The sequence below is a fragment of the Curtobacterium sp. PhB25 genome (genome assembly GCF_004365375.1).
Classification (GTDB): Bacteria; Actinomycetota; Actinomycetes; order Actinomycetales; family Microbacteriaceae; genus Curtobacterium.
Genome location: NZ_SODR01000001.1, coordinates 1 through 461,373 on the forward strand (window position 1 = coordinate 1; position 461,373 = coordinate 461,373).

Below are 461,373 nucleotides of genomic sequence, written 5' to 3' on the forward strand. Positions count from 1 at the left end.
CGGTCACATTCCGAACCCGGAAGCTAAGCCTCTCAGCGCCGATGGTACTGCAAGGGGGACCTTGTGGGAGAGTAGGACGCCGCCGGACTTAACGTAGTAACACCAGGGAACCCCTGACCAGCACTGGTCAGGGGTTTTCTGCGTTTCCGGGCTGAGCCGTAGGATCAGCCGACGACGGAGGAACGATGACCGAAGCCTGGCCGGCACTGCCCGAGGGTTCCCGCTTGGCACTGCGGGAGATCCTCATCCACGGCACGCTCTCGCGGGCGGAGATCGCACGGTCGCTCGGGCTGTCGCGAGCGAGTTTGACCCGGGCGATGCGCATCCTCGTGGCCCACCGGCTCGTGGTCGAGGTCGGTACCGACGTGCGTGGGGCCACCGGTCGGCCGTCGGAGCTGCTGCAGTCGAGTTCGGGGCAGTGGGAGTTCCTCGGCGTCAAGCTCACCCGGGAGCGCCTGTACGCCGCGGTGACCGACCTGGGCGGACGCGTGCTCGCCTTGCACGAGGAGACGGTGCCGTCGACCCTGCCGGAGGACCTGGCCGACCAGATCAGCACCGTGCACGAGCGCCTCCGTGCCGTGCACCCTGCGATCTGTGCCGTCGGGGTCTCCCTGCCCGGTGACGTGCTCGTCCGGGGCGGAGAAGCCGTCGTGGCATCGTCGCCGTTCCTCGGGTGGACCGACGTCCCGTTCGCCCGGATGGTCCGGGAGCGAACGGGGCTCGCAGCCTTCACGGCGAACGACGTCCACGCCCTGACCGTCAAGGAGCACTGGTTCGGTGCCGGTGCCGGCCGCGGGTCCATGGCCCTGGTCACGGTTGGTGAGGGGCTCGGCCTCGGACTCATCGTGAACGGACAGGTCTCCACCGGCGAGCACGGGCGGCTCGGTCGGATCGGGCACCTTCCGGTCCTCGGTGGTGGGCCCGACTGCGGCATCGGGCACGCGGGGTGTGCCTCGAGCTACCTGCCGAGTCCGGTGATCGTGCGGAACGCCGGGCGCGAGGGATCGTCGTACGAGCAGGTCGTCGAGCTCGCGCGGAACGGTGACGAGCAGGCCGTGGCGGCGTTCGAGGACGCCGGACGAGCACTCGGCGTCGTCCTGGCCACTGCGGTGCACATCGCCGACCCTGCCGCGATCGTCCTGACCGGCGACGGGCTGCCGGTGTACGACCTGGCACGGACCACGGTGGACGAGTCGCTCCGTGCGGCCCTGGCGCCGTACCGGCAGCCGGTGACCGTCGAGGTGCAGCCCTTCGAGTTCTCGGAGTGGGCGCGAGCGGGGGCGGTCCTCGCGATCCGGCAGCTGCTCGAGACCTGATGCGGCACCACTGACAGCGCGTTAGTTACACACGTTGACAAACACTGCCGGAGACGGGAGGCTGGTGCGGTCCACCCATCGAAGGAGATGCCGTGACCGCTGCCCCCACCGTCCCGTGGCCGACCGACGGCCTGTCGTTCGGCGGCGACTACAGCCCTGAACAGTGGCCGCGCTCGGTCTGGCTCGAGGACGTCCGCCTGATGCGCGAGGCCGGGGTGAACCTGGTCACGATCGGGGTCTTCTCGTGGGCGCTGCTCGAGCGGTCACCGGGGGAGTACACCTTCGACTGGCTCGACGACGTCATCGCCCTGCTGCACGACAACGGCATCGCCGTGGACCTCGCGACGCCGACCGCCGCTCCGCCGAACTGGCTGCTGACCGCCCACCCCGACGTGCTGCCGGTGGACGCCACGGAGCGTCGTGAGCGCCCGGGTGGACGCCTCGGGTGGTGTGCGGCGTCGACGGTCTTCCGCGAGCACGCCCTGCGGATCGTCGGCGCCCTGGCCGAACGGTACGGTCACCACCCCGCGGTGCGGCTGTGGCACGTGAGCAACGAGCTCGGTGGCGGGAACGGCCGCTGCTACTGCGAGGAGTCGGCATCGGACTTCCGGCGCTGGCTCGCCGACCGGTACGGGGACGTCGACACTGCGAACGCCGCGTGGGGAACGGCCTTCTGGGGGCACACCTACACGTCCTTCGACGAGGTCTCGCCCCCACGTGGCGTCGGCGGCGCACCGAACCCCGGCCTCTTGCTGGACTTCGAGCGGTACTCGTCCGACGCCCTGCTCCGGCACTTCGACGCCGAGAAGGCCGTCATCGAGCAGTACTCGGACGTCCCCGTCACGACGAACTTCATGGTCGGTGCGGGGTCGCAGGTCGTCGACTACGCCGCGTGGGCGAAGCACGTCGCGATCCCGGCGAACGACCACTACACGCTCGTCGACGACCCGCACCGTGAGCAGGACCTCGCCCTCGCGGCCGATCGGATGCGCGGCATCACCGCCGGCCGCACCCCGTGGTTGCTCATGGAGCACTCGACGGGCGGCCCGAGCTGGCAGCAGCGCAATCGGGCGAAGGAACCGGGCGAGATCCTGCGCAACTCGCTCGTGCACGTCGCCCGCGGGTCCGACGGCGCACTGTTCTTCCAGTGGCGGGCCTCCACCGCGGGGGCCGAGCAGTTCCACTCCGCGATGGTCCCGCACGCCGGCACCCGCACCCGGATCTGGCGCGAGGTGATCGCGCTCGGCCGGGCACTCCGCGACCTCGCCCCCGTGCAGGGCAGTCGCGTCGAACCGGCCCGGGTCGCGATCGTCGTCGACGAGCCGTCCGGCTGGGCACTGCAGTCCGGACTGAAGCCGCACCGAGCGCTGCGGTACTCGCGGGAACTCCGAGCCTGGTACGCCGCGTTCCACGACCGGCAGGTGCTCACCGACGTCGTGCCCTCGGACGCCGACCTCGACGGCTACGACGTGGTGGTCGTCCCCACGATGCTCGTCGTCGACGACGCCACCGCCGCACGGATCGCCGCGGTGGTCGACCGCGGCGCGACCCTCATCGTCACCTACCTGTCCGGCGTCGCCGACGAGACCGCCCGCATCCGCGCCGGCGGCTACCCGGGCGCCTTCCGGCAGGTGCTCGGTGCCTGGAGCGAGGAGTTCACCCCGCTGCAGCGTGACGAGACCCGCACGCTCGACGACGGCGGCACCGTCACCGACTGGGCCGAGGCCGTCGTGGTCGACGACGCCGACGTCGTGCTCCGGTACACGGACGGACCGCTCGCGGACCGCGCAGCGGTCACCCGCCGCGCCGTCGGCGGCGGCGCCTGGTACGTGTCCGCGATGCTGCCTGCCCAGAGCACCCAGCGGCTCGTGGACCGGGTCATCGAGGAGCGCGCGCTCCCGCGGACGGTCACCGCGCCTCCCGGCCTGGAGGCGGTGCGCCGCGTCCACGACGACGGTTCCGTGTTCCTGTTCCTCGTCAACCACCGCGCGGACGACGTGACGGTCGTCGCGTCCGGTACGGACCTGCTCGACGGCTCCGGCCACGGGCCGGAGACCGTCGTGCCCGCCGGTCGCGTCCGCGTCCTGCGCGAGGAGCGTGCGTCGTGACCGTCGTGGACCGCGACCCGGCGCCGGCGCGCGCGCTCGACGGACGGCAGGTGCAGGTCCTGCGCGGCGGCGGGGTGTCGCTCGTGCTGGCGACCGCCGACGACGGGCTGCCCGAGGTGCTGCACTGGGGCCGCGACGTCGGACCCGTGACGGACGGCGACGGCGCCGAACTGCTGCTCGCGCTCGGACGGCCGCTCGGACCGAGCGCCCTCGATGCAGCCTGGCCACTGACCGTGCTGCCGACCGAACGCGACGGGTGGGAGGGACGACCCGCGATCGCCGGGCACGTCGACGGGCTGCCGCTCGTGCCGCGGTGGCGCGACGTCGAAGTGACCACGGAGCCCGGCGTGCTGGTCGTGACCGCGGTGTCCGACGAACTGCTGCTGCGGAGTGCCTTCCGGCTCGACGCCGCGGGGGTGCTGCGCGTCGGGCACACCGTGACGAACGGCGCCACCGTGCCCGTGCACCTGCAGGCACTCGAGGCGACGCTGCCCGTGGGCGAACGGGTCGGCGAGGTGCTCGACCTGGCCGGACGCTGGACCCGGGAGCGCACCCCGCAGCGCCGGACCCTGACCTCCGGCAGCCATGCGCGGGAGAGCCGCCGCGGTCGCACCGGCCACGACGCCCCGACGCTGCTCGTGCTCGGGACACCGGGGTTCTCGGATGCTTCCGGTGAGGTCTGGGCCGTACACCTGGCCTGGAGCGCCGACTCGGTGCACCGGTACGACCTGCTCGCCGAGGCGCGACCGCTGCTCGGTGCCGGGGAGCTCCTGCGCGCCGGCGAGGTCGTCCTCGGGCAGGGGGAGTCCTTCGCCGCGCCCGACGCCGTCTTCGTCTGGAGCGACGCCGGGCTCGACGGCCTGTCCGACCGGCTGCACGACTCGCTCCGCAGCCGCCCCGGCCACCCGAAGCGCCCCCGGCCGGTGGTGCTCAACACGTGGGAGGCTGTCTACTACCGGCAGGGCCTCGCGCCCCTGGTCGCCCTGGCCGAGACCGCCGCGGACATCGGCGTCGAACGGTTCGTGCTCGACGACGGCTGGTTCCTCGGGCGCCGCTCGGACTCGACGTCGCTGGGGGACTGGCGCGTCGACCCGACGGTGTGGCCGGACGGCCTCGGGCCGCTCGTCGACCGGGTCCGCGGACTCGGCATGGAGTTCGGGCTGTGGTTCGAACCCGAGATGGTGAGCCCGGTGTCCGAGCTCGCGGCTGCGCACCCCGAGTGGCTGCTGCAGCGCCCCGAGGACCACGTCCGCACCTGGCGGAACCAGTACGTGCTCGACATGGCGAACCCGCTCGCGCGGGCGTACGTGCTCGAGGCGATGTCCGCCGTGATCGGGGCGCACCACGTCGACTTCGTGAAGTGGGACCAGAACCGCGACATCGTGCACGCGGTCCACGCCGGACGTGCCGGCATCGACGCACACACCCGCGGGGTCTGGACACTGATGGACGCCCTGCGCGCCCGGCACCCGTGGCTCGAGATCGAGGCGTGCGCGAGCGGCGGCGCCCGGGTGGACCTCGGCGTGCTGGAGCGCACCGACCGGGTGTGGCCGTCGGACTCGAACGACGCGTTCGAACGCCTGCCGATCCAGCGGTGGACCGAGGCACTGCTGCCGCTCGAGTTGATCGGCTCGCACGTCGGCCCCGAGGTCTCGCACACCACCGGGCGGCACCTCGACCTGGACTTCCGGATGGCGGTGTCGCTGTTCGGGTCCGCTGGCATCGAGACCGACGTCACCCGGCTGTCCCCGACGGAGCTCGACCGGCTGCGGGCGTGGACGGCGTTGTACAAGCGGGAACGCGGGCTGCTGCACACCGGGCGCCTGCGGCACCTGGAGCTCGGCGACCCCGGGCTCGTGGCGACCTCGGTCGTGGCCGTCGACCGGTCGCGGGCACTGGTGCGGGTCGCACGGACCGAGACCGGGCCGCAGTCGCTGCCGGTGCCGTTGCGGATGCGGGGACTCGACCGGGCGCGGCGCTACCGGCTCGCCCCCGTCACGGGGCTGCGGGTGCCGCACGGGCTCGACATGGTGCCGCCGGTGTGGCTCGTGCGCGGGTACCTGGAGCTGTCGGGTGCGGTGCTCGAGGACGTCGGGGCGCGGCTGCCGCTGCTGGCCCCCGCGACCGCGATCGTGTTCGAGCTGCACGCCCTCGACTGACGCGACCCTGCCTGCCGCCGACGGCCTGCCTGCCGCCGACGGCCTGCCTGCCGCCGACGGCCTGCCGGCCGCCGACGGCCGGCTGGCGTCGGCCGTGGTCGGGCAGGCGCGGCCGGCGAGCGGGCGGAACATCCCGGTTCGTGGCGTGCGCACGCGGGTGTTTCGCCCGCTCGGCGGGACGGCGCGGCCGTACTGGTGCGCTGACGGTTCTGGTTCGCGATCTCGCAGGATCGTGAACCAGAACCGTCACGCCGCTGGCGGAACCCGTCCCCGCCCGGGCGCGGCCCGCGTCAGGGGAGGAGCGAGCCCGCGTGGCGGAGGACGAGCGGGCCGACGAGCGCCTCGGGGTCGATGCCCGGCGCACCCGTCACCGTGAAGGTCACCGACTCGCCGGCCAGCAGGGACACCAGTCCGTCGTCGACCCGAGCGGCCGGGTCCACACGGTCCGGGAACAGCGAGACGTCCCGCGCGTAGGACGTCGCCGTCACCGTGACGACCGCCCCGTCGTCCGTCGCCGTGACCGACGCGGACAGCGGCGAGCGGGCGAGCACCTGGTCGACGACCTCGGCGAAGTCGAACACCGTGCGGGTTCCGGCTCCGGTGACGACGAGCACCTCGGACCCGGCGTCCCCGGGCACGGCGAGCGAGGCCGGCAGCGTGACCCGGTCGGCATCGGCGGGTGCGGCGGCGAGCGAGAACGACGACGAGTCGAGCACCGTGCCGTCGAACGCGACGCGGGAGACCGTGACCTCGTCGGCGACCGGCGCCCCGGACGCGTTCACGAGCACGACGTCGAGCCCACTGCCGCCAGACGGCTGCACGGTGAGCAACACCGGTTGGTAGGCCTGCCGCACCGCGTACCAGACGGGCTTCCGGATGCCCGCGTGGTCGACGAGCGCCCAGGACACCACGGGCCAGTCGTCGTTGAGCTGCCAGACGATCATCCCGGTGTTGTCGGGCGTGCGGGACCGGAACCACTGCATGCCGAAGCGGATCGCGTGCGCCTGGTTGAGCTGCGACGCCCAGTGCCAGTCCTCGATGCTCGCCGGCGTCGGCAGGTGCCCGCGCATGCCGTCGGCGAGCTTCCGGTTGCCCTGGTCGGCCTTCTGGTGCACGAGCATCTCGTGGCCGTCGGGGTCGAGCGGCTCGTCGTGCACCACCGCGGTGAGGGTCGACCAGGCGGGCGGCCCCTGGAACCCGAACTCCGCCACGAACCGCGGGTTCCAGCCGGCGTAGGCCCGGTAGTCGAGCCGGTTCCAGACGTCCCAGATGTGCACGCTGCCGTTCCGCTCGTCGTTCGGCGACAGGTACTCGTCGAACGAGAACGGGCTGCCCGGCGTGTACGGACGGGTCGGGTCGAGCTCGGCGACGATCGCGGGCAGGAGCGAGCGGTAGTAGCCGTTGCCCCAGGTCCGGCCGACGAGCGACGGCCGCCAGCCCCATTCGGCGTACGCGACGAGGTTCTCGTTGTTGCCGTTCCACACCACGAGCGACGGGTGCGGGCTGAGCCGGGTGACGGCTTCGCGGACCTCGGGCTCGACCTCATCGGCGAGCCAGGGCTCCTCGGCGTAGGCGGCGCAGGCGAACAGGAAGTCCTGCCAGACGAGCACGCCGAGCTCGTCACACCGGTCGTACAGGTCGTCGGACTCGTAGATCCCGCCGCCCCAGATGCGGAGCAGGTTGACGTTCGCCTCGATCGCGTCGTCGATCCGGTCGGCGTAGCGCTCGGGCGTCATCTCGGTCAGGTACGCGTGGTCGGGGATCCAGTTCGCGCCCCGCACGATCACGGGCCGGTCGTTCACCCGGAGCAGGAACGGGGCTCCACCGGCGTCGGCGGCGGTGTCGAGCGTCACGGTGCGGAACCCGACGCGGCCGGTCCAGACGTCGTCGCCGACCTCGACCCGGACGTCGTACAACGGCTGGTCGCCCTCGCCGCGCGGCCACCAGACGGCGACGTCGGGGACCTCGAGCCGCACGACGGCGGAGCCGTCGACGACGGCGCGCACGCTGGTGACGGACGTCGCGCCCGGCGCGGACGGGCGGCCGGGAGGCACGGTGCCGGACCCGACGGGCGTCGCCGCCGCCTCGGTGCCGCTCGCGCCGGGGGCGGACGTGCTCTGCTCGGCCAGGGCGGCGCCGTGGCCGTCGGCCCCGCCGAGGGTGACGTGCGGGGTCAGGGTGACCCGCGCCTCCAGGCCGGGCCGACCGGACACCCCTGCGACCGGAGCCGACCCGATGTGCTGGGAGAAGGCCCCGGTGGAACCTGCGGACTCGACGTCGACGTGCGCGGTGAGCACGCCGGTGGTGCCGTCGACGTCGACCAGGGGGCGGACGGCCGCGATGCGGGCGCCGCTCCACGACTCGATCCCGATCGACTTCCAGATGCCGCTCGTGGCGACGTCGATGCCCCAGTCCCAGCCGAAGTTCGACGCGTTCTTGCGGAGTGCGTTGTACGGGTGGTGGTTGACGTGGGGGAGTTCGCCGCCGTGCAGGGCGGACAGTCGCTCGGCCGCGGGGACCGGGGCGTCGAAGGTGATCACGAGCTCGTTCGTGCCGGGGCGCAGCAAGTGCCCGACGGGGAACCGGTACGCGCGGTGCTGGTTCGCGGTGGTGGCGACGACGATGCCGTTCAGTTCGATCGTCGCGAGGGTGTCGAGTCCGTCGGCGACGAGGTCGTGGCGGGCGTGCGTGGTCGGGCCCGTGCCGGTCTCGCCCGACCACGCGAAGGTGCGGCGGTACCGCCACACCGTGTCGCCGATCCACTGGGTCGCGGCCTCGTTGTCGCCGTCGAACGGGTCGGGGATCCGGCCCGCCCGCAGCAGGTCGGTGTGCACGCAGCCGGGGACGATCGCGGCGACCGGCTCCCGGTGCGCATCGGCCTGTGCCGGGCCGTGCACCGCCTCGACCGTCCACGTGCCGTCCAGGGTGGTCCGCTCCATTGCGTCTCCTCAATCGTGACGGGGCCGTGACCCGACCCCTTGACCGCCTTAGTTTACGCGTGTAACAATCACGCTCACAACGTGGATCCTGCGACGACGCAGACCGAGAGGACAACGATGTTCAACCCAACCCGTTCACGGCTCGCCATCGGCGCCGCCGTCCTCCTCGCCGCCGGCCTCGCGCTGAGCGGCTGCAGCGCGAGCGGCAACGCCAGCACGAAGGACGACGCCGCCTCGACCCTGGTCGCCTACACCGGACAGTCCGGCGACTACCAGATCAACTTCAACCCGTGGTCACCGTCGAACATCGGCGGCGTCGGCACGATCTACGAGTCGCTGTTCTTCATCACCAACGTCAACACGAACGACCCGAAGCCGCTGCTCGGCAAGTCGTACGAGTGGAACACCGACGGCACGCAGCTCACCATCACGCTGCGCGACGGGGCCACCTGGAGCGACGGTGAGCCCTTCACCTCGAAGGACGTCGTGTTCACGCTCGACATGCTCAAGAAGCAGAAGGCCCTGAACTCGATCGGCTACGACGGCTCCGCGAAGGCCGACGGCGACGACAAGGTGGTCGTCTCGTTCGACAAGCCGTCGTTCGTGCTCGGCCCGAACCTGCTCGGCAAGACCTGGATCGTGCCCGAGCACCTGTGGAAGGACATCGACCCGACCACCGACGTCGTCCGCGAGCCCGTCGGCACCGGTCCGTACACGCTCGGCACCTTCAAGGCGCAGGCCTTCACCCTCGAGGCGAACAAGAAGTACTGGGACGGCGCCCCGGCCGTGAAGACCATCCGCTACCTGTCGCTCTCCGGCAACACCGCCGGCGCCGACGCGCTCAAGCAGGGCTCGATCGACTGGCAGACCGGCCCGGTGCCGAACATGGACGACATCGCCGGCAACTACAACGGCTACGACGGCATCACCGTCGGCCAGAACCAGATGGCGCTGCTCACCTGCGCGAACACCGACCTCGGCTGCACCGGCCCGCAGACCGACCCGGCCGTCCGGCACGCCATCGCCGACGCGATCAACCGCAAGCAGCTCAACTCGCTGGCGTTCGAGAACACCGCGAGCGAGATCTCGCCGACCTTCGCGCTCACCACGACGCAGAAGGACACCATCTCGAAGGACATCGAGCCGGCCGTGATGCCGGAGACCGCCGACAAGGCTGCCGCCGCGTCGTCGCTCGAGGGCGCCGGGTGGAAGAAGGGCTCGGACGGCATCTACGCCAAGGACGGCAAGAAGCTGTCCCTGACCGTCGAGGTCGTCACCGGCTGGACCGACTACATCACCGCGATCGACACGATGACCCAGCAGCTCAAGGCCGCGGGCATCGAGCTCAAGGCGCAGCAGTCGTCGTGGAACGAGTGGACCGACAAGAAGACCAAGGGCAACTTCGAGCTCGCGATCGACTCGCTCGGCCAGGGCCCGACGGCGAACCCGTACTACCTGTACAACAACTACTTCACGACGGCGAACACCGCGAAGGTCGGTGCAGCAGCCCCGATGAACATCTCGCGGTACAGCAACCCCGACGTCGACAAGGCCATCGCGAAGCTCGCCACGATCAACCCCGAGGACACCGCCGCCACGCAGCCGGAACTCGACACGATCCAGCAGCACATCGTCGAGGACCTGCCGTACATCCCGGTGATGACCGGCGGCACGACGAGTGAGTTCCACGCGGCGAAGTTCACCGGCTGGCCGACGAAGGACGACCTCTACGCCTTCCCGGCCGTCTGGGCGAGCCCGGACAACGCCGAGATCTTCAAGGCGCTGAAGCCGGCGAAGGGCTGACCCCGATGGGATCGCGACCGAGGAGCACTCGACGATGACCTACTTCCTGCGCAAGATCGGCTTCTACATCGTCGCGCTGTGGGCGGCACTGACGCTGAACTTCATCATCCCGCGGCTGCTGCCCGGGAACCCGGTGGACATCCTGCTCGCCAAGCTCCAGCAGCGCGGCGGGCAGGTGACCCCGGCGACACGGCAGGCGTACGAGCTGCTCCTCGGTGGCGATTCCTCGGAGCCGCTGATCTCCCAGTACGGCCACTACCTGGTCAACGTGTTCCGCGGTGACCTCGGGGTGTCCGTGAGCTACTTCCCGGCCCCCGTCACCGAGGTCATCGCGAGCTCGCTGCCGTGGACCATCGCCCTGGTCGGCATCGCCACCATCCTGGCCGCCATCATCGGCGTCGGCCTCGGCGCCTTCGTCGGCTGGCGTCCGGGCACCTGGCTCGACTCGTTCGTGCCGGCCACCACCCTGCTCGCCGCGGTGCCGTACTTCTGGCTCGCGCTGATCCTGGTGTACTTCTTCGCCACCGGCATCCACCTGTTCCCGGCACAGGGCGGCTACGACGTGATCCTCACACCGGGGTTCAACTGGGACTTCATCGCATCCGCGATCCAGTACGGGGTGCTGCCGGCCGTGACGATCGTGCTCGCATCGCTGGGCGGCTGGCTGCTCGGCATGCGCAACATGATGGTGTCGACGCTGTCCGAGGACTACATCACCACCGCCCAGGCCAAGGGGCTGTCCGACGGCAAGATCCTGCGGAACTACGCCGCCCGGAACGCCGTGCTGCCCTCCGTCGCCGGGTTCGCGATCTCCCTCGGGTTCATCGTGTCCGGCTCCGTCGTCACCGAGCAGGTGTTCTCGTACCCGGGCATCGGGTCGAAGCTGCTGTCCGCGGTGACCAACAACGACTACGCGCTCATGCAGGGGATCTTCCTGTTCATCACCCTGGCGGTCCTCGGCGCGAACCTCGTCGTCGACCTGCTGTACGGGCTCATCGACCCGCGGACGCGGGCGCGGAGCTAGGGAGGACACGCCATGACCAACATCCAGCAGGACACCGAACCCACCATCGGCGCACTCGCCGAGGAAGCCGACGCCGGGTCGACGCGGAGCATCGCCACGGCCCGCTCGACACGACCGAAGGGCGGCATCCGCCGATTCCTGCCGACCCTGACCCCGTGGCTCATCACGGGCATCGCTCTCGTCGCCGGCGTCACGCTGTTCGGCGTCGTCGGACCGCTGCTCGTCGGCGACCCGACCACCATCCGCGACTCCGGACTGCAGGGACCGAGCGGCGAGAACCTGCTCGGGACCACCCAGACCGGGCAGGACGTGCTCGCCCAGCTCGCCTACGCCACCCGCGGCAGCCTGCAGATCGGCCTGATCGTCGGCGTCCTCGCCACGGTGCTGTCCGCGTTCTTCGGGATCCTCGGCGCCTACCTGGGCGGGATCATGGACGAGGCGTTCTCGCTGTTCTCGAACGTGTTCCTCGTGATCCCCGGCCTGCCGCTCGTCATCGTCATCTCGGGGCTGGTCCCGCGCGAGGCCCGCGGGCTCTGGACCATCGCCGTCGTCCTCGCGATCACCTCGTGGGCCGGGTCCGCCCGGGTCCTGCGGGCGCAGACGATGTCGATCCGCAACCGCGACTACGTCTCCGCCGCCCGTGTCGCCGGCGAACGACCCTGGCGGGTCATCGCCGTCGAGATCCTGCCGAACCTGTTGCCCGTCCTGGCGTCGCAGTTCGTGTTCGCGGTGATCGCCGCGATCCTCGGGGAAGCGGGGTTGTCGTTCCTCGGCCTCGGGGCGTCGAACTCGTCGACGCTCGGCACCATGCTCTTCTACGCCCAGAACGGCTTCGCGCTGGCGAACGGCGCCTGGTGGTGGTTCGTGCCGCCCGGCCTGCTCATCGCCCTGCTCGGCATGGGCCTGTCCCTGGTGAACTTCTCGATCGACGAGGTCATCAACCCGCGACTCGCGAACGTACGTGCCCAGCGGCGGCGCGAACGTCGCGCCAAGCGGGCCGCCCGCGCCTCGCGTTCCGCGCGCACCACGAAGGAGTTCGTCCGATGAGTGCCGAAGCCGTGCTGACGATCGACCACCTCGACGTCGTCTACGAGACCGAACACCCCGTGCACGCCGTCAAGGACGTGTCGCTCACCCTGGCGCCCGGCGAGATCCTCGGGCTCGCGGGGGAGTCCGGCTGCGGCAAGACGACCCTGGCCTACGCCATCACCCGGTTGCACCGACCGCCGGCGAAGGTCGCCTCGGGCAGCATCACGTTCCACGACCGGGACGGCACCGACATCGACCTGCTCGGGCTGCCGCACGAACAGCTGCGGGCCGTGCGCTGGTCGAAGCTGTCGATGGTGTTCCAGGGCGCGATGAACGCCCTCAACCCGGTCACCACCATCCGGGCGCAGCTCGACGACGCCCTGAAGGAACACCGGCGCGACCTGTCCCGCAAGGAGCGGCGCGCGATCGCCGAGGACGCCCTGAGCCGCGTCGGCGTCGACCCGTCCCGCATCACCGCGTACCCGCACGAGCTGTCCGGCGGCATGCGGCAGCGCGTGATGATCGCGATGGCCATGCTGCTCGAACCGCAGATCATGATCATGGACGAGCCCACCACCGCACTCGACGTCGTGGTGCAGCGCGAGATCCTGCGCGAGATCGTCCGCCTGCGCGACGAGCTCGGGTTCGCCGTCGTGTTCATCACGCACGACCTGCCGCTGCTGCTCGAGATCAGCGACCGGATCGCGATCATGCTGCGCGGCGAGGTCGTCGAGTGCGACCGGGCCTCGGTCATCCAGCACGACCCGAAGCACCCGTACACGCAGAAGCTGCTGCAGTCGTTCCCGAGCCTGTCGGGGGAGCGCGGCGCGTTCATCCGCTCCGGCGTCGACGACCACGCGGCAGCCGTCCACGAGGAGATCCGATGACCAGCGTGACCGTCAGCCACCTCGGCAAGGACTTCCACACCCGCAAGGGCCTGAAGCGCACCACCCTGCACGCCGTCGACGACGTGTCGTTCGAGCTGCTGCCCGGGAAGACCGTGGCGTTGGTGGGCGAGTCCGGCTCGGGCAAGTCCACCATCGCCCGGATGCTCGCCAAGCTCGAGAGCACCACCCGCGGCTCGATCGACGTGCGGCTCGAGGACGGCACACCCGTCGTCGGCAGCATGTACCGCCGGCACGTGCAGATGGTGTTCCAGGACCCCTTCGCGTCGCTCAACCCGTTCCACTCGATCGAGCACCACATCGCCCGGCCGCTCCAGCTGCACCACCGAGCCCGGGGTGCCGACGAGACCGCCGAGAAGGTGCGCGAACTGCTCGGCCGCGTCAACCTCGACGAGGACTTCGCGAGCCGCCGCCCGCACGAGCTCTCCGGCGGGCAACGGCAGCGCGTCGCGATCGCCCGTGCACTCGCCCCCGGAGCCCAGGTGCTCATCGCCGACGAACCGGTGTCGATGCTCGACGTGTCGATCCGGCTCAGCGTGCTCAACCTGATGGGCCGCCTGCAGCGCGAGGACCACCTCGCCGTGCTCTACATCACGCACGACCTGGCGACCGCCCGCCACTTCTCCGACGAGATCCTGGTGCTCTACCGCGGCCGGGTCGTCGAACGCGGGCCCTCCGACGCCGTCATCCTCGACCCGCAGCACGACTACACCCGGCTGCTCGCCGAGGCGGCCCCCGACCCGGAGCGCACCGACCGCAAGGTGACCTCGGGCAGCGCGCTCGACCGCTCGAAGATCGACAACACCACCTGCTACGACCACGGTGTCGGGGCGTGGGTGTCGAGCGAGCCGGCACCGGTCGGCGCACGGTGAGCGGAGCCTTCGCCGACTGGGTCACGCCCGGGTTCTCGGCACGCTTCCGGATCGGCGACGACCAGCCGGCCGCCCTCGTGTCGTTCGCGGCGAGCGGTGGAGCGCGCGCCGACGGGGCGCTCCTCGATGGGCCGGCGGACCCGCAGCCCCTGGTGGAGCTGACGACGATCGGACACGGGCGGTTCCCGGGCGGGTTCCGGCACGTGGACTCCACGATCGGGGCGCGACTGCGACCCGTCTCCTGGCGTGGGTCCGATGACGCGACCGATCCGTGGTTCCGGATCGTGCAGGCGGACGTGGCCACGGGCCTCCAGGTCGAGTCGGTGTTCCGGGCGCGCGCCGGCGTCGCGGGCTTCCAGACGTGGACCGAGGTGTCCGCCGACGACGGTGAGCACGTCGTGGACTTCGTCTCGTCGTTCGCGACCGGGGCGTTCCTGACCGACTCCGGGGTCGGCGTCGACGACCTGGCCCTCGTGCACGCGGACAACGACTGGGCCGCCGAGAGCCGGTGGCGGACCGATCCGCTGCGGTCGATCGGACTCGCGGCGATCGACCGCGAGGCGCAGCACCACCCGCCCCGCAGCCGCGCCGTCGTGCAGAACCGTGGGTCGTGGTCGACCGGCGAGGCGCTGCCGATCGGCGTGCTGACGCCTGCTGCGTCCGCTGGTGCTGCGCCCTACGCGCTCGTCTGGCAGGTCGAGCACAACGGGCCGTGGCTGTACGAGCTCGGCGAGACCCGACGGCACGCGTACGTGCTGCTGAGCGGGCCGACCGGCCAGGAGCACCAGTGGACGGCGGTCGTGGCCCCGGGGCAGCCGTTCGTGTCCGTGCCGGTGTCGGTGGGGATCGCCGGCTCGGTCGGTGGGGCGTTCGAGGTGCTCACGGCGCAGCGTCGGGCGTTCCGGCACGTGCGCGAGGCCGATCGCGCCCTGCCGCTCGTGTTCAACGACTACATGAACACGCTCATGGGGGACCCGACCACCGAGAAGCTGCTGCCGTTGATCGACGCCGCTGCCGACGCCGGAGCGGACCTGTTCTGCATCGACGCCGGCTGGTACGCCGAGGGGCACTGGTGGGACACCGTCGGGGCGTGGGAGGAGGCCGCGTCGCGGTTCCCGACCGGGCTCGGGTTCGTCATCGACCACATCCGGTCGCGGGGGATGCAGGCCGGGCTCTGGCTCGAGCCCGAGGTCATCGGCATCCACTCGCCGCTGGCGATCTCCCTGCCGGAGGACGCCTTCGTGCACCACCACGGCGTGCGGGTCGCCGAGCACGGACGGCACCTGCTCGACCTCCGGTCACCGGCCGCGCGGGCGCACCTGGACTCCGTCGTCGATCGACTGGTCGGGTCGCTCGGGGTCAGCTTCTTCAAGATGGACTACAACACGATGACGGGGCCGTGGGACGGCTCGGTCTCGGCTGGCAGGGCGCTGCTCGACTGGCTCGACGACGTGCAGGCCCGGTACCCGTCGCTGCTCATCGAGAACTGCGCCTCGGGAGCGATGCGCGCCGACTCCGCGATGCTGTCCCGGTTGCACATGCAGTCGACCTCGGACCAGCAGGACCCGGTGCTGTCGGCGTCGATCGCGGCTGCTGCCCCCGCCGCGATGCTGCCCGAGCAGGCCGGGAACTGGGCCTACCCGGCGCCGTCGATGTCGCCCGACCTGTTCGACCTGTCGCTCGTGAACGGGGTGCTCGGGCGGATGTACCTGTCGGGCTACCTCAATTCGATGAGCACATCGCAGCGGGCGGTCGTGCGTTCTGCGATCGAGGCACACCGGACAGTGCTCGAGGTCATCGAGTCGTCGGTGCCGGAGTGGCCGCTCGGGCTGCCGGCATGGGAGGACCCGTGGCTCGCGCTCGGCTTGCGCGCTGTGTCGGGCGATCTGTACTTGTCGGTGTGGTCGCTGCCCGGTGCGTCGGGATCGGTGTCGTTGCCGCTGCCGGACTTCGCCGGGCAGGCGGTCGTCGTCGAGCCGCTGTTCCCGACGGCGCTCGGGTCGTGGTCCGTGGCGTGGGACGCTGCCTCGGGTTCGCTCGAGGTCGCCAACGGCGGGGCGACCCCCACAGCGCGGGTGCTCCGCGTCCGACCGGAGGGGGCGGACGCGGAGCACTGAGCGGGGCGCGCGTCGCGATGGCAGGGCGCGCGTCGGAGCGGACGGGAGGCACGGTGCAGGCAGGCGCCGCGCCTCCCGTCCCGTCGGTGGTCGCGTCCACGGCACGGGGGACGCGGGTTCGTGTCCGGCCGGTGACGGTTCTGGTTCAGGATCCTCGGGGATCGTCAACCAGAACCGTCAGCAGCGGTGCAGGAAGGCCCCCGGTCAGGCGCGGGTCTCGCGATCGGCGTCGGCTTCGGTTTCGGCGTCGGCGTCGGCTTCTGAGTCGTCGTCGGGGCGGCGCGGGGCGCGGAGCCGCAGGGTCGCACCGAGGCCGATGACCAGGAAGCCGGCGGCCGAGAACGCGGCGGCGCGGGTGCCGTCGGAGAACGCCTCGGCGGCGTCGGCGCGGGTCTGCCCCTCGAGGCCGGCGATCGCTCCGCCCGAGGACTGCACCACGGTGTCGGCGATCTGCTCGGACTGGGCGGTCGAGACGCCGGCGTCCTGCAGGCGGTGCTCCAGGATGCTGCCCGTCGAGGTGAACAGCACCGTCCCGAGGACCGCGATGCCGAGCGCTGAACCGATCTGGCGCGCGGTGCTCTGGGCACCCGAGGCCTCGCCGCTGCGCTCCACGGGGACGTCCTGCAGCACGACGCCGGTGAGCTGCGCCGTCGCGAGTCCGACGCCGAAGCCGTAGACGAACAGGCACGGGACGATCGCCCACCACGGGGTCGCCGAGGTCACGACGAACCCGATCGCGGCGACCCCGACGATCTCGGCGCCGATGCCCATCCGCACGATCGGCAGCGCCCCGATCCGCTGTCCGACCGTGGCCGCGAACCCGCTCGCGACGAACGACCCGATCGCCAGGGCCAACAGCACGAAGCCGGTCTGCAGCGCCGAGTAGCCGAGGACGTTCTGCAGCCAGAGGGGCAGCGACAGGATGATGCCGAACTCGCCGAGCGACACGATGAGCGCCGCGATCGAGCCGTTCCGGAACGAGCCGATGCCGAACAGGTCGAGGGCGATGAGCGTCGACCGGCCCGCACGCTGCCGGCGCCGGGAGCGGACGACGAAGGCCACCCCGGCAGCGATCGCGATCACGAACGCGACGGGGATCGGCGAGACCGGGCCGTCCCACGACCACGAGCCGATCGTGAACGGTGTCGACGACGGAGTCCACCAGCCGTAGGCGCGGCCCTCGATCAGCCCGAAGACCAGCGCAGCGCTCGCGATCACGGACAGCAGGGCGCCGACGAGGTCGATGCGGCCGGTGTGCTCGGCGTCGCGCGACTCCCGCACGGCGACCGCGAGGCCGGCCAGGATGACCGCCACGATCGGGACGTTGATGCCGAAGGCCCACCGCCACGAGAAGTCCGTCGTCAACCAGCCGCCGAGCAGCGGACCGACCGCCACCATCCCGCCGATCGTGGAGCCCCACACCGCGAAGGCGATGCCGCGCTCCCGGCCGGTGAACGTCGCGTTGAGGATCGACAGCGTGGTGGGCAGAACCATCGCGCCACCGACACCCTGCAGCACGCGGGACGCCACGAGCAGTTCGCCCGTCGGGGACAGCGCCGCCAGGACCGACGCCACCGCGAACAGGATCACGCCGATGGTCAGCAGGCGCCGGCGACCGAAGCGGTCGGCGACGGCACCGAAGACGAGCAGCAGCGCGGCGAAGACCAGCGTGTAGCTCTCCTGCACCCACTGCACGAGCGTCGAGCCGATGTCGAGGTCAGCGACGATGCTCGGGATCGCCACGTTCACGATCGTGGAGTCGACGATGATGAGCGCGACCGCCAGGCTGATCACGACCAGACCGATCCACCGGCGGCGATCCGGGGTGGTGGTGGGAGCTGCGGCTGCGGCGCTCATGTGCGTGTCCTCTCAGATGATCAGCATGCTGACTACCTGACGGTACACCCGCTCCCGATGACCGGCGCACCGGGGGATCAGGGGAGCAGGCGGAGCTCCATCGCGCGGGTCACGGCACGGGTGCGGTCGTTGACGCCGAGCTTCTCGAACACGTGCCCGAGGTGCGTCTTCACCGTCGTCTCGCTGAGGAACAGGGCGCGGCCGATCGCCGGGTTCGAGTTGCCCTGGGCGACGAGCTGCAGGACCTCGAGTTCGCGCGGGGTCAACGACGGGCCAGCAGCCACGGCCGACGAACCCGTTGCTCGTCGGACCAGCGCAGCGGCAGCCGAAGGGGCCAGTGCCGTCTCGCCCCGCGCCGTCGCCCGCACCCCGGCGAGGATCTCGGACTCCGGGGCCGCCTTGAGCAGGTAGCCGGTGGCCCCGGCCTCGATCGCCGCGAGGATCTGGTCGTCGGACTCGTACGTCGTCAGGATCAGGACGCGGACGCCCGGCTCGGCCGCGAGGATCTCCGCCGTCGCCGCATCGCCGTCGAGCTCCGGCATCCGGAGGTCCATCAGCACGACGTCGGGGCGCTCGGCCAGCACGACGGACACCGCTGCTCGGCCGTCGCTGGCCTGGCCCACCACGTCGATGTCGTCGGCGTCCTGCAACAGCGCGACGATGCCCGAGCGGACGATGGGGTGGTCGTCGGCGACCACGACGCGGATCACCGGCTCACCTCCGCCACGGGGTGGCGAACGGCGGACGGGAGGCCCGGTGCGGCTCCGGTGGGCAGGGTTGCTTCGACGACGGTGCCCCGGCCCAGGGCGCTCGTGATCGTGCAGGTACCGCCAGCGAGGGCGAGGCGCTCCCGCAACCCGCGCAGACCGTGCCCGGCGGTGGGCTGCTCGGGGTCGAACCCGGTGCCGTCGTCGGTGATCCGCAGCACGGTCTGCCCGGCGTCGGAGAGCAGAAGGACCCGCGCCGAGGCTGAGCCGGCGTGCGCGCGGACGTTCGAGAGGGCCTCTTGCGCGACCCGGAGCAGGACCACCTGCGCATCGCGGTCCAGCACGCAGTCGGAGGCGTCGACCGTGACCAGCGTCCCCGTTTCGCGGGTGTGCCGTTCGGCGAGGCGGTGGAGGGCACCGGCGAGGCTGTCGCGGGTCATGCCTGCGGCTCCGGCTGCGACGAGGGTGCGGGATTCCTCGAGGGCGGCGCGGGCGGACTCCTCGAGGACGGTGAGTCGTTCTTCCAGCGCATCGGAGCGGTCGTTCGCCAGGTCGCCGCGAGCCCGTTCGGTGAGCATGACGATCCCGGCGAGGTTCTGCGCGACGGTGTCGTGGATCTCGCGGGCCAGGCGCTCCCGTTCGCTCGCGATGCCCGCCGTGCGGTTCGCGTCGGCGAGGGACTGCTGGGTGGCGCGGAGCTCCTCGACGAGCTGGCGGCGCTCCTCGGACAGACCGGCGACGCTCGAGATCCACACGCCCATCGCGCAGGCACCGATCACGCTGATGCCCTCGATGAGCAGGGTGCTGACCAGGGCGTCCGGGCCGCTCGACAGCTGCAGGCCGATGCCGCTCGCGAGCCCGACGGCGACGGACAACAGGACCGCGGTGCGGACGCGCTCCGTCTGCACCCACACGAGCGGGAACACGATGCACTGCACGAACGCGGTGCTCGGGACGACGGCCGGCAGCACCAGGGCGGCGACGACGACGAGCGGCAGGAACGCGGCGGCGGCTCGGGGGCTGTCGTAGCCGCGGTGCCCGTACCCGATGTACGCCACGACGAGGACCACCACCGCCAGGTAGGCCGGCCAGCGGGTCGACCACGGGGACCAGCCGAGCGCGGTGATCACAGCGGTGAGGAGCATCGTGCCCGCGAAGAAGACGTGCAACCACCGGTTGCGCACCCACGTCTCACCGCTCATGACGACAGCATCCCACCTGCCCGGCGCCATCAGGAGTCCTTGCGGTTCCAGCGGAAGGTGAGGGCGCAGGCCACCGTGCCCCCGACCAGCCACGCGACCAACACGAGCGTTCCGAGGGCGAGGTGCCACGCGCCTCCCGGCTCGGCGGACGCGAACGCGTCGGGCAGGAAGACGGACCGCATGCCGGACGCCATCCAGCGCAGGGGGAAGACGGAGGCGACGTTCTGCAGCCAGTCGGGCAGCTGGGTGAAGGGCAGGTAGACGCCCGAGATGAACTGCAGCACCAGGACGATGGGGACGATCGTGGCGGTGGCGCGGCGGCCCTCGCGGGGGAGCGCCGAGATCGCGATGCCGAGGACGCAGCTGGTGGCGATGCCGAGGACCATCACGCCCGCGAAGACACCCCAGTTGCTCGCGTCGGTCGGCAGGTCGACGCCGAACACCAGGCTCGCGATCCCGAGCAGCAGCGCCGTCTGCACGATGGTCGTGACGAGCACCATGCCGATCTTGCCGACGAAGTAGCTCAGCACCGGCAGCGGTGTGCCGCCGAGGCGCTTCAGCGTGCCGTCGCTGCGTTCGGTCGCGATGTCGACGCCGAGGGACTGGGTGCCGGAGAGCAGGATGCCCGTCGCGACCAGGCCCGGCAGGTAGTAGGTGGCGTAGTCGACGCTGATCGTTCGCCCGCTGCTGGCGACGGCGCGGATCTGGTCGGCGTCCGCGAAGGCCACCGAGAACAGCGCCAGCATGATGATGGGGAAGAGGAACGTGAAGAAGACCGCGTCCGGGGCGCGGAAGTAGGAGCGGATCTCGTACGAGATGCGGCTGGTCGCAGTGGTCACTTCTGGCCCACCATTCCGAGGTAGACGTCCTCGAGGGACGGGCGGATGACTTCGAGGTCGTGCATGGCCGTGGTGCTGCTGCGGACGAGCGCGGTCGGGTCGCTCGTCCGCTCGTCGTGCAGGTCGCCGGCGTCGTCGCGCCAGCGGACTCGTGGTGTGCGGGCTGCGGCGCCGCCGATCTCGTCGATCGGGGCGATGTCGAGCAGCTTCCCGTCGGCGATCACCGCTGCCCGGTCGGCGAGCTGCGCGGCCTCGTCGAGGTAGTGCGTGGTGAGCAGGATCGTCGTGCCCTCGGACTGCACCTGGCGCAGGAGGTCCCAGAACTGCCGGCGGGCCTCGGGATCGAAGCCCGTGGTCGGTTCGTCGAGGAACAGCACCTCGGGGCGGCCGATGATGCCGAGGGCGACGTCGACGCGGCGGCGCTGGCCTCCGGACAGTCGGGCGATGCGGGTGTTGCGCTGGTCGGTCAACCCGACGGCTGCGAGGAGTTCCTCGGTGCTGCGGTGCTTCGGGTAGAGCGTCGCGAAGTGGTTCAGCTGCTCGGCGACGGTGACGTTCGGGGACTCGGCGCTGGTCTGCAGGACGATGCCGATGCGTGCGTTGTGGCTGCGGCTCGCGCGTGCGGGGTCGTGGCCGAGGACGCGGACCTCGCCGGCGGTGCGGGAGCGGTACCCCTCGAGGATCTCGACCGTCGTGGACTTGCCGGCGCCGTTCGGGCCGAGGAGGGCGAAGGTCTCGCCGGGCTGGATGGTGAAGCTGACGTCGTCGACGGCGACCTTGCCGGTGGCGTACTGCTTGCTGAGGTGCTGGACCTCGATGGCGGGGGACTCGGGCATGGGTCCAGCCTGGCCGGTGGGGCGCCGCGGGGGATCGGTGGGGGCGGTGGTGCTGCATCCTCCGATCGGGGGATGGTGCGGGAAGGACGCGAGCATGTCGTATTCGAGATATCCGGAACTTCAGATTCTGGCGTCGCTCTGCTTGGCTCGGTGCGGGGTCGACGCGGCCCTCCCGTTCCCCCAGCAGAAAGGCCCTTCCATGAAGCGCTTCGGAAAGCTCTCGGCCGTCATCGCGGCTGCAACGCTGTGCGGTGTCCTCGGCGCCGGTGTCGCACAGGCTGCTCCGGATGACGCAACCGCCAGTGGCGGCAGCGCGTCCGCCGACGACCTCGGTACCGACGCCACGACCGTCGTCGGCGGCGGCACGTGGTCGTACGGCGTGATCGGCCACCAGGTCGTGTCCGCCTACGACAACCGTCGGTACACCCACAGCACCTCGGTCAAGTCCTCCGGCGTGACCAAGTCGTCCGGACGGATCGCGAAGGGCAAGATCGCCGGCGCGAGCCGCCCGAAAGCACTGTGGGGCAACCAGGCCTTCTGGGCGATCTACTGATCCGGAACTTCGCGGCCGCCACCGTCCTCGCGGTGGCGGCCGTACCGCTCCTGCTCGTCGGCCTGATCGTGTTCGTGGTCGGGAGTGGTGAGGCGAGCGGGTACCTCACCGGCCGGACGACGATCGACATGGTCGACTTACCGCTCGGTCCGACCAAGCAGGAGCACATCCAGCAGCTCACGGAACTGGCCGAGGACCACGACGTATCGCTCGCCCTCGTCGTGCCGGATCGTTCCGGCGCGCCGGACACCGTCACCGCGTACTCGTTCGCCGGCTCCGTCGCCGCCCCGGTGTTCTGGGGGAACGTCGTCGACCGGCCGGCGAGCGACATCGGTGACGCCGTCATCGTCTGGTCGTACGCGGTCGACGGATCGGCCGTGCAAGTCGGTGCCTTCCTCGACGCGTTGCGCACTGCGGGGTTCGAGTTCGTCGACGCGACCCCGACGGTCCGCGTACTGGCACCAGCGGTGATCGGGCAGCCCGGCATCCTGGCGATCGTGGCGTGCATCGCGCTCGGAGTCGTCATCGCCGTGGTCGCGGAGTCGGACCGGCGGGACAGCCGACAGCGGCTCCGGGGACTCGCCGGATGGTCACCGAAACGCATCGCCGCTCGTGAAGCCCTCGAGACAGCGGGGCTGTTCGTCGTCTGTTCCCTGGTGGTGTGCGGGGCGCTCGCCGTCTACTTGCTCGTCCGCGCGGCATCGCCGACGATCTGGTCGTTCAGCGTCGGGCTCGCCGGACTGATGCTCCCCGCCGCCTTCGTCGGTGTCGTCGGACTCCACGTCGTCTGCTCCGTCGTCCGCCGCCGCAGGTGGACGAGCCTCGCGGCCCCGGTCTGGCGCCCGGCCGTCGTGGCACTGTGCGGTGTCGCACTCGTCAGCATCCTGACCGTGAGCACCAGTGTCCTCGTCGAGCAGGGGCGGACGGCCTCCGAGCTCGAGCGATCGCTGCGTTCCGAGGCCGCCGACGGCGACGACGTGGTCCTGGGGGTCGGGATGGCCTCCATCGCCGACGAGGACGCGTTCGGGCGCGTTGCGCTGGCTGCCCTCGCCACCGGCACCGCCGAGCTGGCGCAGACGACGTTCATGCAGGACGCGCTGCTGGTCGCCGGAGACCGGGCGGAGCAGCTGGTCGGGGACGACCGTGACGGTGTCACCGTGCTGGTCCCCGAGTCGGTGGCGACCGACATCGACGCGATCGCCGACGGCGTGCGGGAGAGCTTCGACGACGGCTGGGAGGTGGACGACGACCAAGCGCCCCGAGTCGTCCCGATCCACACCGAGGTCGTCGGATCGACCGCACCGATCGTCGCCGCCGCTGACCGCTGGATCGATTGGGTGCTGCCACGCACCACCACCGGCGCGGACGTGCCCGTCATCGTGGTGACCGACGTGCGGGACCTGCCGCCGAACCGACTCGGCACCGCGACCCGGAACGGCGAGGTCCGGTTCGCCGACCGGACCGCGCTCGTCCGGCAACTCACGGACGCTGACCTGCTCGACGTCGTCACGCAGATCAACCGAGTCGGTGCCGTGCTCGAACGAGCGCTCGCAGCCGTCCGGACATCCCGCGCCGTCATCCTCGCCGCTTCGGCCGGGACGGTGCTCGCGATCCTGTTCGCTGCCGCCACCCTGATCGCCGATCACCGGACGCGGCATCGACGAGCAGCACGGCTGCGATTCCTGGTCGGCCGGCATCCCGCGGTGCAGCACGCGCGGTTCGTGCTCGTCGCGAGCGGCATCGCCACCGGGACCACCGCCGTGACCGTACTCGTCGGCGACGACGGCACCGGTGCCGGCAGAGGCGCCTTGCTCGCTGCCAGCACGGCCGGGGCAGTCGGCGTGCTCACCGCAGTCGCGCTGTCCGTCCTGCTCGCCGCCACACACCACCGAAAGAGGCCACGCCGATGACCGAGCACCAGCGACTCAGCATCGAGGGGATCGGCTACGACATCGCCGGGCGGACGCTCTGGAACGACATCACGTTCCAGCTCGGCGCCGGACAGGCCCTTGCCCTGCGCGGACCGTCCGGACAGGGGAAGAGCACGATGCTCCGCTGCCTCGCCGGGTTGGAACGACCGCCGCGGGGTCGGGTCGTCGTCGACGGCACTGACCTGCACACGGCGAGCGAGGGGGAGCGGCGTGGACTGCGCCGAGACACCATCGGCCTCGTCGTGCAGGACCACGCCGTCGTGCCGGAGTGGACCGTTGCCCAGAACCTGCGGGTGCTGCGGCCCCGTGGCGTCACCCGGGCGGCACTCAGCGATCGGATCGACGAGGCGCTGCTGATCGTCGGGCTCGGTGGTCGGCGGGATGCTCGTGCTGGGACGATGAGCGGCGGCGAACAGCAGCGAGTGGCCGTCGCACGAGTGCTGGCGCAGCGGCCACGACTCGTCCTCGCCGACGAGCCCACCGCGTCGCTCGACACCGAGAGCGCGGCGCGCGTCCGCAGCGGTCTCGACGCGCTGCGTGCATCGGGCAGCGCTGTCGTCGTGGCGACCCACGACCCGGCGCTCATCGCGTGGGCCGGTGCAGAACGGTCACTCATCCGGCTGGGGAGCGACCATGGACGTCCGTGAGACCACGCTGCAAGCTGCGGTGGGCGCGCACCTGGCGGGGACCCACATCCGCAGGACACACCGGGTCCTGCAGGGGAGTGGCACCGTGGCGCCGGGGTTGCGCTGGCCGGACGCCTCGGACGGCCGCGATCCCCGGGCCGACCTCGAGGCCGAGGGCCGCGCGTTCTCGGCGGGCGGTGGTGTTCTCGTGCCGGAGCGCTGACGGTTCTGGTTCGCGATCGTCGGGGATCGTGAACCGGAACCGTCAACGTCTCAGTACTCGGGGCGGATCCAGTCCGTCGGCTGCACGAAGCGAGCGCGGGGCAGGACCTCGTCCGGCTCGGCGGTCCGCACGCTCGTGATGATCGTGTCCTCGCCGTACTCCGACAAGCGGCGGGCGATGCCGTCGCCCTCGTCGATCACCATCGTCGTGCGGGTCGCCGGATCCCCGCGGTGCTCGAACGTCACCAGGATCGAGTGCTCGCCGATGTGCTCGACCAGGATCGGGTGGAAGCTCTCGGGGCCGCGACCCCACCGGAGCATCAGGTCGGGCACGGCCATCCGGACGACGGGAGCGGAGACCATGCTCCGGGCGAACGACACCTCGTGCGGACCGTCGTCGGGGTCGTGCAGCACGCCGTCCCGGTAGGAGACCGGCTTGGCGCGCTGACGGACGAGCGTCCAGGTCTGCGCGGGCTCGTCGATGTCGACGCGGAACTGCGAGTGCTTCTGCCGGGGCTCCTGGTGGATGCCCTCGAGGACGTACCGCGCGGGTCGGCGGAGCGCGGCGAGCTCCTCGGCGATCGCGGGGCCGTCGGGCCGGGTGAGGAGTTCGTCGAAACGCACGCTGTCAGCATGGCGCACCACGCGCAGTGGACGTCACCCGTGACGGACTGGAGGCCCGTGGCGGGCTGGCACGGTGCCTCCCGTCCGATGGTGGGTCGCGTCAGGTTGCGTCAAGCAACGTGCGCGTAGACCGGGAGGATGCAGGTCGTCGGAGTCGAACAGTTCGGAGGGCCGGAGGCCCTCGCCGTCCACGAGGTGCCGGAGCCGCACGCCGGTGCGGGGTCCGTGCGGATCCGGGTGCAGGCGTTCGCCGTGAACCCGACCGACACGGGGGTGCGTGCCGGGCAGCGGGACAGCTCGCAGGCCTCGCCGCCGTACGTGCCGGGGATGGACGCAGCCGGGGTCATCGACGAGGTCGGGCCCGACGTCACCGGGTGGGAAGTCGGCGACGAGGTCATGGCGATCGCGCTGCCGCTCAGCACGCACGGTGGGGCGTACGTGCAGGCGCTCGTGGCGCCGGTGGGGTCGTTCACGCGGGTGCCGCGCGGGACGTCGCTGCTCGCTGCCTCGACCGTGCCGATGAACGGGCTGACCGCGTTGCAGATCCTGTCGCTCGCCGGGCTGTCGCGTGGGGACAGGCTCGCCGTGACCGGGGCTGCCGGGTTGCTCGGGAACTACGTGGTGCAGCTCGCCGTCGCCGCTGGGCTGACCGTGATCGCGGATGCTGCTCCGGCGGACGAGGCGCTGGTCCGGTCGCTCGGACCGGACCACATCGTGCCTCGCGGTGATGGGTTCGCTGCCGCGGTGCGCGAGCTCGTGCCGGACGGTGTCGATGCGCTCGCCGATGCTGCGGTGCAGCGGTCCTCGGTCGTGGATGCGGTTCGCGACGGCGGAGTGTTCTTCGATGTGCGTGGGTGGCAGGGCGACGGGGCTCGGGGGATCGAGTTCGTGCAGGTGATGGTGTTCTCGGAGTACCGGTCGTTCGACAAGCTCGAGCAGCTGCGGCATGCGGTCGAAGGGGGAACGGTGGTGCCGCGGGTGGCGGAGGTGCTGCTGGCTGCGCGGGCTGGGGAGGCGCATGAGCGGTTGGAGGCTGGGGGGACGCGGGGACGGTTCGTGTTGACGTGGTGAGTTGACGACGGTGTGAGGGACGGGAGGCGCGGTGCCGGTTGGTGCTGCGTCTCTTGTGGATCACGCCACGCGTTCGCCCGCCGTCATGCGAAGTCCGCGACGTCTCCCTCGCCGCATCGCGACTGGACCTCCACCGACACCCGTCGAGGGCTTGCGTTCACCGAGATCGACTCGACCGCCTTGCCGGTGGTGGCAGCTGACCAGAGCGGCCGACCATCGTCGATCGTGTCCCGCCGGATGGTCACGTCGTAGTCGACCTGCTTCCACGTCTTCTCGACCTTGCGGATGAGCGACTCTGGGTCGTGAGTGCCGGGACGCTCCTGGTCCCATGAGAACGTGACGCCTGCTTTGCTCTCCGCAGTCGAGCACTCTGACGATGCTGGCTTGTCCGAGAGGGGTGTCCATTCGCCACCAGCGGCATGGATGGTCTGTTGGACCAGAGCGACCATGTCGTCTCGTGCATCTGATGCTGATCCTCCACCGCGATCGCTCTGAGTGCGCCCGACCAGGGATGCGATCGTGATCAATGTCGTGATGAGGAGGAGTGTTCGTGCGAGGGCGGGGTCAGGGCGCGTCACCCGTCCAGTCTCTCGATCCCGCCAGGTCCTCCGCCACTCGTCTCTCAACCGACAGCGACGCCCTTGCGCCGGTTGCACGGTCCGCAAAGGACCTGGAGGTTCTCCGGCTCGCTGCTTCCACCGCGCGACACCGGGATGACGTGATCGAACTGCAGCTCGGAGTTCGAGCCGCAGGTGCCGCACCGTCCGCCGTCGCGAGCCCAGACGAGTTGCTTCACGTCACTCGGGATTGCGCCGCGGCGGTACTCGACGGGCTGCAAAGGGCTGTTCGCGATGGTGTGCGCCCGAGCGATAGTTGATGCCTGCCGCCGATCTCGTGTCTCGAGGAGCGCGAAGACCTGCTCCGGCAGCAGGTTGTCGTTGTCCCAGAACCAACGGCTCCGGAACCACCAGTACTGGCGTTCCTTCACGCGGCCGATCTTGATCGGCGCGCGATCAGATGAAGCGAAGGCCTCGCTGAGCTCGTCCTTCCGGAGGTTTGCGCCCACGTAGTAGGTCGAACGTCCGACGGTCAGTTCGACCCGGCCCCTGCGCGTGAACAAGTTCACGCGGTGTCTCATCGACACGTTCTCGGCTCTGCGTAGCACTGAGTGTTCCGCTCACATCGTGGCTGTTTTCGGCGTCCATCTTCGCGTGACGCGACCAGTCCGGCCAGCACCCATTCGGGTGGGAGCCGCGTTTCCGCGCCCTCGTCGCTCGTCTGCGTGACGCCAACTGCCTGCTACCGTGCCGACATGACGGATGAGGGGTTGCGCGTGGAAATTCGCGCGTTCGTTGAAGAGCGAGACTGGGCGCAGTTCCACTCACCGGACAACCTGGCGAAGAGCATCTCGATCGAGGCCGGGGAGCTGCTCGAGTGTTTCCAGTGGGCCCCGGATGCCGACGTCGATCGAGTCCGTTCGGAACTCGCGGACGTCCTGACCTACTGCCATCTCCTCGCCGATCGACTCGGCTTCGATCCCGCGGAGATCATCCGCGAGAAGCTCGCCGTCACCCGGGACAAGTACCCGGTCGACCAGGCCCGAGGACGAAGCACGAAGTATGACCAGCTTTGACATCGCGCAGCTCCCGTTCAACGAGCCACACCTGCGGCTGTGGCGCGAAGAGGATCCTCGGTTCCTGAACTGGCCGGTCGTCTACATCCTCGACGACGGCAAGCGTGTGTACGTCGGCGAGACGCTCAACACGGCTTCCCGCATGCGGCAGCACCTCGACTCCGCGGAACGTCGGTCGTTGAAGGCAGTGCGCCTTGTGCTCGACAGCACCTTCAACAAGTCGGTGTGTCTGGACCTGGAGTCGCAACTCATCGGCCTGTTCGCTGGGGACGACAAGTACACGGTCCTCAACAGCAACAAGGGCGTCGTGGACGCGGACTACTACGACCGCGCGCGGTACCGAGAGACCTTCGAGGAGATCTTCGAAGCGCTGCGCAAGCAGAAGCTCTTCACACGCAGCATCGCCGAGATCGAGAACAGCGAGCTGTTCAAGCTCTCGCCGTTCAAAGCGCTCAACCGTGATCAGGCCGTCGTGATGGAGGACATCCTCGAGGGGCTGTTCGACGACTTGCTGGCCGGCTCCGGCAGCACCATCGTCGTGCAGGGCGACCCGGGCACGGGCAAGACGATCGTCGCCGTCTACTTGCTCAAGCTGCTCCGGGACATCGCGAACGGCGTCGGGGTCGACGAGGTGGACGGTGACTCGATGTTCTCGGACTACTTCACCGAGGACAACCGTGACCTGCTGGCTGGCTTTCGTGTCGGTCTCGTCGTGCCGCAGCAGGCACTCCGCTCCTCTTTGAAGAGGGTGTTCCGCAAGACCCCTGGCCTCGAGAAGACGATGGTGCTCACTCCCTTCGAAGTCGGGAGGAGCACTGAGAAGTGGGACCTGCTGGTCGTTGACGAGTCGCACCGACTGAACCACCGCGCGAACCAGGCATCGGGACTGCAGAACAAGAGCTTCGGCGAGATCAATCAGCAGCTCTTCGGTGCCGACGCTGATCACTTCACGCAGGTCGACTGGATTCGCGACCGGAGCACACACCAGATCTTCCTGATCGACTCGGAACAGAGTGTCCGACCTGCGGACCTACCGCAGGAACTGCAGAAGGACCTCGTGAACGCGGCGAGGCAGCATGACCGTCACTACCGGCTCTTCACGCAGATGCGCGTCCAGGGCGGAGCCGACTACGTGTCCTACGTGCGCGCGATCATGAGGGGGGAGTCGCCAGAACCGAGGACCTTCGGCGACTACGAGTTCCGCATGTTCGACGATCTGGGTGAGATGCACGATGCCATCCGGGCACGCGATGAGGAAGTGGGTCTCTCACGGCTCGTCGCTGGCTACGCCTGGAAGTGGAAGAGCAAGCACGACAAGAGCGCCATCGACATCGAGATCGACGGTCGCGAGTTCCAGTGGAACCAGACACAGACTGACTGGATCACCTCACCGGGTGCCGTCGACCAAGTCGGCTCGATCCACACTGTGCAGGGGTACGACCTGAACTACGTAGGGGTCATCATCGGCCCTGACATGCGCTTCGACCCGGTCTCGAAGGAGATGGTGTTCGACCGGTCGAACTACTTCGACAAGAAAGGCATGGAGAACAATCCGCGGCTCGGGATCTCGTACTCAGACAGCGATCTCCAACGTTTCGTGAGCAACATCTACTCGGTGCTTCTCACGCGCGGTGTCCGAGGAACGTACGTCTACGTGGCCGACACAGCGTTGCGCCGTCGCCTCGCGCAGTTTCTCTGAGCGCTCTGCAACGACATGGGTTCTGGCTTCGAGGAGAAGCCACTCCGTGGGACTCGAGTGACGTGTTTGCCCCGTTCGCCGACTTGGCGATGTTGTTGCGGCTCGATGGTCCGCGCTGAGCGGAAGACCACAGAGACCGCATCGAGGGCCGCGGAGGACTTGGCTCTTCGGAATTCCGTTCGTTAGCCTCTCACCTGTTAGGAAAACGGGCGATGGGGCAAGCGTGCGGATCTTCTGGGTCAACCAAGGGCAGACGTTCGAAGAAGAGCTGAAGGCAAGTATGCTCTGGGCGCCGAAACGTTCGCGTCCGAGAACGGGTCAGAGCACGGGAACTGCTCGCGCACATTGGGATCGCTTGCTCGACGCTGACGAGGGTGACGTGGTCATCCACTACTCCCGCAAGGCGATCCGCGGTTGGAGCACGGTTGTCCGGCCGGCGTTTGACGGGCCGCCACCGTTCGACCACTCGAGTACGCCATGGTCAGTTGACGGACGTCTGCTCCAAGTGAGCATCCGGGAACTGGAGCTTCCCATCGTCCTCACCGACATCCCACACGAGCTACGGACCGAGCGGGACGTCACGAGCTGGCCGTTCTCGAGAGATGGCGCGGTCAAGCAGGTGTACCTGTCGGAGGTGACGGGCTCTCTCGCGAACTGGTTGTTGGATGAGGTCGGGCTGCGGGTCGACGCAGCGCAGCTGACCTCCTGGCCGGAGCTCGATGAAGCGGGAACCACTGTCGACTACCGCGGGGACCGACAGGTCGTGGTTCAAGTCCGCGGCGAGCAGACTCGCTTGCGGAGGTACTTGTTCGGGGCCGATGTCGTGGCTCCCTGCGCCCTCTGTGGCCGTGACCTTCCTGTTGCGATGCTCGTGACTGCGCACATCAAACGACGCGCCGAGACGACGAACGCCGAACGACACCGCACAGACACGGTGATGGCCGCTTGCCGGCTGGGGTGCGACTCGATGTTCGAGCTCGGCTACGTGGTGGTCGGGCGGAGCGGAGTGATCGAGCGCGGTCCTCGGAGGACTCCGATGAGCGCGGACCTAGGCCTCGCCGTGGAAGCGATAGTCGGCCGGACCTGCGCTGCTTGGAGTGAGACCACGGAGCGGTACTTCGCCCATCATCGCCGTTGGCAGAAGGCTGAGAGCCGACGTTACGGGCTTGACTGACCTGGACGCAGAGCGGCGACCGCTTTCAGGTCAGGTAGCGCCCAGTGCAAGCCATTCAAGTGTTCGGGGCTCGTCCACCGCATTTCGTCGTGGTCGGTACTCCGTAGCGGTTCGTCGCCGATCAGCGCCGTGCGGTAGCAAGCGAGGTCGATCAGCAAGTCCCCGACAGCTGTCGTGTCCCGAGTGATCAAGTCACCTATCTCTCCCTCGATGGCGAGCTCCTCACGGAGCTCTCGTCTGAGGGCATCTCGGGCACCCTCGCCCTTCTCGACCTTGCCGCCGGGGAACTCCCACATCCCTGCCGACGCGCGGCCCACGGCGCGCCTGCAAACGAGGATCTTCCCGTCTGCTCGTGTCAGAACTGCCGCGACGACTTCGATGGTCTGCTGCACCGTTCCGTTGTACACGGGCGACGTCGGTTGATGATCGAGCTCCATCGCTCGAGCTCGTGTTCCACGCGATCTGCGGATCGAGAGACGTCGTCGTGCTCCCAGGCTCTGATGACTCGCCAGCCCTCGGCGACCAAGATCGCTTCGTTCTGCGCATCGCGCTGACGGTTGGCCAGCAGCTTCCGGCGCCAAAGGTCGGCATTGGCCTTCGGGAGGTGGGCGTGCTCCTCGCAGTAGTGCCAGAAGCAGCCATCGATGAACACCGCGACCTTGGCGCGAGGGAAGACGAGGTCAGGCCGTACCCGACAACGCGCGCTCACCCGCCGGTCGACGAAAAAGCGCCGCCCACGTCGGTGCAGTTCGCGGCGAACAGCCAACTCGGGCGCCGTGTCGCGACGACCGAATCGGGCCATGTGTCGTCGCCGCGCGTCATCCGCTTCCCAGTGCTCCATTGCCGGAATCTTGGTCGAAGGTCGGCGCCTCGTGGGATGGGCGCGAGGATCAGCGGAATCGGGGTCAGCCGAGGACGATTGTGAGGGACTGGTCTCTCAACGCCGCCAAGGGCACGGTGAGTGCTCCGAGGACGGCGACACGATCGTCAGCAGGCAGGTCCCGCAACGTGATCGCGACCTCGCCGCAGTACCTCCCCGCCGAAGTCAACTGCACGGTGACCGCCCCTGCGGGTCTCGGCTGCCCACCGACCGCGGGCAGCGGCAACCCGGCGAACCGCTCCCGCGAATGCTCCAGCCGGATCATGGCCTCAGCCGCATCAGGCCGGTTCCGATCGGGGACCGCCAGCGCCTCTATGACCACCGGGTGGACACCCGGCGCCGCAACACCGTCGAGCACGACGACGTCATCCCGGACGAACGACCCCAACCGCTCCCACGAGTGATCAGTCAGCGCCGGATCCCCGACGTACACATCTGCAACGCCCACATCGACGAGTTCGAACGCCTGGAACAACGGCGGCATGGTCCGGTGCTCCTCGACGGTCGGCAGCCCCTCGCCGAGCGGCCCACGCCGCACGGAGTCGCCGGCGATGAACGCGCCGACCCGCCAGCCGAACTGCCGAGCAACGGCGACCGACGACGCCACTGACGAAAGCGCCAGCCCGGTCCACTCCCGCGGGTAGAAGTTGTGGATCAGCTCGACGTCCAGGTCAGCGAACGGCGCCAGGTCGGCGGCCCGCAGCGTGCTCGCGTTGAGGGCGATCGGCAAGACGGCAGCGATCGAGAGGATCTCAGGGACCGAGAACCCGAAATCGATCCGCGCCCGGGCCACTCCGATCGACCGCAGGAAGTCCCACGGCGAATCCCCGAGCAACCGAGCGGTGTTCGGGGAGACATCGGCGACGACGGACAGCCCCGAGGACGCAGCAGCCGACACGATCGCGGTCGCAGCGGCTCGGGCACCCGAAGGGGAGTCCTCCGGGATGTGCAGCGAGGTGAACGCGAGCGTCGCACCCGCGGCCGCGGCGGCCGCGAACGTCGGACCAGCCAGTGGACCATGCGCCAGGTACGCGCTCGCGCCCAACCGCATCAGCGTGCAGCTCCCACGGAGTCAGCGGGCGTGACCTGCACGTCGAGCGGCGCATCAGGAGCGGCGGGGTCGCCGGACGGTGCGGACGACTGCGCCTCGAGGTCGGCTCGCACCGAGTCGGACACCCCGAACAGCAGCGTTGCCACGAACCCGACGACGTACGCCACGATGAGCCCCGACCCGTACCCGAGCAGCGCCCATCCGTAGCCGGACGAACCGTTCAGCAGCGGGAGCAGGGACAGGTCCGAGGCGCCGATGGCGATCGCCCCGACAGAGTGCCCGAGCTGGTCGAACAGCCCGACGACACCGCCGCCGAACGCACCACCGATGCACGCGGTGATGAACGGCCGACCGAGAGGCAGCGTCACGCCGTAGATCAGGGGCTCACCGACACCGAGGAGCCCAGCCGGAAGTGCACCACGGATCGTGCGGGAGAGCGCCTCGTTGCGACGGAAGCGCATCCAGAGCGCGAGCGCCGCACCGATCTGGCCGGCCCCACCCATCGCGAGGACGGGCAGCAACACGGTCCACCCGGTCTGGTCGATCAGGGTGGTGTGGATCGGCGTGAGGGCCTGGTGCATGCCGGTCATGACGAGCGGCAGGAAGAAGCCTCCGAGGACGAAGCCGGCGAAGGCCCCACCGTTGGCGAGGAGCCAGGTGGCGGCGGTGCCGATCGCGACGGAGACGACTCCGGCGACGGACATCAGGATCCCGAGGGTGATCGACCCAGCGACGAGGACGGTCACGGTCGGGACGACGATGAGCGCGATGACGTCCGGCGTGACTCGACGCATGAACCGCTCGACGTAGGCGGCGAGGATGCCGCCGGCCAGCGCACCGAGCACGCCGCCCTGCCCAGGAGCCAGGGTCTCGCCGAACACGGTCACGTTCGCGACACCGGCCGCGACGATGATGCCGCCGACAGCGCCACCGAGGATGGGCGTGCCGCCGAACTCCTTCGCGGCGTTCATCCCGACGAACACGGCGAGCAAGGACAGGAAGCCGGACGAGAGCACGCCGAGGAACGGCGTCACCCCGGGCACCCATCCCAGGTTCGTCAGGATGCCGTTGATCCCGGCGATCAGACCGCAGGCGATCAGTGCGGGGATGAGCGGGATGAAGATCGCGGAGATCTTCCGGATCGCACGCATCGTGCGGCCGTCGGAGCGGGACCGCGCGGAGGCCTTGATCGACGCGCCGCGAGCGGCGAGCTCCTCGGGTGATGCACCCGACGCGGCAGCGGCACTGGACGCACCAGCCCCACCAGCCGCAGCCGCCGGGGCGGACGCGCGCAGGGCCTCCAGGGCGACGGCCACACGGTCGACGAGACCCGGGCCGAGCACGATCTGCAGGTTCGAGCCGGCCGCGATGGCGGCCATGACGCCGTCGGTGGCCTGAAGCGCCGGCAGGTCGACAGAGGAAGGAGAAGCCACCTCGACCCGGAGCCGGGTCATGCAGTTCTCGACGTCGGCGATGTTCGCGGAGCCACCGACGGAGTTGAGGATCTGCTGGGCGAGTTGCTGTGCATCGGGCATTGCTGTGCTCCTCGGGGGAAGGAATCGAGCGGAAGGAAAGCGGAGGAAGGGGAACGGGGTCTACAGCACGGCGCGCAGGGAACCGGAAGCAGCGACGAGGCGCTCACGGGCCGAAGCAGCCGAGACACCGGTCAGGATCACGGCGATGGCGGTCTTCACCTCGCCGTTCGAGACGTTGAGCGCAGCCTGGACCTCGGCGGAAGGCGCGCCGGTGACGTCCTGCACGAGCGAGAACGCCCGCGCGATGAGCTTCGCGTTGGTGGCCCGCACGTCGACCATGCGGTTGCCGTACGTCTTGTGGCTGCGCACCATCGCGAGCGTGGTGAGCATGTTCAGCACGAGCTTCTGCGCCGTGCCCGCCTTCAGGCGGGTCGAGCCGGCGATGAACTCGGGGCCGACGACGACGTCGATGGCGATGTCCGCCTCCCGCCCCGCGGCCGAGTCGGGGTTGCACGCGACGGAGACCGACAGGGCGGACCGGCGCCGGGCCTCCAGGATGGCTGCGATCACGTAGGGCGTCCTGCCGGACGCGCTGATCCCGACGACCACGTCGTCGGCCGTCAGGCCGAGCGCGTCGAGGTCGCGGACGGCGGCTGCTTCGTCGTCCTCCGCGCCCTCGACGGCGGTGGTCAGGGCGACGTCGCCGCCGGCGATGAGCCCCACCACCTGGCTCGGGTCGGTGCCGAAGGTGGGTGGGCACTCGCTGGCGTCGAGGACGCCGAGCCGGCCCGGCGTGCCGGCGCCGACGTAGACGAGTCTGCCGCCGCGCGCGAACGCTGCGGCGATCGAGTCTGCCGCCAGGGCGATGGCCGGGAGGCACGGTTCCAGTGCCGCAGGCACGCTGCGGTCGCCGGCGTTCATGCGCTGGGCAGCTTCCAGCGTGGAGATCGTGTCGATGTCGTCCAGCGAGTGGTCGGTCGCCTCGGTGGTGAGGGCCGCGAGCTCGCCGCGGAGGGCGTCGTGGGTGTCGTGCTTCGTGGTCATGGTGGTGCTCAGTTCCGGTGGTGGGTGCGGACGGCGTCGCGGCTGCGGGCGAGGAGCGGCTGGGACCGCTCGTCGGTGCGCTGCGCGACGACGATGAACAGGGCGTCGACGATGGCGAGTTGGCTCATGCGGCTGCCCATGGCGGCGGGGCGGAGGGCGCTCTCGGCACCGGCGACGCCGAGCAGGACGTGGTGGGCCGTGGTGGCGAGCGGGGCGTTGGCGTGGCCGGTGATGGCGACGATCGTCGAGCGCTGGGCTGCGGCGGCGTGGGCGACCTCGAGGGTCTCGGTGGTGGAGCCCGAGTGGCTGACGAGCACCAGGACGTCGTGCTCACCGATGACGCTCGCGAGGGTCAGGGCGTTGTGCGGGTCGTCGGCGATCGAGCTCACGATGCCGATGCGTTCGAGCTTGAGGTGCAGGTCCCGCGCGACGATGCCGCTCGCACCGACGCCGTACAGGACGACGCGGCGGGCGCTGGCGAGTTTTCGTGCTGATTCGTCGAGTGCGTGCGGGTCGAGCGCGGCGCGGGTGTCGGCCATCACGGCGCGGACGTCCTCGGTGACCTTCGCGATGACGGTGGCGACGTCGTCGTCGACGGCGACCCCGGCGTGGATCTCGGTGTGCTCGCGCTCGTGGATACCGCGCTCGACCGCCCGGGTCATGCTGCGCTGCAGGCCGGCGAAGTTCGCGAAGCCGAGGTGCTGGGCGAAGCGGGAGACGGTGGCGGGGGAGACGCCCGCGCGGCCGGCGAGCTCGGCGGCGTTCGTGGTGGCTGCGGCGGCCGGGTCCTCGAGGACGGCGTCGGCGATGGCGCGCATGCTCGACGGCATCGTGGCCGACTGGGTGCGGACGAGGGCGAAGGCGTCGGCGCGCTCGACTCGGTCGGCTCGCTCGGTGATCGTCATCCCGCTATGAAAGCGTCTTTCGTGCGCGAGCGCCAGGGGTGAAAGTAAATTGCGTGTTACGGGTGGTTGGGTGGCTGCGCGGCGGGGGCTCGCGCGTTCAGTGAGCAGAAAAGGTTGAGTCGTCGCGGCGGACTCGACGTTTTCTGCTCACTCGATGAGCGGCGGACGCGAACCTGGGCGGTCGTGCGCGTCACGCTTGCGGGGCCGGGGATGCCTCGATGGTCGCCGCCCGCAGGTACCGCCGCGACCGACGTACTGCTCGCAGCAGGATCGGCGTCATGATCAGTGCGGTGATGAGCAGTGCTGCGCAGAGGAACCGGGGGAACGCCGAGCCGGAGACGTCCTCGTCAGCGAGCATCGGGAACTGGGCGCCAGCGATGCCGAGGTAGAGCAGGAGGAACTGCGCGAGGGCGAGCGGCTGGTAGGTGGAGAGCAGCCGTGCATGCTCGCGTGCCCGGAGGGCGAGGTCGGACTCGGGTGGCTGGATCGGGCTGCCGGTCTTGATCGCTTGCGTCACCATGCGCTTGCCCGCAGGGGAGAGCCCCGCCGTGGTGGCCTGCATCGCGGTCGACATCCCGATGGTCGTGGCGAGGATCGAGAAGGTACCGGTCAGACCTCCGACGGATGCGCCGAAGCCGACGACGGTGAGGACTGCGACGGCACCCGACTCGGTCGTGGCCAGCGACCAGCCGATGACGGCGCCGACGACGGCTCCGATCAGTGCGAGCAGGGTCGTCCGTCGCCAGGCGCGGCGTGCTGTCAGTTCGAGTTCCCCCATGCCTCCACCCTACGAGCGGATCGCCGTGTACCGCGTCGCCGGCTTCCCCGGCCCGTCCGCGCGCTTCGTGTCCGTCGCGACCAGCTTCGGCAGCATGGCTCGCCGGAACGAGTCCGGCAGGAGGCGCTCGCCGAGGACCGCCTCGTGCAGCTGCCGCAACTCCGACATCGTGAACGGTTCGTCGAGCAGCCCGTGCGGATCCGGGGCAGCGCTGTAGACGGACCGGAGCCGAGCGACCGCGAACTCGAGGATGTCGTCGTGCCCGTGCACCATCCCGCGCGCCTCGAAAACCGGCGTGAGTCGCACCTCGGGCTCGTCCAGGTCCAGAGCATGAGCCGGCACCACGTCGAGGTGCGCCACCGACAGCACCCACCCACGGTCGTCCCGCGCCGGATCGTCGAACACGTGCAGCTGCTCCGGCGCGAGCCCCGTCACGCCCGCCTTCGTGGAGAGTGACCGCAAGACGGCCGAAGCCAGCCGCTCACCCTCGTGCACGAACGTCCCCGGGAGTCGCCAGTCGCCCTCGGTGGCATCGCGGACCTGCACGACGGACAGTGGTCCGCCCGCGGGGACGGTCAGCACCGCGGTGTCCACGGCGACGGAGGGTCGCGGGTAGTCCGTCAGGCGTCGGCCGCTCGCGTCGCGGTACTCGTCGGTCATGCCGGTGAGTTTACGCACGCTTGCGCAAACGTGACGAGTGGTGCAGGATCGGTTTTACGCAATCTCGCGCAAACCCGATCTGGAGGTCCACATGACCACCCCGCAGATCCACGACCGAGCAGTCGGTGCCGTCCTCGGTTCCGCTGCCGGCGACGCCCTCGGCGCCGGGTACGAGTTCCGACCGGCAGTGCCCGAGCCGACCCCGATCACGATGACCGGCGGCGGCTCCTTCGGCTGGGCGCCGGGGGAGTGGACCGACGACACGAGCATGGCCGTTCCGATCCTCCGCACGGTCGCCCGCGGCGGCGATCCGGCTTCGGAGCCAGCCCTCGACGGCCTGGTGGCCGCCTGGGCAGCGTGGTCGGTCAACGCGCCCGACGTCGGCATCCAGACGCGCAACGTGTTGACCGGTCTGGAGGCGCGGATCGCCTCCGTCGCGCGGGCTTCGGCCCGGCAGGAGCACGAGTACAAGGGCCGCTCCGCCGGCAACGGGTCGCTCATGCGGACCGCACCGTTGGTGCTCGCCTACCTGCGCGGTGACGTCGGCGAAGAGGAACGGCTCGCAGCGGCGGCTCGCGCGATCAGCGACCTGACGCACTACGAGTCCGACGCGGGGGACGCGTGCGTGCTCTGGTGCGTGGCGATCCGGCACGCGGTGCTGACCGGCGAGCTCGACGTCCTGCGTGGCGTCGACCTGCTCGACCTCGACCGGCGCCGAGTGTGGGTGGACCGGATCGTCACGGCCGAGCACTCACAGCCGGTGGACTTCACGGAGTCGAACGGGTGGGTGGTGTCCGCGCTGCAGGCCGCCTACGCCGCGGTGCGCCGGAGTTCCTCGCTCGAGGACGCCCTGGTCCGCGCAGTCCGCACCGGCAACGACACCGACACGGTTGCTGCGATCGCCGGCGGGCTCGCAGGTGCGCTGTACGGGGCGTCGTCGTTGCCGGCTCAGTGGCGGGAGCTACTGCACGGCTGGCCGAACCTGCGCGCCGACGACCTCGTCGCGCTCAGTGAGCAGGCGCTCGCCGTCTGACCGGACCGGCGTCGGAGGCTGCCGTGGGGGGAGCCTCCGCCGTCGGGCTGGTCGTTCTCGTGGGGCCGGCCCACCGCTCTGGAGGCGACCACATCGGCAGCGCGGGTGGCGGGGCGGAGGTGAGCCGGGCCTCCCGGTCGACCGCCGTCAGGCGATGCCGCGTCGCGGACGGAACACGCCCGCACGGACCAACCACACGTAGAGCAAGCAGCCGATGCAGACGTCGAACACGGCGTTGAGGAACGCGGCGATCAGGGCGACCGCGGCGCCGATGGGGGCTGCGTACGGCACGCCGAGCAGGGCGAGGAGCAGCGCCACGGCGGTGACGAACAGGCCGACCTGCTGGGCGAAGGTCGGGGGTTCAGGAGCCTCGAGCTCGGCGGGCGGGGCGAGCCTCGGCCGGACGAAGCGACGGAAGAGCGCGCCGTAGGGGTGGCGGCGGATGCCGGCGATGCCGCCGATCGCGAAGAGCACCACGATGACCGCGAGCAGGACGATGCCGACGACCCATGTTGCGGGGATCAGCGTCAGGACGATCGTCAGGGCGAGCAGGACCGTGGTGATCGCGGCGCCGAAGCGTGGGGAGCGGGGGTCGATGCCTGCTGCGGCAGGGGCGGTGGTCATCGGGACTCCTGTGGGCCGGTGAGGACGGTGTCGAGGGCTGCGGCGAGCTCCGGTGGGCGGGGTGGCCCTCCGAAGCGGGTGCGGACGGCGTGGGAGCCGTCGACGAGCAGGACCGTGGGGGTCTGCAGGACGTTGAAGCGCGTGGCGAGGTGCGGGTGCTCGGCGAGGTCGATCTCGAGCCGGGTCACGCCGGGGTGCTGCGCTGCGAGGCTGTCGAGCTGGCGGGCCGTCGCCGGGCAGCGGGCGCAGGTCGGCGTGGAGAACTGGACGAGGGTGGCGCGGGTGCCGAAGGCGGTCGGGGGAGCGATGTCGGCGACCCTGCTGTCGGGGCTGGCTGGCGTGTTGCGCGCGCGGCCGGTCTGGGGGACCGCTCGGCCCGTCCTCGTGCGCAGGAGCAGGCCGATCACGGTGGCGAGTGCGAGGACTCCCGCCAGGACGGCGACGGCCACGATGACGGTCATGCCGTGACGGTACGTCGTTCTCGTGCGTCCGGGGGTGAACGTGACCGAACGTGACGGTCTCGGTGGGGTCGGACGATCGTGGAGGGGCTCGCGTCCGGAGGTCCGACCGGCCGACCGGCCGGCCGGTCGACGGCGCCTAGAATAGGCATACCATTCAAGGGAGCGCGACCGGGACCAACGCCTGGACCGCCGCCAAGGGCGGCGCGCGGCGGTCGCCGGACGCGGTGGACCGGTGACGTGACGCGGGCGGACTCGCGTGTCGTCAGAGCGCGGCGCGCGCCCGGTCGATCCGCTCGATGAACGCTCGAACGCCCCAGATGACGAAGGTCAAGCGTTGCCCGTCCTGCAGCACGACCTGCATCTGCCGCGAGACGTTGCGTGAGGTGTCGTGGAGCTCCGCGATGGAGTCGAGCGGGATGCCGAAGGTCGGCCGGACGAAGTTGAACGGGTGCGCGCTGAACCAGAGGACCGCGGGGGTCAGGGTGAGTCGGCCTCCCGCGGCTTCGTGGCGGCGCATGCCGAACGGGCCGGGTGCTGCGATCGACCGGACCAGGCCGGCCTCCGCCGCCGCTTCGTCGATGACGAAGTTCGCGTTCTTGCGTGCCAGTACGGTCTCCGCGTCCCCCAGGCCCATGCGCTGACCGTGCCGTGCTCAGACGCGGCGGAGCAGCCGAGCGACCGTGCCCTGCAGCACGAGGAGCAGGGCCCAGAGCAGGCCGATGCTCGGGAACACCACCGACAGGACCAGAGCGAGCGACAGCAGCCCGGCGGCGATGAGCCCCCGCGCCGAGTCGCCCAGCGGCGTGGAGAGCAACTCGGGGTTCCGCCGGAGCACGAGTTCGATGCCGGTGAGCGCCAGGCTCGTCACGACCATGCTGCCGAGGTACAGCGCATGGGCCACACGGTCGTCGTTCTCGCCGCTGTTGAGCAGGTTCGCGGCGAAGGGCAGGAACACGATGCTGATGAGCCACACGAAGTTCAGCTGCATGACCCGGGCGTTGTAGGAGCGGACATGCTCGAACACCTGGTGGTGCAGGATCCAGAACCGCGAGATCAACCAGAACGTGATGAGGAACTCGAGCAGGGCGGGCCAGTGCTCCCGGAGGAGGTCGCCCGCGCCCTCGCCGTCGCGCAGGTCACTGGCGATGTCGACCAGCGGCAGGATCAGGAGCGTGATCGCGATGGCGACCGTGGCGTCCGAGAAGTTGACGAGTCGGTCGAGGCCGCGGTCCGTTCGAGCGTGCTCGGTCATGGCCCGAGTGTAGGAGCGCTTAGGGTCGCGGGTGTGAGCGACGACGTGACTCCTGGCCGGTACCGCCACTTCAAGGGCAACGACTACGAGGTGCTGCTCGTCGCCCGTGACGTCGAGACCGAGGAACCGGTGGTCGTCTACCAGGCGCTGTACGGCGAGCGGGGGCACTGGGTCCGGACGCTCGCGGACTTCACGGCGCACGTGACCCGCGACGGGTACGACGGGCCGCGGTTCGTGGCGGTCGCCGACTGATCGCGCACGGCGCCGGTGTCGGCGGGCGGCCCTAGGCTCGCAGGGCACCAGAGAGACGGGGGAACGCATGCAGATCGGCGTCGATGGGCACGTGCTGCTCAGCCCGAGTGACCTCAGCACGTGGTCGGCCTGCGAATGGGCGTTCCTGCGCCGACTCGACGTCAAGCTCGGTCGCGGGAAACCCCTGCCGGAGTCGCACGACGACATGCTCGAGCGCACCGCCCGCTTGGGGGACCAGCACGAGCTCGACTACCTCGACATCCTCAAGGACACGCGGAACGTCGTCGAGTTCGACCGCCCCGCCCCGCCGGACTACGCACGCGCCGCAGCCGAAGCGCGACAGGCCTTCGCCGACGGCGCCGACGTCCTGTACCAGCCGACGTTCCACGCGGCACCCACGGCGGACGGCCCGGGCTTCATCGGCTTCGCGGACTTCATCATCCGCAACGACCAGGGCGAGTACGAGGTCTACGACACCAAGCTCGCCCGGCACGCCAAGATCAGCGCCCTGCTGCAGCTCGCCGCCTACGCCGAGCAGATGAAGGCACACGCCATCCCCACCGGGGCGCAGGTGCACCTGGTGCTCGGCGACCGGACGACGACCACGCACGACCTCGCCGACATCGCGCCGGTGTACCGCACGCAGCGCGCCGAACTGCAGCGCGTGATCGCCGAACGGATCGCTGCCGACGCCGAACTGCAGTGGGGCGACCCGCGGTACTCCAGCTGCGGCCGCTGCGACGTCTGCTCGACCCAGGTGGCCGAGCACCGCGACCTCGTCCTCGTCGCCGGCATGCGCCTGGACCAGCGGGCGAAGCTCATCAAGCACGAGGTGCGGACGATCGACGACCTGGCGGTCCGTACCCGGGCAGTGCCGGGCTTGTCCCGCGCGACGCAGGATCGGCTGGTGCGCCAGGCGAGCCTCCAGATCGAGACGGAGACCGCCCGACGGAACGGCGCCGACGGGCCGGACCAGCCCGCGAAGCCGCGCTTCGAGGTCCTCGATGCCCGCGCGCTCGATGCGATCCCGGCACCCGACGCCGGCGACGTCTTCTTCGACTTCGAAGGCGACCCGCTGCACACCGAGGACGGCGTGCACTGGGGCCTCGACTACCTGTTCGGATTGGTCGACGACCGCGCGGAGTTCACCGCGTTCTGGGCGCACACGATCCGCGACGAGCGAGTTGCGCTGGAGCAGTTCCTCGCGTTCATCGAGGCTCGGCGGCAGCAGTACCCGGGCATGCACATCTACCACTACGCCGCCTACGAGCGGACGCACCTGCTGTCGCTCGCCGCCCGGCACGGGGTCGGTGAAGAGGCCGTCGACGACATGCTGCGCGCCGGCGTCCTGGTCGACCTGTACCCGATCGTCCGCAAGGCGCTGGTCGTCGGCAGCCACAGCTACTCGATCAAGAAGCTCGAGCCGCTGTACATGGGCGATGACCTGCGCGAGAGCGACGTCACGAACGCCGCTGACAGCATCACCGCCTACGTCGACGCGATCGAGGAACTCCGCAACGGCGACCCCGCCGCCGGCCAGCACATGCTCGACGAGGTCGCCGACTACAACGCCTACGACTGCCGCTCGACCCTGCGCCTGCGCGATTGGCTCCGGTCGCTGCGCACCGACGACCCGGACGCAGCGGATCCGGCACTCGAACTCGAGGTCCCGCCGATCCCCGTCGAGCGCGAGCCGAACCCGGTGTACGTCGCACTCGCGTCACACCTGGAGGACGTCGACGCCCTCGACCGCACGCCCGACGAGACCGCGCTGGCGCTCGCCGCAGCCGCGATCGACTACCACCGGCGCGAGGCGAAGACCTTCTGGCAGGACCACTTCGACCGCCTGCGCAACCCGGTCGACGACTGGGCCGACACCCGCGACGTCCTCGTCGTGGAGCGCGCGTCCGTCGAGCGGGACTGGGACACGCTGCCGCGTGCCCGCTCGCAGTCGCGAGAACTCCGGTTGTCGGGGACGCTCGCGCCCGGTTCGCGGCTCCGGCCTGGAGGCACGCCCCACCTCGTCTACGACGACCCGCTTCCGCCGTCGGTCGTGTCTCCGGGCCCCGGGTCGAAGGGCGCGTCATCCCGCGCCGTGATCGTGGACGTGTGGGACAACGGCGACGCCGTCGAGGTGCTCGTGAAGGAGGGGCTGCCCGTCGGAGCGGAGCCGCACCACGAGTTCCCGGTCGCGCTCGCACCGTCGGCACCGCCCCGCGCGAAGCCGCAGCCCGAGGCGATCGCCGAGTGGGGGCAGCAGGTCCTCGACGAGCTGCCCTCGATGGTGTCGGACCCGGCCTTCGACCTGCTGCGCCGGGTGCCGCCGCGCGGAGCGATCGTGCCCGTGCAGGGTGACGACGCGGTGTCCGCCGTGGTGGCGACGCTGCTCGGCCTCGACCACTCGTACTTGGCGATCCAGGGGCCTCCCGGCACGGGCAAGACCTACGTCGGGTCGAACGTCGTCGCACGGCTCGTCCGCGAGTACGGCTGGCGGGTCGGCGTCGTCGGGCAGTCCCATGCGACGTCGGAGAACTTCCTGTCCTCGGTCGTGAACGCCGGTGTCCCCGCGGACCGGGTCGTGAAGGTGCCGAAGTCCGGTGCGACCGAGGACGAACTCGACGCCGCCGCGTGGACGCCCGTGAAGAACGGTGCTGCCGTCGCCGCATTCCTGTCCTCGTGCGAGGCCTCCAGCACCGGCGGCGTCGTCGGCGGGACCGCGTGGACGTTCGCGAACGCGTCGACGATCGAGCGCCGCTCCCTCGACCTGCTCGTCGTCGACGAAGCCGGGCAGTTCTCCCTCGCGCCGACCATCGCGTCCTCGATCGCCGCGACCCGACTCCTGCTGTTGGGGGACCCGCAGCAGCTCCCGCAGGTCTCGCAGGGCTCGCACCCGGAGCCCGTCGACGAGTCCGCGCTGGGCTGGCTGGCGGACGGCGAGCACGTCCTGCCGCCGGAGTTCGGCTACTTCCTGGCCCGCACTCGTCGGATGGAGCCGGCGCTCACCGAGTCCGTCTCGGCGCTGTCCTACGACGGGCAGCTCGCGTCGATGGTTTCCGGTCGGCACCTCGACGGCATCGACGCGGGCGTGCACCCCGTGCCGGTCGTGCACGCGGGCAACACGACCTCGTCACCGGAGGAAGCCGCCCGCGTGGTGGCCCTCGTCGGCGATGTCGTCGGGCGGACCTGGACCGACGGCTCGGACGCTCGCGCCCTGACCGACGAGGACGTCATCGTCGTCGCCCCGTACAACGCGCAGGGTGCCCTGATCCGTCAGGAGCTCGACCGTGCAGGCTTCACCGGTACCCAGGTCGGCACGGTCGACCTGTTCCAGGGCCGCGAGGCCGTCGTGTCGATCGTGTCCCTGGCAGCGTCGAGTGCAGCGGACATCCCGCGCGGGCTGGACTTCCTGCTCATGCCGAACCGGCTGAACGTGGCGATCTCGCGGGCGAAGTGGGCGGCGTACCTCGTGCACTCGCCGGCGCTGACCACGGGGCTCCCGCCCTCGATCGCCGGCCTGTCGCTGCTGTCCCGCTTCATCGAGCTCGTCCAGCCCGCTCGCTGACGACCGCCCCGGCCGCGCCGGCCGCTCCGCCGCCGCTCGGTGGCGGAGCCCGGCGTGCTGCCAGGCGAGTGACGGTCCTGGTTCAGGAAGTCCGGCGATCGTGAACCAGAACCGTCAGCGTGCCAGAGCGCCGAGCCGCACCGCCGCGGCCGTGACGCCAGAACGAGGGCTGGTCCCGACACCTGTCGTCCTGGGACGGTGGACACATGGGGGAGAACACCGCTGTCGCCGACCACCGCCCGACTCCGAGGGGCGGGGCCGCGCTGACGCTCCGTGCACGGAAGCCCGGGTACGCGGTCATGCAGGAGTGCCTGGCCATCCAGGCTGAGGGGCCGGCGCGAACCGGCTGGCAGCGCTTCTGGGGGCACGACCCGCTTCGCGACGAAGCCCGCTCGTGGTTCAAGGGCGCTGTGGGAGAACGGCAGGTCGCTGCCCAGCTCGATGCGCTCGGCCCCGAGTTCACGGTGCTGCACGCGGTACCGGTCGGGAAGAGCACGACGGACATCGACCACGTCGTCGTCGGACCCACCGGCGTGTTCTCGATCAACACCAAGAACCATTCGGGGCAGAAGGTGTGGATCGGCGGACGGATGCTGACCGTGAACGGGCAGCGGACACCGCACGTGCACCGCGCCCTCGCCGAGGGGGAACGAGCGACTCGCCTGTTGTCCGCCGCAGCCGGCGGACCGGTCCCGGTCCAGCCGATCCTGGTCATCGCAGCGGGAACGCTGCAGTTCGGGAAGACCGCACCGGCCGTCGTGACGGTCGAGCCCCGTCAGATCGGCGCCTGGATCAGGGATCTGCCGCGAGTCCACTCCGACGAAGCCGTCCGGTTCCTGTCGATGCTGGCCGAGGAACGTGGGACCTGGCATGTCGAGGCTGTCGTGGTGAACGACACCCTTCGCCACGTCCAGCGATTCGAACGGCTCGAGCGGGAGATCGGCCAGGCGGCGCGGCGGAAGCGGATGATGCGCCGCGCCGTCGCGGTCGCCGTACTTGCAGTCCCGGCAGGAGCGTTGCTGGGCTACTGGTGGGCGATCGCCGGAGCCGCTTTGACCGCGAGCAGCTGAGCAGCGGCCGACCTGCCCGGCGTACTCGACTGGTACGACCGTTCGAGTCAGCCGTCGCTGGTCGGGACGCCACCCTGCATCTGCACCCGCATCTGGGCGAGGACGTCGGCGTGCAGGAAGTTCGCCGCCTCGGCACTCGTCGGGTCGACCACGATGCCGAACTCCTCGGGCAGCGCGGTCACGAGCTCGGACATCGGAACCGGACGCCCCTCGGCGTCGGGCAGGCCAGCGGCGAGTTCGGCGGGGTCGGTGAAGACGGGCACGAACGGCTTGTCACGGATCATGACGTGCGCGACGCTGCCGGCCTCCGGAGTACCCGATGGCTTCCACGGCACCCACGCCGCGCTGCGCAGGAAGCCCGCCGGCGAGGCGGCCATCCGGCGGCGGAGTTCGGCGGCCGCGGTGGGCGGGGCCTTGTCGACGCCTCGGCCGAAGGCGGATCCGTTCGTCTCGTCGTTGCTCACGCCAACCATGCTGTCATGCTGGACGGACACGCCGGGGCTGAGCCGGGCCTCCAGGTCGTCACCCGGCGCACGAGGAGGTGCGCCGGGCGTCGGACCGGTGCGGCTCAGTACGCGGCCGACTGCCCGCCGTCGATCGGGACGACCGTCGCGTTGACGTAGGACGCGTCGTCGGACAGCAGGAACGCGACGACGGCGGCGATCTCGGGGGCTTCGCCGTAGCGCTTCGTCGGGTTGACCTGGATGAACTCCTCGGCGGCCTTGCGGGGGTTCTCCGCGTCGAGCTGCTTCATCGAGTTCTCGACCATCGGCGTCCAGATGGCGCCGGGGGCGATGGCGTTGATGCGGATGCCGTAGCGGCCGTACTCGACGGCGGAGTTGCGGGTCAGGCCGACGACGCCGTGCTTGGCGGCGGCGTACCCGGACTGGTTGCCGATGCCGCGGATGCCGCCGACGCTCGCGGTGTTCACGACCATGCCGGAGCCCTGCTCGCGCATGACCTTGAGCACCTTCTCGAGCCCGAGGAACACGCCACGCAGGTTGATCGACACGACCTTGTCGAACTCGGCGGCGGTGAACGACTCGGTGGGGTTCTGCTTGCCCTCGATACCGGCGTTGTTGAAGAAGCCGTCGATGCGGCCGAAGCGCTCGGTGGTGGCTGCCACGTAGGCGTCGACCTGGGCCTCGTCGGAGACGTCGGCGACGGTGGTCAGGACCTGGGCGTCGGGGGCGGCCTCGAGGACGGCGGCCTTCGAGGCCTCGAGTCCCTGCTCGGAGACGTCGACGAGGGAGAGCGCAGCGCCCTCGGCGGCCAGACGGACGGCGGTGGCGCGACCGAGGCCGGAGCCGCCGCCGGTGATGAGGACGACGCGGTCGGCGAAGCGGGATGTGCTGGTGCTGGTTTCGGGCATGGGGAGGCCTCCTGAGGTCTTCGACGATGAATTCCCTTTAGGCTACACCTGTCGTTTTGCAGGGTGTGCTGGCGACCTCAGCTCGTGATGACCGTGGTCGTCGTCGCGGTGGTCGCCGCCATGATGACGATCATCGCCGCGGCCTGGATCTCCTCGAGCACGGCCTTCACCGCGGGGCTCGCCCAGGTGCCCGAGGTGATCTCCTTCACCAGGCCCTTGTCGACCGCGCCGAACTGCTTGCGGAGCGTGTTCGTCGCGTCGAGCAGCCCGATGACCGCAGCGGAGAACGGTGTCGGGGCCGCCCGCCGAGCCAGGACGTCCGCGATGCCTGATCGCAGCAGTGCCTCCGGGGCTCCGTCGCGCTCCGGGTGCTTCGTGGTGGGGAAGAGCCCGAGCACCTTGCCCTGCTCTACGCTGATGATCCCTCGCTCGACGAGTCCGGCGAAGACGTCGTCGCGGAGCCGCTGCTTCCCGAGCCGGCTCACCCACCACTTCGCCTTGCGCGGCGATCCGGACGCCGCGATCGAGCCGATGACACCGTCGAGCACCGGGTCGCCCGTGGCGGCGCCGCCGACGACGGTGACCAGGCCGTTCTGCAGCGAGACGGCACCGCGGAGCGCGAGGTCGGCGAGGACCGCTCCCGCGAGACCGGTGTCCAGCGTCTGCCCGTCGAGGGACTTGCGGCCGTCGGGTTCGACCTGGAGGAGCGCGAACGCCTGCGGAACTGTGAGTTGCTCAGCCATGTCCGCAGCCTGCCACGCGGGGCGGAGGTGCGCCGGGCCTCCAGGTCGACACTCAGCGGCGGCAGACCGCCCGACGTCAGCAGGCGTTCAGCACCCGCTCCATCGCATCGCGCTCGGCCGGTGCGACCCACAGGCGGTACTCGGCCTTCACGGACACCTGGTGCTCGATGTAGGTGCAGCGGAAGGCCTTGTTCGCGGGCAGCCAGGTCGCGGCGTCGCCCGAGCGCTTCTGCGAGTTCGACCGGCCGTCGACGGCGAACAGGTTCGACGGGTCGTTCGCCAGGGCCTCACGCTCCGACTGGCTGAGCTGCTGGGCACCGGTGCGCCAGGCGTTCTCGAGCGCGACGACGTGGTCGATCTGCACGAGGGTCGAGGTCGTGTTGCCGCGCACGAAGTCGATCGTCGCGCCGGTGTACGGCGAGACGAGCGTGCCGGTCACCACCTTGCACGGCCCCTGGCGCACGATGCCGCTGAGGTCGCGCGCGAGCACGTCGTTCCGGGTGTCGCAGCCGTTGTGGTCGACGTCGATCCACGCGCTGCCGAACTCGCCGGTGCGGTCGTACCCGGTGCTGGCGGCCTTGCCCTTGACGGGCAGCGTGGCGAGGAGCGCGCGGGCGTCCGCAGCGTCGGTGCCGGTCGACGTGCTGACGGTCGGATCCGTCGGATCCGTCGGACCCGTCGGACTGGAGGCCCGGCTCGGCTCCGGTGCGTCGCGCTCGGTGCCGACCGTGGCCGTGGCGACCGCCGTTGGCCCGGCGGCGGCGTCGGCGTCCGGTCCGAGGACGCCGGTGGCGTCGAGGGCGTAGCCACCGACCGCGAGGGCCAGGACGACGAGGACGGAGGTGAGGCTGATGCGGGTGCGGCGGCGTCGGCGGGACGTCATGGGTGCGTGGAACTCCTGGTGGTGCGGCGGTGCAGCGGTGCGGTGGTGCAGTGGTGCGGTGGGGCCGGCCGGGGTGGCCTCGACGATCATGGCGGAGACCTCGGACATGGCCGTGGACCGCCACGCTCTGAACCGATGCGCGACCACGGCGTAGACAGGTCCGCATGACCGATTACGCGAATCCGTCCGTGTCCGTCACCGGTGGGTCGATGCCGCTCCTGGGCTTCGGCACCTGGCAGATCCCCGACGGCGAGGCCCCCGCCGCCGTCGGCGAAGCACTGGCGGCCGGGTACCGCCACATCGACACCGCCACCGGCTACAGCAACCAGCGCGGCGTCGGCAAGGCCCTCGCCGAGTCCGGACTCGCCCGCGACGACGTGTTCGTGACGACGAAGTTGCCGCCGGACAACGCCGAACGGGTGCGCGAGACCATCGAGGAGAGCCTCGACCAGCTCGGCCTCGACCACCTGGACCTCTGGCTCGTGCACTGGCCGCCGAACGGCGAAGCCCGCCCGGACGTGTGGGAGCAGGTCCTCCAGGCGCAGGCCGACGGACTGACCCGAGCCGTGGGTGTGAGCAACTACTCACTCGACCAGATCGACGAGCTCGTCACCGCGACCGGCACCACCCCCGCCGTGAACCAGATCAAGTGGAGCCCGGTCGAGTACGACCAGACGATCGCCGACGGGTTGGCCGAGCGCGGGGTCGTGCTCGAGGGCTACAGCCCGTTCAAGGCGAGCAACCTGCAGGACCCGACGCTGCTCGACATCGCCACCGCGCACGACGCCGACAGCGCCCAGGTCATCGTCGCGTGGCACGTCGCGCACGGCTTCGTCGTCATCCCGAAGTCGTCGAACCCGGAGCGCATCCGGTCGAACGCCGCCGGTGCCCGCATCGAGCTGTCGGCGGACGAGGTTACGGCGATCGACGCGCTCGCACGCTGACGCGCCCGCCCGCCCGCCGACGCTCGCGCCCGCTGACACCCGCGCCCGCGCCCGCGCTCGCCTGACGCGCAACCGCGCACCGCGCGTCAGGCGAGCAGCGAGCGGATGTCGTCGGCGGTCAGGTCGTCGGCGAACAGGGCGTCGTCGTCGATCATCGTGGCGAACAGCTCGGCCTTGCGCGCGGCGAGTGCGAGGACCTTCTCCTCGATGGTGTCCTCGGCGATGAAGCGCTGCACGCTCACCGACCGGGTCTGCCCGATGCGGTGGGTGCGGTCGACGGCCTGCGACTCGGCGGCGGGGTTCCACCACGGGTCGAGCACGAACACGGTGTCGGCCTCGGTCAGGGTGAGTCCGAAGCCGCCGGCCTTCAGCGAGATGAGGAACGCGGGCGCGGTGCCCTGCCGGAAGCGCTCGATGACCTCGGGGCGCTTGCGGGTCGAGCCGTCGAGGTACTCGTAGCCGACCCCCCGTTCGTCGAGGGCATCGGACACCATCCGCAGGAACGACGTGAACTGGCTGAACACCAGGGCGCGTCGGCCCTCGGCGGCGAGCTGCTCGAGCTCGTCGAGCAGCAGGTCGAGCTTGGCGGACGGGATCGGCGTCGACGGCGACAGGGGCGAGTCCGACCCGTTCGAGACCAACGCTGGCGACAGCGCGAGCATCCGCAGCAGCGTCAGCGACCGGAACACGACCATCCGGTTCTTCGACAGGTCGTCGATCAGGTCGAGGACCTTCAGTCGCTCGCGGTTGAGCGTGCGGTCGTACAGCTCGCGGTGCGCGGGGTCGAGCGTGACCCGAACGACCTGTTCCTGCTTCGGCGGCAGGTCGGCGGCGACGGCCTGCTTCGTCCGGCGGAGCATGAGCGGCCGGATCCGACGCCGGAGCTTCGCGGTGAGCTGCTGGCGTGCTTCGCCCCGGAGCTCGGGGGAGGCGAGCGGCTTCACGTAGTCGTCGCCGAACCGGGTCCAGGTGGACAGCAACCCGGGCGCGACGATGTGGAACAGCGCCCACAGGTCGGTCAGCCCGTTCTCGAGTGGGGTGCCGGTGATCGCGAACTTCACCGGTGCCTGCAGCTCGGACGCCACCCGGTGGGTCTGCGACTGCGGGTTCTTCACGAACTGCGCCTCGTCGAGCACGAGCGCCGACCACGGCAGGTCGGTCCACGCCTGCGAGTCGAGCCGGAGCAGCGCGTACGAGGTGACGACGACGTCCGCCTGCGAGGCCGTGCGGGCGACGAGCCCGGGGTCCTTCAGCGACGTCGAGGTGACGGCCGCCACTCGCAGTGACGGCGTGAACTTCGCCGCCTCGGCCACCCAGTTGCCGACGACCGAGGTCGGCGCGACGACGAGGAACGGTGGCCCGTCGGGTTCGGCGGCACGGCGCGCGGCGACCATCGCGAGCACCTGCAGGGTCTTGCCGAGGCCCATGTCATCGGCGAGCACCCCGCCGATGCCGTGCGCCGCCAGGAACGACAGCCACGCGTACCCGGCGTGCTGGTACGGCCGCAGTTCGGCGTGCACGGTGTCCGGCACCGGGACGTCACCCGGGGGAGTCGCCCCCATCAACCCCGCGGTGATCGCCTGCCAGCGCTCGTCGTGCGAGGTCTCGTCGGCGAGCAGGTCGAACTCGGTCCACAGCCCGGCCTGCAGCGGCGTCACCTGGATCGGCTGGTCGGGCTCCCACTCGTCGAGGTCGCGGGCCTCGTCGATGAGTTCCTTGAGCCGGTCGAACGCGGGATCCGCGAGCGACAAGTAGGAGTTGTCGACGAGCTTCAGCCGCCGCTGCCGACCGGCCAGGGCGGTGAGCAGCGGGGTGAACGGGATCTGCTTGCCGTTCACGCTCACGATGATGCCGAGGTCGAACCAGTCGTGCTTGTCCGACGGCATCGTCGTGACGCGGATGTGCGGCCGCCCGCTCAACCGCTCGTAGTCGAGGCGCTCACCCTGCACCACCGTGCGGACGCCGAGCGCCGGCAACTCGGGCAGGAACTCGTTCGCGAACACGGCGACGTCGGCCCCGTCGATGGTGCCGTCCTGGAACCAGTCCAGTCCGCCACCGGGTCCGGCAGGGCGGACGGGAGGCTCGCCAGACGTCGCGTCGTCGGCTCGCGCTGTCGACGTGGCGGGTTCCAGGGCCGCGGGCACGTCGGCGTCGGCGGTCGCCGCCTCGGTGCCGGCTCGGTCGTCGGTGCTGGCTGAGTCGTCGGTGCTGGCTGGATCGTCCGCGGCGCGGAGCCCGGTCAGGTCGGGGAGCGGCCCGTGCAGCGACACCGGGTCCTTGCGGCCGTCGACGTGCCAGCGCCAGTGCAGGTGCACCCGGTCGTCGGTGCGGGGTGCCCTTGCGGGCTCGAACGTCGCCGTCAGCACGAGTTCGGGCGGGGTGCGCTCGGGCAGCTCGACCGAGCCGTCGGAGCTGACGAGCCCGAGGGCACCGCGCAGCCGGGGCGACCAGTCGGCCAGGAACTCGTCGACCTCGGCCGTCGGCACCGTGATGCGGGTGCCCTCGAGGAGCATGCGCCGTTGGTCGTCCGGCACGGGCGCCGGGGTCGGTGCGAGCCCGACCGTGAACTCCGGGCTCTCGCGGAACACGTACACACCGTGGTCGCCGACCATCCGCGCCGCACCGGGGACGACCGGGCGGCCGTCGAGCACCGCGCTCGCGCCGATCACCACGGCGTCGTCGTGCCGGGCGACACCGGGCCGAGAGACATCGAGCAGCACCTGGGCCTGCTCGCCGAGGACCACCCCGCCCTCGCGCTTGCCGGTCACGAAGGCGATGTCGAGCCCCGACGCCTGCCGGAGCAACGGCCACAGCAGCGGGCTGCGGAAGTCGTCGAGGTGCAGCCAGTCGCTCTCGCCGGGCAACCCCGCCAGCTGACCCGCACGGTGCAGGGCCGCGAGCTGCATGAACCACCCGTGCTGCTCGGCGCCGAGGCCCAGGCGGTTCTGCGAGTAGGGGAGCGTGCCCCAGGTGAGCTGCCCGCGCACCCAGTTGCCGGCGTCGCTGCGGGTCACCGGCCGGACCCCGAGCCGGACCGTGCGGGACGGCGCCGGCAGGGCTCGGCCGGCGGCCCGGGCGCGGGCCGCGAGGGCGGCGGGGACCGCGTCGCGCAACTCGAACTGCAGACCCATCCGGGTGCCCTGCGGGGTGACCGCCTGCTCGTCGTCACCGGCGAGGCGGGCGAGGTCGTGCCTCCAGTCCGAGGGCGGCGGAGCCGGCGCTTCCGGACGCGGGCCGGCGTTGGCGGCCAGGGCACGCGCGTTGATGGTGAGCAGTGCGGCGGCGACGTGCTTGCAGTCGCCGCCGAGGGGGCAGCTGCACGTGCTGCGGACCGGGCGGATGAAGTCGCCGCGCGCCACGGTCATGTCGATGCGGCACTCGTAGGGGTCGTCAGCGGTGCCCGTGACGGTCGCCGTGACGGTGCCGTCGTCGGCGTTCCAGACGGCATCGTCGACCAGGCCGGCACGGACGACGTCGCGCGCGCGACCGAAGGTCTGCGGCCCGACGAAACGGATGACGTCGACGGCGTCGATCATCGGGGCTGCTGGCACGGGTCAATCGTGCCAGGTGCCACCGACGCGCGGAGCCGCCGACCCGAACGGCACACATCGAGCAGGGCTACCGTCTGCGTGGACGGGCGACGACTGCTCGCCGCTCTCCACTCGATTGGACACGCTCATGCCGGACCGCTTGCGGTGGGTGCACGACTCCGCAGACCACTGGAACGTGTGGCTCGGCTCCGAGGTCGTCTGCGACGTCACCCGGACGGACCAGTTCACGGTGGACTCGCCGGACCACTCGATCAACGGGGCGCACTCCTCGCTCGAGAGCGCTGCGGCGCAGGTGCAGGGCTGGGTGCGCTGGAGCGGACGCTAACCCGCCCGCCCGCTCGCTACGGCTTCGTCGCGTCGGTCGGCTCGCCGGCCGCCAGCTTGCTGTGCTTCCGCGAGTAGCCGAAGTACACGCCCAGGCCGATCGCGAACCAGACCGCGAACCGCACCCACGTCTCCCACTGCAGGAACGTCACGAGCCACAGCGACGCGATGACGCCGATGATCGGGATGACGGGCATGAACGGCAGCCGGAACTGACGGTCGAGGTCGGGCTGGCGGTAGCGGAGCACGATCACCGCGGAGCAGACCACCACGAACGCGAGCAGGATCCCGATGTTCGTGAGTTCGGCGACGACGCCGATCGGCAGGACGCCCGCCAGGATCGCCGATGCGATGCCGAGGATCCACGTGACGCGGGTCGGGACGTGGCGCTTCGGGTCGGTCTTCGAGAACCACTTCGGCATCAGGCCGTCACGGCTCATCGAGAACCAGACGCGGCTGGCGCCGAGCATGAACGTGACGAGCACCGTGACGATGCCGACGATCGCGCCGATCGCGATGACGTTCGCGACACCGCCGAGGCCGACCGACGCGAACGCCGACGAGAAGCCCGAGGCCGGGTCGATGTCCGTGTACTTCTGCATCCCGGTCAGCACCAGGGTCGCCAGCACGTACAGGACCATCGAGATGCCGAGCGACAGCAGGATCGCCTTCGGCATGTGCTTGCGGGCATCGACGGACTCCTCGGCCGCGGTGGACATGGCGTCGTAGCCGAACACCGCGAAGAACACCGTCGCGGCACCGGTCATCACACCGCCGAAGCCGAACGGGAAGTACGGGGAGTAGTTCGCGCTGTTGATGTGGAACACGCCGAGCACGACGATGAGCACGACGAGCGCGACCTTGATGCCGACGGCGACGAACTCGAACCGGGCAGCACTGCGGATGCCGCGGGTGAGCACGAACGCGGTGACCAGGCACAGGATGATCGCGAAGACGTCGATCACGTGGCCGTCGCCGGTGCCGGGCGCGCCGAGCATCCAGGCGGGCAGGTCGATGCCGAACTGGCCGACCAGGAACCCGACGTAGCCGGAGATGCCGATCGCGACCACCGCCACGATCGCGGTGTACTCGAGCAGCAGGTCCCACCCGATGAACCACCCGACGATCTCGCCGAGGACCGCGTAGCCGTACGTGTACGCACTGCCGGCCTTCGGGATGAGGCCGGCGAACTCGGCGTACGACAACGCTGCGGCGGCACTCGCGACGCCGGCGACCAGGAAGCTGATGAGGACCGCGGGACCGGCGACGCCGTTCGCCACGGTGCCGGCGAGGGTGAAGATCCCCGCGCCGATGATGCCGCCGATGCCGATCGCGGTGAGCTGCCAGAGGCCGAGGTGCCGTTTCAGGCCACCCTCGGCTCCGGTGTCGTCATCGATCGTCTCGATGGGCTTCCGTCGGAAGAGCGTGCGTGTCGTCGTCGTCACCCGCCCATGGTGCACCTTGCGGCGGCGCAGTGCACCCCATCCGCCAGCCGGACCGCAGCCGTTCGGCGTAGACACGATCCCATGCGCCATCCCACACGGATCGAACCCGGCCCCGGACAGGAATCGGTCTGGGACTACCCCCGCCCGCCCGCCGTCGAGCCCGTCACCGCCCGCGTCGTCGTCCGGTTCGGCGGCACCGTCGTGGCCGACACCACCGACGCCGTGCGGGTCCTCGAGACCTCGCACCCGCCGGTGTACTACCTGCCGATGGCCGACCTCGACCTCCGCCCCGCCCAGGGGTCGAGCATGTGCGAGTTCAAGGGCCGGGCGCGGTACTTCGACGTGGTCGGCGGGGACGGCACCGTCGCGAGCCGCGCCGCGTGGAACTACCCGACACCCGAGCCGGGGTACGAGTCGCTCCAGGACCGCGTCGCGATCTACCCGTCGGCGATGGACTCGTGCGAGGTCGGCGGCGAAGTCGTGCAGTCGCAGGACGGCGACTTCTACGGCGGCTGGATCACGTCGGACGTCGTCGGGCCCTTCAAGGGGGCCCCGGGCACGCTCGGCTGGTGACCCGCGTCAGCGGTTTGCGTAGGGCGACCAGAACGGCGGTGGGAACGCCCCGGCGGTCGCGATGACGAGCAGCTGCCAGACGATCATGGCCAGCCCGGCCGCGCCGATCACGATGCCGATCCACGCCCACACCTGCACCGCCCGGCGACGGCGACCGGCGATGACGATCGCCCGCCAGCCGCTCAGCACGCAGACGACGCCGAACGCCGCACCCAGCAGGACGTGCCGGACCATGCCCTGCGCCGGCACGATGATGCCGAGGTAGAACGCGACCGGGCCGAGCAGCACGGCGAAGGTCGCCGGGGCTGCTGGCGGTTCGTGGTCCCGAGAGGGTGCTCCCATACGTCTGAATGTACCGAGCCGGTCGGGTTCCGTACACGTGCGAGCACCGTCGCCCGGGAGCAGGCACGATGGACACATGCATTCCTTCCTCCGCGTCCTGCTCGGCCTGGCGCTCGTGTTCGCCGGCACGAGTCACCTCACCTTCGCGCGCAAGGAGTTCACGGCCCAGGTTCCGGAGTTCGTGCCGCTCTCCGAGGACGCCACCGTGCTGGCCTCGGGTGTTGCCGAGATCACCCTCGGTTCGGCGCTCGTGCTCGCGCCGAAGCCGGCCCGGCGCTTCGTCGGTTCCGTCGCTGCACTGTTCTTCACGGTGATCTTCCCCGGCAACTTGTCGCAGTGGGTCAACCGCCGCGACGCGTTCGGCCTGGACACCGACGAGAAGCGCGTCGCGCGCCTCTTCGGGCAGCCGCTGCTCATCGCCGCGGCCCTCTGGTCCACGCGCGGCCGGCGGTCCTGATGGACGCGCCCGCCCGGTCGTCCGGTCCGGCCGACGCCGGTTCGGCTCCCGGGTCCGGGCCGGAGTCGGTTCCGGGTCAGGAGTCGGTTCCGGGGGCGCGTCTCGATCCGCTCGGGTCGGCTCCGGCACGGTTCGGACGGGAGGCCCGCCACCCCCTGGCAGGCCGCCGCCGCGTCGCGGACATGGTCGCCTCCATCGCCCTGCTCGTGGTGCTCACGCTCGAAGCGTTGGCAGCGGGGTGGGGCATCAAGCTCATGTCGTTGGCGTTCGTGTCGTGCGCTGCCCCGGGGAACACCTGCAACGTGGGGCTCGGTGACTCGGTCGTGACGGTCGGGCCGATCCTGATCGCGCTGGTGCTGGTCGCCTCGATCGTGGTGTGCATCCTGCGGCTGGTGCGGCGTCGGCTGGCATGGCCGGTCGTGCTCGTCGGGATGGCCGCCGTCGTCGCGGTGTTCTTCGCGGCGCTGCTCCTCATCGAGAGCTCGGTGACGCACGGCATCTGAGGGGCGCTGCCGTCCCGAGGTTCCGAAATCTCGGCATGTCGGCGCCCTGTTCGTCGAGGTCTGGAACCTCGGGGATCAGCGTGCGGCACGTCGTGGAACCTCGCCGAGCCGGTCGGGTTCGGACTGGAGGCCCGTCCAGCGTCGTTCTCGCGCTGGTCGAACCCGTGCACCGCGACGACCGCGGGGGCGTCGGGATCGCCGAAGTCGGACGGCTGCGGCCTCAAGGTCGTCCTCCACAGGTGGCTGCGGCGGCGAGGTTGTCCACAGATGCACACGGCTGCCGTCGGTGGGCGGGCCGGGTTCGCGACGCTGGAGTCATGCCTGACACCGACACCCTCGACCGCCTGATCCGAACCCCTGTCCGTACCGACGACGACGTCGTCCAACTCGTCGCCGCCCTGGTCGACCGCCCGGTGCGCCGGCAGTGCTGGGTGGTGTTCCTCGACGAGCTCGGGATGTCGATCCCGTTCCTGCTGCCCATCGCGGACCTGCCCTACCAACCGGACGAGCACGTCAGCGACTTCGCGTCGTTGATCTCCGAGATCGTGGGGCAGCTCGGTGCGGTCGACGTCGTCCTCGCGTGGGAGCGGCCCGGTGTCGACCGAGTGCACCCGGTCGACTGGGAGTGGGTCGATGCATGCGCCTGCGCCCTCGACGAGCACGCGATCCGGCTGCGCGCGCAGGTCATCGTCCACGACGGCGGGGCCGCGATGGTCGAACTCGACGAGCACGACCAGGATCAGGACGTCGCGTGACCGGCGGGCCCGGCGGTCTCGTGCCCGGTCAGCCCTGTGGCGCGGTGTCCGGCACGGTCTCGCCCGTCAGGCCCTCGACGACGGCCTTCGCCGCCGGCCAGGACTTCGCGTAGTGCTCGGGGTCCGAGTTGATCTGCACCGCGTGCGCCATCTGCGTCGGCGTCATCGTCTTCCAACCGGGGACCTTGACGAGCTTCGCGTAGAACATCGACGCCGCCGTGTACGGGTCCATCCGCTGCTCGTACGTGCCCCAGGCGCCGTTGTCGCGCTGCTGGAACAGTCCGCGGCTGTCCGGCCCCGCGGCGTCGCCGTGGTCCAGGTTCACCAGACTCGACTCGCCGATCGCCGTCATGACCCCGACGGCCTGGGTGTGCGGTCCGATGCCGACTGCCTTCGCAGCCTGGATCACGGACGCGGCGTTCACCAGGCGGTCCTGGCAGAAGCCCGCGATGGGGCCGGCGGGGACGACCATGCCGCCGACGGTCTTCGAGGCGACCTTCGGGCACGTGGGGGTGGCGTCGGCGGCGCTGGACTTCGCGATGCCGGCGATCGAGTTGACCGCGATCACGATGAGCACCACGACCCCGATACCGACGACCACGATGCCGGCGCCGAACACCGACGCGAGCGTGATGCCGACACGGCGCATGACGGGACCTCTCGACGGACGGGGCGGGGCAGGCGGAGCACGACGAGCGTACGGGCGCCGCCTGGGAACCGCACCCGCCCGATCGGGGGCCGCTGTGACGCACTGACGGTCCTGGTGCGCCGAACACGGGGTTCGTGCACCAGGACCGTCAGCGCCGACGTCAGCGTCGGCGTCGGCGCGACCTGCTCCGACCCCATCCGCCGGCGGACAGGGAGATGAGCGCGATGGCGGCGATGACGATCGTCCAGATGACGGCGGTCGCGTCCATCAGACGTCGCGGTGGTCGTGCGGCGGGTGCTGCACCTTCGTCGGTTCGGTCACCAGGCCGGTCGGGGCCTTCTCGGGCTGCTTGCGACCGTGCGTGAACCAGGTCAGGATCCACAGCAGCACACCCAGGGCCAGTAGTGCACCGGCGATCTGGTACTGCTGCGGGTCACGGCCGGACGAGAACGGCAGCACGAGCCACAGACACGTGATGATGCCGATGACGGGGATGATCACGCCGGCTCGGAAGTGCTTGTGGTCGACCTTGTCGCGGCGGAGCACGAGCACCGTCAGGTTCACGACGGCGAACACGGTGAGCAGCAGGAGCGAGGTCGTGCCACCGAGGACCACCACGATCGGGGAGTCCGGGTCGAGCGAGACCCAGCCGATGAGCAGCAGGGAGATCGCGGTGGTGAAGACGATCGCGTTCGACGGGGTGCGACGAGCGGGGGAGATGCGGGCCAGGAAGCCCGGCAGCACGCCCTGCTTGCTCATGCCGTAGAGCAGTCGCGACGCCATCATCATGTTGATCAGGGCGGTGTTGGCCACGGCGAACATCGAGATGAACGGCAGCAGGTCGGCGATCGGGAAGTCCGGTGCGGCGGTCTGCACGACGGTCACGAGCGGGGTCTCGTTGCCGGCGAGCTCACCGATCGGCACGACGGCCACGGCGCAGATCGACACGAGCGTGTAGATCACGGCCGTGATGCCGAGGCCGGTGAGCATCACCTTCGGGAAGATGCGCGAGGGGTCCTTGGTCTCCTCGGCCATGTTCACCGAGTCCTCGAAGCCGACCATGGCGAAGAACGCCAGCGACGTCGCCGTGGAGATCGACATGAGCAGGGTCTTGTCCTCCGGGGTCTCGAACATCACCACCCGTGAGAAGTCCGCGTTGCCACCCGCGATCGCCCAGAAGCCGATCAGGATCACCATGACGAGACCGGACAGCTCGACCAGGGTGAGGACCACGTTCGTCTTCACGCTCTCACTGACACCGCGGAAGTTGATCGCCATCACCGCGAGCATGAAGCCCATGGCGATGAGCATCACGACGGCGTTCGGCAACTCGAGGCCGAACCCGACACCGAGGTTGGCGGCGAACGCCCGCGACGCCGTCGACGCCGAGGTGATGCCGGAACACATCACGATGAAGGTCACGATGAAGGTGATGAAGTGGACGCCGAAGGCCTTGTGCACGTAGAGCGCAGCGCCCGCGGTCTGCGGGTACTTCGTCACGAGTTCGAGGTACGAGAACGCTGTCAGCAGGGCGACCGCGAAGGCGATGAGGAAGGGGAGCCACGCTGCTCCTCCGACCTCTGCCGCGACCTGACCGGTGAGCGCGTAGACACCCGTTCCCAGGATGTCGCCGACGATGAACAGCAGCAGGAGCTTGGGACCGATGACCCTGCGGAGCTCGGGCTGCTCCTGCTGTGGTCGGTCCGTCTTGGTGGTGGCCATGCGTCACCCTTGCGCGCGAGACGCCTTGCTGTCTAGTCCCACAGGAAGGTTTCTCGCGATCGCAACACGGTCGCTCGGCGACGGATACTCTCCGGGCCATGGACCACGAGTCGAACACCACCGAAGAGCCCGTCGAGTTCGCCGACTTCAACGCGAAGCTGCTGGTGCTCGACGTCCTCTGCTACGACCTCGACGTCCTCGACCCCTACGACCCGGAGGCCGCCGACGAGACGGACGAGGACCTCGACGTCGACGGCCAGGACGACCGGGCCCGTGAGTACTACGACGACCTGGAACTCCTGCCGTCGCACCTGTCGCTCGTCACGGAGCTCACCGTCGACACCGAGCTCGAGGTACTCCAGGACGTGCACCCCGGGTGGGAGGGCTCCGACGACCGCTTCGACCCGCAGAACTGGGACGACGTCCTCGACCTGCCGGCCCTCCGCACCGTGTACGCAGCTGCACCGCTGCCCGCCCACGTCGCCGAGGCCCTGGCCGCGAAGGGCGTCGAGGTCCGCTCAGCCTGACCGGAGGGACCGGCACGGGGAACTACAGCGAGCGGTCCAACGCTCGCAGCTGCTCGGTGAACTGCTTCGCGCCGCCCTGCGCGGGATGCCGGACGGCGATCGCCTCGATGCCGGCCAGTGCGAGCGCACCCTGGGCCTTCCGCCCCACCGCGACCACCCGGACCCGGTCGACGCCACCGAGTGCCTCGAGCAGCGCGAGGGCGACGGGCGCTCCCGACCGCACCTCGGCCGGACGGGGCGTGCGGTTCGTCAGCCGGTCCGGCGCGACGAACGGGTGGTGCGGGAAGATCGCCCACGCCACGGGGAGCGGCCCGGCCCAGTCGGACAGTGCCGCCTGCACCACGCGCGATGATGCCTCCCACGGAGCGGTCGGCTCCGGCGGCACCAGGTAGTCGGCGCCGAACCGGTCCGTCTCGAGCTCGCGCACGCTCGTGAACGGGATGCCCGTGTTCGTCATGCCCCGCCACCCGGGCGCCTCGGCCACGAGCAGGGTGTCCGCCGCTGGCCCGAACTGCTCCAGGTACCGCTGCAGGTTCGACCGCCGCAACCGCCCCTCGGCCGAACCGAGGTCGTAGAGCGCCTCGGCGTCCGCCTCCACGGGCACGGCGTCGAGCGCCGCCCAGAACCCCGAGGCGTCGAAACGGCTCACGAGCGGCCGAGCACCCGGCGGTACACGTCCTCGAGCCCCGAAGCCGATCGTTCCCAGCTCAGACGCTCCGCGTGCTCGCGCCCGGCCGAGGACAGCGCGGCCGCGTACCCGGAGTCGGTCAGGATCCGCTCGATCTCGGCAGCCCACACCGACGGCTCACGGGACTCGAGCACGACACCCGTCTCACCGTCGACCACGGCCTCACGCAGCCCACCGGCAGCCGCGGCCACGACCGGCACCCCGGACGCCGAGCCCTCCAGCGCCACGAGGCCGTACGTCTCGGAGTGCGACGGCACCAGCACGGCTGCCGCGCCACGGAACAGGAACGCCAGGTCGGCACGCGACTGCGGCCCGATGAAGGTGACGCGGTCGGCGATGCCACGCGCGGCGGCGAGCCGACGCAGTTCGTCCACGTAGTCACCCGCCTCGCTCGAAGCATCCCCGGCGATGACCAGGGTGGGACGGGCCTCCTGGCTGATGCCCGCGATCGCCTCGATGGCCAGGTCGAGCCCCTTCAACGGCTGCACGCGAGCCGCCGCGACGACGTAGGGCGTGGCAGCCCGGCGCGCACCGGCGGCCGCCGGACGGAAGACCGACCCGTCGACCCCGGGCGGCACGATCCAGATGCGTGAGTCGGCACCGCCGAGCCGCGTCCGGACCGTCGACGCCTCGGCTTCGGACACCACGACGACCGCATCGGACTCACGCGCCAGCTGTTGCTCGCCCGTGATGCGCCCGGCGGACTCGGGCCGCTCACCCTCGGACAGCGGCGTCTCGGGGTCGGCGGCGATCGAGTGGAACGACTGCACGTGGGGGATGCCACGCTGACGGGCGACCGGCAGGGCAGCGGCACCGGAGAACCAGTGGTGCGAGTGCAGGACGTCGAACGGCCCGAGCTGCTCGAGCTCGTGGCGGAACGGCTCGATGAACGCGTCGTGCTCGCCCTTCGGCACCGGCTCCGCCGGACCCGCCGACAGGAACCGCAGGCACACACCCGGCACGAGCGACACCGAGTCCGGCTGCGTCGGCGCCGAACGCCGCGTGATGATGTCGACGTGGTGGCCACGATCGGCCAGCGCCTCGGCCTGGTGCCGGACGACGACGTTCATGCCGCCGACCTCGCCCGAGCCGGGTTCGTCTCCGGGGGAGGTGTGCAGCGACACCAGCCCGATGTGCAGGGGTTCGCTCGTCGTGCTCACCGGTCAACCCTAGCCGCGCGTGCCGCGCTGCGACGGGCGCGCGGGCGCCACGACGACGGGCCGGCGGCCCGCCTCGTCGACCGGGTCGGACGGGAGACCCACATCGCCTCCCAGGATCTGCACGCGCTGGTCGCCGTGACGCTCCCAGAACGCCGCCGTCCAGGCGCACAGGGCGCCGTCGAGCAGATCCTCGCGGTGTTTGTGCGTCGGGCCGTGGAGCACTGACGGGTCGGCGAGGCTCGCCGTCAGCGGATGCGAGTCGAGCTGCAACGGCGGGTCGAGCGGGGTCTCACGCAGGCGCCGGACGAGCTCGTCGAAGGCCTCGGCGCGGCGTGCCCGGGCCTCGGCTGCCGGCACCCTGAGGTCCAGGCGCTTGTACCGGGGCCGCTCGACGTCGTACCCGAGCTCCTCCACGCCGACCAGGGTCGTGTACGGGTAGCACTCGAACATCGCCGGCCCGGTCCTGGCGTGCATCGACGCCGTATCGGACACGTACCGGACGCCGAGTGCGGTGAGCCGGTCGAGCAGGCGGGAGCCGGCGCTCGCCGCGGAGGCCTGGTTCGTCGGGTTCGCCGCCACCTTCCACCGGCCGTAGCGCTGCCCGACCTGCCGTTCGGATTCGCGGATGCCGGTCGGGTTCGTCACGACGAGCGAGGCGTCGACGGCGATGAGCGACCGCGGCCCGAGGTGTTCCGCGATCCAGGTCGTGACGTCGTCGACCCCGCGGGCCCATCCGGCGTCGGTGATCGTGCCGTCGGCCTCCATCGCGACCAGCCCGGTCTCGTTGGGGGCGCGGCTCGCGGTGCCGAGTCCCCACGCCAGGTCCACTCCGAGGTACGCACTCACCCGTCCATCGTGCACCGAGTACCTTCCGCTGCATGGCGAGCGAAGCGACGACGGTGCGGGTGCCCGGTCCGGACGGGGACCGCGAGGTCCGGATCAGCAGCCCCTCCCGCGTGCTCTGGCCGGACGCCGGGATCACGAAGCTCGACCTCGCCGAGTACCTGGTGACGGTGGGCGACGCCTTCGTCCGCGCGAACGGCGACCGACCGATCTCGCTGCAGCGGTTCCCCGGCGGCGTCGACGGCGAGCAGTTCTTCTCGAAGAACCCGCCCAAGGGTGCCCCCGACTACGTGCGATCGGTCACGGTGACGTACCCGAGCGGCCGGAAGCACCCGCAGCTCGTCATCGACGAGCCGGCCGTCGCGGTGTGGGCCGCGCAGATGAACACCGTGGTCTTCCACCCGTGGGCCTCGCGCGCCGAGGACAGCGACCACCCGGACCAGCTCCGCATCGACCTCGACCCGCAGCCCGGCACGGACTTCTCGGACACGGTGCCCGTGGCGCAGGAACTCCGGAAGGTCCTGGACGAAGCGGGTCTGACGGCGTGGATCAAGACGAGCGGCAACCGCGGTCTGCACGTCTTCGCGCCGATCGCCCCCGAGTACGAGTTCCTCGATGTCCGGCACGCCGTGATCGCCGCCGCCCGGGAACTCGAACGGCGGATGCCCGACCGGGTCACGACGGCGTGGTGGAAGGAGGAGCGCGGCCAGCGGGTCTTCGTCGACTTCAACCAGGCGAACCGTGACCGCACGATGGCCGGTGCCTACAGCCCGCGGGCACTGGCGCACGCCTCGGTGTCGACGCCGATCACGTGGGACGAGCTGCCGACGGCGGACCCGACGGCGTTCACGATCCGGACCCTCCCCGAGCGCCTGGCGACGATCGGCGACCCGTGGCAGGCGATGCACGACGAGCCGGCGAGCATCGCGCCGCTGCTGGCGTGGTGGGAGCGCGACCTGGAGAACGGCGAGGGTGAACTGCCCTTCCCGCCGGACTTCCCGAAGATGCCCGGCGAACCGCCGCGCGTGCAACCGTCCCGAGCGAAGAAGTCCTGACCCGAACCAGCGCGGACCGTCAGACGGCGGGCAGCGTGTCCGTCGAGCGGTCGGGGTCGTCGACGCGGGACGTCTGCATCGGCAGTCCGACGCTCGCCGTGTGCAGGCGGGTCAGTCGCGACCAGGTGCCTCGGTGGGCGTCACTGATGCCGTCGACGATCACGAGCCCAGGCCGATCGTGACGAGTGCGAGCGCGGTGGCGGTCACGCCGGCGATGGCGCTGATGACCGCACTGAGCTGCAGGGTGCGCTGGCGGCGTGCCTCGCGCACCTCGGTGAAGGGGTTCCGCTGCGAGTGGCGGACAAGCGTGCTGGTGCTCATGTCGATCCGCTTTCGGTCCTGGGGCTCCCGGGATGGGTGCCTCGTGCTGCTGGTCTCCATCGTGGCAGCGTTTCGCTAGTTCGGCTAACTACTTTCCTGCGATCACCGGCAAGACGACGAAAAACGGACAACCACGCGTCAGGACAGGACATCCCGCAGGTCGTACGCCGACGGCACCTCGAGCTGGTCGAACCCGCACGACTCCGCGTCGCGGTCCGGACGCCACCGTTCGAACTGCACCGTGTGCCGGAACCGGTCGCCCTCCATCTGGTCGTAGCGGACCTCGAGCACGACCTCCGGCGCCAGCCGGACGAACGACGTGTCGCGACCCGACGAGAAACGCGACCGTTCCCCGTCACCGGTGACGGGCCTCCCGTCCGCATCGCGGAGCACGACCGGCTCGAGCTCGTCGACCAGGGCGAGCCGGCGCTTGTCGGAGAAGGCGGAGACGCCGCCGACCTGGCGGAGCTCCCCGTCGTCGCCGTACAGCCCGACGAGCAGCGACCCGACGCCCGAGCCGCTCTTGTGCACGCGGTACCCGATCGCGACGACGTCGGCCGTCCGGTGGTGCTTGATCTTGAGCATGGTCCGCTTGCCCGGTTCGTACGGCTTGGCCCGGCGCTTGGCGACCACACCGTCGAGTCCGGCGCCCTCGAAGGTGGTGAGCCACTCGCGTGCCTGGTCGACGTCGAGTGTGGTGCGCGTGACGAACAGCGGGTCGGACATGCCGCTCGCGAGCTGTTCCAGCCGCTCGCGTCGTTCGTCGAACGGCAGGTCGACCAGCTCGTCACCGTCCGCTGCGAGCAGGTCGAACGCGACGAACTGCGCGGGCGTCTCGGCGCTGAGCTTCGCGATCCGCGAGGCCGCCGGGTGGATGCGCTGGGACAGCGCCTCCCAGTCGAGGCGCTCGGCTCCGGGCTCGCCCGAGCGCAGGATCACCTCGCCGTCGAGCACCACCGGGTGGTCACGGCCGCCGAACTGCGCGCGGAAGGCCTCGACGAGTTCGGGGAAGTAGCGCGTGAGCGGCTTCGCCCCGCGGCTGCCGATCTCGACGTCGTCGCCGTCGATCGTCACGATGCCGCGGAAGCCGTCCCACTTCGGTTCGTACCGCAGGCCACCGGTCACGCTGTCGGGTTCCGGGACGTCGGCGACGGCCTTGGCCAGCATCGGTGCGATCTCCATGCGTCGTGTCTACTCGGGCGCGGGTGGGGCTTGCGTGGGCGGGGTTTGCGCTTGGTGAGCAGGAATGGTCGGGTCCGGCGCGACGACTCGACCATTTCTGCTCACGAAGTGCGGCCGGGAGGCCCGGAGAGCGCTGGGCAGGTCGGCTCGCGTCAGTAGTGTGGTGCGGGTGACGACCGTGCCCCCGTCGGCAGCGCCGGCTCCGGAACCGATCAGCCCCGTGCAGGCCGCCGCGCTCCGCGACGGCGTCCTGCCGCCCGTCGAGCAGGTCCGGCCGGGGGTCTGGACCTTCGCGGTGCCGTTCCGGTTCGGGGTGCCCGACGCGACCCTGGTCTACGTGGTGGAGGGGTCGGACGGGTCCCTCGCGCTGATCGACCCCGGGTGGTCGTCCGACGGCGGGCTCGACGAGGTCCGCGCCGCACTGTCGGCGATCGGCCGGTCGCTCGACGACGTGTCCCTCGTCGCCGTGACGCACCTGCACGCCGACCACCTCGGTGCTGCCGCCGCGGTCCGCCGAGCGACCGGTGCGCGGGTCGCGATGCACGGGCTCGAGGTCGACGCGCTGGAGCGGGAGCGCACCGACGCGGTGCGGAACGACGCCGACATCGCCACGTGGGGCCTGCCGCCCGAGCTGCACGACGGCGTCGTCGCGGCCTGGGGAAGCGGGCGACGGATCGGACTCGGTCGGAGCGAGGCGCCCTACGCCGACCTGCTGCTGGCCGACGGCGACGTGCTGCCGATCCCGGGGCGCACCATCCGGACGCTCTGGACGCCCGGGCACACCGCCGGGCACGTGTGCTTCGTCGACGAGGCAGACGGGCTGCTGTTCACCGGGGACCACGTGCTGCCGCGGATCAACTCCGGGATCGGCCTCGGTGGTCGGACCGCCACGAACCCGCTCGGCGACTACCTGGCGTCGCTCAGCCGACTCGACGTGTACGCCGGGCTCGAGGTCTGCCCGGGCCACGAGTACCGGTTCGCCGACGTCGTCGCCCGCGCGCAGACGTTGGCTCGACACCGCGAGGAGCGGTCGCGGCACGTCGCCGAAGCACTCGACCTGCTCGACCGGCCCACGCTGTTCGAGGTCGCCGCACGCGTGCCGTTCAGCGGCGGGATCGAGTCGATGACCGGGTTCCTGCTCGCGAGCGCGCTGACGCAGACGGCGTTCCACGCCGAGCTGCTCGGCCGGTCCGGCGAGATCCGTCCCGCCTGACCGCTCGCGTCCTGACCTCAGCCGAGCGTGGTGGCCAGGCGCTCGATCGTCGTCTTCGCGTCGGCGAGCTCGGCGGACGCGTGCTCGGCGAGCGGGGCGAGGTCGGGCAGCCGGTCGGCCAGGGTCGCACTGACCGTGATCGGGTAGAGCTTCATGCCGAGCGCTGTGCCGAGGATGAGGTGCAGGACCGGCGAGCCGTGGTCCCAGTCCTCGGTCGGGGTGCCGGCGTCGTAGGTCGCACCGCGGCTGACCACGGTCACGACCGGACGGCCGGCCAGGGGCTGCACGTCGCCCGCCAGGACCCCGGGGATGTGGATGCGGTCGATCCAGGCCTTGAGCGTCGACGGCACCGTGTAGTTGTACAGCGGGGACCCGACGACCACGACGTCGGCGGCGAGGAGTTCGTCGATGACCTCCTGGCGCAGGGCCTCGGCCTCGGGAGCGACGGACTCGTTCGCGGTGCGGTCCGCTGCCGCCCAGTGCAGCGCCGAGGTCTCGAGGTGCGGGAGCTGGTCGACGTGCAGGTCGCGGCGGACCACCGTGTACTCCGGTCCGCGTGCGCGCCAGGCATCGGCGAACGCGGCGGTCAGCGCGCGCGAACGGGAGTGGGAGAGGTCGGCCGAGGAGTCGATGTGCAGCAGCGTGGGCATGGTGCCCACGCTACCGACGGTGGGACGGAAACGGCCCCGCCGCCCCGGGGAGGGGACAGGCGGGGCCGAGCCGGGCCTCCCGTCCGTCACGCGGGCACGCGACGGACGGGAGACGACGGGGGACCGTCAGCGCTGGTCGTACATCAGCGCTGGTCGTCCGTCAGCGCTGGTCGTCCGTCAGCGCTGTGCGCGGCGACGGCGCAGGGTGCGGGCACCGATCAGGCCGGCACCGGCGACGAGCAGGCCGAGGGCCCAGGGCAGGGCGCCGGTGGCGTCCGAACCCGTGTAGGCGAGCTGGCCGCCACGGTTCGTCGGGGTGACCGGTGCGGCCGCGGGGACCGGGGTGGTCGGAGTCGACACACCGGGGACGGTCGGGACGGCGGTCGGCTGGACGTCCACCGCGAACGAGGTGGTGAACGCATCAGCGGAGACCGTCAGGTTGTGCGTCGATGCGTGCGGGAACGTCACGCTGACGATGCCGAACTCACCGAAGTCGGGGTCCGGCGCGATGACGTCGCTGGCCACGTCCGAGGTGACGGTCGGGACCACGACGGGCCCGTCCTCGTCATCAACGATCGAATTGCCGTAGCGGTCGACGAGACCACCCTCGATGACGAGCGTGCCACCCTGCTTGATGGTCGGCCGGCCGCCGTCGGTGATCGAGCCGGTGAACCCCTCGTCGTCGGACTCGAACGCCAGCGTGGTGATGCTGCCGTCCGGCGCGATGATCCAGGTCGTCTGCTCTCCGTCGTCGTCGAGCAGGTTCGTGCGGTCGGTCGTGTAGACCTCGATGCCGAGCGGCGCTGCGGCCTCGACGGTCAGGTCGACGTACTGCGTGACGGTCTCGGTGCCGCTCGTCGCGGTGACCGCGAAGGTCCAGTCCCAGGCGTCGGTCGAGACGCCGCTGAGCTCACCGGTGGAGGCGTCGAACGTGATGCCGTCCGGGAGCTGCTCGTCGGGCTCCGGGACGTACTCGTCACCGTTCTCGTCGTAGTACGTGGTGTCCTCGAGCTCGTCCTCGTCGAACCACGCGAGCGCGTACGTCGGCTCCGGGAAGCCCTGCGCGCGGAAGGTGTGCGAGAACGCGTCACCGGCCGTGGTGCTCAGCTCGAGCGGGTGGTCAGCGTCGGCGCCGGCCTTCGTCGGCTTGCCGTCCTCGCCGAGGAAGGCGGGGGTCTGGCTGACGGGCGCGGTCGCGTCGGACGTCACCGAGGTCGTCTCGGTCGCGCCGGGCAGCGTGCCGGTCACCGTGACGGTGATCGTCTTGCGCACGTCGGTGGGGTCGATGCGGTAGGTCGCGGTCTTCGACAGGACGTTGCGGTCCTGGTCAGCCCACACGTACTTGTACGAGGAGTCCTCGTCGAAGCCGGTGACGACGGCGCTCAGGAGGGTGCCGACCTTGGCCGCACCGTCGATGGTGACGGTCGCGTCGGCGGCCTTCGTGGTGACGTCCGGGGTCGGCGTCGCGGTCGGAGCCGGGGCCTCGGCGGCCGGAGCCGTCGTCGCGGGAGCCGTCGGCTCGTCGGCCGGGGTGGTCGCGTCGTCGCCCGGGGTGGGGGCCGGGGCCTCCTCGGCGGGTGCCGGGGCCGGGGTCTCCGTGGTCTCGTCCGCGGGGACCGACGGCTCGTCGGTCGGTGCGGGCGTCTCCGTCGCGACGGGGGCCGTGGTCTCGTTCGAGGAGACGGGCTGCGTCGAGTCGGTCGGCTCGACGGCGCTGGCGGCGGTCGCCGACATGATGCCGAGACCGGTGGTCAGACCGACGAGTGCGACGGTGGTGCCGACGGCGCAAGCGCGACGAACGGCGGAGGTGCTGCGATGCACGGGTTCCCCCCATGTTCAGGTCCGGCTGGGTGGCCGGATCGTAAGAATCTGCCGAGAGTTTCGGCCTGCTCGGATCGTAGTGCGGCTGCGTGGCCGTTCAGGCGTCGGTGACCGGAATGTGACCATGGTTGGGGGTCCGTGCGGAAACCCGCGTCGGACGGGAGGCCCGTGGCGGATCCGCCACGGGCCTCCCGTCCGTCATCCGGTGCGGTCCACCGCGTCAGGCGCGTCAGGCAGATCAGTCGCCGACGGCCGCCGCGGCACGTTCGAGGGCGGCGCGCAGCGCACGGACCGCGGGCGAGGACGCCCCGGCGGCGCGCACGACGGTGAAGATCGTCCGGCGGGGCTGCTCGGGCAGTTCGAGCAACCGGCAAGTCGTCGTGCGTCCGGTCCACATCAGGTCCGGCATCAGGCTGACCGCGTTGCCGGACTCGACCAGTCGGATCTGGGTCTGCAGGTCGGCGGTCTCGTAGCGGACGTCCGGCTCGAAGCCCCAGCGTCGGCACACCTGCTCCGCGAAGTGTCGCGACGCCGTCCCGCGGGGTTCCATCACCCACGGCAGGGCCTCGGCGTCCTCGAGGCTCGAGACCGGTAACAGCGCCGTGTCGAGCGGCGGCAGCGCCAGGCGGACCGCATCGGTGGTCAGGTCCGAGCGGTCGAGCCCGGACAGGTGCGGGGCGGCGTGCGCCGGGTACTGCTCGGCGATGACCATGTCGAAGTCCCGCGCCCACGTCTCGTTCAGGGCGGTCTCCGGCTCGCGCTGCACCATCTCGACCCGGACGTCGGGGTGCTCGGTGGCCATCTCGTGCAGGGCGTTGGGCATCAGCGCGAGGGCGGCGGACTGGAACACGGCGACGCGCACCCGCCCCTGGACCGACGGCAGGGTGTCCTCGACCTGCGCCTGGGCCTGCTCGAGCACGTCCTGCACGTGGCCGGCGGCGGCGACGAGCACCTCGGCCTGCGGGGTGAGCTGCAACCGTCGACCCGCCTTGCGGAGGAGCTGCACCCCTGCCTCGCGTTCCAGGGCGCTGAGCTGCTGCGAGACCGCCGACGGCGTGAAGTTCATGGCCTCGGCGACGGCCGCGATGGTGCCGCGGATCGACAGCTCGCGGAGCAGGACCAGGCGGCGGACGTCGAGCATGGTCTGACGGTACCGGGGTTGCTGTAGATTCGGTAGTGCAACTGAACGGTACCCATCAGGAACGGTCGCTTCCGCTACCGTATCCCGGGCCTCCACACTGATCCCATGACGACCCTGCAGGAGCACCCCGCCACCGACCACGACGCGCTGGCGGACCAGTCCGTCGCACTCGTCCGACAGTGGCTGGCCGAGGCCGAGTCGTTCCCGGTCGACGGCTCCGCCAAGCAGCTCGCCGGGGTGCTCGCCGACCCCGCAGGTCTGGACTTCGCCGTCGGCTTCGTGGACGGCGTCGTCCGCCCGGAAGACCTCGCCGTCGCCGCGCGCAAGCTCCGGCAGATCGCGCCCGGTGCCCCCGGGTTCCTGCCCGCAGCGATGCGCGGACTCGTGCGCCTCGGTGGCGGCATGGCACCGGTGCTTCCGGGCGTCGTCGTGCCCATCGCTCGCCGGGTGCTGCGGGGCATGGTCGGCCACCTCATCGTCGACGCGACCGACTCGAAGCTCGGGCCCGCCATCGCCAAGATCAAGCGGGACGGCGTCCGGCTCAACGTGAACCTGCTCGGCGAGGCCGTGCTGGGCGAGCGCGAGGCCGCGCGCCGGCTCGAGGGCACGCACAAGCTCCTGGCACGCGACGACGTCGACTACGTGTCGATCAAGGTCTCGTCGACCGTGCACCCGCACTCGCCGTGGGCGTTCGACCACGCCGTCGACGACATCGTCGAGCAGCTCCGCCCGCTGTTCGAGCGCGCCGCGGCCTCGACCCCGGCGAAGTTCATCAACCTCGACATGGAGGAGTACAAGGACCTCGACCTGACGATCGCGGTCTTCACCAAGCTCCTCGACGAGCCGGCGTTCCTCGGGCTCGAAGCCGGGATCGTGCTGCAGGCGTACCTGCCCGACGCGCTCGCCGCGATGGAGCAGCTGCAGGAGTGGTCCGCCGCCCGCCGCGCCCGAGGTGGTGCCGGCATCAAGGTCCGCCTGGTCAAGGGCGCGAACCTGCCGATGGAGCAGGTCGAGGCATCGGTGCACGGCTGGCCGCTCGCCACCTGGCACACCAAGCAGGACTCCGACACCAACTACAAGCGCGTGCTCGACTGGGCGCTCACCCCGTCGCGCATCGAGAACGTCCGCGTCGGTGTCGCCGGGCACAACCTGTTCGACGTCGCGCACGCCTGGCTGCTCGCCGGCGAACGGGGCGTTCGGGACGGCATCGAGTTCGAGATGCTGCTCGGCATGGCGCAGGGCCAGGCGTCGGCAGTGAAGAACACGGTCGGTTCCCTCCTGCTCTACACGCCGGTCGTCCACCCCGGAGAGTTCGACGTCGCGATCGCGTACCTGATCCGCCGCCTCGAAGAAGGCGCCTCGCAGGACAACTTCATGTCCGCGGTCTTCTCGCTGGTGTCGTCGCCGCCGCTGTTCGCCCGCGAAGAAGAACGCTTCCGCGCCTCGCTCGTGCCGCTCGCCACACCCGAGGGCCTCGCCGCTCCCGCGTCCCACCGCGTCGCCGACCGCTACGCGGCCGTTGGGCGCCCCGGACCCGGCCGGTTCGAGAACACGCCGGACAGCGACCCGTCGGTCGCGTCGGTGCGCCAGTGGGGTTCGGCCATCACGGACCGGATCGCGTCGTCGACGCTCGGCGTCCGCGCCGTCCAGGAGGCCCGGGTCGACTCCGCCGCGTCGCTCGACTCGGCGCTCGCTCGCGTCCAGGCCGCCGGTGCGGTCTGGGGGACCTGGTCCGGTGCCGCTCGTGGCGCGGTGCTGCACGCCGTCGGCGACGCACTCGAGGCGAACCGCGCAGCACTCATCGAGGTCATGGCCGCCGAGACCGGCAAGACCATCGACCAGGCCGACCCCGAGGTGTCCGAGGCGATCGACTTCGCACACTTCTACGGTTCGCTCGCGTCGCAGCTCGACGACCTCGACGGTGCGACCTTCACCCCGGCCACGCTGACCCTCGTCGCGCCGCCGTGGAACTTCCCGGTCGCGATCCCCGCCGGCTCGACCCTGGCCGCACTCGCTGCCGGGTCCGCCGTCGTCCTCAAGCCGGCGCCGCCCGCCGAGCGCTCCGGAGCCGTCCTCGCCTCGATCATCGAGACCGCGCTCGACGCCCACGGGGCCCCGGCCGACGTGCTCGCGTTCCTGCAGGTGTCCGAGAACGAGCTCGGCCAGCAGCTCATCGCCTCGCCGATGGTCGACCAGGTGATCCTCACCGGTGCCTACGAGACCGCCGAGCTGTTCCGCTCGTTCCGCCCGGACCTGCCGCTGCTCGCCGAGACCTCGGGCAAGAACGCCGTGATCGTCACCCCGTCGTCGGACCTCGACCTCGCGGTGAAGGACGTCGTCGCCTCGGCCTTCGGGCACGCCGGCCAGAAGTGCTCGGCCGCGTCGCTCGTGGTGATGGTCGGTTCGGTCGCGAAGTCGAAGCGCTTCCGCAACCAGCTCCTCGACGCTGTGTCCTCACTCACCGTCGGCTCGCCGACCGACCCCACCACCCAGATGGGTCCGATCATCGAGCCGGCCTCGGGCAAGCTGCTCGCCGGCCTGACGACGCTCGGTGCGGGGGAGACCTGGGCCGTCGAGCCGAAGCAGCTCGACGAGACCGGCAAGCTCTGGAGCCCGGGTGTCCGCCAGGGCGTCCGCCGCGGCTCGGAGTTCCACCGCACCGAGTACTTCGGTCCGATCCTCGGCATGATGACCGCCGACACCCTCGACGAAGCGATCGACATCGTCAACGAGGTCGACTACGGCCTGACCTCGGGCCTGCACTCGCTCGACCCGGCCGAGATCGGCACCTGGCTCGGGCGGATCCAGGCGGGCAACCTCTACGTCAACCGCGGCATCACGGGCGCCATCGTCCGCCGACAGCCGTTCGGTGGCTGGAAGAAGTCGGCTGTCGGTGCGGGCACGAAGGCCGGTGGGCTGAACTACCTGCTCGGGCTCGGGTCGTGGGCGCCTGCTCTGTCGACTGCTGCGTCCGTTCCTTCTGCTCCGGTCAGCGCCTTCGTTCGTGCGACCGGGGTCACCTCGCCGGTGCTCGACCGGTCGCTGGCGTCGGACGAGCAGGCCTGGTCGACGCTGTTCGGCACCGCGACCGACGTCTCGGCCCTGAGCGCCGAGCGGAACATCGCGCGGTACCTGCCGTTCCCGTCGGTGCAGGTGCGCCTGGCTTCTGGTGACGAGGAAGCTGTTCCTGACCTCGTCCGCGTCGTCGCGGCTGCGCTCCGCGCCGGCACGGCGGTCGACGTCTCGACGGCCGCCGCGCTGCCGACACCCGTCGCATCGGCGCTCCGCTCGCTGCCCATCGTCCGGTCCGTCTCGCAGTCGGTCTCCGACGAGTCCTTCGCGTCCTCGATCGCGGCGGGGCCATCGACCCGTGTCCGGCTCATCGGCGGCGACACCTCGGCGCTGTACTCGGCGATCGGCGGGCGTCCCGACGTCGCGGTGTACGGCGGCCCGGTGACCGAGGCCGGTCGGCTCGAGATCCTGCCGTTCGTCCGCGAGCAGGCGGTCTCGATCACGGCGCACCGCTTCGGCACGCCGAACCACCTGACCGACTCGCTCATCTAGGTAGGATCCGAACATGACAGCCATCGGATCGGAATCGGTCGAGTTGCCTGGAGAGGCGGAGGATTCCGAGCTTCTCGACGACCTCGACCTCGCAGAACTCGAAGAAGCAAGTCGGGACGCCTTCAAGGTTGCATATTCAGGGCAGGACTTTGATGTCGAGGGGCTCGTACGGCGTCTAAACCGAGGCGACATGCTTGTTCCTCAGTTTGGTCACGCGGACGACCGTATAGAGTCGGCGGGCTTTCAACGAAATTTTGTTTGGTCAAAGCCTCAAATGGATAGGTTTGTTGAATCCCTGCTCCTTGGATATCCGATCCCGAGTATTCTGCTCATCAAGCAGCCCGACAACCGCTATCTCATCCTTGACGGCCAACAGCGACTCCGGACATTGCAGCGATTCTACGAGGGGCAGCATCGCGACAGGCCATTTGTCCTCACGAATGTTGCCGACGAGTTTCGTGGATTATCCTACGCGACCTTGAGTGAGAGTCAGCGACGCGCAATCGACAATACCTATATCCAGGCAACTATTGTCGGCACGGACGGCTCGCTCGAGTCGCAAGAAGCTGTTTATCAAATCTTCGAGCGACTGAACTCGGGGGGTACGCAGTTGACGTCGCACGAGATTCGCGTGGCGCTTTATGCGGGCCCGCTGATCGACTTGATGCACGGACTGAATCAAGACAAGAATTGGCGTGCAATTTACGGTGACCCTTCCCCCAGGCTCCGTGATCAGGAACTAGTGCTGAGGATTATTGCGCTCTACTGCGATGAACTGCGCTACATGCGTCCTTTGAAGCGCTTCCTCAATCAGTTCGCTGCCGAGAATCGAGACGCGACGTCCGAAAAAGTACTCGAAGCAGCGGAACTTTTCAAGCGCGCGTCCGATCTCATCGCGAAAGGGCCGGGCTCAGAGGTGACGCGCCGCAAGTCCCGACAAATCAACGTCGCTCAAACTGAGGCAGTGTTCGTCGGGATGATGCGAGAGTTGCGCAAGCGTCCCCTCATGAAGCGGCAGGTAACAATGGCGGTGGATAAGCTACGCAACAATGCGGACCTTGATGGTGTCATGACTAGTGGTACCTCGCGCGAGGAAGCGGTCGCTGCTCGCCTGCGAGGTTCGGCCAGCGCCTTTTCCGAGGTCTGATGGCCTGGCACGGTGCCTGGCCTCCGCATGAGGTCCAGCTCAGTGAAAGCAGGCTCGCTGGCCTGATGAAAACGGTTAGCGACTATCGGGACGACTCCGGGGATGACGTGAGCGCCGCGCTGGCACGCTTTCTCACCGTACGAGCGTGTGGTCACGTGGAATTCTGTTTCGACGAGTGTCTCTCGCAGTATGCGTACGAGAAGGCTCATCCCTTCGTCGCGTCGTATGTCCGCGCTGGGTTGTTCCGAGGTCGCAACCCGCGCCCCGAGGACTTGGTCGAACGGCTTCGTAAAATCCACCCAACTTGGGGTACGAGCTTCGCTGAATACTTGAACGAGGAGGATAACCGGAGGAGGCGAGAGCTGGGTTTACTCGTGGACAGGAGGAACAGCATCTCGCATGGTCAGAATGAAGGGTTAGGCGTACGAAAAGCTCTTGACTTGGCGCAGATAGCGCTCGACATGGGCTTTTGGTTCGCGCAGACGATGGACCCGCGGAGCAGCGGCACAAGTTGACGTCTTCCCAACGCCGTGCAGCGCGCTAGCCGCAATCCTGCCGGCTCGGGCTAAATCGACACCAATGCGCTCTTGATCAGACAAACTAGACGCGTCGATGTGCCTCTACCGCCGTCCAAGGTCGGACTACTTTACTGCCGTCTAGCCAGGATTTTGGATTCACCGGACTTTTTCTGAAGTGGATTACCTGCAGTGAGGTTCAGATAGCAGCGAAGTCTGGCCTATCATTTTGCTGAATTAGCTCACGGGGTCCAGTTCGTCATCGTCTGACGCGCCAGAGGAGTCCGCCCAAAGCTCGGCCGTGAAAAGGTGGCGATTCAATTGTCGCTTAGTTCTCGGACCAACAATGCTGCCAAGTAGCTCTCGCATGAGGTCGTCGTGGGGAGTGCTCGTCGCGGCCGTGATGGAGTCTCGCAAATCGCCCGTTTCCAGGGCTCCGCGGTCCTTCACTGCGGTGAGAGAGCGCCGCAAGGATTCGTTATCTTCTGATGCCTGCTCAAGGGACGTGAACCGGCGACTCTGTTGGCCCGTGCGGAGAGCGCGTCGCACACTGCCCGCAAGTTCTTCAATCGCTTCGAGAACTTGCTTATTGCTTTCGGTCACCGGATCGGTGCTCGCTTCTACGGCATGGAAGCGCCCTGCTGATGTGAGAGGCGTCTCAAGCTTGGCCGGATTGGTCATGGCGTACGCCGCGTACTTCTTCAGTAGCTCTTGAGCCGACTCGAGCTCATCGGGGTCGTTGAGGTCATATCTCACGACTCGCATATCTTTGACGTCGAATGGAACCTTGTCCGTAGAGCGCTGAAGATGCACGGTTGGGACGTTGAAACCATGCGCAATGGCCAGCTCGTAAAATACATTTGCGTTCAACCCAGACATGTCAGCAACTATCAAGTCCGCACCTTGAATCGATGAGATGATGCGCGGCGTGATCGCACCGGGGTTTTCATCCGCGTCGCCACGCGAGACCTCAAAGTCCGAGTCCAGCGCCTTCTTGATGAGATGCTTTAGCGCTTGATCAGCCTGACGTCTTGCGTCCGAACCGGGTTCGCCGATTGGAGATATGACGAAGCAGGTCTTTGACACGATGAGCCTTTCGGAGGCGGAGCTGTGAGCAGTTATCGGATACTAGCAAGCTCGTCGCGATCGGCGCGCGTCGCCGGCCCTGCAAAGCGCACGGTGAACGCCCCGGACGCCCAACCACCTGACCGGCGAGCTCATCGGACCGGATCGCGGCGCTGGCGTTCGGGTCCACCGTCGCTTGCACAACCAAAGTACCCCCGAACTGCGGAGAACCGTGGTTCGGAGGCACTTTGGTTGTGCGACGTGCGGAACGCCGTGCACCGGGCTGTCCGGTCGCCGCACGCTGTCGGGCTGCACCGAGGCGGCAGGGGTTGCCTCGGGTGCGCGTCGCAACCACGGCGCGCACCCGACGGCCCTGCGTCGGGTCGAACCCGGAGGAGCTCCACCATGACCGAACCGTTCGCACGCCCGACAGCCCTCGCCCACGTCCGCGTCACCGTGACCGACATCCACCGCAGCAAGGCGTTCTACCAGCAGCTGCTCGGCACCGACCCGGCGATCGACTTCAGCGACCAGGTCGACGAGCCCGGCGTGCGCGAGGACCGTGAGCGCTTCTACGGCGGCTCCGTGTTCCGACTCGGCGACCAGGTCTTCGGTCTCCGCCCGGTCGCTCCGGCGGGGCAGACGTTCGACCCGGACACCGTCGGGCTCGACCACGTGAGCTTCGTCGTGGGGTCGGTCGACGAGCTGCACCAGGCGGCTGCACGTCTCGACGCCGCGGGGGTCGAGCACGGCGAGGTGACCGACCTCGGCGACGCCGGCATGGTGATCCTGTCCGTGCAGGACCCCGACGACATCAACCTCGAGCTCGCTGCCCTCAAGTCCTGAGCAGTCCTGAGCAGTCCTGAGCAGTCCTCGGGCCGCGGGCTAGCATGGGGTGACGAAAGGGGACGTCATGCGTTTCATTCAAGCCATCGGCCGGGGGATCGGCTTCGTGTTGTCGACGGCGGCGAAGGTGCTCGGGACTCTGAACGGCGCAAAGCCCGCGGGTGACAACCTCGCTGTGCGGCTGAACCAGCCCCTTCGCGACGACTACCGCCCCTGACCGGGCGTCGTGCGCGCGCTCAATCGGCGACTGCGGGCTCCTGGGCGACCATCGTGCCGGTCACGAGCGCGCGCAGCGACTCCGGCAGGGGGATCGGTCGGCGGGCACCCTCGCGGTCGATGATGACGTGCACGAACTCACCGGTGGCGAGCAGTGCGCCGTCGGACTGCCGGAACAGGCCGAACTCCCACGACAGGCTCGTGTTGCCGAGGTGCTTGGACCGCATCCCGACCTCGATGACGTCCGGCCACACGGCGGACTCGACGAAACGGCAGCTCGACGACACCAGCACCGCGATCCACTCCGACGCGAAGGGGTCGAGGCCCGCTTCCTCGCGGAACCAGTACGTCGACGCGTTGTCCATCGCCGAGTAGTAGATCGTGTTGTTGACGTGCCCGAACATGTCGTTGTCGTTCCAGCGCGTGGGGTAGAGGCGGCGGAACGGGTACTCGTCGATGGTCATCGGTCTCCGATCGGAGGTGCGGGTGTGGCGTGATCGGCGGCGGGGCGCAGCACGTACTCGAACGCGGCGCGTGCCCGGACGGGGTCGGGGGCCTCACCGGAGATGAACTCAGCGTAGGTGAACGACTCTGAGATCCGGACGAGCAGCCGGGCGAGCTCTTCGGCGGACAGCGGGGCCGGATCGAACTCGCCGGACGACTGCTCCTCGACCACGAGCGCGGTGACCCGCTCGACGAACCGGCTCTGGACGTCGCTCTCCGAGGTGGTCAGCAGGCGCATCGCCCGCGCGGGCTCGCGGGTCAGGAAGGCGCGGAAGTAGGTGGCCTCGATGAGGTCGGCGGTGAACCGGTCGAGCACGTCGACGATGCGCGCCGCTCCGGAGGACCCGATCGTGTCGGCAGCGCGGGACGCCCGATCGAGCGTGGGGACTGCGAGGGACCACAGGATCTCGGACAGCAACCGGTCACGGTTGCCCACCCACCGGAACAGCGACGTGCGGTCCACGCCGAGTGCGGCAGCCAACGCGCCCATGTCGATCCGCGAGCCGTCGATGAACGTGTGGCGGGCCTCCCGGAAGGCGCGCAGCGCAGAATCCGATGTGTACACGCGGTCCTCCCTTGCAACGTTTTCGAGATTGATGCATCGTTGGTTCCATGTCAACGCTGACGCCCACGACGGGCCTCCTCGAATCGGACTTCTACGGCTTCCAACAGCAGCTGACCGAGCCGGAGCGCGCGTCGATCGGGCGACTCCGCGAGTACCTCGAGCGCGATGTCGCGCCCATCGCCGACGGGTACTGGGCACGTGCCGAGTTCCCGATGCAGGTGATCGCCCCGCTCGCCGAGCTCGGGATGTACGGGCCGGGGATCCCGCTCGTGCGCCAGTTCGAGAACTCGGCCGTGTACCGCGGGTGGGCTGCGCTCGAACTCGGACGCGTCGACGCCAGCGTCGCGACGTTCATCGGCGTGCAGTCGGGTCTGGCGATGAACTCGATCGCCGTCGCCGGCAGCGAAGAACAGCAGCGCGAGTGGCTGCCGCGCATGGCGGCAGGCGAGCTCATCGGTGCGTTCGGCCTGACCGAACCGCTGTCCGGCAGCGACTCCGCCCGTGGCCTGCGCACCACCGCCCGCCGCGACGGCGACACGTGGGTGCTCGACGGTGAGAAGCGCTGGATCGGCAACGCCACCTTCGCCGACGTCGTCGTCATCTGGGCGAAGGACGTCGCGGACGAACAGGTGAAGGGCTTCCTGGTCACCACGGACACCCCCGGCTTCACCGCCACGAAGATCGAGGACAAGATCGCGCTGCGGGGGGTGCAGAACGCCGACATCGTCATGCAGGGGGTGCGGGTGCCGGAATCGCGTCGGCTCCAGCGCGCCGACTCGTTCCGGTCGACGGCCGAGGTGCTCCGCCTGACCCGCACCGAGGTGGCCTGGCAGGCGGTCGGCATCGCGGTCGGCGCCTACGACGCAGCGCTCGCGTACGCCCGCGAGCGGATCCAGTTCGGTAAGCCCATCGCCGCGCACCAGCTCGTGCAGGACCTGCTCGTGAAGTCGCTGTCGAACATCACGGCCTCGATCGCGCTCTGCACGCAGGCCTCGGCCATGCAGGACGCCGGCATCGGGGGCGACGAGCACTCCGCCCTGGCGAAGGCGTTCGCGACCGCGAAGATGCGCGAGACCGTCGGCTGGTGCCGCGAGGTGCAGGGCGGCAACGGCATCGTGCTCGACAAGGGTGTCGCCCGGTTCTTCGCGGACGCCGAGGCGATCTACTCGTACGAGGGCACGCGCGAGGTGAACACGCTCATCGTCGGTCGGGCGATCACCGGGCAGGCCGCGTTCGTCTAGCAGCCCGCCCGGATCGGGTCGGTCGGGTCGATCGGGTGGATTCGACCCCGAACGACGTTCTCGATGTCGTGCGACGTCGATCGTGACGTTCCGGGTCGACCATCACGCCCGCGCTACCCGAGCAGCTCCGGCCGCTCCCACTCCTCGCCGAGCACGTGCTGCCCGAGGAACGCGATCACCGTCTCGTACCAGACCCCGGCGTGCTGTGGCGAGAGCACCCAGTGGTTCTCGTCCGGGAAGTACAGGAACCGGTGCGGCATCGTGCCGTCGTCGGCCGCGTGGTGCTCGGCGAGCTCGGACCACAGTCGCAGCCCCTCGCCGATCGGCACCCGGTAGTCCTTGTCGCCGTGGACCACGAGCATCGGTGACGTGATGTCCGCCACGAACCGGTGCGGGTCGTTGGCCTCGATGCCGGCGGCGTCGAAGATCGACGACCAGTACTGCGACGAGTCCGTGGTGCCGTTGAACTGGTCGAGCGCCCACAGGCTCGCGTGCGTGACGATCGCGCGGAAGCGGTCGGTGTGCCCGGCGACCCAGTTCGCCATGTAGCCGCCGAACGAGCCGCCCATCGCCCCCGTACGGGTCTCGTCGACGTCCGCTCGGGCCTCGACCGCGTCCGTGATCGCCAGCAGGTCGGTGTACGGCGCCTGCCCCCACGCGTTCCACCCGCGGTTGACGAAGTCGAGTCCGTAGCCGGTCGACAGTGCCGGGTCCGGCAGCAGCACGGCGTACCCGCGCGCCGCCAGGAGCATCGGGTTCCACCGCCACGACCACTGGTTCCACGAGTTGAGCGGTCCGCCGTGGATCCAGAGCAGCAGCGGGTGCGGCCCGTCACCGTCCGGCACGACCAGCCAGCCGCGCACGCGCGCGCCGTCGGCCGCGGTCGTCTCGACCTCTTCCAGGTGCGCGGGGACCTCGGGCAGTGGCGCGGGCGTCGCGAGCGGGGTCACCTCGCCGTCCGTCGCGATCCGCACGGGGTGCAGTGGTGCCGCCCAGGAGGCCCGGAGTACCACGACCGCGCCCGTCGCCTCCGCCACGCGCAGGCTCGAGTACGCCCAGTCGTCGTGGGTCAGCTGTTCGACGGCCGCGCCGTCGAGCGGGATGCGGAACACGGGTGCCCGGCCGTCCTGGTCGGCCACGGCGAGCAGCGCCCGGTCGCCGTGCTCGAACACGAGCTCGCTCGGCCAGCGGTCCCAGTCGTTGGCGATGCGGCGCGGGTCCGACCCGTCGATGCCGGCGGTCCAGACCTCTTGCTGGTTCGCACCGGCGGGGGTGGAGTGCACCGTCCGGACCCAGGCGATCGTGCGACCGTCGTGGCTCAGCGCGGGCATCTCGTGGTCGACGTCGGCGTCGTCGAACAGCACCGTGCGGTGGCCGCTGGTGCAGTCGATCGTGACGAGCGTCGACCGGTCCCCACGGGCCTCCCGGACACCCACGGCTGCCAACAGGACGGAACCGTCGGGCGTGAATGCCCCGGCGACGTGGTCCAGCGACCGGCCGGGAGCCGGCGTGCGGTCGGTGAGGCGGGGGAGCGCGGCGGCGTCCTCGGCGTGGTCTTCGGTGAGGCCTTCGGCCAGGTCGAGCGTGAGGACGTGGGTCTGGTCCGGGCCGAGGTCGTGGTCCCAGTACCGGACCGGGTACGTCTCGTGCAGGATCGCGCGGACCTTCTTGTCCGTGCGGGCCTTCCGGAGCTGGGCGTCGGCGTCGACCACGGTGGCCGGGTCGGTACCGGCGCCGGGCAGCAGGTCGGCGGTGAGCGCGACGGTGTCGGCGGCCGCAGCGGTCGCCAGGACGCCGCCGACCCCGCCGGTGAGCCGTGTGAGGGGGTGGGCTTCACCGCCGGCCGCCGGGAGGACCCAGAGCTGGGCGGCGTCGACGTCGGTGGCATCGGCGTCGGGGCGGGCGGAGACGAAGAGCAGGTCGCCGGTGCGGGTGAAGGCGATGCCGCCCTCGCCCTTGGCAGAACGGGTGAGGCGGACCGCGGTACCGGCTGCGGCGCTGCCCGCTGCGTCGGCATCGGCGTTCGTTTCGGTGTCGTTGCCGGCGGGCACCTGCCAGATCGAGCGCCGGTACCCGGTGCGGTCCGGGTCGAGCGCACTGACCGTCAGGGCGACGCGCTCACCGTCCGGGCTGATAGCGATCCCGTCGACCCGGGGGAGCGCGATGTACTGGTCGAGGTCGGAGAACGGCGTCGTCATGCGACCACGCTCACCAGGTCATCGGCCCAGAAGGCGGCGATCTGCTCGGCGACCGCCGTGCCCTGGGCGCGGCCGGCTTCGGCCGAGGGTGCCTGGGTGGCCAGCGAGAGCGAGTTCGTGCCGAAGGCTTCCTGCGCGGTGCTGTCCGCCACGACGACCTCGACCGAGCTGCCGCCGGCGCGGAGCGACTCGACCGCGACGTCGAGCCACGGGCCGACCGGCGACGGACCCTCGGGACCGCAGGCGATGACGAGGACACGCTCGTGTCCGGCGGCGGCGTCGGCGTTCGTGCCGGAGCGGACCCCGCCGTCGACGTACGGTCGGCCCTCGATGCCGACGGGCGACCACACGAAGGGTACGGAGCAGCTCGCGGCGACCGCACGGGGGAGCGAGACGCCGTCGGCCGCGGTCAGCAGTCGGAACGTGCCGTCGGTGGCGTCGACCGCGGTGATCGCGAGCGGCTTCGCCGGCCAGTCGGTGGACGGCAGGGTCTCGGTGAAGGTCGCCACGCGTTCGTCGTCGGGCTGTCCGTCGGTGACCTCCTGGGCGGCGAGGCCGAGGCGGGCGCGGGCGTCCTGCTCACCGGTCGCGCCCTCGAGTGCGGCACCGATCCGCTGCTGGACGGCGTCGGTGTCGATGGCCGGCGGCTCGACGTAGGTCGTCGGTGCGGGGGTGTGCTGCTGGTCGTACGCCTGCTGCACCGCGCCGTTCCGGACGAAGGCGCCGACGACGCTGCCGGCGCTCGTGCCGACGACCAGGTCTGCGGCGTCGAGGTCGACGCCGGCGTCCTGCAGGGCGGTGAGGACGCCGACCTCCCAGGCGATGCCGGCGACACCTCCGCCACCCAGGACGAGGGCTCTGGATCCGGGAACTGGCGTGCTGGCATCGGTCATGGGTCTTGCTTACCAGGTGCGTGCGACGGGCCGGTGGAGGCCGACAGATCCTGTGGAGAACCGACCTGTGGACAACTCCGTCTGCGTCGGTGGCGTGACCTAGCGTCGTGGTCATGGGGCAACAGCGTTCAGGACGGGTCGGCACGGTCGGGTGGCCGATCGTGGTGGCGGCCGCGCCCACTGCGGCGTTCCAGCTGCCGAACCTGTTCGTCACACCGGCTTTGCGACTGTCGCTCGTCGTGTTCGGGCTCGTCGTGCTGGCCGGTGCCGTGGTGGTGCAGGTGGTCCGGACCCGACGCAGCGACGCTGCGCGGGCGGTGGCCGAGGAGAACGCGACCGGGGCCGAACTCGAACAGTCGACGGCGGTCCGGTACGCGTTCGGCCAGATCGCCACCCGGCTCGTCCGGTTCACCGAACTGCCCCGTTCCGAGCGCCACGGCGAACTCTCCGTCGTCGCCGACCGGGTCGCCGTGGCCCTGGCGTTCTACCTGCTGCCGAAGGTGCCCGACGTCCGGGCAAACGTGTACCAGCTGTCCACCGATCTGCGTGCGCTCGAGCCGATCGGTCACGGGGGTGCCGGCGACACCGCCGGGGTCTTCCGCGCGGGCACGCCCTACGGCGACCGCAACCTCGAGTGGGTGCTGGTCGGGGGATCACCCCGGATCGTCGGCGACCGCTCGGCCGACGTCGACGTGGACCAGGACGTGCCGGGCTTCGAACCGCGCTACTCGTCGTACGTCTCGGTGGTGATCCGGTCCGACCAGTACTCGTTCGGCATGCTCACCGTCGACTCCCCGGTCCCCGACGCCTTCACCGAACTCGACGCCAAGAACATCGCGATGATGGCGTCGTTCATGGCCGTGGCGTTCTCGTTGACCTACTCGTTCCCCGAGCGCGACCGCAATCCAAGGAAAGGCCCGTGATGCTCACACGCTCTGTCGGACGCTCGACGTACGATGCCCTCATGACGACCGTGAACCCTGCTCCGCCGTCGTTCGGGCGTGCCCGGATCTCATCGCCGAACTGGAACGACACCACCACCGACGCCGACTACGAAGACCTCGACGTCATCGCCGCCAACATCGAGCGCGAGCGCGAAGCAGCCCGGATCCGGGTCGCCGCAGCCATCGCCGCGCGCCTGGGTCGCTGACCCTTCCCGCATCGTCCACCACGAACGGCTCCCACGGGTGTGGGAGCCGTTCGTCGTCTGGGCATCGGGGCTACTGCGCCTGGGGCACGTCGATCAGCACCTTGCCGACGGTGTCCTGCTCGACGGCGTCGTGCGCGTCCGCGGTGCGGGCGAGGTCGAAGCGGGTGAGCGGCAGTCCCGCGTCCGCGCCGACCGGCAGCACGCCGTCGTGCAGCGCCTCGGTGACGTCCTCGGCTGCTGCGGCCAGGGCCTCGTCGCCGATCGTGTAGAGCAGCAGGAACTGGTAGCGCGCGTTCACGCTCATGTTCGGGCGGATCGGCAGCGTGGCCTCGTCGCCGCCGTTGTTCGCGTAGATCGACACGACGCCGTGGTTCGCGAGGACGTCGGCGACCAGTTCGGCGTTCTGGGGGATCGACACCTCGACGACGATGTCGACACCGTCGGGCGCGATCTCGCGGATGCGGGCCGCGGCGTCGTCCTGCCGGTAGTTCACGACGTGGTGGGCACCCGCCGCGGTGGCGAGAGCGGCCTTGTCGTCCGAGCTGATCGTCGTGATCACCGTCGCGCCGGCCCAACGGGCGAGCTGGATGGCCGCGTGCCCCACCGCTCCGGCACCACCGGCGACGAGCACCGTGACGCCGTCGAGCGCACCGGGCCCCAGTCGTGCGGGGCCGTCCTCGTGCGTCGTGAGGGCGCGGTGCGCGGTCATCGCCGGGACACCGAGCGAAGCACCGACGTCGAAGCTCGTCTCGTCGGGCAGGCGGACCGCTCGGCTCTCCGGCACGACGGTGTACTCCTGTGCGGTGCCGGTCGGGCGCGAGGCGGCGGCCATGAAGAGCCACACGCGGTCACCGACGGCGAGGTCCTCGACACCCGGGCCGACCGCGTCGACGACACCGGCGCCGTCCTGGTTCGGGGTGACCTCGGGGAAGGGCAGGCCGTCGCCGTAGGTACCGCCGGCCCGGGCCTTCCAGTCCGTCGGGTTCACGCCGGAGACGACGACGCGGACGCGGACCTCGCCGGCGCCGGGTTCGGGGACGTCCCGCTCGACGAGTTCGAGGACGCTGCTGTCACCGGGCTTCGTGTAGACGATCGATCGCATGTCCCCAGGCAACCACTCGCCGCCGTCGGGGATTCCGAGTGTGGGCATGGCGGCACTTCGTGAGCACAAATGGTCGGGTGCGTTCGGCGGACCCGACCATTTCTGCTCACGAAGCGCCCCCGCCCGCCCGCCCGCGCCACGTCAGCGCGCGTCGTACTCCACGCGCGACACCGCGACGTCGTCCATGTGCGACGTCGCCCACGCCTCGAGCGGCTCGAGCACCCGGCGGAGCGACCGCCCGCGATCGGTGAGTTCGTACTCCACGTGCGGCGGGATCTCGGGGAACACCGTGCGGGTGACGAGTCCGTCCCGCTCGAGTGCCCGGAGGGTCTGCGTGAGCATCTTCTGCGACACGCCCTGCACCCGGTTCGCGATCGCCGAGTACCGTTGCGGCCCGTCGGCGAGGGTGCCGATCGTCAGGACACTCCACCGGTCGCCGATGCGGTCGAGCAGCTGCCGGCTGGGGCAGTCCGCCGCGTAGGGGTTGTACTCGAGTGCTGACATCTGGCCTGGCCTCCGTGACGAACGAGCTCCGCTACGCACCGTGAGGTGCCTACTTACTCAAAGAGAGTAACTCTTGTACGGTGAGCAGCACCAGCCCCACGAAAGGAACAGCATGACCAGCATCGTCGTCTTCGGAGGCACCGGCTACGCCGGCTCCGCCATCACCCGCGAAGCCCTCTCCCGTGGCATCGCCGTCACCGCCGTCGCGCGCGACACGAGCAAGCTCGACGCCGCCGAGGGCCTGACCCTGGCGCAGGGCGATGCCTTCGACGCCGACTTCGTGGCCGAGGTCGCGAAGGACGCCGACGTCATCGTCGTCGCCCTGCACGCGGTCCAGTCGGACGGCAGTGAGCTCAAGGATAAGTTCCAGCACTTCGTCGACGCTGCGGCCAACGCCGGTGCGCGTCTCGGCATCGTCGGCGGCGCCGGTTCGCTGCTCGTCGCCGACGGTGGACCGCGCCTGTTCGACTCGGCCGAGTTCCCGGACGCGTTCAAGGGCGAGGCGAAGAGCCACGCGCAGATCCTCGACGCGCTCCGTGCCTCGGACACCGACGTCGACTGGTTCTACGTCAGCCCGGCCGCCGGTTACGGCAGCTACAACCCGGGCGAGCGTCGTGGCACCTACCGCACGACCGACGAGGTCCTGCTGACCGACGCCGAGGGCAACTCGGACATCTCCGGCGACGACTTCGGCCTGGCCTTCGTCGACGAGATCGCGAACCCGGCGCACCACCAGGCCCGTTTCGGCGTGGCTTACTGAGGCAACCGCTCACCGGACGGGAGGCGCGTGGCGGGGCCGCCCTGTGCCTCCCGTCCGTCCCGGACCGCGTCCGTGCCCTGTTGCAGGCATTGCGCCCCTGTGTGTCGGGGCGCGACGCCCGCAACGGGGCGCAACGCGTTGGCGCGCGCCGGACGGGAGGCTCGTGGCGATACCGCCACGGGCCTCCCGTCCGCCGAACCCTTCCGCCCCGCTCAGTGGGCGACGATGGCCGGCAGCGGCACGTGGTGGCGCATGCGCACCGCGAGGTGAAGGCCTCCGCGGCGGGCGAGCACGAGCGCGATCACGGCGGCGGCCGCGGCGGGCACCCCACCGGCGACCATCATCCCGACGTGCGCCCCGAAGTGGTCGACGACCTGGCCCATGAGCGGCCCACCGATCGCCTGACCCCCGAGCAGCACGAGCACGTAGAGCGACATCACCCGGCCGCGGATCGCCACGTTCGACGACAGCTGCACGAGCGAGTTCGACGCGGTCTGGAACAGCAGCTGCGACATCCCGACGGCGACGAGCGCCACGGTGAACGGCGCGATCACGGGGATCGACCCCGAGACGACGAGCAGCACCCCGGTCCAGAACACCCCGCCGACGATGGTCCGGAGCCGCACGACCGCCCGACGTGTGGAGAGCAGGGCGCCGACGAGCGCACCGATCGCCACGGCCGAGTTGAACACGCCGTACCCGGCGGCGCCGACGTCGTACACCTGTGACGCGAAGGCCGACAGCAGCACGGGCATCGTCAGCGCGAACACCGAGAAGAACGCCACGAGGATCACCGGCACGATGATCGTCGGCTTGTTCACGGCGTAGCGGAGCCCCTCGATCAGCTGCCCCTTGCCGCGGGGCGCCGGGGGCGTGCGGTGCAGCTCCGAGACCTTCAGGAACCCGAGCGTCACGACGACGGCGACGCAGGCGATCGCGTTCACGCCGAACGACCACCCGGCCCCGACGGCGACGAGCAGCGCGCCGGACAGCGCCGGGCCGATCATGCCGCCGAGCTGGAACACCGACGAGTTCACGCTGATCGCGTTGCGGAGGTGCTGGTGTCCGACGATCTCGGTGACGAACACCTGGCGGGCCGGGTTGTCGATCACGGTGACCATGCCGACCAGGAACGCGATCACCCAGATGTGCCAGGCCTCCACCACACCGGCGAGCGTCAGCACGGCGAGCAGCGCGGACAGCACCGCGAAGGCACCCTGCGTGATCATCATCAGCGCGCGCTTCGAGAACCGGTCGACGAGCACGCCGCCGAGCAGCCCGAACAGCAGCATCGGCGCGAACTGGCAGGCGACGGTGATGCCGACCTGCGCGACCGAGCCGGTCAGCTGCAGGACGAGCCAGTCCTGGGCGATGCGCTGCATCCACCCGGCGGTCATCGCGACGAGGTTGGTGGCCGTGAACAGCCGGAAGTTCGGCACGGACAGGGCGATGAGGGTGTGCCGCCAGGGCGGGCGGGTGGCCTGGATCGGGAGTGGTTCGGTGGGCGGGGGGAGGGTCGTCGATGACGCACTCACGGTGAGGGGTTCTCCGGACGTCGTTGCGGATCTGGTACCCCAACGAAACTACGTGGCCGCGGGCCATTCGACACCCCTATGGTGGCTATCAATCCATTGCGATGTCGAATGACCGAGCGAACGACCGCGCGAACGACCGCGCGACACTCGCACGAACGAACGAGGTGCCCGTGCTCGATCCGGTCCTGCTGCAGACCTTCCTGGCCGTCGCCGAGACGCAGAGCTTCACGCAGGCCGGAGCCCGCCTCGGCATCAGCCAGCCCACCGTCTCCCAGCACGTCCGGCGGCTCGAGACCGCGGTGTCCCGCACCCTCGTCGCCCGCGACACCCGTGGCGTCACCCTCACCGACAACGGCGACGCGATGGCCGGCTTCGCCCGGACGATCCTCGCGGCGCACGCCACCGCGGACGCGTACTTCTCGGGGTCGGCGACCCGTGGGCGCCTCCGGTTCGGTGCGGCCGACGACCTCGCGATCACGCAGTTGCCGCGCATCCTCCGGGACTTCCGGCGGCTGCACCCGCAGGTGAACCTCGAGCTGACGGTGAACCAGTCGTCACCGCTCCTGCGCCGGGTGCACGCCGGGCAGCTCGACCTGGTGTTCATCAAGCAGACCGCGGGGGAGTCCGCCGAGGGGACCCGGGTCGCGACCGACCAGATGGTGTGGATGGCGCAGGACGGCATCGCGGTCGAACGCGACGAGCCCGTGCCGCTCATCGCGTACCAGGCGCCGAGCATCAGCCGGCAGATGGCGATCGACGCCCTCGAGGCCGCGGGCCGCACCTGGCGGATCACCTGCAACACCCGCGACGTCAACGGCGTGCTGGCGGCGGTGCGAGCGGGGATCGGCGTGGCGGTGTTCCCGCACTCGCTCATCCCGGCGGACCTGGTGAAGGTGTCGCAGCGGCTCGGGCTGCCGGACCTGCCGGCGGTCGACTACGTCCTCATCGCCAACCCGACGGTGCAGCGCGAGCCGATCGACGCCCTGACGAACGCGATCCTGTCGCGCGGGGTCGTCCGCGCGGTCTGACCGCGCCAGCCGAGGGGGCCGAACCGGAGACCGAGCCTGCTACGGCGCGAGGGTCGGGGTCGTCCCGGTCCCGGTCAGGTCGGGCAGCGTCACCCCGGCGAGCGGCAGCAGCGCCGACGCGACGGCCCACAGCAGCACGAGCGTGCCGACGCCGCCGAGCACGGCGCCGAGCAGCGCGACCGGCCGCTGCCAGGTCGCCGCACGGTCGCGGAGCGTCACGAGCGACACCACCAGCGCGAGGAGTCCGAGCACGACGCCGACACCGTGCACGGTCGCCGGCGCGGTGAACCACCACGCCGCGAGTCCGAGTGTCGCGATGCCCGCCACGGCGCCCAGGACCGCCCCGGGCGTCGCACCGAGTGCACGGCGCGGCTCCGGCTGGGCGGCTGCGGCCACGGGCTGGTCGAGCAGTTCGGTCGGGAGGCCCGGCTCGGCCCCGACGGACGCGCTCGCCTCCGCCACGGGTGCGGTCGTGGGCACGGTGGCGTTCGTGGGCACGGTGGCGTTCGTGGGCACGGTGGCGTTCGTGGCCGCGGGTGCAGCCGCGGACACCGGCGCCTGCAGGACCGCGTCGAAGGAGCGCACGTGGGCGGACGCCGGGGTCGGTGCCGGGGTCACGGCGGTGGCGGCGGCCTGCTGGTGGGCGAAGCGGCGGGGCGTGCGGAAGCCGATCGGACCGACGGGTTCGGGCTCGGTGCCCTCGACGACGACGTGCTCCAGGCCGGGCACGGAGAACCGGGGCTGTCCGGCGGAGGGCACGGGCGACGGTGCGGGGGCCGGTGCGGTGCGGGGAGCGGCGTCGATCGGTGAGACCGGGGCGGGTGCGGAGGCCACGGCGGCGGTGTCGAACGGCACGGTGTGCACGGTCGGTGAGGTCGGGGCGAGTGGCAGGAGGTCCTGCTGCGGCGGGTAGTCGGGGACCGTGACGTCGTCCTCGACCAGGGTCGCGATGGACGCGGGCTCCGGCGTCGGCACTGCCGTCGGGTCGAGCGTGGCCGTCGGCTGCGGGGCGGAGCCGACCACGGTGGTGGGAGCCGGCGCACCGTGGGCGGCGCGCGACGTGGCGGCGGTGGGACGGGCCTCCTGGCCGGAGCTCGCTGCGGAGTCGGACGCGACCCGCCCGGCGGACGCGGCCGGTTCGACGACCGGTGCGGTCACCCAGGACGGGACGGGACGGCGCGGCCGTTCCGAATCCTGCATGCGATGCGACGCCACTGCGGTGCTCCCTTCGTCGACTGATCCATCGTCAGTTCTAGCGGCAACGGTCGCGGATGTCGCAGCCCCAGTTCCGGGGTCGCCGGTACGTTCGGGGCATGACCGGAATCGAACACCGTCCACTGGGTCCTTCGGGGCTCGTCGTCTCCACCGTCGGCCTCGGCTGCAACAACTTCGGGCGGCCGGGGACCGCCTCCGAGTCGCAGGAGGGCACCGACGCCGTCGTGCGGGCGGCACTCGACGCCGGGGTCACGCTCTTCGACACGGCGGACATCTACGGCGGCCGGCCCGGCATGTCCGAGGAGATGCTCGGCCGGTCGATCGCTGGGCGGCGTGACGAGATCGTGCTCGCGACGAAGTTCGGCATGGACATGCAGGGCGCGAACGGCCCGGACTGGGGTGTGCGCGGGTCGCGGCGGTACGTCCGGTTGGCCGTCGAGTCGTCGCTCCGTCGCCTCGGCACGGACTGGATCGACCTGTACCAGATGCACCGTCCCGACGACGTGACCCCGATCGAGGAGACGCTGTCGGTCCTCGACGACCTGGTGCGCGAGGGCAAGATCCGCTACATCGGGCACTCGAACTTCGCGGGGTGGCAGATCGCCGAGGCCGAGCTGACCGCGTCGATCGCCGGCACCACGGCGTTCGTGTCCGCGCAGAACGAGTACAGCCCGCTCGCCCGTGCCGCCGAGGCCGAGGTGCTGCCGGCCGTCCGCGCCTACGCCCTCGGGTTCCTGCCGTTCTTCCCGCTGTACAACGGGCTGCTGACCGGCAAGTACACGAAGGCCGGGGGTCCGGCCGACGGGCGCCTGTCGACGTCGAAGCCGCAGTTGCTCGAGGACGCCCCGTGGGGCGTCCTCGACGACTACCAGCGCTTCTGCGACCACCGCGGTGTCACGATGCTGCAGGCGACGTTCGCGTGGTTGCTCGCGCAGCCGGGGCTGTCCAGCGTCATCGCAGGGGCGACGAAGCCGGAGCAGATCACGCAGAACGTCGAGGCCGGCACCACGTGGGAGCCGAGCGAGGACGACATCGCCGACATGACGGTGATCTTCGACCGGGCGTAGGCGGGCGGCCGCGGCCCGCCGCCCGCGGGGGCCGAGTCTCGGCGTGAGCGACAGTTCTCGCGGCTGTCGGCCCGAGGACTGTCGCCCAGCGCGAGTCTCGCGGCGGCGGGGCCGAGACTCGGGGCGTCAGCGGGTGGCGGCGGAGAGTGCTTCGCGCAGCTGGTCGGCGGTCAGACGCGGGCCGTAGCCGGGGGTGTCCCGCTGGATGCGCCAGCCCTCGGCGAGGGGTCCGGCGTCGACGACGTCGAAGCCGAACTCGTCGATGAGGTCCGCGGTCACCTGCTTCGCCTCGGCATCGTCGCCCGCGACCACGAGGGCACGGCGTTCGGGCGTGCCGGTCGGGGTGGCGTGGCCGGTCAGGTCCGCGGCACCGATGTGGTTGAACGCCTTGACGACCCGGGCCCCGGGCAGGTGGTCCTGCAGCAGCACGGCCGTCGTCGTCGACTCGTCGTCGAGCGCGGCGATGTGCCCGTCGCGCTCCCAGTAGTAGTTGTTCGTGTCGATGACGACCTTGCCGACGAGCGGCTCCGCCGGGATCGTCTCGATTGCGGCGAGCGGCACCGTCACGACGACGACCTCGCCCGCGACGGCGGCCTCGTCACGGGTGGCCGCGCGGGCCTGGTCGCCGAGTTCGGCCACGAGGTCGGCCAGGGTCTCGGGGCCGCGGGAGTTCGCGATCACGACCTGGTGGCCGTGCTGTACCGCGAGCCGTGCCAGTTGGGATCCGATGTTGCCTGCGCCGATGATGCCGATCGTTGTCATGGTGTCCATCCAACGCTCGGCGGCCACGAGCATTCCCGGTGGGGCACGTGCGCCCCGGGCGGAGCATGATGGCGGCATGGACCACGAGTTCCGCGACGAGATCGACCAGGACCGCTACGCGATGTACGTCGGCGGCGAGCTCGTGAGCGTGCTCGACTACCGCGAGAACGGCGACGCGATCGCGTTCCCGCACACGTACACGGTGCCGAAGCACCGCGGGCACGGCTACGCGGCCGAGCTCGTCGAGTACGCGGTCGCCGACGTCGAGACGAACTCGACGAAGCGGGTCGTGCCGATGTGCTGGTTCGTCGGCAAGTGGTTCGACGAGCACCCCGAGAAGTCAGACCTGCTCATCCGCAGTGCCGCGGACTGAGCCGACGCGAGAAGAGCGCCCCATGCCCACCATCACCCCCTTCCTCTGGTACGACGACCAAGCCGAGCAGGCCGCCCGGTACTACGTCGACCTGTTCCCCGGTAGTTCGGTCGACAGCGTGGCGAAGACCCCGGACGGCGCGACCCTGGTCGTCGAGTTCACGTTGCTCGGGCAGCCGTACCGGGCGATGAACGGCGGCCCCGGACACCCGCACACCGATGCCGTCTCGTTCCAGGTCGACGTCGACACGCAGGACGAACTCGACCGCATCTGGGACGCCCTGCTCGCCGACGGCGGGAAGCCGAGCATGTGCGGCTGGTTGTTCGACCGCTGGGGTGTCGCGTGGCAGGTGACCCCGTCGATGATGGGTGAGCTCATGACCGGGTCGGGCGACCCCGAGGCGAACGCCCGTGTCTTCCAGGCGATGATGACGATGCAGAAGCTCGACATCCCCGCGCTCCGTGCCGCAGCTGCAGGTCACTGAGCCCGAATCTCGCGTACCGACCGGTATGGTGTCGGCACAGAAGACCGCCGGCCGGCGCCGGCACCGAAAGGCTGGAGCCACGATGGACCACCCGAGCTCCGGGATCCGGAACAGCGAGATCGGCCGGGCGTACACCGAGCTCGCCCGGATCACCCGACGTGCGAGCATCCGTGCCCGCGGGTCCGACCAGGCACTGAGCGTGGTCGACCAGTCCCTCGTCGACTTCGTGGTGCAGCACCCCGGCTGCATGGCCATCGACATCGCCCGGTACCTGCGCCTGAACCGCTCGACGATCTCGCGGCAGCTGTCCGGGCTCCTCGCCACGAAGCTGATCGAGACGACCGACGGCGGCACCGGCAACGCGAAGCCCCTCGTGGCGACGGACGCCGGTCGCACCGCGCTCGAACGCTCCGTGCAGCTGCACCGGGATGCGCTGGAGGAACGGCTCGCCGGCTGGTCCGACGACGACATCGCCCTGCTCGCCGGACTGCTCGAACGGCTCGGCGCCTCGGACGAGGCCGGACTGCCGATGCCCGGACGATCCTCGACGTGACCACGTCGTTCGTCCTGCTCTCCGACACGCACCTGCCGAAGCGGGCGAAGGACCTGCCCGCGGCGCTCTGGTCCGATGTCGACGCCGCCGACCTGGTGGTGCACGCGGGGGACTGGGTCGACCTCGCCACCCTCGACGCCGTGCAGGCCCGATCCCGCCGGTTCGAGGGCGTGCGCGGCAACAACGACGGCCCCGAGTTCGACGACCGGCTGCCGCTCATCGCGCACTTCGCGGTCGAGGACCTGCGGTTCGCGCTCGTGCACGAGACCGGTGCCGCGACGGGCCGGGAGCGCCGGGCGGCCGCCGAGTACCCGGACGCCGACGTGCTCGTCTTCGGGCACTCGCACATCCCGTGGGACACCGTCGCACCGTCCGGGCTGCGGCTGCTCAACCCCGGATCGCCGACCGATCGCCGTCGGCAGCCGGACTTCACGTGGATGCGCGGGACGGTGACCGGCGCCGACCTGGCCGTCGAGCTGGTGCGCCTGCCGCCGCCGGCCCGCTGAGGCCACGCGACCTGGCCCGTTCGCGAAAGCGACAGATCCCCGCGGAACATCGGCGGACATCTGTCGCTTTCGCGGGAGGGTCGGCGCCCGTCAGCGCGGAAGTGTCGCTTCCGCGGCACTGACCGCGGCGCCGGCATCCGCGGGGATCGCGGGAGCGGCGCCAGCAGCCCCCGCCCCCGGAACCACCAGCGGCATCGCGAAGAACGCCAGCTCCCACTCGGTCGAGCGGCGGAACGCGCGCGCCATCCGCCCCCGCTCCGACGGGGTCGCGGCCGCCGCCATCTCCTCGACCAGACGGGTCGCCTCGGCACTCGACGCTGCGAAGCCCGGGTCGCCGTAGGCCGTGATCCAGTCGGCGAACGGATGGCCGTCCGGCGCCGCGCCGAGCTGCGCCCCCACCCACGCGTAGACCCGGAAGCAGGGGAGCACCGCCGCGGTGAGCACGGCCGCCGACCCGGAGTCCGCTGCCTGTTGCAGGTGTGCGAGGTACCCGGCGCACGTCGGGTGGACGGGGTCGTCGGCGTGGGTGCCGGCGAGGCGTCGGTGGTGCAGGTCGCGGGCCTCGGCGGCGCACCCCTCGGACGCCGCCGTCCAGAAGGCGGCAGCCGCAGGACCACGACCAGCGCCAGCGGCCGCAGCGCCGGGAGCCGCAGCGCCGGCAGCCGCAGCGCCGGCACCAGCGCCCGCAGCGCCGCCAGCGCTCGCCGCCAACGCCGCCAGGTGCTGCTCGTAGGCCCGCAGGTAGTGCACGTCCTGCGCGAGGTACCCGGCGAACACGTCCGCGTCGAGCGTCCCGTCGCGCAGCCCGACCAGGAACCCGCACTCGATCGTGGCCTGCAGCACGGAGTCGACGTCGGACCACCACACGTCGGTGAAGGGGACCACGGGCAGCAACGCGCGCACCACGGCGCCGTGGTCGATGGGCCCGTTGCCGGACCCGACCTCCAGGGCATCGGCTCCCCGCAGCGCTGCCGTCAGCCAGGGCTTCGCCACCCCGACCGCGAGTTCCCAGTCCCCGTGCCGCGCAGCGAGCGTCGCGATCGCACTCGACAGGGAGCACCCGGTGCCGTGCGTGTTGGCCGTCGCGACGCGGGGACCGGTGAACCGCCGAGTAGACCCCGACGGCGACACGAGCACGTCGTCGGAGGTCGGCCCCTCGTCGTGCCCGCCCTTCGCCAGCACGAGCACGTCCCACGTCGACGCCACGAGCCGCGCAGCGTCGAGCGTCGACAACGACGCAGGCGCCGCACCAGCCGCAGAACCAGCGGCACCAGCACGAGCACCACCAGCCCCAGCCCCGGCCAGCTCCGCCAACACCTGCAACTCGGCCCGGTTCGGCGTCACCAGGTCAGCCAGCCCGAACAGCGCCCCCATCGCCGCGGCGGCGTCCTCGTCGAGCAACCGGTCACCACTCGTCGCCACCATCACCGGGTCCACGACGACCACGGGCGGCCGGTGCTCCCGCAACCAGTCCGTCACGACGCGGACGACCGGTGCTGTGCCGAGCATCCCGATCTTCACGGCATCGATCGTGACGTCGTCCGACACCGCGTCGAGCTGTTCCCGCAGGAACGCGATGTCCGGCACGTGCACCGACCGCACCCCGTGCGTGTTCTGCGCGACGAGGGCGGTGACCACGCCCATGCCGTACCCGTCGTGCGCCGCGATCGCCTTGAGGTCGGCCTGCAACCCAGCACCGCCCGTCGGATCGGTCCCGGCGATGGCCAGGACGCGCGGGACGCTCACGACCAGGCCCCGGCCGGGAGGCCCGGATCACCCTGACCGGGTCCCCTCGCCTCCGCCCCGTGGCCGGGTCCAGAGCTCCACGCGGCCACGTACGCGGCCGCTGCGGACCCGGGATCGGCCGCGGCGCAGATGCCCGACACGATCGCGACCCCGGCTGCGCCCGCTGCCCGGAGCGGCGCGACGTCGTCGAGGGTCACCCCGCCGATCGCCACGCACGGCACGTCCGTCGCCGCCGCGAGCCGGGCGAAGCCGTCGTGCCCGAGCGCCGGCGGGTGGTCGGCCTTCGTCGCGGTGGGGTGCACGACCCCGACGCCGAGCAGGTCCACGGTGCCGCGGGGCAGGCGGGCGACGACCGCCAGGTGCTCCGGGGTGTTCGCGGTCAACCCGACGTGCGCGTCCGGCCCGAGCAGGGCACGAGCAGCGGTCACCGGCACGTCCGACTGGCCGAGGTGCACCCCGGCGACCCGGTGTCCCGCGTGCCGAGCGGCGAGGGCGACGTCGAGCCGGTCGTCGACCACCACGGCGGCGCGGTCGCCCACGGCATCGGCCACGGCAGCGCTCAAGGCCAGCAGGTCGCGCGCCGAGGCGTCCTTGTCCCGCACCTGCACGATCCGGACCCCGGCGTGCACCGCGGCGCGCACCACCCCGAGCACACCGACACCGTGCCGGTCGGCCAGGGCGCCGTCGGTGACCAGGTACACGCCGAAGTCCTCCGGCAGCCCGCTCATGCCGGCACCACCAGGGACGCAGGCTCGGCCTCGACCGTGATCCGGGCCTCGCGGACGACGTCCTCCGGGGTGAGCGACGCCAACCGGTCCAGGAACAGCGGCTGGAAGGTGCCGGGGCCGCCGGCCTCGCGGGCGGCGAGCTCCGCGGCGATCGTGTGCACCGCGGTCGCCGCGACGGCGGCCACACCGGCGTCGTCGGGCGCGACCGACGTGAACGCGGCGACGACTGCACCGAGGGCGCACCCGCCCCCGGTGATCCGCGTCAACAGCTCGGTGCCGTTCGCGACCCGGACCACACCGGTGCCCGGCGCGACCAGCAGGTCGACGGGACCCGACACGGCCACCGCGGCCACGAGCCTCCCGGCCGCCTGACCGGACACGGCGTCGACCGCAGCCGCACGGGCGTCCTCGGTGCCCACCGTGCTGTCGACACCGCGGCCACCGGCCGACGTGCCGAGCAGGGCGAGGACCTCGGAGGCGTTGCCGCGCAGCACCGTCGGGTGCAGCGCGAGCAGGTCGCGGGCCAGGGCGGTGCGCACCGGCAACGAGCCGACCGCGACGGGGTCGAGCACCCAGGGGGTACCGGTGTCGCGGGCGGCGTGCGCGGCCTCGAGCGCCGCGACCCGGGGTTCGGCGTGCGGGGTGCCGGTGTTCACCAGCAGAGCGTCGGCGACCCGGGCGAACGGTCCCGCCTCGGTCGCCACGTCGACCATCGCGGGCGAGGCCCCGAGGGCGAGCAGCACGTTCGCGGTGACGTTCTGCACCACGGTGTTCGTGATGCACTGCACCAACGGGCTCCGGGCCCGGACGGCCTCGAGCAGTTCGGCGGTTCGGTGGGCCCAGGCAGGGGAGGGCGCAGCGGTTTCCATGGACGATCCCTTCGCGAGTACGAGCTCGAGCAGGTTCGACGGGTGTGATCTCAGCCGCTGGTTGCGGCACCCCGTGTCTCGATCGACACCGTACACGAGCAGCCGTGCCCTGCCACGGCCCGTCGTCTCCGGCGTCGTCGTCTCCGGCCCCGTCGTCTCCGGTCACATGCCCTGCACCGTGTGACAGGGTTGGTGTGTGCCAGACTCCACGCCTCCCGGACCGCCACCGGGCCCCCGCGACCCCGGCGACGCCTGGGCGGTCGGTCCCGACGGCACCAAGGCCTGGGGACTCTTCGGCGCCGCAGGCCTGCTCGTCGACGACGGCGCCGGACGCGTGCTCCTGCAGCACCGCGTCGAGTGGAGCCACCACGGCGGCACGTGGGGCATCCCCGGGGGCGCACGCCACCAGGGCGAGGAGGCCGTCACCGGTGCGCTCCGCGAGTCCGCCGAGGAAGCCGGTGTGCCCCACGACGGCGTCGACCTGCGCCACACGGCACTCCTCGACCTCGGGTTCTGGACCTACACGACCGTGGTGGGGCGTGCCGCTCGGCCGTTCGAACCGGTGATCGCGGACCGCGAGAGCCTCGCCCTGTCCTGGATCCCCGTCGACGAGGTCGACGACCTGCCGCTCCACCCCGGGTTCGGGAGGTCGTGGCCGGCGCTCCGCGCGTCCCTCACCACCACCCCGCACGTCGTCGTCGACGCGGCGAACGTCGTCGGCAGCGTGCCCGACGGCTGGTGGAAGGACCGGGCGGGAGCCGCTGCACGCCTGCTGTCGTCGGTGACGGCGCTCGCCGAGTCCGGGGTGACCGCCGACGTGCTGGCGCTGCCGTTCGCCCGCTGGTGGCCGCGGTGGACCGTGGTGCTCGAGGGCGAGGCCCGGGGTGCTTCCGGGTCGTCGGACGGCGCACTGCCCCGTGCACTCGACGTCGTCGCAGCGCCGGGTTCGGGGGACGACGCCATCGTGGACGCCGCTCGTGCCGCGGTCGAGGCCGGCGACGGTCCCGTCGTGGTCGTCACGGCTGATCGCGAGCTCCGTGCCCGCGTCGAGGCGCTCGGTGCCGTGGTGCACGGGCCGTCCTGGCTGCGCGACCAGTTCTAGCGGCGGTACGCCGTCGGCGCACGGTGCGAGGTCGTTCGGCGCACGGTGCATGGCGTCCGGCGTCCGGCGTCCGGCGCACGGTGCGAGGTCGTTCGTTCGGTGCTGGCTTGATCGCTCCGTGCGCCGCATCAACCTCGCACCGAGCGGCCGGTGTCGCACGGACTGACGCACCGCGCACGGTGCGGCGCGCCCCCGTGCCCCCGCACGCCCGCCCACGTGCCCCCGCGCCCCCGCGCCCCTACGCCGTCGGCAGGTACCGCCGCGACGACACGAGCACCGCGCCCCACGACACAACGCCGAGTCCGACGATCACCCAGAGGACGACCGGCAGCGCCACCACGTTCGCGATCGCCGCGATCACGGCCGGCGCCAGGAACCCCGCGTACGCCGCCGCGTAGAACACCCCGGTGAGTCCGGCCAGGTCGCGGGACCCGGCGATCCGCTGCACCTCGAGCAGCGACGACACCAGGGCGAGCCCGATCCCGACGCCGATGACGACGTTCGCGACGAGTCCGACCACGACGGACTGCAGCTCGATCGCGACGACGACCACGGCGATGCCGGCCGTCATGCACGCGAGGGCCGTCGTGAGCCCGCGGGCCGAGGTCAGCGAGTGCACGCGCCGCGCGAGGGGTTGGACCGCACTGGACACCCCGAGGGCGACGACGGTCGCGGCGGTGGCGAACAGCAGGCCCCACGCGCCGGTGGCTCCGGTGAGCCGGGTCGGCAGGTAGCCGTACCCGATCGCCGCCGAGCCGAAGATCCACGGGGCGGTGACGAGCACCACCCGGGTGAACCGTCGGTGCCCGGCGCTCGGCACCCGCAGCTGGCGCCACCACGGACCGGGGACCCCGCCGGAGCGGTTGGTCTCGGGGGTGCGCCAGACGACGACGGCGAAGGGCAGCGCGACGACGATGTGGACCAGGAAGGGCAGCACCTCGGGGATCGGGCCCCACTGTGCGATGAGCCCGGCCACCAGCGCGCCGGAGGCCGAACCGAGCGTGAACGCCAGCGAGGCCCGGCGGGCACCGGACCCGGCGTCGGCGGCGGGGTCGAAGCGTCCCTGCGACAGCTCCTTCACCCAGCTGTTGCCGACGGCCATCGCGATGCCGACGGTGATGCCGGAGAACAGTCGTCCGGCTGCCAGGAACCCGGGGCCGAGCGGTCCGAGTGCGAGCAGTCCGCTGCCGACGACGGCGGACACGATGGCGGCGAGCATGAGGGGCTTGCGGCCGTGCCGGTCGGACAGCGACCCGGCGACGAGCAGCGCCGGCGCGAGCCCGAGCACGTAGACGCCCAGGAAGACGTTGACGACGACCGACGAGTAGTGCTCGCGGCCCTCGTACATGAGCAGCAGGGGCGAGAACTGGTTGCCGCCCCACGAGCAGACGAACACCGCGCCCCACACCGCGACCCAGGGCATCACGCGCGCCGAGGGGACGGACAGCGAGCCGGTGGTGGGGATGCTCCCCGTCGCGCTCACAGGGCACCCCGGTGCGAGGCGACGTGGTCGTGCAGGACCTCGGCGTAGCGGGCCGCGTCGCCTGCTGCCAGGGCTGCCGCGAGGGCTCGGTGGTCGTCGAGCGAGGCCTGCAGCTGCGACGGCTGCACCCGCATCAGCTGGTGTCGGAGCCGGTTCTGCCGGTCACGGAGCGTCTGTGCGAAGCGCACCGCGATCGCGTTCCGCGACGCGCCGATCACCGCACCGTGGAACGCCGCGTCGACCTCGATGAACCGGTCGACGTCGCCCGTCGCGACCGCCTGCTCCTGCTCCGCCAGCATGGCCTGGAGGCCCGGGGTGACGTCCGCCACGCGGCCGTCGGTCACGACGCGGGTCGCCGCCGTGGCCTCGATCGCCTCGCGCATCTCCAGTACGTCCGCCGCCTCGTTCGGGGACATCGGGCGCACCACCGCACCCTTGCGGGACTCCAGGGTGAGCAGGTCCTCGGCGGCCAGGCGCAGGAAGGCCTCGTGCACGGGGGTGCGGGACACCCCGATCTCCTGGCACAGGGCGTTCTCGCTGATCGCGGTCCCACCGGGGAGGTCGCCGCGGATGATCGCCCGCTTGACGTGGTCGTACGCGCGGTCGGATGCGCCCTGGGTCGTCGTGTGCTGCTCCACGGTGAACGATCGTACGCCCTTGCATGCAACGCTGCATGCCGTCACGTGACGTGTTGTTCACACCACCGGGTCACACGCGGCGGCGCACGTCGATACGCTGGCCGGACGTCAACGGAGACGCACACACAGGAGGTTCCCCATGGAGCGGATCACCAGGGCCGACGACCGAGTCCACCGCCCGGCCGGACCGTGGACACCGACCGTCCACCGGCTGCTCGCACACCTGCACGAACAGGGGTTCGTCGCGGCACCGGAACCGATCGAGCACGGCGACACCCTCGAGACGGTGTCGTTCGTCCCCGGGGTCGCCGGGGAGTACCCGTGGACCGAGGACGTCGCGAGCGAAGCCGCCCTCGTCACGAGCGCACGACTGCTCCGGCACTTCCACGACGCCGCGACCACGTTCCCGCGTGACGGGGCACGCGACTGCTGGTCACAGGCCGAACGCACCCCCGTCGAGACGATCGTGCACGGCGACTTCGCCCCGTACAACTGCGTCTACGACGGCATCCAGGCCGTGGGGCTCATCGACTTCGACACCGCACACCCCGGCCCCCGGGTCTGGGACGTCGCGAGTGCCGTGTACCGGTTCGCCCCGTTCACCACCGGCGCCGTCGAGGGCATGACCGCCCCGGACCTCGACGACCGGCTCGCCCGCGCAGCCGAGTTCTGCCGCGCCTACGACCTCGACGACCGCTCCCGCAGCGTCCTCGCCGAGACGATGGCCGCGTCCCTCGTCGCGATGGTCACCACCATGGAGACCGAGGCCGCCGCCGGCAACCCGAAGTTCGTCAGCGACCTGGCGCACGGGCACGCCGACCTGTACCGGGCCGACGTCGCCTACATCGAACAGCACGCCGACGCCATCGCCGCCGCCGTCGCGTGACCCCGACCCCTGCGCAGCTCCGCACGCTGCGGCTCGCCGCGCAGGGGATCGCCCTCCCCGGCCTCAGCCCCACCGGTGCGGTCGAACGCATGGTCGCCGTGCAGGGGCAGGACCTCGGCCAGGTCCTCTGGGCCATCGGGGTCCGCACACCCGGAGCCACCCGTGACGACGTCCGCGCCGCCTTCGACCGCGGCGAGCTCGTCCGCTCCTGGCCGATGCGGGGCACCCTGCACGCCATGCGACCCGACGACCTCCGGCTCCTGCTCTCCCTGACCGCCGAACGGACCCTGCGCAGCATCGCCCGACGCGCCACCGAACTCGGCATCGACCAGCCCCTGCTCGACCGAGCACGGGACACCACCGTCGCCGCACTGTCCGGCGGCCGCGCCCTCGTCCGCGACGAACTCTTCGACGAGTACCGCGCCGCCGGCATCGACCCCACCGCCGGCCGCGGCTACCACCTGCTGCTGCAGCTCTCGCAAGAAGGACTCGTCGCCTGGGGGCCCACCGCCCGCGTCGGCCAGGGACTCGTGCTCCTCGACGAGTGGGCACCGGCGCTCGCCGAGGTCCCCGACCGCGACGAAGCACTCCGCCGGGTCCTGCTCGGGTACCTGCGCGGCCGGGGCCCCGCCACCGAGGCCGACGCCGCCAGCTGGACGAAGCTCCCGCTCGGCGACCTCCGCCGTGCCCGAGCCGCCGCCGGCGCCGCCGTCGAGGACCTCGGCGACGGACTCCTCGCGCTCGCCGACCGACCCACCACCGGCGGCACACCCACCGGCCACCTGCTGCCCGGGTTCGACGAGTACCTGCTCGGGTACGCCGACCGCTCCGCCCAGCTCGACCCCGCACACGCCGACCGGGTCGTCCCGGGGGCCAACGGGATGTTCCTGCCGATGGCCGTCGTCCGCGGGCGGGTCGTCGGCACCTGGAAGCGGACCGAGCGCGCCAGCGGGGTGGCCGTCACCGTCACACCCTTCGCGGCACTCGACGTCGCCTCGGTGCGCGCGCTCGAGGCGGCCGCCGCCCGGTACGCGCGGTTCCTCGACGCGCCAGTCGCGTTCGGGGTGGTGGAGGCGACCAGCCGCTGACCGCAGCCGGTGGGGTCGAGTCCATCCGTTCCTCCAGGCCGTCCCCAGCAACCACGCGGCGGACTCGTACCCTGCCTCGGGTAATGTCGCAGGGCCATGACCGACAGCCCGGCCGACGCCACCCCGTACGAAGTCCTCGGCGTCCCCGCGACCGCCGACGACGACGCGCTCCGCCGCGCCTACCGGCGCGCCGCCCGCGAATCCCACCCCGACCTCGGCGGCGACGCCCAGCACTTCCGCCGCGTCCAGCTCGCCTGGGAACGCATCGGCACGCCCGCAGCACGCCGCGCCTACGACGCCGGCTCTCGCGGCTCGTTCAGCAGCAGCGGCGCCGGCCCGTTCAGCACGTCCGGTGCGTCCGGTTCGTCGACCGGGAGGCCCGACACCGGTCGCGACGCCTACGCACCCCCTTCAGCCCGTCGCGACACCCGCCCCCGCGCCCGGTCCCACGGACACCCCGGCGGACGCTCCCGCGAGGTCTTCCTGCAGGCAGAACGCGAATGGGTCGGACTCGGCGACCCCATCGAGGACCCCTACGACCCCACCCTCATCCGTTCCGCGCCCCGGCACATCCGACGGCTCCTCGGCGAAGCGCTCGCCGAAGAGGCCACCGCCTCGATCGTCTCGGACATGGGCATCGGCGTCACCGTCTGGCACGACCTCGACGCCGGGGCCGAGGGCAAGCTCGACCACGCCGTCCTGACCCCGAGCGGGCTCTGGGCCGTCGAGTCGATCGACTGGGGAGCCCCCGTCCGGGTCGAGCACGGCGACATCGTCGGGGAGACCCTGGCGCCCGGCGAGCGTCCGGTGAAGGAACTCGTCCGCGCCGCCCGTGCCGTGCAGAAGCAGACCCGGGTGCGGTTCACCGGCCGGCTGCTCGTCGTGCCGGACTCCGCGGTCGAGGTCGACGTGCAGCTCGTCGGCTCCCCGAAGAAGCCGACTGCCCTGGTCGTCCGCCGCAGTGCGCTCGGGCAGGTGCTGAACGGCGTGTGGTCCCCGCCCGGATCGGTCGACGTGTTCGAGATCCGCGACCGACTGCAGCAGACCGTCCGCTTCGTCTAGTGACGGGCGTCAGTAGCCGCGGAGCTTCTCGAGGTCGCGGCGCTCCCGCTTGCTCGGACGCCCGGCACCGCGGTCGCGCATCGGCACGAACCCCGCCTCTTCCTTGGACAGCCGCGGCGGGGTCTTGTCCTCGAAGTGCTTCGCGGCCTCGGGGGCGCTCGTCCGCTTCAGGATGATGCCCGTGACGACGACGATCCGGTCGAAGCCGTTCTGCCGCACCCGGACCTCGTCGCCGGGGCCGATCGGCTGCGCGGGCTTCGCGCGCTCCCCGTTCACCCGGACGTGCCCGGCCTTGCACGCGGCGGTCGCAGCGGAGCGGGTCTTGGTGATCCGCACCGCCCAGATCCAGCTGTCCACGCGAGCCTTGGCCATCCCCTCACTCTAGGCGGCCCCTACGCTGGGCGGGTGAGCACCGGGGAACAGGCAGCGATCGCGCGGGCCCGTGCGCTCGGCGTGCTGCACGATGCCGTGATCGGGGACCGGCTCGTGGTCCGGGCGCACCACGGCGACGGCGCACAGGACGCCCTCGGGGACCTCGTCGCCCGCACCCCCGACACCGTGACGATCGCCACCCGCCGCGGCCCGGTCGACGTCCGGCTCGACGACGTCGTCGCCGCGAAGCCCGTCCCACCGCCCCCACCCCCGCGCGCGCCCCGCCGCTGACGCGCGCGAGTGGCGGCTCGGTGCGAGGTTGTCCGCCCGGTGCGAGGTTGTTGCGCGGCACGGAGTGGTCAACTTCGCACCACGCGCAGCGCACGCCACGCGCAGCGCCCCCGCCGCTGACGCGCGCGCACGGCGAGCCGCACCCCTCCGCAGCCCGCACCCGACGTAGCCTCGTGCCATGGCAGTCCCCGTCCCGCTCGGCACCGAGGACCGCACCGCCCGCCTCACCCTCCGCCGCCCCGACCAGTGGCGCCGCGAGGACTCTGCCCAGGCGGACCTGCGCGTCACCGGCGACGACATCGTCCTCACCGTCCGATCCCGACCCAGCGACCGCGCGATCGGCGACGAGAACACGGGGCTCCTCGCGAGACTGCCCGGTTCCGTCGAAGGGCTGCTGCTCGTCGGGTGCGACACCTGGACCGCCGCCGGGGCTCCCGCGCGCCTGGTCGAGTACGTCCGTCCCGACGAACACGGCGACGTCGCGGGTGCGCACCTGCTGTTCGTCACCGGGCGGCACCGCGTCGACCTGACGATCGAACGCCCCCTGGCACGACTGCTCGAGACCGACGAGCTCGTGTTCGCGGTCCTCGAGAGCGTCCGCGCCACCGAGCCGTCCCCGGTCCGCCCCGAGCGCGACCTCGAGCCGCTGCCCACCCCGGCGCCCGGCCCAGAGCTCGACGGCCCCCGCCTGAGCGCCGACGCGGTCGGCACGCTCAAGAGCCTCGCCGGACGCCGGTGGAACCCGACGCTCCTCCGCACCGCGGCGGGCCGCGAACTCATCGAAGCGGGCCTCGTCGGCCGACTCGGCACGCTGCCGGAGTCGACCCAGACCCTGCTCGAGCCGTGGCAGGGCGATGCCCAGCCGGTCACGCTGGAACAGCACCTGCCAGATGGTGGCGAGTCGCGCCTCCAGGCCTGGTCGCAGACCGTCGTGGACGGGACCGCCGAGGCGGGCGCGGTGGTCGCGTCCGTCACGCCGGACCGCGCGGTCGCGCTGACGGCCGGGAGGCTCGGCATCGGCCCGACGTGGACCTTCCCGTTCCGCACGGGGTCGCTCCCAGGGCATCTGCTCGGCCGCCGGCTGGCCGGCGGCTCCGACGCACCGGACCTGCCGGAGGCCCTCGTCGAGGCGGACCCGCGGCTCGCACGCTTCTGGGCGGCGCCGTGGACGGTGTCGTACCTGCGTCGACCGGGCAAGCCGAAGCCCGTGACGATCGTGCGTGCCGAGGGGATCGGCTTCGCCCGTGTGGGCAAGACGGAAGCCGGGGAGACCGTCTTCCAGACGGACTCCCCGGCGAACGTGTACCGGTCGGTGGTGCGGGCGCTGCTGCCTTCCGCTTAGGCGGCCGGGCCGGCGGTCAGGGTGACGGTGACGGTCTTGGCGGCGCCGGTGCTGTCGGTGTAGCCGACCACGACCTTGTCGCCGACGGAGTGCGACTGCACGGCCGCGGTGAGCTCGTCCGAGGTCGTGACCGTCTTGCCGCCGAGGCTCGTGATCGTGTCGCCCTCGGCCAGGCCGGCGCTCGCGGCACCGGAACCCTCGACCGTGCCGGCGACGGCGACGCCGCCCGTGGCGCTCGCGGTGCTGCTGACCTGGACCCCGAGGAACGCGGGCAGGCCGATGGTGATCGTGCTCGAGGACTCGCCGGCCAGGATCTTCTCGGCGATCGCCTTCGCGGTGGTGATCGGGATGGCGTAGCCGGTGACGTCCGCGGTGCCCGAGGACGCTGCGGTCGCCATGCCGACGACCTCGCCCTCGCTGTCGACGACGGGGCCGCCGGAGTCGCCGGAGACGATGTTCGCCGCGATCTCGATCAGACCGGACAGCGACTCGGTCCCGGTGCCGGACTCGCTCTGCACCTGGATGTCCTGGTCGGTGGCCGTGACGGTGCCCTCGGCGGCGACGAGGTTGCCCGTGCCCTCGGCGTTGCCGACGTCGGTGACGGTGTCACCGGTGCTCGGCTCGCCGTCGTCGTCGAGCGTGACGGTGGACAGGCCGGAGGCGTCCTCGAGCTTCAGGACGGCGACGTCGTTCGTGGCGTCGGTACCGACCACGTCCGCCTTGTACTCCTTGCCGGTGGTCTCGTCGGTGACGGTGATGCTCGTGGCGCCCTGGATGACGTGGTTGTTCGTCAGGACCGTGCCGTTCGAGCTGAGGATCATGCCGGTGCCGGCCGCCTGCGAGGACTCGTCGTAGTTCAGGACGGTGTTGATCGTCACGACGCCCTTCTTCTGGGCGGCGGTCGCTGCGGTGGCGGCGGACTCGGTGCTCGTGCCGGTGCTGCCGTCGGTGCCGTTGCCCGTGGTGCCGCTGCCGTCGGTGCCGCTGCCGGTTCCGCTGCCGTCTCCGGGGACGGTGAAGCCGTTCGTGCCGTCGCTGCTGCCCGTGCCGCTGCCGGTGTCGGGCAGCGTCGTGGTGCCCTGCGACTGGCTCGACGTCGTGGTCGTGCTCTGCGAGGACAGGCCGAGGGCCGTGCCGCCGGCGGCGCCGACGATCGCGAGGGCCGCGATGCCGGAGCCGATCATCAGCCCGAGGCGACGCGGGCGCTTCGTGCTCGCTCCCGGGTGGTTCGCCGTCGCCGCGGTGTGCGCCCAGGCGTGGTGGGTGCCGGTGAGCGCCGGGCTGCCGATCAGGTACGGGCCGCGGCCGTCGGGGGAGTAGGCGTAGGGGCCGGAGCCGTCCGGGCCGTACAGGTACGGCCCGGAGCCGTCGAAGGCGTAGGCCGGACGGAGGGTGGCGGGGTCGGCGTGGGGTGCCTCCCAGCTCATCCCGTACGCCTGCTGCTGCCGCTGCTGCTGCGTGCCGTCGGTCCGGGCGGTGCCCTGCTCGTCGTGCTCGCGGTCGGCGTCGGCGGCGGGGTTCGGGGTCTCGTTCATCGGTGCTCTCCGGTCGTCCCTCGACGACCCGGGCGGGTGTCGATGGAGACCAGTACAGGCGGCGATCCAATGACGAGCCTATGAACGGACCCAGCGACTGCTCCGGGCTTGCTCGGGGGACGCCGAGTGGCCTGCCGGTTCGGTCGCCCGGGTGTCCATTAGGGTTGCCTTACTTCCCATGCGCTCCTCCACGTCCGCGCCACCGGCGCCCGCCTCCGTCTCCCGTCTGGTCGGGGCGACCGTGCTGGCCGTCGTCGTCCTCGCCGTGGCGTGCGCGCTGTCGATCGCCTACGGATCCCGGCCGATCCCGCTCCACACCGTGCTCGACACCGTCCTGCACCCGGGGCGGAACGACGAGATCGGGCTGATCGTGCTCGGCAACCGTGTCCCGCGCACCGTCGTCGGGCTCCTCGCGGGTGCCGCCCTCGGTGTCGCCGGCGCGGTGATGCAGGGCGTGACCCGCAACCCGCTCGCCGACCCGAGCGTCCTCGGCATCAACTCCGGGGCGGCCCTCGCCGTGGTCGCCGGCATCGCGCTCTTCGGGGTGAGCGGCACGGCCGCCTACCTGCCGTTCGCCTTCCTCGGTGCTGCCCTGGCCGCACTGCTCGTCTACGGGATCGCCGCCGTCGCCCGGCGCGGACTGTCGCCGGTCGGCCTCGCGCTGTCCGGTGCCGTGGTCGCCGCCGCGCTGTCGTCGATCACGACGGCGGTGCTCGTCACGAACGCGAGCCTGCTCGACCAGCTGCGGTTCTGGCAGGTGGGTGCCCTCGCCGGCAAGGACCTCGGCACCGCCGGCATCATCACGGCGCCGGTGCTGATCGGTCTCGCGATCGCGTTCGGCCTGGGCCGCTCGCTCAACACGCTCGCCCTCGGCGACGAGCTCGCGGCGTCGCTCGGGCAACGCGTCGTGCTCGTCCGGGCCGTCGGCGGACTCGTGACCGTGCTGCTCGCCGGCTCGGCCGTGGCCGCAGCGGGGCCGATCGCCTTCGTCGGGCTCGCCGTCCCGCACGCCGTCCGTCGGCTGAGCGGCCCCGACCACCGGTGGACCATCCTGCTGTCCGCGATCGTCGCGCCGGCGCTGCTGCTGGTGGCCGACGTCATCGGTCGCGTCGTGGCGTACCCGGGGGAGCTGCAGGTCGGCATCGTCACGGCCCTCATCGGTGCGCCGGTGTTCATCGCGCTCGTGCGGTCGAGGGCGGTGCGGGGCCTGTGAGTGGTGTGCGCCGGTCGGTCGGTGTCCGGCATGAGCTCGTGGTCCTGGCGGTCGTCGTCGTCGTGCTCGTCGCGCTGGTGCTCATCGGACTCGGGGTCGGCTCGATCCCGCTCACCCCGGCGCAGGTGGTCGGCGCGCTGTTCGGTCAGGGCGACCGCATCTCGGACTTCGTCATCGGACAGCTGCGCGGCCCCCGGGTGCTCGGTGCGATCCTGGTCGGCGCCAGCCTGGGGGTCGCGGGCGCCATCGTGCAGAGCGTCGTCCGCAACCCGATCGCGAGCCCGGACGTCATCGGCATCACCTCGGGTGCCAGTGCTGCGGGTCTCACCGCGATCGTGCTGTTCGGGGCGTCCGGCGGCACCCTGTTCTCGGTCGTGCTCGTCGGCGCGGTCGTGGTGTCGATCGTGATCGCCGGACTGGCCTGGCGGCGAGGGATCACCGGCAACCGGGTCGTGCTCGTCGGGATCGGCGTCTCGGCGATCTGCCTGAGCATCACGGGGTGGATGCTCACCAGCGGCACCGTCACCCAGGCCGGCACCGCGCTGCTGTGGTTGTCCGGCAGTCTGAACGCCGTGGACCGGAACCTGGTCGGCGTGCTCGGTGTCGCGTTCGTCGTGCTGTTCCTGCTGGCCCTGCTGCAGTCGTCGCGCCTGACCGTCCTGACGCTCGGCGACGAGGTCTCGGCGGCCCTCGGACTCCGGCCGGACCGCGCGAAGGTGCTGCTGCTCCTCACCGCCGTGTGCCTGACCGCCGCTGCGGTCGCCACGGCGGGGCCGGTGTCGTTCGTCGCACTGATGGCGGCGCCGATCGCCCGTCGGCTCGTCGGCGGCGGCCGCGTCGCCCTCGGGCCGGCCGCCGCGGTGGGAGCGGCGATCACCCTCGGCAGCGACCTCATCGCCCAGTTCGCGATCCCCGGCAACGCCCTGCCCGTCGGCGTCGTGACGGGTGTCGTCGGCGCCCCGTACCTGCTCTGGTTGCTCGCGCGCGGTCGCTGAACCCGGACCGCGCGTTCGCGCACCGCGGACGATCCTCCACAGGCCCAGTTCGGGGCTGCCGCTGGAGCCCTCCTTTCCGATACGCTGGTGGGCCAAGAGGAGGAGGTCCACCGATGCCAGATCCAGTGGTCCCGCAGCCGGACGGTCAGAAGACCCCGGAGCAGCGGCTGGTCGACACCACGTTGACCTTCAGCATGGACATGGGCGCGGCGCTCACCGCCGAGTCCGGTGTCTCAGCGGAAGAGCGCGAGGCGGTCAACGCCCTGCCGTCCGGATCGGCGCTGCTCGTCGTGCGCCGCGGTCCGAACGTGGGTGCGCGGTTCCTCCTCGACTCCGACGTCACGACGGCCGGTCGACACCCCGACGCCGACATCTTCCTCGACGACGTCACGGTGTCGCGCAAGCACGCGCAGTTCCTGCGACACGGCACGGCGTTCACCGTCAAGGACAACGGTTCGCTCAACGGCACGTACTTCGACGGTGACCGCATCGACGAAGCACCGCTCACCGACGGGGCAGAGGTCCAGGTCGGCAAGTTCCGTCTGACGTTCTACGCGTCCCGGGTCGACCTGGCGCGCCTGGCGAACGCGTAGTGGCCGCACGGTCCGCTGCGGCCCGGGCGGGGTCAGCGGCACCGGACCTGCTCACGATCGGGCAGGTCCTCGCTCGCCTCAAGCCCGAGTTCGCGGACCTGTCGAGTTCCAAGCTGCGCTTCCTCGAAGAGCGCGAGCTCGTCACGCCGATCCGCACGGCCAGCGGGTACCGCAAGTTCTCGGCGGCCGACGTCGACCGCCTCCGGGTGATCCTCGGTCTGCAGCGCGACCACTACCTGCCGCTCAAGGTCATCAAGGACTACCTCGCCGACCTCGACGCCGGGCGCGAGCCCGTGCTGCCGGGCGGTGGGGACGCCCCACGTCCCTCGATCCTCGGGCGCGAGCGTCGGTACACCCGTGACGAAACGGCCCGAGCGGCCGGCGCGTCCCCGATGCTCCTGGCCGACGCGGTCTCCGCATCACTGCTGCCCGCCACCGAGACCTACGGCGAGGACAGCGTGTCCGTCCTCAAGGCACTCGTCGAGCTGCAGCGGACCGGCATCGAGCCGCGGCACCTGCGCACGCTCCGCAGCACCGCCGAGCGCGAGGTCGGACTCATCGAATCCGCGCTCATGCCCGTGTCCCGCCGGGGCGATGCGACGTCACGGGCGAAGGCCACGGAACTCGCACGCGAGATCGCCGTCCAGCTCGAGGTCATCCGCTCGAGCCTCATCCGCGCGGCGATCGGTCGTCTCGACGCATGATCCGTTCCGGTGCTCCGCGGGGGCTTGTGCGTCAGTGGGTGGGGCGTATCCTCGACACGCCGGACGCGCCGAGTCGGATTTCCCGCGCGGGAGCGGTCGGAGTCGCTACCGTTGACCTCGGAACAACTCTCAACCCGTCGTTGAACCTTCGGGTGGGAGCTCGATCGTCGTGGAAGGCAAGCGCATGAGTGGGAACGACACCCCAGGCACCGAGTCGGACACGACGCGGTACGACCTCGGGCTGCTCTTCACCGACGGCCTCCCCGAGCACGACGAGCAGAACGGCTACCGCGGCACCGTCGCCGCACGTGCAGCCGGCATCTCGTACCGACAGCTCGACTACTGGGCACGCACCGAACTCGTGCAGCCCACCATCCGCGGCGCTGCCGGCTCCGGGTCGCAGCGCCTGTACGGGTTCCGCGACATCCTCGTGCTCAAGCTCGTGAAGCGCCTGCTCGACACCGGCATCTCGCTGCAGCAGATCCGCACCGCCGTGAACCAGCTCCGCGAGTCGGGCGTGTCCGACCTCGCCCAGACCACGCTGATGTCCGACGGAGCCTCGGTCTACCTGTGCACCTCGGACGACGAGGTCATCGACCTGGTGTCCCGCGGTCAGGGTGTCTTCGGCATCGCGGTCGGCAAGGTCCTGCGCGAGGTCGAGACCTCCCTGGTCGAGCTCGACGCCTCTGCGGCGGCCGACCCGTCCGACGAGCTCGCCGCGCGCCGCGCTTCCCGCGCTTCCTGACCAGGTTCTCGCGGTTCTCGTCCCGCGGATCGTCCCGAGTGGTCACGCGCCGTCGTGTGCGCGTCGCCGAGTGGTCACGAACCGTCGTCCGCGCGGCCGTCGGCCGACAATTGGTGACCGCTCGGCGGACGTGAGCGGGATGTTGTGACCGCTGGGCGAGCCGGGGCCGGGCGTGTCTGCCGGGGCAGAGACGGGCCTCCTGGCAGTCGGCGCGTGGTCACGAACCGTCGTGTGCGCGTCGTCGAGTGGTCACGAACCGTCGTCCGCGCGGCGGTAGGCCGACAGTTGGTGACCGCTCGGCGGACGTGAGCAGCGCGTCGCGCCCGCGCGGCAGCGACTACGCGCCTACTGCACCCGAACCGTCGGCGTAGGGCCCGATCTTGCCGGTCCGCATGATGCGCTCGAGCAGCTGGTCGAAGTTCTTCGCCATCTCCTGCGCAGACTCTCCGGGCCACACGTGCAGCGGCTTCGCGGCACCCTGCGCCTGCTGCAGCGAGGTGCGCTCGGGCAGCTGCGGCGACAGGACGAGCGGCCCGAACATGTCGCGGAGTTCCTTGATGCGGAACTGGTGCTCGAGCGACTGGACACGGGCACGGTTCACGATGATGCCGAGCGGCTGCAGGCGGGGGGAGAGACCGCGGCGGATCTCCTCGATGGCACGGAGCGCGCGGTCGGCGGCGGCGACGGAGAACAGGCCGGGCTCGGTGACGACCGTGACGCGGTCGGACGCTGCCCACGCGGTACGCGTGAGGGCGTTCAGCGACGGCGCGCAGTCGATGAGCACGAGCTCGTAGTCCTGCTCGACGTTGGCCAGGGCCTCTTCGAGCTTCCAGATGTCGCGGATGGAGGGGTGCGGCCCGTCGAAGTTGATCGCCGAGGGCGACCCGACCATGACGTCGATCTTGCCCTGCGAGCCCTTCGTCCACCCGGAGGGGGCGATCGCTTGACGGACGATCTTCTCCTTCGGGTTCTCGAGGACGTCGGCCACGTTGAGGTGTCCGGCGATGTTGATGTCGAGGCCGGTGGAGACGTCGGACTGCGGGTCGAGATCCACCACCAGCGTGCGCAGTCCCTTGGCGAAGGCGGCCGAAGTCAGGCCGAGCGTCACCGTCGTCTTGCCGACACCGCCCTTGAGGGAGCTCACGCTGAGTACATGCACGATCAGCAACGTTACCGCCACTAGGGTTGTCTCACCTCAACCCGGGCTGAAAGGGACGTCGTGTTCAGCAAGATCCTCGTGGCGAACCGTGGTGAGATCGCCATCCGCGCATTCCGTGCCGCGTACGAACTGGGGGCGCGCACCGTCGCCGTCTACCCCTACGAAGACCGGAACTCCCTGCACCGCCTGAAGGCCGACGAGGCCTACCTGATCGGTGAGCGTGGCCACCCGGTCCGGGCGTACCTGGACGTCTCCGAGATCATCCGCGTGGCGCGCGAGTCGGGCGCCGACGCGATCTACCCGGGGTACGGCTTCCTGTCCGAGAACCCGGAGCTCGCCGCCGCGGCCGCCGCAGCCGGGATCACCTTCATCGGTCCGGGCGAACACGTGCTCGAGATGGCCGGCAACAAGGTGACCGCGAAGGAGCACGCGATCGCGGCCGGCGTCCCGGTCCTCGCGAGCACGCCGGCGAGTCGCGACATCGAGGAGCTCATCGCCGGCTCCGACGCCATCGGGTTCCCGGTGTTCGCCAAGGCCGTCGCCGGCGGTGGCGGCCGTGGCATGCGCCGGGTCGAGACCAAGCCCGAACTCCGTGCAGCGCTCGAAGCAGCGATGCGCGAGGCCGACAGTGCGTTCGGCGACCCGACCATGTTCCTCGAGCAGGCGGTGATCCGGCCGCGGCACATCGAGGTGCAGATCCTCGCCGACGCGACGGGTACCGAAGCGGGGACGATCCACCTGTTCGAGCGGGACTGCTCCGTGCAGCGCCGCAACCAGAAGGTCGTCGAGATCGCCCCGGCGCCGAACCTCGACCCCGCCATCGCCCGGGCGCTGCACCGCGACGCGGTCGCCTTCGCCCGCTCGATCGGCTACGTGAACGCCGGCACCGTCGAGTTCCTGCTCGACACCGAGGGCGAGCGCGAGGGTCAGCACGTCTTCATCGAGATGAACCCGCGCATCCAGGTCGAGCACACCGTCACCGAAGAGGTCACCGACGTCGACCTGGTGCAGTCGCAGATGCGGATCGCCTCGGGCGAGTCGCTCGCCGACCTCGGCCTGTCGCAGGACACCGTCTCCGTGCACGGGGCCGCGCTGCAGACCCGCATCACGACCGAGGACCCCACGCAGGGCTTCCGGCCGGACACCGGCCGCATCACCACGTACCGCAGCCCCGGTGGCGCTGGCGTGCGCCTGGACGGCGGTACGGTCGCCACCGGTGCGCAGATCAGCCCGCACTTCGACTCGATGCTCGCCAAGATGACGTGCCGCGGACGCGACTTCCCGACGGCCGTCGCCCGTGCGAAGCGGGCCCTCGCCGAGTTCCGCATCCGCGGCGTCAGCACGAACATCCCGTTCCTGCAGGCCGTGCTCGAGGACCCGGACTTCGCCCGCGGCGACGTCTCGACGAAGTTCATCGAGGAGCGTCCGCAGCTGTTCAGCGGCCACGTGTCGAAGGACCGCGGCACCAAGGTCCTGAACTGGCTGGCCGACGTCACGGTGAACAAGCCGAACGGTGACCGGTCGCCGCTGGTCACCGACCCGAGCGCCAAGCTCCCCGCCCTCGACCTCAGCGCCCCGGTGCCCGAGGGTCAGCGCGACGTGCTGCTGGCGCAGGGTCCGGCCGAGTGGGCGAAGGCACTCCGCGCCCAGACCCGGCTCGCCGTGACGGAGACGACGATGCGCGACGCGCACCAGTCGCTGCTCGCCACCCGTGTCCGCACGAAGGACCTCGTCGCCGTCGCACCGTACGTCGCGCGGCTCACGCCGCAGCTGCTGAGCGTCGAGGCCTGGGGCGGAGCGACGTACGACGTCGCCCTCCGGTTCCTCGGCGAGGACCCGTGGGAGCGCCTGGCCTCGCTGCGCGAGGCGATGCCGAACATCCCGATCCAGATGCTGTTACGCGGCCGCAACACGGTCGGGTACACCCCGTACCCGACCGAGGTGACGGACGCGTTCGTCGCCGAGGCCGCCGCCACGGGCGTCGACGTCTTCCGCGTGTTTGACGCGCTCAACGACGTCAGCCAGTTGCGACCGGCCCTGGAGGCAGTGCTCGCGACCGGCACGGCCGTCGCCGAAGCGGCGCTCTGCTACACCGCCGACCTCCTCGATCCTGCCGAGGACCTGTACACGTTGGACTACTACCTCCGCCTTGCGGAGCAGATGGTCGAGGCCGGCGCGCACGTCATCGGCATCAAGGACATGGCCGGCCTGCTCCGCGCCGGCGCCGCCGAGAAGCTCGTCGGCGCGCTGCGCGAGCGCTTCGACCAGCCCGTGCACGTGCACACGCACGACACCGCCGGTGGGCAGCTCGCGACGCTCCTCGCCGCCGCGCGTGCCGGTGCGGACGCGGTGGACGTCGCCTCGGCGCCGATGGCCGGCACGACGAGCCAGCCGAGCATGTCCGCGCTGGTCGCCGCCCTGGCCCACACGGAGCGCGACACCGGACTGTCCCTCGACGCGGTCGGCGACCTCGAGCCCTACTGGGAGGCGGTCCGTCGGGCCTACGCCCCGTTCGAGTCCGGGCTGCCCGGTCCGACGGGTCGGGTCTACAAGCACGAGATCCCCGGTGGTCAGCTGTCGAACCTCCGCCAGCAGGCGATCGCGCTCGGCCTGGGCGACCGGTTCGAGCAGGTCGAGGACTGGTACGCCGAGGCGAACCGGATCCTCGGACGCCCGACGAAGGTCACGCCGTCGTCGAAGGTGGTCGGTGACCTCGCGCTGCAGCTCGCCGCGGTGAACGCCGACCCGGCCGACTTCGAGCAGAACCCGGACAAGTACGACATCCCGGACTCCGTCGTCGGGTTCATGGCCGGCGAGCTCGGTGACCTGCCGGGTGGCTGGCCGGAGCCGTTCCGGACGAAGGTCCTGGCGGGGCGCGACGTCCGCCTCGAGATCACCCCGGTGCCGGACGCCGAGCGCGCGCACCTCGACGCCGCGGGGCCCGAGCGCCAGCAGGCGTTGAACCGGTTGCTGTTCCCGCAGCCCACGGCCCAGTTCGAGCGGGTGCGCGAGCAGTACGGCGACCTGTCCGTGGTACCGACCGTCGACTACCTGTACGGGCTGCGCCCCGGGCAGGAGCACGTCGTGCCGCTCGGCAAGGGCGTCAACCTGTTCGTCGGGCTCGAGGCGATCGGCGAGGTCGACGACAAGGGCATCCGCACGGTCATGGCCACGATGAACGGGCAGCTCCGCCCGGTCTCGGTTCGCGACCGGTCGATCGAGGTCGAGACGAAGGTCGCCGAGCAGGCCGACAAGTCCGACCCGAAGCACGTCGCTGCGCCGTTCTCCGGTGTGGTGACGCTCAAGGTCGCCGTCGGTGACGTCGTCGAGGCCGGAGCGGCCGTGGCGAGCATCGAGGCGATGAAGATGGAAGCGGCCATCACGGCGCCCGTGGCGGGCACCGTCGGCCGTCTCGCGATCCCGGCGACCCAGCAGGTGGACGCCGGCGACCTCCTGGTGGTGCTGCAGTAAATTGACCGTCCGTCCCATCCGCCTGTTCGGCGACCCCGTCCTCCGTTCGCCTGCGGACCCGATCGCTCCGGCGGCACTCGGGTCGAGCGGGGTCCGCGACCTCGTGCAGGACCTGATCGACACCGTCAAGGAGCCCGGCCGCGCCGGTGTGGCCGCGCCGCAGATCGGTGTCGGACTCCGCGCGTTCTCGTACAACGTCGACGGCGAGGTCGGCTACGTCCTGAACCCCGAGGTCGTCGAGGTCTCGGGGGAGCCCGAGCTCATGGAGGAAGGGTGCCTGTCCGTCCCGGGGCTCGGCTACCCGACCCGACGGCACCCGTACGCCAAGGTCCGTGGCGTCGACGTCGACGGCGCCGAGGTGGTGCTCGAGGGCACCGGGCTGATGGCCGAGGCGCTGCAGCACGAGGTCGACCACCTGGACGGCACCGTCTACGTGATGACGCTCGAACCAGAGGTCCGACGGCAGGCGCTGCGGGACATCCGGGCGCAGGAGTGGTTCCACTGATCCGCAGGTCATGAGCACCTGCTCATGACACCCCCACGGGGGATTGTCGCTTTGTCCTGACGAAGAGGTACCGTATCCGCGTCGGCCTCCCACCGACGACCATCCCATCCCCCCAGGACTCCCGCATGACCAGTCAGACTGACGAGCTCAGCTCGCACCGCACCCGCACCAACCGTCGTCCGGCCGACACCACGGTCGCCACCGGTTCGACCGCCGTCCTCGACGCCCCCGCGACGGAGCAGTCGCCGGAGGCCTGAGCCCCGCGCGCACCTGCACGCCGCGCGCACGCACCCCGCGCGCACCTGGCGGAATCGGGCGTACCTGGTCGGAAGAAACGACCCGGTACGCCCGAAACGCCCCGGTACGCCGAGACGGCGGAGCGCTACCCGCGGCGCGCGCGACGCTCCTCGATGACGGGCGTCGCGGTCGTCTGCACCTTCGACCCCGAGTAGATGTGGTCGATGTCGGCCGCGAAGTCGTGCAGGATGACCGACCGCTTGATCGTCAGCTTCGGCGTCAGGTGTCCGGAGCCCTCCGTCAGCTCGGTGTCCAGGATCGTGAACGACCGGACCGACTCGGCTCGTGAGACCCGGCCGTTCGCGGTGTCGATCGCCTCTTGCACGGCGGTGAGCACGCGTTCGTCGTACGCGGCCTCGTGCGCGGAGAGCGCCGGGGTGATCCCGCGGCTCTCGCACCACCCCGGGAGCATCTCGCGGTCGAGCGTGACGAGGGCGGCGATGAAGGGTTTGCCCTCGCCGACGACCACGACCTGCCCGATGAGCGGGTGTTCGCGGACGCCGTCCTCGAGCGGTGCCGGTGCGACGTTCTTGCCGCTCGCGGTGACGATGAGTTCCTTGGCGCGTCCGGTCACCGTCAGGATGCCGTCGTCGTCGAGCCGCCCGAGGTCGCCCGTCCGGAACCAGCCGTCGTCGGTGAACGCCCGCTCGGTGGCCTCGTCGTTCCGCCAGTAGCGGTCGAACACGTCGACGCCGCGGATCAGGATCTCCTGGTCGTCGGCGATCCGGATCTCGACCCCGGGGAGTGCCGGGCCGACCGTCCCGATGCGCAGGTCCGCCGCACGGTTCACGGTGGCGGGCGCAGTCGTCTCGGTGAGCCCGTAGCCCTCGAGGATGAGCACTCCGATCGACCGGAAGAAGTGCGACAGCCGCGGCGAGAGCGGCGCCGAACCACTGACCGCGTACTCGGTGCGGCCACCGAGGGCGTTCCGGAGCTTCGCGTAGACGAGCTTGTCGAACAGCTTGAACTTCAGGCCGAGCAGGAGCGGGACCCGACCGGCGGCCAAGGCCTCGGAGTGGGCGACCGCGGTGTCCGCAGCGGCCCGGAAGATCTTCCCCTTGCCGCCGAGGTCGGCCTTCTGCTCGGAGGCGTTGTAGATCTTCTCGAACACCCGGGGGACCGCCAGCAGGAAGGACGGCTTGAACGACGACACGGCCTGCATGAGGTCCTTCGTGTCCGGCTCGTGGCCGACCAGTACCCCGGCGGACACGGACATCGCCGCGATGAAGCGGGCGAACACGTGGGCCATCGGGATGAAGAGCAGGGTCGAGGCGCCGTCCGCGACGACCTCGGGCATCGCGACACTGGCGTTCTCGACCGTCGCGGTGAAGTTGTCGTGCCGCAGGACGCACCCCTTCGGGCGTCCGGTCGAACCGGAGGTGTAGATGATCGTCGCGTCGTCGTGGCCGTGCACCGACGCCGTCCGCGCGTCGAGTTCGTCGTCCGTGACGTCCTCGCCGAGCCGGGTCAGGTCGTCGAGCCCGCCGCCGTCGATCGTCCAGTGCTGCCCGAGGTGCGGCAGGTCCGGGGCGATCGAGGCGACCCGACGCGCGTGCTCCTCCTGCTCGACGACGATCGCGACGGCCTCGGAGTCGGAGAGGATCCACCGGACCTGGTCGGGAGAACTCGTCTCGTAGACGGGGACGGAGACCAGTCCTGCCGTCCACACCGCGAAGTCGACGAGGGTCCACTCCAGGCGGGTGCGGGACAGGATCGCGACGTGGGCGCCGGGCTCGAGGCCGGCGGCGACGAAGCCCTTCGCGATGCCGCGGACCCGTGCGAGCACCTCGCCGGCGGTGATCGTCGTCCACGTGTCGCCGTGGCGCTGGGCCAGGATCGGACGCGACGGCGTCAGCCGGGCGCGGTCGCCGAGCAGCCGCGCTGCGGAGCCGTGGTCAGGAGCGACGGGGCCGCTCGTCCGACGCGAGGCGTGCCTCCCGGTCGGGACCTGACTGGCGCGTTCGGGTCGCTGATCGTTCACGGTGACTCCCTTGTCTGCCGGTTCGATTCGAGGGCGCCTCATCCTGCGAGGCGACGCAGCCAGCATAGGACGCGTCACCGGGCGTTCCGTGTGTTCGCGGTGAACCGGTAGGCTCTTGGACCGTGCACGCCATCGGAATCGACATCGGGGGCACCAAGATCGCGGGAGCGGTCGTGACGGAACTCGGCGAGATCATCGCCGAGGACCGCGTGGCCACCAACGCTGCGGACCCGAACGCCATGCTCGACGACGTCGTCTCGATGGTCGAGCGACTCAGCTCAGGACACGAGGTCGGCGCGGTCGGCGTCGCGGCCCCGGGCTTCATCGACGCCTCGCAGTCGATCGTCTACTACACGCCGAACATCCGGTGGCGGAACGAGCCCCTGCGCCAGAAGCTGCAGCAGCGCCTCGGCGACCTGCACATCACGGTCGACAACGACGCCAACGCCGCCGGGTGGGCCGAGTTCCGCTTCGGCGCCGGCCGGCTCGTCTCCGACATGACGATGCTCACCATCGGCACCGGTGTGGGCGGCGCCATCGTGACCGAGGATCGCCTGTTCCGCGGTGGGTTCGGAACCGGCGGCGAGATCGGCCACCTGCGCATCGTGCCGAACGGCCTGCCGTGCGGCTGCGGCGCGCGTGGCTGCATCGAGCAGTACGGTTCCGGCCGTGCCCTGCAGCGGATGGCGAACGACGTCGCCGACGCCGGCGGCATCGGCTCCGCGCTGGCCGACGCGCGCGAAGCCAACGGCGGCGAGCTCGACGGACACATCGTGGGCGACCTGATCCTGGCCGACGACCCGGGTGCCCTCGCGGCGCTCCGTCGCCTCGGCCGTCACCTCGGTGAGGCCTGCGCCTCGCTGTCCGCGGTGCTCGACCCACAGCTGTTCGTGTTCGGCGGCGGGGTCGCCAGCGCGGGGGACCGGCTGCTCGACCCGATCAAGCAGGCGTACCTCAACAACCTGCCGGCGCGTGGCTACCACCCCGAGCCGGACTTCGTGATCGCCGAGCTGGTGAACGACGCCGGAGTCGTCGGCGCCGCCGACCTGGCCCGCATCCACGCCCGCACGGCGTAACCGCGTACCGGCCCGCACGGCGTAGGGTCGCTCAGGCCCACCCCACCACCTGGAGTCGTCGATGACCTACTGGCTGCTGAAGAACTTCCTGCTCGGCCCGCTCATCCTCACCCTGTTCCGCCCGTGGGTGGTCGGCCGTGAGAACGTCCCCGCCAAGGGCCCGGTCATCTTCGCGTCCAACCACATTTCGTTCATCGACTCGGTGATCCTGCCGGCCGTGCTCGATCGGCGGCTGTCCTTCCTGGCGAAGAGCGACTACTTCACCGGGCGGGGGCTCAAGGGCTGGGCGACGAAGACGTTCTTCAACGCCATCGGCCAGCTGCCGATCGACCGCTCCGGCGGCAAGGCGTCCGAGGCCTCGCTCCGCACCGGCCTGCAGGTCCTGGCGCGCGGCGAGCAGCTCGGCATCTACCCGGAGGGAACCCGCAGCCCCGACGGCAAGCTCTACCGCGGTCGCACCGGCATCGCGCGGATGATCCTCGAGGGCCGGGTGCTCGTCGTCCCCGTCGCCATGGTCGGCACGCGTGAGGTGCAGCAGATCGGGCAGCGCTTCCCGAAGATCAAGCGCGTCGGCGTGGTGTTCGGCAAGCCGCTCGACTTCTCGCGCTTCCAGGGATTCGAGACCGACCGGTTCATCCTGCGCAGCGTCACCGACGAGGTCATGCACGAGCTCGCGGGGCTGAGCCGTCAGGAGTACGTCGACGTCTACGCGACGAGCGTCAAGGAACGCGCGAGCTCCGCACGCGAGGCAGTCATGCGGGAACGGAAGTCGTCGCCCGCACGTTAGGCTCTGATGGTCCCGGCACTCCGCCAGGACGCCCGTTCTGCCGCCTTCCGGCGGGCCAGGCGGGCCGCCCGCACAGAACACCGAGGTAACGCCCTTGTTCGAGTCGACCGACTTCGTCGCCCTGCAGGATCCGGACGTCATCGAGGGCCTCGACTATTGGCGCACCCTCCCCATCAAGCAGCAGCCCACGTGGCCCGACGCCGCGGCGGCCGAGGCCGCCTCGGCCGAGATCGCCACGCTGCCGCCCCTCGTCTTCGCGGGCGAGGTCGACAAGCTCCGCGAGCGGCTCGCCGCCGCCGCACAGGGCAAGGCGTTCCTGCTGCAGGGCGGTGACTGCGCCGAGACCTTCGCCGGCGCGACCGCCGACTCCATCCGCGACCGCGTCAAGACGATCCTGCAGATGGCCGTCGTCCTGACCTACGGTGCGTCGATGCCCGTCATCAAGATGGGCCGCATGGCCGGGCAGTTCGCCAAGCCGCGCTCGAGCGACTTCGAGACCCGCGGCGACGTCACGCTGCCCGCCTACCGCGGCGACATCGTGAACGGCTACGACTTCACGCCGGAGAGCCGGACGGCCGACCCGCGCCGCCTGGTGCAGGGGTACCACACGGCCGCGTCGACGCTGAACCTCGTCCGCGCCTTCACGCAGGGTGGCTTCGCCGACCTGCGCCAGGTGCACTCGTGGAACAAGGGCTTCGCGTCGAACCCGGCGAACGCCCGCTACGAGCACCTCGCCAAGGAGATCGACCGCGCGATCCGCTTCATGGACGCCTGCGGTGCCGACTTCGAGGCACTGAAGCACGTCGAGTTCTACGCGTCGCACGAGGGTCTGCTCATGGACTACGAACGCCCGATGACCCGCATCGACTCGCGGTCCGGTCTGGCCTACGACACCTCCGGCCACTTCATCTGGATCGGGGAGCGCACGCGTGACCTCGACGGTGCCCATGTGGACTTCCTGTCGCGGGTGCGGAACCCGATCGGCGTGAAGCTCGGCCCGACCACGAGCGTCGACGACATGAAGGCCCTGGTCGACAAGCTCGACCCGAACCGCGAGCCCGGCCGCCTGACGTTCATCACGCGCATGGGTGCCGGCAAGATCCGCGACGAGCTGCCCAAGCTGCTCGAGGCGATCAAGGGCATGGACGCCAACCCGCTGTGGGTCACCGACCCGATGCACGGCAACGGCCTGACCACGCCCACGGGCTACAAGACCCGTCGGTTCGACGACGTCGTGGACGAGGTCCTCGGCTTCTTCGAGGCGCACCGCCAGGTCGGTACGTACCCGGGTGGCATGCACGTCGAGCTCACCGGTGACGACGTCACGGAGTGCCTCGGCGGGTCGGAGCACATCGACGAGGCCACCCTCGCCACCCGCTACGAGTCGCTGTGCGACCCGCGGCTGAACCACATGCAGTCGCTCGAGCTCGCGTTCCTCGTGGCCGAGGAGCTCGGCGCGCACCCGCACGTGCGCGCGTAGCGCGCAGCGGTCGGGTCAGTCCCGCCAGAGCGACAGAACCCCGCGAACCGTTCGCGGGGTTCTGTCGCTTCCGCGTGCCGGACGGGAGGCCCGTGGCGGCCCTGCCCCGCGCCTCCCGTCCGCCGTGCCGGTTGCGTCCACCCCGCGCCCCGCGACGCGTTTCCCGCGCCGGTCCGCCAAAGCGACAGTGTGCCGCCGATGTTCGGCGGCACACTGTCGCTTTCGCGGGACCTTCGGCGGGACCGTGCGGACAGGTGTCGCTTCGGCGGACCGGACCGGACCGGCCGGGCTGCCCGACCGCCTACTGGTCGTAGGAGAGCGTGACCGTGTCGCCGCGGTACACCGTGGCTCCGGCACCCGGGTCGGTGCCGGTCACCGGCAGCGACGACTTCCAGTCGTAGAACCCGCACAGGATGTTCGTGCAGTCGGGCACGGAGACCTTGAGCCCGAGGCCCTCGAGGGTCGCGGTGGCCTCGTTGATGGTCGAGCCGACGACGCCGTCCTCGGGCAGGGTGATCGGCGTCGGGCCCTTCGACACGACGACGTCGATCGCGGTGCCGCGCACGGCGGGGGAGTCCTGCACCTCGGCGGAGACGATCTGCCCGGAGGGGACGTCCTCGCTGAACTCCTCGGTGCGGGCTCCGAGGATGAGGCCGACCGCGTCGAGCTCCGCGGAGGCCTGGTCGACGGTCTTGCCCACGACGTCCGGCACGGCGCCGAGGGACACCGTGAGCGTGACCGGGCCGGTCTCGCCGTAGGCCTTGACCGACGTCAGGTCGAGCGCTTTGCCGCCGGACGCGCGGCCGGTCGCCGCGATGACGGTGTCCTTCGCGGCGTCGGCCGAGAACTCGTACCGGTTGTCCTGCAGCTCGAAGTCGTCGTCGAGCGCGGCGGTGACGGTGGAGATCGGCTGCCCGACGATCGTCGGCAGCGCGATCATCTTCGGCCCGTTCGACACGACGAGCTGCACCGAGGTGCCCTTCTGCACCTCGCGCTTCGCGGCCGGCTTGGTGATGGACACCTGTCCCTTCGCGACGACGGCGTCGAACCGGGTTCCGGTCTTCGACGCCGCGTGCAGGCCCTGGGCTTCGAGCAGCTGCCGGGCCTGCGAGACCGACTTGCCCGTCACTTCGGGGATGCGCACGTTGCCGCCCGGCCCCGGCCCGAAGTACCAGCCGAAGCCCGCGCCGATGAGCAGGAGCACGACGAAGACCGACAGCGCGATCCAGCCGCGCTTGCGACGCTTCGCGGAGAGGTCGGCCAGGCGCTGTCCCGCGGGCGAGAGCACCCCGGGCTGCGCGCCCGTGCGGCGCGGGCCCGGACCGGTGTTGCGGTTCCGGGTCGTGGGACGCCCGCGGTCGGGGCTGTCGATGATCGCCGTGGCATCGGTGGCCGCCGGTGCGTCGGCGGCAGCAGCACGGGCACCAGCGGCAGCAGCACCGACACCGGCAGCGGTCCCGCGGCCGGACGGCAGGATGGCGGTCGCGTTCTCGGGCCGCAGCACGGCGGTCCGGTACTGGCCCGTGGCACGCTGCTGGTTGCCCGCCATGTGGTCGAGCATCTCGCGGGCATCGCGCGGGCGGTCCTCGGGGTCGCGGGCGGTCGACCAGGCGACGAGTTCGTCGAGCTCGGGCGGGACGCCGGACACCGCGGCACTCGGGACGGGCACCGTGTCGTTCGCGTGCTGGTAGGCGATCTGCATCGGCTGCTCGCCCTTGTAGGGCTGCTCGCCGGTGAGCATCTCGTAGAGCATGATGCCGAGCGCGTAGATGTCGCTGCGCGAGTCGGCGGCGCCACGGGTGACGAGCTCGGGGGAGAGGTACGCGATCGTGCCGAGCAGGGCGGCCCCGGTCGCGGTGTTCGCCGTCGTCGCCCGGGCCAGGCCGAAGTCGCCGAGCTTGATGCGGCCGTCGTCGGCGAGCAGGACGTTCTCGGGCTTCAGGTCGCGGTGCACGATGCCGGCGCGGTGGGCCGAGGCGAGACCAGCCAGCACGGCCCGCAGGATGTCGGTCGCCTGCTCGGGCGTCAGGGCGTGGTGCTCCTGCAGCAGGTCCCGCAGCGTGATGCCCGGGATGTACTCCATGACGATGTACGCGGTGTCGTCCTCGGCGCCCTGGTCGTAGACGCCGACCAGGTTCGGGTGGGACAGCCGCGCGGCGGACCGCGCCTCTTGGATGAAGCGCTCACGGAAGGCCTGGTCGTCGGCCAGGTGCCCGTGCATGATCTTGATCGCGACGCGTCGCTCGAGGCGGACGTCGGTCGCGAGGTACACGGTCGCCATGCCCCCGCGCGCGATGCGGGAGCGGACGCGGTACCGCTGATCGATCATGCGACCGATCATCGGATCCGTGGCGGCGTTGGTGGTCATCGGCGGCATTCTACGAATCGAGACTGCACGACACCGCACCGGCGCACCGGTCGTGACCCAATCTCGATCTTCCGGATGAGACTCAGAGGGTCGCCAGCCAGCCCTGGGCCGCGCTCGCCCAGTTGGCGTAGGCCTTGGGGTAGGCGGAGAGCTGCACGGCCTGGGCGGCGTCGGTGATGCTCATCGACGACCACCCGGGCACGTCGAGCAGCCCGCGGGTCTTGCCGACGTTCGGGTTGCTGCGACCGCCGAAGAACAGCTTCGTCGCGTACGCGGGGTCCTGCAGCTTCGCCGCGCTGCCCCAGCCCTGGCTCGGCCGCTGCTGGAACAGGCCGACCGAGTCGCGGTCGCCGTGGGGCAGGTTGCGCAGGCTCGACTCCTGCATCGCGGCGGCCAGCGCCACCACGATGCCGCGGTCGGACACCCCGAGGGAGCGGCCGACGGCGACGATGGTGGCCGCGTTCTGGCGCTGCTCGGCACTCAGTCCGACGGCGGCGCTCACCGCGGCACGCGACGGCGCCGCGGCGGTCGTCGCAGCAGTGCTCGACGACGGGATGACGAGGGTCTTGCCCGCGTAGATCGTGCTCGTGTAGGTCAGGCCGTTCGCCGACAGCAGCGAGGCGACGGAGACGTGGTGGGACGCAGCGATCGAGCCGATCGTGTCGCCCGAGGAGATCTTCACACTCGACTTCGACGAACCCGACGAGCCCGACGACCCCGACGACGCTGCGGCCGTGGACACCGAGCCGCCTCCGGACGAGCCGTGCGGCACCCGGAGCGTCTGACCGGGGTAGATCACGCTGCGCTGCGAGAGCTTGTTGGCGCTGAGGAGCGCCGTGGTCGACACGCCGACCCGCGACGCGATGCCGGACACGGTGTCGCCCGACTTCACGTGGTAGCTCGAGGTGCTCGACCCCGACCCGGACCCGGACGTCGATCCGGCGCTCGTGGTCGTGCGCGCCGTGGTCACCGCGGGCGTCGACGCCAGGTGCAGCGTCTGCCCGGGGTGGATGATCGTGTTCCAGCCGAGGCCGTTCCGCACCAGGACCTCCTGCGCCGACAGGCCGAACCGGGCGGCGATGCCCGAGACCGTGTCGCCCTGACGGACGGTGTAGGTCGTGGGGGCGGCTGCCTTCGTCGTCGCGGCGACCGTCGTGACGACGGTCTGCGACGGACGTGCGACCGCGGTGCCGAAGACCGGACGGTTGCCGACGTTGCGGTCCTGGTCGACGTGACGCTTGTGGTTCGAGTCCGCGTCGTCGTGTCGCGGTTCGGCGTGGGCGACCGGGCCGGTCAAGCCGGCGGTCACCGCGATCGTGCCCGCGAGGACGATGGGCATGGTCGCGAACCGGGCGGATCGTGCGCGCCGGGCGGCTTCGTCTGCAGCGTTGTCCACGGTTTCTCCTGATCTCGACTGTCCCGTGCGCGTGCATGCGCGCACTCACAGGTGGCACAACGCTGGCATGGTGTGATTCCCAAGTCAACCAGAGAGCCGGATGTGGTGCGTGTGACGAATGTGACGAACGTTGCGTACTCACTCGGGGCCCCGCTCTGGCACCATGGGCGTGTGAGTGCTGCACCCGTCGACGACCTCTCCCTCTCCGAGCGCTGGCTGACCGTCCCCGAACTGGTGGACCTGTTCAGCACCAGCCCCGGCCGGATCCACCGCCTGTTCGAGGAGAAGACCCTGCTGGCGGCCCGCGTCGGTGGTGTCCTGCGTGTGCCGAGCGAGTTCCTCGAGGACCGCGAGCCCATGCCCGAGCTGCGCGGCACCCTGACCGTGCTCAGCGACAACGGCTTCACCGACGACGAAGCCGTCCGCTGGATGCTCACGGTCGACGACTCGATGGGCGTCTCGCCCATCGCGGCGCTGCGCGCCGGTCGCAAGGCCGAGGTGCGTCGCGTGGCCCAGTCGCTGCTCTAGACGCGTTCCGGACGGACGGGAGGCCCGGTGCCAGCTGGCACCGGGCCTCCCGTCTGTCCTGGGGGTGCGTCTACGACGACCGGCGGCTGACCGTGTCGGCCAGCGACGCGAGCTGCTCCCGTGCCGACGGCGTCAGCGGCGACGCGTCGAGCGCCGCCTTCGCACGCTGCACGTGCCGGTCGATGGAACGCTCGACCGCGGCGACCGCACCGGACTCGGTGAGGGTGGCCCGGAGCATCTGCACCTGCTCCTCGTCGAGGTCGGGGTCGCCGAGGAGCTCGTCGAGCAGCTGCCGCGGGCCACTGGCCAGCGCCTTGCGGGCCGAGGCGATGAGCACGGTCCGCTTGCCCTCGCGCAGGTCGTCGCCGGCGGGCTTGCCGGTGACCTCGGGGTCGCCGAACACGCCGAGCATGTCGTCGCGCAGCTGGTAGGCGACGCCGAGGGGGAGCCCGAAGGCGCGGAGGCCCTCGAGCTGCGAGTCGCTCGCGCCGGCCACCAGCGCGCCGATGACGAGCGGTGCCTCGATCGAGTACTTCGCGGACTTGAAGACGATGACGCGCTGGGCGCGGAGCAGGTGCTCGGACTCGTCGATGACGGGCCAGGCGGTCTCTTCGTGCACGTCGAGGTACTGGCCCGCGGTGACGTCGAGGCGCATCGCGTGGAACTCCTGGCGCACGATGCGGGCGCGCACCGGGTCGAGGAGCGCGAGGCCCTCGTCGAACACCGAGTCGCTGAGGGACAGCAGCAGGTCGCCGAGCAGCAGCGCCGAGTTCGTGCCGTACTGCCCGCGGTCGCCGACGAAGCCGGACTCCTGGTGGAGGGACTCGAACCGGCGGTGTGCTGCGGGACGCCCACGGCGGGTGTCCGAGCGGTCCATGATGTCGTCGTGCACCAGGGCCGCTGCGTGGAAGACCTCGAGCGCTGCGGCGACCGTGACGATCGCCTCGGCCGTGGTCTGACGGGAGCCCTCCGCCAGCGGGTCGAACGAGCCCGAACGGCCCGCCACCGACTGCCATCCCCAGTAGCAGAACAGCGCCCGGAAGCGCTTGCCGCCGGACAGCAGATCTCGGGCGTACAGGTCGAACGGGGCGAGATCGGGGCTGATCGCGAGGAGCCGTTCACGCTGCTCGTCGAGTGCCCGGTCGATACGCGCCGATACGAGGTCCACTAATCGCGTACTCTCAGCCACAGTCCCTACCCTAGTGGAGCGGTTGGGACATAGAATCGGTCCACTCAACCGAGTGTTTTCCAGCCCGGTTGTTCAACCCCGCGTCGATCCCAGGAACAGAGGGAACCAAGATGCCGCTCTCGGAACAGGAGCAGCGCCTTCTCGAAGAGATGGAGCGCAGCCTCTACCAGAACGATTCCGATTTCGTGGCGCGTGTCACACGTCGACAGGGTCGTCCGACGTACACAGCCATCACGCTCGGAGTGCTCGGTGCACTCGCCGGCGTCGCGATCGTGATCGTCGGTCTCGTGATCAAGGCCCCGCTGCTGGGCATCCTCGGCTTCGTCGTGATGCTCGCCGGTGTGCTCTTCGCGTTGCGCCCGGGCATGCGTGCCCCGAAGGCGAAGCCCGCTCGGCCGGGTGCTCCGGCGTCCGGTGGTTCGGCTCGTCCGGCCAACGGCGGCGGCGGTGGCGGCGGGTCCTTCATGGACCGAATGAACGACCGCTGGGACAAGCGGAACGACCAGGGGCAGTAGCAGCCCTCCAGACTCCTCCCTCGTGACGGGGCCGGCCTTCGGGTCGGCCCCGTTTCGCGTTCCCGGGGCGGGCAGGATCGGGCGGGGCAGGTTCGTGTGCGCGCGAGTGGTCACGACATGCCGCGCGGTGGTTGCCCGGGGGCCACGAACTGTCGGATGTGGTCCGCGCGAGCGACGCTTCGTGACCACTCGGCGTCGCGGCGGCAGCGCGTCGTGACCGTGCGCTGACCGGCGGCCGGCCGTGGTGGAGCCGACCGTGAGCCTCGCCGCGCCACGGGACGCTCCACTGGCTGCGAAAGTCCTCCACTTTCCTCCACGGCCGCCACACCCGCCCAGATCCCCGGCACGACGGGCATCCGCCACCGCTGTCCGGGCTTCGGTGCTGCCGAAACGGCCCCAAAAGGGGTGCCACGGGGCGAAAAGGGAGCGGAATCCTGGCCGAGGGGAGGGCAGTGGAGTAAAGTGGGGCTTGCAACGGTCCGGTGGAGCGGAGGGGAGGCCCGACGTGCTGCTCGGTACTCATGCCCCGAAGCTCGACGAGAAGGGTCGCGTGATCCTCCCCGCCAAGTTCCGGGACGAACTGTCCGGGGGACTCGTGATGACCCGCGGCCAGGAACGCTGCGTCGTGGTCTTCAGCGCCCGGACGTTCGAGGAACTCCACGAACGCATCCGGACCGCACCGATGACGTCGAAGCGCACCAGGGACTACATGCGCCTGTTCCTCTCGGGGGCCAGCGCTGAACAGCCCGACAAGCAGAACCGCGTGACGATCCCGCAGAACCTCCGTGAGTACGCGGGGCTCGAACGGGACCTGACGGTCATCGGCAGCGGTGACCGTGCCGAGATCTGGTCGACCACCGCGTGGGAGGCCTACTACGCCGAAGCCGAAGAGGCGTTCGCCGACAATGACGAGGAGGTGATCCCGGGGATCTTCTGATCCGTGGATCGGGACTCCCAGCCGTGAAGCCCTGACATCACTTCCCCGATGTCAGGTCGCATGGATGGGGATCCGGACCCGCGGCCCGGAAGACGAGGGGCTGCACATGGCCGACAACGACAACGGGACACCACACTTCCCGCACACGCCGGTGATGCTCGAGCGCATCGTCGACCTGTTCACGCCGACGCTCGAGGGACCGGGCAAGGTCGTCGTCGACGCCACGCTCGGCATGGGCGGACACTCCGAGGGGCTGCTCGAGCGGTTCCCGGACCTGACGCTGATCGGTCTCGACCGTGACACCGACGCCCTCGGCATCGCGGGGGAGCGCCTGGCCCGCTTCGGCGACCGCGTCCGCCTGGTGCACACCGTGTACGACGGCATCGTCGACGCGATCGAGGGCGAGGGCTTCCGTCAGGTCGACGGCGTGCTGTTCGACCTCGGGGTCAGCTCGCTGCAGCTCGACCGGGCCGAGCGCGGCTTCGCGTACAGCCAGGACGCCCCGCTCGACATGCGCATGGACCGGACCGAGGGGCAAACCGCCGCCGACGTCCTGGCCACCTACGACGAGGGCGAACTGCGCCGCATCTTCCAGCGCTACGGCGAGGAGAAGCTCGCCGGCCGCTACGCCCGGGCCATCGTCGACCGCCGCGCGAGCGTGCCGTTCGAGATGTCGGGCGACCTGGTGCAGGTGCTCCACGACGCGACCCCGGTCGCGATCCAGCGCCAGGGCCACCCCGCGAAACGCGTGTTCCAGGCGCTCCGCATCGAGGTGAACGCCGAACTCAGCGTCCTCGAACGCGCGATCCCGGCGGCGCTCGACGCCATCGCGGTCGGCGGTCGCATCGTCGTGGAGTCGTACCAGTCGCTCGAGGACCGCATCGTCAAGCGGGCACTGGTGGCGCGCACGAAGTCGAGCGCCCCTGCTGGGCTGCCGGTCGAGCTCCCCGAGCACGCCCCCACCTTCTCCCTGATCGTCAAGGGCGCCGAGCTGGCCGACGAGGCCGAGCGCGCCGCCAACCCCCGAGCAACACCCGTGCGCCTGCGCGCGGCCGAGCGGATCCGGAAGTGACATGAGCACGAACCTCGCACTCGTCGACCCCGCCGTCGTCCCGTCCCGCGCCCCGCGCCCGGACCGCCAGAGCCGACCGGAGCTCGTCGAGGTCACACCGACCGCGGCCCAGCGCCGTGCGCGGCCCCGCATCGGCTACGCCGTCACCGCGGTCGTCGCGCTCGGCATCCTGCTGCTCGCCCAGCTCGGCATCAGCATGGTGCTCAGCCAGGGGGCCTACACGCTGAGCGCCCTCGGCACGGAGCAGACGAACCTCTCCCGCACGCAGCAGTCGCTCTCCGAGGAACTCCGGGTGCTCGACTCGCCGCAGAACCTGGCCCGCAACGCGCAGTCGCTCGGGATGATCGCCAACTCCACGCCGGTGTACCTCGACCCCAAGACGGGCCGGGTGTACGGCACGCCGACGCCCGCGGTCGCCGACCCGGCCACGGCGAGCACGGAGAACCAGGTGCCGAACTCCCTGCTGAACGACGTCCCCCTCGCCGCGAAGCAGGGCGACACATCGACGAGCAAGGAGACGGGCTCGACCACCGGCAGCGCCAGCACCGCCGGCAGCGCCGACGCGAAGGCCGATGACGCCGCCGACAGCGCGACGAGCAGCACGGCCGGCAGCGCCGCGTCTGAGAAGACGAGCGGCGCCAGCGCGTCGGACGGGGGTTCCTCGAAGTCCTCCGTAGAGTCCGACGCGAACCAGCTCCAGGCGCCCTCCACCCGGTGACCTGCGGGTCTGAACCACCCTCAGCACCATCCGGGAAGGACCGCACCGCGTGACGAAGACGATCCGCAACCGCCGACTGCGCTACAGCATCGTGATGATCGCCGTGATCGCCCTGGTGGGTGTCTTCGTGGTCCGCCTCGTCGACATCCAGGTCGTGCAGGCCTCGGCCCTCAACGAGCAGTCGACCCAGAAGCGCAGCATCCCGGTGACGATCTACGGCACCCGCGGGTCGATCGTCGACCGCAACGGCACGGAACTCGCCGACAGCGTCACCCGGTACAACATCACCACCGCCCCGCGCCTGGTCAAGAAGTTCAAGGGCAAGCTCGGCGGGACCCGGGTCAAGGACATCAGCGTGTCGACGGCGCTCACCGCCCTGGCGAAGGCCTCGGGTGGCGACGTCGCGACCATGCGGAAGAACATCGCCGCGAACCCGAAGTCGGACTTCGCCTACCTGGTCAAGGGCCTCGACGTGAAGCACTACGAGGCGGTCACCGACCTCGGCATCCCCTGGATCTACAAGGAGCAGCAGGCGTCGCGGGTCTACCCGACGGGTGCGACCACGGGCAACGTCACCGGCTTCATGGGCACCGACGGCGCACAGGCCGGCCTGGAGTACGCCTACAACAAGTGCCTCGCGGGCACGAACGGCTCGGAGACGTACGAGCGCGGTGAGGACGGCGTCCAGCTGCCGGGCAGCACCGTGACGAAGAAGCAGGCCAAGGACGGCGGCACGCTCGTCACGACGATCGACAGCGACCTGCAGTACATGGCGTTGCAGACCATCGCCTCTGCCTCGAAGACCCTGCAGGCCGAGTCCGCGACGGCCACGGTCACGAACGTCAAGACGGGTGAGCTGCTCGCGGTCGCCGACTACCCCACCGTCGACCCGAACGACGTGGACGCCACCACCGACAAGGGGGCATACGGTTCCCGGGCGCTCACAGCGAGCTACGAGCCCGGATCGACGATCAAGGCCGCCATCGCCGCGGCCCTGATCGACCAGGGCAAGTCGAGTCCCACCGACCAGGCGGTCGTGCCCTACTCGCGCACCTTCCCCTGGGGTGGCACGATCCACGACTCCGAGTTCCACGAGACCGAGAACCTGACGCTGACCGGCATCCTGCAGAACTCGTCGAACGTCGGCATCACCGAGCTCGGGTCGCGCCTCACCGCGCAGCAGCGGTACGACTACATGCAGAAGTTCGGACTGTTCGAGCCGGAGTCGGCGATCGACTACCCGGGCCAGCCGTCGATGGACTACGGCTCGAGCCCGAACTGGGACCAGCAGACGAACATCAACTCGATGTTCGGCCAGGGCATCTCGACGACCGCGGTCCAGGTCGCCAGCGTGTTCCAGACCATCGCGAACGACGGTGTCCGGATCCCGCTGCACTTCGTCAAGGGCTGCACCACCTCGGACGGCAAGACGATCGACGCGCCCGACGTGCAGAAGCAGCGCGTCGTGTCCGCCGACGCTGCGACCCAGGTCACCGACATGCTCCAGAGCGTGGTCACGGGCGGCACGCTCGTGGGCATGAAGCCGATCTCGGGCTACAACATCGCCGCGAAGACCGGTACCGCCGAGGTGGCCGAGGGCTCGAAGGGCTACGGCGGTCAGCGCATCACCTCGGTGGCCGGAATGGCACCCGCCGAAGACCCCCAGTATGTTGTCACGGTGACGTTCACGAAGCCGCAGACCAACAAGTGGTCGAGCGGAGCGGCTCCGGCGTTCCGCACACTCATGTCCCAGGTGCTCGAGAAGTACCGAGTAGCCCCCTCCGCGTCCGAGGCGAAGCTCTACCCGTCCACGTGGTGAGGAAGAAGGAACACTTGTCCGCACGGATCCCCCCGGTCCTCCGGCCCGAACACCCGACCCCGAGGGCGGTCGCCGAGCTCGCGAACGCGTTCGGCCTCCGCGTCGTCGGTTCCCTCGACACCGTCGAGACGACCGGTGTCACGCTGAGCGCCGCCGAGGTGCAGCCGGGTGACGTCTTCGTCGGCGTGCACGGTGCGAACCGGCACGGCGCGGAGTTCTCCACCGAGGCCGCCGAGCGCGGTGCCGTCGCCGTCCTGACCGACGACGCGGGCGTGGAGAGCGCACGAGCGGCCGGTCTGCCGGTCCTCGTCGTCGACGACCCCCGTGCAGCCCTGGGCGACGTGTCCGCCTGGGTCTACCGCACCCACCCGGACGAGGCCACCGACCTGCCGCAGCTGTTCGCCGTCACCGGCACGAACGGCAAGACGAGCACGTCGTACATCCTCGAGGGGATCCTCAAGCAGCTCGGCCTGGTCACCGGCCTGAGCTCGACCGCCGAGCGCCACATCGGCACGCTCAGCGTGACGAGCCGTCTCACCACGCCCGAGGCCAGCGAGATGCACGCGCTCCTCGCCCGGATGCGCGAGAGCGAGGTGCGCGCGGTCGCCGTCGAGGTGAGCGCGCAGGCCCTCAGCCGTCACCGGGTCGACGGCATCGTCTTCGACGTCGCGGCCTTCACGAACCTGTCGCACGACCACCTCGACGACTACGCCGACATGGAGGAGTACTACCAGGCGAAGCTCCCGCTGTTCCAGCCCGAGCACGCCCGTCGCGGCGTCGTCTCGCTGGACACCGACTGGGGCCACCGCGTGGTGCAGGACTCCCGCATCCCGGTCACGACGATCACGGTGCACCCGGACGTCGAGGCCGAGTGGCACGTCGACATCGTCGAGGCGCACGCCGCGTACACCGAGTTCCGCCTGACCGGTCCCGAGGGCCGCGAGCTCACCACCCGTGTGCCCTTGATCGGCTGGCACATGGCCGCGAACGCCGCACTGGCGATCGTGATGCTGGTCGAGGGCGGTTTCGAGCTCGGTGCCATCGCGCACGCGCTCGACAGCAACCACCGCCGCTACCCGGACGAAGACGACCGCGACGAGCACGAGGCCCGAAGCGACCGCGACGGCGCCGTGCGCCGCGTGTCCGCCATCGAGTGCTACCTGCCCGGCCGGACCGAGCGTGTCTCGGGCGAGCACGGCCCGAGCGTCTACGTCGACTTCGGCCACAGCGCCGACGCGTTCGAGAACACCCTCGCGGCCGTCCGGCAGTTCACGTCCGGCAAAGTCCTCATGCTGTTCGGCGCCGACGGCGACCGCGACACCACGAAGCGCGGCGACATGGCCCGCGTCGCGGCGGCCGGCAGCGACATCCTCGTCGTCACCGACCACCACCCCCGCTTCGAGGACGCCGCGTCGATCCGGAAGACCCTGGTCGACGCCGCGCGCGAGGCGTTCCCGGACCACGAGCTGCACGAGGTGAGCCCGCCCGAGGCCGCCATCCGCTTGGCCGTCGGTCTGCTCGGTGAGGGCGACTCGATCCTCTGGGCCGGCCCGGGCCACCAGGACTACCGCGACATCGCCGGTGTCCGCACCCCCTACTCGGCACGCGACGAGGCCCGTCAGGCCCTGCGCGAAGCCGGTTGGGAGCCGAACTCCGGTCCGGCCGAGGACCTCCGATGATCGCGCTCACCCTCGCCGAGATCGCCACCGCGGTCGGCGGCGAGCTGATCGGTGGTGCCCAGGCGACCGACGTCGCCGAGCCCGGCGACCTGGTGGTGGAGGGCTCGGTCGAGACCGACTCGCGCCTGGTCCGCCCCGGCAGTGTCTTCTTCGCCCTGCCCGGCGAGGTCACGGACGGGCGCCGCTTCGTGCCCGCCGCGACCGAGGCCGGTGCCGCGCTGGTCATCACTCCCGAGCGCGTCGAGACCACCGCGCCGCAGATCGTCGTCGCGGACGGCTACGCAGCCCTCGCCGCGCTCGCGCACGAGGTCGTCACCCGGGTCCGGATGGCATCCGCCGACCGCGTCGACGCCGAGGGGCGTCCGGCACCGCTCAAGGTCGTCGGCATCACCGGCTCGAACGGCAAGACGAGCACGAAGAACATGCTCCGGACGATCCTCGAGCAGCACGGCGAGACCGTCGCGCCCCAGGGGTCCTTCAACAACCACGTCGGGGCACCGATCTCGATGCTCCGGGTCAAGTACGAAACCCGGTTCCTGGTCGTCGAGATGGGGGCCAGCGGCGTCGGCCACATCGCGGCGCTCGTCCGCATCGCCGAGCCGGACGTCGGTGTCGTGCTCAAGGTGGGTCTCGCGCACGCTGGCGAGTTCGGCGGCATCGAGGCGACGCAGCGCGCGAAGTCCGAGATGGTCACCGACCTGCCTGCCTCCGCGACCGCACTGCTCAACGTCGACGACGACCGGGTCGCGTCGATGCGCGACCTGACGGCCGCCCAGGTGGTCGGCTTCGGCACGTCGGCGGGTGCCGACTACCGCATCACCGGCATCGAGACGGACCGCAGCGGCACCCGCTTCACCCTCACCGCGCCTCCCGTCCGCCAGGAAGGTGACCGTTCGGCGGACGGGACCCAGCCTGGAGGCCCGGATCACGTGGACGTGCGCCTCGCGATCCTGGGTGAGCACCACGCGATGAACGCGGCCGCCGCCCTGACGGTCGCCCACCGCTGGGGCGTCCCGCTCGCCGACGGCGCCGCGGCGCTCGCGTCGATGACGCGCGCCGAGCGCTGGCGCATGGAGCTGCTGCAGGGCGGCCCCGAGGGTGTCACCGTGATCAACGACGCCTACAACGCGTCGCCGGACTCGACCGCAGCGGCGCTGCGGACCCTGGCGCAGATCGTGCGCCCGGGGGAGCGGACCGTCGCCGTGCTCGGCGAGATGGCCGAGCTCGGCGAGTTCTCGACCGAGGAGCACGACCGCATCGGTCGGCTCGTCGTCCGTCTCGGCATCGGTCAGCTCGTGGTCGTCGGCCGCGGCGCGATGCCCATCCACCAGGCAGCCACCCTCGAGGGATCGTGGGACGGCGAATCGGTGTTCATCGAGGACGTCGACGACGCCGTCCGGTCACTCCAGGACATGCTCCGCCCCGGCGACGTGGTCCTGGTCAAGTCCTCGAAGTCGGCCGAACTGCGATTCCTCGGCGACCGCCTCGGAGGTGTCACCGAATGATCGCGCTCCTCATCGCCGGCGCTACGTCGCTGGTGTTCACGTTGCTGCTCACCCCGTTCTTCATCAAGCTGTTCCACCGTCTCGGGTGGGGGCAGTTCATCCGTGACGACGGTCCGCAGTCGCACCACACCAAGCGCGGCACCGCGACGATGGGCGGCATCGTCCTCATCATCGGCGCCGTGATCGGGTACTTCGTCGGCCACCTGGTCGGACGTGACTCGATCACCCTGTCCGGCCTGCTCGTGCTGTTCCTCATGGTGGGGCTGGGCTTCGTCGGGTTCATCGACGACTTCCTCAAGGTCCGGCGCCAGCGGAGCCTCGGGCTCGGCGGGTGGGCCAAGGTCCTCGGCCAGGTCATCGTCGGCGTCATCTTCGCCACGGTCGCCCTGGTCGTGCCGACGTCGAACGGCAAGCCCCCGGCGTCGACCATGATCTCGGCGATCCGTGACATCCCGTGGCTCGACTTCATGGCGCTCGGCACGGTCATCGGCACCGTGCTGTTCCTGGCCTGGATCGTGCTGCTCACGGTGTCGACGTCGAACGGCGTCAACGTCGCGGACGGGCTCGACGGTCTCGCGACCGGCTCGAGCATCCTGGCGATCGGCTCGTACGTCATCATCGGCTTCTGGCAGTCCAACCAGATCTGCGGCGGCGCCCGTCTCGACTCGAACACCGCACACGCCTGCTACACGGTGTCGAACCCGCTCGACCTCGCCGTGGTCGCGGCCGCGGTCTGCGGTGGGCTCATCGGGTTCCTCTGGTACAACACCTCGCCGGCGCAGATCTTCCTCGGCGACACCGGTTCGCTCGGCCTCGGCGGCGCGCTGGCGGGTCTCGCGATCCTCAGCCGCACCGAGCTCCTGCTCATCCTGATCGGTGGCCTGTTCTTCATCGTCACCGGCTCGGTCATCCTGCAGCGGGCGTACTTCAAGATCACCCACGGCAAGCGGATCTTCCGGATGAGTCCGCTGCACCACCACTTCGAGCTGAAGGGGTGGGCCGAGGTGACGGTCGTCGTCCGGTTCTGGATCATCGCGGGGCTCTTCGTCGCCGCGGGGGTCGGCCTCTTCTACCTCGAATGGATCGCACGCGTTGGTTGACCCGGTGTCCTCGTCCTCCCGCCTCCAGTCCCTCGACAGCTGGTACTCCGAAGGGTGGAAGGGCCTGAACGTCGCCGTGCTCGGGCTCGGCGCGACCGGGTTCTCGGTCGCCGACACCCTGGTCGAGCTCGGCGGTGCGGTCACGGTGTACTCGTCCGACGCGCCGTCGGACAGCGTCGACCTGCTCGACGTCATCGGTGCGCGCTTCGTGCAGACGCCGCTCGACACCGTGCCGGCCGCGCTGCAGGAGCAGGCACCGGACGTCGTCATCGTGTCGCCCGGCCTGCCGCCGCACAACGCGACCGTTCAGTGGTCCGTCCAGAACAGCACGGTCTGGGGCGACATCGAGCTCGCCTGGCGCGTGCGCGACAAGGTCGTGCGCGGTCCGGTCGCGGCACCGTGGATCACGATCACGGGCACGAACGGCAAGACCACCACGACGCAGCTCACGACCGCGATGTACGAGGCCGGCGGCCTGCGTGCCGTGGCCTGCGGCAACATCGGCGTGCCGGTGCTCGACGTCGTCCGCGACCCGGACGGCTACGACGTGCTCGTCGTCGAGCTCTCCAGCCACCAGCTGCACTACATGGCGACCTCAGGCGACGGCGCGGTCGTGCCGCTCGCGAGCGCCTGCCTGAACATCGCCGACGACCACCTCGAGTGGCACGGCTCCGCCGCGGCGTACCGCGCCGCGAAGGCCAAGGTCTACGAGCGCACCGTGATGGCGTGCGTCTACAACACCGCCGACGACGTCACGCGCGACATGGTGCAGGACGCCGACGTCGTCGAGGGCTGCCGTGCCGTCGGCTTCACGCCGGGGGTGCCCGCGCCGGGGGACGTCGGCATCGTCGAGGACGTCCTGTGCGACCGCGCCTTCAACGACGACCGTCGGAACAGCGCGCTCGAGCTGTCGACTCTCGCCGACCTCGAGGTCGCCGGGCTCGCCAGCCCGCACATGACGATGAACGTCCTGGCCGCCGCGGCCCTCGCCCGTGCCGGCACCGTCCAGCCGAGTGCGATCCAGTCCGCCGTCCGGGCCTTCCGCGCCGACCACCACCGCACGGAGCTCGTGGCCGAGTCGGCCGGCGTCGCGTGGGTGGACGACTCGAAGGCCACGAACCCGCACGCCGCCACCGCCTCGCTCGCCTCGTTCGACACCGTGGTGTGGATCGTCGGCGGCCTGTTCAAGGGCGTCGACGTCGACGGGCTCGTCGCACGCTTCGGCCCCGAGGTCCGTGCCGTCGTCGTGATCGGCACCGACCGGACCCCCGTCCTGGAGGCATTCGCGCGACACGCGTCCGGGGTGCCGGTGCTCCAGGTGGAGACGACGGACACTGATCAGGTCATGCCCGAGGCGGTCCGGCATGCCGCATCGGTCGCGAGGCCGGGCGACACGGTCCTCCTCGCCCCGGCGGCTGCGTCGTTCGACCAGTTCGGCTCCTACGCCGACCGGGGGCGTCGTTTCGCGGCGGCGGTCCACGAGCACCTGGGAGGCAACGCCGATGGCGACGACGGATCTTCCGAACAGTCGTAGCACGCCGGCGACGGGCAACCCGCGTCGCACGAACGGCGCACTCGTCGCCGTCAAGAACGTCTTCGTCGCCGAGTCCAGCACCTTCTACACGATCCTCGGCGTCACGCTCTTCCTGGTCGTCTTCGGCGTCGTAATGGTCCTGTCGTCGTCGAGCGTCGAGCAGTACGCCGCGACGCACGACTTCTTCGGCGCAGCGTCCCGCCAGGGTCTGTACGCGGTCCTCGGCATCCCGCTCATGCTCGTCGCGAGCCGAATCCCGACACGGCTGTGGCGGAAGTGGGCGATGCGGTTGCTCGGTGCCGCCCTCGTCCTGCAGCTGCTCGTGTACACACCGCTCGGCATCGACGTCCAGGGCAACCGGAACTGGATCGGCATCGGCTCGTTCACCGCGCAGCCGTCCGAGGTCGTCAAGCTCGGCCTGGTGCTCGGCATCGGCGCGATCATGTACGTCAAGCGCGACAAGCTCGACGACTGGAAAGAGGTGTTCATCCCGATCGGGATCGCCTCGCTCCTGTCGCTCGGCCTCGTGATCCTCGGTGGCGACCAGGGCACCGCGATGATCATGCTCATCCTGGTCCTCGGCGCGCTCTACGTCGGCGGGGCCCGCGCCCGCCACCTGCTCGTCGGCCTGGCGGCGATGGCGGTCATGCTGCCGTTCGTCACGATGGCGTCGTCGTCCCGTCAGGTGCGCATCAGCGCCTGGCTGTCCGGCTGCACCGACTCCAACCAGTACGCCGACCTGTGCTGGCAGCCCGTGCACGGCATGTGGGCGCTGGCGTCCGGTGGCGTGTTCGGCGTCGGACTCGGCAACTCCAAGGCGAAGTGGTCGTGGCTGCCCGAGGCGGACAACGACTACATCTTCGCGATCATCGGCGAGGAACTCGGCCTGATCGGCGCCGTCGTCGTGCTCGCACTGTTCGTCGTGCTCGCCGTCGGCATGATCAAGATCATCCGGCAGTCCCGCGACCCGTTCGTGAAGACCGTCACGGGCGGCATCCTGGCGTGGATCATCGGCCAGGCGCTCGTGAACATCGCCGTGGTGCTCGGCCTGCTGCCGGTCCTCGGCGTCCCACTGCCGCTGATCTCGGCCGGCGGGTCCGCGCTCATCATGACCCTGGTGGCGATCGGCGTCGTGCTGTCGTTCGCCCGAGACCTGCCCGGGAAGAACGACCCGCGCACCACGAACCCGCCCCTCGACAGCACCACCACGAACGGACGACTCCGGTGAGCAAGTACCTCTTCGCCGGCGGGGGCACCGCCGGACACGTCAACCCCCTGCTCGCGGTCGCTGACCGGCTGACCGAGCGCGAGCCGGATGCCGAGGTCCTCGTCCTGGGCACCGCCGAGGGCCTCGAGTCCCGCCTGGTGCCGATGCGCGGCTACGAGCTCCTGACGATCCCGCGCCTGCCGTTCCCCCGGAAGCTGAACGGCGCGGCCCTGCACTTCCCCCAGCGCTTCGCCGCGGCCGTCAAGCGCACCGAGCAGATCATCCGCGAGCGCGAGGTCGAGGTCGTCCTCGGCGTCGGCGGCTACGCGGCGGCACCGGCGTACATCGCGGCCCGGCGCACCGGCACCCCGATCGTCGTGCACGAGCAGAACGCGAAGCCGGGGTTGGCGAACCGCCTCGCCGCGTTCCTCACCGAGCACGTCGGCCTGACCTTCTCGAACACCCGACTGCGGCACGGCCGGGTCGTCGGCATGCCGCTCCGGCGCGAGATCGAGTCGCTCGACCGCCGTGCCAGTCGTGCCGAGGCCCTCGCCGAGTTCGGGCTCGACCCGGCTCGCCCGGTGCTCCTCGTCACGGGTGGTTCCTCGGGCGCCCGAAGCATCAACCGCACGATCAACAAGTCCGCGGCGACCATCTTGGGTGCCGGCTGGCAGGTCCTGCACGTCGTCGGCGCCGCGTCGGACATCGGTCCGAGCGACCTCGACGGCTACCACGTGCTCGCCTACTGCGACCGGATGGACCTGGCGTACGCGGCGAGCGACTTCGTCGTGTCCCGCTCCGGCGCCGGCATGGTCTGCGAACTCACCGCGGTCGGGCTGCCGAGCGTGCTCGTGCCGTACCCTGTCGGCAACGGCGAGCAGCGGCACAACGCGAAGGACGTCGTCGACGCCGGGGGAGCCGTGCTCGTGGCGGACGGGGAATTCGACCCCGACTGGGTGACGTTCCAGCTCCTGACGATCCTGCAGGACCGGGCCCGCATCGCGGACATGACGGTCCGGGCGGGCAGCGTCGGACACCGCGACGGCGCGGACCGGATGACCGACCTCGTCCTGGACGCAGCACGAGGCACCGCACGAGGCAACGGCGCCGCCAGCACCACGGAGGAACCATGACCATCAAGCCGGACCTGACGCAGCCGATCCCGGAGGACCTCGGCACCGTGCACTTCGTCGGCATCGGCGGCGCCGGCATGAGCGGCATCGCCCGGATGTTCCTCGCTGCCGGTCACCGCGTGACGGGCAGCGACTCCCGCGAGACCGAGACGACGGGCATCATGCGCGACCTCGGCGCCGCGGTGCACATCGGCCACGACGCCGCGAACGTCGGTGACGCGGACACGATCGTCGTCACGAGCGCGCTGTGGCCGGACAACCCCGAACTGCTCGAGGCGCAGCGCCGCGGCCTGCCGGTGCTGCACCGGTCCCAGGCCCTCGCCGCCCTCATCGCCGAGCACCGCCTCGTCGCGGTCGCCGGCGCGCACGGCAAGACCACCTCGACCGGCATGATCGTCACCGCGATGGTCGAGCTCGGCCTCGACCCGAGCTTCGTCAACGGCGGCGTCATCCAGTCGCTCGGCACGAGCTCGGCACCGGGCTCGAGCGACCTGTTCGTGGTCGAGGCCGACGAGTCCGACGGTTCGTTCCTGCTCTACGACGTCGCCGTGGCCCTGATCACGAACGTCGACGCCGACCACCTCGACCACTACGGCAGCGAGGAGGCCTTCACCGAGGCGTTCGTCGAGTTCGCTGCGAAGGCGAGCGAGCGCGTCGTCATCTCGAGCGACGATGCCGGCGCGAAGACCGTCACAGCGGGCATCCGCGCGCGTGCCGACGCCCCCGAGGTCGTCACCTTCGGCGAGGCCGTCGACGCCGACGTGCGCATCGAGCGGATCATCGAGTCCGCGGGCGTCGAGGTCGCGTTCCGCGCCGGTGGCGAGGCACACCACCTGACCCTGCGCGTGCCGGGCCGGCACAACGCGATCAACGCCGTCGGCGCCTTCGCGGTCCTGACCGGTCTGGGCGTGAGCGCCGCCGACGCGATCCGCGGGCTCGAGGCCTTCGGCGGCACCCAGCGCCGCTTCGAACTGCACGGTGTCGAGCGCGGGGTGTCGGTCTACGACGACTACGCGCACCACCCGACCGAGGTCGCCGCGGCGCTCAAGGCCGCCCGCAACGTCGTCGGCGACGGCCGCATCATCGCCATCCACCAGCCCCACCTGTACTCGCGCACCCGTCTCATGGCCGGTGACTTCGCGCGGGTCTACGAGGAGCTCGCCGACCACACGGTCGTCCTCGACGTCTACGGCGCGCGCGAGGACCCGGAGCCCGGGGTCACCGGTGCCCTGGTGCAGGAACGCTTCGCCGACCAGTCCCGCGTGGAGTTCCTGCCGGACTGGGACGAGGCCGCCGCCCGTGCCGCCGCGGTCGCCCGCGACGGCGACATCATCATGACGCTCAGCTGCGGTGACGTGTACCGGATCATCCCGCAGGTGCTGGGAGCGTTGGGCCGGTGAGGCGACCCGAGGGGTTCGACGAGGGGGACGCCCGCAGGGACGCCCCGGTCGAGGGCGCCGACGCGCCCCGGCAGCGTCGTGGCCCCTCGATGCCGCGGCTCCCGTTCCGCGGGCGCACACCCGACGACCGGGAGGCCCGTCCCGCGTCCGACGCGTCGGCTGCGGTCGACGAGGCCCCGGCCGTCACTCCCGCACCCGGTTCCTCCGGATCGCGCCCCCCAGCGGTCGGTGCGCCCCCGAGCACCGGGGCGCGACGGCCGTACGCGGGCGCGGAACCGACCACCGATGCCGCAGACTCGACGCGCGACCGCGTCGGCGCCCTCGCGGGCGCGGCCGGCCGCCGCGTCGGCGCCGGCTTCGGCGCCGTCGCCGACCGCCTGCGCGAGTACACACCGGACGAGGAGCACCGCGACCCGCGCCCCGACGCGGGCAACGCGCCCCGAGGAGACGGGGCGCGACGACCGTCCGGGGGCGCGGCGGGCAGTGCACGCGAGCACGACGCGACCGTGACCGACGTGCTCGACGCTGGGAGTGCCTCCCGGCCGGTCCAGCACGACGACGCACCCATCGGTGCCGGCGTCCGCGCTGCCGAGACCGCGCGTGAGGCGCGCATCGCGAAGCGTCGCCGTCGCCTGCTCGAGCGGGCCGAGGTGCGGCGGTTCACCCGGCGCAGTCGCCACCGTCGCGCCGCGTGGATCACCGCGGCCGGCATCGTGCTCGTGCTCGGCGTCTCGATCCTGGTGGCGGTGTTCTCGCCGCTGATGGCCCTGCAGACGATCGAGGTCAAGGGCACCAACCGCGTCGACGAGACCGCGCTGCGGCAGGCCCTGTCCGACCAGATCGGCACCCCGCTCGCGCGGCTCGACTTCGACGAGATCAAGCAGGACATCGCCGGCTTCCCGCTCATCGAGAGCTACGTGACCGAAGAGGCCCCGCCGCACACCCTCGTCGTGACGGTGACCGAGCGCACGCCCGTCGTGGCCGTGAAGTCCGGCAGCTCGTTCGACCTCGTCGACCCGGCCGGCATCGTCGTGCAGTCGTCGCCGCAGCGTCCGGCCACCATGCCGCTCGCCGACATCGCCCGTGCGCGCCTCGGGTCCTCGAGCTTCCGCACGATGACCGAGGTCGTGCTGGCGCTGCCGTCGACCGTCCGGTCGCAGGTCACGCGGGTCGCCGGATCCACCGCCGACGACGTGACCCTGACGCTCAAGGACGGCTCGACCGTCGTGTGGGGGAGCCCCGACGACTCCGAGGCGAAGGCCGCGCTGCTCGCCGCCCTGGTGAAGGACCACGCGGCGCGGAACCCGGGTGTCGTGGTCGAGTACGACGTGTCCGCACCGGACAACGGCGTGATCCGCGCGAAGGACTGAATTGCCGACCTGATCGGCGACACGCGGCGTGGCGGGGCGACAGTGCGCGGAACCCACCCGTAGCGTCGAAGCCAGCACCACATCTACCAGCATTGCCCCTGAACTTCAAGTAGAGGTTGAGGGTTCAACCGGAGGCCTGACTGACGTGACCACGAACCACAACTACCTCGCCGTCATCAAGGTCGTCGGTGTCGGCGGCGGCGGCGTCAACGCCGTCAACCGGATGATCGAACTCGGCCTCCGTGGCGTCGAGTTCATCGCGATCAACACCGACGCGCAGGCGCTGCTGCTCAGCGACGCCGACGTCAAGCTCGACGTCGGCCGCGAGATCACCCGCGGCCTCGGCGCCGGCGCGGACCCCGAGGTCGGCCGTCGTGCCGCCGAGGACCACGCCGAGGAGATCGAAGAGGCCCTCGCCGGTGCCGACATGGTCTTCGTCACCGCCGGTGAAGGCGGTGGGACCGGCACGGGTGGTGCGCCCGTCGTCGCCCGCATCGCCAAGTCGATCGGCGCCCTCACCATCGGTGTCGTCACGAAGCCGTTCAGCTTCGAGGGCAAGCGTCGCCAGTCCCAGGCCGAGAACGGTGTCGCCGGGCTCAAGGACGAGGTCGACACGCTCATCGTCGTGCCGAACGACCGCCTGCTCGAGATCAGCGACCGCGGCATCTCGATGGTCGAGGCGTTCGCCACGGCCGACCAGGTGCTCCTCGCCGGCGTGCAGGGCATCACCGACCTCATCACCACCCCGGGTCTCATCAACCTCGACTTCGCCGACGTCAAGTCCGTCATGCAGGGTGCGGGTTCCGCGCTCATGGGCATCGGCTCGTCGCGCGGCGCCGACCGTGCCATCAAGGCCGCCGAGCTCGCCGTCGCGTCCCCGCTGCTCGAGGCCTCGATCGACGGAGCGCACGGTGTGCTGCTCTCGATCCAGGGTGGCTCGAACCTCGGCATCTTCGAGATCAACGACGCCGCGCGTCTGGTGCAGGAAGCCGTGCACCCCGAGGCGAACATCATCTTCGGTGCGGTCATCGACGACACCCTCGGCGACGAGGTCCGCGTGACCGTCATCGCCGCGGGCTTCGACGGCGGCGAGCCGGCGCAGCAGCAGAAGGAGCGTCGCTCGAGCTACGTCGACCCCGAGTCGAGCGCGACGGCCCCCGTCGCCGCCTCGACCGGTGCGATCGAGGACTCCAGCACGTCGAGCCCCTCCTGGGCCTCGCAGGAACACCAGCCGCCGGTGCAGCGCGCCGCCGACCCGGCGTTCGACGACGACGACGAGCTCGACGTCCCCGACTTCCTGAAGTAACCCCTCCTTGGTAGCAGACACGCGCCTCCCGTCCGCCTCGTCATCAGACGACGGACTGGAGGCGCGTCTCGCGTCCGTCAGAGGTGGCATCGCCGACGCGGCGCGCGCCGCAGGGCGCTCGGCCGACGACCTCACGCTGATCGTCGTCACGAAGTACCACCCGGCGTCACTCGTCCGTGCGCTGGCGTCACTCGGCGTCACCGACGTGGGGGAGAACCGCCACCAAGAGGCACAGGCCAAGGCCGCGGAGCTCGCCGACCTCGACCTGACCTGGCACTTCATCGGGCAGCTGCAGTCGAAGAAGGCCCGGCAGGTCCGTCGCTACGCGCACGTCGTGCAGTCCCTCGACCGCACGTCGGTCGTGGATGCCTTCGCACCGACCGAGGCCGAGCCGGATCCACCGGTCATCGACGGGTTCGTGCAGGTCAACCTGACCGACGACCCCGGCCGCGGCGGCGTGCAACCGGAAGACGTCGAGGCGATGGCCGCACGCGTGCTCGAGACCGGCACCATCCGGTTGCGCGGGGTCATGGCCGTCGCGCCGCTGGACGAGGAGCCCCGTGCGGCGTTCGCTCGGCTGCGGGCGATCTCGGACCAGGTGGTGGCGCTCGAGCCCGGCGCCACCGACATCTCGGCCGGCATGAGCGGCGACTACGCCGACGCCGTGCTCGAGGGCGCGACACACCTGCGGATCGGTACCGCAATCACGGGAAATCGGCCGGCGGCACCCTAGCCTCGTTGCAGGGCATCCACGTGCACCAACCTCCGGAGGAACCATGGCCAACCCGCTGAAGAAGACGATGGTCTACCTCGGCCTCGCCGACGAGGAACTCGACTACGAGGACGAGCAGCCGCAGCAGGCCGCGCCCACGCGCCAGCAGGCTCCCGCCACTCCGGCCGCAGCCCCGCAGGATGCCCCCGCCCCGGCGGACGCTCCCGCGGCCGCCGCAGCTCCGGCAGCGGCCCCGGCCGCCGCTCCCGCGAAGACGCACACCCACCAGCGCGGCGCCCAGGTCACTCCGCTCCGCCGCTCGCACACGACCGCACAGAAGGCGACCCCGGTCCAGGAAATGAACGAGATCCTCACCGTCCACCCGCGCGAGTACAAGGACGCCCAGTCCATCGCCGAGAGCTTCCGCGACGGGATCCCCGTCATCATCAACCTCTCGCAGATGACCGAGAACGACGCCCGACGCATGATCGACTTCGCCTCCGGCCTGTCGCTCGGCCTGTACGGCAAGATCGAGCGCGTCACGAACAAGGTCTTCCTGCTGTCGCCCGCACACGTCGCAGTGAGCGGTGAGCCGGCTGAGGTAGAGTCCGACATCGAGGCGAACTTCTTCGCCCAGTCCTGAGCCGTCCCCCGGCCACCCGCCCGTGAGCGTCGTAGCATGACGGCACTCGCCCGAGACGAGCGAGCCCCATCGTGTCCGTGATCCTAGGGATCATCTCCCTCGCCCTCCTGCTGTACTTCTTCGTCATGTGGGGGCGGTTCGCGCTCGACCTCGTGCAGAACTTCAACCGGTCCTGGCGGCCGCGCGGGGGGCTGCTCGTGGTCTCCGAGTTCGTCTACACGATCACCGATCCGCCGATCCGCGCGGTCCAGCGGGTCCTGCCGCCGCTCCGCATGGGGCCGGTGGCACTCGACTTCGGCTGGACGATCGTCATGCTCGTCGTGATCATCGCCCGGGTCGTCGTCAACGGCATCGCCGTCGCGGTCTGACCCGATCCAGGTCCGTTCCTGGCTCGATCCCGGCCCGCTCGTGGGTCGATCCAGGTCCGCGACACGCGCCGCGCCGATGCAGCGGTCGTCGTTCCTCCCCGTCGTCGGTGTACGGTGGTCGGGATCGATGCTCGCCTCCGGCGCGGCATCCGCACCACACGTGGTGACTGGTAAGTTCGGTCACGACGCAAGTGGTTCCACACGTTCAGCAGTTCTATTGAGGTGACGGCAATGGCTTTGACGCCGGAAGACGTAGTCAACAAGCGGTTCCAGCCGACGAAGTTCCGCGAGGGCTACGACCAGGACGAGGTCGACGACTTCCTCGACGAGGTCGTGGTCGAGCTGCGTCGCCTGACCGCGGAGAACGACGAGCTCCGCCAGCGCCTGCAGGCGGTCGAGTCGGCCCCGCAGTCGGCGCAGACCGAGCAGCCCGCTCCCGCGGCAGAACCCGAGCCGGAGCCCGTGCCGGCCCCGGTCGAGGCGGCTCCCGAGCCCGCTCCGGTCGCAGCGGCTGCCCCGGCGACCACGGTCCCGGCGGACGAGGACACCGAGGGCACCACGAACCTCCTGACGCTCGCGCGTCGTCTCCACGAGGAGCACGTCCGCGAAGGCGTCGAGAAGCGCGACGCGCTCATCGCCGAGGGCACCGCCCAGGCAGCGCGTCTCGTGTCCGAGGCCGAGGCCAAGCAGCGCCAGATCATCGCCGACACCGAGAACACGAACCGTCAGCGTGTCCAGGTGCTCGAGCAGGAGCAGCGCCAGCTCGAGGGCAAGATCGACGAGCTCCGGACGTTCGAGCGCGACTACCGCGCCCAGCTCAAGAGCTACATCCAGGGGCAGCTCTCCGAGCTCGACTCCTCGAACGAGCAGTCCGGTCTCACCCCCGCGCCGGCATCGGCGCAGGGCTTCGGCAACTGACGTTGTCACGACCAGCATCACGAGCGAAGGTCAGTGTCCGCGCAATCGCGGCACTGGCCTTCGCCGCTGTCGTGGTGGTGGCGTTCGACCAGGTCGCGAAGGCACTGGTCGTCGCGAACCTGCCGTACGGCACCCCCGTCCCGATCCTGGGCGGGGCGCTCCAGTTCCTGTACGTCCGGAACCCCGGGGCGGCGTTCTCCTTCGCGGTGAACATGACGTGGGTGTTCTCGATCATCTCGGCGGCGGTCGTCGTCGCGATCATCATCTACTCGCGTCGGATCCGGTCGATGTGGTGGGCGGTCGTGCTCGGCATGCTGCTCGGCGGCGCGCTCGGCAACCTGATCGACCGACTCTTCCGTGAGCCCGGCTTCGGCCGCGGCCACGTGGTCGACTTCATCTCGACGCCGTGGATGATGCCGGCGATCTACAACGTCGCCGACTCGTTCATCTGCATCAGCATGGTGGTCTTCGTGCTGCTGGTGATCCTCGGGGTGAACCTCGACGGGTCCCGCACGGTGTCCGCCAAGCGCGGCGCTGCGCAGGCGGACACGACGGAGCCGCTCGACGGCGGGGCCGCGTTCTCGGTGCCCGCAACCGACGCGGCATCGGCCGCAGCCGACGTGGCGGAGCCGAAGCGGGCCTCCCGTCCGGAGCAGCACGACCGGCGCGACGCGCTGGGGCACGACGCCACGTGAGCGAGTCGCGTTCTCTTCCCGTACCCGACGGGCTCGCCGGTGAGCGTGTCGACGCCGCCATCGCGAAGCTCCTCGGGTTCAGCCGGTCGTTCGCGGCCGACGTGGTCGCCGCCGGTGGGGTCCGGGTCGACGGCGTCCCCGTCGACAAGTCCGACCGCCTGCACGCCGACTCGTGGCTCGAGGTCGAGTGGTCCCCGAGGGAGCCGCCGCGCATCGTGCCGGCGGCCGTGCCCGGGATGACGATCGTGCACGACGACGAGGACATCGTCGTCGTCGACAAGCCCATCGGCGTCGCCGCGCACCCCTCGCCCGGCTGGGACGGCCCGACCGTGCCCGGGGGCCTCGCCGCAGCTGGGTTCACCATCGCGACCTCGGGCGCCGCCGAGCGTGCGGGCATCGTGCACCGCCTCGACGTCGGCACGTCGGGACTCATGGTCGTCGCGAAGACCGAGCTCGCGTACACCCACCTCAAGCGGGCGTTCAAGGAGCGCACGGTCGAGAAGGTCTACCACGCACTCGCGCAGGGGCACCCCGACCCGACCTCTGGCACCGTCGACGCCCCGATCGGCCGGCACCCGTCGAGCGACTGGAAGTTCGCGGTCACCGCCGACGGCAAGCCGAGCGTCACCCACTACGAGACCCTCGAGGCGTTCCGGTCGGCGACCCTGCTCGAGGTGCACCTCGAGACCGGGCGCACCCACCAGATCCGCGTGCACATGGCCGCGACCCGCCACCCGCTGGTCGGCGACACGATGTACGGCGCCGACCCGGTCCTGGCGCAGGAGCTCGGGCTGACCCGCCAGTGGCTCGACGCCGTGCGACTCGGTTTCGACCACCCGCGCACCGGCGAGTGGGTGTCGTTCCAGGCGGAGTACCCCGACGACCTGCGCCTCGCGCTCGACCGCATCCGAGCCGCTTCGTCCTGACGGGCGCGCGCGTCGCGTCGGGCGCGCCGGTCGCGCCGTCGCGTCGGTCGCGCCGTCGCGTCGTCGCGTCGTCCCGCCGAGGTTCCGAAATCTCGGCATCTCGGCGCACTGTGCGTCGGTCTGTGGAACCTCGGCGGAGCGCACACGGCGTGTTGTGGAACCTCGACGGGGGAGCGACGGGCGTGTCGCGCGCGTAACGAGCGCGTGACGCCCACCCCCGGCCGGGAGGCCCGTGGCGACGCCGCCCCGTGCCTCCCGTCCGCCACGCGCGGGCTCCACCGCCGTGGGGACACGATCTGCTGGCTTCGGGCCCGCCGAGCGACGGTTCCTGCACCCTCGCCGGGCTGCGCGCGGCGTGTCGTGCGACCTCGGTGTCGGACCGCTCGGACACGCGCGGGTTTGTCCGCGGTCGCGGTTAGGCTGTTCGCGTCCCGCAAGCAGCTCGTTCGACCGGAGGTTCCGTGGCGGATTCCGACTCCTTCGTCCACCTGCACGTGCACAGCGAGTACTCGATGCTCGACGGCGCGGCCAGGCTCGGCGACCTCGTGCAGGAGACCGCTGCGCAGGGCATGCCGGCCGTGGCGGTGACCGACCACGGCAACATGTTCGGCGCCTTCGAGTTCTGGAAGGCCGCCAAGGCCGGCGGCGTCAAGCCGATCATCGGGACCGAGGCGTACATCACGCCCCGGACGCACCGCACGGACAAGACCCGTGTGCGGTGGGGCGACGGCGGTGGGGACGACGTCTCCGGTGCCGGTTCGTACACGCACATGACGATGTTCGCCGAGAACACGACGGGCATGCACAACCTGTTCCGGCTGTCGTCGAAGGCGTCGCTCGAGGGCTACTACTTCAAGCCGCGCATGGACATCGAGCTGCTCGAGGAGTACCACGAGGGCATCATCGCCACGACGGGGTGCCCGTCGGGCGAGGTCCAGACGCGCCTGCGCCTCGGCCAGTACGACGAAGCCGTCAAGGCCGCCGCCGACTACCGCGACATCTTCGGCAAGGAGAACTACTTCGCCGAGGTCATGGACCACGGACTCGAGATCGAGCGTCGGATCATGAGCGACCTGATCCGGCTGGCGAAGGACCTCGACATCCCGCTGGTCGGCACGAACGACTTGCACTACACGCACGCGCACGACGCCAAGTCGCACGCGGCCCTGCTGTGCGTGCAGTCGGGTTCGACGCTGAACGACCCGAACCGGTTCAAGTTCGACGCCGACGAGTTCTACCTGAAGTCCCCGCAGCAGATGCGGCACGTCTTCCGCGACAACCCCGAGGCCTGCGACAACACGCTGCTCATCGCCGAGCGGTGCAACGTCGAGTTCGACACCTCGGCGAACTACATGCCGAAGTTCCCGGTGCCGGCGGGCGAGACCGAGCACTCCTGGTTCGAGAAAGAGGTCGCGAAGGGGCTGGACTACCGGTACCCCGACGGCATCCCGGCCGAGGTGCAGGAGCGTGCCGACTACGAGGTCGGCATCATCAACCAGATGGGGTTCCCGGGGTACTTCCTCGTGGTCTCCGACTTCATCCTGTGGTCGAAGAACAACGGCATCCGCGTCGGCCCCGGCCGTGGTTCCGGTGCCGGCTCGATGGTCGCGTACGCGATGCGCATCACCGACCTCGACCCGATCCGGCACGGCCTGATCTTCGAGCGGTTCCTGAACCCGGACCGCGTCTCGATGCCCGACTTCGACGTCGACTTCGACGACCGGCGCCGCGGTGAGGCGATCAAGTACGTCACCGAGAAGTACGGGTCGGAGCGCGTCGCGCAGATCGTCACGTACGGCACGATCAAGGCGAAGCAGGCGCTGAAGGACTCCTCGCGCGTCCTCGGGTTCCCGTTCGGCATGGGCGAGAAGCTCACCAAGGCGATGCCGCCGCCCGTGATGGGCAAGGACATCCCGCTCACCGGGATCTTCGACAAGGACCACCCGCGCTACAAGGAAGCCGTCGACGTCCGCACCGTGGTCGAGAACGACCCCGAGGCGAAGACCGTCTTCGACACCGCGCTCGGGCTCGAGGGGCTGAAGCGCCAGTGGGGCGTGCACGCGGCCGGCGTCATCATGTCGAGCGACCCGCTCATCGACATCATCCCGATCATGAAGCGGGAGCAGGACGGCCAGGTCGTCACGCAGTTCGACTACCCGGCAGCGGAGTCGCTCGGCCTGATCAAGATGGACTTCCTGGGGCTCCGCAACCTCACGATCATCAGTGACGCCCTCGACAACATCAAGAACAACCGTGGCATCGAGCTCGACCTCGAGACCATGGGGCTCGAGGACCCCGAGGCGTACGCGCTCCTGCAGCGCGGTGACACACTCGGCGTCTTCCAGCTCGACGGCGGGCCGATGCGTGGGCTGCTGCGCCTGATGAAGCCCGACAACTTCGAGGACATCTCCGCGCTCATCGCCCTGTACCGTCCGGGCCCCATGGGTGCGAACTCGCACACGAACTACGCGCTCCGCAAGAACGGCGAGCAGGCGATCACGCCGATCCACCCGGAGCTCGAAGAGCCCCTGGCGGAGATCCTCGGCGGGACCTACGGCCTGATCATCTACCAGGAGCAGGTCATGGCCATCGCGCAGAAGGTCGCGGGGTTCTCCCTCGGCCAGGCGGACATCCTCCGCCGCGCGATGGGCAAGAAGAAGAAGTCCGAGCTCGACAAGCAGTACGCGGGCTTCGAGAAGGGCATGCTGGACAACGGCTACTCGGCTGCGGCGATCAAGATGCTGTGGGACATCCTGCTGCCGTTCTCCGACTACGCGTTCAACAAGGCGCACTCCGCCGCGTACGGCGTCGTCTCGTTCTGGACCGCGTACCTGAAGGCGCACTACCCGGCCGAGTACATGGCGGCGCTGCTCACCTCGGTGGGCGACGCCCGCGACAAGCTCGCGCTGTACCTGAACGAGTGCCGCCGTATGGGCATCAAGGTCATGCCGCCGGACGTCAACGAGTCGATCGGCTTCTTCGCCGCTGTCGGTGAGGACATCCGGTTCGGCATGGGCGCGATCCGCAACGTCGGGTTCAACGTCGTCGACGACATCGTGAAGGCCCGCACCGACAAGGGCCCGTTCGAGTCGTTCCACGACTTCCTGCGCAAGATCCCGATCTCGTCCGCGAACAAGCGGACCGTCGAGTCGCTCATCAAGGCGGGTGCCTTCGACGAGTTCGGCGACTCCCGCCGCGCCCTGGTCGAGATCCACGAGGGCGCGGTCGAAGGCGCCGTCAAGGTCAAGCGTGACGAGGCCCACGGCAACGTCGGCTTCGACTTCGACTCGCTGTTCGCCGAGGTCGCCGAGGAATCACCGGCCACCGGTCCGGTGTCACAGGTGCCCGACCGTCCGGAGTGGTCCAAGCGCGACAAGCTCGCGTTCGAGCGCGACATGCTCGGCCTCTACGTCTCGGACCACCCGCTCGCGGGGCTCGAGATCGAGCTCGCGAAGCACCAGTCGATCACCATCGCCGACCTCATCGCGGCCGACGACTCGGTCGAGGGCGAGACCGTCACGGTCGCGGGTCTGCTGACGAGCGTGCAACACCGGGTGGCGAAGACGAGCGGCAACCCGTACGGCATCGTCGACATCGAGGACTTCGGTGGCCAGATCGGCGTGATGTTCCTCGGCAAGACCTACCAGGAGTTCGGTCCGTCGCTCGTGGCCGACTCGATCGTGGTCCTGCGCGGTCGTGTGAACGTCCGCGACGACGGCAAGGCCCTGCACGCAGTGAGCATGTTCCAGCCGGCGATCGGCGACGCGATGGGCTCCGGCCCGCTCACGTTGTCGCTGCCGGAGCGGCAGGCCACCACGTCCACGGTGACGGAGCTCGCGGCCGTGCTCGGACGGCACCAGGGTGAGACCGAGGTCCGGCTGAAGCTGCTGAAGGACGACGTCGCGCGCACGTTCGAGCTGCCGTTCCCGGTGAACCTGACACCCGACCTGTTCGGCGAGCTGAAGAGCCTGCTCGGGCCGCGCTGCCTGGTGTAGCGGGGGCGTGACCGTGGCCGGACACCGGATCTTCGGGACGCCCTTCGCGGGGGTCTACCCGCACTACCTGGCGAAGGTGGAGCGGAAGGGCCACACGAAGGGCGAGCTCGACGCCGTCATCACGTGGCTGACCGGGTTCGACGACGCAGCGCTCGCACGGCACCTGGCGGACGAGACCACGTTCGAGGACTTCTTCGCCGCCGCGCAGCTGCACCCGAACGCGCCGCTCATCACTGGCGTGATCTGCGGCGTCCGGATCGAGGAGATCGACGACCCGCTCATGCGTCAGATCCGGTACCTCGACAAGCTCGTCGACGAGGTCGCGAAGGGCCGTCCGATGGCGAAGGTGTTGCGGACCGCGTGACCGGAGCCGGCGGGAGCGTTCCCGGCGCCGAGGCGCTGCGTGCCTTCGGGGTCGCCGGGTCCACGCCCGTGCCGCTCGCGGGTGGGCGCGGGCTGACCTGGCGTGCCGGGGGCATCGTCCTCCGGCCCCACGACGGCGCTGCGGTGACCGACTGGCGTGCCGGCGTCCTGTCGGAACTCGAGCGCGCAGCGGAGTCCGAGCACCCGGCCGAGTTCCGCACACCCCGCCCCGTGCCCACCCGCGACGGCAGCTGGCGGTCGGGGGACTGGGAGGCGTGGGAGTTCGTGCCCGGCGCGGCCGACGAGTCCCGCGTCGAGGACGTGATCCGGGCGGGTCGTGCCTTCCACCGCGCGATCGCAGACGTCGAGCGGCCCGCGTTCCTCGGCACGGATCCCGGCGCCGTCAGCGCAGCCAGCGCCGGCACCGACCCGTGGGCCCGTGCCGACCGGATGGCGTGGGGCGAGGAGCCGCTGCCGGCGGACCCGACCCTCGCCCGGCTCGCCGCGGCGTTCCGGCCGGTCCGAGCACCGTCGCAGCTGGTCCACGGGGACCTGCTCGGCAACGTGCTGTTCGCCGACGGGCAGCCACCGACGATCATCGACTGGCCGCCGTACTGGCGCCCGGCGGGGTTCGGCACCGCGATCGCGGCCGTCGACGCGGTGTGCTGGCACGGGGTCCCGGTCGGTCGGCTCGACGCGCTCGGCGCCGACGAGCCGAAGTGGCGTCAGCTGCTGGTCCGGGCGCTCGTGTTCCGCATCGCGACGCTCCACCAGCTGGGCGCGTGGGACGCGACGTGCGTCGCACGCCACCGTCCGGTGGTCGATGTGGTCGCCGTCTGACGGGAGGCCCGTGGCGGGGCTGCCACGGGCCTCCCGTCAGCAGGTGCGTCGTGTCAGGCGCCTCGCCCGGTGATCGCGCGGATCCGCGCGACGACGCGGGGGTTGCGCGCCCCGAAGCTCAGCGCGGTGAGCCGGCGGAGCGACACGGTCGCCCGGTGGACGAGCAGGCCCGTCGCCTCGGCGATGTCGGAGACGGCGTGCCACCGGGCACGGAGCGATGCCGGGTCGATCTCGGTGGCGGCCGCCATCCGGATCAGCTCGACGAGCCCCTCGCCGCCACGCCAGGAGGTGCTCTGGTTCTCGAAGCGGCGCAGGATGCGGTCGATCGCCGAGGCACGGTGGTTCGCGACGGCGTGCGACCAGCGCACGTCCTGCGACACCGGGTCGACGAGGATCCAGCGGGGGGCGTTCGCGTTGAGCGCCGAGAGCTGCGCGAACGTCGTCAGGGTGCCGAGGGCGATCGCGACGTCGAAGATCTGCCGCGGGCGACCGCCCACGGCGATGGCTGCCCCGGGGAACGCCTGCCGCGCGGTCCGGATCTGCGACTTCGCGACGATGACCGTCACGACCACGTCGTCCGGAGCGGCTTCGAGGGTGTTGAGGACTCGAGCGACGACTTCGTTCGTCAGGTCCGCCGGCACGTGCAGTGCGACGCGGACCACGTCGTCGTCGGGCAGGAACGCGTCGGCGAACACGTCGACGGCGTCGCGGTAGCGGGCGAGGAACAGGGCGACGGCACCGGCGTAGAACGGGTACCGCTCGAGCAGGATGCGCTCGTGCTCCAGCCGGAGCGACGGGCCGCGGTCACCGCTGAAGCTCGTCGAACCCGTGTGCAGGACGAGCGCGCGGTTCGCCAGGACCGACGTGTAGCCGTGCTCGTTGATGCGCAGGCAGAAGTCGTTCTCCTCGCCGTAGCCGGGGGAGAAGACCTCGTCGAACAGGCCGAAGCGGTCGACCATCTCGCGCCGGATCAGGAAGCAGAACCCCATCGCCACCGGCGACACGGTCGAGCGGGGGAGCAGGTACTTCGTGCGGCCGTGCAGCTCGCGCGTCCGGCGCGGCGGTAGCGTCGCACGCGGGTTGCGCCGGGCGTACGGGAACGACGCGATGGTCGCGTTGTCGCTCCGCGCACACACGACGCCGATCGCGTCGTCGGACGCCAGCACGGCGGTCATCTCGTCGAGGAACCCGGGCATCGGCACCGTGTCGCTGTTGAGCAGCAGGACGTCGTTGCCGGTCCGGTCGAGCTCGAGGACGGCGCGGTTGCAGTTGCCGACGAACCCGAGGTTGCGCGGGTTGCGGGTGTACTCGAAACCGGGGTGCTCGCCGACGAGTTCGAGGACGCGGGCTTCGATCGTGTCGACGTGGGGTCCGACGTCGTTGGCCAGCAGGACCCGGTCGACCGAGAAGTCGACGGTCTCCAGGAGGGCCTGGATGCAGCGCTCGAGGCCGGGGAGGTCGTCGTAGATCGGGACGACGATCGTCACCGGACGTCGGTCGCGGCTCATCGTCGCACCAGCTTCCGTGCGACCACACCCGGTCGGGCGAGCAGTCGGCCGATCGTTCCGGAGCGGGCGCGCACCCGGTTCGCGAGCAGGCCGAGCGCGGCGCGCGCACTCGTGGCACCGAGCGACGCGTACGCGCCCGGGAGTTCGAACCAGTACCGCGCGGCCTGGGGGAGTCGGTAACCCTCGGTGCCGACCAGCGCGACGAGGCGTGCGATCGCCGCCGCGTTGTCGTGGCCTGCGCCCGTGACCGAGGCGAGCCGGTCCGGAGCAGCCGCACCGTGCCTCCTGGCCGTGTCCGGGTCGGTCGCGTACGACGCGAGCGCGTTCGCGAGGGCCGAGACGTCGTCGGCGTCCACGAGCACGCCGGTGACACCGTCGTCGACCAGCTCCGCGCTCCCGCCCTGGCGGGTCGCGACGACCGCCTTGCCCAGGGTCATGTACTCGGCCGTCGTGCGGCCGAAGGCCTCGATCGTCGACGGCGTGATGCAGACGTCCGCCGCATGGATGAACGGAGCGGGCGTGTGCTGCTCGCCCGCGAACACGACACGGTCGGCGACGCCGAGCGCGCGGGCGCGCTCGGTCAGACGCTGGTCCTCGCCGGGGTGCTTCCAGCTGCCGACGAAGCACACGCTCGCGGCGACGCCACGCTCGTGCAGCGCGCCGAGGGCGTCCACGACCCGGTGCTGCCCCTTCGACTCCTCGACACGCCCGAGGACCGTGATCCGGAGTCCGGGCTCGGCCTGCGGGAACGGTGCGACCGCCGGCTTCTCGTCCTTCGTGGCCAGGAGTCGCTCGGTGTCGACCGTTGGGTACGCGACGGACAGCTTGTCGGCGGAGATGTACTGCGCCAGGTGCTCGCGCATCGCCTCGGAGTTGGTGACGACGGCGCCGGACAGCAGGCCGATGTCGCCGAGGACGCCCGCGCGCCCGGTCTGGAACTGCAGCCCGTGGTCGAGGTCGCCGTACTCACGGACGAACCACGCCTGCGGGATCCCGAGGACCGCGGCGGCGAACGACGCCCACGGTGCGACGAGGGTGTTCGTGACCACCAAGTCCGGGCGCTGCCGCTCGTACAGACGGATGATCGCGTTCACCGCGGCGTAGTCGACGGTGGCGAACGCGGCACGTTCCGCGGCCGGAGCCGGCTGCGGGCTCGGCAGTGCCCACCCGCGGAACCGCAGGGCGTCGTAGGACCAGCCGCGGTCGTCGAGCGCCTCGATGAACTTGCCCTTCGGGGCCTTCGTGACGAAGGTCGGGGTCATCGTCGGGTCGATCGCCAGCCAGTCCTCGACGAACCGGAGGAGGGACCGCTCCGCGCCGCCGAGGTTGACGGGCGCCGTCGAGTGGTTGGCGAAGCTGACGATCACCCACCAACTCTACTGATGATTTTCCAAGCGTTTGCTCTCTGGCCACTCGCCGCGCGCCCCAGTCACCGCGTCGAACGTGCGTTGTGCAACCAGTGTGCGAGAATGCCTCGTCCCTGAATCCCTGTGAGGAGCGCTCCGTTGCGCCCCGGAGGAGCCTGCACCCGAAGCATGACGTACCTGAACGAGCTCATGTCGTCGCGCGAGTTGCTGATGAACCTCACTGCGCGCGAGGTCAAGGGCAAGTACCGCCGCACGGTCTTCGGGCAGCTGTGGTCCCTGATCAACCCACTCGCGACGATGCTGATCTACACGATCGTGTACTCGTTCATCTTCCGGGCGCGTCTCGAGGTCGGTGACCCCAGCGGACTGAACATCTACCCGCTGTGGCTCATGTGCGGCCTGCTGCCGTGGATCTTCGCGCGCAACGTCATCAACTCGGGGATGACCTCGATCGTGGCCAACGGCTCGCTGATCAAGAAGGTCTACTTCCCGCGGATGACGCTGCCGCTGGCGGCCGTCGGGTCGTTCGGCTTCACGTGGCTCGTCGAGATGGGTGTGCTGTTGATCGCCCTCGCCATCGCGGGTTCGAACTTCTGGATCTACCTGCCGCTGATCGCGCTGACGATGGTGTTCCTCGCCATGTTCGCCGCCGGCCTCGGGCTGATCCTGTCGATCATCAACGTGCACTTCCGCGACATGCAGCACCTCGTCGGCATCGGCCTGCAGATGTGGATGTACCTGTCGCCGATCATCTACCCGCTGTCGCTCGTCGAGGACGCCGCGAACAAGGCCGGACACCCGTGGATCATCCACGTCTACAAGCTCAACCCGATCGAGCGGTTCTCCGAGGTCTTCCGGAACCTCATGTACGACAACCGTCTCCCGAACTGGACCGATCTGGTCGCGTGCGCCATCGCTGGATGCGCCTCGCTCGCACTCGGCTACTTCGTGTTCTCCCGCAACGAGAAGAAGCTGGCTGAACTGCTGTGAGCGATGCTGCCGTCACCGTCGACCACGTGTCGAAACGATTCCGCATGTACAGCGAGCGAAACGACTCGCTGAAGAGCATGGTCATGCGCGGCAAGAAGTCCGTGCACGAGGACTTCTGGGCACTGAAGGACGTGTCGTTCGAGGTCCCGCAGGGCAAGACCTTCGGCCTGATCGGCAAGAACGGGTCCGGCAAGTCCACGCTGCTGAAGTGCCTGGCGAAGATCCTCTGGCCGGAAGAGGGCTCGATCACTGCCCGCGGCAAGCAGGCGTCGCTGCTCGAGGTCGGTTCCGGCTTCCACCCCGAGCTCTCCGGTCGCGAGAACGTGTTCCTGAACGGCTCGATCCTCGGGATGAGCCGCAAGGAGGTCACGCGGAAGTTCGACGACATCGTGTCGTTCTCCGGCGTCGGCCACTTCATCGACCAGCCGGTGAAGAACTACTCGTCGGGCATGTACGTCCGACTCGGGTTCTCCGTCGCGGTCGCGGTCACCCCGGACGTGCTCGTTGTGGACGAGGTGCTCGCCGTCGGTGACGCGACCTTCCAGAAGCGCTGCCGGACGAAGTTCAAGGAGATGAAGGACGAGGGCCGCACCGTCATCCTCGTCTCCCACTCGATGAGCACGGTCAAGGACATGTGCGACGAGGTGGCTTGGCTCAATGAGGGCGAGCTGAAGATGATCGGCAAGACGAACGACGTCGTCAAGGCGTACAACGAGACCGTCTGAGCGCGAGCTCGACTGCGAGAGGGAACAGACGTGTCCGAAGAGACCCCCGCGACGATGCGGTCCGAACGCCGGTTCACGGTCGGCGTGGTCCTGGCCGTGTACAACGTCGCGCGCTACCTGCCCGACCTGCTGGGATCGCTCGAGCGGCAGACCCACCCGCTGACCGACGTGCAGCTCGTCTTCGTCGACGACGGCTCCACCGACGGCAGCCTGGAACTCCTGCAGGAATGGGCCGAGTCCCGCCGTGACCACGTCACGGTCGTGGGGCAGACGAACGCGTGGGTCGCCGCTGCCCGCAACTCAGGGATCGAACACCTGGATGCGGAGTGGGTGACCTTCGCGGACCCGGACGACGTGTTCGACGAGCGCTACTTCGAAGAGGTCGTCAAGTTCATCGGCCTCCACGGTGCTCCGCGCGTCGGCATGCTGGTCACGCACCAGCTGCGGCTCAACGAGCAGCTCGAGCTCGTCGACTCGCATCCGCTCCGGGTCAAGTTCGCGAAGGGGTCGCGGATCGTCGACCTGACGCAGGAGCCCGTCATCCAGATGGCCGTCAACTCGGCCTTCTTCCGGACCGCAGCGATCCAGGAACACCAGATCCGCTTCGACGGGCGCATCCGCCCGGTGTTCGAGGATGCCCACTTCATCGGCTCCTACCTGCTGGCGTCCGGACTGAGCGACGTCGGGATCCTCGCCTCGGCGAAGTACCACTACCGCGTGCGAGGCGACGGTACGTCGCTGATGGAGAGTCACTTCGACCACCCGGGCAAGTACACCGACGTGCTCCGGTACGGCCACCTCGACCTCATCCGCTCGGCCGAACGTCTTGGCGGCGTCCCCAGGTGGCTCGAGAACACGCTGCTCTACGACCTGTTCTGGTACTTCAAGAACGAACGTGCCCTGAACTCGGCTTCGGCACTGGCCCCGAGCCACACCTTCGACGAGTTCCACACGTTGATCGCGTCGATCCGGGCCGGGATCTCGGACGACGCCATCCGCTCCTTCGACGCGATGGGCGTCGAGTTCGCCGTGCGCAAAGCACTCCTCGACGGGTACACCGGTGCTCCGGTCCGACCGCAGTACGCGAAGGTGGAACGGGTCGATGAGACCCGTCAGCACGTCAAGTTCACGTACTGGTTCACCGGCGAGCTGCCGGATGAGCGGATCGTCACCGACGGGCGTGACGTCGCCCCGGTGTACGCGAAGACCCAAGACCTCGTCTTCTACGGCGCCGCGGTGCTCCGCCAACGCCACGTGTGGGTCGACCGTGGTCGGCTGACGCGCCTCTGGATCGACGGTGCGGTGGTGCCGTTCAGCCGAGGCGAGCGGTACGAGCCGGACGAGGCCCTGACGCTCCGCCAGCTCCGGCCCCAGATCCTCGGACAGCGCAAACGACTCGAGGGTCGGTGGTCGGACGTGTCGACCCCTGCACTGCAGCACCTCAAGCGCCAGGCGCGTGAGGTGTACGAGAACGTCCGATCCGGGCGGTACCGCCGCCGGACCGAGGACGCGATCCTCGGTGTCTCGGTGCGGACGCGCCGGACACGCGAGCGGTACGAAGACGCCTGGGTGTTCATGGACCGTGACACCGATGCGAACGACAACGCTGAGCACCTGTACCGGTGGGTGCGAGCGAACCACCCAGAGATCAACTCGTGGTTCGTCCTGGCGCGGGGCTCGAAGGACTGGGACCGGTTGCGGGCGGAGGGCTTCCGACTGGTCGCGTACAAGTCGTCAGAGTGGCGGAAGCTCATCATGCACGCGGCGCACCTCGCCTCGTCGCACATCGACGTCTACGTGGTGAGCCCGCTCCCACGCTGGCGCTACGGACAGCCGCGGTTCACCTTCACCTGGTTGCAGCACGGTGTGACCAACTACGACATCTCCCGGTGGGTGAACTCCAAGCCCGCCGAGCTGTTCGTGACCGTCACCCCGCAGGAGAAGGCGTCCATCGCGGGTGACGGGCCGTACACCTTCACCGAGCGTGAAGTCGTCCTGACCGGGTTCCCGCGTCACGACGAGTTGCTGCGGAAGCGGCGTGCGACGCCGCTGGCGGACCGTGACCTGATCCTCATCATGCCGACCTGGCGGAAGAAGCTCGCCGGTCAGCAAGTGCCGGGCAGCAACGAGCGGGCGAAGAACCCGCTGTTCGCATCCAGCCAGTACGCCTTGGAGTTCGACGCGCTCATCGGTTCCGAACGGCTCCGGGACGTCGCCGCTCGTACCGGTAAGCGCATCGTCTTCATGCCGCACCCGAACATGCGTCCCTACCTGACCGACTTCACGGTGCCCGACTGGGTCGAGGTGTGGGACTTCGCGGCAGTGAACGTGCAGGACGTCCTCGCCCGCGCCGCGTCGATGGTGACCGACTACTCCTCGCTGGGGTTCGAGGCGGCGTTCATCGACGTTCCGCTGGTCTACTTCCAGTTCGACGCGGCATCGTTCTTCGACGGATCGCACGTCGGTCGCCGCGGTTACTTCGACTACGAACGCGACGGGTTCGGCCCGGTCGCCGACACCGTCGCCGGTGTCGAGGCCGCGATCGAACGCATCGGCGACGACGCGTGGGTGTCCGCCCCGGAGTACCTCGCGCGCACTGCGGCGGCCTTCGTGACCCGCGACGAGCACAACGCCGAGCGGGTGATCGACGCGATGCTCGCGCTCGACGGTGCTCCACGCATCACGGAGCCCCAGCAGGCCGTGGAACGCGTGACCAGCAGCTGAGCCCCGTCAGCCCAGCGCGGGGACGCGGACCTTCGTCTCGATCATGTTGTGGTCGGAGGGGATCACCGACGTGCCGGGGTTCCAGTTGTTGACGAACTCGTCACTGCCCTGCAGCCCCTGGGTCAGGATGTAGTCGATCCGCTGACCGTCCTTGTTCGGGTCATCGGCTTGCTTCGACGGCGCCTGGTAGTTGTTGTACGTCGTCTTGGCAGTTCCGTAGCGGTGCTGTGATGCCGAGGCGTCGTAGAAGCCCCCTCGGATCAACGTGGGCTGCGCGCCGTCGATCGCGTCCTCCGGGTACCGGCTGTCGTTGAGGTCGCCGCCCAGCAGGACGGGAAGCCGCTTGCCCGCGGCGTTCGGGGTGTTGACCCGGTTGAGCGCCGTCAGGAGTTGCGTGGAGTTTTGACCGAGGAGCGTCTTCCGCGGTGTGCTGTACGCGCTCGACGGGATGCCGTAGTGCGCGGCGACGACGTAGAAGGTGGTCCCGCTGCCGTCCTTGGCCTGCAACTCCGCCCACGGGGTGTTCGTGTCCGGCGCCGCCGAGGCAGGGGAGACCTCGTAGTCCTTGATGCCGGCGAGGACACCGTGGTCGAGGACCGTGTACTTCGCCGGGTCGTAGTAGATCCGGTTGCCCTGGTGGGACTTGCTGACGGTCATCGGGGCGGTGTCGACCAGCTGCAGGTTCGGGAGGCGTCGATCGAGATCCAGGTAGGCCTGCTCGGATCCGGAACCGTTCGAGAGACCACTGGCCTCGAGGACGGTGAGCACGTCGGGGGCTTTGTCGTTGATCACCTTGGCGATCGCTGGCGCACGCTCGGCCCAACCGGGAGTGCCGCTCGTCTCGCAGCCGGAGCACAGGACGTTGTAGCTGGCGAGGTGCACGGGCGTGCCGGAAGCGTTCGGCTTCGTGGGCGTGGGCCAGGCGCTCACCTGCGCAGACTTCCGGACGAAGGTCGAGTTGAAGTAGGTGTTGCGCGCCATCGCGCGGACGTAGATCGGGTTCCCGTACGCGACCGAGGTCAGGTCGCTGTCGGATCCCGGCAGGGTCCACGTGCGGGTGGCAGGGTCGAACGCCGACGACCACGGCGTGAAGTGCGGCGTCCACCGGTCAGGGGTCCGGTTCTCGTTGGGTCCCGCTGACCATCGCACTTGGTAGTCGCTCGCGTTGGCGACCTCGGGGATCGACACCGTGACGCCGTTCGTCGCGGGCTTCGCCGTGATCGTGCCGAAGTTCGCCACGGCGTTCGGTTGGAGCTTCGTCGTGACCGTCTTCGCCCAGGCGCCAGCCGTCGTGCCGGTCTTCGCCGCGACCGTCACGTAGTACGTCTTGTCGGGCTGGAGCCTCGTCATCCACGCTCCGACGGCGGTCGAGTCCTTGTAGACCGGGCTGCCGAGATCCGACCGCGTCGACCACTTGAGGACGTAGGCGGTCGCCTTCGGGACCGCTTTCCAGGTCATCTTGACGCTCTTGCCGGCCCAGTCCTGTGTGGCCTTGGCCACTCCGGTGACCTGCGCGGGCTTCGCCGCGGCCTGAGCCGGTGCCACCACGAGCACCGACGACACCGCGATCGCGCCGACGACGACGAAACGAGTGATCCAACGAGAAGACATCCCGACCCCCTGACCTGATCTCCGCTCGACGGTAGACTGTCTCGGCTCCGGGCGGTATCCACCGAACGGGGGACCGCAGACGAGGAGTGTCGAGAACGTGCCAGGTCCGCTCCTCTCGGTCGTCATCCCGGTGCACGACGCGGCGCCGTGGATCGGCGAACTCCTCGACAGCGTGCTCGACCAGGACGTCGAGGCGATGGAGGTGCTGGTCGTGGACGATCGTTCGTCCGACGGGTCGGCCGCGATCATCGACACCTTCCGTGCTCGTGACGCGCGCGTCCAGCGCCTCCGATCGGACGCCCCCGGCGGCGCGGCCGCGCGGAACACCGGAGCGGCAGCAGCCCGGGGGGAGTACCTCGTGTTCGCCGATGCGGACGACCTCGTCCCGCCGGGCGCGTACCGAGCGATGGTCGGGTCGCTCGAGGCGTCCGGGTCAGATCTGGTGATCGGCGACCACCTCAAGTTCTCGCCGACACGCACCTGGAGTCCCACCGCCCGCTGGCACGCGTTCGACCACGCGGTGCAGGGGACGACCCTCGCCGAGACCCCAGCGCTCCTGACCGGCAGAGCGTGCTGGAACCGGCTCTTCCGACGGTCGTTCTGGGAGCGGGCTGCGCTGGGGTTCCCGAACGTCGGCCACGCCGATGACATCGAGCCGATGACACGGTCGGTCGTGGAGGCGCGTGCGATCGACGTCATCACGACGTGCGTGTACCTCTACCGCGAGCGTGCCGGGGGAGCTGGCGGATCGATGTCGAACCAGGTGGACGAGGCCGCCCTGCTGGACTACCTGCGTGAGGAGACGGCGTGCGCGACACTCGTGCGTGCGGCATCCCCGGCGGTCGTCCGCCAGCAGTCACTGCTGGTCCTCGACGCGGACGGCTGGGTGCACCTCGACCGGTACTTCGCATCGGTCCCGTCCGGCTCGCCGATGCCGGGCGGTGTCGAGCAGTCCCTCGACCGCCTGCTCGACGAGTTGGACGCAGCGGTCCTCGACGACGTCGCCGCCGAGCGCCGGTGCTTCTTCGCCCTGCTCTGGGCCGGGCAGCCTGATGCCGCGTCCGCCTTCGCCGCTGCGATGCGTGCTCGGGAGTCAGAGCCCGAACGGTTCCTCCGGGAATGGGTGTCGGCCACCGCGGTCCTGCTCGACTCCGTGGCACCCGCTGGCCTCGACCGGCCGGTGCTGGTCGATGACGGTCTCCTGACCGCCCTGCTGCACGCGGCGGACCGGATCGATGCCCCGGGCCTCGCACCGCTCGTCGCCGCTGCTGAGCGTGTCGTCCGGCGCGCTCCGACGGGCCCCGGCGGATCCGAACTCCTCGGGGCGACCCGTCGAGCTGTGCTGTCTGCTGATCCCGAGGCTGTCCGCCTCATCTCGCTGTTGCGGCACCACGCTCCGGTGGTCGTCGATCAGGTCACGCCCAGCGTCGACGCGCTCCGTGTCGAGGGGCCGGCGCCGTCACCGTCCTTGTCATCGTCCATGCGGCTGGTGCTGCGTTCGGGCGATCAGGTCCGCACGGTCGACCTCGATGGGGCAGGTCCCCGATGGCTGGGGCGGATCCCCGCCGACGGGGGTTCCGACGCAGCGGGGCGTTGGACGGTCACCGCCGGGTTCCGACTGTCCACCATCGACGTCGAAGTCCCGGTCGTGACCGCGCGGATGTCGTTGCCTCCGCTCGACGCGCGCCACGTGCTGCAACCACTGAGCGATCGGCGCGACGGCTGGCGTTTCCTGGTCGATCACCGGGCGCCCCGATCGGTGCTCAGCCGGGTCCGGTCGGCCGCGGAGCGACTGCGCCGTTCACGGACCTGAGCGCGGCTCCGGTAGCATCGCCGGGTGCGTCGTGCGAAGGACGGGTCCGATGGGCCCCAGCGAGGATTCCGAGCCGACATCCAGGGGATCCGAGCGGTCGCCATCGCCCTGGTGATCCTGTACCACCTCTGGCCGAACCGGATCACCGGCGGGTACGTGGGCGTGGACGTCTTCTTCGTCATCTCCGGCTTCCTGATCACCGGTCACATCCTGAAGGCTGCCGAGCGCGAACGGCCGGTCCCGATGCTCATCGGGTTCTACGCACGCCGGATCCGACGGCTGGCGCCCGCCGCAGTCGTCGTGCTGGTCGCGGTCCTGGTGTTCACGGTGCTCCTGCTGCCGGCATCGACCTGGTCGGCGACGGGCTCGAACGTGCTCGCCGCGTCGTTGTTCTCCGAGAACTGGTTCCTCGCCGCCCAGTCGGTCAGCTACCTCGACGCCGATGCCGTCCCCTCCGCGGTGCAGCACTTCTGGTCGCTCTCGGTCGAGGAGCAGTTCTACATCGTCTGGCCGCTCGTCCTGCTGGCCGCGATCGCCCTCCTCGCACGTCGTCGTGCAACCTGGATCGTCGTCGTGATCGGCGCGGTCGGCATCGTGAGCTTCTGCTGGGGGCTCCTGCACACCGCGACCAACCCGGATGCGGCGTTCTTCGACACCACCGCTCGGGCCTGGCAGTTCGCGGTCGGGGCGCTCGTCGCGTTCGTGCCCCTGCCCGGTCCGCGCACACGGCTCTGGGCGCCGTGGGTGGGGCTGGCCGCCATCGCGGCCGCCGCACTGCTCTACTCCGAGGCCACGCCGTTCCCCGGCATCGCTGCGGTGCTGCCGACGGTCGGCGCTGCGGTCGTGATCGCCGGACGCGCACCCGCAGCGGAACCGTGGTCGTTCGGGTTCCTCGCTTCGTTCGGACCGGTGCGCTGGCTCGGCGACGTCTCGTACTCCGCGTACCTCTGGCACTGGCCCCTCATCATCCTCGTTCCGCAGTGGCTCGGCGTGGACCTCGGCCTGCGGTTGAAGCTCGCCATCCTGTGCGCCACGGTCGTCCTGGCGTGGGCTTCCCACCGGTACGTCGAGAACCCGGTCCGTCGGAGTGCGGTCCTCACGAAGCGACGTCGACGCAGCTTCGTCGCCGGCGGTGCGACCCTCCTCGTGTTGGTCGCCGGGTGCTTCGGCACGGTGGGGGTGGCGAACGCCCAGATGGACGCTGCGGACGACCGACTCCTCGCGCAGGTCACCGGAGGGCAGACGTGCCTCGGCGCAGGTGCGATCGGCGACCGGTCGTGCGCTGACCCGTGGGGCGACATCGACGTGGCCGACGTTCCAGCGCCACTGTCGGACAAGCCGCTCGTCTGGAAGGACGACTGCATCGACGACGTCACGGAGAACACCGAGAAGTACTGCACCTACGGTGACCCCGACGCATCCGAGACCCTCTTGCTCTGGGGAGACTCGCACGCTGGCGCCTGGTCGAGTGCCTTCGACATCGCGGGGAAACTCGACCACGTGAAGGTGATCGTCGCGGCGCGGAACCGGTGCCCGTCGAGCATGGAAGCCCCGACCGGCACGACTTACGGGGACGTGATCCCGGCCGATCAACGCGGGTGGTGCGCGGCGCGGAACGACTGGGTGATGAAGACCCTGGTCCCACGTGCCGATCGCGTCGTGCTCGCTGACCTCTGGGCGAACTACCGTTTCGCGGGGACGGACTCGGCCCAAGCGGACGGCTACTCCGAGCTCATCGACGGCGTTCGGGATGCTGGGCTGCCGGTGACGATGCTGCAGCACGTGCCGCTCACCGGACAGACCCTCGAGGACAAGGTGATCGGCCCGTCGTGCCTTGCATCGGGTGGGTCGTGCACGAACGACGTCGCGCACGCTCTGCCGCCGTCGACCTCGCTGCCACAGCGTCTGCTCGTGGACGAAGGCTACGGGGACGTCGTGCGCTGGGTCCCGGTCGAGTCGCAGTTCTGTCACGACGGTCGCTGCTACTCGGCGATCGGCGGCGTCTCCGTCTACTTCGACGGGTCCCACCTGTCCAACACCTACAGCGCTTCGCTCGGTCCGTGGCTCGCGACCGCTCTGGACCGCACCCAGCCGCTCAGCGTCGTCGGCTGATCTGGGGGTACCCGCACGTGCCGTCGGGGACCCCTGGTGCGAGAGAATGTCGTTCGTGCGTCGCTCTCGATACCTGATGGCTGCCGTTGCGCTGGCAGTCGCCGTCGCGGTCCCCGTGGTGACCGTCGAACCGAACCCCCTCCGAGCAGCCGAGGTCGCGCCCGAGCACGACCTGCGTGTCGCCGTGGTCGGGGACTCCTTGAGCGCGGGACGATCGGGTTTCCTCGGGAACGGCCTGGACGACGAGAGCTGGATGACGTACGCACAGGGCGACGGCATCGAGTACGCCGGTGGATGGGCACGGGCCGGCGCGACCCCGGACGCCATGGCAGCAGCCGTCAGACCGGTCGGCGACGCCGACGTGCTGGTGATCCTGGCGGGCACGAACGCCGTCCGCCTCGGGAAGTCGCTCGACGAGGAGCGCTCGGCGTACGAGCGGATCGTCGAGACGGTCGGCGCCCGCAAGGTCATCGTGGCGGACCTGCCGCCGTACCGGTGGCGGCCGGGAGCCGCGGCCACCTACCGGACGGCGCTGCAGCAGTTCGTCGCCGACGAAGGGTGGACGTGGGCGGATCCGTGGACGTTCGCCCGGTCCGGGTCCTCGTGGGCGGCCGGAGTGAGCACCGACGGCACACACCCGGCGGGCGCCGCCGAGTACCGGCAGCTCGGCGAGGCGTTCCGGAGCATCATCCTGGCCGTGGGGACGTCCGCCGCACAGGACGGCCGCCGCTGACGCTGCGGCCGGCCCGTCCTCTGTCGATCGGTACGATGAAGCATGCTCTCGACGCCGGCCGTCCCGGAACACCTCGCGACGCGCCGGAGCCGATCGGACCGTTCGGTCGCGGTCGACCTCGTCCGGGTGGTGGGCGTCGTCGCGATCGTCGCCGGGCACACCTGGGACCAGCGGCACTTCGCCCAGGCGGGTCTCTACACGTGGCACGTCCCGGTCTTCTTCGTCCTGACCGGGTACCTCTGGAAGTCCGGTCGTTCAGCCTCCGACGAACTCGGGCGGCGTGCGCGCACCCTCTTGGTCCCGTACCTCAGCTGGCTCGTCCTCGTGACCCTGGTCTGGTTCGGGTTCCGTGCTGCGCTGGGCGATCCGTTGGACACCAGGACACTCACGCTGCTGCCCCTCGGTGGCGACTGGATCTCGCGGCCGTACTCGGCGTTCTGGTTCGTCACCTGCCTCTTCGTCGCTGCAGTGCTGATGCGGTGGCTCGAACACATCCACCCGGTCCTGCCCTGGTTCGTTGCAGGCGTCGGGATCGCCTGGTGCATCGGTGACCGCTTCGCCATCGCGCACATCCCGGAGTCGGCGGGCATGGCGATGCCCGCGCTCGCGTTCATGCTCGTCGGGATGCTCCTCCGTCGTTTCCGTACCACGATCGACCGCCCGATCGTCACGGGGCTGGTCCTGCTCGTCCCGTCGTGGTGGCTCGGTTGGTCGGGAGCCCTCGACACGCTCAACATGAAGGCCGGCAACCTCGGGACGCCGGTGCTCAGCGTGCTGATGGCGGCGGCGATCTCGTGTGGCATGCTCCTGGTCGCTGAGGGGACGGAACGCTGGATCCCGCGCTGGGGCCGGACCGTGGTCTTCGCCGTCGCCGCCTGCGCGATCCCGATGATCCTGACGCACACGCTGTCGCTGGCGATCACGGAGCGTCTCGGCATGCCGTCGTCGAAGTGGACGTTCCTCATCGCGTACTTCGTGCCGCTCCTCGTCGCGCTCGTCCTGCGGGCTACCCCGGCGAAGCGCTTCCTGTTCTGAGCCGACGGCCCCGGGGCAGTCGACACCTGGGCCCCGACGAAGAGCCGCGCCGCTACCCCCGAACGGCGTCGAGCAACTCCGCGTACCGCCGCGATAATGCGAACGGCGCCAGCCGCCGGCTGAACTCCGCGGCATCGGCAGCACCCGCGGCAGGCGCCGCCAACACCACACGCAAGGACTCCACGGCATCGCCGGCGTCGAACCACCTGACCCACGCCTCGTCGCCGAACTCGGCACGCAGGTGCGGCTCGTCCGGCAGGACCGACGGCACGCCGAACGACGCGGCGAGGTGCAGGACCCCGGAGTTGAGCACCCGCCGGTAGGGGAACACCGCAGTGTCTGCCGCTCGGAGCCACCGCTGGACGTCGATGTCTTCGACCTGATCGTGCTCGCGCACTGCACGCATGTCGTCGCCGAGCAGCCGGTCGATGTCGTCACGGTCGTCGGACGTGGTCCGGCCGGCCAGCAGGAGCACTGGCCGCTCGGACGGCTTCGTCCGACGCACGGCTTCGACCAGGACGTCGATGCCCTTGTACGGGCGCATCTGGCCGAAGGCGAGGACGGCGTGGTCGAGGTCCGTGAGTCCGAGCGACGCACGCGCTTCCTCGCGCGACACCGAGTCCGGGTACACGCCCTGGTAGCTCGGGTGCGGGAGGTGCACGACTGTTGCCGGGTCGAGCCCATAGTACGAGGACACGGCCGCGGGCGTGTCCCTGTTCATCACGTGGACGACGTCTGCGGCGCCGGCCAGGTAGCGGTTCAGGTCGAGTTCGAGCTCGAGGTGCCGTGCATCGTGGGGGAGGACGTTGTGGATTGTCCAGACGAGACGTGCTCCGCGTGTGCGTGCCGCGTCGACGGCGGCGCGGAAGCGATCGAGCCGCGCCTGCGCTTCGTCGAGGTCGTCGTCGTGTCGCTGCACGATCGGGGACGTCCAGTGCATGTGGAAGACGTCGCCGGTACCGAGCCGGCCGAGGTGCTGCTCGAGCTGCTCCAGACGCAGGCTCTCGAGGACGTTCCAGCCGCGTGCCCGCGGGGCCAGCAGCATGAGGTTGAGGTACGGGTTGTCGCGGTAGGCAGGGAACACCGCGAGGAGGCGATCGGGCACCGACCGATCCTACGGGGACTCGGCCGGAGAGCGGGGTGGCGTCAGTCGAGCGTGGCGACGATGTACTCGGCCTCGTGCAGGACCGAGCAGAACGCCTGGCCCTCGTGGTCGAGCGCATCGCGCTTCAGGATGACTGCACCGCACACCGAGCACTTGGTCGTGAAGGTCGACCGCACGACGTCTGAGATGAGCGACATGCGACCATGCTGCGCGCCGAAGGTGAACAACGGGGAGCGATCGCCTCGGAAGCCGGTGAACGACCCCGAAGAATCCGCCTGGGACGCGACGAAGCCTCGGGTCAGAGCGTCCGGATGACCTGATCGGCACCGGCACCGGCGGGCACCACTGCGGCGAAGTCCCCGTCCGTCACGACCTGCCCCGCCGCGAGCCACACGACGTTCCGCGCGCCCGGCTGCGGCACGAACGACGAGACGTCCGATCCCGTGCCGCCGCTGACCAGCACCGTGACGTCGTCGAGTCCGCTCGACCCCCGGTACCAGGACGTCGGCAGGTCGATCTGCACGGAGTGACCGGCAGCCTCGAGCGAGGTCACCAGCGCGGTGACGTTCGCCGCCCGAGTCCCGTCGTGCTTCACCGCGACCCGAAGACCGGCAGCGGCGGAACCGCCGGAACCGCCTGCGAGGTCGCGGACGACGATCGGCCGCGACGACCGCACCATCACGGCGTGCCCCTTCGGCAGCCCCGGCTCGACACCGAGCCACCGCAGGCCGGCCGCCTCGTAGTGTGCTCCGGCGTCCGCCGCCGGGTACCGCCCACGCCAGCGCTCGTCGAACACCCGCCGGTTGTCGACCCGGGCGTCGTCGCGACCGGGGGTGCGGCTCTCGTGGTGCACGACGACCGACGACGGCACGACGGCGAACGCCGAGCCGTCCGGCGACGCCTCGAGGGCCCGCAGGCACAGGTCGACGTCCTCGAGCCCGTTCGCGAACACCGGGTCGAACCCGTGCCAGCGGATCAGGTCGACGGCCCGGAACGCAGCGGCAGCAGCAGTGATCGCCGAGAAGCGGCGACCACTGGCAGCACCCAGCCGTGCGGTCCCGGCACCCGCCAACGCCCGCGAAGCATCGTGCCGCGGGTGGTCGCCCAGGAAGTGCCAGGGCAGCACCTTGTCCCCGCCGAACACCGTGCCCGCTGCCTGCACGACCCCGTCCGGGTACACGAGCAGCGGTTGCGCGCCGAGCACGGACGGGTCGTCCAGCGAGGAGACCAGCGGCTGCAGCCACCCGGTCGTGACCTCGGTGTCGTTGTTGAGCATGACGACGGTGCCGCCGGTGGACCGGGCCAGGCCGAGGTCGCTCCCGAGCCCGAAGTTCCGGTTGCGGTCCTCGCGCTGCAGCAGGACCCGCGGCTCGTCGCCGAACCAGGTGCCGAGCACGGCCGAGACCGAGCGCGGTGACCCGTTGTCGACCAGGACCACCTCGACCCGGTCGCCCTCGTGGTCGGCGGCGTGCAGCACGGCGTCCACGGCGCGCCGGGTCATCGTCCAGTCGCGGAACACCGGCACGACGACGGAGACGAGTCCCGCGTCGCGCGCCGGTGCTGACTCGGCAAGGGCGTCCCAGTCGATGCGGTGGCGGGCGAGCGCGACCTCCTGCCACGAAGCGGGCTGTGCGGAGGAGACCCGCCGCGGGTCGCGGACGTTGTCGTAGTCGACGCCGATCACGGGCACGTACGCGGGCACGCCGGAGCGCTTCCCGATGCGCAGCAGCCACTCCCAGTCGATCCAGCGGCGCAGGGTCTCGTCGAACGGCCCGACGGCAGCGGCGACGTCACGACGGACGACGAGCGCGTTCAGGTCGATGAAGTTGCCGGCGAGCAGGTCGTCGAGCGTGCCGTCCTCGCCGCGGTACGTCTCGGCGGGGGCGGTGCAGTCGTCGGCGTTGTTCGCGCCGATCATCCGGACGCCGGTGTGCACGCCGGGGCCGTCCGTCTCGAGCAGCCCGGCGAGTGCGGCGGACAGGTGCTCGGGTCGCCAGGTGTTGTCGGCGTCGAGGAACGCGACGAAGTCGCCGCGCACCGCCGCGAGTCCGGTGTTGCGCGCGGCTCCCGCCCCGCCGTTCTCCCGCTCGACCAGGCGGACGCGCGGTTCGTCGGCGGCGATCCGGCGCACGACCTCGGCGGTCTCGTCACCGGATCCGTCGTCGACGACGAGGAGCTCCCAGTTCGCGTGCTGCTGCGCGCGCACCGAGGCGATCGCCGCACCGACGACGTCGGCGCGCCGGTACACCGGCATCACGATCGACACGAGCGGTTGCTCCGCGTCGCGTCGCGCGACACCGCGCGGGTACCGGCCGAGCGCCTCGGCGACGTCGGGCCCGTCCCACGTGGCCCGGTAGCGGCGCCGGGTCCGGTGCTGCGCGTCGGCGAAGGTGCGGGCAGCGGAGACGGCTGCGTCGCGTGCGGCGCCCCAGGTCGGTGCGTGGCCACGGCGGCCGGGAGGCACGGGGAGCGTGGTCGCGTCGGTCGCGTCGGTCGCGTTCCGCAGGAAGTCGCGGAGCGCATCGAGCGTGGACGCCGGGCGGTCGGCTTCCGGCACCGAGGCGGCGTACACGCCGGCGTCGAAGAGGGGTCCGGTCTGGAAGAGCTCCGGGCCCTCCTGGTGCAGGGCGTCGTACCAGGACATCGCCGGGACGGGCTGGTGTTCGCGCATCCACTCGTGCTCGATGAGCGGGTGCAGCGAGAGTCCTCGCTGCCCGTCGTTGTGCACGTAGAACGCGATGGCGTCGGCGTCGCTGTCGAACGTCCGTCCGGTCTGGGCCTCGAAGTACGCGCGGTCGAGCACACCGAACTCGGCGATCCGCCGGGCCCAGCGGTCGAGCCGGTCCGTGACCGTCAACGGCTTCTCGGGGCCGCGGAACGGGCGCGCCAGGCGTCGCGCGACGCGGCCGAGGCCCTTCGCCTCGGCCATCAGCGGCGACCCGGCAGCCGTGCGGCGACCTTGGCGATCGCCTGGCCGGTGCGGAACGAGCGGCTCGCGCGCAGGTCGTCGAGCTCGCGGCGGAGCCGGGTGACCTCGTCGGAGGCGTTCCCCGCCGCGACCTCGGCGGCGGTGAGGTCGAGGGGGAGGAGCGCTGCCCATCGGCCCTCGAGGGCCTCGGAGCGCGACGCGAGCGGCGCGGTCAGGCGACGGTCGAGCTGCTCGCGCGCCTCGACGAGTCCGCCGCGGGTCGTGGCGACGACGTGCGGGTCCAGCAGCACGGCGACCTGGTCGGCTCCGGCTCGGTGCGCCGGGGACGACCACGGCAGGGCGGTCGGCGCGGACCGCACGACCACGAGCTCCAGCGACCGTCGGTTGGCGGCGACGACCTCGGCGGGTGTGGGGTCCACGAGGACCGTGACGGTGACGAGGTCGTCCGGGTTCGGGGCGTCGGAGGTGACCGTCCACCGACCGGGGGCCGACGTGCCGGGGGTGAGCCGGGCCTCCAGGTCGAAGCCGTCCACGAAGGCCGCGTCGATCTCGCGGACCAGGCCACCGGCGTCCTCGACGTGCCGCAGGTCGACGGCGAGGCGGGGCGGGGGACCCGCGGGGACCAGGGCGTCGGCGAAGCGCTCCGTCGCCGTCGAGCCGTGCCGCTGGTAGGCGGCGACGGCGTCCGGCAGGAACGGGTACCGGCGCTCGAGCTCGCGCTGGTGCGCAGCGCGGAGGGCGTTGCGGTTGCCGGAGAAGCTCTTGCCACCGGCGTGCAGGACCAGCGCGCGGTTGGCGATCCGCGACGTCCAGCCGTGCTCGGCGAGGCGCAGGCAGTAGTCGTTCTCCTCGCCGTACCCGGGGGCGAACGCGTCGTCGAACAACCCGTGCTCGGTGATCAGCTCGCGGCGGGTGAGGAAGCAGAAGCCCATCGCGACGGGCAAGACCTGCGAGACCGGCAGCAGCGGGGCGACCGCGCCCCAGACGGCCCGCGTGCGCTCCTCGGTGCGTGCGGCACCCCGGTTGGTCAGTCGGTACGGGATGCTCGCGATCGTGGCGTTGTCGCTCCGCGCCGTGACGACGCCGGTGCGGTCCTCGTCGAGCACGTCGAGCATGGCGTCCAGGAACCCCGCGGTGGGCACGGCGTCGCTGTTGAGCAGCAGGACGGCCTCTCCTGTGGTGCCGGTGCCGGTGCCGGTGTCGCCGGTGCCGCGGTCGAGCTCGAGGACGGCACGGTTGCACGTGCCGACGAACCCGAGGTTGCGGTCGTTGCGCTCGTACCGGAATCCCGGCCGACCGTCGATCCGCTCGAGCAGGGCGCGTTCGATCGCGTCGGCGTCGGGACCGCAGTCGTTGACGAGCAGCACCCGGTGCACGGACGTGTCGAGGTGCTCGACGAGCCCGTCCACGCAGCGCAGCAGGGACTCGAGGTCTCCGTAGACGGGGACGACGACGAGGGTGGTGCGGGTCATCGGGTGGACTCCTCGTGGTCGTGCTGCTCGTGCTGGTCGTCGTGGCTGTCGCGACTGTCGCGACTGTCGTGCTCGAGCGCTTTCGCGAGTGCGTCGACGGCCGCGTCGAGCGGACCGCCGAGCGCGTGCTCCGCGAGCGGGGCGAAGCCGGTGGGGCCCTCGGCCGCGGCGCGACGGACGGCGTCGGCGACGGCCAGGCCGAGCGACCGGGCGTCGGCGGGCACGGCCGTCAGGTTGGGGTGCAGGTGCGCACGGGTGCCGCGGAACTCGTTCGTGACCACGCGGGCGCCGGAGATCGCACCGTCGAACGGCGGGTGGCTCGGGTGCGGACTGTGCTGGAGCGAGAGCACGACGTTGGTCGAGGCGATGAAGCGGAAGTAGTCGTCCCAGGGCATCGTGCCGTGGCTCACGAGCTTGACGTCGCCCGTGCCGCCGTCGAGCTCGACGTCGCCGTGCTGCTCGCCGGCCGAGTGGAACTCCACCCGGATCCCGTCGGCCGCGAGCTCCTGCACCGCGACGCGCAGGGCGGCGACACCGAGCCGGAACAGGTTGCGGTGCTTGCTCGGGCGGCCGTAGAACAGCACCCGGACGACGTCCTCGTGCCGTCGGGCCGTGGCGACGCGTTCGAGCAGCTCCACGTCGAGGTGCGGTGCGAAGGTCCGCTCCGCCGGCACGTCCAGGTCCTCGACGTCGGCCAGGTACTTCCGCAGGGGCTCCGAGTTGACGAGCACCCGGAAGCCGGCGCGGTAGGTCGAGGCGGCGACGGCGTACTCGGTCGACCACGGGCTGAAGCCGGGTTCGTAGTCCTGCACCAGGTACACCACCCGGTCGCGCGGGACGACCCCGGCGGTCACGGCGACGTCGATCGGGTGCGCGGTCTTCCAGTGCGTGGCGATCCAGACGTCGTCGCGGCCGAACTCGGTGTCCAGGACGTCCTCGCGTCGGACCACGCGGACCCCCGGGCGGCCGTCGACCCGCGACTCCGGGAACCGGTCCGCCACGAGCGCCTCGGCCGCGGCCGCACTGTTGCCAGGCGTGGTCCAGCGGACCATGACGACCCGGACCGACCGGCCCAGGCGTGCACCGAGCGCGATCGCGACGGCCAGCGCCGTCTGCACCCCGGCGAACGCCGCGCCCTCGCGGAGCTCGTCGACGACGAGCACCACCTCGGGCTCCCGGTCGACCGTCCGGATGCCCGCCAAGGCGAGGCTCGTCTCGACCAGCCCCTCGAACGGTCGGGCAGCCAGTGGTGCGCGGTCGCGCTCGCGCCGGGCCACGCCGACGTCCACGCGGGACACCGTGCGCCCGAGTCGTTCGCGGACGTCGTTGCGGTAGTGGCCGTCCCGCGCGTACCGCTCGTTCACCCGGACGAGGTCGCTGACGAGGCGCCGTGCCTTCTCGAAGTTCATCGACCCTCACGTTACTGGGCGTGGGGGAGCACCTCGGTAGGCTTGTCCCCTGATGATGCAGCGAATCGACCTCCGTGGCGGCCTGCCCGCCCGTGCCGAACTCCTCCGACTCATGCCGCGCGCCGTGGGTGACGTCTCGCACGCGGTCGACGCCGCCCGCGAGCTGGTCGAGGACGTCCGACACCGCGGAGCGGACGCACTGCACGACCAGGCCGAACGCTTCGACGGCGGCGCCCCGGCGAACGCCCGGGTGCCCGTCGCCGAGATCGCGGCAGCCGTCGCCGGGCTGACCCCCGAACTGCGGGAAGCGCTCGACGAAGCCATCCGCCGCGTCCGAGCCGCCAGCGCCGCACAGGTGCCGGCCGGCTCCGTCACCACGCTCGCCGACGGCGCCGAGGTGCACCAACGCTGGCAGCCGATGCGCCGCGTCGGCCTCTACGTGCCCGGCGGCAAGGCCGTCTACCCGTCGAGTGTCGTCATGAACGTCGTGCCCGCACAGGTCGCCGGGGTCCGGTCGATCGCACTCGTGTCCCCGCCGCAGCGCGACCACGGCGGTGCGGTCCACCCGACGATCCTGGCCGCGGCCGGACTGCTCGGCATCGACGAGGTCTACGCGATGGGCGGCGCCGGCGCGATCGGCGCGCTGGCGTACGGCGTCCCCGCGATCGACCTCGAGCCCGTCGACCTGGTCACCGGTCCTGGCAACAACTACGTGGCCGCCGCGAAACGCCTGGTGCGCGGTGTCGTCGGCATCGACGCCGAGGCCGGTGCGACCGAGATCCTCGTGATCGCCGACGAGACCGCCGACCCCGGGTTCGTCGCCGCCGACCTCATCAGCCAGGCCGAGCACGACGAGCAGGCCGGCAGTGTGCTGGTGACGACGTCGGCGACGTTCGCCGACACGGTCGAAGCCGCCATCCCGGAACGCACGGCGGTGCTCGGGACGGCTGCGCGCCTCCAGACCGCCCTGGACGGACCGCAGTCCGCGATCGTGCTGGTGGACTCGCTCGCCGACGCCGCGATCGTGAGCAACGCGTACGGGCCGGAGCACCTCGAGATCCAGACGGCCGACGACGACGCGGTGCTCGCCGACATCGACGCCGCCGGAGCGGTGTTCGTCGGGCCGAGCACGCCCGTCAGCCTGGGGGACTACCTGGCCGGGTCGAACCACGTGCTGCCCACCGGCGGCCAGGCGCGCTTCGGTTCCGGGCTGTCCGCGTCGACGTTCCTGCGGCCGCAGCAGGTCATCCGGTACTCGGCGTCGGCGCTCGACGAGGTCGCCGCCCACATCGTAGCGCTGTCGACCGAGGAGCAGCTCCCCGCGCACGGCGCCGCCGTGACGGAGCGCACGAACCGATAGCCTGGGCGACGACATGTTCTGCCCTTTCTGCCGCCACCCGGACTCCCGCGTCGTCGACTCACGGACGAGCGACGACGGAACCTCCATCCGCCGCCGTCGACAGTGCCCGAACTGCGGACGACGCTTCTCGACCACCGAGACCGCGTCGCTCAACGTCGTCAAGCGCAACGGCGTCACCGAACCGTTCAGCCGCGACAAGATCGTCTCCGGCGTGCGCAAGGCCTGCCAGGGGCGCCCGGTCACCGACGGCGACCTGGCCGTGCTCGCGCAGCGCGTCGAGGAGACCGTGCGGTCGTCCGGTTCGAGCCAGATCGACGCGAACGACATCGGCCTCGCGATCCTCGCGCCGCTCCGTGAGCTGGACGAGGTCGCGTACCTGCGGTTCGCCAGCGTCTACCAGGCCTTCGACTCGCTCGAGGACTTCGAGGACGCCATCAGCCAGCTCCGCCGTGACCACCACGCTGCGGGCGCGCCGTCGGGTGCCGCCGGCTCGCCGGCGGGTGCCGCCGGTTCGTCGGCCGGTGCCGGCGCGTGAGCGGCGTCGCGGAAGGCCTGGTCCGCTTCGGGTACGCCGTCGTCTTCCGGTCGGTCTTCGCCAAGATGGACCCCGAGCGGGCCCACCACCTGGCGTTCGCCGTCATCAAGGCGCTGCCCCACGTGCCGTTCGTCGGCGGTCTGGTCGAGCGGTACTCCCGCCCGGCAGCTGCTGACGGCATCACGACGATGGGCATCCACTTCCCGTCGCGCTTCGGCCTCGCCGCCGGGTTCGACAAGGACGCCCGCGGCATCGGTGGCCTCGGCCTGCTCGGCTTCGGCCACGTCGAGGTCGGCACGATCACGGCGAAGCCCCAGCCCGGCAACGAGCGTCCGCGCCTGTTCCGTCTCATCGAGGACCGCGCCCTCATCAACCGGATGGGCTTCAACAACCACGGCGCCGGTGCCGCTGCCCGACGGCTCGAGCGCGCCCGACGCAACCCGGGTCGCCCGGTCATCGGGGTGAACATCGGCAAGAGCCGGGTCGTCGCCGTCGAGGACGCCATCGACGACTACCTGGAGTCGACACGACGCCTCGCGCCGTTCGCCGACTACCTGGCGGTCAACGTCAGCTCCCCGAACACGCCCGGACTGCGCGGCCTGCAGGAACTCGACCAGCTCCGACCGCTGCTGTCCGCCGTCCGCGACGCCGCCGGTGACACGCCCGTGCTGGTGAAGATCGCGCCGGACCTGACCGACGAGCAGGTCGACGCCATCGCCCGCCTCGCGGTGTCGCTCGGGCTGTCGGGCATCATCGCCAACAACACGACGATCTCCCGTGAGGGGCTCACCGCGGACCCGGCCGACGTCGAAGCCATGGGCGCCGGGGGACTCTCCGGTGCTCCCGTGGCCGCGCGCTCGCTCGAGGTGCTGCGTCGGGTCCGTGCCGCGGTGCCCGCCGAGTTCTGCGTCATCGCCGTCGGCGGGGTGACGACCGAGCAGGACGTGCAGGACCGCATCGACGCCGGGGCCACCCTCGTGCAGGGCTACACGGCGTTCCTCTACGAGGGGCCGACCTGGGCCACGCGCATCAACCGCTTGCGTCGCAAGCGGCTGCGCCGCGCCGCGCGCTGAGCGCGGGCGCGGGCGTTCCGCCCGGCGCCCTCCAGGTTCCGAAATCTCGGCATCTCGCGGCCATCGGCGGCCGTCTCTGGAACCTCGGCGACGCGCACGCGGCGAGTCGTGGAACCTCGCCGACCACCCCTGGGACGGGAGGCCCGGTGCGGTCCCGCCGCGGGCCTCCCGTCCGCCGATGCGTGGCCACGCCCGGACGCGGCCGCTGAGTGTCCGAGATCTCGGAGCCTCGGCGCGCGTGCGGGCCGTCTGTGGAACCTCCGCGACGCGCACGCGGCGAGTCGTGGAACGTCGCCGCGCAGCGTGCGCACGCCCAGACGACGAAGCGCCGCCCGGCGAGGCCGGACGGCGCTTCGGACAGCGACGCTGGGGTCAGAGGGCGGGGTACTGCCCGCGCTTGACCTGGGGCTTCGGCAGACGCAGGAACCGCAGCTGCCACGCCCGCGTCAGGATGTAGAGGAACGTGCCGCGCTGCATCTCGCCGAACTTGGTGGTGAGCTTGCGACGCATCGACAGCCAGAGGACCACGCAGTCGATCACGAACAGGGCCACGAACGCCCACACGAGCAGGAGCGAGTACGAGGCGATCGCGGTCTGCGAGGCGGCGAACCCGACGATCAGGAACAGCACGAGCACCGGCATCATGATCTCGCCGACGTTCCAGCGCGCGTCGATCCAGTTGCGGACGAAGCGACGCTGCTCACCGCGGTCCTTCGCCGGCAGGTAGCGCTCCTCGCCGTTGGCCATGCCGACGCGGGCACGCTCGCGGTCCGAGTTGAGACGCGCGCGGGCGGCCTTCTTGTCGACCGGCGTGTTGCCGACGAGGGGGCGGCGGTTCGCTGCCTCGCGCTCACGGCGGGACGGCGTCGGGCGGCCCTTGCCCTGCTCGAGGAGTTCTTCCTCGGTGGGGTTCACGGTCGTGTTGGTCTTGGGGGCTGCCTTCGCCACGGTGCGTTCCTAACGGCGTTGTGCGTGCGGGATCGTCCTCTAGATTACCGGGCATGACCGACACCGCACAGCCCAGCTCCGCGACCGACCCCGCTCTCCTCGACGCCCTGCGCGAACAGGTGCAGGGTGCACTGCCCACGACGATCGCCGATCTGTCCGCGCTGGTGCGGATCCCGTCGGTGTCGTGGTCGGCGTTCGACGAGTCGCACGTGCTCGCGAGCGCGCGTGCCGTGGCGGACCTGGCGCTGAGCACCGGGGTCTTCGCCGAGGACCAGGTCGAGATCATCCGGTCGGCGATCAGCGACGACGAGCCGCTCGAGCTCGGCCAGCCCGCGGTGCTCGCCGTCCGCCCGGCCCGGAACGGCAAGCCGACCGTGATGCTCTACGCCCACCACGACGTGCAGCCGCAGGGTGACGACGCCCTCTGGGAGACGCCGCCGTTCGAGCCGACCCTCCGCGGTGACCGGCTGTACGGTCGCGGCGCCTCGGACGACAAGGCCGGCGTGATGACCCACATCGCGTCGCTCCGGGCGATCCACGCGCAGTTCGGCGACGACCTCGACCTCGGTGTCGTCCTGTTCGTCGAGGGCGAGGAGGAGTTCGGCTCCCGTTCCTTCCGCACCTTCCTGCGTGAGCAGAAGGAGCACCTGGCCGCCGACGTCATCGTGGTGGCCGACAGTGACAACTGGTCGGTGGACGTGCCGTCGATCACCGTGTCGCTCCGCGGCAACGTCACCTTCAAGCTCACCCTGACGACCCTCGAGCACGCCAGTCACAGCGGGATGTTCGGGGGAGCGGCGCCGGACGCGATGATCCCGATGGTGAAGCTGCTCGCGTCGCTGCACGACGACGCCGGCTCCGTCGCGGTCGAGGGGCTCACCTCGTACGAGGCCGACGTCCCGGCCCGCACCGACGACGAGCTCGCCGTCGACGCGGCCCTGGTGGCGGGCGTCCGACCGATCGGCACCGGCGAGGTCCTGTCCCGCATGTGGTTCCAGCCGTCGATCACCGTGACCGGCATGGACGTGCCGAGCGTCGCGAACGCGTCCAACACGCTGCTGCCGACCGTCTCCGCCCGCGTCTCGGTCCGGGTCGCACCCGGCCAGCCCGCCACGGAGGCGTACGCGGCCGTCGAGCGGCACCTGCGGGCACACGTGCCCTTCGGTGCCCGGATGGAGATCTCCGAGCCGGACAGCGGCGACGGCTTCCTCGTCGACACGGCCGGCTGGGCCGTCCAGGAGGCCCGCACGGCCATGCGCGAGGGCTGGGGTGCCGAGGCGGTCGAGCAGGGCATCGGCGGCTCGATCCCGTTCGTCTCGGACCTCGCCGCGGAGTTCCCGGAGGCCCAGATCCTGGTCACCGGGGTGGAGGACCCGGACACCCGTGCCCACAGCCCGAACGAGTCGCAGCACCTCGGCGTCCTGCACCGGGCCATCGCGTCCGAGGCGATCCTGCTCGCCAGGCTCGCGACGCGCAGCTGACGGTGCTTACAATCGACGCCAGGCGCGGTGAACCGCACCGCCCGGAGGGAGACGCGCGATGAGCGACACCATCACCACCGACGCACCGGTGACCGAGGCGGCCTCGCACGGCGTCCTCCTGAGCGACGCCGCGGCCGGCAAGGTGGCGAGTCTCCTCGAGCAAGAGGGCCGCGACGACCTGCGCCTGCGCCTCGCCGTCCAGCCCGGGGGATGCTCGGGTCTGATCTACCAGCTGTACTTCGACGAGCGCCTGCTCGACGGTGACGTCACCGCCGAGTTCGACGGGGTCGAGGTCGTCGTCGACAAGATGAGCGTCCCGTACCTCGACGGTGCGACGATCGACTTCGAGGACACCATCCAGAAGCAGGGCTTCACGATCGACAACCCGAACGCGCAGGGCAGCTGCGCGTGCGGTGACAGCTTCCACTGATCACCAGCCGATCCGACACGCGAGCGGGGAGCGACCGACACGGTCGCTCCCCGCTCGCGTTCGTCGGGGGATGCGGTCGCAGTGTGACCGGGGAAAACGGCCGGTCAGGAGTGCGGATCGCGGCGATGAGCGTGTCGGGTGTGCGCGAGCGGTACCGAGCTGCGAGTAAGCTAGGAGTGTTCCAATCAAGCTGGGAGCCAGCCAAGTGTCGCCTTCGTGCGACTCGGCGGGTTCGGCTCCGGGCTCACGTCTTTTGCGAGAGGTAACAGTGCGTTCGAATCGCCGTATACGTTGGGCGGCCGTCCCGGTGGCCGTCGGTCTGGTCATCGCACTGGCTGGCTGCACGCAGCAGCAGATGAACGGATGGCTCCCCGGCACGGAGGAGACGAAGGACGTCACCAACCACACGAGCCGCATCGTCGGCCTGTGGACCACCAGCTGGGTGGTGCTCCTCGCCGTCGGTCTCATCGTCTGGGGCCTGATCATCTGGGCCGCGATCGTGTACCGCCGCCGGAAGGGCCAGACCGGCCTGCCCGTGCAGATGCGCTACAACATGCCGCTCGAGATCTTCTACACGATCGTGCCGCTCATCCTCGTGCTGGGCTTCTTCGCCTTCACCGCGAAGGACCAGGCCGCGATCGAGAAGCCGTTCGACGACCCCGACGCCACCGTGCACGTGTACGGCAAGCGCTGGGCGTGGGACTTCAACTACATCAACAAGGACAACCCCGAGGACAGCGTCTACTACCAGGGCATCCAGGCCCAGGAAGAAGAGAACGCCAAGGGCGCCATCGACGAGTCGCAGCTGCCGACCCTCTACCTGCCGCAGGGCAAGAAGGTCGCGATCGAGCTCTCCTCGCGCGACGTCGACCACTCCTTCTGGATCATCGACTTCCTGTACAAGAAGGACATGCTCCCCGGCAAGACGAACTGGGAGTACTTCATCCCGGAGAAGCTCGGGACGTACCAGGGCAAGTGCGCGGAGCTCTGCGGTGAGTACCACTCGCTGATGCTCTTCCAGGTGAAGGTCGTCACGCCGGCGCAGTACCAGGACTACCTCGACACCCTGAAGGACCAGGGCAAGGTCGGGCTCCTCGGTGACGAGTACAACACCAACACGAACGAACCGAACAACAAGGCGCCGGTCGAGGCGTCCAGCGAGAACAAGTAGGGGCTCGTCAGATGACAACGTCTTTCGTCGGCCAACCGACCCAGACTGCTTCGCCGGACTTCCAGGCGTCGAAGGTGGGCCGGAAGGGCAACATCATCGTCCGGTGGATCACCTCCACCGACCACAAGACCATCGGGTACATGTACCTGATCGCGTCCTTCGTCTTCTTCCTGCTCGCGGGTGTGATGGCCCTGGTCATCCGTGCCCAGCTGTTCGAGCCCGGCCTGCACGTGGTCGCGACGAAGGAGCAGTACAACCAGCTCTTCACGATGCACGGCACGATCATGCTGCTGATGTTCGCGACGCCGCTCTTCTCGGGCTTCGCGAACGCGATCATGCCGCTCCAGATCGGTGCTCCCGACGTCGCCTTCCCGCGACTCAACGGCTTCGCGTTCTGGCTCTACCTGTTCGGCTCGCTCATCGCGGTCGGCGGCTTCCTCACCCCGCAGGGTGCGGCCTCGTTCGGGTGGTTCGCCTACGCGCCACTGAGTGACACGACGTTCACACCAGGGCTCGGCGGCACACTCTGGGTCTTCGGACTCGGCATGACCGGCTTCTCGACGATCCTCGGCGCGGTGAACTTCATCACCACCATCATCACGATGCGTGCCCCGGGTCTGACCATGTTCCGCATGTCGATCTTCACGTGGAACACCCTCGTGACGGCACTGCTCGTGCTGATGGCCTTCCCGGTGCTCGCCACCGCGCTGTTCGGTCTCGGCCTCGACCGCGTGTTCGACGCGCAGATCTTCAACCCGGCCAACGGCGGAGCGCTGCTCTGGCAGCACCTGTTCTGGTTCTTCGGGCACCCCGAGGTGTACATCATCGCGCTGCCGTTCTTCGGCATCGTGTCCGAGGTCTTCCCGGTCTTCAGCCGCAAGCCGATCTTCGGGTACAAGACGCTCGTCTACGCGACCATCTCCATCGCGGCCCTGTCCGTCACGGTCTGGGCGCACCACATGTACGTCACCGGTGGCGTCCTGCTGCCCTGGTTCTCGCTCATGACGATGCTCATCGCGGTCCCGACCGGCGTGAAGATCTTCAACTGGGTCGGCACCATGTGGCGCGGCTCGGTGACCTTCGAGACCCCGCTGCTGTGGGCCGTCGGCTTCCTCATCACGTTCACGTTCGGTGGCCTCACCGGTGTGATCCTGGCCTCGCCGCCGCTGGACTTCCACGTGTCCGACTCGTACTTCGTCGTGGCGCACTTCCACTACGTGGTCTTCGGCACCGTCGTCTTCGCGATGTTCTCCGGCTTCTACTTCTGGTGGCCGAAGTGGACGGGCAAGATGCTCAACGAGCGTCTCGGCAAGATCCACTTCTGGCTCCTGTTCATCGGGTTCCACACCACGTTCCTCATCCAGCACTGGTTGGGCGTCATCGGCATGCCGCGTCGCTACGCGACCTACCTGCCGAACGACGGCTTCACCTGGATGAACCAGCTGTCGACGATCGGCTCGATGATCCTCGCGATCTCGTTCCTGCCGTTCATCTTCAACGTCTACGTGACGGCCCGGAACGCACCGAAGGTCGCCGTGAACGACCCGTGGGGCTACGGCCGCTCGCTCGAGTGGGCCACCAGCTGCCCGCCGCCCCGCCACAACTTCACGTCGATCCCGCGGATCCGTTCCGAGTCCCCGGCCTTCGACCTGAACCACCCCGAGGCAGGTGTGCCGATCGGTGTCGGCCCCGCGAAGGACGCCCCGGATGCCCCGACCTACGACGCCGCGAAGGGCGAGGTGAAGTAAGCCGATGCGCGCGAACACCAACCTGTTCTGGATCCTCTTCGGGTTCTTCATCCTCGCGGACGCCGCGTACACGATCTGGGCGCTGCTCTACTACGGCCACCCGGAGTGGGTCGGCACCGTGGCGATCGGCCTGACCGGCATCATGTCCGCGTTCATCGCCTTCTACCTCGGCAAGGTCATGGCGTCCCAGGGCGGCGTGCTGCCCGAGGACCGCCCCGACGCCAACATCGAGGACGGCGACGCCGAGCTCGGGCACTTCAGCCCGTGGTCGTGGTGGCCCATTCTGCTGGCAGCAGCGGTCGCCGTCTGCTTCCTCGGTGTCGCAGCCGGCCTGTGGATCGTCCCGATCGGACTCGCCCTGGTGGCGGTCACCCTGGTCGGCTGGGTCTACGAATACTACCGCGGCAACTTCGGGCACTGACCTGACGCTGCAACGCACCTGACACTTCGGGCGGCACCACATCCGGTGCCGCCCGAAGTGCGTCCAGGAGCTGCCAACGCAGCGCACGACCCGGCGCTGCACACCACAGCGCCCCACGATCTCCGGTCCCCGATCCGGAACAAACGGGCCCGCCCGCGGCTTGACTGGAGCGGACCTCCCACCACAGCGAAAGGAGTCACCTCAGGTGACCGACAAGCGCACCCTCATCATCTTCGGCGCGACGGGCGACCTCGCCTCCCGCCTGCTGCTGCCGGGCCTCGGCACGTTCCTGCAGAGCGGTCGAGCGGTTCCCGTCCAGCTCATCGGCACGGGCCGCAGCGCCCGCAGCGAGGAGCAGTGGAAGGACATCGTCACGAAGTCCTTCGCGTCGCAGGACGTCAAGGGCCCCGAGGTCGACGCGACGCTCGCGTCGACCCAGTTCATCCAGGGCGACCCCACCGACCCGGAGCACCTCACGGCACTGCTCGACGCGGCCGAGGCCGAGCCGATCCTCTACTTCGCCCTGCCCCCGCAGATCGCCTCCGACATCTGCGAGGCACTGCAGCAGGTCGAGCTCCCCGCCGGCACCACCCTCGCCTTCGAGAAGCCGTTCGGCACCGACGTCGCGAGCGCCCAGGCCCTCAACGAGACCGTGCTGAAGCTGGTCCCGGAAGAGCGCGTGCACCGCACCGACCACTTCCTCGGACGCACCACGGTCCTGAACATCATCGGTCTGCGCTTCGCGAACCGCCTGTTCGAGCCGATCTGGAACGCCGACAACATCGAGAAGGTCGACGTCTTCTACGACGAGACCCTCGGTCTCGAGAACCGCGCCCAGTACTACGACGAGGCCGGTGCGATGGTCGACATGATCCAGTCGCACCTGCTGCAGATCCTCGGCATCGTGACGATGGACGCCCCGGCGGACATCGACGCGGTCGAGTTCCGCTCGTCCCTGGCCCGGGTGCTCCGTTCGACGCGGCTCAAGGGTGACGACGCGAAGATCGCGTCGCGCCGTGCCGTCTACACGGCCGGCACGATCGACGGCAAGGAGCTGCCGTCGTACCAGGACGAGGACGGCGTCGACAAGTCGCGGAGCACCGAGACGCTCGCCGAGATCTCGGTCGAGGTCGACACGGCCCGCTGGAAGGGCGTCCCGTTCACGCTGCGGTCCGGCAAGGCACTCGGCAACAGCCGGAAAGAGGTCCTGATCACCTTCAAGCCGGTCACGCGCCTGCCCTCCGGCCTGAGCGGTCGCCCGAAGGCGGACACGCTCCGCATCGTCCTGAACCCGGACGAGATCGAGCTGACCGTGTCGGCCAACGGCGGTGGCAACCCGTTCGAGATGGGCCAGGTCACCCTGTCGTCGTCGTTCAGCGACGGCGAGCTGACCCCCTACGGCGAGGTCCTGAACGGTATCTTCCACGACGACCCGCTGCTCTCGATCCGCGGCGACGTGGCCGAGCGCTGCTGGGAGATCGTCGAGCCGGTCGTCAAGGCCTGGAAGGCCGACGAGGTCCCGCTCGAGGAGTACCGCGCCGGTTCGCGCGGCCCGGCGGACTGGGAGTCGTCGTCCTGACGGACGTGACCGTCGCGCCCTGAACGGGCGGAACTGCGGACGGGAGGCACGGTGCCAGCTGGCACCGTGCCTCCCGTCCGTTTCGTGGTCAGCACCACCGCATCACGCGGGGGTACCAGCGCGCTCGCCCTCGCCGGTCCACGAGCGGGTGCCGCCGTCGTGCACGGGCAACCGTGTGCGGTGCCCGGTCGACGCGCCCCGCGCCCGCGCGATCGCGTCCGACGCGGACACGAGCGTCAGGTGCGACAGCACCTGCGGGGTGTTGCCGACGTGGTGTCCGGTGGCGACGTCGATCTCCTCGGAGAGCATGCCGACGTCGTTGGCGTACCCGACGATCACGTCCATGAGGCGCTCGGCGTCGTCGATCCGGCCCGATGCCGCGTACTGCTCGACGAGCCAGAACGAGCACGCCAGGAACGGGTGCTCCGCGCCGGCGAGCCCGTCGAACCCCGACGACGTCCGGTACCGCAGCACGAGACCGTCGGAGCCGGTGGACAGGTCCTGCTCGATGGCGGCGACGGTGCCGGTCATGCGCGCGTCGCGGGCGGAGACGTAGCCGATCTGCGGCAGGACGAGCAGGCTCGCGTCGACCTCGTCGGTGTCGTAGTGCTGCCGGTAGCTGCCGCGTGCAGCGTTCCAGCCGTGCTCCTCGATCTCGGCCCGGACCTGGTCGCGCAGGGTGCGCCAGCGGTCCACGGGCCCTTCGAGACCGAACTCCTCGACCGCGGCGACCCCACGGTCGAACGCGGCCCAGATCATCGCGCGCGAGTGCGTGAAGTGCCGTCGCGGGCCGCGCATCTCCCAGATGCCGTTGTCGGGCTCCTGCCAGTGCTCCTCGACGTAGCCGAGCAGGGCGCGCTGCAGGGCCCACGAGTCGGCGTTCTCCTCGACCCCGAGCTCGCGGGCATCGTGCAGGGCGGCCAGGACCTCGCCGAACACGTCGCCCTGGTACTGCGTGTACGCGCCGTTGCCGACCCGGACGGGCGTCGAGCCGGCGTACCCGGGCAGGTGCGGGAGCTCCCGTTCCGGCAGTTCGCGCTCCCCGGCGATGCCGTACATGATCTGCACGTCGGCGGGGTCGCCGGCGATGGCGCGGAGCAACCAGCCGCGCCAGTGCGCCGCCTCGTCGCGGTAGCCGTGCGCGATGAGCGAGGCGAGGGCGAGGGAGGCGTCGCGGAGCCAGACGTAGCGGTAGTCCCAGTTGCGTTCGCCGCCCGGGTCCTCCGGCAGGCTCGTGGTCACGGCGGCCACCACCCCGCCGGTCTCGCCGTGGGTCATCGCGCGGAGCAGCAAGAGCGAGCGGCGGGCGGCGTCGGCGTAGCGTCCCTCGGTGCGTGCCGTCGCCATCCAGTCGGTCCACCACGTCACGGTGCGGTGGAGTTCGGCGTCGACGTCGACGGGTTCCGGGGGCTCGCGGTGCGAGGGGTACCAGGTGAGGACGGTGTCGAGCACGTCACCGTCGTGGATCGTCGCGGTGGCCGTGTGCCGGTGGTCCGAGGCCCGGAAGCGCGGGCCGCGCACGATGACCGACCCGGGGCCGGCGGTGGCGAGCAGTGCCGGGTCATCGTCGCCGCCGATCTGGCGCACCCACGGCAGCGCGAGGGCGTAGTCGAACCGGATCCGCAGGGTCTGCTGCACCTCGACCGTGCCGCTCAATCCGCGGACACGCCGGACGATGGACGGGCGGTGCGCGCCGACGGGCATGAACTCGGTCACCTCGACGGCACCGTCCGCCGTGGTCCACACCGTCGACAGGACGAGGGTGTCGCCGTGGTACTTCCGGTGCGCCGTCGCCGCGGGGTCGGTCGGTCGGAGCGTCCAGTGCCCGTGGTCCTCGGTGCCGAGCAGCGAGGCGAACGTGGCGGCGCTGTCGAACCGCGGCAGGCACGCCCAGTCGATCGTGCCGTCGCGGCCGACGAGTGCGGCGGTCGAGGTGTCGCCGATGACGGCGTGGTCCTCGATCAGGTTCGGGGGAGTCGCGGGGGGCGCGGGTGCTCGCTCGGTGTCGGCGGTCCGGTCCGTGTCGGTGCTCATGCCCCGATCGAACACCCGGAGGCCGAGCGTCGTAGCCGCGCGGACGGGCCGCCGGCCGTCTGGCGGCCGTGTGCCGTCGGTGTGCCTGAAGCCTCGCTCAGGCCGGGTCGGAGGCGTCCGCCTCGGCGAGCCCGACCCGCGCGAGTTCGGACCAGAGCCCGGCACCGTCCGGTGCGTAGACCCACGGCGCCGAGGTGTCGCGGGAGCGTTCCTGCGCCCGGGAGCGTCCGCCGGCCAGGACCGCCTCGCTCGTGGACAGCTGCCGGATGGCGACGCCCGCGACGTTCTCCGGGTGCTCGCGGGCGAACTCGCCGTACAGCGACTCGTCGTGCTGGCCGTCGTCGCCGACGAGCAGCCACTGCACGTCCGGGAAGTCCTTCGCCAGGCGCCGCAGGTTCTGCTGCTTGTGCAGCTGCCCGCTCCGGAAGAAGCGGTCGTGCGTGGGGCCCCAGTCGGTGAGCAGGAGCGTGCCGGACGGGTACATGTTGCGGGTCAGGAAGCGCTGCAGGGTCGGCGCGACGTTCCAGGCACCGGTGGACAGGTACACCGTCGGGGAACCGGGGTGCTGCGCCTGCACGCGTTCGTACAGCACGGACATGCCCGGCACGGGGCGGCGGGCGTGCTCGGTGAGGACGAAGGAGTTCCACGCCGCCAGCATCGGACGGGGGAGCGAGGTCACCATGACGGTGTCGTCGATGTCGGACAGCAGCCCGAAGCGGGTGTCGGGGTGCACGACGAACACGTCCGCCTCGACGTCGCGCCCGCCGCCGGCCGACAACCGGACGGTGCGCCAGCCCGGCTCGAGGTCGATCGGCACGATGGTGTCGACGACCCCGCCACGGTCGGTCTCGACGACGTGCGAGACCCCACCGGCGGTGACGGTGACCTCGGCGTGGTCGACCGCGACGCTCGTGAAGCTCTTCCACCCGCGGACACCGGCGTACGAGACGTCGGAGGCGAGGCCACGGCGGGTCAGCAGCACGCGGCAGAGGATGCGGACCCATCCGGGAGCGCCGTAGCCGGTGTAGGGGACGACGGTCGGGACCAGGCCACGGCTTCGGGCGCGGTGCTCGCGGAACTCCTGGACGGCGTCCTCGATGCGGGCCGCGCGGTGCAGGAGCGGCTCGGCCAACGACGGCTCGTGGGGCGTCGGGTCGGGCATCGCCCCATCATCCCATGCAGGACCCGGAAGTCCACGTCCCGCGGCACCTGTGGTGAGTCGCAGCCATGTTCCAGCCGGTCTCTGCGAAAATCGTCCTCGTCACACCAACGAACCGCGCTGGAGCGCAAGAGGAGAACACGTGCTCGTCACCGAGGTAACGAACGCTCTGCCGGGGGGATCATCACTGCTCAGGAACGAGCCGGTCCAAGCCCGCAGTTCGGCGCGCCTCGCGGGTCTGCTCGACGCTGCTGCCGCGGTGATCGACGAGATCGGGTTCGAGCGACTCACGACCGCGATGGTCGCCGAGCGGGCCGGAGCGTCCATCGGCACCGTCTACCGCTACTTCCCGGACCGCATCGCCGTGGTCGACGCCCTCGCCATCCGCTGCACGCAGCGGCTCGCAGCGCGCTTCGTCGCGGCGCTCGACGCGAGCGGCGCGGAGACCTGGCAGCAGGCCTGCGACGCGCTGATCGACGAGACCGCCGAGCTGTACCGCACCGAGCCCGGCTTCCGCGCGATCCGCTTCGGCGACACCGCGGACACCGGCACCGGTGACGCCGAGGACCGCATGGGGGCGCTCGGCGCCGCCGTCGGGCAGATCATGCGCGACCGCTTCGGGCTGCCCGACAACGAGCGCATCGCACGTGCCTGGGTGGTGCTGGCCGAGTCCGGCCACGCCGTGCTGGCGCGGGCCCACCGCGACCGCGAGCACCCCGACACGGCGCTCATCGCCGAGTACCGCACGATGAGCCGTGCCCACATGGAGTCCGTGGTCGCCGCCGGCTGACCGCCGCTGGGTCCCGCACCCATCCGACGATGCCCGTGCTTCCGAACAGGGGGCGCGGGCGTCGTCGTCCGCGCTGGTTCCGTCGTGCGCTCGGTCCGGTCCACGGCGGTGCGCACCTGTCCGGGACGCGCCGCGTGCCGGAACGGGTGAACCGCTGTCGGACCCGACGGGTACTCTCATCCGGAGTCGGGCTACCTCCGAACAGAAGGGCACCCATGATCGAGTTCCGCTCGGTACGAAAGACCTACCCGGACGGCACCACCGCGGTCGACGACTTCGACCTCGTGATCCCGTCCCGGACCACCACCGTCTTCGTCGGCTCCAGCGGCTGCGGCAAGACGACGCTGCTCCGGATGATCAACCGCATGGTCGACCCCACCTCGGGTTCCGTGCAGATCGACGGATCCGACGTCTCCGGCGTCGACCCCGTGAAGCTCCGGCGGAGCATCGGGTACGTCATGCAGAACTCCGGTCTGCTGCCGCACCGCAAGGTCGTCGACAACATCGCGACCGTGCCCCTGCTCACCGGGGTGTCGAAGGCCGACGCCCGCACGCGTGCGCTCGAGCTCATGGACACCGTGGGACTCGACCGGGCGTTCGCCGACCGGTACCCGTCCCAGCTGTCCGGCGGGCAGCAGCAGCGCGTCGGTGTGGCCCGCGGCCTCGCCGTCGACCCGAACATCCTGCTCATGGACGAGCCCTTCGGTGCCGTCGACCCGCTGGTCCGCAACGACCTGCAGGACGAGCTCATCCGCCTGCAGCGTGAACTCGGCAAGACGGTCGTGTTCGTGACGCACGACATCGACGAGGCGTTCAAGCTCGGCGACCAGGTCGTCATCCTGAAGAAGGGCGGCGAGATCGCCCAGCAGGGCACGCCGTCCGAGATCCTGGCCGAGCCGGCGGACGACTTCGTCGCGAACTTCATCGGCGTCGGCCGCGGGCGTCGGTCGCTGCGCGTCGAGCACACCCCCACGGGCCCCATCGTCGTGGACGGCGACGGGCGTGCAGCCGGTGTCCTCACCGGACCGGTCAACGTCGTCGACGCCGCCGCAGCGGTGCAGGCCGACCCCGCATCGAACCAGGCCGGAGCGTCGCACGACGCCCCGGGTGCTCCGGCGCAGGGTGAGGGCACGCGGTGAAGTGGGTCCTCGCAAACCTGGACACGATCCGTGACGCCACGGTCGCGCACCTGGCCATCGCCATCCCGCCGATCATCATCGCGTTCCTGCTGTCCATCCCCATCGGCTGGCTCGTCGTCCGCCTCCAGCGCCCCGGTGGATCGCGGTTCGCCTCGGGTGTCGGCAGCGGCATCGTGACGTTCGCCGGGCTGCTCTACGCGATCCCGTCCCTGGCGTTGTTCGTGGCGCTGCCGGGCATCATCGGCACCGGGCTGCAGAGCCCGGTCAACGTCGTGATCGGGTTGACCCTGTACGGCCTCGCGCTCATGGTCCGGTCGACCGTCGACGGGCTCACCTCGGTGGACTCGGGGACGAAGTCGGCCTCGACCGCGATGGGCTACTCGTCGGCGCAGCGGTTCTTCCGCGTCGAACTGCCGCTGGCCGGGCCGGTGCTGCTCGCCGGGCTGCGGGTGGTCTCGGTGTCCACGATCTCGCTGACCACCGTCGGCGCCGTCCTCGGCATCCAGAGCCTCGGGTCGCTGTTCACGGACGGCCTCGGGCGCGGGATCTACGAGGAGATCATCTCCGGCATCGTCATGGTCCTCGTCCTGGCGTTCGTGCTCGACGGGATCCTGGTGCTGCTCGGCCGGATCGTCATGCCGTGGACCCGGACGACCTCGGTGTCGCGTCGCCGGACCCGCCGTGTCCTGCAAGCAGCGGAGGTCGCCTCGTGATCATCGGACAGGCCTTCGCCTGGGTCTTCGACCCCACCAACTACTCCGGGTACAACGCGATCCCCGGCCGCCTCTGGGAGCACATCTGGATCACGCTGCTCGCCGTGGTGATCGCCTCGGTGATCGCCGTGCCGATCGGGTACGCCATCGGCCACACGCGCCGCGCACGGGGCTTCTCGATCGCCGTGTCCGGCGGGATCCGCGCACTGCCGACGCTCGGCGTGCTCTCCCTGTTCGGGCTCCTGCTCGGCATCGGCCTGCAGGCTCCGCTCCTGGCGCTCGTCGTGCTCGCCATCCCCTCGGTGCTGGCCGGTGCGTACTCGGGCATCGAGTCGGTCGAACCCGTCACCGTCGACGCCGCCAAGGCCCAGGGCATGACGGGGTGGCAGATCCTGTGGAAGGTCGAGGTCCCGCTCGGCCTGCCCCTGCTGATCGGCGGCTTCCGCGCAGCCGTGCTGCAGGTCGTGGCCACGGCGACGCTCGCCGCGTACGTCGGTGCCGGCGGCCTCGGCGGCTACTTCTTCCTCGGTCTGAAGACCCAGGACTACGCCGAGATGCTCGGCGCCTCCATCCTCGTGATCGCACTCGCGATCGCGTTCGAGATCGTGTTCGCCGTGCTGCAGCGGGCGTCGGTGCCCAAGGGCACCGCCGACCCGTCGGCCCGGCAGCGCCAGGGATCGCGCGAGCGAGCCCGCAATCCCATCCCGGAAGGAAATCCATCGTGATCACAGCAAAGATCCGTGCGGGCGTCGCAGCAGCGCTCGCACTGGGCGTCGCCGCCGCCCTGACCGGCTGCGCGTCGAGCGACCCGCTCGACAGCGGCTCCAGCGCGTCGTCCGACTCCAAGACGATCGTCGTCGGCTCGCAGCAGTACTACTCGAACGAGATCATCGCCGAGCTGTACGCACAGGTCCTCGAGAAGAACGGCTTCGAGGTCAAGCGCAACTTCAACATCGGGCAGCGCGAGGTCTACATCCCGCAGCTCGAGAAGGGCGCGATCGACGTCATGCCCGAGTACAGCGGCAACCTGCTGCAGTACTTCGACAAGGACTCCACGGCGAAGACCGCCGACCAGATCGACGACGGCCTCGAGACGGCGCTGCCGAAGGGCCTCCGGGTCCTCGACGAGGCCGAGGCGACCGACCAGGACAGCTACACCGTCACGAAGAAGTTCTCCGAGGACAACGACGTGACGAGCCTGGCCGACCTGAAGGACGTCACGTCGAAGCTCACCGTCGGCGCGAACTCCGAGTTCCAGACCCGTCCGTACGGTCCGAAGGGCCTGAAGTCGGTCTACGGCGTCGACGTCGACTTCAAGGCGGTCGAGGACTCCGGCGGAGCCCTGACGGTCAAGGCGCTGAAGGACGGCACCGTCCAGCTCGCCGACATCTACAGCGCCGACCCGAGCATCAAGGCGAACGACTTCGTCACGCTCGAGGACCCGGAGAACCTGATCCTGCCGCAGAACGTCATCCCCGTCGTCTCCGACAAGGTGAACGACAAGGCCGCGGACGCGATCGACTCGGTCAACGAGAAGCTGACGCCCGAGGCCCTGATCGAGCTCAACACCAAGAGCACGGCGGACAAGGAGAAGGCGTCCACCATCGCCAAGGAGTTCCTGACCGACGAGGGCCTGCTGTAACAGCAGTCCTCGTGCGTTAGACGACAGGCGTCGGGCAACTGCCCGGCGCCTGTCGTCGTTCGGCGGAGCGGGGATCGGCACATCCGTGCCGCACGGTTGTGCCGTGCAGCACCCTTGCACGTTCGTGCAGGGAACATTTCTACAAGTTGTCGAAGTCGGTGGTGACGCGGTACCGTTGAAGAGTCCCAACGGCTGTGACATCTGATGTATCCGTTCCACAGGAAGACACTGACGTGCACCGACTGCGCGCGGCGACCCGACTGGGAAGTGCCGCATGACCGACCTCCTCGACCCGCTCATCCTGTCGCGGTGGCAGTTCGGTCTGACGACCATCTACCACTTCCTCTTCGTCCCGCTGACGATCGGCATGGCCGCCGTGGTGGCCGTGTTCCAGACCGCCTGGTACCGGACCGGTCGCGCGCATTACCTGCAGCTGACCCGGTTCTTCGGACGCATCTTCCTGATCAACTTCGCGATGGGCGTCGTGACGGGCATCGTGCAGGAGTTCCAGTTCGGCATGAACTGGTCGAACTACTCGCGCTTCGTCGGTGACGTCTTCGGCGCCCCGCTCGCGCTCGAGGGGATCCTGGCCTTCTTCTTCGAAGCCGCGTTCATCGGCGTCTGGATCTTCGGCTGGGACCGCTTGCCGAAGGGACTGCACCTGGCGAGCATCTGGTGCGTCAGCGCCGGCACGATCATGTCGGCGTACTTCATCATCGCCGCGAACGCGTTCATGCAGCACCCGGTCGGCTTCTCGATGAACGAGGCCAAGGGCCGCGCGGAGCTCACCGACATCTGGGCGGTCCTCGGCAACAAGGTCGCCCTCGCCGCCTTCCCGCACACGTTGTTCGCCTGCTTCATGGTCGCCGCAGCAGTGATCATCTCGGTCGCCGCCTACCACCTGGCGCGGAACCAGAACCTCGAGACGATGATGCCGGCGCTCAAGTTCGGCATGTGGACCATGGTGGCTGCGGGGGCCCTGACGGTGCTCACCGGCGACCAGCTCGGCCTGACCATGGTCGACACCCAGCCGATGAAGATGGCCGCGGCCGAAGCGCTCTACAACACGGCGACCGGCAAGGACGCCTCGTTCTCGATCTTCACGCTCGGCACCCCCGACGGCGTGCACGAACTGTTCTCGATCCGGGTGCCCTACCTGCTGTCGTTCCTGTCCACGCACACCTTCAACGGCACGGTCGAGGGCATCAACGACCTGCAGGCGCAGTACACCCAGGTGTACGGGCCCGGCGACTACAAGCCGATCATCTGGGTCACCTACTGGTCGTTCCGCTGGATGATCGCGCTCGGCGTCGGTGCGGTCATGGTGTCGCTCGCCGGCCTCTGGCTGACCCGCAAGGGCCGGTTCCCGACGAAGCGCTGGATCTGGCGCGTCGCCACCTGGACCGTCCCGCTCCCGATGGCCGCGATGATCGTCGGCTGGATCTTCACCGAGATGGGTCGCCAGCCGTGGCTCGTGTTCGGGTTGCTCAAGACCAGCGACGGCGTCTCGCCGAACGTGACCGGGCTCGAGGTCCTCATCTCGCTCGTCGTGTTCACCGTGATCTACGGCTCGCTGGCGGTGGTCGAGTTCAAGCTCATCAAGAAGGTCGCGCAAGAGGGCCCTGCCGCTCCGGCAGAGGTCGACGAGGAGACCGGCGAGGTCAAGCACGAAGTGACGGTGTACTGAGATGGATCTGCCTGTCCTCTGGTTCGCGATCGTCGGCGTGTTCTTCGTCGGCTACTTCGTCCTCGACGGCTTCGACTTCGGGGTCGGCATGTCCCTGCCCTTCCTGGGCAAGGACGACACCGACCGTCGGGTGCTCATCAACACGATCGGCCCGGTCTGGGACCTCAACGAGACGTGGGTCATCGTCGCCGGCGCCTGCCTGTTCGCGGCGTTCCCCGAGTGGTACGCGACGATGTTCTCCGGGTTCTACCTGGCGCTGCTGCTCATCCTCGCGGCGCTGATCCTGCGCGGTGTCTCGTTCGAGTACCGCCACCAGAACAAGCACCTCGAGTGGAAGCGTCGCTTCGACCTGATGATCATCGTCGGCTCTGCCCTGCCGTCGTTCCTCTGGGGCGTCGCGTTCGGCAACGTCGTCCGCGGGATCCCGATGGACTCCGGGCACAACTACACGGGCACGCTCTTCGACCTGCTCAACCCGTTCGCGCTCCTGACCGGCGTGGCGACGCTGCTGGTGTTCTTCACGCACGGCGTCGTGTTCGTGGCGCTGAAGACCGAGGGCGAGATCCGCGAGCGGGCGAAGCGCCTGGCGACCCGGGCCGGCATCCTGACGATCGTCGTCGGTGCCGCGTTCCTGGTCTGGATGGCGTTCGTCCGGGCGACCCCTGCCTCGCTCGTGCTCTCGGTGGTCGCGGCACTCGCGCTCGTCCTGGCCGTGCTGTGCAACGCCTGGGGCAAGGAGGGCCGGGCGTTCACGCTCATGGCCGTCACCATCGCCGCGATCGTGCTCGCCATGTTCACGGCGATCTTCCCGGACGTCATGCCCGCCACCAACGACCCGGCGAACAGCCTGAACGTGTACAACGCCTCGAGCGGTTCGTACACGCTGACGGTGATGAGCTGGGTGGCGCTGATCTTCGTGCCCCTCGTGTTCGCGTACCAGGCCTGGACGTACTGGGTGTTCCGCAAGCGTGTCTCGCGGGCCCAGGTCACCCAGGCCGCGCACTAGGCAGGCGACGGTGAAGCCGCTCGACCCGCGACTCCTGCGCCTGTCGCGGACGGCGCGCGGCTTCATCGTCGCGGCCGCCGGCACCGGCGTCCTCCGCACGGTCGCGACCATCGCGATCGCGTGGGGGATCGCCGCCGCCGTGACCCTCGGCATCGACGCGGTCCAGGACGGCAGTGTCCCGGGCGCCTTCGGGCAGGCGCTCGCGCTGCTGGGCGGCGCGTTCGTGCTCCGTGCCGTGGCGGCCTGGGCGACCGACGACCTGGCCGCCCGCGCCGCGGCGAAGGTGAAGAGCGAGATGCGCACCACGGTGCTCGCCCGCGCCGCCGAGCGGGGTCCGTCCTGGCTGGCGGGCCGGTCGAGTGCGGGGTTCGCCACCACCCTCGGGCCGGGCCTCGACGCGCTCGACGCCTACTTCGGTCGCTACCTGCCGCAGCTCGCACTCACCGCGATCGCCACACCGCTGCTGCTGGTCGCGATCGGCCTCGGTGACCTGACGAGCGGGCTGATCATCCTGTTCGCCCTGCCGGTCATCCCGGTGTTCATGATCCTGATCGGACTCGCGACCCAGTCGTTGCAGCGGAAGCAGTCCGATGCCCTCGCCAAGCTCGGCGGTGCCTTCCTCGAGGCCGTCGAGGGCCTGGCCACCCTCAAGGTGTTCGGTCGCGCCCGGCGCCAGGTCGGCCGCATCGGCGCCGTCACGGACGAGTACCGTCGCGGCACGCTCGGGGTGCTCCGGCTGTCGTTCGTCAGCGGGTTCGCGCTCGAGCTCGCCGCGAGCCTGTCCGTCGCCCTCGTCGCGGTGTCGATCGGCATCCGGCTGGTCGACGGCTCGCTCGGGCTCGGCGCCGCGATGTTCGTCCTGGTGCTCGCCCCCGAGGCGTTCGCCCCCATCCGCCAGGTCGGCGCGGACTTCCACGCCGCCCAGGACGGCGTCGAGGCATCGGCAGCGGTCCTCGACGTCCTCGACGACGACACGGAGCCCGCGCCGCACCACGACACGGACCCCGCGGCGACCGCTCCGGCTGCCGCGGCGCTGGCCGTGCACGGTCTGACCGTCCGCCGGCCCGACGTGGTGATCGGCCCGCTCGACCTGCACGCCGACCCCGGCACCGTCGTCGTGCTCGCCGGTCCGAGCGGCTCGGGCAAGTCGAGCGTCATCGCCGCACTCCGCGGCGTCCTGCCGCACGACGGCACCGTGGTCGTCCCGGGCGCCGCCGGTACGACCGCCGCCGGCCGCACCACCTGGGCCGATCAGCGACCCCGCCTCGTGCGCGGGACCGTCGCCGAGAACGTCGCGCTCAGCGCGACCCCCGACGCCGTGGACGTCCAGACCGCGTTGCGCGACGCGGGGCTGGGGGTCGACCCGGGCCTCCCGATCGGCGCCGGCGGCAGCGGACTGTCCGGCGGCCAGGCGCAGCGCGTCGCCGTCGCGCGGGCGCTGTACCGCGCCCGCCGCGTCGGCACGCCGTTGGTCCTGCTCGACGAACCGACGTCGGCGCTCGACGCCGAGGCCGAGGCCCACGTCGTCGCCGCGATCCGCGGCCTGGCGGCCGACGGCGCGGTCGTCGTGGTGGCCAGCCACCGACCGGCGGTCGTGGCCGCGGCCGACGTCCGGGTCGACATCGGCACCGGTGGGTCGGTCACCGTCCGGACGGGGGTGCGCGCATGAGCCGGGAGGCTCGTGGCGCGTCGGTCCTGCGCCTCGCGATGCCCCACGGGTCGGGTTGGGCGAAGGCGGTCGCCGCCGGCGCGCTCAGTGCGGTCTGCGCCGTGGCGCTCCTCGCCGCGAGCGGCTACCTCATCACCCGTGCCGCGGAGCACCCGCCGATCCTCTACCTGACCCTCGTGATGGTCGGCGTGCGGGCGTTCGCACTCGGGCGTGCGGCGCTGCGCTACGTCGACCGGCTCGCCGGGCACGACGCGTCCTTCCGGCAGCTCGCGGTGGTGCGCACCGAGATGTACCGGCGGCTCGCCTCGGTCGCACCGGCAGGGCTCGGCAGCACCGGCCGTGGCGACCTGATGACCCGCCTGGTCACCGACACCGACCGGCTGCAGGACCTGCCCATCCGCGTCGTCGGGCCGCTGGTGTCCGCCGGGGTCGTCGCCCTGCTGTCCGTCGTCGCGGTGGCGATCGTGTCGGTGCCGGCCGCCCTCGTGCTCGTGCTCGGCCTGGCGGTCGCGGCGCTGCTCGGGTCGGTCGTGACGGGGTCGATCGCCGAGCGCTCCGACCGTGAGACCGCGGCGGACCGTGGTCGGGTCGCCGACCTCGTGCTCGACACCGTGCGGACGCTCGACGTGTTCGCGGCCTACGGCACCCTCGACGAGCGGCTGGCGCACATCGCCCGTCTCGACGCCGGCGTCACCCGTGCGGTGCGCCGCCGTGGCACGGTCGAGGCGCTCGTCGGTGCCCTGGTCGGGCTGGTCGGCGGCGGCGCGGTCATCGGGATCCTGGCCGTCGGTGCACCCGCCGTGGTGTCCGGGGCGCTCGACGGACCGCTCTGGGCACTGACCGTGTTCGTGCCGCTCGCCCTGTTCGAGGTCGTCGGCGGGGTCCCGCTCGCCGTCCTCACGCTGCGCCGGGTGCGCGCCGCCGCCGAGCGGGTCGAGCAGGTCGTCCCGGCACGGGTGCCCGCGGGCATCGTGCCCGAACCCGAGCAGGACGCCGACCCGGCCGAACTGGCGGTGTCCGGTCCGGTCACCGTGGCGGTGCGCGACCTGACCGTGCAGTGGCCCGGAGCCACGACGCCGGCGGTCGACGGGGTCTCGCTCGACCTGCACCCCGGCGAGGTCGTCGTGCTCGAAGGGCCGAGCGGCGCGGGGAAGTCCACCCTCGTCGACGCGCTCGTCCGGTTCGTCGACCACCAGGGCTCGTACACGCTCGACGGGGTCTCGGCGAAGGACATGCACCCCGACGCCGTCCGTGCCCGCATCGGGCTCATCGAGCAGGACCCGTTCGTCTTCGACCAGTCCGTCCGACAGAACCTGCTGTTCGCCCGCGAGACCGCGACCGACGACGAGCTGCTCGCCGTGCTCGACCGGGTCGGCCTCGGCGAGTGGGTCGGACGTCGCGGCGGGCTCGATGCGTCGGTGGGGGAGCGCGGTGGCCTCGTCTCCGGCGGACAGGCGCACCGGCTCGCCCTGGCGCGCGCGCTCCTGCACGCGTTCCCGGTGCTCGTGCTCGACGAACCCACGGCCGACATCGACCCGGACCTCGGCGACGCCGTCCTGCACGACCTCGTCACGACGGCGCGCGCAGCGGGACGGACGGTCGTGATCGTGTCGCACGTGCCGGTCCGGGCGGACCTGGTCGACCGCACCCTGCGGATGGCCGCCGGCCGCCTGCTCGTCGGATGACCCGACAGGCGGACGCTGGACGGGCCTCCCGGCTTGTATCGTTGACGTCCGTGACCACCGAGCAGCACGCCGAGGACCCGAACGCCTACGACTTCCGTCGTATCCAGGAGAAGTGGCAGCCCCGCTGGGAAGAGCTCGGGCTCTTCACCACCGACCTGGACGACACGCGTCCGCGCAAGTACATCCTCGAGATGTTCCCGTACCCGTCCGGCGACCTCCACATGGGGCACGCCGAGAACTGGGCCCTCGGCGACTTCGTGGCGCGCTACTGGCGCCAGCAGGGCTTCAACGTCCTGCACCCCATCGGCTGGGACTCCTTCGGTCTGCCCGCCGAGAACGCCGCGATCAAGCGCGGGGTGGACCCGAAGGACTGGACCTACGCGAACATCGCGCAGCAGAAGGCGTCCTTCAAGCGCTACGCGCCGTCGTTCGACTGGAGCACCGAGATCCACACCTCGGACCCCGAGTACTACAAGTGGAACCAGTGGCTGTTCCTGAAGATGTACGAGAAGGGCCTGGCGTACCGCAAGGACAGCTGGGTCAACTGGGACCCGGTGGACCAGACCGTGCTCGCGAACGAGCAGGTCCTGCCCGACGGCACCTCGGACCGCTCCGGCGCCGTCGTCGTCAAGAAGAAGCTCACGCAGTGGTACTTCAAGATCACGGAGTACGCCGACCGCCTGCTCGACGACCTCAACCAGCTCGAGGGACGGTGGCCCGCCAAGGTCATCGCGCAGCAGCGCAACTGGATCGGCCGGTCGGTCGGCGCCGACGTCGACTTCGTCATCGAGGGCCGTGACGAGCCCGTCACGGTGTTCACGACGCGTCCCGACACGATCCACGGCGTGACGTTCCTCGTCGTCGCACCGGACTCGGACCTGGCGGCGTCGCTGGTCGCTTCAGCGTCCTCCTCCGTCCGTGCGGACTTCGATGCCTACCTCGTCGCCACCCAGAAGACGTCGGAGATCGACCGGCAGAACGCGGACCGCCCGAAGACCGGTGTGCCGCTCGGCCGTTTCGCGATCCACCCGCTGACGGGGGAGCGCCTGCCCATCTGGGCCGCCGACTACGTGCTGGCCGACTACGGTCACGGCGCCGTCATGGCCGTCCCGGCGCACGACCAGCGCGACCTCGACTTCGCCCGGGCGTTCGACCTGCCCGTGAAGGTCGTCGTCGACACCAACGCCGCGGTCACCGGAGCGATCCCGGTGATCACCGAGGACACCGAGCTGCCCGACCTCAACCCCGCCACCACGGGCGAGGCACTGACGGGTCAGGGCCGGATGATGAACTCCGGCCCCCTCGACGGCATGTCGAAGCAGCACGCGATCACCGCCGCGATCTCCCTGCTCGAGGAGCGCGGGACCGGTCGCGCCGCCAAGACCTACCGCCTGCGCGACTGGCTCATCTCGCGCCAGCGCTTCTGGGGCACGCCGATCCCGATCATCCACGGCGCCGACGGCAGCGAGCACCCCGTGCCGCTCGACCAGCTGCCGGTGCGGCTGCCCGACACCGAGGGGCTCGACCTCAAGCCCAAGGGCACCTCGCCGCTCGGCGGAGCGACCGACTGGGTCAACGTCCCGAACCCCGTCGACGGTACGCCCGCGCTCCGTGACACCGACACGATGGACACCTTCGTCGACTCGTCGTGGTACTTCCTGCGCTTCCTGGCGGCGAACGACGACACCCAGGCGTTCGACCCCGCGGTCGCCCGCAAGTGGGCGCCGGTCGACCAGTACATCGGCGGGATCGAGCACGCGATCCTGCACCTGCTGTACGCGCGCTTCGTCACCAAGGTGCTCTTCGACCTCGGTTACCTCGACTTCACCGAGCCGTTCTCGGCACTGCTCAACCAGGGCATGGTGCTGTCCGGCGGCTCGAAGATGTCGAAGTCCAAGGGCGGCGTCTCGCTCGGTGACGAGCTCGACGCGAACGGCGTCGACGCGATCCGCCTGGTGATGGGCTTCGCCGGCCCGCCCGAGGACGACATCAACTGGGAGGACGTCTCGCCGTCCGCCTCGGCACGCTTCCTGGCCCGCGCCTACCGCTTGGCGACCGACGTCACGTCGACCCCCGACGTCGTCTGGGCCGAGGGCGACCGCGCCCTGCGCCAGGTGACGCACCGGTTCCTGGCCGATGCGCCGGGCCTGATGGAGTCGTTCAAGTTCAACGTCGTGATCGCGCGGCTCATGGACCTGGTCAACGTGACCCGCAAGGCGATCGACAGCGGCCCCGGTGCCGCCGACCCCGCCGTGCGCGAAGCCGTCGAGACCGTCACGCTCGGCCTCGCCGTGTTCGCGCCGTACACCGGCGAGGAGATGTGGGAGCAGCTCGGGTACGAGGCCACCGTCGCGCTGCACGGTTGGCGGAAGGCCGACCCGACGCTGCTGGTGCAGGAGACCCTCACCGCCGTCGTGCAGGTCAACGGCAAGGTGCGCGACTCGTTCGAGGTGTCGAAGTCGATCGAGCCGTCCGAGCTCGAGGAACTCGCGCGGAACTCGGCGAACGTGCAGCGGTACATCGGTGACCGCGAGATCGTGAAGGTCATCGTGCGGGCGCCGAAGCTCGTGAACATCGCCATCAAGGGGTAGTCCTCGGGCGGCGCGGCCGTCCACAGGGTGGGCGTCTGGCCGTCCACAGGGTGGGCGTCTGGCCGTCCACAGGGTGGGCGTCCGACGCACCTGTCCACAGACCAGCATTCCGGAGCCCGGCCGATCGGCCGGGCTCCGTAGCGTTCGGGGCATGTCGTCGCCATCGTCACCGGACCCTCGGTCAGTGGACGGCGCGCCCGCATCGGGACGCGTGCCCTGGTCGCGACTGGTGCTGTCGCCGCGGGCCGCGGTGGTGCTGGCCGGGGTCGTCGTGGCTGTGGCGCTGGTGGTGGTCCTGGTCGGGTCGCTGACGGGGCGTGGTGGTGCCGGCGCGGGCGGGGTCGTCGTCAGTAATGCGCCCACCGCCGGCGCGCCGACTGCCGGGGTGCCGACCGCTGGTGCGCCCACCGCCGGGGTGCCGACCGCTGGGTCTGGTGCGGCGCGTGTGGTGGTGCACGTGCTCGGGGCGGTCGAGCGCGACGGCGTGGTGCGCCTGCCGCCGTCGAGCCGGGTCACCGACGCGATCGAGCGGGCCGGCGGCGCGACGGCGGACGCGGACCTCGACCGACTGAACCTGGCACGGGTCCTGACCGACGGCGAGCGGCTGTACGTGCCGCGCGTGGGCGAGGACGAGGTGCCGGCGGCGCTCGATCCGGTCGACGGCGGTGCGGCCGCGGCGGGCAGCAGCGGGGGCAGCAGTACGGGTGCCGCGGCTGCCTCGGGAACCGGCGCCGACTCCGTCGTCGACCTGAACAGCGCCGACCAGGCTGCGCTCGAGACCCTGCCCGGCATCGGCCCGGGCTTGGCCGGCCGGATCCTCGCCTGGCGCGACGAACACGGCCGGTTCACCGCGGTCGAGGACCTGCTCGACGTCAGCGGCATCGGCGACGTCCGGTTCGCGGAGCTGCGTGACCGCGTGCGGGTCTGAGCCGTGCCCCTGCAGCTGCGACCCAGTGCGACGGACCTGCGGGTTGCGGTGCCGGTGGCGATCGCCTGGATCGTGACGACCGTGCTCGTCGGGGGACCGACGGCAGCGCCGGTGGTCGGGATCGTGGCCGCCGTGCTGGCCGTACTGGCCGTGCTCGCCGGAGGGCGTGCGGTCGTCGCTGGTCGTCGTCGCTCGGGCCGTCGCTGCCGCACCGTGACCGCCGGTGCCGGCCCGGTGCTCGTCGCGGCGGCGCTGACCGCGTTGCTCGCGGTGTCGGTCACCGTGGGGGAGACCCGACGGACGCCGGAGGTGCTCCGGGCACTCGCCTCCGGACCGGGCACCGTCTCGTTCGACGCAGTCCTGTCGCGCGACCTGGGCCCGGGTGACCGCTCCGTGCTCGCGACGCTCGAGCGTGCCGACACGGAGCGTGCGCTCCGGGTACCGGTCCGGCTCGTCCCGCCGGGCGACGGTGCGCTCGTCCCGCCGGGTGACGATGACGACCGCGTGCTGGCCGCGGGCACGCGGGTGACCGGCACCGGGACGATCGAGGCCGACCTCCCCGGTTCCGCGACCGCGTTCGTGCTGTTCCTCCGGGGTGTGCCCGCCACTGAGCCACCCGGGGGACTGCTCGGAGCCACCGACACCGCGCGTCGGGCCTTCGTCCGTGCGACGGCGGACCTGCCCGAGCCCGGGGCCGCGCTCCTGCGAGGCCTGGCGATCGGCGACCGGTCCGGCCTCGACGCCGCGACCGAGGCAGCGATGGAGACCTCGGCGCTGACCCACCTGACCGCGGTGTCCGGGGCGAACTGCGCGGTGATCGTCGGCCTCGTCGTGGTGGTCGGGCGACTCTGCGGGGTGCCTCGGGGGCTCCGGGCGGCGTCGGCCGTCGCCGTGCTGCTCGCGTTCGTGGTGCTCGTACGGCCAGACCCGTCGATCGTCCGGGCCACGGTGATGGCGGTCGTCGTGCTGGTCGTGCACCTGTCCGGCCGCCCCGTGCGTGGCGTGCCCCTCATCGCCCTGGCCGCGATCGGCATGCTGGTGGTCGACCCCTGGTTCGCGCAGTCGTTCGGGTTCGCGCTGTCGGTGCTCGCCACGACCGGCATCGTGGTGCTCGGACCACCGCTCACCACGCTCCTCGCCCGACGGCTGTGGAACCCGGCGGCCGCTGCCCTCGCCGTGCCGGTAGCGGCGCAGGTCGCCTGCTGGCCCGTGACGATCCCGCTGTCCGCGGCGCTGCCGACCTACGCGGTGCCGGCGAACCTGCTCGCCGAGCCCCTGGCACCGATCGTCACCGTCGTCGGCCTCGGTGTGTGTCTGCTCGCGCCGGTCTGGCCGTGGGGTGGGTCGGTGCTGGCAGCCGTCGCCTGGGCCCCCGCGTCGGCGGTCGGCGGCATCGCCCACGGCGCAGCGCTGCTGCCGTACGCGTCGGCGCCGTGGCCGGGTGGGACCGTCGGGGTGGTCGGCGCCGTGGTCGTCAGCGCGTGCCTCGCGGTCGCCGTGCTGAGCACTCCGATGGTGCGGAGCCGCCTGCTGCTCGTCGCGGGAGTCGTCGTCGTGGTCGGTGTCGCCGCCGTCGCGGTACCCGTGCTGGTCGTGCGCGGTACCGTCCCGCGCGACTGGGCGGTCGCGGCGTGCGACGTCGGACAGGGTGACGCCGTGCTGGTCCGTGGCGGCGACAGCACGGCACTGATCGACACCGGGGACGACCCGGACCGCCTCCGGGCCTGCCTCGACCTGCTGCGGGTCCGCCGGATCGACCTGCTCGTCCTCACGCACTTCGACCGCGACCACGTCGGGGCGGTCGACGAGGTCGCGGGCATCGTCGACACGGCGCTCGTCGGACCCGTCGGCCGTGCGTCGGACAGCCGCGTCGTGCAGGACCTGCAGCGCGGCGGCGTCGACGTCCGGCAGGCCGACGACCGGGTGTCCGGTGTGCTCGGGCCGCTCGGTTGGCGCGTGGTGTGGCCGCGGGCGGGCAGCCCGGACGCCGGCAACGACGCGAGCATCGTGCTCGTGACCGAACCGCTGCCGGGCGGCGACTGCCCCACGTGCCTGTCCGGGGTGTTCCTCGGCGACCTGGGGGAGACCGCGCAGCGTCGGGTCCGCTCCGGCAGTGCGCTCCCCGACGGCGCCGTCGACGTCGTGAAGGTCTCGCACCACGGTTCGGCCGACCAGGACCCGCTGCTGTACCGGCAGCTCGCGGCCCGCGTCGGACTCGTCGGCGTCGGCGCGGACAACACCTACGGCCACCCGACACGGTCGGCGCTGTCGACGCTCGCATCGTCGGGGACCGCCACCTACCGGACCGACGAACTCGGCACCGTCGTGGTGGGTCGGACGGGTGCGGACGACCTGCGGGTGTGGACGGAGCACACGCCGTCGGTGGCCGCCCGTAGGATCGTCGGAGCACTCGTCGCACCGGCACCGTCCGGGTCGGCACCACCGGAAGGACCGCATGCCCGCCAAGAAGCCCGCGCGCGCCGCAGCGAAGATCGACCAGGTCCCCTGGTCGGGGATCCGCCCGGCCCCGGTCGTGCTCGTCACCGGGCCCGAGGCGTTCCTGGCCGACCGGGCGAGCAGTGTGCTCAAAGACCTGCTCGTGGGCGAGGACCCGGCGCTCGAGGTGCATGACCTCGAGGCCGACCAGTACGCTCCCGGGCTGCTCGCGACCCTCGCCAGCCCGTCGTTGTTCGGCGAGCCGCGACTCGTGCGGGTCACCAACGTCGAGAAGTGCACCGACGCCTTCATCACCGAGACCATCTCGTACCTGCAGGCCCCGGCCGACGACGTCACCCTGGTGCTCCGGCACGGCGGCGGGGTGCGTGGCAAGAAGCTGCTCGACACGATCCGCAGCGGGGTCGGCGGCGGGGTCGAGGTCCTGTGCGACGAACTCAAGCGCGAGACCGACCGCATCGACTTCGTCAACGCCGAGTTCCGCGCCGCCCGACGCAAGATCGCGCCGTCGGCGGTCCGCACCCTCGTGGTCGCCTTCGCGGACGACCTGGCCGAGCTCGCCGCCGCGTGCCGCCAGCTCCTGGCGGACGAAGCGCAGGAGATCACCGACAAGGTCGTCGACAAGTACTACGGCGGCCGCGTCGAGACGAACGCGTTCAAGGTGGCCGACATCGCCCTGGCCGGACGGTCCGCTCCGGCGATCGTCGAGTTGCGGCACGCGCTGGCGACGGGCGAAGCACCGGTGCCGATCGTCGCGGCGTTCGCGAGCAAGATCCGCACGATGGCGAAGGTCAGCGCGTTCCGCGGGCCGAGCGGTCAGGCGGCGTCGGCGCTCGGCATGGCTCCGTGGCAGGTGCAGCGCGCGCAGCGTGACGTCGCCTCGTGGAGTGAGACCGGTCTGGCGAACGCGATCACGAGCATCGCCGAGGCGGACACCGCGGTGAAGGGCGGCTCGCGCGACGCGCACTACGCACTCGAGGTCATGGTCCGCACCATCGCCCGACGCGGCGAGGCGCGCTGAGGCGACCCGCGCCTCCCGGTCGTCGCGCGCTCGTCGCGCCCACACCCGCGCACTTGGTGAGCAGAAATGGTCGAGTGCCGACCGGCACTCGACCATTTCTGCTCACGAAGCGTGCGGCTCGCCGCCGCCACCACCCAGACGCCCACCGCCCACGCCCAACACACCCCGCACATGACGAAGGCCCCACACCGTTCGGTGCGGGGCCTTCGTGCAGCGCTCAGGAGATCAGAGCGACGCAACCTTCTTCGCGATGGCCGACTTGCGGTTCGCGGCCTGGTTGCGGTGGATGACACCCTTGCTCACGGCCTTGTCGAGCTTCTTCGACGCGGTGGCCAGAGCGGCAACGGCCTTGTCCTTGTCGCCAGCGGCAACGGCGTCGTTGGTGTGACGGATGAACGTCTTCAGCTCCGACTTGTAGGCCTTGTTGCGCTCGGTGGCCTTGAGGTTGGTCTTGATTCGCTTGATCTGCGACTTGATGTTCGCCATGTGTAGCTCCTGCTTCGTCTCGTACGGGTGGGCGCGACCGCGGGGTAGAGGGGCCCTCGGTCGCATCGCGTTCCACCCGTGGGCGGGGAACGCGCAAGCCAGCCACCAACATTACCAGGCGAACGGCCCGCCACCAAAGCACGAAACACCGCCGGATCGGCGTGATCTCGCGGCAACATGCACCGGATACGGTGACGGGCATGCCATCCCTCGCGCCTCGGATCGACACCGTGCCCGCCTCCGGCATCCGGAGGGTCTTCGAGCAGGCAGCGCTGCTGCAGTCCGCCGGCACCGCGGTCACGATGCTCGTGATCGGTGAACCGGACGTGGCCGTGGCGCCGCACATCGGCGACGCGGCCCGTCGCGCGTGGACCGAGGACCGCACCGACTACACGCCGAACGGCGGCATCGCACCCCTGCGCGAGGCGATCCGCGACAAGCTCCGCCGCGAGAACCGCATCGAGGCCGACCTCGAACAGATCTGGATGACGATCGGTGCGACGCAGGCCTTGTTCCAGGCGATGACGCTGACGCTGAGCCCCGGCGACGAGGTCCTGGTGCCGGACCCCGGCTACACGACCTTCACGATGAACGCGCACATCCTCGGGGCCACGCCGGTGCCGTACCGGCTCGAACCGCAGCACGGGTTCGAACCCGACCTCGAGGCACTCGAGGCGAGCGTCACCGAGCGCACGCGCGTGCTCGTGGTGAACTCGCCGTCGAACCCGCTCGGCTCGGTGTTCAGCGAGGACACCCTCCGCGCGCTGCTCTCCTTCGCGAAGCGGCACGACCTGTGGGTGATCAGCGACGAGGTCTACGAGTACTTCACCTACGGCACCCGTCACGTCAGCCTGGCCGCGCTCGACGAGGACGACCGGGTGTTCTCCGCGTTCTCGCTGAGCAAGACCTACGCGATGACGGGTGTCCGGGTCGGGTACCTCGTCACGCCGAAGGGCCTCGGGCCGACGATGCGCACCACGCAGGAGGCGATGATCAGCTGCGTCGCCGAGCCCGACCAGTACGCGGCGCTGGCGGCGATCGTGGGGGACCACTCCGCGGTCCGCGACGCCCGCGAGCACTACCGGGCGAACCTCGAGGTCGCGAAGGAGGTCCTCGACGCCGCCGGGATCCGGTACCTCGACCCGCGGGGCGCCTTCTACCTCTGGGTCGACGTGTCGCACGCCTCGGACGGCGACGTCGCGGCGTGGGCGCTCGGCCTCCTGCAGCGCGAGGCCGTCGCGGTCGCGCCCGGCAGCGCGTTCGGCCGCACCGGCGAGGGCTGGATCCGCGTCTGCCTGGCCGCCACCCCTGACGACCTGCGGCGCGGCCTGGGCGCGTTGCCGGCGCCGGCGCACGCTTCCGTCTGACGGCGGCGACCGTCCGGACCGGGGCGGGTGACGCACGGGAGGCCCGCCCCGCGTTCCGCATCGCACGTCGCGCAGCCGCGCCGTGCCTCCAGAGCGGGTGAAGCATGGGAGACTGGGCCGACCGTCCGACCCACCTGAGGAACCGTGAGCCCACAAGCATCCGCTCCGCTCGAGCCCGCCGCGACCCCGGCCGGCGCGATCCGCAACTTCTGCATCATCGCGCACATCGACCACGGCAAGTCCACGCTGGCCGACCGCATGCTGCAGATGACCGGCGTCGTCGAGGAGCGCGCGATGCGCGCGCAGTACCTCGACCGCATGGACATCGAGCGCGAGCGCGGCATCACGATCAAGTCGCAGGCCGTCCGCATGCCGTGGGAGCTCGACGGTGAGACCTTCGCGCTCAACATGATCGACACCCCCGGGCACGTCGACTTCTCGTACGAGGTCTCGCGTTCCCTGGCAGCGTGCGAGGGCGCGATCCTGCTCGTCGACGCCGCCCAGGGCATCGAAGCGCAGACGCTGGCGAACCTGTACCTGGCGCTCGAGAACGACCTCGAGATCATCCCGGTCCTCAACAAGATCGACCTGCCGGCGGCCGAACCCGAGAAGTACGCGGCCGAGCTCGCGCAGCTCATCGGCGGCAAGCCGGAGGACGTCCTGCGCGTCTCCGGCAAGACCGGCGTCGGTGTCCCCGAGCTCCTCGACCTGGTGGTCCGGCGTGTGCCGGCACCGGTCGGCGACGTCGAGGCCGCGCCCCGCGCGATGATCTTCGACTCGGTCTACGACAGCTACCGCGGCGTGGTCACGTACATCCGGATGATCGACGGCTCGATCAAGCCGCGCGAGAAGGTCCAGATGATGTCGACCAAGTCGACGCACGAGATCCTCGAGATCGGGGTGTCGAGCCCCGAGCCGATCCCGACGAAGGGGCTCTCCGTCGGCGAGGTCGGCTACCTGATCACCGGCGTGAAGGACGTCCGCCAGTCCAAGGTCGGCGACACCGTCACGAGTGCGCAGAAGCCCGCGACCGAGGCCCTGCCCGGCTACACGGACCCGAAGCCGATGGTGTTCTCGGGCCTGTACCCGATCGACGGGTCGGACTACCCGGACCTCCGTGACGCGCTCGACAAGCTCAAGCTCTCCGACGCGGCGCTGGTCTACGAGCCCGAGACGTCCGTGGCGCTCGGCTTCGGCTTCCGCTGCGGGTTCCTCGGCCTGCTGCACCTCGAGATCATCACCGAGCGGCTCTCGCGCGAGTTCGGCCTCGACCTCATCACGACCGCGCCCAGCGTGATCTACGAGGTCACGAACGAGGACAACTCCGTGACCGAGGTCACGAACCCGTCCGAGTTCCCCGGCGGCCGCATCGTCGAGGTCCGCGAGCCCATGGTCCGCGCGGCGATCCTCGCGCCGAAGGACTACGTCGGCGCGATCATGGAGCTGTGCCAGTCGCGCCGCGGCTCGCTGCTCGGCATGGAGTACCTCGGCGAGGACCGCGTCGAGATCCGTTACGAGATGCCCCTCGGCGAGATCGTGTTCGACTTCTTCGACCAGCTGAAGAGCAAGACGCAGGGCTACGCGTCGCTCGACTACGAGCCCATCGGCGACCAGGCGGCCGACCTCGTCAAGGTCGACATCCTGCTGCAGGGCGACCAGGTCGACGCGTTCAGCGCGATCGTGCACCGCGACAAGGCCTACGCCTACGGCACGCTGATGACCGAGCGGCTGCGCAAGCTCATCCCGCGCCAACAGTTCGAGGTCCCGATCCAGGCGGCCATCGGCGCGCGGATCATCGCCCGCGAGAGCATCCGCGCGATGCGCAAGGACGTCCTGGCGAAGTGCTACGGCGGTGACATCACCCGCAAGCGCAAGCTCCTCGAGAAGCAGAAGGAGGGCAAGAAGCGCATGAAGACCATCGGCCGGGTCGAGGTCCCGCAGGAAGCCTTCATCGCCGCGCTCTCCGGCGACGTGGAAGAGAAGAAGAAGTAGTAGCGCGCGTCGCGCCGGGTTCCGACGTTTCGCGCTGAGCGACACCGCACGCGCCGGGGCGGCCGTGAAGTGTCGCTGGGCGCGAGAGTTCGCCCGGGCCGGTCGGCGCCGGCAGCCGCGGTCGGGCGCCGTCAGCGAAGGCGCGCGGCGCGGGTCCGCAAGGCGGCCAGGCAGAGGGCCGGGAGGCTCGCGGCGGCCAGTCCCGCCAGTGCGGTCCGCACGATGGTCCAGCCCGCAGCCGCTGCGAAGTCGTCCTGCGCCCCCGCGGCGATCCCGGCGAGCACGGCACCGACGACCATCGTGAGCGTCACGGCGGCGAGCAGGCGCGGCAGTCGCGCCGCGCGGTGCCGACGGACCGCCACGACCAGGGTGGCTCCGAACAGCAGCACACCCGCCCCGGCGCAGCACGCACCGACGCCGGCGATCGCGTTCGCGGTGTCGAAGGTGTCCCACTGCGCGGCCGGCACTGTGACGTACCGCGTCGACGAGCCGATGCTCGCCGTCGTCGCGTCGACCAGGACACGCGCGAGTGCGGCGGCGCCGAAGGCGACGAGCGTGAGCGCGGCGAGCGTCGTGGTCCGACGGTCGACGGACCGCCAGGGCGCGGGGGTGGAGCGGGGCACGCTGCAACGATAGGGGCGGGGCGGCCGCGAGTCGGGCCTCCAGTTCGGGGTGCACGCGAACCGGACGACGAGACCCGGTCGACACGACCTGAGCGGTGATCGGTTCGATCCGACGGGTCAGGCGCAAGTAGGCTGGCGGCATGAGCATCCGCGGGAGCTACCGGACCGCCCTGACCTACGGCGCGGTGGGGGCGACCCAGGCGTCGGACCTCATGACGTACCCGCCCGAGGGGTTCACGCCCACCGAGTCGCGTGCCCGGATCGGGCACGGCGACCAGCGGTTCGAGACCGCGGTGACGCAGGCCCTGACGTGGCAGATCCAGGAGCGCAGCGGTATCCGCGTGCGCGTCGAGGAACAGCCCGACGACGACGAGGTCCGGTACAACCCGGTGACGTTCGACGACGACGGCGTCCCGATCGCCCCGGCCTCGATCGGCACGCCCCGGGTCGAGAAGTTCGCGCCCGACGGCACACCGCTGGTGACCGCCGGCACGTCGGCGACGCTCACGATGCACGCCTTCGGGCGGACCGTGCAGGCGCCCGTGCGGGTCGTGTCGATCATCGACGAGCACGACCGCAAGGGCTTCGCGTACGGCACGCTCGAGGGGCACCCGCTCTCCGGCGAGGAGTCGTTCGTCGTCGAGCGCACGTCGGACGGCTCCGTGTGGCTGCAGATCCGGCAGTTCTCGCAGCCGTCGAGCCGGAAGTGGCAGTTCGTCGCGCCGCTGCTGCGACGGCAGCAGAAGGTGATGGCGGAGCAGTACCTGGCGGCGCTGCGGGGCGACTAGCGGCGAGCGCGTGCGAGCGTTCACGCGCTTGCGGGCGCTTGCGCGCTGGGTCAGCGCAGTGGCGGCAGCGCCGCGATGGCGTCCTCGATCAGCGCGGCGTCGACCCGGCAGTCCCGCGCGACCGTGACCGCGTTGGTGACCCGCAGCGCCTCGACGTCGAACACCCCGGTGGCGACCGCCAGGAAGGGGATGCCGGCGGCGTCCGCGGCCTCGCCGTCACGCGGGGTGTCGCCGACGATCACTGCGCGGGTGCCGGCGAGCTCCGCCGCCGCGCGGGTGGTGACGTCCGCACGCTCCACCTCGGTGTCGCCGAAGTAGGAGTGGTCCCAGTCGAACAGACTCTCGTCGAACCCGGCACCGGCCAGCTTGACGCGTGCGCGGTACTCGGAGTTGCCGGTGAGCAGGCCGTTCCGCCACCCGAGCTCGGCGAAGCGGGTGAGCAGCGCGGTGGCACCGGGGACGGGGGACCGGTGGTCGCCCGAGGCGTGCCGCTCGGCGGTGAGGTCGCGCAGGTGGCCGCTGACCGTCGGGATGATCGTGTCCTCGAACGCGTGCGCACGGACGTGCTCGGCGATGAGTCCGGCATCGGTCCGACCGTGCTGGTGCCCGACGCGCAGGGTGAGGTCGCGGCCGACCGCTCGCTCGAGCGCGAGGTGGTAGAGGTTGCCCGGGGACGACGCGTTCATCACGAGGGTGCCGTCGATGTCCCACAGGACCGTGGTGGGGACGGGGTGGTGCTCCATGCGTCCATCATGACGGACAATGGACTCCATGCCGAGTGCTCTCCCGATCGCCGATCCGGCACCCGCTGACGGACTGATCGTGCCGCGAGCCGCGGCGGGCTCCGCCGGCGGTTCCGACCCGGCGGCCGTGCCGTTCGGGGTCTACGTCCACGTGCCGTTCTGCCGGGTGCGCTGCGGCTACTGCGACTTCAACACGTACACGGCGTCCGAGCTCCGCGGCGTGCGCCGCGACGACTACGCCGGCCACGCCGTGCGGGAGATCGAGTGGGCCGCGACCGTGCTCGACCGCTCCGGCGTCCCGCGTCGGCCCGTGTCGACCGTGTTCTTCGGCGGCGGGACCCCGACGATGCTGCCGGCGTCCGACCTGGCGATGATCCTGCGGGCCATCGACGACACGTGGGGGATCCTGCCCGGTGCCGAGGTCACGACCGAGGCGAACCCGGACTCGGTCGACGCGTCCTCGTTGCAGACACTGCGCGAGGGTGGGTTCAACCGGATCAGCTACGGCATGCAGTCCGCGGTCCCGCACGTCCTCGCGACCCTCGACCGCACCCACGACCCGTTGCGCGTGCCGGTCGTCGTCGACCTCGCGAAGCAGCAGGGCCTCGACGTCTCCCTCGACCTCATCTACTCGACACCGGGGGAGTCCCTCGACGACTGGCGCACCTCGCTCGACGCCGCGCTGGCCTGCGAGCCCGACCACGTGTCGGCGTACTCGCTCATCGTCGAGGACGGCACCGCGATGGGCCGCATGGTGGCGCGCGGGGAGCTCCCGGCCCCCGACGACGACCTGGCCGCCGACATGTACGAGCTCGCCGACCAGGTGCTCGGCGACGCCGGGTACTCCTGGTACGAGGTGTCGAACTGGGCGCGCGGCGACGCGCACGCGAGTCGCCACAACCTGTCCTACTGGAAGGGCCACGACTGGTGGGGTGTCGGCCCCGGCGCGCACTCCGCGGTCGCCGGCACGCGCTGGTGGAACGTGAAGCACCCGGCCGCGTACGCGAACCGGGTGCTGTCCGGCGAGTCGCCGGCCGCCGGGCGCGAGGTCATCGACGACGAGACCCGCTACGTCGAGCGCCTGCTCCTCGCCGCACGCGTCCGCGGGGAGCTCGCGACGAGCGAGATCCGCCAGGAGGCCCGTGGCCGGGTCGCGGGACTCATCGCACGGGGTCTCGTGGACGGGTCGGCCGCGGTGCGGGGACGCATCGACCTGACCCTGCAGGGTCGCCTGCTGGCCGACGCGGTGGTGCGGGAGCTGCTGGACTGACCGGCGTCCCTACTGCTTGATGAACTCGATCGACAGGGGGTAGCGGTAGAACTGGCCCTGGTTCGCGGCGACCGCCGCCATGATGCCGAAGACGATCGTCAGGATCGCGATGATCGGGAGCAACAGTGCCCCGATCAGCGCGAGCGTGAGGATCCCCGATACCACGTAGGCGATGCCCATCGTGATGTGGAAGTTCAGTGCGACCCGGGTGTGCTCGCGGATGAAGCCGCCGCGGTCGCGCAGCACCATGTACGCCACGAGCGGGGCGACGAAGTTGAAGAAGATCCCGCCGATGTGGGTCAGCGTGGCCCAGAGGCGCTGGTCCTCCGGGCTCATCGGCTGCGGCGGGGTGTACCCGCCCGGGTACTGGGGCCCGTTGGGGTTCTGCGGGCCACCGGGCTGCTGTCCGTAGGTCATGCCGGAAGCGTATCGGGGGTGCAGTCGTGCGGGCGTAGGATCAGCAGTCGACACGTCCGAGTGCCAGGTCGACCAGGAAGGAGCGCTCGTGGTCAGTGAACGCAGCCTCGAGGTCCTGAAGGCCATCGTGCGCGACTACGTGGCGTCCCGCGAACCGGTCGGCTCCAAGACGATCGTCGAGCGGCACGCCTTCGGCGTCAGTGCCGCCACGATCCGCAACGACATGGCCCTGCTCGAGGACGAGCAGCTCATCGTCGCGCCGCACACCTCGTCCGGCCGGGTGCCGACCGACAAGGGCTACCGGCTGTTCGTCGACCACCTCGCCGCAGCCCGGCCGCTGACGAGCGCCCAGCGGCACGCCATCGAGACCTTCCTCGGGGCACCGAACGACCTCGACGAGGTCCTCGGCCGCACCGTGCGCCTGCTCAGCCAGCTCACGAACCAGGTCGCCCTGGTGCAGTACCCCTCGATGGTGCGCGCCCGGGTGCAGCACGTCGAGCTGGTGCGCCTCGGCGACGCCCGGCTCATGGTCGTGCTCATCACCGACACCGCCCGGGTCGAACAACGCGTCGTCGAGACCGACGTCGCGCTCGACGAGCCGCTGCTGACCGAACTCCGCACCGTGCTGAACGGCGCGGCCGTGGGGCTCCTGCTGCAGGACGTGCCCACCGCGCTCCGTGCGGTCCCGCAACAGCTGCGGCCCGACGCCCAGGCGCTCGGCGGGGTCGTCGTGGCGACCCTCATCGAGCAGGTCGCGGCGAACCGTCAGGACCGCCTGGTGATGGCCGGCGCCGCCAACCTGGCGAAGAGCGAGCAGGACTTCTCCGGCGGCCTCTTCCCGGTGCTCGAAGCGATCGAGGAACAAGTCACCCTGCTCCGGTTGTTCGGGGAGATGCAGGTGGACGACATCGCGGTGGCGGCCAGCATCGGCGTCGAGAACGCCGAGTACGGGCTCGACGCCACGAGCATCGTCGCCGGCGGGTACCTCGCCGGTGGCGGCGAGGTGGCACGCCTGGGTGTCCTGGGACCGACCCGGATGGACTACGGCACGAACATGGCTGCCGTCCGGGCCGTCGCACGGTACCTGTCCAAGCTCCTGGGCGAACACTGATCGACTGCAACACCGACCGACCGACCGAACACAACCGACTGAGGGATACGTGGCAGACCACTACGACGTCCTCGGCGTCCAGCGAGACGCCTCCGATGCCGACATCAAGAAGGCCTACCGCCGCCTGGCGCGTGAGCTCCACCCGGACGTGAACCCTGCCCCAGAGGCAGCCGAGCGGTTCAAGGACGTCACGCACGCGTACGACGTCCTGAGCGACCCGGAGCAGCGGCGCCGGTACGACGCCGGGCCCCAGGCCGACAGCCCCTTCGGTGGCGGCGCCGGCGGGTTCAGCGACATCTTCGACGCCTTCTTCGGCGGCGGTGGTGGTGGCGGCCGGGGCAGTGGTCCGCGCAGCCGTGCCGAGCGCGGACAGGACGCCCTGCTCCGCATCGACGTCGACCTCGACGAGGTCGTCTTCGGCACCCACAAGGACGTCGAGGTCGACACCGCCGTCCTGTGCGAGACCTGTCACGGGTCGTGCTGCGCACCCGGCACCAGCCCGCGCACCTGCGACATCTGCGGCGGGTCCGGCAACATCCAGCGCCAGGTCCGCTCGCTGCTGGGCAACGTCGTGACCAGCGCCCCGTGCGGCACCTGCCGCGGCTACGGCACCGTCATCCCGAGCCCCTGCCCGACCTGCCAGGGTCAGGGCCGCGTCCGCGCCCGTCGCACCGTGCCGGTCGACGTCCCCGCCGGCGTCGACTCGGGCCTGCGCCTGCAGATGCCCGGACAGGGCGAGGTCGGCCCCGCCGGCGGCCCCTCCGGCGACCTGTACCTGGAGATCCGGGTCCGGCACGACGACGTCTTCAGCCGCGACGGTGACGACCTGCTCGCCACCCTCGAGGTCGCGATGACCGACGCCGTGCTCGGCACCACCACGACGATCGACGGACTCGACGGGCCCGTCGAGCTCGAGATCCGTCCCGGGGTGCAGAGCGCCGACGTCCTGGTGATCAAGGACCGCGGCATCACGAAGCTGCGCGGGAGCGGACGCGGCGACCTCCGGGTCGGCGTGCAGGTCGTCACCCCGACGAAGCTGTCGCACAAGGAACGCCAGCTCGTCGAGCAGCTCGCGAAGTCGCACAAGGCGTCGGCGCCGCAGCTCGCCCGGTTCCAGCAGGGCATGTTCGGCAAGCTCCGCGACCGCTTCTTCAACTTCTGATGGCATCGCTCTACGTTGTGGAGTCGCTCGACGGGGTCGCCGTCGGTGGCTCCGTGACGCTCGACGGGGCAGAGGGGCGGCACGCCGTGACCGTCTCGCGCGTGCGGGTCGGTGAGACGCTGCGGCTCTCGGACGGACGGGGGACCGTCGTGTCCGGTGCGGTGGACTCCGTCGACCGCGACTCGCTGGTGCTGTCCGTGGCATCGCTGTCCGTCGACCCGCTGCCGGTCCCGTCGCTGACGCTCGTGCAGGCCCTCGCCAAGGGCGGCCGCGACGAGATGGCGGTGCAGGCGTCGACGGAGATCGGCGTCGACCGGATCGTGCCGTGGTCCGCCGCGCGCAGCGTCTCCCGGTGGGAGGGCCCGAAGGTCGAGAAGGGCCGATCGCGCTGGACGGCCATCGCGCACGAGGCCGCGAAGCAGGCGATCCGGTCGCGGGTGCCCGAGGTCGGGCCGCTCGTCACGACGGCGCAGCTCGTCCCCGCGCTCGGTGCCGGTGCTGCGGTGCTCGTGCTCGACCCCACCGCGACCGTGCGGCTCGCGACGTGGGCACCGACGGCGGACCTCGACGAGATCGCCCTCGTGGTGGGGCCGGAGGGCGGCATCGACGGCTCCGAGCTCGAGCGGCTCGAAGCCGCGGGAGCGATCAGGGTCCGGCTCGGCGACAGCGTGCTGCGGACGTCGACCGCCGGTCCCGCGGCACTCGCGATCCTGCAGGCCGGACTCGGGCGCTGGTGAGGGAAGGCCCGAGGTCGGTCCTGCGTTCTACGATGGAGTCATGAGCACCAGCACGCCCAGCGTCTTCAGCAAGATCATCGCGCGCGAGATCCCGGCGACCGTCGTCGCCGAGGACGACCGCGTGATCGCGATCGAGGACATCGCCCCGAAGGCACCCGTCCACGTGCTGGTCATCCCCAAGACCGAGCAGTACGCGAACGTCGCCGAACTCGCGGCCGGTGACCCCGACCTCCTCGCCCACCTGGTCGCCACCGCGCAGCGCATCGCCGACGAGCGCGCCGGCGGCCAGTTCCGTCTCGTCTTCAACACCGGCGAAGCCGCCGGTCAGACCGTGTTCCACGTGCACGCGCACGTACTCGCAGGTGAACTGCAGGAAGGCACCCTTGCCGGCTAACGAACCAGCACAGCCCACCACCGACGACGACCAGGTCGTCTCCGTCGCCCTCCAGGTCGACGGCATCGCCATGGTCCAGCTCCTCGGTCCCCAGGACCGCCTGCTGAAGACCGTCGAACGGCAGTACCCGGGCGTCAAGGTCGTCGTCCGCGGCAACGAGGTCACGCTCACCGGGCCCGAGCGCGAGGTCGCGCGGGCGAAGGCGCTCGTCGACGAACTCGTCGGCATGGTCAAGCGCGGGCAGGACATCGGCCCGTCGGACATCCCGATGTCGGCACGGATCCTCGACGACGACCGCAAGCCGTCCGACACCTTCGGCACGCCGATCGTGTCGAGCCGCGGCAAGTCCGTGCGGCCGAAGACCGACGGGCAGCGCGCCTACGTCGACGCCATCGACGAGCACACCATCACGTTCGGCATCGGCCCCGCCGGCACCGGCAAGACGTACCTGGCGATGGCGAAGGCCGTCCAGGCCCTGCAGCGTCGCGAGGTCACCCGGATCATCCTGACCCGTCCCGCGGTCGAGGCCGGCGAGCGGCTCGGGTTCCTGCCGGGCACGCTCACCGACAAGATCGACCCCTACCTGCGGCCGCTCTACGACGCCCTGAACGAGATGATGGACCCAGAGTTGGTCCCGAAGCTGCTGGCTGCGGGCACGGTCGAGGTCGCGCCGCTCGCGTACATGCGCGGCCGGACGCTCAACGACTCGTTCGTCGTGCTCGACGAGGCGCAGAACACGACGCCCGAGCAGATGAAGATGTTCCTGACGCGTCTCGGGTTCGGCTCGAAGATGGTCGTCACGGGTGACATCACCCAGGTCGACCTGCCGGGCAACGTGTCCGGACTCCGACTCGTGACGCGGATCCTCGAGACGGTCGAGGACATCCACTTCGCCCGCCTCGGCAGCGAGGACGTCGTGCGGCACACGCTCGTCGGTCGCATCGTCGACGCCTACACCGTCTACGACGAGGAGCGCCTCGCCGAGCAGGCCGGTCACCGTCCCGGTGGCCGTGGCAGCGCGCCGGTCGGGAACCCCGACGGCGCCAACCGCGCCGAACGCCGTGGTCGGCCGCCGCAGGACCGCCAGCGACCCCCGTACCCCCAGAACGACGCCCGAGGAGGCAACCGGTGAGCATCGAGCTCAACAACGAGTCCGGGGTCGAGGTGGACGAGGCCGCCATCCAGCGCCTCGCCGCGTTCGCCCTCGACGCGATGCACGTGCACGCGGACGCCGAACTCGCGATCGTCCTGGTCGACGAGGGCGCGATGGAGCAGCTGCACGTGCGGTGGATGGACGAGCCCGGCCCCACCGACGTCCTGAGCTTCCCGATGGACGAGCTCCGACCGGGCACCGAAGAGGACCCCACGCCCGCCGGCCTGCTCGGCGACATCGTGCTCTGCCCGCAGGTCGCCGAGGAACAGGCGAAGACCGCCGGGCACTCCAGCACCGACGAGATGCTGCTGCTCACCTGCCACGGCATCCTGCACCTGCTCGGGTTCGACCACGCCGAGCCGGACGAGAAGGCCGAGATGTTCGGGCTGCAGGGCGAGATCCTGACGGCCTTCGCGGCCCAGCGCCGGGGTCGGTAGCCGATGCTCGTCGTCGTCGGTCTGCTCGCGGTCGCGCTCGGGCTCGTCGTGCTCGGCGGGCTCCTCGCCGCGAGCGACGCCGCGCTCTCCGTGGTGTCCCGTGCCGACCTCGACGAGATCGCCCGCGGCAACGAGCGTCGTCGTGCGCTCGAGGCGATCGCGGACGACGTCGGCGCGCACGTCAACGCCCTGAACTTCTTCCGCGTGCTCGCCGAGACCGCCGCAGCCGTGCTCGTCACGATCGCCCTGGTGCGGGCGTTCGACAGCTGGTGGGTGGCGCTCATCGTCTCCGCCGCGATCATGACGGCCGTGTCGTTCGTGCTCGTCGGGTCGAGTCCGCGCAGCGTCGGACGGGCGCACGCCGAACGGCTGCTGGCGTCCACCGGCGGCCTGGTCCGCGCCGTCCGGATCGTGCTCGGTCCGCTCGCCGGTCTGCTCGTCCGGATCGGTGACCGCGTGACCCCGGGCCGCGGCCGCAGCGCCTCGACGGTGTCGAGCGAAGAACAACTGCTGTCCCTCGTCGACGAGGCCACCGAGAGCAACGTGCTCGAGGACGAGGACCGCGAACTCATCCACTCGGTCTTCGAGTTCAGCGACACCCTCGTGCGCGAGGTGATGGTGCCGCGCACCGACATGCTGACGGTCGACGGCTCGGACACGCTCGCCGCGGGCATGGAGCAGTTCCTCGCCGCCGGGGTGTCCCGCATGCCCGTCACCGGCAAGGACAGCGACGACGTCCTCGGCGTCCTGTACCTGCGGGACGTGTCGCGGGCGCTGTACGAGCGACCGGGGTCCGGCAGTGAGCGGGTCACCCGGCTGCTGCGTCCGGCCGAGTTCGTGCCGGAGTCGAAGGCCGCGGACGACACCCTGCGGCACATGCAGGTCGCGAAGAACCACCTGGTCCTGGTCGTCGACGAGTACGGCGGCGTCGCCGGTCTCGTCACGATGGAGGACCTCATCGAAGAGCTCGTCGGGGACATCTCGGACGAGTACGACCGCGCCGTGGTCGACCGGGTCGAGGTCGAGGTCGAGCCCGGCCTCTGGCGCATCTCGGCCCGACTGCCCGTCGACGAGCTCGGCGACCTGTTCGGCATCGAGCTCGACGACGACGACGTCGACACCGCCGGCGGTCTGCTCACCAAGGAGCTCGGCCACCTGGCGGTGTCCGGCGACACGGTCACGGTGTCCGGCGTCGTCCTGACGGCCGACCGGGTCGAGGGCAAGCGCCGCGACCTCATCACCGTGCTCGCCGAACGCACTCACGCCCTCGCGGGTGTCGAGGACGCCTTCGACGACGCCACCACCACGACGGGAACCACGCACGCATGACCGACTCCGACTCCACCCCCACCGCCTCGGGCAAGCCCTACCGCGCGGGCTTCGTCTCGTTCGTCGGGCGTCCGAACGTGGGCAAGTCCACGCTGACGAACGCGCTGGTGGGCCAGAAGGTCGCGATCACCTCGTCGAAGCCGCAGACCACCCGTCGCGCGATCCGCGGCATCGTGCACCGGCCCGACGGCCAGGTCATCATCGTCGACACCCCGGGTGTGCACCGTCCCCGCACCCTGCTCGGCGAGCGGCTCAACGACCTGGTGCAGTCCACGCTCGGTGACGTCGACGTCATCGGGTTCTGCGTCCCCGCCAACGAGCCGATCGGCCCGGGCGACCGCTTCATCAACGACACCCTCGACCAGTACCCGCGGGCCAAGAAGGTCGCGATCGTCACCAAGATCGACCGCACCTCGAAGGACAAGGTCGGCGAGCAGCTGCTGGCCGTCTCCCGGCTCCGCGACTGGGATTCGATCATCCCGACGTCGGGCACGAAGGGCCTGCAGCTCGAGGACCTCCTCGGCGAGATCACCTCGTTGCTGCCGGAGTCGCCCCAGCTGTACGACTCGTCGGCCGTGACCGAGGAGACCGACGAGGAGCGCATCAGCGAACTCATCCGCGAAGCCGCGCTCGAGGGCGTCCGCGACGAACTGCCGCACTCGCTCGCCGTCGTGATCGAGGACATCGTCGAGCCGGACGAGGACGACGACGCCGACGGGCCGCTGCGCATCTTCGCGAACCTGTTCGTCGAGCGCGACAGCCAGAAGGCGATCGTCATCGGCCACAAGGGGGAGCGCCTGAAGGACGTCGGCTCCCGCGCCCGCGTCGAGATCGAGTCGTTGCTCGGCGGTCGGCACGTGTACCTCAACATCCGTGTGAAGGTCGCCAAGGAGTGGCAGCGTGACCCCAAGCAGCTCGGACGCCTCGGCTTCTGAGCGTCCGGCGCCAGGAGTCATCCACACGAGGGACGCGCCCGTGAGCCGAGCGCCGTACCGTGGACGCGTGTTCCGTCCCATGCTGCGCGCGCAGGTCATCACCGACGTGGTCATCGCCGTGGTGCTCGGCTCGCTCGTGCTGATCACCTCGGCGCGGGGCATGGACTCCCCGCTCGCGATCGTCACGGTCGTCGGCATGACCGCTGCCCTCGCGCTCCGACGGCTGTCGCCCGGACTCGCACTGGCCGTCGCGTGGGTGTTCGCGGTCTTCGAGATGGTCACGGGTCAGATGCCCGACCTGTCGAACGCCTTCATCGCCGCGGTGCTCTACACGACGAGCGCCTACGGCAGCCGGCGGGTGCGGCTGGCAGGACTCGTCTCGGCCATCGTCGGGTCCGTCACCGCGGCGCTCTACATCGGCGTCGACGACTACCGGAACCGGTTGACGATCGAGACCGCGTCGACGCCGTTCCAGGAGTCGGTGCAGGTCACGGTCTCGTACTTCGCCGTCGTCCTGCTCCTGCTGCTCCTGCCGTGGTTGGCGGGCCTCGTGGTCCGTACCCGCCGGTCGGCGAGCATGAGCCGTGAGGCCCAGCTGCTCGCCGAGCGCGACGCCGCCCGTGCCGACCGAGCGGTCGCGGTCGAACAGGAGCGCGTGCGCATCGCCCGCGACATGCACGACATCGTCGCGCACTCGCTCGCGGTCGTCATCGCCCAGGCGGACGGAGCCCGCTACGCGCTGAAGGCGGACCCCGCCGTCGCCGATCAGGCCCTCGGCACCATCTCGACCACCGCCCGCCGGGCCCTCGGCGACGTCCGCGAGCTCCTCGGTGCGCTCCGACACGAGCAGGGGACCGTCCCGACGCCGGAGATCGACGACATCGACCGGCTCGTCGGCGAGATGCGCCAGGTCGGCCTCGACGTCCGGGTCGAGCGCGAGGGCGATCCGACCGGCCTCCCCACCACGACGCAGCTCGCGGTGTACCGGATCGTGCAGGAGAGCCTGACGAACGCCTACAAGCACGGTGAGCCCGGCACGCCGGTGCACGCATCACTGACCTACCGCCCGGACACCGTCGAGATCGCGGTGGTGAACCGCCGCGCCGACGACGGCACCCGGGGTCCTGGCACCGGGCACGGCCTGGTCGGCATGCGCGAGCGTGCCACCATGACCGGGGGCACGATGACCGCCGGGGTCCGCGGCCCTGACTTCGAGGTCGCCGTGCGCATGGCCGCCGTCCCCGCGAGCGGGCAGATGCCCCGCGGGCGCATCAGCCCGACCACGAGCCCGACCGCGAGCCCGACCGCGAGCCCGGCTGCGGGCCCGACCGCCGAGTCGGCCCCCGCCCCGACCATCAGTCCGACCGAGCAGGAGCGCACCGCCCGATGACCACCACCCCGCCGGCCGACGGCCGCATCCGCGTCGCCCTCGTCGACGACCAGGCACTCTTCCGCACCGGCATCCGGATGCTCATCGGCTCCCAACCCGACCTGCACTTCGTGGGCGAGGCGGGCGACGGTGCCGAGGGCGTCGAACTCGTCCGGCGCACCCGGCCGGACGTCGTGCTCATGGACGTCCGGATGCCCGTGATGGACGGCATCACGGCGACCGCGCACATCGTCGAACAGGCCGGCACCGACGGCGCGAAGGTGCTCGTCCTGACCACGTTCGACTTCGACGAGGCCGCGGCGAAGGCCATCCGGGCCGGGGCGAGCGGCTTCGTGCTGAAGGACGCCGACCCCGAGTTCCTGCTCGCCGCCGTGCGGACCGTGCACGCCGGCACCGCGGTCTTCGCGGCCTCGGCGACGCGGGAACTCCTGCGGCGCTACGACGACTCCGTCGAGCAGGCCGCCACCGTGCCGGCGACGTTCGACGACCTCACCCCGCGGGAGCGCGAGATCTTCGACCTGGCGGCCCGCGGCTTCAGCAACAGCGAGATCGCGCAGCACGAGTACGTCAGCGAGGCGACCGTGAAGACCCACATCTCGCGGGTCCTGACGAAGCTCGGACTCCGCGACCGCGTGCGCCTCGTCGTGTTCGCGCACGAGCACGGGCTGGTGAGCAAGGCCGACTGACGGACGTCATCCGATCGGATGACCCGTCCACAGGAAGTCGAGCCGAGCGGCTCATCCACAGGAGCCGCCCGACGGACGCGGGGCGGGCCTCCCGGACGTCATCGTTGGTGCATGACCACCAGCCACGCTCCGATCATCCGACTCGACCACGTGTCCAAGCACTACGGCGACGCCGCACGCCGGGTGACGGCGCTCGACGACGTCAGCGTCGACATCGGCGCGGGGGAGTTCACCGCCGTGATGGGGCCGTCCGGGTCCGGCAAGTCGACGCTCATGCACGTCGCCGCGGGCCTCGACGCGGTGTCCGCGGGCCGCATCGAGATCGATGGGGTCGACATCACAGGGCTCGGCGACAAGGACCTGACCGAGCTCCGTCGCCGCCGGCTCGGGTTCGTGTTCCAGTCGTTCAACCTGGTGCCGACGCTCGACGTCAGCGAGAACATCCGGTTGCCGTTCCTGCTCGGCGGGCACAAGCCGTCGAAGGACGAGAGCGCGTGGATCGACCGCCTGGTCGACCAGCTCGGACTCGGCAACCGGCTGTCGCACCGGCCGCACCAGCTGTCGGGTGGGCAGCAGCAGCGCGTCGCCATCGCCCGGGCGCTCGCCTCGCGTCCGGCAGTCGTCGTCGCCGACGAGCCGACCGGTGCCCTCGACTCGCGCACCGGCCGTGACGTGCTCGCGATCCTGCGCGGGGCCGTGCAGGAGTGGGGTCAGAGCGTCGTCATGGTGACGCACGACCCCGTCGCCGCCGCCAACGCCGACCGGATCCTGTTCCTCGCCGACGGCCGGGTCGTCGCCGACCGCCCGGCGATGGACGCCGGCGCGATCTCCACCACGATGCTGGGGATGGAGGCGGCAGCGTGAACAGCGTCCGCTCCTTCGCCCCCACCGTGCTGGTCGCGGCGCTCGGCACCACGTTCGGCTCAGCACTCGTCATCGCCCCGGGCATCGTGACCGAGGCGCTCGGCGCCGCCGGGCTCGCCGACCTCGGCCCGGTCAGGGCGATCCTGTCCGTCGTGGGGTGGCTGTTCCTCGGCATCGCGCTGTACGTCGGCGCGATCGTCACCGCCAACACCTGCGCGACCCTCATCGCCGGGCAGACCCGCATCATCGCGTTGCAGCGGCTCGTCGGTGCCACCGGCGCGACGCTCCGGGCCCGGATCACCCGGACCGGACTGGTCGTCGGGGTGCTCGGCGGACTGATCGGCGCCGTCGTGGGTACCGGGCTGTCCGCGGTGTTCGTGGTCGTCCTGCGCGGCAACGGGTTCCTGCCCGACACCGACTACACGCTCCTGCCGTGGGAACTCGTGCTGCCGGTCGTCGCCGTGGTCCTGGCGACCTGGGGAGCGTTCGCAGCGGGCTCCCGCCGGGTGCTGACCGTCACCCCGCTCGAAGCGCTGTCCTCGAGCGTCGAACCGAGCCACGACGACGTCCGCTCGGGCACCGCCCGCAAGGTCTGGGCCATCGTGCTCATGGCCGGCGGCGCGGCGCTCATGCTCATCGGGCTCGCGGTCAGCGCGAGCTCGCCGATCGCGGTGCTGCCGGCTGCCCTCGGCGGGTTCGTGTCGTTCGCCGGCGTCGCCGTCGGAGCGACCATCGTGATGCCGCCGGTGCTGCAGCTCATCGGCCGGATCGGCTCGCACGACCCCGTCGTCCTGCTCGCCGGCCGCAACGCCATGCGTGCGCCGGGTCGGTCCTCGCGGGCGACGATCGGGCTCGTCATCGGCGTCACCCTGCTCGTCACCTTCGCCGTCGCACTGGGGATCATGCAGCACGTGCTCGAGGCCCAGCTCGAGCAGATGGGACAGGGCCAGACGACGACCGAGATGGTGCAGGCGCAGCGCGACTTCTTCGTCCAGCTGAACGCCGTCGTCAGCGTCATCGTCGGGTTCTCGGCCGTGATCGCCGCCGTCGGGGTCGTCAACGCGCTGGCACTCGGGGTCCTGCAGCGCCGACGCGAGCTCGGGCTGCTGCGGGTGCTCGGTCTCACCGGGGCGCAGGTCCGCCGGATGATCGTGACCGAGGCCGTGCAGATGGTCGTCGCGGCCGTCGTCTCGGGGCTCGTGCTCGGCACCTTCTACGGCTGGGTCGGCGGGCAGACGCTGCTCGGGTCGCTCGGGCACCCGGTCACGCCCGTGCTGCCGCCGCTCACCATCGGGATCGTCGTCGTCGGGGCGCTCGTGCTCGCGGTCGTCGCGACGATCGCGCCGGTGCGGCGCGCGATGCGCGTGCCCCCGACCGAGGCGCTCGCGGTCGACTGACGCGGCGCCCTGGTCGCACCACGCGGCGGACGGGAGGCCCGGTGTCAGCTGGCACCGTGCCTCCCGTCCGCCGCGTGGTCGCGTGGACGTGTGCCGCACCGCAGTGCCACGCCGCTCACGTCCGTTGAATGGTCACGAACTGTCGCCTGGACGCGGCTCAGGTGACAGAACGTGACCGCTCGGCGGCCGACCCGCGGCATGTCGTGACCGCTCGCCCCCGTCCGGTGTCCGGCTCGGACCGTGCCTGGCCGCCCCCGCGTCACGCGCTTGTCACACAGCAGCCCGCCGGTGCTACCGTGGACTCGATGTACTCGGCACTCCTCCTCCTTCGCTGCCGCGACGAGGCCTGACACACCGGCCCACCTCGTCGCGGAGTCCGTCGTGGCCGCACTCACCAGAGCACACGAACACGCGACGAAAGCGACGAACGATGCAGAACACGCAGCAGCCCTCCGGGATGCCGATCCACAAGTACGTCCCCTTCCACGAACAGATCTCGGTCGAACTGCCCGACCGCACCTGGCCGACGAAGCGCATCGAGCGGGCGCCGCGCTGGTGTGCGGTCGACTTGCGTGACGGCAACCAGGCCCTCATCGACCCGATGGACGCCGAGCGCAAGCGCGCCATGTTCGACCTGCTCGTCGGCATGGGCTACAAGGAGATCGAGGTCGGGTTCCCGAGCGCCTCGCAGACCGACTTCGACTTCGTCCGCAGCCTGATCGACGAGGGCGCGATCCCCGACGACGTCACCATCCAGGTGCTGACCCAGGCGCGCGAGCACCTCATCCAGCGCACGTACGAGGCGATCGACGGCGCGAAGCAGGCCATCGTCCACCTGTACAACTCGACGTCGATCGTGCAGCGCGAGGTCGTCTTCCGCACCGACGTGCAGGGTGTCGTCGACATCGCGGTGGCCGGCGCGAAGCTCTGCAAGGCGGCTGAGGCGACGCTGCAGCACGACACGACGGTCTACTACGAGTACTCGCCGGAGTCCTACACGGGCACCGAGCTCGAGGTCGCGCTGCAGATCTGCAACGCCGTGCTCGAGGTCTTCGAGCCCACCCCCGACCGCAAGGTCATCATCAACCTGCCGGCCACCGTCGAGATGGCGACGCCGAACGTCTACGCCGACTCGATCGAGTGGATGTCGCGCAACCTCGCGCACCGCCAGGACGTCATCCTGTCGCTGCACCCGCACAACGACCGCGGCACCGCCGTCGCCGCCGCCGAGCTGGGCTACATGGCCGGCGCGGACCGCATCGAAGGCTGCCTGTTCGGCAACGGTGAGCGCACCGGCAACGTCGACCTCGTCGCGCTGGGCATGAACCTGTTCACGCAGGGCATCGACCCGGAGATCTCGTTCGCGGACATCGACCAGGTGAAGCGCACCGTCGAGTACTGCAACCAGCTGCCGGTGCCGGAGCGTCAGCCGTGGGCGGGCGACCTCGTCTACACGGCGTTCAGCGGCTCGCACCAGGACGCCATCAACAAGGGCTTCGAGGCGATGAAGGCCAAGGCCGCCGCCGCGGGCAAGGACATCGACGAGATCGAGTGGGCGGTGCCGTACCTGCCCGTCGACCCGAAGGACATCGGCCGGTCGTACGAGGCGGTCATCCGCGTCAACTCGCAGTCCGGCAAGGGCGGCGTCGCGTACCTGCTCAAGACCGACCACGCCCTCGACCTGCCCCGCAAGCTGCAGATCGAGTTCTCCGGCGTCGTGCAGCGGCACACCGACACCGAGGGCGGCGAGTTATCGTCGCAGCGCATCTGGGACGTGTTCCAGGACGAGTACCTGCCCGCCTCGACCGACGACGACAAGTGGGGCCGGTACGAGCTCACCAAGACGGCGACCTCGAGCGACTTCGACGGCACGACCTCGCTGTCGGTCGCACTCCGCGTCGACGAGGGCTCCGTCACCGCCGACGCCGTAGGCACCGGTCCGATCGACGCGTTCCTCAAGGTCCTCGCCGAGCAGGGCGTGCAGGTCACGCTGTACGACTACTCGGAGCACACGATGAGCGCCTCCGGTGACGCCAAGGCGGCGTCGTACGTCGAGCTCGACGTCGACGGCGTGCGCCTGTGGGGCGTCGGCATCGACGCCGACATCTCGACGGCCTCGCTCAAGGCGATCGTGTCCGCGGTGAACCGCGCGGTGCGCGCCGGTGCTGCTGCCGGCGCCGACTCGCCGGAGCTCGTCTCCGCCTGAGACGCGGCCAGACCGGGAGGCGCGGTGCAGGTCCGTCCTGCACCTGGGCCCACGCCGGCCGGTTCCGGGCCGACGCGCCAGCGGCGGACCGGCCGTGCCCGGTGGGGAGCCTCCCGTCTGTGCCCGGTCTTTCCCCCGTCACGCGCGATGGCAAGTCGAATCGGGCGTACCTGGTCGTTTCTTTCGACCAGGTACGCCCGATACCGCTCGGTACCCCTGCGCGCGGCGCGCGCTGCGCGCTGCGCGGTGTCGGCGGGGCGGGGGATACTGGAGGCATGCCGCTGTACCGGGACGAGTGCGTCGTGTTGCGCACCCACAAGCTCGGGGAAGCCGACCGCATCGTCACCATGCTCAGCCGGCAGCACGGCAAGATCCGGGCGGTGGCGAAGGGCGTGCGGCGGACGGCGTCGAAGTTCGGCAGCCGGCTCGAGCCGTTCATGGTCGTCGACGCCCAGTTCTACGAGGGCCGGTCGCTCGACATCGTCACGCAGGCCGAGTCGCTCGGGGCCTACGGGGCGCAGATCGTCGCCGACTACGGCGCGTACACGGCTGCCAGCGCCATGGTCGAGACCGCCGACCGCCTGAGCGAGGCCGACGCCGGGCTGCAGCAGTACCTGTTGCTCGTCGGCGCGCTGCGGTCGCTGTCGCGCGGTGAGCACCACTCCAGCGCGACGCTCGACTCCTACCTGCTCCGTGCGATGAGCATCGCGGGGTGGGCGCCCTCGTTCAGCGACTGCGCGGTGACGGGGGAGCCCGGGCCGCACTCCGCGTTCGTCGTGCAGCTCGGCGGGGTCGTCGCCGACCGGGCTGCGCCTCCCGGCACGCCGCGGCTCGACCCGGCGACCCTCGGTGTGCTCGGTTCGCTGCTCGCCGGCGACTGGGCGAGCGTCGACGCCACCGACGAACGGACGCGGTCGCGGGCCTCCGGCGTGGTCGCGGCGTACGCCCAGTGGCACCTGGAACGATCGCTCCGGTCCCTGCCGCACGTCGACCGCTCGGAGCACCCGCTGCCCGTGCCGCTGACCCACGACGGACCCGAGGCGACAGCACGCGCGGTGGCCTCGACCCCCGCACCCGCCGTCCCCGAGCCCGATCCCGCCGCGGAAGGAACCCGCACCGTGGAAGGAACCCCCACCGCATGAGCCCCCGCCGCCCCGACGACGCCGAGCCGTTCCGCCCGATCGACTGGACCGGTGAGACGCCTCCGGCGATCCCGGCCCGGTTCGTGCCGGACCACGTCGCGATCGTGATGGACGGCAACGGTCGGTGGGCCAACGGCCGCGGGCTCACCCGGATCGAGGGACACAAGGCGGGCGAGGCCTCGCTGCTCGACGTCGTCGCCGGCGGGATCCAGATCGGCGTCAAGCACATTTCGGCGTACGCGTTCTCCACCGAGAACTGGAAGCGTTCGCCGGAAGAGGTCCGGTTCCTGATGGGCTTCAACCGCGACGTGATCCGTCGTCGGCGCGACCAACTGAACGAGTGGGGCGTCAAGGTGCGGTGGGCCGGACGCCGTCCGCGGCTGTGGCGGAGCGTCATCGACGAGCTCGACCGTGCCGAGCAGATGACCGCGCGCAACGACGTGCTGACCCTGACGATGTGCGTCAACTACGGCGGCCGGAACGAGATCGTCGACGCCGTGCGGGGGATGGCCGAAGAGGTCGCCGCCGGACGCCTCAAGCCGAGCCAGGTCACCGAGAAGGCCCTGGCGAAGCGGCTCTACGTGCCCGAGATGCCCGACGTCGACCTGTTCCTGCGCAGTTCGGGGGAGCAGCGCACGAGCAACTTCCTGCTGTGGCAGTCGGCGTACGCCGAGATGGTGTTCCTGGACCGCCTGTGGCCGGACTTCCGGCGCACCGACCTGTGGGGCGCGATCGAGGAGTACGCACGCCGCGACCGGCGCTACGGCGGTGCGGTCGACGCCCCGACCGCCTGACGCACCCGTCAGCCGGGCAGCGGCCCGTCGAGCAGGTGCGCCGCCGACCGCACCGCGTCCAGGGCCGCACGGACGCTCGGGACGCGCTCGGCCCCTCGGGCGATGACGACCTCGACCCGGCGGGCCAGGTCGTCGTCCACGGGGTCGACCCGGACGTCGGCGGGGATCACCGTCGTCGCGAGCGCCAACCGGGGGAGCAGCGCCACGCCGAGTCCGGCGGCGACGAGCCCCACCACCGCTGCCGCGTTGTCGGTCTCGAGCACGATGTCCGGGGTGAACCCGGCGGTCGCACACGAGGCGAGCAGGTGGCCGCGGCACCGGGGGCAGCCGCCGATCCAGCGGGCGTCGCGGTGCGACGCGAGGTCCACGACACCGGCGTCCGCGGTGCCCGAGCCTCCGGACGGCGTCACCAGCGCGAGTGGATCACGCCCGAGCGCCCGGGTGACGAGCCCGGGGTCCGGGGCGGACCCGACCTCGTCGCCGACGTAGGTGAAGGTCAGGGCGACGTCGACCTCCCCGCTCCGCAGCAGGTCGAGCGCCTCGGGCGGTTCGACCTCGACGTACGAGGTCGTCACGCCCGGAGCCGTCGACGCCAGCCGGGCGAGCACCGCGGGCACGAGGGCCGAGGACGCGCTCGGGAACCCGGCGAGGCGAACGCGGCCGCGGGTCAGCCCCCCGACGGCGTCGAGGTCCTCTCGCGCCGCGGTGAGTGCGGCCTGCACGTGCAGGGCGTGGTCGGCGAGCACCCGACCGGCGTCCGTCAGGGTGGCACCGCGCCCGCCGCGACCGTCCTGCCCGGACCGCAGCACCAGGGTGTGCCCGAGCCGCCGTTCGGCCCGGGCGAGCAACTGGCTGACCGCGGGTTGGCTCGACCCGAGTGCTGCGGCGGCGCGGGTGATCGACCCACCGTCGGCCACGGCGCGGAGGATCCGGAGCAGCTGGGGATCGATGTCGTCCATCACGCGATGTTATCGGCTGCACAACAGAACAGGCCTGGTGTGATGGGGCACGAGCCGGGACGCTGTCCGCATGGACTCCTTCCCCGCCGGCCGTGGCTACCTCGCGGCGTGCACCGCCGGTCTGCCGACCCGGGCCACGCTCGCCGCCCAGCGGGCCGACCTCGACGCGTGGTCCCGCGCCGAGACCTCGCCGGCCCACTACGGGGCGTTGGTCGAGGAGGGCCGCGCGCTGTTCGCCGCCCTCGTCGGGGTGCCGGTGTCTCACGTCGCGACCGGCTCGCAGACCTCGGTGATGGCTGGGGTCGTCGCCGATGCGTTGCCGGACGGTGCCGAGGTGGTCGTCCCCGACGGCGACTTCAGCTCGGTCGTCTTCCCGTTCCTCGCCCGGGCGCACCGTGGCGTCCGCGTCCGGCACGTCCCGCTCGACCGGCTCGCCGCGTCCGTCGGGCCCGACACGGCCCTCGTCGCGTGGTCCGCGGTGCAGTCCGCCACCGGCGCCGTCACGGATCCCCACCCGGTCGTCGCCGCTGCCCGGCGGGTCGGTGCCCTCACCCTCTGCGACCTCACGCAAGCGGCCGGCGTCCTGCCCGTCGACGCGGCACTGTTCGACGTGACGCTCACGCACGCCTACAAGTGGCTCTGCGCGCCGCGCGGCGTCGCCTTCATGACACTCTCCGACACCGCCCTCGGTCGGCTCCGCCCGGTCCAGGCCGGCTGGTACGCCGGCGCGGACGTCTGGTCGTCCTGCTACGGCCCCGACATGCGCCTGGCCGACGACGCCCGTCGCTTCGACGTCTCGCCGGCCTGGCAGGCGTGGCCCGGTGCCGTGGCCGCGCTCGAACACGCGGTCGCGCTCGACCAGCAGGCGGTCTGGAGGCACGCCACCGGTCTCGCAGACCGGCTGTGCGACGCCCTCGGGTCGCCTCGGCAGGGCGACGGGCAGGCGATCGTGACGTTCGCGGACGCCGACGGGTCGGCCCTCCGGGCCCTCACCGCCGCCGGGCTCACCGCGTCGGGGCGTGCCGGGCGACTCCGGATCGCGTTCCACCTGTGGAACGACGAGTCCGACGTGACCGACGTGGCGGCCGCACTGCGCGGGGTGGGGGCGACCACGTCGGCGAGATGAGCGTGACGGGCGGACGCGGGGCGGGCCTCCCGGCCGACGATCGCCGGTAGTCTTGCCCGGACCGTTTCCGCACCGAGCACCCAGCTCGGCGACCTCTGGAGCACTCTTTGGCACAGCCCACCCGTCTCGACAGCGTCATCGCCCTGGCCAAGCGCCGCGGCTTCGTCTTCCAGTCGGGTGAGATCTACGGAGGCTCCCGCTCCGCGTGGGACTACGGGCCCCTCGGTGTGGAGCTCAAGGAGAACATCAAGCGTCAGTGGTGGCAGCGGTTCGTCCGCGGCCGTGGCGACATGGTCGGCCTCGACTCCGCCGTCATCCTGCCCCGCAAGGTGTGGGAGGCCTCCGGCCACGTCGCGACCTTCACCGACCCGCTCGTGGAGTGCCTGCACTGCCACCACCGGTTCCGCGAGGACCACCTGATCGAGGCGTTCGTCGCCAAGAAGGGCCGCGACCCCGAGGGCCGCATGGCCGAGATCGCCTGCCCGAACTGCGGCACCCGCGGTGAGTGGACCGAGCCCCGCGAGTTCTCCGGGATGCTCAAGACCTACCTCGGCCCGGTCGAGTCGGAAGAGGGCCTGAACTTCCTGCGCCCCGAGACCGCGCAGGGCATCTTCGTCGACTTCGCGCAGGTCGTCACGACCAGCCGCATGAAGCCCCCGTTCGGCATCGGCCAGGTCGGCAAGGCGTTCCGCAACGAGATCACGCCCGGCAACTTCATCTTCCGCACCCGCGAGTTCGAGCAGATGGAGATCGAGTACTTCGTGCCGCCGGCCGAGGCGGGGGAGCACTACGAGCAGTGGATCGCCGACTCGATCGCGTTCTACACCGAGCTCGGCATCGACCCGGAGAACCTCCGCCGCTTCGACGTGCCGGACGGCGAGCGGGCGCACTACTCCGACGCCACCGCCGACATCGAGTACCGCTTCGGGTTCACCGGATCGGAGTGGGGCGAGCTCATGGGCGTCGCGAACCGCACCGACTTCGACCTCAACAACCACATCGAGTCGTCCGGCCAGGACCTGCGCTTCTTCGACCAGGCGGCGAACGAGAAGTACGTGCCGTACGTCATCGAGCCGTCCTTCGGCCTGACCCGTGCGCTCATGGCGTTCCTGCTCGACTCGTACCACGAGGACGAAGCACCGAACGCGAAGGGCGGCGTCGACAAGCGCACCGTGCTGCGACTCGACCCGCGCCTGGCGCCCGTCAAGGCCGCGGTGCTGCCGCTGTCGCGCAACGAGCAGCTGTCGCCGGTCGCCCGCGGCCTGGCCGACGACCTGCGCAAGAACTGGAACGTGGACTTCGACGACGCCGGGGCGATCGGCCGTCGCTACCGTCGCCACGACGAGATCGGCACGCCGTTCTGCATCACGGTGGACTTCGACACGCTCGAGGACAAGGCCGTGACCGTGCGCGAGCGCGACACCATGGCGCAGGAGCGGGTCGCCCTCGACCAGCTGCAGGGCTACCTGGCGCAGCGGTTGCTCGGCGCGTAGGGGTCTCGCGGGCGTCGCGGCGTCGCGGCGCGTCGGAACCAGGTTCCGGACACAGCACCACGAAGATCCACGGTGCGGTGTCCGGAACCAGGTTCTGCGGGAATGTGCCCGCACGCCGCGCGTTGGGATCAGCATGAACGACTCCGTGAAGGTCGATGTCTGGTCGGACATCGCCTGCCCCTGGTGCTACATCGGCAAGCGCAAGTTCGAGGCCGGCGTCGCCGCGTTCGGCGCCTCGGCGGACGGCCGCCCGGTCGAGGTCGAGTACCACTCCTTCGAGCTCAGCCCGGACACCCCCGTCGACTTCGAGGGCACCGAGGCCGAGTTCCTGTCGAGCAACAAGGGCATGCCCGTCGAGCAGGCGCAGCAGATGCTCGACCAGGTCACCGGCATCGCGGCCTCGGTCGGGCTGGACTACGACTTCGAGGCCATGCACCACACGAACACCGTGAAGGCGCACCAGGTCATCCACCTCGCCAAGCAGCACGGCAAGCAGCTCGACATGGTCGAGCGCCTGTTCACCGCCTACTTCGAGCGCGGCGAGCACGTCGGCGACGACGCGACGCTGGCCGACCTGGCCGCCGAGATCGGGCTCGACCGCGACGAGGTCCTCGCCACGCTCCGCGACGACTCGCAGCTCGCAGCCGTCCGCGCCGACCAGGCCCAGGCGCAGGCCTTCGGCATCAACGGCGTCCCCTTCTTCGTCATCGACGGCAAGTACGGCGTCTCGGGCGCGCAGGACCCGGCAGCGTTCGAGCAGGTGCTGACGCAGGTCGTCGCGCTGCGCGGGACGACTCCGGACGAGGTCGCCTCGGCGACCGAACGCGCTGCGGACGACGCGAGCGCCGACGTGGCGGCGACCCGATGACGGGCGCGACGGTCACCGTCGGGGGTGGGGCGGGCCTCCCGTCCGCCGCGTCGGTCCCGGATGCGAGCTCCGGTCTGGAGGCGCGCCCCGGCCTGCTCACGCTGGTCACGCCCGGCGGTGCGCCGGTCTGCGACGGTGATTCGTGCCTGATCGACGCCGGATCGTTCGCCGGTGCCGAGGGCGACTGGACCGAGGTGCCGGACTGACGGTTTCGTCGGTCGCGCGTCGCGCGCTGCTGGTCCCGCGCCGCGCGCTGCTGGTATCGCGCCCCCGTGCGGTCGTTGCGCCCCGACTCAGCGGGGCGCGACGGCTGCGCGGGGGCGCGATCCGTCGGTCGCAGGACTGGTCAGGCGCGCTGCGGTTCCTCGTCGGTGATGTCGGCGACCGTCGCGCCGTACGCGGCGACGAGGTCGTCGGCGTCGACGAAGGCACTCGCGCCGTGGCGGCCCGCGCCGAGGGCGACCCGTCGACCGACGATGCGGTCGTCGGCGTAGACGGGCAGGTCGCCGGTCGCGCCGATGGGCGTGATGGTGCCGCGCTCGTAGCCCGACGCCTGGAGCGCGGTCGCCGCGTCGGGCATCGAGAGCTTGTTCACGCCGACGACGGTGCGGAGCTTCTTCCACGCGATGCTCCGGCCGCCCGGAACGAGCGCGAGCAGGAAGCCGCCGTCGTGCCGCTTGACGACCAGCGTCTTCACGATGTCGCCGGGGTCGATGCCGAGCAGTTCGGCGGCCTGCTGCAGGGAGTCCGCGGCGGGGCGTTCGACGACCTCGACCGTCAGACCGCGGGCTGCTGCGTCGGTGTCGAAGCGGGTGCTGGCGTCGATCGTCATGTGGAGAACGCTACCGGCGAGCACCGACGTGGGAAGATGGGACAGGTATGACGATCACACAAGCCCCAGCACGGCCTCTGCGCATCGGCCCGATCGAGGTCGACGTGCCGGTCGTGCTCGCGCCCATGGCGGGCATCACGAACATGGCGTACCGCCGGCTCTGCCGCGAGTACGGCGCCGGTCTCTACGTCTGCGAGATGATCACGTCGCGCGCACTGGTCGAACGCACCCCCGTGTCGATGCAGCTCATCCAGCACCACGAGTCCGAGACCCCGCGGTCGATCCAGCTGTACGGCGTCGAGCCGAACACCGTGGCCGAGGCAGCGTCGATCCTGGTGGGCGAGGACCGTGCCGACCACATCGACCTGAACTTCGGCTGCCCGGTGCCCAAGGTCACCCGCAAGGGCGGCGGCGCGGCACTGCCCTGGAAGCTCGAGCTGTTCCGCGAACTCGTCACGAAGACCGTCCGCGCCGCAGGGAACGTGCCGGTCACCGTGAAGATGCGCAAGGGCATCGACGAGGACCACCTGACCTACCTCGACGCCGCCCGCATCGCGCGGGACGCCGGTGTCGCCGCGGTGTCGCTGCACGCCCGCACGGCGAACGAGCACTACTCCGGTCACGCCGACTGGTCGGCGATCGCGACGCTGAAGGAGACCGTCACCGACATCCCGATCCTCGGCAACGGGGACATCTGGTCGGCTGCCGACGCCCTCCGCATGGTCGACGAGACCGGCGTCGACGGCGTCGTCGTCGGACGCGGGTGCCTCGGGCGCCCGTGGCTGTTCGGCGACCTGGCGGCGGCGTTCCGCGGCGAAGGGCTGCGGTACATGCCGACCCTGGGCGAGGTCGCCGACGGGTTCCGTCGGCACGCCGAACTGCTCGTCGAGTTCTTCGGGTCCGAAGACCACGGTTGCCGCGACGCCCGCAAGCACGTGGCCTGGTACTTCAAGGGGTACCCGATCGGCAGCGACGTGCGGTCCGGGCTCGCGTTGTCGTCGAGCCTGCAGGAGATCGACGACCTGCTCGGGCAGCTCGACCGCGACGCACCGTACCCGGGCGAGGGCGCCGAGGGCCCCCGTGGTCGCTCCGGCAACCCGAAGCGCACCGCACTGCCCGACCGCTGGCTCGAGTCCCGCGACGTCGACAGCGGGTTCCGCAAGGTCCTCGCCGCCGCCGAGCTGCACCACAGCGGCGGATGAGCGCCACCGCCTCGTACGGACCGGCCGACGCCGAGCGCTGGCTCCCGGAAGAGCACGGCAACCGCCGATCGGACTTCGCCCGTGACCGCGCACGGCTGCTGCACTCCAGCGCGCTCCGTCGCCTCGCCGCCAAGACCCAGGTGCTCAGCCCGACGACCGGGCTCGACTTCGCCCGCAACCGCCTGACCCACTCGCTCGAGGTGGCGCAGGTCGGTCGCGAGCTCGCGGACTCGTTGGGCCTCGACCCCGACGTGGTGGACACCGCGTGCCTGGCGCACGACATCGGCCACCCGCCCTTCGGCCACAACGGCGAGACCGCCGTCAACGCCTGGGCCGCCGGCATCGGCGGGTTCGAGGGCAACGCGCAGACGCTGCGGCTGCTCACCCGGCTCGAGCCGAAGGTGTACGGGCTGCGGCCGGGGTCGGGGGCCGCTGGGGCTGGGGCTGGGGCTGGCGCGGGGGCCGGCGCCGACGTCGAACGTCCCTTCGGGCTCAACCTGACCCGTGCGTCGTTGGACGCCAGCTGCAAGTACCCGTGGCCGGCTGCGCAAGGCGTCTCCGAGTCGTCATCGGGTCGGACCAAGTTCGGCTTCTACGACGACGACCACGACGCCTTCGAGTGGCTCCGTGCCGGGGCGCCCCGTCGGCAGCGGTGCATCGAGGCGCAGGTCATGGACCTGTCCGACGACATCGCGTACTCGGTGCACGACTTCGAGGACGCCGTCGTCGCCGGGTTCATCGACGTCGCGGCGCTCGGCGACCGGGTCGGCGAGAACGACATCGTCACCGCGATGCACGCGTGGGTGGGCGACGACCTGAGTCGTGAGGAACTGCTCGAGGCGTTCGACCGCCTCCGGGCCCTGCCGCTCTGGATGACCTCGTACGACGGGTCCCGGCGTGACGCAGCGCACCTGAAGAACCTGACCTCGCAGCTCATCGGACGCTTCGCGCGGACGGCGACGGCCGCGACCCGCGAGTCCTACGCCTCCGGGTCCCTGGTCCGGTTCGCGGCGTCGGTGGTGACGCCGCCGGAGATCATCGGCGAGATCGCGGTCCTCAAGGGGATCGTGGCGGCGTTCGTGATGACCCAGGGCGACCGGCAGCCCGTGTACGAAGACCAGCGCCGGATCCTGACGGAGCTGCTCGACGCCCTGGCGGCGTCGGGTGCGTCGGACCTCGAGCCCGGCTTCGCCGCCGACTGGCGTGCGGCGTCCGATGACGACGGCCGACTCCGCGCCGTGGTCGACCAGGTCGCGAGCCTGACGGACCAAGGGGCGATCGCCTGGCACCGTCGGTTGGTCGTCGGCGAGCGGGAAGCGGTCCACATCCCGGTGTGAGCGGGGTGCTCCGTCGGCCTCGGTGGTTCGTCCACATCTCGGGGCCGCGGTCGGCCGAGGTCGGTCCCACGAACTAGGATCAGAGGGTGGCTGGCAGGATCGCGCGGAACGACATCGACGAGGTCCGCTCGCGTGTCAACATCGCCGACGTCGTCGGCGACTACGTCACGCTGAAGAACGCGGGCGTCGGGTCGATGAAGGGGCTCTGCCCCTTCCACGACGAACGTTCCCCGTCGTTCCACGTCCGACCCCAGGTCGGCCGGTACCACTGCTTCGGCTGCGGCGAGGACGGCGACGTCTTCAGCTTCATCATGGCGCAGGACCACACCACCTTCGCCGAGGCCGTCGAGCGCATGGCCGCGAAGATCGGCTTCACCCTGCACTACGAAGAGGGCGACGGGCCGCGCACCGACTACAACACCCGCGCCCGGCTGATCGCCGCCAACGAAGCCGCGCTCGAGTTCTACACGGCGCAGCTCACGACCGCCGCGGCCGACCCCGCACGGCGGTTCCTGGGGGAGCGCGGGTTCGATCCCTCGGCGGCGCAGCACTTCGGCGTCGGCTTCGCCCCGAAGTCGTTCGACATGCTCAAGGACCACCTGCGCGGTCGGGGCTTCACGCTCGAGGAACTCACCTCGGCCGGGCTCGTCAGCCAGGGCGACCGCTCGCCCTACGACCGGTTCCGTGGGCGCCTGATGTGGCCGATCCGCGACGTCACCGGGGCGACGATCGGGTTCGGTGCTCGTCGCCTGCTCGAGGACGACAAGGGCCCGAAGTACCTCAACACGCCCGAGACCCCGATCTACCACAAGAGCCAGGTGCTCTACGGGCTCGACCTGGCCCGCCGCGACATCTCGAAGCAGAAGCAGGTCGTGATCGTCGAGGGCTACACCGACGTCATGGCCTGCCACGTCGCCGGCATCACCACCGCGGTCGCCACGTGCGGCACCTCGTTCGGCGTCGACCACATCAAGGTGCTGCGCCCGATGCTCGGCGACCTGGCCGGCGCCGACCCGAACGCCAACGGCGAGGTCGTCTTCACCTTCGACCCGGACGAGGCCGGGCAGCGTGCCGCCTCTCGCGCCTTCGCCGAGGAACAGCGGTTCGCCGCCCAGACCTTCGTCGCTGTGGCGCCCGGTGGCCTCGACCCGTGCGACCTCCGGCTCGCCCGCGGCGACGACGCCATCCGCCGCCTGATCACGAACAAGCGCCCGATGTTCGAGTTCATGATCCGCCGCACGTTGGAGGGCCACGACCTCGAGACGGTCGAGGGCCGCGTCAGTGCCCTCCGCGCCGCCGCGCCCGTGCTCGCCGGCATCCGCGACCGCTCGCTCACGCAGGGGTACGTCCGCGAGCTCGCCGGCTGGCTCGGCATGGACATGCCCGAGGTCCGTCGATCGGTCGAGACCGCGCGTCGGCGTGCGGGGTCGACGGACGATCGGTCAGGAGGCCCGGGGCGCGACGGTCGCGCCGGTCACGCAACCGACGGGGCCGGTGTGGTCGAGGAGCCCGTCGCCGGGATCCGCTCGCTGCCCAACGACCCGATCAGCCGCATGGAGCGCGACGCCGTCATGGCGATGGTGCAGCAGCCGACCTCGGTCGGAGCGCCGCTGCTCGGGCTCGCCGCATCGGCCACGTTCTCGGCGCCGATGCTCGCCGTCGTGCGGGACGCCGTGGTCGCCAACGTCGACGTCATCGGTGCGGGGGACTGGCTCGACCGGTTGCTCGCCGACGTGCCGACCCCCTTGCGCACCCTGACGCACGAGCTGGCCCTCGCGCCGATCCCCGCCCGCAACGCCGAGGACCTCGCCGCGTACTGCCGGAGCATCGTCGTCGCCCTGGTCGAGCGGGACCTGCTCGCCCGCAAGGCCTCGTTGCTCGGACAACTGCAGCGTGCGGACCCGCACGAGCAGGCCGAGCGGCGCGCTGAGATCCAGCGGCAGCTCGTGGACATCGACGCGCAGCGCATGCGGCTCCGCGCCGACGCCGAGGCGTCCTAGCCCCTCGCTCTCGCCGCCCGAGTGCCGGGTGCCGGGTGCCGGGCGCGCGGCCGTGTCGGACGTCGAGTGGTCGTAAGGCGTCGGCTGGCCGGGGTCCGGCCGACGGGACGTGACCGCTCGGGATGGGACGAGCGGTGTGTCGTGACCGGTCGGCGGGGGCGACCACCCAGGTTGCACGGCGCAACTTTCGTGTGCGGCGCGCCGGGTCGATGCGCACGAATAATGCATCACTCGACGGGTGCTTGCATTACAGCGGTGTAAACAAATCGCTCCCGGTTCGATCTGTTCCGTGACAGGGTGATACCAATGAGCGTTCCTGGCCGGGCACACAGACGTACCACCCGCCGGTCCGGACACTTGCACCCAACTTCAAGAGAGGCATCGAACATGGCATCCGTGTTCAAGAAGCACACAGGCACGTGGGGCAGGCGCGGCATCGCGCTCGGCGCCGGAGCAGCAGCGACGGCGCTGGTGCTGACCGGCTGCGCGAGCAGCAGCGTGAGCGACACCGAGCTGAACGGCCTGAGCATCGGGACGACGGACAAGATCACGTCCCTCGACCCCGCCGGCTCCTACGACAACGGCTCCTTCGCCGTGCAGAACCAGGTCTTCCCGTTCCTGATGAACACGCCCGTGGGCAGCCCGGACGTCGAGCCGGACATCGCCACGAAGGCGGAGTTCACGAGCCCGACCACGTACGAGGTCACCCTCAAGGACGGCCTCGAGTTCGCGAACGGCAACAAGCTCACCTCGAGTGACGTGAAGTTCTCGTTCGACCGTGAACTCAAGATCAACAACGAGAACGGCCCGCAGTCGCTGCTCGCCAACCTCAAGAGCATCGACACCCCGGACGATACGACCGTGGTGTTCAACCTCGACCACGCCGACCAGACCTGGCCGCAGGTGCTCTCGAGCCCCGCCGGCCCGATCGTCGACGAGGACGTCTTCAGCGCGACGAAGCTCACCAGCGCCGACGACATCGTCAAGGGCAAGGCGTTCGCCGGGCAGTACCAGATCAGCTCCTACAAGGAGAACCAGCTGATCCAGTACAAGACGAACCCGAAGTACGACGGCCTGCTCGGCAAGGCGAAGACCTCCGAGGTGACGGCCAACTACTACACCAAGGAGACCGACCTCAAGCTCGCCGTGCAGCAGGGCGACGTCGACGTTGCGTACCGCTCCCTGACGCCGACCGACATCTCGGACCTGCGCAAGGACGACAAGCTCAAGGTCACCGACGGCCCCGGCGGCGAGATCCGCTACGTGGTCTTCAACTTCAAGACGCAGCCGTTCGGTACCGGGCAGGACGACGCCGACGAGGCGAAGGCCCTCGCCGTGCGCCAGGCCGCCGCTGACGTGGTCGACCGCGCCGCCCTGGCGAAGGAGGTCTACAACGACACCTTCACGCCGCTGTACTCGATGGTGCCGGACGGCCTCACCGGTGCGGTCCAGCCGTTCAAGGACATGTACGGCGACGGCGACGGTGGCCCCGACGTCGACAAGGCGAAGAAGACCCTCGCCGACGCCGGTGTCTCCGGCAAGGTGCAGCTCGACATCCAGTACGCGCCCGACCACTACGGTTCGGCGTCGGACGACGAGTACGCGCTGCTGAAGACGCAGCTCGAGGACTCGGGGCTGTTCACCGTCAACATCCAGTCGACGGTCTACACGACCTACGCCCAGGAGCGCACGAAGGACGCGTACCCGGAGTACCAGCTCGGTTGGTTCCCGGACTTCTCCGACGCCGACAACTACCTGTCGCCGTTCTTCACCAAGGAGAACTTCGTCCAGAACCACTACGACGACTCGGTCATCCAGGACCTCATCGCGAAGGAGCAGGCGGAGTCCGACCCGGACAAGCGTGCCGACCTGATCGAGCAGGCCCAGGAGCGCGAGGCATCGCAGATCTCGACGCTGCCGCTGCTGCAGGGCAAGTCCGTCGCCGTCGCCGGCAAGGACGTCAAGGGCCTGACCCTCGACGCCTCCTTCAAGTTCCGGTACGCCACCCTCAGCAAGTAGCACCACGCCCCTCGCGCAGGCCGCGGGCGTTCCCACGAGGAACGCCCGCGTGCCTGCGCACCGGCATGAAAGGCACCCCTCCCCGTGACCCTGAGCACCCCAGAGGCGACCCAGGACGTGAACGGCACCGATCCGACCAAGCCACAGGCACAACGTCGTGCCAAGAGCAGTGGCGGCGGACTCGGCCGGTACGTCCTCGTCAGGTTCCTCCTCATCATCCCGACCGTCTTCATCCTGGTGACGCTCGTGTTCTTCCTGATGCGCGTCATCGGGAACCCGATCACCGCGTCGGTCGGCGGCCGGCTCACCCCGACGCAGCTGCAGGAACGCCTGCACGCCGCCGGCTACGACCGTCCCGTGCTCGTGCAGTACTTCGAGTACCTCGGCGGCATCCTGCGCGGTGACTTCGGCAACGCGTCGACCGACAACCGGCCAATCACCGAGATCATCCTGCAGTACGGCGGCGCGACCGCCGAGCTCGTGTTCTACGCCCTCGTCGTCGCGCTCGTGCTCGGCATCCCGCTCGGCATGCTGGCCGCGTACACGCGCGACAAGTGGCCCGACGTGCTGCTCCGTGCCCTCGCGATCCTGACGTACGCGACCCCGGTGTTCTTCGGCGGCCTGCTGCTCAAGCTCGTCTTCTCGGTGTGGCTCGGCTGGCTGCCCCTCGGCGACCGTGCCTCGACCAGGGTGGAGCTCATCCTGGACGGCATCCCCGGCGCGAGCGGCATCTACATCATCGACGCGCTCCGGACCGGCAACGCGGCGGTCATCGGCGACGTGCTGCAGCACGCCGTGCTGCCGGCGCTGACCCTCGGACTGCTGACCGCCGGCATCTTCCTGCGCCTGGTGCGCGCGAACATGATCGGGTCGCTCGGCTCCGAGTACGTCGACGCGGCCCGCTCCCGCGGTGTCCGCGAGTCGCGGCTCGTGCGGACGCACGCGTTCCGCCCCGCCCTCGTGCCGATCATCACGGTCATGGGCCTGCAGATCGCGATGCTGCTGGGCGGTTCGGTCCTGACCGAGACCACCTTCGGGTGGCGCGGCCTGGGCTTCGAGCTCAACCAGTACCTGTCGGCCCGTGACTTCGTCGCGGTCCAGGGCATCGTCGCGATGCTGGCGGTGATCGTCGCGGTGACCAACTTCATCGTCGACGTCGTCGCCGCCCTGATCGACCCGAGAGTGAGGTTCTGACGATGGCCGACACCACCCTCGTCGACCGCCACGAGCCGCTCTGGAAGCGGCTGCCCGTGGTGGTCCAGCTCCGCAGGAGCACCGGCTGGCAGCGCGCCATGCTCATCGTCGGCGTGGTCATCTGCGCCCTCTACCTGCTCGTCGCGGTCTTCGCGCCGCTCCTGGCCCCGTACGGCTTCGGCCAGCTGCAGGGCGCGGACGGCGAGAGCTTCCCGCGCACGGGCGCACCGAGTGCCGAGCACATCTGGGGCACCACCGTCGGCGGGTTCGACGTGTTCAGCCGCGTCGTCTACGGCGCCCGGACCGCGGTCCTCGTCGTGATCGTCGCGGTCGTCGTGTCGATCATCGTGGGCGTCCTGCTCGGCCTGGTCTCCGGCTACCTGGGCGGTTGGCTGGACCGGGTCCTCGTCGTGGTCGCCGACGCGGTCTACGCCTTCCCCTCGCTGCTGCTCGCGATCGTCGTGTCGATCGTGATCTCCGGCGGCAACTCGAGTTACTCGGGGGGCATCATCGCGGCGGCGATCTCGATCACCGTCGTCTACGTGCCGCAGTACTTCCGGGTGGTCCGCGCCGAGGCCGTGCGCCTGAAGAACGACGCGTTCGTCGAGTCGGCGCGCGTGATGGGCACGAACCCGTGGCGCATCATGATCCGCCACGTGCTGCGGAACTCGACGCGGTCCCTGCCGCTCATCCTGACGCTCAACGCCAGCGACGCCATCCTGACCCTGGCCGGCCTCGGCTTCCTCGGGTTCGGCATCGGGCCGACCAGTGGTGCGGAGTGGGGCTACGACCTCAGCCGTGCGCTGTCCGACGTCGCGAGCGGCGTCTGGTGGACCGGTGTCTACCCGGGTGTCGCGATCGTGGTGCTCGTGCTCGGTGTGACGTTCATCGGCGAGAGCCTCAACGACATCTCCGACCCCCGTCTGCGTGCGCGCCGACGGCTGAAGCAGCTGGTGTCCACGCGCGACGCGCGCAACACGGCCACCGCGGATGGAGCAGGCGCATGACGACCGACACCGAGAACGCACCCGTGGTCGTCGTCGACGACCTCACCGTCACCTTCGCCACCGACGGCGGCGCTGTCGACGCGGTGAAGGGCGTCAGCCTCGACGTCCGCCCCGGCGAGGTCCTCGCCCTGGTCGGCGAGTCCGGCTCCGGCAAGTCCGTCACGGCTCGCGCCATGCTCCGGCTGATGCCCGAGACGGCGACGCTTGGTGGCGCGGTGCTGCTCGACGGCACCGACGTCGTCACCGTCGGCGCGCAGAAGCTCCGCAGCCTGCGCGGCACTGCGGGGGCGATGGTCTTCCAGGAGCCGTCCACCGCGCTCAACCCGGTCTTCACGGTCGGGTGGCAGATCGCCGAGGGGCTCCGCGCCCACGGCGGCATGTCCAAGAAGGAGGCGCGGGCGAAGGCCATCGACTACCTCGGCCGCGTCGGCATCCCCGACCCCGAGACCCGCGTCGACCACTACCCGCACCAGTTCTCCGGCGGGCAGAAGCAGCGTGTCGTCATCGCGAGCGCCCTGGCCCTCGAGCCGTCGGTGATCATCGCCGACGAGCCGACCACGGCGCTCGACGTCACGGTGCAGGCCGAGATCCTCGACCTGCTCCGCCGCTGCCGCGACGAGTTCGGCACGGCGATCGTGATCATCACCCACAACATGGGCGTGGTGGCCGACCTGGCCGACCGCGTCGCCGTGATGTACCAGGGCGAGATCGTCGAAGAGGCATCGGCGACGGACCTGTTCGCGCGTCCGCAGGCCGACTACACGAAGCGGCTGCTCGCCGCGGTGCCCCGGCTCGAGGCATCGACGGGCACCGCCCGCCGTGCCGCGATCACCGAGGACGTCACCCCGCTGGTCGAGGCCAAGGGGCTCGAGATCGAGTACCCCGGCCGCCTCGGCTCGCCCGCGTTCCGTGCCGTGAAGGGCGTCGACCTGGCGATCCGTCCCGGCGAGGTCCTCGGTCTGGTGGGGGAGTCCGGCTCCGGCAAGACCACGATCGGTCGCGCCATGGCCGGGCTGACGAAGGTCACCGGCGGCTCGCTGAAGGTGCTGGGCGCCGAGATGCTCGGCTACCGTGAGCGTGACTTCAAGCACCTGCGCAAGGACATCGGGTTCGTGTTCCAGGACCCGGCGACGTCGTTCAACCCGCTGCTCACGATCGCCGAGTGCGTCGCCGAGCCGCTGGTCGTCCACAAGGAGGTGTCGAGCCCTCGTGCGGCCCGTAAGCGCGTCGACGAACTCCTCGAGGCGGTCCAGCTGCCGAAGGCGTACGGAGACCGTTACCCGCACGAGCTCTCCGGCGGGCAGCGCCAGCGCGCCTCGCTCGCCCGGTCGCTCGCGCTCCGGCCGAAGCTGCTCATCGCCGACGAGCCGACGAGTGCGCTCGACGTGTCGGTGCAGGCCCGCGTGCTGGAGCTCTTCCTCGAGCTCCAGCAGGACCTGGGCTTCGCGTCGCTGTTCATCAGCCACGACCTGGCGGTCGTGGGCGCGCTGTCCGACCGGATCGCGGTGCTCTACCGCGGCGACCTGGTCGAGGTGGGGACCACGGCGCAGGTCCTCGGCGCGCCGCAACACCCGTACACGCAGCGCCTGCTGGCGTCGCTCCCGGTGCCGGACCCTGCGGAGCAGGCCGAGCGACGGCGTACGCTGGAGCAACTGGAGAACGCCGGGTCCTGACCCGACGTGACCCGCCCAGGAGGCCCGTCCAGCGTCGTCGACGCACGCCGGGCCTCCTGGACGGTCGCCTCCACAGCTGTACGCACGACGGTCCTGCCAGCGCGGTCCGTCGCGAACCGCCGCCAGGGGGCGGCGTGGAAGGGGACCCATGATCGCGGTCAACGGACCGGCGGTCGTCGCGGACGACGTGTCGATCGAGTACCGGGGCGGACGGGGGTCCGAGTCGATCCGAGCGGTCGACGGGGTCAGCCTGACGGTGCGGCAGGGCGAGATCCTCGCACTGCTCGGTGAGTCGGGGTCGGGCAAGTCGACCTTCGCCGCCGCGATCGCGGGGCAGCTCGGGTCGCACGGCGAGGGTGACGGTGCGCTGCGCCGGCACATCGTCGGGGGCGAACTGACCGTCCTCGGCCAGAAGACCCGCGGGCTGCGCGGCTCGTCCCGCAAGCTCGAGCGGCTGAGCGGCCGGATCGGCTACCTGCCGCAGGACGGCGCCGACCGGCTCAGCCCGGACCTGACCGTCGGCGAGGCCATCGCCGAACCCATCTACCAGCGCGACCGCCGCTTCGACCGCAAGGAAGCGGGCATGATCGTCGCGCGCCTGGTCGACGCCGTGCACCTGCCGCTCGGCGTGATGCGGCTGAACACCTGGGAGCTCTCCAGCGGGCAGCGGCAGCGTGTCGCCCTGGCGCGGGCCCTCGTGCTCGAACCCCAGCTCCTGGTCGCCGACGAACCCGCCCGCGGCGTCGACGTGCTCGTGCGCCAGTCGGTGCTCGAGGCCCTGGCGACCCTGCAGCGCAACCGGCAGTTCTCCGCCATCGTGGTGTCCAGCGACCTGCGTGAAGCCGGAGCCCTGGCCGACCGCGTCGCCGTGATGGCCGATGCCCGGCTGGTCGGCCTCGGCACCTTCGACGAGGTCCTCGACAACCCCGTCGACCCCTACGTCAAGACCCTGGCCGCGACCGCGGCCCGCGGCGTGAAGCGTCGCCCGGCACCCACCGCCCCGCGCCGCTCGACGGCGCCACGCCGATCGGTCGCCGCCGGCACCGGCCCCCGCACGGACCGACAGGAGAACCCGTGAGCACCGCCACCCGAGGCCACCGTGCCGTCGTCCCCACCTCCGGCGCCCCGCTGCCGATCGACGCACCGCAGTCCGGCCCCGTCGCCGTGCTGCCGGAGTCGACCGACCTGCACGTCACCGCGGTGACCGAGGCCGGCGGGACCGTCGCGCCGCTCGACGCGGACACCCGTGGGCTCGTCTGGCTGGACCCCCGCGACCCGTCCGGCCTGGCGGACGCGCTCGACGCCGCACCGGGGATCGGCTGGGTGCAGCTGCCGTTCGCCGGGGTCGACGCCTTCGCGCACCTCATCCAGGAGCACGGCGACCGCGTGCTGTTCACCTCGGCGAAGGGCGCGTACGCGGAGCCCGTCGCCGAGCACGCCCTGGCGCTGACGCTCGGCACGCTGCGGGTCCTGCAGAAGCGTGCCCGTGCACACTCGTGGGCCACCGAGCCCGAGGGCGTGTCGCTCTACGGCCGGAACGTCGTCGTCATCGGCGCCGGCGGGATCGCGCTCGAGTACATCCGCCTGCTCGCCCCGTTCGACGTCGACGTCACCGTGGTGCGTCGCTCGGCCGACCCGGTGGACGGTGCATCGCGCACCGTCACCACCGACCGGCTCGACGAGGTCCTGCCCGACGCCGACGTCGTGATGATCGCAGCGGCCATGACCTCGGGCACCGCGAAGCTCTTCGGCACGCAGCAGTTCGCGATCATGAAGCCGTCCGCCCGGCTCGTCAACATCGCTCGCGGGGGACTCGTCGACACCGACGCCCTGGTCGACGCCCTGCGCACCGGTGCGATCGCCGCGGCGGGACTCGACGTGACCGACCCCGAGCCGTTGCCCGACGGCCACCCGCTGTGGTCCGAGCCCGGCGCGGTCATCACGCCGCACCAGGCCGACACCCCGGAGATGGTCGCGCCGCTGCTCGCCGAGCGGGTGCGACTCAACACCACGGCGTTCCTCGACGGCAGCGGCGAGGGCTTCGTCGGCGTCGTCGACCCGGTCGCCGGGTACTGAGGAGCAGCGCTGCACCGGGAGCCACAGCGCGGCGCGCCCGGGCGGCGTGTCCGATGCGGTGAGGGGCCCTGGGGTGCTGCTATGCTGTTACCCGTTGTTCGCACGACATTCGCCAGCGGACAGTGATCCTCGATAGCTCAATTGGCAGAGCAGCCGGCTGTTAACCGGCAGGTTGTTGGTTCGAGTCCAACTCGGGGAGCGTCTGGCCCGGATCCTCACGGATCCGGGCCTTTTGCGTTTCCGACACGGTGCCCACGGCCGCCCGTCGTGCGGGCGGCCGGTCAGGACGCGGGAGTGCTCGGCTCGATGTGCAGGGTGCCGTCGCGGTTGTTGTCGTTGATCGTGCCGGTCTTCGGCAAGTAGACCTCGAGGTAGTCGAGCCTGAAGTGGTCGAGCTGATCGGCGTACTCGGACAGGAACTCCGTGACCTGGTGGGGCATGGCCCGACGGTCGTCGTGGCCGACCACGATCGCGTCGAACGGTCCGTACTGCGGCTTCTGCGTGCCCCGGTCGGGCAGGTAGATCCGCCAGGTGTTCGCACTGAAGCGGGCGAACAGCACGCCTTCGGAGTCCTTGCCGCGCACATGGAGGGCGTCGGAGAGCAGGGCGATGCCGCTCGGGCGGGACTGCGCCACCGCGACCCCGAGCCGCACGGCCGGCACGAGCAGGCAGGCGACGAGGACGGCCGCCGCGATGCGTCCGACGGGTGGCCGCACCGATGCCAGTCGGCCGTACCCGATGGCGGAGAGGGCGATGATCAGCGGCATCCAGGCGTCGTAGTAGTAGGGGAGCGAGACGTTCGCGACGATGACGTAGAACACGAGGAAGACGCCGAGGGCGATGCCGAGGTACGCGACGAGACGGTCCGGCCGGATCACCAGGGCGCAGACGACGCCGATCGCGAGCAGCACCAGGAGGAACCAGCCGACGCCGGACACCAGGAACGCGAAGTTAGCCCACCACGGCGCCTGGGGGTAGATCGTGCCGAGGATCGTCGTCGGGTGCCCGTGCGCGTTCTGCTGCGCCTGGAACTTCAGCATGTGTCCGATGGCGGTGAAGAGCCCCACCGGCAGGTACAGGATCACGAAGACCACCACGAACGCGACGCCGCCGTACAGTGCGCCCACGCCCAGGTCGCGCCAACGACGGAACAGCACCGGCAGGGCGCCGATCGCGAGCACGAGCACGGCGGTCGAGACCTTGGACGTCACGGACATCGCGAGCAGCGCTCCTGCTGCGGCGATCCACCACCGGTTGCCGGTGCGCATCCAGGTCCAGGCGGCGGCCAGCGAGGCGATCGCGAAGAAGACCATGAGGGGCTCGAGCATCGCGAAGCGGTCGATCCGCGCACCGATCACCGAACCCGCCTCGGCCCACGTCGCGCCGGACCCGCGCGGCGTCAGCCACCACGCGCCGGCGGCGAGGAGTCCCGTCCAGAAGCCGACCTCGCGGCGCAACCAGACGAACAGGATCACGCCGGTGCCGAGCATCGCGGCCGCGGCGACCAGGCGGGGCCCGAGCGGCCCCTGTCCGACGACGAGCTGCGCGATGCCGTACAGGTACTTCGCCGTCGGCGGGTGCTCGAGGTTGAGCGAGAAGCTGCCGTGCACGTACGCCCAGCTCGCCCGGAGGTAGACGAACTCGTCGTTGACGATGGTCGGGCGGCCGAGGTGCCAGAAGGCGACGAACAGGGCGGCCACGGCGACGACCACGAGGGCGGCGACGCGGACGGGGCGGGAATGCAGGCGGGGGATGAGGACCTCCAGGGCGGGGCGTGCCCGACCATCATCGCAGGAGCGACCGTGCGGGTCCTGCCGGGCAGTTGCTGTTAGCGTTCACAGGTGCACCGATCCCGTCCGCCCCGCGCCGCGCTCCTCGGCGTGCTGCTCGCGGCGGTCATCGCGCCCGTACTCGTCGGGTGCAGCGGTGCCGGACCGGACACCGACTCGTCAGAGGAACCCACGAGCTCGGAGACCGGGCTCGGGTCGGGTGCCTCGCCGGTGGTGTTCGCCTTCGTGTGCGACGACGGCGACCGCGAGACCTACACGACGTACTCGGCGGTGTGGGAGGACGAGCGGACCTCGTGCACCGCGAAGCGGCTCACGGGCTCGGTGCCGTCGACGCAGCAGCAGGCCGCCGTCGACGCGACCCGGGGCGACGCCACCCTCGTCGAGCTCGCGAGCGCGTGCGCCGTGACCGGCACGGACCCGTGGACGTCGGCCGTGGCCGACGACGGCGCAGCGCACGTCGCCGCCGGCCTCCTGCAGTACTGCCCGGGGCACCCGGAGACCGACCACCTGCGCGACGCGCTGACGACGTACCGGAGCTGAGCCGGGCCTCCCGGCCGTCAGCCGACCACGGCAGGCGACGCGCGGGCCGGACCGGCCCGTCAGCCCTCGGGGTGGTCGCGACCCGGCAGCCACGACTGGCCGGGGCCGCCCCAGCTGTTCTTGCGGATGGCCTTGGCGACCTGCTTGGCGTAGGGGTGCACCAGGCGGTCGGCGTAGAGCCAGCCGTCCAGGTGGTCGTACTCGTGCTGGAAGATGCGCGCGAGCCAACCGTCGGCCCGGACCTCGAACGGTTCGCCGTGCTCGTCGAACGCCCGGAGCAGCGCGCTGCCGGAGCGTCGGAGCGGGAAGCGCTCGCCCGGCACGGACAGGCAGCCCTCGGACTCGTCGTCCTCGTCGAGCTCGTCGACCGACTCGGGGACCGGCGGGCTGATCCAGAGCACCGGGTTCACGGCGGCAGCGCGGTGCAGTACTTCGTCGTCGTCGGTGTACGAGTACACGAACAGGCGCTTGCCGACGCCGACCTGGGGTCCGGCCAGCCCGACACCCGGGGCGAGGTCCATGGTCTCGAACATGTCGGCGACGAGGGAACGGAGGTCGTCATCGAACTCGGTGACCTCGGCTGCACGCTCGTGCAGGACGGGTTCGCCGGTGATGCGGATCGGGAGAACGGCCATTCACCCAGGTTATCCGGCGGTGGACGGTAGCCTCGACGCGTGACGACGGACCTCCAGCTGCCCGACGCAGTGAACCTGACGCCGTTCCAGGCCCTCATGATCCCCGTCGCGCTCATCGGTGCGGTGTTCCTGTCGCTGGGAGCGCAGTTCCAGAGCCGTGGCGTGCAGCGGGTCGAGGCGCGGCTGGGGCGGCAGTCGAAGGGGCTGAGCGTCCGGCACGTCGTCGGGCTGGTGTCGAGCGGCTACTGGGTGCTCGGCACGCTGATGCTCGGCATCGCGGTCGTGCTGCAGCTCATCAGCATCACGTACGCGCCGCTGATCGTCGTGCAGCCGCTCGGGGCGGTCGCGCTCGTGATCACCACGTGGTTCTCCTCCCGGTCGTCGGGCGTGCCGCTGGGCCGTCGGGCGAAGCGTGCGGTGTGGACCTGCATCATCGGTGTCGCGATCTTCGTCGGCATCGCGGCGTTCGTCGGCCACGAGAGCGCGATCACCCGTCAGCAGCTGGTGACCGTCCTGATCATCCTGGCCGTGGTGCTCGTGCTGGTGCTGGTGTCGTTCCGACTCGTGGCCAAGCACAAGAGCGCGCTCTACTACATCGTCGGCGCGGGCATCCTCTACGGGTTCGTCGCGACGCTCGCCAAGGTCGTGCTGAACCGGTTCGTGAACGGCACGTTCGACTGGTTGACGGTCCTCGCGATCATCGGGGTGGTCGTCGCAGCGTCGCTCGGAGGGTACTTCGTGCAGAACGCGTACTCGGCCGGTTCGGCGGACCTCGTCATCGCGGGGCTGACCGTGATCGACCCGATCGTCGCCGTCGGGATCGGCGTGGTCGTGCTCGACGAGGCGTCCGGGGCACCGTGGGGTGCGGTCGCCGGGTTCGTGGTCGCGGCCGGCATCGCGATCACCGGGGTGTTCCTGCTCGCCAAGCACCACCCGCAGACCCGCGCCTGACCGCGGGGGCCGCGGGGCGGCGCAGCGCCGTCGCCCCGTCACCCCGCGGGAGCACGGGGTCCTCCGCGCGGCTGACGCGGCCGCGGAACCAGGTGCGGTACCGTCGGCAGTCCGACCAGCAATCGCCCACGAGAGGACGACGCCAGCCGTGTCAGGAGACGTCACCACCGCCACCGCCGAACCGACGGGCGCGACGGGCGGACACCGACCCTTGCGCATCCTGATCGCCGCGGACACCTTCCCGCCGGACGTCAACGGCGCCGCCACCTTCGCCGAACAGCTCGCCGTCGGCCTGGCCGAGCGCGGGCACGAGGTCCACGTCGTGGCCCCGGCCTCGAGCCGCAACTACGGCACCTTCGACGAGGAGCACCAGGGCGTGACCCTCGTCGTGCACCGCCTGAAGTCGTACAAGTGGCCGCTGCACGCCTGGCTCCGTTTCGTGTGGCCGTGGAGCGTCAAGAAGTGGACCGCCCCGATCCTCGACGCCGTGAAGCCCGACGTCCTGCACATCCAGTCGCACGTCGTCATCGGTCGCGGGATCGTCCCCGAGGCGAACGCGCGCGGCATCCGGGTCATCGCGACGAACCACTTCATGCCCGAGAACCTGCTCGAGTACACGCCGTTCGGCAAGTGGACGCTGCCCATCGCGCTGAAGATCGCGTGGAGCGACGCCGCGAAGACCTACCGGCTCGCCGACACCATCACGACGCCGACGAACCTGGCCGCCGACTACCTGCGCAAGGCCATCGCCGGTCAGCGGGTGCTGGCGATCTCGTGCGGGATCGACGCGTCGCGGTACGTCGCGCGCGAGGGCCGTCCGGTCAACAACGACATCGTGTTCGTCGGCCGCGTTGCGCCGGAGAAGAACCTCGACGTGCTGGTCCGGGCCGTGGCGCTGCTGCCCGGTTCGCTCGCGGCGACCCTGACGATCGTCGGCGACGGCGAGATGATCCCGAAGCTGACCGCCCTGGCGAAGGAGCTCGGGCTCGAGGACCGCGTCCGGTTCCTCGGGTTCGTCTCGGACGAGGTCAAGCGCACCGCCCTGACGAACGGCACCGTGTTCACGATGCCCTCCACCGCCGAGCTGCAGAGCATCTCCTCGCTCGAGGCCATGGCGTCCGGGCTGCCGGTCGTCGCCGCCGACTCGATGGCGCTGCCCCACCTGATCGACGGCAACGGGTACCTGTTCGCCCCCGGCGACGAACACGACCTCGCCGCCAAGCTCGAGGCGGTGCTCACGGCGTCGGAAGCGGAGTACACGGCCATGCGGGAGCGCAGTTCGGCCATGATCGAGGCACACGACATCAACCGCACGCTCACGACGTTCGAGGCGCTGTATCGTGGGGAACCGGTGGCCTGACGGTCGTCGAGGGGCGGTAGCCAAGCTGGTCAAGGCAGTCGGCTCATAACCGAACGATTCGCGGGTTCAAGTCCCGCCCGCCCTACGTGCAGATGAAACGCAAGCGCGAGGACGACCACGACGCAGCTGGTCCGACGCCGAACGTCACGTTCCAGGTGAACCGTGGTGGCACCGGCGTGCGCGTCAACGCCTTCCGCATCGGGTTCATGGGTGCCATCGGTGTGCTCGTCGCGCTGCTCGCCGGCACCATCATCGGCGAGCTCAGCACCGTCCTCGTCTACATCGGGGTCGCACTCTTCCTCGCGCTCGGCATCGACCCGCTCGTCTCGTTCCTCGAGCGGTTCATCCCGCGGTGGGCGGCGATCACCGTCGTCGTCGTGGGGGTCCTTGCGGCGTTCGCCGGGGTCGTCTTCGCGGTCGTCCCGATCCTGGTCGAGCAGGCGACGAACCTGATCCAGAACTTCCCCGAGGTCGTCGACGACATCTCGAAGCAGCAGTGGGTGCAGGACCTGTCGAAGCAGTTCGCCGGGTCGTTCGACATCGACCACGCGCTCGAGTCGGTGCAGTCGTTCGTCGAGAACCCGGGCAACCTGCTCAGCGTCGGCGGCGGCATCCTGGCGGTCGGCAGCGGCATCCTGTCGGGGCTCACCGGCGTGCTGATCGTCCTCATCCTGATGCTCTACTTCCTCGCGTCGATGCGGGGCATGAAGCGTGCGGCGTACCGGTTCGTGCCGGCGTCCCGCCGCGAGAACTTCATCGACGTGAGCGAGCAGATCACCCAGGCGGTCGGTCGGTACGTCGTCGGCCAGGTGTCGCAGGCGCTCATCAACGGCATCCTGAGCCTGGTGTTCCTGCTCATCATCGGTGCGCCGCTGCCCGTGCTGCTGGCCTCGTTCGCGTTCCTCGGCTCGCTCATCCCGCTCGTCGGCACCCTCGGCGCCGCGGTCGTCATCTCGTTGCTCTGCCTGTTCGCGTCGCCCGCCACAGCACTCGCCGCGGCGATCTACTACCTCGTCTACATGCAGGTCGAGGCGTACCTCATCTCGCCGCGCATCATGTCGCGTGCCGTGCAGGTGCCCGGGGCCCTCGTGGTCATCGCCGCGGTGGCCGGTGGCACGATCGGCGGCGTGCTCGGTGCCCTGGTCGCGCTGCCCGTCGCCGCGTCGATCATCATCATCGTGCAGAAGGTCATCTACCCGCGGCAGGAGCTGGCGTGACGGACGCCGGCTCCGGCTTCGCCGACCACGTCGCGGAACGCGATCGCTGGGCACGCAGTCACCGTGGCCCCTTGGCCCTCGTGAACGCCCAGCACGTCGACCACCCGCAGCCGGTGTGGCCGGTGCCCGGCACCTGGGCGCCCGCGGTCGGCGGCCTCGCGGTGACGGCCGCCGCCACCGACGCTGTCGTCGTGGACGGCGTCCCGGTCGACGGCACGGTGCTCGTCGCCGGTGACACCGCCGTGGTGCCGTCTGCCGTCGCGTTCCCCGACGGCTTCGCGGGCACGGTGTCCGGCTCGACGCTGCGCGTCTGGGACCCCGCAGCGGAGCCGATCCACCGCTTCGCGCGCATCGCCCGGTTCGACCGGTCCGACGACTGGGTGGGTTCCGGCACGTACGTCCCGCTGGACGCCGGTGCGGGCGACGACCGGGAGGCCCGTGGCAGCGTCCTCGACGCCGCCGGCGACGCCCTGCCGGTCGCCGGGCACATCGAGACGGCCGTCGGCAGCACGACCATGCGGTTCGTCGCGGTCCGGTCCGCGGCGTTCCGGAGTGCTCCGCGGCTGCAGCTCATCGTGCAGGACGCCACGAGCGCCCTCGCCGAGGACGACCCTGGCAGCACCTACTCGATGGGCCGCTTCCTGTACCTCGACGACCCCGGCGCCGCGGGCCCGGTCGAGCTCGACTGGAACCTGCTCGTCCTACCGCCCTGCGCGTTCTCGTACCAGTTCGCCTGCCCGATCCCGCCGGCCGAGAACCGCGTGGCCGTGCCGATCACGGCCGGGGAGCGGCACCCCGTCGACGCTGCGGGCACCGTCCTGCACTGAACCGGACCGCGCTCGGCGGGGTCCTTGCCGTTCCCAGCCGGAACGCTGCATAATGGGCGTGTCCTGTCGGGACATCACAATCGCATACCGAATGGTTCCGTGGCTCGCAGCCGCTCGGATCCTCCGCACCAGGTCGATGGGGAAGTCGCACCTGACGTATCGGAGGAACCGTGAACGGAACGACGACAGGAGTGCTCTACGTGCACTCCTCACCCCGCGCGCTCTGCCCGCACGTCGAATGGGCAGCAGGTCGCGCGATGAACCGCGCCGTGAACTTCTCGTGGCTCGACCAGCCGGCACAGGACGGTGCCCGGCGGACCGAGTTCACCTGGACCGGTGCGGTCGGTGCCGGTGCCGCGATCGCCTCCGCGCTGCGCGGCTGGGAGCACCTGCGCTACGAGGTGACCGAGGAACCGACGACCGAGTCCGACGGTGGCCGCTGGATGCACACGCCTGACCTCGGGGTCTTCTACGCGCAGACCGACGTGACCGGGAACATGGTCATCCCCGAGGACCGCGTCCGCTACGCGATGGAGGTCGCGGGCAGCAACGCGCTCGAACTCCACCGTGAGCTCCGGCTCGCGCTCGGACAGGCCTGGGACGACGAGCTCGAGCCCTTCCGTCACGCGGCCGAGGGCAACCCCGTCGTCTGGCTGCACCGCGTCGGCTGACCCGTCGTCGGGCACTGGACGGTGCCACGGAACGACGGAAGCCCGCCCCGACAACGCGGGACGGGCCTCCTGGCAGGGTGCGACGGATCAGACGCTGCGGAACGCGACCACGGCGTTGTGGCCGCCGAAGCCGAACGAGTTGCTCACCGCGAGGAGGTCGCCGTCGGGCAGCGCGCGCGGCTCGCGCGCGACGTCCATGACGATCTCCGGGTCCTGGTCGTTGAGGTTGATCGTCGGCGGCGCGACGCGGTTGTGCAGCGCGAGGACCGTGAACGCGGCCTCGATCGCACCGGCACCACCGAGCAGGTGCCCCGTGGACGCCTTGGTCGCCGACACGACGATGTCGTCGAGGTGGTCCCCGAAGACGCGACGCATGGCGTGGTACTCGGCGACGTCGCCCACCGGGGTCGAGGTGGCGTGCGCGTTGACGTGCACGACGTCCTCGCGGCTGGCACCGGCGTGGTCGAGGGCCTGCAGGACCGCACGGGCAGCAGCGCTGCCCTCGGGGTCCGGTGCCGTGATGTGGAACGCGTCCGAGGTGATGCCGGCGCCGGCGACCTCGGCGTAGATGGTCGCACCGCGGGCCTCGGCGTGCTCCTTCGACTCGAGGATGAGCGCCGCGGCGCCGTCACCGAGGACGAAGCCGTCACGCGTGACGTCGTACGGGCGGGACGCGGTCTCGGGGGAGTCGTTGCGGCGCGACAGGGCCTGCATCGCCGCGAACGCCGCCAGGGGCAGCGGGTGCAGTGCGGCCTCGGCGCCACCGGTGATGACGATGTCGGCGTCTCCGTCGGCGACGTGGCGGTACGCCTCGGCCAGGGACTCGGTCGACGAGGCACAGGCCGACAGGTAGGTGCGGGCGCCGCCACGGGCGCCGAACTCCATCTCGATGGCGGCGGCCGGACCGTTCGCCATGAGCATCGGGACCGTCATCGGCAGGACCCGACGCGGGCCCTTCTCGCGCAGGGTGTCCCAGGCGTCGAGCAGGGTGTTCACGCCGCCGATGCCGGTCGCCCAGTCGACGATGAGGCGCTCGGGGACGACGGACTCGGCGTCGATGCCGGCGTCGGCCCACGCCTCACGCGCCGCGACGAGCGACAGCTGCGACGAGGGGTCCAGGCGCTTCGACTCGGGGCGGGTGAGCTGGTCGGTGAGGAACCGACGTGCCTGGCCGGCGAACTCCACGGGGAGTTCGAGCTCGGCGTAGCGCGGGTCCTCGATGCGGGTGATGCCGGACTTGCCGGCGAGCAGCGCGTCCCACGTTTCCGGGGCAGTCGCGGCGAGGGGTGAGATCGCACCGATCCCGGTGACGACGACGGTCTTCTTGGTCATGGAACGACGGTTCTTTCGTTGGGGAACAAGATGAGCGCCGCGGCCGACGGTGACCGCTGGCCGCGGCGCTCAGGAAGCTCGTGTCAGGCCTGGGCCTTGACGATGTAGTCGACCGCGTTGCCCACGGTCTTGAGGTTCTTGACCTCTTCGTCCGGGATCTTCACGTCGAACTTCTCCTCGGCGTTGACCACGATGGTCATCATCGAGATGGAGTCGATGTCGAGGTCGTCCGTGAAGGACTTGTCGGCGGCGACGGTGTCGGTGGCGATACCGGTCTCGTCGTTGATCAGCTCGGCCAGGCCGGCGAGGACTTCTTCGTTGGACAGGGCCATGAGTTTCTCCTTGAGGGGGGTGTCGTTTGACCGTGGACCAGCCTAGGGCACGCAGCGTGCTCGCGCCCGGAGACTCGTCGGGGTGGTCGCTGGTCGCGCGGGATGCGCGGCCGGGTGGGATCAGGGCAGGACGACGACCTGGGCGCCGAACACGAGCCCGGCACCGAAGCCGATCTGCAGGGCGAGCCCGCCGGACAGCTCGGGGTGTTCCTCGAGCAGGCGGTGGGTGGCGAGCGGGATGCTCGCGGCGGAGGTGTTGCCGGTGGTGGTGATGTCACGGGCGATCGTGACCGACTCGGGCAGGCCGAGCTGCTTCGCGAACTCGTCGATGATGCGGATGTTCGCCTGGTGCGGCACGAACGCCGCGAGGTCCTCCGGTCGGACACCGGCGGTCTCGAGGGCTTCGCGGGCGACCTTCACCATCTCCCACACGGCCCAGCGGAAGACCGTCTGACCCGCCTGGCGCATGGTCGGGCGGGGCGCGCCGGCTTCCCACTCGTTGTAGGTCGCCGTCATGCCGATGGCGTCCCACTTCGAGCCGTCCGAGCCCCAGATGGTCGGGGCGATCCCGGGGAAGTCGCTCGGGCCGACGACGGCCGCGCCGGCACCGTCACCGAGCAGGAACGAGATCGAGCGGTCGGTCGGGTCGACGACGTCGCTGAGCTTCTCGGCACCGACGACCAGGACGTGGTCGGCGAGGCCGGACTTGATGAACGAGTCGGCCTGGGCGATGCCGTAGGCGTACCCGGCGCACGCGGCGCTGATGTCGTACGCGGCGGCGGGCGTCGCGCCGATCCGCTCGGCGAGCAGCGACGCCATCGACGGGGTCGCGACGGTGTGCGTCACGGTGCTGACCAGCACGACACCGATCTGGTCGGGGGACAGGCCGGCCTTCTCGATCGCCTCGCGCGCGGCGGCCTCGGCGAGGTCGACGGCCTCGACGTCCTTGCCGGCACGCTTGCGCGTGATGATCCCGGTGCGCTGGCGGATCCACTCGTCGGACGAGTCGATCGGGCCGACCAGGTCGTCGTTCGGCACGACGTTCTCGCCGCGGGCGGCGCCGAAGGCCAGGATCCGGGTGAACTCGTGGCCGCGGCGCTGGGAGAGTGCGGGACGTTCGGTCATGCGGTGGCGTCTGCTTCCTGGTCCGCGCGCTGCAGCAGGTCGATCGCTGCGGGCAGGTCCTCGGGGGTCTTGATGGCGACGGACGGCGTGCCGCGCAGGCCGCGCTTGGCGAGCCCGACCAGGGCGCCGGCCGGCGCGAGCTCGATGATGCCGGTGACGCCGGCGGCCCCGAACGACTCCATCACGGCGTCCCAGTGCACGGGGCTCGCGATCTGCTGGACCATCAGGTCGACGAACCGGCGACCGTCGTCGACCCGTGAACCGTCGGCGTTGGTCCAGATCGGCAGGGTCGGGTCGTGCACCGTGGCGGCCGCGGCGACCGGGGCCACGCGCTCGACCGCTGGGGCCATGAAGTGGGTGTGGAACGCACCGGCGACCGCGAGCGGGATCACGCGGGCCTTGGCGGGCGGGTCCGCGACGAGCGCGGCGATGCCGGCGGCCGTGCCGGCGACGACGGTCTGGCCGCCGCCGTTGTGGTTCGCGGGGACGAGCCCGTGGGACTGCAGTGCTGCGGCGACCGCGTCGGCGTCGCCACCGAGCACGGCGGCCATCGAGGTCGCTTCGAGGGCAGCGGCGTCCGCCATGGCCCGGCCGCGCTCGGCGACGAGCGACACGGCGTCGGTCGGCTCGAGGACCCCGGCGACCGCGGCGGCGGTGAACTCGCCGACCGAGTGCCCGGCGACCCCGCCGACGAGCGCGCGGCGGCCGTCGGCCAGCAGCGCGTCGGCGGTCACGAGACCGGCGGCGACGATGAGGGGCTGCGCGAGTGCGGTGTCCTTGATGGTGTCGGCGTCCGACGTGGTGCCGTGTGCGGCGAGGTCCACCCCGATCGACTCGGACCACTGCCCGACACGTTCACGAACGGCGGCGTCCTCGAGCCAGGGGGCGAGGAAGCCGGGGGTCTGGGAGCCCTGTCCGGGCGCGACGACGACGATCACCGGACAATCCTGTCGCTCATGCACCGCGGGGCCCGTGTGGGCTTCCCACACGAAACCCCGCGTGACATTGTCGGTTCCCTACCGGCGTGGGGTGATCCGGCGACGACCCGTGGCCGATTCGGACATCGCGCCGAGGATCAGGGCCGACTGCACGATCAGGGCGTCCCGAGCGTGCGTGGCGTCCCACCCGATGATGTCCGCGACGCGGCGCAGGCGGTAGCGGACGGTGTTCGGGTGCACGAAGAGCTCGCGCGCCGTCGCCTCGAGCGACCGACCGGTGTCCAGGTAGCACCACAGGGTCTGCAGGAGTTCGGTGGACTGGTCCTTGAGCGGCACGTAGATGCGCTGCACCAGGGCGGACCGGGCGAGCGGGTCGCCGGCCAGGGCGCGTTCGGGCAGCAGGTCGTCGGCCAGCGCCGGACGGGGGACCCCGCGCCATGCCCGCGCGACGGCGAACCCGGCGAGGGCTGCCTTCGCGCTGGTCGAGGCGTCGACGACCCCGGGGACCTCGTTGCCGAGCACCAGGTGGCCCTCGCCGAACAGCGGCTCGAGCGCCTGCGCGATGGCCGTGAACGAGACCGGGTCCTCGCCCTCGGGTACGTCGTCCCGCGGGGTCGAGCGCCCGATCACCACGACGAGGCGCGAGCCCTGCACGCCGACGAGCACGTCGGCGTCCATGTGCCGGGCAGTGCGGCGGACCTGGTCGACCTCGAGCTGCTTCGGTGCCGTGCCGACGAGCACCGCGACCTCGCCGTGCCCGTGCCACCCGAGGGCGGCGATGCGGGACGGCAGCTCGTCGTCGTACTCGCCCGACAGGATCGAGTCGACCACGAGTGCCTCGAGCCGGGCGTCCCACAGCCCGCGGGCCTCGGCAGCACGGGCGTAGACGTCGGCCGCCGCGAAGGCGATGTCGCGGGAGTACTTGAGGATGGCCTCCTGCAGCATCTCGTCGTCGGCGGCGCGCTCCTCGACCACCGTGACGACCACGCGGATGAGCTGCAGGGTCTGCTGCAGGCTCACCGAGCGCAGCAGCTCACGCGGGGCCGAACCGAAGACGTCGGCCGCGGCGATCCACGGTGTCGACGCGGTGCCCTCGAGCCAGCTGATGAACGAGGTGATGCCCGCCTGGGCAACGAGGCCCACGGCGGAGCGGCGCCCCGGCGGCATCTCGCTGTACCAGGGAAGGGTGTCCTCGAGGCGCTTGATCGTGGCGGTGGAGAGTTCTCCGGACACCTGACGGAGCCAGGAGAGCGCCCGCTCGCGCGCGCTCTCCTGGCTCTGGGCCTTCGACAGGCCCTCGGTGTCCGGCTGGACGGGCGTCACCTGCTGATCAGCTCTCGCCGCCCGCGCTGCCCGTGGTGCCGGCGGTCACGTCGTGCAGGCGGTACTTGTCGATCGCCTGCTGGACGAGTGCGCCGTCGACCTTGCCCTGGCGGGCGAGCTGCTGCAGCGTCCGCACGACGACCGAGGGGCCGTCGATGTGGAAGAAGCGACGAGCGGCCGGACGGGTGTCCGAGAAGCCGAAGCCGTCGGCGCCGAGCGTGGCGTAGTCGGTCGGCACGAACGGGCGGATCTGCTCCTGCACCTGGTGCATGAAGTCGCTGACGGCGACGACCGGCCCTTCGGTGGCGAGCAGACGCTCGGTGACGTACGGCGTGCGCGGCGACTCGTTCGGGTTGAGGAACGCGTGCTGCTCCGCGTCGAGACCGTCGCGGTACAGCTCACCCCAGCTCGTGACGCTCCAGACGTCGGCGGAGACGCCCCAGTCCTCGGCGAGGAGCTGCTGCGCCTCGAGGATCCACGGCACGGCCACACCGGAAGCGAGCAGCTGGGCCTTCGGGCCGTCGTGCTCGCTCGGCTTGAGCAGGTACATGCCCTTGACGATGCCGTCGACGTCGATGCCCTCGGGCTCGGCCGGCTGGACGATCGGCTCGTTGTAGACCGTCAGGTAGTACATGACGTTCGGGTCGCTGTGCTTCGGCGAGCCGTCCTCGTTCGTGCCGTACATCCGGTCGAGGCCGGCCTGCACGATGTGCCCGATCTCGTACCCGTACGCGGGGTCGTACGACACCACGGCCGGGTTCGTCGTCGCGAGGAGCAGCGAGTGGCCGTCGGCGTGCTGCAGCCCCTCGCCCGTCAGCGTCGTGCGACCGGCGGTGGCGCCGATCATGAAGCCACGGGTCATCTGGTCGCCGGCGGCCCAGATGGCGTCACCCGTGCGCTGGAACCCGAACATCGAGTAGAAGACGTAGACCGGGATGAGCGGCTCGCCCTGCGTCGAGTACGAGGTGCCCACCGCGGTGAACGCGGCCATGGCCCCGGCCTCGTTGATGCCGACGTGGATGATCTGGCCCTGCGGGCTCTCCTTGTACGCCAGGAGCAGCTCGCGGTCGACCGAGGTGTAGTGCTGGCCGTTCGGGTTGTAGATCTTCGCCGTCGGGAAGTACGCGTCCATGCCGAACGTGCGGGCTTCGTCCGGGATGATCGGCACCACGCGGTTGCCGAAGTCCGGGGAGCGCAGCAGGTCCTTCAGCAGCCGGGCGAACGCCATGGTGGTGGCGATCTCCTGCTTGCCGGAGCCCTTCTTGACGACCTGGTACTTCGCGTCCTCGGGGAGGGTGATCGAGGTGTACTTCGTGCGACGCTCCGGCACGTAGCCGCCGAGCGCCTGACGACGCTCGTGCATGTACTGGATCGCCTCGTCGTCGTTGCCCGGGTGGTAGTACGGCGGCGTGTAGGGGTTCTCCTCCAGCTGCGCGTCGGAGATCGGGATGCGCATCTCGTCGCGGAACTGCTTGAGGTTGTCGAGCGTGAGCTTCTTCATCTGGTGGGTCGCGTTGCGGCCCTCGAAGCTCGGGCCGAGGCCGTAGCCCTTGACCGTCTTCGCCAGGATGACCGTCGGCTGGCCCTTGTGCTCGGTCGCGGCCTTGAACGCGGCGTAGACCTTGCGGTAGTCGTGGCCACCGCGCTTGAGGTTCCAGACCTGGTCGTCGCTGTAGCCCTCGATGAGCTCGAGCGCCTTCGGGTCGCGCCCGAAGAAGTTCTCGCGGACGTACGCGCCGTTCTCGGCCTTGTACGTCTGGTAGTCGCCGTCCGGCGTCTGGTTCATCAGGTTGAGCAGCGCGCCCTCGGTGTCGCGGGCGAGCAGGTCGTCCCACTCACGCCCCCAGACGACCTTGATGACGTTCCAGCCCGCACCGCGGAAGAACGCCTCGAGCTCCTGGATGATCTTGCCGTTGCCGCGCACCGGACCGTCGAGTCGCTGCAGGTTGCAGTTGATCACGAAGTTCAGGTTGTCGAGGCCGTCGTTCGCCGCGACCTGGAGCTGTCCGCGCGACTCGACCTCGTCCATCTCGCCGTCGCCGAGGAACGCCCAGACCTGCTGGTCGGAGGCGTCCTTGATGCCGCGGTTGGTCAGGTACTTGGCCTGCTGCGCCTGGTAGATCGCGTTGATCGGGCCGATGCCCATCGACACGGTCGGGAACTGCCAGAAGTGCGGCATGAGCCGCGGGTGCGGGTACGACGACAGGCCGCCGCCGGCGTGGGACTTCTCCTGACGGAACCCGTCGAGCTGGTCCTCGCCGAGACGCCCTTCCATGTAAGCGCGGGCGTACATCCCGGGGGAGGCGTGGCCCTGGAAGAACACCTGGTCGCCGCCGGACGCGTGGTCCTGCGCGCGGAAGAAGTGGTTGTAGCCGACCTCGTACAGCGCGGCGCTCGACGCGTACGTCGAGATGTGGCCGCCGACGCTGATGCCCGGACGCTGCGCGCGGTGCACCGTGATGGCCGCGTTCCAGCGGATCCACCGGCGGTACCGGCGCTCCAGTTCCTCGTCGCCGGGGAACTCGGGTTCGTTCTCCGGCGCGATGGTGTTCACGTAGTCCGTCGTCGGGACCATCGGCACACCGAGGTGCAGTTCCTTGGACCGCTTGAGCAGGCTCAGCATGATCTCGCGACCGCGCTGGTGTCCGTGGGTCTGGACCAATCCGTCGAGGGACTCACGCCATTCGGCGGTCTCCTGCGGGTCCTGGTCGTTCGCCCCGGTGCTGTACGGGTCCTGGTCGTTCACCGTCACCCTTGACCTCGTTCGTTCTCGTGGTGGTGGACATGGTGGCTCCGGTGGTCGGGTCACGACCGGATGGGGCCCCGTCCACTCTAGGCCCCAGCACCGACGGTGATGCTGATGGTGCGGTGCACGTGGCGGGTGCTTGCATTCGGGTGCGGTCGGCGTAGCATGGCCGATCGTGCACACGCGACCCGCGTGCGCACGGACCCGACGGGTACACCCCACACCCGAGGAAGAAGCACACGTCCCGATGGCTCTCGAGATCGGCTCTCTCGCGCCGGACTTCGAGCTCCCGAACCAGTTCGGTGAGCACGTCCGACTCAGCGACTTCCGCGGCAACCGCCCGGTCGCACTCGTCTTCTTCCCGCTCGCGTTCTCGTCGAACTGCACGAACGAGCTCTGCGCCCTGCAGGACAACGTCGCGATGTTCCAGGACCAGCGCGTCGAGCTCATCGGCATCTCGGTCGACTCCAAGGCGACGCTCCGCTCCTTCGCCGAGCTCAACGGCTACGACTTCGAGCTCCTCGCCGACTTCTGGCCGCACGGTGCGGTCTCGAAGGAGTACGGCGTCTTCCTCGAGCACAAGGGCTTCGCCACCCGCGCGACCTTCGTCATCGACGTGCAGGGCCGCATCAAGGCCTCGATCATCACCGAGCCCGGCCTGCAGCGCGACGTCGCCGAGTACAAGGCCGCGCTCGACCGCCTCGCCGCCTGCACCGCACCCGTCCCGGTCGGCTAGCGTTCCGAATCCCTCCTGCGACGCATCCGCGTCGACAGCGGACAGGAGGCCCGGTGCACGCCATCGACACGGATGCACGTGACCGTGTGGTCACCACCGAGGCCTACGCTCCCTACCCGGTGTCGCCCACGCCCGCCGCGTGGCACCTCCGGCGTACCGAGGTCCTGACGCCCGCCGGACCCGTCGTGGTGCACCACCGCCCGGGTCCCGACCCGCTCCTGCTGCTGCACGGCGTCGCGGGCTCCTGGTCGACGTGGACCCCGCTGCTGACCGCGGCGCACGGCGTCGGTGACCGTGGCCTCGTGCTCGTCGACCTGCCGGGATGGGGATCGTCGCCGGCGCCGAGCGGTGCGTTCGACCTCGACGACGTCGCCGTGTCGCTGGTCACGGTGCTGGATGCGCTCGGGATCACGACGGTGGACGTCGTCGGGCACTCGATGGGGGCCTTCGTCGGCATGCACCTGGCGGTCGTCGCACCCCGGCGCGTGCGCTCCGTCGCCCTGGTGTCCGGCACGACCGTCGCGACCGCGGACGCCGCACGGCACCCGCTCCGAGGGCTCCGGACGCTGCCGTCGTTCACCCTGCTGCGTGCTGGCCTGTCGATCACCGGCGAGGCCGCGCGGCCGATGCTCCGGGCGCTGTCCCGCGTCGGGCTGCTGCCGCTGCTCGCCGCGCCGGTGTTCACGCACGTGCGGCGCCTCGACCGCAGCGTGCTCGACGCCTTCGTCCAGGAACTCCGGCCGACCCGGTTCACCGACGCGGCGCGGACCGCTGCGGGCTACGACCTCGGCCGCTGGCGGGGGATCACCTGCCCGGTCACCGCGATCGCCGGGCGCGACGACGTGTTCGCGCGCGTCTCGGACCTCGAGGCCCTGCGGGAGCTCGTGCCGCAGGTCCGCAAGGTCCTGCTCGACGACTGCGGGCACTTCGCGCACGTCGAGCACCCGGACGCCGTGGCGCGGGAGCTTGCACTCGCCTGACTGCTGCGAGGGCACTGCGACGGCACGGTGCGCTGGCACGGTGCGACAAGGCGGTTGTCGTACGACGTCGACCATGTCGTCTCCGCGCGGCCGCAACAGTTGCAGGCGCGCGGTAACGACGCCCTCGATGTCGTACGACGTCGAGGGTGTCGTTCGGAGTCGGGACGGGAGCGTCAGGCGGGGACGGGGAACGTCGCCGCGACGCGGGAACGCACCTCGGCGCGCACGGCGCGACGCATCACGGGGGAGAACAGCGAGTGGTCGCCGTCCTCGACCCGCACGATCGACACCGAACCGCGCCGACCGACACCGCCGTAGCGGCGCAGGGCCTTCGGTCCGCCGAGCCGGTCGAACAGCGCGGCGTCGTCCGGGGCGGCGATCACGACGACGTCGGTGCCGTGCTCCACGAGCGGTCGGACGTGCTCGACGACGCCGCCGACCCGGTCCCGCCGCGCGATCCACTCGCGCAGGGCCTTCGGCACGACGGCGTTGTACCGCCGACGGACCCACAGCCGACGTGCCGAGGGAGCGTCGACCGCGCGGACGGCGTCCTCGTAGCTGCCGGGGGCCGCCGGCTGCCGGCGGTAGTCGTTCGGGCTGATCTCGACGACCAGGCGCGGAGCCTCGTCCGCCGACCGACCGGCGAGCCACGCGCCGGCGCACATGCCGACGAGCACCAGGCGGTCCGAGGGGGTGCCGAGGTCGGCGACGACGGCGGACTGGTCCTCCACCCACTCCTGGGCGAAGAGGAAGCTGCGTTCGTCCTCGCGCACGCTGGTGCTCTCGCCGGTGGCACGGCGGTCGACCCGGACGACGCGGGCGCCGTCACGGGCGAGCGCACGGGCGAGGTCGACCTGGTAGTCGGTGGCGCCGACCCGGTGTTCGGCGGCGCCGTTGTGCAGGACGACGAGCGGGGCGTCGTGGTGCTGGGCGGACGACACGGTCTCGACGGCGAACAACGCGTCGGGGCCGAGGTGGACGATGCGCTCCGACACGCGGCCGTCGACGTCCAGGACCTCGTCGAGCACGGGCGGCACCACCGGCGCCGCAGCGGTCGGCGCCCAGGCGTCGAGCCAGGCGACGGCTCGGTCGACCGCGGCTCCGGGGATCCGGGCGTGGATGCTGGTGCCGTCGAGCAACTCGGCGCTGCCGGGCACCTCGACGGTCTCGACGGGTCCGAGGGCCTTCGGCGCGCGGGTCTCGGGCCGCACCAGCGCCACGGTCGGACCGGTGCGCGGCGCGAAGGCGAGGGCGGAGAGCGCCGTCGCCTCGTCGGGTTCGACCTCGATGCCGATCAGGCTCTCGACGCCGTCCACGATCCGCTCGCTGCCGATCGTGATCGTCGCGAGGGCACGTTGCCGACGGAGCCAGCCCCGACCGGACGCCGGGGCGTCCCAGACGAGCAGGGCGTCGGTGTCCTCCGCGGCGGCCGCGGCGACGAGGGCTGCGGAGGCGAGCCCGACGAACGCCACGTGCTGCACTCCCGACGTGCGGAGCACGGCGGCCGCGTGGCGTGCGGACCGGACCTGCGCGTCGGGGTCGGTGTCGGGTGCGCCGTCACCACGTCCGGACGGGTCGTAGCGCACCGAGGCGATGCCACGGGCCTCCAGGCGGTCTGCGAGCAGGCGGAGCGTGCGGTACGCGATCACGCCTTCCTGTCCCAGTGGCGGGCAGATGACGACGCCGGCCCGCGCCGCGGGCGGCAGCTGCACGGCGGCGCGGACGGCCGGTGAACCGGACCATCCGTGCAGCGTCGTCACAGCTCGAGTGCCGCGCGGACCGACGCCGGCCAGGCGTCGACGTCCGTGCCGTGTGCGGCGAACAGGGCGATGGTGATGCGCTCCAGGCCGAAGGCGATGCAGGCGCTGTGGGCGACCTCGCCGTCGGCGGTGCGGAGGCCGAACGAGGTGCCGAAGTGGTCCTCGTGCAGGTTCGCCGAGCTGATCGCCGTGGTCGGGTGGTCGTCACCGTAGACCGGCGTGACGAACTCGAACTTGAGCGCCTGCTCGACCTGGTTGCGGGCGAGCATCTGCCCGACGCGGCCGAAGAACGGGTCGTTGGCGGGGACGACGTCGATCTCGAGCCCGAACGACTCGAGCAGCTCGCGCATCACCGGGATCCGGCCGTCGCGGTGCTGCTGGGCCGACGCCGGCGTGCCGATGTGCACGAACTCGTGCATGTGGAAGGCCTGCAGGCGCATCGGGTCGAGCGACGGCTCGCGGCGGAACGAGTCGCCGACGATGTCGAAGAAGCGGCCCTCCTGCGGGATCGTGTCGCCGACCAGGCCGTACACCGGGTGGCAGACCGCGGGGGTGAGCATGAGGTCGGCGGGCTCGAGGAAGCCCTCCCAGCGCTCACCGCGCTCGCGGGCGGCGAGCAGTGCCCGGTGCGTGCGGTCGTCGCCGGTGAAGCCGGAGATCGACGCGGCGAGGTCCGGGAACGACGCGATGTAGTCGGTGCGCTCGAACGCGGCGAGCGGCTCGACCGGCGGGAACCGCAGCACCTCGGCGTCGAGGTCCTGCTGGCTGCGCACGGCTGCGGCGTCGACGGCCGTGTACACGCGCTCGAACACGCCGGTGCGGCCGTACAGCCCGGGGGAGCCGAGGTCGATGAGCACGCGGTCGGCGAGCAGGCGGGCACGGAGTGCGGCGCGGGCAGCGTCGAGGTCCGGAGCGGTGGGGCTGGTCGTGCTGGTCGTGCTGGTGGTGGGGTCCGTGAGGGTCACAGGATCACTCCCGTCATGAGGGCCAGGTCGGCGTCGTTCTTGAGGAGACGGTCGTTGCTCACCATGACGGCGGCGCCGTGGGCGTCTCGGAGGTGTCGGGCGATGCTCATCGGGCCGGAGGCCGCGTAGCCCGCGATCCCGACGATCCGCATCGCCTTCGTGACGATGTCGGTGACGCGCTCGGACGCCCCGATCTTCAGGGCGTTCGCGGCGAGGGCGTAGGCGCTCGAGGCGAGCACCTCGGGGTCGTCGGCCGCGGCGTCGAACCGCTCGGCGGCGTGCCGGACGGAGTCGGCAAGGGCCTGCAGATCGACCAGGAGTTCGGCGAGCCGGAGTGCTCCGGGCGGGGTCGTCCCGATCGCGGCGCGGGCCTGCTTGCGGACGGCGGTCCGGGCGCGCTCGCTCGCCGAGGCGGCGATGCCGAGCCACACCGAGGCCCAGAGCACGTGCGAGACCGGCAGGACCGTCTGCGCCGAGATCGCGGCGTAGTCGTCGCGGAACACCCGGTCGACGGTGGTCTCGGTGTCGAGGATCCAGCCGTTGCTGCAGGTCCCGCGCAGCCCCATGGTGTCCCAGGTGGACGTCTGCGACAGCACCATCGAGTCGGTCCGGCAGATGAGCAGCCGCTGGTCGGAGGCCGGGGCGTCCGGGTCGCGGCGGGCGGTGACGAACACCGCGTCGGCCTCGGTGGCGTACGAGATCACCGGCGCGTCCTTGCGCAGGCGGATCCGGCCGTCGTCGGTGGCCTCGATCGAGCACGTGGAACGGCGGGCGTCGCCACCGACCCCGCGCTCCGTCGTGGCCGAGGCGACGAGTGCGCCGTCGCGGACCGCTGCGATGGTCTCGAGCACGCCGGCACCGTCGCCGCCGTGCCGCCAGAGCGCCATCACCTGGCCCTGGTGCATCGCGAAGACCATCCCGGTGGCGGCACAGGCACGCCCGAGCTCGGTGGCGATCGCGGAGAGCTCGGACACCGAGGCGCCCTGGCCCCCGTGCTCGGCGGGGACGGCAGCGGCGAGCAGACCGTACTCGCGCATCGCAGCGATGGCCTCGCGCGGCGGACGGGCGTCGCGGTCGACCTCGTCCGCGAACTGCGCGGCGACCGCGGCGACGTCGGCGGCACGCTCGGCGAACCGGTCGACGACCGCGGTCGCCGCCATGGTCAGGGTCACGAGGCGAGCTCCGCGGCGGCCACGATCGACTCGACGGTGGCGAAGGTGGACCGGTTCAGGACCGAGTCGGGGAACTCGACGTCGAGCTCGGACTCGACGGCGAGCATGACGTTGACCGTGGCGTGCGACGACAGCCCGAGCGCGTACAGGTCGGCGATCGAGGCGACGTCCTGTGCGTCCACGGTCAGGCGCCCGTGGTCGGCGAGGGCACGGCGGACGGCCTGCTCGATCGCCGGGTCGGCGAGCGTCGCGGTCGTGGTCGCCGTCGGTGCGGTCGTGCTGGAGAGCTGTGGTTCCTGGTCCATGACGGCAACGATAAGGAAGACCGGGCCTCGGGAAACCGCCGTGCGGGTGCGCGAAACCGCACGGCGTCCGACGCCCCTGTGCGGTGGTACAGGGTGGCGCGGAGGTGGGGTGGCGCGGGGGTGAGGCGGGGCGACTCGGAACGACGAAGTCGACGTCGTACGACATCGAGATCGTCGTTCCGAGTCGGCGGTGCCGGCGGTGGCGGTGCCGGTGCGCCCGTCAGCGGTCGGACAGCGCGACCGCCGTCGCCACGGCCAGCCCCCGCTCGTGCGCGAGTGACACCGCGATCGGGCCGCACCCGACCGACTCGGCCAGCGCGGCGGCGGCCCCGGTCAGCTCGACCGTCGGCGCCCCGTGGTCGTCGAGGACGATCGCCACGTCGCGCAGCGGGATCGCCTGGTCCGGCGCGGGCCGGAGCAGCTTCACCACCGCTTCCTTGCCCGCGAACCGTGCCGCCAGACGCTCCGGGTCGTCGCCCGCGTCGGTGCGCTCCCGCACGGTGAAGAGCCGGTCCAGGTACCGCTCACCGTGGGCGGAGATGCCCGCGACGACGTCCTCGACCGCGGCGAGGTCGGTGCCGGTCCGGATCGTGCCCATGGCAGCAGGCTACGCAGGTCGCGGTGGCCCCGCATGCCCGCAGCGGCATGGGCGTCGGAGGGGGTTCGTATGATCGGTGCCAGAGACCACCGAGGGGGAACCGATGGCATCACCGTGGACCGGCATCATCGAGGACGCGCGACACTACCCGTCGCCGCACAACTCGCAACCGATCGTCGTGCGCGTCGAGGACGACCGCACCGCGACCGTGTTCTACGACCTGCGACGGGGGCTGCCGGCAGAGTCGTTCGGCATCCCGTTCGGGCACGTCTGCGCGGGGGTGTTCCTGGCCGGGCTCGAGGTCGTCGCCCGGGCGCACGGTTTCTCCGTGCAGGAGCGGCTGGACCACGCCGAGATGGACTTCGGCCGGCTGGACGGCGCGGCCGACGACCACCTGCACCGCTTGGGCAGCGTGACCTTGCGTCCGAGGGCGGTCACGGCGGACGACCGGGAGGCACTGGCCCGCTTCCTCGCGCGGCGCACCTCACGCCGGCCCTACGACGCCACCCTGGTGGACGATTCCGCGATCGAGGCCGCGTCCGCCATCGCGTCGGCAGCCGGGCAGCGCTTTCGCACCACGTCTGACCGGGCGACCGTCGACGAGATCGTGCGGGTGAACCAGGAGACGCTGTTCGACGACCTGCAGCACGACGCCGTGCACGACGAGATCCTGCACTGGCTGCGGTTCTCCAAGCGGCAGGCCGCGACCGCCGGCGACGGTCTGTCGGCCGAGACGATGCTCATGCCCGGCCCGGTGCTCCGGTTCGCGATGGAGCACCGCGGGCTGTGGGAAGCACCCGGCGTCGGCGGGGTCTTCAAGCGCGTGTACCTGTCGACGATGCGGGGGGTCCGGCAGCTCGGTTGGCTCGAAGGGCCGTTCCGCACGCCGGCCGAGTACGTCGAGGCCGGCCGGGTGTTCATGCGGATCTGGCTCGAGTTCACCGCGCGCGGGATCGCCCTGCACCCGTTCGGCACCGTGATCACGAACCCGCGCTCGCACGCCGCGTTCGTCGAACAGGCCGGCGTCGACGAGTCCGACGGCCGGATGGCGTGGATGCTGTTCCGCTTCGGGCACAGCGCGCCACCACCCTTGGCACACCGCAGACCGGCGGCCGCGATGACACTCGGGAGTGCACGGTGAAGCGCGCGGCGGTCTTCACGGTCGTGTGGGTCGTCGAGACCTTCGTGGCGCTGTTCATGCCGCGCGTCGGCACCCACAAGCTCCTGCTCACGCCGGGCATCGAGCCGCTCCGCTGGACCCTCGGACGCTGGCGTGTCTGGCGGACCGTGGAGCGGGCTGCGAAGCGGGTGCCTGCGTACGGGGCGTTCCTGGCGGAGGCGGGGCGGGCCTCCCGTCCGTTCCGTCTCGAAACGCGTGGCGGGATCGCCGCAGCGATCTCGGGGCTGCCCGAGATGGACAAGGAGTCGTACGTCAAGCGGTGGAGCATCCCCGAGCGCTGCGTCGACGGGCGGCTGCCACGGCGCGGGGTCGTCGTCGACGAGTCGAGCGGGTCGAGCGGCACGCCGACCAGCTGGGTGCGCGGTCCCGACGAACGCCAGGCCACACGGCAACTGCTGCAGCTCGGGTTCTCGCGCACCGCGAAGGACCTGCCGAAGCAGCCGTTCGTGCTCAACGCGTTCTCGCTCGGGGCGTGGGCCACGGGCATGAACGTGACGGCGTCGCTCACCGAGTCGTCGATGATCAAGTCGATCGGGCCCGACCGCGACAAGATCGTGCAGACGATGCGCGAGTTCGGCGCCGACTTCACGTACATCATCTGCAGCTACCCGCCGTTCCTGAAGGCGCTGTTCGAGGACGACCGGCTCGACTGGAGCGAGTACACGATCGTCGCGGCGTTCGGTGGCGAGGGCATCAGCGAGAACATGCGCGCCCACATCGAGCAGTACGCGCAGGCCGTCCTCGGGTCGTACGGGGCGAGCGACCTCGAGATCAACCTCGGCATCGAGACGCCGTTCAGCGTGCAGCTGCGCCGGGCGATCGCGGCGTCGCCCGAGCTGTCCGCCGCGCTGACGAAGCAGGCCGAGTACGGCGTGCTGCCGATGGTGTTCCAGTTCAACCCGTTCGGGTACCTGATCGAGACGAACGAACTCGGCGAACTCGTCGTCACGATCACCCGGTCCGAGAACATCAGCCCGCGGATCCGCTACAACATCCACGACCGCGGGCACGTCGTGCGGATGCGTCCACTGCGGCAGACGCTCCGCGCGCACGGCTTCGACGAACTCGCCGACGCCGCCGAGCTCGACCTGCCGCTGCTGTTCCACTACGGCCGGTCCGACCTGTCCGTCGACTACAACGGCGCGGTCGTCGCACCCGACGTCGTGCGTGACGTGGTCTACGGCGACCCGGAGCTGCTCGAGGCCGTCGAGAACCACCGGCTCATCAGCTACGAGGACGACCGGGGTGACCGCCAGCTGCACATCGCGTTCCAGCTCGCTGCGGGCGCCGGGTCCTTCGACTCGGACGCGGCGCGCCCCGCGGTCATCGCCGAACTGCGGCGGTTGAACAAGGACTTCTCGAACGCGATCCGGACGGCGCCGCCCGGCACGCTGCCGACGGTGGCGTTCTACCCGTACCGGACGGGGCCGTTCCGCGAAGACGGCAAGAAGCTCAAGAACGAGTACGTGTGGCAGTTGCCTGCCGGCTCCGTGGAGCAGTGGGAGCTCGACCTGACGTGGGTCGCGCCGAAGGAGGCGTGAGCGGGCGGTGCGGTTCCATGCGAGGTTCCGTCTTCGGTGCGAGTCCCGGCGGGGCGCACCGGGTACGGAACCTCGCACCGTTCGAGCTAGCCGTACTGCGGCGGCCAGTCGAACGGGGCTGGCAGGCGCGGGACCTCGCCGATCGTCGTGACGATCAGGACGACCTCGCGCCGGTTCGTCAGCTCGATCGAGCGTGGGTTGCCGATCGTCCGGCGCCCGTCCACCCACACCGTGAGCTCGCCGCGCAGGCCGCCGACGTGTTCCGGACCGAGCGAGACGCCCCACTCGTCGAAGAACTGGCCGAGCGTGAACGTCTGCTCGGTGGGGGACTCGACGTGCACGATGCCCGAGGTGTCGTGCGTGTGGATCTCGGCGGCGAACTTCCCCCGGTCCGAGTGCCCGATGTTCGCCGGGACCGTCACCGGGGTGTCGCCGTCGAGGATCGTCAGGTGGGTGTGGACGTGCTCGGCGAGCCGCTCGCCCCACACGTTCCGGAGGCCCGCAGCGTCGGCGCGGGCGGACAGGTCGGTCGGCCGCGGCCAGGGCGGAGCGTCGCGCGACGGCCCCGCCCCCGGCGCTGCGCAGCCGGACAGCAGCAGGAGTGCGGCCACCGCGACCGCGACGACGCGGGTCCTCACCAGCGGTCGTGGACCGTGGCGCGGAACCACGTGTCGTAGAGGTCGCGCACCGTGGCGTCCAGGCCGTCGATCTCCGGCAGGTCGCCGGCCGCCGCGTTCGACCGGGCCTGCTCCGGGTTGCGGGCTCCGGGGATCGCCGCGGTCACGCCGTCCTGCGCGATGACCCAGGCGAGCGCCGCCTGGGGCACCGAGACGGCGTCCGGCAGCGACGCTGCGAAGGTCTGTGCCGCGCGCACGCCGTCGTCGTAGTCCACACCGCTGAACGTCTCGCCCTGGTCGAAGGCCTCGCCGTGGCGGTTGTAGTTGCGGTGGTCGCCCTCGGCGAACGACGTCTCCGTCGTGTACTTGCCGGACAGCAACCCCGATGCCAACGGGACGCGCGCGAGGATGCCGACCCCTGCCTCCAGGGCTGCCGGCAGCACGCGGTCGAGCGGCTTGAGCCGGAACGCGTTGAGGATGATCTGGACGCTCGCGACGCCGGGCCGGGCGATCGCGGCCAACGCCTGGTCGGCCGTCTCGACGCTGACGCCGTAGGCGGCGACCGAGCCGTCCGCGACCAGCGCGTCGAGGGCGTCGTACACCGCGTCGTCGCCGATGACCTCGGACGGCGGGCAGTGCAGCTGCACCAGGTCGAGCGTGTCCTGCCGCAGGTTCGTCCGGGAGCGGTCGACCCACTCGCGGAAGTTCGCCGCGAAGTAGTTCGCCGGGACCTGCTCGGCACGGCGACCCATCTTCGTCGTGACCGTCAGCGGCACGCCGGGGTTCGATGCGCGCCACGAACCGATGAGCTGCTCGCTGCGACCGTCGCCGTACACGTCGGCGGTGTCGAAGAGCGTGACACCGGACTCGACCGAGGCGTCCATCACGGCGTTCGCGTCCGCTTCGCTCACCGGACCCCAGTCACCGCCGAACTGCCACGTACCGAGACCGATGGGGGAGACTTCGCGGCCGGTGCGACCGAGGGTGCGACTCTGCATGCCGCCGAGCGTAGTCAGCGGGCTCCGGCGGTCGCTCAGCCGATCGTGGAGACGCCGCGGCGGAGCAGCGCACGGGCCGCGCGAGCGCGGGGGATGACCCACACCGCTGCCCAGAGGACCATGCCAGCCCAGAGCAGGATCAACATCGTCGTGATGAGGGCGTCGTGCTGGTCACGCATCGACCACGTCATCGCGATCCACAGCGTGCCGAGGACGACCTTGCCCCAGCCGGCTCCTTCGCGGTCGGCCTGCGCCTGGACGAGCGGGATCCACAGCTCGGCAGGTACTCCGACCGGGATCTGGCCCTCGGCGACCCAGTCGCGGACCAGGACCGAGTTCTCGTACCCGCCCTCGGCGCGCCAGGACCGGAGCTGCAGGTACACGGCGATCGCGGCACCTGCCGCCGCGGACGGGATGCCGACGGAGACCAGGACGGTGGTGGTCGCCTCGGTCCACGAGGACAACACGAGCATGACGAGGACGACCGCGAACGCGGCACCCGTCAGCCCGGAGCCGAGGAGCCGCAGCCGCCCGGATTCGTCGAGGACACCGGCACCGTTCACGAGGGAGAGGGTACCCGCCACCCCCGGGGTTCTCGGGTGCGGGTGCGCCCGAGGTTCCGCGGTGTGCCGCCGAGGTTCCGAAATCTCGGCACCTCGGGCCGCTGTTCGCCCGGGATCGGCACCTCGGTGATCATCGCGCGGCATGTCGTGGAACCTCGCCACGTCCTTTTGGTTCGGACTGGAGGCCCGTCCCGCGTCGTTCTCCACAGATGCGTCCCACCGGGGTCGGGCCCGACACCTCGTGCGCGATGCTCTCGTCATGGGGAATCGAGCACGACACGACCACTCGCCGAGGCCGTTCCTGGTGCGGCAGGCCATCGCGGCCGGAGCGAGCCCTGCGTGGCTGACCCGCCGCGACCTCAGGGCTCCGGTCCACGGCGTCCGCGTCAGAGCGGACGTCCCCGTGACGGTCGTGGAAGCGATCGCCGTCGTCCTCCGGAGCGACCAGTTCGTCAGCCACACCACGGCCGCTCGGCTCTGGGGAGCGCCGCTCCCGTCACGGCTCGACGACGAACTCGTGCACGTGACGGCGATCGGGACCGCGCCGATCATGCGCCGCCCCCAGGTCATCCCGCACCGGCTTCGGATCGAGGGCTTCCGGCCGGAACTCGTCCGCGGCATCCCGGTCAGTCCGCCAGCGCGCGCGTGGTTCGAATCCGCGTCAGTGCTGACCGCCGTCGAACTCGTCGTCCTGGGTGACCACCTCGTCGGTCCGAGCGGGCTCGCCACCATCGACGGACTGGCGGCCGCGATCGTCGCGGGGAGTCGCTCGGCACGACGAGCACGAGCGGCGCTGGACAAGGTGCGGACAGGAGTCGAGTCACCCATGGAGACGCGTCTCCGGCTCGGAGTCGTCGACACCGGGTTCCCGGAACCCGAGGTGAACGTCGACGTCGTGGACGACCGCGGTTCGTTCCTCGGCCGAGCAGACCTCGCGTGGCCGACACTCCGGATCGCGCTCGAGTACGACGGCGACCACCACCGTGACCGCCGCACTTTCCAGCACGATCAGCGCCGGTCGAACGGGTTCGCGGTGAACGGCTGGATCGTCATCCACGCGACAGCTGCCGACACCGGGCGTCCGGCCGTGCTGTTCGAGCGACTCCGACAGGCGTTCGTCCAACGTCAGGTCGAGGGTCGGGCGCGCCGCGCAGCCTGACGAGGCTCCGAAAGCGCCCGATGCCGGGCTGACTCGCTGGGCCGAGGTTCCACGACTCGCCGCCTGTTCATCGCCGAGGTTCCACAGCGGCGCGCTCGGGGCCGCGAGATGCCGAGATTTCGGAACCTCGGGAAACGCGCGCGACGGGCTCCGCGCGGATCAGCTGTGCGCCAGGAGCCAGCACATGCCGGCGGCGGCGAAGGCCATCGCCCAGCTCACCAGGCTGCCGATCAGGAAGTACTCCGCCTGGTAGCCGGTCGTCTCGCGCCGGATCTCGGGGAACCGGACGATGCCCTTGGCCGCGATCAGTGCGGCGACCACCGGGAAGGCCCCCGCCACCGCGAACCCGGCCAGGAGCAGCCGTTCGATCGGGCCGATCAGGCGTCCGCCCTTGAGGCTCACCGTGCTGTCCCCGGACTGTTCGGCGTCGGCGTCGGAGCGTCGGCGTCGCCCGAACCGGCGGCGGAGGTCATCGGCCTCGGCGCCCGTGGTGGCTCCGCGCTGCAGTCCCGGCGGGAGTGCCTGGGCGACGACCACGTTCGCGGAGTCGACGAGGAACAGCGCAGAGCCGACACCGCCCACGACGGCGGCGAGCGGAACGGCGTCGACGAACGCCAGGCCCGAGCCGTCGTGCCAGTCGACCACGAAGCCCGTGCCGTCGGGCAGTGGCCCCCAGAGCAGCAGCACGGCGACGGCGACGGCGAGCAGGACCGCGGGCCAGGACCCGGACCGCCGCAGCAGCCCCCGGGTCGTCGGCGCGTCACGGTCGTCGTCGGCGGTCCCGGCACCGGCTCGGACCGGCGCGGTCGTGGCGATCCACGCCGCCGCGAGCACCACCGTGACGAGGACACCCCACACGGGGACACCGAGACCGAGCCACGCCACGGCGGACACCCCGGCCCACAGCACGACGACCGCGATGTTGGTCAGCGTGCGCTGCCGGTGTGCATCGGCACCGGTGCGGGCCCGGACGACGTCGCCCAGACCGATGAGTGCGAGGAGGATCCCGGCGAGCATCAGCGTTCCTGTCCCACGAGGACCCGGAGGCCCTCGACGATCGCGGCCACACCCGACTTCTGCACCGACTGGGACACCGCTGACGGGGTGATCCCCTCGGTCGCGGCGATCTGCGCCTGGGTCCGGCCCTGGACGAGGCCGAGCGCGATGCGTCTTGCCCGGGGCGTCAGGCGGGCCAGGACGTGGTCGCGGCTGAGGAAGTAGGCGTTCACGAGTCGCTCCTCGGTGCCGTGGCGATCGTCGGACGCGTGGAACCACGACCGGAGGAAGGACGTCCTGCCGTCTTCACGGCGGTGCGTCTCGTTGATGGCGTCGCGGGCGGACCACCACGCCGGGCCGTCCTGGAGCGGACCGCTCGTGCCGGACCCCACCGTCCGCACCGTCCCGCGACCCATCCCGAGCCGGACCTGCACCGTCGGTGGCAGCGCGAGCATGGCGGCGGTGCTGGCGACGAGCGCGTCCGTGAGCGTGGCGTAGATGACCTGGAACTCGTCGCCGACGGTCGCGTGCACCGGGTCCACCGGGGTGACGTCCGTCGTCTCGCGGAACGCCTGCTCGACCTCGCGCTGTGCGGCGGGGCGGTCGTCGAGCGTTCGTGAGTCGACGAGGTCGAGGATCACGGCGTAGACGGGGTCGTCGGACATGGGTTAAGTGTACGGCTTACTATCGGCGAAATGAAGCCGAGCGCTGAACTGGCCAACGGACGGGATGTCCAGCGCAACGATACGGGGAATCGACCTCTAGGATCGTGTCGCGGGCTCTTAGCTCAGTTGGTAGAGCACTTCGTTTACACCGAAGTGGTCGGCGGTTCGAGCCCGCCAGAGCCCACCGCAGACGCGATCACGGGGGTCCGATGCACAGCCGACGACACGAACCGGTCCGACAGCACTCTGTCGACTTCCTGCCGGGAACGAGTGGGAACCCGGTCGCGCCGTTCCAGCGCGACCACCAGCCCGGACAGGGTCCGATCCGTCACGACTGGGTGTACCTCGTCCCGATCGGTGCGGTCCTGATGGGCGGGGTCATCGCGTTCTTCGTGTGGGGGAACTGACCGCACCGCCTGACGACCGCACCGGTCCGCGCGACCGACGCGGGGCAGGTCACGCGCGCCGACGGCGGACGGGAGGCACGGTGCGGGCCTGCACCGCGCCTCCCGTCCGTCCCTCGGTCGCGCCCAGGGCGCGACGTCAGCGCTCGACGTCAGCGCTCGACGTGTTCCAGGTCTGCCAGCAGTGATTCGTGGGCCGGCTCCCAACCGAGCGTGCGACGCGTGTGCTCACTCGACGCCGGCTGGTCCATCACGAAGATCGGGGCGAACGCCCCGAACGTCTCATCCGCGACGCGCTCGACCGGCAGTCCGAGCCGTCGGCCGATCACCTCGGCGACGTCGCGCACCCGGTCGCCCTCGTCGGCCACGGCGTGCCAGACCGTGCCGGCCGGTGCGACCTCCAGAGCCAGTCGGAAGAGGACGGCAGCGTCCCGCGCGTGCACGGCGGGCCAGCGCTGTTCGCCGTCTCCGGGGTACCCGGCCACACCGCTGCCTCGGGCCGTCTCGGTGAGGATGCCGGCGAAGCCGCCCGCGCCGTCGGCGTGCACGGTGCGCGGCAACCGGATCGCGGACACCCGCACGCCACGCTCGGCCAGGTCGAGCGCGGCGAGCACCGATCGGGCGCGACCGGCGACCGGTCCCTCGATGGGCAGGGGGTCCGCCTCGGTCGACGCCCTGCCCGGGACCCACGGTGTGCCGGACACGACGACGAACGGGCGGTCGGAGTCAACGAGTTCCTCGCCGAGTACGGCCATCGCATCCGCTTCCTCGGCGATGCCCCGGGTCAGGGCTTCCGGCGAGCTGAAGTCGTTCGAGAACGCGAGGCTGACGACGCCGTCGGCGGCGCGCGCACCGGCACGGAGGACGTCGAGGTCGCTGAGACCGCCCCGGACTGGTTCGGCGCCCGCCGCGGTGAGGGCTGCGGCCGAGCGTTCCGAGCGGGCGAGCGCAGTGACGCTGTGGCCTGCGGCGATGAGTTCGGCGACGACGGCCGTTCCGATGGTGCCGGTGCCGCCGGTGATGAAGACGCGCATGAGATCCTCCAGTGATGGGACAAGTGTCTCGTCACCGTACACCTGTGATGAGACAATTGTCCCGTCCCGTAGGATGCTTCCATGGCGCGATGGGAACCGGGAGCTCGGGAACGGCTGGTCCTGGCCGCCGTCGACCTGTTCTCCGAGCAGGGGTACGACGAGACGACCGTGACGCAGATCGCCGAGCGAGCGGGGGTCACGAAGAGCACCTTCTTCCGACACTTCCCGGACAAGCGCGAACTGCTCGTCGCCGGGCAGGAGACGCTGAGCCGCTTGTTGTCCGAGGGGATCACCGACGCAGCGCCCGAACGTTCACCGCTCGACGCCGTCGCCGCTGGGCTCGAACGTGCATCGGGCGAGATGGGTCCGATGAACCGCGAGCTGGGACCGCGACTCAAGGCCGCGGTCGCCGCGAGCGCCGAACTGCAGGAGCGCGACGCCCTGAAGAGCGTCGGGATGGCCGCCGCGATGACCGATGCGCTCATCGAGCGCGGGGTCGCGGAACCGACGGCCCGGCTCGCGAGCGAGATGGGCGTGCTCGCCTTCAAGCAGGGGTTCGACCGGTGGGCCGGTGCGGCACGCGCTGATGACGACGGACTCGCGGGTCATGCGCTCGCAGCGTTCGCCGAGCTGCGGGAGGCTGCTGCGGCGCTCCGGTGAGCACCGCCGACGCGGTACGACGAGGCCGTTGTCGCACGACGTCGACCTCGTCGTTCCGCATCGGGTCGGCGCCCGACCAGCGCCCGACCAGCGCCCGCCCAGCGCCCGGGTCAGCCGGCCACCGCGTGCGGGTACTCGTCCGAGCGGCCCTGGAACGCGAGGATCGCCGGGTTGCGCACGTGGCCGTCCTCGATCTCGACGGCGCGTCGGATCGTGTTCGAGTCGGCCCACGCGGCCGCGCCCGCCATCACCGGCCGGAGGAACGGCATCAACGCGTCGCTGATCTCCCACGTCGTCGAGTTCCAGAGGAGCGACGGGCTGTGGTCGACGGCGTAGTAGTTCGTGCTCTCGCCGACGGTGGTCATCGGTTCTGCGAAGGTCGTCGCCTGCGCCCACTCGAACCCCATCCCCACGTCGATCGAGACGTCGACGATGAGGCTGCCCGGACGGAACACGCCCAGGTCCTCGGTGCGCAGGTACGTGAGCGGGGCGTTCGGGTCCTGGAGCGTGCAGTTCACGACGATGTCGTTCTCGGCCAGGTACGGCGCCAGCGGCACCGGACCGTCCTCGGTCTTCACCGTGTTGCCGCTGGGGTCGTGGTCGTCCTGGCTGATCTGCAGCATGTCGACGGACGGGATCGGCGATCCCACGGCCGCGATGTCGCGGTTGGTCAGGACGCGGACGTCGTGGATCCCGTGGGCGTTCAGCGCGGTGACGGCACCGCGAGCGGTGGCTCCGAAGCCGATCACGACCGCGGTGAGCCGGCGGCCGTAGTCCCCGGTGGAACCACAGAGCTGCAGGGCGTGGATGACGGAGCAGTAGCCCGCGAGCTCGTTGTTCTTGTGGAACACGTGCAGGCTGAACCCACCGTCCGACCGCCAGTGGTTCATCGACTCCCACGCGATGAGGGTGAGGCGCTTGTCGATCGCGACCTGGGTGAGGGCGGGGTCCTGCACGCAGTGCGGCCAGCCCCACAGGACCTGCCCGTCCCGCAGGTCCTCGAGGTCGGACACCTGGGGCTTGGGCAGGAGGACGACGTCCGACGCGGCGATGAGCTCGTCTCGGTCCGCCATGGCGCCGACGAGGGGTTCGAGCTGGTCGTCCGTGACTCCGAAGCGGCGACCGTACCCGCGTTCCAGGATGATGTTCGCGCGCAGGTCGGGGTCGATGCGCTCGAAGTGGGCGGGATGGATCGGGAGGCGGCGTTCGTCGGGTTTCCGCGACTCGGCGAGCACCCCGAGGTGCAGCAGCGGCGATGCTGCCGGTGTTTGGGTCATGGTGCACTCTACGGCCGCTTGCCGCGGCCGAGCCGCCGAGCCGCCGAGCCGCCGAGCCGCCGAGCGGCCGAGCGGCCACGTCACCCGCGGCGGTCGGCGAGCGCTGTGAGCACCAGGGCCTCCATGTCGGGGCCGTCCTGGGCCCCGTGGTCGATCAACAGTCCGTGCATCCCGGCGGCCTGGGCCGCCTCCACGTCGTGCGCGACGCTGTCCCCGACGAACAAGCAGCCGCTCAACTCGACGCCGAGTTCGGCGGACAGGGTCTCGAACGCGCGACGGTCCGGCTTCTGCACCCCGATCCGCTCCGAGGTGCACACGACGTCGACCGCATCGAGCAAGCCGGTGCGGCGCAGCTTGTCGACCTGCTGCGTCTCGGTGCCGTTCGTCAGCACGCCGATGCGGTACCCCTGCACACGGAGCGTCCGCAGCAGCGGCAAGCTCCCCGGGTACGCGCGCCAGGATGCCTCGTAGTGGTGCCGGTACGCGTCGAAGAGCTCGTCGAGCCTCCGGTTGTCGGCGGGGATCAGCACGCCGAGCGCGGGCAGGACGGCCCGCAGCCGTTCGCGCCGCTGCTCCTCGAAGCTGATCTGCCCGGTTCGCCACCGCTCGAACTGCTCGGTCTCGGCGGCGAACCAGCGGGCGATGGTGAACGCCGAGGCGGGCACGCCGAGTGACTCGAGGAACCGGGCGGCACCGGCGGTCGCTGCGCCACGGTGGTCGAACAGCGTCCCGTCGAGGTCGAACCCGACCGCTCGCAGATGCGCCATGTCCTCAGCGTAGGGACGGCGACCTCGCCGACCCGACGTGATGCGGTTCTCCGCACGAAGTGGGCCGGCCCGTCGGAGCTCGGCCAGGATGCACTGGGAGGCGTCGTCCTGCCGGAAGAGGAGTCACCCCATGCGGGTCCTGAGCTACGTCCTGCTCATCGTGCTGATCACGGCGCTCACCCTCGGGGGCACCCTGCTGGCAGTGTTCGAACTCAGCGACGTTTCGGACGTCCTGATCATCGCGGTGAGCGTCAGCATCCCGATGTTCGTCGTCGGACCTGCGGTGGTCGGGTCGTTGGCAGGCTACTGGGACCACCGGTCGTCCACGGACAGCTCCCGGTACCTGCGGTGGTGGCTGCTGGGCGTGGTCGCCGTGGACGTGGCGGGTGCGGTGGTCATCGTGCTCGCGTCGGTCTCGGCCGGTGCGCCGGTCTGGGTGCCGGTCGTGCTGATCGGGGGAGCGGCGGCGCTGCTGGTGATCGCGCGTCCACTCGGTGCGCTGTTCCGGCGCACGGAGCCGTCGCCGTCGGCGTACCCGGTCGGCTACCGGTTCGGACCGGCCGAACTCCGCCACACGATCGTGGTGATCGCGGTGACCTTCGGCGTGTCCATCGTCGTCGTGACGATCGGCGTGGTGGTCCTGGCCGCCCTCACCGGGGACGACCCCGCTGGACTCACCCAGGCGACCTTCCTCGCCGGCCAGCTGGTCTTCACTGCGACCGCGTTCGCGGCCCTGCTCCAGTCGCTGCCGTTGAACGGGCTCTTGCGGGCGTCCGCCGGCCACGACCTCGGTCGACTCCGTCGCTTCGCGAAGATCGTGGCCCGCGGCGCGGACCTGCCGCTCGACCCGGCTGAGCAGGTCGGCGCCGTCCGGTACGCCACGGTGGTCCCACTCGCGCTGCGGTTCCAGCTCGCGTACATCGGGCTGCTCTACACAGCGCTCGCGTTCCAGATGGTGTCGACGTGGATCCGCGGCGACCTCGGGATCCTGCCGCCGGTGTTCCTCGTGCTCATGGTGGCAGTGCTCGTCTGGATCGTCCCGCTGACGCTCCGCCGGATCCGCCGTGCGACGGCCTACGCCGCGTGGCACGCGGACCTGGTCGACATCGACCAGACTTGATCCGTGTCCCAGACGATCCACTTCCACCAGAAGCACCACGACGCCGTCCAGCGCGGCGACAAGGTCACGACGGTGCGCTGGCAGGAGGACGTCCGCACCGGCCCCGCGGTGTTCGTCTTCGACGAGCACCCCTCGGCGACGCCGTTGGCCGGCCAGGTCACCGAAGTGACCGACCACCGCCTGGCAGAGCTCACCCCTCGGGCGGCGCACCAGCCGGCCGACACCGACATGGCCGACTTCGCCCGGCAGCTGCGCGCCAACTACTACCCGGACATGCCGGACGACGCGGTGGTCCAGGTCGCGGTCATCGCGCTCGACGCGACGCCGTCTGCGTGACGTCCGTCAGGGCGGTGGACGGGACGACCTGACGGACGGGAGGCGCGGTCCGGGCCCGCCCCGCGCCTCCCGTCCGCCCGTCGGCCCTGCCCAGGGCACGGGGTCCGGCAGCGCACCGGTCACCGGTGCAACGTTGCCTTCGGGTACTCGCCGTAGCGGCTCGTGTACTCCGCCGAGAACCTGCCGAGGTGGGCGAACCCCCAGCGACGTGCGACCTCGCTCACCGAGGTGGTCGAGGTGTCGAGTCGCAGCAGGTCGCCCCGGACGCGCTGGAGCCGGACGGACCGGACGTAGGCCGACGGCGGCATCCCGAACAGCCGCTGGAACGACTCCTGCACGGCACGGACGCTCAAGCCGGACACCGCGGCGAGGTCCGACACGGCGATGGGTTCCGCCGCGTGCTCGTGCACGTGGTCGACCGCTCGCCGGATCCGGGCGTTCCGCGGTGCCCACAGGGCGCTCGACGGTTCGGCGGCCTTCGGTGGGTACAGGGCGAGGAAGGCGACGGCGACGGCCCGGGTGGCGTCCGACCACGCGGTCGAGGCCACGCCCTGCGCCGCGAGGACCCGACGAGCGGACTCGAGGACCTGCCGCCAGCGCACGACGGCGTCCGCTGCGGGGACAGCACGCTCGTCGAGGTGCAGGCCGCCGGAGGGCAGGCCGTGGCGCTCCTCGGCGACGGACCGCACGAACGCGCGCGTGAGGTGCACCATGACGGCGTCGTGGTTGCTGGCCTCGACGACGGCGCGTCGTTCGGTGGGCATCAGCGCCGGCACGCCGTTGTCGACCGGCCCGCCGCCGCGGAGGAGGTCGAGCGTGACGACGCCGCCGAGCACCAGGACGACGATGTACGCGTCGTCGGGGGCCACGGTGCCGCGGACGTAGCCGCGCATCTGCGACCGGCGGAGCGTCACGTTGCCGTCACCGACGGCCAGGTACCGGAACGAGTACGCCCCGGTGGTCGGACGGGTCTGCCAGGAGGTGCCCGTGACGAGGCCCGGCAGCTGCTCGAGGGCCTGTTCGGGTGAGGACGCCGAGGCCTCCAGGCGGACCGGTGCGGCAGCGGTGGCGGTGCTCGGTTCGGTGGTGGTCGCGGATGACGTCTCGTCGACGGATTGTTGCGGCACGGTGACACTCCCTGATCGTCTCGAGGAACACAGGAGTTCCGGCGACCGGGGTCCGGGGCAGCTGCCGCCAAGCTACGTCGGTCCTGCTCCGGGCACAAGGGCGGCGATGATGCTCCTGTTCCGCGCTGTGCGCGCTCTCCTACGTTCCGTGACGAATCACTGCGCCCCGTTACGTCGACGCTCGTGCGCGTCGCTCGCTCGTGTTTGCATCGCTCCACTGACGAGGGAGTGTTGCATGACGCACGTCGAACGCACCGCCCGCGCGGCCACGGTGCCGTTGCGGATCGCGGTGTTCTCGCACGGCACCGAGGCGCCGCCGGCGACCCGGGCCTACCGCGAGGAGCTCGAGCTCTTCACCGCGGCGGAACGCCTCGGGTACGACGGGGCCTGGGTCCGCCAGTTCCACTTCCGGCACGACGACGCACCGGCTCGCGGCGGTCTGCCGTCCCCGTTCGTCTTCTTCGCCGCCCTCGCCGAACGGACGTCCACCCTGCGCCTCGGGCTCGGCGCGGTCACGCTGCCGCACGAGGACCCGGTCCGGGTCGCCGAGGACGCCGCCGTCCTCGACGCGATCAGCGACGGCCGGGTGGAACTCGGCGTCGCGAACGGTGGCGGCCCGGAGACCCTCGACGTCTTCGCGCCCGGTCTGGTCGGGGCCGACCACGACACCCGTCGTGCCGCGTTCGACGAGCAGCTCGCACGGCTGCTCGACGCGCTGCGTGGTGCGTCACTCGGCACGGGGACCGCACGCCTGAACCCGGACGGCAGCGGGCTGCTCGACCGGATCTGGGACGCCACGCTCAGCGCCGAGAGCGCCGCCATCGCCGCCCGTCGGGGGCACGGAGTGCTGATCGGCACCACGCAGACCGTGCCGGCCGAGGTCACCGCGGACGCCTACCACGCCGCACTGCCAGACGGCGCTGTTCCCCGCGTCGCGCTCTCGACGGCGATCTACCCGGCCCCGGACCGCGAGACCGCGCTGCGCGAGGCGCGTGCGGGCATCGAGGCGAAGTACGCGTGGGGCGAGTCGTTCCTGCCGCCGGCGACGACCCTGGCCGAGAAGGCCGCGTCGCTCAACCTCCACTACGGCACGGCCGACGACATCGCGGAGTCGATCGCGTCGAAGCCGTACTCCCGGTACGCGACGCAGCTCAACGTGCAGGTCGACGACGGCTACTCCGACGTCGGTGCACGGACGGACGCCCTCGCGCTGTTCGCCGAGCAGGTGGCCCCGCAGCTCGGCGCCGTCCTGGCCCACGAGGCGGTGACGGCATGACCCGCGACGGCGGCCTGGTGCTCGGCGGGATGGTGTTCTACCCCGGCGGCGAGCACGTCACGAGCTGGCGCCTGCCGGGCAGCGAACCGAACGCCTACCTGGACGTCGAGTACTACGTCCGGTTCGCGCAGACGCTCGAGCGCGGTGGGTTCGCGACGCTGTTCATCGCCGACGAGCTGTACGTGTGGGACCGCTTCGCATCGGGCATCGACCACGCCGTGAACATCCGCACCGAGCCCTTCACCCTGCTCGGTGCCCTGTCGCAGCGGACCGAGCACATCGGGCTCGCCGCGACCGTCTCGACCACCTACAACGAGCCGTACCACGTGGCCCGGAAGCTGGCGTCGATCGACCACCTCAGCGAGGGCCGGGCCGCCTGGAACCTCGTCACGAGCGCCTCGGACGAAGAGGCCTGGAACTTCGGTCGCGACGCGAACCTCGACCACGCCGTCCGCTACCGCCGGGGTGCCGAGTTCGTCGACGTCGTGCAGGGCCTCTGGGACAGCTGGGACGACGACGCGTTCCTGTACGACCAGGAGTCCGGGTACTTCGCGAAGCGCGACGGACTGCACGTGCTCGACCACGAGGGCGAGTTCTTCCGCGTGCGCGGGCCGCTCAACATCGCCCGGCCGCCGCAGGCCCACCCGGTGCTGTTCCAGGCCGGGGCGTCCGAGGCCGGCCGCGCGCTGGCCGGGGCGAAGGCCGAGGGCGTCTTCACCCTCTGGCAGGACGACCTCGCCGACGCGCAGGCCCTGTACGCCGACTACAAGCGCCGCGCCGTCGAGCACGGACGTGACGCGTCGTCGATGCTGATCCTGCCGGCGGTGTCGCCGGTGATCGGCGACACCGAGGCCGACGCGCTGCGGCAGCTCGACGAGATCGAGGAACTGACACCGGACCGCGTCTCGCTCGACCTGCTGTCCCACTACCTGCAGACCGACCTGTCCGACCGGCCGCTCGACGCACCGTTCGAGCACGTCTTCGACGAGACGGCGATCAACCAGTCGAAGTCCGTCTACGAGTCGATCCGCCGCATCGCCGCCGAGGCCACCACGCTGCGCGAGGTCTACCGGACGATCCTGCGCCGTCGGTTCCTGCCGGGCACGCCCGAGCAGATCGCCGACTGGCTGGCCGAGCGCTACGAGCAGGACGCCGCCGACGGCTACATGCTCGCGTTCTCGTCGATCCCGGTGAGCGTCGACCGGTTCGTCGACCAGGTCGTGCCGGAGCTCGAACGTCGTGGCGTGTACGACCGCACGTACCGCGGCGACACCCTGCGGGAGCACCTCGGGCTGGCGCGACCGGCGAGCCGGTACGACGGTTCGGCAGCCGCGCCCGCGCCCGCGGCTGTCGACCAGGAGGCGTCCGCATGAGCGACCGCATCCTGCTGGGCGCCTTCGCCTTCCACCCGGGCGGCGCGCACGTCACCGGGTGGCGGCACCCGTCCTCGCGCCCCGCCGAGCACCTGAGCATCCGGCACCACCGCCACATCGCGCAGACCGCCGAGCGCGGGGTCTTCGACACGCTCTTCCTCGCCGACGGCCTGTACTTCTGGGACCGGTACCCGTCGGGCGTCGACCACTACGGTGCGCTGCGGCCCGAACCGTTCACGCTGCTCGCCGCGCTGTCCCAGGTGACGTCGCGGATCGGCCTCGCCGCGACCGTGTCGACGACCTACAACGAGCCGTACCACGTGGCCAGGACCCTCGCCTCGCTCGACCACCTCAGCCGTGGGCGAGCCGCGTGGAACCTCGTCACGAGCCGCTACGACGAAGAGGCTCGCAACTTCGGTGGTGACGCCCACATCGACCACTCCCGGCGGTACGAGCGCGGTCGCGAGTTCGTCGACGTCGTGAACGGGCTGCTGGACAGCTGGGACGACGACGCGATCGTGGCCGACCCGTCGTCCGGGGTCTTCGCGCGCCGCGACGGCCTGCACCGTCTCGACCACGAGGGCGAGTTCTTCCGGGTGCGCGGGCCGCTCAACATCGCCCGGCCGCCGCAGGGCCACCCGCTGCTGTTCCAGGCCGGCGGGTCCGAGTCCGGGCTGGAACTCGCCGCCGACACGGCCGACGCGGTGTTCACCCGTGGTGGCTCCACCGCGGACGTCCAACGCTTCGTCGACGACCTGCGCGCCCGCGCCGTCCGGCATGGCCGCTCCGCCGACGCGGTGAAGATCATGCCGTCGGTGATGCCGGTCGTGGGGGAGACCGCCGCCGACGCCCGAGCCGAGGCGGACGCGATCCTCGCCCTGACGCCGGACGCTCTCATCCTCGAGGACGTGTCGCACCAGATCGGGCAGGACCTGTCCGGCCGCGACGTCGACGTGCCGTTCGACTACGCCGAGGAGTTCGACACCTCGAACGAGACCCGCTCGCCGAAGCCCGCGGTCGACCGGCTCCTCGCCGACGGCCCCGCGACGCCCCGCGACGTCTACGCGTGGTCGTACCGCCGCAGCCTGCTGACGGGCACCGGACCGGAGATCGCCGACCGGTTCGAGGAGCTCGCCGACGACGGTGGCGCCGACGGCTTCATCGTGCAGTTCCCGTACCTGCCCGGCGGGATCGACCGGTTCGTCGACCACGTCGTGCCCGAACTGCAGCGCCGCGGCCGGACCGCCACGGCGTACGACGACCTCACCCTGCGCGAGCGCTTCGGACACCCCCGGGTGCCGGACCGCGCGCACCGCTGACCGCTCCACCCCTCCCAGCACCGCACCCCTGCAACCCGAACCCCTAGGAGTCATCCGTGACCGTCGACCTCACGTCGCGGCGGCGTCGCCTCAAGCGCCTCGCCCTCGCGGCCACCGCGTCCGCCCTCGCCCTCACGCTCGCCGCGTGCTCGTCCGGCGGCGACGCCTCGCCCGGATCGTCCTCGGACACCGGCACCTACACGCTCGGACTCCAGGAGCCCGACAGCACGATCAACCCGCTCACCACCTCGGACTACAACGCGATGTTCATCGTGGGGTTGGCGTCCGAGGGCCTGCTCAGCCAGGACGCGAAGGGCAAGCTCGAGGGCCGTCTGGCCGACTCGTGGAAGGCGTCGTCCGACGGACGCACCTGGACGGTGCAGCTCCGCGACGACCTGCAGTTCTCCGACGGTGCCGCGCTCACGAGCAAGGACGTCGTCGCGACGTTCGACTCGATCATCGGCAAGGACAGCCAGTCGCCCGGCAAGTCGAGCTTCGACGGCATCCTGCAGTCGGTCGCCGCCGACGGTGCCTCGACCATCGACTTCACGCTCGCCAAGCCGTACGCCGACTTCCCGTACCTGCTCACGGGCTCGAACACGACCATCCAGCCGGCCGGCTTCGACGCCGGCGCGAACTGGGCCAAGCAGCCCGTCGGCGCCGGACAGTTCGTGCTGACGAAGTACTCGGCCGGCCAGGGCGCCACGTTCACGAAGAACCCGGACTACTGGGACGCGAAGGACGTGGAGCTGCAGCAGGTCGACGTGAAGTTCTACGCCGACGACCAGGCCCAGCTGCTCGCGTTCCAGAGCGGGGAGATCGACCAGATCGCCGCCAGCCCCACCGCGACGTCGACGCTGCAGGCCTCGGACTACACCGAGACCGAGCCGTACTTCAACAAGTTCGACGGCATCTTCCTCGACGTCACCAAGGCGCCCTTCGACGACCCGAAGGTCCGTGAGGCCTTCGCCCTCGCGATCGACCGTGAGGAGATCGTCAAGACGGTCTACGGCGGCGCAGCCGAGGTCGGCAACGACACCACGTTCTTCCCGAGTTCGGCGATCCGACCGAAGGGACTCGAGCAGCGCGAGCAGGACAAGGCCGAGGTCGCGGACCTGCTCGGCGGCAGGACGGTCTCCTTCGAGATCACGACGCTCGACGCCGAGAAGGCCCTCGCCCAGGTGGTGCAGCAGCAGCTCGAGGCGGTCGGCGGGTTCGACGTCACCCTCAAGGTGCTGACGAGCGCGCAGTACTACGCCGACGGCGACGACACCCCGTGGCTGAACGCCCCGGTGACGATCACCAACTGGGCGCAGCGCCTGCCCGCGCAGTACGTCGACCTGATCTACCGCGACGGCGCGGTCTGGAACGCCTCGAAGTACTCGAGCCCGGAGCTCGAGCAGCTGACCGACCGGTACGAGTCGACGACCGACGAGTCGGAGCGGCAGGACCTGGCGAACCAGATCGCCGAGATCGAGTGGACCGACCTGCCCGTGATCGTCCCCGCGTTCGCGTCGAGCAGCATCCTGCTGCAGAAGCGCGTCACGGGCACCTTCCGGTCGGGGCAGGACTTCCCGGGCGGGTTCGACTTCCGGGGCATCGGGGTCACCGCGTCATGAGCACCGCGCGCCGCCGTCGTCTGCTGACCCTGGTCGGGCAACGGGTCGTCCAGATCCCGCTCGTCCTGGTCGTGGTCTCCGTCCTGACGTTCTGGCTCGTCCAGGTCGTGCCGGGGGACCCGGGCCGGAACGCCCTCGGGCAGTACGCGACGGCGGCGCAGGTGCGCGCGTGGAACGTCGACCACGGCCTCGACGGGTCCCTCGTCAGCCGGTACCTGCACTGGATCGGCGGGTTCGTCACGGGGGACTGGGGCACGAGCTTCGTCTACTCCGAGCCGGTCCGCGACCTGGTGCTCGGTCGTCTCGGCAACTCCCTGCTGCTCGGCGCGTACGCGTTCGTCATCATGGTGCCGGTCGCGATCACGCTCGGTGCCGTGCAGGCGTACCGGCAGGGTCGCCGCTCCGACCGTGCCGTCACGGTCGGGCTGCTGACGATCTCGGCGGTGCCGGAGTTCGTCGTCGGGATCGTGCTGCTGCTCGTCTTCGCGGTCTGGCTGCGGGTGGTGCCCGTGCAGGCATCCGGTGCGCTCGACGCCGGGTTCGGCGAGCGGCTCCGGGTGCTCACGCTGCCCGCCGTGGTGCTCGCCCTGGCGTACCTCGCCGTCCTGACCCGGATGGTGCGTGCGGGGACGATCGAGACGATCCGGTCGCAGTTCCACCGCACCGCCGTGCTCAAGGGCCTGACCACCGGCCAGGTCGTCCGCCGGCACGTCGTCCGCAACGCGCTCATCCCGACGTTCTCGGTGCTCGGCATCTACCTCGGCACCCTGCTCGGCGGCAGCGTCATCGTCGAGACCCTGTTCTCCTACCCGGGCCTCGGCGCGCTGCTCGTGTCGGCCGCCGAGCGCAAGGACGCCCTGCTGCTCGAGAGCGGGGTGATGCTCGCCGGGGCGCTCTCGCTCGGCGCGCTCCTGCTCACCGACCTGCTGTTCGTGGTGGTCGATCCCCGGATCCGCTTCGAACGGGTGGCCACCGCATGACCGCCGTCGTCCCCGGCGCCGTCGAGACCGACGCCCTCGCTGGTCGGCCGTCGGCGTCGACCACCACGGGCACCGCACGGGTCACCCGCCGCGGGTGGCGCGGACTCCTCCGGCGTCCCACGTTCCTGGTCTCCGTGGCGATCCTGCTCTGGTGGGTCGTCCTGGCCGTGGGCTGGCACCTGCTCGGCCTGCAGCCCTTCGCCCGCACCGGTGAGCTCCTGCAGGCGCCGAGCGCTGCGCACTGGTTCGGCACCGACTCGCTCGGCCGCGACGTCTTCGCCCGCGTCGCCGCCGGGGCCCGGCCGGCGCTCGTCATCGGCCCGTTCGGCGCGGCGCTGGCGACCGTCGTCGGCGGCACCCTCGGCCTGCTCGCCGGCTACCACCGCGGCTGGGTCGACACCGCCCTGATGCGGTTCTTCGACGTGCTGCTCGCGTTGCCCAGCCTGATCTTCCTGGTCGTGCTCGTCGGTGCGTTCGGGGTGTCGACGCCCGCGCTCGTCCTCATCGTCGGCGTGCTCTTCGCGCCGGGCATCGCGCGGATCGTCCGGGCCGCGGTGCTCGTCGAGATGGGCAAGTCCTACGTCCAGGCCGCACGGCTGCAGGGCGAGAGCGCCGTCCGGGCGATGGTCACCGAGTTGCTGCCGAACGTGATCGGGGTCTTCGTGATCCAGGCGGTCCTGAGCCTCGGTGCCGCGATCTTCATCACCGCGTCGCTGTCGTTCCTCGGGCTCGGTTCACAACCACCGGCCGCCGACTGGGGGCTCGACATCAACGCGAACCGCGCCTACCTGCAGGCCGCGTGGTGGACGGTCGTGTTCCCGGGTGTCGCCGTGGCGTCGATCGTCGTGTCCGCGAACCTGATCGCCGACAACCTCAAGGAGGTCTCCGAGTGACCGAGCAGACCGGCACGCGCGAGCAGCCCCGGACCACCGGCACGACCGACGCACTGGTCCGCGTCGAGGGGCTCACCGTGTCGTACCGCGGCACCCGGGTGGTCGACGACGTCGCCTTCGTGATCGAGCCCGGTGGCTCGTACGGGCTCGTGGGCGAGTCCGGCTCCGGCAAGAGCACCGTCGCCGGCACGCTGACGGCGTCGCTCGGCCCGGACGCCGCCGTCGGATCGTCGGCGCTGGTCGTCGACGGCGTCGACGTCGCGTCCCTGCGCGGTGAGCGCCTCCGGCGGTTCCGGCGCGACGTCGTGGCGGTCGTCCACCAGGAACCCGGCCTCGCCCTCAACCCGACGATGACGGTCGGACGCCAGGTCGCCGAGGTCCTGCGCGCCACGGGCTCCGGCCGCGCGGCTGCGGACACCGCGACGATCGAGGCGTTCACGCGGGTCGGGCTGCCCTCGCCGACGACGATCGGGGTCCGGTACCCGCACGAGCTGTCCGGCGGTCAGCAGCAGCGCATCGCGATCGCGATGGCCCTGGTGGCCCGTCCGCGCCTGCTCGTGCTCGACGAACCGACGACCGGCCTGGACAGCACGGTCGAGGCGGGCATCATGGCGCTCATCGACGAGCTCCGGACCGAGATCGGCTTCGCGACCCTGCTCATCAGCCACAACCTGCCGCTGGTTGCGGCGCACTGCGGACGGGTCGGGGTGCTCCGCCACGGGGTGCTCGTCGAGGAGGGCACCGCGACCCAGGTGCTGCTCCACCCCACGGAGCCGTACACGAAGCAGCTCGTCGACGCCCTGCCCGACATCACGACGGGCAAGGCAGGAACGGCGGGCAAGGCGGGGACGACGGGCACCACCGCCGAGACCGCGCAGCACGACGTGCTCGCGACGATCAGGGGCCTCCGCAAGGAGTACGACGGCGCCGTCGCCCTCGACGGCATCGACCTCGAGCTGCGCCGCGGTGAGGTGCTGGGCGTCGTGGGGGAGTCCGGTTCCGGCAAGACGACCTTCGGCCGAGCACTCGCCGGACTGGTCCGACACGACGGCACGATCGCGCTGGACGCCGGCGACCGGACGCCGGCCGGCACCCCACCCGTGCAGGTCGTGTTCCAGAACGCGGACGCCTCGCTCAACCCGCGGCGCACGGTCCGACAGGTGCTCGGACGGGCGATCCGGCTGCTGCACGGCGACGGCACCGCCGAGCAGCTCGCGGCGCGGGTCGGGCTGCCCGCCGACGTCCTCGACCGCCGGCCGGCCCAGCTGTCCGGCGGGCAGAAGCAGCGCGTCGCCATCGCCCGGGCGTTCGCCGGACCGGTGCCGCTGGTGGTGTGCGACGAACCCACGTCGGCCCTCGACGTCTCGGTGCAGGCGCGGATCCTCGACCTGGTGCTCGACTTACAGAGCACCACCGGCACGACCTGCGTGTTCATCTCGCACGACCTCGCCGTCGTGCGCCGGGTCGCCGACCGCATCGCGGTCTTCGACGGCGGTCGTGTCGTCGACGTGGGCCCCGCGGAGCGGCTGTTCGACGCGGACGCGCACCCGCGCACCCGCGAGCTCGTCGCGGCCGCGCTCGACCTGCGCCGGCGCGCCGGTCTGGTGGCTCCCGCGGCCTGAGTGGGGCCCTGGACCTGCGCACAGGGCGGACGGGCGCGGGCCGATCAGCGTGACGCGCCAGCGGCACGCGGGCCGCGCCGACCGAGCCTGCGAGGGAGGGGTGGCGGGTCTGCCACGGGCCTCCCGTCCGCCCTGTCTCCGCGCTACTTCGCGAGGAACGCCAGCACCACGCGGTTCCACTCGTCCGGGTGGCTGACGTTGACGCCGTGCGGGCCGCCGGACACGACGTGCAGCTCGGAGCCGGCGATCGCGGCGTGCGTGCGGGCACCCGAGCCGTCGAACGGCACGGTCGCGTCGCCGTCACCGTGGATGACGAGCGTCGGCACGGTGACCTTCGGCAGGTCGTCACGGAAGTCGGTGTTCGCGAAGGACGCCATCGCCTCGAGCGCGGCGGTCTTCGACGCCTGCTTCGCGAGCGTGAGTGCCTGCTGCCGGTCCTCCTCGGAGACGACCAGGGTGCCGTCCACCGAGAAGAAGTCGGTCGTGAACTGGTCGTAGAACGCGTCCTCGTCCTTCGTCAGGCCCGCGGTCATCTCGGCCGCCTGCTCCTTCGGCAGCGGGCCGTCCGGGTTGTCCGAAGTCTGCAGCAGGTACGGCGGCACGGCCGAAGCGAAGACGACGCTGTGCAGCCGCTCGGTGCCGTACTTCGAGAAGTAGCGGGCGACCTCGCCGCCGCCCATCGAGAAGCCGACGAGGGTGACGTCTCGCAGGTCGAGCTCGGTGAGGATCGTGTGCAGGTCCTCGGTGAGGTGGTCGTAGTCGTAGCCGGTCTTCGGCTTGTCGCTGCGACCGAAGCCGCGACGGTCGTAGGTGACGACGCGGTGTCCGGCGTCGACGAACGCCGGGACCTGCTTGCTCCAGGACTCGCCGGACAGCGGCCAGCCGTGGATCAGGACGACGGTGCGGCCGGAGCCGCCGGTGTCGTCGACGTGCAGGTTCGTGTCCTTGAAGAGCCCGTGGTGGGCGGTGATCTCGGTCAAGAGTCGCTTCCTTCCCGCGCCGCACGGGAGGCGGCACGCACCTCGTTGCTACCAGCGGGATCCCGAGCGACAGCGCGGAGTGGACAGACCCCTCGGCGTCGGCGTCGGCGTCGGTGTCTGTGACGGGAGCGGCGACCACGGCCTACTGTCCAGCAGGATCAGGGAACCGTCACCGCGGCGGATGCCCCTCGTCACGAGGGAGCACCGATGAAGTACGTCAACTACGCGGGGACCGTCCGGGTCCTGACCGGTGACACGGTCGCCGACGCGGTGATCCGGTACGCGGCCGCCCTGCACCAGAGCCGGTTGAGCGACGTCGTGTCGGTCCCGACGACCGACGACTTCGGCGCGGCCAGCACGGTGGAGCTGCTCCTCGCACCAGCGGTGGCAGTCGCCCTGGAGCCGGCGCCGGACGACGACCTGGAACCCGAGAGTGGTGCGTTCCTGGCCGAGCTGAGCCGACGCACCGAGGCGGTCCTGGCGGTCGACGCCAGCAGGTTCCCGACCGACCTCGGCCGGTGAGCGCGTTGCGCGCGGTGAGCGCGGTGCGCGCGGTGGGCTCGGTGGGCGCGGTGCGCGCGGTGCGTGTCGCTCCGACCGCGCTGCGGTCAGGCGACCGGTCCGTCGCCCGTCAGGTCCGAGCGGGTGTCGGCGTGGATCGTCTCAGGGTGGTCGAACGTCCGCGCTGCAGCACGCAGGCGTTGCACGAACTCACCGTTCTCGACCTCGAGCTCGTCCTCGTCCGCGTCGGCGACGACGATCTCGCTCGACGGGCCGATGAGGATCTTCGTGGTCGTCATCGTGCCGTCCTCCGCCACCGTCGGGACCGCGATCGCGTCGGCGCGACTGCCGCCGGCGAGCGCCGCGGCGTACTCGATCACGGCGTCGGCGACGTCGTCGCTCGTCAGGAACGTGGAGCGGTCGTACTGGATGTACTTCATGTCGCATCAGTCAAACGCGCGGATGCTGGTCGTCGTCCAGGAAACCCGGCGCGTCGTGCGTTGCGCGGATGCCGACATGTCGCGAGGATCATCACGTGCCCGAGATGATGCACCGCACGCAGCGGGAGATCAGGACAGACGAGCCGTCGGTCGCGGCCGAGGCGCTGTCGGTGACCCACGTGACCCACGGACTCACCGTGGAGGCGACCGGAGAGGGCTTCGTCTTCGAGGAGCGAGTGCGGGGCACCGCCCTGCTCTCCCTCGAGTCGACGCGGTGCACGGGTGCCCTGAGCGGCGCGGTCGAGCCCGGGCGGGCGATGATGATCGTCTGGGTGAAGGCCGGTTCGGCGCAGGTCGACGACAACCCGGTGCAGATCGGCCGCCCCGTGCTCTACCGACAGGACCCGCAGCGGTTCCGGTGGGTGGACTTCCAGCACGACGTGCTGCGCATCGACCGGTCGATCGTCGAGCAGGTCGCCGCCGAGCGCGGTGACTGGGCGCCGGGTCCGCTGGAGTTCCGTCCCCGACACGTGCCAGAGGGTGCGCCGCTCGCCGCCTGGTGGCTCATGGTCCGGTCGGTCGCGCAGGAGGTCCTGCAGGGTCCGACGGACGTGCCGCTCGAGCGGGAGCGGGAGCTCGCCCGGTTCGCGGCCGGCGGCTTGCTGACCGCGATCCCGCACTGGCCGGTGGGGCAGCACGAGCCGGTGATGGCGTCGACCGCGCGCTTCGCCCGTGCCGAGACGTTCCTGCTCGACCACGCGACCGAGCAGATCACCGTCAACGACGTCGCCGAGGCCGCGGGGCTGAGTGTCCGAGGAGTGCAGGCGGCGTTCCAGCGGCACCACGGCATCACGCCGACGATGTACCTGCGTCGGATCCGGCTCCTGCTCGCCCGGGAGCAGCTCGAGGCCGGCGACGACCGCAGCGTCGCCGAGATCGCCCGGGCGACGGGGTTCGCGCACCTGGGCCGGTTCGCGGGGAGCTACCGGCAGGAGTTCGGGGAGCTGCCGCGGCAGACGGCGCTGGCGGCGCGGGAGTAGCGGTCCGTCGGCCGGCGGTCGGTCGTTGTCGACGGCTTCGCGCCGGCTCATCCGTCGGACGTCAGAGCCGTCCGAGGCCGTCGCCGACCAGGACCGCGCCGACGAGCACGAGGACGACGACGGTCACGGCGCGCGAGTTGTGCCGCAGCCAGGTGCGGAACCGCTCCAGGTCCGCGCGGGCCGGCTCCCCACCGACCAGCGCGAAGACGATCGGCCCCGTCACCGTGGCCGTCATCAGCAGGGTGCTCGCCCCGACGAGGACGGTCGACGGCACCGCCGGCAGCTCAGCCGGGGCGAGCACGATGCCGACGCCGGACGCCAGCAGCAGGGCCTTCGGACGCAGCGCGAGCACGGCGCCCACGGCGAGCGCGACGGCGGGTCGGACGGTGCCGACCGCCGCCGTCAGGAGTGCGCTCGTCCGGCTCGGTCCCGCTGCGGCGGGGCGCCGGAACACGACCCCCGCGGCGACGACCGAGACGACCCCGAGCAGGCACTCGCCCAGGCCGAGGCCCGGTGACGCCGTCGCCGGCAGGTCCACGACGAGGACACGGCCGAGCAGCGCCGTCGCGGCGACCGTGACGACGAAGACCCCGGTCACCGAGCCGACCGCGAACAGGACGGCCGGACCGAGGCCGCGACCGCCGAGCAGCAGGGTGAGCACCGCGGCGATGGGGACGGAGCTCAGCGCACCGGCGATGGCGAGGGGCAGCAGCTGGCCGATCACGGCGAGCACGGTGCCGGTCAGACCCCTCGGTCGTCCTCGTCGACCCGGCGGACGACACGCTGTCCGGTCACGGGGTCGATCTCGGTGACGACGCTCGTCGTGGCACGGCGCGGGCGGAGCCGGAGGACGATCCCCAGCACGAGGACCAGGAAGCCGGCGACCATCAGGATGTAGCCGATGAGCTGGATGTCGATGCCGACGACCGTGAAGTCGAACGCGAACGCCATGATCGCGCCGACGACGAGCAGGAAGATCCCACCGCCGATGCTCACGGTGTCACCGCGGGTCGTGCTGTCACGGGGTTCATGGACGCAACGATCAACGGCCGGTGCCGGCGGTGCATCACCCGCCCCGGGTGATCTGCGGAGGCGTGCCAGATCACCCGCTCAGGGTGGTGCCCGACCGGTTCCGCCGCGGCTACACCTGGTGCCATGACCACAGGGGAGGCACCGTGACCACCTTCACGTACGGCCCGGCCGAGGTGTTCGTCGTCTCGTTCCGAGGCGAGCTGCCCGACGACGCCGTGCTCGGCGCGCTCGTCGACCTGACGGACGCCGAGACGGTCCGGGTCCTCGACCTGCTGCTCATCAGCCGGGCCGAGGACGGCACCGTCAACGTCCGCGAGGTCGACGACGTGACCAGGACCGGCACGTCCGGCTCGGTCGCCCTGGAAGCCCGCGGCCTGGCCGCCAACGACGACGTCGACCAGGTCGCGGACACGCTCGCGCCCGGGACCTCGGCCGCGATCGTCGTGATCGAGCAGCTCTGGGCCAAGGACCTGGCGGAGCGGTTCGCCGACAGCGGGGGCCAGCTGCTCTGGAGCGCACGCGTCCCCGCACCGGAACTCAACGACCTCGCCGCTTCGGCGCACATCGGGTAGGAGACACCATGCCGTTCCGACGATTCGGCCGACCCGGCCTGCTCGGGCTCGCTGCACGGACCGCGGTCGTGGCCGGGACCGCGTCGGCGGTCGGCGGTGCGGTGCGCGGGCACGAGGAGCGTGCGGCAGAGGACCGCGCCGCAGAGGAGCGGGTGGCAGCGGAACGCGCCGCAGCGGAACGCTCCGTGGCGGACGTCCCCGCCGCTCCCGACCTGCTGAGCGAGCTCGAGCGACTCGGCCGGCTCCGGCAGCAGGGCCTCCTGTCCGACGACGAGTTCGCCGCCGCCAAGCAGCGCCTCATCGGCGGGTGACGGACACCGACCACCTGCAGCACGACCGTTCAACAACCACGAGGAAAGGGAACCCCCATGGCCACCACGACCACGACCACCGCCACCGACTCGACCGTCGGTGTCTTCGCCACGAGTGACGAGGCCCTCGGCGCCGCCAAGGCGCTCAAGGACGCCGGGTACGGCGACGACGTCGTCTCGATCGTCGGCAAGGGCGTCAAGGACGAGAAGAAGGTGCACGGCTGGATCCCGGTCGGCAACGAGGCCGGCACGTTCGGCGGGTGGGGTGCCCTGTGGGGCGCGCTCACCGGTTGGCTGCTGCTCGGGTTCGTCTGGCTCCCGGGCATCGGGTGGGTCGCTGCCGCCGGGTGGCTGGCCAGCACGCTCGTCGGAGCCGGCATCGGTGCGGGTCTCGGCGCACTCATCGGCCTGGCCGTCCCCGAGGACGAGATCCCGCAGTACGAGGACGACCTGAAGGCCGACCGGTACCTCGTGATCGTGCACGGTGACGGCGAGACCGTCGACGCCGCCCACCGCATCCTCGACGGCGCCGGCCCGGTCCGGGTCAGCCGCTACTCCGAGTGACGACCACCACCAACGGAAGGAAACGATCATGGCAGACCTCATCGTGATCTCGTTCGACGACGACGCCAGTGCCGTCGCCGCCTACGAGGAAGTCCAGCAGCTACAGAGCGACCTCGTCGTCGAGCTGTCCGGCCTCGCGCTCGTCCGCGTCGACGACAAGGGCAAGACGCACGTCGAGACCCCTGGTCCGGCGGGCAACGTCGGGGCCGGTGCCGCCGGAGGTGCCCTGTTCGGCACCCTCCTCGGACTCCTGTTCTTCGTGCCGTTCTTCGGACTGGTGATCGGCGGTGCGCTCGGCGCGCTGTTCGCCGGGCTCGACAAGACCGGGCTGAACGCCGAGTTCCGCGACCGGGTGAAGAGCGCCGTCGCGGACGGTCGTTCCGCGGTCGTCATCTACGCCACGAAGATCACCGAGGACAAGTTCGGTGCAGCCCTCTCCCGCTTCGGCGGGACCATCGTGCAGACCTCGTTGTCGGCAGACGACGAACACGAGCTCGCGCACGACATGACCGGCGCGCGCTGAGCGTGCGCCCCGGGCGACGCGCCGCCGACACCTGACGTCGGCGGCGCGTCGCCACCCCCCCCCCGTGGAAGGACCGGGCTCATGGGTGCGCTCATCGTCGGACTCATCGCGCCGGCGCTCGGGATCCTGCTCAGCCCACTGGCGATCATGGCCCTGGTGGCCGAGCTGCTCTCGCGGCGGTACCGCGCCAACGGCCTCGCGTTCTTCATCGGCTGGTTGCTCGCCACCGTCGTCGTCGTGGGGGTCTCCGTCGTGGTGTTCACCGCGATCGACTTCCACCCCCGGACCGACACCCCGCTCTGGACGGCCGTGGTCCGGCTGGTCATCGCACTCGGGCTGATCGCCGCCGCGGTCTGGGTGTTCCGGCGCGGCGGCCGTGACCTGCGGAAGATGTCCGAGGCGTCGACGCCAGAGCAGGTCGCGGCAGCCGCACCACAGCTGCCCGGCTGGCTGCAGAAGGTCAGCGAGTTCACGCCGGCGCGGTCCCTCGCACTCGGGTTCGGCATCTTCGCCGTCAACCCCGTCGACGCCTCGTGCGCGATCATCGCCGGCATCGACATCGCGGGCGCTCCGGTGACCGCCGGGCAGGGCGCCGCCGTGGCGATCGCCTTCGTCGCCGTCGGGGTCGCACCGATCGCCGTCCCGGTGTTCTTCGTGCTCGCGCGTGAGGACGCTGCGGCACCGCTCCTCGAGCGCCTGCGCACCTGGATCGCCGGCCACACCAACGTGCTGAACGCGGCGCTCATCTTGGTCATCGGTGTGCTGCAGCTGCAGAAGGCCGTCTCCGCCCTGATCTCCTGACGTTCGCCGCTCCCGGGAAGGACCGCAGCCCATGACCACCACCGAGGACGAACTCGCCGCACTCCGCGCCGAGAACGAGCGCCTGCGCATCCGGCTCGCCGGGCAGGACTCCGACGACACGACGGTCCGCCGCCGCGGGTGGGGCTGGGCGATCCCGTCCGCCGCACTGATCGTCGTCGGGGCGCTGCTCGCACCGGTGGTGGTGATCACCACCTGGGCACAGCGCGAGGTCACCTCGACCGAGGCCTTCGTGGCGACGTTCGCGCCGCTCGCCCGCGACCGGGCGGTCCAGACGCTGGTCGCGGACCGCACGGTCGGCGCGATCGAGGACCAACTGGACGTCGCCGGGCTGACGGGAGCGCTCTTCGACGGCATCCGCGGGCTGGACCTGCCACCCCGGGCCAAGACCGCGCTCTCGGCGCTCGAGGCACCGGCGACCGCCGGCATCCAGGACCTGGTCTCCGGCACCGTGGACCGGTTCGTGGCGTCCGATCAGTTCGCCGACCTGTGGAAGCAACTGCTCCGCACCGGGCACACCCAGATGGTGGCGTCGCTCAGCGGCGACCGACGGGCAGCGGTCGCGATCGGGGCGGACGGGTCGATCGGCATCCAGCTCGGGCCGGTGGTCGCCGAGGTCAAGGAGCGGCTCGTCGACCGGGGGCTCACCTTCGCCGAACGGATCCCCGCGGTCGACCGGACCATCGTCATCGCGACGTCCGACGCGGTGGTCCGGGCGCAGACCGGGTACACCCTGCTGCAGGTGTCCGCCGTGTGGCTGCCGTGGCTCCTGGTCGCCTGCATCGCCGTCGGCGTCGTCATGGCCAGACGTCGGGCCCGGGCGCTCACCCTCGCCGCAGTCGGCGTCGCCCTCGCCATGCTCGCCACGCTCGCCGGGATCGGGATCGGACGGGTGTTCGCGGTGCGGGCGCTGGCGCCGGACCTCATGCCACGCAACGCAGCTCGAGCCGTCTACGACACCGTGGTCGCCTTCGCCGCGCACGCCGCCGTGGCCGGCGCGGTCCTTGCGGCGTGCGTGGCCCTCGTCGCGTGGTTCGCCGGCTCGTCCGACACAGCCCGACGTCTGCGGAGGCTCGCCGTCCGCGGTGCCGGGGCACTCCGCCGCCGCGGCGACGCCCTCGGCATCGGCACCGGGCGGGTCGGGGTGCAGCTGTACCGGGGCAGGGTCGTCATCCGCACCCTCGTCGCGCTCGGTGCGGCCACCGTCATCGTGCTCAGCCGCCCGCTCGAACCGGCGCTCGTCGTGTGGACCCTGGTCGGCGCGCTCGTCCTCGTCGCCGTGCTCGAGGTGATCCAGCGTCCGGAGGGGGCTCGCGGCGACGCCGGGGTCTCACCCGGAACTGACGATCCCGTCGGTTCCGCAGCGCACTAGCGTCCGAGCACGGCATCCGGGGACCGGGGCCGCGAGGGAGACGAGGCCCCGATGTCACTCTGGAAGCGCCGATCGCACCGACCGCGCCGACCCGCCGATCCGGCGACGCCGAGCCACGCCGGGCCCGACGCCGGTCCCGACGCCGCGCCGGCAGCCACGGTCGGGTCGGGTCGCGGGCTGCGCATCATGCTCGGTCTCGCCGCAGCGGTCGTCATCGCCGTCGGCTGCTCCCGGTTCGCCGGCATCATCGCTCCCACGGCGCTCGCCCTCGTCGTCACCATCTGCGTCCAGCCGGCCCGGGTGTTCCTCGAACGACTCGGCTTCGCCCGGAGCCTCGCCTCTGCGGTCGTCATCGTGGTGATCCTGGTCCTGCTGGTGGGGTTCTCGCTGGCGCTCGTGGTCTCGGTCGCCCAGTTCGCCACGCTGTTCCCGCAGTACGCCGACCAGATGCACGCGGTGGAGGACCAGCTCGGGCAGTGGTTGACGTCGCTCGGCGTCGGGCAGCAGGAGGTGCAGAGACTGCTGGCGGGGCTGAGCCCCGGCACCGTCATCGGCGCGGTGTCGGACCTGGTCGGCAGCGTCTTCGGCCTCGGCGTCGGCCTGGTCGTCGTCCTCGCGCTGATCGTCTTCATGACCCTCGACGCAGGGTGGGGTCGACTCATCGCCGACCGGCTCCGGCCGGTCCGCCCCCAGCTCGTCGAAGCACTCACCGGGTTCACCGTCAGTGTCCGCCGGTACATGGTCGTCACGGCCGTCCTCGGCGCCGCGGTCTCCGCGCTCGACGCCCTCGCGCTGGTCCTGCTCGGGGTCCCCGGTGCGGCGCTCTGGGGCCTGCTGGCCTTCATCACCGGCTTCATCCCGAACATCGGGTACTGGATCGGCATCATCCCGCCGGTGATCCTCGCCCTGCTCGCGAACGGCTGGCAGAACGCGATCGTCGTCATCGTCGTCTACGCCGTGATCAACGGGGTCATCCAGTCCGGCCTGCAGCCGCACATCGTCGGGTCGGCGGTGTCCCTCAACCAGACCATCGCGTTCCTGTCCGTCGTCTTCTGGTCGGCCGTGCTCGGGCCGATGGGTGCCGTCCTCGCCATCCCGCTGACCCTGCTGGTCCGCGCGGTCCTGGTCGACGCGAACCCGGACGCGCGGTGGATGCGCCCGGTCCTCGGCGACGTGACCGGCCTCGGGCCCCCCACTGGGCGGACGGAACGCCGCGCACCGACCGCTCCCGGCGGCACCACGACGACGAAGGGCACCCCGTGAACACCGCTCCGCTCATCGGCGAGCTCCTGCCGCAGGCCGTGACCATCGCGATCAGCCCGATCCCGATCATCGCCGCGATCCTGATGCTGCTCGCGCCGCGCGCCAGGTCGGTCGCGACGGCGTTCCTGGTCGGCTGGGTCGTCGGCATCGCGGTGGCCGTCGTGGTCGTCACCCTGCTGTCGTCCCTGATCCCGGCCGGTGACCCCGACGCGTCGCAACCCGTCGCCGGTGCCGTGAAGCTGGTGCTCGGCGTGCTGCTCGTGCTGCTCGCCGTGCGGCAGTGGCGGGCACGGCCGGCCCCTGGCACCACGGCGACGCCCCCGAAGTGGATGTCCGCGATCGACTCGATGACACCGGTGCGCGCCGCCGGACTGGCCTTCCTGCTCGCCGCCGTCAACCCGAAGAACCTCATGATGGCCGTGGCGGCCGGCGTCACCGTCGGTACCAGCGGCGCGGACACCGGGTCGGTCGTCTGGGCGCTCGTCGTGTTCGTCGTCCTCGCCTCGCTGAGCATCGCCGTCCCCGTCGTCGGCTACCTGGTCGCCCGCACCCGGGTGCAGGGAGCGCTCGGGGCGCTGCGCGACTGGCTCACCGCCAACAACGCCACGATCATGGCGGTCCTGCTGCTCGTCATCGGTGTGACGACCATCGGCAAGGGCCTCGGTGCGTTCTGATGCGCATCCTGGCCGGGCTCGACCGTCACTCGTGGCGCACGGAGGCCCTCTCCGGCGTGACCCTCGCGGCGATCGCCATCCCGCTGAACATCGGGTACGCGCAGATCGCCGGTCTGCCACCGACCGCCGGGCTGTACTCCCTGATCGTGCCGGCGGTGCTGTTCGCCCTGCTCGCGTCGAGTCGACAGCTGGTGGCGTCGCCCGACGCCGCGGCGGCCGCGCTCGTCGGATCCTCGCTCGCCGGGCTCGCGGCGACGGGCAGCGCGTCGTACGTCCAGCTCGCACTGGCGCAGGCACTCGTCGGCGCCGTCGTGTTCGCCCTGTGCGCCGTCCTGAAGCTGGGGTTCCTGGCGAACTTCCTGTCCGCGCCGATCCTGGTCGGGTTCGTGGGCGGGCTCGCGCTCGACATCCTGCTCAGCCAGGTGGCGAAGATGCTCGGGGTCAAGGTGAACAGCGGTGACGAGTTCCTCCCGCGGTTCGGGGAACTCGTCACCGGGCTCGGACACCTCAACGTGTGGTCGGTGTGCCTGTCCGTCGGGTCCGTGGCCGTGCTGGTCATCGGCCGTCGGTTCCGAGCGATCCCGTGGGCACTCGTCGTGCTCGTCCTGACGACCGTCGTCCTGATCGTGTTCCGGCTGGACGACGCCGGCGTGGCCGTGCTCGGCGAAGTGCCCGCCGGACCACCGACCCTGACGTGGCCGCAGATCTCGTGGCACCAGTGGGTCCAGGTCATCCCGAGCGCCGTCGCCCTGACCCTCGTCGCGATGGCCGAGGGGCTGCTCGTGGCCCGCCGGTACGCCGAAGCGCACGACTACACGGACCGGGCGAACCGCGACCTCTGGGCGTTCGGTGCAGCGAACCTCGGCTCCGGCCTCACCGGCGGGTTCACGGTCGGTTCGTCGGCCTCGCGGACGGCGGCCATGGACCAGAGCGGGTCCAGGACCCAGCTGCCGTCGCTGATCGCCGCGGTGCTCACCCTGCTCGTCGTCTGCTTCGGCACCGCGCTGCTGCAGGACATCCCCTCGCCGGCGATCGGCGCGATCGTCGCAGTCGCGGTCGTGCCGCTCCTGGGCCTCCGCGACTTCGCCCGGCTCTGGCGGCTCCGACGGTTCGAGTTCGCCGTCGCCGCCGTCTGCTTCCTCGGGGTGCTGCTGCTCGGCCCGATCATCGGCATCGCGATCGCCTTCGTCCTGTCGCTCGTCAACGTCATCCGGTCCGCCGCGAACCCGCCCGCCGACGTCCTGGTGCCGAGCGGCGACCCGGTCGACGTGTTCCGGGCTGCCCGAGACGGCAGCGTCTCGTCGGCACCCGGCGTCGTGGTCCTCCGGTTCTCCGGACCGCTCTTCTTCGGCAACGCCCAGCGCTTCGCATCGGCGGTCCGCTCCATGCTCGCCCCTGACGACCAGGCTGTCCCGGTGCACGCCCTGGTGCTCGACTGCAGCGCGGTCACCGGGATCGACACGACCGCGGCGGACGTCGCCGGCGAGGCGCTCGACTGGGCCCGCGCCAACGGGGTCGAGGTCGGCTTCTCGCGAGCACGGGCGGCGACGCGGGCCGACCTCGAGCACTTCGACCTGGTCGGGGGCAGTCGCTTCTTCCCGAGCAACCGGGCGGCCGTCGCCGAACTCGGCCGCTGAGGTCACTGAGCCCGCTGAGTGCGCCGAAGCCCCCGAGGCCGCGTGCGCCCGTCCGGTGTCAGCGCAGCTGCCGGAGCTCGGCGATGTCGAGCCCGAGGTCGGCGATCCGGGCAAGCAGCCCGTGCAGCTGCGTCTGGTCGGACAGGTCGCCGACGAGCAGCGTCTCGCCGGGGCCGATCTGCACCAGCGAGAACTCCGGGAACGCGGCGACGAGGGTCTCCGACATCGCGTAGGGAAGACGGACCTCGTAGCGGCTCATCGTCGGCCTCCTGCTCGTCGTGGAGCCACGATCATCCCGCGCGGGGGCCGGTGCGGGGTTCCCCTGATCCGGGTGAGGTCTCCGTCGTGTCCGCAGCACGCCGGGGGTCCGGCCCGAGCGTGCCGGGTCCCCGGTCGGACTGCCTCAGAGCAGGCCGCGCCGACGAGCGGCCTGCACCGCCTCGGTGCGCCCCGCGGCGGACAGCTTGCCGTAGATGCTCCGCAGGTGGGTCTTGATCGTGTTCACGCTGAGGTGGTGCTTCGCCGCGATCTCGGCGACGGTCTGGTGCGCCGGAAGCTCGAGCAACAGCTCCTGCTCCTTGGGGGTCAGCGGGACCGTGGCCTCCGGACGTTCCAGCCCGACGCCGATCCGCTCGTGCTCCGCCAGCGCGAGGACGTGGTCGGCGTACGGTTCGAGTGCCCCGTACGACCCGTGGTGCCGGAACACCAGCTGCGCGCCCGCACCCCGGCAGGCGAGGAACTCGCGGGCGTACCCGAACTCCTCGCTCACGGCGAGCGCGCGGCGGATCCGCTCGGCCGCCTCGGCGGGCCGGCCGTGGGTGCACGCGTGCTCGGCGAGGGCGAGGTGGGCGTTCACGATGCTCGTGCCGGACCACGCCGCGTCGTCGCCGTCGACCGCCGCGGCCAGGTCGCGTTCGACGAGGTGGTCGGTCCGCCCGCCGGCCAGCAGCCGGAGCGTGTTCACCTCGAGGGAGTCGGTGCCGAGGACATCGGCGACGATGCGGCGGACCTCGGCCGCTGCGGGTGCGCCGTGGAGCGTGCTCGACCAGGCGTGCAGGCGCGTCGCGGCCCCGGCGACCACCCGCGGGTGGTCACGGCCGTCGAAGCGGACGAGCTGCACGAGCCGGGCGAGGGCCTCCCGCGGGGCGGGCGAGGCGTCGATCGCCGCGACGAGGAGCAGTGCGCGCACCTGGAAGAGCAGCCCGAGCTCGCTGCCGGTCGGGTCGGCCTGGTCGATGCGGTGCAACGAGGTGAACGACACCGGTTCGCAGCGCAGGTAGGCGCGTGACGTCGCGAGCAGCAGTGCGCGGGCGGTCGCGCGGTTGTAGGGCGGTGCGGTGTCGAAGGGCAGTGCGCCCATCCGCGCCTCGTACTCGCAGGCCGTCCGCCAGTCGCCGGTGCGGACGGCGAGCGTCGCGGCGGTGTCGCAGGCGATGAGGAAGACCCACGAGAACCCGGCGTGCGCGGCGGCGGCCTGGATCGAGCGGAGCAGTTGGTCGGCGTCGCGGCGGCGGCCGGCGACGACGAGGCACCAGGCGACCGCAGCCCGGAGCAGCAGCGCGACGTCGAGCGACTCGACGGGCGTCTGCCGCAGGTACGCGCCGAGTTCCTGCAACCGCGCCGAGGCGTCGTCGGGGTCCTCGACGGTGAACGACCGGAGCGCCTCGACCACGGGCCGCCAGGCCCGTGCCTCGTCGGGTGTCGCGGCAGCGAGCTGCACGGCGGCCTGGGCGAACCGCTCCTCGGTGCCGATGCGGTCCGGGAACGACGGGGCGTCCATGCCGATGCGGATCGTGAGCGTGGCCAGTGAGTCCTGGCTCGGTGGGAGCGCTCGCAGAGCCGTCGCCACGATGGCGGCGCGGCCCTCCATGAGCAGGACACCGCCGGACCGCTCCAGCTGCCCGCGCACCGCCGACTGGTCGCGCGCGAGCAGTGCCTGTTCGAGCGCGAGGACGTGCAGGCCCCTGGACTCGTACCACCCGGCCGCCGCGACGTGGTTGCGGACCGCGCCGCACTCGTCGCGGCGACGGAACTCGGCGCGCATGAAGCCGGCGAGGATCGGGTGGAACCGGAAGCCGTCCTGGTCGGCACTCGTGGTCACGAGCACGTTCCGGGCGCTCAGCCGCTGCAGCACCGTGCCGACGTCGGCACGCCCGGTGAGCTCGACGGCGAGGGCGAGCGGGACCTCGGACCCGACGGCCGTCCGCATCAGGACGTCGCGGTGGTCGTCGTCGAGCGTGTCGAGGACCCGTGCCACCAGGTAGTCGGCGACCTGGTGCTGGTCGCCGCCGAAGTGGCGGACCGCTGCGCCGCGGTCGGACTGCTCGAGCAGGTACGGCATCGCCAGCGCGAGCCCCGCAGCCCACCCCGCCGTCCGGTGGGTGAGCGTTTCGGCATCCTGGATCGGCAGCACCAGGTCGAAGCGGAGCGCGAGGGCCAGCGTGTCCTCGACGCTGAACGCGAGGTCCTGCGTCGGGACGACGAGCCGCCCGCCTGCCGCCTGCGTGACGGCGGCGAACCCGCTCGGCTCGAAGCGTCCGGCGACGACGACGCGGGTTCGGGGACCGCACGCGCGCAGGAGTCGGATGAGCGGCGGGACACCGAGCCCGCCGAGCAGACGGTCGACGTCGTCGAGGAACAGCCACTGCTCGGTGTCGTCGTGCACGGTCTGCGGCGGGTCCTCCTGCAGCAGTGTGTCCGCGTCGAGCCACCGCACGACGACGTCGTCCGCCGAGAGGACTTCCGCCCACGCGGCGAGCGCGGTGGACTTGCCGGCACCACCCGGCGCCCACATGGTGAGCAGGCGTCGGTCGGAGCGGCGGAACCGTCGGAGGTGGTCGAGCAGCCGCGGTCGCTCCAACGCATCGGTGGGTGGGACCGTCGTGGTCGGGTCCGACCCGACCGGCGTCCCCGTGCCGGTGCGCTGTCCGCTGCTCCTGGTCTGTTGGAAGGTGTGCATGTGGAGGCCTTTCCCTGAAAAGGCTTGCGTTGCTCACGATAGGTGCGGCGGGCGGTTGAGGCGAGGGATCGTCGTGCGCGTTGAGGACATTCACCCCATCCGGGTGAGGGCGGCCGCCTCATCCGCTCCGGGTGAGGCGGCCCGCGGTCCCGACGCCCGAGGATCGGGTGCATGCTGACCCTGCTCGAGGCCGTGGACGTCGCGGGCGGTGCGTTCCTGATGGGTTCGGACCGCTACTACCCCGACGAGGGGCCGGTGCACGAACGCACGGTCGCCGCGTTCCGGATCGCCGCGCACCCCGTCACCAACGCCGAGTTCGCCGCCTTCGTGGCGGCGACCGGGTGGACGACCGAGGCCGAGCGCGCGCTCGACCCCGTGCAGTACCCCGACCTGGCGCCGGCCGACCGGGCTCCGGGGTCACTGGTGTTCGCGCCCACGACCGGACCGGTGGACCTCGGCGACTGGCGGGCCTGGTGGACCTGGTGTCCGGGTGCTGACTGGCGGCACCCGGCCGGGCCGACGTCGTCGGTGGACGGACGCGAGGAGCACCCGGTGGTCCAGGTCTCGCACGGCGATGCGTCGGCGTACGCGGCGTGGGTCGGTGGGCGACTGCCGAGCGAGGTCGAGTGGGAGTACGCGGCGCGCGCCGGCGGTGACCCGTCGTGGCCGTTCGCCTGGGGGAGGGAGGCGCACCCGGGCGGGCGGACGATGGCCAACACGTGGCACGGGGCGTTCCCGTACCGCAACACCGGAGCCCGCGGGTGGACGGGGACGTCGCCCGTGGGCTCGTTCCCCGCGAACGCGCTCGGTCTGGCGGACATGATCGGCAACGTGTGGGAGTGGACCGATTCGCGGTACACCGAGCGGCACGACCCGTCGACGACCCCGACGCCGCCGGCCGAGGCACGGGCGACCGAGTCGTCCGCGCACTGCGGCTGCGGCCCGACGGACACCCACCACGACGCCGCCCCGGCGACACCGTCGACCGTCACGCGGGTCCTCAAGGGCGGGTCGCACCTGTGTGCGCCCGAGTACTGCCTGCGGTACCGGCCGGCGGCTCGCTCGCCGCAGACCAGCGACTCCGCCGCCACCCACATCGGCTTCCGGGTGGTCTGGGACGGCTGATCCCGGCCTCAGCCCTGGTCGGGCCTCCCCGCCTGAGACGCCCGTGGCGCCCGTGCCGTCCGCGCGGCCATCGCGGCGTCGACCGTCGGCAGCACCCTGCCGTGGTCGACGAGGCCGCGGAACCACGCGGTCCGCGCCGCCGTCTCCGCAGCCGACCCGGGCAGGCCCACGAGCAGGAGCACGACGCCGCGTTGCGCGAGCTCGTGATCGAGGTCGGCGAGGCCGTCGAGGACGGTGACGGTCGCCTCGTGCATCCGCGACAGGTCGAGGACGACGGCGTCGGCCGCGTCCGCGTCGTCGGCGAGCCGGAGGACGGCGTTCTCGTACGCCAGCACGTTCGCGGTGTACACGGCGCCCTCGATCCGTGCGCTGATCGTCGTGCCGACGACGGGGCCCGGGGCCAGCCGGACGCGCTGCAGTTCGCGGAGGACCAGGAAGTACGTCCCGGCGACCCCGGCGACGACGGCTGCCAGTAGTCCGGCGGTCAGTCCGACCGCTGCGGTCACCACGGCGAGCCAGAAGTCGCGTCGGCTGATGCGGGCCAGCCGCCGGAGCGCGGGGACGTCGATGAGTCCGACGACGGCGGTGACGACGAGGGCGGCGAGGGTCGCCGTGGGCATCAGGGCCAGGACCGGTCCGAGGACGAGCGCGACCAGCACCGCGAGCGCGACGGTCACCAGGGTCGACACCTGGGTGCGTGCGCCGGCCCGTTGGTTGACCGCGCTCTGCGAGAACCCGCCGGCGGCGGGCAGTGTCTGGGTCAGGGAGCCGGCGAGGTTCGCCGCGGCGGCCGCGAGCAGCTCGCGGTCGCTGTCGATCGGCGGCTCGCTCGGCTGTCGGATCCCACGTGCCACCGCTGCGGACTCGAGGAACGCCATCATCGCGATGCCGAGGGCACCGGGGAGCATCGCCGGCACGAGGCTCAGGTCGGGCAGCACGGGCACCGGGAGACCGCTCGGGACGGGGTCGATCACCTCGACGCCGAGATCGGTCAGGTGCAGGACGGCCGAGGCCGCGATGCCACCGGCGACCACGACGAGCGGACCCGGCACCGCGGGCACGAACCGGCGCAGCAGCAGGAGCACGGCGACCGAGGCGACGGACAGCACGACCGTCGGGGCGTGCGCACGGGGGAGCGCCTCGACGACCGCCACCACGGAGCGGATGAACCCCGTGCCGGTCGGGTCGTCGGTGAGTCCGAGCAACTTCGGCAACTGCCCGACCGCGACGGTCGCGCCGACCCCGATCTGGACGCCGATCAGCGTCGACTTGTTGATGTTCTCGACGAGCGAGCCCAGGGTGAGCAGCCGGGCGACGACGAGGACGACGCCGACGAGCAGGGTGAGGGTCGACAGTGCGCGGAGCGCGTCGTCGGACGAGACCGCGACGCCCGCGGAGACGAACGTCGTGGCGCTGAGCGTCGCGATCGTCGACGTCGTGGACACGCTCATCGCGCGCGACCCGCCCAGCAGGGCGTAGACGGCCATCGGCGCCATGCACGTGTAGAGCCCGACCTGTGCCGGCAGCTCCGCGATGCTCGCGTAGGCCATGGCCTGGGGGACGACGACCGCGCCGGCGCTCAGGCCGGCGAGGACGTCGCGCCCGAGCCACCGGCGGTCGTAGCCCCGGAGGGTGGGGGCGAACCACGTCCGGCTGCGCGCCGGTGCCGCCCCCACCTGCCGGGTCGCCATCTCAGTCGCGCGACATCGCGGCGGCGAGGTGCGCCTCGAGGTCGACGTAGGCGTCGTCGGCGATGTCGAACACGACCTTGTGGATCGTGCCGTCGTGGAACTCGAACCGCTCGCCCGCGTAGGCCTGCGTGACGGCGTCGCCGCTGTCGTAGCCGATGCAGAGTCCCTCGCCGCAGAGCGAGAAGTGCCCGAGCACGGTCCTGATCGGCGCCTCGGCGACCTGCTCGTCGTCGACGAAGAGCGCGAGCGGTCCGGTGGCCTCGCGGTACTCCCCGGTGCCCTCCTTCGTGAAGGAGACCCCGACGAGGTGCCGCCCGGAGGTGGGAGCCGGGGTGGAGACGACGTTCTCGGGCGGGATGCCGAGGAAGTTGTACACGTAGGACAGCTCCCCGTCCTTGACGTACAGGGCGTGGCCGCCGAACCGGGATCCGTGCGCGAACACGACGCCCTCGGTGTCCGGCGTGAAGTCGACGTCCGCGACGATCTTGTACGACACCCCGTGCACGTTGGCCGCGGAACGCTCCGGTACCTCGGTGGTGCCCGGGTAGTACGTGTACTGCCCGCTCGGCGGGACGGGGACCTTGAACTCCATCGTGATGAAGGTCTCGAAGTCCTCGGGGTTCCCCAGGATCTGCAGGTCGTTCAGGGGCAGCACGTTGTTGGCCTTCGCCTCCGCGAACCAGCGCGCCACGAGTTCCTCGACCTTGTCCGGGTGCTCCGCGGCGAGGTCGTGCGCCTCGGAGCGGTCGACGTCGGTGTGGAACAGCTGCCACCGGTCGCTGTCGAAACCGCTCGTCCCGGCTCCCGGTCCGTGCTCGGTCACCGCCTTCCAGCCCTCGTGCCAGATGCCGCGGTTGCCGAACATCTCGTAGTACTGCGTGTGCTTCGACGTCGGTTCGTCGGCTGCGTCGAAGGACGACCGCATCGAGACCCCGTCGAGTGGTCGCTGTTCCACGCCGGCGTACGTGTCCGGGAACGTCACGCCGCAGGCGTCGAGGATGGTCGGCACGATGTCGGTCGAGTGGTGGTACTGGTTCCGGACCTCGCCGCGGGAGGCGATGCCGGCCGGCCACGAGATCACCAGCGGGTCGCAGATCCCGCCCTGGTACACGTACCGCTTGAACATCCGGTACGGGGTCGAGAACGCCGCCGCCCATCCGGTCGGGTAGTGGTTGTAGGTGTCCGGGCTGCCGAGCTCGTCGACCATCGTCAGGTTCTGCGCGAGGTCGTCGGGGTAGCCGCCGAAGATCTTGCCCTCGTTGACCGAACCGTTCGGGCTGCCCTCGCCCGACGCGCCGTTGTCCGCGCAGTAGACGACGATGGTGTTGTCGAGCTGCCCGGACTCCTCGAGGTAGTCCACGATGCGGCCGACCTGCGCGTCGGTGTACTCGGAGAACCCGGCGTAGACCTCGGCCATCCGGCTGAACATCGCGCGTTCCTCGGCGTCGAGTTCGTCCCACGGACGCACGACGTCGGAGTCCGAGAACGTGCCGGGGGTCATCGGGTTGAGCTCCGTGAGTTCGGTGCCCTCCGGGAGGATGCCGCGTTCGATCATCCGGGGGAGCACCCACTCACGGTAGGCCTCGTAGCCGTCGTCGAACTGTCCCTTGTACTTGTCGATGTACTCCTGCGGGGCGTGGTGCGGCGCGTGGTTCGCGCCCGGGCAGAACCACAGGTACCAGGGCTTGTCCGGCTCGGTCTGCTTCGTGTCGCGGATCATCTTCAGCGCCTGGTCGGCGAGGTCCTTCGACAGGTGGTAGCCGTCCTCGGGCAGCGACGGCTGGTCGATGTAGTGGTTGTCCTCGGCGAGCGAGGGGTACCAGTTGTTCGTCTCACCGCCGATGAAGCCGTAGAACCGGTCGTAGCCCTGCGCGAGCGGCCAGTTCTTCTTGGAGGCGCCGGCCGTCCACTCGTCGATGGGGACGTTGTGGTTCTTGCCGACCCAGAACGTCGACCACCCGGCGTCACGGAGCACGTTCGCCATCGTCGCGTTCTCGGGCGGGATGTGCGAGCTGTAGCCGGGGAACCCGGTCGACGACTCCGAGATCGACGCGAACCCGTTCGCGTGGTGGTTCCGGCCGGTCAGGAACGTCGACCGCGTGGGGGAGCAGAGCGCCGTGGTGTGCCACTGCGAGTAGGTGAGGCCGTTCGCGGCGAGCCGCTCCATCGTGGGCATCTGGATCCGGCCGCCGTACGGTGACCACGCTGCCTGCCCGGTGTCGTCGTAGAGCACGACGAGGACGTTCGGGGATCCCGTCCGCGCCTTCGACGGGATGAACGCGTCCCAGTCGGCGACGGAGTCGCGCACGTCGAGTTCGACCTTGCCGGAGAACTGCTTGGCCATGGTCCGCTCCTGTTCGTTGGTCTGCGCGACGAGCCTCACCGCCCGGCGCGTCGACGTGCACGCCCGGAACGGGTGAGATCGCACGACCCCGCACGATCCCGCACGACCCCGCACGACCCGGCAGAACCGTCAGTCCACGGCGTCGACGAGCGCGGTCAGGAACCGCGGTCCGTCCGACGACACCGAGCAGGTCAGGCCGGCCCCGCCGAGCGCCACCGCGACCGCGCGCACCACCGACGACCGGGCGGCCTCGCGGTCGTCGTACGCGGACCAGAACCGGATGGTGATGTCCGCCCAGGCCGGCGTGATCGTGTGCAGGAAGACCTCGGGATCCGTCGACGACACCGAGGACACCGAGGACACCGAGGCCACCGCGTCCAGCAGCACCGGGCAGACCCGGTCGAGGTCCGGTGACCCGTGCAGCCGCGCCCGGACCTCGCTCCGGACCGACCCCGACTCGCTGGCGTTCCAGAGCGGGTTCTCGAGCAGCATGGTGTTCGGGATCCGGATCGTCCTGCCGTCCGAGGTGGCCAGCAGGACGGAACGCCCCGTCAACTCGACGATGCGGCCGGCCACGCCCTCGACCTCGATCGAGTCGCCGATCCGCACCGGTCGTCGGGCCTGGATGACCAGCCCCGCGCCGAAGTTCGCCGCGATCCCGCGCAGGGCGAGGAACGCGACCGCACTGATGATGATCACCGCGGCGAGCACCGGCTGCAACGGCGCTCCGAGCACGGTGAGGACGATGCCGATCGTGAGCAGGAGGATCGAGTAGCGCACGAGACGCGCCACGAGGTTCGTCCCGCTCGGTCCGAGCCCGCTCCACTTCGCCAGCGCCACGACGACGCCTCGCCGGGCCCACACGGACGCGAACCACCCGACGACCAGGACGACGACGGCGAGGACCACGTCCCAGGCGCCGAAGGACGAGTTCTGCACCAGACCGCTCACGAATTCCTGCATGTCGCCTCCCAGCCGCAGCACGGTAGGCGTGCACGGGCGCTGCCCGGATCGCACCGACCGGGTGAGATCGCCCGCCGTGCCGGCCGGCGGGCGATACCGCAAGGATCGCGCAACCAACAGTGCGTCCGTTGTCGAGCGGCCCTGCAGCGCCTACGTTTCGGCTGTGCGACCCCGCACCGTCCCCCGAGCCCAGGAGGCCGCATGGCCACGCCAGCCGTCCCCGTCCCCGTCCCCTCGACGTTCGCCCGACGCCTCCGCGAGGACGTCGCGCACGCCCGGGAACACGTCCTGCTCACGGCCCTGCTCGGCTCGCCGTTCCTGCCGCGGGTCGTGCGACGGCTCCTGCTGAACGCCGCGGGCGCGCACGCCGAGTCGGCCCCCGGCGTCGGCTTCTCGCTCACGGGCGACCCGCGCAACCTGTCGGTCGCGCGGGGCGTCTACTTCAACCGCGCGACGACCATCGAGGCCATCGCCCCCGTCAGCATCGGTGCGAACGCCGCGATCGGCATGCAGGTCCTCATCATGACGAGCCACCACGCGATCGACGCCGACGGCCGGTGGAGCGACACCGCGACCGGCCGTCCGGTCGTCATCGAGGACCGCGTGTGGATCGGCGGCCGTGCGACGATCCTGCCCGGCGCGCACATCGAGCACGACGTGGTCGTCGCGGCCGGCGCGGTCGTCACCGGGCGCCTGCTGGCGCACGGCGTCTACGCCGGCGTGCCGGCGAAGCGCATCCGTGACCTGGCCGGGGCAGACCCGGCCACGGACCGCAGAGCGACCGCCTGACGGCCTGGAGGCGCGGGGCGGCGCCGCCACGAGCCTCCAGGCCGCATCGCACGCCCAAGGCGCCGTGCCCTTCCGCGGGCACGTCGCGTCTGCGACGATGGGCGCGCAGCGGGCGACGACGCCCGCCCCGTCGTGAGGAGTCCACCATGTCCGTGCGTCTCAACCCGTACCTCGGCTTCCGCTCGGGGGCCCGCGAAGCCCTCGACTTCTACCACTCGGTGTTCCACGGCGAGCTCACGATCGGCACCTTCGGCGAAGCCGGCATGAGCCAGGACCCCGCCGATGCCGACAAGGTCATGCACGGGCAGCTCGAGGGCGAGAACGGCCTGCTGCTGATGGCCTCGGACGCGCCGACGGGCATGGAGACGCCGTCGGAGAGCACGATCTCGTTGTCGCTCAGCGGCGACGACCACGAGGCCCTGACCCGCTACTGGAACGGGCTCGCAGAGGGCGCGTCGATCATCGAACCGCTCACGACGGCTCCGTGGGGCGACACCTTCGGGATGCTCACCGACCGGTTCCGCGTCACGTGGCTCGTGAACATCACCGGCGCGGCGAGCTGAGGGGGACCGGGACCCCGCCGACGCTCGCCGCGATCGGCCACCGCGGCACCCAGCACCGGACCCGCGCGGCGTAGCGGCGGAAGTCGTCGCCGAAGCGGGCCTCGAGGTCGGCCTCCTCGAGCGGCCGGACCACGCAGTTCCACACGATCGACCCGGCGAGTGCGTAGACGACGACCATCCACGACCCGAGCAGCAGCCCGACGGCGACGCCCTGCGTGATGCCGGCGAGCGCCATCGGGTTGCGCACCGAGCGGTACGGGCCGGCGACGACCAACCGGTTCGCACTGGCGGACGGCAGCGGGGTCCCAGCGCCCTTGGTCGACATCGCCGCCGCCGACGCGATGCCGAGCGCGCTGGCGAGCGCGAGGACGACGAGCCCGACCACCAGCAGCGCGGTCACGACCGGTCCGGGCAGTGCGGGGTGCAGCCGCCAGCGGTGCTCGGCGACGGCGATGGCCACGGGGAACACCCCGAGGAACAGCCCCCAGAAGACGACGATCTGCACGGTCGTCGCGACCACGTGCCGTGACGTCGCGGCACCCGGGTCGGCCGTGCGGAACCGCAGTGGACCGGACGTCAACCACTCGGTCGGTACCCGGCCGAGCAGGACGAGGGCGAAGGCCAACACGGAACCGACGGTCGCCGCGGTCATGACGACGACGCCCCAGCCGGCCTCGCCGGTGCCGGTCGCCCAGACGGCGAGCCCGGCGAGGACGAGCGCGGTCCACACGGTCGCGACGGTCGCCGCGATCCGTCCGACCGTGCCCGCGGAGACCGCCGCGAGCGCCGAGGCCACGACGAAGAGCGGGACGTCGAGGGCCGCGACGACCACCGGGTCCAGCGAGCCGAGCGTGAGCGTCCGGACGGCGGGGACGATCGCGACGGTGATCCACCACACCGCGCCGCCGAGGGCCTGCAGTGCGAAGTACCGTCGGCCCCAGGACACGTCTGCACGCTAGCAGTGGGAGACTCACGCATGGGACACACTTGGACGTCCGACCGCGGGGGAACCGGCCCCGTCCTGCTCCTGCTGCACCCCGGCGGGACCGACTCGCGGGCGATGGAGCCGCTCGCTGACGCGCTGTCCGGCTACCGGGTCGTGCTCGCCGACCGCTCCGGGCACGGTCGGACCGCCGACGTCGAGGGCCCCTGGCACCTCGCGGACGCGGCGGCCGAGATGGCCGTGGTGATCGAGACGCTCGGTGTCGGTCCGGTCCACGTGTTCGGCTGGAGCGACGGCGCACTCGTCGGACTGCGCCTGGCGCTCTCCCGACCCGACCTGGTGCGGACGCTGGTGCACGGCGGTGCACCGTTCGACGTGACGGGGTGGCACCCGGGTGTGCTCGACGGCGTGCCACCGCAGTTCATGGCCGACGCGTACGCCGAGGTGTCGCCGGACGGAGCCGCGCACTGGGCGGAGGTCACCGAGAAGTCGCGGGCGCTGCACGAGACCGAGCCCGCGTTCGGGAACCACGAGCTCGCCGAGCTCGCGGTCCCCGTGCTGCTGCTGTACGGCGACGACGACGAGGTCCGGATCGACCACGTCACCGCCGCACTCCACGTGCTGCCCGACGCCGAGCTCGCCGTGGTCCCGCGGGCCACCCACGGCCTCATCGTCGAGAAGCCCGCACTCGTCGCAGCGCTCCGGCGCGACTTCCACGTGGCGGACAAGACGGACGGCGTCGCACCACGGCGGCGGGATCCGCAGGTCAGGGCGTGACCATGCCGCCGTTCACGTTGAGCGTCTCGCCGACGACGTAGCTCGACTCGTCCGACGCCAGGAACACGTAGGCCGGTGCGAGTTCGGCCGGCTGCCCGGCGCGGCCCATCGGCGACTCGCTGCTGCCGAACTCGGGCAGCGTCGACGGGTCGACGCCGCCGCTCGGCTGCAGGACCGTCCACGTCGGCCCGGGAGCGACGACGTTGACGCGGATGCCGCGCTCGACGAGCAGCTGCGACAGTCCCTTCGACAGGTTGTTGATCGCGCCCTTCGACGCCGCGTAGTCGAGCCGATCGGGTGCCGGCTTGTACGCCTCCATGGACGCCGTCGTGGTGATCGTCGCGCCGGGCTCCAGGTGCGGGAGCGCCGCCTTGACGAGGCGGAACAGCCCGAAGACGTTCACGTCGAAGGTCGCCTCGAACTGGTCGTCGGTGATGTCGAGCACGTCCGGCTGCCAGCGCTGCTTGCCGGCGACGCTCACCAGGGCGTCGAGTCCGCCGAGTCCGGCGACCGCCTGGTCGACGAGCTCGTGCGCGTACGCCTTGTCACGCAGGTCGCCGGGGATCGCCACGGCGGTGCGTCCGGCGGCACGGATCTGCTCGAGGACGTGGTCGGCGTCGGACTGCTCCTCCGGCAGGTAGGCGATCGCGACGTCGGCGCCCTCGCGGGCGAACGCGATCGCGACGGCGCCGCCGATGCCGGAGTCACCGCCGGTGATCAGGGCATTGCGGCCGGCGAGCCGGCCGGTGCCCCGGTAGCTCGTCTCGCCCAGGTCGGGGACCGGGTCCATGGCGGACTGGAGGCCCGGCTCGTCCTGCGTCTGCGGCTCCGGCTGGACGTCGGGGTAGCGGGTGCGCGGGTCGCCGTGTTCGTACTGGTCGGTGGGCATGCGAGTTCCTTCCTGCTCGTGCCTCCACGGAACCCGTCCCGGCTGGACGGCGGCGGAGCGCCATCCGCCCTGCGCACCCGTCCAGGACGGCGGGGTTGCCTCGGGGCCATGAGTGACGACGACGACGACCAGCAGACCGAGCGCGACTTCGCCGACGCGGTGAACATGACCCCGTCGGAGCTCCGCGAGTGGCTCGACACCGACGAGTCGAAGCACGTCGGGCAGAAGCCCCCGGGCGGCGGTGAGTCGACCGGGCACGAGAGCGGGCGGCACGTCATCCGGATCCTCGAGAAGCACAAGGCGGACCGGACCGACGACGACCACGCCCACATGCGGAAGGTGGTCGGCTACGTCGCCCGGCACTCGGAACAGCGGCCGGACGGTGACGTACACGACACCCCGTGGCGGTGGTCCTTGATGAACTGGGGCCACGACCCCGAGAAGCGCTGAGCCGCGCGCCGGCTCGGAACGACCAGGGACCGGCGCGCGTACCGTGACGCACCATGCCGAACCAACTCAAGAAGCCGGACATGTACGAGGAGCTCCGCAAGGAGGGCAACTCGAAGGAGAAGGCCGCGCGGATCAGCAACGCCGCAGCGGCCCGCGGCGAGGAGGCCGTCGGGAGGAAGGGCGGCGAGTCCGGCTCGTACGACGACTGGACCGTCGCGGACCTCCGGAAGCGGGCGAAGGAGCTCGGACTGACCGGGTACTCGTCGAAGCGCAAGGCCGAGCTCGTCGAGGCGCTGCGGGATCACTGACCGAGGTCGGCGACCGCGTCGATGCCCTCGGCGATCTCCGCCGCGCGCGTGTGGTGCAGGTAGTGCCCGCCGTCGAGCAGGACGACCTGGCCGTCGGTGACCGACGCCGCCTGCTCACGGTGCAGGCGCTCCCACCCCGGCACCTCCGGGTCGTCGCCCACGACGAACAGGCGGACCGGTAGATCGACGGGGAACGCGAGGCTGCGGGCGTGCCGGAAGTTCGCGCCGAGGTGCTCGTACTCGTCCAGGTACGTCGCGCGCATGCTGGTGCGGTGTGACAGCAGGGTCATCTGCTCCTTCTGCGCATCGGTGTAGGGCAACCCGGCGTACGCGTCGCCGGACACGGCAGTGAGCACACGGGCGAGCCCGGTGGCCTTCACGAAGCGGAACAGGCCGGACCCGACGGCTTCGTCGATGCCGGGCTGCGTCGGCACACTGCTGTCGATGCCGACGAACGCCTGCACCTCGTCCGGGTACGCGTTCGTGTACTCGAGCGCGTAGATCCCGGCGACCGAGTGCCCCGCGAGCACGTAGCGGTCGATGCCGAGGGTCGACAGCGCCTGGTGCACCTCGTCGACGATGTTCGCGCTGGTCCGGGGCCGGTCGGTGCCGTCGCTCAGGCCGTACCCGAGCGGCTCGACGACCACCACCCGGTGCGTGTCCTGCAGCCGGTCGACGAGCGGGGCGAAGTCGATCACGGGGGATGCCGTGCCGAAGCCGGGCAGCAGCACGACGGTCGACGCGCCGGACCCGGTGACGGCGACGTTCACCCGGCCGCCGGTGACGGGGACGAGTTCGCCGTACGGGCGGATGTCGTCCCGTTCCGCCGCCGTCGCGATCGCGTCGTAGGTGGCCGTGCCGCCGAGCGTGAGGGCGCCGAGGCCGACGAGCCCGACGAGCGAGAACCCGATGATCCGGAGCGGGCGTCGGCGTCGGCGTGCAGCGCGGGCCGGGATGCTGGTGGGGGTGGCCGTGGGGTGGTGCGTGTCCATGCCTGCACGCTAGGTCCGGCCTGCGGGGCAGCACATCGGAGCACGGTACCGACGTGCCTCGCCCGCGTCGTACCGCGGGCTGACGTCGGGCGACCGCACGGCGGGCTCGGCATGGGGGAGAATGGCCGGGTGAACGAGACGGGCATGCCGCGCTTCCGACGGATCTGGTCGACCGTGCAGGTCGGCGTGCTGGCGATCGCCGTTGCCTTCTGCATCGTGATGCTCGTGATCGGGCAGGGGAAGCTCGACCGCGTCTACGCCGTCGCCGCGATCTTCTTCGGCCTGGCGCTCGTCGGGCACAGCACGTACCTCTGGCTCCTCGCCCGGAACGCCCGCACCGGCCGCTGAACCGAGGGGGCCGACGCTTCGTCTCCGGTCTCGGCTCGGCTCCGGCTACACGCCGAAGCGCAGCGCGAGCGGCACGAGCAAGCCAGCCACCCAGACGAGCACCATCACGAGCGCACCGATCGCGATGAACCGACGGCGACGACGCAGCTTCGGACTCCGTTCCTCGCCCCACATCTGTGCGCGGACGAGCACCCGGTTCGCCTGCTCGACGACCTTGCGGACCTCGGGGTCGTCCAGCTCGAGGGCACCGGACCGGGCGTGTTCGGCGATGACCGTGGCTTCGTCGACGGTCAGGTCGTCCTTGCGCATGCTCCATCCTCGCACCGGGGTGAGGGGTACGGCCCGTCTGTGCGGGAACGGACCAGCAGGCGCGTACCAAGGACGCATGGGACATCGGTACCGCGGGAAGATCGTCGTCGTCACCGGAGCATCGAGCGGCATCGGGAGGGCCGCGGCGCACGAGTTCGCCCGACAGGGTGCCACGCTCGTGCTCGCCGCACGCGGCCACGACTCCCTGGAGGCCGCTGCCGCCGAGTGCCGTGCACTCGGGGCCGACGCGGTCGCGATCCCGACGGACGTCGCCGACGAGCACCAGGTCAAGGACCTCATCGGCACGGTGACGAGTCGGCACGGGCGGATCGACGTCTTCGTCGGCAACGCGGCCCTGTTCGTCTACGGCCTGTTCGAGCAGACCCCCACCGAGGCGTTCAAGCGGGTCGTCGACACGAACCTCTACGGCCACCTCAACGCGATCACGCACCTGCTCCCGCACTGGAAGCAGCGCGGCACGGGCACGTACGTGCTCGTCGGCTCGATCCAGTCACTGCTGTCCGCGCCCTACCAGTCGGCGTACGTCACGAGCAAGCACGCGGCGCTCGGCCTGGTCGACGTCCTCGGTGACGAGTTCGCGCACACCGGCATCCGCTTCACCACGCTGCTGCCGTCGACGATCGACACGCCGATCTACCAGAACGGCGCCAACTACACCGGCAAGAACTCGCACCCGCTGCCGCCGACGGTCTCGGTCGAGCGCGCGGGTCGTGCCGTCGTGACCGCCGCCACGCACCCGAAGCGGTACCGCTACGTCGGCCGCATCCAGGCGTCGCTCGTCCCGCTGCAGTACGTGTTCCCGGGGCTGTTCCACAAGATCACGAAGCCGATGGTCGAGACCTTCGCGCTGCGCGGGAAGGGCGACCCGACCGACGGCAACCTCTACGCCCCGGCGGACGCCGACAACGCCACGAACGGCGGCTGGGTCGCGAAGCGACGGCGCGTCACGCGTCCGCTCGTGTGGCTCGGTGGCGCTGCCGCGGTCGGCGCGATCGTGCTCGGCCGCGCACGGCGGTAGCCCCTGAGGCCTGCCGAAACCGGGCGTACCTCTACGAACCGGGCGTACCTACCGTGATCTTCGTGGCAGGTACGCCCGTTCTCGCTTGCTACCGCAGCCGTTCTGGGAAGGAACGTGCGGCTCAGAAGAGCTTCGCGCTCGCGCGCCGTGCACCCTCGCCGAGCGACTCGAGCTTCGCCGCGGCGATCTGCGGGTGGATGCGGCCGCCCAGGCCGCAGTCGGTGCCGGCGATGACGCGCTCGCGCCCGACGACCGAGGCGAACCGCTCGATGCGCTGCGCGACCAGGTCGGGGTGCTCGACGACGTTCGTGGCGTGGCCGACGACGCCGGGGACGATCACCTTGCCGTCGGGCAGCGTGACGTCCTGCCACACGGTCCACTCGTGCTCGTGGCGGGCGTTCGCGGCCTCGAACGAGTACGCGCCGGCGTCGATGTCGAGCATCAGGTCGACGATGTGGCGGAGCTCGATGTCGGTGGTGTGCGGACCGTGCCACGAGCCCCAGCACAGGTGGAAGCGGACGCGGCTGGTGTCGAGCCCCTCGAGCGCGTGGTTGAGCGCCTCGACGCGGATGCGGGTGAAGGCGCGGTAGTCCTCGAGGCTCGGCTCCGGGTTGATCTGGTCCCAGTTCTCGGCGATCGAGGGGTCGTCGATCTGCAGCACGAGGCCCGCGTCGAGGATGATCCGGTACTCCTCGCGCAGGGCGTCGGCCCAGGCCCAGATGTGCTCTTCGTCGGTGGCGTAGTACTCGTTCGCGACCCGGGCCGCGGAGCCGGGGGAGAGCGCGGTGATGAAGCCGTTCTCGGCACCGGCCGCTTCGACGGCGTGCTTGAGGTTGGCGGCGTCGGTGCGTGCGGCCTCGTGCCCGGTGTAGGCGATCGGGCCGGTCGTGGTGGGGAAGGCGGTGGCGTTCTTCCCGGTGCCGATACCCGACGCCGGGTCGGTGTAGGCCTCGCGGAAGATCGTCCAGTCGCGACGGTCCGGGAAGCTGGTGAGCTGCACGTTGCCCGGGCTCGAGCGGACCGGCTCCTGCGTGAAGATGTCGGCGTCCGTGAGCGAGAGTCCGCTGACGCGCTGGAACGAGTAGCCCCACCACGCGCCGTAGTCGACGCTGTTCGACATCGCCTTGCCGAACTCGCCGTCACCCGGCTGCGTGATGCCGAGGGCGGTCTGGCGGGCGACGACGTCGTCGACGGCCGCGCTCGTCATCGCGCGGACCTCGTCGGTGGTCTCGAGCGTGAAGCCGTCGGCGCCCACGGGGCGGGCGGCGTTCGCGGCGATGAGCTCCGGCGTGCGCGGGAGCGACCCGGCGGTGGTGGCCTGGACGTGGTCGCTGTTCTCGAAGGGCATCGGCCCAATGTGCCACGGGGCGCCTGCGAGCCGGGCTCCGTTACGCGGCACGACGCGAGCCGGGGACAATGGGACCCCTATGCCCAGCGCACGCCCGACCTCCCGCATCCCGCTCAACACCCTCGCCGCACCGTTCGGCCTGGCCGGCTTCGCGGAGACCTGGTCGTACGCGGCGCCCGTCCTCGGAGTGCCGGCCGTCGTCCCGCAGGTGTTCTGGGTGGTCGCGGCGGTGGCGTGGTCGTGGCTGCTCGGCGCGCACGTCCTGCGGGGCGTCCGGGTCGACGAACGCCTGGTCGACCAGCTCCGCCACCCGGCGCAGGGCCCGATCGCGGCCCTGGTCCCCGCGACGGCGATGCTCCTCGGCGTCGACCTCGCGCGGTTCTGGGAGATCGGGGGGCAGGTCCTCGTGCTGCTCGCGGTGGCGGTCGCTGCCGGGTTCGCGGCGTGGTTGCTGAGCACGTGGTTCGAGGGGCGCCTGACCCTGGAGGCCGTGCACGGCGGCTACCTGCTGCCGACGGTCGCCGCAGCCCTCGTCGCCGCCGTCGCCACGCACGAGGTCGGTGCGGGCTGGCTGTCCTGGGCGTGCTTCGGCGTCGGCGTGTTCTTCTGGGGCGTGATGACCGGGCTGCTCCTCATCCGGCTGTCGTTCCGCCCCGCACTGCCCGACCCGCTCGTCCCCACGATGGCGATCCTCGTGGCTCCGCCCGCGGTGGCGACGGTGTCCCTGTTCGCGCTCACCGACGACGCCCGGACCCTGCCCGTGCAGGCCATCGCGGGCCTCGGGGTCCTCATGCTCCTCGTGCAACTCGCCCTGCTGCCCCGGTACGTCCGGCTCGGGTTCTCGCTCGGGTTCTGGTCGTTCGTGTTCCCGGCTGCGGCGGTCGCGACGGCGGCGATCGAGTGGTTCCGGGTGCTCGACCTGCCGGTGGCGTGGGTGCCCACGACCGTGCTGCTCGTGCTGCTCACCCTGCTCGTCGTCGTGGTCGGGGTGCGATCGCTGAGCCTGGCCGCGCGGCACCTGCTCGGGCAAGCGGAGTCGGTGTTGCACGCCGCCGACGACGAGGACGCGGCACCCGCGACGCACTGACGTGGCGCCGACGGTGGCGCGGTGCGTCAGCACCCGTTCTGCGACGAACCACGCGTCGAAGGACTCGTGGTTCGTCGCGGAACGGGTGTGCAGTGCGACGCGACCGCGCGCGGGTCAGGCGCTGACGGTCTCGTCCGCCGTCAGCACCGGGGCGATCGTCCCCGTCCGGGCGCCCTCGTACGCCGCGAGGATCATGCCGAGGACCGCGATGCCCTCGCGCTCGGTGTGGATCGGCCGCGTGCCGTCGCGCAGGCATGCCCCGAACGCGCCGATCTCGGCCGCGAAGGTGTCGACCTCGTCGAAGGTGACCGACTCGCTCGTGCCGTCCCGCAGGTCCCACCGCAGCGTGGTGCCGTCGCTCGTCAGGGCGCCGTGTTCGCCGACGACGCTGAACCGCTCGGTGCCGGCGGCCGGGTCGTACGCCCAGCTCGTCACGAGCTGGCCCACGGCGCCGTTGTCGAAGCGGAACAGCGCCTGCGCCGAGTCCTCGCCCTCCATGAACGCCAACCGGTGCGTGGACAGCATCGCGGTGGCCTGCACGGGGACGCCACCGGCCAGGTGCATCAGCAGGTAGCTCGGGTGGTACCCCGTGTCGATGAGCTCACCGCCGCCGCTCGTCGACGCGTGGGCGCGCCACCCCATGTTCGACGGGTCGAACTCGTTGCGGAACGAGTCGGTGGTGCGGACCTCGTAGACGGTGCCGAGCGCCCCGCCGTCGATGAGCTCCTTGGCCTTGGCGACCGCGGGCATGAACAGCTGGTTGTGCGCGCACATCAGGGTGATGCCGGACTCGGACACCGCGCGCTGCACGTCGGCGGCCTCGTCGGGGCTCAGGCACAGCGGCTTCTCGCACAGCACGTGCTTGCCCGCCTTCGCCGCGGCGACGATCGCGTCGCGGTGCAGGTGGTGCGGCAGGCAGATGTCGACGGCGTCGATGTCCGCCTGCTCGAGCATGGCGAGGTAGTCGGTGAAGAACGGGACGCCGAGCTCCGCCCCGCGTTCCTCGGCCGTGGCCGCGAACGCGTCGGCGACCGCGGCGATGCGGATCGTGTCGGGGTGCTCGGCGTACCCGGCGATGTGCGCGGACGCGATGCCGCCCCCGCCGATGAGGCCGACGCGGATGATGTCGCTGGACATGGTGACTCCTGTGGTTGGTTCGAGGTGCTGGACTGCTGGGGCGGTCAGGCGGGTGCGCCGACGAGGGCGTCACTGGTCGCGGGCTGACCCGCGGCGTCGTTCGCGGCGACCACCAGGCGGGTGAGCTCGACGGCGCGGGCGAGGTTGTCGTCGGCGCGCGTGTCGGCGGCGATGTGGTCCACCCACTGACCGAAGGCGTCCTGGGCGTCGGCGGGGACGTCGAGGGTGACCGGCTCGTCGCCGTAGGCCGGTCCGCCGGCGGTGAGTCGGGCCTCCTGGTCGGAGTACGCGAGCCAGCCCCGGGTGCCGGCCACGTCGATCGTGAACGGTGTGCCCGCGACGAAGCCGGCCTCGATGACGCCGATCGCCTGCGAGGCGTAGCCGACGGTGACCACGGCGTGGTCCTCGACCGCGCGGCCGGTGTAGGAGCGGTAGACGGCCTCGACGGTGTCGGGGCGGGCGCCGAGGAACAGCTGCGTCAGGTAGACGGGGTGGCAGCCGAGGTCGGTGAGGGCGCCGCCGATCGCCGTCGCCGGGTCGAAGAAGCGCTCCGGCAGCCACGGTGCGACGGCACCGTCGTGCGAGAGCCGGACGCGGGAGTACGTGACGTCGCCGAGGCGGCCCGCGTCGAGCTCGCGCCGGATCGCGGCCGTGTAGCCGTGGTAGAGCCGCGGGAGCGAGACCACGAGCGTGACCCCGGCCGCGTCGCAGGCGGCGATGACCGCGTCGCACTCCTCGACGGTGGGGGCGAGGAGCTTCTCGGTGAAGACGTGCTTGCCGGCCGCTGCCGCGCGCTCGATCACGTCGCGGTGGACGTCGGTCGAGGTCGTGATCGTGACGGCGTCGACGTCGGTGCGGGCGAGCAGCGCATCGAGGTCGTCGGTGTACTCGACGCCGAACCGTTCGGCGCCGGCTCGGCCGCGCTCGGTGTCGTCGTCCCAGACGGCCACGAGCTCGGTGCCGGGGTGGTCGACGGTCTGCTGTGCGTAGTCGCCGGCGTGGACGTGCCAGAAGCCGAGGACGGCGACGCGCAAGGGGGTGGAGGGCATGTGTCGGTGGTTCCTTTCGTGGGGGACGACCAGAGCGTTCCCGCTCAGATCCGGACCTTGTCGTAGTCCTTCGGCAACTTGAACGGCGAGTAGGTCTGCATCATCGGGTCGACGCGGTTCTGCGCCCGCTCGACGGCTTCCTGCGGACTCGCGGTGCCGAGGAGGACGCTCGACCGCGCGTCGGCGAGGGAGTCCCACCACGCGCCGCCGACGGGCAGCGGCGGGCGGCAGGTGGACGCGCCGATCGACTCGGTGAAGAAGCGGATCGACTTCGCGGAGCCCTTCGGGTCCTGGAGCGCCGCGATGTTCGACGGCACGCTCGTGGCCGGCACCATGTAGGTCTCCTGGCCCTGCTTGCTCGTGAAGTACTTCATGAGCTCCCACACGGCCTTGTTCTTCTTCGAGCCCTTCGGCACGCACAGCGCGAAGCCACCGGACCACGTGTACTTGTCGCCGCCGTCCTGCTGGGTCGGCAGGTACGCGGTGCCCCAGTCGAGGTCCTTCGGGCCGTAGTTGTCGAAGGTCTGGATGGTGGAGGGGACGCTGACCATGAACGCCAGCCGGTCCGCCATGAACGCGGTCTGTCCGGGCGGGTGCCCGGTCGGCTCGTAGGTCGCGATGAAGGTGTCGGCGTCCTTGTAGCCGTACCGCTTCGCCCAGTCCTCGTAGAACTCGAAGATGCTGCGGACGCTCTTCGAGTCCATCGTCATCTTCGAGTCCTGCTGGTCGAAGTACGACGCACCGAGGCCGAGCCCCCACGTGAACGGCCAGCCTTCGCCGTACCAGGGGAGCAGTCCCATGTGGGTGTAGTTGCCACCGGACTTCTTCGTGATGCGTTCGCTGACGTCCCACATCCGGTCCATGCTCACCGGTCCGTTGTGCTCCCAGTCGAACTCGTCGGGGTCGATCCCGGCGCCGGTGAGCATCTTGCGGTTCACGAACATGCCGCGGGCGTCGGTGTCGTGGGGGAGGCCGTAGGTCTTGCCCTGGTAGCTGACCTCGCCGATCGTGAACCCGAGCCACTGCGCCAGGAACTCGTCCTTCGGCTGGTCCTCGAACTCCTCGATCATGTCGTCGATCGGTTCGATGAGGCCGATCGCCGCGTACTGCGCCGCACTGAACCGGTCGAGGAGCCACAGGTCGGGGGCGGTGCCGCCGCGCACGGCCGTGATGATGCTCGTGGCGTCGCCGGTGCCCTGCGACGGGACGACGTTCACCTTGACGTCGACCTCGGGGTGGATCTTGTTGAAGTCCTTGATCACCTTCGTCTGGAACGGCACGAACGTGCCGGTGACACCCCAGATCGTGACCTGGTTCGGGTTGCTCCGGCCGCTCGAGCCGGACGCGCACGATGCGGCGAGGAGCGCGAGCGCCCCCGCACCGCCGGTCGCGGCCGCACCGCGCAGGAACGTTCGTCGGTCGAATGCGCTGCTCACTTGAAGCTCCCGATCTGGACGCCCTTGATGAACGTCCGCTGGAACACGAAGAACAGGACCACGAGCGGCAGGATGATGAGCACCGATGCCGCCATCAGCTGGTTGAACTGGAAGTCCTGTGAGTTGTTGAGGCGGAAGATCTGCAGGCCGATGGACAGCGTCTGCACGTTCTCGTCCTGCAGGTAGATGAGCGGCCCGAGGAAGTCGTTCCAGGCACCCACCGCCGCGAAGATCCCGACCGTGACGAGCGCCGCCTTGGCCTGCGGGAAGACGATCCGCCAGAGGATGCCCCACTCGGAGGCGCCGTCCATCCGCGCCGCGTTGAGCAGGTCCTTCGGGATCTGCAGCAGGAACTGGCGGAGCAGGAACACGTAGAACGCGGACCCGAACAGACTCGGCACGATCAGGGGCAGGAAGGTGTTGATCCAGCCGAGTCGGGCGTACAGGTCGAACATCGGGATGAGCGTGACGGGGAACGGGATGAACAGCGTGGCGAGCACGACGTAGAACACCTTGTCGCGGCCGCGCCACTCGAGGCACGAGAACCCGTACGCGATCACGAGGTTCGACACCATCAAGAAGAGCGTCACGCAGACCGTGATGATGAGCGTGTTCCGGAAGAACGTGAAGAACGGCATCGCGTCGATCGCCTTGCCGAAGTTCGACCAGTCGAGCCACTGCGGGAACCAGGTGGGCGGGAAGGCACCGAGTTCGGAGTTGCCCTTCAGCGCCGAGATGACCATCCAGTAGATGGGGATGAGGAACAGCAGGCTCATCGCGATGAGGAGCACGCGGGCGAGGACGGACGACCACGGCGAGCGGATCGAGCCGTCGGCGTTCCGGGAGCGGTCGTCGGCACCCTTGCGACCGCGGGGCCGGACGGACTCGATCGACGAGGTGACGGTGTCGCGGTCCGGGTGTCGTTCAGTGCGCAGTGTCATCGGTCACTCCCCGGTCACGTCGTAGTTGACGAAGCGCTTGGACAGCCAGTACACGAGTCCGGACAGGATCATGCCGGCCAGGAACAGCAGCACGGCCATGGCGCTGGCGAACCCGAGCTGCGCGTAGCTGAACGCGTTCTTGTAGAGGTAGAGCATGTAGAACAAGGTCCCGTTGTCCGGGCTGCCGAGTCCTCCGGTGCCGGACGAGATCACGTACGCCTCGGTGAAGACCTGCAGGCCGTTGCTGATGCCGGTGATCAGGTTGAACAGGATCACGGGGGAGAGCAGCGGCAGCGTCAGCGCGAAGAACTGCCGGAGCGGTCCGGCCCCGTCCACGCGAGCGGCTTCGTACAGGGTCTTCGGGATCCCGCGCAGCCCGGCGAGGAAGATCAGTGCCGCGTTGCCGGCCCCCATCTGCGCGAGCGCGACGATGACGAGCTTCGCCGTGGTCGGGTCGCCGAGCAGGTTCGTCGCCGGGATCCCGACGAGCTTCATGACCTGGTTGACGAGGCCGGTCTGCGGGTTGACGAGCACCACGAAGATGAACGCCAGCGCGAAGGTCGGGATGAGCGACGGGATGTAGAGGGCCGTCCGGTACCAGCCGATCTCGCGGACGTCCTGGTTCATCGCGATGGCGATCACGATGGCGATGACGATCCCGACGGGCACCGCGATGACGGCGTAGAACAGGGTGTTGCCGACCGCGGTGTGCACGAGCGGGTCGATGAACGCGGCGACGTAGTTGGCGAACCCGACCCAGGTGATGTCGGCCATGCCCGAGTACCGGGTCAGGCTGATCGCGAACGAGTAGATCAGGGGGTAGGCGATGAACACCAGCACGCCGAGGATCCACGGCGAGATGAACGCGATGCCGACGCGCAGCCGACGCTTCTCGGCCGGGGTCCACGGATGCTTCTCGCGTGGTCGCCGACGGACCGCGACGTCACCGCCCGTGCGCGTCCGTGGTGGTGCAGTGGTTCCGGATCGTGCGGTCGTCGTCACGAGCGTCCCTTCCGACCCCGTGCCACGCCGGTGTGGCACGGGCGAATCCGTCGTCGGACGGGCGAACCGATCGCACCGTCGCGGTTTCAATCCAATTGATTGACAAATTCGTATGACCAGAGATGCTAGGGACCATGTCCGAGCCGCGTCAACCCCTTCCTGACACCGTGGTGCAGGGCAGAACGGGCGGCACGAACCTCGTGCGCGTCGGGGTCCAGAACCGTGCGCTGGTGCTCGATCTCGTCCGTCGCCGGGGACCGTTCTCCCGCGCCGAGCTGATGCGTGCGACCGGGCTCAGCGCGCAGACGGTGTCGAACATCGCGGCCGGACTCGTGGCAGCGGGACTCGTGCGCGAAGCACCGGGCGGCGGGCGACGACTCGAGGTCGTCGCGGGGTCGCGGTCGGCGATCGGGGTCCACCTCGACCCGGCGCACCTCGTCGTCGTGCGCACCGACCTGACCGGAGCCGTGCTGGCCGTCGAGCACGTCGACCTGGACGCGACGGACGACCCGGCGCGGACGCTCGACACGATGGCGGCGGCGGTGCACCGGGTCCGCGGCGACGGCAGTCGGGCCCGCTCGCGCACGGGCGTGCCCGCCCCTGCCGGCATCGGCCTCGCCGTCCCCGGCTCGATCGACCCCGACGGCGTCCGGATGGGCACCCCCGCGCAGTTGCCCGCCTGGTGGTCGCTGCCGGTCACCGACGAGCTCGCCGCCTGGACGGGTCTGCCCGTGCGGCTCGAGAAGGACGGCGTCGCGAGCGCCCTCGGCGAGGTCTGGTCCGCTGCCGGTGCCGACGACCTGGTCTCCGTGTTCCTCGGCCACGGCATCAGCGCCGCGACGGTCGCCGCGGGCGAGGTGGTCCGCGGCGCGACCGGCAACGCCGGCGAGTTCGGTGGCATGCCCGTCGAGGCGCACGGCCGCTGGACCGAGGTCTGGGAAGCCTGCCAGCCCCTGCAGCAGGTCCGGCGCGGGATCGACGCCGGGCTGCTCCCCACGGGCATCCCACTCGACCGCGCTAGCGACGTCCGGCACGCGTTCGAGCGGCTCTGCGCGACGCCGTCCGCGGCGCCGCTGGTCGCCGAGGCCGGCGCCGCCCTCGGATCCGCGCTCGCCCACGTCGTCGAGCTGCTCGACGTGCCACGCGTCGTGATCGGTGGCAGCGCGGCCCTCGCCGGCGGCGACGTCTTCATCGCTGCCGTCCGTGAGCGGCTCGCGGTCCGCCTGCCGAACGGGCCGTTCCCGACGGTCGCGGCGACCGCCTTCGGCGAGGCCTCGGTGGCCCGTGGCGCCGCCTGCGCGGTGCTGCAGGCCGACCTCGCCGTGCCTGCCCCCGTCGGCCGCGGCGCCGGCGTCGGTACGGGGCGTCGACCGGGAGGCCCGGTGCACGTCCGCAGCATCGCCCACCCCTGGTGAGCGGGAGGGTCCAGGGCGTCGGGTCGGCCGTGCGCGTGACGTCGCGCGACGGGGACGTCGCGTTCGCGGCCCGGGCGTCGTAGCGTCGGGGGCATGAGCACGACGACGCCGACCGCACCCGACTCCGCCACCGAGTGGGCGGCCTGGCACGACGCCCACGAACGAGCCCGGGCGAGCGAGCACGGCTTCCTCGCCATCACGAGCATCCGGTGGCTGACGAGCACGCCCGAGCGGTTCGACGACGCCCCGGGCACGTGGTCGACGGGCGAGGACGGCCCCGTCGTCGAGCTCGCGGACGGCGAGACGATCACGGTCGACGGGCAGCCGGTCACCGGGACGCACCGCTTCGGACCACTGCCCGAGCGCTCGAGCACGAACGTCGTGTGGCAGGACGGCGACGAGACCGTCGTGATCGAGGTCGCCCGTCGTGGCGGCAGTGACGTCATCCGGCCCCGGCACCCGGGTAACCCGACCCGGACCGAGTACCCCGGCACCCCGACGTACGAGCCGTCGGACCGGTTCGTCGTCGACGCGCACTTCGAACCGTTCGACGAACCGCGCGAGGTCACCGTCGGCTCGGTCGTCGACGGGCTGCAGCACGTGTACGCAGCGCCGGGCGTCCTCACCTTCGACCTCGACGGGCCGCGGTCGCTCCTCGCGTTCAACGGGCACGGTGACGGTCTGCACGTCCTGTTCACCGACCGCACCAGTGGCGTCACGACCTACGCCGCGAACCGGAGCCTGGACATCGCCGCCCCGGATGCCGCCGGCGCGACCCGGATCGACTTCAACCGCGCCACGAACCTGCCGTGCGCGTACACCGCGCACGCCACGTGCCCGCTGCCACCGGCCGAGAACCGGCTCGACGTCGCGGTCGAGGCGGGGGAGCGGCTGCCCGTCTGACGCCGCCGCCGCGGTACGACGCGGTACGACGTCCTCGATGTCGTTCGCTGCGTGTGCATCGTCCGACACTCCACGAGGTGATCGACTCGTGGAACGTCGGAACATGCACGCGCACTCGATGCGTGCGCAAGAGACGACGATCCACCCGTTGATCAACGAGTGGAACGTCGGAACATGCACGCGCACCGGCCGGCGTGCGCCTCAGCCTGAGGGCACGCGCTGCCAGGTGCTCGTCGCCCGCCACGCCCGCGCATCGAACGCGAACACGCTGCCCATGCCGGGTTGGTCGAGCGCGCGTGACACCGGCGCTCCCGTCAGGTCGGCGAGGAGCAGCGCCCCGACCGCACCGTGCGACACGATGGTCGCGTCGCCCGCCGCAGTGCGCCGCCGGACCGCTCCGACGATGCGCGCCTGGGCGTCGACGGCCCGCTCCCATCCGCGGACCGATCGGGTCGGCTCCGCGAAGAACCGGTCGACGACACCCTCGAACTCCTGCGGCGGCAGGTAGCCCGTCGCGCTGCGGTCGATCTCGCCGAGCAGGGGATCCTGCGCGGGCACGAGCCCGACCGCGGCCCCGAGCAGCTCGGCGGTCTCGACGGCCTTGCGCTCCGTGCTCGACACGAGTGTCCGGACGCCCGGATCCCAGGCCAGCGGACCCGACCGCGCTGCGCGTGCGCGTCCCGCGGCGGAGAGCCCCCACGACTCGATCGGCTCGGCGGGTTCCACGACGACCTCGGCGTGGCTCAGGAAGTACGAGACCATCCGGCGATCCTGGCACGGACCGGGGTGGTGCGCGCGTCGGGGGCCAGCCGTAGGGTGAGCGCGTGGAGTTCCCGGGGGAGGCGGCCGGCGCGCGTGACGCGTCGACCTCTCCGGGGTCACCCCGGGGCACGCAGGACCAGCAGGACGACACGCCCCGAGCAGGCGAGCGCGCTCCGCGCGCGACGCTGCACGGAGGCACCGACAGGTCCTCCGGGAACCCCACGCCCCGCTCCGTCGTCACCGCGGCGCTGGCCGATGCGTTCCTGACCGCCGAGCGGTGGGCGGCGGACGAGCTGGCGGCCGCCGGGTACGTGGTCGTCGGCGTCGAGCGCGCGTACGTCGGGCTCGCGGTCGCCGCTGCGCTCGAGGCGTACCCCCGGCCACCGGTGGACGCTCCGCGCCAGCTCGCCGCCGTGCTCGCCGTCGCACCCCGGCTCGTGGCGCTGCACCGGTCGCGCGAGGACCGCCGGCCGGTCCGTGTGCTCGTGCGCCGGGCCACCGCGGTGCGTGCCCGTCCGGAGACCGCGAGCCCGTTGCTCGTCGACACCCTGCCCGAGCTCGCCCGGGCCCTCGACCTCACCGTCGGCCGGTTGCTCTGGCTCGCCGACACCCGCGCGTGGAACCGTCGCTCCGGGCCCTCGAGCCCGCTCCACCACTACCGGCACGAGTGGATCACCCGACCCGGTCGAGCACCGCGCCTGCTCGAGAAGCCGATGGACATGCTCCGCCGCACGCAACGGACGATCCTCGACGAACTCCTGACGATGTTGCCCGTGCACGACGCCGCGCACGGGTTCGTGGCCGGGCGGAGCGTCGTCACGGGAGCGGCCGTGCACACCGGCCAGCAGGTCGTGGTCACCGCCGACCTCACGACGTTCTTCGCGAGCGTCAGCGCCCCGACGGTCTACGGCGTCTTCCGGGCCGCTGGGTTCGCTGAACCGCTCGCGCACGTGCTGACCGGGCTGTGCACCCACCGGGTTCCGGTGCACGTGCTCAGCGCGATGCCCGCCGGCGGCTCGCCGGAGGAACGCCACGCGCTCCGCCAGGCGCTGGCGACGGCGCACCTGCCCCAGGGCGCACCGACGTCGCCCGCGCTGGCGAACACCTCGCTCCGGCACCTCGACACCCGGCTGGCCGGGTGGGCCGGCGCCGTCGGCGCGGTGTACACCCGCTACGCCGACGACCTGACGTTCAGCGGGGGCGACCAGCTCGCCGCGCGACCGGACGCGTTCCTGCGGGGCGTCGACCGGATCGTGACCGAGCAGGGGCACCGCCTCAACCCGTCGAAGACCCGGGTGCGGCGCCGCGGGGACCAGCAGTCGGTCACGGGCGTCGTCGTCAACGAGCGGACCTCGCCCGGGCGCCGCGAGGTCGAGCGGCTGCACGCCGTCCTGCACAACGCCGCGGTGCACGGGCCGGCCTCCCAGAACCGTGCGGGACACCCCGAGTTCCGGGCGCACCTGCTCGGGCGCATCGGGTGGGTCGAGCAGGTCAACCCGGGCCGGGCCCGACGGCTCCGCGAGGAGTTCGCGCGCATCGTGTGGTGAGGCCGTCGGCGCACCGTGTGACGTCCGGTTGCGCTCGGTTGCCCCGCGTTGCGGTGCCCTGCCGCGCGCCGTGCGCACCTGGGTAGCGTGCCGCCATGTGTCCGAGTGAGCTCCCGGCCGACGACCGCTACGACGCGCTGATCGCGCCGCTCCGGCCCGTGATCGAGCGGATCGGTCTCGACGCCCGCCAGCGGGAACGCGAGGAGCGTCTCGCCACGGAACAGCTCGGCTGGCTCGTCGATGCCGGCTTCGCACGGTGGCGGACGCCGGTCGCGTGGGGAGGCGTCGGTGCCCGTCTGTCCGACGTCTTCCGGGCGATCGCCGAGATCGCCGAGGTCGACCCGAACCTGGCGCACGTGTGGCGGAACCACTTCTCGTTCGTCGAGGACCGCGTGCACGCCGAGGGCACCGCCTTCGACCGTGCGATCGTCACGCGGCTCGGCGACGGCGAGTTCGTCGGCGGCGGGTGGAGCGAGTCGCCGAACACGACCGGGGTCGACCTCACCACGCGGATCGTCCGTGACCCGGACGGGTCCTGGCGGTTGACCGGTCGGAAGTTCTACTCGACGGGCAGCGTGTACGCCCGGTGGATCACGGTGCTGGCGGTCGACGACACCGGTGCGAAGTCCGTCGCGCTCGTCGACGCCTCCGACCCCGGGGTGCTGATCGGCGACGACTGGGACGGCTTCGGCCAGCGGATCGCCGGCAGCGGGAGCGTGACCTACACCGACGTGCCGGTGCCCGACGAGCGGGTCCTGCCGTACGCGACCCGGTACCCGTACCAGGAGCAGTACTACCAGACGGTGATGCACGCGATCCTGGTCGGCATCGGCCGCGCTGCCCTGCGCGAGGGCGTCGAGGCGCTGCGGTCCCGGGCGCGCGGACACCACAACGGCACCGCGGCGGATCCGACCCACGATCCGGAGCTGCTGGGCGTGATCGGCACCGTCGATGCCCGGGTGCACGCCGCCGACGCCGCGTTCGCCGCGAGCCTCGGCCCGGTGGACGCGGCTGTCGACCGGCACACCGCCCTGCGTGCGGCCGGTGCGGACCCGTCGACGGACCCGGCGCTGCGTGCGGCGCTCGAGCGCAGCTGGGTCGCGGTGGCGCGCGCGCAGACCATCGTCACCGACGCGGTGCTCGACGCGACGACGCTGGTGTTCGACGCGCTCGGGTCCTCGGGGACGTTCCGCTCGCTCGGCCTCGACCGGCACTGGCGGAACGCCCGCACCCTGGCGTCGCACAACCCGCGCGTGCACAAGCGCCGCATCGTCGCCGACCTGCTCGTCAACGGTGCGAGTCCACTCGACCGCTGACGGCAGACCGCTGAGCGCTCCGCCGTAACGGACCGTAACGGGGCGCAACCCGCCGACACCTGCGTGCAGCGTGCCGAGGTGAGCACCTACGGTCGGTGCACCGGCTCGCCACGGACGCTGGGGAGGTGACCGTGGCGGGCCGTTCTGCGCACCTCGAACGGGAGGACCACCGTGACCACCGCGCCCAGCACCCCCGCACCGCTCATCGTCGCCGTGCCCGACGCGGACCTCGCAGCGGCGGCCGCCACACCCGGCGGCATCGCCCGACTCTCGGTCCGCATCGTCGGTTCCGGAGCCGCCGTCGTGGCGATCGGCACCGATCGCCTCGACGCGGCGACGAGCACCGGCCACCGACTCGACCCGACGACCGCGGCGCTCACCCTCGGCCGTGCCCTGCCGGAGCACGGGTTCCTCGTCGCCGTGGCACCGACCCGCGAGCACCCGTACAACGTCGCCCGTCGGGTGCTCTCGCTCGACCACGTCCTGGACGGCCGGGTGGGCATCGTCGTCGGCGCCCGGGACCACGGCGCACCGAGCACCAGAGCCCCGAGCACCGGAGCCCCGAGCGCCGGCGCACCGCACGACCCTGCCGAGTTCGCCCGGGTGCTCCGCGGGCTGTGGCGCACCTGGCCGCTCGACAGCATCGTCGGGGACCGCACGTCGGGGCTCTTCGCGCACACCGACCGGATCCGACCGCTCGACCACGACGGCGGGCCGGACGGCTACCGCGTCCGGGGACCGCTCACGACGCCGTCGAGCCGGCAGGGCGAACCCGTCCTCGCGGTCTGGCACGACGTCGACGTGCCCGGGGCGGACCTCGTGCTCGGGGGCGCGGCGCACCCGCTCGCACCGCTGCCGGGGGCGACGGACGGGGCGGAGTCGCACCGGGCCTCCCGGTCGACCGTGACGCGACCTCCACGACCGACGCGACCAACGCGACCGACACGTCCGACGCTCCGCGCCCTGCTCGGGCTGGCCGTGCCGGACGCCGCGGCGGTGACCGCGTGACGGGCGCTGGCGGCGACGCCGGCCTGATCCTCGGCGTGAACCTGCAGGGCTTCGGGCAGCGTCCGGCGGCCTGGCGCACCCAGGACGTCGACCCGACCGACCTGCTCACGGCCGAGTTCTGGGGCGACCTCGGGCGCACCGCCGAACGCGGGCTGCTCGACATGGTCTTCTTCGCCGACCACCCGGCGTTCGGCGACCCGAACGTCCGCGCCTACGGACTGCTCGAGCCGTTCGTGGCGCTCGGGGCGATCGCCGACGCGACGAGCCACCTCGGGTTGGTCGGCACCGCATCGACGACGTACAACGACCCGTTCGACGTCGCCGAGCGGCTGCTGTCGCTGGACACGGTGTCCGGCGGGCGCGTCGCCTGGAACGCCGTCACCACCTACGACCGCTCGGTCTCCGCCAACTTCGGTGTCGCGACGAACCCCGACCGGCCCGAGCGGTACGCCCGCGCGGGGGAGTTCGTGGACCTCGTGACGGCGCTCTGGCGGTCCGCCGCGACGGGGGAGCCGGTCGTCCACCACGGCGAGTTCCTCGACCTCGAGGGCGTGCTCCGGGTCCCACCGTCGGCGCAGGGGCACCCGGTCGTGTTCCAGGCCGGGGGATCGCCGCACGGTCGTGACCTGGCGGCGCGGGTCGCCGAGGGCGTCTTCGCCGTCGAGCTGACGCCGGAACCCGCCCGCGAGCACCTGCGTGCGGTCAAGGTCGCCGCCGAGACGTACGGCCGGAGCTCGGCCGACGTCGCCGTCGTGCCCGGACTGTCGCTCGTGCTCGGCAGCACCGAGGCCGAGGCGCAGCGCCGGTTCGACGAGCTCGAGGCCCTCGCGCCGGACGGTTACTCGGTCCGGGCGCTCGGGACGCACCTCGACGCCGACCTGTCGGGGCTCGACCCGGACGCGCCGATCCCGTCGGCGGTCCTCGACCGCGAGGTCGACCCGGTCACCTACGGGCCCTCGCTCGGCTACCACGAGACGGTCGTGCGGTGGGTGCGGGCCAACAACACCTCGTTGCGGGACGTGCTGCGGGGCTTCGGCGGGTACGGCGCCCGCATCGTGGTCGGCACGCCCGAACAGGCTGCCGACACCATCGAGGACTGGTACCGCACCGGTGCCGCCGACGGCTTCAACCTGATGATCGACGAGTTCCCGCGGGGCCTCGAGACCGTCGTGGACGAACTCGTGCCGATCCTGCAGCGCCGCGGGGTGTTCCACCGGTCGTACGAGGACGTAACGTTGCGCGGGCGGTTCGCGGCGCGCGCCCGGGGGCTCTGACGCCGCACGGTGCGCGGTCCGCGGTACGGCCGCGCTGCCGCACGGTGCGAGGTTGGTCACCCCGTGCGGGCTTGCAGCCCCGCACCAGGTGATCAACCTCGCACCGCCGGCCAACCCCGCCGCCGGCCGACCGCCGCCGCCGCCGCGCGGCCGCGCCCGCGCCGCGCGTGACGCCGTGTGACGGCCGGCCGGAGGCACCGTGTCACACGGCGACACCGCCGGTCACGGTCCGCAACACCCGTCGCCTCGGGGCCCCGACCGCCCTAGCGTCGCCGACATGACCGACTACCTCGACCGCGAACAGGACAAGACCTTCACGAAGGTCTACAAGCAGCAGACCCCGGACATCCTCAAGGCCTTCGTCCAGTTCGACGAGTCGGTGTTCCAGGCCGATCGCCGCGCGATCCCGCTGAAGTACCGCGAGCTCATCGCCCTCGCCGTCGGCATCACCACGCAGTGCGTCTACTGCATCGACGGCCACAGCCAGCGCGCCGTGACGGCCGGTGCGACCGAGGCTGAACTCGCCGAGGCCGCCTGGGTCGCCACGGCCATCCGCGCCGGCGGTGGGTTCGCGCACGGCCGGCTCGGCTTCAAGTTCGGCGCCGGCGCGGCCCCCGCCGACCCCGCACCGGCCGCCGCCGACCACGCCGCGCACACCCACTAGGAGGACTGCCATGCCCGACCGCATCACCCTCGTCACCGCGCTGCAGGGCGCCGGCTGGCACCCCGCCGCCTGGCGCGTCGCCGGCCCGGCCGCGCAGCGCCTGTCGAGCCTCCGGCACTGGCGCGACGTCGTCGTCGAGCAGGACCGGCTCGGCATCGACGCCGTCACCATCGAGGACTCGTTCACCGCGGGCCCGACGGCTGCCGACCACGACCTCGACACCACGACCGTCGCCGGACGGCTCGACGCCCTCCTCGTCGCGAACGCGGTCGCCCCCGCGACCCGCGCCGTCGGTCTGGTGCCGACCGTCTCGGTGACGCACACCGAACCGTTCCACGTCGCCACGGGCCTCCAGACCCTCGACCACGTCTCGCTCGGGCGAGCCGGGTGGCGGATCCAGGTGAGCCCGACGACCCGCGAGGCGGCCCTGTTCGGCCGCCGCCCCGGCGGCGACACCGCCGCGGACCTGTTCGACGAGGCCCGCGAGGCGGCGGAGGTCGTGTCGCGCCTCTGGGACAGCTGGGACGACGACGCGATCATCCGCGACGTCACGACCGGCCGGTTCATCGACCGCGACCGGATCCACAACGCCGAGTACGCGGGCCGTCACCTGTCCGTGCACGGCGCGTCGATCGTGCCGCGGTCGCCGCAGGGCCGGCCGCCGGTCTTCGCTCTGGCCCACCGCGCCGACGCTGCCGCGTTCGCCGTGGACGCTGCGGACGTCGTGCTCGTCACGCCCGGGTACCAGGGCCGGGAGGCGCGGGACCTGTTGGACGAGGTCCGTCACCTCGAGCAGGTGGCCGGGTCGGACGTCCGTCGTCCGGTCCTCGCCGACCTCGCGGTGCTGATCGGGTCCTCGACCGCTGCCGCGGCCGACGAGCTCGCCGCGCTCGACGCCGCTGCCGGTGCCCCGTACGCCGTCGGCTCCGGCTCGGACACGTCCGTGCTCGCGACGACAGTGCCCGAACTCGTGTCGCTGATCGGGGACCTGCGGGGCCTCGGTTTCGCCGGCGTCCGGCTCCGCCCCCTGCGCATCCCGATCGACAGCACCGCCATCGCCAGGCAGCTCGTCCCCGCCCTCGTCACCGCCGGGCTCCGCGCCGACGTGACGTCCCGTCCCACCGCCGACCTGCGCACGCGGCTCGGCATCGCCCCGGCGGTCAGCCGGTACGCGTCCGCACCCGCCGGTTCCGTCTCTGTGGAGGTCTCAGCATGAGCACCAAGCGTCAGGTCCACCTCGCCGCCCACTTCCCCGGCGTGAACAACACCACGATCTGGAGCGACGACCGCGCCGAGAGCCAGATCGCGTTCTCGTCGTTCGAGCACTTCGCCCGCAACGCCGAGCGCGGGTTCTTCGACTTCCTGTTCCTCGCCGAGGGCCTGCGGCTCCGCGAGCAGAAGGGGCGCATCCACGACCTCGACGTCGTCGGGCGCCCGAACACCCTCGCGGTCCTGGCCGCCCTGGCCGGGGTCACCGACCACATCGGTCTGGTCGGCACCCTGCAGACGACGTTCAACGAGCCCGTGGAGCTCGCGAAGCAGCTCGCCACGCTCGACCACCTGACCGACGGCCGTGCCGGGTGGAACGTCGTGACGAGCTCGGACGCGTTCCACGGCGCGAACTTCCGCCGCGGCGGGTTCCTCGACCACGCCGACCGGTACACGCGCGCCGCCGAGTTCATCGCGCTGTCCCGCGAACTCTGGGACTCGTGGCAGGCCGACGCCGTCGTCGCCGGCACCGCCGCGGGCGGCGCGCTGGCGGACGGCGTGTTCGCCGACCGGTCGCGCATCCGCGACGTCGACCACCACGGCGCGCAGTTCGACGTCACCGGCACGTTCCCGGTGCCCCGCAGTCCGCAGCGGCACCCGGTGATCGTGCAGGCCGGTGACTCCGACGAGGGGCGCGACCTCGCCGCCACGAACGCCGAGGTGATCTTCTCGCTGCACACCGAGTTCGACGACGCGCAGGCGTTCTACCGCGACGTGACCGAGCGGCTCGAACGGGTCGGACGGTCGAAAGACGAGCTGCAGATCCTCCCCGGCGCGACGTTCGTGATCGGGTCGTCGGCGGAGGACGCCGAAGAACGGTCGAACGCCATCCGTCGTGCCCAGGTCAGTCCGGCCACGGCGATCGCGTTCCTCGAGCAGGTCTGGAACCGCGACCTGTCGTCGTACGACGTCGACGGCCCGCTGCCGACGATCGAGCCCGACTACGAGGGCACCGCGATCACCCGCGGGCGCGCACGGCACACCCGCGACGTCCCCGCCCTGGTACGGTCCTGGCGGGACCTGGCCGAGGCCGAGCACCTGTCCATCCGCGACCTCGTCATCCGCGCCTCGACCCGCGGCGGGTTCGTCGGGACGGCGTCGTACATCGCCGCCGAGATCGACCGGTACGTGCAGGAGCGCGCCACCGACGGGTTCGTCGTCGTGCCGCACACCAACCCGTACGGCCTCGACGAGTTCGTCGACACGGTCGTCCCGCTGCTGCAGGAGCGTGGCGTCTACCGGCAGTCCTACGACGAGGGGGCGACCCTCCGGCAGACGCTCGACCTGCCCGGCACGATCCGCGACCGTTCGGCCGCCGCACGCACGGCCGCTGCGGCGGGTCCGGCGCGTGCGGCAGCGTCCGCCGGGGTGCTCGCGTGACGATCTCGAGCCTCGCGATCCTGGTCCCCGGCAACTTCGAGGACGACGCCCCAGCCGACGGTCTCGAGGCCACCCTCGACCTGTTCGCCACGGCCGAGCGGCTCGGCGTCGACGGCGCCTGGGTCCGGCACCGGCACCTCGAGCACGGCATCGGCTCGGCCGCGGTCTTCCTGGCGGCGGCGTCGCAGCGCACCACGTCCATCGAGCTCGGCGTCGCCGTCGTGCCGATCGGGTGGGAGAGTCCCTTCCGCCTGGCCGAGGACTTCTCGCTCGCCGACGTCCTGGCGCACGGTCGGCTGCAGGTCGGGCTGTCCACCGGGTCGCCGCACGCCGAGATCCTCGGCGACCTGGTGTTCGACGGTGACTGGCGCGCCTTCGACCGTGGGTACGGGCGGGTCTCCCGGTTCGTGGAGAACCTGCGCGGCGCGTTCCTCGGCGCGGACGACACCGTCATCCAGAGCCCCGGGAACCTCCAGCGCCCCCGGCTGCAGCCCTACGCGCCGGGTCTGGTCGACCGGGTCTGGTACGGCGGCGGGTCGCTCCGGTCGGCCTCCTTCGCCGGCAGTTCCGGGCTCAACCTGCTGCTCGGCAACCTCACCTCGGGCGAGGGCACCGACGACCACGGCACCGCCCAGCGGAACCAGCTCGCCGCGTACCGCGCCGCGCTGCCGACCGGGCGAACGCCCCGCGTGGCCTGGGGCCGGTGCGTCGTGCCGACCGACTCGGCCGACCGGGTCTCGCGCGAGCGGTACCGCACCTGGTACGAGTCCCGTCTCGCACGGCAGACCGCGCCCCAGGGACCGCGGCGGACCCTGTTCTCGGCCGACCTGGTGGGGCCCGCCGAGCAGATCGTCGAGCAGCTCGTGCACGACGCCACGCTCGCCGAGGTCGACGAGTTCCGGGTCGAGCTGCCCTACGAGTTCGCCGGTGACGAGTACGAGCAGATCGTCTCGGACGTCGTGGCGAAGGTCGCACCGGCGCTCGGGTGGACGCGCGCCCGGACGGCGGTGGCTGCATGACCCGCTACGTGCTCTCCCGCATCGGCCAGGCCGTGCTCGTGCTCTGGGCGGCGTGGACGATCTCGTTCTTCGTCCTCTACGTGCTGCCGAGCGACCCGGCCCGCATCATGGTCGGCCCGGACGCCACCGACGTCACGGCGGCGCAGCTCGACGCGCTCCGGCACCAGTACGGCCTCGACCAGCCGGTGCTCGTGCAGTACGTCCAGCACCTCGGCGCCCTGCTCACCGGCGACCTCGGCCGCTCGATCGGGGTCGGTCGACCGGTCGCCGACGTCATCGGCGAAGCGATCGCGCCGACCGCCCAGATCGCGGTCGCCGGCCTCGTGCTCGCGATCGTGTTCGGCGGCGGGATCGCGGTCCTGGCGACGTGGACCCGGAACCGGGCCCTCGGCCAGTTCCTGCTCCAGCTGCCCCCGATCGGCGTCGCCGTCCCCGGGTTCTGGTTCGCGCTGCTGCTGGTGCAGTGGTTCTCGTTCGGGCTGCACGTGTTCCCGGCATTCGGTGGCGAGGGCCCGGCGTCGGTCGTCCTGCCGGCGATCACCCTGGCGCTGCCGACCGGTGCCACGATCGCCCAGCTGCTGTCGAAGTCCCTCGTCCAGACGCTCCGCGAGCCGTACGTGGACACCGCGTACGCCAAGGGTGCCGGGCGGTGGCGGGTACAGCTCCGGCACGCGCTCAAGAACGCTGCGCTGCCCGCACTCACCGTGACGGGACTCATCGTCGGGCAGCTGTTCTCCGGCACCGTCGTCACCGAGACGGTGTTCTCCCGCCCGGGCCTCGGCCGGGTCACCGCCACCGCCGTGCAGCAGCAGGACATCCCGGTCGTGCAGGGCATCGTGCTGCTCGCCGCCGCGGTCTTCGTCGTCGTGAACCTGGTCGTCGACCTCGTGTACCCGCTGCTCGACCCGCGCGTCGTCGTCGCCGGCAGCCGTCGGAAGCTCCGCGACCACGACGGAGCGACACCGGGAGCGACGCCCGGCACCACCCCGTCCGGCACCACCGAACCGAAGGCGGTCCCCGCATGACCGAGACCACGGAGCTCGCGATCGGCCGCCCCGTGTCGCTCACCACCGACCGCCTCCCCGGCGGCACCACGACGGCGCTCCGCGCGCTCGTCGCCCGTCCGACGCTCACCGTCGCCATCGTCTGGCTCGCCCTCGTCGTCCTCGCCGCGCTCCTGCCCGGAGCACTCACCCACCACGACCCGCTCGCCGCCGATCCGGCCGCCAAGCTCACCGCTCCCGACGCCGCGCACTGGTTCGGCACCGACCAGCTCGGCCGCGACCTGTACGCCCGCGTCGTGCACGGCACCGCGCTCACACTGCAGGCCGCGGTCCTCGCGATCGTCATCGGCCTGGTCGGCGGCTCGCTGGTCGGGCTCGTCGCCGGTTTCGTCGGCGGGGTCGTCGACGCCGTGCTCATGCGCGTCGCCGACGTCCTGCTCGCGATCCCGAGCCTGCTGCTCTCGCTGACGATCGTCACCGTGCTCGGCTTCGGTACCGTGAACGTCGCGGTGGCGGTCGGCGTCGCGAGCATCGCCACGATCGCCCGCATCATGCGTTCCGAGGTCGTCCGGGTCCGCACCGCGCCGTACGTCGAGGCCGCGAGCGCGAACGGCAACCGCTGGTGGCGCGTGCTGCTCGTGCACGTGCTGCCGAACGCGGCCGGTCCCGTCCTGGTGCTCGCCGCCCTCGAGTTCGGCACCGCGATCCTCGCCGTCTCCAGCCTGAGCTTCCTCGGCTACGGCGCGCAGCCTCCGCAGCCCGAGTGGGGTTCCCTCGTCGCCACCGGGCGCGACTACATCGCGTCCTCGTGGTGGCTCACGACCATCCCCGGCCTGGTGATCGCCGTCACGGTGCTCGCCGGCAACCGCGTCGCCCGCGCGCTCGACACCGAACGGAGGGCCGTCCGATGAGCCTGCTCAGCATCCAGGACCTGACCGTCACCTACGGCCGCGGGAGCAGCGCGCGCACCGCGCTCCACGGCGTGTCGCTCGAGGTCGGTCGCGGCGAGCGCGTCGCCATCGTCGGCGAGTCCGGTTCGGGCAAGTCGACGACGGCGCACGCGGTCCTCCGGCTCCTGCCCGCAGCGGCGGACCTGACGGGAGGCACGGTGCGGCTCTCCGGGGCGGCCGACGGAACCGGGGACCTCGACCTGGTCACCGCGACCGACCGCCAGGTGCGGTCCGTGCGCGGCGTCCGGATCGGCTTCGTGCCACAGGACCCGACGGTGTCGCTCAACCCCGTGACGCGGATCGGCACCCAGGTCGCCGAGGTGCTCCGGATCCACGGACTCGCCACCGACGCCGAGGCCCGGGAACGCGCCGTCGAGGAGCTCCGCCGTGCCGGCATCGACCGTCCCGAGCTCCGCGCGCGGCAGTACCCGCACGAGCTCTCCGGCGGGATGCGGCAGCGGGTGCTCATCGCGATCGCCCTGATCGGCGACCCCGAGCTGCTCGTGGCGGACGAACCGACGAGCGCGCTCGACGTCACGGTCCAGCGGACGATCCTCGACCACCTGGACTGGCTCGTCGCCGAACGGGGCACGAGCGTGCTGTTCATCACGCACGACCTCGGGGTCGCCGCCGACCGGGCCGACCGCATCGTCGTGATGTCCGAGGGGCGGATCGTCGAGCAGGGCACCCCGGCCGAGGTGCTCGGCGCGCCCCGTGAGCCGTACACGCGCGCACTGATCGCAGCGGCGCCCAGTCTCGACGACCTGACCGCGTCCGTGGGACTTGCCACGGGCCTCCCGTCCGACCGCCCCGACCCACTCGTCGTCGCGACCGGACTGCGGAAGTCCTTCGACCGCGTGACCGCCGTCGACGGGGTGGACGTGACCGTCCAGCGGGGCCGCACCCTGGCGCTGGTGGGGGAGTCCGGGTCGGGCAAGTCGACCACCGCGCGCCTCGTGCTCGGACTCGAACGCCCGGACGCCGGCAGCGTGCGGTTCGACGGCGCCGACGTGGGCGGAGCCCGCGGTGCCGCGCTGCGGGCGTACCGGCGGCAGGCGCAGATCGTGCAGCAGAACCCGTACGCGGCGCTGCACCCGCGGTTGTCGGTGGGGGCGGTGATCGCGGACCCGCTCGCGGCCTTCGGCATCGGCACGCGGCGGTCCCGTACGGCTCGGGCGGCGGAGCTGCTCGACCTCGTCGCGCTGCCGTCGTCCGTGCTCGGTCGTCGACCGGCGGAGCTGTCCGGCGGACAGCGGCAGCGTGTGGCGATCGCCCGCGCGCTCGCACTCGACCCGTCGTTCATCGTCCTCGACGAACCCGTCTCCGCCCTCGACGTGTCCGTCCAGGCGCAGATCCTCGACCTGCTCGCCGAGCTGCAGTCGACGCTCGGCGTCTCGTACCTGTTCATCTCGCACGACCTCGCCGTCGTCCGTCGCATCGCGCACGAGGTGTCCGTCCTGCGGGGCGGCCGCGTCGTGGAGCACGGCGACGTGGCGCAGGTGCTGCACGACCCGCAGCACGAGTACACGCGCGCACTGCTCGACGCGATCCCGGGACGATCCCGGCGCGTCCCCACCACCGAAGGAGTCTCATGACCACCCACCGCACCCCGTTCCGTCTGGTGGCCGCGATCGCGGCCGGCACCGCGGCGGCCCTGGTCATGGCGGGCTGCTCGTCGGGCGGTACCGCGTCGACCTCCTCCTCGTCGTCGAAGCCCGTCGACGGCGGCTCGCTCACGTACGCCATTGCGAACGACCCGATCACGCTCAACCCGACGGGTACCGGCGCGGGCAACGACACGCTCGCGATCACGCGGCAGCTCGTCGACTCGCTGCTCTGGCAGGACCCGTCCGACGGCTCGCTCAAGCCGTGGCTCGCGACGAAGTACTCGGCGAACGCCGACGCCACCGCGTTCACGTTCGACCTGCGCTCCGGTGTCACGTTCTCGGACGGCACCGCGTTCGACGCGACGGCCGTCAGGGACACCTTCGACGACATCGCCTCGGCCGGCGCATCGAGCACGGCCGCCGCGTACTTCTCCGGCTACGAGGGGACGAAGGTCGTCGACGACGACACGGTCGAGGTCGAATTCGGGGCGCCGAACGCCGCGTTCCCGAACGCCACGTCGTCGGTCGCCCTCGGCATCGTCGCCCCGAAGACCACCGAGACCCCGTTCGAGGACCGCGCCGACGGGAAGGCCGTGATCGGGACCGGACCGTTCACGCTGCAGTCGTACACGAAGAACACGTCCACGATCCTGACGAAGCGAAAGGACTACGACTGGGGTCCCGCAGCCCGCGGCGGCTCCGGGGCAGCGCACCTGTCGAAGGTCACGTTCCAGGTCGTGCCCGAGGCGAGCGTCCGCACCGGCAGCCTGCAGTCCGGGCAGCTCGACGCGATCAGCAGCGTGCAGCCGAGCGACGTCGACACCCTGCAGGCGCAGTACGACCTCGTCACCCGCGCCAACCCGGGCCAGGTGTTCGGGCTGACGTTCAACCAGAAGCGGCCGATCGTGTCGGACCTCGCAGTCCGGAAGGCGATCGCACAGGCCGTCGACCCGAAGGCGGTCCGCGACACCTCGCTGAACGAATTGTTCAAGGTCGCGGACTCGGTCCTCGGGTCGACGACGCCCGGGTACGCGGACACGTCGTCGGGTTCGTCCACGTCGTCGGGTTCGGCCACGTACGACCCGAAGGCCGCGGCGGCCGCCCTGGACGACGCCGGGTGGGAGAAGGACTCCGACGGCATCCGCTCGAAGAACGGCACGAAGCTGCAGCTCAAGCTCGTCTGGATCACGAACTTCGGACCGAACCAGACGTCCCTCGAGCTGATCCAGCAGGAGCTGAAGAAGGTCGGCGTCGGCGTCACGCTCGAGAGCGGGACCGTGCCGCAGTACCTCGCCAACCTGACGAGCGGCGACTGGGACCTGTCGTGGGACAACAGCTCGCGCGCCGACGGTGACGTCCTGCGTTCGAAGTTCTCCAGCTCGGGTGCCCAGTCGATCGGTGCGTCGGACAAGACGCTCGACGCGCTCTTCACGAAGGAGCTGTCGCAGTCGTCGGCGTCCGACCGGTCGGCCACCTTCGGGGAGATCCAGCAGCGCATCGCGTCCCAGGTCGACTTCGTCCCGGTGCACGAACTCACCAGCATCATCGCGCCGGCGACGGACGTGCACGGCATCGTCTTCGGGGCCGACACCCGGCTCGACCAGCTGACCGGCGCGTGGAAGGACGCCTCGTGAGCGCCGCTGGCTCCGTCCCGCTCTCGGTGCTCGACCTGGTACCGCTCACCGCCGGGTCGTCCGCAGCCACGGCGCTGCACCGCACCGTCGACCTCGCCGTCGCCGCGGAACGTGCCGGGTACGCCCGCTACTGGCTCGCCGAGCACCACCTCAACCCCGGTGTCGCGGGCAGCGCGCCGACCATCGTGATCGGAGCGGTCGCCGCGGCCACGTCGACGATCCGGGTCGGCAGTGCGGCGACGCTCGTCGGCAACGTCCGCGGGCTGCAGATCGCCGAGACCTTCGGCACCCTCGCGGCGCTGTACGGGCCGCGGATCGACCTCGGGCTCGGCCGCTCCGGGGCGCCGGCACCCGGCACCCCCAAGCCGCCGTCGCTCGCGCCCCGTTCGGACGAGGTCGTCGACGGACTGCTCGTGCCCGCACCGTTCGACTTCCACATCGCACCGGGCAGCCGGTTCGCCCTGCAGGGGGAGCTGCTCGGACGCGTCCCCGGTGACGTCGACCGGTTCGAGGGCGAACTGTCGCTCATCCGGGCGCTGTTCGCCGGCACCTGGTCGCGGGACGGCGCCGTGGTCGAGGCGCCGCCGGCAGCAGGAGCGTCGGTCGAACTGTGGATCCACGGGTCGACCGGCGGTGAGAGCGCCCGGGTCGCCGGAGCACTCGGACTGCCGTACGGCGCGAACTACCACACGTCGCCCGGCACGGTCCTGGCGTCGGTGCAGGCCTACCGCGACGCGTTCCGCCCGGGGGTGCTCGAGGCACCGCACGTCATCGTGTCGGCGGACGTCGTCGTCGGGCGCACCGAGGCCGAGGCCGCGGAGCTGTCGCTCGGGTACGCGGAGTGGGTGCACTCGATCCGCTCCGGCGTCGGGGCGATCGAGTACCCGACGCCGTCCGCGGCACGAGCTGCGCCGCTCGCTGCGGCAGAGGCGGCGTCGGTCGCCGATCGGCTCGCCACCCGGTTCGTCGGCGACGCTGCGGCCGTCGCGGACCGCCTCGAGGTCCTGCAGCGGGCGACCCGCGCGGACGAGCTCCTGGTGACGACGATCACGCACGACCACGACGCCCGGGTGCGTTCGTACGAGCTGCTCGCGGCGGAGTGGGCGGCGCGGGGTGCTGGTGCTGGTGCTGGTGCTGGTGCTGTGCGTGCCGGGGCTGGCGTGGGTGCCGGGGTGCGCTGACCGTACTGGTCCGCGTCGACCCGGAACGACGAGCTCGATGTCGCACGACATCGGGCTCGTCGTTCGTGCGCGCGTGCAACCGGCGGCGCGCGGAAGGAGCGACACCGTGGTCGTCGTGCGACGTCGACGATGTCGTTCGGGGTCGGTGCGCGTGCGGCCGGTGCGTGTGCATGTTCCGACGATCCACCTGTTGATCGTCAGGTGGATCGTCGTCTCTTGCGCATGCATCGAGTGCGTGTGCATGTTCCGACGATGCACGCGTCGATCCCCTCGTGGAATGTCGGACGATGCACGCGCAACGAGCGACATCGTGGTCGTCGTGCGACGTCGACGATGTCGTTCTGCATCGGCGCCGACCACCCGCGCGCGCACAGAACGACTCCCTCGACGTCGTGCGACATCGAGGGAGTCGTTCCGAGTCGTTCGGACCCGGCGAACCCGGCTCAGCTCGCGTCGAGCGGCAGCCCCTCGGGGTTGACCTCGGAGTGCTCCACGGCCTCGTTCGACAGGTTGTACGACTTGAGCCACTTCGCGTACGTGCCGTCGTCGATCAGCTCGTCGATGGCGTCCGCGATGGGCTCGGCGAGCCCGCTGTCCTTCTTCGTCGTCGCCGCGATCAGCCCCTGCAGGTCCCCGCCCGCGCCGGAGAACGTGCCGGCCGTCTTCGTGGGGTTCGCGCCGTCCGCGCTCAACGTGTTCTGGTAGGCGACCGTCGGGTTCGGCCCGAAGTAGGCGTCGATCTTGCCGGAGTCGAGCGCCAGCTTCACGGCGTTGCCGTCCGGGTAGTACTTGATCGTGATCGTCTTGCCCTGCTTCGCGAGGTCGGCCTTCCAGCCGAGCAGGATGAGCTCCTGGTTGGTGCCGGAACTGACGGCGACGGTCTTGCCGGCGAGCACGGACGGGTCGCCGTCGAACGTCAACGAGGAGTCCTCCGGTACCTGCAGCGCGAGGTTGTCCTGGCGGTACGAGGCGAAGTCGTACTTCTCCTTGCGCTGCTCGGTCACCGTGATGTTCGAGAACCCGGCGTCGTACTTGCCGCCGTCGATCCCGACGAACAGGTTGTCCCACGTGGCGTTCTGCACCTGGGCCTGGAGGCCGAGCTTCGCGGCGACGAGCCTGCCGAGGTCGGGCTCGGAGCCGGTCAGCGTCTTCTGGTCGTCGCCGGTGAACGCGAGCGGCGGGAACCCGGCCGGCAGCGCACCGATGCCGACGACGAGCTTGCCGGACTTCTTGATCGACGCGGGGAGTTCGTCGTGCAGCTTCTCGTCCGCGTCGACGGTGACCTTCGTCTCGGTGGCGGCACCGTTCGACGCGGCGCCGATCGTTACCGTGCCGTCGGACGCGCCGGAGCCAGCGCCGGAGCCAGAGCCGGAGCCGGCCGTCGCCGACGTGGCGCACCCGGCGAGGGCGACGACGACTCCGGTGGCGAGGACGAGGGCGCCGGCGCGGTTCCGCCAGCGTGCGGGGGTGGTGGGGGACATGGTTCTCCTGGGATCGGGTGGAAAGGGAAGAAGGAACGTCGAGGGGACGGCGTCAGCGGACGCGGGACAGGAAGTCCCGCGTGCGAGCGTGCTGCGGATCGTCGAGCACCTGGGCGGGGGAGCCTTGCTCGACGACGTGGCCGTGGTCGAGGAACACGACGTGGTCGGCGACCTCGCGGGCGAAGGCGATCTCGTGGGTGACGATGACGAGCGTGGTGCCCGTGTCCGCCAACTCCCGGATGACGCCGAGCACCTCGCCGACGAGCTCCGGGTCGAGCGCCGAGGTCGGTTCGTCGAGCAGGACGACCGACGGTTCGAGCGCCAGTGCCCGCGCGATGGCCACGCGCTGCTGCTGCCCGCCGGAGAGCTGCCGCGGCCGGGTGTCGCCACGGTCGCCGAGTCCGACGCGCTCGAGCAGGGCCGCCGCACGGGCGTGCGCCACGGCACGGGGGACCCCGGCGGCGATGGGGCCCTCGGCCACGTTCTCGAGCGCGGTCAGGTGCGGGAACAGGTTGAAGTGCTGGAACACGAACCCGATCCGTGATCGCTGCCGCAGGATCAGGCGCTCGGGCAGTTCCTTGTAGCGGGGGACCCCGTCGCGCCCGGTCCGGAGCCGGACGCCGATCGTCTCGCCGCCGACCGTGACGACGCCGCGGTCGAGCGGTTCGAGGTGGTTGATCGCGCGCAGCAGCGTGGACTTGCCGGACCCGGAGGGGCCGAGCACCACGGTGACGCTCCCGGACGGCAACGACAGGTCGACGCCGTCGACGACGACCGTGTCGCCGAACGCCTTGACGGCTCCGTGGATGCTGATCGCTGCGCTCATCAGATGGTCCTGTCGTCGATGGTGGAAGCGGGGCCGGACGCGACCCCGCGCGCAGCGGAGGCTGCCTGCCGGGGGCGATCCGGGCCTCCAGGCCGTCCCGGCCCACGTCCGGAACCGCGACGCACGGCGGCCCGCACCCGCTGGAACGGCGTGGGCGGCAACGCCCGGACCGAGCCGCGGGCGGTCCAGCGCTCGACGTAGTACTGCACGACCGACACCGCGCTGGTGAGCGCGAGGTACCAGAGCGTCGCGACCACGAGCAGCGGGATGATGTCGGTCGGGTAGGTGCTGGACAGGTTCTGCACCACCCCGAACAGGTCGAGCAGCGACACGTAGAACAGCAGCGACGACGCCTTGAGCAGCCCGACGACCTGGTTCACGAACGCCGGCACGATCGACCGCAGTGCCTGCGGCAGGATCACCCGCACGAACTGGCGACGTCGGGGGAGTCCGAGGGCCTGCGCGGCCTCGTGCTGGCCGTGGTCGACGGCGAGCACACCGGCGCGGACGATCTCGGAGGCGTAGGCGATCTCACTCAGGCTCAGGCCGATCACACCGATGGCCAGGTCGCCGAGGACGTTGGCCGTGGTGACCTCGACCTGCGGCCCGAACGGGATCCCGATGCCGATCGTCGGGTACAGCGACGCGAGGTTGTACAGGAAGACGAGGACGAGGATGAGCGGCACGGAGCGGAACAGCCAGACGTAGCCCCACGCCAACCCGGACAGCACCGGGTTGCGCGAGAGCCGGGCGATCGCGACGACGATGCCGCCGGTGAAGCTGATGACCGCACTGAGCGCCGTCGCGACGAGTGTGAGCTGCAGGCCGGTCAGGATCGCCGGGCTGAACAGCCACTTCCCGACGGCCGGCCAGCCCCACGACTCGTTCGTGAACAGTGTCTCCACGAAGTTCAAGAGCACGACCAGCACGACGGCCGCGGCGATCCAGCGCAGCGGGTGCCGCAGCGGGAGGACGGGTCGGTCGAGCGCGGCGCGTCCGGCAGCATCCACGGACGTGGCGGTCGTGGCGGTCGCGTCGGTCGCGTCGGTCGCGTCGGTCGCGTCGGTCGCGACGGTCGGCCGGGAGGCCCGTGGTGCGCCCGCCTCGCGCGTCGCGTCGTCGACGCCGGTCGCGTCGACCCCGTCGGTGCCGGCGACGGCGCTGGTCGCGTCGCGGGGCAGTCCCGTTCTGGTGTCGGTCATGTCGCGACCGTAGAAGGGTCGCGGTGCCTGGACAACGCACCGTGAAACACACCGCTACGGGGCGGAACGCTGCGTCACAGTCGCCGCGCGCATGACGTTCCGTGACGCCGGGTGCGCAGTACTGTTCTGCCACGACAGCGCACCGCGTGACCGCTCCAGCGCCCCCGGCGGACGGCAGCACGGCGAAGGGGCCGGCGTCGTACTTCCCGAGCATCGAGCAGACGTACGGTCGCCCGGTCCAGGAGTGGCTCGACCTGGTCGCCGAGCAGCTCGACGAGCACCCGCACATGCAGGTCGTCGCCTGGCTGAAGACCGAGCACGGGCTCGGCCACGGCCACGCGAACGCGCTCGTCGCGTACGCGAAGCAGGCCCTCGCGGGCTGAGTGCACCCCGGTTTTCCGCAGTGTCGGTGGCGGTGCCTAGCGTGTGGACGTGGCCGAACCCGTCGACGCGTGGTGGCGCCGCCGACAGTGGTCGCGCGGCGAGGCGGTGCCGTACGCCGTCGGGCAGTTCCGCGCCGACTGGGCGCCGTACCCGGTGCTCATCCGGCAGTACCACCCGGACTGGAACCACGGCGTCGTCCTGACCCAGGTCCCGCCGGCGGCCGAGGTCCTGCTGACGTGGGAGTGCGACGTCGGCCACGTCTTCGTCGCCACGCCGTCCGAACAGCGCTCCCGGCCGGGTCGTGAACGCCGACGCTCGGTGTGGTGCCCGGAGTGCGCGGTGCAGGCGCAACCCCAGCGCTGGCCGGTCCTGCCGTCCGACTGGCCGTCGCAGGTGCCGGTCCCGCAGCGGGTGGTCCGGGCCACCGGTCGCCAGACCCTGCCGGCCGCGCCCTCCCGCGGGACCCCGGCCGGTGCTGTCGCCTCGAGCCGCACCCGCGCACGTCGACCGGCGCCGGGCACGCCGCGACGTCCGAGTCAGCCGGTGCCCCGCACGATCTGCCCGAAGACCCCGCGGCTGCCCTCGGGCGAGTCCTTCACGAGCGTCTGCGCCCCGGCGACGGCGTCCGCGGTCGAGGCCGAGCTGCGCGCGGCGCTGTCCGACCGGTTCGCGCTCACCTACGACCACTCCGCGATCCGCCTCGACCGGCCGTTCTTCGACCACGTCGAGGTCTGGCCGGACATCATCCTGCCCGAGCTGCGCGTCGCGATCGAGTACGACTCGACCGGTCGCCACGGCCTCGAGCACGTCGGCCCGCGGCAGGACACCGACCGCAGGAAGGACCGCGCCGTCCGCGCCGTCGGCTGGGAGGTCGTGCGCATCCGCACCGGACGCCTGCCGGCGCTCGGGCCGTACGACCTGCAGGTGTCCGGCATCTCCGGCCGGACCGTCGACCGGCTCGCCGACACCCTGCGGGAGATCCGCGGCGACCTCTTCGTGGACGCGTACGCACGGTGAGCGATCGGGGGACAAGACCGGCCGACGGGGTACACCCCGCCTGGGTCCTCCGCGGAGCGACCGGTAGGCAAGAGGAGTGACCCCTGCGTTCTGCCTCCACGCGTTGGGGGCGAGCTCCGAGGAGTTCGCCCTGCTCCGCCGCGCCCTGATCCGCGACGACCTCGAACTCATCGGGATCGACCTGCCCGGCTTCGGCCGCAGCCCGGCGTCGTCCGGCACGACCGTCGAGGAGATGGCCGTGCTCGTCGAGCGCGCGATCGGCGCCAGTGGCGCGAGCGAGTGGGTACTGGTCGGTCACTCCATGGGGGGCAAGGTCGCCACGGTCGTCGCCGACCGCACGATGTCCGGCGCGAACGGCCTGTTCGGGTTGCGCGCCGTGGTGCTGCTCGCGGCCTCGCCGCTGGTGCCCGAACCGATGGACGACGACCGCCGCGCCGCGATGCTCTCCTGGGCGGCGGACGGCCCGATCAGCGCGGCGCACGCCGCCGAGTTCGTCGACGCGAACACCGCGTCCACCCTGGCGCCCGAGCGACACACGACGGCCGTGCAGGACGTCGAGCGCGCCGATCCCGGTGCGTGGACGGCGTGGCTCACACGCGGCAGCCGCGAGGACTGGTCCGACGCGGCCCCGAACCCCGTGCCGGCTCTCGTGCTCGCCGGTGCCGAGGACGGCGATCTGGACGCCGAGGCACAGCGGCGCCTGACGCTGCCGCACTGGCCCGACTCGGAGCTCCACGTCGTCGAGGGTGCTGCCCACCTGCTGCCGTGGGAGCAGCCCGAGGCGGTGGCGGACCGAATCCGCGACTTCTGGACCCGCCGGTTCACCGGGGCGCCCGTCGTGCCCGTCGAGCAGGCACGGGTGATCGCCTCGCCGCGGGTCAGCGCGCGCATGCGCTCCCTGTTGGCGGCCCGGGCGCTGCCCGACGACCCGACCGCCGAACCGCGAGCGCTCACTGCTCGGCAACTCGACACCCTCCGTGCGATCGCGCGCATCGTCGTGCCGCAGCCTGGCGACGGTCAGGTGGACCTCGCCCTGCGCGTCGACGACCAGCTCGCCGCGGGGCTCGGTGACGGATGGCGGGTCGACGGCATGCCCACCGACCTCGAGGCGTACCGGGCAGCGCTCGACGTGCTCGCCGGGCCGGCGGCGGACGGCGCGCTCGACAGAGCCCTGCAGGACGTGGCCGCCGGTCGGTACGGCGCCGACGGTGTGCTCGACGCCGTGATGGATGCAGCACAGCTGCGCGCTTGGTACGAGGACGCCAGCGTCGACCTCGTGAAGCACTGGCTCGCGCACCCCGCGACGATGGCGGCCATCGATTTCGACGGCTTCGCGAACGGGGGCGATGGCGTCCGCAAGCAGGGCTTCCAGTTGCTCGCCGCCGACCAGCGCGAGGCCTGGGAGCCACCGGCACCCGACCGTCGCGACGACACGCACGACGACACCACGACGACGGAAGCAGCACGATGAGACTCGACGGACAGCGCACCTACGGCACGGACGACGTCGTCGACGTGGTGGTCGTCGGCACCGGAGCCGGCGGAGCGCCCCTGCTGGCCTCCCTGGCCCGACGTGGCCTGCGGGTCGTCGCCCTCGAGGCCGGTCGCAACACCGAGCCGGGCGAGCACGTGCCCGACGAGGTCGCCGCCCCCGGGGACATCAACTGGATGGACGAGCGGCTGAGCGGCGGCGGCGCACCGACGGCGTTCGGCCCGAACAACAGCGGCACCGGAGTCGGTGGTTCGACGCTGCACTGGGGCGCGTTCACCCCGCGTCCGAGCACGCACGACCTGTCGCTGCGCTCCGCGTCCGGTGTCGGCGAGGACTGGCCGATCAGCCACGCCGAGCTCACCGGGTGGATCGAGCAGGTCGAACACGACGTCGGGGTCGCTGGCCCCGAGCACTACCCGTGGGACCCGTCGCGCCGCTACCGGATGCGTCCGCCGGCGCGCAACGCCTCGTCGGACATGATGATGCGCGGGGCGGCGGCCGCCGGCATCACCGCGACCGACGCCCCCGTCGGGCTGACCACCGAGGACCGCCACCAGGAGCACCACGGCCTGCGGCACGCCTGCGTCTCCTGCGGCTCGTGCCACCAGGGCTGCCGCAACGGCGCGAAGGTCTCGATGGACACCACCTACCTGCCCGCCGCGGTGGCGTTCGGCGCCGAGATCCGGCCGGACTCCTTCGTGCACGGTATCGAGCTCGATGCTTCCGGCGAGGTCAGCGCCGTGCTGTACACCCACGACGGCCGCGAACACCGGCAGCGCTGCCGGGCCCTCGTGCTCGCCGCCGGCGGCATCGAGACCCCGCGCCTGCTGCTGCACACCGGGCTCGCGAACAGCAACGGCCAGGTCGGTCGGAACTTCACCGCGCACGGCGCCACCCAGGTCTGGGCACGGTTCGACGAGTCGATGCGCTCCTACCGCGGCTACCCGTCGTCGATCATCACCGAGGACTTCGTCCGCCCCGCCGACGCGGACTTCGCCGGCGGGTACCTGATCCAGAGCCTCGGCGTGCAGCCGCAGACCTTCGCCAACACGCTCATCCGGGGCGGTGGCCTGCGCGGCGCGGAGCTCGTGCGGGCGCTGCAGGACTACCCGCACTCCGCGGGCGTCGGCATCAACGCCGAGTGCCTGCCGTACGACGACAACAGGCTGGTCCTCGCGGACGAGGTCGACGAGCACGGCGTGCCACGAGCCCGCGTCTCGTTCACCCCGGGCGCGAACGAGGACGCGATCCGCCGCCACGCCGTCCGCACCATGACGACCATCGTCGAGGCCGCCGGCGGCAAGGACGTCCGGGTCCTCGAGCGCACCGCACACACCATCGGCACGGCCCGCATGGGCGCGGACCGCGAGACCTCGGTCGTCGACCCGGACGGCCGCTCGTGGGACGTCCCGAACCTGTGGATCGCCGACAACTCGGTGTTCCCGAGCGCCGTCATCGCGAACCCGGCGCTGACGATCATGGCGCTGTCCCTGCGCACCGCCGACCGGATGCTCCGCGCGGCCTGACCGGCGTGGGCGGGCCGCCGACGTGGGCGGGCTGCCGACGTGGGCGGGCCGCAGGCGCGGACGCGCTCCGGCCCGCTCGGTCAGCCGCGCAGGGCGAGTGCCTCGCTCGTCCACCGGGCGTGCAGGTCCCACGGGTCGTCCACCCCGGCGGCGACGGCGTCGACGTGCGCGAGCAGCTCCGGTGTCGCCCGGAACCACTCGGTGCCGGGGTACCGGGTGGCCGCGAACCGCGCGTGCCGCCGACGTTCGAGTGACCGGTCGCCCCGCTCGAACGCCAGGAGGTCCTGGTGCGGGATCGCGGCCAGCCGCTGCCTCGGGTTCATCGTCGTGCCGATCTTCACCCGGTCGCCGAAGTCGTCGCGCATCCGCAGGTAGTACACGACGTCGACCCGCGGGGGAGCGAGGTCGCCATCGGGCACGTCGCCCCACCGCCACTCGCACCGTGCGCAGACGAACGCCGTCGGGAACCGCACCCCGACACGGGATCCGCACACTGAGCACGGGCCCGGCAGGGTGTCCTCGACGCCGACGTGCTCGGCCGCGAACTCGGTCACCAGCGTGACGTGCGTCGCGCACAGTGGCACGCCCGCGAGCGCGTCCGCAGCGGGACCCGCGCAACCCGGCACGCAGCACGACGAGGTGACCATGCCCGGAACGCTAGCCGGACCCACCGACGTGCCCCGAGCCTCCCGGCCACCCGCGCACCCGTGCCGGACCGGTGCGTACCTGCCAGAAACGGGCGTACCTGGTCGGTTGGAACGACCAGATACGCCCGTTTCCGCTTCCCACCGCAGCCGCTCTGGGAAGGACCGGGCGTACCTGCCGGAACCGGGCGTACCTACCGGGACCGGGGCGCGCCCGAGCCGGACCGGTGCGTACCTGCCGAAACCGGGCGTACCTGGTCGGTTGGAACGACCAGGTACGCCCGTTTCCGCTTCCCACCGCAACCGCTCTGGGACGAACCGTGCAGGCCGAGACCCGTCAGTCGGTGAAGATCACGCCGACCGGCTCGCGCTTCTCCTCTTGGAACTGGTCCTCACCACGGCCGAGCGCCCAGTAGGCCGACAGCGACATCTCGCGCTTCTCGAGCCCCCAGTCGTCCTGCAGCAGCCGACGGATCGCCTTCATCGCGGTCCGCTCGCCGTGTGCGAACACCTGGACCGGCCGGGAGGCACGGGGCAGCGCCCGGGCCGCGTCCAGCAGGAGCGTGCCCGGCTGGGCGCCGGTGGCGTCGCGGTGCAGCCACCGCAGGTCGACCCCGGCCGGGTGCGCGATCTCCTGCTCGTCGGCAGGGCCGGCGACCTCGACCAGGGCGACGCCCGTGGCCGTGTCGGACATCGACTCCAGCGCGGCGCCGATGGCCGGCAGGGCGCTGTCGTCGCCGAGCAGGACGTGGGTGACGTCGGGGTCGTCGACGGGCGCGTAGCCACCGCCGGGACCGGACAGCGCGAGCTTGTCGCCGGGCTGCGCCGCTGCGGCCCAGGGCCCGGCGAGCCCGTCGTCGCCGTGCACGACGAAGTCGACGGCGATCGTCTTCGCGGAGTGGTCGACAGCCCGCACCGTGTAGGTCCGGCGTGCCGGTCGGTCCTGCTTCGGCAGCGTCTCGCGCAGTTCCTCGAGGTCGTACGGGGGCTCGAGGCCGAGCGACGGCTTGGCGAGCAGGAGCTTGACGTACTTGTCGGTGGCGGCCAGCTTGTCCGGGTCGGCTGTGCCCACGAAGTCGTCGAAGGCCGGGCCACCGAGGTGGACGCGCACCATGTGGGGCGACAGTCGCTCGGTGCGAGCGACGACGAAGACGTGCTGGGGGCGTTTGGGCTTGGAGCTCATCGGTACGAGCGTCCTCTCTCCTGCTTGACGTTTGTCGAACTAAGGTTAGCCTTACCTCATGGACACGACCGTCATCCCGTTCTCCGAGCTGCTGCGCAAGCGCACGCGTCGCTCGCACGGTTCCTCGGCCGGGAACGGCTTCATGCACGACCTGCTCGGCGGGAAGTGCGACGTCGCCGACTACGCGGCGTTGCTCGGACAGTACTCGTTCGTCTACGACGCCCTCGAACGTGCGGCCGAGCGGATGGCGGACCACCCGGTGGCGGCGCCGTTCGTCACCTCGCAGCTGACCCGGATGCCGGCGATCCGCGCCGACCTCGAGTACCTGATCGGCCCGGACTGGTCCGAGCTGGTCTGCCCGCTCCCCGCCACGACGGCGTACGTGCGGCGGCTCAACGAGGTCGCGGCCGAGTGGCCGGGCGGCTTCGTCGCGCACCACTACACGCGGTACCTCGGTGATCTGTCCGGCGGGCAGATGATCGGGCGGATGCTCTCCGACCAGTTCGGCTTCGACACGAACGGCGTCCTGTTCTACATCTTCGACCAGGTCGCGGACCCGAGTGCCTTCAAGGACACCTACCGTGCGCAGCTCGACGCGGCGCCGTGGACGGCCGACGAGCAGGAGCGGGTCATCGCCGAGGTCGAACTGGCGTACTCGCTCAACAACGGCCTGCTCGAGGGGCTCGACGCCCGGCGTCGCCCGGTGACCGACGGGGCCGGCGACGTGGCGGTGACCGCGTGACCGAGCCGTTCGACGACGAGGCGCGCCGAGCGATCCTCCGACACATGAACGCCGACCACGCGGTCGACAACCTGGCGATCGTCCGCGCGAACGGGGCCGCGACCGCCGTGGCAGCGACGATGACCGAGATCGACGCGATCGCCGGTGTCTGGCTCGCCCGGCTCGACGACGGCGACGAGGAACAGGTCATCGTGCCCTGGACGTCGCCGCTGACCGACCGCCGCTCGGCGCGGGTGCAGATCGTCGAGGTCCACTCCGCCGCGCAGGCCCAGCTCGCCGAACCGAGCTGAACCGAGCCGAACGGCGCTGAACCGCGCTGAACCGCGCTGAACCGAGCCGATCCGCGCCGACCACAGACCCGCCGGGATCGCGGACCGCGTCGCAACTGCAGGGGTGCTCCCGCGACGCGTCGCGATCCCGGCGTCCCCCCTCCCTGCATGCCTGCGCTGAGCGCGCGTCCGCGTTCCGGGCGCCCTGCCCGCTGGTCCGTCCGGACGGTCGACGTCACGGGTGGCCGCGGGCCGATACGCTGCTCGGAGCCGGGACGGTGTTCCCGGACGACCCCGAAAGGACCCCATGACGGCGATCGACGGATCGGCGCGCCATGAGCGCGCTCGGGACGACGTCAGCGGCGCGGTCGACAGTGACCTGCGCGCCGACGTGCGCTACCTCGGCAACCTGCTCGGCCGGGTGCTGCGCGAGAACGGTGGCGACGAGCTGCTGCGTGACGTGGAGTCGCTGCGTGCGGCCGTGATCGACGCCTACGAGGGCGACCACGCCGAGGGTGCTGCCCGCGCGCAGACCCTCGTGTCCGCGATGTCGGCCGAGCGCGCCGAAGCGGTGGCGCAGGCCTTCACGACGTACTTCCACCTCACGAACCTGGCCGAGGAGCACCACCGCGTGCGGGTGCTTCGGCAGCGCGGCGACGACGGCGGCCTGGCCGGCGACTCGTTCCCGGCGACCTACGCGGAACTCGTGGCCGAGGTCGGCGAGGCCGAGGCGGCCGAGCGACTCCGGACGCTGCGGTTCCACCCGGTGCTGACCGCACACCCGACCGAGGCCCGCCGTCGTGCGGTCACCACGGGCGTGCGTCGCATCACGGACCTCATCGACGAGCGCGACCGCTCGAAGAACGCCACGGCACGTGCCGAGAACGAGCGACGGCTGCTCGAGGAGATCACGACGCTCCTGCGCACCTCGCCGCTCCGCACGACCCGCCCGACCCCGCTCGACGAGGTCCGGACCGCCATGAGCGTCTTCGACCAGACGCTGTTCGAGATCGTCCCGCAGGTGTACCGCCTGCTCGACGACCGGCTGCAGGGCGACGACGCCGGGCGCGCACCGGTGACGGCGCCCGCGTTCGTGCGGTTCGGCACCTGGATCGGTGGCGACCGCGACGGCAACCCGCACGTGACCGCCGACATCACGCGCCAGGCTGCGGAGATCGCGGCCGAGCACATCCTGATCGGGCTCACCCGTGCCACCACCCGCATCGGCAGCGCCCTGACCCTCGACGCGAGCGACACCCCGGCCGACGCCGGGCTCACCGCGCTCGTGGCGGCGCAGGAGTCACTCGACCCGGGCATCGCCGAGCGCATCGGCGTCCGCGCCCCGAACGAGACGCACCGTCGCGCGCTCCTGTTCACCGCCGCGCGCATCGACGCCACCCGCCAGGGCACGACGCCGCTCGCGTACGACGGCCCGGACGCCCTGCTCGCCGACCTCCGCACGATCCAGGCGTCGCTCGTCGCCGCCGGTGCGATCCGGCCGGCGAACGGTGAGCTGCAGAACCTCATCTGGCAGGTCGAGACCTTCGGGTTCCACCTGGCCGAGCTCGAGGTCCGGCAGCACTCGCAGGTGCACCGCACGGCCCTGGCGGAGATCCGGGCCGGCGGCGCGCTGAGCGAGACCACCGAAGAGGTCCTCGCGGTCTTCCGGACCATCGCCGACCTGCAGGACCGCTACGGGGTCCGTGCCGCCAGCCGGTACATCGTGTCCTTCACGCAGTCGGCGGCGGACCTGGCGAACGTGCACGAGCTCGCCGTCGCAGCACTCGGCTCGCCCGAGGCCGCGCCGGTGCTCGACGTCATCCCGCTGTTCGAGACCTTCGCCGACCTGCACGCCAGCGTCGACATCCTCGACGAGGCCGTCCGCACCGAGACGTTCCAGCGTCGCCTGGTCGCGACCGGCCGTCGGCTCGAGGTCATGCTCGGCTACTCGGACTCGTCGAAGGACGTCGGTCCGGTCTCCGCGAACCTGGCGCTCTACGACGCCCAGGCGCGCATCGCCGACTGGGCGCGGGACAACGACGTCGAGCTCACCCTCTTCCACGGCCGCGGCGGTTCGCTCGGCCGCGGCGGCGGGCCGGCCAACGAGGCCGTCCTCGCGCAGCCGCCGGGATCGATCGACGGTCGCCTGAAGCTCACCGAGCAGGGCGAGGTCATCTTCGCGCAGTACGGCGACCAGGACATCGCGGCCCGTCACCTCGAGCAGATGGCCTCGGCCACCCTGTTCGCGTCGTTGCCGTCCAACGAGGCGCGCACGGCCGCTGCGGCCACCCGGTTCGCCGACCTCGCGCAGCAGCTGGACGACGTCTCGCGCGTCGCGTTCTACGACCTGGTCAAGGCGGACGGGTTTGCTCCGTGGTTCGCACGGGTCACCCCGATGGAGGAGATCGGTCTGCTCCCGCTCGGCTCCCGCCCGGCCCGCCGCGGGCTGTCGGTCGAGTCGCTCGAGGACCTCCGGGCGATCCCGTGGGTGTTCTCGTGGACCCAGGCGCGGATCAACCTGGCCGGTTGGTACGGGCTCGGCTCCGCGCTCGAGGCGGTCGGTGACGTCGACGTCCTGCGTGCCGCCTACGCCGAGTGGCCGCTGTTCGGCGCGATGATCAAGAACGTCGAGATGTCGCTCGCGAAGACCGACGAGCACATCGCCCGCCGGTACCTCGAGCTCGCGGACCGCGACGACCTCGCCGCCAAGGTGCTCGACGAGATGACGCGGACCCGTGACTGGGTGCTCCGGATCTCGGGTGGCAGCGACGTGCTCGAGGACCGTCCGGTCCTGGCCCGGGCCGTGCGCCTGCGCAGCCCCTACGTCGACGCCCTGTCGCACCTGCAGCTCCGCGCGCTCCGGTCCATCCGGACGACGGGCAGCACCGACCCGACGGACGCCGACCACCGTCTGCTCCTGCTCACCGTGAACGGGATCGCCGCCGGCCTGCAGAACACCGGCTGACGCCGGCAGCCCCGCACCGCCGAGTGGTCACGAACCGTCGGCTCCGTTGTCGCCGCGCGACGGTTCGCGACCACTGGGCGGACGTGAGCGGCGCGCCGTGACCGCTCGCGGTGGCGGACGGGAGGCCCGTGGCGGCGCTGTCCCGGGCCTCCCGTCCGGCGCCGCGCACGTCCAGGGCTGCACCGCCGAGCGGTCACGCGACGTCGGCTGCCCGGTCGCCGCGCGACGGTTAGTGACCACTCGGCGGACGTGAGCTGCGCGCAGACCGCCGTCGAATCGATTCGGGTGCGCGTAGCGTGTCGGTCGTGACGACGGAGCGCACCCGGAAGCCGACCACGACCACCCTGCCGCCGATCGTGCCGCTGGCCCTGATCGTCGGGGTGTCGCCGTTCGCCACCGACATGTACATCCCTGCGCTGCCGCAGATCGCCCGCGACCTCGGCACGACCCCCGGTGCCGTGCAGCTGTCGCTCACGGCGTTCCTCGTCGCCTTCGCGGTCGGGCAGTTGCTCGTCGGACCCGTCAGCGACGGGGTCGGTCGGCGGCCGATGCTCGTCGTCGGCACCGCGGTGTTCGCGCTCGCCTCGGTCGGGTGCGCCCTCGCGCCGGACGTCGTCACGCTCGTCCTCGCCCGCATCGCCCAGGGGCTCGGCGGGGCGGCCGGAGCGGTCGCCGGCCGGGCGATGGTGTCGGACGTGGCGAGCGGGACGCGGATGGCGAAGGTCTTCGGCACGCTCGCCGCGATCAACGCCATCGGCCCCGTCGTGGCACCGCTGGCCGGAGGCGCCGTGCTGACGTTCGGCACGTGGCGGATCATGTTCGTCGTGCTCGCGGTGCTCGGCGCGCTGTTCTTCGCGATGGTGGTGCTGCGGTTCCGCGAGACCCTGCCGCCGGAGCGACGCGGGGGCGTGGGCTTCGCCGCGAACGGTCGACGCATCCGCGAACTGCTGGCGATCCCGCGGTTCCGGGCCTACGTGCTGAGCGGGGTGCTGTCCACCGTGGGGTTCTTCGCGTACATCGCGACCAGCTCGTTCGTGTTCCAGACCCAGTTCGGCTTCTCCGAGGGCATGTACACGCTGGTCTTCGCCACGAACGCCTCGATGATGATCGTCACCACGCTGGTGTTCGGCCGGGTCGTCGGACGGTTCTCCGAGGACTCCCTGCTCACCGTCGGACTGCTCGTCGGCACCGCGGGCGCGGCGGCGGTCCTCGTCTCGGCGCTGCTCGACCTCGGTCCGGTGCCGGTCTGGTGCGCCCTCGCGGTCGTCACGGGTGCGTGGGGCTTCGTGCTGCCCGCGGCGATGACCCGGACGCAGCACGTCGGGGCGGCGCACCCGGGGACGGCCGCGGCCCTGCAGGGCGGCCTGACGTTCGGGATCGGCGGCCTCGGGACACCGCTCGCCGGCGCGCTCGGCGGGACCGCGCTGGCGATGGGCGGGGTCATGGCAGCGCTCATGGCCGTAGCCGTCGTGGTGCAGGTCACCGCGACGCGTCGGGACCGCAGCGGGACCTGACGCGGCGGAGCCGGTAGGTTGCTGGTTGCAAGGCGCACCGATCAGAGGAGACCACCCGGCATGGACATCGTCGTACACGAAGCGCAGCCCGACACCGCGGTACTCGAGTGCAGCGGGCGCCTCAACATGGTGTCCGCCCCCGAGTTCCGCGAGGCGGTCGCGAAGGTCGTCGACAACGGACGTGCCCGCGTCGTGGTCGAGCTCTCCGGTGTCGAGTTCATGGACTCGTCCGGGCTCGGCGCGCTGGTCGGCAGCCTGAAGACCGCGCGGCAGGCGGGCGGCGACCTCCGCATCGCAGCGCCGTCCGAGCAGGTGCAGATGGTCCTGCAGCTCTCCAACATCGACAAGATCCTCCGCACGTACCCCGACGGGGACGCTGCGGTCACCGACTGGTGATGACCGCCTCGGCCGCCGAGCACACGCTCGCGTTGTCGTGCCCGCCGGACGACGTGTCCGCCGTGCACGAGTTCCTGGCGGGCGTGTGGCAGCACGAACCCTCGGTCTCCGTCGAGGACCGGATGGCCCTCGAGCTCGCGATCGTCGAACTCACCTCGAACGTGATCGAGCACGGGACACGCCCGGAGGGCGTCTCCTGCCGTCTGCGCCTCGAGATCGGAGCGGACCGGTTCGCCGCACTGCTCTCCGATGACGGCGTTGCCGCCACCGTGGACACCGAGTCGGCCGAGTTGCCCGACGGACTCGCCGAGAGCGGTCGCGGACTCGCCCTGGTCCGGATGGTCGTGGACGACCTGCGGTACGAGCGGGTCGCCGACGAGAACCGGTGGACGGTCCTGCGCGCCCGTCACTGACCGCCACCACGCGACCCGTCGCTTCGTCCGTCTCGCGCACTCCGTGGGCCACAATCCGCAAGGTGCCGCGGGGGATTCCCGGGGTTCCTGGCCGCCGTGTCACGATTCGCGCGATGACAGCCGAACCGGATCCCAGGATCAGCTTCGAGACGTCGGGGGCCGATCTCGACGCTGCCGTGCACATGTACGAGGACGCCTACGCCAGTGTGGGCTTCACCGCGACCCGCACGGAGCGTCCGTTCGCGTACCGTTTCCGCGTCGTCGGCGACGACGTGATGTCGTTCCGGTCGACCCGGTTCGACGCGCGGATGCAGGGTGAGCTGGACGTCCGCGACGAGTACGTCGTCATGTGGATCACGGACGGCGGCGGGCGCGTCGACATCGGCCGGCAAGAGGTCGCGTTCACGCCCGCCACCCCGATGATGTTCCCGACCGGCCGTCCCTTCGCCTTCGACCTGAAGGACGTCCGGCAGAGCCTGGTGCAGTTCGACCGCACCGCCCTGGAGCGCGTCGCGGCCGAGGTCCACGGTGCGCAGCCGGGCCCACTTGTCTTCGACCACACGGCGACGCCGCGCACGGCCGACCTGCGGGGCTGGAACGTGCAGGTCCAGCGTGCCGCGGCGGTCGTGCTCGGTCGGGCGTCGGTCAGTTCGCTCGCCCTGGCCGAGGTCGCACGGGACACCGCCCAGTCCCTGCTCCGGACCTTCCCGCACAAGCTGCTGGCCCCGGACGTCCCCCTGCCGCAGGGCGCCACGGGCCGTGTCCGCGAGGCCGTCGAGTACATGCACGCCTTCGCGCACACGCCGATCTCGACCACCGACGTCGCCGAGCACGTCGGGCTGAGCGTCCGCGGCCTGCAGCAGGCGTTCCAGCGGCAGGTCGGCACGGCCCCGAACGCGATGCTCCGCGGGATCCGTCTCGACCGGGTGCGCGAGGAGCTCCGCCGTGCGTCGACGGGCGACCTGACCGTGGCGAGCGTGGCGATGCGGTGGGGCTTCGCGCACCTCGGTCGGTTCTCGGCGGCGTACGCAGCGCGCTTCTCCGAGTACCCGCGCGACACCCTGCAGCGCTAGGTCCGTCCGGGGTTCGCTACGCTGCCCGGGTGAGCAGACCTCGACCGTGGGTGATCGTGCCCGGGATCTGGAACTCCGACGCGGAGCACTGGCAGTCCCAGTGGCAGCGGGAGCGCGGCGACGACGCCGTCCGCATCGCACCGGCGTCCTGGGGTGAGCCGGACCCGGGGGACTGGCGAGACGCCATTTCCCGCGCGGTCGCGTCGTGCGCCGAATCGCCGGTGCTCGTCGCGCACAGCCTGGGCGTGCTCGCCGTCGCCGACTGGCTCGCCGCCGCAGCCCCCGCCGCCGCAGACGCCGCAGACGCCGCCGCCGCAGACGCCGTAGACGCCGCGGGCGCCGCCGGTCCCGCCGTCGCCGGCGCCTTCCTCGTCGCGCCGCCGGACCCCTCGGCACCGGGCTTCCCCGCGGCCGCCTCCGGGTTCGCCGTGCCCCGCCCGATCCCGGCCGGCACCGCAGCGGCCCGCGTTCCGACCCGCCTGGTGGTGAGCGACGACGACCCGTACTGCACTGCCGACCGTGCTCTGGCGTTCGCGGAGACGATGGGGGCCGCGGTACTCCGGGTCGGCCCGCTCGGCCACGTCAACGTCGCCAGCGGTGTCGGCGCCTGGCCCGCCGGTCGGGAGCTCCTCGGCGCGTTCGAGCAGACGCTCTGACCCAACCCCCCGGGGCGACGGGCGACACGCCGTTCACGTTCGGGGCGATATGGCAGGGATTGCTGCGACACACCGCGGATGTCCCGAGTTTCGGCGCGCGCGATATTTATTCTTCGGACATGGAGACCCAGTCCGGTGCACGCACCCCCCTCGTCGACCCGTTCGGTCGCGAGGTCGAGGAGTGGCTCCGCGACGCCCCGGCGACGCGCACGCCGTACGTGGCGGACCTCGTGGTCCCGCCCGTCACCGGCCCTGTGCAGCGCCCCGGCGCCGTGGCCGACGCCACCGCTGTCCAGACGCCGGACGCCACCGCTGTCCAGACGCCGGACGCCAGCACCGCGGCTGCAGCAGTCGCAGCGCCCGAAGCCAGCACCGCGCCTGAAGCCAGCACCGCGCCCGCAGCTCCCGCGTTCCGCCGCGACCGCGCCCGGCACGCCGCCGTCTGCGCACCGTCGTTCCCCGAACCGCCGGAGCGCCTCGCCCTGCGCATCGAGGACCTCGCGATCCAGGTCTCGTCGTCCACCGGTCGCAGCACCATCGAGCGGATCGTCCTGCTCGAGGACGAGGTCCGTCGCCGCGACGAGGACCTCGCCCGCCTCGCCGCCTGGGAGGCCACCGTCGACGGCGCGGACGACCCGGAGGTCACCGCAGCCCGCGCCTTCGCCCAGACCGTCTTCGCGGACCTGCTCGAGGACGCCGCCGCCGAGTCGGACCGTCGCGACCGTGCAGCCGCCCGCCGTGCCGCGACCGCTCCGGTCGCCGTCGTGACCGGCGTCGCCCCCGCTCCCGCGGTGGCCGTGGTCCGCCCCGCACCGGCGGCAGCAGCCGCACCGGCAGCCGACGTCGTCACGGCGACCCCGGCCGTGGCGCTGGTCGCCCCGGAACGCGACGAGCCCGTGCGACCGGTGCTGGGCCTCCCGGCCGTGTCGCCGGTGTCCGCGAACACGCGACCCACGCCGCTCGTCCAGCCCGCCACCGGGCCGACGGTCATCGACCGTGCCGCGTTCGCGGCCGCTCTCACCGCTCACCAGGGCACGACCGCGAGCACGCCCGTCGTGTTGCCGAACGTGATCGCCGTGCCCGTCGTCGCGACGGCCGCACCGGCGAGAGTCGACACCGACACCGAAACCGGTACCGACGAGCCGGCCCGGCCCGGCTGGTGGTCGCGACTCGTCGCCGGCCTGCTCCGTGCGCTCGGTCGCCGCTGACCGGGAGGCCCGGATCACCCCGCGCGGACCGGCTGCCGGTGCCGACGCGGTCGCCTCGGTAGACTGACCGGATGCCGACGCTCCGCGAACTCCAGGCCGTGATCGAAGACCTGTGGCCCGCCGCAGGAGCCGAGTCGTGGGACGCCGTCGGGCTGGTCGCCGGGGACCCGGACGCCACCGTCGAGCACGTCCACCTGGCCGTCGACGCCGTCCCCGCGACCGCACGTGAAGCGGTCGAGCTCGGTGCCGGGCTCCTCCTCACGCACCACCCGTTGCTGCTGCGCGGCGTCACGACGATCGCCGAGTCGACGTACAAGGGCAGCGTCCTCGCGACCCTCGTGCGCGGTGGCAGCGCCCTGATCGCGGCCCACACCAACGCCGACGTCGTCACCACGGGGACCTCGGCCGTGCTCGCCGACCGGATCGGCCTGACCGACCAGCGACCGCTCGACGCCGGAGCCGACCCCGCGACGGGCATCGGCCGCGTCGGGGTCCTCGCCGAGGGCACGACCCTCGGCGCCCTGGCACGGAAGCTCGTCGACCTGCTGCCACCGACCGCGACCGGGGTCCGGGTGTCCGGCGACTTCGACCAGCCCGTCCGCACCGTGGCACTGTGCGCCGGCGCGGGGGACTCGTTGCTCGGCCACCCGGCCGTCCTCGCTGCCGACGTGTACATCACGAGCGACCTCCGCCACCACCCGGCGTCCGAGTTCCGCGAGCAGGCACTGCTCGGCGGCGGTCCCGCCCTCATCGACACCTCGCACTGGGCCACCGAGTGGCTCTGGCTCGACGTCGCGGCCGCGCAACTGCGCCAGGCCGCAGGCGTCCGGGTCACCGTGAGCGACCTCCGCACCGACCCGTGGGACTTCGCCGTCCTGCCGGCGGCCGAACCCACCACCCCCACTGAAGGAGTCTGACCATGAAGGCAGCACCCGAGGACCAGGTCATCCTCCTCGACGTCCAACGACTCGACAACGACGTCACCCGCATCGCGCACCGCATCACGTCGCTGCAGAAGGGCGACCAGCTCACCGGACTCGGCACCAAGGCCGCCGGACTGCGCAGCGAACTCGTCGCCGCGACCGGCCTGGTCGAGGACGCCGAACGCGAACTCGCCCGCCTCGAGTCCGACACCGCCACCGCGCAGGCCCGCGTCGAACGCGACACCACGATGCTGCAGAACGTGTCGAACTCGAAGGACGCGACCGGCCTGCAGAACGAGCTCGAGTCGCTGCAGCGCCGCATCGGTGGCCTCGAGACCGCCGAGCTCGAGGTCATGGAGAACCTCGACGGGCTCCGCGCCCGGGTCGGCGACATCGAGGCGCAGCTCGCCGACGTCGAAGCCGCCCGCTCCGGCTTGGTCGCCGAGCGTGACGCCGAGATCGCGCGGCTCTCGTCTGACCGTGCCTCTGCCGAGCAGGCCCGGGCCGACGTCGCCGCGAAGGTGCCGGCCGAGCTGCTCGCGCTCTACGACCGGCAGCGTGCTCGCTACGGCTTCGGGGCGTCGCTGCTGCAGGGTGGGGTGTCGACGGCGTCGGGCGTGGCGCTGAACAACTCGGACCTGCAGGACATCCGCCGGGCCGCGCCGGACGACGTGGTGCTGTGCCCGGACAGCGACGCGATCCTGGTGCGCACGGCCGAGTCCGGTCTGTAGGCGCTCGCACGCTGCCGACGGCAGGCGCGGTGCCAGCTGGCACCGCGCCCCCCGTCTGTCGCCTGGTGCGAGCTTGCACGCTCGGTGCGAGCTTGTTGCGGCGCACGGAGTGGTTAACCTCGCACGGGTTCGCGAACGTCGCACCGTGCCGGTCTGTCGGCGCAGGCGCGGGCTCGGGGTGTGGCGGTGCACGGTGCGGGGTCTCTCGCCTGGTGCGAGCTTGCACGCTCGGTGCGGCGTTGTTGCGGCGCACGGAGTGGTCAACCTCGCACGGGATCGCGAGCGCTGCAAGTGGGGCGAATGGGCCGGCCGTACGCCGGGTTCTGTCCCGCCGCTTGCACGGCGGTGACGGCCATCTCTCTCGGACCGACGTTGCCGTCGGCCTCCAGCGGTCTACCCGAGGACTCGGCGAGCAGCCTCAGCGTCCTCTGTCTGACCTTGCTCCGGGCGAGGTTTACCGAGCGGATCCGGTCACCCGGACCCCTGGTGGTCTCTTACACCACCGTTTCACCCTTACCGACGTTGCCGCCGGCGGTCTGCTTTCTGTGGCACTGTCTCGCGGATTGCTCCGGGTGGGTGTTACCCACCGCCCTGCTCTGTGGAGCCCGGACGTTCCTCGGCACTCCCGGGGGAGTGACGCGACCGTCTCACCGACCCATTCGCAGGTCCGAGTCTACCGGCCCCGCGTCCCTGCCCGCCCCCACCCGCGCCCGTGTCCGTTCCCGTGCCCCGAGGTTCCGAAATCTCGGCATGTCGGCGCGCACGAGGGGGCTCCGTCGAACCTCGGCGCACCGCAGACGGCGAGTCGTGGAACCTCGGCGCCAGCGGCCGGGCGCGTCGAACCGCACCGAACACCTCCCGCGCCGCACGGTGCAGGCCAGTGCAGGTCCGACCGTCCGACCGTCCGACCGCCGGGTCAGGCGCTCCGGGCAGCCAGGGTCGCGGCGCCGATGATGCCGGCGTTGTTGCGCAGCGTCGCGGGGATGATCTCCGCCTGCAGGTCGAGCAGCGGCAGGAACTCCTCGTACTGCTTCGACACGCCGCCACCGACGACGAAGAGCTCGGGGGAGAGCAGGGCCTCGAGCGTCGAGTAGTAGGTCTGCAGGCGCTTCGCCCAGTGCTTCCACGACAGGTCGTCGCGCTCCTTGGCAGCGAAGGACGCGCGCGACTCGGCGTCGTGCCCGTCGATCTCCAGGTGTCCGAGCTCCGAGTTCACGATGAGCACGCCGTCGTTGATGAGCGCGCTGCCGATCCCGGTGCCCAGCGTCGTGACGATCACCAGGCCGTCCTTGCCCTTCGCCGCGCCGAACTGCTGCTCGGCGAACCCGGCGGCGTCGGCGTCGTTGACGAAGTGGATCGCGCGGCCGAGCTCCTTCTCGAACAGCGCTTCGGCCTCGAAGCCGATCCACTTCTTCGAGACGTTCGCGGCCGACATGGTCTTGCCGTCCCGCACGATCGCGGGGAAGCACACGCCGACGGGGACGTCGGCCGCGGGTGCGAGTTCGTCGAGGATCGAGGCGACGACGGCGGTGATGTCGTGGGGCTTCCCGCCTTCCGGGGTGGCCTTCTTGATGCGGTCCGTGGTCAGTTCACCGGACGCGACGTCGACGATCGCGCCCTTGATGCCCGTACCACCGATGTCGACGCCGACTGCGAGGGAGGTCATGAGGTTGTCGTGCCTTTCGGTTGCCTGCCGGAGTGCCCGGTCAGGAAGGGGTGTCCGGTCAGGAGACGGTGAGGAGCTCCGCGCCGCGTTCGGTGACGACGAGGGTGTGCTCGAACTGTGCGGTCCACGACTTGTCGCGCGTCGAGACCGTCCAGTCGTCGGACCAGATGTCGGCCTCGATCCCGCCGAGGGTCAACATGGGCTCGATGGTGAACACCATGCCCTGCTCGATGACGTCGTCGTACTGCGGCGCGTCGTAGTGCGGGATGATCAGGCCGGAGTGGAAGGCACGACCGACGCCGTGGCCGGTGTAGTCGCGGACGACTCCGTAGCCGAAGCGCTTCGCGTACGCCTCGATGGCGCGGCCGATGACGTTCACCTGCCGGCCGGGGGCGACGGCCTTGATGCCGCGTCGGAGCGCCTCTTCGGTCCGCGTCACCAGGTCCGACACCTCCTGCGACGCCTGCCCGACGATGAACGTGCGGTTCGTGTCGCCGTGCATCCCGTCCTTGTAGGCGGTGATGTCGATGTTGACGAGGTCGCCCTCCTGCAGGACGGTGTCGTCCGGGATGCCGTGGCAGATGACCTCGTTGAGGCTCGAGCACAGTGACTTCGGGTACCCGCGGTACCCGAGCGTCGACGGGTAGGCGCCGTGTGCGACGACGAAATCGTGGCCGATGCGGTCGAGTTCGTCGGTGGTCACGCCGGGACGGATCGCCGCGCCGACGGCGTCGATGGCCTGGGACGCGATGCGGCCGGCGGTGCGGATGCGCTCGACCTCGTCGGGGGAGTACGTGTCACCGAGGCCGTGCTCGTGCGGTTCGACCTTGCCGACGTACTCCGGGCGTTCGATGTCCTTCGGGACGGTCCGGAGCGGGGAGACGCGGCCGGCGGTCAGGTGTCCGTGTTCGTCCCGGGGCATGCCGACCACTCTAGCCGCGGCGCGACGCGCCGAGCGCAACCGCCCCACGGTGCGGCCCGACGGGGTGGGCGTGACCGTCTGGAGGCCCGGCGCCGGTCCGCCGGGCCGGCACCGGGCCTCCAGGCCGTCACCTGGGTACGGTGGGCGACATGAGCGACGAACGCATCGAGTCCCAGTGGTGGTTCAACGACAAGACCGGCCAGGTCGAGCAGGGTCCGCAGTCCCCGCAGCGCGACCGCATCGGCCCGTTCGACACGCGCGAGGAAGCGCAGCACGCGCTCGACCGGATCGCGGCGAACAACGAGAAGTGGGACGCCGACGACCAGTGACGCACCGGTGACGGCACGGTGACGGACCACTGACGCGTCGCACGGCCCCGCGCACGCCGCGGGACCACTAGCCTGGGACGAGGCCCGCCCGCGGCCACCCGATACACGGAAAGGTCGTGCATGGACAAGCAGACGGACTTCGTGCTCCGCACCATCGAGGAGCGCGGCATCAAGTTCATCCGACTCTGGTTCACGGACGTCATCGGGACGCTGAAGTCGGTGGCGATCGCCCCGGCCGAGGTCGAGGGCGCCTTCGCCGAGGGCATCGGGTTCGACGGCTCCGCGATCGAGGGCCTGTCCCGCTCGTACGAGGCCGACGTGCTCGCGCACCCGGACCCCTCGACGTTCCAGATCCTGCCGTGGCGCGGCGAGGTCGACCCGACCGCGCGGATGTTCTGCGACATCACGACGCCGGACGGCCAGCCCGCCGTCGCCGACCCGCGCAACGTGCTGAAGCGCACGTTGGCCCGCGCGAGCGAGCGTGGCTTCACGTTCTACACGCACCCCGAGATCGAGTTCTACCTGCTCAAGAGCCGCGAGTGGAAGGACGGCGGGCCGCAGCCCGTCGACCAGGCCGGCTACTTCGACAACGTCCCCGGCGGCAGCGCGCACGACTTCCGTCGCCGTTCCGTCCGGATGCTCGAGGACCTCGGCATCTCGGTGGAGTTCAGCCACCACGAGGCCGGCCCGGGCCAGAACGAGATCGACCTCCGCTACGCCGATGCACTGACGATGGCGGACAACATCATGACCTTCCGCACGGTCGTGAAAGAGGTCGCGATCGAGCAGGGCGTCTACGCGACCTTCATGCCGAAGCCGATCTCCGGCCAGCCGGGTTCGGGCATGCACACGCACGTCTCGCTCTTCGAGGGCGACCAGAACGCGTTCTACGAGGCCGGCGGCGAGTACCAGCTGTCCCGGACCGCCAAGCACTTCATCGCCGGTGTGCTCAAGCACGCACCGGAGATCACCGCGGTCACGAACCAGTTCGTGAACTCGTACAAGCGCCTCTGGGGTGGCGACGAGGCCCCGTCCTTCGTGACGTGGGGCCACAACAACCGTTCGGCGCTCGTGCGCGTGCCGCTGTACAAGCCCAACAAGGGGCAGTCCTCGCGCATCGAGTACCGCGGCATCGACTCGGCGGCGAACCCGTACCTGGCGTACTCGCTGCTGCTCGCTGCGGGGCTCAAGGGCATCGAGGAAGAGTACGAGCTGCCGGCCGAGGCCGAGCACGACGTCTGGAGCCTCACCGACGCCGAGCGTCGTGCCCTCGGGTACAGCCAGCTGCCGTCGAGCCTCGACCACGCCCTCAGCCTGATGGAGGACTCCGAGCTCGTCGCCGAGACGCTGGGCGAGCACGTGTTCAACTTCGTGCTCCTCAACAAGCGCCAGGAGTGGAAGCGCTACCGCGACCAGGTCACGCCGTTCGAGCTCGACACAAACCTCGGCGCCCTCTGAGCGAGCGCACCACATGACCGGTCGGACGACGTCGTCGCGTTCCGAGTTGGCCCGCCTGGGCTTCGCCGAGCTGTCGGAGAGCCTGGAGCGGATCGCCGACCTGGAGGCGCGGTTCGGCTCCGTCGTGCCGCTGCCGGTGAGCGGCACCCCGGCGCTGTGGGGCATCACCGCGGATCCTGACGGCGCGCTGCGGCTGCTGGAACGGCTGCTCGAGCGTGCTCCGGACGAGCTCCGCCCCGTCCTGACGGACGAGGCGGCGACGGAGCGGCTGATCCGCCTGCTCGGCGCCTCGGTCGGACTCGGCGAGTTCCTGCACCGTCGTCCTGCCGAACTCGCACTGCTGCTCGAGCCCGTCGTCGCACCCTGGTCGCAGGAGCGGTACACGGCGTCCCTGCTCGAGGCGATCGACGGCGCCACCGGCGAGGACGCACGGATGTGCCTGCGGGTGCGGTACCGCAGGCACCTCGCGCAGATCGCCCTGTACGACGTGCTGCACTCGTCGCCGACCGAGGCGTTCCCGGCCGTCGCTGCCGGACTGGCCGACCTCGCCGGCGCAGCGCTCGACGCCGCGGTCGACGTCGCCCGGCGCGAGGTGCCGTTCCCGGCCGCCGACGTCGCCGCCACCCCGCTCGCGGTGATCGCGATGGGCAAGGCCGGCGCACGCGAGCTCAACTACGTCAGCGACGTCGACGTCATCTTCGTCACCGAGGCCACCGACGACATCGGCACCGACCGTGCCGTCCGCATCTCGACGCGGATCGCGATCGCCGCGACCCACGCGATCACCGACCTGGCCGCCGAACCCGGTCTGTGGGAGGTCGACGCGAACCTGCGACCGGAGGGCAAGGACGGCGCCCTCGTCCGCACGCTCGACTCGCACGTCGCGTACTACGAGCGCTGGGCGAAGTCGTGGGAGTTCCAGGCGCTCCTCAAGGCCCGGCCGATCGCCGGCTCGGCCGACCTCGGCGCGCGCTACGCCGAGGCCGTCGCACCGTTCGTCTGGAGCTCGTCGGCGCGCCCCGGGTTCGTCGAGTCGGTGCAGCGGATGCGCGAGCGCGTCACCGACCACATCCCCGACGGCGAGGTCGACCGGCAGCTCAAGCTCGGTCCGGGCGGCCTGCGCGACGTCGAGTTCACCGTGCAGCTCCTGCAGCTCGTGCACGGTCGTGACGACGAGTCCGTGCGCGTCCGTTCCACCCTTGAGGCGATGGACGCCCTGACCGCCGCCGGGTACGTCGGACGCGCCGAGGCCGCCCACTTCGGTCCGGACTACGCGCTGCTCCGGGTCCTCGAGCACCGCATCCAGCTCCGCCGACTGCAGCGGACGCACCTGATGCCGACCGACGAGGAAGAACTCCGCGTCCTCGCCCGGTCGAGCGGTCTGGCCACCTCGGCCGCAGCCCTCGAGACCCGGTGGCGCGCGGTCAAGCTCGAGGTCCGCGGCCTGCACGAGCGGCTGTTCTACCGTCCGCTGCTGTCCGCCGTCGCCACGACCGAGGGTGAGATCGTGCTGACCGACGACCAGGTCGTCGACCGGCTCGCAGGCGTCGGGTTCGTCGACCCGCCGGGTGCGCTGCGGCACATCCGGGCGCTCACCCAGGGCACCAGCCGACGTGCGGCGATCCAGCGCAACCTGCTGCCGGTGCTCCTGCGGTGGATGGCCGAGGGGCCGGCGCCGGACCGGGCACTGTTGGCGTTCCGACGGCTCAGCGACACCCTGGGGGAGTCCAGCTGGTTCCTCCGGATGCTCCGCGACTCGTCCGGGGCTGCGCACTCGCTGACCACCGTGCTGTCGGAATCGGCGTTCCTGTCCGGTCTCCTCGAACGGTTCCCGGAGGCCGTCGCCTGGCTCGACGAGCCCGAGTCGCTCCTGCGTGCACGCCCGATGGACTCCTTGCTCGCCGAGATGACCGCGACGACCGCGCGGCACGGCAACGACGTCGACGGTGCGGCCAGTCTGCTGCGCTCGGCGCGCCGCCGCGAGACCCTCCGCCTCGGCATGGCCGCGGTGCTCGGCCACCTCGACGTGGACGCCCTGGGTGCTGCACTCAGCGACGTGACCGAGGCGACGCTCGCCGGGGCCCTCGCGCTCGCCCGACGGGACGCCCCCGCGGACTTCGAGTTCGGGATCATCGCGATGGGCCGCTACGGCGGGCGTGAGCTCGGCTTCGGCTCCGACGCCGACGTGCTCTACGTGTACCGCGCGCCGGACCTGGCGACCGAGGTGGCCTCCCGGACGGCACAGACCATCGTGCGCGAGCTGAACCGGCTCACCGAGGACACCGTCCACCCGCTCGACCTCGACATCGACCTGCGCCCCGAGGGGAAGAACGGCCCGGTGGCGCGCACGCTCGAGTCCTACGGCGCCTACTACGCCCGGTGGTCGCTGACGTGGGAGGCGCAGGCGCTGCTCCGTGCCCGTGGCGCCGTGGGGGATGCCCAGCTGCTCCGGGACTTCGAGCACCTGGCCGACCGCACGCGCTACCCGGAGCGGATCGACGAGAACGAGGTGCGCGAGGTCCGCCGCATCAAGGCCCGCGTCGAGTCCGAGCGGCTGCCACGCGGGGCCGATCCGGCTCGTCACCTGAAGCTCGGGCGCGGATCGCTCAGCGACGTCGAGTGGTTCGTCCAGCTCCTGCAGCTGCAGCACGCCCTCGAGTTCCCCGCGCTCCGCACGACCTCGACGCTCGAGGCGCTCGACGGCGCCGTGGCCGCCGGGTTCGTCAGTGCCGACGACGGCGAGCGGCTCGGGGCTGCCTGGCGTTTCGCCTCGCGGACGCGCAGTGCGCTGGTGCTCTGGTCGGGGAAGACCACCGACGTCCTGCCCGTCGACCGAGTCCAGCTCGAGGGCGTCGCGCGGCTGATGGAGTACCCGCCCGGCTCGGCGAGCGAGCTCGAAGAGGACTACCTCGGCGTCACCCGACGTGCGCGGCAGGTGTTCGAGCGCGAGTTCTACGGCGCCTGACGCGGCACCGACACGCCCGGGCGTGCTCCCCGGACGCGAAGGTGACGAGTCGTCGCAGGTTAATTCCCCGTGTCGCGCACCGTCCCCCGTTCGTTTCGGACTGTACCCCGATCCGGACAGACGGGCCCGTCGTTACTTCGTCGTGACCACCACGCGCCGGGCCGCCGGCAGACGTGCCAGAGGGGGGCGCCGACTCGCCCGGCGACCATGTCTTGAACAGGGGTTTCCCGAGGTGGTGATCCGCGCCTCCCGGTAGCGATCGCCGCCCACCAGGGTGAGTGGCAGGGTGAACGCGGTCCGCAGGAGTGCTGTCAGCACGAGGGGGGACCACAGGTCCCGGTCGAGATGGGGACAAGTGTGTACCCCGTAACGCGCTCGAAACGCCCCCGGACGGGGGTCGCGTTGCGCTGGGGTTCAGGTTTCTGCGTCAATGGGGTCACCCGAACCGACCCTGATTCCCCAACGTCGCGGAATCTCCACCTCGAACGTTGAAGCAGGGATCAGTGTTCACCTTCATTCTGCAGATCAGGCAGATGGTCGAAGGCCACCCCGAGTTCTACCTGTTCGCCGTGTACTCCGCGGTGATCTGGTTGCTCTGGTTGGTCAAGGTCGTCATCTCCGCCCGCTACCGCCCGTTCACCGGCACCTTCGTCGGTACCACCAGCGTCGTCGTCCCCGTCGTGGACGAACCGCTCGACCTGTTCCGCGACGTCATCGGTCGCATGGTCGAGCAGCGACCCGGCGAGATCATCGTCGTCATCAACGGCGCCCGCAACGAGGCGCTCGAAGCCGTCTGCGACGAGTTCGCCCCGCTCGTCCGCTGGACGCACACGCCCATCCCGGGCAAGCGCAACGCCGTCAAGGTCGGTACCGAGATGTCCAACGGCGACATCACGGTGCTCGTCGACTCGGACACCGTCTGGACCCCCGGCGCGCTCGAGGAACTCCTCAAGCCGTTCGCCGACGAGTCCGTCGGCGGTGTCACGACCCGGCAGCGCATCCTCGAACCCGAGCGCAGCTGGATCACCCGCTGGGCCGACTGGCTCGAGAACTCGCGGGCGCTCTACTCGATGCCCGCGCAGAGCGTCCTCGGGCAGATCGGCTGCCTGCCCGGGCGCACGATCGCCTTCCGGCGGAGCATCCTGATGCGCGTCATGGACAAGTTCATGCACGAGAAGTTCATGGGTGTGTTCCTCGAGGTCTCCGACGACCGCACACTCACGAACCTCACGCTCAAGGAGGGGTACCGGACCGTCTACCAGTACACCTCGCTGGTCTACACGGACGCTCCGCTGCAGGTGAAGAAGCTGTTCAAGCAGCAGCTCCGCTGGGCCCGTGGCTCGCAGTACAACACGTTGCGCATGCTTCCGTGGATGCTCGGCCACGCCCCGGTGCTCGCGGCGTTCTTCATCACCGACATCATCCTGCCGTTCATGCTCTTCGGTGTGATCGCCGGCTGGATCTACCGGGCCTTCACCGGGCAGGGCGAGAACCTGTACCAGGGCATCCTGTCGCAGTACGGCTTCTCGACGGGCTTCGTCTACGTCGCCGCCCTGATGGTCGTCTCGTCGGTGCTCAGCATGGCCATCCGGCAGATGCGCCACCTGGCCGAGAAGCCGAGTGACTTCTTCCGCCTGCCGATGTTCATCATCGTGTCGACGTTCTTCCTCATGCCGATCCGGCTCATCGGCTTCTTCCGCCTGGCGCACGCGTCCGGCTGGGGGACCCGCGCCGGTGCCTACGCCGGCGGTCCGATGCAGGAGGACCCGTCCGACGCCGCGCAGCCGTCGTCCTTCGGCACCCAGACCCCGGTCAGCCCGATCGACGCCGCGGACCGTGCCCGGGCCGTCGACGGACGCGTGCCGCTCGGGAGCGACCAGGTGGCCGTGGACCGCGCGTTCGACGAGCTCTTCGGGGCCGACGCCACCACCAACTCCACCACGACCGTGCTCGCGACCCGGCGCGAGGCCGCTGCCGCAGCAGCAGTGCAGCCCGCAGCCCCACGGACCGCCCCCGTGAAGGCCCGCCGGTACAACCCGTACGCCGCGATCCCGTACTGCATCGGCATCGCGATCTTCGTCCTGGAGGCCTTCCTCATTGTCTGACATCATCCGCTCCTCCAGTACCTGGTGGGCGCAGTCGAGCAAGCACGCCCGCTGGACGGCCGTCGGCACGACCGCCATCGTCCTCGCCCTCGCCCTCATCACCTGGTCGGTCTGGGTCTCCCCGGCCGGCCCCGTCTCCACCGCCGTGCACCAGGCCCTCGGGGTCACCGCCCCGAAGGCCAAGAAGGTGTCCGCCGCCGAACTGCAGACGCAGCTCGACGCTGCCCAGGACCGCATCTGGGCGCTCGAGGGCAAGCTCGACTCCCGCACCGCCCAGGCCGGGTCGCGTGGCGACCAGATCACGGAGCTCAAGGCGCAGGTCGCGTCGCTCCAGTCCCAGCTCGGTTCCGCGAAGGGCTCGGGAGGCTCGTCCTCCGTCAACGCGTCGGGTTCCGGTGCGAACGGGGTCGGCACCTCGGGCTCCGGCTCGGGTTCCGGGACCGGCGGGTCCGCTGTCTCGGACAACGGGTCCGGGTCGGGTTCCGGCTCCGGTTCCGGCGGCAGCTCGGCCGGTGGGTCGGGTTCGAGTGGCGGCTCCGGCGGCTCGGGTGGTGGCTCCGGTGGGGTCACGAACCCGAACCCCGGCCCGTCGACCGACCCGGGCACCACGCCCGTGGCGGTCCCGACCAAGGCGGACATCCTCGGGCAGCAGTCCCGCTGGTACGGCCTGTACACGGCGCAGTCCCCGTTCAACTGGTCCGAGTACGACCAGGTCTCGCAAGAGGTGGGGAAGGCGACGAACATGGTCGGCTTCTTCCAGGGCTTCGACCAGGACTTCAACCAGAACGCGGTCCAGCGCTCGTGGGCGAACGGTCGACTGCCGATGATGACGTGGGAGTCGGTGCCCGCGAAGACGGGCAACGACGAGCCGTACGTCGAGGGCTACACCAACGAGGACGTCATCTCCGGCAAGTTCGACGCCTACCTGACGCAGTACGCCAAGTCCCTGGCGGCGAACGGCCAGCCGCTCGTCATCCGGTTCGACCACGAGATGAACGGCCAGTGGTACAACTGGTCCGAATCGGCGAAGCAGCAGAACGCCGCCGGCTCGTACACCGCGATGTGGCAGCACGTCTGGAACGTCTTCCAGGCCAACGGTGCGAACCAGTACGCCATCTGGGACTGGTCGCCGTCGCGCATCGACAAGCTCGGCAACGCGAAGTACCAGACGCTCGAGTACATGCAGAACTACTACCCGGGCGCCGAGTACGTCGACTGGGTCGGCATGAGCGGCTACTACCGTGACGCCACCGAGCAGCCGACCTTCGAGAACACCTTCGGTGCGACGCTCGCGCAGATCCGGCAGGTCGCGCCGGGCAAGGGCATCGTGCTCAACGAGATCGGGGCCACCGAGACTGGGGGCAGCGTCTCGAACCCCCAGAAGACCCAGTGGATCAACTCGCTCTTCGACGCCCTGGCCGACCCCGCCAACTCGGACATCATCGGCTTCGCGTACTTCAGCGAGACCGCGACCACGATCGTCGACGGCAAACGCACCACGAACGACTGGCGGCTCAACTCGCGAGCCGACTCCCTGGCGGCCTTCGCCGAGGGCATCAAGCGCAACGACATCGACTACGACCTGCAGGAGGTCACGCCATGACCGCGTCCAAGAAGTCGCCCGACCAGGCCGACACCCGTCCCGCACCCGTCATCAGCGTCATCGGCACCGGCTACCTCGGTGCCACCCACGCGGCCGCCATGGCCGAGATGGGCTTCGAGACCATCGGCGTGGACGTCGACCCGGCGAAGCTCGCCGCGTTGTCCGCTGGCGAGGTCCCGTTCTTCGAACCCGGCCTGCCGGAGCTCATCACGAAGCACGTCGCGAGCGGCAAGCTCCGGTTCACCGCCGACATCGCTTCGGCCGTCGCCGCCGCGGACGTCCACTTCGTCTGCGTCGGCACCCCGCAGAAGGCGGGCTCGCACGCCGCCAACCTGGCGTACGTCGAGAGCGCCACCCGCGGCGTCGCCGAGAACCTCACCCACCCGGGACTCATCGTCGGCAAGTCGACGGTCCCGGTCGGCACCGCGGCGCGACTGCGCGGCATCGTCCGCGAGTTCACGCCCTCGGGGATCGAGGCCGAGCTCATCTGGAACCCGGAGTTCCTCCGCGAGGGCAAGGCCGTCGAGGACACCCTGCACCCGGACCGCCTGGTCTGGGGCGGCGCGTCCGAGGCCGCGGACGCCGTCATCCGCGAGGTCTACGCCGCGCCGATCAGCGAGGGCACACCGGTCATCACCACCGACCTCGCCACCGCGGAGCTCGTCAAGGTGAGCGCCAACGCGTTCCTCGCCACGAAGATCTCGTTCATCAACGCGATCTCCGAGATGTGCGCGATCACCGGCGCCGACGTGTCGACGCTCGCCGACGCCCTCGGGCACGACGCCCGCATCGGCCGGAAGTTCCTGAACGCCGGCCTCGGGTTCGGCGGCGGGTGCCTGCCGAAGGACATCCGAGCGCTCATGTACCGCGCGAACGAGATCGGCGCGGGCCAGGTCGTCGGCCTCATGCAGCAGGTCGACGAGATCAACATGGGCCAGCGTCAGCGGGTCATCGACATGGCGATCGACTCGGCCGGGGGATCGGTGCTGAACCGTCGCGTGGCCGTGATCGGCGCTGCGTTCAAGCCCCTGACCGACGACGTGCGGGACTCCCCGGCGCTCAACGTGGCCGCTGCACTCCACCTGCGCGGCGCCCAGGTCACCCTCTGGGACCCCGAGGCGATGGAGCCGGCGAAGCGCTCGTTCCCGACGCTGAGCTACGCCGCGTCGATGGCGGACGCGATCGAGGGCGCCGACGTCGTCCTGGTGCTCACCGAGTGGGACGAGATCATCACCGCCGACCCGGTCGCCCTCGGTGACCTCGTCGGTCGCCGCGTCGTGATCGATGCGCGCAACTGCCTCCCGGTCCACGACTGGGTCAAAGCGGGGTGGACCGTCCGTTCCCTGGGGCGGCCCACGCCGGTCACGGGTGCACCCGTGAGCGTCGCAGCGGGGACGAACGACTCGTTGGCCACGGCTCGCTAGTCACCGTTCGCGAAGCGGGGTCCGTGCCGGGCGGCACGGGCCCCGTTCCCGTGTGCGCGGTGCCGGGTCGGATCGAGCACAGGTGGTCGAAACGGGCGTACCTGGTCGGAACTTTCGACCAGGTACGCCCGATTCGGCTTCCCAGTCCGGGTGCGATGGGAAGGAACGTGCGTCGCGACCAGCCGGGAGGCCCGGTGCCCGTCCGCCGGACCGGCACCGGGCCTCCAGGCGGTCGCGTCCGTACCCCCCCCCCGCCAAAGCGACACATTCCTGCGGATGGTTCGCGGCACACTGTCGCTGTCGCGACACACACGAAGGCCCCGCACCTGACGGTGCGGGGCCTTCGTGTGTCAGCGAGGATCAGACGCCGAAGTACAGCTCGTACTCGAACGGGTGCGGGCGCTGGGCCAGCGGGAGGATCTCGTTCTCGCGCTTGTAGTCGATCCAGGTCTGGATGAGGTCCTCGGTGAAGACGTTGCCCTTCGTGAGGAACTCGTGGTCCGCCTCGAGGAAGTCGAGCGCCTCGTCGAGGGAGCCGGGGACCTGCGGGATGCCCTTTGCTTCCTCGGGCGGGAGCTCGTAGAGGTCCTTGTCGACGGGCTCGTGCGGCTCGATGCGGTTCTGGATGCCGTCGAGGCCCGCCATCAGCTGCGCGGCGAAGGCGAGGTACGGGTTGCCCGAGGCGTCCGGCGCGCGGAACTCGATGCGCTTGGCCTTCGGGTTGGTGCCCGTGATCGGGATGCGGATCGCAGCCGAACGGTTACCGGCCGAGTAGACCAGGTTGACCGGAGCCTCGAAGCCCTTGACCAGGCGGTGGTACGAGTTGATCGACGGGTTGGTGAAGGCGAGCAGCGCCGGAGCGTGCTTCAGCAGACCGCCGATGTACCAACGGGCCAGGTCGGACAGGCCGCCGTAGCCGTTCTCGTCGTAGAAGAGCGGCTTGCCGTCCGACCAGAGCGACTGGTGGGTGTGCATGCCCGAGCCGTTGTCGCCGAAGAGCGGCTTCGGCATGAACGTGGCGACCTTGCCCCACTGGTCCGCCGTGTTCTTGACGATGTACTTGAACTTCAGGATGTCGTCCGCGGCGTGGACCATCGTGTCGAACTTGTAGTTGATCTCCTGCTGGCCGCCGGTGCCCACCTCGTGGTGCGAGCGCTCGAGCTCGAAGCCCGCGTCGATCAGCTTGAGGGTGATGTCGTCGCGCAGGTCGGCGGTCTTGTCGACCGGCGACACGGGGAAGTAGCCGCCCTTGTACGGGGTCTTGTTGGCGAGGTTGCCGCCCTCTTCGTCACGACCGGTGTTCCAGGCGCCCTCTTCGGAGTCGACCGCGTAGAACGACTCGTTCTGGGTGACGGAGTAGCGGACGTCGTCGAAGATGTAGAACTCGGCCTCGGGGGCGAAGAACGCGGTGTCCGCGATGCCCGTCGACGCGAGGTACTTCTCGGCCTTCTTCGCCACCTGGCGCGGGTCGCGGCCGTAGATCTCACCGTTCCGCGGGTTGTAGATGTCGAAGATCATGATGAGCGTGCGCTCGGCGCGGAACTGGTCCACGTAGGCGGTGGTCACATCAGGGATCAGCTGCATGTCGGACTCGTGGATCGACGCGAACCCGCGGATCGAGGAGCCGTCGAAGAGCTGGCCGACCGAGAAGAAGTCCTCGTCGACGGTCGAGGCGGGGATGTTGAAGTGCTGCTGCACACCCGGCAGGTCCGTGAATCGGATGTCGAGGAACTTGACGTCGGTGTCCTTGATGAAGGCCAGGACCTCGGAGGAATCGCTGAACATGGGGGCCGATCTCCAATGGGTTGGGTGATGTCGGAGGTACCGATCAAGGCACCTCCGACGAGGCTATTGACACGGGGTTTCCCGGACGTGACTGAATTGTTTCGGGCGTGTTACGGGCGGCAGGTCGCCTACGCTTGGGGGCATGGCCCGCAGCTCCTCCAGTCCGTCCGCGCCCTCCGAGCACCCCGACGGCTGGCCGGGCAAGGACCTCGGTCTGCCGGAGGAAGGACCCCGCAGCGTCGGGCGGATCGGACGGCGGATCGTCGCCCTGCTCATCGACGGTGCCCTCGCCGACCTCATCGCCTACGTGACCGGGGTCTGGTCGCCGGTGAACGGTTCCGGCGACATCGCGCACTCGTGGGTGCAGCTGGCGATCTTCGCCGCGCTCCAGGTGCTCTTCATCTGCCTGCTGTCCGGGTCGTTCGGGCACATCTGCGTCGGGCTGCGCGTCGTGCCGATGCGCGGGGGCTACGTGGGGGTGTGGCGTCCGGTCGTCCGGACCGTCCTGCTCTGCCTGGTGGTGCCGGCGCTCATCATCGACCGGGACAGCCGCGGCGCGCACGACCGCATCGCCGGCACGGTGCTCGTCCGCCGCTGACCGGCGCCCCGCGCCACCGGTCGCACGCACGGTGCGAGGTTGATCACTCCGTGCGTCGTTCCGTCCTCGCACCGAGTGAACAACCTCGCACCACCCGCCGCCACCAGCGACCGCAACGCACGCACGCAGAACGCCCCCGACCTGGCACGGTCGGGGGCGTTCTGCGTGGTGGTTCGTGGACGGGTCAGCGCGGCCGTCCGGCACGGGCACGCATCGGGTCCATGCCCTTCGGGATCGCCGCGGCGGGGCTCTGCGTGAGCGAGTCGAGGCGGTTCGCGACGGCCAGGACCTCGTTGCGGTTGAGCGACTTCTTGAACTTGTTCATGGCACGGGGGAGCTTGTGCAGCGTGAGGGTGTCGTCGCCGTCACCGACGCTGACCACGTGGACCGCGACGTTCGGGACGATGCGCTGCACTTTGCGACGCTCTTCGTCGACCTGACGCTTCAGGTTGCCGCGCTGGCCCTCGGTGATCAGGACGACGCCGGGACGCCCCACCGCGCGGTAGACCGCGGACTGCGAGCGACCGTGCACGGCGACGGGCATCTCGCTGGAGCGCCACTGCCGACGCAGCGAGTTGGAGAGCACCGCACCGACGGCGCCGGGCTGGCCCTCGATCTGCGAGTACGCCGCCCGCTCGGCCAGCCGGCCGAGGACGATGAGGAAGAGCAGCACGCCCATCAGGACACCGGCGACGATCCACAGGATCATCGCGAGCCAGTTCTGGCCCGGGAGCACCAGCGCCAGCACGATGCCGAGGACGACGGGGCCGACGAATGCGAGGGCGAACCACCAGACGGACGACGGGTCGGCCCGTCGGGTCATCTGGAAGACCTGGAACATCTGCTTGAGACGCCCCGGCTCCTTCGCCTTCGTGTCTGTGGAAGTGCTGCGTGCCATGCTGACAGGATACGGCCTCCGCGGTCCGGGGGAGACCGCAGTCGGTCCGGCTGTGCGCGAACACGCGTTGTCCACAGACCGGGCAGGACGGACAGGAGGCCCGGCTCGCCTCCGTCACGCTCGTCACCATGGACACGAGCACCGACCAGAGCATCGACGACGCCCGCAGCGACTGTTGGGTCGCGCCGGCCGACGACGCTGCCGTGGCGGCCTGGATCGCGGACCGGTGCGCCACCGGACACCGGCATCTGGTGCCCGTCGAGGCGGTGGGCAGGACCGGGGCCGGCGGACTCGTGACCCTGCTCGACCGCCCACGCGGCACGCCGCTCCCGGTGGCACTGGACCGCCTCGGCACGCCGACGACCGGGGTCGCGGTCACCCTCTGCGTCCCGCTGCTCGAGCTCCTCGTCGCGGCCGTGGACGGCGCGGTGCGGCTCGGCGTCGCCGGGATCGACGACGTCCTGGTGGACGACGCGGGCGCCGTGGTGCTGTGCGATCGCCCGGCTGGAGCCGTCCGCGACGGCACGGAGCTGCCCGGTGACGATGCTGCACGGGTCCTCGTACTCGCTGCCCGGGTCGTCTGGGACCGTGTCGACCCGCGCGATCCGAGTCGCGACGAGGTGGACGCTGCGCTCCTCGCGGCGCTCGACGGCGACCGCAGCACCGTGTGCGCGGCGCTCGACGCGGTCCGGGGTGCGGCGCCTCCGCGGCCGTTCCGATGGGCCCCACCGCCAGCCGACCTGGTGTTCGTCGAGGCGGACCCGCCGCTCGACACGACGGGCCCGGCGGCTCGACTGCGCGAGGTCGTCGAGCGCGGCATCCCGCTCGGTGCTGGTCGGCGGTTGCCGCTCCGCCGCGCCGTGGTCGGTGTCGTCGTCGCGATCGGTACGGTCGTCGCCGCGGTGTCCGTGCTCGGTGCCGGAACGGACACCGGGACCGGTGCGGGTGGTGGCTGACGCGCCCGGACACCCCGGACGCCCCCGGACGCCGACGAACCGGAGCGGGAACGGGAACGGCCCCGGCTCCCCACGAGGGGGAACCGGGGCCGTCGGCCGTGGTGCTGGGGTGCTGGGGTCAGTACCCGAGGTTGGGGGCGAAGTTGCCCGCTTCCAGGCGGTTCTTGACCGCGACCAGGTAGCGCGAGGCGTCCGCACCGTCGATGATCCGGTGGTCGTACGACAGCGCGAGGTACACGAACGAACGGATCGCGATCGCTTCCTGGCCGTCGACCTTCACGACCGCGGGACGCTTCGTGACGATGCCGGTGCCGAGGATCGCCGACTGCGGCAGGAACACCACGGGGGTGTCGAACAACGCGCCACGCGAACCGGTGTTCGTCAGCGTGAACGTCCCGCCGGCGAGCTCGTCGGGCTTGAGCTGGTTGTTCCGGGTGCGCTCCGCCAGGTCCGCGATGGACTTCGAGAACTGCGCCAGGTCGAGCGAGGCTGCGTCCTTGATGACCGGGGTCAGCAGGCCGCGCTCGGTGTCCACCGCGATGGAGACGTTCTCGGACTCCGGGTAGACGATCTCGTCGCCCTCCACGGACGAGTTGATCTTCGGGTGGGCCTTGAGCGCCTCGGACGCCGCCAATGCGAAGAACGGCATGAACGAGAGCTTCGAACCGGTCTTCTCGAGGAACTCCGCCTTGTGGGCGTCGCGGAACTGCGCCACCTTCGTGACGTCCACCTCGACGACGCTCGTGAGCTGTGCGGTCGAGGTCATCGACTGCACGGCGCGCTCGGCCACGACCTTGCGCAGGCGGGTCATCTTCTCGCGGGTGCCGCGCAGCGGCGAGACCTCGGCGACGAACGGACCGGACGCGGCGGCGGGTGCAGCTGCACCACCGGCGGCCGGGGCCTTCGCGACGGCCGCGAGCACGTCCTCCTTGCGGATGCGCCCGCCGACACCGGAACCGGTGACGGTGGACAGGTCGACGCCCTGCTCGTTCGCGAGCTTGCGGACGAGCGGCGTGACGTAGCCGGAAGCTGCGCCGTCCTGCGTCGGGTTCGGCACGGCGGCGGCGGTGGTCGCGCTCGGCGCGGCCGGTGCGGGTGCAGCAGCTGCCGGCGCCGGGACGGCGGCCGGGGGTGCTGCGGCGGGCGGCGGGACCGGAGCGGCCTGCGGGACCGGAGCGGCTGCGGGCGGTGCGGACGGGGCCTGCGGGGCCGCGGGCTGCGTCTGTCCGGCGGGGGCCGGCTCGGGCTCGGTGGGCTCCGGAGCGGGGGTCTCGGACTCCTGCTCGGTGCTCGGCTCGGCCTCGGGGGCCTCTGCCTCGGCAGCGGCTTCGTTCGAGGACTCGTCGGACGAACCGGAGTCGGAGGAACCGGAGTCGGACGAGCCGTCGCCGATCTTCACCAGCGCGGTGCCGACCTCGACGGTCTCGTCCTCCTGCACGAGGATCTCCTCGATGACGCCGGCGACGGGCGACGGGATCTCGGTGTCGACCTTGTCGGTCGAGACCTCGAGCAGCGGCTCGTCGACCTCGACCCGGTCACCGACGTTCTTCAGCCATCGGGTCACCGTGCCCTCGGTGACGCTCTCGCCGAGCGCCGGGAGGCTGACGGATTCGCTCATCGGGTGGACTCCTCTTCGCGGGGGGTTGCAGTTGTTGTGGATGTCATTGTCACAGGGCGCGGACTCGTGCGGGTCACAGCGCGTGCAGCGGCTTGCCCGCGAGGTGCATGAACGCCTCGCCCAGGGCCTCGTTCTGCGTCGGGTGCGCGTGCACGAGCGGAGCGATGTCCTCCGGGTACGCCTCCCAGTTCACGGCGAGCTGGGCTTCACCGATGAGCTCGCCGACGCGGGCGCCGATCATGCTCACGCCGACGACGGGGCCGTCGACGACGCGGACGACCTTGACCGAACCGGACGTGCCGATGATGTGGCTCTTGCCGTTGCCGGCCAGGTTGTACTCGTACGAGTCCACCTTGTCGGCGCCGTACTCGGCCTCGGCCTTGGCCTGCGACAGGCCGACGGAGGCGACCTCGGGGTCGGAGTACGTGATCTTCGGGATGTTCTTGTCCTCGATGATCACCGGGTTCAGGCCGGCGATCTCCTCGGCGACGAAGATGCCCTGCTGGAAGCCGCGGTGTGCGAGCTGCAGGCCGGGGACGATGTCGCCGACCGCGTAGACGTTCGGCAGGTTGGTGGCGAGGCGTTCGTTCGTGGTGACGAAGCCGCGGTCCATGGCGACGCCGACCTCGTCGAAGCCGACGTTCTGCGTGACCGGGCCACGACCGACGGCGACCAGCAGGACGTCGCCGTCGAAGGTCTTGCCGTCCTCGAGCGTCACGACGACGCCGTTCTCGTGCTGCTCGACGCCCTGGAACCGGACACCGAGCGAGAACTCGATGCCGCGCTTGCGGAAGGCGCGCTCGAGCTGCTTCGACATCGACTCGTCTTCAGCGGGGACGAGGTGGGGGAGCGCCTCGACGATCGTGACCTCGGCGCCGAAGGACTTCCAGACGCTGGCGAACTCGACGCCGATGACGCCGCCGCCCAGGATGACGACCTTGTTCGGCACGTAGTCCATGCGCAGTGCGGTCTCGGAGGTGATGACGCGGCCGCCGATCTCGAGCCCGGGCAGGGACTTCGAGTAGGAGCCGGTCGCGAGCACGACGTTCTTGCCGACGATGTTCTGGTCGCCGACCTGCACGGTGTTCTGCGAGGTCAGTCGACCCCAGCCCTCGACGACGGTGATGCCGCGGGCCTTGATGAGGCCCTGCAGGCCCTTGTACTTCGAGGTGATGACGCCCTGCTGGTACTCGATGACCTTCGGGACCTCGACACCGGCGAACTCCGCGATCACGCCGTACTTCTCGGCGTCACGCGTCGCGTCGGCGACCTCGGCCGCGTGCAGCAGCGCCTTGGTGGGGATGCAGCCACGGTGCAGGCACGTCCCTCCGAGCTTGTCGCCCTCGATGAGCGCGACGCTCATGCCGAGTTCGGCGGCCCGGAGCGCAGCGGCGTAGCCACCGCTCCCGCCACCGAGGACCACGACGTCGTAAGTCTGTTCCGTCACCTGGTGCAACTCCCTCGTGCGTGTCGGGCCGATCGGGCCCTACGTGGACACCGCGGGGGCGGCGTCCGACGGTCGGACCGCGTGGTTCCGGTCCCGTCCCGTGCAGTACCGGTGGGAGGCGCGTCGATGCCCCGTCCCACCGGTACCAAACCTACTACTCGGACTGGAGGTCTTCTGCGAGCGCGATGAGCGTCCGGACCATCACACCCGTCGCGCCCTTGCCGAGCCACCCGTAGCCGCCGCCCTTGTGCTCGGACGGGCCGGCGATGTCGAGGTGCGCCCACGGGATGTCCTCGCCGACGAAGCGCTCCAGGAACTTGCCAGCGAGCAGCATGCCGCCGGCCGGGTTGCCGACCGTGGCGTTGACCATGTCGGCGACGTCGCTGGCGAGCCGGGCGTCGAGTTCCTCGGGCAGGGGCATCGGCCAGATCGGCTCCGACACACCCTCGGCCACGGCACGGAGCTTCGCGACGAGGTCGTCGCTGCCCATCAGGCCGGTGGTGCGGTCGCCGAGCGCGACGACCTGCGCGCCGGTCAGGGTGGCGACGTCGACGATCGCGTCGGGCGTCTCGAGCGAGGCGGCGGCCATGCCGTCGCCGAGCACCAGGCGGCCCTCGGCGTCGGTGTTCGTGACCTCGACGGTCTTGCCGTTCTTGAGGGTGAGGACGTCACCCGGGCGGGTCGCCGTGCCCGACGGCATGTTCTCGGCGAGTGCGAGCCAGGCGGTGACGCGCACGTCGAGGCCCAGGCGTGCGGCGGCGACGGTCGCGGCGAGCACCGTGGCGGCGCCGGTCATGTCGGTCTTCATGCCGAGCATCGACGCCGCCGGCTTGAGCGAGAGCCCGCCCGAGTCGAACGTGATGCCCTTGCCGACGAGGGCGAGGTGCTTCGTGGCGGACTCCGGTGCGTAGCGGACGACGACCAGGCGCGGGGGACGCGCCGAACCGCGGCCGACGCCGAGGATGCCGCCGAAGCCCTGCTCCTCGAGCGCCTGCTCGTCGAGGACCTCGACGGTGAGCGGGAGGTCCGAGGCGAGCCCGGTCGCCACGTCGGCGACGTCCTGTGGTCCCAGGTCGCCGGCGGCGGTGTTCACGAGGTCGCGGACCAGCGAGGCGGCGTCGGCCACGATCGCCGGACGGACGGCGGCGTCCGTCGCGGCGGACGGCGCGAGGACCGTCACGCGCTGGTCGCCACGCGTCGGCCCGGTCGTGCCGGCCCCCTTGTGCCGCGTGAAGGCGTAGGCGCCGAGTGCAGCACCTTCGAGTGCGGCCTCGACGAGTGCGTCGGTGTCGGTCGGCAGCGCGAGGGCGATCGACGCGGCGTGCGGCAGCTGGCGGACGGCGCTGCCGGCGGCCGAGCGGTACGCGGCGGCGTCGGTCCCGGTGCCGAGCCCGATGAGCGCGATGCTCGCGGCGTCGACGCCGACGGCCGGGATGCGCACGAGCTGGTCCTTGGCGCCCGTCGCGCCGATCGCCGCGAGGTCGAGGTCGTCGAGCGCCGAGAACGGCGTCGTGGCCGGCTGGGCGATCGTCGCGGGGGCACCGTCGGCACCGGGTCGGACGCCGACCACGAGGACGTCGGCGGAGATCGAGGAGGGGGCGGAGGAGTCGGTGGAGAGCGTCGGTCGGACCATGCTCCAACCCTATCCACGCACTGTTCGCTGTCGGCGTGGTCGTCCCGCGCGGGGGTGTCGGTGGCCCCGCCTAGCATGGGGACGGTGAACCACCCCGAGGAGCTCTACACGTTCGACGAGGCCGCCCCGACCGTGCCGGCCGGGCTGCACCTGGTCGCCGGGCTCACCGGCTTCGCGGACGCCGGTTCGGCCGTTGCCCAGGTCACGACGTCGGTGCTCGAGGACCTCGACACCCAGCTCGTCGCCGAGTTCGACCCCGACGTGCTGCTCGACTGGCGTGCACGCCGGCCCGTCATCACCTTCGAGCACGACCACATCGCCGCCGTCGAGCCGCCCCGGCTGGCGCTGCACCTCGTGCGCGACGAGATCGGCCAGCCGTTCCTGTTCCTGTCCGGGTACGAGCCGGACTTCCAGTGGAACCGGTTCGTGGACGCCGTCACCGGCCTCGCCGCCCAGCTCCAGGTCGCGGACACCACCTGGGTGCAGTCGATCCCGATGCCGGTCCCGCACACCCGCCCGATCAGCCTGACCGTCTCCGGTACCCGCGCCGACCTCGTCGAGCAGATGAGCGTCTGGAAGCCCGAGACCCAGGCGCCCGCGAACGTCCTGCACCTCGTCGAGCACCGGCTCGCATCCACCGGCGAGCAGGTCACCGGGCTCGTCCTGCTCGTCCCGCACTACCTGTCGGACACTGAGTTCCCGGACGCGGCCGTCGCCGCCCTGTCCGGCATCGCTGCGGCTACCGGCCTCATCTTCCCGACGGACGCCCTGCGCGAGGCGGGTCGCGAGTTCCTCACCCGGGTCGAGGAGCAGGTCGCCGGCAACGCCGAACTGCAGCGACTCGTCGGTGTGCTCGAGGAACGCCACGACACGTACATGGAGGGCAACCCGGTCGCGTCGCCGCTCACGGACGTCGACGGCGAGGTGCCGACCGCGGACGCGATCGCGGCCGAGCTCGAGCGCTTCCTGGCGGATCGTCGCACCCAGGGTGACGGCGGCGAGTAGCCGGGTCGGGCCCTGAACGGTCCGGAACGGCGGCCGGGAGGCCCGGGGCGGGCCCGCACCGTCCCTCCCGTCGGTCGTCCGGTCGCGACCAGGACGTCACCAGCGTCGGCGACACACGTCGCGTATCCGGCTCCGCCGGATCGGTAGCCTGTCGGGGTGAACTCCCGTCGCGCCTACCTGATCTGGGGCATCGCGGTGCTCGCCTACGTCCTGGCGGTCGTGCAGCGGTCCTCGCTCGGGGTGTCCGGGGTGGACGCGCAGGACCGGTTCGCCGTCTCGGCGGCGGTGTTGTCCACGCTCGCGGTCGTGCAGATCGCCGTGTACGCCGGACTCCAGATCCCGGTGGGCGTCGCGCTCGACCGGGTGGGGCCGCGCAGGCTCGTCCTGCTCGGCGCCGCGCTGCTCGTGGTCGGCCAGGCGGTCGTGGCCTTCTCGCCGACGATCGGCCCGGCGATCGCGGGCCGGGTGCTCGTGGGTGCCGGCGACGCGATGACGTTCATCTCGGTGATCCGCCTGGTGCCGATGTGGTTCAGCGGTCGGATCCTGCCGCAGATCTCGCAGTGGACGGGCAACCTCGGGCAGATCGGCCAGATCCTGTCGGCGTTCCCGTTCGCGGTGCTCCTGCACGCCGCGGGGTGGACGCCCGCGTTCGGGGTCGCCGCCGCCGCGAGTGCCGTCGGGCTCGTCCTGGCGTTCGTCTTCGTCCGCAACGGCCCCGTGGTCGTGCGGACCGGAACGATCCCGCTGCCGCACTCGTGGGGCGCCGCGTTCCGGACGTTCGGGCACGCGTTGCGTCGACCGGGCACGCAGCTCGGGTTCTGGTCCCACTACGTGACGCAGTCGTCCGGCACGGTGTTCTCGCTGCTGTGGGGTGTCCCGATGCTCCGCGGGCTCGGGTACAGCCCCGCCGAGGCCGCCGGCTTCCTGACGATCATCGTCGCCGTGGGCTTCGTGGCCGGGCCGGTGCTCGGGCTGTTGTGCGCGCGGTTCCCGATGCGCCGATCGAACCTCGTGCTCGGCGTGGTCGTGCTGCTCGCCGTGGTGTGGACCGCGATCCTGCTCTGGCCCGGCCACCCGCCGACCTGGCTGCTCGTGCTCCTCGTCGTGGCGATGGGCATCGGCGGCCCCGGTTCGCTGATCGGGTTCGACTTCGCCCGGACGTTCAACCCCGTGGGTTCCCTCGGGTCCGCGAACGGCGTCGTCAACGTCGGGGGGTTCCTGGCGGCCTTCGTGATGATGTACCTGATCGGGCTGCTGCTCGACGTGATGTCCCGCGTCACCGGTGAGACCGTGTTCGCCTGGGACAACTTCCGCGTGGCCCTCACGGTGCAGTACGTGGTGGTCGGGTTCGGTGTCGCGATGCTGCTGCACGCCCGGCACCGCACGCGCCGGGTGCTCCACGCGGAGGAGGGAATACGCGTCGGACCGCTCTGGGTTGCACTCGTTGCGCGCCTGCGGAAGCGGCACGTGCAATAATGATCACGGACCCACTCAGGACCCCCATCCTGTCGGAGCACTTCGGAGCGCCGATCAACCCGGGGGACTTGACATGGGTCTTAGTGCTGCCCGGAACGGTAGGACTCGACGACGCGGGGGACTGCGGCTCGGGCCCTGGGCGGCGAGGGAGGCCACGACCCCACGAACGTGGCACGACGAGAGAGGTGATCGCATGGCTGCCCGGAGCACGACGATCGATCCCACGAAGGACACTCAGCCCGAAGGTGCTGTGGCAGAGGACGCCACGGACGCCGAGGGAACCGCCGCGCCGAAGAAGCGCGCCACCAAGGCCCCCGCCAAGAAGGCCCCGGCCAAGAAGGCCGCCCCGAAGGCGAAGAAGGTCGACCCCGTCGACGAGGCGAACGAAGCCACCGACGAGCCGACCGAGGACGTCGAGGACACCGACGACAAGGCGATCAAGCCCGACGCCGCCGCTGCGGTCGCCGCTGGCGCGCTCGTCATCTCGCAGACCGACGACGATGAAGCCCCGGTCTACTCGACGACCATCACGGGTGCGACCGCCGACCCGGTGAAGGACTACCTCAAGCAGATCGGCAAGGTCGCCCTGCTCAACGCCGAGCAGGAGGTCGAGCTCGCGATGCGCATCGAGGCCGGCCTGTTCGCCGAGGACAAGCTGCAGCACTCGACCGGGCTGACCAAGCCGGCCGAGCGTGAGCTGCGCTGGGTCGCCCGCGACGGACAGCGCGCCAAGTCGCACCTGCTCGGCGCGAACCTCCGCCTCGTGGTGTCGCTCGCCAAGCGGTACACCGGCCGTGGCATGCAGTTCCTGGACCTCATCCAGGAGGGCAACCTGGGCCTGATCCGTGCGGTCGAGAAGTTCGACTACACCAAGGGCTTCAAGTTCTCGACCTACGCGACGTGGTGGATCCGTCAGGCGATCACCCGCGCCATGGCCGACCAGGCCCGCACCATCCGCATCCCGGTGCACATGGTCGAGGTCATCAACAAGCTCGCTCGTGTCCAGCGCCAGATGCTGCAGGACCTCGGTCGCGAACCCACTCCGGAAGAGCTCGCCCGCGAGCTCGACATGACCCCGGAGAAGGTCGTCGAGGTGCAGAAGTACGGTCGCGAGCCGATCTCCCTGCACACGCCCCTGGGCGAGGACGGCGACTCCGAGTTCGGTGACCTCATCGAGGACACCGAGGCGGTCGTGCCGGCCGACGCGGTGGGCTTCACCATGCTGCAGAAGCAGCTCGAGAGCCTGCTCGACTCCCTGTCCGAGCGCGAAGCGGGCGTCATCCGCATGCGCTTCGGCCTCGGTGACGGCCAGCCGAAGACCCTCGACCAGATCGGTGACACGTTCGGCGTGACGCGTGAGCGCATCCGTCAGATCGAGTCCAAGACGATGGCGAAGCTCCGCCACCCGTCGCGGTCGCAGTCGCTGCGCGACTACCTCGAGTAGGCCGATGCGGTTCTTCATCCCGATCCTGATCGGGCGGATCCTCCGTGCCCTCGCGAGAGCGCGGGGCGGGGGATCCGCGTACCCCGGCTTCATCGTGCTCAAGCTCGTGCCGGACTTCCTGCAGCACGTGACGAAGCAGTTCCCGAACGGCGTCGTCTTCGTGCTCGGCTCGAACGGCAAGTCGACGACCACGCACATGATCTCGGACATCGTCCGGGCGCACGGGCTCCGCGTCTTCACGAACCCGTCCGGGGCGAACCTGCCGCAGGGCATCGCGTCGGCACTGCTGTCCGAGGTGTCGCTGACCGGTCGCCTGAAGGCGGACATCGGCATCCTCGAGGTCGACGAGGCCTTCGCGGTCGAGCTCGCCGGCATCCTGTCGCCGTCCACGGTGACGATGCTCAACGTGCAGGTCGACCAGCTGTACCGGTTCTTCGAGACCGAACGCGTCGCCGACATGATGCTCGACACCGCGGCACTGTCCACGGCGAACGTCATCACGAACCGTGACGACCAGTTCCTCGACGCCTACGTGGCGCGCACCGGCCAGCGGGTGCTGCGCTTCGGTGCGAGTGCCGAGGTCGTCGCCGCCGCACCGAACGGCCTGCAGAACGCCGACGACTTCGACCGGCAGGACGCCCAGCCGAACGCCGCTGAGTCAGAGGTCGTCGTGAACACCGGTGACGGTGCGACGATCCGCTTCGACGGTGCCGACATCGCGGTGCGCCTGCCCGCACGCGGCCTGCACTACGCGGTCGACGCTGCTGCTGCCACCGCCACGGCCAGCGCGGCACTCGGCACGCAGTTCCGCGCCGACGCCGTCACGAAGGCCTTCGGCACGATGAAGCCGGCGTACGGCCGCGGGGAACGACTCCCCATCGCCGGCGAGTCCGCAGAGTTCACGATGTTCAAGAACGCCGCGAGCCTCCAGCTCAACCTCGACGCGCTGCCGGACCGCCCCGAGCAGGTCCTCATGGCGATCGACGAGGGCACGCCGGACATCTCGTGGATCTACGACATCGACTTCTCGAAGCTCGACCACGTCGACGTCGTCTCCGGTGACAAGGCCTGGCAGATCGCGATCGCCCTCGAGCACGCCGGTGTCCGCATCGGCCGGGTCGACCCCGACGTCGAGGCCGCGATCAAGCACATGGAGCAGCTCGGCTCGACGACCAGCGGGACGAAGAATTTCATCGTCAACTACGAGATCATGATGATCGCCCGCAAGGCCCTCGGCCACCCGGACATGGAGAAGACCGCATGACGGCCGACCGGCTGACCATCCTGCACGTCTACCCCCGGCAGATGGGCGTCTCGGGGGACCGCGGCAACGTCGCGGCCCTCGTCCGCCGTGCCGCCGCAGCCGGCCTCGACACCGAGGTGCTCGAGTACGGTCCCGGCGACGACCTGCCCGCCGCGGCCGACGTCGTGGTCATCGGCAACGGTCCGCTCAGCGCGATGCGCTCGCTCGGTGCCGACGTCGCCCGCATCGCCGCTCCGCTCCGTTCGTTCGCGAGTGACGGTGTGCCGGTCATCGCGGTCGGCGGCGGGTTCGACCTGGCGACGAACGAGGTCGTGCCCACCGAGGGTGCTCCGCTCGCCGGGTTCGGCGTGTTCGACGCACGAGCCGTCCGTGGTGCCGAACGTCGGGTCAACTACTTCGTCCTCGAGACCCGGTACCCGCTGCTCCCCGGTGCGTCGAAGCGGCTCGCCGGCTTCGAGGACCACGCCACCACGATCGAGCTCGCGGCCGGGGTCACCCCCTTCGCCGACGTCGTGTCCGGCGGCGGCAACCAGGCGGGCGCCCCGGTCGAGGGTGCGATCGTCGGCACGTCGTTCGGCACGCACACGCAGGGTCCGATCCTGCCGCTCAACCCGCAGCTGACCGATGGTGTCCTCGCCGCGGCCGCCGCACGGCTGGGCCGCGAGTACTCGCCGGACCCGGAGCAGACGGCGACCATCGACCGCTACGCACGCGAGGCGCGCGCGACGGTCGATCGTTACGTCGACAAGGCGTTCAAGCGCATCGCGTGACGCTCACGAAGGCCGGGTCCCGACGGGACCCGGCCTTCGTCGTCTCCGCGCGTTCTGAGACGGGCAACAGACAGACGGGAGGCCCGGTGCCAGCTGGCACCGGGCCTCCCGTCTTGCTGTGCTCGCGCCTTCGCGCGCTACTTCGACTCGTAGAGTCGGCTGCTCTCGTCGTGCCACTCGATGGCGGTCGCCGCGAGCTTGTCCTTGAACTCGGCGCCGTGGTGCGCGCAGAAGAAGAGCTCGCCGCTCGACATGGTGGCTCGGATGTAGGCCTGCGCTCCGCAGCTGTCGCAACGGTCGGCGGCGGTCAGCTGGTGGTTGCTGACTTCGTCGATGGAGGGGTCCTGCACGGTCTGGGTCATTGCTGTGCTCCTCACGGATCGCAGGTGGTGCCGGGTGGTTGCACCATTTCAACACGTGATGCCTGAGAACGATGCATTGTGCAGCGCTGTTTCGCTGAGCGCGGATCGGTTGTCCCCAGTGCGAGTGTCCGCGCCGAGGGTGTCGGTGCCGCTCGGTAGCATCGGACGGTGAGCTCCGACTACTCCGCACGCCATCTCTCCGTCCTCGAAGGGCTCGAGGCGGTCCGGAAGCGTCCGGGGATGTATATCGGCTCGACCGACTCCCGTGGGCTCATGCACTGCCTGTGGGAGATCATCGACAACTCCGTCGACGAAGCCCTGGCGGGGCACGGCGACGAGATCGGCGTCGTGCTGCACGCCGACGGTTCGGTCGAGGTCCGCGACACCGCTCGTGGCATCCCGGTGGACGTCGAACCGAAGACCGGACTGACCGGCGTCGAGGTCGTGTTCACCAAGCTGCACGCCGGTGGCAAGTTCGGGTCGGGGTCGTACGCGGCGTCCGGCGGACTGCACGGCGTCGGTGCCTCGGTGGTCAACGCCCTGTCCGAGCGCCTCGACGTCGAGGTCGACCGCGGCGGCAGGACCTACGCCATGTCGTTCCACCGCGGCGAGCCCGGCACGTTCGACGACGCCGAGGGCATCGGTCCGGACGCCCCGTTCAGCCCGTTCACCTCGGGCAGCGAGCTTCGGGTGGTCGGCAAGGTGAAGAAGGGCGTCACGGGTTCCCGGATCCGGTACTGGGCGGACCGGCAGATCTTCACCGCCGATGCGCGGTTCAGCACCGATGACCTGGTCACCCGGGCGCGGCAGACGGCGTTCCTGGTGCCCGGACTCGGCATCACGATCACCGACGAGCGCGTGTCCTCGATCGAGGCCGCAGCTGCGCGTGCCGAGGCGACGGGGACCGCCGTCGAGGCCGGCCCGGTCGTCGAGCGCTTCCGCTACGAGGGCGGCATCGGCGAGTTCGTCGAGCACCTCGCGGCCGACACCGCCGTCACCGACGTCTGGCGCGTGCAGGGCACCGGGACCTTCACCGAGACCGTCCCGATGCTCGACGACAAGGGCCACATGGTGTCGACCTCGGTCGAGCGCTCCTGCGAGGTGGACCTCGCGCTGCGGTGGGGCGACGGCTACGAGACGGTGTTCCGCAGCTTCGTCAACATCATCGCCACGCCGAAGGGCGGCACGCACCAGGCCGGCTTCGAGTCCGGTCTGGTCAAGGCCGTCCGAGCACAGGTCGAGGCGAACGCCCGCAAGCTCAAGGTCGGGCAGGACAAGCTCGACAAGGACGACGTGCTCGCCGGCATGACCGCCGTGCTGACCGTCCGACTGCCCGAGCCGCAGTTCGAGGGGCAGACGAAGGAGATCCTCGGCACGCCGGCGGTGCGCAAGATCGTCGACCAGGTCGTGTCGAAGCGCATCACCGAGATCCTGACGTCGACGCAACGCACCGAGAAGGCCCAGGCCGCGACCCTGCTCGAGAAGGTCGTCGCCGAGATGAAGACCCGCATCTCGGCCCGCGCCCACAAGGAAACGCAGCGCCGGAAGAACGCGCTCGAGAACTCCTCGTTGCCGACGAAGCTCGCGGACTGCCGGTCGCAGGAGACCGAGGGCACCGAGCTCTTCATCGTCGAGGGCGACTCGGCGCTGGGGACCGCGAAGCTCGCACGCAACAGCGAGTACCAGGCGCTGCTGCCGATCCGCGGCAAGATCCTCAACGTGCAGAAGGCGTCCGTGTCGGACATGCTGTCGAACGTCGAGTGCGCGTCGATCATCCAGGTCATCGGTGCCGGCTCCGGCCGGACGTTCGAGATCGACCAGGCGCGCTACGGCAAGGTCATCATCATGTCGGACGCCGACGTCGACGGCGCCCACATCCGCACGCTGCTGCTGACCCTGTTCTTCCGGTACATGCGACCGATGATCGAGCAGGGCCGGGTGTTCGCCGCCGTGCCGCCGCTGCACCGGGTGGTCGTGGTGAACCGCGGCAAGCCGAACGACACGCTCTACACGTACTCCGAGCAGGAACTGCAGACCGTGCTGAAGAAGCTCGAGAAGACCGGCAAGAAGTACCAGGAGCCGATCCAGCGGTACAAGGGTCTCGGTGAGATGGACGCCGACCAGCTGGCCGAGACCACGATGGACCGCGCGCACCGGACCCTGCGGCGGGTGAACATCACGCACGCCGAGAGCGCGGCGAAGGTGTTCGAGCTGCTCATGGGCAACGACGTGGCCCCGCGCAAGGAGTTCATCCTGGCCGGCGAGGGTCTGGACCGTGACCGCATCGACGCGTAGCCGCGCGGCGGCGCTGGCCGCGCGGCCGCTGGCGCCGCTGGCCCGAGTCTCGGCCTCAGCGACTCGTCTCGGGCTGCGTGCTCGGATTTCGGTCGCTCAGCCCGAGTCTCGGTGCCGCCAGCGCGACACGGTGCCGCCACCGTGCGCGGTCCGTGCCGCCAGCGCGACAGTGCCCCGCGAACTGTTCGCGGGACACTGTCGCTTTCGCAGGGAGGGGCTGCCGCGCGCTACGCGTCGCCAGCGGTGCCGTCGAGCGCCGCAGCACTGCCACCGATCGAGCCGATGACCGCCTCGAGCGGCGCACCCGACCCGTCACGCTTCGACAGCCAGTCGGGCAGGGTCCGCGCGGCGCCGTCCGTGCCGACCGCGTGCGGGGGAGCGATGCCCGCCCAGCCCACGGTGAGCCCGTCCTCGCCCTTCAGGAACGCGTGCGCCCGGACACCCTGGGTCGCCCGGCCCTTGGCGGGGAACTCGGACAGGGCGGAGACCTTGGCGCGGCCGGAGTCGGTGCCCGGAAGCGCCGTGGAGGTCGTGGACACGGTGGCGACCACGGCGTCGTCGGACCGGGCGACGGACCCGAACCAGATCACCGAGGACCCGGACGCCAGCGCCATGCCCGCGACACCGCCGGCCGGCAAGCCCTGGGCACGGACGCCGGACGCGGGGAAGCGCAGGAGCTGGGCGTTCGAGCTGATGAACACCAGGTCGTCGGACTCGGGTGCCTGGGCAGCGCCGACCACCGCATCGCCGGGCTTCAGGCCGATGGCGACGAACTCGGGCTTGTCGGGCCAGGCTCCGGGGACGACGCGCTTCACGACGCCCTGCGCGGTACCGATGGCGAGGGAGTCCGACGACGCGCCGGACAGGTCGACGAGTGCAACGACCGTCTCGCCCTTGGTGAGCACCAGGAAGTCGGTGACCCGTACGCCGGCGTCGAGCCGGACCGCGGCGGGCGGCACCGCCGGGACGTCGACGGGGGAGAGCCGCAGGACCCGCCCGGTCGAGGTCAGCGCGCCGACCTGGCCCCGGACGGTGCTCACCACGGCGGACCGGACGGCGTCGTGCTTGGAGCGCTTCGGCACGCGGACGATGCTGAGCTCCGACGTCGGGATGTCGACGCGGATGAGCCGTCCGGTGGTCGAGAGCAGCACGCGGCACGGCGAGTCGGCGACCTGGAGCGACTCCGGGTCGACCGCGGCCTTGCGACCGCCCTTGACGGGGGCGTCGGCCTCGGTGAGCAGCGTGCGGCGCGGGGTGGCGAACTTGTCGGAGACCTCGGTGAGCTCGAGTGCGACCTGGGCACGGAGCCGTTCATCGGACGCCAGGAGTTCCTCGAGGGCAGCGATGTCGGCGAGCAGCTGGTCACGCTCGGCCTCGAGCTCCATGCGCGAGAACTTCGTCAGGCGTCGGAGCCGCAGTTCGAGGATGTACTCGGCCTGCACCTCGGACAGGTCGAAGACGTCGCGGAGACGGCTCCGTGCGGCTTCGGAGTCGTCCGAGGTGCGGATGACCTGGATGACCTCGTCGATGTCGAGGATCGCGATGAGCAGGCCCTCGACCAGGTGCAGCCGCTCGCGACGACGCGCGAGCCGGTACTCCGACCGCCGGGTGACGACCGACAGCCGGTGCTGCACGTAGACGTCGAGCAGCTCGCGCAGCCCGAGCGTGCGCGGGGACCCGCCGACGAGCGCGACGTTGTTGATGCCGAAGCCGTCCTCGAGCGGGGTGTGCTTGTACAGCTGCTCGAGCACCGCGGTGGGGTTGAAGCCGCTCTTGATGCCGATCACGAGCCGCAGCCCGTGGTTGCGGTCGGTCAGGTCGTTGACGTCCGATATGCCGACGAGCTTCTTGGACTGGACGCCGTCCTTGATCTTCTCGATGACGCGCTCGGGGCCGACCAGGTACGGCAGCTCGGTGACGACGAGCCCGACCTTGCGCGGGGTGAGGTTCTCGACGCTCACCTTCGAGCGGGTCCGGAACGTGCCGCGCCCGGTGGCGTAGGCGTCGCGGACCCCGGAGAGCCCGACGATGGTGCCACCGGAGGGCAGGTCCGGCCCCGGGACGAACTCCATCAGCTCTTCGAGGGTCGCCTGCGGGTTCATCAGCAGGTGCTTCGCGGCCTCGACCACCTCGCCCAGGTTGTGCGGCGCCATGTTCGTCGCCATGCCGACCGCGATGCCCGACGCGCCGTTGACGAGCAGGTTCGGGAACGCCGCGGGCAGGACGCCGGGCTGCATGATCTGGTTGTCGTAGTTCGGGACGAAGTCGACGACGTCCTCGCCGAGGCCCTCGGTCATCGCCATCGACGGTTCGGCCAGGCGGGCTTCGGTGTACCGGGCGGCAGCGGGACCGTCGTCGAGCGATCCGAAGTTGCCGTGGCCGTCGATCAGCGGCACGCGCATCGTGAACGGCTGCGCCATCCGCACCAGGGCGTCGTAGATCGCGCCGTCGCCGTGCGGGTGCAGCTTGCCCATCACCTCGCCGGTGACGCGGGCGCTCTTGACGTGCCCGCGGTCGGGCCGCAGGCCCATCTCGGCCATCTGGTACAGGATGCGCCGCTGGACGGGCTTCAGGCCGTCGCGCGCATCGGGCAGCGCCCGCGAGTAGATGACGGAGTACGCGTACTCGAGGAAGGAGCCCTGCATCTCCTCGGAGACGTCGACGTCCTCGATGCGCTCACCGTCGGGCAGGCCGACTGCGTCCGTGCGTGCCATGGCACCTTTCTGGAAGACTCGTTGGAATGGGAACAAGCGTACCGACGGCCCCCGACGCCGCCGCGAACCTCGCCGACGTCTTCCCGAGTTGCCTCGTGGCGCTCGGGGCTGCGGACGGCGCGTGGTCGCGTGACCACGGCCTGGAGGCCCGGATCGCCCTCCGTCCCGCCCGTTCCGCGATCGTCGTCCTGGTCGACGGCCTCGGGAGCGTCGCGCTGTCGGCTCGCGCCGGACACGCCCGCTGGCTCACGGCCGCCAAGGGGTCCGGCACCGCGAAGAAGCTGCGCAGCGGGTTCCCGACCACGACAGCCGCGGCGCTGAGCACCCTGACCACCGGACGGTCGCCCGGCACGCACGGCGTCGTCGGCTACAGCGGCTGGAACCCGGACACCGGCGCCGTGATGAACCTCCTGGGCGGGTGGGACACCGAGGTCCCCGCGGACTGGTTCCTCACCGAGACGCTCTTCACCCGCGCCGCGGAGCTCGGCGTCGACCCCGTCGTCATCGGCCCCGATCGGTACCGGGCGTCGGGCATGACCGCGAACGTCCTCGGCGGCGCGCGGTACGTGTCGGCGGACACGATCCCGGAGCGCATCGACGCTGCCCTGGCCGAGACCGCCACCGGTCGGTCGCTCGTGTACCTGTACGTGCCGGAGCTCGACTCGATCGGGCACAAGTCCGGGTGGCAGTCCGACCGGTGGACGGCGACGCTCGAGCTGCTCGACGGCGAGCTCGCCCGCCTCGATGCCCGCGGTGCGCCGGACGTCGGCGTCCTCGTCACCGCGGACCACGGTGTGCTCGACGTGCCCGACCACGCGAACATCGCCATCGACCCGCTCCTGTTGACGGACGTCGTCGGGGTGGCGGGCGATCCGCGCTGCCGCCAGCTCACGGTGGCGCCGGGCACCGACGTGCGCGGGCTGGTCGGGGCGTTCCGGGCGCGCTACGGCAAGAAGGCGTACGTCGCGAGCCGCGACGAGGCGATCGCCGCCGGGTGGTTCGGTGCGGTCTCGCCGCAGGTCGTTCCGCGCATCGGCGACGTGATCGTCGTGGCACGCGGGTCGTGGGCGTTCAACGACGACCGCGCGCTGCGTGACGGCGAGGTGCCGAAGCGCATGATCGGTCAGCACGGCGCGATGACCGACGAGGAGACGTTCGTCCCGCTGCGGCTCGCCGGGGCGTTCGCGCAGTAGCAGCCGGCCGCGGGTCAGTCCGAGCTGATCAGGCCGGGTCCTCCGGGCGGGTGCCGAAGACGATCTCGTCCCAGCTCGGCATCGACCGGCGGTTGCGCTTCTTGCGCTCGGCGCGGCCCTCTGCTTCGGGCGCCGATGCCGGACGGGCGTCGGCGGACGGCGGGACGGTGTCGCCCTCGGGCTCCTCCTCGAACCCCTGCAGCGGGATGTCGACGACGCTGATCGAGGTGCCGCGGGCCGGCTCGTCGCGCTGCTCGCCGAACGAGGCGGCCTCGCGCTCCCCACGGCGGCGGCGGAGCGCCTCGAGCAGGTCGGCGGTCTCGTTGCCGGGTGCGCGCTCCTCGACGGCCGCCTGGCCGATGCGGGGCAGGGGTGCACGGAGCGGGGCGCGGTCGGGGACGTCGGGGTTCGTGACGGCCTCGTCCTCTTCCTCGACGCGGAAGGCGCCGGAGTCGAAGCGGGTGCCGTCGTCATCCTGCTGCTCGTACTCCACGGCGCGCAGGCGGGGCGCGATGCCCTCGTCGTCGGTGTGCGAGAGCCGGTGCGCGTCGCCGTTGTCGGGCACGAGCGTCGAGGTCTTCGGGTCGAAGCGCCACTGGGCGTCGTGCTCGACCTCGGCCGCGGTGTAGCGGACCCGGACCTGCCAGCCGCTCTCCGGGTGCTTCCACGAGCCCCAGCTGATCGCGGTGGCCTCGCCGGCCTCGAGCTTCGCGGTGATCGCCGCGCCGAAGGTGTCGGGGGCCTCGTCGTCGACCGGGGTCACCGGGACGCGGTGCGAGGCGTCGAGGACGAACGCGCGCTCGGCGAGCACGGGGCCCTCGAATCGTCGGACGTACTCGACGTCGACGTCGAGCGCGGCCGCGACCTCGGCGGCGTCGGCACCACCACGGATGCGTGCCTGGACGTCCTTGGGGGAGACCCGCTTCTGCGGACCGGCGTCGGGGTTGGCCTGACGGACCTGCCCCGGCAGCGAGGACGTGACGGGCAACCGGAACTCGGTACCGCCGTCGGTCGCCAGGAGGAGTGCGCCTGCCTCGACTCCGATGACTCTCACGTCTTGCATGGTCCAGCCTTCCCAGCGTCGCGTACGGTCGTGCGTCGTACCCCGTGAGTATGCAGTGGTCGCGGACGGTTTCCACGGAGGCGCACGGGCGTGCCGCGGAGTCTGCGCATCAGTGGCGACGGGTGTCGGGAATGTCCCGATCCGGTCACGGGTTGCAGCGCCGTGACGACCCGCCGCAGATCTCGGTTTGCACTCTGGCGGGACGTAGTGCAAACTGTCGCCGCCGATCACCCGGCGACGACCTCTCGATACGAGAAATGGATGGGCATGGCCACCGATTACGACGCCCCCCGGAAGACCGATGACAACTCCGATTCGGAGTCGATCGAGGCCCTCAAGGAGCGCGTTCCCGACAAGATGTCGGGGGTCGTCGACGATGATTCGGACAACCCCGGCAGCTTCGAACTCGCCGGGCAGGACCTGAGCGACGTCGACCTCGACGTCGTGGTGCTGCCCCCGCAGGTCGATGAGTTCACCTGCGTCGAGTGCTTCCTCGTGAAGCACCGCTCCCAGCTCGACCACGAGTCGAAGCTCGGGCCGGTCTGCGCGGAATGCGCAGCGCTCTAGACGCACTGATGACCGAAGGCCCCGCATCCTCCAGGATGCGGGGCCTTCGTCGTACGGTGCGGTGCGGACGCGCGCCGGGCCTCCCGTCAGCTGTGCGTGTCAGCGTCGCAGCAACGCGTCCCAGTCGACTGCGCGACGCAGCACCGGGACCAGGCGGTCCGCGAACGCTCTCGTGGTGTGCACCTGGTCGACCCGGACGAGCGTGTCGTCGATCACCGCGGGGCACGACGAGCCGTCGCTGCTGCACGACCACGCGGCCATGTCGACGTACGCCGCGCCCGGCCCGCTCGAGCGGACCGCGGCGGCCTCCGAGGTGCGTTTCGCTCGGGCGTCCGGGGTGACCGAAGCGGCGCACGGTCCGAACCCGTGGATCCGGTCGGGGCACGTGGATGTGTCCGGACCGTACTGGGGTGCGCTGAGCACGAGCACGCGGCGGTGGTCGCGGCGGAACGCGCGGATCGTCTCGGCCATCGACCGTTCCCAGAGCGCGGCTGCACGGCCCGCTGGGAGGTCGCCGAGGTGCTCCCGGTACTCGCCCGTGACGGCGCTGATGACCACGAGTCGGGGGTCAGCCGCTGTGACCGCCCGGTGGAGGGCCCGTTTGGCCGTCAGACAGGCATCGGACCACCGGTGCCGCACCGCGCGTGTCGGGATGACGGCGCTGCAGCTCGCCACGCCTGTCACGCCGATGGCGGTACCCGTCGGTAGCGCTCCGACGACGGTCGGCGACCACGCGACGGTGGTGGAGTCGCCGACCACGAGCACATCGGCCCCGGTCGTCGTGCCGCACGTCCGGAGGGGCTCGCCGACGCCGACGAGGCAGCCGCCGTCCCGCATGGCGGGTGGCAGGGAGGCGCGGGTGGCACCGGCGGCGAGTGCTGTGGCGTCCGGGTGCCCGTCGACGGCCACGGCGGTGCGGAGTGCGCGAGCGTCCGCGAACGGGAGTCGCTCGGGGGCGTTCGTGGGTGGTCGCTCGAGCAGCCGCGCCGCGGAGGCCGGATCCCCGACGGTCATCGTGGCGACCGACAGTGTGACCACGATCGCCGGGACCACCAGTGGGAGCCGTCGGAGGCGTCGGAGGCGCTGTCGGTGTCGTGGCCGGTGCCCGGCGGGACGTCGGGTCCGGAGCGGCTCCTCGACGTACCGCGTCGAGAGGGTGGCGAGCACGAGTGTGACCGTCACCGCAGCCGCCGTGCCCATCGCCCCGGGGGCGACGACGGCGGCGAACACCAAGAGTGGCCAGTGCCAGAGGTACGCCGAGTAGGAGACCCGGCCGAGCGCGACCACGGGCCGGACCACCCACCGCACCGCGGGGAGCCGGAGCTGCAGGTCGCCGGCCACGAGCACCAATGCGGTCCCGACGACGACCGGGACCGTCGGGAACGGTGACACGGGGGCGAGGAGCACCCCGATGATGACGCCACCCGCGCCGACCGATCCGAGCCCGACGGTGACGGCTGTCGGCAGTGCCCGCGGCGTCGGGTGCGCGGTCACGGTCGACCGCGTCGCCACGGTCGGCAGCGTCGCCACGGTCGGCAGCGTCGCCACGGTCGCTCCGAGGAGGAGCTCCCATGCCCGGGCCCAGGTCTGGAAGTAGGCAGAGTCCGTGACGGGACCGGCGCCGACGGCGACGACGGTCCCGACGGCCGTGAGCGCGGCGACCACAACAGGGACCAAACGAGCGCGCCGACGTCCGCAGACCGCCAGGACGGCGAGCAGGAGCACCGGCCACACGGCGTAGAACTGCTCCTCGACGGCCAGCGACCAGAAGTGCCGGAGCGGCGAGGCCGCGGTCTCGGCGAAGTAGTCGGCATCCTGCCGGACGAGATGCCAGTTCATCGTGCCGACGAGCGCCGCGAGGGCGTCGCCGAGCACGGACACGAACCTGGGCCGGAACCAGAGCGCCGCCGAGACCGACACGGTGACGACGACGACCACGAGCGCGGCGGGGAGGAGACGCCGGATCCGACGGACCGCGAACCCGACGAGGTCGATGCGGCCGGTGCGGACGTGCTCAGCGAGCAGGCTCCGCGTGATCACGAACCCGGAGAGGACGAAGAACACGTCGACTCCGAGCCACCCGCCGGCAGGGGTGCCGAGCGCGTGTTCGGTGATCACCAGGGCGACCGCGACGCCGCGAAGGGCCTCGACATCGATCCGCTTCGTACTGGGTGGTTTCGTACGGGGTGGTTTCGTACGGGGTGGTGGAGAACGATCCATCACCCCAGACTGGCATGTGAGATACCAGGTCAGCGCGTATGTTGCATGGCCTCGACCACCTTGGTGGGCTGCCGGACGCTGACCAGCCAGTAGGGCGTCGGGTCGGCGTCGTCGCGGACCTCGACCTTGACGACCCCGCGCACGTAGCCGCGGAAGAGCGTCCACGCTCGTGCGTCGAGCTTCGGGCCGCGCTGCGTGGTCGCCTCGGCGCCCTCGAACGCCTCGACGCTGCCGACGAGTGCGCGGGGGAGGTGCGCCTTGCCGGCGCGGAACTCGCTGTCCGTGACCTCGATGGTGGGTGCGAGTGCCCACAGGAGCACGAGGGCGCCGAGCTCCATTCCGATCGCCACGAGCACACCGGCGAGCACGCTGATGGGCAGGAACACGAGCAGGGTGGCGGGGATGACGAGCGCCGTCGCCAGGTACAGGGCGGGCGGGGCCCAGAGTCGTTCGCGGTACAGGGTCACGGGTCCATTCGACCACGACTCGGAGCAGGTCACGGTCGGGTCACGTCTCTGCACTACCCTCGACACGTGACCGAACCAGTCGACGTCCTCTGGACCGGGGAGAACCGCCCCGGACACGCCCACCCCGGCGACGCCGGTGCCGACCTCGTCTCGACCGAGGCCTTCGTGCTGCAGCCGGGCGAGCGCCACCTGGCCGCGACCGGGCTGCGGATCGCGCTCCCCGAGGGGTACGCCGCGTTCGTGGTCCCGCGCAGCGGGCTCGCCGCCAAGCACGGCATCACCATCGTCAACAGCCCGGGCACGGTCGACTCCGGGTACCGCGGCGAGATCAAGGTCTCGCTGCTCAACACCGACCGGTCCGAACCGTACGAGGTGCACGTGGGTGACCGGATCGCACAGCTGATCGTCATGCCCGTGCCGCGGGTGACGTACACGCACGTCGAGGAACTCCCCGACAGCGTCCGGGGCCAGGGTGGCTTCGGCTCGTCCGGCTACGGTGACCGGAGCGGTGCCGTGACCGGCGCCGCCGATGATGTTCAGGAAGGAACGCGCGCATGAAGTTCGGTCGACGCAAGCGTGACGAGGGCGAGGTGGCCGAGGTCGAGGTTGCCGAGGCCGTCGCCGACGAGGTCGAGATCGCGGACACGACCCCCGAGGTCGACATCGCGACGGACGCCGACGCGGACCTCGACGAGGTCGACGGGGTCGCCCCGACGGACAAGTCCGCACCCGATGACCGTGCCGAGAACGGCCCGCACGACGAGACCGAGGCGAACCTGGTCCGTCCGTACGTCGACCTGGGCGGCGTGAAGGTCCTGCCGCGCGAAGGCCTGCACCTGCGCCTCGAGGTCGAGGAGGGCTCGCAGCGCGTCGTCGCGGTCGGGCTCGACTACGACGACTCGACGCTGCAGGTCCAGCCGTTCGCCGCACCCCGCTCGACGGGGCTGTGGCACGAGATCCGCGCACAGATCGCCGAGCAGATCGAGCGCCAGGGCGGTGTCGTGACCGAGGTCGACGGCCCGTTCGGCCCCGAGCTCCGCGCGTCCGTGCCGGTCGCGGTCGACGGGGACGGCGGCGCCGCCGGCGTCCGGCCGGCCCGTTTCGTCGGCGTCGACGGCCCCCGGTGGTTCCTGCGCGGCGTGATCGCCGGCAAGGCCGCCGAGCAGCCCGACGACGCGAGCGAGATCGAGGAGCTGTTCCGCAGCGTCGTCGTCGTGCGTGGCACGACGCCGATGCCGCCGCGCGACCTCATCCCGCTGCACATGCCGAAGTCGACGCAGACCGCGATCTGACGACCTGACCCGCCCTGGAGGCACGGTGCCGGAACACGACGACACCCACCGACCCGAGACGGCCGGGTCCGAAGCCGTGCCCGCGTCCGCTGGGATCCCTGACGCTGCGTCGGCTGCGCCGTCGTTCTCGGCGCAGTTCCGCGACGCGGTGCAGAACGCGGGCATCGCCCGCGTCGCTCCTGGCGAGGCGCCCTCCGGGCGCGCGCTGCTCGGAGCGGTCGGCGGGATCCGCGGGCTCGCGGAGTCGGTGCTGCCCGGGTTCGCGTTCCTCGTGGTCTACGCGATCACGAAGGAGCTCGTGCCGAGCGTCGTGATCCCGGTCGTCGTCGGCCTGGTGTTCGTCGTGCTCCGCCTGGTGCAGCGACAGTCGCTGACGATGTCATTCGCGGGCATCCTCGGCGTCGCGGTGTCGGCCGGCCTCGCCCTCATCACCGGACGCGCCGAGAGCAACTTCATCCCGGGGATCATCATCAACTCGGTGTGGTTGGTCGGGCTCCTGGTGTCGCTGGCCGTCCGCTGGCCGCTCATCGGTCTGGTCGTCGGGTTCCTGCTGCCGGCGAACGAGGACGGCTCGCACGTCGACTGGCGCGCCGACCCGGTCAAGCGCCGTGTGCTGACGGTCGCCACCTGGATCTGGGTCGGGCTCTTCGCACTCCGCCTGGCCGTCGAGGTGCCGCTCTACCTCACCGCGCAGGTCGAGCTGCTCGCCGGCCTCAAGCTCATACTCGGCGTCCCGCTCTACGCCGCCGTGCTCTGGGTCACCTGGCTGCTGGTCCGCACCGTGTTCGTGCGGAGGGACGACGCCGCCACGGTGTAGAGTTGTCTCGACATCAAGAGACTTTCCCGTCCGGCGCTCCGGCGTCAGCGGGATTAGGTTTGCCTTGCTGGTGGGACGGACCACGGCCCGCGATGATGAGGGCAAACCGATCAGTAGGGAGGCGGCACGGTGGCTGCAGTCAATAGCTTCGGCTCGAAGGACACACTGTCGGTTGGGGGTGTCGACTACGCGATCCACCGGATCGACACGGTGCCCGGGCACGAGAAGCTCCCGTACAGCCTGAAGGTGCTGCTCGAGAACCTCCTCCGCACCGAGGACGGCAAGAACGTCACCGAGGCGCAGATCCGCGCGCTCGGCTCCTGGCGCCCCGACGCCGATCCGGACACCGAGATCCAGTTCTCGCCGGCGCGCGTCGTCATGCAGGACTTCACGGGTGTGCCGTGCATCGTCGACCTCGCCACCATGCGCGAGGCGATGGCGGACATCGGCGGTGACCCGAACAAGATCAACCCGCTGTCCCCGGCCGAGATGGTCATCGACCACTCGGTCATCGCCGACCTGTTCGGCAGCACGGACGCACTCCAGCGCAACACCGACCTCGAGTACGAGCGGAACGGGGAGCGCTACCAGTTCCTCCGCTGGGGCCAGACCGCGTTCGAGGACTTCAAGGTCGTCCCGCCGGGCACCGGCATCGTGCACCAGGTCAACATCGAGTACCTGGCGAAGGTCACCTACACGCGTGACTTCGACGGCGAGACCTACGCCTACCCGGACACCCTCGTCGGCACCGACTCGCACACCACGATGGTGAACGGGCTCGGCGTGCTCGGCTGGGGCGTCGGCGGCATCGAGGCCGAGGCAGCGATGCTCGGCCAGCCGGTGTCGATGCTCATCCCGAAGGTCGTCGGCTTCAAGCTCTCCGGTGAGATCCCGGCCGGCGTGACCGCGACCGACGTGGTGCTCACCATCACGCAGGAACTCCGCAAGCACGGTGTCGTCGGCAAGTTCGTCGAGTTCTACGGCGAGGGCGTCAGTGCCGTCCCGCTCGCGAACCGCGCCACCATCGGCAACATGTCGCCCGAGTTCGGCTCGACCGCTGCGATCTTCCCGGTCGACGACGTCACGCTCGACTACCTGCGCCTGACCGGTCGCGACGAGGCGCAGATCGCCCTGGTCGAGGCGTACTCCAAGGCCCAGGGCCTGTGGCACGACGCCTCGGTCGAGCCGGCGTACTCCGAGTACATGGAACTCGACCTCTCAACGGTCGTGCCGTCGATCTCGGGGCCGAAGCGTCCGCAGGACCGCATCGAACTGTCCAAGGCGAAGGACCAGTTCGAGATCGACCTGAACAACTACACGACCCCGAGCGAGCAGACCGACCTCGACGACGCGGTGGAGGAGACCTTCCCGGCCTCCGACCCGATCGCCGCGGGCTCGACCAACGAGGACACCAACCTGCACGAGCACGTCTACGTGTCGAGCGCCCCGTCGACGGCCTCGGCCCCGACGAAGGTCGCGATGGACGGGGCCGACCCGTTCACGATCGACCACGGTGCCGTCGCGATCGCCGCGATCACCTCGTGCACGAACACGTCGAACCCGTCCGTCATGATGGCGGCCGGCATCCTCGCGCGGAACGCCGCCGCCAAGGGCCTCACCTCGAAGCCGTGGGTCAAGACGACGCTCGCCCCCGGTTCCAAGGTCGTCACCGACTACTACGAGAAGGCCGGTCTCACGACCTACCTCGAGCAGCTCGGCTTCTACACGGTCGGCTACGGCTGCACCACCTGCATCGGCAACTCGGGCCCGCTGCCCGAGGAGATCTCGCAGGCCGTGCAGGACAACGACCTCGCCGTCACCGCCGTCCTGTCGGGCAACCGCAACTTCGAGGGGCGCATCAACCCCGACGTCAAGATGAACTACCTGGCGTCCCCGCCCCTGGTCATCGCGTACGCCCTCGCCGGGTCGATGCACTTCGACTTCGACAAGGACGCCCTCGGCAAGGACCAGGACGGCAACGACGTCTACCTGCAGGACATCTGGCCCGACGCGGCCGAGGTCCAGCAGGTCATCGACGAGTCGATCGACACCGAGATGTTCACCCACGAGTACGGCTCCGTGTTCGAGGGCGACGACCGCTGGAAGAACCTGCCGACCCCCACGGGCGACACCTTCGAGTGGGACCAGGAGTCGACCTACGTGCGGAAGCCCCCGTACTTCGAGGGCATGACCATGCAGCCCGACGCGGTGTCCGACATCTCCGGCGCCCGCGTGCTGGCGAAGCTCGGTGACTCGGTCACGACCGACCACATCTCGCCCGCCGGCTCGATCAAGGCGGACAGCCCGGCCGGCAAGTACCTGGCGGAGCACGACGTGGACCGCAAGGACTTCAACTCCTACGGCTCGCGTCGCGGCAACCACGAGGTGATGATCCGCGGCACGTTCGCGAACATCCGTCTGCGCAACCAGCTGCTCGCGTCCGCGAACGACGGCGCTGGCGTGGAGGGCGGCTACACCCGTGACTTCACGACCGCCGACGGCGAACAGTCGTTCATCTACGACGCCTCGCAGCACTACCAGGAGCAGGGCATCCCGCTCGTCATCTTCGGTGGCAAGGAGTACGGCTCGGGCTCGTCGCGCGACTGGGCGGCCAAGGGCACGAACCTGCTCGGCGTCCGCGCCGTCATCACCGAGAGCTTCGAGCGGATCCACCGCTCGAACCTCATCGGCATGGGCGTCGTCCCGCTGCAGTTCCCGGCGGGCGAGACGGTCGAGTCCCTCGGGCTCGACGGCACCGAGGTCGTCTCGATCTCGGGGCTGACCGAGCTCAACGAAGGCCGGACCCCGAAGACCGTGCACGTCACCGCGACGCCGAGCGAGCACTCGCCCGCCGGCAAGCAGCCGGTCGAGTTCGACGCGGTCGTCCGCATCGACACCCCGGGTGAGGCCGACTACTACCGCAACGGCGGCATCCTGCAGTACGTGCTCCGGTCGCTCGTCTGAGTCAGTTGAACGACAGGAGCGACGCGCGCATGGGGCGCTGACGCGACCACATGGCGGACTGGAGGCCCGTGGCGACACCGCCACGGGCCTCCCGCGCGCTCCGCATGATGCGACGCGCCAGCGGCGCGCGGCGCCAGCGCCGACCGAGCCTGCGAGGTCGGTTGAATGGGAGTCCACGAGAATAGAGTGGGCCGACAGCCCCACGAAAGGAGCGCCCGTGAGCCTGCTCAGCAGCATCACGTCGCCGCGCGACCTGAAGCGTCTCTCCGACGTGCAGATGACCGAACTCGCCGCCGAGATCCGCCGGTTCCTGGTGGCCGAGGTCGCGAAGACCGGTGGGCACCTCGGGCCCAACCTCGGTGTGGTCGAGCTGACGCTCGCGATGCACCGGGTGTTCGACTCGCCGAACGACCCCTTCGTGTTCGACACGGGGCACCAGTCGTACGTGCACAAGCTCGTCACCGGGCGGCAGGACTTCTCGAAGCTCCGCGAGCGGGGCGGCATCGCCGGCTACCCGCAGCGGAGCGAGTCCGAGCACGACATCGTGGAGTCCTCGCACGCGTCGTCGTCGCTGTCGTGGGCCGACGGGATCTCCCGCGCGTTCGGGCAGACGGGACAGACCGACCGCACCGTCGTCGCGGTGGTCGGTGACGGCGCCCTCACCGGTGGGATGACGTGGGAGGCGCTCAACAACATCTCGGACGACAACGACCGCCGCCTGGTCATCGTCGTCAACGACAACGGCCGCTCGTACGCTCCGACGATCGGCGGCATGGCGCGGTTCCTCAGCTCCATGCGCACGCGGCGTGAGTACCGGGCGCTGTACGAGACCTCCCGTGCCGTGGCCGACCGCTTCGGTGCTCCCGGCCGGGCCGTGTACCGCGGGATGCGCGGGGGGCTGCACGGATTCCTGTCGCGCTTCACGAACAACGAAGCGCTGTACTCGAACCTCGACATCAAGTACATCGGGCCGGTCAACGGACACGACCAGCGGGCCATGGAGGCGGCGCTCCGTCAGGCGAAGGCCTACGGTGCCCCGACGATCGTGCACGCGATCACCGAGAAGGGGTACGGGTTCGAGCCGGCCCTGCGCGACCAGGCCGACCAGTTCCACGCCGTCGGACACATCGACCCGGAGACGGGGGAGTCGCTCGACGCCGCGTCGGGTCCGTCGTGGACCTCGGTGTTCGCGTCGACCCTGGCTTCTGTGGGCGATTCGGACCCCCGTGTCGTCGCGATCACGGCAGCGATGCTCCGACCGACCGGACTGCACCTGTTCCAGGAGCAGCACCCCGACCGCGTGTACGACGTCGGCATCGCCGAGCAGCACGCCGTGACGACCGCCGCCGGTCTCGCCTACGGCGGCCTGCACCCCGTGGTGGCTCTCTACGCGACCTTCCTCAACCGCGCCTTCGACCAGGTGCTGATGGACGTCGCGCTGCACAAGGCCGGCGTGACGTTCGTGCTCGACCGCGCCGGCATCACCGGACCGGACGGGCCGTCGCACCACGGCATGTGGGACCTCGCGTTGCTGCAGGTCGTGCCCGGCATCCGGATCGCCGCACCCCGTGACGCAGCGACCCTGCGCGAGGAGTTCCGCGAGGCGATCGCCGTCGACGACGCCCCCACCGTCCTCCGGTGGTCGAAGGGCCAGGTCGGGCCGGACATCCCCGCCGTCCGTCGTCTCGCCGACGGGGTGGACGTGCTGCACGCCGCCGCGGACGGCGTCGAGGACGTGCTCTTCGTGGCCGTCGGCTCCATGGTGCCGACGGCGCTCGAGGCCGCGGCGCTGCTCGAGGCGCAGGGCATCGGCGTCACCGTGGTCGACCCGCGCTGGGTGGTCCCGATCCCGGGCTCGCTCATCGAGCTGTCGCGGACGCACCGGCTCGTCATCACGATCGAGGACGGCGTGCGCGTCGGTGGCGTCGGGACCCGGCTCCGGCAGGACCTGCGGGCCGCCGGGGTCGACACGGGTGTGAACGAGCTGGGGCTGCCGGACGAGTTCATCGACCACGCGACCCGGTCGCAGATCCTCGCCGACGTCGGGCTGACGGCGCAGGCGATCGCCCGCGACGTGATCGACCAGGTCGTCGGGACGAAGTTGCCGCAGGCGAAGCCCGCGCGGTCGCGGGAGTCCGCCGCGTCCGACCGCTAGGCGGGGCGCGCGGAACCAGGTTCCGGACACCGCACCACGTACTTCCGCGGTGCTGTGTCCCGAACCTGGTTCCGCCGGAAGTCACCCATGCCGTCTGGGGCATGTCTCTCGGGGACGTCTGGCAGGATCGCCGCATGCGACGGGGGTTCAGGACGACGGCGGTGGCGATCGGTCTCGCGGTGGTGGCGCTGTCTTCGGGGTGCGCAGCGATGAACGACGGCACGGTCACGCCGGAGCTCGGTGCAGATGCCCGGGTCGGTGCCAGACAGACGATGCACCGTGTGGTCGACTGGGAGGGCACCGCCGCAGTCCACCGGGTCGATGCCACCTGGACCGACTCGTGCGGCCACGCGAGCAACTCCGGGTTCTTCCAGCCCGCTTCGGGCACGACGTGTCGGATCGACGCCGGGGCGGTGTACACGATCGACGGTGCGACCACACCGGTCGACGCGGTGCGCATCGCCGGACCGGCGCTGCGCACGGGCGGCCTGACCGACGAGGACCTCGTGGCACAGGCGATCCAGCCGGACGGATCGACACCGTACTTGGTCGACATCGGTGGGCGGCAGTCGATCGCGCTCGGCAACGACATCGGGCAGGACCGGTTCGCGGTCGTGCGGGTCCGCGGTTGGGACGGGTCACTCGGATTGTGGCAGTCGGAGGGATCGTCCGTCGTGCACTCGGCACCGGGTCTCGGCGTCGACCAACGCGACGGCGCTGTCCGGGCGAGCGGGGCGGACTACGTGCTCGTCGTGACGCACAGCGCCGCGTACTTCACGTCGTACGACAACGAGCCGCCCGAGCCGCCGGCACCACGGCCGTCGGTCCCGCCGTGCTTCAGCGGCAGCAACGACTGCGTGGGCGGCTGACGGCGGCTCACGACGGGGGCGCTGCCGGATCTGGTGCAGCTGCTGACCGCAGCGCAGCGAGGATCGCCCGCGCCATCGGCGTCACCCAGAGGACCTGGCCGGAGTCCAGACCGTCGCGGCCCTCGCGGAGGATCTGGACGCGGGACGACGAGGCCGACTCGCGCCGGAAGGTCAGGACGATGTTCTCGGCCCGCAGCGCGAACGACGTCCGGCGGGCGATGACGGCGCCGTCGTCGCGGATCTCCATGGCCGCGGCACCCGGAACGGCGTCGACTGCTCGCCGGAGCAGGGCCGGTACAGCGTCGAGCGGGACCGGCAGGACCACGGACGGCCCTGCGGCGGTCTTCGGTGCCCACCACTCCTGCGTCACTCCTGCACCGTACGCCAGGCAGCAGAACACCGGTGTTCGTGCGTCGCACCGCGGGATGCGGGGGTTCAGTGCACGAACACCGGTGTTTTGCGGAACCAGGCGGTCCTGTGGAGGCGCGGGACTCGCGCCGGCTAGCGGGAAGCCGGGCCGACGATCAGCGGGTCGTGGAAGCTCCCACCGAAGACGCGCTCGGACGCCCCACTGCGGTCGAGGTAGGGGCTGATCCCACCGGCCTGGAACGGGTAGCCCGCACCGAGGATCAGGCCGAGGTCGATCTCCTCGACGTGCTGGACGACCTCGTCCTCGAGCATGCGGTGCAGCTCGTCGGCCAGGGCGTCCTCGAAGCGCTGCTGCATCGCGGCAGCGTCGACGGGCTTCGCGTCCTTCTTCGACGGCGCGACGAGCTTGACGGCGGCGGGGTCGTACCCGGTCGCGTTGCCCTTCTTGTCGCGGGTCAGGATCTTCCCGTACTCGGCGATCTTCTTCAGCCCGTCACCGGGGTAGAAGCGCTCCGGCCAGGCAGCGTGGTGCGAGTCGAGCACGTGCGCTCCGACCGGCAGACCGACGAGTTCGAGCAGCTCGAACGGCGACATCGGCAGTCCGAGCGGCGCGGCACCGGCCGCCACGACGTCGAACGAGGTGCCCTGCTCGACGCCGCGCATCGCCTCACCGAGGACCCGTGCGAGCACCCGGTTGACGACGAAGCCCGGCTGGTCGGCCGTGATGATCGCCGTCTTCTTGAGGGTCTTCGCGACGGCGAGTGCCGTGACGAGCGTCTCGTCGGAGGTGTCGGCGGTGCGGACGACCTCGAGCAACGGCATCACGGCGACCGGGTTGAAGAAGTGGAACCCGACCAGGCGCGACGGGTCGGACAGCACCGAGCCCATCTCGGAGACGGACAACGACGAGGTGTTGGTGGCGAGGATGGCGTCCGGCGCGATGACCTGCTCGATCTTCCGGAAGACCTCTTGCTTGACGCTCATCTCCTCGAAGACGGCCTCGATCACCCAGTCGGCGTCGGCGAAGGCGTCGTACGACACCGACCCGCTGACGAGTGCGGTGATGCGGTTCGCGTCGTCGGGGGAGATCCGCCCCTTCTCGAGCAGCTTGCCGACCTCACCGCGGATCCGCTCCACACCGGCGTCGACGCGGGACTGGTCGACATCCGTGATCACGACGGGGACGCCGAGTCGTCGGGCGAACAGCAGCGCGAACTGCGAGGCCATGAGACCAGCGCCGAGGACGCCGACCTTCGTGATCTTCTTCGGCTCGACGCCCTCCGGAGCACCGACGGGCTTCTTCGCACGCTTCTGCACCAGGTCGAACGCGTACATCGATGCGGCGAACTGGTCACCGGAGAGCAGGTCGGCGAGGGCGTCGTCCTCGTCGGCGAACCGTTCGTCCAGGGAACCGCCGCGAGCGGCGGCGACGAGGTCAAGCGCGCGGAACGGCGACTTCGGCACCGTCCCGATCTTCGACGCGACCTGCCCACGGGCGACCTTGACGACCGTGCCCCAGGCAGCCTTCTCGAGCATGCCCGGTTCGTTGGGCCGCTTGACCGACACGCGACCGGCGATGACGCCGTCGGCCCACGCGACTGCCGACGGCAGGAACGTCACCGACGGGATCAGCGCGTCGCCGATGCCGATCTCGACCGCGGCCGCTCCGTCCATCAGGCGGTTGTTCTTGAGGGGGTTCTCCACGATGACCCGCAGCGCGCGCTCCGGACCGATCAGGCGGGGGAGCAGTGTCGCGCCGCCCCAGCCCGGGATGATGCCGAGGAAGACCTCGGGCAGGCCGATGCCCTGCGCCGCGGACGAGAACACCCGGTAGGTGCAGTGCAGTCCGATCTCGAGCCCGCCGCCGAGGGCGATGCCGTTGATGAACGCGAACGACGGCACGCCGAGGTCGGACAGCTTGCGGAGGGTGGCGTGGCCGAGGGCCGCGAGGTCGTGCGCCACGTCCCGCGACGGCACGGACGCCGCCTGCGACAGGTCGGCACCGGCAGCGAAGCAGTACTCCTTGCCGGTGATCGCGACGCCCTGGATCGTGCCGGCGGTCGCCTCGGTCTTCAGGGTGTCGAGCACCCCGGAGAGTTCGCGGAGCGTGCGCGGCCCGAGGGTGTTCGGGCGCTTGTAGTCCTTGCCGTTGTCGAGCGTGATGAGTGCCAGTGTGCCGCCGGAGGCCATCGTGACGTGCTTGACGAACGAGTGCGTGACGACCTCGTCCTCGCTGAGTTCGGACAGACGGTCCGTGTCGACGGTGGTCATGCTCATGCCCCCTTCCGAGCCGAACGTGCTGCGGACTTGCTGAAACCGGGGTTCTCCCAGATGACGGTGCCGCCCTGCCCGAGCCCGATGCACATCGTGGTGATGCCGTACTGGACGTCCGGACGCTCGGCGAACTGCGCCGCGAGCTGCGTCATCAGGCGGACACCGCTCGATGCCAGCGGGTGGCCGACGGCGATCGCGCCGCCCCACGCGTTGACGTTCGCGGAGTCCTGGGCGATGCCGTAGTTGTCGAGGAACGCGAGCACCTGCACGGCGAACGCCTCGTTGATCTCGAACAGGCCGATGTCGTCGATGGACAGGCCGGCCTTCGACAGCGCCTTGTCGGTGGCGGGGACCGGTCCGACGCCCATGACCTCGGGCTCGACGCCGGCGAAGGCGAACGAGACCATCCGCATCTTCGTGGGCAGGCCGTGCTCCTTGGCGCCTTCGGCCGAGGCGAGCAGGCTCATCGTCGCGCCGTCGTTGAGGCCGGCGGCGTTGCCGGCGGTGACGCGCCCGTGCGGACGGAACGGGGTCTTCAGCGCGGCCAGGGCCTCGAGCGTGGTGCCCGGACGCGGCGGCTCGTCGGTGCTGACGACGTCCCAGCCGTCGCCCTTGTTCACCTCGACCGGGATGATGTCCGGCTGCAGCTTGCCGGCTGCCCAGGCGGCGGCGTAGCGCTGCTGCGACTGGACGGCGTAGGCGTCCGTGCGGTCCTTCGTGATCGCCGGGAAGCGATCGTGCAGGCGCTCGGCGGTGGAGCCCATCACCAGTGCATCGCTGGACACCATGCGCTCGGCGATGAACCGCGGGTTCGGGTCGGAGTTGAAGCCCATCGGGTGGCGTCCCATGTGCTCGACGCCGCCGGCGATCGCGATGTCCGCGGCACCGAAGGCGATGGCTCCCGCGAGCGTCGTGACACTCGTCATGGCACCGGCGCACATGCGGTCGATCGCGTACCCCGGAACCGACTTCGGCAGGCCGGCCAGCATGCCGACGGTGCGGCCGAGGGTCAGCCCCTGGTCACCCTGTTGCGTGGTCGCCGCGACGGCGACGTCGTCCACCGCTGCGGTGTCGAGCGAGGCGTTCCGGTCGAGCAGTCCGCGCATCGCGTGCACCGCGAGGTCGTCGGACCGGGTCTTCCAGAACACCCCCTTCTCGCCGGCTCGTCCGAACGGCGTCCGTACTCCGTCCACGAACACGACGTCTGATGCCTTTGGCAATCCGGGCCTCCCAGATCCTCTTCGATCGGGCCGGAACGCTCATCGCTCCGGCCGGCCGGGCCTCGCCCGGCGACGCTCCCGACGCTATGCCCCCAGGCTGGGCGGCCGCATGCCGGTTGGGCGGTTCCTACGACTCGACATCATCCGTCGCCGCGGGCTGCTGTGCAGCAGCGACAAAGGCCGAGGCGATGACCGAGGCCAGTTCCTCCACCTGCCACGGACGGGCCTCGTGCGAGGCGAGGGCAGCCCCGACCAGCTCGGTCGACGGTGGCGACGGCGGTGCCCACGACACCACCCGGAGGGTCTCCGGGGTGAGCAGGTTCTCGAGCGGGATGTCGAGCTCCTCGGACCGCTTCGTCACCGCAGCACGGGCGGCCTTGTACCGGCGGTCGGCCGCGGGATTGCGGTCGGCCCAGGCGCGGGGCGGCGGGAGTGTGGCCTCGCCGGATCCGCGGAGCTTCGGCAGGTCCTCGGTCGTCCGGCCCTCGTCCACCGCGGCCCACCAGCGGTCGAGCTCGGACCGGCTGGCCCGGCCGGTGAACGCCTTCAGCCCGCCGAGCTCGGCGCGCGACGCGGGTGCGGCCGCCGCCGCTGCGACGATGGCGGCGTCGGGGATGGTGCGCCCGGGAGCGATGTCGGCCGCGCGGGCGTACTCGTCGCGGGCGAGCCAGAGCGACCGGGCGATCGCGAGCGCGCGGGCGCCACGGAGCGCGTGCATGCCGGACAGTCGGCGCCACGGCTCGGCGCGGACGGGCTTCGGGGCGCGGTGCAGCACCGCGTCGAACTCCTCCTCCGCGATGCGGGACTTGCCGGCCTCGTCGAGCTTCGCGGCGAGGGCGTCGCGCAGGTCCGGCAGGAGTTCGACGTCGAGCGATGCGTACACGAGCCACGACTGCGGCAGCGGTCGGGTCGACCAGTCGGCCGCCGAGTGCGCCTTGGCGAGCGTGATCCCGAGCAGCTGCTCGACGACGGCACCGAGCCCGACCCGGGGGAACCCGGCGATGCGTGCGCCGAGTTCGGTGTCGAAGATGCGGGTCGGGACGAGGCCGACCTCCTGCAGGCACGGCAGGTCCTGCGACGCGGCGTGGAAGAGCCACTCCTCGTCGACGATGGCCGCCTGCAGCTCGGAGAAGTCGCCGATCGGGATCGGGTCGAACAGGAACGCGCCGGCACCGCGGCGGAACACCTGGATCAGGTAGGCGCGCTGCGAGTAGCGGTAGCCGCTGGCGCGCTCGGCGTCGACGGCGACGGGGCCGTGACCCGCAGCGATCGCCGCGACGGCGGCCAGGTAGTCGTCGCGCGACTCGATGACCTTGACGGCCTCGTGCGAGTCCTCGAACGCGGGGTCCGGTGCACCGGGGGTCGAACTGACGGGGTCGGTCACTTGGCGAGCCTCCTCGGGGCCAACAGGGTCACGCCGTCCGAGGCAGGAGGCAGACCGGCGAGCATGGCGACGATGTCCTGCCATGCCCGGACGTGCGCGGTGAGGTCGTCACCGCGCGGCGTCCACGATGCGCGGAGTTCCAGCTGGGCGCCGTCGCCCTGTGCGGCGAGGTCGCCGTACCCGCGCGAGATGATCTTGGTGGCCGTGCCCGAGGCGTGGTCGTACTCGGCGCCGTGCGTCTCGAGCGCGTCGACGAGCCAGCTCCACGTGACGTCGGCGACGAACTCGTCGACACCGATCTCGGGTTCGAGCGGCGCCTGGGCGAACGAGACGACCCGGAAGGCACCGCCCCAGCCCTCGGGTTCTTCGGGGTCGTACAGGGCGATGAAGCGCCCGGTGCCGAGGTCCGACTCGACGCCGTGCGCGGTGCCGGACACGTCCGCCGCCAGGGCGATCGAGAACGGTGCGATCCGCGTGGGCGAGGGGATCTCGGTGACGGTGGTCTCGGAACGGCTGCTGCCAGAGGACACGAACGCGCGGAGCCGCGCGAAGGCGTCGGGCTCTCGGGTTTCGGACACACATGCAGACTAGGCTCCGGGCCATGTCCCGATCCGCGCGACCCGCCGAGGACGCCGTCCAGGAGACCGCACGATCGGCCGGGTTCATCGCACTCGGCGCCGGTCTGGCCGCCGCCGCCGTGGGAACGGCCGTCATCGGCGGCTTCGTCGCCGCCGTCGCCCGCGCCGTCGTCACCCCGGACCGCAAGCGCACCGAACGCGTCCCTATCCACGCCGTGGACCCGGTCCGGATGACCGTGACCATCGAGCGGACCGCCGACACCGAGCTGCAGGGCCGCTACTCCCTCTGGTTCGGCGCCGGCACCGGGCACATGCGCGTCGGTGAGGTCCTCGGCGCCACCGACACCACCGTCACGCGCCGCATCATCGCGATCGACGCTGGCGACCCGACCGCTGCACGCCGCGGCCGCTGGGGCGGCTGGTTCTACCTGACCCCCGGCGAGCTCGACGTGCCCGTCGAAGACATCGACATCCCGACCCCGAACGGGCCCGCACCCGCCTGGGTCGTCCGCGCCGACGACCCGGACGCCCCGTGGGCTGTCCTGGTGCACGGGCGCGGCGTCACCCGCGCCGAGACCATCCGCGCCGTCCCGGTCTTCCGCGCCGCCGGCTACTCGGTCGTGCTCGCATCGTGGCGGAACGACGGCGTCGCACCGCCGAGCATGGACGGCCGCTACGGCCTCGGCAGCACCGAGTGGGAGGACATCGACTCCGTCCTCCGCTGGCTCAGCGCCCAGAACGCGCAGAGCGTCGTGCTGATGGGCTGGTCGATGGGCGGTGCCGTCGTGCTCCAGACCCTGTTGCGCTCACGCTTCGCCGGGCTCGTCGACGGCGTGGTGCTCGAGTCGCCCGTCGTCGACTGGCACGCCGTGCTCAAGTCGCAGAGCCAGCTCATGGGGTTGCCGCGCCCGGTCCGCAAGGTCGCGCAGCGCCTGCTCCGCACGCCGGTGCTCCACCGGTTGGCGGGGCTGCAGCGACCCGTCGACCTGCGCGAGCTCGACATGGTCACCCGGTCCGCCGAGCTCACGGTGCCGATCCTGCTCCTGCACAGCGACGACGACGGCTTCGTGCCGTCCTCCGCGTCGCACGACCTGGCACGCGCCCGACCCGACCTGGTACGGCTCGAGGTGCAGACCACGGCCCGGCACACCAAGCTCTGGAACCACGACGCCGACTGGTTCGACGCCCGGATCCTCGCGTGGCTCACCGAGGTCGTCCAGCGGCGCGGGGCGGCCAGCGCGCGGTAGACGGGACCGAAGGGCGGACGGGAGGCGCGGTTCCAGCTGGCACCGCGCCTCCCGTCCGTCCTTGCGTCCGTTCGGTCGCATCGTGAGCAGAAATGGTCGGGTCACCGTCCGACACCCGACCATTCCTGCTCACGAAGCGGGTGGTCCGGCATTCGTTCCGTTCGTCGTCTGCTGTCGCGGCCCGAACTCCTCGAGACGAGTCGCCGGTCGGCCGAGCTGCGCTGGGCCGTGCGTCCGGTCGAAGGCATCGCTCATCGTCGTGAGCGGCGGTCGGACCGTCACGGTCCATTCGCCACTGTCGAACGCGTCGATCCGGACGACCAGGTTCGACTCGTCGGTCAGGTCCGAGCCGGGGAGGTAGCCGAGGAACTCGCCGTCGATGAGCTGCCGCATGCTGTCAGCGATCTCCATCGCCTCGGCATGGCTCAGGATGAGCCCGGGTTCCGCCGCCGCGTCGACGCGGCGTTCGAGTGGGAGCGCTTGGACCGGCTTGTCAGGGGACGTGACGGCGTACAGGGTCGTGAGGACCCAGACGAGCTCTGGTGAATCGAGCTCTGATGTTTCGAGCTCTGAGAAGAACTGCACCAGGTCGGGCAGCACGATGCGAGCAGCGGCGATCCGGTAGGTGACCATCCCCAGGTCGCCCGGCACTGTCGTGGTCATCCGTTCTCCTCGGTCGTCTCGGTCTGGGGCGAGAGGCCGCCCACGCTCATGGCAGCGAGGACGTCGGTCCTGCCGGGCGTGAACGCCGTGAATCCGACCCATGTGTCAGCCTGCACGATGCAGAACCGCGGCTGTTCGTCGCCGAGCGGCACGAGCGCACGGGCGAACTCGTCGAGTCCGCGGACGTCGAAGCCCTTCTCGGCGGCCATCGTGTACTTCGTCAGGAAGGTCCGTGCCGTCGCCAGCGCGCCCTGATCGAAGACACGGAGCCGTTCCTCGGCCGCGCACTGCGATGCCACCTCGAGCGCCAGTTCGGCCCCCGGGGCGTCTGATGTGCGCAGGCGCGAGCACAGCTCCTGGACGGTGATGTGGACGAGTCCGATGGATCGGTCGATCGCCGTGGCCGCCACGAGCGTTCGGTCCGTCGCGCGCAACACGACCGTCACGAGTTCGTCGGCGTGCTCTACCTGACAGGTCAGGACGAGCTCGTCGCCGAGGGCTTCGAGTGGGTCGATGAACGGCGCGAGGTTCGGCTCCTGCTTCGAGTAGGTCCGCCGGATGACCGCTGCGAACGAGCGTGCGGACACGTCGGAGACGAGCACATCCGTGTCCGGCCCGACAGTGGCGAGGACCTCGACGACACGGTCCGGGAGCTCCACGGTCGATTCATCGGTGACCGCTCGGAGATGGTGGATCGAGATGGCCGGGGGCGCGTCCGTCACCGTCGGATCTCCGCGGACGACGGGCCCTGTCGGTACCGGACCTCGCCGTCGGGCAGGACGTCGATGTCGACCCGTGCGCGCCCCGGTTCGCTGTAGTGCCAGGACGGACCTCGGCGGTTCGACCAGCCCTCGAGCAACTCACCCGAGGCGAACCGGATGGCGATCCGCGCGCCCGTGACTGCACCGTCCGAGACGACCTTGTTGTGCAGGGCAAGGAGGTCGAGCAGGGACGGTTTGTCGCCGGGATCGAGGAACGCGTGCTCCCCGTCAGAGCCTGTCAGCGCGAAGTCGGTCTCGAACCGGAGCGAAGCACCGCTCGAGAAGCGGATCGTCACGTCTGGTCCGATGCTGATGAGGTCGACGGTGTCGCCGGCGATGTCCAGCGCGAAGGGCTGGCGCGGAACGCCGCTCATCCTCGATCTCCTTCCGTGCCCGTGCTCGTGCTTCCGGTCGGCGGCTCGGTGCGGGCCGGGCGACCCTCCGGCCCGGAGACCTGCCAGGACTCGAACTCGGCATCGGGACCGGCGACGAGGGTGTCCCCGCCGTCGAAGATCAGCGTCAGTACGCCGTTCTCGGTCGAACTCCGAACGAGCTCGACACCGAACAGCCGCAGGATCGGGGCCAGTGCGTCCTTGCTTTCGGGATCGACGACCGCGGTGCTTCCGGACCGGTCGGTGACGGTGCACTCGGATTCGAGCTGGACGCGGTAGCCGTTGCCGAACCCCAGCTCAAGCCGGAAGTCGACGCCTATGAGGTCGAGCGTGCCCGCGCGCTCGACGGTCATCGCGCCCCCGGTGGGGTCAGCGGTGTCAGCGACCATGATCGTTCCCTTGTACGGATTGCTGTTCAGGAGCTGCCCTCGCTGAGTCTGCTCGAGCAGATCGAGATTCTCCGAAGAGTTCCCATGACGTCGGAGTGGGGCGGTACCGGAGGTCGTCGTACACCGGCCGCCACGGTTCCAAGCCGTGGTGGGCACGAACCGCTTTCTCCACGACCATCGGGGAGTCGACGGTCAGATGCGGAACACGGCGGGCATCGTCAGCCGTCGCCCTCCGCATCCTCGACCCGTCGAAGTTCGTGACGTGCACACCGTCGTAGTCCTCCGATCCGTGGCTGAACGCGGGCAGGAACCGGCGATGATCGGGAATGCTGTTGCCCACGATCTGCCACATGCCCGGTCGGAATCGCGCATCCAACGTCATCCGCGCGAGAAGGGGAGTCGCTGCCGTCACGTCGCTGAAGTGGAGGGTCTGCACTGACCTGACGGGCGCGACGAGGTCGAAGATGATGACGTAGAGCGCCTTCGTGTACTTGCCGATCACCTGTCCGAGCACCACCTTGCTGTCATCGAGCGGCACGGTGAAGACGTCACCGACCGCAACTGGGTAGATCTGTTGCTGTGAACTCAACGTGGTCCTTTCAGGCTTTGGTTGCACACGTCACAAGTGCGATCGCGGGGGAGCTTCGCCCCAACTCCGATGGGCAACTCGACCCTGACGGGTGATGCTGTTCACGGATGGGGAGCCATCCCCGCGTGGACCGGTGGACTCAAGAGAGCACGTTTCGTTCTCGTGGGCCGGTTGCTCTGTTTCTGCTCAAGGCTCGCGACCGTGCGGTGTTCACGGTGGCATTTCGGTCGAAGGCCCGGTGGTGCGGGTGGTCATCGCCGGCACTCGCGTTCCCGGCCCGAATGCCCGGGCAAATCCGTCCCGAATCACGACCCGATCTGTGTCGATGATGATCGTCCACAACGAGCCGTCACTCATGTCGAGGCGGATGACTGCTCTGTCGATATCACCGACTTCGGATGGGTTGAATCCGACGAACTCACCATCGATGAACTGCTGCGTGGTTTCGGTGAGTCGCATGAACGAGGCATTGTCGAGCACCGGATTGGGCAAGTGGGGCGCGCTCGAGAGCTGCTCCAGTTCGGCAACGTCCAGTCCGGGATCTCTCGACACGTTCACGAATATGTCCTCGGCCGTCCATGAAAGCTGCGGCAGATGAAGGGAGGACACGACGTCGGCGAGGTCGAACCACCCGCTATCGCCCTGTTCAGATTCACGGGTAAAAAGTCGCAGCATCGGATCCGATTCAACCTCGCCTTGTCCTCCGCTTGAAGACGCTGGAAATCATTCGTCAAATAGCAGTTGTTGAGCGCTGGGAATGTTTCTTGGCATCAAATCCGTGAACCACGGAAGCTCTAGACTGTCAATCCTCCCGTTCTTCGTCCAGATAAGAACTTCGCCTACAACTTCAGAAGATTCATCTGCATAAGAGGCTTCGATCGGAAGGGGCTGGTCCGGCAAGCTGACGGCGGGTGAGTCGTCAAGGTCTATCTGCCAGATCCGTGGACCAGTCGCTCGGAATCCTCGAATTGCTTGCGCTTGGTCCTGCAATGGTCCTGATTCAGGTAGGAGTAGGTGATCCAAGCAAGTGCGGACGAGATCGTGCAGACGTGATTCGTCTTCTGTCTTCATGTTGCCCCAATCTTCAAGGTGTGTCCCTTGGGATGAACATTGTACCGACACGAGGGGTGTCCTCTACATTGGATCCACGTACGCGAACAGTAGCGTCGCTTATCGGTACATCTTCAACAAATTTGCCGGGGGGTAGATCTTTTTTGTCGAGGTGATGGGCAACGGCCTCGATGACCGGACGCTTCCCTCCCATCGAGTCGACGAGCGGATCAAGTCCGTGTTCCTTCTTGTCGAAGATGTGCCCCATCTTGTTCGGATCTTCGAGAACCTTGTCTGCAATTCGCTGGGCGCGCTCACCGAGTCCTGTCGGAGGTAAAGGAGCGACGTCGGAAAGCCTGTTCACCGCGGTCGGCAGGTGCACTTTCGACATCGTGCCGCCGGTGGCCGCCGACGTCGCGGCACCCTCGGCAGCGTTCCGGAGCAGGCCACCGGGGGTCACCGGCTGGCCGCTCACGGCGTAGTTCGCGACGTTCTCGACCGCGCCCTCTGCGGCGTTGCCCAGCAGGTGCTTCCCGATCAGGGCACCGGCACCACCGCCGACCGCACCGAATGCCCCGCTGACGGCGACCTGGCCCCAGTTCACCTCGCCGGTCGTGGCCTTCTGGATGATGGTGTCGGCACCGGCGCTGATGAGCATCATGCCGACCGGACCGCCGACGCCGGTGGCGAGAAGCACACCGCCCGCGACGACCATCGCGCCGCCGGCGACGTACTCCCAGTTGTCCGCGAACCAGTCACCGGTGGCCGCAGCGGCCCGGGCGAGCGGACCCTGTTCGGCCGCCGCGTAGGCCTCCAGTTCCGCGTCGGTAACGGGCGCGAGACCGAGCGGGTCGATGGCGTGCAGCGGATCGTTGCCGGCGAACGAGTAGGGGTTGCCTGCCCAGGCTGCTCCGGCGGGCGCGCTGACCGGGTCGATGGACAGGAAGCCGCGCGACGACGAGTCGTACGCGCGGGCACCCATCCACTCCAAGCCGGCGACCTGCAGCGAACCGTCGGCGCCGAGCGCGATCCCGCCGGGCAGGCCGGAACCGCCGAGGTCGATGAGCGTCTGCCACGGGTCGGCGTCGTCGGCTGCTCTCGTCGTGCGCCGACCGCTGGTTGCCCACCCGTCGCCCACCCCGGTGAGACCACCGGGAGCGCGGACGACCGGGGTGTCGCCGACAGCGAGGAGCGTCGGCGCGAACGCGGCGGTGTCCCAAGCGATCGGGATGCCGTCGACATCGGCGAGTTCACCGAGGGCGTCGACGTGCAGGTCGGTCGTGGTGGTGCCTGCCGCGGTGGCCTCCGCCACCGCGGTGAGGTGACCCTGCGGGGTCCAGCCGTACGTGGTCGTCACCCCGTCGGCTCGGAGCGCCTCCACCCGACGACCAGCGCCGTCGTAGGCGTACTCCGCCTCGGGCACCCCGTCCGGAGCGTCGACCCTGGTCAGCTGTCCGGCGGCGTCGTACGAGAACCGTCGGGCCCCGGAGTCCGTTCGTTCCTCGACCAGGCGACCCGCTGCGTCGTAGACCCAGCCCGTGCGACTGCCGTCCTGGACGGACGCCACCAGCTGCGCGGCATCGTCGTGCTCGTAGGTGGTGCTCCCGCCGGGTCCATCGACCCGGGTGATGCGCCCGTCGGCGTCGCGCCCGATGGTGCTGAGGTGCGTGCCGTCCGAGTCGATGCGCGTGTGTCGGACGACGTGTCCGTTCGCGTACTCCCAGGTCTGCAACTGATCGCCGGCGCGGGCCTGCAGGAGCCGGCCTGCCGGGTCGTGTTCGTACCGGACCTCGCCGAAGACCGAGTGCTCGACCCGGACGACCCGTCCGGTGGCGTCGTGCGCGTACCGGGTCGCGGACCCGTCGGGGGACTGCACCGAGGTGCGGAGCCCGTCGGCATCGTGGGTCCACCGCGTTTCGCGGGCGCCGGTCGAGCGTCGGACGAGCTGCCCCAGCCGGCTGAACTCGAGGACGTGTGCAGTGGGGGAGCCCGGACGGGTCTCGTCGGTGATCGTCACCGTGCGGGCGCGGGCATCGCGGTCGATGCGGCCGATCAGACGGTCGTCGGCGTACTGCGCGGATTCCCGACCGGCTGCGTCGTACTCCCACCGCAGCACGGTGCCGTCCGGATCGGTCTGGGTGAGCTGCCGTCCGGCGGCGTCGTAGGTCGCGGTGGTCGTGCGCCCGAGCTGATCCGTGGACGAGGCCACCTTGTCGAGCTGCGTGTACGTGCGGACGGTCACCCCGCCCAGCGGATCGACGGTGCGGACGAGGCGCCCACGCTGGTCGTACTCGTAGCGGGTCGTACCCCCGAGACCGTTCACCGCGGCGACGAGCTGTCCTGCGGCGTCGTACCGGAAGGTCCGCTGGCCGAAGCGGGTGTCCCGCGCCGAGACCACGCGACCGACCCGGTCGTACCGGTACCGGACGGTGCCGACCCCGGGGACGTCGGCGTGGACGACCCGGCCCTGGCGGTCGTACTCGGTGCGTGCGACCTCGCCGGTCGGCAGGGTGCGCGCGACGACCCGTGAATCGGCGTCGTAGGTCAGCGTGGTGCGTGCGCCGGCGGGATCGATCGCGGAGACAGGTCGGCCGCACGCGTCGTACTCGTACCGGGTGGTGCGGCCCGCCGGGGTGGTGACGGCGACGACGCGTCCGGCGAGGTCACGTTCGATGCGGGTGAGGCCACCGTTCGCGTCGACGAGCTCGACCGGGCGGCCACACGCGTCGTACGTCGTCAGCTCAGCAGAGGAATCCGCGTGCTCGAGCCGGGTCGGACGCCCGAACTCGTCGGTCGTCACGGAGACGGCGTCGAAGGCGTCGCGGACCGTGGAGACGCCGTCGGCGCGCGAGCGCCCGACCTCGGTGCGGACACCGGTCGGGTCGACGGTGGCGCCGAGGGCTCCGACCGCGTCGTACTCCCGCTCCCAGGTGCCACCGGCCGGGTCGACCACGGCTTCGAGCCGGGAGAGCGCGTCGTGCACGAACGCCCACTCGGCACCGTCGGGCAGGGTCATCGTCGACACGTTGCCGAACGCGTCGAAGTCCTTTGTGACGACGCGACCGAGGGGGTCCGTGGTGGACACGACCTCGCCGTGTGGACCGTGGGTGACTTCCGTGCGGGCACCGGTCGGGTCGATCGTCGCCGTGACCCGACCGCCGTCGCCGTGCTCGAACCGCCACAGTCCCCCGTCCGGGTCCTCGCGTGCGGTGAGCAGTCCGGCGGCGTCGTAGCGGTACCGGGTCCGGTGGCCGAGCGGTGTGACCGCCTCGATGATCCGGCCTCCGGGGTCGCGGACCAACTGCGCGGTGTCGCCGACGGCGTTCTCGACCCCGATGAGCTCACCGGACGCGTCGTGGTGGAAGGAGACGACGACGCCCATCGGATCGGTCGTCCCCACGAGCAGGCCGTCCCGCCACTCGAGCAGCGTGCGACCGCCGACGGGATCGGTGATGACGGAGGGGTTCCGGTCGTCGCCCGTGTACTCGTACTCGACGACCCCGCCGTTCGCGGTGACCACCGTGGTCATGCGGTCCTGCTCGTCGTACCCGAAGGTCAGATCGGCGCCCTCCGGCGTCACGGTCCGGACCCGACGCCCGCGGTCGTCGTACCCGTGGACGGTCACCTGACCATCGCGCTCGGTCACCGAGACGAGGTTGCCGTGCGGGTCGTACGACATCGACTGGCGCTGCCCGTCGGCGTCGATGATCCCGACGACGCGGCCCTTCCGGTCAGCGATCCAGGTGTTCGCGTGGTTCCCGTCGACGTCGGAGACCGAGGTGACCCGACCGGGCAGGTACGAGAACCGGACCCGTCGACCGAACGGTGTGCGCTGCTCGACGACCCGGCCGCGGTCGTCGTAGGTGTTCTCGCACTCGACGACCCCCGTCGCAGCGGTCACCCGGTCGATCAGGCCGTCCGGGTTCCAGCGGTACCGGCGGCTGCCGACGGCGTCGGTCGCCCGGACCAGCCGGCGGCCGTCGTCGTAGTGGTACTCGACGCGGCGCCCATCCGACGCCGTCACGGACGCCACCCGGTCGCCGCTGTACTCGATGTCGACGAACCGCCCGAACACGTGCGCGAGCCGCGTGATCCGATCGTGCTCGTCGCGGCGCACGGTCACGGCGGTGCCCGCTCCACGCGCACTGCTCAGCCACAGTCCGGACGGCGTGAACGCCCACCGACCGCCGGCTTTGTCCCGCACGACGAGCGAGTCCTGCTCGGCCCGGAGCCACAGGTCCTCGCCGACGCCGCGGCTCCACCCGTCCCCCTGCCGCGGGAAGTCGACCTGCCGGCCGTCGTCCAGCACGACCGAGGCGGCCTCGTCGCTGATCTCGAGCCGGATGTCGAGGATCGAGGACCACCCGAGTCCGAACACCCCGACGCGGCCGTCGAGTGAGTTGTACATGCGGGTGAGCCGGAGCGACGCGGCCTGCCCCGCGAAGGACAGGTCGGTCTCGGGCTCGAGGAAGTTGCCGGTGGCCGTGTTGACCGGGTCGTCGGCGAACCCGTTGGTCGGGGGCGTCCCCATCGCCGAGAACGGCCCGATGGTGAAGTCGTCCCGACCGGCGTCGATCCCCGCCGAGGACAGCGCGGCCGCGATCGCCGCGTCCGACAGCGTCGCAGGCCCGGCACCGCCACCGGCGGCCTCGAACTGCGCTGCGACGGTGCCCGCCCAGTCGGCGTCCTTCCCGTTCGCCGTGAGCCAGTCGTTCACCGCGGTCAGCAGCGACTGGGCGTTCAGGGTGCCCCAGCACGGGTTGCACTCGGCCTCGTAGTCGCTCAGGGCGTTCCGGAACGTCGAGACGGCGCCGGACAGATCGGCGTCGAGCGTCCGGGTGGTCGCCTCGAAGGAGCGGAGGTCCGCGGGGACGGCGGACGACGTCCCACCGCTGGTCCCGCCGCCCGCCGGGAACTCCCGCCCCGTGACGCTGACCTCGTCCGCCTGCAGTCGTGGCTCCGGCTCGGGCTCCGGCGGCTTCGGGTCGTCGCCCCCGCCGAACCACGTCGAGATCTCGTGTCCTGCGGCGACGAGGAGGTTCTCCTCGCGTTCACGCTTGCGGGCGGTCCACTCCTTCGCCTGCTTCCGCCGGTCGTCCTCGTCCTTCGCGGCGTCGCGGAGCTGCTGCACGAAGCCCGACAGGCTCTGCAGCGACTCGACGAGCTTCGTCGCGCTGCGCGAGGCGATGTCGGCGTTGTCCGCGAAGACCTCGGAGAAGTAGCCCCGGAACTCCGCACGCGCAGTCGTCACCGATGGCGATCGCGACCCGGACTGGCCGCCGATCGACGACGCAAGCGCCGTCGAAGCCGACTTGAGCGCATCCGCCGCGCTGTACGAGTAGCCGGTCGGATCGTTCCCGTGGATCTTCGCCATCGTCATTCCCCCCCTGGTGCTGACCGCACCATCCTGGCACGGGTCCGGACTGAAATTCCAGAGGACGGCATGCGTGCCGAGGGGGAGATGGACGGGAGGCCCGTGGCGGATCCGCCACGGGCCTCCCGTCTGTCAGAAGGTCGCGTCTACGACACCGCAGCCTGCACCTGACGCTGCACGCGTCCGAGCATGCCCACCATGCCGCGGATCCGCAGCGGGCTGACCGCCTCGGACAGGCCGATCGTCAACGGGTAGTCCGCCGGCACGGCGAGCACCTGCGCTGCCGTCAAGCCGCTCAGGCCCTGCGCCAGGATGGAGGCGAAGCCGCGCGTGGTCGGCGCCTCGCGCGGGGCGGTGGCGTGCATGCGGACGACGTCGGGTGCGTCGCCGTCCTCGCCCACGGTCACCGTGATGAACACGGGGGACTGGCACTCCTCGACCCGTTCGAGTTCGTCCTCGTGCCCCTGCAACCGTTCGGGCAGCGCGGGCAACTCGTTCGAGAACTCGAGGAGGAGCTGCAGGCGGTCCTTCTGGCCCAGGGCGAGGAAGTCGTCGCGGATCTCGGCGAGGGTGGCGGGGAGGGTGGCCTCGGTGCTGTCGTTCATCGGTTCGGAACTGTACCCGGCTCCGCGCCCTGCACGATCGGGACGCGGACGGCGCTGCCCCACTCGGTCCACGAGCCGTCGTAGTTGCGGACGCTGTCGTAGCCGAGCAGGTGCTGCAGGACGAACCAGGTGTGGCTCGACCGCTCGCCGATGCGGCAGTACGCGATGACCTCGTCAGCGTCGCCGATGCCGGCGCCCTCGCGGTAGATGGCGTCGAGTTCGGCGCGCGGCTTGAAGGTGCCGTCCGGTGCGGCGGCGGTCGCCCACGGGATGTTCACCGCGGTGGGGACGTGGCCGCCGCGCAGTGCACCCTCTTCCGGGTAGTCGGGCGCGGTGGTTCGGGAACCGTCGTACTCGCCCGGGCTGCGCACGTCGATGAGGGGCTTGCCGAGGTGGGCGAGCACGTCGTCCTTGTAGGCACGGATCTCGGTGTCGATCCGGTCGACGACCGGGTACTCGGCCGGCGTGACGACGGTCTCCTCGGTGGTGAGGGCGCGGTCCTCGGCGATCCACTTCGCACGGCCGCCGTCGAGCAGGCGGACGTCCTCGTGGCCGAACAGCGAGAAGACCCAGAGGGCGTAGGCGGCCCACCAGTTGTTCTTGTCGCCGTAGAGCACGACGGTGGTCTCGCGGCCGATGCCCTTGCTGCCGAGCAGTTCGGCGAACGCCTCGCCGTCGATGTAGTCGCGCTGCACCGGGTCGTTGAGGTCGGTGTGCCAGTCGATCTTGACCGCGCCGGGGATGTGTCCGGTCTCGTAGAGCAGGACGTCCTCGTCGGACTCGACGACGACCAGGTCGGGGGTGTGGGCGTCCAGTTGTTCCTGCAGCCACTCGGTGGAGACGAGACGCTCCGGGTGAGCGTAGGCGGTGAACTTCTCGGACGGGTCGACCGGTGCGGTCATGGTGGGCTACCTCCAGGTGGTCATCCGGCACCGGACTAGGATCGGTCGTCGGTGCCTGTGGGCAACGGTACGCGGACGTACCGTGCCCCAGCCGCAACGTGACACCGCACGACTTGCTTCCCGGAAGGGTTCCTGATTGTCCACGAACACCGCGCCAGCGCACCTCGTCGACCGTGACCCCCAGGTGACCCCGCAGCAGATGGCCGCGGCACTGGTGCCACCGCCCCAGTTCGCGGCCGCCTCGTTCGACTCGTACCGCCCGGACCCGGACTACGCCTCGCAGGCCGACGTGCGCGACGCCGTCGCCGCGTTCGTCGCGGCCGGGCCGACCGAAGCGCCCCGTCGCGGCCTGTTCGGCCGCCGCAAGCAGCCGGTCGAGCCCGCTGCGAAGTCGGGCGTCTACCTGGACGGCGGGTTCGGTGTCGGCAAGACCCACCTGCTCGCCGCGGCATACCACGCGGCCTCCGGGCGGAAGACGTTCGGCACGTTCATCGAGTACACGGCGCTGGTCGGCGCGCTCGGGTTCCAGGGCACGGTCGACCTGCTGCGGGGGACCGCGCTGGTGTGCATCGACGAGTTCGAGCTCGACGACCCGGGCGACACCATGGTCATGACCCGCCTGATCAAGGAGTTGACCGAGACCGGCACCCGCTTCGCCGCCACCTCGAACACACCTCCGGGCGCGCTCGGCGAGGGACGGTTCGCGGCCCAGGACTTCCTGCGGGAGATCCAGGCGATGTCCGACCGGTTCGACACCATGCGGATCGACGGGCTCGACTACCGCCGCCGCGCGGTCGACGAGTCGGCGGGTGTGGTGTCCGACGTGGCCGCGGCCCTGCCGTCCGGCACCGTCACGCTCGACGACTTCTCGGCCGTGATCGCGCACCTCGGTTCGGTGCACCCGTCGAAGTACGTCGCGCTCATCGAGGACCTCGACGCCGTCGGGCTCACCGACGTCCGGGCGTTCACGGACCAGACCGACGCGCTCCGGTGGGTGGCGCTCGTCGACCGGCTGTACGACGCCCAGGTCCGGATCGTGGCCTCGGGCACGCCGCTCGACCAGGTGTACCCCGACGCCATGCTCGACGGCGGCTACCGCAAGAAGTACCTGCGCGCAGCGAGCCGTGTCGTGGCCCTGAGCCGCGCCCAGGACTGACGACCACCGCCCGGGGGATCCGCTGACCGGTCGGTGCACCCCCTGTCCAGGGGGCATCGGGCCGTGCGAAACACGACGTTTACAAACCGCGCCGTCGCGTTACATCCGCGAAACACATCGTGCCCCCTCGTGAAACGTCACCTCGCCAGACTCGGTGTCACCCGAGGCGGTCCAAGAGCCGCTCGTGCAATCGAGAGGTGAACAGATGCTTGATCAGGGCAACACGACGTTCGTGTTGGTCATGGCGGCGCTGGTGTTGTTCATGACACCCGGCCTGGCCTTCTTCTACGGCGGCTTGGTGAAGGCCAAGTCCGTCATCAGCATGATGATGATGTCGTTCGGTGCGATCGCACTCGTGAGCGTCCTGTGGGTGCTCTACGGCTACGCGATCGCCTTCGCCAACCACGGTGACGGCACGGCGGTCTCCGGTGTGGTCGGGTTCTTCAGCATCGACTGGAACCAGATCGGTCTCGGCCAGGCCTTCGAGGAGGCGCAGTCCTCGAACATCCAGGCGGCGTACCCGTCGATGGCGTTCGTCGGCTTCCAGGCCACGTTCGCGATCATCACGGTCGCCCTCATCTCCGGTGCGATCGCCGACCGCGCCAAGTTCGGCGCGTGGATGGTCTTCGCCGGCATCTGGGTCACCGTCGTCTACTTCCCGGTCGCCTCGTGGGTCTTCAACCTGACCTCGGGCTGGGCCGCCACGTGGGGCGTCATCGACTTCGCCGGTGGCACCGCGGTGCACATCAACGCCGGTGCAGCAGGTCTCGCCCTGGCGCTCGTCCTCGGCAAGCGCGTCGGCTTCGCCAAGGGTGCGCACAAGCCGCACAACCCGCCCTTCGTCCTGCTCGGTGCCGCCATCCTGTGGTTCGGCTGGTTCGGCTTCAACGCCGGCTCCGAGGGCGCTGCTGACGGCATCGCCGCGATCGCCTGGGTCAACACCCTCGCCGCTCCGGCCGCCGCCATCCTCGGTTGGCTGCTCGTCGAGAAGCTCAAGGACGGCAAGGCCACCTCGGTCGGCGCCGCCTCGGGTGCCGTCACCGGGCTCGTCGCGATCACCCCGGCATGTGCCAACCTGACCCCGGGCTGGGGCATCCTGCTCGGCTTCGTCGCCGGCATCATCTGCTGCTTCGCGATCGACTGGAAGTACCGTCTCGGCTTCGACGACTCGCTCGACGTCGTCGGTGTCCACCTGGTCGGCGGCATCGTCGGCACGCTGTACCTGGGCTTCTTCGCCAACGACACCGGCCTGATCTACTCCGGTTCGTTCGAGCAGCTCGGCAAGCAGGCCACCGCGGCCCTGGCCGTCGGCATCTACTCCTTCGTCCTGGCGTTCGTCATCGGCTTCCTCATCGAGAAGACGATCGGCTTCCGCGTCAAGACCGAGGACGAGGTCGCCGGTATCGACACCGCGGTCCACGGCGAAGAGGGCTACGTCCTCTACGAGCAGACCGACGACTCGCCGGTCTCGGTCCGCTAGCCAGCAGACACCAGCTCCACCAGCACCACCCGCACGACGACGGGCCCCGCGCACACAGCAAGCGCGGGGCCCGTCGTCGTGCGGTCTGTCGTCTGGCAGGGTTGACGGCATGACGACGACGTCGACCCTCACCAACCTGCGCGAGGTCGGGGGGCCGGGCCTGCAGGACGCCCGCTCCCGCGCCGTGTACCGCGCCAACACCGAACGCGTCGGTGCCGACGCCTACCCGCACGGACTCGCGGCCGTGGTCGACCTGCGCCGTGACGACGAGGTCGCCCGCGTCCCGCACCCGCTCGGCACAACCGACGGCTACCGGCTCGTCCCGCTGTTCGACCCGTCGACCGTCGAGTCCGGCGCCCAGGCCGTGCAGCTCGAGGAGCAGTACATCGACTGGCTCGAGCGCCACCGCACCGGGATCGCCGCCGCGTTCCGCGCCATCGCCCGGTCCGACGGCGACGTGCTCGTCTGCTGCTCCGCCGGCAAGGACCGCACCGGCGTCGTCAGCGGACTGCTCGCCCGATTCTGGGGTGCGTCGATCGAGGCCGTCGGCGACGACTACGCCGCCAGCGCTGCCGGGCTGGCCGATCGGTTCGCCGCAGAGCGTGCGGTCAGTACCGACCCCGAGGCCACCGCCGTCGCGCAACGGTGCGTGCCGGAGACCATGACCACCGTGATCCAGCACGTCGAGGCGCGGTGGGGCAGCGTCACCGCGTACCTGCGCTGGGCCGGGCTGACGGACGCGGAGATCGCAGCACTCTGACGGGCGTGCGTCGTCCTGACGGCTCGCCACGTGCGGTGGTCGCAACGGCGGACGGGAGGCACGGTGCGCGTCCGACGCGCACCGTGCCTCCCGTCCGTGGCCCTGATCGCGGGCCGTGGTTCCGGCCCGTTCCGTCAGCTCACCAGGCGTAGTCCTCCGGTGAGGTCTTGTGCCCCGGGAAGATCTCGTCGAGCCGGTCCAGCGCACGCTGGTCCAGGCGGATGTCGACGGCGCGGACCGCGGACTCCCACTGCTCCATCGTGCGGGGACCGGTGATCGGCGCGGTCACACCGGGCTGGTGGAGGAGCCACGCGAGGGCGATCTCGCCGGGCGTGTGGCCGAGCTCCTTGGCGAACGACTCGTAGGCCGTGAGCTGGTCGCGGTGCCCCTCGACGTACTCCGCGCTCCGACCCGACAGACGGCGGGAGCCGTTCTCGGTCTTCTCGATGACACCACCGAGCAGACCGCCCTGCAGCGGCGACCACGGGATGACGCCGAGGCCGTACTCGCGGGCGGCGGGCAGGACCTCGCGCTCGATGTCGCGCACCACGAGGTTGTAGATCGACTGCTCGCTCACCAGGCCGAAGGTGTGGCGGCGCTTCGCGGCCTCCTGCGCCTGGGCGATGTGCCAGCCGGCGAAGTTCGACGACCCGACGTACAGGACCTTGCCCTGCTGCACGGCGACGTCGATCGCCTGCCAGATCTCGTCCCACGGGGTCGCACGATCGACGTGGTGGAACTGGTACAGGTCGATGTGGTCCGTCTGCAGGCGCTGCAGGCTGGCGTCGAGCGACTGGCGGATGTTGAACGCGCTGAGCTTGCCGCCGTTCGGCCAGTCGATCATGTCGCCGTAGACCTTGGTCGCCAGGACCGTCTTCTCGCGACGGCCGCCGCCCTTCGCGAACCAGCGGCCGATGATCTCCTCGGTGGCACCCTTGCCCACCGAGCCGCCATAGCCGTTGGCGGTGTCGAAGAAGTTGACGCCGAGCTCGTGGGCCCGGTCCATGATGGCGTGCGAGTCGTCTTCAGTGGTCTCCGGGCCGAAGTTCATCGTGCCGAGCACTGCTCGTGAAACCGACAGCCCTGTCCGTCCGAGGTGTGTGTAGTCCATGACTCCGGTCTACGCGCTCCGAGGGGCACCCTGCCAGGCCCTGGGAGTACCGGTTCTGCATGCTGGGTCGCTGTAGTGCTGGGCGCGGTGCTGCGTCCCTGCGTCGCTGCGCCGCCGCATGCCGTCGGGGGCATGTTCTGGTTCAGGGGAGGAGTACCGTGACGACGGTGAACACCCCAGCACTCCGTGGCAGCCGGATCCTCGGGTTCGGTCACCACCAGCCCGAACGCATCCTGACCAACGACGAGCTCTCGACCATGGTCGACACCAACGACGAGTGGATCCGTACCCGGACCGGGATCCAGACCCGCCACATCGCCGGGCCGGACGACACCGTCACGTCGATGGCGATCGAAGCGGGCCGCAACGCCCTCGCCGACGCCGGTGTGTCGCCCTCGGCCGTCGGACTCGTCATCGTCGCCTCCACCACGCACCAGGACCGTGCGCCCTACACCGCCGGTCGCGTCGCCGCCGCCCTGGGCATGACGAACGGCCCGGCGCCGATCGACATCAACACCGCGTGCAGCGGGTTCGAGTACGCGCTCGCCCTCGCCGACCAATCGATCCGTGTCGGGTCCACCGACGTCGCGCTCGTCATCGGGTCCGAGACCCTCTCCGCCATCGCCGACTGGACCGACCGGTCGACCTGCGTGCTCGTCGGCGACGGAGCCGGAGCTGCCGTGCTCGGCGCCGCCGACGTCCCCGAGATCGGGCCCGTCTCGTGGGGCAGCGTGCCGCACCTGCTCGACGCGGTGCGGGTCGAGGGGTCGCCGGGTCGGTTCAACCAGGAGGGCCGATCAATCTACCGCTGGGCCATCACCGAGGCCGAGGGGCACGCCCGCAAGGTTGTCGAGGCCGCCGGGCTCACCATGGACGACATCGAGGTGTTCGCGTTCCACCAGGCGAATCTGCGGATCATCGAGCCGCTCGTCACCGCACTCGGCGGGGAGTCGAAGTTCGTCATCCGCGACGTCGTCGAGTCCGGGAACACCTCGGCCGCCAGCGTGCCGCTCGGGTTGTCGAAGGCATGGGCGCGTGGCGACCTGCCCGAGGGCGTCCCCGCGCTGCTGTTCGGCTTCGGCGGCGGGTTCGCGCACGCCGGACAGGTCGTCAGGACGCCGGTGCGGTCGTTCTGATCGGGCCTCGGTCGTTCTGATCGGGCCTGCCGCCCGGCTCAGCGCTCGGGCGTCTCCGACCAGAGGTCCTCGTCCTTCGCGGAGCCGCGGCGCCAGCCGAGTTGCTTCTGCTGCTTGGGCTCCTTCAGCTGCTTCTCCTTGGGCTGCTTGTCCTTCGGCTGCTTCTCGGGCTTCGCGGGCTTGGGCTCGAGGATGATCGGGAAGTGTGCCGACGGCGGCCCGAACCCGGTCCGCGAGGCCTGGATGACCTTCCGCCCGAGCGCGTGGTTGCCGAGCCCGCCGACGGCTGCGCCGATCCCGAACGGCAGTGCACGGCCGAGCACCGACGTCCCCTGACGCACTGCGAACCGCTTGATGAACTGGTCGCGGACCTGCCCGCCGAGGCCGTTGACGACCTGCTTCGGCAGGGAGGAGGTCACCATCTCGCCCCAGAACGCCGTGCGCGCCTGACCGCCGGCGATCTGCCCGCCGAGCTGCTTGATGAGCTGTGTGCCCGGAGCACCGAGGATCATCGCCATCACCAGGGTCCGTGCCCGTTCGGGGTCGTCCAGGGCGATGCCGTGCACCTCGGTCACCGACTGGGCGAACAGCGCGGTGGTCTCGAGGAACCCGACCGTCTCCGCGCCGCTCAGCCCGAGGGCGGCCACCATCCCGACGCCCGGGATGACCGCACTCGCACCGACCGCTGCGCCACCGGTGGTGACCGCGGTGAGGTACTGCCGCTCGAGGATCTGGATGACCTCGGCGGGGGTGGCGTCCGGCTTGCGTCGGCGGATCGCGTTGACGTGCGCCACGACCACCGGGCGCTGGACGCTGATGGCGCGGTCGAGCCACTTGACCCACCCGCCGGGTTGTTGCGGCTGCGGGGTCCGGGAGTCGTCGGGCATGGGGGAGACCTGGGCGTTCGGCAGCGGCACGATCGCCTGGTCCTTCGGGGAGCGGGCCATGCGCTCACCGTACGCCGGGCATGTGGGAGGCTCGCTGGATGGACATCGACGGCGCGCCCGGTCCGGCTGACGACGCTCGGCGGGCCTCCGGGTTCCTGACGGTCGCCGAGGTGCGCGGCTTGCTGCCCGAGGTCGTCGTGCTCGACCCCGGCTCCGTGCTCGTCGGCGCGGACGTCACCCTTGCAGCCGGGGTGGTGCTCTACCCCGGAGCCGTACTCGAGACGCGTGCCGGGGGCTCGATCACCGTCGCATCCGGCGCGCGGCTCGGTCCGGGCCCGGTCTCCGTCGTCGCCACCGCGGCCCGGGTGACCATCGGTTCCGGTGCCGAGCTGGGCCCGGGGTCCGTCACGATCACGGCGACCGGGGTGGACGTGCTCGTGGGGGACGGCACTCGGTTGTCGGGCGGCTGCCTCGTCGAGGGCCCCACCGAGCTCGGCGCCGGTGCCCAGGTGCTCGGGACGGTCGCCGTCCGTGACGCCGAGCTCGCAGCCGGGGGCGACCACCGCGAGCCCGACCCCGATCGGCGTGCCGGTGTGGTGAAGGGTGTCGGGCGGGTCCACGGCGTGCGGGTCGGCACCGGCGAAGTGATCGTCGGCGGTGGCGTGCCGAGTGCACCGCTCGTGGTCGAACGGCAGCGTGCACACCACCGGGAGGCGCCGAGCCACTGACCCCGGCCGGGCCCTCGGAGCCGCTCGCCTGCGCGTCACCGGCACGGGACACCGCTCCGGCGGAGTGCTGCACGCACGCGGTCGGGCTGCATGAGGTCGGCCCACGACAACCGGATGACGAACCGGACCTCGGGGAACGACCGGACGAAGTCCTCGCGACGCTTCTCCTGCCAGTGCGCCTCGGCGGTGCTCCGCCCCTCGAGCATCGTCGGGTCCTCGTACTTCGCGCGGCCGTCGACCTCGACCACGACGCCCTGATCCGGGAACCAGAAGTCCACGACGGCCGTCCCACCTCCGGTCCGTCGGAACTCGTACTGCTGCACCGGCTCCGGTGCCCCGATCTGCCGGAAGCGTACCCGGCACACCGACTCCGCCGGCGACCCCGACAGCGCCGACCCCATCCCGATCGCCACCCCCGCCTTCTCGGACCCCTTGCGCTCGTGGGACGAGAGTTCGTCGCGGAGCATCTCCGGCAGGACCCGTCGCTCGCGCAGCGCCTGATCGATCATCGGAACGGCCTGGTCCAACGGTGCGGTGGCCGAGAGATCGACGAGCGTCCGGACCAACGACGTCACCGGCGCCCCGTCGATCTCGATCGGCACGGTCGGCGGCGTCCCTGCCCATCGTCCGCCGGAGTCGTCGATCGCATGCCCCGGCCTGACCCGGGCAAGCGCCGTGGTGTCCGGCCTGGTCAACCGAGGGTCGACGACCTCGACTCGGTCGGGAGCCGCTGCGGTGAAGGGCAGCCGGTGCACGGTTGCCGCGGAGGAGTGCGAGAACGCCCGGGGCAGTCCGACCGACGGGACCGTCGCCCGGACGAGCAGGAGCAGACGGTCTTCGCTCCGCAGCCCCTGTACGAGCGACGGATCGACCAGCACGCCGGGCCGAATCGAGGCAAGCGAGCCGCGATGCACGCGACGCTGGAGCGCACGCCGTTCAGCGCTCGGATGGTCGCCGGTGCGGATGAGGGGGAAGGCCAGGACTCGGTCGTTCATGTCTCAACGATCGGCGGTGCGAGCCGACCACGTCGGTTCGGAGCGACGATCTGTGGGAAACGAGCCGGGCCTCCAGTCTGTGGAGGGATGAGGCGGACGCACGGCGCGACAACATCGATGTCGCACGACGTCGATGTTGTCGTCGGGCGGCGCGTGCAACTGTTGCGCACGCGCGGGTGCGACGAACTCGATGTCGTACGACATCGAGGACGTCGTTCGGGGTCGACGGGTGACAGGGGCCTGCGGGGATCGGGGCCCCGGGCCGAGGGCGTACGCGTGTTCGATGCCGGACCGACGCCCGTGCAAGGTGCGACAACAGCGATGTCGCACGACGTCGATGTTGTCGTCGGGCGTCGCGTGCAACTGTTGCGCACGCGCGGGTGCGACGAACTCGATGTCGTACGACATCGAGGACGTCGTTCCGAGTCGACCAGCCAGGCAGCTCGTGCAGCCGCCAGCCCCCCGCAGCACCTACGCCCGCGCGAGCTCCGCCCGCAGCGGCAGGTCCTGGTCCTCCAGGATGAGCTGCGCGCCCACGGCGGTCCGGGCGTTCACGACGATCGGCGCGAGCAGGTTGACGGTCGTGCCGGACGCGCCGGGGTTCGCCACCACGAGCAGCATCGCGTCGGCAGGGTCGGTCAGCTCGAGCCCAGCGGCCTGCTCGTCGGTGAGCTCGGGCGAGTACGACGGCAGGTGCACCGCGGCGTCGAGCACGAACAAGCGCGAGGAACCCCCGACGAGGGTGAACAGGCCCTCGGCGCCGTCCACCGGGGTCAGCGTGAAGACCGGTGCGGGGGACAGGCCGAACGGCGGGACGGCGAAGGTCAGGGAGATGCTCATCGGAGGTAGTCCATCAGGGTCGGCTGCAGGACCTTCGCGGTGACGGCGAGGGCTGCCTGGTAGTTGGTCTGCTGCACCTGCAGGTCGAGGACGGCCTTGGCGAGGTCTACGTCCTCGATGCCGGCGCGGCGGTTCTCGAGCGAGACGGCTGCCGTCTTCAGCGAGTCCTGGGCGGCGAGGGCGGTCGCGTGCCGGACACCGACGTCGGCCTGGGCGCCGCGGACGGCCCCGAGCGCTCCGTCGACGTCGTTGATCCGCGCGTTCACGTTCACCCCGTTCTGCAGGTCGCTGACGATGGAGTCGAGCACGCCGAACACGGACGACGCGCCGGTGCCGAAGACGTCGGCCCCGGCGGTGTCGACGCGCACGGTGGTGCCGTCGCCGATCCGGCGGGAGACGTCCGTGCCGGAGGCCGCCCACCCGGTCGCCGGGTCGTACGCGGCGGCGGCGGTCGAGGCGCCGGCGAAGACCGAGCGGGTGCCGTAGGTCGTGTTGGCCCGTGCCTCGAGGTCGGACTTCAGCGACTGGAACTGCGTGATGAAGGCGTCGCGGTCGGTGTCGCTCATGGTGCCGGAGTTCGCCGCCTGCACGGTCAGGTCCCGCACGCTGTTCAGCACCGAGTAGACGCTGGACAGGGCGCTGTCGGTGGTCGCGAGCCAGGCGACGGCGTCGTTCGCGTTGCGCGTGTACTGCGCGGCGGCGGCCTGTTCCTTGCGGACCTGCATCGACGACGCGGTGCCGACCGGGTCGTCGGACGGCTTCTGGATCGCCTGCAGCGTGGTGGCCTGCTCGGTCAGCTGCGCCACGCGCGCCGCACCGGTCTGCAGCCGTGCCGAAGCCGCGGCCATCGACATCTGGGTGGTCACCCGGGTGATCACGATCAGCCCCTCCCGACGAGTCCGACGCGGTTGATGATGGTGTCGAGCATCTCGTCGACGGCGGTCAGGACGCGTGCCGCGCCCTGGTACGCGTGCTGGTAGCTCAGCAGGTTCACGTTCTCCTCGTCGAGGTCGACGCCGGCGCTCGACTGCTGCTGGGTGCGCGCGTTGGTCAGGGCGAGTCCGGTGAGCGTCGACTCAGTCGCGGCCGACCGGGAGGCGGTGCCCACCCCCGCCACGAACGTCGCCCAGGTCGTGTCGGCGGCTCCGGGGCCCGTGCCGAGTCGTGAGAGCGCGTCGGCGAACGAGTCGTCGAGCTGCCCCGCCGCGTTCCGCGTCGCCAGGCCGCTGCCGTCCGTCGGGACGACCGACAGGCCCTGCGCGGCGGGGACGCCCGTCGCGAGGGCGAAGAACGCGGTGCCGGTGGTGCCGGCCGGGGTCGTGCCGGTGGCGTGCACGGCGTTGACGGTCGCCGCGAGCTGGGTCGCGACGGCGTCGTAGGACGCGGCGGCCTGGGCGAGCGCGCCGCCCGTGCCGTTCCCGTTCGCCGGGGCGAGGACGGCGAGGGCGCCACCGATCGACCCGCCGCTCAGGGACACCGCGCCGGCGGTGCCGGAGGTCCAGGTCAGGGTGACCGCGGCGCCGTCGGCGAGGCGTTCGCCACCGCCGAGAGCGACGGCGCGGGCGTCGGTGCCCTGCACGAGCGGGTTGCCGCCGAGCAGCACGTCGACCGTGCCGTCCGCGTTGGTGCGGGTCGTCCCGCCGGCGAGCGTCGCGATCTGCTCGGTGAGCTGGTCACGCTGGTCGAGGAGTTCGTTCGCGGTGCCGCCGGAGGCCAGTGCGGTGCGGATCCGCCCGTTCAGGTCGGCCACCTGCTTCGCGGCGTCGTTCAGCTGGGTCACCTGGCCGGCCGCGGTGCCCCGGACCGAGGACCACTGCGCGTCGACGGCCTTCGACCCGGCGACCAGGGCCGAGGCGACGGTGCCCGCTGCGCCGAGGACGGCGCTGGCGGCACCCGGGTCGTCGGGGTGACTGGCGAGTTCGCTCCACGACGACCAGAAGGCATCGAGCTTGGCGCTCAGGCCGTCCTTGCCGGGCTCGTGCAGGCCGGTCTCGAGGGCGGACAGTGCCGTCGCACGGGCGTCGGCGTAGGCGGAGGACCCCGCGGCGACCCGGACGCCGACGTCGAGCGTCAGCGATGCCAGGCGGGCGATGCCGTCGACGGAGACGCCCTGACCGGCGAGGGCAGCGGTGCCGCGCATGAACCCGGTCTGGGTCGCGGGGATCGAGTTCTGCGTGACGCGCTGCCGCGTGTACCCGGCGGTGCCGGCGTTCGCGATGTTCTGGCCGGTGACGTCGATGCCGGCACGGGCTGCGGCGAGGCCGGAGTACGCGGTGGCGAGGGAGCCGAAGGTGCTGACCACGGGGTTACAGGGTCCCCTCGAACAGGCGGGCGCCGTCGGAGCCGGGACCGGAGGTGCCCGAGGCGTCGTACGTCGCTGCGGTCGTCACGGTGCCGGCGAGGGTCTCCTCGGTGGCCTGGGCGGCGGTGCGCAGGAAGCGGTCGTTCTCGTCGCGCAGGGCGCCGATCTGGGTGGTCAACTCGACCATCGCGGTCAGGTGCGCGGCGAGGATCTCGCCCCACGGGCCGTTCGGCGCTGCGGCGACGACGTCGCGCAGGGGTGCATCGGCGGGGACGCCCCACTCCTCGGCGACCTCGGCACTCGACGCGGCGCGCTCGAGTCCGGTGCTGCGGAGTCGTTCGAGGACCTGCTCGACCTCGCGGCTGGCGTGTGACACCCAACGGGAACGGCCCGCGGTGAGCAGGAGCTGCTCCTCCTCGAGCTTGAAGGTGAGCAGCTCGAGCAGTTCGCGTTCGCGCCAGAGCACGGCGGACAGGTCGTTCACGCTCATCAGCTCCTCCCGTGTGGTGTGGTTCGTCGGGGCGGACCCCGGTCCGCCATCATGCGGACACCAGGATCTATCGACTGGGCGGCGGTGGACGTAAGCGCCCGGGGGACGCGGCTGCGTGCGACGGACACTTGCCGCGCCTCCAGAACGGACGAACGTCACCCAATGTGGGGACGGGAACGGGCGTTCTACGCGCTGGGTCCCCCCAAATGCCGACCGGGAAACACCGCGAATGCCCCCGCACTGGGGACGGATGAACCCCTGTTCAGGACATTGCCAGCCGATACATTCAGAACGCACCACGAGGGCGACCTCGAACCGCGCCACAGGGGCGCGGGGTGCACCGCTCGGAGGGAACCGGGCGGGTCTTCGGCGTACGCACCGGCCATCCGAAGCCGGCGTCCGTCGTGCCCAGGGACGGGTGAGTCGAGACAGTCACGTCAGGTCGATCAGGGGATCAGCATGGACCGCACCGCACGCAACGCGATGATCGTGGAGCACCTCCCGCTCGTGGGCTACATCGTCGCCGACGTCCGCTCCCGTGCCACGCACCTGGACCGCGACGACCTCGCCGCCGTCGGCTCCCTCGCCCTCGTCGCCGCTGCCGACGCGTTCGACCCCACCCTCGGCGTCCCCTTCGGCGCCTACGCCCGGACCCGGATCGCCGGAGCCCTCGCCGACGACATGCGCTCGGCCGACTGGGCGTCCCGCGGCACCCGGAAGCGGATCCGCGAGACCCTCGCCACGCAGGAGGCCCTGTCCGCCCGACTCGGCCGGAGCGTCGGCGTGCAGGAGATCGCGGACGCGATGGGCGTCGACCGGCAGACCGCCTCGGACGCCATGAGCGACGCGGCCCGCATCGTCGCGCCCCTCGACGAGACCGTGCACGACCTCGTCGCAGCCGACCTGCCGTTGCCCGGCGACGACCTGCTCGAGACCGAGAAGCGTCGCTACCTGCGCGCAGCCGTCGAGGCGCTGCCCGAGCGGATGCGCTTCGTCGTCGAGGCCGTCTACTTCGGGGACCGCTCGGTGACCGACGTCGCCGCGGAACTCGGCATCACGCACTCCGCCGTCTCGCAGCAGCGCTCCGAGGCGATGCGCCTGCTCCGCGACGGACTGGCCGCCCACTACGGCGACGGCGGTGCCGCCGCCGAACCCGCCTCGCGCACCACCGCGGCCCGCCGGAGCGCCTACCTCGCACGCGTCGCGTCGAACGCCGCCGCCGGCGTCGCACGTGCCGTCCACGACGCGACCGCGCCGGTCGCCGTGGCGGCGAGCTGAACCGTCGACGGGTATTTCCGTCGATTCCCTAACGACTCCCGGCACCCGGTCGAGAGTCATCCACGTCAGCCCACGGACGGGCTGTAGTACGACCCAGCATTCACGGAGGAAACCACCATGGGTATGTCCATCAACACCAACCTCTCGGCACTCAACACGTACCGGAACCTCAACTCGACGCAGAACGACCTGTCGAAGTCCCTCGAGAAGCTCTCGTCGGGTCTCCGCATCAACCGTGCTGCCGACGACGCGGCCGGTCTGTCGATCTCCGAGGGGCTGAAGTCCCAGGTCGGTGGCCTCACGGTCGCCGCCCGCAACGCGCAGGACGGCATCTCCGTCGTGCAGACCGCTGAAGGTGGCCTCACCGAGACCCACTCGATCCTCCAGCGCATGCGCGACCTGGCCGTCCAGGCCGGTAACGACTCGAACAACGAGGACTCGCGCACGGCGATCACCACCGAGGTCGGCGAGCTCACCAAGGAGCTCACCCGCATCTCGCAGTCGACCAACTTCAACGGCATCAACCTGCTCGACGGCTCCGCCGGCGCAGCGGGCGTCCTGAAGTTCCAGGTCGGCGCCAACGGCGACGCGGCGAGCCAGATCGACGTCGACCTGTCGAAGTCCAACGTGGAGTCCGTGTCGACCGCTGTCGGCGCCCTCACCTTCGACAGCGCGACGAACGCTCAGGCCGCCATCACCGCGATCGACGAGCAGATCAAGTACGTGTCCGCGGCACGTTCGAGCATCGGTGCTGTCCAGAACCGCTTCGACCACGCCATCAACGTGACGAACGTGGCCAAGGAGAACCTCACCGCTGCCGGTTCGCGCATCACCGACGTCGACATGGCCGAGGAGATGGTCAAGTACACCCGCGACAACATCCTCAGCCAGGCCGGCACGTCGATGCTCGCGCAGGCGAACCAGAGCACGCAGGGCGTGCTCTCGCTCCTGCGCTAGCACCCACGACGCCGCCTTCCGGGATCGTTCAGGCTTCCCGGGAGGCGGCGTCGCCCTCCTGACCATCCCCACGACGCCAGGGAGTGTCGACGATGTCATCGTCCGTGTCCTCGAGCACCAGCCTCGCGATCGACGGGCTCGTCAGCGGGCTCAAGACGACCGACCTCATCAACTCGTTGATGAGCGTCGAGGGCGTGCCGCAGACCCTGCTCAAGAACAAGCTCACGAGCACCAACTCGTTCATCTCGTCACTGCAGACGATCAACGGGTTGGCGCAGGCCCTCGCGACCAAGGCGAAGGACGCCGCCAAGGCGACTTCGCTCGACCTGTTCACGGCCACGAGCTCGTCGTCGGGCGTCACCGCCGTCACCGGCACGAACGCGAGCGCCGGGTCGCTGACGTTCAGCGTCGGCTCGACCGCTTCGGCCCAGGTCGGGGTCACCGCCGCGATGTCCACGTGGTCGGCCGCTGCCGAACCGATCACCCTGGTGGGTGCCGACGGCACGAAGACCACCGTCACGCCGTCGTCGGGCTCCCTCGACGACACGGTGTCGGCGATCAACAAGTCCGGGGCCGGCGTCACCGCCACGAAGGTCGCCGCGGGTGCGGCCGCCGACGGCACCAAGCTCTACCGGTTGCAGCTGACGTCCGCCAAGACCGGGGCCGCGGGTGGTTTCGAGGTGCACCGGGGGACCGCCGAGCAGGTGGCCGCGGGCACCGCGACGAACGTGCTGACCGAGGTCGGCGCCGCGGTCGTCGCGCAGGCGAAGGACGCCAGCGTCACGCTGTGGGCCGGCACCGCCGCCGAGCAGACGATCACGAGCGCGACGAACACGTTCACCGACCTGGTCCCCGGGCTCAGCGTCACCGTGTCGAGGGCCTCGACGGATCCGGTCACGGTCGGCGTCGCGCAGGACACCACGAAGGCCCAGTCCGTGGCGTCCGGACTCGTCGACGCGATGAACGCGGTCTCGGCCTACTACAAGACGAACACCGCGGTGACGAGCACCACGAGTGCCACCAGCGGATCGACGACCACGACCGCCGGGGTCCTGATGGGCGACGGCACCACGCGCGACGCCGTGCAGCGCCTGGGAAGCACCATGTCGGCGCCCGTCGGCGGGAAGTCGCCGTCGTCGATCGGCATCTCGATCACCAAGGACGGCAGCTTCACCTTCGACGCCGAGGTCTTCCAGAAGGCCCTCGCCACCGACCCCGAGGGCACCCAGGCGATGCTGTCCGGTGTCGCCGCGAACGTCGGCGCCGCCGCCACCGCGGCGTCCGACAAGTACGACGGGTCCATCACCACGACGATCACCGGCCAGCAGGCGGTCGCCAAGGACCTCAACACCCAGATCGACAGCTGGACCGACCGACTCACGATGCGCCGCGCATCGCTCCAGACGCTGTACTCGTCGCTCGAGACCAGCCTCAGCAAGCTCCAGTCCCAGTCGAGCTGGCTCGCCAGCCAGCTCGCGGCGACGACGAGCTGACGGGATCACCATGACCTTCGACTTCCAGGCCGCAGCCTTCCGCCAGGCCGCGCAGCCCCGCACCGTGACCGACCAGCGTCGCGCCCAGTACACGAACGAGGCCGTCCTGTCGGCCACCCCGGCGCAGCTCGTGACGATGCTCTACGACCGGTTGCTGCTCGACCTGCACCGCGCCGAGGCCGCACAGACCAGCGCCGACTGGGACGCCGCCCGCGAGCAACTGCTGCACGCGCAGGCGATCGTCGGCGAGCTGTCGTCCACGCTGCGGATCGACGTCTGGGACGGCGGCGAGGGCCTGCTCGCCGTCTACAACTACGCGTCGACGTCCCTCATCACCGCGAACGTGCACCGTGACGTGCAGGCGACGCGCGACTGCATCCGGATCCTCGAACCCCTGCGGCAGTCGTGGCACGACGCTGCCGCGTCGCTGCCGGCGACGCCGGCCCGCCAGCAGTCGACGGGCGGAGCCCTCGGTGTCGCTTGAACCGGCACCGTCGCCTGAGCAGGTGGTGTCGCCCGAGCAGGTCGACCACCGCCTCGTCTGGGAGGCCCTCCTCGACTCCCTGGAGCACGACGCCGCCCGACAGGCGGCCGACCCCACGGCCGTGGTGGGGTGGTCGGAGCCGGCCGGGCTGGGTCCGGTGCCGCGCGAGTTGGTGGGGCGTGCCTCCCGGCTGCTCGCTGCGCAGCGCGACCGCATCGCGGAACTGGAGTCGGACCGACGGGCGACGCTCGAGCACCTCGGTGCGCTGCGCGCGGTCGACGCGACCCGCGAGCCCCGTGGCGCGGTCTACCTCGACGCGTCCGCCTGACCCGTCGCGCGCTCGACTCGGTACGACATGCTCGACGTCGTCCGACATCGATGGTGTCGCCTGCGCGCGCGTGCAACCCCGGGCGGGCGCAAGGTGCGACGGGGTGGTCGTCGTACGACATCGATGCTGTCGTTGCCCAGCGAGCGCAACCGTTCCCAGCGTGAACGGACGGCGCTGGCACCGTGCGACGAGGTGGTCTTCGTACGACATCGAGGATGTCGTCCGACCCCGGACGCAACTGTCTGCGCGTGCAAGGTGCGTCATCGTCGACGTCGTACGACGACGAGAGCGTCGTCGACCCGCGTGCGCAACTCGACGCGTGCGCAAGGTGCGACGCGCTCGATGTCGTACGACAACGGGGATGTCGTTCCACATCGGACGCCGTGGTGCCACCCCCGTTCGGGGCGAGGGCTAACGCGGCCGGGGACGGGCACCGATAGCGCCACACGAGCACGGATCGCTCACCAGTTCGGCCACGGATCGGCCACCACCGCACGGCGACGTCCCACGGGCGACGCCTGACGAGGGGACCACCGTGTTCGATTCCGTGACGAGCGTCGCGCTGCAGAGCGCTCTCGACGGCCTGTCGATGCGCCAGAAGGTGATCGCGAACAACATCGCGAACATCAACACGCCGAACTACCACGCCGAGAAGGTCCAGTTCGAGGACGCCCTGGCGAAGTCGATCACCGACGGCAGCGGGAACACCGCGCCGACGGTCGCCCGCAGCCTCGAGCCGACGAACACGAACGGCAACAACGTCAACCTCGATGAGGAGACGCTCTCCAACGTCGACACCGTGCTCCGGTACCAGTTCGCCACGCAGGCGATGAACTCCGAGCTCACGAGTGTCCGTGCGGCGATGCGGACGAACTCGTGACGACCTTCGACGCGATCGGCATCGCGAGCACCGGCATGACCGTGCACCGGAAGTGGCTCGACGCCGTCGCCGACAACATGGCGAACGCGAACACCGTGAAGTCGATGGACGACACCGCGTTCCAGGCCCGCTACGTCGAGGTCCAGGAGGGCAACGGCGTGTCCGGCGCCTACGTCAAGGGCGCCGCGTTCGGCAGCGCCGCCGGCCGCGTGACCTACGACCCGGACAACCCGCTCGCGAACGACGAGGGCTACGTCCGCATGCCGGACATCGACCTCGGCACGCAGATGGCGGACCTCATCATGGCCCAGCGCGGCTACCAGGCGAACGCCGCCGTGGTCGACCGTGCCAAGACCGCCTACGAGGCGGCACTGCAGATCGGGAAGAACTGATGCCCATCGACGCCGTCAACGGTGTGACCACCAACGCGATGACGAACGCACTGACCAGTGTGTCCGGCACCTCCAGCGACGTCACCGGCACCGCCGGTGCGACCAGCACCGACGGCAGCGGGTTCGCCGCCAGCCTCGGGAACGCCGTCGACGGGCTGCAGGCGCTGCAGAGCGACTCGAAGACCCTCGCGCTCAAGGCCGTCACCGGCAACCTCGACGACATCCACGACGCGACCATCGCCGCCACCCGCGCGCAGGTCACGCTCGAGCTCGTCTCCGCCGTCCGCAACAAGGGCGTCGACGCGTTCAACGAGATCATGAGGATGCAGGCCTGATGCCCGTCGCCGTCAAGAACGTCTTCGCGCGCCTGTCCGCGTACGTGAAGGGCTTCTCCGCCGCCCAGCGCACCATCGCGATCCTGGTGATCGCCGCGCTCGTGCTCGGTGGGATCGCCCTGGCGTCGTGGCTCGGCAAGGCGTCCTACGCGCCGCTCTTCACCGGGCTGGCCGCCGCCGACGCGAGCTCCATCACCGACCAGCTGCAGACCGACGGTGTGCCGTACCAGCTCACCGACGGCGGCGCGACGATCCTGGTGCCGCAGGCGCAGGTGTACTCGGAGCGCCTCAAGGCCGCGTCGAACGGGCTGCCGTCGTCGAACGAGGGCGGCTACTCGCTGCTCGACCAGATGGGCGTGACGAGCTCGGAGTTCCAGCAGGACGTCACCTACAAGCGGGCGATGGAGGGCGAGCTCGCCAAGACCATCGGCGCGATGGACGGCGTGCAGACCGCGACCGTGCAGCTCGCGATCCCGGAGAAGTCCGTGTTCGTGTCCGAGGAGAAGGACCCGACGGCGTCGGTGTTCATCGCCACCGACAACGGCACCCAGCTGAGCACCGACCAGGTGCAGGCGATCGTGCACCTGACCAGCGCCTCGGTCGAGGGCATGCAGACCACCGACGTCTCGGTCGTCGACGCCAAGGGGCAGACGCTGTCCGCCGTCGGGACCGGTGCGACCGGCAGCGGCGCCGACCAGGCCGCCGACTACGACGCCGCGACGAGCAAGAAGATCCAGGACCTGCTCGACACCACCCTCGGCGCCGGCAACGCGACCGTCGTGGTCTCCGGCACGATGAACCAGGAGTCCGGCACCCGCACGTCGGAGAGCTACACGTCACCGACCTCCGGTCCGGTCGCGCTCAACGAGTCGAGCACCACCGAGCAGTACGGCTCCGGCGCCGCGGGCGCGTCGAGCGGTGCGACCGGGGTCCTCGGCCCGGACAACATCGCCGTGCCGAACGGCACCGCCACGAGCGGCACCGGTGACGGCGGCTACACCAACGAGTCGGCGACGAAGAACAACGCCGTCGACCACACCACCGAGACCACGCAGATCCCCTCGGGGTCCCTCGACCGGCAGACCATCTCGGTCGCGCTGAACTCGAAGGCCGACGCCGTGCAGAACGCGAACCTGCAGAGCATCAACGACCTGGTGTCGGCCGCCGCCGGTGTCGACCAGGACCGCGGCGACCAGGTGAAGGTCGCGATGATGGACTTCGACACCAGCGGCGCCGACCAGGCCGCGAAGGCCCTCGAGGCGCAGCAGAAGGCCGACCAGCAGGAAGCCCTGTGGTCGTCGATCCGGACCGCCGGCATCGTCATCGGCATCCTGCTCGCGCTCATCGCCGTCATGTTCGTCATCGCCCGTCGCAGCCGGAAGCAGGAACGCGAGGCCGTCGACCTCGGCGAACTCGACGCCTTCGCCGGCGAGACGTTCCAGCTGCCCCTCGCGATGGACGGCGCCGCCGACCGTGCGACCCTCGGTGCCGGCGACGCCCCCACTGCCGTGCTGTCGACGATGCCCGCCGGTGACCCGCCGACCGAGGTGCTGACGACCGACGAGATCACGGCCGAGCGCCGCCGTCAGGACATCTCCGCGCTGGCCGAACGCGACCCGAAGCGCACGGCCGAACTCCTGCGCGGGCTCCTCGACGACCGGGCACCGGTGTGAGCGCCCTGATGCCGAGCGGCAGCAACGGCAACGGCAACGGCCCGGGCACCGGCAAGGGTTCGAACGACCGAGCGCTGACCGGCGCCCAGAAGGTCGCGCTCATCCTCATGCAGATGGACACCGACCGCGCGGCCGAGGTGATGAAGCAGTTCACCGAGATGGAGGCCGAGGAGATCTCGGCCGAGATCGTCCGGATGCGCCGCGTCGAGGACACCGTCGTCGACCAGACCATGTCGGAGTTCCACCGGATCACGATGAGCGGCCGACTGCAGAAGCGCGGCGGCAAGGAGACCGCGCTCGGGCTGCTCGAGGCGTCCTTCGGCGCCGAGCGCGCCGCCGGCGTGATGGACCGGCTCGCCTCGAACCTCGCCGGCCAGTCCTTCGACTTCCTCGACGACGCCGAGCCCGGGCAGGTCATCACCCTGCTCGAGGGCGAGCTGCCGCAGACCATCGCCCTCGTCCTGGCACACCTCAAGCCCGGGCAGGCGAGCGCCGTCCTGGCGGGTGTCGACGAGCGCGTCCGCACCGACGTCGCGCAGGCGTTCGCCACGATGGGCAGCGCGACCCCGGAGGCCGTCGGGATCGTCGCGGGTGTCCTGCGGCAGCGCGCCGGCGCCGTCGTGTCGCCGCGCGAGAGCGTCGAGGTCGTCGGCGGCATCGCGCCCCTGGTCGACATCATCAACCGCTCCGACGTCGCCACCGAGAAGGCCGTGCTCGACGGGCTCGAGGCCCGCGACCCGGAACTCGCCGAGGACATCCGCTCGCGCATGCTCACCTTCGAGGACATCGTGAAGCTCGAGTCCCGCGACATCCAGCAGGTGCTGCGTGGCATCGACTCGAAGCTCCTCGCGACCGCCATGAAGGGTGCGGCCGGACCCGTCGTCGAGACGATCCGCGCGAACGTGTCCGAGCGCAACCGCTCGCTGCTCGACGACGAACTGCAGGCCATGGGCCCGGTCCGCGTCTCGCAGGTCGAGGAAGCGCGCGCCGAGGTCGTCCGTTCCGTGCGCGAGCTCGAGGCGCAGGGCGTCATCACCGTGCACCGTGCCGAGGAGGACGAGCTCGTTGACTGACACCACGACCGCCGGTACCGTGCAGCGCATCGCCTTCCCCGCGATCGGCACCGCCGCCGCGACCGACCGTGCGTCGGGCGCCGACGTCCGCGGCCACGCCGCCGGCTACACCGCGGGACTCCGCGCCGCGCAGGCCGAGACGGACGCCCTGCGCGCCCGCCTGCAGGCCGAGCACGCCGCGCTGACCGCGTCGCTGCGCGCGGACACCGTCCGCCGCATCGCCGTCCTCGACGCCGCGACGAACGCGATGCTGTCCACGGTCGCGCCCGTCCTCAGCGACGCCGAGGCGTCCGTCGCCAGCGCGGCCACGGACCTGGCCGAGGCGATCGTCGGGTACGAGATCCGTGCCTCCCGTCCGGCGGTCGGTACCGATGACGACCGGGAGGCCCGGATCACGTCCGGTGCCGAGACCACCGTCCGGCGGGCGCTCGCGTCCATCGACCGCAGCGTGCCGGTGGCCGTCCGGCTCAGCCCGGCGGACGCCGCCCGCGTCGCCGACGTCGACCTGCCGGTGCCCGTGGTCGCGGACCCCGCGCTGCGGGACGGCGACGCCGTCGTCGACCTGCCGGACGGCATCCTCGACGCCCGGATCGCCACCGCACTCGACCGTGCCCGCACTGCACTGGGTGTCGAGCTGCAGGGGGTGTCCGCGTGACCGCCACGCTGCTCCGCCCCCGCGGGCTCGACGACGCCCTGCGGCAGGCCGCACCCCAGCGGGTCGGCGTCGTCACGAGCGCCGTCGGGCTCGGGCTGACGATCGCCGGGCTCGACGCCCACGTCGGCGAACTGGTGTCGGTCGGCCGCGACGGCTCCGAGCCGACCATGGTCGAGGTCGTCGCCACCGACGCCACCGGCGTGCGCTGCATGCCGCTCGGCCGCCTCACCGGTGTGACCGCCGGCACCCCCGCACGCCCCACCGGCCGGCCGGTGCTCGTGCCGACGGGTGCCGGGCTGTTCGGCCGTGTGCTCGACGGGCTCGGCCGACCGATCGACGACCGCGGACCGCTCGTCGGTGCCGGTGGCGAGCCCGTCGACTGGGTGCCGCTCGACCACGCGACCCCGAACGCGATGGCACGCACCCGCATCGACACCCCGATGCAGCTCGGCGTGCGGGTGCTCGACACCCTCACCACGGTCGGCCGTGGCCAGCGCATGGGGCTCTTCGCGGGCTCCGGTGTCGGCAAGTCGTCGCTGCTGTCGATGATCGCCCGGGGGAGCGACGCCGCCGTCAACGTGATCGCACTGGTCGGGGAGCGTGGCCGCGAGGTGCGCGAGTTCCTCGAGGACGACCTCGGCGCCGAGGGCCTCGCCCGCTCGATCGTCGTCGTGTCGACCTCGGACGAGCCCGCCCTCATGCGCCTGCGCGCCGCGTTCATGGCCACCCGCATCGCCGAGTCGTTCCGCGACGCCGGCCAGGACGTCGTGCTCATGATGGACTCGCTCACCCGCGTCGCGATGGCGCAGCGTGAGATCGGGCTCTCGGTGGGGGAGCCGCCGGCCACCCGGGGCTACCCGCCGTCGACGTTCTCGGTGCTCGCCGGGCTGCTCGAGCGTGCCGGGACGGACCGCGTCGGCAGCATCACCGGCATGTACACCGTGCTGGTCGACGGCGACGACCACAACGAGCCGATCGCCGACGCCGCCCGCAGCATCCTGGACGGTCACGTCGTGCTCGACCGGAAGCTCGCGATCACCGGGCACTTCCCGTCCGTGGACGCCCTCGGCTCGGTGTCCCGTGTGGCCTCGAAGGTGACGGACCCGGCGCAGCGCGGTGCCGCGACGACCCTCCGCAAGGTGATGGCCGCACGTGCCGCCGCCCAGGACCTGCTCGACGTCGGCGCGTACCAGCGCGGCTCGAACCCGCTCGTCGACGCCGCCGTCGACCACCAGGATGCGATCGACGCGTTCCTGCGCCAGGGGATGGACGAGCGGGCGACCGCCGACGCGTCCTGGCAGCGACTCGGCGGTCTCGTGCAGCAGCTGGGGGTGTCGTGATGGCCCGCCGGTTCCCGCTCGCGGGGCTCCTGCGCCTGCGGCACACCGAACAGGACCGCGCCGCTGCCTCGCTCGCCACCGCGAACGAGCGCGTGCGCGATGCCGCCGACGCCCGGATCGCCGCGCGCCGCAGCCTCGCCGACGCCGAGGGCTCACAGCCGATCGAGGACGCCGCGACCCTGAGCGCCGTCGCCGCTGCGCGTGCCGCGACCCGCGGGATGCTCGAGGAGCTCGACGCCGTGGTCCGGACCCGCCGCGCGGACGCCGACCGGGCACAGGAGGAGTACACCGCCGCACGACGTGCCGCGGTCGGCCTGGAGAAGCTCGAGGGCAAGCACGCCGCCGAGCAGGCCGCCGAGGAACTCCGCACCGAACAGAACGCCCTCGACGAGATCGCGGCACGACGCCGCACGGAAGGTGGTGCCCGATGAGCGTCGAAGCGGTGCTCTCCCGGATCTCCGAGATCCGCTCCCAGATCGACACCCTGCGCGGTGGCACGGCCGCGGCGACGAGTTCGTCATCGTCCGCCGTGTCGACCAGCGCGTCGTCGAGCGCCTTCGCCGACGCCCTGGCCACGGCGACCGGGAACACCGGCACCGGGACCGCGACCGCTGCTGCCGCCGCTGCGGCGACCACCAGCAGCGCGCCCGCCACGTCCGTCGACGCCGGCGCGGGCACGCTCGCGACCGGCAGCGGCGCCACCGGGTCCGACGTCGTCGCGGACGCGAAGAAGTACCTCGGCGTGCCCTACGTGTTCGGCGGCACCACGACCGCCGGCATGGACTGCTCAGGCTTGGTGCAGACGGTGTTCAAGGACCTCGGCGTGACCATGCCGCGGGTCGTGCCGGACCAGGCGAAGATGGGCGTCGAGGTCGGCTCCCTGAAGGACGCACAGCCCGGCGACCTGATCATCCCGAAGGGCGAGGGCCACGTCGTCATCTACGTCGGCGACGGCAAGGTGCTGCACGCGCCGCGCCCCGGCAAGGACGTCCGCATCGTCGACAACTGGTACTCGGACGCCGACATCGCCACCATCCGCCGCATCGTGCCGGCGCAGGCGTCCGCTACCCCGGCGACGACCGCGACCACCGCCGCGAGCAGCGCCACCGACCTGCAGACCGCCGCGCTGCTGTCCATGATGCAGTCCGGGAGCGCCGCATGAGCCTGACCATCGCCACCCAGCCCGCGCCCGCTCCGGCGAGCAGCGCTCCGCCCGCCCGCGCCACGTCCGACCCCGGCGGTGCCGGTTCGTTCGACGCCGCCCTGTCCGCGGCCGCCGCGACCGATCGTCGTGCCGGTGAGCGTGCACCGGCGCGCCGGGACGACTCCCGCGCAGCCGACGACACCGGTTCGACCACGTCGCCGAACGCTGCCACGACCGCCACCGGGACGGACGTGGCGGCTGCCGCTGACGGCTCGGCCGCTGCCGCTGGGGAGGCCCAGACGCTCTCACTCCCGCTCCCACTCGCCGGGACGGTGCCTGCCCCGGTCGCTCCGATCGTGGTGACCCCTGCCGAGACGGTCACACCGGTGACGTCGACCGCGCCCGAGCCGACGGCGCAGGTCGTCACCTCGACGACGGCGGCCCCGACGCCCGCTCCGGAGACGACCACGCCGACGACGACTGCTGCCGTCTCCGCCGCCACCGGGGCTGCCACTGCCACGGGGGCCGCGGTGTCGCTGTCGGCCACGACGGCGCCGTCGGCCAGCACCACGGCGTCCGTCGCATCCGCCGCCGTACCGGCACCAGGCACGACCGCCGATCCCACCGACGGGTCCGCACCGTCACCGGCGTCCGACATCCCGAGGCCCGGCACCCCGTCCGGCGGGACGACCGGCACCGGCACCGTCGGAGTCACGAGCACGAGCACGAGCAGCGCGCCCGCTGCCGCGGCCGCTGGGGCCGCGGTCGCCGCGACGCTCCAGCCGACCGGCCCGGCCACCCAGTCCACCCAGCCCACCGACGCCACCGCCCCCGCGACCCCGGCCGTCGTCACGGTGGCAGCGGCGACCGCCGCGCGGGGTGGGCAGACCGGCCACGGGACGGACCAGCAGGGATCGACGGCGGGTGATCCGGGCCTCCCGGCGGTCACCACCACGCGCGGCGGCGAGACGCCCTTCGTCCTGCCCACCACGCCGACCGCCGCGCCCGCCCCCGTCGCTGCCGCCGCGCCGGTCACGTCCCAGACGGCCACGCCCGCGCCCCTCGGTCAGCAGCTCGCGCGCCCGGTGTTCTCGCTCGCGCAGGCCGGCCCCGGGGAACACGTCGTCACGGTGCAGGTCGTGCCGGACAGCCTCGGACCGGTCACGGTCCGCGCACACGTCACCGCGCACGGCATGCACGTCGAGCTGTTCGCGGCGTCCGAAGCGGGACGCGACGCGGTCCGCCAGGTGCTGCCAGACCTGCGGCGCGACGCCGCCGGCACCGGGCTGAGCACCACGCTCGACCTGTCGTCGCAGAACCACCCGGGCACGTCGGCGGGTCGCGACCAGCGACCGGCCGACGGCCGCCTGCGTGCCGACACCGGCCTGGAGGCACGGCGCACCTCCGCTGCGCAGCCAGCCTCCGCAGCCGCCACGTCCACCTCCACCATCCGCACCGCGGGACTCGACGTCCTCGCCTGACCGGCTCACGAACAGGAACGCAACCATGCCCATCGACGGCATCACCGGCAGCGTGGACCAGGCTGCCCAGGCCGCGGCCCTCGCCGCGAACTCGACCGCGAAGCAGTCCCAGACGATGGACTCCGAGGTGTTCATGAAGCTGCTCGTCACGCAGCTGCAGAACCAGGACCCGTCGTCGCCGATGGACACCAACCAGATGATCAGCCAGCAGACGCAGCTCGCGATGATGGAGCAGATCACCAACCAGACCACGACGGGGAACGAGAACTTCTCGCTCCAGATGCGCATCGCCGCCGCGAACCTCGTCGGCAAGCAGGTCAGCTACACCGACGCTGCGACGGGTACCGCCGTCACCGGGACCGCCTCGGCCGTGTCGTACGCGAACAGCGTGCCCACGGTCACCGTGAACGGGAAGGAGGTCGCTCTCGACGTGATCTCCGGCATCACCACCACCGCTCCGGCTTCCTGACCGTTCTCCTTCCCCTTCTCCTTCCTGCTCTCCCTGCCTCTCCGAAAGGACGCACCATGCTCCGCTCGCTCTACTCCGGGATCTCCGGCCTCCGCTCGCACCAGCAGATGCTCGACGTCACCGGCAACAACATCGCCAACGTCAACACCGTCGGCTTCAAGGCCTCGTCGACGGTCTTCCAGGACACCCTGTCGCAGATGACCCAGGGTGCCGGCGGACCGCAGACCGGTGTCGGCGGCACCAACCCGGCGCAGATCGGCCTCGGCGTCCAGGTCGCCGGCGTCTCCACCAACTTCGCGCAGGGCTCGGCCCAGGCGACCGGCAAGGCCACCGACCTGATGATCTCCGGCGACGGCTTCTTCGTCACCCGCCTGGGCAACGACACCGTCTACACCCGCGCC

The 461,373-nt window shown here is 71.1% G+C and carries 420 protein-coding genes, 3 tRNA genes, 1 rRNA gene, 1 other RNA gene, 1 pseudogene and 1 riboswitch (1 of these 427 only partly in view); of the genes and pseudogenes, 267 read left to right on the forward strand and 159 right to left on the reverse strand.

Annotated elements, in window-relative coordinates; translation table 11 throughout:
• The 4 genes from rrf to EDF51_RS00020 all read left to right on the forward strand — a co-directional run.
• Positions 1-88, forward strand: a 5S ribosomal RNA gene (gene rrf / locus EDF51_RS00005); the annotation flags it as partial.
• Positions 89-185: 97 nt separating this feature from the next.
• On the forward strand, positions 186-1,316 hold the full coding sequence (locus EDF51_RS00010; protein ID WP_134193385.1) for an ROK family transcriptional regulator: 1,131 nt from the start codon (positions 186-188) through the stop codon (positions 1,314-1,316).
• A gap of 92 nt (positions 1,317-1,408) precedes the next feature.
• Positions 1,409-3,424 (forward strand): beta-galactosidase, encoded by a 2,016-nt coding sequence (locus EDF51_RS00015; protein WP_134193387.1) that lies wholly within the window; start codon positions 1,409-1,411, stop codon positions 3,422-3,424.
• Positions 3,421-5,583: an alpha-galactosidase gene (locus EDF51_RS00020; protein ID WP_243837048.1), complete on the forward strand. Its 2,163-nt coding sequence runs from the start codon at positions 3,421-3,423 to the stop codon at positions 5,581-5,583. Before EDF51_RS00015 ends, EDF51_RS00020 begins: the two co-directional genes overlap by 4 nt.
• Positions 5,584-5,873: 290 nt before the next feature.
• Here the strand turns inward: EDF51_RS00020 and EDF51_RS00025 are convergent, their stop codons facing one another.
• Positions 5,874-8,522, reverse strand: a complete 2,649-nt coding sequence (locus EDF51_RS00025) for a glycoside hydrolase family 2 protein (protein ID WP_134193389.1) — start codon at positions 8,520-8,522, stop codon at positions 5,874-5,876.
• Between the two features lie 117 nt (positions 8,523-8,639).
• Between EDF51_RS00025 and EDF51_RS00030 the strand changes: the two genes are divergently transcribed.
• Genes EDF51_RS00030 through EDF51_RS00050 form a run of 6 tightly spaced genes read left to right on the forward strand, consistent with a single transcriptional unit; the run spans position 8,640 to position 16,272 of the window.
• Complete coding sequence (locus tag EDF51_RS00030) at positions 8,640-10,325, forward strand: ABC transporter substrate-binding protein (protein ID WP_134193391.1); 1,686 nt, start codon at positions 8,640-8,642, stop codon at positions 10,323-10,325.
• A 34-nt stretch (positions 10,326-10,359) separates the two neighbouring features.
• Positions 10,360-11,349, forward strand: a complete 990-nt coding sequence (locus EDF51_RS00035; RefSeq protein WP_111086984.1) for an ABC transporter permease — start codon at positions 10,360-10,362, stop codon at positions 11,347-11,349.
• 12 nt (positions 11,350-11,361) lie between these two features.
• Positions 11,362-12,396, forward strand: coding sequence for an ABC transporter permease (locus tag EDF51_RS19705; RefSeq protein WP_166673459.1), 1,035 nt, complete (start codon positions 11,362-11,364; stop codon positions 12,394-12,396).
• Positions 12,393-13,265 carry an ABC transporter ATP-binding protein gene (locus EDF51_RS19710; protein ID WP_123313058.1) on the forward strand — a complete coding sequence of 291 codons (873 nt, stop codon included), beginning with the start codon at positions 12,393-12,395 and terminating at the stop codon, positions 13,263-13,265. The genes EDF51_RS19705 and EDF51_RS19710 overlap by 4 nt, the downstream gene beginning before the upstream one ends.
• Positions 13,262-14,155 carry an ATP-binding cassette domain-containing protein gene (locus EDF51_RS00045; protein ID WP_131879147.1) on the forward strand — a complete coding sequence of 298 codons (894 nt, stop codon included), beginning with the start codon at positions 13,262-13,264 and terminating at the stop codon, positions 14,153-14,155. Before EDF51_RS19710 ends, EDF51_RS00045 begins: the two co-directional genes overlap by 4 nt.
• Entirely contained in the window at positions 14,116-16,272 is a 2,157-nt protein-coding gene (locus tag EDF51_RS00050) for a glycoside hydrolase family 36 protein (protein ID WP_166673460.1), read from the forward strand. Before EDF51_RS00045 ends, EDF51_RS00050 begins: the two co-directional genes overlap by 40 nt.
• 204 nt (positions 16,273-16,476) lie before the next feature.
• On the opposite strand, the gene EDF51_RS00055 is transcribed toward EDF51_RS00050, so the two are convergent.
• The 5 genes from EDF51_RS00055 to EDF51_RS00075 form a co-directional block, all read right to left on the reverse strand.
• Positions 16,477-18,129 carry a DHA2 family efflux MFS transporter permease subunit gene (locus EDF51_RS00055; protein ID WP_134193395.1) on the reverse strand — a complete coding sequence of 551 codons (1,653 nt, stop codon included), beginning with the start codon at positions 18,127-18,129 and terminating at the stop codon, positions 16,477-16,479.
• Positions 18,130-18,206: 77 nt separating this feature from the next.
• Positions 18,207-18,839 (reverse strand): response regulator transcription factor, encoded by a 633-nt coding sequence (locus EDF51_RS00060; RefSeq protein WP_123340278.1) that lies wholly within the window; start codon positions 18,837-18,839, stop codon positions 18,207-18,209.
• Positions 18,836-20,038 (reverse strand): sensor histidine kinase, encoded by a 1,203-nt coding sequence (locus EDF51_RS00065; RefSeq protein ID WP_166673461.1) that lies wholly within the window; start codon positions 20,036-20,038, stop codon positions 18,836-18,838. The genes EDF51_RS00060 and EDF51_RS00065 overlap by 4 nt, the downstream gene beginning before the upstream one ends.
• Positions 20,039-20,067: 29 nt before the next feature.
• Positions 20,068-20,877 (reverse strand): ABC transporter permease, encoded by an 810-nt coding sequence (locus EDF51_RS00070; RefSeq protein ID WP_134193398.1) that lies wholly within the window; start codon positions 20,875-20,877, stop codon positions 20,068-20,070.
• Positions 20,874-21,713 carry an ABC transporter ATP-binding protein gene (locus EDF51_RS00075; protein WP_134193400.1) on the reverse strand — a complete coding sequence of 280 codons (840 nt, stop codon included), beginning with the start codon at positions 21,711-21,713 and terminating at the stop codon, positions 20,874-20,876. The genes EDF51_RS00070 and EDF51_RS00075 overlap by 4 nt, the downstream gene beginning before the upstream one ends.
• Before the next feature lie 199 nt (positions 21,714-21,912).
• On the opposite strand from EDF51_RS00075, the gene EDF51_RS19715 reads away from it, so the two are divergent.
• Genes EDF51_RS19715 through EDF51_RS00095 form a run of 4 tightly spaced genes read left to right on the forward strand, consistent with a single transcriptional unit; the run spans position 21,913 to position 25,046 of the window.
• Positions 21,913-22,266 carry a lactococcin 972 family bacteriocin gene (locus EDF51_RS19715; RefSeq protein ID WP_166673462.1) on the forward strand — a complete coding sequence of 118 codons (354 nt, stop codon included), beginning with the start codon at positions 21,913-21,915 and terminating at the stop codon, positions 22,264-22,266.
• 32 nt (positions 22,267-22,298) lie between these two features.
• Complete coding sequence (locus EDF51_RS00085; protein WP_134193404.1) at positions 22,299-24,176, forward strand: hypothetical protein; 1,878 nt, start codon at positions 22,299-22,301, stop codon at positions 24,174-24,176.
• Complete coding sequence (locus tag EDF51_RS00090; protein WP_123340284.1) at positions 24,173-24,844, forward strand: ATP-binding cassette domain-containing protein; 672 nt, start codon at positions 24,173-24,175, stop codon at positions 24,842-24,844. Before EDF51_RS00085 ends, EDF51_RS00090 begins: the two co-directional genes overlap by 4 nt.
• Entirely contained in the window at positions 24,831-25,046 is a 216-nt protein-coding gene (locus tag EDF51_RS00095) for a hypothetical protein (protein WP_134193406.1), read from the forward strand. Before EDF51_RS00090 ends, EDF51_RS00095 begins: the two co-directional genes overlap by 14 nt.
• Positions 25,047-25,096: 50 nt before the next feature.
• On the opposite strand, the gene EDF51_RS00100 is transcribed toward EDF51_RS00095, so the two are convergent.
• Positions 25,097-25,669, reverse strand: coding sequence for a hypothetical protein (locus EDF51_RS00100; protein WP_134193408.1), 573 nt, complete (start codon positions 25,667-25,669; stop codon positions 25,097-25,099).
• A gap of 138 nt (positions 25,670-25,807) precedes the next feature.
• Here EDF51_RS00100 and EDF51_RS00105 point away from each other — a divergent pair, with 138 nt between their 5' ends.
• Positions 25,808-26,740 carry an NADP-dependent oxidoreductase gene (locus EDF51_RS00105; protein WP_134193410.1) on the forward strand — a complete coding sequence of 311 codons (933 nt, stop codon included), beginning with the start codon at positions 25,808-25,810 and terminating at the stop codon, positions 26,738-26,740.
• An 83-nt stretch (positions 26,741-26,823) separates the two neighbouring features.
• Here EDF51_RS00105 and EDF51_RS00110 read toward each other — a convergent pair whose 3' ends face one another.
• Both EDF51_RS00110 and EDF51_RS00115 read right to left on the reverse strand, forming a co-directional pair.
• On the reverse strand, positions 26,824-27,189 hold the full coding sequence (locus EDF51_RS00110; RefSeq protein WP_134193412.1) for a hypothetical protein: 366 nt from the start codon (positions 27,187-27,189) through the stop codon (positions 26,824-26,826).
• A 173-nt stretch (positions 27,190-27,362) separates the two neighbouring features.
• Positions 27,363-27,866, reverse strand: a complete 504-nt coding sequence (locus tag EDF51_RS00115; RefSeq protein WP_243692479.1) for an HNH endonuclease — start codon at positions 27,864-27,866, stop codon at positions 27,363-27,365.
• A gap of 186 nt (positions 27,867-28,052) precedes the next feature.
• Between EDF51_RS00115 and EDF51_RS00120 the strand changes: the two genes are divergently transcribed.
• The 3 genes from EDF51_RS00120 (at position 28,053) to EDF51_RS00130 (ending at position 31,246) form a co-directional block, all read left to right on the forward strand.
• The gene (locus EDF51_RS00120; protein ID WP_123672534.1) at positions 28,053-28,373 is read left to right on the forward strand and encodes a nucleotide pyrophosphohydrolase; all 321 of its coding nucleotides are present in this window, start codon (positions 28,053-28,055) and stop codon (positions 28,371-28,373) included.
• The gene (locus tag EDF51_RS00125) at positions 28,360-30,072 is read left to right on the forward strand and encodes a DUF2075 domain-containing protein (RefSeq protein ID WP_123672535.1); all 1,713 of its coding nucleotides are present in this window, start codon (positions 28,360-28,362) and stop codon (positions 30,070-30,072) included. Before EDF51_RS00120 ends, EDF51_RS00125 begins: the two co-directional genes overlap by 14 nt.
• 355 nt (positions 30,073-30,427) lie before the next feature.
• A complete protein-coding gene (locus tag EDF51_RS00130) occupies positions 30,428-31,246 on the forward strand; it encodes a hypothetical protein (RefSeq protein ID WP_123939295.1) in 819 nt (272 codons plus the stop codon).
• On the opposite strand, the gene EDF51_RS00135 is transcribed toward EDF51_RS00130, so the two are convergent.
• The 8 genes from EDF51_RS00135 to EDF51_RS00170 all read right to left on the reverse strand — a co-directional run bounded on the left by EDF51_RS00135 (position 31,231) and on the right by EDF51_RS00170 (position 38,039).
• Positions 31,231-31,638 carry a (deoxy)nucleoside triphosphate pyrophosphohydrolase gene (locus EDF51_RS00135; protein WP_123672537.1) on the reverse strand — a complete coding sequence of 136 codons (408 nt, stop codon included), beginning with the start codon at positions 31,636-31,638 and terminating at the stop codon, positions 31,231-31,233. The genes EDF51_RS00130 and EDF51_RS00135 overlap by 16 nt on opposite strands.
• Complete coding sequence (vsr, locus tag EDF51_RS00140) at positions 31,602-32,087, reverse strand: DNA mismatch endonuclease Vsr (protein WP_123672538.1); 486 nt, start codon at positions 32,085-32,087, stop codon at positions 31,602-31,604. The genes EDF51_RS00135 and vsr overlap by 37 nt, the downstream gene beginning before the upstream one ends.
• 64 nt (positions 32,088-32,151) lie before the next feature.
• Positions 32,152-33,177 (reverse strand): MupG family TIM beta-alpha barrel fold protein, encoded by a 1,026-nt coding sequence (locus EDF51_RS00145; RefSeq protein ID WP_132100639.1) that lies wholly within the window; start codon positions 33,175-33,177, stop codon positions 32,152-32,154.
• Entirely contained in the window at positions 33,177-34,712 is a 1,536-nt protein-coding gene (locus tag EDF51_RS00150; protein ID WP_132100638.1) for a PTS transporter subunit EIIC, read from the reverse strand. The genes EDF51_RS00145 and EDF51_RS00150 overlap by 1 nt, the downstream gene beginning before the upstream one ends.
• Before the next feature lie 60 nt (positions 34,713-34,772).
• Positions 34,773-35,696 carry an N-acetylmuramic acid 6-phosphate etherase gene (gene murQ / locus EDF51_RS00155; protein ID WP_134193414.1) on the reverse strand — a complete coding sequence of 308 codons (924 nt, stop codon included), beginning with the start codon at positions 35,694-35,696 and terminating at the stop codon, positions 34,773-34,775.
• A gap of 8 nt (positions 35,697-35,704) precedes the next feature.
• A complete protein-coding gene (locus EDF51_RS00160) occupies positions 35,705-36,601 on the reverse strand; it encodes a MurR/RpiR family transcriptional regulator (RefSeq protein ID WP_131846319.1) in 897 nt (298 codons plus the stop codon).
• 190 nt (positions 36,602-36,791) lie between these two features.
• Positions 36,792-37,379 (reverse strand): hypothetical protein, encoded by a 588-nt coding sequence (locus EDF51_RS00165; protein WP_131879084.1) that lies wholly within the window; start codon positions 37,377-37,379, stop codon positions 36,792-36,794.
• Between the two features lie 9 nt (positions 37,380-37,388).
• Positions 37,389-38,039 carry an NUDIX domain-containing protein gene (locus EDF51_RS00170; protein WP_131879082.1) on the reverse strand — a complete coding sequence of 217 codons (651 nt, stop codon included), beginning with the start codon at positions 38,037-38,039 and terminating at the stop codon, positions 37,389-37,391.
• A 91-nt stretch (positions 38,040-38,130) separates the two neighbouring features.
• Here EDF51_RS00170 and EDF51_RS00175 point away from each other — a divergent pair, with 91 nt between their 5' ends.
• Positions 38,131-39,072 (forward strand): ADP-ribosylglycohydrolase family protein, encoded by a 942-nt coding sequence (locus EDF51_RS00175; protein ID WP_133938792.1) that lies wholly within the window; start codon positions 38,131-38,133, stop codon positions 39,070-39,072.
• 147 nt (positions 39,073-39,219) lie between these two features.
• Here EDF51_RS00175 and EDF51_RS00180 read toward each other — a convergent pair whose 3' ends face one another.
• The 4 genes from EDF51_RS00180 to EDF51_RS00195 form a co-directional block, all read right to left on the reverse strand.
• Positions 39,220-39,696 (reverse strand): DUF4395 domain-containing protein, encoded by a 477-nt coding sequence (locus EDF51_RS00180; RefSeq protein ID WP_133938790.1) that lies wholly within the window; start codon positions 39,694-39,696, stop codon positions 39,220-39,222.
• A complete protein-coding gene (locus EDF51_RS00185) occupies positions 39,693-40,157 on the reverse strand; it encodes a thioredoxin family protein (RefSeq protein ID WP_133938788.1) in 465 nt (154 codons plus the stop codon). Before EDF51_RS00185 ends, EDF51_RS00180 begins: the two co-directional genes overlap by 4 nt.
• A 262-nt stretch (positions 40,158-40,419) precedes the next feature.
• On the reverse strand, positions 40,420-40,791 hold the full coding sequence (locus EDF51_RS00190; protein WP_133938786.1) for a hypothetical protein: 372 nt from the start codon (positions 40,789-40,791) through the stop codon (positions 40,420-40,422).
• A gap of 18 nt (positions 40,792-40,809) precedes the next feature.
• Positions 40,810-41,409 (reverse strand): TMEM175 family protein, encoded by a 600-nt coding sequence (locus EDF51_RS00195; protein WP_133938784.1) that lies wholly within the window; start codon positions 41,407-41,409, stop codon positions 40,810-40,812.
• Positions 41,410-41,442: 33 nt separating this feature from the next.
• Between EDF51_RS00195 and EDF51_RS00200 the strand changes: the two genes are divergently transcribed.
• The 3 genes from EDF51_RS00200 (at position 41,443) to EDF51_RS00210 (ending at position 46,293) form a co-directional block, all read left to right on the forward strand.
• On the forward strand, positions 41,443-41,661 hold the full coding sequence (locus EDF51_RS00200; RefSeq protein ID WP_166673261.1) for a DUF1653 domain-containing protein: 219 nt from the start codon (positions 41,443-41,445) through the stop codon (positions 41,659-41,661).
• A gap of 67 nt (positions 41,662-41,728) precedes the next feature.
• On the forward strand, positions 41,729-45,223 hold the full coding sequence (locus EDF51_RS00205) for a bifunctional RecB family nuclease/DEAD/DEAH box helicase (protein WP_134193416.1): 3,495 nt from the start codon (positions 41,729-41,731) through the stop codon (positions 45,221-45,223).
• A gap of 206 nt (positions 45,224-45,429) precedes the next feature.
• Complete coding sequence (locus tag EDF51_RS00210) at positions 45,430-46,293, forward strand: nuclease-related domain-containing protein (protein WP_134193418.1); 864 nt, start codon at positions 45,430-45,432, stop codon at positions 46,291-46,293.
• A 47-nt stretch (positions 46,294-46,340) separates the two neighbouring features.
• Here EDF51_RS00210 and EDF51_RS00215 read toward each other — a convergent pair whose 3' ends face one another.
• The 4 genes from EDF51_RS00215 to EDF51_RS00230 form a co-directional block, all read right to left on the reverse strand.
• On the reverse strand, positions 46,341-46,757 hold the full coding sequence (locus EDF51_RS00215; RefSeq protein ID WP_166673464.1) for an SseB family protein: 417 nt from the start codon (positions 46,755-46,757) through the stop codon (positions 46,341-46,343).
• Between the two features lie 104 nt (positions 46,758-46,861).
• On the reverse strand, positions 46,862-47,665 hold the full coding sequence (locus EDF51_RS00220; RefSeq protein WP_134193422.1) for an SDR family oxidoreductase: 804 nt from the start codon (positions 47,663-47,665) through the stop codon (positions 46,862-46,864).
• A 77-nt stretch (positions 47,666-47,742) separates the two neighbouring features.
• Positions 47,743-48,408, reverse strand: coding sequence for a GPP34 family phosphoprotein (locus EDF51_RS00225; protein ID WP_134193424.1), 666 nt, complete (start codon positions 48,406-48,408; stop codon positions 47,743-47,745).
• 76 nt (positions 48,409-48,484) lie between these two features.
• Positions 48,485-49,399 (reverse strand): HNH endonuclease family protein, encoded by a 915-nt coding sequence (locus EDF51_RS00230; protein ID WP_208321806.1) that lies wholly within the window; start codon positions 49,397-49,399, stop codon positions 48,485-48,487.
• 56 nt (positions 49,400-49,455) lie between these two features.
• On the opposite strand from EDF51_RS00230, the gene EDF51_RS00235 reads away from it, so the two are divergent.
• Positions 49,456-50,235, forward strand: coding sequence for an aldo/keto reductase (locus EDF51_RS00235; RefSeq protein WP_208321807.1), 780 nt, complete (start codon positions 49,456-49,458; stop codon positions 50,233-50,235).
• Positions 50,236-50,321: 86 nt separating this feature from the next.
• Here the strand turns inward: EDF51_RS00235 and EDF51_RS00240 are convergent, their stop codons facing one another.
• The gene (locus EDF51_RS00240) at positions 50,322-53,786 is read right to left on the reverse strand and encodes a DEAD/DEAH box helicase (protein ID WP_134193426.1); all 3,465 of its coding nucleotides are present in this window, start codon (positions 53,784-53,786) and stop codon (positions 50,322-50,324) included.
• A gap of 127 nt (positions 53,787-53,913) precedes the next feature.
• On the opposite strand from EDF51_RS00240, the gene EDF51_RS00245 reads away from it, so the two are divergent.
• A complete protein-coding gene (locus EDF51_RS00245; protein WP_123292404.1) occupies positions 53,914-54,111 on the forward strand; it encodes a hypothetical protein in 198 nt (65 codons plus the stop codon).
• A gap of 16 nt (positions 54,112-54,127) precedes the next feature.
• Here the strand turns inward: EDF51_RS00245 and EDF51_RS00250 are convergent, their stop codons facing one another.
• The gene (locus EDF51_RS00250) at positions 54,128-55,555 is read right to left on the reverse strand and encodes an amino acid permease (protein WP_123292405.1); all 1,428 of its coding nucleotides are present in this window, start codon (positions 55,553-55,555) and stop codon (positions 54,128-54,130) included.
• A gap of 81 nt (positions 55,556-55,636) precedes the next feature.
• On the opposite strand from EDF51_RS00250, the gene EDF51_RS00255 reads away from it, so the two are divergent.
• Positions 55,637-56,128: a DUF427 domain-containing protein gene (locus EDF51_RS00255; RefSeq protein ID WP_134193428.1), complete on the forward strand. Its 492-nt coding sequence runs from the start codon at positions 55,637-55,639 to the stop codon at positions 56,126-56,128.
• Between the two features lie 6 nt (positions 56,129-56,134).
• On the opposite strand, the gene EDF51_RS00260 is transcribed toward EDF51_RS00255, so the two are convergent.
• A complete protein-coding gene (locus EDF51_RS00260) occupies positions 56,135-56,470 on the reverse strand; it encodes a hypothetical protein (protein WP_134193430.1) in 336 nt (111 codons plus the stop codon).
• 76 nt (positions 56,471-56,546) lie between these two features.
• Between EDF51_RS00260 and EDF51_RS00265 the strand changes: the two genes are divergently transcribed.
• The 3 genes and pseudogenes from EDF51_RS00265 (at position 56,547) to EDF51_RS00275 (ending at position 58,185) form a co-directional block, all read left to right on the forward strand.
• A complete protein-coding gene (locus EDF51_RS00265) occupies positions 56,547-56,927 on the forward strand; it encodes a hypothetical protein (RefSeq protein ID WP_134193432.1) in 381 nt (126 codons plus the stop codon).
• Positions 56,894-57,430, forward strand: a pseudogene (locus tag EDF51_RS20220) (DUF6264 family protein); the annotation flags it as partial. The gene EDF51_RS00265 and the pseudogene EDF51_RS20220, both read left to right, overlap by 34 nt.
• A 317-nt stretch (positions 57,431-57,747) precedes the next feature.
• Positions 57,748-58,185: a hypothetical protein gene (locus EDF51_RS00275; RefSeq protein WP_123292410.1), complete on the forward strand. Its 438-nt coding sequence runs from the start codon at positions 57,748-57,750 to the stop codon at positions 58,183-58,185.
• Between the two features lie 28 nt (positions 58,186-58,213).
• Here the strand turns inward: EDF51_RS00275 and EDF51_RS00280 are convergent, their stop codons facing one another.
• Together EDF51_RS00280 and EDF51_RS00285 are read right to left on the reverse strand one after the other, a co-directional pair.
• Positions 58,214-58,834 carry a hypothetical protein gene (locus EDF51_RS00280; RefSeq protein WP_123292411.1) on the reverse strand — a complete coding sequence of 207 codons (621 nt, stop codon included), beginning with the start codon at positions 58,832-58,834 and terminating at the stop codon, positions 58,214-58,216.
• Between the two features lie 267 nt (positions 58,835-59,101).
• On the reverse strand, positions 59,102-60,556 hold the full coding sequence (locus EDF51_RS00285; RefSeq protein WP_123292412.1) for an APC family permease: 1,455 nt from the start codon (positions 60,554-60,556) through the stop codon (positions 59,102-59,104).
• Positions 60,557-60,654: 98 nt separating this feature from the next.
• On the opposite strand from EDF51_RS00285, the gene EDF51_RS00290 reads away from it, so the two are divergent.
• Entirely contained in the window at positions 60,655-61,083 is a 429-nt protein-coding gene (locus EDF51_RS00290) for a hypothetical protein (RefSeq protein ID WP_134193434.1), read from the forward strand.
• A 22-nt stretch (positions 61,084-61,105) separates the two neighbouring features.
• On the opposite strand, the gene EDF51_RS00295 is transcribed toward EDF51_RS00290, so the two are convergent.
• From EDF51_RS00295 to EDF51_RS00305, 3 genes are read right to left on the reverse strand one after another with little or no spacing between them, the layout of a single operon-like run.
• A complete protein-coding gene (locus EDF51_RS00295; RefSeq protein ID WP_134193436.1) occupies positions 61,106-61,732 on the reverse strand; it encodes a uracil-DNA glycosylase in 627 nt (208 codons plus the stop codon).
• On the reverse strand, positions 61,729-62,931 hold the full coding sequence (locus EDF51_RS00300; protein WP_134193438.1) for a glycosyltransferase: 1,203 nt from the start codon (positions 62,929-62,931) through the stop codon (positions 61,729-61,731). Before EDF51_RS00300 ends, EDF51_RS00295 begins: the two co-directional genes overlap by 4 nt.
• A gap of 9 nt (positions 62,932-62,940) precedes the next feature.
• Positions 62,941-63,777, reverse strand: a complete 837-nt coding sequence (locus tag EDF51_RS00305) for a DUF429 domain-containing protein (RefSeq protein ID WP_134193440.1) — start codon at positions 63,775-63,777, stop codon at positions 62,941-62,943.
• A gap of 32 nt (positions 63,778-63,809) precedes the next feature.
• Between EDF51_RS00305 and ligD the strand changes: the two genes are divergently transcribed.
• On the forward strand, positions 63,810-64,829 hold the full coding sequence (gene ligD / locus EDF51_RS00310; RefSeq protein WP_134193442.1) for a non-homologous end-joining DNA ligase: 1,020 nt from the start codon (positions 63,810-63,812) through the stop codon (positions 64,827-64,829).
• A gap of 19 nt (positions 64,830-64,848) precedes the next feature.
• Here ligD and EDF51_RS19720 read toward each other — a convergent pair whose 3' ends face one another.
• The 3 genes from EDF51_RS19720 to EDF51_RS00315 all read right to left on the reverse strand — a co-directional run bounded on the left by EDF51_RS19720 (position 64,849) and on the right by EDF51_RS00315 (position 66,332).
• Positions 64,849-64,992, reverse strand: coding sequence for a hypothetical protein (locus EDF51_RS19720; RefSeq protein WP_159573682.1), 144 nt, complete (start codon positions 64,990-64,992; stop codon positions 64,849-64,851).
• Positions 64,989-65,150 (reverse strand): hypothetical protein, encoded by a 162-nt coding sequence (locus EDF51_RS19725; RefSeq protein WP_159573681.1) that lies wholly within the window; start codon positions 65,148-65,150, stop codon positions 64,989-64,991. Before EDF51_RS19725 ends, EDF51_RS19720 begins: the two co-directional genes overlap by 4 nt.
• Before the next feature lie 138 nt (positions 65,151-65,288).
• The gene (locus EDF51_RS00315) at positions 65,289-66,332 is read right to left on the reverse strand and encodes an ATP-dependent DNA ligase (protein WP_134193444.1); all 1,044 of its coding nucleotides are present in this window, start codon (positions 66,330-66,332) and stop codon (positions 65,289-65,291) included.
• A 169-nt stretch (positions 66,333-66,501) separates the two neighbouring features.
• On the opposite strand from EDF51_RS00315, the gene EDF51_RS00320 reads away from it, so the two are divergent.
• Entirely contained in the window at positions 66,502-67,545 is a 1,044-nt protein-coding gene (locus EDF51_RS00320; RefSeq protein WP_166673465.1) for an MBL fold metallo-hydrolase, read from the forward strand.
• A 17-nt stretch (positions 67,546-67,562) separates the two neighbouring features.
• Here EDF51_RS00320 and EDF51_RS00325 read toward each other — a convergent pair whose 3' ends face one another.
• The 3 genes from EDF51_RS00325 to EDF51_RS00335 all read right to left on the reverse strand — a co-directional run bounded on the left by EDF51_RS00325 (position 67,563) and on the right by EDF51_RS00335 (position 71,157).
• Positions 67,563-68,195 carry an NAD(P)H-dependent oxidoreductase gene (locus EDF51_RS00325; protein WP_134193448.1) on the reverse strand — a complete coding sequence of 211 codons (633 nt, stop codon included), beginning with the start codon at positions 68,193-68,195 and terminating at the stop codon, positions 67,563-67,565.
• A gap of 177 nt (positions 68,196-68,372) precedes the next feature.
• Complete coding sequence (locus EDF51_RS00330; protein ID WP_134193450.1) at positions 68,373-70,016, reverse strand: putative Ig domain-containing protein; 1,644 nt, start codon at positions 70,014-70,016, stop codon at positions 68,373-68,375.
• A gap of 238 nt (positions 70,017-70,254) precedes the next feature.
• Positions 70,255-71,157 carry a LysR substrate-binding domain-containing protein gene (locus tag EDF51_RS00335; RefSeq protein WP_111086860.1) on the reverse strand — a complete coding sequence of 301 codons (903 nt, stop codon included), beginning with the start codon at positions 71,155-71,157 and terminating at the stop codon, positions 70,255-70,257.
• A 105-nt stretch (positions 71,158-71,262) separates the two neighbouring features.
• On the opposite strand from EDF51_RS00335, the gene EDF51_RS00340 reads away from it, so the two are divergent.
• Positions 71,263-74,721, forward strand: a complete 3,459-nt coding sequence (locus tag EDF51_RS00340; RefSeq protein WP_134193452.1) for a bifunctional proline dehydrogenase/L-glutamate gamma-semialdehyde dehydrogenase — start codon at positions 71,263-71,265, stop codon at positions 74,719-74,721.
• A gap of 13 nt (positions 74,722-74,734) precedes the next feature.
• Positions 74,735-75,868 carry a DUF262 domain-containing protein gene (locus tag EDF51_RS00345; protein ID WP_134193454.1) on the forward strand — a complete coding sequence of 378 codons (1,134 nt, stop codon included), beginning with the start codon at positions 74,735-74,737 and terminating at the stop codon, positions 75,866-75,868.
• Between the two features lie 752 nt (positions 75,869-76,620).
• Here EDF51_RS00345 and EDF51_RS00350 read toward each other — a convergent pair.
• A complete protein-coding gene (locus tag EDF51_RS00350) occupies positions 76,621-77,469 on the reverse strand; it encodes a hypothetical protein (RefSeq protein WP_134193456.1) in 849 nt (282 codons plus the stop codon).
• Between the two features lie 384 nt (positions 77,470-77,853).
• Between EDF51_RS00350 and EDF51_RS00355 the strand changes: the two genes are divergently transcribed.
• Positions 77,854-78,294, forward strand: coding sequence for a VOC family protein (locus EDF51_RS00355; protein WP_123292422.1), 441 nt, complete (start codon positions 77,854-77,856; stop codon positions 78,292-78,294).
• Between the two features lie 67 nt (positions 78,295-78,361).
• A complete protein-coding gene (locus EDF51_RS19735; protein WP_166673467.1) occupies positions 78,362-78,511 on the forward strand; it encodes a hypothetical protein in 150 nt (49 codons plus the stop codon).
• Positions 78,512-78,530: 19 nt separating this feature from the next.
• Here the strand turns inward: EDF51_RS19735 and EDF51_RS00360 are convergent, their stop codons facing one another.
• Together EDF51_RS00360 and EDF51_RS00365 are read right to left on the reverse strand one after the other, a co-directional pair.
• Positions 78,531-78,974, reverse strand: coding sequence for a thioesterase family protein (locus tag EDF51_RS00360; protein WP_134193458.1), 444 nt, complete (start codon positions 78,972-78,974; stop codon positions 78,531-78,533).
• Positions 78,971-79,579 carry a QsdR family transcriptional regulator gene (locus EDF51_RS00365; protein WP_123292424.1) on the reverse strand — a complete coding sequence of 203 codons (609 nt, stop codon included), beginning with the start codon at positions 79,577-79,579 and terminating at the stop codon, positions 78,971-78,973. Before EDF51_RS00365 ends, EDF51_RS00360 begins: the two co-directional genes overlap by 4 nt.
• Before the next feature lie 47 nt (positions 79,580-79,626).
• On the opposite strand from EDF51_RS00365, the gene EDF51_RS00370 reads away from it, so the two are divergent.
• Positions 79,627-80,820 (forward strand): acyl-CoA dehydrogenase family protein, encoded by a 1,194-nt coding sequence (locus tag EDF51_RS00370; protein WP_134193460.1) that lies wholly within the window; start codon positions 79,627-79,629, stop codon positions 80,818-80,820.
• Between the two features lie 113 nt (positions 80,821-80,933).
• Here EDF51_RS00370 and EDF51_RS00375 read toward each other — a convergent pair whose 3' ends face one another.
• The gene (locus EDF51_RS00375; RefSeq protein ID WP_134193462.1) at positions 80,934-83,018 is read right to left on the reverse strand and encodes an alpha/beta fold hydrolase; all 2,085 of its coding nucleotides are present in this window, start codon (positions 83,016-83,018) and stop codon (positions 80,934-80,936) included.
• Entirely contained in the window at positions 83,015-83,911 is an 897-nt protein-coding gene (locus EDF51_RS00380; RefSeq protein WP_134193464.1) for a patatin-like phospholipase family protein, read from the reverse strand. The genes EDF51_RS00375 and EDF51_RS00380 overlap by 4 nt, the downstream gene beginning before the upstream one ends.
• Positions 83,912-84,024: 113 nt before the next feature.
• Between EDF51_RS00380 and EDF51_RS00385 the strand changes: the two genes are divergently transcribed.
• Positions 84,025-84,834 carry a GAF domain-containing protein gene (locus tag EDF51_RS00385; RefSeq protein WP_134193466.1) on the forward strand — a complete coding sequence of 270 codons (810 nt, stop codon included), beginning with the start codon at positions 84,025-84,027 and terminating at the stop codon, positions 84,832-84,834.
• Between the two features lie 41 nt (positions 84,835-84,875).
• Positions 84,876-85,061, forward strand: coding sequence for a hypothetical protein (locus EDF51_RS00390; RefSeq protein ID WP_123312988.1), 186 nt, complete (start codon positions 84,876-84,878; stop codon positions 85,059-85,061).
• A 70-nt stretch (positions 85,062-85,131) separates the two neighbouring features.
• On the opposite strand, the gene EDF51_RS00395 is transcribed toward EDF51_RS00390, so the two are convergent.
• The gene (locus EDF51_RS00395; protein ID WP_134193978.1) at positions 85,132-86,163 is read right to left on the reverse strand and encodes an NADPH:quinone reductase; all 1,032 of its coding nucleotides are present in this window, start codon (positions 86,161-86,163) and stop codon (positions 85,132-85,134) included.
• Positions 86,164-86,304: 141 nt separating this feature from the next.
• Complete coding sequence (locus EDF51_RS00400) at positions 86,305-86,667, reverse strand: helix-turn-helix domain-containing protein (protein WP_134193468.1); 363 nt, start codon at positions 86,665-86,667, stop codon at positions 86,305-86,307.
• Between the two features lie 112 nt (positions 86,668-86,779).
• On the opposite strand from EDF51_RS00400, the gene EDF51_RS00405 reads away from it, so the two are divergent.
• Positions 86,780-87,427 carry an NAD(P)H-binding protein gene (locus tag EDF51_RS00405; RefSeq protein ID WP_134193470.1) on the forward strand — a complete coding sequence of 216 codons (648 nt, stop codon included), beginning with the start codon at positions 86,780-86,782 and terminating at the stop codon, positions 87,425-87,427.
• A gap of 212 nt (positions 87,428-87,639) precedes the next feature.
• On the opposite strand, the gene EDF51_RS00410 is transcribed toward EDF51_RS00405, so the two are convergent.
• The gene (locus EDF51_RS00410; protein WP_123292432.1) at positions 87,640-88,962 is read right to left on the reverse strand and encodes an MFS transporter; all 1,323 of its coding nucleotides are present in this window, start codon (positions 88,960-88,962) and stop codon (positions 87,640-87,642) included.
• A 170-nt stretch (positions 88,963-89,132) separates the two neighbouring features.
• Between EDF51_RS00410 and EDF51_RS00415 the strand changes: the two genes are divergently transcribed.
• Positions 89,133-89,990, forward strand: coding sequence for a LysR substrate-binding domain-containing protein (locus EDF51_RS00415; RefSeq protein WP_123292823.1), 858 nt, complete (start codon positions 89,133-89,135; stop codon positions 89,988-89,990).
• Positions 89,991-90,029: 39 nt separating this feature from the next.
• Here the strand turns inward: EDF51_RS00415 and EDF51_RS00420 are convergent, their stop codons facing one another.
• The gene (locus EDF51_RS00420; RefSeq protein ID WP_134193472.1) at positions 90,030-91,148 is read right to left on the reverse strand and encodes a hypothetical protein; all 1,119 of its coding nucleotides are present in this window, start codon (positions 91,146-91,148) and stop codon (positions 90,030-90,032) included.
• A gap of 155 nt (positions 91,149-91,303) precedes the next feature.
• Here EDF51_RS00420 and EDF51_RS00425 point away from each other — a divergent pair, with 155 nt between their 5' ends.
• Positions 91,304-92,272 carry an aldo/keto reductase gene (locus EDF51_RS00425; RefSeq protein WP_134193474.1) on the forward strand — a complete coding sequence of 323 codons (969 nt, stop codon included), beginning with the start codon at positions 91,304-91,306 and terminating at the stop codon, positions 92,270-92,272.
• Between the two features lie 126 nt (positions 92,273-92,398).
• On the opposite strand, the gene EDF51_RS00430 is transcribed toward EDF51_RS00425, so the two are convergent.
• The gene (locus EDF51_RS00430; RefSeq protein WP_134193476.1) at positions 92,399-93,034 is read right to left on the reverse strand and encodes an NAD(P)-binding domain-containing protein; all 636 of its coding nucleotides are present in this window, start codon (positions 93,032-93,034) and stop codon (positions 92,399-92,401) included.
• Positions 93,035-93,110: 76 nt separating this feature from the next.
• Between EDF51_RS00430 and EDF51_RS00435 the strand changes: the two genes are divergently transcribed.
• From EDF51_RS00435 to EDF51_RS00450, 4 genes are all read left to right on the forward strand, one after another.
• A complete protein-coding gene (locus EDF51_RS00435) occupies positions 93,111-93,407 on the forward strand; it encodes a GNAT family N-acetyltransferase (RefSeq protein WP_131879026.1) in 297 nt (98 codons plus the stop codon).
• A gap of 22 nt (positions 93,408-93,429) precedes the next feature.
• The gene (locus EDF51_RS00440; RefSeq protein WP_134193478.1) at positions 93,430-93,891 is read left to right on the forward strand and encodes a VOC family protein; all 462 of its coding nucleotides are present in this window, start codon (positions 93,430-93,432) and stop codon (positions 93,889-93,891) included.
• Positions 93,892-93,973: 82 nt separating this feature from the next.
• Positions 93,974-94,444 (forward strand): MarR family winged helix-turn-helix transcriptional regulator, encoded by a 471-nt coding sequence (locus EDF51_RS00445; RefSeq protein ID WP_123939187.1) that lies wholly within the window; start codon positions 93,974-93,976, stop codon positions 94,442-94,444.
• The gene (locus tag EDF51_RS00450) at positions 94,441-94,950 is read left to right on the forward strand and encodes a YfcE family phosphodiesterase (protein WP_134193480.1); all 510 of its coding nucleotides are present in this window, start codon (positions 94,441-94,443) and stop codon (positions 94,948-94,950) included. The genes EDF51_RS00445 and EDF51_RS00450 overlap by 4 nt, the downstream gene beginning before the upstream one ends.
• Before the next feature lie 90 nt (positions 94,951-95,040).
• Here EDF51_RS00450 and EDF51_RS00455 read toward each other — a convergent pair whose 3' ends face one another.
• The 3 genes from EDF51_RS00455 to thiM all read right to left on the reverse strand — a co-directional run bounded on the left by EDF51_RS00455 (position 95,041) and on the right by thiM (position 98,293).
• Positions 95,041-96,696: a bifunctional hydroxymethylpyrimidine kinase/phosphomethylpyrimidine kinase gene (locus tag EDF51_RS00455; RefSeq protein WP_243698059.1), complete on the reverse strand. Its 1,656-nt coding sequence runs from the start codon at positions 96,694-96,696 to the stop codon at positions 95,041-95,043.
• Positions 96,693-97,424 (reverse strand): thiamine phosphate synthase, encoded by a 732-nt coding sequence (gene thiE, locus EDF51_RS00460; protein ID WP_131879019.1) that lies wholly within the window; start codon positions 97,422-97,424, stop codon positions 96,693-96,695. The genes EDF51_RS00455 and thiE overlap by 4 nt, the downstream gene beginning before the upstream one ends.
• Positions 97,421-98,293, reverse strand: a complete 873-nt coding sequence (gene thiM, locus EDF51_RS00465; protein WP_207913229.1) for a hydroxyethylthiazole kinase — start codon at positions 98,291-98,293, stop codon at positions 97,421-97,423. Before thiM ends, thiE begins: the two co-directional genes overlap by 4 nt.
• Positions 98,282-98,377, reverse strand: a riboswitch (TPP riboswitch). It overlaps the preceding gene by 12 nt.
• A gap of 112 nt (positions 98,378-98,489) precedes the next feature.
• Between thiM and EDF51_RS00470 the strand changes: the two genes are divergently transcribed.
• Positions 98,490-99,395, forward strand: coding sequence for an NUDIX hydrolase (locus tag EDF51_RS00470; protein WP_123292441.1), 906 nt, complete (start codon positions 98,490-98,492; stop codon positions 99,393-99,395).
• 238 nt (positions 99,396-99,633) lie between these two features.
• On the opposite strand, the gene EDF51_RS00475 is transcribed toward EDF51_RS00470, so the two are convergent.
• Both EDF51_RS00475 and EDF51_RS00480 read right to left on the reverse strand, forming a co-directional pair.
• A complete protein-coding gene (locus tag EDF51_RS00475; RefSeq protein ID WP_207896187.1) occupies positions 99,634-100,878 on the reverse strand; it encodes an MFS transporter in 1,245 nt (414 codons plus the stop codon).
• Complete coding sequence (locus EDF51_RS00480) at positions 100,875-101,516, reverse strand: GntR family transcriptional regulator (RefSeq protein WP_131879017.1); 642 nt, start codon at positions 101,514-101,516, stop codon at positions 100,875-100,877. Before EDF51_RS00480 ends, EDF51_RS00475 begins: the two co-directional genes overlap by 4 nt.
• Before the next feature lie 139 nt (positions 101,517-101,655).
• Between EDF51_RS00480 and EDF51_RS00485 the strand changes: the two genes are divergently transcribed.
• The 3 genes from EDF51_RS00485 to EDF51_RS00495 all read left to right on the forward strand — a co-directional run bounded on the left by EDF51_RS00485 (position 101,656) and on the right by EDF51_RS00495 (position 104,552).
• Complete coding sequence (locus EDF51_RS00485) at positions 101,656-102,402, forward strand: aminoglycoside phosphotransferase family protein (protein WP_123292443.1); 747 nt, start codon at positions 101,656-101,658, stop codon at positions 102,400-102,402.
• Positions 102,399-103,490, forward strand: a complete 1,092-nt coding sequence (locus tag EDF51_RS00490; protein WP_131879015.1) for a winged helix DNA-binding domain-containing protein — start codon at positions 102,399-102,401, stop codon at positions 103,488-103,490. The genes EDF51_RS00485 and EDF51_RS00490 overlap by 4 nt, the downstream gene beginning before the upstream one ends.
• A 96-nt stretch (positions 103,491-103,586) precedes the next feature.
• A complete protein-coding gene (locus EDF51_RS00495; RefSeq protein ID WP_123939180.1) occupies positions 103,587-104,552 on the forward strand; it encodes a DnaJ domain-containing protein in 966 nt (321 codons plus the stop codon).
• 9 nt (positions 104,553-104,561) lie between these two features.
• On the opposite strand, the gene EDF51_RS00500 is transcribed toward EDF51_RS00495, so the two are convergent.
• Positions 104,562-104,924, reverse strand: a complete 363-nt coding sequence (locus tag EDF51_RS00500) for an RNA-binding S4 domain-containing protein (RefSeq protein ID WP_123292446.1) — start codon at positions 104,922-104,924, stop codon at positions 104,562-104,564.
• Between the two features lie 33 nt (positions 104,925-104,957).
• On the opposite strand from EDF51_RS00500, the gene EDF51_RS00505 reads away from it, so the two are divergent.
• Both EDF51_RS00505 and EDF51_RS00510 read left to right on the forward strand, forming a co-directional pair.
• On the forward strand, positions 104,958-105,215 hold the full coding sequence (locus tag EDF51_RS00505) for a hypothetical protein (RefSeq protein ID WP_181437685.1): 258 nt from the start codon (positions 104,958-104,960) through the stop codon (positions 105,213-105,215).
• A gap of 178 nt (positions 105,216-105,393) precedes the next feature.
• Positions 105,394-106,557, forward strand: coding sequence for a hypothetical protein (locus EDF51_RS00510; protein WP_123939179.1), 1,164 nt, complete (start codon positions 105,394-105,396; stop codon positions 106,555-106,557).
• Here the strand turns inward: EDF51_RS00510 and EDF51_RS00515 are convergent.
• Positions 106,554-108,092: a trypsin-like peptidase domain-containing protein gene (locus EDF51_RS00515; RefSeq protein ID WP_243837049.1), complete on the reverse strand. Its 1,539-nt coding sequence runs from the start codon at positions 108,090-108,092 to the stop codon at positions 106,554-106,556. The two genes, EDF51_RS00510 and EDF51_RS00515, sit on opposite strands and share 4 nt — an antisense overlap.
• Before the next feature lie 178 nt (positions 108,093-108,270).
• Between EDF51_RS00515 and EDF51_RS00520 the strand changes: the two genes are divergently transcribed.
• From EDF51_RS00520 to EDF51_RS00540, 5 genes are all read left to right on the forward strand, one after another.
• Complete coding sequence (locus EDF51_RS00520) at positions 108,271-109,305, forward strand: iron chelate uptake ABC transporter family permease subunit (RefSeq protein ID WP_123939178.1); 1,035 nt, start codon at positions 108,271-108,273, stop codon at positions 109,303-109,305.
• A complete protein-coding gene (locus EDF51_RS00525; RefSeq protein WP_134193482.1) occupies positions 109,302-110,300 on the forward strand; it encodes an iron chelate uptake ABC transporter family permease subunit in 999 nt (332 codons plus the stop codon). Before EDF51_RS00520 ends, EDF51_RS00525 begins: the two co-directional genes overlap by 4 nt.
• 113 nt (positions 110,301-110,413) lie before the next feature.
• A complete protein-coding gene (locus tag EDF51_RS00530) occupies positions 110,414-110,893 on the forward strand; it encodes an FHA domain-containing protein (RefSeq protein ID WP_123292449.1) in 480 nt (159 codons plus the stop codon).
• Positions 110,893-111,597, forward strand: a complete 705-nt coding sequence (locus tag EDF51_RS00535) for a MerR family transcriptional regulator (RefSeq protein ID WP_123312968.1) — start codon at positions 110,893-110,895, stop codon at positions 111,595-111,597. Before EDF51_RS00530 ends, EDF51_RS00535 begins: the two co-directional genes overlap by 1 nt.
• A gap of 184 nt (positions 111,598-111,781) precedes the next feature.
• Entirely contained in the window at positions 111,782-112,342 is a 561-nt protein-coding gene (locus EDF51_RS00540; RefSeq protein WP_111085817.1) for a MerR family transcriptional regulator, read from the forward strand.
• 337 nt (positions 112,343-112,679) lie between these two features.
• Here the strand turns inward: EDF51_RS00540 and EDF51_RS00545 are convergent, their stop codons facing one another.
• Positions 112,680-113,501 carry a ParA family protein gene (locus EDF51_RS00545; RefSeq protein WP_131846268.1) on the reverse strand — a complete coding sequence of 274 codons (822 nt, stop codon included), beginning with the start codon at positions 113,499-113,501 and terminating at the stop codon, positions 112,680-112,682.
• Positions 113,502-113,561: 60 nt separating this feature from the next.
• Here EDF51_RS00545 and EDF51_RS00550 point away from each other — a divergent pair, with 60 nt between their 5' ends.
• From EDF51_RS00550 to EDF51_RS20390, 3 genes are all read left to right on the forward strand, one after another.
• Positions 113,562-116,972 carry a pyruvate carboxylase gene (locus tag EDF51_RS00550; RefSeq protein WP_134193484.1) on the forward strand — a complete coding sequence of 1,137 codons (3,411 nt, stop codon included), beginning with the start codon at positions 113,562-113,564 and terminating at the stop codon, positions 116,970-116,972.
• Position 116,973: 1 nt separating this feature from the next.
• Positions 116,974-117,477 carry a peptide deformylase gene (locus tag EDF51_RS00555; RefSeq protein WP_123292453.1) on the forward strand — a complete coding sequence of 168 codons (504 nt, stop codon included), beginning with the start codon at positions 116,974-116,976 and terminating at the stop codon, positions 117,475-117,477.
• A gap of 125 nt (positions 117,478-117,602) precedes the next feature.
• A complete protein-coding gene (locus tag EDF51_RS20390; protein ID WP_260095359.1) occupies positions 117,603-117,734 on the forward strand; it encodes a hypothetical protein in 132 nt (43 codons plus the stop codon).
• Between the two features lie 125 nt (positions 117,735-117,859).
• Here EDF51_RS20390 and EDF51_RS00560 read toward each other — a convergent pair whose 3' ends face one another.
• Positions 117,860-119,650, reverse strand: a complete 1,791-nt coding sequence (locus EDF51_RS00560; protein WP_134193982.1) for a long-chain fatty acid--CoA ligase — start codon at positions 119,648-119,650, stop codon at positions 117,860-117,862.
• Positions 119,651-119,877: 227 nt separating this feature from the next.
• On the opposite strand from EDF51_RS00560, the gene EDF51_RS00565 reads away from it, so the two are divergent.
• From EDF51_RS00565 to EDF51_RS00575, 3 genes are all read left to right on the forward strand, one after another.
• Positions 119,878-120,831, forward strand: coding sequence for an ROK family glucokinase (locus tag EDF51_RS00565; protein ID WP_111085799.1), 954 nt, complete (start codon positions 119,878-119,880; stop codon positions 120,829-120,831).
• A 61-nt stretch (positions 120,832-120,892) separates the two neighbouring features.
• Complete coding sequence (locus EDF51_RS00570; protein WP_123292455.1) at positions 120,893-121,618, forward strand: lysophospholipid acyltransferase family protein; 726 nt, start codon at positions 120,893-120,895, stop codon at positions 121,616-121,618.
• 94 nt (positions 121,619-121,712) lie between these two features.
• Positions 121,713-123,098, forward strand: a complete 1,386-nt coding sequence (locus EDF51_RS00575) for a 3-deoxy-7-phosphoheptulonate synthase class II (RefSeq protein WP_123340362.1) — start codon at positions 121,713-121,715, stop codon at positions 123,096-123,098.
• 301 nt (positions 123,099-123,399) lie between these two features.
• Here EDF51_RS00575 and pknB read toward each other — a convergent pair whose 3' ends face one another.
• Positions 123,400-125,466, reverse strand: a complete 2,067-nt coding sequence (gene pknB / locus EDF51_RS00580; protein ID WP_243837050.1) for a Stk1 family PASTA domain-containing Ser/Thr kinase — start codon at positions 125,464-125,466, stop codon at positions 123,400-123,402.
• 82 nt (positions 125,467-125,548) lie between these two features.
• A complete protein-coding gene (locus EDF51_RS00585; RefSeq protein WP_243837051.1) occupies positions 125,549-126,862 on the reverse strand; it encodes a LysM peptidoglycan-binding domain-containing protein in 1,314 nt (437 codons plus the stop codon).
• A 171-nt stretch (positions 126,863-127,033) separates the two neighbouring features.
• Here EDF51_RS00585 and EDF51_RS00590 point away from each other — a divergent pair, with 171 nt between their 5' ends.
• Positions 127,034-127,390 (forward strand): Rv2175c family DNA-binding protein, encoded by a 357-nt coding sequence (locus EDF51_RS00590; protein ID WP_111085815.1) that lies wholly within the window; start codon positions 127,034-127,036, stop codon positions 127,388-127,390.
• A 70-nt stretch (positions 127,391-127,460) separates the two neighbouring features.
• Here the strand turns inward: EDF51_RS00590 and EDF51_RS00595 are convergent, their stop codons facing one another.
• Positions 127,461-128,558: a polyprenyl synthetase family protein gene (locus EDF51_RS00595; RefSeq protein WP_235036036.1), complete on the reverse strand. Its 1,098-nt coding sequence runs from the start codon at positions 128,556-128,558 to the stop codon at positions 127,461-127,463.
• Positions 128,559-128,689: 131 nt separating this feature from the next.
• On the opposite strand from EDF51_RS00595, the gene EDF51_RS00600 reads away from it, so the two are divergent.
• From EDF51_RS00600 to EDF51_RS00710, 23 genes are all read left to right on the forward strand, one after another.
• Positions 128,690-129,094, forward strand: coding sequence for a DUF3040 domain-containing protein (locus EDF51_RS00600; protein ID WP_134193486.1), 405 nt, complete (start codon positions 128,690-128,692; stop codon positions 129,092-129,094).
• A 505-nt stretch (positions 129,095-129,599) separates the two neighbouring features.
• Positions 129,600-130,031, forward strand: a complete 432-nt coding sequence (gene mraZ / locus EDF51_RS00605; protein ID WP_071254530.1) for a division/cell wall cluster transcriptional repressor MraZ — start codon at positions 129,600-129,602, stop codon at positions 130,029-130,031.
• A gap of 106 nt (positions 130,032-130,137) precedes the next feature.
• Positions 130,138-131,103, forward strand: a complete 966-nt coding sequence (rsmH, locus tag EDF51_RS00610) for a 16S rRNA (cytosine(1402)-N(4))-methyltransferase RsmH (RefSeq protein ID WP_134193488.1) — start codon at positions 130,138-130,140, stop codon at positions 131,101-131,103.
• A gap of 1 nt (position 131,104) precedes the next feature.
• Positions 131,105-131,821, forward strand: a complete 717-nt coding sequence (locus EDF51_RS00615) for a hypothetical protein (RefSeq protein WP_123292459.1) — start codon at positions 131,105-131,107, stop codon at positions 131,819-131,821.
• Between the two features lie 49 nt (positions 131,822-131,870).
• Positions 131,871-133,640: a penicillin-binding protein 2 gene (locus EDF51_RS00620; RefSeq protein WP_123292460.1), complete on the forward strand. Its 1,770-nt coding sequence runs from the start codon at positions 131,871-131,873 to the stop codon at positions 133,638-133,640.
• Between the two features lie 14 nt (positions 133,641-133,654).
• Positions 133,655-135,319 (forward strand): UDP-N-acetylmuramoyl-L-alanyl-D-glutamate--2,6-diaminopimelate ligase, encoded by a 1,665-nt coding sequence (locus tag EDF51_RS00625; protein ID WP_134193490.1) that lies wholly within the window; start codon positions 133,655-133,657, stop codon positions 135,317-135,319.
• Complete coding sequence (murF, locus tag EDF51_RS00630) at positions 135,316-136,824, forward strand: UDP-N-acetylmuramoyl-tripeptide--D-alanyl-D-alanine ligase (protein WP_134193492.1); 1,509 nt, start codon at positions 135,316-135,318, stop codon at positions 136,822-136,824. The genes EDF51_RS00625 and murF overlap by 4 nt, the downstream gene beginning before the upstream one ends.
• Positions 136,821-137,924: a phospho-N-acetylmuramoyl-pentapeptide-transferase gene (mraY, locus tag EDF51_RS00635; RefSeq protein WP_131846259.1), complete on the forward strand. Its 1,104-nt coding sequence runs from the start codon at positions 136,821-136,823 to the stop codon at positions 137,922-137,924. The genes murF and mraY overlap by 4 nt, the downstream gene beginning before the upstream one ends.
• Positions 137,925-137,928: 4 nt before the next feature.
• Complete coding sequence (murD, locus tag EDF51_RS00640; protein ID WP_131846258.1) at positions 137,929-139,458, forward strand: UDP-N-acetylmuramoyl-L-alanine--D-glutamate ligase; 1,530 nt, start codon at positions 137,929-137,931, stop codon at positions 139,456-139,458.
• Positions 139,427-140,686, forward strand: a complete 1,260-nt coding sequence (gene ftsW, locus EDF51_RS00645) for a putative lipid II flippase FtsW (protein WP_134193494.1) — start codon at positions 139,427-139,429, stop codon at positions 140,684-140,686. Before murD ends, ftsW begins: the two co-directional genes overlap by 32 nt.
• A complete protein-coding gene (locus EDF51_RS00650) occupies positions 140,683-141,798 on the forward strand; it encodes a UDP-N-acetylglucosamine--N-acetylmuramyl-(pentapeptide) pyrophosphoryl-undecaprenol N-acetylglucosamine transferase (protein ID WP_134193496.1) in 1,116 nt (371 codons plus the stop codon). Before ftsW ends, EDF51_RS00650 begins: the two co-directional genes overlap by 4 nt.
• Complete coding sequence (murC, locus tag EDF51_RS00655; RefSeq protein WP_134193498.1) at positions 141,795-143,198, forward strand: UDP-N-acetylmuramate--L-alanine ligase; 1,404 nt, start codon at positions 141,795-141,797, stop codon at positions 143,196-143,198. Before EDF51_RS00650 ends, murC begins: the two co-directional genes overlap by 4 nt.
• Positions 143,195-144,568, forward strand: a complete 1,374-nt coding sequence (locus tag EDF51_RS00660; protein WP_134193500.1) for an FtsQ-type POTRA domain-containing protein — start codon at positions 143,195-143,197, stop codon at positions 144,566-144,568. The genes murC and EDF51_RS00660 overlap by 4 nt, the downstream gene beginning before the upstream one ends.
• Before the next feature lie 145 nt (positions 144,569-144,713).
• Positions 144,714-145,874, forward strand: a complete 1,161-nt coding sequence (gene ftsZ / locus EDF51_RS00665) for a cell division protein FtsZ (RefSeq protein WP_111085783.1) — start codon at positions 144,714-144,716, stop codon at positions 145,872-145,874.
• Positions 145,875-145,881: 7 nt separating this feature from the next.
• Positions 145,882-146,607: a YggS family pyridoxal phosphate-dependent enzyme gene (locus EDF51_RS00670; protein ID WP_131846254.1), complete on the forward strand. Its 726-nt coding sequence runs from the start codon at positions 145,882-145,884 to the stop codon at positions 146,605-146,607.
• Positions 146,608-146,650: 43 nt separating this feature from the next.
• Positions 146,651-147,229, forward strand: coding sequence for a cell division protein SepF (gene sepF, locus EDF51_RS00675; protein WP_131846253.1), 579 nt, complete (start codon positions 146,651-146,653; stop codon positions 147,227-147,229).
• A gap of 71 nt (positions 147,230-147,300) precedes the next feature.
• The gene (locus EDF51_RS00680; RefSeq protein WP_131846252.1) at positions 147,301-147,597 is read left to right on the forward strand and encodes a YggT family protein; all 297 of its coding nucleotides are present in this window, start codon (positions 147,301-147,303) and stop codon (positions 147,595-147,597) included.
• Between the two features lie 231 nt (positions 147,598-147,828).
• Complete coding sequence (locus EDF51_RS00685; protein WP_165901402.1) at positions 147,829-148,515, forward strand: DivIVA domain-containing protein; 687 nt, start codon at positions 147,829-147,831, stop codon at positions 148,513-148,515.
• Between the two features lie 2 nt (positions 148,516-148,517).
• Positions 148,518-149,210 carry a signal peptidase II gene (lspA, locus tag EDF51_RS00690; RefSeq protein WP_243837052.1) on the forward strand — a complete coding sequence of 231 codons (693 nt, stop codon included), beginning with the start codon at positions 148,518-148,520 and terminating at the stop codon, positions 149,208-149,210.
• Positions 149,207-150,136, forward strand: a complete 930-nt coding sequence (locus EDF51_RS00695; RefSeq protein ID WP_134193502.1) for an RluA family pseudouridine synthase — start codon at positions 149,207-149,209, stop codon at positions 150,134-150,136. Before lspA ends, EDF51_RS00695 begins: the two co-directional genes overlap by 4 nt.
• 461 nt (positions 150,137-150,597) lie before the next feature.
• Positions 150,598-154,131 carry a DNA polymerase III subunit alpha gene (gene dnaE / locus EDF51_RS00700; RefSeq protein WP_123292471.1) on the forward strand — a complete coding sequence of 1,178 codons (3,534 nt, stop codon included), beginning with the start codon at positions 150,598-150,600 and terminating at the stop codon, positions 154,129-154,131.
• 13 nt (positions 154,132-154,144) lie between these two features.
• The gene (locus EDF51_RS00705; protein WP_123292834.1) at positions 154,145-154,495 is read left to right on the forward strand and encodes a DUF2200 domain-containing protein; all 351 of its coding nucleotides are present in this window, start codon (positions 154,145-154,147) and stop codon (positions 154,493-154,495) included.
• Positions 154,492-155,334, forward strand: coding sequence for a hypothetical protein (locus EDF51_RS00710; RefSeq protein ID WP_243837053.1), 843 nt, complete (start codon positions 154,492-154,494; stop codon positions 155,332-155,334). Before EDF51_RS00705 ends, EDF51_RS00710 begins: the two co-directional genes overlap by 4 nt.
• Positions 155,335-155,387: 53 nt before the next feature.
• Here EDF51_RS00710 and EDF51_RS00715 read toward each other — a convergent pair whose 3' ends face one another.
• Together EDF51_RS00715 and EDF51_RS00720 are read right to left on the reverse strand one after the other, a co-directional pair.
• Positions 155,388-156,842, reverse strand: a complete 1,455-nt coding sequence (locus EDF51_RS00715) for a glycosyltransferase family 2 protein (protein ID WP_134193504.1) — start codon at positions 156,840-156,842, stop codon at positions 155,388-155,390.
• Complete coding sequence (locus tag EDF51_RS00720; protein WP_134193506.1) at positions 156,839-158,209, reverse strand: glycosyltransferase family 4 protein; 1,371 nt, start codon at positions 158,207-158,209, stop codon at positions 156,839-156,841. Before EDF51_RS00720 ends, EDF51_RS00715 begins: the two co-directional genes overlap by 4 nt.
• Before the next feature lie 168 nt (positions 158,210-158,377).
• Between EDF51_RS00720 and EDF51_RS00725 the strand changes: the two genes are divergently transcribed.
• From EDF51_RS00725 to EDF51_RS00735, 3 genes are read left to right on the forward strand one after another with little or no spacing between them, the layout of a single operon-like run.
• Positions 158,378-159,199 (forward strand): ABC transporter permease, encoded by an 822-nt coding sequence (locus tag EDF51_RS00725; RefSeq protein ID WP_132100582.1) that lies wholly within the window; start codon positions 158,378-158,380, stop codon positions 159,197-159,199.
• Positions 159,200-159,243: 44 nt separating this feature from the next.
• Positions 159,244-159,924 (forward strand): ABC transporter ATP-binding protein, encoded by a 681-nt coding sequence (locus EDF51_RS00730; RefSeq protein WP_111039170.1) that lies wholly within the window; start codon positions 159,244-159,246, stop codon positions 159,922-159,924.
• A 30-nt stretch (positions 159,925-159,954) separates the two neighbouring features.
• The gene (locus EDF51_RS00735; RefSeq protein ID WP_134193508.1) at positions 159,955-162,648 is read left to right on the forward strand and encodes a CDP-glycerol glycerophosphotransferase family protein; all 2,694 of its coding nucleotides are present in this window, start codon (positions 159,955-159,957) and stop codon (positions 162,646-162,648) included.
• 6 nt (positions 162,649-162,654) lie between these two features.
• On the opposite strand, the gene EDF51_RS00740 is transcribed toward EDF51_RS00735, so the two are convergent.
• Positions 162,655-164,259: a hypothetical protein gene (locus EDF51_RS00740; protein ID WP_134193510.1), complete on the reverse strand. Its 1,605-nt coding sequence runs from the start codon at positions 164,257-164,259 to the stop codon at positions 162,655-162,657.
• Between the two features lie 97 nt (positions 164,260-164,356).
• On the opposite strand from EDF51_RS00740, the gene EDF51_RS00745 reads away from it, so the two are divergent.
• The 4 genes from EDF51_RS00745 to EDF51_RS00760 are packed head-to-tail and all read left to right on the forward strand — an operon-like array spanning position 164,357 to position 169,952.
• Positions 164,357-166,072, forward strand: coding sequence for a glycosyltransferase family 2 protein (locus tag EDF51_RS00745; RefSeq protein WP_134193512.1), 1,716 nt, complete (start codon positions 164,357-164,359; stop codon positions 166,070-166,072).
• A 24-nt stretch (positions 166,073-166,096) separates the two neighbouring features.
• Positions 166,097-168,184, forward strand: a complete 2,088-nt coding sequence (locus tag EDF51_RS00750; protein ID WP_134193514.1) for an acyltransferase family protein — start codon at positions 166,097-166,099, stop codon at positions 168,182-168,184.
• A gap of 55 nt (positions 168,185-168,239) precedes the next feature.
• A complete protein-coding gene (locus EDF51_RS00755) occupies positions 168,240-168,917 on the forward strand; it encodes an SGNH/GDSL hydrolase family protein (protein WP_166673468.1) in 678 nt (225 codons plus the stop codon).
• Positions 168,918-168,959: 42 nt separating this feature from the next.
• Complete coding sequence (locus tag EDF51_RS00760) at positions 168,960-169,952, forward strand: acyltransferase (protein WP_134193518.1); 993 nt, start codon at positions 168,960-168,962, stop codon at positions 169,950-169,952.
• A 52-nt stretch (positions 169,953-170,004) separates the two neighbouring features.
• Here the strand turns inward: EDF51_RS00760 and EDF51_RS00765 are convergent, their stop codons facing one another.
• From EDF51_RS00765 to EDF51_RS00780, 5 genes are all read right to left on the reverse strand, one after another.
• Entirely contained in the window at positions 170,005-171,057 is a 1,053-nt protein-coding gene (locus EDF51_RS00765; RefSeq protein ID WP_134193519.1) for a glycosyltransferase, read from the reverse strand.
• Positions 171,058-171,098: 41 nt separating this feature from the next.
• On the reverse strand, positions 171,099-171,254 hold the full coding sequence (locus EDF51_RS19740) for a hypothetical protein (protein WP_165900991.1): 156 nt from the start codon (positions 171,252-171,254) through the stop codon (positions 171,099-171,101).
• 101 nt (positions 171,255-171,355) lie between these two features.
• Entirely contained in the window at positions 171,356-173,986 is a 2,631-nt protein-coding gene (locus EDF51_RS00770; protein WP_166673469.1) for a glycosyltransferase family 2 protein, read from the reverse strand.
• Positions 173,986-175,458 (reverse strand): glycosyltransferase family 2 protein, encoded by a 1,473-nt coding sequence (locus EDF51_RS00775; RefSeq protein ID WP_134193523.1) that lies wholly within the window; start codon positions 175,456-175,458, stop codon positions 173,986-173,988. The genes EDF51_RS00770 and EDF51_RS00775 overlap by 1 nt, the downstream gene beginning before the upstream one ends.
• Entirely contained in the window at positions 175,455-176,867 is a 1,413-nt protein-coding gene (locus EDF51_RS00780; protein ID WP_134193526.1) for a hypothetical protein, read from the reverse strand. The genes EDF51_RS00775 and EDF51_RS00780 overlap by 4 nt, the downstream gene beginning before the upstream one ends.
• 52 nt (positions 176,868-176,919) lie before the next feature.
• Here EDF51_RS00780 and hisD point away from each other — a divergent pair, with 52 nt between their 5' ends.
• From hisD to EDF51_RS00795, 3 genes are read left to right on the forward strand one after another with little or no spacing between them, the layout of a single operon-like run.
• The gene (gene hisD / locus EDF51_RS00785) at positions 176,920-178,227 is read left to right on the forward strand and encodes a histidinol dehydrogenase (RefSeq protein WP_134193528.1); all 1,308 of its coding nucleotides are present in this window, start codon (positions 176,920-176,922) and stop codon (positions 178,225-178,227) included.
• Positions 178,228-178,240: 13 nt separating this feature from the next.
• On the forward strand, positions 178,241-178,762 hold the full coding sequence (nrdR, locus tag EDF51_RS00790) for a transcriptional regulator NrdR (RefSeq protein ID WP_134193530.1): 522 nt from the start codon (positions 178,241-178,243) through the stop codon (positions 178,760-178,762).
• Positions 178,759-179,835 (forward strand): quinone-dependent dihydroorotate dehydrogenase, encoded by a 1,077-nt coding sequence (locus EDF51_RS00795; RefSeq protein WP_134193532.1) that lies wholly within the window; start codon positions 178,759-178,761, stop codon positions 179,833-179,835. Before nrdR ends, EDF51_RS00795 begins: the two co-directional genes overlap by 4 nt.
• A 372-nt stretch (positions 179,836-180,207) precedes the next feature.
• Here EDF51_RS00795 and EDF51_RS00800 read toward each other — a convergent pair whose 3' ends face one another.
• Positions 180,208-180,783, reverse strand: coding sequence for a DUF3043 domain-containing protein (locus EDF51_RS00800; RefSeq protein WP_235035956.1), 576 nt, complete (start codon positions 180,781-180,783; stop codon positions 180,208-180,210).
• 53 nt (positions 180,784-180,836) lie between these two features.
• On the opposite strand from EDF51_RS00800, the gene EDF51_RS00805 reads away from it, so the two are divergent.
• The 6 genes from EDF51_RS00805 (at position 180,837) to EDF51_RS00830 (ending at position 187,613) form a co-directional block, all read left to right on the forward strand.
• Entirely contained in the window at positions 180,837-182,264 is a 1,428-nt protein-coding gene (locus tag EDF51_RS00805) for a dipeptidase (RefSeq protein ID WP_134193534.1), read from the forward strand.
• A gap of 58 nt (positions 182,265-182,322) precedes the next feature.
• A complete protein-coding gene (locus EDF51_RS00810; RefSeq protein WP_111085771.1) occupies positions 182,323-182,694 on the forward strand; it encodes an iron-sulfur cluster assembly accessory protein in 372 nt (123 codons plus the stop codon).
• A gap of 268 nt (positions 182,695-182,962) precedes the next feature.
• Positions 182,963-183,865 (forward strand): cytochrome c oxidase subunit II, encoded by a 903-nt coding sequence (gene coxB / locus EDF51_RS00815; protein WP_111085770.1) that lies wholly within the window; start codon positions 182,963-182,965, stop codon positions 183,863-183,865.
• Positions 183,866-183,876: 11 nt separating this feature from the next.
• Positions 183,877-185,613 carry a cytochrome c oxidase subunit I gene (gene ctaD / locus EDF51_RS00820; RefSeq protein WP_207896188.1) on the forward strand — a complete coding sequence of 579 codons (1,737 nt, stop codon included), beginning with the start codon at positions 183,877-183,879 and terminating at the stop codon, positions 185,611-185,613.
• 4 nt (positions 185,614-185,617) lie between these two features.
• Positions 185,618-186,034, forward strand: coding sequence for a cytochrome c oxidase subunit 4 (locus tag EDF51_RS00825; protein ID WP_111085768.1), 417 nt, complete (start codon positions 185,618-185,620; stop codon positions 186,032-186,034).
• Between the two features lie 205 nt (positions 186,035-186,239).
• Positions 186,240-187,613 carry a glucose-6-phosphate dehydrogenase gene (locus EDF51_RS00830; RefSeq protein ID WP_123292491.1) on the forward strand — a complete coding sequence of 458 codons (1,374 nt, stop codon included), beginning with the start codon at positions 186,240-186,242 and terminating at the stop codon, positions 187,611-187,613.
• Between the two features lie 102 nt (positions 187,614-187,715).
• Here EDF51_RS00830 and EDF51_RS00835 read toward each other — a convergent pair whose 3' ends face one another.
• On the reverse strand, positions 187,716-189,647 hold the full coding sequence (locus EDF51_RS00835) for a glycoside hydrolase family 15 protein (RefSeq protein WP_134193536.1): 1,932 nt from the start codon (positions 189,645-189,647) through the stop codon (positions 187,716-187,718).
• 97 nt (positions 189,648-189,744) lie between these two features.
• Positions 189,745-190,809 (reverse strand): phosphatase domain-containing protein, encoded by a 1,065-nt coding sequence (locus EDF51_RS00840; protein ID WP_111085765.1) that lies wholly within the window; start codon positions 190,807-190,809, stop codon positions 189,745-189,747.
• 139 nt (positions 190,810-190,948) lie between these two features.
• Here EDF51_RS00840 and EDF51_RS19745 point away from each other — a divergent pair, with 139 nt between their 5' ends.
• The 13 genes from EDF51_RS19745 (at position 190,949) to holA (ending at position 208,131) form a co-directional block, all read left to right on the forward strand.
• Complete coding sequence (locus tag EDF51_RS19745; RefSeq protein ID WP_185003108.1) at positions 190,949-191,596, forward strand: TetR/AcrR family transcriptional regulator; 648 nt, start codon at positions 190,949-190,951, stop codon at positions 191,594-191,596.
• A 215-nt stretch (positions 191,597-191,811) separates the two neighbouring features.
• On the forward strand, positions 191,812-192,735 hold the full coding sequence (locus EDF51_RS00850) for an ATP-binding cassette domain-containing protein (protein ID WP_134193538.1): 924 nt from the start codon (positions 191,812-191,814) through the stop codon (positions 192,733-192,735).
• Positions 192,732-193,448 (forward strand): ABC transporter permease subunit, encoded by a 717-nt coding sequence (locus EDF51_RS00855; protein WP_123292494.1) that lies wholly within the window; start codon positions 192,732-192,734, stop codon positions 193,446-193,448. Before EDF51_RS00850 ends, EDF51_RS00855 begins: the two co-directional genes overlap by 4 nt.
• Positions 193,445-194,173: an ABC transporter permease gene (locus EDF51_RS00860; RefSeq protein WP_111085762.1), complete on the forward strand. Its 729-nt coding sequence runs from the start codon at positions 193,445-193,447 to the stop codon at positions 194,171-194,173. Before EDF51_RS00855 ends, EDF51_RS00860 begins: the two co-directional genes overlap by 4 nt.
• Positions 194,170-195,090, forward strand: coding sequence for an ABC transporter substrate-binding protein (locus EDF51_RS00865; protein WP_123340387.1), 921 nt, complete (start codon positions 194,170-194,172; stop codon positions 195,088-195,090). The genes EDF51_RS00860 and EDF51_RS00865 overlap by 4 nt, the downstream gene beginning before the upstream one ends.
• A 274-nt stretch (positions 195,091-195,364) precedes the next feature.
• A complete protein-coding gene (locus tag EDF51_RS00870) occupies positions 195,365-196,777 on the forward strand; it encodes a cytochrome ubiquinol oxidase subunit I (protein ID WP_123292497.1) in 1,413 nt (470 codons plus the stop codon).
• Between the two features lies 1 nt (position 196,778).
• Entirely contained in the window at positions 196,779-197,783 is a 1,005-nt protein-coding gene (cydB, locus tag EDF51_RS00875; protein ID WP_123340389.1) for a cytochrome d ubiquinol oxidase subunit II, read from the forward strand.
• Positions 197,784-197,793: 10 nt separating this feature from the next.
• A complete protein-coding gene (gene cydD / locus EDF51_RS00880) occupies positions 197,794-199,452 on the forward strand; it encodes a thiol reductant ABC exporter subunit CydD (protein WP_131878952.1) in 1,659 nt (552 codons plus the stop codon).
• Positions 199,449-201,137: a thiol reductant ABC exporter subunit CydC gene (gene cydC, locus EDF51_RS00885; protein WP_131878950.1), complete on the forward strand. Its 1,689-nt coding sequence runs from the start codon at positions 199,449-199,451 to the stop codon at positions 201,135-201,137. The genes cydD and cydC overlap by 4 nt, the downstream gene beginning before the upstream one ends.
• A 50-nt stretch (positions 201,138-201,187) precedes the next feature.
• On the forward strand, positions 201,188-203,728 hold the full coding sequence (gene leuS / locus EDF51_RS00890; RefSeq protein WP_131846233.1) for a leucine--tRNA ligase: 2,541 nt from the start codon (positions 201,188-201,190) through the stop codon (positions 203,726-203,728).
• A 211-nt stretch (positions 203,729-203,939) separates the two neighbouring features.
• Positions 203,940-204,656, forward strand: coding sequence for a helix-hairpin-helix domain-containing protein (locus tag EDF51_RS00895; protein WP_243833980.1), 717 nt, complete (start codon positions 203,940-203,942; stop codon positions 204,654-204,656).
• A 3-nt stretch (positions 204,657-204,659) separates the two neighbouring features.
• Entirely contained in the window at positions 204,660-207,287 is a 2,628-nt protein-coding gene (locus tag EDF51_RS00900) for a ComEC/Rec2 family competence protein (RefSeq protein ID WP_134193540.1), read from the forward strand.
• Positions 207,172-208,131 (forward strand): DNA polymerase III subunit delta, encoded by a 960-nt coding sequence (gene holA, locus EDF51_RS20225; protein ID WP_243837072.1) that lies wholly within the window; start codon positions 207,172-207,174, stop codon positions 208,129-208,131. Before EDF51_RS00900 ends, holA begins: the two co-directional genes overlap by 116 nt.
• Positions 208,132-208,356: 225 nt before the next feature.
• Here holA and rpsT read toward each other — a convergent pair whose 3' ends face one another.
• Positions 208,357-208,617, reverse strand: a complete 261-nt coding sequence (rpsT, locus tag EDF51_RS00910) for a 30S ribosomal protein S20 (RefSeq protein WP_111085752.1) — start codon at positions 208,615-208,617, stop codon at positions 208,357-208,359.
• 200 nt (positions 208,618-208,817) lie between these two features.
• On the opposite strand from rpsT, the gene EDF51_RS00915 reads away from it, so the two are divergent.
• Positions 208,818-209,984 (forward strand): aminotransferase class I/II-fold pyridoxal phosphate-dependent enzyme, encoded by a 1,167-nt coding sequence (locus EDF51_RS00915; protein ID WP_133938209.1) that lies wholly within the window; start codon positions 208,818-208,820, stop codon positions 209,982-209,984.
• 144 nt (positions 209,985-210,128) lie between these two features.
• A complete protein-coding gene (lepA, locus tag EDF51_RS00920; RefSeq protein ID WP_123292544.1) occupies positions 210,129-211,976 on the forward strand; it encodes a translation elongation factor 4 in 1,848 nt (615 codons plus the stop codon).
• Between the two features lie 131 nt (positions 211,977-212,107).
• Here the strand turns inward: lepA and EDF51_RS00925 are convergent, their stop codons facing one another.
• A complete protein-coding gene (locus tag EDF51_RS00925) occupies positions 212,108-212,599 on the reverse strand; it encodes a hypothetical protein (RefSeq protein ID WP_131878942.1) in 492 nt (163 codons plus the stop codon).
• A 140-nt stretch (positions 212,600-212,739) separates the two neighbouring features.
• On the opposite strand from EDF51_RS00925, the gene EDF51_RS00930 reads away from it, so the two are divergent.
• Entirely contained in the window at positions 212,740-213,387 is a 648-nt protein-coding gene (locus EDF51_RS00930) for a DUF1990 domain-containing protein (RefSeq protein WP_111085748.1), read from the forward strand.
• Between the two features lie 50 nt (positions 213,388-213,437).
• On the opposite strand, the gene EDF51_RS00935 is transcribed toward EDF51_RS00930, so the two are convergent.
• On the reverse strand, positions 213,438-214,130 hold the full coding sequence (locus EDF51_RS00935; RefSeq protein WP_165932335.1) for an HAD family hydrolase: 693 nt from the start codon (positions 214,128-214,130) through the stop codon (positions 213,438-213,440).
• A 28-nt stretch (positions 214,131-214,158) separates the two neighbouring features.
• On the opposite strand from EDF51_RS00935, the gene hemW reads away from it, so the two are divergent.
• On the forward strand, positions 214,159-215,400 hold the full coding sequence (hemW, locus tag EDF51_RS00940) for a radical SAM family heme chaperone HemW (protein WP_134193542.1): 1,242 nt from the start codon (positions 214,159-214,161) through the stop codon (positions 215,398-215,400).
• Positions 215,401-215,409: 9 nt separating this feature from the next.
• On the opposite strand, the gene EDF51_RS00945 is transcribed toward hemW, so the two are convergent.
• The gene (locus tag EDF51_RS00945; protein WP_243837054.1) at positions 215,410-215,817 is read right to left on the reverse strand and encodes a DUF4870 domain-containing protein; all 408 of its coding nucleotides are present in this window, start codon (positions 215,815-215,817) and stop codon (positions 215,410-215,412) included.
• Between the two features lie 88 nt (positions 215,818-215,905).
• Between EDF51_RS00945 and hrcA the strand changes: the two genes are divergently transcribed.
• The 15 genes from hrcA (at position 215,906) to EDF51_RS01020 (ending at position 231,554) form a co-directional block, all read left to right on the forward strand.
• A complete protein-coding gene (hrcA, locus tag EDF51_RS00950) occupies positions 215,906-216,928 on the forward strand; it encodes a heat-inducible transcriptional repressor HrcA (protein WP_123340397.1) in 1,023 nt (340 codons plus the stop codon).
• 49 nt (positions 216,929-216,977) lie between these two features.
• Positions 216,978-218,090: a molecular chaperone DnaJ gene (dnaJ, locus tag EDF51_RS00955; protein ID WP_111085744.1), complete on the forward strand. Its 1,113-nt coding sequence runs from the start codon at positions 216,978-216,980 to the stop codon at positions 218,088-218,090.
• A complete protein-coding gene (locus tag EDF51_RS00960; RefSeq protein ID WP_134193544.1) occupies positions 218,090-218,827 on the forward strand; it encodes a 16S rRNA (uracil(1498)-N(3))-methyltransferase in 738 nt (245 codons plus the stop codon). The genes dnaJ and EDF51_RS00960 overlap by 1 nt, the downstream gene beginning before the upstream one ends.
• 40 nt (positions 218,828-218,867) lie before the next feature.
• A complete protein-coding gene (locus tag EDF51_RS00965) occupies positions 218,868-219,221 on the forward strand; it encodes a histidine triad nucleotide-binding protein (protein ID WP_123292550.1) in 354 nt (117 codons plus the stop codon).
• Between the two features lie 70 nt (positions 219,222-219,291).
• Positions 219,292-220,353: a PhoH family protein gene (locus EDF51_RS00970; protein ID WP_228505182.1), complete on the forward strand. Its 1,062-nt coding sequence runs from the start codon at positions 219,292-219,294 to the stop codon at positions 220,351-220,353.
• Complete coding sequence (gene ybeY, locus EDF51_RS00975) at positions 220,350-220,811, forward strand: rRNA maturation RNase YbeY (RefSeq protein WP_111085740.1); 462 nt, start codon at positions 220,350-220,352, stop codon at positions 220,809-220,811. Before EDF51_RS00970 ends, ybeY begins: the two co-directional genes overlap by 4 nt.
• A gap of 3 nt (positions 220,812-220,814) precedes the next feature.
• Positions 220,815-222,140: a hemolysin family protein gene (locus EDF51_RS00980; protein WP_134193546.1), complete on the forward strand. Its 1,326-nt coding sequence runs from the start codon at positions 220,815-220,817 to the stop codon at positions 222,138-222,140.
• On the forward strand, positions 222,137-223,075 hold the full coding sequence (gene era, locus EDF51_RS00985; RefSeq protein WP_123292554.1) for a GTPase Era: 939 nt from the start codon (positions 222,137-222,139) through the stop codon (positions 223,073-223,075). Before EDF51_RS00980 ends, era begins: the two co-directional genes overlap by 4 nt.
• A gap of 67 nt (positions 223,076-223,142) precedes the next feature.
• Positions 223,143-224,465, forward strand: coding sequence for a histidine kinase (locus EDF51_RS00990; RefSeq protein WP_243837055.1), 1,323 nt, complete (start codon positions 223,143-223,145; stop codon positions 224,463-224,465).
• Positions 224,462-225,151, forward strand: coding sequence for a response regulator transcription factor (locus EDF51_RS00995; protein ID WP_111085737.1), 690 nt, complete (start codon positions 224,462-224,464; stop codon positions 225,149-225,151). Before EDF51_RS00990 ends, EDF51_RS00995 begins: the two co-directional genes overlap by 4 nt.
• A 111-nt stretch (positions 225,152-225,262) precedes the next feature.
• Positions 225,263-226,015, forward strand: a complete 753-nt coding sequence (locus tag EDF51_RS01000) for an ABC transporter ATP-binding protein (protein WP_111085736.1) — start codon at positions 225,263-225,265, stop codon at positions 226,013-226,015.
• A complete protein-coding gene (locus EDF51_RS01005; RefSeq protein WP_134193548.1) occupies positions 226,012-227,412 on the forward strand; it encodes an ABC transporter permease in 1,401 nt (466 codons plus the stop codon). The genes EDF51_RS01000 and EDF51_RS01005 overlap by 4 nt, the downstream gene beginning before the upstream one ends.
• 430 nt (positions 227,413-227,842) lie before the next feature.
• Positions 227,843-229,618 carry a 2-isopropylmalate synthase gene (gene leuA / locus EDF51_RS01010; RefSeq protein ID WP_134193550.1) on the forward strand — a complete coding sequence of 592 codons (1,776 nt, stop codon included), beginning with the start codon at positions 227,843-227,845 and terminating at the stop codon, positions 229,616-229,618.
• Between the two features lie 275 nt (positions 229,619-229,893).
• Positions 229,894-230,760, forward strand: coding sequence for a DNA repair protein RecO (gene recO, locus EDF51_RS01015; RefSeq protein WP_131846221.1), 867 nt, complete (start codon positions 229,894-229,896; stop codon positions 230,758-230,760).
• The gene (locus EDF51_RS01020; RefSeq protein ID WP_131846220.1) at positions 230,757-231,554 is read left to right on the forward strand and encodes an isoprenyl transferase; all 798 of its coding nucleotides are present in this window, start codon (positions 230,757-230,759) and stop codon (positions 231,552-231,554) included. The genes recO and EDF51_RS01020 overlap by 4 nt, the downstream gene beginning before the upstream one ends.
• A gap of 8 nt (positions 231,555-231,562) precedes the next feature.
• Here EDF51_RS01020 and EDF51_RS01025 read toward each other — a convergent pair whose 3' ends face one another.
• Entirely contained in the window at positions 231,563-232,513 is a 951-nt protein-coding gene (locus tag EDF51_RS01025) for a LysR family transcriptional regulator (RefSeq protein WP_134193552.1), read from the reverse strand.
• A gap of 70 nt (positions 232,514-232,583) precedes the next feature.
• Between EDF51_RS01025 and EDF51_RS01030 the strand changes: the two genes are divergently transcribed.
• From EDF51_RS01030 to EDF51_RS01045, 4 genes are all read left to right on the forward strand, one after another.
• The gene (locus EDF51_RS01030; protein ID WP_134193554.1) at positions 232,584-233,639 is read left to right on the forward strand and encodes an aminotransferase class V-fold PLP-dependent enzyme; all 1,056 of its coding nucleotides are present in this window, start codon (positions 232,584-232,586) and stop codon (positions 233,637-233,639) included.
• A 107-nt stretch (positions 233,640-233,746) separates the two neighbouring features.
• Entirely contained in the window at positions 233,747-235,132 is a 1,386-nt protein-coding gene (locus tag EDF51_RS01035; protein ID WP_123938268.1) for a glycine--tRNA ligase, read from the forward strand.
• Between the two features lie 133 nt (positions 235,133-235,265).
• The gene (locus EDF51_RS01040; RefSeq protein WP_134193556.1) at positions 235,266-236,000 is read left to right on the forward strand and encodes a DsbA family oxidoreductase; all 735 of its coding nucleotides are present in this window, start codon (positions 235,266-235,268) and stop codon (positions 235,998-236,000) included.
• Positions 235,997-236,206, forward strand: coding sequence for a hypothetical protein (locus tag EDF51_RS01045; RefSeq protein WP_134193558.1), 210 nt, complete (start codon positions 235,997-235,999; stop codon positions 236,204-236,206). The genes EDF51_RS01040 and EDF51_RS01045 overlap by 4 nt, the downstream gene beginning before the upstream one ends.
• 140 nt (positions 236,207-236,346) lie before the next feature.
• Here EDF51_RS01045 and EDF51_RS01050 read toward each other — a convergent pair whose 3' ends face one another.
• Positions 236,347-236,832, reverse strand: coding sequence for a YbaK/EbsC family protein (locus EDF51_RS01050; protein ID WP_134193560.1), 486 nt, complete (start codon positions 236,830-236,832; stop codon positions 236,347-236,349).
• A 47-nt stretch (positions 236,833-236,879) separates the two neighbouring features.
• On the opposite strand from EDF51_RS01050, the gene dusB reads away from it, so the two are divergent.
• From dusB to EDF51_RS01100, 10 genes are all read left to right on the forward strand, one after another.
• A complete protein-coding gene (gene dusB, locus EDF51_RS01055) occupies positions 236,880-238,034 on the forward strand; it encodes a tRNA dihydrouridine synthase DusB (protein WP_134193562.1) in 1,155 nt (384 codons plus the stop codon).
• Positions 238,031-239,371 carry a deoxyguanosinetriphosphate triphosphohydrolase gene (locus EDF51_RS01060; RefSeq protein WP_134193564.1) on the forward strand — a complete coding sequence of 447 codons (1,341 nt, stop codon included), beginning with the start codon at positions 238,031-238,033 and terminating at the stop codon, positions 239,369-239,371. Before dusB ends, EDF51_RS01060 begins: the two co-directional genes overlap by 4 nt.
• A gap of 86 nt (positions 239,372-239,457) precedes the next feature.
• Entirely contained in the window at positions 239,458-241,371 is a 1,914-nt protein-coding gene (gene dnaG / locus EDF51_RS01065; RefSeq protein WP_131846214.1) for a DNA primase, read from the forward strand.
• 387 nt (positions 241,372-241,758) lie between these two features.
• Positions 241,759-243,390 (forward strand): ABC transporter substrate-binding protein, encoded by a 1,632-nt coding sequence (locus EDF51_RS01070; protein ID WP_111085708.1) that lies wholly within the window; start codon positions 241,759-241,761, stop codon positions 243,388-243,390.
• A gap of 117 nt (positions 243,391-243,507) precedes the next feature.
• A complete protein-coding gene (locus EDF51_RS01075) occupies positions 243,508-244,584 on the forward strand; it encodes an ABC transporter permease (protein ID WP_123292841.1) in 1,077 nt (358 codons plus the stop codon).
• A 2-nt stretch (positions 244,585-244,586) separates the two neighbouring features.
• Positions 244,587-245,591: an ABC transporter permease gene (locus EDF51_RS01080; protein WP_134193566.1), complete on the forward strand. Its 1,005-nt coding sequence runs from the start codon at positions 244,587-244,589 to the stop codon at positions 245,589-245,591.
• Entirely contained in the window at positions 245,588-247,264 is a 1,677-nt protein-coding gene (locus EDF51_RS01085; protein WP_134193568.1) for an ABC transporter ATP-binding protein, read from the forward strand. The genes EDF51_RS01080 and EDF51_RS01085 overlap by 4 nt, the downstream gene beginning before the upstream one ends.
• 148 nt (positions 247,265-247,412) lie before the next feature.
• Positions 247,413-248,342: an ATP-binding cassette domain-containing protein gene (locus EDF51_RS01090; RefSeq protein ID WP_134193570.1), complete on the forward strand. Its 930-nt coding sequence runs from the start codon at positions 247,413-247,415 to the stop codon at positions 248,340-248,342.
• Positions 248,339-249,340, forward strand: a complete 1,002-nt coding sequence (locus tag EDF51_RS01095) for a D-isomer specific 2-hydroxyacid dehydrogenase family protein (protein WP_243837056.1) — start codon at positions 248,339-248,341, stop codon at positions 249,338-249,340. The genes EDF51_RS01090 and EDF51_RS01095 overlap by 4 nt, the downstream gene beginning before the upstream one ends.
• Before the next feature lie 126 nt (positions 249,341-249,466).
• Positions 249,467-249,539 (forward strand) — tRNA-Asn (locus EDF51_RS01100).
• Between the two features lie 82 nt (positions 249,540-249,621).
• Here EDF51_RS01100 and EDF51_RS01105 read toward each other — a convergent pair.
• Complete coding sequence (locus EDF51_RS01105) at positions 249,622-251,040, reverse strand: hypothetical protein (RefSeq protein WP_134193572.1); 1,419 nt, start codon at positions 251,038-251,040, stop codon at positions 249,622-249,624.
• A 141-nt stretch (positions 251,041-251,181) separates the two neighbouring features.
• Between EDF51_RS01105 and EDF51_RS01110 the strand changes: the two genes are divergently transcribed.
• The gene (locus EDF51_RS01110) at positions 251,182-251,670 is read left to right on the forward strand and encodes a hypothetical protein (protein ID WP_134193574.1); all 489 of its coding nucleotides are present in this window, start codon (positions 251,182-251,184) and stop codon (positions 251,668-251,670) included.
• Positions 251,671-251,729: 59 nt separating this feature from the next.
• On the opposite strand, the gene def is transcribed toward EDF51_RS01110, so the two are convergent.
• A complete protein-coding gene (gene def, locus EDF51_RS01115; RefSeq protein ID WP_134193575.1) occupies positions 251,730-252,305 on the reverse strand; it encodes a peptide deformylase in 576 nt (191 codons plus the stop codon).
• Between the two features lie 39 nt (positions 252,306-252,344).
• Between def and EDF51_RS01120 the strand changes: the two genes are divergently transcribed.
• The 6 genes from EDF51_RS01120 (at position 252,345) to EDF51_RS01145 (ending at position 257,331) form a co-directional block, all read left to right on the forward strand.
• Positions 252,345-253,256, forward strand: a complete 912-nt coding sequence (locus EDF51_RS01120) for a DMT family transporter (protein ID WP_181437562.1) — start codon at positions 252,345-252,347, stop codon at positions 253,254-253,256.
• Between the two features lie 148 nt (positions 253,257-253,404).
• Positions 253,405-254,616 (forward strand): glycosyltransferase, encoded by a 1,212-nt coding sequence (locus tag EDF51_RS01125; RefSeq protein ID WP_134193577.1) that lies wholly within the window; start codon positions 253,405-253,407, stop codon positions 254,614-254,616.
• Between the two features lie 10 nt (positions 254,617-254,626).
• Positions 254,627-254,701, forward strand: a tRNA-Ile gene (locus tag EDF51_RS01130).
• A 7-nt stretch (positions 254,702-254,708) separates the two neighbouring features.
• Complete coding sequence (locus EDF51_RS01135) at positions 254,709-255,833, forward strand: AI-2E family transporter (RefSeq protein ID WP_208321808.1); 1,125 nt, start codon at positions 254,709-254,711, stop codon at positions 255,831-255,833.
• Positions 255,830-256,660 (forward strand): DUF1684 domain-containing protein, encoded by an 831-nt coding sequence (locus tag EDF51_RS01140; RefSeq protein ID WP_134193579.1) that lies wholly within the window; start codon positions 255,830-255,832, stop codon positions 256,658-256,660. The genes EDF51_RS01135 and EDF51_RS01140 overlap by 4 nt, the downstream gene beginning before the upstream one ends.
• A gap of 170 nt (positions 256,661-256,830) precedes the next feature.
• Positions 256,831-257,331, forward strand: coding sequence for a DUF3145 domain-containing protein (locus tag EDF51_RS01145; protein ID WP_235035923.1), 501 nt, complete (start codon positions 256,831-256,833; stop codon positions 257,329-257,331).
• Between the two features lie 87 nt (positions 257,332-257,418).
• Here the strand turns inward: EDF51_RS01145 and EDF51_RS01150 are convergent, their stop codons facing one another.
• From EDF51_RS01150 to aceE, 6 genes are all read right to left on the reverse strand, one after another.
• Positions 257,419-258,663: a beta-ketoacyl-[acyl-carrier-protein] synthase family protein gene (locus EDF51_RS01150; RefSeq protein WP_123292578.1), complete on the reverse strand. Its 1,245-nt coding sequence runs from the start codon at positions 258,661-258,663 to the stop codon at positions 257,419-257,421.
• Between the two features lie 83 nt (positions 258,664-258,746).
• Positions 258,747-258,995: an acyl carrier protein gene (locus tag EDF51_RS01155; protein ID WP_017886710.1), complete on the reverse strand. Its 249-nt coding sequence runs from the start codon at positions 258,993-258,995 to the stop codon at positions 258,747-258,749.
• Positions 258,996-259,115: 120 nt separating this feature from the next.
• The gene (locus EDF51_RS01160; protein ID WP_123938256.1) at positions 259,116-260,120 is read right to left on the reverse strand and encodes a beta-ketoacyl-ACP synthase III; all 1,005 of its coding nucleotides are present in this window, start codon (positions 260,118-260,120) and stop codon (positions 259,116-259,118) included.
• Complete coding sequence (locus EDF51_RS01165) at positions 260,117-261,058, reverse strand: ACP S-malonyltransferase (protein ID WP_134193581.1); 942 nt, start codon at positions 261,056-261,058, stop codon at positions 260,117-260,119. The genes EDF51_RS01160 and EDF51_RS01165 overlap by 4 nt, the downstream gene beginning before the upstream one ends.
• Before the next feature lie 78 nt (positions 261,059-261,136).
• A complete protein-coding gene (locus EDF51_RS01170) occupies positions 261,137-262,351 on the reverse strand; it encodes a helix-turn-helix domain-containing protein (RefSeq protein ID WP_111085717.1) in 1,215 nt (404 codons plus the stop codon).
• Positions 262,352-262,388: 37 nt separating this feature from the next.
• A complete protein-coding gene (aceE, locus tag EDF51_RS01175; protein WP_123292581.1) occupies positions 262,389-265,133 on the reverse strand; it encodes a pyruvate dehydrogenase (acetyl-transferring), homodimeric type in 2,745 nt (914 codons plus the stop codon).
• Positions 265,134-265,374: 241 nt separating this feature from the next.
• Between aceE and EDF51_RS01180 the strand changes: the two genes are divergently transcribed.
• A complete protein-coding gene (locus tag EDF51_RS01180; RefSeq protein WP_111085695.1) occupies positions 265,375-265,863 on the forward strand; it encodes a peroxiredoxin in 489 nt (162 codons plus the stop codon).
• A gap of 53 nt (positions 265,864-265,916) precedes the next feature.
• A complete protein-coding gene (locus EDF51_RS01185; RefSeq protein WP_166673471.1) occupies positions 265,917-266,843 on the forward strand; it encodes an alpha/beta hydrolase in 927 nt (308 codons plus the stop codon).
• Positions 266,844-267,016: 173 nt separating this feature from the next.
• Here the strand turns inward: EDF51_RS01185 and EDF51_RS01190 are convergent, their stop codons facing one another.
• From EDF51_RS01190 to EDF51_RS01210, 5 genes are all read right to left on the reverse strand, one after another.
• Positions 267,017-268,603 carry an alpha/beta fold hydrolase gene (locus EDF51_RS01190; RefSeq protein ID WP_134193585.1) on the reverse strand — a complete coding sequence of 529 codons (1,587 nt, stop codon included), beginning with the start codon at positions 268,601-268,603 and terminating at the stop codon, positions 267,017-267,019.
• The gene (locus EDF51_RS01195) at positions 268,600-269,568 is read right to left on the reverse strand and encodes an amino acid--[acyl-carrier-protein] ligase (RefSeq protein WP_131846202.1); all 969 of its coding nucleotides are present in this window, start codon (positions 269,566-269,568) and stop codon (positions 268,600-268,602) included. Before EDF51_RS01195 ends, EDF51_RS01190 begins: the two co-directional genes overlap by 4 nt.
• Positions 269,565-270,740 (reverse strand): acyl-CoA dehydrogenase family protein, encoded by a 1,176-nt coding sequence (locus EDF51_RS01200; RefSeq protein WP_207896194.1) that lies wholly within the window; start codon positions 270,738-270,740, stop codon positions 269,565-269,567. The genes EDF51_RS01195 and EDF51_RS01200 overlap by 4 nt, the downstream gene beginning before the upstream one ends.
• A complete protein-coding gene (locus EDF51_RS01205; protein WP_123292585.1) occupies positions 270,737-271,045 on the reverse strand; it encodes an acyl carrier protein in 309 nt (102 codons plus the stop codon). The genes EDF51_RS01200 and EDF51_RS01205 overlap by 4 nt, the downstream gene beginning before the upstream one ends.
• A 220-nt stretch (positions 271,046-271,265) precedes the next feature.
• Complete coding sequence (locus EDF51_RS01210; RefSeq protein WP_123340429.1) at positions 271,266-271,643, reverse strand: holo-ACP synthase; 378 nt, start codon at positions 271,641-271,643, stop codon at positions 271,266-271,268.
• A gap of 103 nt (positions 271,644-271,746) precedes the next feature.
• On the opposite strand from EDF51_RS01210, the gene EDF51_RS01215 reads away from it, so the two are divergent.
• A complete protein-coding gene (locus tag EDF51_RS01215) occupies positions 271,747-272,784 on the forward strand; it encodes a hypothetical protein (protein WP_134193587.1) in 1,038 nt (345 codons plus the stop codon).
• Positions 272,781-274,364 (forward strand): CoF synthetase, encoded by a 1,584-nt coding sequence (locus tag EDF51_RS01220; RefSeq protein ID WP_243837057.1) that lies wholly within the window; start codon positions 272,781-272,783, stop codon positions 274,362-274,364. The genes EDF51_RS01215 and EDF51_RS01220 overlap by 4 nt, the downstream gene beginning before the upstream one ends.
• Before the next feature lie 86 nt (positions 274,365-274,450).
• On the opposite strand, the gene EDF51_RS01225 is transcribed toward EDF51_RS01220, so the two are convergent.
• From EDF51_RS01225 to EDF51_RS01235, 3 genes are read right to left on the reverse strand one after another with little or no spacing between them, the layout of a single operon-like run.
• Positions 274,451-275,002 carry a hypothetical protein gene (locus tag EDF51_RS01225; protein WP_134193589.1) on the reverse strand — a complete coding sequence of 184 codons (552 nt, stop codon included), beginning with the start codon at positions 275,000-275,002 and terminating at the stop codon, positions 274,451-274,453.
• A complete protein-coding gene (locus tag EDF51_RS01230) occupies positions 274,999-275,979 on the reverse strand; it encodes an aldo/keto reductase (protein WP_134193591.1) in 981 nt (326 codons plus the stop codon). The genes EDF51_RS01225 and EDF51_RS01230 overlap by 4 nt, the downstream gene beginning before the upstream one ends.
• Positions 275,980-276,014: 35 nt before the next feature.
• Entirely contained in the window at positions 276,015-276,542 is a 528-nt protein-coding gene (locus tag EDF51_RS01235; RefSeq protein WP_123938247.1) for a hypothetical protein, read from the reverse strand.
• Positions 276,543-276,945: 403 nt separating this feature from the next.
• Between EDF51_RS01235 and EDF51_RS01240 the strand changes: the two genes are divergently transcribed.
• Positions 276,946-277,701, forward strand: a complete 756-nt coding sequence (locus EDF51_RS01240; protein WP_134193593.1) for a hypothetical protein — start codon at positions 276,946-276,948, stop codon at positions 277,699-277,701.
• Between the two features lie 159 nt (positions 277,702-277,860).
• On the opposite strand, the gene EDF51_RS01245 is transcribed toward EDF51_RS01240, so the two are convergent.
• Both EDF51_RS01245 and EDF51_RS01250 read right to left on the reverse strand, forming a co-directional pair.
• Positions 277,861-278,718 (reverse strand): hypothetical protein, encoded by an 858-nt coding sequence (locus EDF51_RS01245; RefSeq protein WP_134193595.1) that lies wholly within the window; start codon positions 278,716-278,718, stop codon positions 277,861-277,863.
• Positions 278,718-279,362 carry a SatD family protein gene (locus tag EDF51_RS01250; protein ID WP_134193597.1) on the reverse strand — a complete coding sequence of 215 codons (645 nt, stop codon included), beginning with the start codon at positions 279,360-279,362 and terminating at the stop codon, positions 278,718-278,720. Before EDF51_RS01250 ends, EDF51_RS01245 begins: the two co-directional genes overlap by 1 nt.
• 111 nt (positions 279,363-279,473) lie before the next feature.
• Here EDF51_RS01250 and EDF51_RS01255 point away from each other — a divergent pair.
• A tRNA-Val gene (locus tag EDF51_RS01255) sits at positions 279,474-279,546 on the forward strand.
• A 25-nt stretch (positions 279,547-279,571) separates the two neighbouring features.
• On the forward strand, positions 279,572-279,769 hold the full coding sequence (locus EDF51_RS01260; RefSeq protein ID WP_123292594.1) for a hypothetical protein: 198 nt from the start codon (positions 279,572-279,574) through the stop codon (positions 279,767-279,769).
• Between the two features lie 149 nt (positions 279,770-279,918).
• Here EDF51_RS01260 and EDF51_RS01265 read toward each other — a convergent pair whose 3' ends face one another.
• A complete protein-coding gene (locus EDF51_RS01265) occupies positions 279,919-280,800 on the reverse strand; it encodes an NAD-dependent epimerase/dehydratase family protein (protein ID WP_134193599.1) in 882 nt (293 codons plus the stop codon).
• 81 nt (positions 280,801-280,881) lie between these two features.
• On the opposite strand from EDF51_RS01265, the gene EDF51_RS01270 reads away from it, so the two are divergent.
• Complete coding sequence (locus tag EDF51_RS01270) at positions 280,882-281,460, forward strand: TetR/AcrR family transcriptional regulator (protein WP_123292596.1); 579 nt, start codon at positions 280,882-280,884, stop codon at positions 281,458-281,460.
• Between the two features lie 110 nt (positions 281,461-281,570).
• Here the strand turns inward: EDF51_RS01270 and EDF51_RS01275 are convergent, their stop codons facing one another.
• Together EDF51_RS01275 and EDF51_RS01285 are read right to left on the reverse strand one after the other, a co-directional pair.
• Positions 281,571-282,737, reverse strand: a complete 1,167-nt coding sequence (locus tag EDF51_RS01275; protein ID WP_134193601.1) for a N(5)-(carboxyethyl)ornithine synthase — start codon at positions 282,735-282,737, stop codon at positions 281,571-281,573.
• 80 nt (positions 282,738-282,817) lie between these two features.
• On the reverse strand, positions 282,818-283,504 hold the full coding sequence (locus EDF51_RS01285; protein WP_134193603.1) for an HAD family hydrolase: 687 nt from the start codon (positions 283,502-283,504) through the stop codon (positions 282,818-282,820).
• A 130-nt stretch (positions 283,505-283,634) separates the two neighbouring features.
• Between EDF51_RS01285 and EDF51_RS01290 the strand changes: the two genes are divergently transcribed.
• Both EDF51_RS01290 and EDF51_RS01295 read left to right on the forward strand, forming a co-directional pair.
• Positions 283,635-284,624, forward strand: a complete 990-nt coding sequence (locus tag EDF51_RS01290; protein ID WP_134193605.1) for a hypothetical protein — start codon at positions 283,635-283,637, stop codon at positions 284,622-284,624.
• A 3-nt stretch (positions 284,625-284,627) separates the two neighbouring features.
• Positions 284,628-284,960 (forward strand): ASCH domain-containing protein, encoded by a 333-nt coding sequence (locus EDF51_RS01295; protein WP_134193607.1) that lies wholly within the window; start codon positions 284,628-284,630, stop codon positions 284,958-284,960.
• Positions 284,961-285,079: 119 nt separating this feature from the next.
• On the opposite strand, the gene EDF51_RS01300 is transcribed toward EDF51_RS01295, so the two are convergent.
• Positions 285,080-286,087 (reverse strand): helix-turn-helix transcriptional regulator, encoded by a 1,008-nt coding sequence (locus tag EDF51_RS01300; protein ID WP_134193609.1) that lies wholly within the window; start codon positions 286,085-286,087, stop codon positions 285,080-285,082.
• A gap of 235 nt (positions 286,088-286,322) precedes the next feature.
• On the opposite strand from EDF51_RS01300, the gene EDF51_RS01305 reads away from it, so the two are divergent.
• Genes EDF51_RS01305 through EDF51_RS01335 form a run of 7 tightly spaced genes read left to right on the forward strand, consistent with a single transcriptional unit; the run spans position 286,323 to position 295,169 of the window.
• Complete coding sequence (locus EDF51_RS01305) at positions 286,323-287,363, forward strand: LLM class flavin-dependent oxidoreductase (RefSeq protein ID WP_159573002.1); 1,041 nt, start codon at positions 286,323-286,325, stop codon at positions 287,361-287,363.
• On the forward strand, positions 287,360-288,736 hold the full coding sequence (locus EDF51_RS01310; RefSeq protein WP_131878873.1) for an LLM class flavin-dependent oxidoreductase: 1,377 nt from the start codon (positions 287,360-287,362) through the stop codon (positions 288,734-288,736). Before EDF51_RS01305 ends, EDF51_RS01310 begins: the two co-directional genes overlap by 4 nt.
• The gene (locus EDF51_RS01315) at positions 288,733-290,055 is read left to right on the forward strand and encodes an NtaA/DmoA family FMN-dependent monooxygenase (RefSeq protein WP_134193611.1); all 1,323 of its coding nucleotides are present in this window, start codon (positions 288,733-288,735) and stop codon (positions 290,053-290,055) included. Before EDF51_RS01310 ends, EDF51_RS01315 begins: the two co-directional genes overlap by 4 nt.
• Before the next feature lie 56 nt (positions 290,056-290,111).
• On the forward strand, positions 290,112-291,674 hold the full coding sequence (locus tag EDF51_RS01320) for an ABC transporter substrate-binding protein (protein ID WP_131878871.1): 1,563 nt from the start codon (positions 290,112-290,114) through the stop codon (positions 291,672-291,674).
• The gene (locus tag EDF51_RS01325) at positions 291,671-292,654 is read left to right on the forward strand and encodes an ABC transporter permease (RefSeq protein ID WP_131878869.1); all 984 of its coding nucleotides are present in this window, start codon (positions 291,671-291,673) and stop codon (positions 292,652-292,654) included. Before EDF51_RS01320 ends, EDF51_RS01325 begins: the two co-directional genes overlap by 4 nt.
• A complete protein-coding gene (locus EDF51_RS01330; protein ID WP_123938233.1) occupies positions 292,651-293,547 on the forward strand; it encodes an ABC transporter permease in 897 nt (298 codons plus the stop codon). Before EDF51_RS01325 ends, EDF51_RS01330 begins: the two co-directional genes overlap by 4 nt.
• Positions 293,544-295,169: an ABC transporter ATP-binding protein gene (locus tag EDF51_RS01335; protein WP_165932332.1), complete on the forward strand. Its 1,626-nt coding sequence runs from the start codon at positions 293,544-293,546 to the stop codon at positions 295,167-295,169. Before EDF51_RS01330 ends, EDF51_RS01335 begins: the two co-directional genes overlap by 4 nt.
• Before the next feature lie 143 nt (positions 295,170-295,312).
• On the opposite strand, the gene EDF51_RS01340 is transcribed toward EDF51_RS01335, so the two are convergent.
• Positions 295,313-296,149: an alpha/beta hydrolase gene (locus tag EDF51_RS01340; RefSeq protein WP_131878865.1), complete on the reverse strand. Its 837-nt coding sequence runs from the start codon at positions 296,147-296,149 to the stop codon at positions 295,313-295,315.
• A gap of 207 nt (positions 296,150-296,356) precedes the next feature.
• Between EDF51_RS01340 and EDF51_RS01345 the strand changes: the two genes are divergently transcribed.
• Positions 296,357-296,671 (forward strand): hypothetical protein, encoded by a 315-nt coding sequence (locus tag EDF51_RS01345; protein ID WP_123672695.1) that lies wholly within the window; start codon positions 296,357-296,359, stop codon positions 296,669-296,671.
• 86 nt (positions 296,672-296,757) lie between these two features.
• Here the strand turns inward: EDF51_RS01345 and EDF51_RS01350 are convergent, their stop codons facing one another.
• The gene (locus tag EDF51_RS01350) at positions 296,758-297,090 is read right to left on the reverse strand and encodes a hypothetical protein (protein ID WP_131878863.1); all 333 of its coding nucleotides are present in this window, start codon (positions 297,088-297,090) and stop codon (positions 296,758-296,760) included.
• Positions 297,091-297,194: 104 nt separating this feature from the next.
• On the opposite strand from EDF51_RS01350, the gene EDF51_RS01355 reads away from it, so the two are divergent.
• Positions 297,195-298,130 (forward strand): AraC family transcriptional regulator, encoded by a 936-nt coding sequence (locus tag EDF51_RS01355; RefSeq protein ID WP_243650021.1) that lies wholly within the window; start codon positions 297,195-297,197, stop codon positions 298,128-298,130.
• A gap of 61 nt (positions 298,131-298,191) precedes the next feature.
• Here the strand turns inward: EDF51_RS01355 and EDF51_RS01360 are convergent, their stop codons facing one another.
• Entirely contained in the window at positions 298,192-298,854 is a 663-nt protein-coding gene (locus EDF51_RS01360; protein ID WP_159573006.1) for a GAP family protein, read from the reverse strand.
• A 17-nt stretch (positions 298,855-298,871) separates the two neighbouring features.
• A complete protein-coding gene (locus tag EDF51_RS01365) occupies positions 298,872-299,126 on the reverse strand; it encodes a DUF6458 family protein (protein WP_123340453.1) in 255 nt (84 codons plus the stop codon).
• A 179-nt stretch (positions 299,127-299,305) separates the two neighbouring features.
• On the opposite strand from EDF51_RS01365, the gene EDF51_RS01370 reads away from it, so the two are divergent.
• From EDF51_RS01370 to EDF51_RS01410, 9 genes are all read left to right on the forward strand, one after another.
• Entirely contained in the window at positions 299,306-299,734 is a 429-nt protein-coding gene (locus EDF51_RS01370) for a DUF6325 family protein (RefSeq protein ID WP_131878859.1), read from the forward strand.
• A gap of 8 nt (positions 299,735-299,742) precedes the next feature.
• Positions 299,743-300,045: an SHOCT domain-containing protein gene (locus EDF51_RS01375; protein WP_131878857.1), complete on the forward strand. Its 303-nt coding sequence runs from the start codon at positions 299,743-299,745 to the stop codon at positions 300,043-300,045.
• Positions 300,046-300,102: 57 nt separating this feature from the next.
• Entirely contained in the window at positions 300,103-300,609 is a 507-nt protein-coding gene (locus tag EDF51_RS20120) for a DUF1269 domain-containing protein (protein ID WP_159573007.1), read from the forward strand.
• A 28-nt stretch (positions 300,610-300,637) separates the two neighbouring features.
• Positions 300,638-301,132, forward strand: coding sequence for a DUF1269 domain-containing protein (locus EDF51_RS01385; protein WP_123292617.1), 495 nt, complete (start codon positions 300,638-300,640; stop codon positions 301,130-301,132).
• An 81-nt stretch (positions 301,133-301,213) separates the two neighbouring features.
• The gene (locus EDF51_RS01390; RefSeq protein ID WP_133936688.1) at positions 301,214-301,933 is read left to right on the forward strand and encodes a GAP family protein; all 720 of its coding nucleotides are present in this window, start codon (positions 301,214-301,216) and stop codon (positions 301,931-301,933) included.
• A 31-nt stretch (positions 301,934-301,964) separates the two neighbouring features.
• The gene (locus EDF51_RS01395; protein WP_131878853.1) at positions 301,965-303,323 is read left to right on the forward strand and encodes a hypothetical protein; all 1,359 of its coding nucleotides are present in this window, start codon (positions 301,965-301,967) and stop codon (positions 303,321-303,323) included.
• A gap of 51 nt (positions 303,324-303,374) precedes the next feature.
• Positions 303,375-304,586: an AI-2E family transporter gene (locus tag EDF51_RS01400; RefSeq protein ID WP_131878851.1), complete on the forward strand. Its 1,212-nt coding sequence runs from the start codon at positions 303,375-303,377 to the stop codon at positions 304,584-304,586.
• Positions 304,583-305,260 (forward strand): GAP family protein, encoded by a 678-nt coding sequence (locus EDF51_RS01405; RefSeq protein ID WP_131878849.1) that lies wholly within the window; start codon positions 304,583-304,585, stop codon positions 305,258-305,260. Before EDF51_RS01400 ends, EDF51_RS01405 begins: the two co-directional genes overlap by 4 nt.
• Complete coding sequence (locus tag EDF51_RS01410) at positions 305,260-306,897, forward strand: solute carrier family 23 protein (RefSeq protein WP_243837058.1); 1,638 nt, start codon at positions 305,260-305,262, stop codon at positions 306,895-306,897. Before EDF51_RS01405 ends, EDF51_RS01410 begins: the two co-directional genes overlap by 1 nt.
• A 58-nt stretch (positions 306,898-306,955) precedes the next feature.
• Here EDF51_RS01410 and EDF51_RS01415 read toward each other — a convergent pair whose 3' ends face one another.
• Together EDF51_RS01415 and EDF51_RS01420 are read right to left on the reverse strand one after the other, a co-directional pair.
• A complete protein-coding gene (locus EDF51_RS01415) occupies positions 306,956-307,156 on the reverse strand; it encodes a hypothetical protein (protein WP_123292622.1) in 201 nt (66 codons plus the stop codon).
• A gap of 144 nt (positions 307,157-307,300) precedes the next feature.
• Entirely contained in the window at positions 307,301-309,856 is a 2,556-nt protein-coding gene (locus EDF51_RS01420) for a LuxR C-terminal-related transcriptional regulator (RefSeq protein ID WP_132100527.1), read from the reverse strand.
• Between the two features lie 171 nt (positions 309,857-310,027).
• On the opposite strand from EDF51_RS01420, the gene EDF51_RS01425 reads away from it, so the two are divergent.
• Positions 310,028-310,981 carry a formylglycine-generating enzyme family protein gene (locus EDF51_RS01425; protein WP_131878845.1) on the forward strand — a complete coding sequence of 318 codons (954 nt, stop codon included), beginning with the start codon at positions 310,028-310,030 and terminating at the stop codon, positions 310,979-310,981.
• An 8-nt stretch (positions 310,982-310,989) separates the two neighbouring features.
• Here EDF51_RS01425 and EDF51_RS01430 read toward each other — a convergent pair whose 3' ends face one another.
• The 3 genes from EDF51_RS01430 to EDF51_RS01440 all read right to left on the reverse strand — a co-directional run bounded on the left by EDF51_RS01430 (position 310,990) and on the right by EDF51_RS01440 (position 315,979).
• The gene (locus EDF51_RS01430) at positions 310,990-312,672 is read right to left on the reverse strand and encodes a SulP family inorganic anion transporter (RefSeq protein ID WP_134193613.1); all 1,683 of its coding nucleotides are present in this window, start codon (positions 312,670-312,672) and stop codon (positions 310,990-310,992) included.
• Between the two features lies 1 nt (position 312,673).
• The gene (locus tag EDF51_RS01435; RefSeq protein WP_134193615.1) at positions 312,674-315,016 is read right to left on the reverse strand and encodes an arylsulfatase; all 2,343 of its coding nucleotides are present in this window, start codon (positions 315,014-315,016) and stop codon (positions 312,674-312,676) included.
• Positions 315,017-315,145: 129 nt separating this feature from the next.
• Positions 315,146-315,979 carry a mechanosensitive ion channel domain-containing protein gene (locus EDF51_RS01440; RefSeq protein WP_133936684.1) on the reverse strand — a complete coding sequence of 278 codons (834 nt, stop codon included), beginning with the start codon at positions 315,977-315,979 and terminating at the stop codon, positions 315,146-315,148.
• A 201-nt stretch (positions 315,980-316,180) separates the two neighbouring features.
• Between EDF51_RS01440 and EDF51_RS01445 the strand changes: the two genes are divergently transcribed.
• A complete protein-coding gene (locus EDF51_RS01445; RefSeq protein ID WP_134193617.1) occupies positions 316,181-316,768 on the forward strand; it encodes a DapH/DapD/GlmU-related protein in 588 nt (195 codons plus the stop codon).
• Between the two features lie 146 nt (positions 316,769-316,914).
• Positions 316,915-317,331 carry a VOC family protein gene (locus EDF51_RS01450; protein ID WP_123672882.1) on the forward strand — a complete coding sequence of 139 codons (417 nt, stop codon included), beginning with the start codon at positions 316,915-316,917 and terminating at the stop codon, positions 317,329-317,331.
• On the opposite strand, the gene EDF51_RS01455 is transcribed toward EDF51_RS01450, so the two are convergent.
• The gene (locus EDF51_RS01455) at positions 317,312-318,277 is read right to left on the reverse strand and encodes an isoprenylcysteine carboxylmethyltransferase family protein (RefSeq protein WP_166673472.1); all 966 of its coding nucleotides are present in this window, start codon (positions 318,275-318,277) and stop codon (positions 317,312-317,314) included. The two genes, EDF51_RS01450 and EDF51_RS01455, sit on opposite strands and share 20 nt — an antisense overlap.
• 30 nt (positions 318,278-318,307) lie before the next feature.
• Between EDF51_RS01455 and EDF51_RS01460 the strand changes: the two genes are divergently transcribed.
• On the forward strand, positions 318,308-319,051 hold the full coding sequence (locus tag EDF51_RS01460) for an alpha/beta hydrolase (protein WP_134193619.1): 744 nt from the start codon (positions 318,308-318,310) through the stop codon (positions 319,049-319,051).
• Here the strand turns inward: EDF51_RS01460 and EDF51_RS01465 are convergent.
• On the reverse strand, positions 319,041-319,940 hold the full coding sequence (locus EDF51_RS01465; RefSeq protein WP_134193620.1) for an SDR family oxidoreductase: 900 nt from the start codon (positions 319,938-319,940) through the stop codon (positions 319,041-319,043). The two genes, EDF51_RS01460 and EDF51_RS01465, sit on opposite strands and share 11 nt — an antisense overlap.
• Positions 319,941-320,048: 108 nt before the next feature.
• Between EDF51_RS01465 and EDF51_RS01470 the strand changes: the two genes are divergently transcribed.
• Positions 320,049-320,390, forward strand: coding sequence for a DUF3140 domain-containing protein (locus EDF51_RS01470; RefSeq protein WP_134193622.1), 342 nt, complete (start codon positions 320,049-320,051; stop codon positions 320,388-320,390).
• Between the two features lie 53 nt (positions 320,391-320,443).
• A complete protein-coding gene (locus tag EDF51_RS01475; protein ID WP_133936680.1) occupies positions 320,444-320,698 on the forward strand; it encodes a Rho termination factor N-terminal domain-containing protein in 255 nt (84 codons plus the stop codon).
• On the opposite strand, the gene EDF51_RS01480 is transcribed toward EDF51_RS01475, so the two are convergent.
• A complete protein-coding gene (locus EDF51_RS01480) occupies positions 320,692-321,690 on the reverse strand; it encodes an alpha/beta hydrolase (protein WP_133936679.1) in 999 nt (332 codons plus the stop codon). The two genes, EDF51_RS01475 and EDF51_RS01480, sit on opposite strands and share 7 nt — an antisense overlap.
• 144 nt (positions 321,691-321,834) lie before the next feature.
• On the opposite strand from EDF51_RS01480, the gene EDF51_RS01485 reads away from it, so the two are divergent.
• The gene (locus EDF51_RS01485) at positions 321,835-322,038 is read left to right on the forward strand and encodes a hypothetical protein (protein ID WP_111085656.1); all 204 of its coding nucleotides are present in this window, start codon (positions 321,835-321,837) and stop codon (positions 322,036-322,038) included.
• 45 nt (positions 322,039-322,083) lie between these two features.
• Here the strand turns inward: EDF51_RS01485 and EDF51_RS19750 are convergent, their stop codons facing one another.
• Positions 322,084-322,347, reverse strand: coding sequence for a hypothetical protein (locus EDF51_RS19750; protein WP_123672725.1), 264 nt, complete (start codon positions 322,345-322,347; stop codon positions 322,084-322,086).
• A gap of 76 nt (positions 322,348-322,423) precedes the next feature.
• On the opposite strand from EDF51_RS19750, the gene EDF51_RS01490 reads away from it, so the two are divergent.
• Complete coding sequence (locus EDF51_RS01490) at positions 322,424-323,386, forward strand: SDR family NAD(P)-dependent oxidoreductase (RefSeq protein ID WP_166673473.1); 963 nt, start codon at positions 322,424-322,426, stop codon at positions 323,384-323,386.
• 121 nt (positions 323,387-323,507) lie between these two features.
• On the opposite strand, the gene EDF51_RS01495 is transcribed toward EDF51_RS01490, so the two are convergent.
• A complete protein-coding gene (locus tag EDF51_RS01495; RefSeq protein WP_134193626.1) occupies positions 323,508-324,734 on the reverse strand; it encodes a cobalamin-independent methionine synthase II family protein in 1,227 nt (408 codons plus the stop codon).
• A 79-nt stretch (positions 324,735-324,813) separates the two neighbouring features.
• On the opposite strand from EDF51_RS01495, the gene EDF51_RS01500 reads away from it, so the two are divergent.
• Complete coding sequence (locus EDF51_RS01500) at positions 324,814-325,821, forward strand: transporter (RefSeq protein ID WP_134193628.1); 1,008 nt, start codon at positions 324,814-324,816, stop codon at positions 325,819-325,821.
• A gap of 114 nt (positions 325,822-325,935) precedes the next feature.
• On the opposite strand, the gene EDF51_RS01505 is transcribed toward EDF51_RS01500, so the two are convergent.
• Genes EDF51_RS01505 through EDF51_RS01525 form a run of 5 tightly spaced genes read right to left on the reverse strand, consistent with a single transcriptional unit; the run spans position 325,936 to position 331,386 of the window.
• Positions 325,936-326,958 carry a Gfo/Idh/MocA family oxidoreductase gene (locus tag EDF51_RS01505; RefSeq protein ID WP_123340474.1) on the reverse strand — a complete coding sequence of 341 codons (1,023 nt, stop codon included), beginning with the start codon at positions 326,956-326,958 and terminating at the stop codon, positions 325,936-325,938.
• A 44-nt stretch (positions 326,959-327,002) separates the two neighbouring features.
• Positions 327,003-328,007, reverse strand: a complete 1,005-nt coding sequence (locus EDF51_RS01510) for a Gfo/Idh/MocA family oxidoreductase (RefSeq protein ID WP_123292635.1) — start codon at positions 328,005-328,007, stop codon at positions 327,003-327,005.
• Between the two features lie 44 nt (positions 328,008-328,051).
• Positions 328,052-329,443, reverse strand: coding sequence for an ABC transporter substrate-binding protein (locus EDF51_RS01515; RefSeq protein WP_166673474.1), 1,392 nt, complete (start codon positions 329,441-329,443; stop codon positions 328,052-328,054).
• Positions 329,440-330,384: a carbohydrate ABC transporter permease gene (locus EDF51_RS01520; RefSeq protein ID WP_134193632.1), complete on the reverse strand. Its 945-nt coding sequence runs from the start codon at positions 330,382-330,384 to the stop codon at positions 329,440-329,442. The genes EDF51_RS01515 and EDF51_RS01520 overlap by 4 nt, the downstream gene beginning before the upstream one ends.
• A gap of 3 nt (positions 330,385-330,387) precedes the next feature.
• A complete protein-coding gene (locus EDF51_RS01525) occupies positions 330,388-331,386 on the reverse strand; it encodes a sugar ABC transporter permease (RefSeq protein WP_111085648.1) in 999 nt (332 codons plus the stop codon).
• A gap of 134 nt (positions 331,387-331,520) precedes the next feature.
• Between EDF51_RS01525 and EDF51_RS01530 the strand changes: the two genes are divergently transcribed.
• Entirely contained in the window at positions 331,521-332,801 is a 1,281-nt protein-coding gene (locus tag EDF51_RS01530; protein ID WP_166673475.1) for an ROK family transcriptional regulator, read from the forward strand.
• A 93-nt stretch (positions 332,802-332,894) separates the two neighbouring features.
• Entirely contained in the window at positions 332,895-333,704 is an 810-nt protein-coding gene (locus EDF51_RS01535; RefSeq protein WP_134193636.1) for a DUF1684 domain-containing protein, read from the forward strand.
• Positions 333,705-333,905: 201 nt separating this feature from the next.
• Here the strand turns inward: EDF51_RS01535 and EDF51_RS01540 are convergent, their stop codons facing one another.
• Positions 333,906-334,466 carry a histidine phosphatase family protein gene (locus tag EDF51_RS01540; protein ID WP_131878808.1) on the reverse strand — a complete coding sequence of 187 codons (561 nt, stop codon included), beginning with the start codon at positions 334,464-334,466 and terminating at the stop codon, positions 333,906-333,908.
• 62 nt (positions 334,467-334,528) lie between these two features.
• Between EDF51_RS01540 and EDF51_RS01545 the strand changes: the two genes are divergently transcribed.
• The 13 genes from EDF51_RS01545 to EDF51_RS01605 all read left to right on the forward strand — a co-directional run bounded on the left by EDF51_RS01545 (position 334,529) and on the right by EDF51_RS01605 (position 350,319).
• A complete protein-coding gene (locus tag EDF51_RS01545) occupies positions 334,529-336,013 on the forward strand; it encodes a reverse transcriptase family protein (protein ID WP_131878806.1) in 1,485 nt (494 codons plus the stop codon).
• 95 nt (positions 336,014-336,108) lie between these two features.
• Positions 336,109-337,329 (forward strand): acyl-CoA dehydrogenase family protein, encoded by a 1,221-nt coding sequence (locus tag EDF51_RS01550; protein WP_131878804.1) that lies wholly within the window; start codon positions 336,109-336,111, stop codon positions 337,327-337,329.
• A 171-nt stretch (positions 337,330-337,500) separates the two neighbouring features.
• Complete coding sequence (locus EDF51_RS01555) at positions 337,501-338,337, forward strand: LLM class flavin-dependent oxidoreductase (RefSeq protein WP_165932328.1); 837 nt, start codon at positions 337,501-337,503, stop codon at positions 338,335-338,337.
• Positions 338,334-339,611 (forward strand): NtaA/DmoA family FMN-dependent monooxygenase, encoded by a 1,278-nt coding sequence (locus tag EDF51_RS01560; protein ID WP_207913227.1) that lies wholly within the window; start codon positions 338,334-338,336, stop codon positions 339,609-339,611. Before EDF51_RS01555 ends, EDF51_RS01560 begins: the two co-directional genes overlap by 4 nt.
• Before the next feature lie 277 nt (positions 339,612-339,888).
• On the forward strand, positions 339,889-340,275 hold the full coding sequence (locus EDF51_RS01565) for a carboxymuconolactone decarboxylase family protein (protein ID WP_133936670.1): 387 nt from the start codon (positions 339,889-339,891) through the stop codon (positions 340,273-340,275).
• 10 nt (positions 340,276-340,285) lie between these two features.
• Positions 340,286-341,491: an LLM class flavin-dependent oxidoreductase gene (locus tag EDF51_RS01570; RefSeq protein WP_131878798.1), complete on the forward strand. Its 1,206-nt coding sequence runs from the start codon at positions 340,286-340,288 to the stop codon at positions 341,489-341,491.
• Positions 341,488-342,924 carry an NtaA/DmoA family FMN-dependent monooxygenase gene (locus EDF51_RS01575; protein WP_131878796.1) on the forward strand — a complete coding sequence of 479 codons (1,437 nt, stop codon included), beginning with the start codon at positions 341,488-341,490 and terminating at the stop codon, positions 342,922-342,924. Before EDF51_RS01570 ends, EDF51_RS01575 begins: the two co-directional genes overlap by 4 nt.
• The gene (locus EDF51_RS01580; RefSeq protein WP_134193638.1) at positions 342,921-343,943 is read left to right on the forward strand and encodes an LLM class flavin-dependent oxidoreductase; all 1,023 of its coding nucleotides are present in this window, start codon (positions 342,921-342,923) and stop codon (positions 343,941-343,943) included. Before EDF51_RS01575 ends, EDF51_RS01580 begins: the two co-directional genes overlap by 4 nt.
• Positions 343,940-344,968: an ABC transporter permease gene (locus EDF51_RS01585; RefSeq protein WP_134193640.1), complete on the forward strand. Its 1,029-nt coding sequence runs from the start codon at positions 343,940-343,942 to the stop codon at positions 344,966-344,968. Before EDF51_RS01580 ends, EDF51_RS01585 begins: the two co-directional genes overlap by 4 nt.
• Entirely contained in the window at positions 344,965-345,858 is an 894-nt protein-coding gene (locus EDF51_RS01590; protein WP_134193642.1) for an ABC transporter permease, read from the forward strand. The genes EDF51_RS01585 and EDF51_RS01590 overlap by 4 nt, the downstream gene beginning before the upstream one ends.
• On the forward strand, positions 345,855-347,492 hold the full coding sequence (locus tag EDF51_RS01595) for an ABC transporter ATP-binding protein (protein ID WP_134193644.1): 1,638 nt from the start codon (positions 345,855-345,857) through the stop codon (positions 347,490-347,492). Before EDF51_RS01590 ends, EDF51_RS01595 begins: the two co-directional genes overlap by 4 nt.
• Complete coding sequence (locus EDF51_RS01600) at positions 347,489-349,138, forward strand: ABC transporter substrate-binding protein (RefSeq protein ID WP_134193646.1); 1,650 nt, start codon at positions 347,489-347,491, stop codon at positions 349,136-349,138. The genes EDF51_RS01595 and EDF51_RS01600 overlap by 4 nt, the downstream gene beginning before the upstream one ends.
• Positions 349,135-350,319 carry an LLM class flavin-dependent oxidoreductase gene (locus EDF51_RS01605; RefSeq protein ID WP_134193648.1) on the forward strand — a complete coding sequence of 395 codons (1,185 nt, stop codon included), beginning with the start codon at positions 349,135-349,137 and terminating at the stop codon, positions 350,317-350,319. The genes EDF51_RS01600 and EDF51_RS01605 overlap by 4 nt, the downstream gene beginning before the upstream one ends.
• 443 nt (positions 350,320-350,762) lie before the next feature.
• On the opposite strand, the gene EDF51_RS01610 is transcribed toward EDF51_RS01605, so the two are convergent.
• Genes EDF51_RS01610 through EDF51_RS01620 form a run of 3 tightly spaced genes read right to left on the reverse strand, consistent with a single transcriptional unit; the run spans position 350,763 to position 353,828 of the window.
• Positions 350,763-351,800: an ABC transporter substrate-binding protein gene (locus EDF51_RS01610; RefSeq protein WP_134193650.1), complete on the reverse strand. Its 1,038-nt coding sequence runs from the start codon at positions 351,798-351,800 to the stop codon at positions 350,763-350,765.
• Positions 351,801-351,852: 52 nt separating this feature from the next.
• The gene (locus tag EDF51_RS01615; protein ID WP_166673476.1) at positions 351,853-352,626 is read right to left on the reverse strand and encodes an amino acid ABC transporter ATP-binding protein; all 774 of its coding nucleotides are present in this window, start codon (positions 352,624-352,626) and stop codon (positions 351,853-351,855) included.
• Positions 352,626-353,828, reverse strand: coding sequence for an amino acid ABC transporter permease (locus EDF51_RS01620; RefSeq protein WP_243837059.1), 1,203 nt, complete (start codon positions 353,826-353,828; stop codon positions 352,626-352,628). Before EDF51_RS01620 ends, EDF51_RS01615 begins: the two co-directional genes overlap by 1 nt.
• 146 nt (positions 353,829-353,974) lie before the next feature.
• On the opposite strand from EDF51_RS01620, the gene EDF51_RS01625 reads away from it, so the two are divergent.
• The 4 genes from EDF51_RS01625 (at position 353,975) to EDF51_RS01640 (ending at position 358,247) form a co-directional block, all read left to right on the forward strand.
• Entirely contained in the window at positions 353,975-354,211 is a 237-nt protein-coding gene (locus EDF51_RS01625; RefSeq protein WP_208321809.1) for a DUF4287 domain-containing protein, read from the forward strand.
• Between the two features lie 49 nt (positions 354,212-354,260).
• Complete coding sequence (locus EDF51_RS01630) at positions 354,261-355,229, forward strand: hypothetical protein (RefSeq protein ID WP_134193656.1); 969 nt, start codon at positions 354,261-354,263, stop codon at positions 355,227-355,229.
• 76 nt (positions 355,230-355,305) lie between these two features.
• Positions 355,306-356,700 carry an alpha/beta hydrolase gene (locus EDF51_RS01635; RefSeq protein WP_134193658.1) on the forward strand — a complete coding sequence of 465 codons (1,395 nt, stop codon included), beginning with the start codon at positions 355,306-355,308 and terminating at the stop codon, positions 356,698-356,700.
• Positions 356,697-358,247, forward strand: coding sequence for a GMC family oxidoreductase (locus EDF51_RS01640; protein WP_123938197.1), 1,551 nt, complete (start codon positions 356,697-356,699; stop codon positions 358,245-358,247). The genes EDF51_RS01635 and EDF51_RS01640 overlap by 4 nt, the downstream gene beginning before the upstream one ends.
• Before the next feature lie 80 nt (positions 358,248-358,327).
• On the opposite strand, the gene EDF51_RS01645 is transcribed toward EDF51_RS01640, so the two are convergent.
• Together EDF51_RS01645 and EDF51_RS01650 are read right to left on the reverse strand one after the other, a co-directional pair.
• Positions 358,328-358,894: a GIY-YIG nuclease family protein gene (locus EDF51_RS01645; RefSeq protein WP_134193660.1), complete on the reverse strand. Its 567-nt coding sequence runs from the start codon at positions 358,892-358,894 to the stop codon at positions 358,328-358,330.
• Between the two features lie 334 nt (positions 358,895-359,228).
• Positions 359,229-360,074, reverse strand: a complete 846-nt coding sequence (locus tag EDF51_RS01650) for a siderophore-interacting protein (RefSeq protein WP_134193662.1) — start codon at positions 360,072-360,074, stop codon at positions 359,229-359,231.
• Positions 360,075-360,132: 58 nt separating this feature from the next.
• On the opposite strand from EDF51_RS01650, the gene EDF51_RS01655 reads away from it, so the two are divergent.
• The 11 genes from EDF51_RS01655 to EDF51_RS01705 all read left to right on the forward strand — a co-directional run bounded on the left by EDF51_RS01655 (position 360,133) and on the right by EDF51_RS01705 (position 370,964).
• A complete protein-coding gene (locus EDF51_RS01655) occupies positions 360,133-360,816 on the forward strand; it encodes a biliverdin-producing heme oxygenase (RefSeq protein ID WP_131878766.1) in 684 nt (227 codons plus the stop codon).
• Positions 360,813-361,106 (forward strand): DUF2470 domain-containing protein, encoded by a 294-nt coding sequence (locus EDF51_RS01660; RefSeq protein ID WP_200849248.1) that lies wholly within the window; start codon positions 360,813-360,815, stop codon positions 361,104-361,106. The genes EDF51_RS01655 and EDF51_RS01660 overlap by 4 nt, the downstream gene beginning before the upstream one ends.
• A gap of 286 nt (positions 361,107-361,392) precedes the next feature.
• Positions 361,393-364,050 (forward strand): phosphoenolpyruvate carboxylase, encoded by a 2,658-nt coding sequence (locus EDF51_RS01665; protein ID WP_134193664.1) that lies wholly within the window; start codon positions 361,393-361,395, stop codon positions 364,048-364,050.
• Between the two features lie 305 nt (positions 364,051-364,355).
• A complete protein-coding gene (locus tag EDF51_RS01670; RefSeq protein WP_243837060.1) occupies positions 364,356-365,564 on the forward strand; it encodes a multidrug effflux MFS transporter in 1,209 nt (402 codons plus the stop codon).
• Between the two features lie 60 nt (positions 365,565-365,624).
• Positions 365,625-365,960 (forward strand): STAS domain-containing protein, encoded by a 336-nt coding sequence (locus EDF51_RS01675; protein WP_123292661.1) that lies wholly within the window; start codon positions 365,625-365,627, stop codon positions 365,958-365,960.
• Positions 365,960-366,373, forward strand: a complete 414-nt coding sequence (locus tag EDF51_RS01680; RefSeq protein ID WP_131846151.1) for an ATP-binding protein — start codon at positions 365,960-365,962, stop codon at positions 366,371-366,373. The genes EDF51_RS01675 and EDF51_RS01680 overlap by 1 nt, the downstream gene beginning before the upstream one ends.
• A gap of 113 nt (positions 366,374-366,486) precedes the next feature.
• Positions 366,487-367,446: an AraC family transcriptional regulator gene (locus tag EDF51_RS01685; protein ID WP_123938190.1), complete on the forward strand. Its 960-nt coding sequence runs from the start codon at positions 366,487-366,489 to the stop codon at positions 367,444-367,446.
• Positions 367,447-367,475: 29 nt separating this feature from the next.
• Positions 367,476-368,102, forward strand: a complete 627-nt coding sequence (locus EDF51_RS01690) for an alpha/beta hydrolase (protein ID WP_134193668.1) — start codon at positions 367,476-367,478, stop codon at positions 368,100-368,102.
• Positions 368,103-368,221: 119 nt separating this feature from the next.
• On the forward strand, positions 368,222-369,310 hold the full coding sequence (locus EDF51_RS01695; protein ID WP_134193670.1) for a hypothetical protein: 1,089 nt from the start codon (positions 368,222-368,224) through the stop codon (positions 369,308-369,310).
• A 71-nt stretch (positions 369,311-369,381) separates the two neighbouring features.
• Positions 369,382-370,227, forward strand: coding sequence for a Nif3-like dinuclear metal center hexameric protein (locus tag EDF51_RS01700; protein ID WP_131920338.1), 846 nt, complete (start codon positions 369,382-369,384; stop codon positions 370,225-370,227).
• Positions 370,228-370,229: 2 nt separating this feature from the next.
• Entirely contained in the window at positions 370,230-370,964 is a 735-nt protein-coding gene (locus EDF51_RS01705; RefSeq protein WP_123340505.1) for a hypothetical protein, read from the forward strand.
• 297 nt (positions 370,965-371,261) lie between these two features.
• Here EDF51_RS01705 and rnpB read toward each other — a convergent pair.
• The 3 genes from rnpB to map form a co-directional block, all read right to left on the reverse strand.
• Positions 371,262-371,622: RNase P RNA component class A (rnpB, locus tag EDF51_RS01710), an RNA gene on the reverse strand.
• Positions 371,623-371,880: 258 nt separating this feature from the next.
• Complete coding sequence (ppgK, locus tag EDF51_RS01715) at positions 371,881-372,630, reverse strand: polyphosphate--glucose phosphotransferase (RefSeq protein ID WP_111087008.1); 750 nt, start codon at positions 372,628-372,630, stop codon at positions 371,881-371,883.
• A gap of 58 nt (positions 372,631-372,688) precedes the next feature.
• The gene (gene map / locus EDF51_RS01720) at positions 372,689-373,552 is read right to left on the reverse strand and encodes a type I methionyl aminopeptidase (protein ID WP_123292854.1); all 864 of its coding nucleotides are present in this window, start codon (positions 373,550-373,552) and stop codon (positions 372,689-372,691) included.
• Positions 373,553-373,701: 149 nt separating this feature from the next.
• Between map and EDF51_RS01725 the strand changes: the two genes are divergently transcribed.
• From EDF51_RS01725 to EDF51_RS01750, 6 genes are all read left to right on the forward strand, one after another.
• Positions 373,702-373,881: an SPOR domain-containing protein gene (locus EDF51_RS01725; RefSeq protein ID WP_111087009.1), complete on the forward strand. Its 180-nt coding sequence runs from the start codon at positions 373,702-373,704 to the stop codon at positions 373,879-373,881.
• A gap of 120 nt (positions 373,882-374,001) precedes the next feature.
• Positions 374,002-375,339, forward strand: a complete 1,338-nt coding sequence (glnA, locus tag EDF51_RS01730; RefSeq protein ID WP_111087010.1) for a type I glutamate--ammonia ligase — start codon at positions 374,002-374,004, stop codon at positions 375,337-375,339.
• Positions 375,340-375,352: 13 nt separating this feature from the next.
• On the forward strand, positions 375,353-378,304 hold the full coding sequence (locus EDF51_RS01735) for a bifunctional [glutamine synthetase] adenylyltransferase/[glutamine synthetase]-adenylyl-L-tyrosine phosphorylase (RefSeq protein ID WP_134193672.1): 2,952 nt from the start codon (positions 375,353-375,355) through the stop codon (positions 378,302-378,304).
• 503 nt (positions 378,305-378,807) lie between these two features.
• The gene (locus tag EDF51_RS01740) at positions 378,808-380,409 is read left to right on the forward strand and encodes a glycosyltransferase family 2 protein (protein WP_134193674.1); all 1,602 of its coding nucleotides are present in this window, start codon (positions 378,808-378,810) and stop codon (positions 380,407-380,409) included.
• Positions 380,402-382,012: a glycosyl hydrolase gene (locus EDF51_RS01745; protein ID WP_134193676.1), complete on the forward strand. Its 1,611-nt coding sequence runs from the start codon at positions 380,402-380,404 to the stop codon at positions 382,010-382,012. Before EDF51_RS01740 ends, EDF51_RS01745 begins: the two co-directional genes overlap by 8 nt.
• Entirely contained in the window at positions 382,009-383,436 is a 1,428-nt protein-coding gene (locus EDF51_RS01750) for a UDP-glucose/GDP-mannose dehydrogenase family protein (RefSeq protein WP_134193678.1), read from the forward strand. Before EDF51_RS01745 ends, EDF51_RS01750 begins: the two co-directional genes overlap by 4 nt.
• 360 nt (positions 383,437-383,796) lie before the next feature.
• On the opposite strand, the gene glnA (EDF51_RS01755) is transcribed toward EDF51_RS01750, so the two are convergent.
• Positions 383,797-385,221: a type I glutamate--ammonia ligase gene (gene glnA, locus EDF51_RS01755; protein ID WP_111087015.1), complete on the reverse strand. Its 1,425-nt coding sequence runs from the start codon at positions 385,219-385,221 to the stop codon at positions 383,797-383,799.
• Between the two features lie 142 nt (positions 385,222-385,363).
• Here glnA (EDF51_RS01755) and EDF51_RS01760 point away from each other — a divergent pair, with 142 nt between their 5' ends.
• Positions 385,364-385,819: an RDD family protein gene (locus EDF51_RS01760; protein WP_123292673.1), complete on the forward strand. Its 456-nt coding sequence runs from the start codon at positions 385,364-385,366 to the stop codon at positions 385,817-385,819.
• Between the two features lie 184 nt (positions 385,820-386,003).
• Here EDF51_RS01760 and EDF51_RS01765 read toward each other — a convergent pair whose 3' ends face one another.
• Positions 386,004-386,717 carry a DUF4191 domain-containing protein gene (locus tag EDF51_RS01765; RefSeq protein ID WP_111087017.1) on the reverse strand — a complete coding sequence of 238 codons (714 nt, stop codon included), beginning with the start codon at positions 386,715-386,717 and terminating at the stop codon, positions 386,004-386,006.
• Between the two features lie 128 nt (positions 386,718-386,845).
• On the opposite strand from EDF51_RS01765, the gene EDF51_RS19755 reads away from it, so the two are divergent.
• Positions 386,846-387,673: a hypothetical protein gene (locus EDF51_RS19755; protein WP_166673477.1), complete on the forward strand. Its 828-nt coding sequence runs from the start codon at positions 386,846-386,848 to the stop codon at positions 387,671-387,673.
• A 118-nt stretch (positions 387,674-387,791) separates the two neighbouring features.
• On the opposite strand, the gene sucB is transcribed toward EDF51_RS19755, so the two are convergent.
• The 3 genes from sucB to EDF51_RS01790 form a co-directional block, all read right to left on the reverse strand.
• Complete coding sequence (gene sucB / locus EDF51_RS01780; RefSeq protein ID WP_134193684.1) at positions 387,792-389,291, reverse strand: 2-oxoglutarate dehydrogenase, E2 component, dihydrolipoamide succinyltransferase; 1,500 nt, start codon at positions 389,289-389,291, stop codon at positions 387,792-387,794.
• Positions 389,292-389,364: 73 nt separating this feature from the next.
• Positions 389,365-390,738 (reverse strand): dihydrolipoyl dehydrogenase, encoded by a 1,374-nt coding sequence (gene lpdA / locus EDF51_RS01785; protein ID WP_123292677.1) that lies wholly within the window; start codon positions 390,736-390,738, stop codon positions 389,365-389,367.
• A 154-nt stretch (positions 390,739-390,892) separates the two neighbouring features.
• Positions 390,893-392,371 (reverse strand): leucyl aminopeptidase, encoded by a 1,479-nt coding sequence (locus tag EDF51_RS01790; protein WP_131846138.1) that lies wholly within the window; start codon positions 392,369-392,371, stop codon positions 390,893-390,895.
• Positions 392,372-392,446: 75 nt separating this feature from the next.
• On the opposite strand from EDF51_RS01790, the gene EDF51_RS01795 reads away from it, so the two are divergent.
• From EDF51_RS01795 to EDF51_RS01815, 5 genes are all read left to right on the forward strand, one after another.
• Positions 392,447-393,376: a PAC2 family protein gene (locus EDF51_RS01795; protein ID WP_134194005.1), complete on the forward strand. Its 930-nt coding sequence runs from the start codon at positions 392,447-392,449 to the stop codon at positions 393,374-393,376.
• Positions 393,377-393,532: 156 nt separating this feature from the next.
• Complete coding sequence (locus EDF51_RS01800) at positions 393,533-394,852, forward strand: MFS transporter (RefSeq protein WP_134193686.1); 1,320 nt, start codon at positions 393,533-393,535, stop codon at positions 394,850-394,852.
• A 193-nt stretch (positions 394,853-395,045) separates the two neighbouring features.
• Positions 395,046-396,296 (forward strand): RNA polymerase sigma factor, encoded by a 1,251-nt coding sequence (locus tag EDF51_RS01805; RefSeq protein ID WP_123292681.1) that lies wholly within the window; start codon positions 395,046-395,048, stop codon positions 396,294-396,296.
• A 4-nt stretch (positions 396,297-396,300) separates the two neighbouring features.
• Complete coding sequence (locus EDF51_RS01810) at positions 396,301-397,560, forward strand: MurT ligase domain-containing protein (protein ID WP_134193688.1); 1,260 nt, start codon at positions 396,301-396,303, stop codon at positions 397,558-397,560.
• Positions 397,557-398,330: a hypothetical protein gene (locus tag EDF51_RS01815; protein ID WP_134193690.1), complete on the forward strand. Its 774-nt coding sequence runs from the start codon at positions 397,557-397,559 to the stop codon at positions 398,328-398,330. Before EDF51_RS01810 ends, EDF51_RS01815 begins: the two co-directional genes overlap by 4 nt.
• Positions 398,331-398,467: 137 nt before the next feature.
• Here the strand turns inward: EDF51_RS01815 and EDF51_RS01820 are convergent, their stop codons facing one another.
• A complete protein-coding gene (locus EDF51_RS01820) occupies positions 398,468-398,692 on the reverse strand; it encodes a hypothetical protein (protein WP_071255055.1) in 225 nt (74 codons plus the stop codon).
• A gap of 168 nt (positions 398,693-398,860) precedes the next feature.
• Here EDF51_RS01820 and EDF51_RS01825 point away from each other — a divergent pair, with 168 nt between their 5' ends.
• Entirely contained in the window at positions 398,861-400,987 is a 2,127-nt protein-coding gene (locus tag EDF51_RS01825; protein ID WP_132100477.1) for a DNA topoisomerase IV subunit B, read from the forward strand.
• A gap of 227 nt (positions 400,988-401,214) precedes the next feature.
• Here the strand turns inward: EDF51_RS01825 and EDF51_RS01830 are convergent, their stop codons facing one another.
• Positions 401,215-403,701 (reverse strand): DNA topoisomerase (ATP-hydrolyzing), encoded by a 2,487-nt coding sequence (locus EDF51_RS01830; protein WP_123292685.1) that lies wholly within the window; start codon positions 403,699-403,701, stop codon positions 401,215-401,217.
• Between the two features lie 26 nt (positions 403,702-403,727).
• Between EDF51_RS01830 and EDF51_RS01835 the strand changes: the two genes are divergently transcribed.
• Entirely contained in the window at positions 403,728-404,894 is a 1,167-nt protein-coding gene (locus EDF51_RS01835; protein WP_123938174.1) for a nucleotide pyrophosphatase/phosphodiesterase family protein, read from the forward strand.
• Between the two features lie 28 nt (positions 404,895-404,922).
• Here the strand turns inward: EDF51_RS01835 and sepH are convergent, their stop codons facing one another.
• Positions 404,923-405,948: a septation protein SepH gene (sepH, locus tag EDF51_RS01840; protein WP_166673478.1), complete on the reverse strand. Its 1,026-nt coding sequence runs from the start codon at positions 405,946-405,948 to the stop codon at positions 404,923-404,925.
• 276 nt (positions 405,949-406,224) lie between these two features.
• Here sepH and EDF51_RS01845 point away from each other — a divergent pair, with 276 nt between their 5' ends.
• Positions 406,225-406,524 carry a DUF4193 domain-containing protein gene (locus tag EDF51_RS01845; RefSeq protein ID WP_031263038.1) on the forward strand — a complete coding sequence of 100 codons (300 nt, stop codon included), beginning with the start codon at positions 406,225-406,227 and terminating at the stop codon, positions 406,522-406,524.
• Between the two features lie 99 nt (positions 406,525-406,623).
• On the opposite strand, the gene EDF51_RS01850 is transcribed toward EDF51_RS01845, so the two are convergent.
• Entirely contained in the window at positions 406,624-408,744 is a 2,121-nt protein-coding gene (locus EDF51_RS01850; protein ID WP_134193693.1) for an acyltransferase family protein, read from the reverse strand.
• A gap of 29 nt (positions 408,745-408,773) precedes the next feature.
• Entirely contained in the window at positions 408,774-409,211 is a 438-nt protein-coding gene (locus EDF51_RS01855; protein WP_134193695.1) for a DUF3093 domain-containing protein, read from the reverse strand.
• Positions 409,212-409,277: 66 nt separating this feature from the next.
• Between EDF51_RS01855 and dut the strand changes: the two genes are divergently transcribed.
• The 6 genes from dut (at position 409,278) to EDF51_RS01885 (ending at position 417,308) form a co-directional block, all read left to right on the forward strand.
• Positions 409,278-409,769 carry a dUTP diphosphatase gene (gene dut / locus EDF51_RS01860; protein WP_111086382.1) on the forward strand — a complete coding sequence of 164 codons (492 nt, stop codon included), beginning with the start codon at positions 409,278-409,280 and terminating at the stop codon, positions 409,767-409,769.
• On the forward strand, positions 409,766-410,503 hold the full coding sequence (locus EDF51_RS01865) for a DUF3710 domain-containing protein (protein WP_243837061.1): 738 nt from the start codon (positions 409,766-409,768) through the stop codon (positions 410,501-410,503). Before dut ends, EDF51_RS01865 begins: the two co-directional genes overlap by 4 nt.
• Before the next feature lie 25 nt (positions 410,504-410,528).
• Positions 410,529-411,320, forward strand: a complete 792-nt coding sequence (locus EDF51_RS01870; RefSeq protein ID WP_123938170.1) for a DUF3159 domain-containing protein — start codon at positions 410,529-410,531, stop codon at positions 411,318-411,320.
• A 129-nt stretch (positions 411,321-411,449) separates the two neighbouring features.
• Complete coding sequence (gene acnA / locus EDF51_RS01875) at positions 411,450-414,284, forward strand: aconitate hydratase AcnA (RefSeq protein ID WP_134193697.1); 2,835 nt, start codon at positions 411,450-411,452, stop codon at positions 414,282-414,284.
• Between the two features lie 217 nt (positions 414,285-414,501).
• Positions 414,502-416,439, forward strand: a complete 1,938-nt coding sequence (gene dxs / locus EDF51_RS01880) for a 1-deoxy-D-xylulose-5-phosphate synthase (protein ID WP_134193699.1) — start codon at positions 414,502-414,504, stop codon at positions 416,437-416,439.
• Positions 416,440-416,573: 134 nt separating this feature from the next.
• Positions 416,574-417,308: a hypothetical protein gene (locus tag EDF51_RS01885; protein WP_134193701.1), complete on the forward strand. Its 735-nt coding sequence runs from the start codon at positions 416,574-416,576 to the stop codon at positions 417,306-417,308.
• 7 nt (positions 417,309-417,315) lie between these two features.
• Here EDF51_RS01885 and EDF51_RS01890 read toward each other — a convergent pair whose 3' ends face one another.
• The 5 genes from EDF51_RS01890 to EDF51_RS01910 all read right to left on the reverse strand — a co-directional run bounded on the left by EDF51_RS01890 (position 417,316) and on the right by EDF51_RS01910 (position 423,133).
• Positions 417,316-417,678, reverse strand: a complete 363-nt coding sequence (locus EDF51_RS01890) for a hypothetical protein (protein WP_134193703.1) — start codon at positions 417,676-417,678, stop codon at positions 417,316-417,318.
• A 131-nt stretch (positions 417,679-417,809) separates the two neighbouring features.
• Entirely contained in the window at positions 417,810-419,954 is a 2,145-nt protein-coding gene (locus EDF51_RS01895) for a 3-hydroxyacyl-CoA dehydrogenase NAD-binding domain-containing protein (RefSeq protein ID WP_134193706.1), read from the reverse strand.
• Positions 419,951-421,171: a thiolase family protein gene (locus EDF51_RS01900; protein ID WP_134193708.1), complete on the reverse strand. Its 1,221-nt coding sequence runs from the start codon at positions 421,169-421,171 to the stop codon at positions 419,951-419,953. Before EDF51_RS01900 ends, EDF51_RS01895 begins: the two co-directional genes overlap by 4 nt.
• Positions 421,172-421,298: 127 nt before the next feature.
• Positions 421,299-422,480 (reverse strand): HRDC domain-containing protein, encoded by a 1,182-nt coding sequence (locus EDF51_RS01905; RefSeq protein ID WP_131846915.1) that lies wholly within the window; start codon positions 422,478-422,480, stop codon positions 421,299-421,301.
• Positions 422,481-422,551: 71 nt separating this feature from the next.
• Positions 422,552-423,133: a DUF3000 domain-containing protein gene (locus EDF51_RS01910; RefSeq protein WP_123312757.1), complete on the reverse strand. Its 582-nt coding sequence runs from the start codon at positions 423,131-423,133 to the stop codon at positions 422,552-422,554.
• A gap of 23 nt (positions 423,134-423,156) precedes the next feature.
• Here EDF51_RS01910 and EDF51_RS01915 point away from each other — a divergent pair, with 23 nt between their 5' ends.
• Positions 423,157-424,380 (forward strand): alpha/beta fold hydrolase, encoded by a 1,224-nt coding sequence (locus EDF51_RS01915; protein WP_166673480.1) that lies wholly within the window; start codon positions 423,157-423,159, stop codon positions 424,378-424,380.
• Between the two features lie 129 nt (positions 424,381-424,509).
• On the opposite strand, the gene EDF51_RS01920 is transcribed toward EDF51_RS01915, so the two are convergent.
• The 9 genes from EDF51_RS01920 to EDF51_RS01960 all read right to left on the reverse strand — a co-directional run bounded on the left by EDF51_RS01920 (position 424,510) and on the right by EDF51_RS01960 (position 435,105).
• Positions 424,510-425,043, reverse strand: a complete 534-nt coding sequence (locus tag EDF51_RS01920; RefSeq protein ID WP_134193712.1) for a hypothetical protein — start codon at positions 425,041-425,043, stop codon at positions 424,510-424,512.
• Positions 425,040-425,702: a hypothetical protein gene (locus tag EDF51_RS01925; RefSeq protein WP_134193714.1), complete on the reverse strand. Its 663-nt coding sequence runs from the start codon at positions 425,700-425,702 to the stop codon at positions 425,040-425,042. The genes EDF51_RS01920 and EDF51_RS01925 overlap by 4 nt, the downstream gene beginning before the upstream one ends.
• 59 nt (positions 425,703-425,761) lie before the next feature.
• Positions 425,762-426,178: a DUF6188 family protein gene (locus tag EDF51_RS01930; protein ID WP_134193716.1), complete on the reverse strand. Its 417-nt coding sequence runs from the start codon at positions 426,176-426,178 to the stop codon at positions 425,762-425,764.
• Complete coding sequence (locus EDF51_RS01935; RefSeq protein ID WP_134193717.1) at positions 426,175-426,585, reverse strand: DUF6188 family protein; 411 nt, start codon at positions 426,583-426,585, stop codon at positions 426,175-426,177. Before EDF51_RS01935 ends, EDF51_RS01930 begins: the two co-directional genes overlap by 4 nt.
• A complete protein-coding gene (locus EDF51_RS01940; RefSeq protein ID WP_165901458.1) occupies positions 426,575-427,174 on the reverse strand; it encodes an Imm26 family immunity protein in 600 nt (199 codons plus the stop codon). Before EDF51_RS01940 ends, EDF51_RS01935 begins: the two co-directional genes overlap by 11 nt.
• Before the next feature lie 210 nt (positions 427,175-427,384).
• On the reverse strand, positions 427,385-427,849 hold the full coding sequence (locus tag EDF51_RS01945; protein ID WP_134193719.1) for a hypothetical protein: 465 nt from the start codon (positions 427,847-427,849) through the stop codon (positions 427,385-427,387).
• A 409-nt stretch (positions 427,850-428,258) separates the two neighbouring features.
• Positions 428,259-433,598 carry a DUF6531 domain-containing protein gene (locus tag EDF51_RS01950; RefSeq protein WP_134193721.1) on the reverse strand — a complete coding sequence of 1,780 codons (5,340 nt, stop codon included), beginning with the start codon at positions 433,596-433,598 and terminating at the stop codon, positions 428,259-428,261.
• Between the two features lie 146 nt (positions 433,599-433,744).
• Complete coding sequence (locus EDF51_RS01955; RefSeq protein WP_111086363.1) at positions 433,745-434,203, reverse strand: SufE family protein; 459 nt, start codon at positions 434,201-434,203, stop codon at positions 433,745-433,747.
• On the reverse strand, positions 434,200-435,105 hold the full coding sequence (locus tag EDF51_RS01960) for a sulfurtransferase (RefSeq protein WP_131846882.1): 906 nt from the start codon (positions 435,103-435,105) through the stop codon (positions 434,200-434,202). The genes EDF51_RS01955 and EDF51_RS01960 overlap by 4 nt, the downstream gene beginning before the upstream one ends.
• A gap of 136 nt (positions 435,106-435,241) precedes the next feature.
• Here EDF51_RS01960 and zapE point away from each other — a divergent pair, with 136 nt between their 5' ends.
• From zapE to EDF51_RS01975, 3 genes are all read left to right on the forward strand, one after another.
• Complete coding sequence (gene zapE, locus EDF51_RS01965) at positions 435,242-436,261, forward strand: cell division protein ZapE (protein ID WP_134193723.1); 1,020 nt, start codon at positions 435,242-435,244, stop codon at positions 436,259-436,261.
• A 205-nt stretch (positions 436,262-436,466) separates the two neighbouring features.
• Positions 436,467-437,741: an ammonium transporter gene (locus EDF51_RS01970; RefSeq protein ID WP_111086361.1), complete on the forward strand. Its 1,275-nt coding sequence runs from the start codon at positions 436,467-436,469 to the stop codon at positions 437,739-437,741.
• Between the two features lie 109 nt (positions 437,742-437,850).
• Positions 437,851-438,501 carry a tyrosine-protein phosphatase gene (locus EDF51_RS01975; RefSeq protein WP_134193725.1) on the forward strand — a complete coding sequence of 217 codons (651 nt, stop codon included), beginning with the start codon at positions 437,851-437,853 and terminating at the stop codon, positions 438,499-438,501.
• Positions 438,502-438,640: 139 nt separating this feature from the next.
• On the opposite strand, the gene EDF51_RS01980 is transcribed toward EDF51_RS01975, so the two are convergent.
• Positions 438,641-439,612, reverse strand: a complete 972-nt coding sequence (locus tag EDF51_RS01980) for an aldo/keto reductase (protein ID WP_134193727.1) — start codon at positions 439,610-439,612, stop codon at positions 438,641-438,643.
• A gap of 167 nt (positions 439,613-439,779) precedes the next feature.
• Between EDF51_RS01980 and EDF51_RS01985 the strand changes: the two genes are divergently transcribed.
• Positions 439,780-440,748 carry a beta-ketoacyl-ACP synthase 3 gene (locus tag EDF51_RS01985; RefSeq protein ID WP_132100472.1) on the forward strand — a complete coding sequence of 323 codons (969 nt, stop codon included), beginning with the start codon at positions 439,780-439,782 and terminating at the stop codon, positions 440,746-440,748.
• 38 nt (positions 440,749-440,786) lie between these two features.
• Here the strand turns inward: EDF51_RS01985 and EDF51_RS01990 are convergent, their stop codons facing one another.
• On the reverse strand, positions 440,787-441,695 hold the full coding sequence (locus EDF51_RS01990; RefSeq protein WP_208321810.1) for a hypothetical protein: 909 nt from the start codon (positions 441,693-441,695) through the stop codon (positions 440,787-440,789).
• A 38-nt stretch (positions 441,696-441,733) separates the two neighbouring features.
• On the opposite strand from EDF51_RS01990, the gene EDF51_RS01995 reads away from it, so the two are divergent.
• Complete coding sequence (locus tag EDF51_RS01995) at positions 441,734-442,363, forward strand: hypothetical protein (protein WP_134193729.1); 630 nt, start codon at positions 441,734-441,736, stop codon at positions 442,361-442,363.
• A gap of 35 nt (positions 442,364-442,398) precedes the next feature.
• Here EDF51_RS01995 and EDF51_RS02000 read toward each other — a convergent pair whose 3' ends face one another.
• The 5 genes from EDF51_RS02000 to EDF51_RS02020 all read right to left on the reverse strand — a co-directional run bounded on the left by EDF51_RS02000 (position 442,399) and on the right by EDF51_RS02020 (position 446,990).
• The gene (locus tag EDF51_RS02000; RefSeq protein ID WP_134193731.1) at positions 442,399-443,358 is read right to left on the reverse strand and encodes a hypothetical protein; all 960 of its coding nucleotides are present in this window, start codon (positions 443,356-443,358) and stop codon (positions 442,399-442,401) included.
• 471 nt (positions 443,359-443,829) lie between these two features.
• Positions 443,830-444,198 (reverse strand): flagellar assembly protein FliW, encoded by a 369-nt coding sequence (locus EDF51_RS02005; RefSeq protein ID WP_111086356.1) that lies wholly within the window; start codon positions 444,196-444,198, stop codon positions 443,830-443,832.
• A complete protein-coding gene (flgL, locus tag EDF51_RS02010) occupies positions 444,195-445,076 on the reverse strand; it encodes a flagellar hook-associated protein FlgL (protein ID WP_123292714.1) in 882 nt (293 codons plus the stop codon). The genes EDF51_RS02005 and flgL overlap by 4 nt, the downstream gene beginning before the upstream one ends.
• Positions 445,077-445,078: 2 nt before the next feature.
• The gene (gene flgK, locus EDF51_RS02015; RefSeq protein ID WP_134193733.1) at positions 445,079-446,500 is read right to left on the reverse strand and encodes a flagellar hook-associated protein FlgK; all 1,422 of its coding nucleotides are present in this window, start codon (positions 446,498-446,500) and stop codon (positions 445,079-445,081) included.
• Between the two features lie 4 nt (positions 446,501-446,504).
• The gene (locus EDF51_RS02020) at positions 446,505-446,990 is read right to left on the reverse strand and encodes a flagellar protein FlgN (RefSeq protein WP_123292716.1); all 486 of its coding nucleotides are present in this window, start codon (positions 446,988-446,990) and stop codon (positions 446,505-446,507) included.
• Between the two features lie 459 nt (positions 446,991-447,449).
• On the opposite strand from EDF51_RS02020, the gene EDF51_RS02025 reads away from it, so the two are divergent.
• The 17 genes from EDF51_RS02025 to EDF51_RS02105 all read left to right on the forward strand — a co-directional run.
• Positions 447,450-448,268 (forward strand): sigma-70 family RNA polymerase sigma factor, encoded by an 819-nt coding sequence (locus EDF51_RS02025; RefSeq protein ID WP_123938152.1) that lies wholly within the window; start codon positions 447,450-447,452, stop codon positions 448,266-448,268.
• Positions 448,269-448,385: 117 nt separating this feature from the next.
• Positions 448,386-449,225: a flagellin gene (locus tag EDF51_RS02030; RefSeq protein WP_207896253.1), complete on the forward strand. Its 840-nt coding sequence runs from the start codon at positions 448,386-448,388 to the stop codon at positions 449,223-449,225.
• A 104-nt stretch (positions 449,226-449,329) separates the two neighbouring features.
• Positions 449,330-450,718 carry a flagellar filament capping protein FliD gene (gene fliD, locus EDF51_RS02035; protein WP_243837062.1) on the forward strand — a complete coding sequence of 463 codons (1,389 nt, stop codon included), beginning with the start codon at positions 449,330-449,332 and terminating at the stop codon, positions 450,716-450,718.
• Between the two features lie 10 nt (positions 450,719-450,728).
• Positions 450,729-451,202 carry a flagellar export chaperone FliS gene (locus EDF51_RS02040; protein ID WP_123292717.1) on the forward strand — a complete coding sequence of 158 codons (474 nt, stop codon included), beginning with the start codon at positions 450,729-450,731 and terminating at the stop codon, positions 451,200-451,202.
• A complete protein-coding gene (locus EDF51_RS02045; RefSeq protein WP_131846871.1) occupies positions 451,192-451,530 on the forward strand; it encodes a hypothetical protein in 339 nt (112 codons plus the stop codon). The genes EDF51_RS02040 and EDF51_RS02045 overlap by 11 nt, the downstream gene beginning before the upstream one ends.
• 535 nt (positions 451,531-452,065) lie before the next feature.
• Entirely contained in the window at positions 452,066-452,410 is a 345-nt protein-coding gene (locus EDF51_RS02050) for a flagellar basal body protein (protein WP_123292719.1), read from the forward strand.
• Positions 452,407-452,802, forward strand: a complete 396-nt coding sequence (locus EDF51_RS02055; RefSeq protein WP_235035933.1) for a flagellar basal body rod C-terminal domain-containing protein — start codon at positions 452,407-452,409, stop codon at positions 452,800-452,802. The genes EDF51_RS02050 and EDF51_RS02055 overlap by 4 nt, the downstream gene beginning before the upstream one ends.
• Positions 452,802-453,137: a flagellar hook-basal body complex protein FliE gene (gene fliE, locus EDF51_RS02060; protein ID WP_123338355.1), complete on the forward strand. Its 336-nt coding sequence runs from the start codon at positions 452,802-452,804 to the stop codon at positions 453,135-453,137. The genes EDF51_RS02055 and fliE overlap by 1 nt, the downstream gene beginning before the upstream one ends.
• Positions 453,137-454,810: a flagellar basal-body MS-ring/collar protein FliF gene (gene fliF / locus EDF51_RS02065; RefSeq protein WP_131846869.1), complete on the forward strand. Its 1,674-nt coding sequence runs from the start codon at positions 453,137-453,139 to the stop codon at positions 454,808-454,810. Before fliE ends, fliF begins: the two co-directional genes overlap by 1 nt.
• An 8-nt stretch (positions 454,811-454,818) precedes the next feature.
• Positions 454,819-455,883, forward strand: coding sequence for a flagellar motor switch protein FliG (gene fliG, locus EDF51_RS02070; protein ID WP_123292859.1), 1,065 nt, complete (start codon positions 454,819-454,821; stop codon positions 455,881-455,883).
• Positions 455,876-456,538 (forward strand): hypothetical protein, encoded by a 663-nt coding sequence (locus EDF51_RS02075; protein WP_123292722.1) that lies wholly within the window; start codon positions 455,876-455,878, stop codon positions 456,536-456,538. Before fliG ends, EDF51_RS02075 begins: the two co-directional genes overlap by 8 nt.
• Complete coding sequence (locus tag EDF51_RS02080; protein ID WP_131846868.1) at positions 456,535-457,878, forward strand: FliI/YscN family ATPase; 1,344 nt, start codon at positions 456,535-456,537, stop codon at positions 457,876-457,878. The genes EDF51_RS02075 and EDF51_RS02080 overlap by 4 nt, the downstream gene beginning before the upstream one ends.
• Positions 457,878-458,309, forward strand: coding sequence for a flagellar FliJ family protein (locus EDF51_RS02085; RefSeq protein WP_134193735.1), 432 nt, complete (start codon positions 457,878-457,880; stop codon positions 458,307-458,309). The genes EDF51_RS02080 and EDF51_RS02085 overlap by 1 nt, the downstream gene beginning before the upstream one ends.
• The gene (locus tag EDF51_RS02090; RefSeq protein ID WP_131846867.1) at positions 458,306-459,040 is read left to right on the forward strand and encodes a C40 family peptidase; all 735 of its coding nucleotides are present in this window, start codon (positions 458,306-458,308) and stop codon (positions 459,038-459,040) included. The genes EDF51_RS02085 and EDF51_RS02090 overlap by 4 nt, the downstream gene beginning before the upstream one ends.
• Positions 459,037-460,503, forward strand: coding sequence for a flagellar hook-length control protein FliK (locus EDF51_RS02095; protein WP_134193737.1), 1,467 nt, complete (start codon positions 459,037-459,039; stop codon positions 460,501-460,503). Before EDF51_RS02090 ends, EDF51_RS02095 begins: the two co-directional genes overlap by 4 nt.
• Positions 460,504-460,528: 25 nt before the next feature.
• Positions 460,529-460,972 (forward strand): flagellar hook capping FlgD N-terminal domain-containing protein, encoded by a 444-nt coding sequence (locus EDF51_RS02100; RefSeq protein ID WP_131846865.1) that lies wholly within the window; start codon positions 460,529-460,531, stop codon positions 460,970-460,972.
• Between the two features lie 56 nt (positions 460,973-461,028).
• Positions 461,029-461,373: the 5' portion of a flagellar hook protein FlgE gene (locus tag EDF51_RS02105; protein ID WP_123292728.1), read on the forward strand. Its footprint extends 831 nt past the window's final position; only the first 345 of its 1,176 coding nucleotides appear in the window; its start codon is at positions 461,029-461,031; its stop codon lies beyond the right edge, outside the window.

Coding starts and splice junctions, on each gene's coding strand:
- EDF51_RS00150 (WP_132100638.1), bottom strand. CDS start 34,712: ATGCCCGATGCACAGCAACTCGCCCAGCAGATCCTCAACTCCGTCGGT.
- EDF51_RS01725 (WP_111087009.1), top strand. CDS start 373,702: ATGAGCGACGAACGCATCGAGTCCCAGTGGTGGTTCAACGACAAGACC.
- EDF51_RS00970 (WP_228505182.1), top strand. CDS start 219,292: ATGGTCCAGCTCCTCGGTCCCCAGGACCGCCTGCTGAAGACCGTCGAA.
- EDF51_RS01415 (WP_123292622.1), bottom strand. CDS start 307,156: ATGAGCCGCTACGAGGTCCGTCTTCCCTACGCGATGTCGGAGACCCTC.
- EDF51_RS02030 (WP_207896253.1), top strand. CDS start 448,386: ATGGGTATGTCCATCAACACCAACCTCTCGGCACTCAACACGTACCGG.
- EDF51_RS01975 (WP_134193725.1), top strand. CDS start 437,851: ATGACGACGACGTCGACCCTCACCAACCTGCGCGAGGTCGGGGGGCCG.
- EDF51_RS01535 (WP_134193636.1), top strand. CDS start 332,895: ATGAGCACGACGACGCCGACCGCACCCGACTCCGCCACCGAGTGGGCG.
- EDF51_RS00065 (WP_166673461.1), bottom strand. CDS start 20,038: ATGAGCGGTGAGACGTGGGTGCGCAACCGGTGGTTGCACGTCTTCTTC.
- EDF51_RS00245 (WP_123292404.1), top strand. CDS start 53,914: ATGCCGGACCGCTTGCGGTGGGTGCACGACTCCGCAGACCACTGGAAC.
- EDF51_RS00025 (WP_134193389.1), bottom strand. CDS start 8,522: ATGGAGCGGACCACCCTGGACGGCACGTGGACGGTCGAGGCGGTGCAC.
- EDF51_RS00520 (WP_123939178.1), top strand. CDS start 108,271: ATGCGCTCCTCCACGTCCGCGCCACCGGCGCCCGCCTCCGTCTCCCGT.
- EDF51_RS19740 (WP_165900991.1), bottom strand. CDS start 171,254: ATGTCGCTCATCTCAGACGTCGTGCGGTCGACCTTCACGACCAAGTGC.
- EDF51_RS01445 (WP_134193617.1), top strand. CDS start 316,181: ATGGCCACGCCAGCCGTCCCCGTCCCCGTCCCCTCGACGTTCGCCCGA.
- EDF51_RS01470 (WP_134193622.1), top strand. CDS start 320,049: ATGAGTGACGACGACGACGACCAGCAGACCGAGCGCGACTTCGCCGAC.
- EDF51_RS19710 (WP_123313058.1), top strand. CDS start 12,393: ATGAGTGCCGAAGCCGTGCTGACGATCGACCACCTCGACGTCGTCTAC.
- EDF51_RS01955 (WP_111086363.1), bottom strand. CDS start 434,203: ATGAACGACAGCACCGAGGCCACCCTCCCCGCCACCCTCGCCGAGATC.
- EDF51_RS00055 (WP_134193395.1), bottom strand. CDS start 18,129: ATGAGCGCCGCAGCCGCAGCTCCCACCACCACCCCGGATCGCCGCCGG.
- ligD (WP_134193442.1), top strand. CDS start 63,810: ATGGCGAGCGAAGCGACGACGGTGCGGGTGCCCGGTCCGGACGGGGAC.
- cydB (WP_123340389.1), top strand. CDS start 196,779: ATGGATCTGCCTGTCCTCTGGTTCGCGATCGTCGGCGTGTTCTTCGTC.
- EDF51_RS19755 (WP_166673477.1), top strand. CDS start 386,846: ATGGACACGAGCACCGACCAGAGCATCGACGACGCCCGCAGCGACTGT.
- EDF51_RS01735 (WP_134193672.1), top strand. CDS start 375,353: ATGACCGGTCGGACGACGTCGTCGCGTTCCGAGTTGGCCCGCCTGGGC.
- EDF51_RS00835 (WP_134193536.1), bottom strand. CDS start 189,647: ATGAGCACCGACACGGACCGGACCGCCGACACCGAGCGAGCACCCGCG.
- EDF51_RS01505 (WP_123340474.1), bottom strand. CDS start 326,958: ATGTCCAGCGACATCATCCGCGTCGGCCTCATCGGCGGGGGCGGCATC.
- EDF51_RS19705 (WP_166673459.1), top strand. CDS start 11,362: ATGACCAACATCCAGCAGGACACCGAACCCACCATCGGCGCACTCGCC.
- EDF51_RS01245 (WP_134193595.1), bottom strand. CDS start 278,718: ATGCTCGCCGGGATCCTCCTCGCACTCATCGGTCTGGGCGACGTCGTC.
- EDF51_RS00995 (WP_111085737.1), top strand. CDS start 224,462: ATGACCACCACCCCGCCGGCCGACGGCCGCATCCGCGTCGCCCTCGTC.
- EDF51_RS01750 (WP_134193678.1), top strand. CDS start 382,009: ATGACCGCGTCCAAGAAGTCGCCCGACCAGGCCGACACCCGTCCCGCA.
- EDF51_RS01230 (WP_134193591.1), bottom strand. CDS start 275,979: ATGCAGAGTCGCACCCTCGGTCGCACCGGCCGCGAAGTCTCCCCCATC.
- EDF51_RS00685 (WP_165901402.1), top strand. CDS start 147,829: ATGGCTTTGACGCCGGAAGACGTAGTCAACAAGCGGTTCCAGCCGACG.
- thiE (WP_131879019.1), bottom strand. CDS start 97,424: ATGAGCGGGCTGCCGGAGGACTTCGGCGTGTACCTGGTCACCGACGGC.
- dusB (WP_134193562.1), top strand. CDS start 236,880: ATGACGATCACACAAGCCCCAGCACGGCCTCTGCGCATCGGCCCGATC.
- EDF51_RS01430 (WP_134193613.1), bottom strand. CDS start 312,672: ATGGCGACCCGGCAGGTGGGGGCGGCACCGGCGCGCAGCCGGACGTGG.
- map (WP_123292854.1), bottom strand. CDS start 373,552: ATGCCCCGGGACGAACACGGACACCTGACCGCCGGCCGCGTCTCCCCG.
- hisD (WP_134193528.1), top strand. CDS start 176,920: ATGATGCAGCGAATCGACCTCCGTGGCGGCCTGCCCGCCCGTGCCGAA.
- EDF51_RS00230 (WP_208321806.1), bottom strand. CDS start 49,399: ATGTCCGAGGTCTCCGCCATGATCGTCGAGGCCACCCCGGCCGGCCCC.
- EDF51_RS01290 (WP_134193605.1), top strand. CDS start 283,635: ATGCGGGTCCTGAGCTACGTCCTGCTCATCGTGCTGATCACGGCGCTC.
- EDF51_RS00260 (WP_134193430.1), bottom strand. CDS start 56,470: ATGGGAGCACCCTCTCGGGACCACGAACCGCCAGCAGCCCCGGCGACC.
- EDF51_RS01565 (WP_133936670.1), top strand. CDS start 339,889: ATGACCGACTACCTCGACCGCGAACAGGACAAGACCTTCACGAAGGTC.
- ftsW (WP_134193494.1), top strand. CDS start 139,427: ATGGCGACGACGGATCTTCCGAACAGTCGTAGCACGCCGGCGACGGGC.
- EDF51_RS01465 (WP_134193620.1), bottom strand. CDS start 319,940: ATGCCCACCGACCAGTACGAACACGGCGACCCGCGCACCCGCTACCCC.
- EDF51_RS01275 (WP_134193601.1), bottom strand. CDS start 282,737: ATGACCCAAACACCGGCAGCATCGCCGCTGCTGCACCTCGGGGTGCTC.
- EDF51_RS01835 (WP_123938174.1), top strand. CDS start 403,728: ATGGGAACAAGCGTACCGACGGCCCCCGACGCCGCCGCGAACCTCGCC.
- fliG (WP_123292859.1), top strand. CDS start 454,819: ATGCCGAGCGGCAGCAACGGCAACGGCAACGGCCCGGGCACCGGCAAG.
- EDF51_RS01060 (WP_134193564.1), top strand. CDS start 238,031: ATGAGCGCCACCGCCTCGTACGGACCGGCCGACGCCGAGCGCTGGCTC.
- EDF51_RS00160 (WP_131846319.1), bottom strand. CDS start 36,601: ATGACGATCACCGAGCGAGCCGACCGAGTCGAGCGCGCCGACGCCTTC.
- EDF51_RS00380 (WP_134193464.1), bottom strand. CDS start 83,911: ATGACCGATGCCAGCACGCCAGTTCCCGGATCCAGAGCCCTCGTCCTG.
- EDF51_RS01930 (WP_134193716.1), bottom strand. CDS start 426,178: ATGAGCGGCGTTCCGCGCCAGCCCTTCGCGCTGGACATCGCCGGCGAC.
- EDF51_RS00405 (WP_134193470.1), top strand. CDS start 86,780: ATGACCAGCATCGTCGTCTTCGGAGGCACCGGCTACGCCGGCTCCGCC.
- EDF51_RS00770 (WP_166673469.1), bottom strand. CDS start 173,986: ATGGCCGAGGCGAAGGGCCTCGGCCGCGTCGCGCGACGCCTGGCGCGC.
- EDF51_RS01935 (WP_134193717.1), bottom strand. CDS start 426,585: ATGGTCGCTGACACCGCTGACCCCACCGGGGGCGCGATGACCGTCGAG.
- EDF51_RS01500 (WP_134193628.1), top strand. CDS start 324,814: ATGCCCAGCGCACGCCCGACCTCCCGCATCCCGCTCAACACCCTCGCC.
- EDF51_RS01135 (WP_208321808.1), top strand. CDS start 254,709: ATGAAACGCAAGCGCGAGGACGACCACGACGCAGCTGGTCCGACGCCG.
- vsr (WP_123672538.1), bottom strand. CDS start 32,087: ATGGAGCACTGGGAAGCGGATGACGCGCGGCGACGACACATGGCCCGA.
- EDF51_RS01790 (WP_131846138.1), bottom strand. CDS start 392,371: ATGGTCCGACCGACGCTCTCCACCGACTCCTCCGCCCCCTCCTCGATC.
- EDF51_RS01765 (WP_111087017.1), bottom strand. CDS start 386,717: ATGGCACGCAGCACTTCCACAGACACGAAGGCGAAGGAGCCGGGGCGT.
- EDF51_RS00210 (WP_134193418.1), top strand. CDS start 45,430: ATGGGGGAGAACACCGCTGTCGCCGACCACCGCCCGACTCCGAGGGGC.
- EDF51_RS00175 (WP_133938792.1), top strand. CDS start 38,131: ATGACCACCCCGCAGATCCACGACCGAGCAGTCGGTGCCGTCCTCGGT.
- ctaD (WP_207896188.1), top strand. CDS start 183,877: ATGACAACGTCTTTCGTCGGCCAACCGACCCAGACTGCTTCGCCGGAC.
- EDF51_RS01045 (WP_134193558.1), top strand. CDS start 235,997: ATGACGGGCGCGACGGTCACCGTCGGGGGTGGGGCGGGCCTCCCGTCC.
- EDF51_RS00760 (WP_134193518.1), top strand. CDS start 168,960: ATGCTCTCGACGCCGGCCGTCCCGGAACACCTCGCGACGCGCCGGAGC.
- EDF51_RS01250 (WP_134193597.1), bottom strand. CDS start 279,362: ATGTCCGACGACCCCGTCTACGCCGTGATCCTCGACCTCGTCGACTCA.
- EDF51_RS01050 (WP_134193560.1), bottom strand. CDS start 236,832: ATGACGATCGACGCCAGCACCCGCTTCGACACCGACGCAGCAGCCCGC.
- EDF51_RS01400 (WP_131878851.1), top strand. CDS start 303,375: ATGTCACTCTGGAAGCGCCGATCGCACCGACCGCGCCGACCCGCCGAT.
- EDF51_RS01570 (WP_131878798.1), top strand. CDS start 340,286: ATGCCCGACCGCATCACCCTCGTCACCGCGCTGCAGGGCGCCGGCTGG.
- hemW (WP_134193542.1), top strand. CDS start 214,159: ATGCCGAGTGCTCTCCCGATCGCCGATCCGGCACCCGCTGACGGACTG.
- EDF51_RS01210 (WP_123340429.1), bottom strand. CDS start 271,643: ATGGGCACGATCCGGACCGGCACCGACCTCGCCGCGGTCGAGGACGTC.
- EDF51_RS00045 (WP_131879147.1), top strand. CDS start 13,262: ATGACCAGCGTGACCGTCAGCCACCTCGGCAAGGACTTCCACACCCGC.
- EDF51_RS01325 (WP_131878869.1), top strand. CDS start 291,671: ATGAGCACCGCGCGCCGCCGTCGTCTGCTGACCCTGGTCGGGCAACGG.
- EDF51_RS01950 (WP_134193721.1), bottom strand. CDS start 433,598: ATGGCGAAGATCCACGGGAACGATCCGACCGGCTACTCGTACAGCGCG.
- EDF51_RS00775 (WP_134193523.1), bottom strand. CDS start 175,458: ATGACCCGCACCACCCTCGTCGTCGTCCCCGTCTACGGAGACCTCGAG.
- EDF51_RS00730 (WP_111039170.1), top strand. CDS start 159,244: ATGTACAGCGAGCGAAACGACTCGCTGAAGAGCATGGTCATGCGCGGC.
- EDF51_RS00225 (WP_134193424.1), bottom strand. CDS start 48,408: ATGGCTGAGCAACTCACAGTTCCGCAGGCGTTCGCGCTCCTCCAGGTC.
- EDF51_RS01990 (WP_208321810.1), bottom strand. CDS start 441,695: ATGGCCCGCTCCCCGAAGGACCAGGCGATCGTGCCGCTGCCGAACGCC.
- EDF51_RS01395 (WP_131878853.1), top strand. CDS start 301,965: ATGACCACCACCGAGGACGAACTCGCCGCACTCCGCGCCGAGAACGAG.
- EDF51_RS00435 (WP_131879026.1), top strand. CDS start 93,111: ATGGACCACGAGTTCCGCGACGAGATCGACCAGGACCGCTACGCGATG.
- EDF51_RS01080 (WP_134193566.1), top strand. CDS start 244,587: ATGGCCGACACCACCCTCGTCGACCGCCACGAGCCGCTCTGGAAGCGG.
- ppgK (WP_111087008.1), bottom strand. CDS start 372,630: ATGACCTCCCTCGCAGTCGGCGTCGACATCGGTGGTACGGGCATCAAG.
- EDF51_RS00825 (WP_111085768.1), top strand. CDS start 185,618: ATGCGCGCGAACACCAACCTGTTCTGGATCCTCTTCGGGTTCTTCATC.
- EDF51_RS00935 (WP_165932335.1), bottom strand. CDS start 214,130: ATGGAGCACCACCCCGTCCCCACCACGGTCCTGTGGGACATCGACGGC.
- EDF51_RS01915 (WP_166673480.1), top strand. CDS start 423,157: ATGTCCCGATCCGCGCGACCCGCCGAGGACGCCGTCCAGGAGACCGCA.
- EDF51_RS01215 (WP_134193587.1), top strand. CDS start 271,747: ATGGCATCACCGTGGACCGGCATCATCGAGGACGCGCGACACTACCCG.
- EDF51_RS00185 (WP_133938788.1), bottom strand. CDS start 40,157: ATGACCGTCATCGTGGCCGTCGCCGTCCTGGCGGGAGTCCTCGCACTC.
- EDF51_RS00010 (WP_134193385.1), top strand. CDS start 186: ATGACCGAAGCCTGGCCGGCACTGCCCGAGGGTTCCCGCTTGGCACTG.
- EDF51_RS00540 (WP_111085817.1), top strand. CDS start 111,782: ATGAGTGGGAACGACACCCCAGGCACCGAGTCGGACACGACGCGGTAC.
- EDF51_RS00615 (WP_123292459.1), top strand. CDS start 131,105: ATGAGCACGAACCTCGCACTCGTCGACCCCGCCGTCGTCCCGTCCCGC.
- EDF51_RS01530 (WP_166673475.1), top strand. CDS start 331,521: ATGTCCGAGCCGCGTCAACCCCTTCCTGACACCGTGGTGCAGGGCAGA.
- sepF (WP_131846253.1), top strand. CDS start 146,651: ATGGCCAACCCGCTGAAGAAGACGATGGTCTACCTCGGCCTCGCCGAC.
- EDF51_RS00265 (WP_134193432.1), top strand. CDS start 56,547: ATGCATTCCTTCCTCCGCGTCCTGCTCGGCCTGGCGCTCGTGTTCGCC.
- EDF51_RS01695 (WP_134193670.1), top strand. CDS start 368,222: ATGGAGACCCAGTCCGGTGCACGCACCCCCCTCGTCGACCCGTTCGGT.
- EDF51_RS00110 (WP_134193412.1), bottom strand. CDS start 27,189: ATGGTCGCTCTGGTCCAACAGACCATCCATGCCGCTGGTGGCGAATGG.
- EDF51_RS00965 (WP_123292550.1), top strand. CDS start 218,868: ATGAGCACCAGCACGCCCAGCGTCTTCAGCAAGATCATCGCGCGCGAG.
- EDF51_RS00315 (WP_134193444.1), bottom strand. CDS start 66,332: ATGGAGATCGCACCGATGCTGGCCAAGGCCGTCGCCGACGTCCCGGAA.
- EDF51_RS01160 (WP_123938256.1), bottom strand. CDS start 260,120: ATGACCGAACGTCCCGCACTCTCCCAGCGCCGCGGCCACGAGTTCACC.
- EDF51_RS00485 (WP_123292443.1), top strand. CDS start 101,656: ATGGAGCGGATCACCAGGGCCGACGACCGAGTCCACCGCCCGGCCGGA.
- EDF51_RS01495 (WP_134193626.1), bottom strand. CDS start 324,734: ATGCCCTTCGAGAACAGCGACCACGTCCAGGCCACCACCGCCGGGTCG.
- EDF51_RS01980 (WP_134193727.1), bottom strand. CDS start 439,612: ATGGACTACACACACCTCGGACGGACAGGGCTGTCGGTTTCACGAGCA.
- EDF51_RS01595 (WP_134193644.1), top strand. CDS start 345,855: ATGAGCCTGCTCAGCATCCAGGACCTGACCGTCACCTACGGCCGCGGG.
- EDF51_RS01330 (WP_123938233.1), top strand. CDS start 292,651: ATGACCGCCGTCGTCCCCGGCGCCGTCGAGACCGACGCCCTCGCTGGT.
- EDF51_RS01480 (WP_133936679.1), bottom strand. CDS start 321,690: ATGGACACGCACCACCCCACGGCCACCCCCACCAGCATCCCGGCCCGC.
- EDF51_RS01610 (WP_134193650.1), bottom strand. CDS start 351,800: ATGTCCCCCACCACCCCCGCACGCTGGCGGAACCGCGCCGGCGCCCTC.
- EDF51_RS00740 (WP_134193510.1), bottom strand. CDS start 164,259: ATGTCTTCTCGTTGGATCACTCGTTTCGTCGTCGTCGGCGCGATCGCG.
- pknB (WP_243837050.1), bottom strand. CDS start 125,466: ATGACCACCAACGCCGCCACGGATCCGATGATCGGTCGCATGATCGAT.
- EDF51_RS01680 (WP_131846151.1), top strand. CDS start 365,960: ATGACCGCCTCGGCCGCCGAGCACACGCTCGCGTTGTCGTGCCCGCCG.
- EDF51_RS00190 (WP_133938786.1), bottom strand. CDS start 40,791: ATGGGCCTGGGGGACGCGGAGACCGTACTGGCACGCAAGAACGCGAAC.
- EDF51_RS01815 (WP_134193690.1), top strand. CDS start 397,557: ATGACGGCCGACCGGCTGACCATCCTGCACGTCTACCCCCGGCAGATG.
- EDF51_RS02020 (WP_123292716.1), bottom strand. CDS start 446,990: ATGAGCGTGAACGACCTGTCCGCCGTGCTCTGGCGCGAACGCGAACTG.
- EDF51_RS01410 (WP_243837058.1), top strand. CDS start 305,260: ATGCGCATCCTGGCCGGGCTCGACCGTCACTCGTGGCGCACGGAGGCC.
- EDF51_RS01665 (WP_134193664.1), top strand. CDS start 361,393: ATGACGGCGATCGACGGATCGGCGCGCCATGAGCGCGCTCGGGACGAC.
- def (WP_134193575.1), bottom strand. CDS start 252,305: ATGGCCGTTCTCCCGATCCGCATCACCGGCGAACCCGTCCTGCACGAG.
- EDF51_RS01310 (WP_131878873.1), top strand. CDS start 287,360: ATGACCCGCGACGGCGGCCTGGTGCTCGGCGGGATGGTGTTCTACCCC.
- EDF51_RS00275 (WP_123292410.1), top strand. CDS start 57,748: ATGCCTGACACCGACACCCTCGACCGCCTGATCCGAACCCCTGTCCGT.
- EDF51_RS00425 (WP_134193474.1), top strand. CDS start 91,304: ATGACCGGAATCGAACACCGTCCACTGGGTCCTTCGGGGCTCGTCGTC.
- EDF51_RS01350 (WP_131878863.1), bottom strand. CDS start 297,090: ATGAAGTACATCCAGTACGACCGCTCCACGTTCCTGACGAGCGACGAC.
- EDF51_RS00400 (WP_134193468.1), bottom strand. CDS start 86,667: ATGTCAGCACTCGAGTACAACCCCTACGCGGCGGACTGCCCCAGCCGG.
- EDF51_RS00390 (WP_123312988.1), top strand. CDS start 84,876: ATGACGACCGTGAACCCTGCTCCGCCGTCGTTCGGGCGTGCCCGGATC.
- EDF51_RS00980 (WP_134193546.1), top strand. CDS start 220,815: ATGCTCGTCGTCGTCGGTCTGCTCGCGGTCGCGCTCGGGCTCGTCGTG.
- EDF51_RS00945 (WP_243837054.1), bottom strand. CDS start 215,817: ATGACCTACGGACAGCAGCCCGGTGGCCCGCAGAACCCCAACGGGCCC.
- EDF51_RS01020 (WP_131846220.1), top strand. CDS start 230,757: ATGAGCCCCCGCCGCCCCGACGACGCCGAGCCGTTCCGCCCGATCGAC.
- EDF51_RS02025 (WP_123938152.1), top strand. CDS start 447,450: ATGGACCGCACCGCACGCAACGCGATGATCGTGGAGCACCTCCCGCTC.
- EDF51_RS01000 (WP_111085736.1), top strand. CDS start 225,263: ATGACCACCAGCCACGCTCCGATCATCCGACTCGACCACGTGTCCAAG.
- EDF51_RS01830 (WP_123292685.1), bottom strand. CDS start 403,701: ATGGCACGCACGGACGCAGTCGGCCTGCCCGACGGTGAGCGCATCGAG.
- EDF51_RS01655 (WP_131878766.1), top strand. CDS start 360,133: ATGGACACGACCGTCATCCCGTTCTCCGAGCTGCTGCGCAAGCGCACG.
- EDF51_RS01390 (WP_133936688.1), top strand. CDS start 301,214: ATGGGTGCGCTCATCGTCGGACTCATCGCGCCGGCGCTCGGGATCCTG.
- EDF51_RS00780 (WP_134193526.1), bottom strand. CDS start 176,867: ATGAACTTCGAGAAGGCACGGCGCCTCGTCAGCGACCTCGTCCGGGTG.
- EDF51_RS00500 (WP_123292446.1), bottom strand. CDS start 104,924: ATGGCCAAGGCTCGCGTGGACAGCTGGATCTGGGCGGTGCGGATCACC.
- rsmH (WP_134193488.1), top strand. CDS start 130,138: ATGGCCGACAACGACAACGGGACACCACACTTCCCGCACACGCCGGTG.
- EDF51_RS01895 (WP_134193706.1), bottom strand. CDS start 419,954: ATGAGCATGACCACCGTCGACACGGACCGTCTGTCCGAACTCAGCGAG.
- EDF51_RS19715 (WP_166673462.1), top strand. CDS start 21,913: ATGAAGCGCTTCGGAAAGCTCTCGGCCGTCATCGCGGCTGCAACGCTG.
- EDF51_RS00930 (WP_111085748.1), top strand. CDS start 212,740: ATGAGCATCCGCGGGAGCTACCGGACCGCCCTGACCTACGGCGCGGTG.
- murF (WP_134193492.1), top strand. CDS start 135,316: ATGATCGCGCTCACCCTCGCCGAGATCGCCACCGCGGTCGGCGGCGAG.
- EDF51_RS02100 (WP_131846865.1), top strand. CDS start 460,529: ATGCCCATCGACGGCATCACCGGCAGCGTGGACCAGGCTGCCCAGGCC.
- EDF51_RS19725 (WP_159573681.1), bottom strand. CDS start 65,150: ATGAGCACCAGCACGCTTGTCCGCCACTCGCAGCGGAACCCCTTCACC.
- EDF51_RS01845 (WP_031263038.1), top strand. CDS start 406,225: ATGGCCACCGATTACGACGCCCCCCGGAAGACCGATGACAACTCCGAT.
- EDF51_RS01795 (WP_134194005.1), top strand. CDS start 392,447: ATGGGGACGGTGAACCACCCCGAGGAGCTCTACACGTTCGACGAGGCC.
- EDF51_RS00340 (WP_134193452.1), top strand. CDS start 71,263: ATGACGACCCTGCAGGAGCACCCCGCCACCGACCACGACGCGCTGGCG.
- EDF51_RS00255 (WP_134193428.1), top strand. CDS start 55,637: ATGCGCCATCCCACACGGATCGAACCCGGCCCCGGACAGGAATCGGTC.
- EDF51_RS00430 (WP_134193476.1), bottom strand. CDS start 93,034: ATGACAACGATCGGCATCATCGGCGCAGGCAACATCGGATCCCAACTG.
- EDF51_RS01355 (WP_243650021.1), top strand. CDS start 297,195: ATGATGCACCGCACGCAGCGGGAGATCAGGACAGACGAGCCGTCGGTC.
- EDF51_RS01640 (WP_123938197.1), top strand. CDS start 356,697: ATGAGACTCGACGGACAGCGCACCTACGGCACGGACGACGTCGTCGAC.
- EDF51_RS00235 (WP_208321807.1), top strand. CDS start 49,456: ATGACCGATTACGCGAATCCGTCCGTGTCCGTCACCGGTGGGTCGATG.
- EDF51_RS01040 (WP_134193556.1), top strand. CDS start 235,266: ATGAACGACTCCGTGAAGGTCGATGTCTGGTCGGACATCGCCTGCCCC.
- EDF51_RS01085 (WP_134193568.1), top strand. CDS start 245,588: ATGACGACCGACACCGAGAACGCACCCGTGGTCGTCGTCGACGACCTC.
- EDF51_RS00090 (WP_123340284.1), top strand. CDS start 24,173: ATGACCGAGCACCAGCGACTCAGCATCGAGGGGATCGGCTACGACATC.
- EDF51_RS01885 (WP_134193701.1), top strand. CDS start 416,574: ATGCGACGGGGGTTCAGGACGACGGCGGTGGCGATCGGTCTCGCGGTG.
- EDF51_RS01510 (WP_123292635.1), bottom strand. CDS start 328,007: ATGCCCTCCACCCCCTTGCGCGTCGCCGTCCTCGGCTTCTGGCACGTC.
- EDF51_RS01820 (WP_071255055.1), bottom strand. CDS start 398,692: ATGACCCAGACCGTGCAGGACCCCTCCATCGACGAAGTCAGCAACCAC.
- EDF51_RS00280 (WP_123292411.1), bottom strand. CDS start 58,834: ATGCGCCGTGTCGGCATCACGCTCGCGTCGGTGTTCGGCGCCGGCATC.
- EDF51_RS00385 (WP_134193466.1), top strand. CDS start 84,025: ATGGGGCAACAGCGTTCAGGACGGGTCGGCACGGTCGGGTGGCCGATC.
- EDF51_RS00145 (WP_132100639.1), bottom strand. CDS start 33,177: ATGCGGTTGGGCGCGAGCGCGTACCTGGCGCATGGTCCACTGGCTGGT.
- EDF51_RS00810 (WP_111085771.1), top strand. CDS start 182,323: ATGAGCGACACCATCACCACCGACGCACCGGTGACCGAGGCGGCCTCG.
- EDF51_RS01285 (WP_134193603.1), bottom strand. CDS start 283,504: ATGGCGCATCTGCGAGCGGTCGGGTTCGACCTCGACGGGACGCTGTTC.
- EDF51_RS00370 (WP_134193460.1), top strand. CDS start 79,627: ATGTCAACGCTGACGCCCACGACGGGCCTCCTCGAATCGGACTTCTAC.
- EDF51_RS19735 (WP_166673467.1), top strand. CDS start 78,362: ATGCGTTTCATTCAAGCCATCGGCCGGGGGATCGGCTTCGTGTTGTCG.
- EDF51_RS01960 (WP_131846882.1), bottom strand. CDS start 435,105: ATGACCGCACCGGTCGACCCGTCCGAGAAGTTCACCGCCTACGCTCAC.
- EDF51_RS01205 (WP_123292585.1), bottom strand. CDS start 271,045: ATGGACCAGGAACCACAGCTCTCCAGCACGACCGCACCGACGGCGACC.
- EDF51_RS01315 (WP_134193611.1), top strand. CDS start 288,733: ATGAGCGACCGCATCCTGCTGGGCGCCTTCGCCTTCCACCCGGGCGGC.
- EDF51_RS00075 (WP_134193400.1), bottom strand. CDS start 21,713: ATGCCCGAGTCCCCCGCCATCGAGGTCCAGCACCTCAGCAAGCAGTAC.
- fliE (WP_123338355.1), top strand. CDS start 452,802: ATGCCCATCGACGCCGTCAACGGTGTGACCACCAACGCGATGACGAAC.
- EDF51_RS00850 (WP_134193538.1), top strand. CDS start 191,812: ATGATCGAGTTCCGCTCGGTACGAAAGACCTACCCGGACGGCACCACC.
- EDF51_RS01090 (WP_134193570.1), top strand. CDS start 247,413: ATGATCGCGGTCAACGGACCGGCGGTCGTCGCGGACGACGTGTCGATC.
- EDF51_RS01865 (WP_243837061.1), top strand. CDS start 409,766: ATGAAGTTCGGTCGACGCAAGCGTGACGAGGGCGAGGTGGCCGAGGTC.
- EDF51_RS00205 (WP_134193416.1), top strand. CDS start 41,729: ATGCAGATCGGCGTCGATGGGCACGTGCTGCTCAGCCCGAGTGACCTC.
- EDF51_RS01475 (WP_133936680.1), top strand. CDS start 320,444: ATGCCGAACCAACTCAAGAAGCCGGACATGTACGAGGAGCTCCGCAAG.
- EDF51_RS00530 (WP_123292449.1), top strand. CDS start 110,414: ATGCCAGATCCAGTGGTCCCGCAGCCGGACGGTCAGAAGACCCCGGAG.
- EDF51_RS01520 (WP_134193632.1), bottom strand. CDS start 330,384: ATGACACTGCGCACTGAACGACACCCGGACCGCGACACCGTCACCTCG.
- murC (WP_134193498.1), top strand. CDS start 141,795: ATGACCATCAAGCCGGACCTGACGCAGCCGATCCCGGAGGACCTCGGC.
- EDF51_RS00915 (WP_133938209.1), top strand. CDS start 208,818: ATGCCATCCCTCGCGCCTCGGATCGACACCGTGCCCGCCTCCGGCATC.
- EDF51_RS00715 (WP_134193504.1), bottom strand. CDS start 156,842: ATGAGCCGCGACCGACGTCCGGTGACGATCGTCGTCCCGATCTACGAC.
- EDF51_RS01970 (WP_111086361.1), top strand. CDS start 436,467: ATGCTTGATCAGGGCAACACGACGTTCGTGTTGGTCATGGCGGCGCTG.
- EDF51_RS01375 (WP_131878857.1), top strand. CDS start 299,743: ATGCCGTTCCGACGATTCGGCCGACCCGGCCTGCTCGGGCTCGCTGCA.
- EDF51_RS00515 (WP_243837049.1), bottom strand. CDS start 108,092: ATGAACGAGACCCCGAACCCCGCCGCCGACGCCGACCGCGAGCACGAC.
- EDF51_RS00375 (WP_134193462.1), bottom strand. CDS start 83,018: ATGACGACGCCGTTCTCCGACCTCGACCAGTACATCGCGCTCCCCCGG.
- EDF51_RS02040 (WP_123292717.1), top strand. CDS start 450,729: ATGACCTTCGACTTCCAGGCCGCAGCCTTCCGCCAGGCCGCGCAGCCC.
- EDF51_RS00360 (WP_134193458.1), bottom strand. CDS start 78,974: ATGACCATCGACGAGTACCCGTTCCGCCGCCTCTACCCCACGCGCTGG.
- EDF51_RS02085 (WP_134193735.1), top strand. CDS start 457,878: ATGGCCCGCCGGTTCCCGCTCGCGGGGCTCCTGCGCCTGCGGCACACC.
- EDF51_RS00125 (WP_123672535.1), top strand. CDS start 28,360: ATGACCAGCTTTGACATCGCGCAGCTCCCGTTCAACGAGCCACACCTG.
- EDF51_RS01440 (WP_133936684.1), bottom strand. CDS start 315,979: ATGCAGGAATTCGTGAGCGGTCTGGTGCAGAACTCGTCCTTCGGCGCC.
- EDF51_RS01700 (WP_131920338.1), top strand. CDS start 369,382: ATGCCGACGCTCCGCGAACTCCAGGCCGTGATCGAAGACCTGTGGCCC.
- EDF51_RS00335 (WP_111086860.1), bottom strand. CDS start 71,157: ATGCTCGACGTCCGCCGCCTGGTCCTGCTCCGCGAGCTGTCGATCCGC.
- EDF51_RS01945 (WP_134193719.1), bottom strand. CDS start 427,849: ATGCTGCGACTTTTTACCCGTGAATCTGAACAGGGCGATAGCGGGTGG.
- EDF51_RS00345 (WP_134193454.1), top strand. CDS start 74,735: ATGACAGCCATCGGATCGGAATCGGTCGAGTTGCCTGGAGAGGCGGAG.
- EDF51_RS01025 (WP_134193552.1), bottom strand. CDS start 232,513: ATGGACGACATCGATCCCCAGCTGCTCCGGATCCTCCGCGCCGTGGCC.
- EDF51_RS00840 (WP_111085765.1), bottom strand. CDS start 190,809: ATGCCCGACCCGACGCCCCACGAGCCGTCGTTGGCCGAGCCGCTCCTG.
- EDF51_RS00220 (WP_134193422.1), bottom strand. CDS start 47,665: ATGCCCGAAACCAGCACCAGCACATCCCGCTTCGCCGACCGCGTCGTC.
- glnA (WP_111087010.1), top strand. CDS start 374,002: ATGGACAAGCAGACGGACTTCGTGCTCCGCACCATCGAGGAGCGCGGC.
- EDF51_RS00725 (WP_132100582.1), top strand. CDS start 158,378: ATGACGTACCTGAACGAGCTCATGTCGTCGCGCGAGTTGCTGATGAAC.
- EDF51_RS00180 (WP_133938790.1), bottom strand. CDS start 39,696: ATGACCACCGCCCCTGCCGCAGCAGGCATCGACCCCCGCTCCCCACGC.
- EDF51_RS00285 (WP_123292412.1), bottom strand. CDS start 60,556: ATGGCCACCACCAAGACGGACCGACCACAGCAGGAGCAGCCCGAGCTC.
- EDF51_RS01620 (WP_243837059.1), bottom strand. CDS start 353,828: ATGACCGACACCAGAACGGGACTGCCCCGCGACGCGACCAGCGCCGTC.
- EDF51_RS02000 (WP_134193731.1), bottom strand. CDS start 443,358: ATGAACGACCGAGTCCTGGCCTTCCCCCTCATCCGCACCGGCGACCAT.
- EDF51_RS01995 (WP_134193729.1), top strand. CDS start 441,734: ATGGACATCGACGGCGCGCCCGGTCCGGCTGACGACGCTCGGCGGGCC.
- EDF51_RS01920 (WP_134193712.1), bottom strand. CDS start 425,043: ATGACCACGACAGTGCCGGGCGACCTGGGGATGGTCACCTACCGGATC.
- EDF51_RS01460 (WP_134193619.1), top strand. CDS start 318,308: ATGGGACACACTTGGACGTCCGACCGCGGGGGAACCGGCCCCGTCCTG.
- EDF51_RS01150 (WP_123292578.1), bottom strand. CDS start 258,663: ATGACCAAGAAGACCGTCGTCGTCACCGGGATCGGTGCGATCTCACCC.
- EDF51_RS01540 (WP_131878808.1), bottom strand. CDS start 334,466: ATGGTCTCGTACTTCCTGAGCCACGCCGAGGTCGTCGTGGAACCCGCC.
- EDF51_RS01425 (WP_131878845.1), top strand. CDS start 310,028: ATGCTGACCCTGCTCGAGGCCGTGGACGTCGCGGGCGGTGCGTTCCTG.
- EDF51_RS01180 (WP_111085695.1), top strand. CDS start 265,375: ATGGCTCTCGAGATCGGCTCTCTCGCGCCGGACTTCGAGCTCCCGAAC.
- EDF51_RS01705 (WP_123340505.1), top strand. CDS start 370,230: ATGAAGGCAGCACCCGAGGACCAGGTCATCCTCCTCGACGTCCAACGA.
- EDF51_RS00805 (WP_134193534.1), top strand. CDS start 180,837: ATGACCGACACCGCACAGCCCAGCTCCGCGACCGACCCCGCTCTCCTC.
- EDF51_RS01155 (WP_017886710.1), bottom strand. CDS start 258,995: ATGGCCCTGTCCAACGAAGAAGTCCTCGCCGGCCTGGCCGAGCTGATC.
- EDF51_RS00120 (WP_123672534.1), top strand. CDS start 28,053: ATGACGGATGAGGGGTTGCGCGTGGAAATTCGCGCGTTCGTTGAAGAG.
- sucB (WP_134193684.1), bottom strand. CDS start 389,291: ATGAGCGAATCCGTCAGCCTCCCGGCGCTCGGCGAGAGCGTCACCGAG.
- EDF51_RS02090 (WP_131846867.1), top strand. CDS start 458,306: ATGAGCGTCGAAGCGGTGCTCTCCCGGATCTCCGAGATCCGCTCCCAG.
- EDF51_RS01600 (WP_134193646.1), top strand. CDS start 347,489: ATGACCACCCACCGCACCCCGTTCCGTCTGGTGGCCGCGATCGCGGCC.
- EDF51_RS00600 (WP_134193486.1), top strand. CDS start 128,690: ATGCCGCTCTCGGAACAGGAGCAGCGCCTTCTCGAAGAGATGGAGCGC.
- leuA (WP_134193550.1), top strand. CDS start 227,843: ATGCAGAACACGCAGCAGCCCTCCGGGATGCCGATCCACAAGTACGTC.
- EDF51_RS01685 (WP_123938190.1), top strand. CDS start 366,487: ATGACAGCCGAACCGGATCCCAGGATCAGCTTCGAGACGTCGGGGGCC.
- EDF51_RS00105 (WP_134193410.1), top strand. CDS start 25,808: ATGCAGGTCGTCGGAGTCGAACAGTTCGGAGGGCCGGAGGCCCTCGCC.
- cydC (WP_131878950.1), top strand. CDS start 199,449: ATGAGCCGGGAGGCTCGTGGCGCGTCGGTCCTGCGCCTCGCGATGCCC.
- EDF51_RS01760 (WP_123292673.1), top strand. CDS start 385,364: ATGGCCCGCAGCTCCTCCAGTCCGTCCGCGCCCTCCGAGCACCCCGAC.
- EDF51_RS01450 (WP_123672882.1), top strand. CDS start 316,915: ATGTCCGTGCGTCTCAACCCGTACCTCGGCTTCCGCTCGGGGGCCCGC.
- EDF51_RS01265 (WP_134193599.1), bottom strand. CDS start 280,800: ATGCGCGTCTTCATCACCGGCGGCACCGGCACCATCGGAACGGCCGTC.
- EDF51_RS00570 (WP_123292455.1), top strand. CDS start 120,893: ATGACCTACTGGCTGCTGAAGAACTTCCTGCTCGGCCCGCTCATCCTC.
- EDF51_RS02005 (WP_111086356.1), bottom strand. CDS start 444,198: ATGAGCATCTCCCTGACCTTCGCCGTCCCGCCGTTCGGCCTGTCCCCC.
- EDF51_RS00510 (WP_123939179.1), top strand. CDS start 105,394: ATGGCAGTCCCCGTCCCGCTCGGCACCGAGGACCGCACCGCCCGCCTC.
- EDF51_RS00355 (WP_123292422.1), top strand. CDS start 77,854: ATGACCGAACCGTTCGCACGCCCGACAGCCCTCGCCCACGTCCGCGTC.
- EDF51_RS01435 (WP_134193615.1), bottom strand. CDS start 315,016: ATGGCCAAGCAGTTCTCCGGCAAGGTCGAACTCGACGTGCGCGACTCC.
- murQ (WP_134193414.1), bottom strand. CDS start 35,696: ATGACCACGAAGCACGACACCCACGACGCCCTCCGCGGCGAGCTCGCG.
- EDF51_RS00325 (WP_134193448.1), bottom strand. CDS start 68,195: ATGCCCACGCTGCTGCACATCGACTCCTCGGCCGACCTCTCCCACTCC.
- EDF51_RS01420 (WP_132100527.1), bottom strand. CDS start 309,856: ATGCACACCTTCCAACAGACCAGGAGCAGCGGACAGCGCACCGGCACG.
- EDF51_RS01675 (WP_123292661.1), top strand. CDS start 365,625: ATGGACATCGTCGTACACGAAGCGCAGCCCGACACCGCGGTACTCGAG.
- EDF51_RS00960 (WP_134193544.1), top strand. CDS start 218,090: ATGGCATCGCTCTACGTTGTGGAGTCGCTCGACGGGGTCGCCGTCGGT.
- glnA (WP_111087015.1), bottom strand. CDS start 385,221: ATGTTCAGCGATTCCTCCGAGGTCCTGGCCTTCATCAAGGACACCGAC.
- EDF51_RS01260 (WP_123292594.1), top strand. CDS start 279,572: ATGCACAGCCGACGACACGAACCGGTCCGACAGCACTCTGTCGACTTC.
- EDF51_RS20120 (WP_159573007.1), top strand. CDS start 300,103: ATGGCCACCACGACCACGACCACCGCCACCGACTCGACCGTCGGTGTC.
- EDF51_RS01385 (WP_123292617.1), top strand. CDS start 300,638: ATGGCAGACCTCATCGTGATCTCGTTCGACGACGACGCCAGTGCCGTC.
- nrdR (WP_134193530.1), top strand. CDS start 178,241: ATGTTCTGCCCTTTCTGCCGCCACCCGGACTCCCGCGTCGTCGACTCA.
- EDF51_RS01810 (WP_134193688.1), top strand. CDS start 396,301: ATGCGGTTCTTCATCCCGATCCTGATCGGGCGGATCCTCCGTGCCCTC.
- mraY (WP_131846259.1), top strand. CDS start 136,821: ATGATCGCGCTCCTCATCGCCGGCGCTACGTCGCTGGTGTTCACGTTG.
- EDF51_RS19750 (WP_123672725.1), bottom strand. CDS start 322,347: ATGCGCAAGGACGACCTGACCGTCGACGAAGCCACGGTCATCGCCGAA.
- EDF51_RS00870 (WP_123292497.1), top strand. CDS start 195,365: ATGACCGACCTCCTCGACCCGCTCATCCTGTCGCGGTGGCAGTTCGGT.
- EDF51_RS01345 (WP_123672695.1), top strand. CDS start 296,357: ATGAAGTACGTCAACTACGCGGGGACCGTCCGGGTCCTGACCGGTGAC.
- EDF51_RS01485 (WP_111085656.1), top strand. CDS start 321,835: ATGCCGCGCTTCCGACGGATCTGGTCGACCGTGCAGGTCGGCGTGCTG.
- EDF51_RS01270 (WP_123292596.1), top strand. CDS start 280,882: ATGGCGCGATGGGAACCGGGAGCTCGGGAACGGCTGGTCCTGGCCGCC.
- EDF51_RS01070 (WP_111085708.1), top strand. CDS start 241,759: ATGGCATCCGTGTTCAAGAAGCACACAGGCACGTGGGGCAGGCGCGGC.
- fliF (WP_131846869.1), top strand. CDS start 453,137: ATGCCCGTCGCCGTCAAGAACGTCTTCGCGCGCCTGTCCGCGTACGTG.
- recO (WP_131846221.1), top strand. CDS start 229,894: ATGCCGCTGTACCGGGACGAGTGCGTCGTGTTGCGCACCCACAAGCTC.
- EDF51_RS00445 (WP_123939187.1), top strand. CDS start 93,974: ATGGACCACCCGAGCTCCGGGATCCGGAACAGCGAGATCGGCCGGGCG.
- EDF51_RS01575 (WP_131878796.1), top strand. CDS start 341,488: ATGAGCACCAAGCGTCAGGTCCACCTCGCCGCCCACTTCCCCGGCGTG.
- EDF51_RS00165 (WP_131879084.1), bottom strand. CDS start 37,379: ATGGGGGAACTCGAACTGACAGCACGCCGCGCCTGGCGACGGACGACC.
- EDF51_RS02095 (WP_134193737.1), top strand. CDS start 459,037: ATGAGCCTGACCATCGCCACCCAGCCCGCGCCCGCTCCGGCGAGCAGC.
- EDF51_RS01585 (WP_134193640.1), top strand. CDS start 343,940: ATGACCCGCTACGTGCTCTCCCGCATCGGCCAGGCCGTGCTCGTGCTC.
- EDF51_RS00395 (WP_134193978.1), bottom strand. CDS start 86,163: ATGCGATCGATCGTCTACACGAAGCCCGGTGACAGCAGCGTCCTCGAA.
- EDF51_RS01550 (WP_131878804.1), top strand. CDS start 336,109: ATGTGTCCGAGTGAGCTCCCGGCCGACGACCGCTACGACGCGCTGATC.
- EDF51_RS01805 (WP_123292681.1), top strand. CDS start 395,046: ATGGCTGCCCGGAGCACGACGATCGATCCCACGAAGGACACTCAGCCC.
- EDF51_RS00170 (WP_131879082.1), bottom strand. CDS start 38,039: ATGACCGACGAGTACCGCGACGCGAGCGGCCGACGCCTGACGGACTAC.
- EDF51_RS01590 (WP_134193642.1), top strand. CDS start 344,965: ATGACCGAGACCACGGAGCTCGCGATCGGCCGCCCCGTGTCGCTCACC.
- era (WP_123292554.1), top strand. CDS start 222,137: ATGACCGACTCCGACTCCACCCCCACCGCCTCGGGCAAGCCCTACCGC.
- EDF51_RS00030 (WP_134193391.1), top strand. CDS start 8,640: ATGTTCAACCCAACCCGTTCACGGCTCGCCATCGGCGCCGCCGTCCTC.
- EDF51_RS01490 (WP_166673473.1), top strand. CDS start 322,424: ATGGGACATCGGTACCGCGGGAAGATCGTCGTCGTCACCGGAGCATCG.
- EDF51_RS20390 (WP_260095359.1), top strand. CDS start 117,603: ATGACCAGTCAGACTGACGAGCTCAGCTCGCACCGCACCCGCACCAAC.
- EDF51_RS01645 (WP_134193660.1), bottom strand. CDS start 358,894: ATGGTCACCTCGTCGTGCTGCGTGCCGGGTTGCGCGGGTCCCGCTGCG.
- EDF51_RS00495 (WP_123939180.1), top strand. CDS start 103,587: ATGACCGACAGCCCGGCCGACGCCACCCCGTACGAAGTCCTCGGCGTC.
- EDF51_RS01030 (WP_134193554.1), top strand. CDS start 232,584: ATGGACTCCTTCCCCGCCGGCCGTGGCTACCTCGCGGCGTGCACCGCC.
- EDF51_RS00035 (WP_111086984.1), top strand. CDS start 10,360: ATGACCTACTTCCTGCGCAAGATCGGCTTCTACATCGTCGCGCTGTGG.
- EDF51_RS01850 (WP_134193693.1), bottom strand. CDS start 408,744: ATGGATCGTTCTCCACCACCCCGTACGAAACCACCCCGTACGAAACCA.
- thiM (WP_207913229.1), bottom strand. CDS start 98,293: ATGGAAACCGCTGCGCCCTCCCCTGCCTGGGCCCACCGAACCGCCGAA.
- EDF51_RS01305 (WP_159573002.1), top strand. CDS start 286,323: ATGACGCACGTCGAACGCACCGCCCGCGCGGCCACGGTGCCGTTGCGG.
- EDF51_RS00290 (WP_134193434.1), top strand. CDS start 60,655: ATGGACCACGAGTCGAACACCACCGAAGAGCCCGTCGAGTTCGCCGAC.
- EDF51_RS00095 (WP_134193406.1), top strand. CDS start 24,831: ATGGACGTCCGTGAGACCACGCTGCAAGCTGCGGTGGGCGCGCACCTG.
- EDF51_RS00440 (WP_134193478.1), top strand. CDS start 93,430: ATGCCCACCATCACCCCCTTCCTCTGGTACGACGACCAAGCCGAGCAG.
- EDF51_RS01650 (WP_134193662.1), bottom strand. CDS start 360,074: ATGAGCTCCAAGCCCAAACGCCCCCAGCACGTCTTCGTCGTCGCTCGC.
- EDF51_RS01615 (WP_166673476.1), bottom strand. CDS start 352,626: ATGAGCGCAGCGATCAGCATCCACGGAGCCGTCAAGGCGTTCGGCGAC.
- rpsT (WP_111085752.1), bottom strand. CDS start 208,617: ATGGCGAACATCAAGTCGCAGATCAAGCGAATCAAGACCAACCTCAAG.
- EDF51_RS00195 (WP_133938784.1), bottom strand. CDS start 41,409: ATGACCGAGCACGCTCGAACGGACCGCGGCCTCGACCGACTCGTCAAC.